Source organism: Achromobacter sp. EG18, from assembly GCF_059759395.1.
The window spans coordinates 4265667-4714892 of sequence record NZ_CM186213.1 but is presented as its reverse complement, the minus strand read 5'-3'; the positions used below and the strand labels follow the sequence as shown (position 1 = coordinate 4714892).

Annotated in this window: 430 protein-coding genes, 6 tRNA genes and 1 riboswitch (2 of these 437 running past the window's edge); of the genes, 262 read left to right on the top strand and 174 right to left on the bottom strand. The window is 66.9% G+C overall.

Going from position 1 to position 449226, the window contains the following annotated elements; genetic code table 11:
• The 3 genes from hutU to hutC form a co-directional block, all read right to left on the bottom strand.
• A protein-coding gene (hutU, locus tag AC6CR5_RS21690) for a urocanate hydratase (protein ID WP_498084943.1) crosses the window boundary here: on the bottom strand, positions 1-523 show its 5' end (the start). It extends 1169 nt beyond the left edge of the window; the window shows 523 of its 1692 coding nt (coding positions 1-523); its start codon is at positions 521-523; its stop codon lies beyond the left edge, outside the window.
• 143 nt (positions 524-666) lie between these two features.
• Entirely contained in the window at positions 667-1287 is a 621-nt protein-coding gene (locus AC6CR5_RS21685; RefSeq protein ID WP_054446003.1) for a HutD/Ves family protein, read from the bottom strand.
• A complete protein-coding gene (hutC, locus tag AC6CR5_RS21680) occupies positions 1284-2027 on the bottom strand; it encodes a histidine utilization transcriptional repressor HutC (RefSeq protein WP_498084942.1) in 744 nt (247 codons plus the stop codon). Before hutC ends, AC6CR5_RS21685 begins: the two co-directional genes overlap by 4 nt.
• 131 nt (positions 2028-2158) lie before the next feature.
• On the opposite strand from hutC, the gene AC6CR5_RS21675 reads away from it, so the two are divergent.
• The 3 genes from AC6CR5_RS21675 (at position 2159) to AC6CR5_RS21665 (ending at position 5679) form a co-directional block, all read left to right on the top strand.
• Entirely contained in the window at positions 2159-2449 is a 291-nt protein-coding gene (locus tag AC6CR5_RS21675) for a metal/formaldehyde-sensitive transcriptional repressor (RefSeq protein WP_006387264.1), read from the top strand.
• Positions 2450-2475: 26 nt separating this feature from the next.
• Entirely contained in the window at positions 2476-3585 is a 1110-nt protein-coding gene (locus tag AC6CR5_RS21670) for an S-(hydroxymethyl)glutathione dehydrogenase/class III alcohol dehydrogenase (RefSeq protein ID WP_006387263.1), read from the top strand.
• A gap of 168 nt (positions 3586-3753) precedes the next feature.
• A complete protein-coding gene (locus tag AC6CR5_RS21665; protein ID WP_498084941.1) occupies positions 3754-5679 on the top strand; it encodes a bifunctional metallophosphatase/5'-nucleotidase in 1926 nt (641 codons plus the stop codon).
• A 127-nt stretch (positions 5680-5806) separates the two neighbouring features.
• Here the strand turns inward: AC6CR5_RS21665 and AC6CR5_RS21660 are convergent, their stop codons facing one another.
• The 6 genes from AC6CR5_RS21660 to AC6CR5_RS21635 all read right to left on the bottom strand — a co-directional run bounded on the left by AC6CR5_RS21660 (position 5807) and on the right by AC6CR5_RS21635 (position 11050).
• Complete coding sequence (locus AC6CR5_RS21660) at positions 5807-7009, bottom strand: glycosyltransferase family 4 protein (RefSeq protein WP_148317741.1); 1203 nt, start codon at positions 7007-7009, stop codon at positions 5807-5809.
• Positions 7006-8007, bottom strand: coding sequence for a WaaZ-like lipopolysaccharide core biosynthesis protein (locus tag AC6CR5_RS21655; protein ID WP_498084940.1), 1002 nt, complete (start codon positions 8005-8007; stop codon positions 7006-7008). Before AC6CR5_RS21655 ends, AC6CR5_RS21660 begins: the two co-directional genes overlap by 4 nt.
• Positions 8008-8037: 30 nt before the next feature.
• A complete protein-coding gene (locus AC6CR5_RS21650; protein WP_232066976.1) occupies positions 8038-8406 on the bottom strand; it encodes a hypothetical protein in 369 nt (122 codons plus the stop codon).
• Positions 8407-8502: 96 nt separating this feature from the next.
• Positions 8503-9843, bottom strand: a complete 1341-nt coding sequence (locus AC6CR5_RS21645; protein ID WP_020925542.1) for a heavy metal sensor histidine kinase — start codon at positions 9841-9843, stop codon at positions 8503-8505.
• Entirely contained in the window at positions 9843-10532 is a 690-nt protein-coding gene (locus tag AC6CR5_RS21640; protein ID WP_020925543.1) for a heavy metal response regulator transcription factor, read from the bottom strand. The genes AC6CR5_RS21645 and AC6CR5_RS21640 overlap by 1 nt, the downstream gene beginning before the upstream one ends.
• Before the next feature lie 176 nt (positions 10533-10708).
• The gene (locus AC6CR5_RS21635; protein ID WP_006387256.1) at positions 10709-11050 is read right to left on the bottom strand and encodes a DUF4148 domain-containing protein; all 342 of its coding nucleotides are present in this window, start codon (positions 11048-11050) and stop codon (positions 10709-10711) included.
• Between the two features lie 252 nt (positions 11051-11302).
• On the opposite strand from AC6CR5_RS21635, the gene AC6CR5_RS21630 reads away from it, so the two are divergent.
• The 5 genes from AC6CR5_RS21630 (at position 11303) to AC6CR5_RS21610 (ending at position 19595) form a co-directional block, all read left to right on the top strand.
• The gene (locus AC6CR5_RS21630) at positions 11303-12556 is read left to right on the top strand and encodes a TolC family protein (protein ID WP_498084939.1); all 1254 of its coding nucleotides are present in this window, start codon (positions 11303-11305) and stop codon (positions 12554-12556) included.
• A gap of 13 nt (positions 12557-12569) precedes the next feature.
• The gene (locus AC6CR5_RS21625) at positions 12570-13784 is read left to right on the top strand and encodes an efflux RND transporter periplasmic adaptor subunit (RefSeq protein WP_006387253.1); all 1215 of its coding nucleotides are present in this window, start codon (positions 12570-12572) and stop codon (positions 13782-13784) included.
• Positions 13785-13800: 16 nt separating this feature from the next.
• Complete coding sequence (locus AC6CR5_RS21620; RefSeq protein WP_498084938.1) at positions 13801-16986, top strand: CusA/CzcA family heavy metal efflux RND transporter; 3186 nt, start codon at positions 13801-13803, stop codon at positions 16984-16986.
• A gap of 148 nt (positions 16987-17134) precedes the next feature.
• Positions 17135-18166, top strand: coding sequence for a glycosyltransferase family 2 protein (locus AC6CR5_RS21615; protein ID WP_020925546.1), 1032 nt, complete (start codon positions 17135-17137; stop codon positions 18164-18166).
• Positions 18150-19595 (top strand): ArnT family glycosyltransferase, encoded by a 1446-nt coding sequence (locus AC6CR5_RS21610; protein WP_026383686.1) that lies wholly within the window; start codon positions 18150-18152, stop codon positions 19593-19595. Before AC6CR5_RS21615 ends, AC6CR5_RS21610 begins: the two co-directional genes overlap by 17 nt.
• A gap of 12 nt (positions 19596-19607) precedes the next feature.
• Here AC6CR5_RS21610 and speB read toward each other — a convergent pair whose 3' ends face one another.
• Positions 19608-20654: an agmatinase gene (gene speB / locus AC6CR5_RS21605; RefSeq protein ID WP_006387249.1), complete on the bottom strand. Its 1047-nt coding sequence runs from the start codon at positions 20652-20654 to the stop codon at positions 19608-19610.
• Positions 20651-22051 carry a sodium:solute symporter family protein gene (locus tag AC6CR5_RS21600; protein WP_054446010.1) on the bottom strand — a complete coding sequence of 467 codons (1401 nt, stop codon included), beginning with the start codon at positions 22049-22051 and terminating at the stop codon, positions 20651-20653. The genes speB and AC6CR5_RS21600 overlap by 4 nt, the downstream gene beginning before the upstream one ends.
• Before the next feature lie 250 nt (positions 22052-22301).
• On the opposite strand from AC6CR5_RS21600, the gene AC6CR5_RS21595 reads away from it, so the two are divergent.
• The 3 genes from AC6CR5_RS21595 to AC6CR5_RS21585 all read left to right on the top strand — a co-directional run bounded on the left by AC6CR5_RS21595 (position 22302) and on the right by AC6CR5_RS21585 (position 25287).
• The gene (locus tag AC6CR5_RS21595; protein WP_006387247.1) at positions 22302-23219 is read left to right on the top strand and encodes a LysR family transcriptional regulator; all 918 of its coding nucleotides are present in this window, start codon (positions 22302-22304) and stop codon (positions 23217-23219) included.
• 62 nt (positions 23220-23281) lie between these two features.
• A complete protein-coding gene (gene panB, locus AC6CR5_RS21590; protein ID WP_448684597.1) occupies positions 23282-24112 on the top strand; it encodes a 3-methyl-2-oxobutanoate hydroxymethyltransferase in 831 nt (276 codons plus the stop codon).
• A 65-nt stretch (positions 24113-24177) separates the two neighbouring features.
• Entirely contained in the window at positions 24178-25287 is a 1110-nt protein-coding gene (locus tag AC6CR5_RS21585; protein ID WP_448684596.1) for a YcjF family protein, read from the top strand.
• Between the two features lie 30 nt (positions 25288-25317).
• Here AC6CR5_RS21585 and ocd read toward each other — a convergent pair whose 3' ends face one another.
• The gene (gene ocd, locus AC6CR5_RS21580; RefSeq protein ID WP_107316285.1) at positions 25318-26385 is read right to left on the bottom strand and encodes an ornithine cyclodeaminase; all 1068 of its coding nucleotides are present in this window, start codon (positions 26383-26385) and stop codon (positions 25318-25320) included.
• 471 nt (positions 26386-26856) lie between these two features.
• Here ocd and AC6CR5_RS21575 point away from each other — a divergent pair, with 471 nt between their 5' ends.
• The gene (locus AC6CR5_RS21575; protein ID WP_172561415.1) at positions 26857-27789 is read left to right on the top strand and encodes an N-carbamoyl-D-amino-acid hydrolase; all 933 of its coding nucleotides are present in this window, start codon (positions 26857-26859) and stop codon (positions 27787-27789) included.
• Positions 27790-27807: 18 nt separating this feature from the next.
• Here the strand turns inward: AC6CR5_RS21575 and AC6CR5_RS21570 are convergent, their stop codons facing one another.
• Positions 27808-28755, bottom strand: a complete 948-nt coding sequence (locus AC6CR5_RS21570; protein ID WP_498084937.1) for a LysR family transcriptional regulator — start codon at positions 28753-28755, stop codon at positions 27808-27810.
• Between the two features lie 113 nt (positions 28756-28868).
• Between AC6CR5_RS21570 and AC6CR5_RS21565 the strand changes: the two genes are divergently transcribed.
• From AC6CR5_RS21565 to nadB, 3 genes are all read left to right on the top strand, one after another.
• A complete protein-coding gene (locus AC6CR5_RS21565; RefSeq protein WP_047992473.1) occupies positions 28869-30107 on the top strand; it encodes an MFS transporter in 1239 nt (412 codons plus the stop codon).
• Between the two features lie 185 nt (positions 30108-30292).
• Complete coding sequence (gene nadA, locus AC6CR5_RS21560) at positions 30293-31429, top strand: quinolinate synthase NadA (RefSeq protein WP_498084936.1); 1137 nt, start codon at positions 30293-30295, stop codon at positions 31427-31429.
• Positions 31430-31466: 37 nt separating this feature from the next.
• The gene (gene nadB, locus AC6CR5_RS21555; protein WP_498084935.1) at positions 31467-33023 is read left to right on the top strand and encodes an L-aspartate oxidase; all 1557 of its coding nucleotides are present in this window, start codon (positions 31467-31469) and stop codon (positions 33021-33023) included.
• A 65-nt stretch (positions 33024-33088) separates the two neighbouring features.
• Here the strand turns inward: nadB and AC6CR5_RS21550 are convergent, their stop codons facing one another.
• The 5 genes from AC6CR5_RS21550 to AC6CR5_RS21530 form a co-directional block, all read right to left on the bottom strand.
• A complete protein-coding gene (locus tag AC6CR5_RS21550; RefSeq protein WP_006388126.1) occupies positions 33089-33739 on the bottom strand; it encodes a DUF799 domain-containing protein in 651 nt (216 codons plus the stop codon).
• Between the two features lies 1 nt (position 33740).
• The gene (locus AC6CR5_RS21545) at positions 33741-34253 is read right to left on the bottom strand and encodes a DUF4810 domain-containing protein (RefSeq protein WP_047992471.1); all 513 of its coding nucleotides are present in this window, start codon (positions 34251-34253) and stop codon (positions 33741-33743) included.
• An 11-nt stretch (positions 34254-34264) separates the two neighbouring features.
• The gene (locus AC6CR5_RS21540; RefSeq protein ID WP_020925561.1) at positions 34265-34942 is read right to left on the bottom strand and encodes a CsgG/HfaB family protein; all 678 of its coding nucleotides are present in this window, start codon (positions 34940-34942) and stop codon (positions 34265-34267) included.
• A gap of 291 nt (positions 34943-35233) precedes the next feature.
• Positions 35234-36142 carry a DUF4261 domain-containing protein gene (locus AC6CR5_RS21535; RefSeq protein ID WP_047992470.1) on the bottom strand — a complete coding sequence of 303 codons (909 nt, stop codon included), beginning with the start codon at positions 36140-36142 and terminating at the stop codon, positions 35234-35236.
• A gap of 130 nt (positions 36143-36272) precedes the next feature.
• Positions 36273-37070, bottom strand: coding sequence for a fused MFS/spermidine synthase (locus AC6CR5_RS21530; RefSeq protein ID WP_173000596.1), 798 nt, complete (start codon positions 37068-37070; stop codon positions 36273-36275).
• A 172-nt stretch (positions 37071-37242) separates the two neighbouring features.
• Here AC6CR5_RS21530 and AC6CR5_RS21525 point away from each other — a divergent pair, with 172 nt between their 5' ends.
• Together AC6CR5_RS21525 and AC6CR5_RS21520 are read left to right on the top strand one after the other, a co-directional pair.
• A complete protein-coding gene (locus tag AC6CR5_RS21525; protein WP_498084934.1) occupies positions 37243-38259 on the top strand; it encodes a hypothetical protein in 1017 nt (338 codons plus the stop codon).
• 120 nt (positions 38260-38379) lie between these two features.
• Positions 38380-38871 carry a hypothetical protein gene (locus AC6CR5_RS21520; RefSeq protein ID WP_233638905.1) on the top strand — a complete coding sequence of 164 codons (492 nt, stop codon included), beginning with the start codon at positions 38380-38382 and terminating at the stop codon, positions 38869-38871.
• A gap of 126 nt (positions 38872-38997) precedes the next feature.
• Here AC6CR5_RS21520 and AC6CR5_RS21515 read toward each other — a convergent pair whose 3' ends face one another.
• Together AC6CR5_RS21515 and AC6CR5_RS21510 are read right to left on the bottom strand one after the other, a co-directional pair.
• On the bottom strand, positions 38998-40191 hold the full coding sequence (locus AC6CR5_RS21515) for an MFS transporter (protein WP_498084933.1): 1194 nt from the start codon (positions 40189-40191) through the stop codon (positions 38998-39000).
• 69 nt (positions 40192-40260) lie between these two features.
• Positions 40261-40740, bottom strand: coding sequence for an RrF2 family transcriptional regulator (locus AC6CR5_RS21510; RefSeq protein WP_024067452.1), 480 nt, complete (start codon positions 40738-40740; stop codon positions 40261-40263).
• A 199-nt stretch (positions 40741-40939) separates the two neighbouring features.
• Here AC6CR5_RS21510 and AC6CR5_RS21505 point away from each other — a divergent pair, with 199 nt between their 5' ends.
• Positions 40940-41782: a class I SAM-dependent methyltransferase gene (locus AC6CR5_RS21505; protein WP_498084932.1), complete on the top strand. Its 843-nt coding sequence runs from the start codon at positions 40940-40942 to the stop codon at positions 41780-41782.
• Between the two features lie 180 nt (positions 41783-41962).
• The gene (locus AC6CR5_RS21500; RefSeq protein WP_498084931.1) at positions 41963-42982 is read left to right on the top strand and encodes a zinc-dependent alcohol dehydrogenase family protein; all 1020 of its coding nucleotides are present in this window, start codon (positions 41963-41965) and stop codon (positions 42980-42982) included.
• Positions 42983-43123: 141 nt separating this feature from the next.
• On the opposite strand, the gene glmS is transcribed toward AC6CR5_RS21500, so the two are convergent.
• Entirely contained in the window at positions 43124-44956 is a 1833-nt protein-coding gene (glmS, locus tag AC6CR5_RS21495) for a glutamine--fructose-6-phosphate transaminase (isomerizing) (RefSeq protein WP_020925581.1), read from the bottom strand.
• 151 nt (positions 44957-45107) lie between these two features.
• On the opposite strand from glmS, the gene AC6CR5_RS21490 reads away from it, so the two are divergent.
• Positions 45108-45596: an Lrp/AsnC family transcriptional regulator gene (locus AC6CR5_RS21490; RefSeq protein WP_006388107.1), complete on the top strand. Its 489-nt coding sequence runs from the start codon at positions 45108-45110 to the stop codon at positions 45594-45596.
• A 27-nt stretch (positions 45597-45623) separates the two neighbouring features.
• Here the strand turns inward: AC6CR5_RS21490 and AC6CR5_RS21485 are convergent, their stop codons facing one another.
• The 6 genes from AC6CR5_RS21485 to AC6CR5_RS21460 form a co-directional block, all read right to left on the bottom strand.
• The gene (locus AC6CR5_RS21485) at positions 45624-46685 is read right to left on the bottom strand and encodes a glycosyltransferase family 4 protein (RefSeq protein WP_006388106.1); all 1062 of its coding nucleotides are present in this window, start codon (positions 46683-46685) and stop codon (positions 45624-45626) included.
• Positions 46682-48004: a UDP-glucose dehydrogenase family protein gene (locus tag AC6CR5_RS21480; protein WP_498084930.1), complete on the bottom strand. Its 1323-nt coding sequence runs from the start codon at positions 48002-48004 to the stop codon at positions 46682-46684. The genes AC6CR5_RS21485 and AC6CR5_RS21480 overlap by 4 nt, the downstream gene beginning before the upstream one ends.
• A 120-nt stretch (positions 48005-48124) precedes the next feature.
• Positions 48125-49516 (bottom strand): MFS transporter, encoded by a 1392-nt coding sequence (locus AC6CR5_RS21475; protein WP_054515590.1) that lies wholly within the window; start codon positions 49514-49516, stop codon positions 48125-48127.
• The gene (gene glmU / locus AC6CR5_RS21470) at positions 49513-50886 is read right to left on the bottom strand and encodes a bifunctional UDP-N-acetylglucosamine diphosphorylase/glucosamine-1-phosphate N-acetyltransferase GlmU (RefSeq protein WP_006388103.1); all 1374 of its coding nucleotides are present in this window, start codon (positions 50884-50886) and stop codon (positions 49513-49515) included. The genes AC6CR5_RS21475 and glmU overlap by 4 nt, the downstream gene beginning before the upstream one ends.
• A 63-nt stretch (positions 50887-50949) precedes the next feature.
• A complete protein-coding gene (locus tag AC6CR5_RS21465) occupies positions 50950-51753 on the bottom strand; it encodes a PhaM family polyhydroxyalkanoate granule multifunctional regulatory protein (protein ID WP_498084929.1) in 804 nt (267 codons plus the stop codon).
• Between the two features lie 43 nt (positions 51754-51796).
• On the bottom strand, positions 51797-52468 hold the full coding sequence (locus tag AC6CR5_RS21460; RefSeq protein WP_498084928.1) for an outer membrane lipoprotein: 672 nt from the start codon (positions 52466-52468) through the stop codon (positions 51797-51799).
• Between the two features lie 131 nt (positions 52469-52599).
• On the opposite strand from AC6CR5_RS21460, the gene AC6CR5_RS21455 reads away from it, so the two are divergent.
• The gene (locus AC6CR5_RS21455; protein ID WP_006388102.1) at positions 52600-52821 is read left to right on the top strand and encodes a DUF3717 domain-containing protein; all 222 of its coding nucleotides are present in this window, start codon (positions 52600-52602) and stop codon (positions 52819-52821) included.
• A 75-nt stretch (positions 52822-52896) separates the two neighbouring features.
• Here the strand turns inward: AC6CR5_RS21455 and AC6CR5_RS21450 are convergent, their stop codons facing one another.
• Genes AC6CR5_RS21450 through AC6CR5_RS21430 form a run of 5 tightly spaced genes read right to left on the bottom strand, consistent with a single transcriptional unit; the run spans position 52897 to position 56936 of the window.
• Complete coding sequence (locus AC6CR5_RS21450) at positions 52897-53502, bottom strand: SCO family protein (RefSeq protein ID WP_006388101.1); 606 nt, start codon at positions 53500-53502, stop codon at positions 52897-52899.
• Between the two features lie 16 nt (positions 53503-53518).
• The gene (gene cyoE / locus AC6CR5_RS21445; protein ID WP_026383355.1) at positions 53519-54409 is read right to left on the bottom strand and encodes a heme o synthase; all 891 of its coding nucleotides are present in this window, start codon (positions 54407-54409) and stop codon (positions 53519-53521) included.
• 13 nt (positions 54410-54422) lie between these two features.
• Positions 54423-55457 carry a COX15/CtaA family protein gene (locus tag AC6CR5_RS21440; RefSeq protein ID WP_006388099.1) on the bottom strand — a complete coding sequence of 345 codons (1035 nt, stop codon included), beginning with the start codon at positions 55455-55457 and terminating at the stop codon, positions 54423-54425.
• A gap of 21 nt (positions 55458-55478) precedes the next feature.
• Complete coding sequence (locus AC6CR5_RS21435; RefSeq protein WP_232063924.1) at positions 55479-56093, bottom strand: SCO family protein; 615 nt, start codon at positions 56091-56093, stop codon at positions 55479-55481.
• Between the two features lie 45 nt (positions 56094-56138).
• Positions 56139-56936, bottom strand: coding sequence for an SURF1 family protein (locus tag AC6CR5_RS21430; protein ID WP_020925590.1), 798 nt, complete (start codon positions 56934-56936; stop codon positions 56139-56141).
• Positions 56937-56972: 36 nt separating this feature from the next.
• Here AC6CR5_RS21430 and AC6CR5_RS21425 point away from each other — a divergent pair, with 36 nt between their 5' ends.
• Positions 56973-57173 (top strand): twin transmembrane helix small protein, encoded by a 201-nt coding sequence (locus AC6CR5_RS21425; protein ID WP_006388096.1) that lies wholly within the window; start codon positions 56973-56975, stop codon positions 57171-57173.
• Between the two features lie 154 nt (positions 57174-57327).
• Here AC6CR5_RS21425 and AC6CR5_RS21420 read toward each other — a convergent pair whose 3' ends face one another.
• The 5 genes from AC6CR5_RS21420 to coxB all read right to left on the bottom strand — a co-directional run bounded on the left by AC6CR5_RS21420 (position 57328) and on the right by coxB (position 61507).
• Complete coding sequence (locus tag AC6CR5_RS21420) at positions 57328-58203, bottom strand: cytochrome c oxidase subunit 3 (protein ID WP_024067442.1); 876 nt, start codon at positions 58201-58203, stop codon at positions 57328-57330.
• A gap of 38 nt (positions 58204-58241) precedes the next feature.
• On the bottom strand, positions 58242-58466 hold the full coding sequence (locus AC6CR5_RS21415) for a DUF2970 domain-containing protein (protein WP_006388094.1): 225 nt from the start codon (positions 58464-58466) through the stop codon (positions 58242-58244).
• Positions 58467-58477: 11 nt separating this feature from the next.
• On the bottom strand, positions 58478-58606 hold the full coding sequence (locus AC6CR5_RS21410; protein ID WP_020925592.1) for a cytochrome oxidase small assembly protein: 129 nt from the start codon (positions 58604-58606) through the stop codon (positions 58478-58480).
• 35 nt (positions 58607-58641) lie between these two features.
• On the bottom strand, positions 58642-60249 hold the full coding sequence (ctaD, locus tag AC6CR5_RS21405; RefSeq protein ID WP_006388093.1) for a cytochrome c oxidase subunit I: 1608 nt from the start codon (positions 60247-60249) through the stop codon (positions 58642-58644).
• A gap of 100 nt (positions 60250-60349) precedes the next feature.
• Positions 60350-61507: a cytochrome c oxidase subunit II gene (gene coxB / locus AC6CR5_RS21400; RefSeq protein WP_006388092.1), complete on the bottom strand. Its 1158-nt coding sequence runs from the start codon at positions 61505-61507 to the stop codon at positions 60350-60352.
• A 292-nt stretch (positions 61508-61799) separates the two neighbouring features.
• On the opposite strand from coxB, the gene AC6CR5_RS21395 reads away from it, so the two are divergent.
• On the top strand, positions 61800-62606 hold the full coding sequence (locus AC6CR5_RS21395) for an NUDIX hydrolase (protein ID WP_006388091.1): 807 nt from the start codon (positions 61800-61802) through the stop codon (positions 62604-62606).
• Between the two features lie 21 nt (positions 62607-62627).
• Here AC6CR5_RS21395 and AC6CR5_RS21390 read toward each other — a convergent pair whose 3' ends face one another.
• Positions 62628-65399, bottom strand: a complete 2772-nt coding sequence (locus tag AC6CR5_RS21390; RefSeq protein ID WP_020925594.1) for a cation:proton antiporter — start codon at positions 65397-65399, stop codon at positions 62628-62630.
• Between the two features lie 233 nt (positions 65400-65632).
• On the opposite strand from AC6CR5_RS21390, the gene AC6CR5_RS21385 reads away from it, so the two are divergent.
• Positions 65633-66430, top strand: coding sequence for a phosphodiesterase (locus AC6CR5_RS21385; protein ID WP_006388089.1), 798 nt, complete (start codon positions 65633-65635; stop codon positions 66428-66430).
• A 386-nt stretch (positions 66431-66816) separates the two neighbouring features.
• Here AC6CR5_RS21385 and rpoH read toward each other — a convergent pair whose 3' ends face one another.
• The 3 genes from rpoH to fghA form a co-directional block, all read right to left on the bottom strand.
• Positions 66817-67701 (bottom strand): RNA polymerase sigma factor RpoH, encoded by an 885-nt coding sequence (gene rpoH / locus AC6CR5_RS21380; protein ID WP_006388088.1) that lies wholly within the window; start codon positions 67699-67701, stop codon positions 66817-66819.
• A 196-nt stretch (positions 67702-67897) separates the two neighbouring features.
• Positions 67898-68587 carry a hypothetical protein gene (locus tag AC6CR5_RS21375; protein ID WP_020925596.1) on the bottom strand — a complete coding sequence of 230 codons (690 nt, stop codon included), beginning with the start codon at positions 68585-68587 and terminating at the stop codon, positions 67898-67900.
• Between the two features lie 96 nt (positions 68588-68683).
• On the bottom strand, positions 68684-69547 hold the full coding sequence (gene fghA, locus AC6CR5_RS21370; RefSeq protein WP_498084927.1) for an S-formylglutathione hydrolase: 864 nt from the start codon (positions 69545-69547) through the stop codon (positions 68684-68686).
• A gap of 235 nt (positions 69548-69782) precedes the next feature.
• On the opposite strand from fghA, the gene AC6CR5_RS21365 reads away from it, so the two are divergent.
• The 3 genes from AC6CR5_RS21365 (at position 69783) to AC6CR5_RS21355 (ending at position 77154) form a co-directional block, all read left to right on the top strand.
• Complete coding sequence (locus AC6CR5_RS21365; protein ID WP_054482334.1) at positions 69783-70586, top strand: hypothetical protein; 804 nt, start codon at positions 69783-69785, stop codon at positions 70584-70586.
• A 353-nt stretch (positions 70587-70939) separates the two neighbouring features.
• Complete coding sequence (locus AC6CR5_RS21360) at positions 70940-75679, top strand: glutamate synthase-related protein (protein WP_498084926.1); 4740 nt, start codon at positions 70940-70942, stop codon at positions 75677-75679.
• An 8-nt stretch (positions 75680-75687) separates the two neighbouring features.
• A complete protein-coding gene (locus tag AC6CR5_RS21355; RefSeq protein ID WP_024067435.1) occupies positions 75688-77154 on the top strand; it encodes a glutamate synthase subunit beta in 1467 nt (488 codons plus the stop codon).
• A gap of 114 nt (positions 77155-77268) precedes the next feature.
• Here the strand turns inward: AC6CR5_RS21355 and AC6CR5_RS21350 are convergent, their stop codons facing one another.
• The 6 genes from AC6CR5_RS21350 to AC6CR5_RS21325 form a co-directional block, all read right to left on the bottom strand.
• Positions 77269-78606, bottom strand: coding sequence for a purine-cytosine permease family protein (locus tag AC6CR5_RS21350; protein ID WP_238927441.1), 1338 nt, complete (start codon positions 78604-78606; stop codon positions 77269-77271).
• Between the two features lie 153 nt (positions 78607-78759).
• Positions 78760-79749, bottom strand: coding sequence for a 5-oxoprolinase subunit C family protein (locus AC6CR5_RS21345; RefSeq protein ID WP_498084925.1), 990 nt, complete (start codon positions 79747-79749; stop codon positions 78760-78762).
• The gene (locus AC6CR5_RS21340; protein ID WP_498084924.1) at positions 79739-80614 is read right to left on the bottom strand and encodes a 5-oxoprolinase subunit B family protein; all 876 of its coding nucleotides are present in this window, start codon (positions 80612-80614) and stop codon (positions 79739-79741) included. Before AC6CR5_RS21340 ends, AC6CR5_RS21345 begins: the two co-directional genes overlap by 11 nt.
• Positions 80611-81999: an acetyl-CoA carboxylase biotin carboxylase subunit gene (locus tag AC6CR5_RS21335; RefSeq protein WP_498084923.1), complete on the bottom strand. Its 1389-nt coding sequence runs from the start codon at positions 81997-81999 to the stop codon at positions 80611-80613. The genes AC6CR5_RS21340 and AC6CR5_RS21335 overlap by 4 nt, the downstream gene beginning before the upstream one ends.
• A 3-nt stretch (positions 82000-82002) precedes the next feature.
• Positions 82003-82245 carry an acetyl-CoA carboxylase gene (locus AC6CR5_RS21330; RefSeq protein WP_006388078.1) on the bottom strand — a complete coding sequence of 81 codons (243 nt, stop codon included), beginning with the start codon at positions 82243-82245 and terminating at the stop codon, positions 82003-82005.
• A gap of 39 nt (positions 82246-82284) precedes the next feature.
• Complete coding sequence (locus AC6CR5_RS21325) at positions 82285-83055, bottom strand: 5-oxoprolinase subunit PxpA (RefSeq protein ID WP_006388077.1); 771 nt, start codon at positions 83053-83055, stop codon at positions 82285-82287.
• A gap of 258 nt (positions 83056-83313) precedes the next feature.
• On the opposite strand from AC6CR5_RS21325, the gene AC6CR5_RS21320 reads away from it, so the two are divergent.
• Complete coding sequence (locus AC6CR5_RS21320; protein ID WP_006388076.1) at positions 83314-84231, top strand: LysR family transcriptional regulator; 918 nt, start codon at positions 83314-83316, stop codon at positions 84229-84231.
• A gap of 128 nt (positions 84232-84359) precedes the next feature.
• Entirely contained in the window at positions 84360-85001 is a 642-nt protein-coding gene (locus tag AC6CR5_RS21315) for an OmpW/AlkL family protein (RefSeq protein ID WP_006388075.1), read from the top strand.
• 17 nt (positions 85002-85018) lie between these two features.
• Here the strand turns inward: AC6CR5_RS21315 and AC6CR5_RS21310 are convergent, their stop codons facing one another.
• A complete protein-coding gene (locus tag AC6CR5_RS21310) occupies positions 85019-85891 on the bottom strand; it encodes a LysR family transcriptional regulator (protein WP_054482339.1) in 873 nt (290 codons plus the stop codon).
• Between the two features lie 65 nt (positions 85892-85956).
• Between AC6CR5_RS21310 and AC6CR5_RS21305 the strand changes: the two genes are divergently transcribed.
• From AC6CR5_RS21305 to AC6CR5_RS21180, 26 genes are all read left to right on the top strand, one after another.
• On the top strand, positions 85957-87183 hold the full coding sequence (locus tag AC6CR5_RS21305) for a YbfB/YjiJ family MFS transporter (protein WP_498084922.1): 1227 nt from the start codon (positions 85957-85959) through the stop codon (positions 87181-87183).
• Positions 87184-87196: 13 nt separating this feature from the next.
• Positions 87197-88174, top strand: a complete 978-nt coding sequence (locus AC6CR5_RS21300) for a Bug family tripartite tricarboxylate transporter substrate binding protein (RefSeq protein ID WP_026383371.1) — start codon at positions 87197-87199, stop codon at positions 88172-88174.
• Positions 88175-88193: 19 nt separating this feature from the next.
• A complete protein-coding gene (locus AC6CR5_RS21295; protein WP_024067428.1) occupies positions 88194-89255 on the top strand; it encodes an NAD(P)H-dependent flavin oxidoreductase in 1062 nt (353 codons plus the stop codon).
• A gap of 285 nt (positions 89256-89540) precedes the next feature.
• Positions 89541-90377, top strand: coding sequence for an ABC transporter ATP-binding protein (locus tag AC6CR5_RS21290; protein WP_006388069.1), 837 nt, complete (start codon positions 89541-89543; stop codon positions 90375-90377).
• Complete coding sequence (mlaE, locus tag AC6CR5_RS21285) at positions 90374-91162, top strand: lipid asymmetry maintenance ABC transporter permease subunit MlaE (protein WP_006388068.1); 789 nt, start codon at positions 90374-90376, stop codon at positions 91160-91162. Before AC6CR5_RS21290 ends, mlaE begins: the two co-directional genes overlap by 4 nt.
• Positions 91163-91175: 13 nt before the next feature.
• Positions 91176-91676, top strand: coding sequence for an outer membrane lipid asymmetry maintenance protein MlaD (gene mlaD, locus AC6CR5_RS21280; protein WP_006388067.1), 501 nt, complete (start codon positions 91176-91178; stop codon positions 91674-91676).
• Between the two features lie 84 nt (positions 91677-91760).
• Complete coding sequence (locus AC6CR5_RS21275) at positions 91761-92570, top strand: MlaA family lipoprotein (RefSeq protein WP_024067427.1); 810 nt, start codon at positions 91761-91763, stop codon at positions 92568-92570.
• A gap of 38 nt (positions 92571-92608) precedes the next feature.
• Positions 92609-93238 (top strand): MlaC/ttg2D family ABC transporter substrate-binding protein, encoded by a 630-nt coding sequence (locus AC6CR5_RS21270; RefSeq protein ID WP_024067426.1) that lies wholly within the window; start codon positions 92609-92611, stop codon positions 93236-93238.
• 175 nt (positions 93239-93413) lie between these two features.
• A complete protein-coding gene (locus AC6CR5_RS21265; RefSeq protein WP_020925613.1) occupies positions 93414-94211 on the top strand; it encodes an ABC transporter ATP-binding protein in 798 nt (265 codons plus the stop codon).
• On the top strand, positions 94208-95020 hold the full coding sequence (locus AC6CR5_RS21260; protein WP_026383374.1) for an ABC transporter permease: 813 nt from the start codon (positions 94208-94210) through the stop codon (positions 95018-95020). The genes AC6CR5_RS21265 and AC6CR5_RS21260 overlap by 4 nt, the downstream gene beginning before the upstream one ends.
• Positions 95021-95025: 5 nt before the next feature.
• A complete protein-coding gene (locus tag AC6CR5_RS21255) occupies positions 95026-95271 on the top strand; it encodes a BolA family protein (protein ID WP_006388061.1) in 246 nt (81 codons plus the stop codon).
• Between the two features lie 2 nt (positions 95272-95273).
• On the top strand, positions 95274-96554 hold the full coding sequence (gene murA, locus AC6CR5_RS21250; RefSeq protein ID WP_026383375.1) for a UDP-N-acetylglucosamine 1-carboxyvinyltransferase: 1281 nt from the start codon (positions 95274-95276) through the stop codon (positions 96552-96554).
• Entirely contained in the window at positions 96551-97225 is a 675-nt protein-coding gene (hisG, locus tag AC6CR5_RS21245; RefSeq protein ID WP_020925616.1) for an ATP phosphoribosyltransferase, read from the top strand. Before murA ends, hisG begins: the two co-directional genes overlap by 4 nt.
• Positions 97226-97270: 45 nt before the next feature.
• Positions 97271-98575 (top strand): histidinol dehydrogenase, encoded by a 1305-nt coding sequence (gene hisD, locus AC6CR5_RS21240; protein WP_020925617.1) that lies wholly within the window; start codon positions 97271-97273, stop codon positions 98573-98575.
• Positions 98572-99663 carry a histidinol-phosphate transaminase gene (hisC, locus tag AC6CR5_RS21235; protein WP_047992450.1) on the top strand — a complete coding sequence of 364 codons (1092 nt, stop codon included), beginning with the start codon at positions 98572-98574 and terminating at the stop codon, positions 99661-99663. The genes hisD and hisC overlap by 4 nt, the downstream gene beginning before the upstream one ends.
• A 13-nt stretch (positions 99664-99676) precedes the next feature.
• Positions 99677-100264, top strand: a complete 588-nt coding sequence (gene hisB, locus AC6CR5_RS21230) for an imidazoleglycerol-phosphate dehydratase HisB (RefSeq protein ID WP_006388056.1) — start codon at positions 99677-99679, stop codon at positions 100262-100264.
• A gap of 37 nt (positions 100265-100301) precedes the next feature.
• Positions 100302-101000: an imidazole glycerol phosphate synthase subunit HisH gene (gene hisH, locus AC6CR5_RS21225; protein ID WP_047992449.1), complete on the top strand. Its 699-nt coding sequence runs from the start codon at positions 100302-100304 to the stop codon at positions 100998-101000.
• A 68-nt stretch (positions 101001-101068) separates the two neighbouring features.
• Positions 101069-101809, top strand: coding sequence for a 1-(5-phosphoribosyl)-5-[(5-phosphoribosylamino)methylideneamino]imidazole-4-carboxamide isomerase (hisA, locus tag AC6CR5_RS21220; RefSeq protein WP_006388054.1), 741 nt, complete (start codon positions 101069-101071; stop codon positions 101807-101809).
• Positions 101806-102624 carry an imidazole glycerol phosphate synthase subunit HisF gene (gene hisF / locus AC6CR5_RS21215; RefSeq protein ID WP_006388053.1) on the top strand — a complete coding sequence of 273 codons (819 nt, stop codon included), beginning with the start codon at positions 101806-101808 and terminating at the stop codon, positions 102622-102624. Before hisA ends, hisF begins: the two co-directional genes overlap by 4 nt.
• Positions 102625-102626: 2 nt before the next feature.
• Positions 102627-103031: a phosphoribosyl-AMP cyclohydrolase gene (gene hisI / locus AC6CR5_RS21210; protein ID WP_006388052.1), complete on the top strand. Its 405-nt coding sequence runs from the start codon at positions 102627-102629 to the stop codon at positions 103029-103031.
• The gene (locus tag AC6CR5_RS21205) at positions 103028-103378 is read left to right on the top strand and encodes a phosphoribosyl-ATP diphosphatase (RefSeq protein ID WP_498084921.1); all 351 of its coding nucleotides are present in this window, start codon (positions 103028-103030) and stop codon (positions 103376-103378) included. Before hisI ends, AC6CR5_RS21205 begins: the two co-directional genes overlap by 4 nt.
• Before the next feature lie 15 nt (positions 103379-103393).
• Complete coding sequence (locus tag AC6CR5_RS21200; protein WP_020925620.1) at positions 103394-103762, top strand: histidine triad nucleotide-binding protein; 369 nt, start codon at positions 103394-103396, stop codon at positions 103760-103762.
• Between the two features lie 14 nt (positions 103763-103776).
• Positions 103777-104004, top strand: coding sequence for a Sec-independent protein translocase subunit TatA (tatA, locus tag AC6CR5_RS21195; protein ID WP_006388049.1), 228 nt, complete (start codon positions 103777-103779; stop codon positions 104002-104004).
• Positions 104005-104075: 71 nt separating this feature from the next.
• Entirely contained in the window at positions 104076-104675 is a 600-nt protein-coding gene (gene tatB / locus AC6CR5_RS21190) for a Sec-independent protein translocase protein TatB (RefSeq protein ID WP_026383377.1), read from the top strand.
• Positions 104672-105463: a twin-arginine translocase subunit TatC gene (gene tatC / locus AC6CR5_RS21185; RefSeq protein WP_006388047.1), complete on the top strand. Its 792-nt coding sequence runs from the start codon at positions 104672-104674 to the stop codon at positions 105461-105463. The genes tatB and tatC overlap by 4 nt, the downstream gene beginning before the upstream one ends.
• A gap of 104 nt (positions 105464-105567) precedes the next feature.
• Positions 105568-105957, top strand: coding sequence for a helix-turn-helix domain-containing protein (locus tag AC6CR5_RS21180; RefSeq protein ID WP_020925622.1), 390 nt, complete (start codon positions 105568-105570; stop codon positions 105955-105957).
• A gap of 35 nt (positions 105958-105992) precedes the next feature.
• Here the strand turns inward: AC6CR5_RS21180 and AC6CR5_RS21175 are convergent, their stop codons facing one another.
• A complete protein-coding gene (locus tag AC6CR5_RS21175) occupies positions 105993-107153 on the bottom strand; it encodes a trypsin-like peptidase domain-containing protein (RefSeq protein WP_498084920.1) in 1161 nt (386 codons plus the stop codon).
• A 19-nt stretch (positions 107154-107172) separates the two neighbouring features.
• Here AC6CR5_RS21175 and AC6CR5_RS21170 point away from each other — a divergent pair, with 19 nt between their 5' ends.
• Positions 107173-107949, top strand: a complete 777-nt coding sequence (locus AC6CR5_RS21170; RefSeq protein ID WP_498084919.1) for a Nif3-like dinuclear metal center hexameric protein — start codon at positions 107173-107175, stop codon at positions 107947-107949.
• Between the two features lie 343 nt (positions 107950-108292).
• On the opposite strand, the gene AC6CR5_RS21165 is transcribed toward AC6CR5_RS21170, so the two are convergent.
• Entirely contained in the window at positions 108293-109249 is a 957-nt protein-coding gene (locus tag AC6CR5_RS21165) for an IS110 family RNA-guided transposase (protein ID WP_049055769.1), read from the bottom strand.
• Positions 109250-109632: 383 nt separating this feature from the next.
• Complete coding sequence (gene mscL / locus AC6CR5_RS21160; protein WP_006388043.1) at positions 109633-110085, bottom strand: large conductance mechanosensitive channel protein MscL; 453 nt, start codon at positions 110083-110085, stop codon at positions 109633-109635.
• Positions 110086-110225: 140 nt separating this feature from the next.
• Between mscL and petA the strand changes: the two genes are divergently transcribed.
• The 8 genes from petA (at position 110226) to AC6CR5_RS21120 (ending at position 116506) form a co-directional block, all read left to right on the top strand.
• Positions 110226-110867 carry a ubiquinol-cytochrome c reductase iron-sulfur subunit gene (gene petA / locus AC6CR5_RS21155; RefSeq protein ID WP_006388042.1) on the top strand — a complete coding sequence of 214 codons (642 nt, stop codon included), beginning with the start codon at positions 110226-110228 and terminating at the stop codon, positions 110865-110867.
• Positions 110868-110941: 74 nt separating this feature from the next.
• Positions 110942-112330 carry a cytochrome b gene (locus AC6CR5_RS21150; RefSeq protein ID WP_006388041.1) on the top strand — a complete coding sequence of 463 codons (1389 nt, stop codon included), beginning with the start codon at positions 110942-110944 and terminating at the stop codon, positions 112328-112330.
• A 24-nt stretch (positions 112331-112354) separates the two neighbouring features.
• A complete protein-coding gene (locus tag AC6CR5_RS21145; protein ID WP_006388040.1) occupies positions 112355-113209 on the top strand; it encodes a cytochrome c1 in 855 nt (284 codons plus the stop codon).
• A 153-nt stretch (positions 113210-113362) separates the two neighbouring features.
• A complete protein-coding gene (locus AC6CR5_RS21140; RefSeq protein WP_006388039.1) occupies positions 113363-113974 on the top strand; it encodes a glutathione S-transferase N-terminal domain-containing protein in 612 nt (203 codons plus the stop codon).
• Between the two features lie 12 nt (positions 113975-113986).
• Positions 113987-114430, top strand: coding sequence for a ClpXP protease specificity-enhancing factor (locus AC6CR5_RS21135; protein ID WP_006388038.1), 444 nt, complete (start codon positions 113987-113989; stop codon positions 114428-114430).
• 311 nt (positions 114431-114741) lie between these two features.
• Positions 114742-115386, top strand: a complete 645-nt coding sequence (locus tag AC6CR5_RS21130) for an imm11 family protein (protein WP_498084918.1) — start codon at positions 114742-114744, stop codon at positions 115384-115386.
• Positions 115387-115482: 96 nt separating this feature from the next.
• A tRNA-Thr gene (locus AC6CR5_RS21125) sits at positions 115483-115558 on the top strand.
• A gap of 189 nt (positions 115559-115747) precedes the next feature.
• Positions 115748-116506 (top strand): GAF domain-containing protein, encoded by a 759-nt coding sequence (locus AC6CR5_RS21120; RefSeq protein ID WP_238920770.1) that lies wholly within the window; start codon positions 115748-115750, stop codon positions 116504-116506.
• A 262-nt stretch (positions 116507-116768) separates the two neighbouring features.
• On the opposite strand, the gene AC6CR5_RS21115 is transcribed toward AC6CR5_RS21120, so the two are convergent.
• Positions 116769-118157 carry a GntP family permease gene (locus AC6CR5_RS21115; RefSeq protein WP_006388036.1) on the bottom strand — a complete coding sequence of 463 codons (1389 nt, stop codon included), beginning with the start codon at positions 118155-118157 and terminating at the stop codon, positions 116769-116771.
• Positions 118158-118310: 153 nt separating this feature from the next.
• On the opposite strand from AC6CR5_RS21115, the gene AC6CR5_RS21110 reads away from it, so the two are divergent.
• From AC6CR5_RS21110 to AC6CR5_RS21090, 5 genes are all read left to right on the top strand, one after another.
• A tRNA-Asn gene (locus AC6CR5_RS21110) sits at positions 118311-118386 on the top strand.
• Between the two features lie 229 nt (positions 118387-118615).
• Positions 118616-118981, top strand: a complete 366-nt coding sequence (locus tag AC6CR5_RS21105; protein WP_024067416.1) for a hypothetical protein — start codon at positions 118616-118618, stop codon at positions 118979-118981.
• A gap of 60 nt (positions 118982-119041) precedes the next feature.
• Positions 119042-119944: a transcriptional regulator GcvA gene (gene gcvA, locus AC6CR5_RS21100; RefSeq protein WP_498084917.1), complete on the top strand. Its 903-nt coding sequence runs from the start codon at positions 119042-119044 to the stop codon at positions 119942-119944.
• A 108-nt stretch (positions 119945-120052) separates the two neighbouring features.
• Positions 120053-120526 carry a RidA family protein gene (locus AC6CR5_RS21095; protein WP_020925631.1) on the top strand — a complete coding sequence of 158 codons (474 nt, stop codon included), beginning with the start codon at positions 120053-120055 and terminating at the stop codon, positions 120524-120526.
• 47 nt (positions 120527-120573) lie between these two features.
• Positions 120574-121782 carry an aminotransferase class V-fold PLP-dependent enzyme gene (locus tag AC6CR5_RS21090; protein ID WP_024067414.1) on the top strand — a complete coding sequence of 403 codons (1209 nt, stop codon included), beginning with the start codon at positions 120574-120576 and terminating at the stop codon, positions 121780-121782.
• A 27-nt stretch (positions 121783-121809) separates the two neighbouring features.
• On the opposite strand, the gene AC6CR5_RS21085 is transcribed toward AC6CR5_RS21090, so the two are convergent.
• A complete protein-coding gene (locus tag AC6CR5_RS21085) occupies positions 121810-122703 on the bottom strand; it encodes a DMT family transporter (protein WP_026383381.1) in 894 nt (297 codons plus the stop codon).
• Positions 122704-122872: 169 nt separating this feature from the next.
• Here AC6CR5_RS21085 and AC6CR5_RS21080 point away from each other — a divergent pair, with 169 nt between their 5' ends.
• From AC6CR5_RS21080 to AC6CR5_RS21045, 8 genes are all read left to right on the top strand, one after another.
• Positions 122873-123760, top strand: a complete 888-nt coding sequence (locus tag AC6CR5_RS21080; protein WP_200220712.1) for a helix-turn-helix domain-containing protein — start codon at positions 122873-122875, stop codon at positions 123758-123760.
• A 66-nt stretch (positions 123761-123826) separates the two neighbouring features.
• Positions 123827-125257 carry a DUF2868 domain-containing protein gene (locus AC6CR5_RS21075; protein ID WP_020925634.1) on the top strand — a complete coding sequence of 477 codons (1431 nt, stop codon included), beginning with the start codon at positions 123827-123829 and terminating at the stop codon, positions 125255-125257.
• Complete coding sequence (locus AC6CR5_RS21070; protein ID WP_459228376.1) at positions 125250-126620, top strand: GTPase/DUF3482 domain-containing protein; 1371 nt, start codon at positions 125250-125252, stop codon at positions 126618-126620. The genes AC6CR5_RS21075 and AC6CR5_RS21070 overlap by 8 nt, the downstream gene beginning before the upstream one ends.
• A gap of 210 nt (positions 126621-126830) precedes the next feature.
• A complete protein-coding gene (locus tag AC6CR5_RS21065; protein WP_024067409.1) occupies positions 126831-128438 on the top strand; it encodes an ABC transporter substrate-binding protein in 1608 nt (535 codons plus the stop codon).
• A 156-nt stretch (positions 128439-128594) separates the two neighbouring features.
• Positions 128595-129566 carry an ABC transporter permease gene (locus AC6CR5_RS21060; RefSeq protein ID WP_006387005.1) on the top strand — a complete coding sequence of 324 codons (972 nt, stop codon included), beginning with the start codon at positions 128595-128597 and terminating at the stop codon, positions 129564-129566.
• A gap of 12 nt (positions 129567-129578) precedes the next feature.
• Positions 129579-130505, top strand: a complete 927-nt coding sequence (locus tag AC6CR5_RS21055; protein ID WP_006387004.1) for an ABC transporter permease — start codon at positions 129579-129581, stop codon at positions 130503-130505.
• Positions 130506-130512: 7 nt separating this feature from the next.
• Entirely contained in the window at positions 130513-132240 is a 1728-nt protein-coding gene (locus AC6CR5_RS21050; protein ID WP_006387003.1) for a dipeptide ABC transporter ATP-binding protein, read from the top strand.
• A 28-nt stretch (positions 132241-132268) separates the two neighbouring features.
• On the top strand, positions 132269-133477 hold the full coding sequence (locus tag AC6CR5_RS21045; RefSeq protein ID WP_054442535.1) for a metal-dependent hydrolase family protein: 1209 nt from the start codon (positions 132269-132271) through the stop codon (positions 133475-133477).
• A gap of 32 nt (positions 133478-133509) precedes the next feature.
• Here the strand turns inward: AC6CR5_RS21045 and AC6CR5_RS21040 are convergent, their stop codons facing one another.
• Both AC6CR5_RS21040 and AC6CR5_RS21035 read right to left on the bottom strand, forming a co-directional pair.
• Positions 133510-134946 carry a YdgA family protein gene (locus tag AC6CR5_RS21040; RefSeq protein ID WP_236724854.1) on the bottom strand — a complete coding sequence of 479 codons (1437 nt, stop codon included), beginning with the start codon at positions 134944-134946 and terminating at the stop codon, positions 133510-133512.
• A gap of 154 nt (positions 134947-135100) precedes the next feature.
• Positions 135101-136573 (bottom strand): YdgA family protein, encoded by a 1473-nt coding sequence (locus tag AC6CR5_RS21035; RefSeq protein WP_006386998.1) that lies wholly within the window; start codon positions 136571-136573, stop codon positions 135101-135103.
• Positions 136574-136874: 301 nt separating this feature from the next.
• Between AC6CR5_RS21035 and AC6CR5_RS21030 the strand changes: the two genes are divergently transcribed.
• The 4 genes from AC6CR5_RS21030 (at position 136875) to AC6CR5_RS21015 (ending at position 141503) form a co-directional block, all read left to right on the top strand.
• Positions 136875-138386, top strand: a complete 1512-nt coding sequence (locus AC6CR5_RS21030; protein WP_054473094.1) for a DEAD/DEAH box helicase — start codon at positions 136875-136877, stop codon at positions 138384-138386.
• 45 nt (positions 138387-138431) lie between these two features.
• Positions 138432-139061: a LysE family translocator gene (locus AC6CR5_RS21025; RefSeq protein WP_006386996.1), complete on the top strand. Its 630-nt coding sequence runs from the start codon at positions 138432-138434 to the stop codon at positions 139059-139061.
• A 111-nt stretch (positions 139062-139172) separates the two neighbouring features.
• Positions 139173-140780, top strand: a complete 1608-nt coding sequence (locus AC6CR5_RS21020; RefSeq protein WP_006386995.1) for a peptide chain release factor 3 — start codon at positions 139173-139175, stop codon at positions 140778-140780.
• Between the two features lie 24 nt (positions 140781-140804).
• Positions 140805-141503: a hypothetical protein gene (locus tag AC6CR5_RS21015; protein WP_026384932.1), complete on the top strand. Its 699-nt coding sequence runs from the start codon at positions 140805-140807 to the stop codon at positions 141501-141503.
• A gap of 84 nt (positions 141504-141587) precedes the next feature.
• On the opposite strand, the gene bfr is transcribed toward AC6CR5_RS21015, so the two are convergent.
• Both bfr and AC6CR5_RS21005 read right to left on the bottom strand, forming a co-directional pair.
• Positions 141588-142064 (bottom strand): bacterioferritin, encoded by a 477-nt coding sequence (gene bfr / locus AC6CR5_RS21010; RefSeq protein ID WP_006386993.1) that lies wholly within the window; start codon positions 142062-142064, stop codon positions 141588-141590.
• Between the two features lie 424 nt (positions 142065-142488).
• Entirely contained in the window at positions 142489-143403 is a 915-nt protein-coding gene (locus AC6CR5_RS21005) for a DMT family transporter (RefSeq protein ID WP_049052559.1), read from the bottom strand.
• A gap of 113 nt (positions 143404-143516) precedes the next feature.
• Between AC6CR5_RS21005 and AC6CR5_RS21000 the strand changes: the two genes are divergently transcribed.
• On the top strand, positions 143517-144437 hold the full coding sequence (locus tag AC6CR5_RS21000; RefSeq protein ID WP_006386991.1) for a LysR substrate-binding domain-containing protein: 921 nt from the start codon (positions 143517-143519) through the stop codon (positions 144435-144437).
• Here the strand turns inward: AC6CR5_RS21000 and AC6CR5_RS20995 are convergent.
• Both AC6CR5_RS20995 and rpoN read right to left on the bottom strand, forming a co-directional pair.
• Positions 144407-144706, bottom strand: a complete 300-nt coding sequence (locus AC6CR5_RS20995) for a (2Fe-2S)-binding protein (protein ID WP_006386990.1) — start codon at positions 144704-144706, stop codon at positions 144407-144409. The two genes, AC6CR5_RS21000 and AC6CR5_RS20995, sit on opposite strands and share 31 nt — an antisense overlap.
• Positions 144707-144807: 101 nt before the next feature.
• Positions 144808-146235: an RNA polymerase factor sigma-54 gene (gene rpoN, locus AC6CR5_RS20990; RefSeq protein WP_498084916.1), complete on the bottom strand. Its 1428-nt coding sequence runs from the start codon at positions 146233-146235 to the stop codon at positions 144808-144810.
• A 16-nt stretch (positions 146236-146251) separates the two neighbouring features.
• Here rpoN and AC6CR5_RS20985 point away from each other — a divergent pair, with 16 nt between their 5' ends.
• The 3 genes from AC6CR5_RS20985 (at position 146252) to leuA (ending at position 150172) form a co-directional block, all read left to right on the top strand.
• Positions 146252-146902, top strand: coding sequence for a hypothetical protein (locus AC6CR5_RS20985; protein ID WP_024067398.1), 651 nt, complete (start codon positions 146252-146254; stop codon positions 146900-146902).
• 192 nt (positions 146903-147094) lie between these two features.
• A complete protein-coding gene (locus tag AC6CR5_RS20980) occupies positions 147095-148072 on the top strand; it encodes a tripartite tricarboxylate transporter substrate binding protein (RefSeq protein WP_006386985.1) in 978 nt (325 codons plus the stop codon).
• Positions 148073-148462: 390 nt separating this feature from the next.
• Positions 148463-150172, top strand: a complete 1710-nt coding sequence (leuA, locus tag AC6CR5_RS20975; protein ID WP_054482354.1) for a 2-isopropylmalate synthase — start codon at positions 148463-148465, stop codon at positions 150170-150172.
• Between the two features lie 162 nt (positions 150173-150334).
• Here leuA and AC6CR5_RS20970 read toward each other — a convergent pair whose 3' ends face one another.
• Entirely contained in the window at positions 150335-151663 is a 1329-nt protein-coding gene (locus tag AC6CR5_RS20970) for an amidase (RefSeq protein WP_498084915.1), read from the bottom strand.
• Positions 151664-151980: 317 nt separating this feature from the next.
• On the opposite strand from AC6CR5_RS20970, the gene AC6CR5_RS20965 reads away from it, so the two are divergent.
• From AC6CR5_RS20965 to AC6CR5_RS20940, 6 genes are all read left to right on the top strand, one after another.
• Positions 151981-152994 carry a LacI family DNA-binding transcriptional regulator gene (locus AC6CR5_RS20965; RefSeq protein ID WP_006386982.1) on the top strand — a complete coding sequence of 338 codons (1014 nt, stop codon included), beginning with the start codon at positions 151981-151983 and terminating at the stop codon, positions 152992-152994.
• A gap of 37 nt (positions 152995-153031) precedes the next feature.
• Positions 153032-153829 carry a phosphodiesterase gene (locus tag AC6CR5_RS20960; RefSeq protein ID WP_054506109.1) on the top strand — a complete coding sequence of 266 codons (798 nt, stop codon included), beginning with the start codon at positions 153032-153034 and terminating at the stop codon, positions 153827-153829.
• 122 nt (positions 153830-153951) lie between these two features.
• The gene (locus AC6CR5_RS20955) at positions 153952-155007 is read left to right on the top strand and encodes an ABC transporter ATP-binding protein (protein WP_498084914.1); all 1056 of its coding nucleotides are present in this window, start codon (positions 153952-153954) and stop codon (positions 155005-155007) included.
• A gap of 33 nt (positions 155008-155040) precedes the next feature.
• Positions 155041-156336 (top strand): ABC transporter substrate-binding protein, encoded by a 1296-nt coding sequence (locus AC6CR5_RS20950; protein ID WP_024067394.1) that lies wholly within the window; start codon positions 155041-155043, stop codon positions 156334-156336.
• A gap of 13 nt (positions 156337-156349) precedes the next feature.
• Positions 156350-157225, top strand: a complete 876-nt coding sequence (locus AC6CR5_RS20945; RefSeq protein WP_026384938.1) for a carbohydrate ABC transporter permease — start codon at positions 156350-156352, stop codon at positions 157223-157225.
• Complete coding sequence (locus AC6CR5_RS20940) at positions 157222-158022, top strand: carbohydrate ABC transporter permease (RefSeq protein ID WP_006386977.1); 801 nt, start codon at positions 157222-157224, stop codon at positions 158020-158022. The genes AC6CR5_RS20945 and AC6CR5_RS20940 overlap by 4 nt, the downstream gene beginning before the upstream one ends.
• Positions 158023-158085: 63 nt before the next feature.
• On the opposite strand, the gene AC6CR5_RS20935 is transcribed toward AC6CR5_RS20940, so the two are convergent.
• Together AC6CR5_RS20935 and AC6CR5_RS20930 are read right to left on the bottom strand one after the other, a co-directional pair.
• Complete coding sequence (locus AC6CR5_RS20935) at positions 158086-158403, bottom strand: hypothetical protein (protein ID WP_006386976.1); 318 nt, start codon at positions 158401-158403, stop codon at positions 158086-158088.
• A gap of 80 nt (positions 158404-158483) precedes the next feature.
• A complete protein-coding gene (locus AC6CR5_RS20930; protein WP_020925654.1) occupies positions 158484-158828 on the bottom strand; it encodes a DUF1840 domain-containing protein in 345 nt (114 codons plus the stop codon).
• A 317-nt stretch (positions 158829-159145) separates the two neighbouring features.
• On the opposite strand from AC6CR5_RS20930, the gene argS reads away from it, so the two are divergent.
• From argS to AC6CR5_RS20905, 5 genes are all read left to right on the top strand, one after another.
• Complete coding sequence (gene argS / locus AC6CR5_RS20925) at positions 159146-160846, top strand: arginine--tRNA ligase (protein WP_498084913.1); 1701 nt, start codon at positions 159146-159148, stop codon at positions 160844-160846.
• Positions 160847-160855: 9 nt separating this feature from the next.
• On the top strand, positions 160856-161572 hold the full coding sequence (locus AC6CR5_RS20920) for an SPOR domain-containing protein (RefSeq protein WP_024067392.1): 717 nt from the start codon (positions 160856-160858) through the stop codon (positions 161570-161572).
• An 86-nt stretch (positions 161573-161658) separates the two neighbouring features.
• Positions 161659-162291: a thiol:disulfide interchange protein DsbA/DsbL gene (locus AC6CR5_RS20915; protein WP_026383974.1), complete on the top strand. Its 633-nt coding sequence runs from the start codon at positions 161659-161661 to the stop codon at positions 162289-162291.
• Positions 162292-162453: 162 nt separating this feature from the next.
• Positions 162454-163665 (top strand): ABC transporter substrate-binding protein, encoded by a 1212-nt coding sequence (locus AC6CR5_RS20910; RefSeq protein ID WP_498084912.1) that lies wholly within the window; start codon positions 162454-162456, stop codon positions 163663-163665.
• Positions 163644-164603, top strand: coding sequence for an alpha/beta hydrolase (locus AC6CR5_RS20905; protein ID WP_498084911.1), 960 nt, complete (start codon positions 163644-163646; stop codon positions 164601-164603). Before AC6CR5_RS20910 ends, AC6CR5_RS20905 begins: the two co-directional genes overlap by 22 nt.
• Positions 164604-164607: 4 nt before the next feature.
• Here AC6CR5_RS20905 and metC (AC6CR5_RS20900) read toward each other — a convergent pair whose 3' ends face one another.
• Together metC (AC6CR5_RS20900) and AC6CR5_RS20895 are read right to left on the bottom strand one after the other, a co-directional pair.
• Entirely contained in the window at positions 164608-165801 is a 1194-nt protein-coding gene (metC, locus tag AC6CR5_RS20900; RefSeq protein WP_498084910.1) for a cystathionine beta-lyase, read from the bottom strand.
• An 81-nt stretch (positions 165802-165882) separates the two neighbouring features.
• Positions 165883-166581, bottom strand: coding sequence for a nitroreductase (locus AC6CR5_RS20895; protein WP_054504374.1), 699 nt, complete (start codon positions 166579-166581; stop codon positions 165883-165885).
• A gap of 77 nt (positions 166582-166658) precedes the next feature.
• Here AC6CR5_RS20895 and AC6CR5_RS20890 point away from each other — a divergent pair, with 77 nt between their 5' ends.
• The gene (locus AC6CR5_RS20890) at positions 166659-167285 is read left to right on the top strand and encodes a LysE family translocator (RefSeq protein ID WP_006386967.1); all 627 of its coding nucleotides are present in this window, start codon (positions 166659-166661) and stop codon (positions 167283-167285) included.
• A gap of 102 nt (positions 167286-167387) precedes the next feature.
• Here AC6CR5_RS20890 and AC6CR5_RS20885 read toward each other — a convergent pair whose 3' ends face one another.
• Positions 167388-168455 (bottom strand): MBL fold metallo-hydrolase, encoded by a 1068-nt coding sequence (locus AC6CR5_RS20885; protein ID WP_498084909.1) that lies wholly within the window; start codon positions 168453-168455, stop codon positions 167388-167390.
• Between the two features lie 73 nt (positions 168456-168528).
• On the opposite strand from AC6CR5_RS20885, the gene AC6CR5_RS20880 reads away from it, so the two are divergent.
• Entirely contained in the window at positions 168529-168912 is a 384-nt protein-coding gene (locus AC6CR5_RS20880) for a MerR family transcriptional regulator (RefSeq protein WP_006386965.1), read from the top strand.
• Between the two features lie 10 nt (positions 168913-168922).
• Positions 168923-169255 carry a YnfA family protein gene (locus AC6CR5_RS20875; protein WP_006386964.1) on the top strand — a complete coding sequence of 111 codons (333 nt, stop codon included), beginning with the start codon at positions 168923-168925 and terminating at the stop codon, positions 169253-169255.
• 167 nt (positions 169256-169422) lie between these two features.
• Here AC6CR5_RS20875 and AC6CR5_RS20870 read toward each other — a convergent pair whose 3' ends face one another.
• Entirely contained in the window at positions 169423-170394 is a 972-nt protein-coding gene (locus AC6CR5_RS20870; protein WP_047992421.1) for a Bug family tripartite tricarboxylate transporter substrate binding protein, read from the bottom strand.
• A gap of 46 nt (positions 170395-170440) precedes the next feature.
• Complete coding sequence (locus AC6CR5_RS20865) at positions 170441-171619, bottom strand: M20 aminoacylase family protein (protein ID WP_020925665.1); 1179 nt, start codon at positions 171617-171619, stop codon at positions 170441-170443.
• A gap of 245 nt (positions 171620-171864) precedes the next feature.
• On the opposite strand from AC6CR5_RS20865, the gene AC6CR5_RS20860 reads away from it, so the two are divergent.
• The 7 genes from AC6CR5_RS20860 (at position 171865) to AC6CR5_RS20830 (ending at position 181575) form a co-directional block, all read left to right on the top strand.
• Positions 171865-173043: an isovaleryl-CoA dehydrogenase gene (locus AC6CR5_RS20860; protein WP_006386961.1), complete on the top strand. Its 1179-nt coding sequence runs from the start codon at positions 171865-171867 to the stop codon at positions 173041-173043.
• A 17-nt stretch (positions 173044-173060) separates the two neighbouring features.
• Positions 173061-174926, top strand: a complete 1866-nt coding sequence (gene aceK, locus AC6CR5_RS20855; RefSeq protein ID WP_498084908.1) for a bifunctional isocitrate dehydrogenase kinase/phosphatase — start codon at positions 173061-173063, stop codon at positions 174924-174926.
• 33 nt (positions 174927-174959) lie between these two features.
• The gene (locus AC6CR5_RS20850; RefSeq protein ID WP_437257217.1) at positions 174960-176141 is read left to right on the top strand and encodes an acetyl-CoA C-acetyltransferase; all 1182 of its coding nucleotides are present in this window, start codon (positions 174960-174962) and stop codon (positions 176139-176141) included.
• Between the two features lie 291 nt (positions 176142-176432).
• The gene (locus AC6CR5_RS20845) at positions 176433-178040 is read left to right on the top strand and encodes a carboxyl transferase domain-containing protein (protein ID WP_006386958.1); all 1608 of its coding nucleotides are present in this window, start codon (positions 176433-176435) and stop codon (positions 178038-178040) included.
• Between the two features lie 182 nt (positions 178041-178222).
• The gene (locus tag AC6CR5_RS20840) at positions 178223-180238 is read left to right on the top strand and encodes an acetyl/propionyl/methylcrotonyl-CoA carboxylase subunit alpha (RefSeq protein WP_498084907.1); all 2016 of its coding nucleotides are present in this window, start codon (positions 178223-178225) and stop codon (positions 180236-180238) included.
• 58 nt (positions 180239-180296) lie between these two features.
• On the top strand, positions 180297-181094 hold the full coding sequence (locus AC6CR5_RS20835; protein WP_498084906.1) for a helix-turn-helix domain-containing protein: 798 nt from the start codon (positions 180297-180299) through the stop codon (positions 181092-181094).
• 70 nt (positions 181095-181164) lie between these two features.
• Complete coding sequence (locus tag AC6CR5_RS20830) at positions 181165-181575, top strand: VOC family protein (RefSeq protein WP_478220567.1); 411 nt, start codon at positions 181165-181167, stop codon at positions 181573-181575.
• Positions 181576-181629: 54 nt separating this feature from the next.
• Here the strand turns inward: AC6CR5_RS20830 and AC6CR5_RS20825 are convergent, their stop codons facing one another.
• The 3 genes from AC6CR5_RS20825 to capB all read right to left on the bottom strand — a co-directional run bounded on the left by AC6CR5_RS20825 (position 181630) and on the right by capB (position 186514).
• On the bottom strand, positions 181630-182577 hold the full coding sequence (locus AC6CR5_RS20825; protein ID WP_020925673.1) for an AraC-like ligand-binding domain-containing protein: 948 nt from the start codon (positions 182575-182577) through the stop codon (positions 181630-181632).
• A gap of 72 nt (positions 182578-182649) precedes the next feature.
• Positions 182650-184734, bottom strand: coding sequence for a caprolactamase subunit alpha (gene capA, locus AC6CR5_RS20820; protein WP_047992416.1), 2085 nt, complete (start codon positions 184732-184734; stop codon positions 182650-182652).
• A gap of 10 nt (positions 184735-184744) precedes the next feature.
• On the bottom strand, positions 184745-186514 hold the full coding sequence (capB, locus tag AC6CR5_RS20815) for a caprolactamase subunit beta (RefSeq protein WP_047992502.1): 1770 nt from the start codon (positions 186512-186514) through the stop codon (positions 184745-184747).
• 219 nt (positions 186515-186733) lie between these two features.
• On the opposite strand from capB, the gene AC6CR5_RS20810 reads away from it, so the two are divergent.
• From AC6CR5_RS20810 to AC6CR5_RS20750, 13 genes are all read left to right on the top strand, one after another.
• A complete protein-coding gene (locus AC6CR5_RS20810) occupies positions 186734-187966 on the top strand; it encodes an MFS transporter (RefSeq protein ID WP_020925676.1) in 1233 nt (410 codons plus the stop codon).
• Between the two features lie 126 nt (positions 187967-188092).
• Positions 188093-188863, top strand: a complete 771-nt coding sequence (locus AC6CR5_RS20805; protein ID WP_006386952.1) for an IclR family transcriptional regulator — start codon at positions 188093-188095, stop codon at positions 188861-188863.
• Positions 188856-190004: a thiolase family protein gene (locus AC6CR5_RS20800; RefSeq protein WP_498084905.1), complete on the top strand. Its 1149-nt coding sequence runs from the start codon at positions 188856-188858 to the stop codon at positions 190002-190004. Before AC6CR5_RS20805 ends, AC6CR5_RS20800 begins: the two co-directional genes overlap by 8 nt.
• A complete protein-coding gene (locus AC6CR5_RS20795) occupies positions 190001-190342 on the top strand; it encodes a Zn-ribbon domain-containing OB-fold protein (protein WP_047992413.1) in 342 nt (113 codons plus the stop codon). The genes AC6CR5_RS20800 and AC6CR5_RS20795 overlap by 4 nt, the downstream gene beginning before the upstream one ends.
• Positions 190343-190403: 61 nt before the next feature.
• A complete protein-coding gene (locus tag AC6CR5_RS20790) occupies positions 190404-191375 on the top strand; it encodes a tripartite tricarboxylate transporter substrate binding protein (RefSeq protein WP_047992412.1) in 972 nt (323 codons plus the stop codon).
• A gap of 36 nt (positions 191376-191411) precedes the next feature.
• Positions 191412-193559, top strand: a complete 2148-nt coding sequence (locus AC6CR5_RS20785) for an acetate--CoA ligase family protein (RefSeq protein ID WP_498084904.1) — start codon at positions 191412-191414, stop codon at positions 193557-193559.
• Positions 193560-193592: 33 nt separating this feature from the next.
• The gene (locus tag AC6CR5_RS20780; protein WP_241117366.1) at positions 193593-194354 is read left to right on the top strand and encodes an SDR family NAD(P)-dependent oxidoreductase; all 762 of its coding nucleotides are present in this window, start codon (positions 193593-193595) and stop codon (positions 194352-194354) included.
• Between the two features lie 28 nt (positions 194355-194382).
• Entirely contained in the window at positions 194383-195609 is a 1227-nt protein-coding gene (locus AC6CR5_RS20775; protein ID WP_498084903.1) for an acyl-CoA dehydrogenase family protein, read from the top strand.
• Complete coding sequence (locus AC6CR5_RS20770) at positions 195606-196670, top strand: phosphotransferase family protein (RefSeq protein ID WP_498084902.1); 1065 nt, start codon at positions 195606-195608, stop codon at positions 196668-196670. Before AC6CR5_RS20775 ends, AC6CR5_RS20770 begins: the two co-directional genes overlap by 4 nt.
• A gap of 9 nt (positions 196671-196679) precedes the next feature.
• Positions 196680-198332: an acyl-CoA synthetase gene (locus AC6CR5_RS20765; protein WP_498084901.1), complete on the top strand. Its 1653-nt coding sequence runs from the start codon at positions 196680-196682 to the stop codon at positions 198330-198332.
• 170 nt (positions 198333-198502) lie between these two features.
• Complete coding sequence (locus AC6CR5_RS20760) at positions 198503-199048, top strand: RNA polymerase sigma factor (protein ID WP_047992407.1); 546 nt, start codon at positions 198503-198505, stop codon at positions 199046-199048.
• On the top strand, positions 199045-200070 hold the full coding sequence (locus tag AC6CR5_RS20755; protein ID WP_238866735.1) for a FecR family protein: 1026 nt from the start codon (positions 199045-199047) through the stop codon (positions 200068-200070). Before AC6CR5_RS20760 ends, AC6CR5_RS20755 begins: the two co-directional genes overlap by 4 nt.
• A 97-nt stretch (positions 200071-200167) precedes the next feature.
• Entirely contained in the window at positions 200168-202597 is a 2430-nt protein-coding gene (locus AC6CR5_RS20750; RefSeq protein ID WP_498084900.1) for a TonB-dependent siderophore receptor, read from the top strand.
• A gap of 190 nt (positions 202598-202787) precedes the next feature.
• Here the strand turns inward: AC6CR5_RS20750 and AC6CR5_RS20745 are convergent, their stop codons facing one another.
• Entirely contained in the window at positions 202788-204179 is a 1392-nt protein-coding gene (locus AC6CR5_RS20745) for an MFS transporter (protein ID WP_047992406.1), read from the bottom strand.
• A 222-nt stretch (positions 204180-204401) separates the two neighbouring features.
• On the opposite strand from AC6CR5_RS20745, the gene AC6CR5_RS20740 reads away from it, so the two are divergent.
• From AC6CR5_RS20740 to AC6CR5_RS20715, 6 genes are all read left to right on the top strand, one after another.
• Positions 204402-205133, top strand: coding sequence for a FadR/GntR family transcriptional regulator (locus tag AC6CR5_RS20740; RefSeq protein WP_491007382.1), 732 nt, complete (start codon positions 204402-204404; stop codon positions 205131-205133).
• 130 nt (positions 205134-205263) lie between these two features.
• Entirely contained in the window at positions 205264-206178 is a 915-nt protein-coding gene (locus AC6CR5_RS20735) for a hypothetical protein (RefSeq protein WP_172965870.1), read from the top strand.
• A gap of 118 nt (positions 206179-206296) precedes the next feature.
• Entirely contained in the window at positions 206297-206887 is a 591-nt protein-coding gene (locus AC6CR5_RS20730) for a cysteine hydrolase family protein (RefSeq protein WP_498084899.1), read from the top strand.
• Positions 206888-206895: 8 nt separating this feature from the next.
• Positions 206896-207420, top strand: coding sequence for a DUF4189 domain-containing protein (locus AC6CR5_RS20725; RefSeq protein ID WP_498084898.1), 525 nt, complete (start codon positions 206896-206898; stop codon positions 207418-207420).
• A gap of 32 nt (positions 207421-207452) precedes the next feature.
• On the top strand, positions 207453-208085 hold the full coding sequence (locus AC6CR5_RS20720; protein ID WP_006389443.1) for a LysE family translocator: 633 nt from the start codon (positions 207453-207455) through the stop codon (positions 208083-208085).
• 12 nt (positions 208086-208097) lie between these two features.
• Positions 208098-208799, top strand: a complete 702-nt coding sequence (locus AC6CR5_RS20715; RefSeq protein WP_498084897.1) for a hypothetical protein — start codon at positions 208098-208100, stop codon at positions 208797-208799.
• 13 nt (positions 208800-208812) lie between these two features.
• On the opposite strand, the gene AC6CR5_RS20710 is transcribed toward AC6CR5_RS20715, so the two are convergent.
• Positions 208813-209199: a YkvA family protein gene (locus AC6CR5_RS20710; protein WP_498084896.1), complete on the bottom strand. Its 387-nt coding sequence runs from the start codon at positions 209197-209199 to the stop codon at positions 208813-208815.
• Between the two features lie 30 nt (positions 209200-209229).
• Here AC6CR5_RS20710 and AC6CR5_RS20705 point away from each other — a divergent pair, with 30 nt between their 5' ends.
• A complete protein-coding gene (locus AC6CR5_RS20705; protein WP_223308570.1) occupies positions 209230-209658 on the top strand; it encodes a VOC family protein in 429 nt (142 codons plus the stop codon).
• A 30-nt stretch (positions 209659-209688) separates the two neighbouring features.
• On the opposite strand, the gene AC6CR5_RS20700 is transcribed toward AC6CR5_RS20705, so the two are convergent.
• The 5 genes from AC6CR5_RS20700 to AC6CR5_RS20680 all read right to left on the bottom strand — a co-directional run bounded on the left by AC6CR5_RS20700 (position 209689) and on the right by AC6CR5_RS20680 (position 211616).
• Complete coding sequence (locus AC6CR5_RS20700; RefSeq protein ID WP_200220693.1) at positions 209689-210114, bottom strand: toxin; 426 nt, start codon at positions 210112-210114, stop codon at positions 209689-209691.
• A gap of 137 nt (positions 210115-210251) precedes the next feature.
• Positions 210252-210569, bottom strand: coding sequence for a helix-turn-helix domain-containing protein (locus AC6CR5_RS20695; protein WP_026383998.1), 318 nt, complete (start codon positions 210567-210569; stop codon positions 210252-210254).
• Positions 210566-210865: a hypothetical protein gene (locus AC6CR5_RS20690; protein ID WP_155257654.1), complete on the bottom strand. Its 300-nt coding sequence runs from the start codon at positions 210863-210865 to the stop codon at positions 210566-210568. The genes AC6CR5_RS20695 and AC6CR5_RS20690 overlap by 4 nt, the downstream gene beginning before the upstream one ends.
• Positions 210866-210872: 7 nt before the next feature.
• Positions 210873-211301 carry a CopD family protein gene (locus tag AC6CR5_RS20685; RefSeq protein ID WP_026383999.1) on the bottom strand — a complete coding sequence of 143 codons (429 nt, stop codon included), beginning with the start codon at positions 211299-211301 and terminating at the stop codon, positions 210873-210875.
• 3 nt (positions 211302-211304) lie between these two features.
• Positions 211305-211616 carry a DUF3817 domain-containing protein gene (locus AC6CR5_RS20680; protein ID WP_049070432.1) on the bottom strand — a complete coding sequence of 104 codons (312 nt, stop codon included), beginning with the start codon at positions 211614-211616 and terminating at the stop codon, positions 211305-211307.
• 138 nt (positions 211617-211754) lie between these two features.
• Between AC6CR5_RS20680 and AC6CR5_RS20675 the strand changes: the two genes are divergently transcribed.
• A complete protein-coding gene (locus AC6CR5_RS20675; RefSeq protein ID WP_498084895.1) occupies positions 211755-212711 on the top strand; it encodes a GlxA family transcriptional regulator in 957 nt (318 codons plus the stop codon).
• A 94-nt stretch (positions 212712-212805) separates the two neighbouring features.
• Here the strand turns inward: AC6CR5_RS20675 and AC6CR5_RS20670 are convergent, their stop codons facing one another.
• Positions 212806-213138 (bottom strand): hypothetical protein, encoded by a 333-nt coding sequence (locus AC6CR5_RS20670; protein WP_498084894.1) that lies wholly within the window; start codon positions 213136-213138, stop codon positions 212806-212808.
• A gap of 452 nt (positions 213139-213590) precedes the next feature.
• On the opposite strand from AC6CR5_RS20670, the gene AC6CR5_RS20665 reads away from it, so the two are divergent.
• Together AC6CR5_RS20665 and AC6CR5_RS20660 are read left to right on the top strand one after the other, a co-directional pair.
• Complete coding sequence (locus AC6CR5_RS20665) at positions 213591-214214, top strand: response regulator transcription factor (protein ID WP_498084893.1); 624 nt, start codon at positions 213591-213593, stop codon at positions 214212-214214.
• Positions 214211-215233, top strand: a complete 1023-nt coding sequence (locus AC6CR5_RS20660) for a sensor histidine kinase (protein ID WP_498084892.1) — start codon at positions 214211-214213, stop codon at positions 215231-215233. Before AC6CR5_RS20665 ends, AC6CR5_RS20660 begins: the two co-directional genes overlap by 4 nt.
• Before the next feature lie 144 nt (positions 215234-215377).
• On the opposite strand, the gene AC6CR5_RS20655 is transcribed toward AC6CR5_RS20660, so the two are convergent.
• Positions 215378-216586, bottom strand: a complete 1209-nt coding sequence (locus AC6CR5_RS20655; RefSeq protein ID WP_498084891.1) for a DNA-methyltransferase — start codon at positions 216584-216586, stop codon at positions 215378-215380.
• Between the two features lie 85 nt (positions 216587-216671).
• Between AC6CR5_RS20655 and AC6CR5_RS20650 the strand changes: the two genes are divergently transcribed.
• Both AC6CR5_RS20650 and AC6CR5_RS20645 read left to right on the top strand, forming a co-directional pair.
• Positions 216672-216923, top strand: coding sequence for a helix-turn-helix domain-containing protein (locus AC6CR5_RS20650; protein ID WP_498084890.1), 252 nt, complete (start codon positions 216672-216674; stop codon positions 216921-216923).
• Positions 216892-217509, top strand: a complete 618-nt coding sequence (locus tag AC6CR5_RS20645) for a hypothetical protein (protein ID WP_498084889.1) — start codon at positions 216892-216894, stop codon at positions 217507-217509. Before AC6CR5_RS20650 ends, AC6CR5_RS20645 begins: the two co-directional genes overlap by 32 nt.
• Before the next feature lie 151 nt (positions 217510-217660).
• On the opposite strand, the gene AC6CR5_RS20640 is transcribed toward AC6CR5_RS20645, so the two are convergent.
• Positions 217661-218854, bottom strand: a complete 1194-nt coding sequence (locus AC6CR5_RS20640; RefSeq protein ID WP_498084888.1) for an acetylornithine transaminase — start codon at positions 218852-218854, stop codon at positions 217661-217663.
• Positions 218855-219067: 213 nt separating this feature from the next.
• Here AC6CR5_RS20640 and AC6CR5_RS20635 point away from each other — a divergent pair, with 213 nt between their 5' ends.
• The 5 genes from AC6CR5_RS20635 to AC6CR5_RS20615 all read left to right on the top strand — a co-directional run bounded on the left by AC6CR5_RS20635 (position 219068) and on the right by AC6CR5_RS20615 (position 223131).
• On the top strand, positions 219068-220033 hold the full coding sequence (locus tag AC6CR5_RS20635) for a Bug family tripartite tricarboxylate transporter substrate binding protein (RefSeq protein ID WP_498084887.1): 966 nt from the start codon (positions 219068-219070) through the stop codon (positions 220031-220033).
• Between the two features lie 247 nt (positions 220034-220280).
• Positions 220281-221063, top strand: coding sequence for a transporter substrate-binding domain-containing protein (locus AC6CR5_RS20630; RefSeq protein ID WP_026384006.1), 783 nt, complete (start codon positions 220281-220283; stop codon positions 221061-221063).
• Between the two features lie 28 nt (positions 221064-221091).
• Positions 221092-221760, top strand: a complete 669-nt coding sequence (locus AC6CR5_RS20625) for an amino acid ABC transporter permease (RefSeq protein WP_006389456.1) — start codon at positions 221092-221094, stop codon at positions 221758-221760.
• Positions 221757-222413 carry an amino acid ABC transporter permease gene (locus tag AC6CR5_RS20620; RefSeq protein WP_241116732.1) on the top strand — a complete coding sequence of 219 codons (657 nt, stop codon included), beginning with the start codon at positions 221757-221759 and terminating at the stop codon, positions 222411-222413. Before AC6CR5_RS20625 ends, AC6CR5_RS20620 begins: the two co-directional genes overlap by 4 nt.
• Positions 222394-223131, top strand: coding sequence for an amino acid ABC transporter ATP-binding protein (locus AC6CR5_RS20615; RefSeq protein ID WP_006389458.1), 738 nt, complete (start codon positions 222394-222396; stop codon positions 223129-223131). Before AC6CR5_RS20620 ends, AC6CR5_RS20615 begins: the two co-directional genes overlap by 20 nt.
• Positions 223132-223174: 43 nt before the next feature.
• On the opposite strand, the gene AC6CR5_RS20610 is transcribed toward AC6CR5_RS20615, so the two are convergent.
• Both AC6CR5_RS20610 and AC6CR5_RS20605 read right to left on the bottom strand, forming a co-directional pair.
• Positions 223175-224545 carry a DUF6630 family protein gene (locus AC6CR5_RS20610; RefSeq protein ID WP_498084886.1) on the bottom strand — a complete coding sequence of 457 codons (1371 nt, stop codon included), beginning with the start codon at positions 224543-224545 and terminating at the stop codon, positions 223175-223177.
• 20 nt (positions 224546-224565) lie between these two features.
• Entirely contained in the window at positions 224566-225705 is a 1140-nt protein-coding gene (locus AC6CR5_RS20605; RefSeq protein WP_020925710.1) for a DSD1 family PLP-dependent enzyme, read from the bottom strand.
• A gap of 198 nt (positions 225706-225903) precedes the next feature.
• Between AC6CR5_RS20605 and AC6CR5_RS20600 the strand changes: the two genes are divergently transcribed.
• From AC6CR5_RS20600 to gluQRS, 4 genes are all read left to right on the top strand, one after another.
• Entirely contained in the window at positions 225904-226866 is a 963-nt protein-coding gene (locus tag AC6CR5_RS20600) for a TAXI family TRAP transporter solute-binding subunit (protein WP_020925711.1), read from the top strand.
• Between the two features lie 103 nt (positions 226867-226969).
• A complete protein-coding gene (locus AC6CR5_RS20595) occupies positions 226970-228994 on the top strand; it encodes a TRAP transporter permease (protein WP_020925712.1) in 2025 nt (674 codons plus the stop codon).
• Positions 228995-229229: 235 nt separating this feature from the next.
• Positions 229230-229688, top strand: coding sequence for a Smg family protein (locus AC6CR5_RS20590; protein ID WP_006389464.1), 459 nt, complete (start codon positions 229230-229232; stop codon positions 229686-229688).
• 99 nt (positions 229689-229787) lie between these two features.
• Entirely contained in the window at positions 229788-230669 is an 882-nt protein-coding gene (gene gluQRS / locus AC6CR5_RS20585) for a tRNA glutamyl-Q(34) synthetase GluQRS (RefSeq protein ID WP_150102022.1), read from the top strand.
• Between the two features lie 15 nt (positions 230670-230684).
• Here the strand turns inward: gluQRS and AC6CR5_RS20580 are convergent, their stop codons facing one another.
• Positions 230685-233315 (bottom strand): GDYXXLXY domain-containing protein, encoded by a 2631-nt coding sequence (locus tag AC6CR5_RS20580; protein ID WP_498084885.1) that lies wholly within the window; start codon positions 233313-233315, stop codon positions 230685-230687.
• Positions 233316-233377: 62 nt separating this feature from the next.
• Between AC6CR5_RS20580 and AC6CR5_RS20575 the strand changes: the two genes are divergently transcribed.
• The 5 genes from AC6CR5_RS20575 (at position 233378) to AC6CR5_RS20555 (ending at position 239650) form a co-directional block, all read left to right on the top strand.
• Positions 233378-236029, top strand: coding sequence for a DNA topoisomerase III (locus AC6CR5_RS20575; RefSeq protein ID WP_498084884.1), 2652 nt, complete (start codon positions 233378-233380; stop codon positions 236027-236029).
• 133 nt (positions 236030-236162) lie between these two features.
• On the top strand, positions 236163-237221 hold the full coding sequence (locus tag AC6CR5_RS20570; RefSeq protein WP_498084883.1) for an ABC transporter substrate-binding protein: 1059 nt from the start codon (positions 236163-236165) through the stop codon (positions 237219-237221).
• Complete coding sequence (locus AC6CR5_RS20565) at positions 237221-237991, top strand: ABC transporter ATP-binding protein (protein ID WP_020925717.1); 771 nt, start codon at positions 237221-237223, stop codon at positions 237989-237991. The genes AC6CR5_RS20570 and AC6CR5_RS20565 overlap by 1 nt, the downstream gene beginning before the upstream one ends.
• 7 nt (positions 237992-237998) lie before the next feature.
• Complete coding sequence (locus AC6CR5_RS20560) at positions 237999-238853, top strand: ABC transporter permease (RefSeq protein WP_020925718.1); 855 nt, start codon at positions 237999-238001, stop codon at positions 238851-238853.
• A gap of 14 nt (positions 238854-238867) precedes the next feature.
• The gene (locus AC6CR5_RS20555; protein ID WP_080969373.1) at positions 238868-239650 is read left to right on the top strand and encodes an SDR family oxidoreductase; all 783 of its coding nucleotides are present in this window, start codon (positions 238868-238870) and stop codon (positions 239648-239650) included.
• A gap of 105 nt (positions 239651-239755) precedes the next feature.
• On the opposite strand, the gene ilvB is transcribed toward AC6CR5_RS20555, so the two are convergent.
• Positions 239756-241576 (bottom strand): biosynthetic-type acetolactate synthase large subunit, encoded by a 1821-nt coding sequence (gene ilvB, locus AC6CR5_RS20550; RefSeq protein WP_102949835.1) that lies wholly within the window; start codon positions 241574-241576, stop codon positions 239756-239758.
• 93 nt (positions 241577-241669) lie between these two features.
• Between ilvB and AC6CR5_RS20545 the strand changes: the two genes are divergently transcribed.
• Positions 241670-242140, top strand: a complete 471-nt coding sequence (locus AC6CR5_RS20545) for an Lrp/AsnC family transcriptional regulator (protein ID WP_006389474.1) — start codon at positions 241670-241672, stop codon at positions 242138-242140.
• Positions 242141-242171: 31 nt separating this feature from the next.
• On the opposite strand, the gene AC6CR5_RS20540 is transcribed toward AC6CR5_RS20545, so the two are convergent.
• Complete coding sequence (locus tag AC6CR5_RS20540) at positions 242172-243092, bottom strand: bestrophin family protein (RefSeq protein ID WP_006389475.1); 921 nt, start codon at positions 243090-243092, stop codon at positions 242172-242174.
• 108 nt (positions 243093-243200) lie between these two features.
• On the opposite strand from AC6CR5_RS20540, the gene AC6CR5_RS20535 reads away from it, so the two are divergent.
• Together AC6CR5_RS20535 and ribB are read left to right on the top strand one after the other, a co-directional pair.
• The gene (locus tag AC6CR5_RS20535) at positions 243201-243728 is read left to right on the top strand and encodes an SET domain-containing protein (protein ID WP_006389476.1); all 528 of its coding nucleotides are present in this window, start codon (positions 243201-243203) and stop codon (positions 243726-243728) included.
• Between the two features lie 510 nt (positions 243729-244238).
• Positions 244239-244393, top strand: a riboswitch (FMN riboswitch).
• Between the two features lie 108 nt (positions 244394-244501).
• On the top strand, positions 244502-245221 hold the full coding sequence (gene ribB / locus AC6CR5_RS20530; protein WP_053499765.1) for a 3,4-dihydroxy-2-butanone-4-phosphate synthase: 720 nt from the start codon (positions 244502-244504) through the stop codon (positions 245219-245221).
• 57 nt (positions 245222-245278) lie between these two features.
• Here the strand turns inward: ribB and AC6CR5_RS20525 are convergent, their stop codons facing one another.
• Complete coding sequence (locus AC6CR5_RS20525; protein WP_498084882.1) at positions 245279-246487, bottom strand: MFS transporter; 1209 nt, start codon at positions 246485-246487, stop codon at positions 245279-245281.
• Between the two features lie 151 nt (positions 246488-246638).
• On the opposite strand from AC6CR5_RS20525, the gene AC6CR5_RS20520 reads away from it, so the two are divergent.
• Complete coding sequence (locus AC6CR5_RS20520; RefSeq protein ID WP_346505215.1) at positions 246639-247316, top strand: TetR/AcrR family transcriptional regulator; 678 nt, start codon at positions 246639-246641, stop codon at positions 247314-247316.
• A gap of 43 nt (positions 247317-247359) precedes the next feature.
• On the opposite strand, the gene AC6CR5_RS20515 is transcribed toward AC6CR5_RS20520, so the two are convergent.
• The 6 genes from AC6CR5_RS20515 to AC6CR5_RS20490 form a co-directional block, all read right to left on the bottom strand.
• Positions 247360-247857 carry a nucleoside 2-deoxyribosyltransferase gene (locus tag AC6CR5_RS20515; protein ID WP_498084881.1) on the bottom strand — a complete coding sequence of 166 codons (498 nt, stop codon included), beginning with the start codon at positions 247855-247857 and terminating at the stop codon, positions 247360-247362.
• A 4-nt stretch (positions 247858-247861) separates the two neighbouring features.
• A complete protein-coding gene (locus AC6CR5_RS20510; protein ID WP_498084880.1) occupies positions 247862-248431 on the bottom strand; it encodes a flavin reductase family protein in 570 nt (189 codons plus the stop codon).
• Between the two features lie 12 nt (positions 248432-248443).
• Complete coding sequence (locus tag AC6CR5_RS20505; RefSeq protein WP_498085754.1) at positions 248444-248890, bottom strand: nuclear transport factor 2 family protein; 447 nt, start codon at positions 248888-248890, stop codon at positions 248444-248446.
• A 163-nt stretch (positions 248891-249053) separates the two neighbouring features.
• Positions 249054-249665, bottom strand: a complete 612-nt coding sequence (locus tag AC6CR5_RS20500; protein ID WP_006389483.1) for an NAD(P)-dependent oxidoreductase — start codon at positions 249663-249665, stop codon at positions 249054-249056.
• A 166-nt stretch (positions 249666-249831) separates the two neighbouring features.
• Complete coding sequence (gene panE, locus AC6CR5_RS20495; protein WP_110060132.1) at positions 249832-250758, bottom strand: 2-dehydropantoate 2-reductase; 927 nt, start codon at positions 250756-250758, stop codon at positions 249832-249834.
• A gap of 125 nt (positions 250759-250883) precedes the next feature.
• Complete coding sequence (locus AC6CR5_RS20490; RefSeq protein WP_024067335.1) at positions 250884-251798, bottom strand: rhodanese-like domain-containing protein; 915 nt, start codon at positions 251796-251798, stop codon at positions 250884-250886.
• A gap of 451 nt (positions 251799-252249) precedes the next feature.
• Between AC6CR5_RS20490 and AC6CR5_RS20485 the strand changes: the two genes are divergently transcribed.
• Genes AC6CR5_RS20485 through AC6CR5_RS20465 form a run of 5 tightly spaced genes read left to right on the top strand, consistent with a single transcriptional unit; the run spans position 252250 to position 258170 of the window.
• The gene (locus AC6CR5_RS20485; protein ID WP_006389486.1) at positions 252250-253281 is read left to right on the top strand and encodes a BMP family protein; all 1032 of its coding nucleotides are present in this window, start codon (positions 252250-252252) and stop codon (positions 253279-253281) included.
• A complete protein-coding gene (locus AC6CR5_RS20480) occupies positions 253278-254807 on the top strand; it encodes an ABC transporter ATP-binding protein (RefSeq protein ID WP_047992380.1) in 1530 nt (509 codons plus the stop codon). Before AC6CR5_RS20485 ends, AC6CR5_RS20480 begins: the two co-directional genes overlap by 4 nt.
• Before the next feature lie 31 nt (positions 254808-254838).
• Complete coding sequence (locus AC6CR5_RS20475) at positions 254839-255912, top strand: ABC transporter permease (RefSeq protein WP_006389488.1); 1074 nt, start codon at positions 254839-254841, stop codon at positions 255910-255912.
• 10 nt (positions 255913-255922) lie between these two features.
• Positions 255923-256873, top strand: coding sequence for an ABC transporter permease (locus AC6CR5_RS20470; protein ID WP_054481953.1), 951 nt, complete (start codon positions 255923-255925; stop codon positions 256871-256873).
• A 16-nt stretch (positions 256874-256889) separates the two neighbouring features.
• On the top strand, positions 256890-258170 hold the full coding sequence (locus AC6CR5_RS20465) for an amidohydrolase family protein (protein WP_110060133.1): 1281 nt from the start codon (positions 256890-256892) through the stop codon (positions 258168-258170).
• Positions 258171-258184: 14 nt separating this feature from the next.
• Here AC6CR5_RS20465 and AC6CR5_RS20460 read toward each other — a convergent pair whose 3' ends face one another.
• Genes AC6CR5_RS20460 through AC6CR5_RS20420 form a run of 9 tightly spaced genes read right to left on the bottom strand, consistent with a single transcriptional unit; the run spans position 258185 to position 266437 of the window.
• Positions 258185-258571, bottom strand: a complete 387-nt coding sequence (locus AC6CR5_RS20460; RefSeq protein WP_024067329.1) for a RidA family protein — start codon at positions 258569-258571, stop codon at positions 258185-258187.
• A complete protein-coding gene (locus tag AC6CR5_RS20455; RefSeq protein ID WP_459228354.1) occupies positions 258568-259731 on the bottom strand; it encodes an NAD(P)/FAD-dependent oxidoreductase in 1164 nt (387 codons plus the stop codon). The genes AC6CR5_RS20460 and AC6CR5_RS20455 overlap by 4 nt, the downstream gene beginning before the upstream one ends.
• A gap of 9 nt (positions 259732-259740) precedes the next feature.
• Positions 259741-261183 (bottom strand): FAD/NAD(P)-dependent oxidoreductase, encoded by a 1443-nt coding sequence (locus AC6CR5_RS20450; protein ID WP_498084879.1) that lies wholly within the window; start codon positions 261181-261183, stop codon positions 259741-259743.
• A complete protein-coding gene (locus tag AC6CR5_RS20445) occupies positions 261180-261488 on the bottom strand; it encodes a (2Fe-2S)-binding protein (protein WP_498084878.1) in 309 nt (102 codons plus the stop codon). Before AC6CR5_RS20445 ends, AC6CR5_RS20450 begins: the two co-directional genes overlap by 4 nt.
• A complete protein-coding gene (locus tag AC6CR5_RS20440; protein WP_173010616.1) occupies positions 261472-262629 on the bottom strand; it encodes an NAD(P)/FAD-dependent oxidoreductase in 1158 nt (385 codons plus the stop codon). Before AC6CR5_RS20440 ends, AC6CR5_RS20445 begins: the two co-directional genes overlap by 17 nt.
• Positions 262629-263429, bottom strand: a complete 801-nt coding sequence (locus tag AC6CR5_RS20435) for an ABC transporter permease (protein WP_006389497.1) — start codon at positions 263427-263429, stop codon at positions 262629-262631. Before AC6CR5_RS20435 ends, AC6CR5_RS20440 begins: the two co-directional genes overlap by 1 nt.
• 1 nt (position 263430) lies before the next feature.
• On the bottom strand, positions 263431-264297 hold the full coding sequence (locus AC6CR5_RS20430; protein WP_006389498.1) for an ABC transporter permease: 867 nt from the start codon (positions 264295-264297) through the stop codon (positions 263431-263433).
• Positions 264294-265349 carry an ABC transporter ATP-binding protein gene (locus tag AC6CR5_RS20425; RefSeq protein ID WP_498084877.1) on the bottom strand — a complete coding sequence of 352 codons (1056 nt, stop codon included), beginning with the start codon at positions 265347-265349 and terminating at the stop codon, positions 264294-264296. Before AC6CR5_RS20425 ends, AC6CR5_RS20430 begins: the two co-directional genes overlap by 4 nt.
• 56 nt (positions 265350-265405) lie before the next feature.
• A complete protein-coding gene (locus AC6CR5_RS20420; RefSeq protein WP_024067325.1) occupies positions 265406-266437 on the bottom strand; it encodes an ABC transporter substrate-binding protein in 1032 nt (343 codons plus the stop codon).
• Positions 266438-266668: 231 nt separating this feature from the next.
• Between AC6CR5_RS20420 and AC6CR5_RS20415 the strand changes: the two genes are divergently transcribed.
• Positions 266669-267466: a GntR family transcriptional regulator gene (locus AC6CR5_RS20415; protein WP_006389501.1), complete on the top strand. Its 798-nt coding sequence runs from the start codon at positions 266669-266671 to the stop codon at positions 267464-267466.
• Here the strand turns inward: AC6CR5_RS20415 and AC6CR5_RS20410 are convergent.
• Genes AC6CR5_RS20410 through AC6CR5_RS20400 form a run of 3 tightly spaced genes read right to left on the bottom strand, consistent with a single transcriptional unit; the run spans position 267453 to position 272254 of the window.
• Positions 267453-269183: a hydantoinase B/oxoprolinase family protein gene (locus tag AC6CR5_RS20410; RefSeq protein WP_498084876.1), complete on the bottom strand. Its 1731-nt coding sequence runs from the start codon at positions 269181-269183 to the stop codon at positions 267453-267455. The two genes, AC6CR5_RS20415 and AC6CR5_RS20410, sit on opposite strands and share 14 nt — an antisense overlap.
• Complete coding sequence (locus tag AC6CR5_RS20405) at positions 269176-271233, bottom strand: hydantoinase/oxoprolinase family protein (RefSeq protein ID WP_498084875.1); 2058 nt, start codon at positions 271231-271233, stop codon at positions 269176-269178. Before AC6CR5_RS20405 ends, AC6CR5_RS20410 begins: the two co-directional genes overlap by 8 nt.
• Before the next feature lie 40 nt (positions 271234-271273).
• Positions 271274-272254 (bottom strand): Bug family tripartite tricarboxylate transporter substrate binding protein, encoded by a 981-nt coding sequence (locus AC6CR5_RS20400; RefSeq protein ID WP_049053545.1) that lies wholly within the window; start codon positions 272252-272254, stop codon positions 271274-271276.
• 169 nt (positions 272255-272423) lie between these two features.
• On the opposite strand from AC6CR5_RS20400, the gene AC6CR5_RS20395 reads away from it, so the two are divergent.
• Complete coding sequence (locus AC6CR5_RS20395; protein WP_234353609.1) at positions 272424-273320, top strand: LysR family transcriptional regulator; 897 nt, start codon at positions 272424-272426, stop codon at positions 273318-273320.
• Positions 273321-273393: 73 nt separating this feature from the next.
• On the opposite strand, the gene AC6CR5_RS20390 is transcribed toward AC6CR5_RS20395, so the two are convergent.
• The 9 genes from AC6CR5_RS20390 to AC6CR5_RS20350 all read right to left on the bottom strand — a co-directional run bounded on the left by AC6CR5_RS20390 (position 273394) and on the right by AC6CR5_RS20350 (position 282370).
• Complete coding sequence (locus AC6CR5_RS20390; RefSeq protein ID WP_498084874.1) at positions 273394-274227, bottom strand: AraC family transcriptional regulator; 834 nt, start codon at positions 274225-274227, stop codon at positions 273394-273396.
• Positions 274228-274595: 368 nt separating this feature from the next.
• Positions 274596-275534, bottom strand: a complete 939-nt coding sequence (locus AC6CR5_RS20385) for a 2-hydroxyacid dehydrogenase (protein ID WP_462794098.1) — start codon at positions 275532-275534, stop codon at positions 274596-274598.
• Between the two features lie 90 nt (positions 275535-275624).
• The gene (locus AC6CR5_RS20380) at positions 275625-276692 is read right to left on the bottom strand and encodes an ABC transporter substrate-binding protein (RefSeq protein WP_047992367.1); all 1068 of its coding nucleotides are present in this window, start codon (positions 276690-276692) and stop codon (positions 275625-275627) included.
• Positions 276689-277861, bottom strand: coding sequence for an NAD(P)/FAD-dependent oxidoreductase (locus tag AC6CR5_RS20375; protein WP_498084873.1), 1173 nt, complete (start codon positions 277859-277861; stop codon positions 276689-276691). The genes AC6CR5_RS20380 and AC6CR5_RS20375 overlap by 4 nt, the downstream gene beginning before the upstream one ends.
• Positions 277858-279237, bottom strand: a complete 1380-nt coding sequence (locus AC6CR5_RS20370; RefSeq protein ID WP_498084872.1) for an FAD/NAD(P)-dependent oxidoreductase — start codon at positions 279235-279237, stop codon at positions 277858-277860. The genes AC6CR5_RS20375 and AC6CR5_RS20370 overlap by 4 nt, the downstream gene beginning before the upstream one ends.
• Positions 279234-279563, bottom strand: coding sequence for a (2Fe-2S)-binding protein (locus AC6CR5_RS20365; RefSeq protein WP_006389512.1), 330 nt, complete (start codon positions 279561-279563; stop codon positions 279234-279236). Before AC6CR5_RS20365 ends, AC6CR5_RS20370 begins: the two co-directional genes overlap by 4 nt.
• Positions 279564-279600: 37 nt before the next feature.
• Complete coding sequence (locus AC6CR5_RS20360; protein ID WP_498084871.1) at positions 279601-280395, bottom strand: ABC transporter permease; 795 nt, start codon at positions 280393-280395, stop codon at positions 279601-279603.
• A 15-nt stretch (positions 280396-280410) separates the two neighbouring features.
• Complete coding sequence (locus AC6CR5_RS20355; RefSeq protein WP_054504775.1) at positions 280411-281298, bottom strand: ABC transporter permease; 888 nt, start codon at positions 281296-281298, stop codon at positions 280411-280413.
• 1 nt (position 281299) lies between these two features.
• Entirely contained in the window at positions 281300-282370 is a 1071-nt protein-coding gene (locus tag AC6CR5_RS20350; RefSeq protein WP_020925757.1) for an ABC transporter ATP-binding protein, read from the bottom strand.
• Between the two features lie 198 nt (positions 282371-282568).
• Here AC6CR5_RS20350 and AC6CR5_RS20345 point away from each other — a divergent pair, with 198 nt between their 5' ends.
• The gene (locus tag AC6CR5_RS20345) at positions 282569-283411 is read left to right on the top strand and encodes an IclR family transcriptional regulator (protein ID WP_020925758.1); all 843 of its coding nucleotides are present in this window, start codon (positions 282569-282571) and stop codon (positions 283409-283411) included.
• Positions 283412-283863: 452 nt separating this feature from the next.
• Here the strand turns inward: AC6CR5_RS20345 and AC6CR5_RS20340 are convergent, their stop codons facing one another.
• Together AC6CR5_RS20340 and AC6CR5_RS20335 are read right to left on the bottom strand one after the other, a co-directional pair.
• On the bottom strand, positions 283864-285027 hold the full coding sequence (locus AC6CR5_RS20340; RefSeq protein WP_006389517.1) for an alpha-hydroxy acid oxidase: 1164 nt from the start codon (positions 285025-285027) through the stop codon (positions 283864-283866).
• Positions 285028-285236: 209 nt separating this feature from the next.
• Positions 285237-286133: a phytanoyl-CoA dioxygenase family protein gene (locus tag AC6CR5_RS20335; protein WP_047992363.1), complete on the bottom strand. Its 897-nt coding sequence runs from the start codon at positions 286131-286133 to the stop codon at positions 285237-285239.
• Between the two features lie 161 nt (positions 286134-286294).
• On the opposite strand from AC6CR5_RS20335, the gene AC6CR5_RS20330 reads away from it, so the two are divergent.
• A complete protein-coding gene (locus tag AC6CR5_RS20330) occupies positions 286295-286579 on the top strand; it encodes an acylphosphatase (protein WP_006389519.1) in 285 nt (94 codons plus the stop codon).
• A 96-nt stretch (positions 286580-286675) separates the two neighbouring features.
• On the opposite strand, the gene AC6CR5_RS20325 is transcribed toward AC6CR5_RS20330, so the two are convergent.
• From AC6CR5_RS20325 to AC6CR5_RS20300, 6 genes are all read right to left on the bottom strand, one after another.
• Positions 286676-287581: an EamA family transporter gene (locus AC6CR5_RS20325; protein ID WP_006389520.1), complete on the bottom strand. Its 906-nt coding sequence runs from the start codon at positions 287579-287581 to the stop codon at positions 286676-286678.
• Between the two features lie 40 nt (positions 287582-287621).
• Positions 287622-288680 (bottom strand): threonine aldolase family protein, encoded by a 1059-nt coding sequence (locus tag AC6CR5_RS20320; protein ID WP_020925761.1) that lies wholly within the window; start codon positions 288678-288680, stop codon positions 287622-287624.
• Between the two features lie 5 nt (positions 288681-288685).
• The gene (locus AC6CR5_RS20315) at positions 288686-289420 is read right to left on the bottom strand and encodes an amino acid ABC transporter ATP-binding protein (protein ID WP_006389522.1); all 735 of its coding nucleotides are present in this window, start codon (positions 289418-289420) and stop codon (positions 288686-288688) included.
• 51 nt (positions 289421-289471) lie between these two features.
• Positions 289472-290161 (bottom strand): amino acid ABC transporter permease, encoded by a 690-nt coding sequence (locus AC6CR5_RS20310; protein WP_054442481.1) that lies wholly within the window; start codon positions 290159-290161, stop codon positions 289472-289474.
• An 8-nt stretch (positions 290162-290169) separates the two neighbouring features.
• Positions 290170-290922, bottom strand: a complete 753-nt coding sequence (locus AC6CR5_RS20305) for an amino acid ABC transporter permease (RefSeq protein WP_024067312.1) — start codon at positions 290920-290922, stop codon at positions 290170-290172.
• A 104-nt stretch (positions 290923-291026) separates the two neighbouring features.
• Positions 291027-291935, bottom strand: a complete 909-nt coding sequence (locus tag AC6CR5_RS20300; RefSeq protein ID WP_006389525.1) for an amino acid ABC transporter substrate-binding protein — start codon at positions 291933-291935, stop codon at positions 291027-291029.
• Positions 291936-292106: 171 nt separating this feature from the next.
• Between AC6CR5_RS20300 and AC6CR5_RS20295 the strand changes: the two genes are divergently transcribed.
• Positions 292107-293039 (top strand): LysR substrate-binding domain-containing protein, encoded by a 933-nt coding sequence (locus tag AC6CR5_RS20295; protein ID WP_006389526.1) that lies wholly within the window; start codon positions 292107-292109, stop codon positions 293037-293039.
• A gap of 75 nt (positions 293040-293114) precedes the next feature.
• Here AC6CR5_RS20295 and AC6CR5_RS20290 read toward each other — a convergent pair whose 3' ends face one another.
• The 6 genes from AC6CR5_RS20290 to AC6CR5_RS20265 form a co-directional block, all read right to left on the bottom strand.
• Entirely contained in the window at positions 293115-293570 is a 456-nt protein-coding gene (locus AC6CR5_RS20290) for a DoxX family protein (RefSeq protein WP_006389527.1), read from the bottom strand.
• An 11-nt stretch (positions 293571-293581) separates the two neighbouring features.
• Positions 293582-295477: an amidohydrolase gene (locus AC6CR5_RS20285; protein ID WP_498084870.1), complete on the bottom strand. Its 1896-nt coding sequence runs from the start codon at positions 295475-295477 to the stop codon at positions 293582-293584.
• 129 nt (positions 295478-295606) lie between these two features.
• Positions 295607-295867 carry a XapX domain-containing protein gene (locus AC6CR5_RS20280; RefSeq protein WP_054498119.1) on the bottom strand — a complete coding sequence of 87 codons (261 nt, stop codon included), beginning with the start codon at positions 295865-295867 and terminating at the stop codon, positions 295607-295609.
• Positions 295868-295890: 23 nt separating this feature from the next.
• On the bottom strand, positions 295891-296595 hold the full coding sequence (locus AC6CR5_RS20275; RefSeq protein ID WP_498084869.1) for a pirin family protein: 705 nt from the start codon (positions 296593-296595) through the stop codon (positions 295891-295893).
• A 41-nt stretch (positions 296596-296636) separates the two neighbouring features.
• Complete coding sequence (locus tag AC6CR5_RS20270) at positions 296637-298229, bottom strand: MFS transporter (protein ID WP_498084868.1); 1593 nt, start codon at positions 298227-298229, stop codon at positions 296637-296639.
• 116 nt (positions 298230-298345) lie between these two features.
• Positions 298346-299032, bottom strand: a complete 687-nt coding sequence (locus tag AC6CR5_RS20265; protein WP_020925768.1) for a hydrolase — start codon at positions 299030-299032, stop codon at positions 298346-298348.
• A 315-nt stretch (positions 299033-299347) separates the two neighbouring features.
• On the opposite strand from AC6CR5_RS20265, the gene AC6CR5_RS20260 reads away from it, so the two are divergent.
• Positions 299348-300271, top strand: coding sequence for a LysR family transcriptional regulator (locus AC6CR5_RS20260; RefSeq protein ID WP_047992353.1), 924 nt, complete (start codon positions 299348-299350; stop codon positions 300269-300271).
• A 121-nt stretch (positions 300272-300392) separates the two neighbouring features.
• On the opposite strand, the gene gyrB is transcribed toward AC6CR5_RS20260, so the two are convergent.
• From gyrB to dnaA, 3 genes are all read right to left on the bottom strand, one after another.
• A complete protein-coding gene (gyrB, locus tag AC6CR5_RS20255) occupies positions 300393-302840 on the bottom strand; it encodes a DNA topoisomerase (ATP-hydrolyzing) subunit B (protein WP_006389534.1) in 2448 nt (815 codons plus the stop codon).
• Positions 302841-302935: 95 nt separating this feature from the next.
• On the bottom strand, positions 302936-304045 hold the full coding sequence (dnaN, locus tag AC6CR5_RS20250) for a DNA polymerase III subunit beta (protein ID WP_024067306.1): 1110 nt from the start codon (positions 304043-304045) through the stop codon (positions 302936-302938).
• A 2-nt stretch (positions 304046-304047) separates the two neighbouring features.
• Entirely contained in the window at positions 304048-305508 is a 1461-nt protein-coding gene (gene dnaA / locus AC6CR5_RS20245) for a chromosomal replication initiator protein DnaA (protein ID WP_200220660.1), read from the bottom strand.
• A 413-nt stretch (positions 305509-305921) separates the two neighbouring features.
• On the opposite strand from dnaA, the gene rpmH reads away from it, so the two are divergent.
• The 5 genes from rpmH (at position 305922) to AC6CR5_RS20220 (ending at position 310242) form a co-directional block, all read left to right on the top strand.
• A complete protein-coding gene (rpmH, locus tag AC6CR5_RS20240; RefSeq protein WP_003816025.1) occupies positions 305922-306056 on the top strand; it encodes a 50S ribosomal protein L34 in 135 nt (44 codons plus the stop codon).
• A gap of 44 nt (positions 306057-306100) precedes the next feature.
• The gene (locus AC6CR5_RS20235) at positions 306101-306472 is read left to right on the top strand and encodes a ribonuclease P protein component (RefSeq protein WP_026382422.1); all 372 of its coding nucleotides are present in this window, start codon (positions 306101-306103) and stop codon (positions 306470-306472) included.
• A complete protein-coding gene (gene yidD, locus AC6CR5_RS20230; protein WP_049077350.1) occupies positions 306469-306792 on the top strand; it encodes a membrane protein insertion efficiency factor YidD in 324 nt (107 codons plus the stop codon). Before AC6CR5_RS20235 ends, yidD begins: the two co-directional genes overlap by 4 nt.
• Before the next feature lie 48 nt (positions 306793-306840).
• Positions 306841-308526, top strand: coding sequence for a membrane protein insertase YidC (gene yidC / locus AC6CR5_RS20225; protein ID WP_026382424.1), 1686 nt, complete (start codon positions 306841-306843; stop codon positions 308524-308526).
• A gap of 270 nt (positions 308527-308796) precedes the next feature.
• Complete coding sequence (locus AC6CR5_RS20220; RefSeq protein ID WP_348994713.1) at positions 308797-310242, top strand: catalase; 1446 nt, start codon at positions 308797-308799, stop codon at positions 310240-310242.
• Between the two features lie 293 nt (positions 310243-310535).
• On the opposite strand, the gene AC6CR5_RS20215 is transcribed toward AC6CR5_RS20220, so the two are convergent.
• The 9 genes from AC6CR5_RS20215 to AC6CR5_RS20175 all read right to left on the bottom strand — a co-directional run bounded on the left by AC6CR5_RS20215 (position 310536) and on the right by AC6CR5_RS20175 (position 319784).
• On the bottom strand, positions 310536-311462 hold the full coding sequence (locus AC6CR5_RS20215; protein ID WP_020925776.1) for a PLP-dependent cysteine synthase family protein: 927 nt from the start codon (positions 311460-311462) through the stop codon (positions 310536-310538).
• Positions 311463-311574: 112 nt separating this feature from the next.
• Positions 311575-311760, bottom strand: a complete 186-nt coding sequence (locus tag AC6CR5_RS20210) for a hypothetical protein (RefSeq protein ID WP_024070813.1) — start codon at positions 311758-311760, stop codon at positions 311575-311577.
• Between the two features lie 31 nt (positions 311761-311791).
• The gene (locus AC6CR5_RS20205; protein ID WP_053499055.1) at positions 311792-312706 is read right to left on the bottom strand and encodes a TauD/TfdA dioxygenase family protein; all 915 of its coding nucleotides are present in this window, start codon (positions 312704-312706) and stop codon (positions 311792-311794) included.
• A 225-nt stretch (positions 312707-312931) separates the two neighbouring features.
• Positions 312932-314134, bottom strand: a complete 1203-nt coding sequence (locus tag AC6CR5_RS20200; RefSeq protein WP_498084867.1) for a M20 aminoacylase family protein — start codon at positions 314132-314134, stop codon at positions 312932-312934.
• 132 nt (positions 314135-314266) lie between these two features.
• The gene (locus AC6CR5_RS20195) at positions 314267-315283 is read right to left on the bottom strand and encodes an ABC transporter ATP-binding protein (protein WP_150101925.1); all 1017 of its coding nucleotides are present in this window, start codon (positions 315281-315283) and stop codon (positions 314267-314269) included.
• Positions 315280-316275: an ABC transporter ATP-binding protein gene (locus tag AC6CR5_RS20190; RefSeq protein ID WP_054499238.1), complete on the bottom strand. Its 996-nt coding sequence runs from the start codon at positions 316273-316275 to the stop codon at positions 315280-315282. The genes AC6CR5_RS20195 and AC6CR5_RS20190 overlap by 4 nt, the downstream gene beginning before the upstream one ends.
• Positions 316276-316286: 11 nt before the next feature.
• Positions 316287-317204, bottom strand: a complete 918-nt coding sequence (locus AC6CR5_RS20185; protein WP_006389547.1) for an ABC transporter permease — start codon at positions 317202-317204, stop codon at positions 316287-316289.
• Positions 317201-318175 (bottom strand): ABC transporter permease, encoded by a 975-nt coding sequence (locus AC6CR5_RS20180; RefSeq protein ID WP_006389548.1) that lies wholly within the window; start codon positions 318173-318175, stop codon positions 317201-317203. Before AC6CR5_RS20180 ends, AC6CR5_RS20185 begins: the two co-directional genes overlap by 4 nt.
• 22 nt (positions 318176-318197) lie before the next feature.
• Positions 318198-319784: an ABC transporter substrate-binding protein gene (locus tag AC6CR5_RS20175; protein WP_498084866.1), complete on the bottom strand. Its 1587-nt coding sequence runs from the start codon at positions 319782-319784 to the stop codon at positions 318198-318200.
• A 115-nt stretch (positions 319785-319899) separates the two neighbouring features.
• Here AC6CR5_RS20175 and mnmE point away from each other — a divergent pair, with 115 nt between their 5' ends.
• Together mnmE and AC6CR5_RS20165 are read left to right on the top strand one after the other, a co-directional pair.
• Positions 319900-321252 (top strand): tRNA uridine-5-carboxymethylaminomethyl(34) synthesis GTPase MnmE, encoded by a 1353-nt coding sequence (mnmE, locus tag AC6CR5_RS20170; protein WP_049052302.1) that lies wholly within the window; start codon positions 319900-319902, stop codon positions 321250-321252.
• A 5-nt stretch (positions 321253-321257) separates the two neighbouring features.
• Positions 321258-321728, top strand: coding sequence for a GNAT family N-acetyltransferase (locus AC6CR5_RS20165; protein WP_054446127.1), 471 nt, complete (start codon positions 321258-321260; stop codon positions 321726-321728).
• 167 nt (positions 321729-321895) lie between these two features.
• On the opposite strand, the gene AC6CR5_RS20160 is transcribed toward AC6CR5_RS20165, so the two are convergent.
• Positions 321896-323287, bottom strand: coding sequence for a ClcB-like voltage-gated chloride channel protein (locus AC6CR5_RS20160; RefSeq protein WP_173000149.1), 1392 nt, complete (start codon positions 323285-323287; stop codon positions 321896-321898).
• Between the two features lie 491 nt (positions 323288-323778).
• Between AC6CR5_RS20160 and AC6CR5_RS20155 the strand changes: the two genes are divergently transcribed.
• From AC6CR5_RS20155 to AC6CR5_RS20135, 5 genes are all read left to right on the top strand, one after another.
• Positions 323779-324456: a response regulator gene (locus tag AC6CR5_RS20155; protein WP_006389554.1), complete on the top strand. Its 678-nt coding sequence runs from the start codon at positions 323779-323781 to the stop codon at positions 324454-324456.
• A gap of 97 nt (positions 324457-324553) precedes the next feature.
• Positions 324554-325930 (top strand): sensor histidine kinase, encoded by a 1377-nt coding sequence (locus AC6CR5_RS20150; protein WP_498085753.1) that lies wholly within the window; start codon positions 324554-324556, stop codon positions 325928-325930.
• 112 nt (positions 325931-326042) lie between these two features.
• Positions 326043-327041, top strand: coding sequence for a Bug family tripartite tricarboxylate transporter substrate binding protein (locus tag AC6CR5_RS20145; RefSeq protein WP_498084865.1), 999 nt, complete (start codon positions 326043-326045; stop codon positions 327039-327041).
• Positions 327042-327160: 119 nt separating this feature from the next.
• Positions 327161-327598 carry a tripartite tricarboxylate transporter TctB family protein gene (locus AC6CR5_RS20140; RefSeq protein ID WP_006389557.1) on the top strand — a complete coding sequence of 146 codons (438 nt, stop codon included), beginning with the start codon at positions 327161-327163 and terminating at the stop codon, positions 327596-327598.
• Positions 327595-329121, top strand: coding sequence for a tripartite tricarboxylate transporter permease (locus tag AC6CR5_RS20135; RefSeq protein ID WP_006389558.1), 1527 nt, complete (start codon positions 327595-327597; stop codon positions 329119-329121). The genes AC6CR5_RS20140 and AC6CR5_RS20135 overlap by 4 nt, the downstream gene beginning before the upstream one ends.
• 167 nt (positions 329122-329288) lie before the next feature.
• Here the strand turns inward: AC6CR5_RS20135 and AC6CR5_RS20130 are convergent, their stop codons facing one another.
• Positions 329289-330455, bottom strand: a complete 1167-nt coding sequence (locus AC6CR5_RS20130) for a pyridoxal phosphate-dependent aminotransferase (protein ID WP_006389559.1) — start codon at positions 330453-330455, stop codon at positions 329289-329291.
• 114 nt (positions 330456-330569) lie between these two features.
• Here AC6CR5_RS20130 and AC6CR5_RS20125 point away from each other — a divergent pair, with 114 nt between their 5' ends.
• The 8 genes from AC6CR5_RS20125 to AC6CR5_RS20090 all read left to right on the top strand — a co-directional run bounded on the left by AC6CR5_RS20125 (position 330570) and on the right by AC6CR5_RS20090 (position 340737).
• The gene (locus AC6CR5_RS20125; protein ID WP_054514182.1) at positions 330570-331604 is read left to right on the top strand and encodes an AbrB family transcriptional regulator; all 1035 of its coding nucleotides are present in this window, start codon (positions 330570-330572) and stop codon (positions 331602-331604) included.
• 231 nt (positions 331605-331835) lie between these two features.
• On the top strand, positions 331836-332042 hold the full coding sequence (locus AC6CR5_RS20120) for a cold-shock protein (protein WP_006389561.1): 207 nt from the start codon (positions 331836-331838) through the stop codon (positions 332040-332042).
• 2515 nt (positions 332043-334557) lie between these two features.
• Positions 334558-336477 (top strand): tRNA uridine-5-carboxymethylaminomethyl(34) synthesis enzyme MnmG, encoded by a 1920-nt coding sequence (gene mnmG, locus AC6CR5_RS20115; protein ID WP_006389562.1) that lies wholly within the window; start codon positions 334558-334560, stop codon positions 336475-336477.
• Positions 336474-337163, top strand: coding sequence for a 16S rRNA (guanine(527)-N(7))-methyltransferase RsmG (gene rsmG / locus AC6CR5_RS20110; RefSeq protein ID WP_238880510.1), 690 nt, complete (start codon positions 336474-336476; stop codon positions 337161-337163). The genes mnmG and rsmG overlap by 4 nt, the downstream gene beginning before the upstream one ends.
• The gene (locus AC6CR5_RS20105; RefSeq protein WP_006389564.1) at positions 337160-337957 is read left to right on the top strand and encodes a ParA family protein; all 798 of its coding nucleotides are present in this window, start codon (positions 337160-337162) and stop codon (positions 337955-337957) included. Before rsmG ends, AC6CR5_RS20105 begins: the two co-directional genes overlap by 4 nt.
• An 8-nt stretch (positions 337958-337965) precedes the next feature.
• Positions 337966-338778: a GNAT family N-acetyltransferase gene (locus AC6CR5_RS20100; protein WP_024070803.1), complete on the top strand. Its 813-nt coding sequence runs from the start codon at positions 337966-337968 to the stop codon at positions 338776-338778.
• Positions 338779-338822: 44 nt separating this feature from the next.
• On the top strand, positions 338823-339740 hold the full coding sequence (locus AC6CR5_RS20095) for a ParB/RepB/Spo0J family partition protein (protein ID WP_437262726.1): 918 nt from the start codon (positions 338823-338825) through the stop codon (positions 339738-339740).
• Positions 339733-340737, top strand: a complete 1005-nt coding sequence (locus tag AC6CR5_RS20090; RefSeq protein WP_498084864.1) for an asparaginase — start codon at positions 339733-339735, stop codon at positions 340735-340737. The genes AC6CR5_RS20095 and AC6CR5_RS20090 overlap by 8 nt, the downstream gene beginning before the upstream one ends.
• Before the next feature lie 47 nt (positions 340738-340784).
• Here the strand turns inward: AC6CR5_RS20090 and AC6CR5_RS20085 are convergent, their stop codons facing one another.
• Positions 340785-341666, bottom strand: a complete 882-nt coding sequence (locus AC6CR5_RS20085) for a LysR substrate-binding domain-containing protein (RefSeq protein WP_006389568.1) — start codon at positions 341664-341666, stop codon at positions 340785-340787.
• Positions 341667-341788: 122 nt separating this feature from the next.
• Between AC6CR5_RS20085 and AC6CR5_RS20080 the strand changes: the two genes are divergently transcribed.
• The 4 genes from AC6CR5_RS20080 (at position 341789) to AC6CR5_RS20065 (ending at position 346345) form a co-directional block, all read left to right on the top strand.
• Positions 341789-342376, top strand: coding sequence for a cysteine dioxygenase family protein (locus tag AC6CR5_RS20080; protein ID WP_150101941.1), 588 nt, complete (start codon positions 341789-341791; stop codon positions 342374-342376).
• Positions 342377-342381: 5 nt separating this feature from the next.
• A complete protein-coding gene (metC, locus tag AC6CR5_RS20075) occupies positions 342382-343593 on the top strand; it encodes a cystathionine beta-lyase (protein ID WP_054441318.1) in 1212 nt (403 codons plus the stop codon).
• 2 nt (positions 343594-343595) lie between these two features.
• Positions 343596-345191 carry a rhodanese-like domain-containing protein gene (locus tag AC6CR5_RS20070; protein WP_054441320.1) on the top strand — a complete coding sequence of 532 codons (1596 nt, stop codon included), beginning with the start codon at positions 343596-343598 and terminating at the stop codon, positions 345189-345191.
• 152 nt (positions 345192-345343) lie between these two features.
• The gene (locus AC6CR5_RS20065; protein ID WP_006389572.1) at positions 345344-346345 is read left to right on the top strand and encodes a Bug family tripartite tricarboxylate transporter substrate binding protein; all 1002 of its coding nucleotides are present in this window, start codon (positions 345344-345346) and stop codon (positions 346343-346345) included.
• A gap of 8 nt (positions 346346-346353) precedes the next feature.
• Here AC6CR5_RS20065 and AC6CR5_RS20060 read toward each other — a convergent pair whose 3' ends face one another.
• From AC6CR5_RS20060 to AC6CR5_RS20045, 4 genes are read right to left on the bottom strand one after another with little or no spacing between them, the layout of a single operon-like run.
• The gene (locus AC6CR5_RS20060) at positions 346354-347115 is read right to left on the bottom strand and encodes a DeoR/GlpR family DNA-binding transcription regulator (protein ID WP_054485529.1); all 762 of its coding nucleotides are present in this window, start codon (positions 347113-347115) and stop codon (positions 346354-346356) included.
• Positions 347116-347134: 19 nt separating this feature from the next.
• A complete protein-coding gene (locus AC6CR5_RS20055) occupies positions 347135-348817 on the bottom strand; it encodes an ABC transporter permease subunit (RefSeq protein ID WP_498084863.1) in 1683 nt (560 codons plus the stop codon).
• A gap of 37 nt (positions 348818-348854) precedes the next feature.
• Positions 348855-349862: an ABC transporter ATP-binding protein gene (locus AC6CR5_RS20050; RefSeq protein WP_150101943.1), complete on the bottom strand. Its 1008-nt coding sequence runs from the start codon at positions 349860-349862 to the stop codon at positions 348855-348857.
• Between the two features lie 50 nt (positions 349863-349912).
• Positions 349913-350923: an ABC transporter substrate-binding protein gene (locus AC6CR5_RS20045; protein WP_020925801.1), complete on the bottom strand. Its 1011-nt coding sequence runs from the start codon at positions 350921-350923 to the stop codon at positions 349913-349915.
• A gap of 214 nt (positions 350924-351137) precedes the next feature.
• Here AC6CR5_RS20045 and hisN point away from each other — a divergent pair, with 214 nt between their 5' ends.
• The 17 genes from hisN to rpoC all read left to right on the top strand — a co-directional run bounded on the left by hisN (position 351138) and on the right by rpoC (position 369951).
• The gene (hisN, locus tag AC6CR5_RS20040; protein WP_047992495.1) at positions 351138-351944 is read left to right on the top strand and encodes a histidinol-phosphatase; all 807 of its coding nucleotides are present in this window, start codon (positions 351138-351140) and stop codon (positions 351942-351944) included.
• A gap of 64 nt (positions 351945-352008) precedes the next feature.
• The gene (locus AC6CR5_RS20035) at positions 352009-353394 is read left to right on the top strand and encodes a glutamine synthetase family protein (protein ID WP_238920428.1); all 1386 of its coding nucleotides are present in this window, start codon (positions 352009-352011) and stop codon (positions 353392-353394) included.
• 43 nt (positions 353395-353437) lie between these two features.
• On the top strand, positions 353438-354829 hold the full coding sequence (locus AC6CR5_RS20030) for an aldehyde dehydrogenase family protein (protein ID WP_498084862.1): 1392 nt from the start codon (positions 353438-353440) through the stop codon (positions 354827-354829).
• 20 nt (positions 354830-354849) lie between these two features.
• Entirely contained in the window at positions 354850-356013 is a 1164-nt protein-coding gene (locus AC6CR5_RS20025) for an iron-containing alcohol dehydrogenase (protein ID WP_150101947.1), read from the top strand.
• A gap of 113 nt (positions 356014-356126) precedes the next feature.
• Positions 356127-356213, top strand: a tRNA-Tyr gene (locus AC6CR5_RS20020).
• Between the two features lie 150 nt (positions 356214-356363).
• Positions 356364-356437, top strand: a tRNA-Gly gene (locus AC6CR5_RS20015).
• Positions 356438-356449: 12 nt separating this feature from the next.
• A tRNA-Thr gene (locus AC6CR5_RS20010) sits at positions 356450-356524 on the top strand.
• Positions 356525-356592: 68 nt separating this feature from the next.
• Positions 356593-357783: an elongation factor Tu gene (gene tuf, locus AC6CR5_RS20005; RefSeq protein ID WP_020925806.1), complete on the top strand. Its 1191-nt coding sequence runs from the start codon at positions 356593-356595 to the stop codon at positions 357781-357783.
• Between the two features lie 151 nt (positions 357784-357934).
• Positions 357935-358010: transfer RNA gene (locus AC6CR5_RS20000), tRNA-Trp, on the top strand.
• A 64-nt stretch (positions 358011-358074) separates the two neighbouring features.
• The gene (secE, locus tag AC6CR5_RS19995; protein ID WP_006389585.1) at positions 358075-358455 is read left to right on the top strand and encodes a preprotein translocase subunit SecE; all 381 of its coding nucleotides are present in this window, start codon (positions 358075-358077) and stop codon (positions 358453-358455) included.
• A 9-nt stretch (positions 358456-358464) separates the two neighbouring features.
• The gene (gene nusG, locus AC6CR5_RS19990; RefSeq protein WP_006389586.1) at positions 358465-358998 is read left to right on the top strand and encodes a transcription termination/antitermination protein NusG; all 534 of its coding nucleotides are present in this window, start codon (positions 358465-358467) and stop codon (positions 358996-358998) included.
• 61 nt (positions 358999-359059) lie between these two features.
• The gene (gene rplK / locus AC6CR5_RS19985; protein WP_006389587.1) at positions 359060-359491 is read left to right on the top strand and encodes a 50S ribosomal protein L11; all 432 of its coding nucleotides are present in this window, start codon (positions 359060-359062) and stop codon (positions 359489-359491) included.
• 2 nt (positions 359492-359493) lie between these two features.
• A complete protein-coding gene (gene rplA / locus AC6CR5_RS19980) occupies positions 359494-360195 on the top strand; it encodes a 50S ribosomal protein L1 (protein ID WP_024070788.1) in 702 nt (233 codons plus the stop codon).
• A 249-nt stretch (positions 360196-360444) separates the two neighbouring features.
• Positions 360445-360969 (top strand): 50S ribosomal protein L10, encoded by a 525-nt coding sequence (gene rplJ, locus AC6CR5_RS19975; protein WP_006389589.1) that lies wholly within the window; start codon positions 360445-360447, stop codon positions 360967-360969.
• A gap of 81 nt (positions 360970-361050) precedes the next feature.
• Positions 361051-361431, top strand: a complete 381-nt coding sequence (gene rplL / locus AC6CR5_RS19970; protein WP_006389590.1) for a 50S ribosomal protein L7/L12 — start codon at positions 361051-361053, stop codon at positions 361429-361431.
• 163 nt (positions 361432-361594) lie between these two features.
• Positions 361595-365707, top strand: coding sequence for a DNA-directed RNA polymerase subunit beta (gene rpoB, locus AC6CR5_RS19965; RefSeq protein ID WP_006389591.1), 4113 nt, complete (start codon positions 361595-361597; stop codon positions 365705-365707).
• Entirely contained in the window at positions 365707-369951 is a 4245-nt protein-coding gene (gene rpoC, locus AC6CR5_RS19960) for a DNA-directed RNA polymerase subunit beta' (RefSeq protein WP_006389592.1), read from the top strand. Before rpoB ends, rpoC begins: the two co-directional genes overlap by 1 nt.
• A gap of 111 nt (positions 369952-370062) precedes the next feature.
• On the opposite strand, the gene AC6CR5_RS19955 is transcribed toward rpoC, so the two are convergent.
• A complete protein-coding gene (locus tag AC6CR5_RS19955) occupies positions 370063-370458 on the bottom strand; it encodes a TssQ family T6SS-associated lipoprotein (RefSeq protein ID WP_498084861.1) in 396 nt (131 codons plus the stop codon).
• 156 nt (positions 370459-370614) lie between these two features.
• Between AC6CR5_RS19955 and AC6CR5_RS19950 the strand changes: the two genes are divergently transcribed.
• Positions 370615-371943: a serine/threonine-protein kinase gene (locus tag AC6CR5_RS19950; protein WP_038504633.1), complete on the top strand. Its 1329-nt coding sequence runs from the start codon at positions 370615-370617 to the stop codon at positions 371941-371943.
• 25 nt (positions 371944-371968) lie between these two features.
• Here AC6CR5_RS19950 and AC6CR5_RS19945 read toward each other — a convergent pair whose 3' ends face one another.
• The 3 genes from AC6CR5_RS19945 to AC6CR5_RS19935 are packed head-to-tail and all read right to left on the bottom strand — an operon-like array spanning position 371969 to position 376158.
• A complete protein-coding gene (locus AC6CR5_RS19945) occupies positions 371969-374293 on the bottom strand; it encodes a CHASE2 domain-containing protein (RefSeq protein ID WP_498084860.1) in 2325 nt (774 codons plus the stop codon).
• A 5-nt stretch (positions 374294-374298) separates the two neighbouring features.
• Positions 374299-375408: a FecR domain-containing protein gene (locus tag AC6CR5_RS19940; RefSeq protein ID WP_498084859.1), complete on the bottom strand. Its 1110-nt coding sequence runs from the start codon at positions 375406-375408 to the stop codon at positions 374299-374301.
• A 33-nt stretch (positions 375409-375441) separates the two neighbouring features.
• Entirely contained in the window at positions 375442-376158 is a 717-nt protein-coding gene (locus tag AC6CR5_RS19935) for a response regulator transcription factor (protein WP_006389598.1), read from the bottom strand.
• Between the two features lie 259 nt (positions 376159-376417).
• Between AC6CR5_RS19935 and AC6CR5_RS19930 the strand changes: the two genes are divergently transcribed.
• The 17 genes from AC6CR5_RS19930 to AC6CR5_RS19850 all read left to right on the top strand — a co-directional run bounded on the left by AC6CR5_RS19930 (position 376418) and on the right by AC6CR5_RS19850 (position 388302).
• Positions 376418-377119, top strand: coding sequence for a response regulator transcription factor (locus AC6CR5_RS19930; protein ID WP_006389599.1), 702 nt, complete (start codon positions 376418-376420; stop codon positions 377117-377119).
• Positions 377120-377732: 613 nt separating this feature from the next.
• Positions 377733-378110 (top strand): 30S ribosomal protein S12, encoded by a 378-nt coding sequence (gene rpsL, locus AC6CR5_RS19925; RefSeq protein ID WP_005017264.1) that lies wholly within the window; start codon positions 377733-377735, stop codon positions 378108-378110.
• 175 nt (positions 378111-378285) lie between these two features.
• Complete coding sequence (gene rpsG, locus AC6CR5_RS19920; protein WP_006389600.1) at positions 378286-378756, top strand: 30S ribosomal protein S7; 471 nt, start codon at positions 378286-378288, stop codon at positions 378754-378756.
• A gap of 18 nt (positions 378757-378774) precedes the next feature.
• Positions 378775-380877: an elongation factor G gene (gene fusA / locus AC6CR5_RS19915; protein ID WP_020925816.1), complete on the top strand. Its 2103-nt coding sequence runs from the start codon at positions 378775-378777 to the stop codon at positions 380875-380877.
• A 76-nt stretch (positions 380878-380953) separates the two neighbouring features.
• Positions 380954-382144, top strand: coding sequence for an elongation factor Tu (tuf, locus tag AC6CR5_RS19910; RefSeq protein ID WP_020925806.1), 1191 nt, complete (start codon positions 380954-380956; stop codon positions 382142-382144).
• Between the two features lie 74 nt (positions 382145-382218).
• Positions 382219-382530 (top strand): 30S ribosomal protein S10, encoded by a 312-nt coding sequence (gene rpsJ / locus AC6CR5_RS19905; RefSeq protein ID WP_003806903.1) that lies wholly within the window; start codon positions 382219-382221, stop codon positions 382528-382530.
• Positions 382531-382861: 331 nt separating this feature from the next.
• Positions 382862-383551, top strand: a complete 690-nt coding sequence (rplC, locus tag AC6CR5_RS19900) for a 50S ribosomal protein L3 (protein ID WP_006389604.1) — start codon at positions 382862-382864, stop codon at positions 383549-383551.
• Positions 383552-383555: 4 nt separating this feature from the next.
• Positions 383556-384173: a 50S ribosomal protein L4 gene (gene rplD, locus AC6CR5_RS19895; protein WP_006389605.1), complete on the top strand. Its 618-nt coding sequence runs from the start codon at positions 383556-383558 to the stop codon at positions 384171-384173.
• A complete protein-coding gene (gene rplW / locus AC6CR5_RS19890) occupies positions 384170-384466 on the top strand; it encodes a 50S ribosomal protein L23 (RefSeq protein WP_006389606.1) in 297 nt (98 codons plus the stop codon). The genes rplD and rplW overlap by 4 nt, the downstream gene beginning before the upstream one ends.
• On the top strand, positions 384467-385294 hold the full coding sequence (gene rplB, locus AC6CR5_RS19885) for a 50S ribosomal protein L2 (RefSeq protein ID WP_006389607.1): 828 nt from the start codon (positions 384467-384469) through the stop codon (positions 385292-385294). It begins immediately after the preceding gene.
• 12 nt (positions 385295-385306) lie between these two features.
• Positions 385307-385582 carry a 30S ribosomal protein S19 gene (gene rpsS, locus AC6CR5_RS19880; protein WP_006216555.1) on the top strand — a complete coding sequence of 92 codons (276 nt, stop codon included), beginning with the start codon at positions 385307-385309 and terminating at the stop codon, positions 385580-385582.
• Between the two features lie 3 nt (positions 385583-385585).
• On the top strand, positions 385586-385915 hold the full coding sequence (gene rplV / locus AC6CR5_RS19875; protein ID WP_006389608.1) for a 50S ribosomal protein L22: 330 nt from the start codon (positions 385586-385588) through the stop codon (positions 385913-385915).
• Between the two features lie 9 nt (positions 385916-385924).
• The gene (gene rpsC / locus AC6CR5_RS19870) at positions 385925-386716 is read left to right on the top strand and encodes a 30S ribosomal protein S3 (protein ID WP_006389609.1); all 792 of its coding nucleotides are present in this window, start codon (positions 385925-385927) and stop codon (positions 386714-386716) included.
• Between the two features lie 2 nt (positions 386717-386718).
• Entirely contained in the window at positions 386719-387135 is a 417-nt protein-coding gene (gene rplP, locus AC6CR5_RS19865; protein ID WP_006389610.1) for a 50S ribosomal protein L16, read from the top strand.
• Between the two features lie 13 nt (positions 387136-387148).
• A complete protein-coding gene (gene rpmC, locus AC6CR5_RS19860) occupies positions 387149-387340 on the top strand; it encodes a 50S ribosomal protein L29 (RefSeq protein WP_003806912.1) in 192 nt (63 codons plus the stop codon).
• A 2-nt stretch (positions 387341-387342) separates the two neighbouring features.
• On the top strand, positions 387343-387624 hold the full coding sequence (gene rpsQ / locus AC6CR5_RS19855) for a 30S ribosomal protein S17 (RefSeq protein ID WP_006216549.1): 282 nt from the start codon (positions 387343-387345) through the stop codon (positions 387622-387624).
• A gap of 111 nt (positions 387625-387735) precedes the next feature.
• Complete coding sequence (locus AC6CR5_RS19850; RefSeq protein ID WP_498084858.1) at positions 387736-388302, top strand: hypothetical protein; 567 nt, start codon at positions 387736-387738, stop codon at positions 388300-388302.
• Positions 388303-388350: 48 nt separating this feature from the next.
• Here the strand turns inward: AC6CR5_RS19850 and AC6CR5_RS19845 are convergent, their stop codons facing one another.
• The 6 genes from AC6CR5_RS19845 to AC6CR5_RS19820 are packed head-to-tail and all read right to left on the bottom strand — an operon-like array spanning position 388351 to position 394052.
• The gene (locus tag AC6CR5_RS19845; RefSeq protein WP_498084857.1) at positions 388351-389418 is read right to left on the bottom strand and encodes a branched-chain amino acid ABC transporter permease; all 1068 of its coding nucleotides are present in this window, start codon (positions 389416-389418) and stop codon (positions 388351-388353) included.
• Positions 389419-389428: 10 nt separating this feature from the next.
• A complete protein-coding gene (locus AC6CR5_RS19840) occupies positions 389429-390439 on the bottom strand; it encodes a branched-chain amino acid ABC transporter permease (protein ID WP_054507837.1) in 1011 nt (336 codons plus the stop codon).
• Positions 390436-391188: an ABC transporter ATP-binding protein gene (locus AC6CR5_RS19835; RefSeq protein WP_006389614.1), complete on the bottom strand. Its 753-nt coding sequence runs from the start codon at positions 391186-391188 to the stop codon at positions 390436-390438. The genes AC6CR5_RS19840 and AC6CR5_RS19835 overlap by 4 nt, the downstream gene beginning before the upstream one ends.
• A complete protein-coding gene (locus tag AC6CR5_RS19830; protein WP_054446521.1) occupies positions 391185-391955 on the bottom strand; it encodes an ABC transporter ATP-binding protein in 771 nt (256 codons plus the stop codon). Before AC6CR5_RS19830 ends, AC6CR5_RS19835 begins: the two co-directional genes overlap by 4 nt.
• Before the next feature lie 11 nt (positions 391956-391966).
• Positions 391967-393139, bottom strand: coding sequence for a substrate-binding domain-containing protein (locus AC6CR5_RS19825; RefSeq protein ID WP_006389616.1), 1173 nt, complete (start codon positions 393137-393139; stop codon positions 391967-391969).
• A gap of 16 nt (positions 393140-393155) precedes the next feature.
• Complete coding sequence (locus AC6CR5_RS19820) at positions 393156-394052, bottom strand: alpha/beta fold hydrolase (protein WP_054446518.1); 897 nt, start codon at positions 394050-394052, stop codon at positions 393156-393158.
• A 163-nt stretch (positions 394053-394215) separates the two neighbouring features.
• Between AC6CR5_RS19820 and AC6CR5_RS19815 the strand changes: the two genes are divergently transcribed.
• On the top strand, positions 394216-395175 hold the full coding sequence (locus tag AC6CR5_RS19815) for an AraC-like ligand-binding domain-containing protein (RefSeq protein WP_006389618.1): 960 nt from the start codon (positions 394216-394218) through the stop codon (positions 395173-395175).
• An 8-nt stretch (positions 395176-395183) separates the two neighbouring features.
• Here the strand turns inward: AC6CR5_RS19815 and AC6CR5_RS19810 are convergent, their stop codons facing one another.
• The gene (locus tag AC6CR5_RS19810) at positions 395184-396365 is read right to left on the bottom strand and encodes a trans-sulfuration enzyme family protein (RefSeq protein ID WP_006389619.1); all 1182 of its coding nucleotides are present in this window, start codon (positions 396363-396365) and stop codon (positions 395184-395186) included.
• A 62-nt stretch (positions 396366-396427) separates the two neighbouring features.
• Between AC6CR5_RS19810 and AC6CR5_RS19805 the strand changes: the two genes are divergently transcribed.
• Positions 396428-397288 (top strand): AraC family transcriptional regulator, encoded by an 861-nt coding sequence (locus AC6CR5_RS19805; protein WP_006389620.1) that lies wholly within the window; start codon positions 396428-396430, stop codon positions 397286-397288.
• Positions 397289-397351: 63 nt separating this feature from the next.
• Here AC6CR5_RS19805 and AC6CR5_RS19800 read toward each other — a convergent pair whose 3' ends face one another.
• Positions 397352-398779 (bottom strand): NAD-dependent succinate-semialdehyde dehydrogenase, encoded by a 1428-nt coding sequence (locus tag AC6CR5_RS19800; protein WP_006389621.1) that lies wholly within the window; start codon positions 398777-398779, stop codon positions 397352-397354.
• Positions 398780-398964: 185 nt separating this feature from the next.
• Here AC6CR5_RS19800 and AC6CR5_RS19795 point away from each other — a divergent pair, with 185 nt between their 5' ends.
• From AC6CR5_RS19795 to rplQ, 19 genes are all read left to right on the top strand, one after another.
• On the top strand, positions 398965-399729 hold the full coding sequence (locus AC6CR5_RS19795; RefSeq protein WP_498084856.1) for an aspartyl/asparaginyl beta-hydroxylase domain-containing protein: 765 nt from the start codon (positions 398965-398967) through the stop codon (positions 399727-399729).
• Between the two features lie 352 nt (positions 399730-400081).
• The gene (gene rplN / locus AC6CR5_RS19790) at positions 400082-400450 is read left to right on the top strand and encodes a 50S ribosomal protein L14 (protein ID WP_006216531.1); all 369 of its coding nucleotides are present in this window, start codon (positions 400082-400084) and stop codon (positions 400448-400450) included.
• Positions 400451-400461: 11 nt separating this feature from the next.
• On the top strand, positions 400462-400782 hold the full coding sequence (rplX, locus tag AC6CR5_RS19785) for a 50S ribosomal protein L24 (RefSeq protein ID WP_006389623.1): 321 nt from the start codon (positions 400462-400464) through the stop codon (positions 400780-400782).
• Positions 400783-400794: 12 nt separating this feature from the next.
• A complete protein-coding gene (gene rplE / locus AC6CR5_RS19780) occupies positions 400795-401334 on the top strand; it encodes a 50S ribosomal protein L5 (RefSeq protein ID WP_006389624.1) in 540 nt (179 codons plus the stop codon).
• Positions 401335-401346: 12 nt separating this feature from the next.
• Positions 401347-401652, top strand: a complete 306-nt coding sequence (gene rpsN, locus AC6CR5_RS19775) for a 30S ribosomal protein S14 (protein ID WP_006227037.1) — start codon at positions 401347-401349, stop codon at positions 401650-401652.
• Positions 401653-401662: 10 nt separating this feature from the next.
• Positions 401663-402058 carry a 30S ribosomal protein S8 gene (gene rpsH, locus AC6CR5_RS19770; protein WP_006216525.1) on the top strand — a complete coding sequence of 132 codons (396 nt, stop codon included), beginning with the start codon at positions 401663-401665 and terminating at the stop codon, positions 402056-402058.
• Positions 402059-402070: 12 nt separating this feature from the next.
• A complete protein-coding gene (gene rplF, locus AC6CR5_RS19765) occupies positions 402071-402604 on the top strand; it encodes a 50S ribosomal protein L6 (RefSeq protein WP_006389626.1) in 534 nt (177 codons plus the stop codon).
• 21 nt (positions 402605-402625) lie between these two features.
• Complete coding sequence (rplR, locus tag AC6CR5_RS19760) at positions 402626-402991, top strand: 50S ribosomal protein L18 (protein ID WP_006389627.1); 366 nt, start codon at positions 402626-402628, stop codon at positions 402989-402991.
• 15 nt (positions 402992-403006) lie between these two features.
• Complete coding sequence (rpsE, locus tag AC6CR5_RS19755; RefSeq protein ID WP_006389628.1) at positions 403007-403528, top strand: 30S ribosomal protein S5; 522 nt, start codon at positions 403007-403009, stop codon at positions 403526-403528.
• Positions 403529-403531: 3 nt separating this feature from the next.
• Positions 403532-403717 carry a 50S ribosomal protein L30 gene (rpmD, locus tag AC6CR5_RS19750; protein ID WP_006216520.1) on the top strand — a complete coding sequence of 62 codons (186 nt, stop codon included), beginning with the start codon at positions 403532-403534 and terminating at the stop codon, positions 403715-403717.
• Between the two features lie 9 nt (positions 403718-403726).
• Positions 403727-404167 carry a 50S ribosomal protein L15 gene (gene rplO / locus AC6CR5_RS19745; protein ID WP_020925824.1) on the top strand — a complete coding sequence of 147 codons (441 nt, stop codon included), beginning with the start codon at positions 403727-403729 and terminating at the stop codon, positions 404165-404167.
• A 14-nt stretch (positions 404168-404181) separates the two neighbouring features.
• Positions 404182-405507 carry a preprotein translocase subunit SecY gene (gene secY / locus AC6CR5_RS19740; protein ID WP_006389630.1) on the top strand — a complete coding sequence of 442 codons (1326 nt, stop codon included), beginning with the start codon at positions 404182-404184 and terminating at the stop codon, positions 405505-405507.
• 6 nt (positions 405508-405513) lie between these two features.
• Positions 405514-405732 carry a translation initiation factor IF-1 gene (gene infA, locus AC6CR5_RS19735; protein ID WP_006389631.1) on the top strand — a complete coding sequence of 73 codons (219 nt, stop codon included), beginning with the start codon at positions 405514-405516 and terminating at the stop codon, positions 405730-405732.
• Positions 405733-405766: 34 nt separating this feature from the next.
• On the top strand, positions 405767-405880 hold the full coding sequence (rpmJ, locus tag AC6CR5_RS19730) for a 50S ribosomal protein L36 (protein ID WP_003806928.1): 114 nt from the start codon (positions 405767-405769) through the stop codon (positions 405878-405880).
• 43 nt (positions 405881-405923) lie between these two features.
• Complete coding sequence (gene rpsM / locus AC6CR5_RS19725; RefSeq protein WP_006389632.1) at positions 405924-406289, top strand: 30S ribosomal protein S13; 366 nt, start codon at positions 405924-405926, stop codon at positions 406287-406289.
• Between the two features lie 15 nt (positions 406290-406304).
• Positions 406305-406706, top strand: coding sequence for a 30S ribosomal protein S11 (gene rpsK / locus AC6CR5_RS19720; protein WP_006216516.1), 402 nt, complete (start codon positions 406305-406307; stop codon positions 406704-406706).
• An 11-nt stretch (positions 406707-406717) separates the two neighbouring features.
• On the top strand, positions 406718-407341 hold the full coding sequence (gene rpsD, locus AC6CR5_RS19715; RefSeq protein WP_006389633.1) for a 30S ribosomal protein S4: 624 nt from the start codon (positions 406718-406720) through the stop codon (positions 407339-407341).
• Between the two features lie 213 nt (positions 407342-407554).
• Positions 407555-408541 (top strand): DNA-directed RNA polymerase subunit alpha, encoded by a 987-nt coding sequence (locus tag AC6CR5_RS19710; protein ID WP_006216514.1) that lies wholly within the window; start codon positions 407555-407557, stop codon positions 408539-408541.
• A gap of 187 nt (positions 408542-408728) precedes the next feature.
• Entirely contained in the window at positions 408729-409121 is a 393-nt protein-coding gene (rplQ, locus tag AC6CR5_RS19705) for a 50S ribosomal protein L17 (RefSeq protein ID WP_006389635.1), read from the top strand.
• A gap of 102 nt (positions 409122-409223) precedes the next feature.
• Here rplQ and AC6CR5_RS19700 read toward each other — a convergent pair whose 3' ends face one another.
• Complete coding sequence (locus tag AC6CR5_RS19700; RefSeq protein WP_498084855.1) at positions 409224-409661, bottom strand: HIT family protein; 438 nt, start codon at positions 409659-409661, stop codon at positions 409224-409226.
• Positions 409662-409781: 120 nt separating this feature from the next.
• Between AC6CR5_RS19700 and cutA the strand changes: the two genes are divergently transcribed.
• From cutA to AC6CR5_RS19685, 3 genes are all read left to right on the top strand, one after another.
• A complete protein-coding gene (cutA, locus tag AC6CR5_RS19695; protein ID WP_020925825.1) occupies positions 409782-410129 on the top strand; it encodes a divalent-cation tolerance protein CutA in 348 nt (115 codons plus the stop codon).
• A gap of 32 nt (positions 410130-410161) precedes the next feature.
• On the top strand, positions 410162-412003 hold the full coding sequence (gene dsbD / locus AC6CR5_RS19690; protein WP_498085752.1) for a protein-disulfide reductase DsbD: 1842 nt from the start codon (positions 410162-410164) through the stop codon (positions 412001-412003).
• Positions 412004-412134: 131 nt separating this feature from the next.
• Positions 412135-412998, top strand: a complete 864-nt coding sequence (locus AC6CR5_RS19685) for a DMT family transporter (RefSeq protein ID WP_045952927.1) — start codon at positions 412135-412137, stop codon at positions 412996-412998.
• A gap of 128 nt (positions 412999-413126) precedes the next feature.
• On the opposite strand, the gene hemB is transcribed toward AC6CR5_RS19685, so the two are convergent.
• Positions 413127-414143, bottom strand: coding sequence for a porphobilinogen synthase (gene hemB, locus AC6CR5_RS19680; protein WP_026382018.1), 1017 nt, complete (start codon positions 414141-414143; stop codon positions 413127-413129).
• Positions 414140-414763: a ribosome biogenesis GTP-binding protein YihA/YsxC gene (yihA, locus tag AC6CR5_RS19675; protein WP_006389648.1), complete on the bottom strand. Its 624-nt coding sequence runs from the start codon at positions 414761-414763 to the stop codon at positions 414140-414142. The genes hemB and yihA overlap by 4 nt, the downstream gene beginning before the upstream one ends.
• 255 nt (positions 414764-415018) lie before the next feature.
• Here yihA and AC6CR5_RS19670 point away from each other — a divergent pair, with 255 nt between their 5' ends.
• The 3 genes from AC6CR5_RS19670 (at position 415019) to ccsB (ending at position 419274) form a co-directional block, all read left to right on the top strand.
• Entirely contained in the window at positions 415019-415720 is a 702-nt protein-coding gene (locus tag AC6CR5_RS19670; protein ID WP_026382019.1) for a c-type cytochrome, read from the top strand.
• Positions 415721-415840: 120 nt separating this feature from the next.
• On the top strand, positions 415841-417919 hold the full coding sequence (locus AC6CR5_RS19665; protein WP_272558785.1) for a cytochrome c biogenesis protein ResB: 2079 nt from the start codon (positions 415841-415843) through the stop codon (positions 417917-417919).
• A gap of 8 nt (positions 417920-417927) precedes the next feature.
• The gene (gene ccsB, locus AC6CR5_RS19660) at positions 417928-419274 is read left to right on the top strand and encodes a c-type cytochrome biogenesis protein CcsB (RefSeq protein ID WP_006389653.1); all 1347 of its coding nucleotides are present in this window, start codon (positions 417928-417930) and stop codon (positions 419272-419274) included.
• 60 nt (positions 419275-419334) lie between these two features.
• On the opposite strand, the gene lysA is transcribed toward ccsB, so the two are convergent.
• Both lysA and lptM read right to left on the bottom strand, forming a co-directional pair.
• Positions 419335-420627, bottom strand: coding sequence for a diaminopimelate decarboxylase (lysA, locus tag AC6CR5_RS19655; protein ID WP_006389654.1), 1293 nt, complete (start codon positions 420625-420627; stop codon positions 419335-419337).
• Complete coding sequence (lptM, locus tag AC6CR5_RS19650; protein ID WP_076408786.1) at positions 420624-420791, bottom strand: LPS translocon maturation chaperone LptM; 168 nt, start codon at positions 420789-420791, stop codon at positions 420624-420626. Before lptM ends, lysA begins: the two co-directional genes overlap by 4 nt.
• 55 nt (positions 420792-420846) lie before the next feature.
• On the opposite strand from lptM, the gene cyaY reads away from it, so the two are divergent.
• Positions 420847-421176 carry an iron donor protein CyaY gene (gene cyaY / locus AC6CR5_RS19645; protein ID WP_006389656.1) on the top strand — a complete coding sequence of 110 codons (330 nt, stop codon included), beginning with the start codon at positions 420847-420849 and terminating at the stop codon, positions 421174-421176.
• A 45-nt stretch (positions 421177-421221) separates the two neighbouring features.
• Here the strand turns inward: cyaY and AC6CR5_RS19640 are convergent, their stop codons facing one another.
• The gene (locus AC6CR5_RS19640) at positions 421222-423669 is read right to left on the bottom strand and encodes a penicillin-binding protein 1A (protein ID WP_054440649.1); all 2448 of its coding nucleotides are present in this window, start codon (positions 423667-423669) and stop codon (positions 421222-421224) included.
• A gap of 115 nt (positions 423670-423784) precedes the next feature.
• Here AC6CR5_RS19640 and AC6CR5_RS19635 point away from each other — a divergent pair, with 115 nt between their 5' ends.
• From AC6CR5_RS19635 to AC6CR5_RS19625, 3 genes are read left to right on the top strand one after another with little or no spacing between them, the layout of a single operon-like run.
• On the top strand, positions 423785-424426 hold the full coding sequence (locus tag AC6CR5_RS19635; RefSeq protein WP_006389658.1) for a shikimate kinase: 642 nt from the start codon (positions 423785-423787) through the stop codon (positions 424424-424426).
• Positions 424423-425499, top strand: coding sequence for a 3-dehydroquinate synthase (aroB, locus tag AC6CR5_RS19630; protein ID WP_024070770.1), 1077 nt, complete (start codon positions 424423-424425; stop codon positions 425497-425499). The genes AC6CR5_RS19635 and aroB overlap by 4 nt, the downstream gene beginning before the upstream one ends.
• A 26-nt stretch (positions 425500-425525) precedes the next feature.
• Positions 425526-426653, top strand: a complete 1128-nt coding sequence (locus tag AC6CR5_RS19625; protein WP_269876672.1) for a deoxyguanosinetriphosphate triphosphohydrolase — start codon at positions 425526-425528, stop codon at positions 426651-426653.
• Between the two features lie 86 nt (positions 426654-426739).
• On the opposite strand, the gene AC6CR5_RS19620 is transcribed toward AC6CR5_RS19625, so the two are convergent.
• Together AC6CR5_RS19620 and uvrA are read right to left on the bottom strand one after the other, a co-directional pair.
• Positions 426740-427402: a glutathione S-transferase family protein gene (locus tag AC6CR5_RS19620; RefSeq protein ID WP_498084854.1), complete on the bottom strand. Its 663-nt coding sequence runs from the start codon at positions 427400-427402 to the stop codon at positions 426740-426742.
• A 29-nt stretch (positions 427403-427431) separates the two neighbouring features.
• Entirely contained in the window at positions 427432-430287 is a 2856-nt protein-coding gene (gene uvrA / locus AC6CR5_RS19615) for an excinuclease ABC subunit UvrA (RefSeq protein WP_498084853.1), read from the bottom strand.
• Between the two features lie 134 nt (positions 430288-430421).
• Here uvrA and AC6CR5_RS19610 point away from each other — a divergent pair, with 134 nt between their 5' ends.
• The 6 genes from AC6CR5_RS19610 (at position 430422) to AC6CR5_RS19585 (ending at position 435301) form a co-directional block, all read left to right on the top strand.
• Positions 430422-431606: an MFS transporter gene (locus tag AC6CR5_RS19610; RefSeq protein WP_020925837.1), complete on the top strand. Its 1185-nt coding sequence runs from the start codon at positions 430422-430424 to the stop codon at positions 431604-431606.
• Between the two features lie 282 nt (positions 431607-431888).
• Positions 431889-432410, top strand: a complete 522-nt coding sequence (gene ssb, locus AC6CR5_RS19605; protein WP_026382027.1) for a single-stranded DNA-binding protein — start codon at positions 431889-431891, stop codon at positions 432408-432410.
• A gap of 484 nt (positions 432411-432894) precedes the next feature.
• Entirely contained in the window at positions 432895-433623 is a 729-nt protein-coding gene (locus AC6CR5_RS19600) for a class I SAM-dependent methyltransferase (RefSeq protein WP_149895617.1), read from the top strand.
• 264 nt (positions 433624-433887) lie between these two features.
• A complete protein-coding gene (locus AC6CR5_RS19595) occupies positions 433888-434193 on the top strand; it encodes a DUF4148 domain-containing protein (RefSeq protein WP_006389666.1) in 306 nt (101 codons plus the stop codon).
• Positions 434194-434273: 80 nt separating this feature from the next.
• Positions 434274-434579 (top strand): DUF4148 domain-containing protein, encoded by a 306-nt coding sequence (locus tag AC6CR5_RS19590; protein ID WP_020925844.1) that lies wholly within the window; start codon positions 434274-434276, stop codon positions 434577-434579.
• A gap of 131 nt (positions 434580-434710) precedes the next feature.
• Entirely contained in the window at positions 434711-435301 is a 591-nt protein-coding gene (locus AC6CR5_RS19585; RefSeq protein ID WP_006389668.1) for a TetR/AcrR family transcriptional regulator, read from the top strand.
• Positions 435302-435436: 135 nt separating this feature from the next.
• Here AC6CR5_RS19585 and AC6CR5_RS19580 read toward each other — a convergent pair whose 3' ends face one another.
• From AC6CR5_RS19580 to AC6CR5_RS19570, 3 genes are all read right to left on the bottom strand, one after another.
• Positions 435437-436294 (bottom strand): cysteine hydrolase family protein, encoded by an 858-nt coding sequence (locus tag AC6CR5_RS19580; RefSeq protein ID WP_026382030.1) that lies wholly within the window; start codon positions 436292-436294, stop codon positions 435437-435439.
• Positions 436295-436600: 306 nt separating this feature from the next.
• Positions 436601-437218: a TetR/AcrR family transcriptional regulator gene (locus AC6CR5_RS19575; RefSeq protein ID WP_020925847.1), complete on the bottom strand. Its 618-nt coding sequence runs from the start codon at positions 437216-437218 to the stop codon at positions 436601-436603.
• A gap of 116 nt (positions 437219-437334) precedes the next feature.
• Positions 437335-439509 carry a malate synthase G gene (locus AC6CR5_RS19570; protein ID WP_498084852.1) on the bottom strand — a complete coding sequence of 725 codons (2175 nt, stop codon included), beginning with the start codon at positions 439507-439509 and terminating at the stop codon, positions 437335-437337.
• Positions 439510-439745: 236 nt separating this feature from the next.
• On the opposite strand from AC6CR5_RS19570, the gene glcC reads away from it, so the two are divergent.
• A complete protein-coding gene (gene glcC / locus AC6CR5_RS19565; protein WP_006389673.1) occupies positions 439746-440504 on the top strand; it encodes a transcriptional regulator GlcC in 759 nt (252 codons plus the stop codon).
• A gap of 79 nt (positions 440505-440583) precedes the next feature.
• Here the strand turns inward: glcC and AC6CR5_RS19560 are convergent, their stop codons facing one another.
• From AC6CR5_RS19560 to AC6CR5_RS19540, 5 genes are all read right to left on the bottom strand, one after another.
• The gene (locus AC6CR5_RS19560) at positions 440584-441702 is read right to left on the bottom strand and encodes a saccharopine dehydrogenase family protein (RefSeq protein ID WP_006389674.1); all 1119 of its coding nucleotides are present in this window, start codon (positions 441700-441702) and stop codon (positions 440584-440586) included.
• 204 nt (positions 441703-441906) lie between these two features.
• Positions 441907-442296, bottom strand: coding sequence for a DUF4148 domain-containing protein (locus AC6CR5_RS19555; protein ID WP_006389675.1), 390 nt, complete (start codon positions 442294-442296; stop codon positions 441907-441909).
• 384 nt (positions 442297-442680) lie between these two features.
• Positions 442681-443091, bottom strand: coding sequence for a DUF1090 domain-containing protein (locus AC6CR5_RS19550; RefSeq protein WP_006389676.1), 411 nt, complete (start codon positions 443089-443091; stop codon positions 442681-442683).
• Positions 443092-443161: 70 nt separating this feature from the next.
• Complete coding sequence (gene ubiA / locus AC6CR5_RS19545) at positions 443162-444088, bottom strand: 4-hydroxybenzoate octaprenyltransferase (protein ID WP_020925851.1); 927 nt, start codon at positions 444086-444088, stop codon at positions 443162-443164.
• Between the two features lie 100 nt (positions 444089-444188).
• Entirely contained in the window at positions 444189-445391 is a 1203-nt protein-coding gene (locus tag AC6CR5_RS19540) for an aminotransferase-like domain-containing protein (RefSeq protein ID WP_006389678.1), read from the bottom strand.
• Between the two features lie 167 nt (positions 445392-445558).
• Between AC6CR5_RS19540 and AC6CR5_RS19535 the strand changes: the two genes are divergently transcribed.
• The 5 genes from AC6CR5_RS19535 to AC6CR5_RS19515 all read left to right on the top strand — a co-directional run.
• On the top strand, positions 445559-446044 hold the full coding sequence (locus tag AC6CR5_RS19535; protein ID WP_020925852.1) for a free L-methionine (R)-S-oxide reductase MsrC: 486 nt from the start codon (positions 445559-445561) through the stop codon (positions 446042-446044).
• 307 nt (positions 446045-446351) lie between these two features.
• Positions 446352-447245: a 4-hydroxy-tetrahydrodipicolinate synthase gene (gene dapA / locus AC6CR5_RS19530; protein ID WP_020925853.1), complete on the top strand. Its 894-nt coding sequence runs from the start codon at positions 446352-446354 to the stop codon at positions 447243-447245.
• Between the two features lie 123 nt (positions 447246-447368).
• A complete protein-coding gene (locus tag AC6CR5_RS19525) occupies positions 447369-448145 on the top strand; it encodes a sterol desaturase family protein (protein ID WP_020925854.1) in 777 nt (258 codons plus the stop codon).
• Positions 448129-449037 (top strand): fatty acid desaturase, encoded by a 909-nt coding sequence (locus AC6CR5_RS19520; protein WP_437262711.1) that lies wholly within the window; start codon positions 448129-448131, stop codon positions 449035-449037. Before AC6CR5_RS19525 ends, AC6CR5_RS19520 begins: the two co-directional genes overlap by 17 nt.
• Positions 449038-449072: 35 nt before the next feature.
• Positions 449073-449226 carry the 5' end (the start) of a StlD/DarB family beta-ketosynthase gene (locus AC6CR5_RS19515; protein ID WP_006389683.1) on the top strand. 1778 nt of this gene lie beyond the right edge of the window, so the window shows 154 of its 1932 coding nt (coding positions 1-154); the start codon lies at positions 449073-449075; the stop codon falls past the right edge of the window.

Genomic DNA, 449226 nt, shown 5'->3' with positions numbered 1-449226 from the left:
GCACCCAGCGGCCGCCGAGATCGCCGCCGTAGTGCTGGCGGCCGGCCTCGACGAAGGTCTCGTAGGTACCCTGCACGATGCCCTGGCTGCCAATGTAGATCCAGCTGCCGGCGGTCATCTGGCCATACATGGCCAGGCCCTTGGCGTCGAGTTCGTTGAAGTGTTCCCACGTGGCCCAGTGCGGCACCAGGTTGGAGTTGGCGATCAGCACGCGCGGCGCGTTGGCGTGGGTCTTGAACACACCCACCGGCTTGCCCGACTGCACCAGCAGGGTTTCGTCCGCTTCCAGGCGCTTGAGCGTCTCGACGATGCGGTCATAGCAGTCCCAGTCGCGCGCGGCGCGGCCAATGCCGCCATACACCACCAATTCCTTCGGGTTCTCGGCCACCTCCGGGTCGAGATTGTTCATCAGCATGCGCAGCGGCGCCTCGGTCAGCCAGCTCTTGGCCGTCAGCTGGTTGCCGCGCGGAGCGCGGATCTCGACATCGCGGTATCGGTTCGATTTTTCCAAGGCAGTCTCCATGATCCGGGGCCTGGCGCGTCGTGCATTGACGCGCGACCAGTTGCCGGAATCATAGGATGCCTATGCTTGTATATACAAGCTCGTAAGACCGATTCATCGATCAGGGATTTCCCGCATTCCCGGCCGAAACCGGGCCGCAGCGTTCAGCCCCGGCGCGGCTGCAGTTCGATCAGGCAGGCGTCCAGCGCGGCGGGGGCTTCCAGCCGGAATTCGGCCAGGCCGTCGCGCTGCGCATCGAGCGCGGTACGCTCGATGTGCAGGCAGTCATAGCGCGCCGGCGCTGGCAGCGGCTGGCCGTCGCGCCACACCGTCAGCGGCCCGCCCGCGTTCAGCAGCAGCACGGTGCTGGCCGCGCTGTGGAAACGCCAGTGCCGCGCGGCGCCGACCCATTGCAGGCGGGCGCGGTAATGGCGCGGGGAATAGATCAGGTTGAAATCGCGGATGGGGCCGTCCAGCAGCCGGCAATCGACGGCGGCATCGCCGGAAAAGGCGTAGGCCTCGCGCGGCCGCAGCGGCGGCTGCGCGCGGCCGTCGACGGTCAGCGCGATGCCGGCGCCTTCCAGTACCGTGATGATGCGCTGCAGGCCGCTGAACAGCGAAAAACCGCCGTCCTGCGCCACGTCGGCGATAGACAGGCGCCATTCGAACGCGCTCGTGCTGCCGCCATCGTTGCAGGCCACTTCCTGGGTGGTGCCGCCGCCATTGCGCCAGGGCATGCGGGGATAGTCTTGTGCCCGGTACAGGCGCACGTCATGCGAAATCATGTGGTGAATTTTCCTTCGAGGCGGTGGCGCGATCCGGGATGGATCAGGCGCGCCAGCGTGACCGCGCGCTCGCCCGACCAGGTGCGGCGGCGGATCAGCAGGCAGGGTTCGCTGCGGTCGATCTGCAGCAGCTGGCATTCGCGCGGCTTGGCGATGATGGCTTCCACCACGTGCTCGCCCTCGGTCAGCGGCGCCACCCGCGTCAGGTATTCATAGGGCGTGTGCTGGGTGAAGTCCTGCTTGAGATAGTCGGGCGCCAGCCGCACGTTGACGTAACGGTCTTCGAGCTGGATCGGCACATCGTCTTCGAAGTGCACGATGAGCGAATGGAACACCGGCTGGCCTTCGCGGATGTCGAGCGCCGCCGCCTGCTCGCTGCCCGCCGGCTCCTCGACCAGGCGCACCACGCGGCTGTGGTGCCGATGGCCGCGCGCCGTGATCTCGTCGGCGATATTGTTGACGGAGAACAGCGCCGACCGGGCCTTGGGCTGGGCCACGAACGTGCCCACGCCCTGCATCCGCACCAGCAGGCCTTCGGCCGTCAGCTCGCGCAACGCCCGGTTGACCGTCATGCGGGAATAGCCCAGTTCCTGCACCAGCTCGCTTTCCGACGGCACGCGGTAATGCGCCGGCCACGCGCCGGTACGGATCTGCTGCGCGATCATCTGCTTGAGCTGCGCATAAAGTGGCGCCGGCAGGGCGCTGGCCTGGGGCGGCAAGCGAGGCGGGTGAGAGGCCACGTGTAATCCTGTGTCGTGCCGTTGGACGAATGGCGATTATAGGGCCCTAGACATGTACAGACAGGCGGCCCGCGCTGGACGCCCTGGCAATGTCTGCGTATACTCCCCCCCTGTATCTACCGGAGCCCGCCGTGCCCCATTCCCCCGCAGAGAAAAAGCGCGTCACCACGCGCCTGCGCCGCATCCAGGGCCAGGCGCTGGCGCTGGAGCGCGCCGTCAACGAAGGCACGGAATGCGGCGCGCTGCTGCAACAGCTGGCGGCCCTGCGCGGCGCGGCCACGGGACTGATGGCCGAAGTGCTCGAAAGCCATCTGCGCGAAACCTTCCTGCAATCCGCCCAGGGCGGACGATCCGGCGCCACGCTCGAACCCGAAGCGGAAATCGACCAGGTCATGCGCATCGTCCGCTCTTACCTCAAATAACCCCATCCGACCTTCTGGAGCCTCCCATGAAATCACGCGCCGCCGTCGCATTCGGCCCTGGCAAGCCGCTGGAAATCGTTGAAATCGACGTCGCGCCGCCCCAACGCGGCGAAGTGCTGGTGCAGATCACCCACACCGGCGTCTGTCACACCGACGCCTTCACCCTGAGCGGAGACGACCCCGAAGGCCTGTTCCCCGCCGTGCTGGGCCATGAAGGCGCCGGCGTGGTGGTCGAGGTCGGCGAAGGCGTGACCTCGCTCAAGCCGGGCGATCACGTCATTCCGCTCTACACGGCCGAATGCCGCGAGTGCAAGTTCTGCCTGTCGGGCAAGACCAACCTGTGCCAGAAGGTGCGCGCCACCCAGGGCAAGGGCGTGATGCCCGACGGCACCTCGCGCTTCAGCTACGAGGGCAAGCCGCTCTACCACTACATGGGCTGCTCGACCTTCAGCGAATACACCGTGGTCAACGAGATCTCGCTGGCCAAGATCAACCCGGCCGCGCCGCACGAGAAGGTCTGCCTGCTGGGCTGCGGCGTCACCACCGGCCTGGGCGCGGTGCACAACACCGCCAAGGTCAAGGAAGGCGACACCGTGGCCGTGTTCGGCCTGGGCGGCATCGGCCTGGCGGTGATCCAGGGCGCGGTGCAGGCCAAGGCCGGCCGCATCATCGCGGTCGACACCAACCCCAACAAGTTCGTGCTGGCCAGCGCCATGGGCGCCACCGACTGCATCAACCCCAAGGACCACGACAAGCCGATCCAGGAGGTCATCGTCGAACTCACCGACGGCGGCGTGGACTTCTCGTTCGAATGCATCGGCAACGTGCACGTGATGCGCGCCGCGCTCGAATGCTGCCACAAGGGCTGGGGCGAGAGCATCATCATCGGCGTGGCCGGCGCCGGCCAGGAAATCAGCACGCGCCCCTTCCAGCTGGTCACCGGCCGCGTCTGGCGCGGTTCGGCCTTCGGCGGCGTCAAGGGCCGCACCCAACTGCCCGGCATGGTCGAGGACGCGATGAGCGGCAAGATCGACCTGGACCCGTTCGTCACGCACACGCTGCCGCTGGACCGCATCAACGAGGCCTTCGACCTGATGCATGAAGGCAAGTCGATCCGTACCGTGATCCACTACTGACGCGCCGACCGACGTCCCCGCGGGCCCGGCGTTTGCGCGCCGGGCCCGCTTCTTTTGCATGACAGATCCGCGACAGCCGCCACGATCGATGTGACAGCCCTGTCATTCATCTTCACGTCATCTCGGCCCGCGACCATGCGCCCTCCGAAGACAGAGGGATGCTCGCGAATGATCACGTGGAAGAGGACGGCCGGCGCGGCCGCATTGAGCCTGGTGGCGCTGCTGGCCGGTTGCGGCGGCAGCGACGATGACGACACGCCGGCCAGCCCGGCGCCGAATCCCGCGCCGGTCGCCAGCCGGCCGATGGAACTGACGATCCTGCACATCAACGATCATCATTCCAACCTGGACAGCAGGAAAAAAGACCTGAAGCTGCTGAACGCCGCGGGTTCGCGCGTCACGGTCAATGCCGAGATCGGCGGCTTCCCGCGCGTGACGGCCGCCTTCCAGGCGCTGTCCGCGCAGGCGCCCAACGTGCTCAAGCTGCATGCCGGCGACGCCACCACCGGCACGCTCTACTTCAATCGCGCCGGCGAACCGGGCGAGGCCGACGCCGCCCTGATGAACACGGTCTGCTTCGATGCCATGACGCTGGGCAACCATGAGTTCGACAAAGGCGACAGCGGCCTGAAGCGCTTCGTCGAACTGCTGCACGCCGGCACCTGCCAGACGCCGGTGCTCAGCGCCAACGTCACCTTCGGCGCCAACTCGGCCTTGAATCCGTCGCGCGCGCCCGGCATGGTCAAGCCATCCATCGTGCTGCAACGCGACGGCCAGCCCATCGGCCTGGTCGGCCTGACCATCGCCAACAAGACGCAGCAGTCGTCCAGCCCCGACCCCGGCACGCTGTTCTCCGAAGAAACCGCCGCCGCGCAGCAGCAGATCGACGCCCTGCGCGCGCAAGGCGTCAACAAGATCGTGGTGATGAGCCACATCGGCTATGACTACGACAAGCGGATCATTCCCAACCTGAGCGGCGTGGATGTGGTGGTCGGCGGCGACTCGCACACCCTGCTGGGTCCGGCCGCGCTGTCCATCTATGGCGTCGGCTCGCCCGCCGGCGCGTACCCCACCGAACTGCGCAACAAGGACGGCAAGCTCGTCTGCCTGGTGCAGGCCTGGGAATACTCGCAGGTGGTCGGCGAACTGAAGGTGAGCTTCGACGCGAATGGCGATGTAACCGCCTGCGCCGGCACGCCCCACGTGCTGATGGGCGACACCTTCAAGATCGGCGGGGCCGCGCCCGCCTCGGCCGACCAGGCCGCCATCGTGGCCGACGCGGCCGCCAGCGGCTTCCTGCGCGTGCAGGCCCCGGACGCGCAGGCCACGGCCGTGCTGCAGCCTTTCAAGGCCAAGGTCGACGCGTTCAGCGCCAGCCTGGTGGCGACGGTGCCGCAGGAGCTGTGCTCGCGGCGCGTCCCCGGCGGCCCCGGCTCGCGCGACTACGGCCGCTCCAGCGTCGCCTGCAACACGCTCGGCAACGTCAGCCTGCACGGTGGCGACATCCAGCAACTCGTCGCACAGGCCTACCTGGAAGTGGCCAATGCCAACTATGGCGGCGCCGATATCTCGCTGCAAAGCGGCGGCGGCGTGCGCGTGCCGCTGCTGGGCAACGTGACCGCGGCCAACGTGATCGAGGTGGTTCCCTTCGGCAACATGCTGTGGCGCCTGGATGTCACCGGCGCCGAGGTCAAGAGCATGCTGGAAGACGGGATGCAGGCGGTCTACGGCCCCGGCGGCTCCACCGGCCCCTACCCGTACGCGGGCGGCCTGCGCTGGGATGTGAATGCCGCCCAGGCCCAGGGCAGCCGCGTGTCGAACATCGAGGTGCGCGACAACGCCAGCGGCAACTGGCTGCCGCTGGACCCGAACCGCACCTACAAGCTGTTCGTCCTGAGCTTCAACGCCACCGGCGGCGACGGCTACAAGACTCTCGCCAACGTGCCGGCGGCGCGGCGCCAAGACATCGGCGTGCTGGATGCCGACGTGCTGCAGGCCTACATCGAGAAGCAGGCCAAGGACCCCGTGTCCGGCCTGCCGGTGCTGAACCTGCTGCCGATCAGCCTGTACAGCACCAAGACCTACAGCGAATGAGCCTGCGGGCCTGGCCCCTCCAAGCGGGGGCCAGGCCCTGGCGCGGCGCGCGCGAATACCGACAGGGCCGGTTCGCGCTGAAAGGCGCCCGGGTCCTGTTCACGCTGAAAGAGGCGTCGCGCAAGCCCTAGCCCAGGCAGGTCGTGCCCTTCTGCATGGCCGTGCCGACGATCACTCCGGCCGACACCAGCTTGTGCCGCAGGCGCGGCAGCGCGGCGCGCCCGCTTTCTGCGTAGACCTGCTCGGTGCCGCGCACGAAGGTCTCCAGCGAGAAATCCCTGACCGCCTTGCGCCGCGCCGCCGCCGCCATCCAGTCCAGCAGAATCCGGTTTTCCAGGACATCGGCCAGTATCTCCGCCACGCGCGCCACCGCGCCGGCCGGAACGATCCAGCCGCTGCTGCCGTTGACGACATTCTCGGCCAGCCCGCCCGTGTCGCTGACGATGACGGGCTTGCCGGCCGCCATCATTTCGCGGCAGGCAAACGAGATCGTCTCCAGACTCGATGACAGCACGAAGCCCAGGTCCGTCGCCGCCAGCAGCGGCCGCACGTCCTGCAGCAAACCCGTGAAGACCACCGCGTCGCGCATGCCCATCTCGTCGACCCGCTGCTGGTCGGCCGCGCTGGGCGGCTGACCGGCAATCAAAATGGCGATCTGGCGCCGCTGTGCCTCGGGCAGCATTGCCACGGCGGCGACCATATCCAGCCAATTCTTGTAGGCGGCGGTGCCCGCCTGGCTTCCCACCACCAGCCGGTCCCTCAGCGCCGCCGGCAACAACTGCTCGCGCGCCAGGACCGCCTCATGCGGCGACGCGGGACGAAAGCGCCGGGTATCCACGCCGTTGCGCACCAGCCGCAGGTCCGCCGGCCGAAACGCCGAACGACGCATGCCGTCGAAGGTATGCTGGCTGACGCAGATGACCCGGTCGGTCGCCAGCCCGGCCCGCAGCCGCGTGCCAAGACTGCGCGGATGGCGGCCGTTGTGCTGGGTATAGACCATGAACGGACGCAACGGCCCCATGCCCATCGAAGCCAGCATGCACAGGCGGTGGTCCGCCGAACCATTGACGTGGACCACGTCGAATGCCTCGGCCCGCAACAGCGCGCGCAACTGCCGCAGCGCGCGCCATTGCCGGGCGGGCGCGCCCTTGAACTGCAGCGCGATCGCGCGCACGCCGGGCAGGGCGCCGGCTTCATCCAGCAGGCGGCTGCCGCATGGCGCGGCAATGGTGACGTCGGCCTTTCCGCTGAGCATGCGCGCCAGCGAAATGACGTAGGTCGTATGGCCGCCGCCGTCGCCCTGGTGGAAATTGGTATAGAGGATCTTCATCGATCGGATTCCGCAAACGTTCCCGTGGCCGTCCCGGGTGGCAGCAGGCAGCGCCAGTGCCGCTTCTCGAATACGTCCGGCCCCAGGCGGCTGGCCTCGGACAGGTTGTAGACCTTGACGCTGCGGGCCGCGAGCAGGGCGGCCGCGCGGCGAAATGCCGGCTCGATGTGCCCGTCGAATTGCCGGTCCAGCGCCGTCGCCAGCGCCGCGCCGCCATGCTCATAGAAGCGCGGCCCCGCCGCGCTCGTCAGGTCCAGGCCATGCAGATACACCGTGGGCGCGCCCAGCCAGGCAAGCAGCTGCAGCGCGGTGTACGCCACCGTGCCTCCGCCGAACAGCCCGCGCGGCGGGTCGAGGCTGAAGCCGTGCGCATGTTCCGGATGGTGGGCATCGAACAGCACCAACCCGGCATCGCCTTCCAGTTCACGCGCCAGCGCATCCGGGTCGGCGCGCGGTTGTTGGGCCCGCTGGTGCACCTCCTCGAACAGCGCGATGGAACACCGTATCCGCCGCGCATCGAACAGGAACGCGATCCAGCGATAGACCTCGGGGGTGACGAACAACAGCAGGTCCTGCGACAGCACCTGCGCCACCAGGTCACGGCGGCGACGCACGAATCCCGCATCCAGCATGGCGTAGTAGTCGAAGCGCAAGCCGGGGTGCCTCTGGCGCAGCGCAATCGAGCCATTCACGCCCATCACCGTCTCCAGCACGCATTGGTCGTAGTCGATGCGGGCCACCGACGGGCCGCTGAGGATCAGGTGCGCCGCGGCCGTGATGCGCCGCGCCACCATGGCCAGCGGCAACAGGCCCGGACCTGTCGCGCCCCGCAACGCGCAGCCCGACAGGCGGCCGGCCGGATCGCGTTGCACCCGCACAAAGGGCCACAGCACGGCGTTGTGGCGCTGGGCCGGTGGCCGCGTGTGGCGATAGAGCATCCGCAACCCCTTGGCCAGGGGCCGGCTCGACAACAGTCGCGATAGCAGCGGGCGCTTCATGGTCGGCGTGCGCCGTGACAAGGGCCGCGCTCACTCATTGCCCAGCTCCTGGCACAACGCCTGCGCGTAGGCCGGACCGTTTCGCATCCGCGCATAGGCCGCATAGTGCTGGCGATAGCGTTCGCTGTAGACGTCGGGCAACGGCCGCGCGCGAGACAGCTGCGCCATGCCGGACGCGCGCCACACCTCGACCTGCGCCCGCACCTGGGCGCGCGTGACCTCGCCCCGGGCCTGGCGCGCGGCGTATGCCTCGCGCGTCGAGTCCGGCAGTTCGCATTCGCCCGCCAGCGCCGTCGGCGCGCGCGGGCTGGCCGCTGGCTGCGCCGCCGCCACCGGCATCGCGACCGCCAGGCCGGCCACCAATATGGCGGCCCACGCCGCCCGATTCGATCGCTGCATGAGCGCTCCCAGGCGTCCACCCGGCGCCGCCAACCGGCGCGGCGGGGAACAGGAGCAGTCTAGGCAACGCGTTGCGACAGAATCCGCACGGGAAGATTAGTTTTCTGTAATGTTGCGGTCCGCGATCCAGAATCCGATGGTGATGACGCCACCCTCGGAACACGCGAACGGCCTGCCGCCATGCATGCGCGCGATGGCCGCAACGATGGCCAGGCCCAACCCATGGTGGTTGGCATCGAACACGCGCGCGGCTTCCATGCGATAGAAGCGGTAGAACAGCCGCGGCAGATGCTCCTGGCCGATGGGATCACCGTGATTGCGCACCGCGATGCGGATGCCTTCATCACCGCGATCGATCAGCAGGTCGATGCGCGTGCCGCGGTGCGCATAGCGCACGGCGTTGGACACCAGGTTGGATACCGCCCGCTGCAGCAGCGGCCGGTCGACATGCGCCGCGGCTTCGCCCGATACCGCGAACGACAGATCGGCATCCATGGCCTCGGCCTCGTGGTAGTCCGCCACTTCCGACAGCACCTGCGCCAGGCTTGCCGTCCAGCTGCCGCGCGCCTGCGCGCCGCGGTCCGCCTGCGACAGGAACAGCATGTCGTTGACGATGCCCGACAGGCGCTGCAATTCCTCCAGGTTCGATCCCAGGATATCGCGCAGCACCGCCTCCGGCCGCTTGCCGCTGAGCGCCAGCTCGGTCTCGCCGATCAGCGTGGCCAGCGGCGTGCGCAATTCGTGCGCGACGTCGGCGTTGAACCCCTCCATCTGCACGTAGGCCCGCTCCAGCCGCTGCAGCACGGCGTTGAACTGGTGCACCAATGGCCGGATCTCTTCGGCCTGGTGGCTTTCGTCGAGCCGCTCGCCGATGCGGTCGGGCGAAAGGCGGGCAGCCTGCCGGCCCAGCTCGTCGATCGGCGCCAGCGCCCGCCGCACCAATCGCGTGCCAATCGCCGACACGACGATGGCGCCGGCCAAGGCGCAGGCGAGCAGCGTCCACGCCAGGGCCGCGCGCAGATGCAGGTCCGACGTGATGTCCAGCACCAGTTCGGCATTCGTCGAACCGCCCGGCGATCCGGGCACCGGCAACGCGAAATTGATATGGCGGCCATGGCCGGCCTCGCCATCGCCCGGCCCGCCATAGACCACCCTGGCGCCATCGATCTCCAGCGCCAGCGAAAAATCGGGCCGGCCGTAGAAGAAATCCTCGAGCTTGTGGCGCAGCGAGGCCGAATCGCCCTTGGCCGCGTTCTCCTCGACCAGGTGCCTGATCACCTCCATCTTCTGCGCCAGCAGCGCTTCCTGGCGGATCGACAGGTTGCGGTTGGTGGCCCAATAGACCGCGACGCACACCAGCCCCAGGCCGGCGAACGTCAGGATCGCCAACCAGCGCGTGAGCCAGCGGCGCAATGATCTGGGGCGCGGCGCCGGCATCAGTCGTCCCGCGTTTCCAGCACGTAGCCCATGCCACGCACGGTGTGCAGCAGCTTCTTCTCGAAGGGGTCGTCGACCTTGCCGCGCAGGCGCCGCACCGCCACTTCCACCACATTGGTATTGCTGTTGAAATTGATGTCCCACACCTGCTCGGCCAGTTCCAGCCGCGACAGCACTTCGCCCTGCTTGCGCATCAGCAGCGCCAGCAAGGTGAATTCCTTGGCCGTCAGGTCCAGCCGCGTGCCGGCGCGGTAGGCGCGCCGGCGCAGCAGGTCGAGTTCCAGGTCGCCGATGCGCAGCACGTTCTGGCCACCCGCCTCGGCCACGTTGTGGCCGCTGCGGCGTCCCAGCGCCAGCACCCGCGCCAGCAGTTCGGACAGGGCGAACGGCTTGGCCAGGTAATCGTCGGCGCCGTCACGCAGGCCCTTGACGCGGTCCTCCAGCTTGTCGCGCGCGGTCAGCATCAGCACCGGCACGCGGTCGGTCTTGCGCAGTTCGTGCAGGACGGAAAAGCCATCCATGCCCGGCAGCATCACGTCCAGCAGGATCAGGTCGTACTGGCTTTCGCGCGCCAGGTGCAGGCCGCTGACGCCGTCCATCGCCACATCGACCACATAGCTGTGTTCGGTCAGCGCGCGGCGCAGGTACTCAGCGAGTTTTTTTTCGTCTTCAATGACCAGTATTTTCATGGGGCCCCGAATGGAAAGAGGGACGAACCGCGACGCGTCGCCACCCTATTCTACGTGCGCGACGGCGGGCAACGGCGTCCGCCGTCCTGGCGCCAGGGCGCGGGACGGCGGGTCGCGGTCGGCGGTCGCCTGGCCGGCTCTGCCGCCGATGGCGGCAGGCAAGGGCAAGGGTCCGATCAACCCGGCGTGTAGATCGCGTCCAGGCGGGCGCGCTCGGCCGGCGTCATCGCCTCGACTTCCGCCAGCGCATCGGCGCGGGTGCGCGACGTGCCCTGCTTGGCCCAGCCCGGCTTGGCCAGGTTGTTGTAGGTCAGGAAGAACCACTGCCGCTTGTCGGCCTTGGCGGCGGCCAGTTCGTTGGCCACCTGTTCGCCGGTCTTGCCACCGGTGGCGTGATCCGGCGCGATGCTGTAGCCGATCTCGGTATTGGTCTGGTGCCAGGTGCTGTTGGCGCTGGCCAGGGCCGGCACGGCCAGGGCGCCGCACAGGGCGAGGGTGGTGACAATGCGTTGCTTCATGAGGGTCTCCCAGTTTCAGTGACTTGCCGGGGCGGCTGGAGCGCCGCGCCTGCACGCTTCTGTCAAGCGGTGAAGACACTTTAAGGACGCGACCGCGTCAATTCGCCAACACGCCGATTACGAATTCGTAAGGCGCGCGAACCTTACGGAAATGTCATTTTTCTGTCGAGGATCTGACGAGGACCGTTGGATAGAGTGCCCACCAATGCCTGCCTCAGCCCGAGTCCGTGGCGCTCTCCCTTGGTTGACCTCATGCGTTTATCCCCGATACCGCTCGCCCTGGCGGCGGCCCTGTGCCTCACGCCGGCCTGGGCCCAGCCCGGCCCCGCCAGTCCCACGCCTTCCCCGCGCGCCACACCAGCGGGCCAGGTGTTGACCCTGGAACAGGCGCTGGCGACCGCCTATGAACGCAGCCCGCTGCTGGCGGCCGCCCGCAACGAAGCCGCGTCCAGCGAAGGCCAGCTCACACAGGCCGGCGTCATTCCGAATCCCAGCATCGAGGTCGGCATCGACGACAACCGCCGCACCACGCGCACCACCACCACGACCTTGAGCATGCCGGTGGAACTGGGCGGCAAGCGCGCCGCGCGCATCAAGGCCGCCGGCCTGGCGCGCGACATTGCCCAGCGCGACCTGTCGAGCGCGCGCGCCGACCTGCGCGCCGCCGTCATCGCCGCCTTCTTCGACGTGGCGGTGGCGCAGGAAACCGTGCGCGTGTCGCAGGGCACCGTGGAGATCGCGCAGAGCGCCCTGCGCCTGGCCGAACGGCGCGTCGCGGCCGGCAAGGCGCCGCCGCTGGAAAGCAGCAAGGCCCGCGTCGAACTGGCCAACTCGCGCATCGAGGCGCGCGCGGCCGACAGCGCGCTGCAGGCCGCGCGCCGCAAGCTGGGGCAACTGTGGGGCGCGCCGCAGCCGGATTTCGCGCAGGTCGGCGCCGACCTGGGCACGCTGCCGCGGCGCGAAGCCATCGACGACCTGCGGGCCGCGCTGGCCACGTCGCCGCGCATGGAGGCGGGGCGCCTCTCGGTCGAAATGGGCCGGGCGCAGCTGGAAGTCGAGAAAAGCAAGCGCTATCCGGACATCACCCTGAGCGCCGGCGTCGCCCGCGACAACGAGCAGGGCCGCAACAAGGCGCAGTTCGGCGTGGCGATCCCGCTGCCGCTGTTCGACCGCAACCAGGGCAACGTCTACTCGGCCACGATGCAGTCGTACAAGGCGCAGGACATGTACCGCGAGCTGGAATCGCGCCTGACCGCCGACCTGCTGCAATCCGTATCGCAATTCGACCTGGCCGCCAACTCGGCGCGCGAGTACCGCGCCACCGTTCTGCCGGGCGCCGCCGAAGCCTACGACAGCGCCCGCAAAGGCTTCGAGGCCGGCAAGGTGAGCTTCCTGGAAGTGCTGGACGCGCAACGCACCCTGTCGCAAGGAAACATCGGCTACCTGAACGTCCTGGCCAGCGCCTATCAGGCTTCGGCGGACATCGATCGCATTCTCGGACGTTGAACCCTACCTTCCCATGACCATGCATACCGCGCTCTCCGCCTTTACCCGTCCGGCGCTGGCCGTCGCCCTGTCCGCCGCCTGCCTGCTGGCGCTGGCCCTGCCAGGGCCGGCCCTGGCCGATGCCGGGCACGGCCAGGCCCCCGCCGGCTCCGATACGCGCGTTGCCGCCGACAGCACGGCCACGCCGCAAGACCATGATGAAGACAAGATCACGCTGAGTCCCGAGCAGATCCAGGCCGCCGATCTCGGGATCGAAACGGCCGGTCCCGCGCGCCTGGAGACGACGGCGCAATTTCCCGGCGAGATCAAGTTCAACGCCGACCGCACCGCGCACGTGGTGCCGCGGCTGGCCGGCGTGGTGCAGGAAGTGTCGGCGGACCTGGGCCAGCAGGTCCGGAAGGGCGATCTGCTGGCGGCGCTGTCGAGCACCGCGCTGTCGGAACTGCGCAGCGAATGGCTGGCCGCCAGCAAGCGCCGCGACCTGGCCGCCGCCACGCACCAACGCGAACTCAAGCTGTGGCGCGAAAAAGTGTCCGCCGAGCAGGACTACCAGCAGGCCCGCACCGCGCTGCAGGAGGCGCAGATCGCGGTGCAGAACGCCGCGCAGAAGCTGGCGGCCATTGGCGCGCCGCCGCAGTCCAAGGACCTGAGCCGGCTGGAGATCCGCGCGCCGTTCGATGGCGTGGTGGTCGAAAAACACATCGCCCTGGGCGAGGCGCTGGCCGACACCGCCAGCATCTTCACGCTGTCGGACCTGCGCACCGTCTGGGCCGAGTTCGTGATCGCGCCCAAGGACCTGCAGGACGTGCGCGTGGGCGAAGCCGCCAGCGTCGCCTCGGCGGCCTTCTCCGGCCAGGCCCGCGGCAAGGTGTCGTACATCGGCTCGCTGCTGGGTCAGCAGACCCGCACGGCCACGGCCCGGGTCACGCTCGACAACCCCGACATGGCCTGGCGTCCGGGGCTGTTCGTCTCCGTCAACGTGGTCACCAGCAGCGCCGATGTGCCGGTGGCGGTGGCGGCCGACGCGGTCCAGACGGTCGAGAACGAATCGGTGGTGTACGTCGAAGCGCCGGGCGGCTTCCTGGCGCAGCCGGTCAAGCTCGGCCGCGCCTCCGGCGAGCAGGTCGAAGTGCTGTCGGGCCTGGCCGCCGGCACCCGCTATGTCGCGCGCAACGCCTTCGTGCTGAAGGCCGAGCAGGGCAAGGCCAGCGCCAGCCACGCGCACTGAGCCGGAGCATCCAGACATGTTCGAACGCCTGATCCGCTTCGCCATCGAACAACGGTGGCTGGTCCTTTTCGTCACCCTGGGCGTTGCCGCCATCGGGGTCTACAACTACACCCGGCTGGCCATCGACGCCGTGCCGGACATCACCAATGTGCAGGTGCAGATCAACGTCGGCGCGCCCGGCTATTCGCCGCTCGAAACCGAACAGCGGATCACCTATCCGATCGAGACCGTCATGGCCGGCCTGCCCGGGTTGCAGCAGACGCGCTCGCTGTCGCGCTACGGCCTGTCGCAGGTGACGGTGATCTTCAAGGACGGCACCGACATCTATTTCGCGCGCCAGCTGGTCAACCAGCGGCTGCAGGAGGCCAAGGAAAGCCTGCCCGAGGGCATCACGCCGACCATGGGCCCGATCTCCACCGGCCTGGGCGAGATCTACCTGTGGACAGTGGAGGCCGAGCCAGGCGCGAAGAAGGAGGACGGCAGCCCCTACACTCCCACGGACCTGCGCGAAATCCAGGACTGGGTCATCAAGCCGCAGCTGCGCAACATCACCGGCGTCACCGAGATCAACTCGATCGGCGGCTTCGCCAAGGAATACCAGGTGGCGCCCAACACCGAGCGGCTCGCGTCCTATGGCCTGTCGCTGACCGACATCATGGCGGCGCTGGACCGCAACAACGCCAACGTCGGCGCCGGCTACATCGAGCGCAAGGGCGAGCAGTACCTGATCCGCGCGCCGGGCCAGGTGCGTTCCATCGACGACATCCGCGACGTGGTGCTGACCGCCGTCGACGGCCAGGCCATCCGCATCCGCGACGTGGCCGACGTCAGCATCGGCCGCGAACTGCGCACCGGCGCCGCCACCGACAACGGCCAGGAAGTGGTGCTGGGCACGGTGTTCATGCTGATCGGCGAAAACAGCCGCTCGGTGTCGCAGGCGGTGTCGGCACGCATCGACGCCATCAACAAGACCCTGCCGCCCGGCATCAAGGCCGTCACCGTGTACGACCGCAGCAACCTGATCGACAAGGCCATCGCCACGGTCAAGAAAAACCTGGTGGAAGGCGCGACCCTGGTGATCGTGATTCTGTTCCTGTTCCTGGGCAACATCCGCGCCGCGCTGATCACCGCCATGGTGATCCCGCTGTCGATGCTGTTCACCTTCACCGGCATGGTCACGTACAAGGTCAGCGCCAACCTGATGAGCCTGGGCGCGCTGGACTTCGGCATCATCGTCGACGGCGCCGTGGTGATCGTCGAAAACTGCGTGCGGCGCCTGAGCCACGCGCAGGAACACCAGGGCCGGCCCCTGAGCCGCAGCGAGCGCTTTCACGAGGTGTTCGCCGCCGCGCGCGAGGCTCGCCGGCCGCTGCTATTCGGCCAGCTCATCATCATGGTGGTGTACCTGCCGATCTTCGCGTTGACGGGGGTCGAAGGACGCATGTTCCACCCCATGGCGCTGACCGTGGTGCTGGCGCTGCTGGGCGCGATGATCCTGTCCGTCACCTTCGTGCCGGCGGCGGTGGCGCTGTTCATCGGCAAGAAGGTGTCGGAAAAGGAGAACCGCCTGATGCTGTGGGCCAAGCGCCGCTACGCGCCGCTGCTGGACCTGGCGCTGCGCCGCACGCCGCTGGTGCTGGCCGGCGCCACCCTGTTCGTGGCGCTGTGCGGCGTGATCGCCTCGCGCATGGGCAGCGAGTTCATCCCCAACCTGAACGAAGGCGACATCGCCATCCAGGCGCTGCGCATTCCCGGCACCAGCCTGAGCCAGTCGCTGGAGATGCAGAAGCAGCTGGAAACCCGGCTGAAGCAGAAATTCCCCGAGATCGAGCGCGTCTTCGCCCGCACCGGCACCGCCGAGATCGCCTCCGACCCGATGCCGCCCAACATCTCCGACGGCTACATCATGCTCAAGCCCAAGGATCAATGGCCCGCCCCGCGCAAGACCCAGGCCGAGCTGCTGCGCGCGATCCAGGAAGAGGCGGCGCAGATGCCGGGCAACAACTATGAGTTCTCGCAACCGATCCAGCTGCGCTTCAACGAATTGATCTCCGGCGTGCGCAGCGACGTGGCCGTCAAGATCTTCGGCGACGACAACGACGTGCTGAACCGCTCCGCCGCCGAGGTCGCGCAGGTACTGCAGGCCATTCCCGGCGCCTCCGAAGTCAAAATCGAGCAGACCACCGGCCTGCCGGTGCTGACGGTCAACATCGACCGCGCCCGCGCCGCCCGCTACGGCTTGAGCCTGGCCGACGTGCAGGACACCCTGGGCATTGCCATCGGCGGCCGCGAAGCCGGCACCTTCTTCCAGGGCGACCGCCGCTTCGACATCGTGGTGCGTCTTCCGGAAGCCGTGCGCGAGAGCATCCCGGCGCTGCGCAAACTGCCCATCGCCCTGCCCAGGAGCGAGGGACAGGCGCAGACCGCCTACATCCCGCTGTCCGAGGTGGCCAGCTTCGACCTGGCGCCCGGCCCCAACCAGATCTCGCGCGAGGACGGCAAGCGCCGCATCGTCGTCAGCGCCAACGTGCGCGGCCGCGACCTGGGCTCCTTCGTGGCCGACGCCGAGGCGGCGCTGGCCGAGAAGATCAAGGTCCCGGCCGGCTACTGGACCGCCTGGGGCGGCACCTTCGAACAGCTGCAGTCCGCGGCGCAGCGCCTGCGGATCGTGGTGCCGGCGGCGCTGCTGCTGGTGTTCGGCTTGCTGTTCGCCATGTTCGGCAACATCAAGGACGGCCTGATCGTGTTCACCGGCATTCCCTTCGCGCTGACCGGCGGCGTCATCTCGCTGTGGCTGCGCGGCATTCCGCTGTCGATCACCGCGGCGGTGGGCTTCATCGCGCTGTGCGGCGTGGCGGTGCTGAACGGCCTGGTGCTGCTGTCGTTCATCAGCTCGCTGCGCGAGTCTGGCAAGCCGCTCGACCAGGCGGTGCGCGAAGGCGCCCTGACGCGCCTGCGGCCGGTGCTGATGACCGCGCTGGTGGCCTCGCTCGGCTTCGTGCCCATGGCGATCGCCACCGGCACGGGCGCCGAGGTGCAGCGGCCGCTGGCCACGGTGGTCATCGGCGGCATCATCTCCTCGACCATCCTGACGCTGCTGGTGCTGCCGGCGCTGTACCGGCTGATGCACCGCAAGGATGCCGAGGAGGCGGAGCTGGCGGAAAGCGAGGCGCAACGCCAGGAACGGCCCGCCGCCGGATGAACCGGCGGGGCCATGCCCACGGCCTCGACCCTTGCGCAAATGTAATGTCGCCGTCCGGAAGCTGTCGAAGACGGCCCAATAAAGTGGCGAAACGCCGGCGCTTCACGGCCGGCGTGGCCCGTCAGCTCCACCTGAAAGTACCCAGACAATGCGTCCCTATCCTGATCTGCCGACCTTGCCACGCACCCCGCCGCGTCCGGTGCAGGTCTCCATCATCATTCCCTTCCTGAACGAACGCGAGGTGCTGCCCCTGTGCCACGCGCGGCTGCGGCAGGTGCTGGACGCCCTGGGCGAACCCTGGGAAATCGTGTTCGTCGACGACGGCAGCCAGGACGGCAGCGCCGAATACCTGGCGGGCCTCATGGCGCGCGAGCCCGGGCTGAAGCTGGTGCGCCTGAGCCGCAACTTCGGCAAAGAGGCCGCCATGACGGCGGGCCTGGAGCATGCCACGGGCGCGGCTGTTATCCTGCTGGACGCCGACCTGCAGGACCCGCCGGAACTGATTCCGGACATGGTGCGGGCCTGGCGCGAGGGCGCCGACGTGGTCTGCATGCGGCGCCGCAGCCGCGCGGGCGAAAGCTGGCTCAAGCGCGCCTCGGCCTATGCCTACTACCGGCTGCTCAGCCGCCTGAGCCGGGCCGCGATCCCGCCGGACACCGGCGATTTCCGCCTGATGAGCCGGCGCGCGGTCGACGCGCTGCTGCGGCTGCCCGAGAGATGCCGCTACATGAAGGGCCTGTACGCCTGGATCGGCATGCCCACCCGCGTCATCGACTACGACCGCGCTCCCCGCGCCGCCGGCGCCACCAAGTGGAACTATTTCGCGCTGCTGCGCCTGGCGATGGAAGGCATCACCTCGTTCTCCACCGCGCCGCTGCGCTGGGCCACGGCCGCCGGCGTGACGGCCGCCTTGCTTGGGGCGCTGTTTGGCCTGGTCATCATCTTCAAGACCCTGATCTTCGGCGACGACGTCGAGGGCTACCCCTCGCTGATGGCCATGATCACATTCCTGAGCGGCATCCAGCTGATCACCATCGGCCTGCTGGGCGAATACATGGGCAAGACCTACATGGAAGCCAAGCAGCGGCCCGTCTACCTTGTGAGCGAGGTGCAGCACAGCGCCGCGGCGGTCCTGCCGCTGGCCGACACCGGCAAGGGTCCGCATGCGGTTAACTTCTAGGGGCCTGCTGCTGGGTCTGGGCGTCATCCTGGCGTTGCGCCTGCTGGCAATGACGCTGATGCCGCTGGCCGACACCTCCGAGCCGCGCTATGCCGAAATCGCCCGCCTGATGGCGGCAAGCGGCGACTGGATCACGCCCTGGTTCGAGCCGGGCGTGCCATTCTGGGGCAAGCCGCCGCTCGCGTTCTGGGCGCCGGCGCTGTCGATCCGGCTGCTCGGCCTGTCGGAACTGGCGGTGCGCCTGCCATCGTGGCTGGCCATGCTGGGCGTGCTGGCGCTGGTGCATGCGTGCGGCCGCCGCCTGCACGGCGAACAGGCGGCGCGCTGGGCCACGCTGCTGTTCGCCACCATGCTGCTGCCGTTCGCCAGCGCCGGCGCGGTGCTGACCGACGCGTTCCTGGCGCTGGGCATCACGCTGTCGATGGTCTCCTTCCTGCTGGCGCCACGCGAGCCCCGCCCATGGTGGCGTTATGGATTCTTTGCAGGCCTGACGATCGGCCTGCTGTCCAAGGGGCCGCTGGCGGTGGTGCTGACGGCCGCCGCGATCGTGCCGTGGATGCTGTGGCACCGCAATGGACGCGCACAGCTGCAAGCCCTGCCCTGGGCCAGCGGCATCGCCCTGACGCTGATGCTGGCGCTGCCCTGGTACATCGCCGCCGAACTCAAGACGCCAGGCTTCCTGCGCTACTTCATCATCGGTGAACACTTCCTGCGCTTCGTCGATCCGGGCTGGCAGGGCGACCGCTACGGCTCGGCCCACCAACGGCCTTACGGCGCCATCTGGCTGGACTGGCTGCTGGCGACCCTGCCATGGGGCTTGGTCTGGCTTGGCCTGTTGCTGTGGCCGCGTCGCCAAGCGCCGCTACGCCGGCGCGTGCCGACGGCCTTGCGCGACCCAGCCACGACCTACCTGCTGGCCTGGGCGCTGGCCACGCCGGCCTTCTTCACGCTGTCGGGCAACATCCTGTGGACCTATGTGCTGCCGGCGCTGCCGCCGGTGGCGCTGGCGCTCGGCAACCAGGCCAGCCAGTGGCGCGCGGCGCGCCCGGGCAGGCTGCTGCTGGCGGGCATGGCGCTGGCGCCGGCCGCCGCGCTGGCGCTGGCGCTGCTGGCATGGGCCCGGCCGGTTCACTACAAGACGGAGAAGCAGCTGGTGCAACAGGCCGAAGCCGCCATGCGGGAAGGCGACAGGCTTTACTTCGTCGACAGCCGCCCGTTCTCGGCCCGCTACTATTCGCGCGATACCGCCGGTCTGATCGAACCCGCCGACCTGGCCGCCGTGCTGCCGGAACCCGGCCAGCGGGTTTTCCTGGCGGTCCCCAAGGACGAGGCTGGCAGCTTGCTGGCGGGCTGGCACGGCACGGTAACGCCTCTGTACTCGAGCCGGCGCTACACCTTGCTGCGGGTGGCGGGCGCCACTGCGCGCTGAAGCGCCAGCGTCTCAGCGCGGGCCGCGCAGCCGCATCAGGCTAAGGATCTCGAACAGGATCTGCGCCCCCGCATGCGCCGTGTTGGCGGTGGCGTCATACGACGGCGCCACTTCCACCAGGTCGCCGCCAACGATGTCCAGGCCCGCCAGCCCCCGCAGCATGGCCTGGGCCTCGCGCACCGTCACGCCGCCAACCTCGGGCGTGCCGGTGCCGGGCGCGAAAGCGGGATCCAGACAATCGATGTCGAACGACACATACACGGGCGCGTCGCCGACGATGGCTCGCGCCTGGGCGATGATGGCGTCCACCCCAAGCCGCGGAATGTCCTCCGCATGGATCACGGTCATGCCGGATTCATACGAGAACTCCCACAGGTATTCGGCCGATCCACGGATGCCGATCTGGATCGTGCGCGTCGGGTCGAGCACGCCTTCCAGCACCGCCTGGCGGAATGGCCCGCCGTGATGGAAGCGGCTGCCGTCGAAGGGGCCGCCGGTGTCGCAATGCGCATCGAAATGCACCAGCGCCACGGGCTGCCGGGCGCCCAGCGCCCGCAGGATGGGCAGTGTCACGGAATGGTCGCCGCCCACCGAGAGCGGCGCGACACCGGCTGCCACGAGTTTCTCGTAGGCCGCGTGGATGTCCTCGTGCGACTGTTCCAGGCTGTAGCGGCTGCGCATCGGCACGTCGCCGATGTCGGCCACGCGCAGCTCGCGCACCGGCGCGCACTTGAGCGCATGGTTGTAGGGGCCGACCCGCTCGATGGCGCGCAACGCGCGCGGCCCGAAGCGACAGCCGCTGCGGTTGCTGGCGCCCAGGTCCATCGGCACGCCGAGCAGCGCCACCTGCAGGTCGCCGAAATCCGGTTGGGTCCAGTCGACCTGCCGCGCCGGCGCGTCGAGCAATGTCGGCATGCCGGCGTAGGGCGCGCTGCGGGTGCCGCTGTCGTCGATGACGTTGGCCGCCACCGCCCGAAAGTGCGGATCGTGGATGACGGCTTCGTTGGCGCCGCCGAACCGGGCGCGCAACGCGGCCAGCTTCTCCGGGGTGAAACTCATGGGGTGCTCCTGGAAGATGAATCGCCGTGAACCGGCGCCGCCGCCTGTCCGATCAGGCTGACGATGATGAAACTGACGGCGCTGACGGCCAGGCTGGCGTAGATCGGCGTGTTGGCCGCCAGGCCGTCGCGGATCATGAAGCCGATCGCCGTGGCGCAGCCCAGCAGCATGCTGGCGATCGCGCCGGCGGTCGTTCCACGGCGCCACCAGATGGCGCCCAGGATCGGCACCAGCATGCCCCCGACCAGCAGGTTGTAGGCGCAGGTCAACGCGTCCAGCACGTCGTCGACCACCAGCGCGATGCCGAGCGTGGCCAGGCCGACCAGCAGCGTCATCAGGCGATGGCTGCGCACGTGGGTAAAGCCGCGGCCGCCGCGCAAGGCCGGCAGCAGGTCCTCGGCCAACACGGTGGAAGAGGCCAGCATCGCCGCGCTGGCGGTGGACATCATCGCCGCCAGCGCCGCCGCGATCACCAGGCCGCGAATGCCAGCCGGCAACTCGGCCTGGACGATGGCGGCAAAGGCGTTGTTGACGTTGTCCAGGTCGGGCAGCAAGACCCTGGCGGTCATGCCGATCAGCGCGCCCACCAGGCCATAGACGATGCAATACAGCCCCGCCGCCGCCCCCGCCAGCCTCGCCACCCGCTCGCTGCGGGCGGTAAAGACGCGTTGCCAGATGTCCTGGCCGATCAGGATGCCGAAGAAATAGATCAGGAAGTACGTCACGATGGTGGGCCAGCCGATCGCGGTCGGCTCGAAGCTGGCCGCCGGCAGTTTCGCCACCAGTTGGTCCCAGCCGCCGACCCGCGACAGGCAGATCGGCAGCAGCACGGCCATCAGGCCGACCGTCTTGATCAGGAACTGCACGATGTCGGTCAGGGTCAGCGACCACATGCCGCCCACCGCCGAATACACCACCACCACGCCGCCGCCCACCAGGATCGCCAGCCAGAATGGCATGTCGAACAGCACCTGCATCACCGTGCCGGTCGCGATCACCGAGGTCGCGGCCAGCATCAGCGCGTAGGCCATCATCACCAGCGCGCTGACATGCCGGGTGCGCGCGCTGTAGCGGAACTCCAGGATCTGCGTCACGGTGAAGATGCGCAGCTTCAGCAGCGGCCGGGCCAGGAACACGTTCAGCACGATGATGCCCAGGCCCAGCATGGCGCACAGCCAGAACCCCGAGATGCCATGCACATACCCCAGCCGCACCGTGCCGACGGTGCTGGCGCCGCCCAGCACCGTGGCCGCCATGGTGCCCATGTAGAAGGCCGGTCCGAGATTGCGCCCCGCCACCAGGAAATCCTCGTGCGTCCTGGACCGCCGCATCCCATACCACCCCAGCAACAGCATCGCGGCCAGGTAGGCCACGACTACACCGATGTCCAGAACCATGTTCTTCCCCTTGTTTCGTCACGTGCGGCATGGGCCATCGAGCGCCGCCGGCAAAACAGCTATTGAAATAGAAGTGAATCTGGAAAATTCATCCTTCCAGACCCCGGTTCGCGCGCTTGCCGGCGCCAGCGCCGGCCTTGCATCGAATCGACAACCCGGGTGGAATAATAGAAATCCGGGCTTTTTCCATCCATGCCTAGTTCGGAAAATTCACATCGATGTTCATCGATGTTTTGTCGGTGATTACCCTATGCTCTCGAACGTTTCCGACCTCGACCTGCGCCTGATCCGCGTCTTCCTCACCATCGTCGACGCCGGCGGCGTCTCCGCCGCGCAGGCGCTGCTGGGGGTGGGCCAGTCCACCATCAGCAGCCAACTGGCCACGCTGGAGACCCGCCTGGGTTTCACCCTGTGCGAACGCGGCCGCGGCGGCTTTCGCCTGAGCGCCAAGGGGCAGCGCTTCGACAAGCTGGCGCGGCGCGCGCTGGCCTCGCTGGACGACTTCAGCGCGCAGGCGCGCAACATGCACCGGCAACTGGTCGGCAACCTCACGCTGGGCCTGATCGGCAACGCCACCATGGCGCAGAACGCGCGCATCGGCCACGCCATCGAGAAATTCCGCCGGCGCGACGAAGCGGTGCGCCTGTCGGTGCTGATCCGCAGCCCGCGCGAACTGGAGGAACTGATCCTGAAAGACGAAATGCAGGTGGCCATCGGCTATTTCCTGCACCGCGTGCCGATGCTGGACTACACGCCGCTGTTCCAGGAAAGGCAGGTCGCCTACTGCGGCGCCAGCCATCCGCTGGCGGCGCGCGCCGGCCGCGTCACCGAAGCGGACATCGCCGACGCCGACTGGACCTGGCGCACCTATCCGCTGCCGGAATCGTCGTTCGCCGGCCGCCCGCGTCACATCACCTCGGAAGCCGACAACATGGAGGCCGCGCTGATCCTGATCCTGTCGGGCGCGCACCTGGGCTACCTGCCCGAGCACTACGCCGCGCCGTACGTGACGGCCGGCCTGCTGCACGCGCTGGATGCCGACGCCTATCACTACGACGTCGAAATCAGCATGGTGGCCAAGCGGCGCAGCCACCTGGATGACATCGCCGCGGCCTTCCTCGAAGACATGCGCGCGGCGCTGCTGGCTGCGCCGGACGCCACGCCGTGATATACCTGTGCCGCGCGCGGCGCCCGTCCACGGGCCTTGCGCGCCGCATACCAGGAGCCCGCATGTCCACTACCGCCACCCTGAATTCCGCCGCCGGCGCGCCGCGCCGCATGACCGTCCCGGCGTTTCGCGCCCGCAAGCGCGCCGAACCCCTGGTCATGCTCACCGCCTACACCGCGCGCATGGCCGAACTGCTGGATCCGCACTGCGACGCGCTGCTGGTGGGCGACAGCCTGGCGCAGACCATCTACGGCCTGCCGTCCACCGTGCCCGTCACGCTGGACATGATGATCGCGCACGGCGCCGCGGTGGTGCGCGGCGCGCGCCAGGCCCTGGTGGTGGTCGACATGCCGTTCGGCAGCTACGAGGAAAGCCCGGAGCAGGCCTTCCGTTCGGCCGCCCGCGTCCTGAAGGAAACCGGCGCCAGCGCCGTCAAGCTGGAAGGCGGCCAGGCCATGGCGCCGGCGATCGCCTATCTGTCGGCGCGTGGCATTCCGGTCATGGCGCACATCGGCCTGACGCCGCAGGCGGTCAACATCCTTGGCGGCTATGGCGCCCGCGGCCGGGGCGATGCCGAATACGCCCGCATCGCCGCCGACGCCACGGCGGTTGCCGAGGCCGGCGCCTTCGCCGTGGTGATCGAAGGCGTGGTCGAGCCGCTGGCGCTGGCCATCACCGAGGCGATCGCCTGCCCCACGATCGGCATCGGCGCCTCCGCCGGCTGCGACGGCCAGGTGCTGGTGGTGGACGACATGCTCGGCATGTTCGAGCGCACCGCCCGCTTCGTCAAACGCTACGACACCCTGGCCGACCGCATCCAGGCGGCCGCGCGCGATTACGCCGCCGACGTGCGCGCGCGCCGCTTTCCCGAGTCGCAGCACCTGTACAGCTGAATCCGGCCCGCGCGCTTTTATCGCTAGAATCAAGCCATGCCTGTTTCCCGCGCCCGCCGCCTGCCATGAATCCGCCCCGCCACGACACGCCCCAATTGCAGGACGCCATCGCCGATGCGATCAGCACCGCCACGCGCGGCGCGGGACGCGTCAACATCCTGGTGGCCGGCAAGACCGGCGTGGGCAAGAGCACGCTCATCAACGCCGTGTTCCGCGGCGAGCTGGCCAAGACAGGCGCCGGCAAACCGGTCACCCAGACCACGCAGGAATTCTCGCGGCCCGGCCACCCCCTGACCATCATCGACACCCGTGGCCTGGAAGTGGGCGACTACACCCGCTCACGCCAGCAATTGGCCGACCTGATCCGCGAACGCTCCGCCGCGGATGACCAGGACCGGCACCTGCACGCCGCCTGGCTGTGCATCCAGGACAGCGGCCACCGCGTCGAAGACGCCGAAATCGAACTGAGCGCCCTGCTGGCCGACGCCGGCATCCCGGTTATCGTCGTGCTCACCAAGGCGCGCAAGAACAGTCCTTTCCTGGAACAGGCGCGCGCCCTGTTGCCGCGCGCGCGCCAGGTGGTGGCGGTACGCGCGCTGCCCGAACGCATCGAGGAACTGGACGCGGACCTGCCGCCGATGGGACTGGACGCGCTGATCGAAGCCACCGCCCAGTACATCCCCGAATCACAGCAACGCGCTTATGCCAATGCGCTATCGACCCGCAACCAGAAAGCCCTGGAAGTAAAAAAAAAGCGGGCTGAAATAGAAGTGAACATCGCGGCCGGACTGGCCGCGTCCGCCGCCGCCGCGCCGATTCCATTTTCCGATGCGGTGGCGCTGGTGCCGATCCAGGTCGGCATGATCGCCAAGATCGGCATCACCTTCGGCATGGAGCTGAACACCGCCGCCATCAGCACGCTCGTCACTTCCTCGCTGGGCGCGTCGGCGGCCACGCTGATCGGGCGTTCGGTGGTGTCGGGCCTGCTCAAGTTCATCCCCGGCGCCGGCAGCGCCGTGGGCGGCACCATCGCCGCCACCACCGCCGGTGCCATCACCAAACTGCTGGGCAACGCCTATGTCGCGGTGCTGTACGACTTCTGCCAGAAGCATCCGGGCCAGGATCTCGACATCCCGATGATCACCCAGGCCTTGAAGCAGCGCATGAAACCGTGACAGCCCGCGCGCGGCGCGCCACGTCCCGCGTCAGTCCCTGAGCAGCGCCTGCGTGTCGCGGGCCGCCTGGACGGTGGTCTGGCGGGCACGCACCAATCCGAACAGATCCTTCGGATCGGCCAGTTGCGGCGCCACTTCGACGCGCGTGCCGATGCCGTGCTTGAGCGCGCTGTCGCGCAGCCAGCGCAGCGCCGAAAAATCCTCCAGCGCAAAGCCGACCGAGTCGAACAAGGTGACGTCGCGGGCATCGCCACGCCCGGCGCACTGGCCCGTCAGCACGCGCCACAGTTCGGTCACGGCGAAGTCCGCCGGCATCTGCTGCAGATCGCCTTCGATGCGGGTCTGCGGCTCGTACTCGACGAACACCGGTCCGGCGCGCAGCACGTCCGCGTGCAGCTCGGTCTTGCCGGGGCAGTCGCCACCCACCGCATTGATGTGCATGCCCGGCTCGATCATATCGGCCGTCAGGATGGTGGCGTAGGCCTTGTCGGCCGTGACGGTGGTCACGATATCGGTTCCCGCGACCGCCGCGGCAATGCTGTCGAAACGACGCAGGCGCAGCCCCGCCACACCCGCCAGGTTGCGCGCCAGCTTGTCGGTGGCGGCGCCGTCAACGTCATACAGATGCAGGGTGTCGATACCCAGGATGTGATGGAATGCCAGGGCCTGGAACTCGCTTTGCGCGCCATTGCCGACCAAGGCCATGCGGCGCGATCCCGGACGCGCCAGGGCGCGCGCGGCCAGGGCGGAGGTGGCGGCGGTCCGCAGCGCGGTGGTCAACGTCAGTTCGCTGATCAGCAGCGGTTCGCCGGTGCTGACCCGCGCCAGCGCGCCAAAGGCCATCACCGTGCTCAGCCCGGCCAGCGGATTGCCCGGATGGCCGTTGACGTACTTGAAACTGTAGAGCTCGTGGTCGGCGGTGGGCATCAGTTCGATCACGCCGGCCGCCGAGTGGCTGGCGACGCGCGCGCTCTTGTCGAACTCCTGCCAACGCAGGAAATCGGCCAACAGATAATCCAGCAGGTCTTCGAATACCTTGCGCGGGCCCTGCGCGGCCACGATTTTCGCGACGTCGGTGGTGGTGAGCAGTGTCGTCATTATTTTCCCCTGATGTATCGGTAGGGAAATTCTGGCCGATGGGCCGGTCAATGCCTAGCGTCCACTTTCCACACAAAACGCGGCGAACTTGCCATTCTGGCAACGGCCGATGCCACTTGTCGCAATCCGGCCGCGGCGCCGCCGGATCCAGGCTGCCCGGATATAGAAATATGCATGGCGCCCATGCCTGCGCGTTATGCATGGCGGACGCGATTTCCTGCCGCAATGCGGCAAATACGTCGACATATCAAGCGCTTGGCGCGATGCCGCGGCACCCGCGAGCCGCTTCGCGGCCGCCGCCGCCGGGTTTGTCGTTTCCCGCCCGCACATGCATGCTTGAGCCTGCGGCGACGCGTCGGGACGGCTTCCGGCGCGCCCGCGCGCCCCATAACGCACACACCGCCCGCATGCAGCATGCCCTGAGCGGACCTGGAGATCGATATCGTGAGCAATGCATCCCCCGCCCGCAAGATGGGCCTGGCCGTCGCCCAGATGGGCGCCGTCAATCTTGCCGACAGCCGCCAGGCCGTGGTCAAGCGCCTGGTCGAGATGCTGCGGGAGGCCGCCGGCCGCAAGGCCGAATTCGTGGTGTTCCCCGAACTGGCGCTGACCACGTTCTTTCCGCGCTATTGGATGGACGACGCCGAGGCGGTCGAGCGTTTCTTCGAGAAATCCATGCCCAACGCCGACGTGCAGCCGCTGTTCGACACGGCCCGGGAACTGGGCGTGGGCTTTTACCTGGGCTATGCCGAACTCACCCCCGAAGGCCGCCAGTTCAACAGCGCCATCCTGGTCGACCGTAACGCCCGCATCATCGGCAAATACCGCAAGATCCACCTGCCAGGCCATTCCGACCACAAGCCCGACGCCCCCTTCCAGCATCTGGAGAAGAAATTCTTCGAAGTCGGCGACCTGGGATTCGGTGTCTGGGAAATGGACCGCACCCGGATCGGCATGTGCCTGTGCAACGACCGCCGCTGGCCCGAAACCTACCGCGTCATGTCGCTGCAGAGCGCCGAGCTGATCGTGCTGGGCTACAACACGCCGTCACTCAATATCCATTGGGACGAGCCCGCGCACCTGCGCACCACCACGCACGAAATCGTGCTGCAGGCCAGCGCTTATCAGAACGCGGTCTGGATCGGCGCCGCGGCCAAGTGCGGCCACGAGGACGGCCATCACATGATCGGCAGTTCCATGATCGTGGCGCCGTCCGGTGAAATCGTGGCGCGCGCCAGCAGCGAGGAAGACGAAGTCATTACCGCCCGCATCGACCTCGGCCTGGGCCAAGCCTTCCGCGACCACGTGTTCAATTTCGCCAAGCACCGCAGCCCGCAGCATTACCGGCTGATCGTCGAACGCACCGGCGCCGGCGATCCCCTGCCCACCGCCCGACCGGATTGACCGCCGTGGCGGCCGGCCCTAATCCTGCCCGGTCCCGGACCGCAGTTCGGCCGGCAGGTATTGGCGCATGACCTCGATGAAGCGGCGCAGGCGGGCCGGCTGCAATCGCGAAGGCGCATAGATCAGGTAGACGGGCAGGGGCGCGGCGCGCCAGGCTGGCGCCAGCTGCACCAGCCGCCCGCTGGCCAGTTCATCCCGCAAGGCCCACGCCGACGCGATGCCCACGCCCAGGCCCAGCAGCGCCGCGCGGCGCAAGGCATACAGCCCATCGGTGGACAGGCGCGGCTGGATCTCGAAGCGGGACACCTCGCCGGTCTCCACGTGGGTCAGGCTCACCTCGTTGCGGTAGAACGTGCGCAGCGCCAGCCATGGCAGGCGCGCCAGTTCCGACGGATGCTCGGGCACGGGTCCGCCGTCCAGCAATGACGGCGCCGCCATCACGCTGCGCGGCACCTCGCCCAGCTTGAGCGCGACCACGGAAGGGTCCTGCACCGCCCCGACCTTGATCGCGCAATCGATGTTCTCCGCGATGAAATCCGGCACGCGGTCATGCAGCAGCCATTCGACCCGCATGCGGGGATACTGGCGCAGGTATTGCGCCAAGGGCTCGACGAACTGGTTCTGGCCGAACGCGTGCGGCGCCACCACCCGCAGCGTGCCCGCCAGTTCCTCGCCAGCCCCACGCACGTCATTCTCGAACGACTGCCAGGTCGCCAGCAGCTCCCGGGCACGCTCGTAGCAGCGCTGGCCATCCTCCGTCAGGCGGATGGCGTGGGTCGAGCGTTGCAACAGCCGCACCCCAAGGGTGCGCTCCAGCAGCTGCAACCGACGACTGACGGTCGGTTGCGTGCCGCCGAGCTGCAGCGCGGCGGCCGACAGACTGCCGGCCTCCACGATGCGCACGAAGGTTTCGATCAACAACATGCGGTCGGTGCCGGTCGCGACGGCAAGGGCAGGGGTGCTCATACGCGTATCGTATAACGGATCTACCCCCAAGCCGGCTACCCAAGGCGGCTCGGTGCGCTCAGAATCTGCGCCATACGCACATGACGGTGCGCCATTCTGAACGGATTCCCCCCATGACCTCCGATACCCGGGCGCACGCCGCCCCCGCTTTCCACGAGCTTTCCGCGCGGCTGGTGCTGCTGCTGGCGATAGGCGCCGGCCTCGCGGTCGCGTCCCTCTATTACAACCAGCCGATGCTTGGCATCCTCGGCGCGGACCTGCGCGCCGGCGCCGGCGAACTGGGCTGGATTCCCACGCTGACTCAGCTCGGTTATGCGTTTGGCATATTGACGCTGGCGCCGCTGGGAGACCGCTATGACCGCAAGCGCATCGTCCTCATCAAGGCGGGCGCCCTCAGCGCCGCCTTGATGCTGGCCGCGCTGGCGCAGGACATCGGCGTACTGCTGGCCGCCAGCTTCGCCATCGGCCTGTCCGCCACCCTGGCGCAGGACATCGTCCCCGCGGCCGCCACGCTGGCGCCGGCCGCCCACCGCGGCCGCATCGTGGGCACGGTGATGACGGGACTGCTGCTGGGCATCCTGCTGTCGCGCGTCGTCAGCGGGTTCGTCGCCGAACAGTTCGGTTGGCGCGCAATGTTCCTGGTCGCGGCGCTCTCGATCCTGGCGCTGGGCGCGGCCTTGTGGCGCGGCCTGCCGACGTTCGCGCCGACCACCGCGCTGCCTTACGTCGAATTGCTGCGCTCGCTGCCCCGACTCTGGCGCCAGCATGGCGAACTGCGACGCGCCGCGCTCGCGCAGGGACTGCTGTCGCTCGGCTTCAGCGCCTTCTGGTCGACCCTGGCGGTGATGCTGCACGGCGCGCCGTTCCACCTGGGCGCCGCCGCCGCCGGAGCCTTTGGCCTGGCGGGCGCGGCGGGCGCATTGGCCGCGCCCCTGGCAGGCCGCTACGCCGACCGGCGCGGCCCCAACGCCGTCAGCCGCCTGGGCGCCGCGCTCACCGCGGTTTCGTTCGCGGCCATGGCACTGCTGCCGCTGCTGTCGACGCAAGCCGCGCTGTGGCTGATCGCCGCCAGCGCCATCGGCTTCGACCTCGGCATCCAGGTGGCGCTGATCGCGCACCAGAGCATCGTCTACGGCATCGATCCCGGCGCCCGCAGCCGGCTCAACGCTGTGCTGATGGTCAGCGTGTTCATCGGCATGGCCGCCGGCGGGGCGCTGGGCAGCCTGGCGCTGGCAAACTGGGGCTGGATCGGCGTCACGGTGGTCGCCACGACCGCGGCGGTCGGCGCGTTGCTGCTACGCGTGTGGCCCGCCCGCCGCCCGCGCCGTGACCGTGCCGGTTGCCCGGCCTGAGGTTGCCGCTGCGCGGCGGGTCATCCGGCCCGCCGCGCTCGCGCCCCCCGCCGTGCGAAGGCCGCCTCGGGAAAACACGGGTGAAAATCCCGGCGATCTGATTTATGCTCAAAAAAAACATAAGTCGCCTTTTTTTTAATCCATAAATGCTCATATTGAGCATTTATACGCTATGGACCTTCGCCATGACTGCCGATCCCACGCATTTCGTCGAATTCGACCTGCCCGGCGCCGGCCAGCCCGGCATCGTCGGCAAGGCCTGGACCCGGGTGCCCGCCCCCCTTTCCGCCGCCGAACGCGCCGAGGCGGCAAGCCGCATCGGTGCGCTGCTGGCCCGCGAGAACGCCGTGCTGGTGGCCCATTACTACGTCGATGCCGACATCCAGGAACTGGCCGAAGCCACCGGCGGCTGCGTCGGCGACTCGCTGGAAATGGCCCGTTTCGGCCGCGACCACCCCGCCGGGACGCTGGTCGTGGCGGGCGTGCGCTTCATGGGCGACACCGCCAAGATTCTCAGCCCCGGCAAGCGCGTGCTGATGCCGGATCTCGCGGCCAGTTGCTCGCTCGACCTGGGCTGTCCCGCGCCGGACTTCGCGGCCTGGTGCGACGCGCATCCCGGCCGTACCGTGGTGGTCTACGCCAACACCAGCGCCGCGGTGAAAGCGCGCGCCGATTGGGTCGTCACCTCGTCGATCGCGCTGGACCTGGTCGCCGACCTGCATGCGCGCGGCGAGAAGATCCTGTGGGCGCCCGACAGGCACCTGGGCCACTATGTGCAGCAACAGACCGGCGCCGACATGTTGCTGTGGCAGGGCGCATGCCTGGTGCACGACGAATTCAAGGGCGCCGAGCTGGCGCTGATGCGCGCCCAGTACCCCGATGCGCGCGTGCTGGCGCATCCCGAATCGCCTTCCCCGGTATTGGCGCAGGCCGACGTGATCGGCTCCACCACCCAGCTGATCGAGGCTGCGCGGACACTGGATACGCGGCGCCTGATCGTCGCCACCGACCAGGGCATCCTGCACAAGATGCGCCAACGGGCGCCCGGCAAGCATTTCCTGGCGGCGCCCACCGCGGGAGACAGCGCCACCTGCAAGAGCTGCGCCCAGTGTCCCTGGATGGCGATGAACGGACTGGCCGGTGTCGCGCACGTCCTGGAGCACGGCGTCAACGAGATCGAGCTGGACCCGGCGCTGGCCCGGCGCGCCAAAGCGCCGATCGATCGCATGCTGGACTTTGCCCAGGCGCGCAAGCGTGCGGTGCGGGCCAGCGGCGACCTGGCGCGCGATGGCGCGCTGTTCCAGCGGGTCGGCCCGGCCTGAAGCGCGTGGCCATCGGCTTTTCCTGCGAGGTCCCGTCATGCATTTCGACGTCATCATCGTCGGCAGCGGTCTGGCCGGCATGGCCGCCGCGCTCGAACTGGCGCCGCACCGGCAGGTTGCGCTGGTCAGCAAGGGCGCGCTGCATGCCGGCGCCAGCCCGCACGCGCAGGGCGGCATTGCCGCGCCGCTGGGGCCGGGCGACAGCGTGGCCGCGCACCTGCGCGACACGCTGGATGCCGGCGCCGGCCTGTGCGACGCGGCGGCCGCGCGCGCCATCCTCGACCAGGCGCGCGCTGCCATCGCCTGGTTGCAGGCGCAAGGCGTGGCGTTCACGACCGAGGGCCAGGCGCTGCACCTGACCCGCGAGGGCGGCCACGGCCAACGCCGCATCGCGCATGCGGCCGACGCCACCGGCCGCGCCATCATGACGGCGCTGGGCGAGCAGGTGACCCGGCTTGCCGCCATCACGGTGCTGGAGCGCCACTGCGCCGTCGATCTGCTGCTGGACGCGCCCGGCGGCCGCTGCCGCGGCGTGCGCCTGCTGGACCTGGACCGGCGCCTGCGCCGCGAGGTCTCCGCCGACCAGGTGGTGATCGCCAGCGGCGGCGCCGGCCAGGTCTACGCCACCACCACCGCGCCATCCGGCGCCACCGGCGACGGCATCGCCATCGCCGCGCGCGCCGGCGCCCGCACCGCCAACCTGGCGTTCATGCAGTTCCATCCCACCGGCCTGCATCACCCGCTCGCCGACGGCTTCCTGGTCTCCGAAGCCGTGCGCGGCGAGGGCGGGCGGCTGTGCCTGCCAGACGGCAGCCGCTTCATGCCGGCCTACGATCCCCGCGCCGAACTGGCCCCGCGCGACATCGTCGCGCGCGCCATCCATGCCGAAATGCGGCGCCACGCGCTCGATTGCGTCTACCTGGATATCAGCCACCGCCCGCGCGCTTTCCTGCTGGCGCACTTTCCAGCCATCCACGCGCATTGCCTGGCGTTGGGACTGGACATCGCCACCACGCCCATTCCCGTGGCGCCGACCGCCCACTACACCTGCGGCGGCATCGCCACCGACACCCGCGGCCGCAGCAGCGTGGCCGGCCTGTACGCGGTGGGCGAAGCGGCCTGCACCGGCCTGCACGGCGCCAATCGACTGGCCAGCAATTCACTGCTGGAATGCGTCGTCACGGGCCGTGCCGCGGCCCGCGACATCCTGGCGCGCCCCGCAAGGACACGGGTCGACACCCCGGCCTGCGCCATGCCGGCCCGCGACACATCGGCGGCAGCCTTCGCCACCCCGCTGCGGCAATCGCTGCGCGCCTTGATGACCCTCGAAGCGGGGATCGTGCGCAGCGATGCCTCGCTGCGGCGCGCCGCCGACCACATCACCGCCTTGCGCCGCGCGCTCGATGCCCGCGACCATCTCGACGACAGCCTGGAAGGACTGGAACTGCGCAATCTGGCCCTGGTCGCCGATTTGACGGTACGCGACGCGCGCGATCGCCGCGAAAGCCGCGGCGCGCATTTCAACCAGGACTGGCCTGACCGTTCAGCCCTACCCGCAAGCCCTGCAATGCCGCCCCGCAATCATCGGCCGTGACGATTGCGACACTGCCCTCGCGCCGTGGTCAACGGGGCGAGGGCAGCGTGGCCGGCAAGGCCCGGTCAGGGTTGGGCGGCGTAGCGCGGCGAGCGAGGGCCGTACAGAATGCCGCCGGAAGTACCGGCACTGAGCAGCATGTTGTTCGTCATGCCGGCGACGCCATAGCTGCGATCGGAGAGCGTATTGACGACCTGATCCACCACCGCCTGCACCAGCATGCCGATCAGGCCGCCGCTGCTGTTGCTGGCTTGCACGACCTCCTTGCTGCCATCCCACAGCTTGGCGCCCGTGCGCAGGTCCACCAGCGCGGCGTCGATCGAAACCGTGATCGAGCTGGACAGGACCGCATAGCTCGACCCGTACTGTTTGACGGTCATATACAAGGCGGCATCCGCGCCAAAGATCTCGCGCAGGCGCGCGGCCGGCAACTCGTGGATTTCGTCCGCGTTGGTCAGGCCATTCTGCTTGAAGGTCTCTTCCATGACGGCCACGGGCACGACGTAGTAGCCCGATTCCGCCAGCGGCATGGTCGCCTGCGCCAGCACCGCCGCGCCCGCCGCCACGTCCACGGACGTGTTCAGCGGCGGCAGCACCAGGATCGATGCCGGCTTGCTTTCGCGAAAGGCGGCATAGTCCACATTGCGCTGCGGCGCGGCGCAACCCGCCAACAGCGCGACCAGCGCCAACACGGCAATACGCATGATCGTGTTCATCTCAGGCTCCTTTCTTGGCCGGCTGTGCGTTGGCCGGCGTGGGCGAGGCGGCGGGCGCGGCGGGCGCCGCCGACGGTGCGGCCGACGCGGGCTCGGACGGCGCGGCCGACGCGGCGTTGTCCGCCATCTTGCTGGCATTGCGCAGCAGGAAATCCATGAACGGCTTGGATTCGGGGAAGGCCGCCTTCTCGCCTTCCAGCTGTTCCAGGCCCTTGGCGCCATCACCCAGCTTCAGGTACAGCATGCCCAGATGCGCGCGGAAGCCCGGCGGCAATTGCGCGTTGCTCGCCCGCGCGGTTTCGATGTTCTTTTCCATCGCCAGGCTCTGCGCCGCGTAGTCGGCGCCATCGTCCTTGAGATAGGCGTAGACCGAAGGTTGGTACGACTGCCAGCTGTACATGCTCTTGGGTTGCTGCGCGCACGCGCCCAGCAACCCCGCCACGGCAACCACCGCCATGGCGCGCCCCATGCGCGCGAGCGCCCGCGGGCGCGCCTTCGCCAGATTGTTCGACATTGGAATACCTATCAGGGTTGTACCGGTTGCCAGGCGCCTTGCTCGATGCCATCGACCAGACGATCCACGGCCTCGCGGATCGCCAGGTCCAGCACCTTGCCGTTCAGCGTGGAGTCATAGCCGGCGGTGCCGCCGAAGCCGATGACTTCGCGGTTGGACAGGCTGTATTCGCCCGCCCCCGACGCGGAATAGACCACCTCGGAGGTCGTCACGTCGACCACGTTGAGGTCGACCTTGGCGTAAGCCACCTGTTCCTTGCCTCGGCCGAGGATGCCGAACAGCTGATGGTCGCCCGTCACCTTGCGGCCGAACGCCGTCACGTCGCCCGTCACGACGTAACGCGCGCCCTTGATCTGGCTGGCCTTTTTGTTGAACGCCGCTTCCTGGGCGATTTCGGACAGGTTGTCGCGGTCCATCACCTGGAACCGGCCGCTGCGCTGCAGATGGCTGACCAGGATGGTCTTGGCCTGGCCGCCGAGGCGGTCCACGCCGTCGGAGAACACGCCACGCAGGTAGTTGGTGCGGTTGTCGAACTTGCCAACCGAGATCGGACTGCGCACGCCCTGGTAGGGCTTGCTGGCCGCGGCGACCGCGGGTACCGCGACCGACTGGGAACGTTCGGTGGCGCAACCGGCCACCAGCAGTGACAGGACCGTCACCGCGCCAAGCGTTACTGCCTTGCTCAACATGCCTTACTCCTGCAGACCCGGCACTCGATCCGTGGCGGGCGAAGCGTGAAATGATGGAATCGGGCAGTGAGTATATACAATTACATACAGTCGTAATAATTAGAATTGATGTAGAAAAGCAGGTTATTTCGTCCTAAAAACCACCAACCTCGGCCATCTGCAACGCTCCGCGTACGGATGAGTCAGATTTTTCGGGCATTGGCACTGTGCCGGCCCTCTTTTTGCCGGGGCGCGCTCCCTCATGAGCGCCCCCTCTCGAACCGTTGCCCCAAGAGCCGGCCGGTACGTCCGTCAGTCGTCCTGGGCGTCGGCCGGCTTGTTGATCTGCGAGGCGTCGATGATCTCCGTCACCAGCACTGCCTGCGGGCCGTGCAGGAAATACTCGGCCTCCAGCGGTTCGCGCAGCCTCATGTAACGGTCCTCGCCGATCTGCATGGTGTGGCCGGCGGCCAGCTCGGCGCCGCTGTCGAGCAGGTACGCCATGATGTTGTTGAACATGTTCGAATACTGCTCGCCCTGGTGATGGCCCTCGGCCAGCACGGCGAAGTCCGGCAGCCCGAAGCGGCCGGCGCCATAGGTGCGCATCCACACGCCTTGCACGCCTTCCACCTCGTACTTCACGAAGCCGCAGTACAGCATGTTCAAGGGCAGCGAACGCAGCAGTTCCAGGCTTTCGTCGCCCATCGACTCGCGCGAGAACACCCCCGCCGGCAGTGACGTATGGGCATCCTCGTTCAACACCGCGACGGCCTGCAATCCAGCCAGCGCCCCGGCCACCGCCGCCAGCGCCACGTACTGCTCCAGCGGGTCCGTCTCGAAGCCGGCGTAGTAGAGCAGCACATGGCTGACGTGGCCGCGCACCTGCTCCTTGACCTCGGCGGGATAGTGCGCCGGCGCCACGCACGCCTCCAGCGCATCCTGGGGGAAGGGCGCGTTGAAACCCACCAGGCGAACCACGTGCTTGCCCCAGCCGACCAGGGCCAGCAATTCCGGCATGTCCGGTTCGATCTCCGCGCGCGCCTCGCGCATCTCGGGGTGATAGGCGCGCAGCGCCGCCGCCAGCGCATCGGCCTGCGGCGCCAGCGGCGCGGCGAACACGACCTGCAGGCTCGGGCCATCCTTCATGTCGGGATTGGCCGTCAGGGCGACGGTGTCGGCGGACGATTCGGCGCGACCGAAAAAACGGGAGAAGATGCTCATGGAAAGGATCCTGGCGGTGCGGGAAAAGCGTGGATGCTAGCAAGGCGGCTACGGACGCAGGCTCGCCATGTGCAACAAAACCCCGCCGCGCGCTACCGGACGTTAGCGGACGCCGGAAAACCGCGCCGCGTCACTTCAGTTCGCGCGTCGCGCCGATGACGCGCAGGGTGGGCATCAACTGGCGCCAGGCGTCCTTGGGAATGACGGCCGGCCGCTTCAGGTCGGCCGCCGCCGGATCGTCCAGCAGGTCGCCCTTGCAGGCGAACACGATGCTGTTGGTCATGTCATCGTCCACCACCTCGAACATGGCGCCGCCGAACGCGGCGCGCACCCGGTCCAGGTAGGCATGGTGCAGCGGATGGTTCACATGGAAGTTGATCACCAGGATGCCGTTGTCGCGCAGGGCGCGATGGCAATCCGCGTAGAAGTCCGCCGAGCACAGGGCGGGAGGAATGCCGGCGTCGTCGAAGCCGTCCAGCAGCAGCACGTCGGCGGCGTCCCGCAGGCCGCGCAGATGGTCGGCCGCATCGGCCTGAACCACCCTGAAACGCTCGCCATCGGGCGGCACCATGAATGCATCGCGCAAGGCGATGACACCCGCATCGATCTCGACCACCTCGATGCGCGAATGCGCCAGGTAGCGATGGCAGAACTTGGCCAGCGACCCGCCTCCCAGCCCGACCATCAGGATGTCCGCGGGCTCCGGCGCGAACAGCACGAAACCCATCATCATCCGCGTGTACTCGAGGTCGAGCGCATCGGGGCTGAGGGTCGACATGCGGCTTTGGATGACCTTGTCGGAAAAATGCAGGGTGCGCGTCGTGCCCGCCACGTGCACATAGGGTTGGGCCGCGGGCAGGGCGGCGCTGGCGGCATCCGGCGCCACCGGCGCGCTGGACAGGGACAGGGAGGAATCACGGACGGACATGGGGCAGAAGATACCACCGCCGCAGGGCAGCGCGGCAGTGTCGGACGGATTCCTGCCCGGCGCGGTTAAAGAACGCGCATCGGCCTGCCGTACATGTCGTGTCACCTCGCCGTCGCAGCGCCGGCCATCGGCCGGCCGCGACGCCATGTGTCCCGCCTTACCGGAATCTTCCATGCAGTCCCTGCTCACCGACACCCTCCTTCCGACCACAGCCACCGCCAGCAACGACGCCCATGCCGCCGCCAGGCGCGACGCCGATGCGGCGCGGGACCGGGACGCCGCGCAGCCCGCGGACAAACCGGTCTCAATCCGCGTGATCCTCAGCGACGACGCGCTCGAGCGCGCGGCCAAGGCGCGCAAGGCCGCCTTCCAGATGGCCACCGACGCGGCCCAGTCGCGCCACGACCTGGCACGCGCACGCGTCGCGCAGATCAAGCAGCGCATCGACACGCTCAAGAAGATGCTGATGTTCCTGGGCAAGGCCGCGGCCAAGGCCATCCTGCGTGAACTGCGCCAGCTGGCCGGCGAACTCGGTCAGGCCGCCAGCGCCCTCAAGGACAGCGGCGGCGTGCAGGCGGCCGGCGCGTCGCCGGGCGCGGCGGCCGCGCCCGTGGTGCATGGCGCGAGCGGCGCCCCGGCCACGGGTGACGCCAACGGCACGCCGGCCGGCACGGCCGAAGGCGCCGATGCCACGGGCGCCGGCGCGTCCACGCCGACGACCGCCGCCTCCCGCGCCCTGGCGGCCTATGCCGCCGCCAGCGACACGGCGCTGGACAGCGACGCCGATACGGCCGACACACCCGCGGCCGACACCGCGGCGCAAGGCGCCGCCGCCGCGGCCCGGGCGGACGCCGCCAAGGCCGCATCCGCGTCCGTCGACACCGACACGGCCGGCGACCGGAACGACAAGGCCGGCGCCCCTACCGAATCCCGCCACGAGCCGCAGGCCGCCCAGCGCCGCCAGGACGACGCCCAGGCCGTGCGCGATGCCATCCGGGCCATGAAGGAACTGCTCGCCATGCTCAAGAGCAAGCTGCGGCAGCACGACAAGGAAGCCCAGAAGCAGGTCGCCGAAGTCCGCGACGCCCTGGCCGAGGCCGAAAAAACGGCCCAGGCCATCGACGGCGGCGGCGCGGCAGTGGGCGTCGGCGGCATGGAAGGCGGCGACGCCACGACCGCCGCGGCCTGAATCAGACGGCGGCGCGGGCATGCCGAGCGGCATCCCCCGCGCCCCTGCGCGGCCGGGCGCAGCCGGCTTATGATGGCCCCTTTCCTCCCAACCGCCGCGCCGGATGACGCGGCTACCGCAATGCCTCGCCTTCACCCGCTCTGCTTCGCTTTTCTGCTGTTGCCGCTCCTGGCCACCGCGCAAACCCACGTCGACCCCGACGCCGAGCAAGCCCGGCAGACCTTGAAACAACGCGCCATCGAACCCGAGTGGATCGACGACTGTTTCGTGGCCGGCAACCCGTTTCGCTACTGCATCTACCTCGACAAAACGTATAGCTTTCGCGTGGTCGACCGGCATTTGCAGGAGCCTTACCAGGTCTACCTGTTCGACAACGGGCCCGACTACCCCCAGGAAGGCCGCTATCGCATCCGCCTGAACGGCAAGATCGGCTTTGCGGACGAGGAAACCGGCGCCATCGTCGTCGCCCCGGTCTACGACTGCGCCTTTCCCTACGAAGACGGCAAGGCCAGCGTCGGTTTCGGCTGCAAGGAGGAAAGCGACGGTGAACATCGCTGGTGGTCAGGCGGCAAGTGGCAGGACATCGACCGGCAGGGCAAGGTCATCGACTAGGGAACCGCGCGGCCTGGCTCGCAGCAACTCCCGGCCAGCCCCAGGTTGCTCGCGAACGTGGTGCCGGCGTAGGCGCGCCGCGCCAATCCCATCGCCGCCAGCCCGGCGCCGCTCGACTGCCCAGCGCTATCCGCGATCGGAGCCTTGGCGCCCTGTACTTCCAGACATCATGATGTAGCACATCGCAATTGCAGCCAGTGCCGCCCCGGCCCATAACGGATACGACCCGCCCAGGCCAATCAGCTGGCCGCCTATCATTGTCCCGATAGCGATCCCGATATAGATTCCCGAAGAGTTCAGCGCAATGACCAGGTTGGCTTCCTGTGGAGCCAGGCTGATCAGCCTTTGCTGCTGTGCGGGTGACTGGGCCCAGCTGCTGCCCCCCCAGCACGCTATCAGGAAAGAAATCGGATAGATCGCTTCAAGTCCTTTCCCGCCGAACATGAGGCCCAGGCCGCCAAGGGCCAAGGTCATGACAAGGTATGCGCAGGCAAGCGTCATGATCGGCCCGTGCCTGTCCGTAGCCCACCCGGAAAGATAGTTGCCGCAAAAGGCGCCAAGCCCATACATGAACAGCATCATGGTGAAATTGGCGGGCGGGACCTGAAAGCCTTCCAGGATGGAGATGATGAAGGCGTACGCCGAATAGGCGGCGGCCATCCCGAAAACCGTGAGCATCAGTATGCCCACGACACCTGGTCTTGCAAGCACCGACAATCGTTGCCGCAAACCGATGGCGGCGCCTCCGGGCATGGGCTTCATCACAAAAAAGACCGTTGCCGCCGCCGCGAATGCAAGAACGCCGACAAAAGCCAATGAGGCGCGCCAGTTCATGAACACGCTGATCGCATGGCCAAGCGGAACGCCCAATGCAGTGGCGACGGTGAGCCCTCCGATCACGACGGAAAGCGCTCGCGCCCGCTGACCGGGATGCACCATGGCGGCAGCCGTCGCCCCCGCGTTCGGGGTGTAGGCCGCCGCCGATGCGGCGGCGGCTATCCGCGTCAGTATGAGAAGCCCCAATGTCGTACATGCCGCGGAAGCGATGTTGGCAAGGCCGAGCAAAACCAGCGACGACACAAGCAGCCTGCGTCGGGCCACCGTGGAAGTCATCGTCGCGATGATCGGGGCAAGCAATGCATAGGCAAGGGCGAACGCAGTGACCGACCACCCGGCCATCGATGCGCTCACAGACAGGTCTTCGGCCATCTCCGGCAGAAATGCGGAAACGATGAATGCATCCATACCGACCGCAAACGTACCCAGGGCCAAGACCAGGGTTGAGCCCAGGGAGCGCTTTGATTGTTCGACGTTTTCCATTTTCATATCAGGATATTTGATATCTAGATTAACGAACCAAAAAAAGAGGGAAACCCTCTTTTCCGACGGCTAGCTTGAATAGCCCGCATACCATTGCTTCATTCGCTGGCTCCCTGATGGCGGAGATGCCTTTATCAGATCGGCAATGGTCTGCGCGGCCAGTTCCTTTCTCCATGCGGTCTCGGCTCGCTGCATGGCGGCGGCGATTCCACAGGGACGCGCGAAGTCGTTTGGCTTGGCAAGACATCCCGCGCCCCGCTGCCTGATTTCGGTGCACCGGAATGCCCACTCATCTCCCTCGATGGCCATCACGACATCCAACAGGGAGATCGCCTCGGGAGACTTCGCGAGTTGAAAGCCCCCCTTGGCGCCCGCCGAAGAAGTGAAAATTCCGGCACGCACCAGACTCTGGAGAAACTTGTTCAGATAGTGCGAAGGCAGTTCGAATGCGGCGGCGAGCCTGGATGTCGGCACCGGCCCGTCATTGCCGACCCACGCCAGGGTCAGGCAACAGTGCAATGCCCATTCAACACCTTCGCTCATCTTCATGCTATTTACAATTTCCAGTGATCGATATGAAATTACGCAACGCATGCAGCGCTGTTGCCATCGATAGGCCAACATCCGCAACGACGGGCTGTTTCGCGCACCATCCGGCAGGTAGCTTCGCCGCTTTAATTTGGATAAATTATATCTAGATAAATTGCACCGTCAACCAACGACGCGGCACATCAATGAGGGTAGCGCAATGAAACCAGAGAAAGTGCACCTGACGCAGGAGAAGGAGACCCTGCTGATCACGCTGTTCGCGAAGGCCGGCGAATCCGATCTGGGCGACTCGCTCCTGAACGACCGCTATGCCGCGGAAGCGTTGAAGCGCATCGATTATGACTTCGCCAGGCTCAAGGTCGGCCGCGACATGATGATCGGTCTGGCGATGCGCGCCCACCATCTTGACGAATGGGCGCGCCGCTTCATCGAACGCCATCCTCGATGCGTCGTACTTCACCTGGGTTGCGGGCTGGATACGCGCTACTTCCGCATCGCCCCAGCGCCGGGCGTGCGCTGGTACGACGTCGACTACCCCGAGGTGGTCGACCTTCGGCGCCGGCTTTTCGCAATGCAGGAAGGCTATTTCCTGATCGCATCCGCTGTCCAGGATGTCGCGTGGCTTGAGCAGGTTCCCGCCGACCTGCCGGTGCTCGTAATCGCGGAGGGCCTGCTGATGTACCTGTCGCGAGACGACGTCAGGGCGCTACTCGGGGGTATCGTTTCCAGGTTTCAACACGGGGAATTCATCTGTGACGCGCTCAGTTCCCTCGGCGTTCGCTTCGTCCAGCGCATTCCGTCGGTGCGCGCCACCGGCGCGCAGTTGAAGTGGGGAATCGACGACCCGCGTGAGCTGGAGGCACTCGCGCCGCCGCTGAAACTGGCCGAAGAGGCCGACTGCTATCGCCGCGATGACGTCGCGCGGTTTTCCCTGCTGTCGAGAATATCCATCGGCATCATGCTCGCGATCCCCGCTCTCCGGCGCATGAACCATCTCCTTCGCTACACCATTCAACGCGATCCACGCCCGACGCCACGGTAGCGGATGGAGGCAATGTAAGTGGCAATGGCCTGGCGGGAGTTGGCGTAGCGACCTCACTGGTTCCTTGCAGGCAACATTGAAGGGAATACATGACATCACTGGATAGCGCGGGTCCCGGATATCTTACGGGCACTGGGCCGCGCCGTGCGGCTCTCTGGAACCAAGACAGAGGACACCACCATGCAGGCATATCGGATCACCGCCGGCCAGGGTATCGGCTCGTTGCAACGCGGGGCGCTGGCAGCGCGCGCCCCCGGTCCCCATGAGGTGCGCGTGCGCGTCAAGGCCGTTTCGCTGAACTTCCGCGACCTGATGGTCGCGCGTGGCGGCTACCTGAAACCGGCGGACGCCCCCGTCATTCCAGCGTCCGATGCCGCTGGTGAAGTCGTGGACGTCGGCGCCGGGGTCACACGCTACCGGCCGGGCGACCGGGTGATGGGCGCCTTCTTTCCGGACTGGATCGATGGCGAGTCCGACCCCGTCAACACCACGCGGGTGCCGGGCGCCGCCAGCGACGGCGTGCTGGCCAGCGAGGTCATTTTCTCCGAGCACTCCCTGGTCGCCATTCCCGATTCGCTCTCGGATGAACAGGCCGCGACCTTGCCATGCGCCGCCGTCACCGCCTGGAGCGCCCTGTTCGTCGCGGGACGCGCCAAAGCCGGCCAGACCGCCTTGCTGCTGGGCACCGGCGGGGTATCGATCTGGGGCCTGCAACTGGCCAAGGCAGCGGGCCTGCGCGCCATCATCACCTCGTCCAGCAACGAGAAACTGGCGCGGGCGCGCGAGTTGGGCGCGGACCACGTGATCAACTACCGCGACAACCCCGAATGGCAGGACGAAGTGCTGCGCGTCACCGGCGGCGAAGGCGCCCACGTGGTGCTGGAAGTCGGCGGCGAGGGCACGCTGGAGCGCTCGGTCGCGGCGGTCCGGCACGGCGGCGCGGTCGGCATCATCGGCGGTGTCAGCGGTTTCGACTCGGTGCCAGTCTCGCCCTTGGCGTTGATCGCCGGCCACAAGCGCCTGGAGGGCATTCTGGTGGGCAGCCGCAAGATGCTGGAAGATGTGACGCGGCTGGTCGACAGCGCCGGCATCGCGCCGGTGATAGACCGGGTCTACGGTTTCGACGAGGCGCCGGCCGCGTTCGAGCGCCTGGCCTCGGGCCGTCACTTCGGCAAGATCGTGATCCGCGTCGACGCTTGAACGGCACAAAGAAAAAGGCCGCCTTGATGGCGGCCCAGGTGTCGAGAGACAACGCTCTTCAAATGCGGAAAGTCGCGTCGGGCGTTGTCGAGACACCGACCTTATTTCTCGTTTTCAACATCGGGGCCACGCCCCGAGGCATCACTCCACCGTCACGCTCTTGGCCAGATTGCGCGGCTTGTCCACGTCGGTGCCACGGGCGCAGGCCGTGTGGTACGACAGCAGCTGCAGCGGCACCGTGTGCAGGATCGGCGACAGCTTGCCGTAGTGCTCGGGCATGCGGATCACGTGCATGCCTTCAGCGCTCTGGATCTTGCTGTCGGCGTCGGCGAACACGTACAGCTCGCCGCCGCGCGCGCGCACTTCCTGCATGTTGGACTTCAGCTTTTCCAGCAGCTCGTCCTTGGGCGCGATGGTGACCACGGGCATGTGCTCGGTCACCAGGGCCAGCGGGCCATGCTTGAGTTCGCCGGCCGGATAGGCTTCGGCGTGGATGTAGCTGATTTCCTTGAGCTTGAGCGCGCCTTCCAGCGCGATCGGGTAGTGCATGCCGCGGCCCAGGAACAGCGCGTTTTCCTTCGAGGCAAAGCGGTCGGCCCAGGCCATGATCTGCGGTTCCAGCGCCAGCACCGAGCCGATGGCCACGGGCAGGTGGCGCAGCGCCTTCAGGTGCTCGGCCTCCTGCTCGTCGGTCAGGCGGCCGCGCACTTGCGCCAGCGCCAGCGTCAGCAGGAACAGCGCGGTCAGCTGCGTGGTGAAGGCCTTGGTCGAGGCCACGCCGATTTCGACGCCGGCGCGGGTGATGTACGACAGCTTGCATTCGCGCACCATGGCGCTGGTGGACACGTTGCAGATGGTCAGCGTGTTTTCCATGCCCAGCGAGCGGGCATGCTTGAGCGCGGCCAGCGTGTCGGCGGTTTCGCCTGACTGCGAGATCGTGACGACCAGCGAGCGCGGGTTCGGCACGCTGTCGCGGTAGCGGTATTCGCTGGCGATTTCGACCGCCACGGGGATCTTGGCGATCGATTCGATCCAGTACTTGGCGGTCAGGCCGGCGTAGTAGCTGGTGCCGCAGGCCAGGATCAGCAGCGAGTCGATGTCCTTGAAGATCTTGTAGGCGTCGTCGCCGAACAGCTCGGGCGTGATGGCCTCGATGTCCTGCAGCGTGTCGCCGACGGCCCGCGGCTGCTCGAAGATTTCCTTCTGCATGTAGTGGCGGTAGGGGCCGAGTTCAGCCGCGCCGGTGTGCACCTGCACGGTATGCACCTGGCGTTCCACATTCTTGCCGTTGGCGTCCACGATCCAGACGCGCGCCAGCTGCAGGTCGACGACGTCGCCGTCTTCCAGGTAGATGATCTGGTCGGTGGTGCCGGCCAGCGCCAGCGCGTCCGAGGCCAGGAAGTTCTCGTTCTGGCCCACCCCCACCACCAGCGGCGAACCCTGGCGCGCGCCGACCACGCGGTGCGGTTCGTCGCGGCAGAACACGGCGATGGCGTAGGCGCCATGCAGGCGGCGCACGGCGTTCTGCACGGCCTCGAACAGGTCGCCGGCATACAGGTGGTTGACCAGGTGCGCGATCACTTCGGTGTCGGTCTGGCTTTCGAAGACGTAGCCCACGGCCTGCAGCTCGGCGCGCAGTTCGTCGTGGTTCTCGATGATGCCGTTGTGCACCAGCGCGATGCGCGGCTCGTCATTGCCCAGGTGCGAGAAATGCGGGTGGGCATTGTGCGTGGCCGGCACGCCGTGCGTGGCCCAGCGGGTGTGGGCGATGCCGGTGAAACCTTGCACCTTGTCCTGCGCGACCTGTTCGGCCAGCTCGGCCACGCGCTGGGTGCTGCGCGTGCGGCGCAGGTGGCCGTCGGCGTAGACGGCGACGCCGCAGGAGTCATAGCCGCGGTATTCCAGCCGCTTCAGGCCTTCGACCAGGATCGGGGTGATGTCGCGCTGGGCGACGGCGCCAACAATGCCGCACATAGGAGAGACTCCTGAAAGTTCGAGTACGGAACGCATTGTGCGCGTCCCGCCAAGAAATTTGATTTCTTTATCTGGTCATATTTGACAGTTTATTCACTTACATATTTGTGATTAAATAATATTTCACTAATCATGCATTCATGAATTAATCATGCAAAACCAGCCGGTCACCCTGCCTGAGTTGGACGATCTGGACCTGCGCATCCTGGAACAATTGCAAGACGACAACTCGCTGACCAACCAGGAACTGGCCGCGCGCGTGCACGCCTCGCCGCCGACCTGCCTGCGACGGGTGCGGCGCCTGGTGGAAGAAGGCGTGATTGCGCGCCAGGTGGCCATCCTGGCGCCCGACAAGCTGGGCAGCACGCTGACGGCCATCGTCGAGATCACGCTGGACGTGCAGGCGGCCGAAAGCCTGGACGCCTTCGAACGGATCATGCTGGCCGAACCGGCGGTGCTGCAGTGCTACCGCGTGTCGCCGGGGCCGGACTTCGTGGTGATCGCGCAGGTCAAGGACATGCCGGCCTATCACGCGCTGGCGCACCGCGCCTTCACCGCGCATGCCAACGTGCGCAACGTGCGCACGTTCTTCTCGGTGCATCGTGCCAAGTTCGAGACCCGTATCGATCCGCGCGGATAGGAGCCGGGCGGTCGGGCCGCGACGCCGCTAGCGCGCCGCCAGCAGCCGCTCGAACTGCGCCAGATAGCGATTGCCCATCTTCTGCACGTCGTGCTCGTCGCGCACGTACTGATACGCGCGCTCGGTGATTTCCTGGCGGAACGCGGCGTCATCCAGGCAGCGCGCCATGCCCTGGGCCATGGCGTGGAAGTCGGCCACCGCGCACAGCACGCCGCGCCCGTCCGCCAGGCTTTCCTTCAGGCCGCCGGCATCGGTGGACACCACCGGCACGCGTTGCAGGAAGGCGTCCAGCACGCTGCTGCCCAGCGCCTCTTCCTCGGAGCTCATGACGAACACGTCGAGGATGCTGTAGAAATCCTCGACGCCCTTGCGAAAGCCCGCGAAACGGTAGACGTCCTCGACCCCCAGCGCCCGCGCCTCGTCGCGCGCCTGCTGCTCGCGATCGCCGCCGGCGCCGAAGTGCAGGAACACGAAATCGCGCCGCGTCTTCGCCAGTTCGGCCACCGCCCGCACCAGCGTCACCGGATCCTTGTCGCGGATCAGCGCGGCCGACGTGGCCATGACCTTCTTGCCTTCCAGGCCAAATTCGCGCACCAGCGCGGCGACGTTTTCCTGGTTGATCCGGTGCGGCTCGACCGCGCTGCGGATGATGACCGGATCCAGCCCCAGGCGGCGCGGTTCGCTCGCGGCCATGTCGCTGATGGCCACGAACAGGTCGGTGTGGCGCCACTTGTAGCCGGTCTTCCATTCCTCGTTGGGCTTGACCACGAACGATGTGCGGCGCGAGAACGCCACCGGGCGGCGGTGCAGCCACTTGGTCAGCACCGCCCAGGTGACGGTGTTGGCGGTCTGGGCGTGGATGATGTCGTAGCCGCTGCCCGCGCGCGCCAGGAATGCCAGCTGCGCCGGCACGTTGCGGACGGGGTGCGCCACGAAACCTTCCTGGCGCACGCGTTCGGCCAGCGGGCCGCCCTCGCGGCACAGCACTTCGACCTGGTGGCCGGCATTGCGGAACGCGCGCATGCAGTACAGCGTCTGGCGTTCGCCGCCGCGCCACCCCTTCTCGAAGTTGAGCTGTAGGATCTTCATGCGCGGCCGATGCCCGAGTACTCGAAGCCCTGGGCGCGCACGTCGGCCGGCGTGTAGAGATTGCGGCCGTCGATGATGAGCGGCGTCTTCAGCAAGGCCTTGACGCGGTCGAAGTCGGGCGCGCGGAAGACCTTCCATTCGGTGGCGATCAGCAGCGCGTCGGCGCCGTCGAGCGCATCGTACATGTCGGTGGCAAAACTCACGCCCGGCTTGCCATCCAGAACCCGGCCGGCCTCCTGCATGGCCACCGGATCGTAGGCGCGCACAGTGGCGCCGCGGCGCGTCAGCTCGTCGATCACGGTCAGGCTGGGAGCCTCGCGCATGTCATCGGTATTGGGCTTGAACGACAGGCCCCACAACGCGATCTTGCGGCCGCTCAGATCCTCGCCGTAGCGCGCCACCAGCTTTTCCGACAGGCGGAACTTCTGCGCATGGTTGGCGGCCTCGGCGGCCTCGATGACACGCATCGGCAGCGCATTCTCGGCGGCGGTGTTGACCAGCGCCTGCACGTCCTTGGGGAAGCACGAGCCGCCGTAGCCGGCGCCCGGATACAGGAAGTGGTAGCCGATGCGCGGATCGGCGCCGATGCCGCGGCGCACCTGCTCGATGTCGGCGCCCAGCGCTTCGGCCAGGTTGGCCATCTCGTTCATGAACGAGATGCGGGTCGCCAGCATGGCGTTGGCGGCGTATTTGGTCAGCTCGGCCGAGCGCACGTCCATCACCATCAGGCGGTCGTGGGTGCGCTGGAATGGCTCGTAGATGCGGCGCATGATGCCGATGGTGTAGTCGTCGTCGGCGCCGACGATGACGCGGTCCGGGCTCATGAAATCGTTGATCGCGGCGCCTTCCTTCAGGAATTCCGGATTCGAGGCGACGCTGAACGGCACCTCGACACCGCGCTTGGCCAATTCCTCGGCCACCGCGGCCCGCACCTTGTCGGCGGTGCCGACCGGGACGGTGGACTTGTCCACGATCAGCTTGCGGCTGGTCATATGCCGAGCAATGTTGCGGGCGGCGGCCAGCACGTATTTCAGGTCGGCCGAGCCGTCCTCGCCGGGCGGCGTGCCCACCGCGATGAACTGCACGTCGCCGAACGCCACGCTCTGGGCCACGTCGTCGGTGAAATGCAGGCGGCCGGCCTGCACGTTGCGCCGCACCAGGTCTTCCAGGCCAGGCTCGTAGATGGGGATACCCCCCTGGCGCAGCAGGGCGATCTTCGCCGCATCCACGTCCAGGCACATGACGTCGTTGCCCATGTCGGCCAGGCATGCCCCCGACACCAACCCTACGTAACCGGTACCCACGACCGTGATCTTCATGCCTGAACGCCTTAAAAATAGGTAATCGTCGCGCCCGGGCATCCTGCCCCAGCGCCGGTCGCCATTATAGAAGGGCCGCCAGCCCGCCCGGAGCGCGGCGCCCGCGGCGATCGGCTGGCGCTAGGGCGCCCGCAGCTTGCTGAAGCGCACCGTGTTCACGACCACCGCCAGCGCCGCGCAGATCGTGCCCAGCACCAGGGCCAGCCCCGGTCCGTGCGCCGCGCTGACACTGAAAGCGATCGCCACCAGCGCCGTGCCGAAGCTCTGCCCGAACACCCGGGTGGTCGCCTGCAGGCCGCCGGCCGCGCCGCTGCGCACGCGCGGCGCGGCCGACAGCATGGCGCGGTTGTTCGGCGTCTGGAAGAAACCGAAGCCCACGCCCGCCACGAACATGCCGGCGACGATGGGCACGTTGCCCACGGAGGCGGGCAGCGCCGCCAGCCACAGCATGCCGATCACCATGGTCGCCGCGCCCACGCCGCTCAGGGTGGCGGCGGAGTAGCGGTCCGACAGGCGGCCGGCCAGCGGCGCGATCAACGCCGTGCCCACCGGCCAGGCGCCCATCAGCATGCCCACCTCGAGATATGGCCGTCCCAGCACCTGCTGGAAATAGAAAGGCAGCGACACATACGAGGCCATCTGCGCCGCAAAGGTGCAGGCCGACGCCCCCACCGCGAACGCCAGCGGCCGGATGCGCAGCAGGTCCACCGGCACCAGCGGCGCGGGCTGGCGGCTGGCGCGGCGCACCAGTACCAGACCCGCCACGGCGGCAATCGCCACCAGGCCGATCCCGCGCAGCAGGTCCTCGCCCATCATGTCGATGCCGGAAATGAACACGCCCAGCGTCGCCATGCACAGCAGCGCGCTGATCCAGTCCAGCCGCACGTCGTTGCGCGGCACCTCCGGCAAATGGCGCAGGCCGAACATGGCCAACACGCAGATGGGCAGGTTGACGGCGAAGATCCACGGCCAGGGCGCCACCGACAGGATCGCCGAGCCGATCGTCGGCCCCAGCACCGACATCACCGCCACCGTGGTGGCGTTGATACTGATGCCGCGCCCCAGCATCTTGAGCGGATAGATGTTGCGCACCAGGCCGCCGAACAGGCACATCAGCGTCGCCGCGCCCACGCCCTGGAACACGCGCGCCGCCGTCAGTTGCGCCAGCGTGCCGGCCAGCGCGCAGCCCAGCGAGGCCAGGGTGAAAAGCACCAGCCCGAAGGTGAACATGCGCCGGAAACCGATGCGCTCGGCCAGGGCCGACAACGGCAGCAGCATCATCACCACCGCCAGGTTGTAGGCATTGACCACCCACACCGCCTGCGCCGGCGAGGCATTCAGGTCGGCCGCGATGGTCGGCAGCGCGACGTTGGCGATGGTGGTATCCAGCACCGACAGGCTGATGCCCGTCATCACGGTCGCCGCCGCCCAGTAGCGGCGCGGCGCCGGCAAACCGTCCGGCGCGGCAGGCTTGGACTTGCCCGCCGGCGCCGGGGACGCCGGCGCGGTCACGACTTCTTGACCGGCCGTTGCCAACCGTCGACGGTGACCTGCTTGCCGCGCGATACCGTCAGCTTGTCGGCCGGCGCATCACGGGTCAGGGTGGTGCCGGCGCCCAACGTGGCGCCGCGGCCGACGCGCACCGGCGCCACCAGTTGCGTGTCCGAGCCGATGAAGGCGTCGTCCTCGATGACGGTGCGGTGTTTGTTGACGCCGTCGTAGTTGCAGGTGATGGTGCCCGCGCCCACGTTCACGCGCGCGCCGATGTCGGCATCGCCGATGTAGGCCAGGTGGTTGGCCTTGCTGTCGGCGCCCAGCACGCTCTTCTTGATCTCGACGAAGTTGCCGACATGGGTGCGATCGCCGAGTTCGGCGCCCGGACGCAGGCGGGCGTACGGACCAATGCGCGCGTCGCCGCCGACCTGGGCCTGCTGCAGATGGCTGAAAGCCTCGATCTGCGTGCCCGCGCCGATGCTGACGTCGCGCAGCACGCAGTGCGGGCCCACGCGCACGCCGTCGGCCAGCGTCACCTGGCCCTCGAACACGCAGCCCACGTCGATGAACACGTCACGGCCGCAGGTCAGCGTGCCGCGCACGTCGAAACGGGCGGGGTCGGCCAGCGTCACGCCGGCCTCGAGCTGGCGGCGGGCCTGCTCGCCCTGATAGCGGCGCTCCAGTTCGGCCTGCTGCACGCGGCTGTTCACGCCCAGCGTCTCCCACGATGCGTCCGGCTGGGCCGCGCCCACCGGCACGCCATCGGCCACGGCCAACCCGACCACATCGGTCAGGTAGTACTCGCCCTGGGCGTTGTTGTTGTCGATGCGCGAGAGCCAGTCCTTGAGCTGCGCGGTGGGCGCGGCCAGGATGCCGGTGTTGACTTCCTTGATGGCGCGCTCGGCCTCGGAGGCATCCTTGTGCTCGACGATGCGGCAGACGTTGCCGGCGGCGTCACGCACGATGCGGCCGTAGCCGGTCGAGTCGGCCAGCACTTCGGTCAGCACCGCGGCACCGTTGCCGCGCGCCTGCAGCAGGCGGCGCAGCGTCTCGGGCTGCACCAACGGCACGTCGCCGTACAGCACCAGGGTCACGTCGTCCTTGCCGTCGCCTTCGCGCAGCAGCGGCACGGCCTGCTGGACCGCGTGGCCGGTGCCTTGCTGCGGCTGCTGCAGCGCGAATTGCAGATCGTCCTGCCCCGCGAAAGCCTGCTTGACGCGGTCGGCGCCATGGCCGACCACCACGATGACGCGCGCCGGCTCGAGCTGGCGGGCGCTATCCAGCACGTGGGCCAGCATCGGTTTGCCGGCCAGGGTGTGCAGCACCTTGGGCAGGTCGGACTGCATGCGCTTGCCGAGTCCGGCGGCGAGAATCACTACATTGAGCATAGGTTCCGGTATTTGAATGCGCCCGCTACCGCCATCCAGCGGGCCGGGACGGGATTGAAAAAATCAGGGCTTGCCGTCGGCAGGCCCGCTGTTCTTGGTGGCCGCCTTGGCGGCCGGTTTGCGCGCGGTCTTGCGGGCGGGCTTGGCGACCGTCTTGGCAGCCTTGGCCGCCGGGGCGGCCGCGGCCTGCGGGCCGCCCGGCTTGGCCTTGGACTTGTCGGCCTCGGGCGCCGGCTGGCTGCCGGGCATCGATGCGGCCGTGGCCGCCGCGATCTGGTTGAATTGCTGTTGCAGCAAGTCCCACCAGGCCTTGGAGGCCGACTGCGCCGCCGCGCCCATCTGCTCGCTCATGCCGGGCTGGGCGCCGGCCGTGCCGGCGTCGGACTCGGGAGCCTTGGCCTCAGCCTTCGCAGCGCCCGCGGCCTCTTGCGACGAGCCTTGCGACGGGCCTTGCGGCGCGCGCTTGGCGGCAGGGGCCGGCTTCAGGCCCAGCACCACTTCCAGCGGCGACGCCGCGCCGCTTTCGCGCACCGCGCCCAGGTCCAGGTTGGCGGCCGAATCGACAAAGGCGCGCAGCGTGCTGATGGTGGAGCGCTGCACTTCCATGCCCTGGATCGTGCTGGACAGCATCGACAGGTTCATGCGCAGCCAATTTTCCACCGAACGCAGTTCGGCGATACGGCGGTCCAGGTCTTCCAGGTTCATGGGCGGCGCCATCGGCAGGCTGCTCGCCAACCCGCCTGGGCCGGTCAGGCCAGCCCAGGCCTGGCGCATCATTTCCATGCTGGCCAGCAGGGGGTTGCCCGACAGGTCGGAATTCTGGCCCATGCCGGGCAGGACGAACGGGTTGCTGTGTTGGTCGCTCATTCCTGTCTTCCCATAGATCGCAAAACGCTGCCGGCCGGCGTGGTCATCCCGGCAGCAGCTGATTATTCTCCACCCGCACGTGGTCGCCGGACGCGAAGGCGAACGGCTGCGCGCTGCGGAATTGGCGCGAGCTGCCGTCGTTCATGCGTACCGTGAGCTCATAGTGCGTCACCGTTTGTTGCTGCCTGATATTACGCTCAACTTCACGGCCTGCCAAAGCGCCGCCCACCGCGCCCAGCACGGTCAGCGCGGTCTTGCCGCTGCCGCCGCCGAACTGGTTGCCGACCACGCCGCCGGCCACGCCGCCAGCAATGGTGCCGACCAGGTGGTCGCTATTGTCCTTGACCGGCACCTGCACCTGGCGGATCGATTCAACCACGCCGCAATTGCGGCAGGCCTGCGCCGCCGGGGCTGGGGCCGGCGCAGGGCGGCCTTGCGCCTGGGGCTGCTGGGCCTGCGCCTGGGCTGGCTGCCGCGCGGCCGGCGCTTGCGGCTGGCCAGGCGTCGCGGGCTGGGCCGGCGCCAGATTGGCGGCCTCGGGCCCGGGCTGGGCCAGCGCCGGGTCCTCGGCGTGCGGGGTGGCCGACGGCGTCGGCAGCCAGCCCATCACGGCGGCCACGCCGACCGAGCACATGACGATCACCGCGATGGCGGCGGCCGCGACCAGCGGATGCAGGCCGCGGCGGGGAGATTCGGTTGGGGCGGGATAATTCATGACGATGCTCCATCGTTACTAACCGGCAGTGGTATAGCACCCGGATGCGGTTTCGGCATGTTGCGATGGTGACGCTTCATTGCTGCGCCGAAGCGGTTGGACAGCCCGCGGCATTCGTGGAAAATAGGACCATGAATGCCATCACCTTGCCTCAGATCGAAGCGGCCATCAACTATTGGCGCAATGTCTCGCCGTCCACCGGCGACGAATCGCGCCTGTGCCCGGAGGCGGCCGCGCTGGCCACCCCCTATGCCCTGATGATCATGTCGCACCGCCGCGAACTGCCCATGGCGGATATCGGCGACAAGGCGCGCGATGCGCTGGCCCGCTGGCGGGCCGCGGGCGGCGAATGACGCCATAGGCCGCACACCCGATCGCGCGGCAGCGCCTGCCGATGCCTGCCCGGCTGGCCGACCGCGGCGGCGGCATCAACCCTTGAGCAGGGCCTGGATGTCGTGCACCAGGGCATCGACCCCGATGTTGTTGTTGGCCAGCACGCGCGATTCACCCTTGCCGTCGAGCAGGTAGAAGGCCGCGGTGTGGTCCATGGTGTAGTTGCCGTCCTTGGTCGGCGCCTTGGCGTAATAGGCCTTGAACGAGGCCGCCGCCTTCTTCACCTGGTCGGGCGTGCCGGTCAAACCCAGAAAACGCGGGTCGAACGCGGTTACGTATTGCTTGAGCACTTCCGGCGTGTCGCGCTCGGGATCCACCGTGATCAGCAGCACCTGGACGCGCTCGGCGTCCGGGCCCAGCTTTTTCATGACCTCCGTCAGCTCGGCCAGCGAGGTCGGGCAGACATCCGGGCACTGCGTGAAGCCGAAGAACACCACCACCGCCTTGCCAGCGAAGTCCTGCAGCGTGCGCGTCTTGCCGTTGTAGTCCGACAGCTCCAACCCGCGGCCCAGCTGGGTGCCGCTGATGTCGCTGCCCTTGAACTGCGGCGCGTTGTCGCCGCAGGCGGCCAGGGCGACGGTGAAAGCGGCGGCCGTGGCCAGGCGCAGGGCCAGGCGCCGACTGGCGGAAAATACGGACATCGACATCTCCAGGGGGTCAGATCAGCGCGACCCAGTGGTCCACCAGCAGGGCGCCGAACAACAGCGCCAGGTAGAGAATGGAAAAACGGAACATGCTGCGCGCCAGCTCGTCGCTGTAGTTGCGGTACAGGCGCCAGGCATACGACACGAACATGCCGCCCAGCACCAGCGCCGACGCCAGGTACAGCGCGCCGCTCATGCGGATCGCGGTGGGCAGCAGCGTGGTGGCGACCAGCGCGATGCTGTAGAGCAGGATCTGCAGACGCGTGAACTGCTGGCCGTGCGTCACCGGCAGCATGGGCAGGCCGGCCTTGACGTAGTCATGGTTGCGATACAGCGCCAGCGCCCAGAAATGCGGCGGCGTCCAGATGAAGATGATCAGCACCAGCAGCCAGGCCTCGGCCGGCACCGAATCGGCCACCGCCGCCCAGCCCAGCGCCGGCGGCATGGCGCCCGACAGGCCGCCGATGACGATATTCTGCGGCGTGCGCGGCTTGAGGATGACGGTGTAGATCACCGCGTAGCCGACGAAGGTGGCAAAGGTCAGCCACATGGTCAACGGGTTGACCAGCGTGTACAGCACGAACATGCCGGCCCCGCCCAGCAGGCCCGACAGGCCCAGCACCTGGTACGCGGAAATGGTGCCGCGCGCGGTGGCGCGCCGCGCCGTGCGCAGCATGCGGGCGTCGACTTCCTGCTCGATCAGGCAATTGATGGCGAAGGCGGCCGCGGCCAGCAACCAGATGCCCAGGGTGCCGAACAGCACGCGGCGCATGTCGGGTACGCCCGGCACGGCCAGGAACATGCCGATCACCGCGCAGAACACCGCCAACTGGGTGACGCGCGGCTTGGTGAGCACGAAATATTGGCGGAGCAATCCGGATTGGGGAGCGGCAAGACTGGTCATCATGCACCCTATTTTAAACGCGCACCGAATTGGGGCCGTAGCCCCCGGCCGGCGCGCCGCCCGCCGTGGACAGGCGCACCATGAGGACGACGGCGGCCAGCGTCAGGCCGGCCGCCCCGCCATTGTGCAGCACGGCGATCAATAATGGCCACTGGAAGAAAATGGTCGTCAGCCCGGTCAGCAGCTGGGCGCCCAGCAGCGCCAGCATCAGCGTGGCGGGGCCGCGCAGCCCCCGGTCGGCCCGCAGGCGCCAGGCCAGCACGCCCAGGTACGCGAACACGACGAAGGCGAAATTGCGGTGCACCCAGTGGATCGCCGTCAGCGCCGGTTGCGAGATCATTTCGCCGGACGGCAGCTCGCCCAGCGCGCGGATGATCGAATAGCCGCCATGGAAATCCATGTCAGGCACCCATTTGCCGTGGCACATGGGGAAATCCATGCAGGCAAGAGCCGCGTAATTGGTGCTGACCCAGCCGCCCAGCGTCACCTGGATCAGCAGCAGGATGAAGCCGCCGACCACCCAGGGCCTGAAACGCCGCGCCGCGGCCGCCACGGCATGGTGCGGCCGTTCACGGGCCGACAACCAGGTCATCAGCGCCAGCACCGACAGGCCGAACACCAGGTGCGCCGTGACCACGGCGGGCATCAGCTTGTGCGTCACGGTCCAGGCGCCGAACGCGCCCTGCACGCACACCGCCACCAGCGTGGTCACCGCCAGGGCCGGCGAGCGGCCCAGTTCGCGGCGGTAGCGCCAGGCCATGTAGACGATGCCGATGATCAGCATGCCCAGGATCGAGCCGACATAGCGGTGGATCATCTCGATCCAGGCCTTGGACAAGGTCACCGGGCCGAACGGCATGGCCTGCGAGGCCTCGTGGATGTCGCCCATCGCGCCCAGCGGCGTGACGCTGCCGTAGCAGCCGGGCCAGTCCGGGCAGCCCAGGCCCGAGTCCGTCAGGCGCACGAAGGCGCCGAACATGATCAGGTCCAGCGTCAGGAACCAGGTGAAGAAGACGAGTTTGCGATACCGCGCTTTGATGCGTTCCATGGAAACCAACTGAATACCGATTCAACCGATGCGCGAGTTATAGACCAGCTTGCTGATGTCCTTGCGCACCTTCACGCCGTCGGCGTCGGCGGGATACTGCATCATCAGGTTGCCCAGGGGATCGATCACCCAGATCGGCTGCGCCAGGCCGGGCTGGCCGGCCGCGGCATCGCGCGCCAGCAGGAAGCGCGCCAACTGGTCCGGATCGGCGCGCAGCATGATCGTGCCCTGGTAGGCCTGCAGCACCTTGTCCGGCACCGGGCCGTCGTCGGTGATGAACCAGACGCGCGCCAGGCGGTCGACGTTCTTGCCCTGGCTGGCGTGGGTGTTGCGGGTGATGTAGAGCTTGCGGGCGCAGCTTTCCGGGCAGGCGGCGCCATCGGCCGCCACCAGCAGCCACTTGCCCTTCAGGCTCTGCAGGTCGAACGGCTTGCCATCCAGCGTGGTCAGCTTGAGCGCCTCCGGCGCGGGCATCGGCCGCTGCGGCTCGACCAACTGGCCATAGTTGCTGGCGTCCGCCGGCCACCACTGAGGATTCATGTAGACCACGAAGGCCGCCACGATCGGCGCCAGCGTGCACAGGAACACCAGCACCATCGGTGTCAGCGAGCGCCGTACGGGTTTGGAAGCAGTCATGTCGCGAGCCGCGTGGGTCATGGATTCTGTTGTCGGAAAGGGCGGTCAGGCCGCCGGGTCGTTGGCCGCGCGTTGGCGCATGCGCTTGATGGCGCCCCCCAGCACCACCAGCCACGCAATGGCGGCAAACAAGGCGAAGGAAAACCATTCGACGGCATAGACCGTGTTCTGCTGGAAATTCACCGACGGCTGCGGCCAGTCGTGCACCAGGCCGTCGTCCTCGCCGGTGCCGAACTGGCTCACCACGGTGGGCAGCAGCGTCAGTCCGGTGGCCTTGGCGTAGGCCTCCAGCGGCAGGTTCTGCACCTGTGGCACGGCGCCGCCGGCGAGCGGCAGGCGCTCCGGCAGGCTGGAGGCGTCCTGGCCCCCCAGCGACCACAGCTCGAACATGCGCGGCACGCGCGGCGACAGCTCGCCCTTGATGGTCTGCGCGCCGTCGGGCGTGGCCGGCAGCGCCGGCGCGCCCTGGCCCTGGATCACCCGCGGCAGCCAGCCGCGCAGCACCAGCACCGCGTGGCGGCTGCCGGCATCCAGCAGCAGCGGCGTGGCCAGCCAGTAGCCCGGCTTGCCTTCATGGTTGCGGTTGTCCAGCAGTACACTGAATTCGGGCAGCCAAGTGCCGCTGGCCTGCGCCACGCGCCACGGCTTCATGTCGGCCGGCGCGGTCGACGGCGCCAGCACCAGCGGCGCTTGCTTGCGGCCGGCCTCGATAGCCGCCAGAATGTCGCGTCGCTCGTCGGCCCGCCGCAATTGCCATTGGCCCAGCGACGCCAGGATCACCACGGCGATCCCCAGCAGGAGCAAGGCGGCTACCGTGTAGCGGGTTGAATGCGGTCGAGCCATCTGTATTGAATCAATCGATTTTGTCCGGAGACCATCATGCGCGTTTTCGTCGTTCTGGCCTTCATCGGTATCCTGGCCAGTCTGGCATCCGCCCTGGTCTACCTGATGCGGGACAAAGGCAGCACCAACCGCACGGTCAACGCGCTGACGGTGCGCATCGGCCTGTCGGTTGCCCTGTTCCTGTTCGTGCTGTTCGCCCATCACATGGGCTGGATCGAAAGCACCGGTTTTAGATAAACCCGCGTCCGGCCGGTTCCCCGGCCACGCGACCAGCCCTATTGGAACACGGACCGCCATCAAGCGAAGGGCGAGGCCGGCGGCGCCGGTTTCCCGGCGGCCCGCCAGCCTCGCCCCGTCCAGCCGATCGGCCCGGCAGCGCCGGGCCCACGCCTCAGAACCAGTAGACGAACAGGTACAGGCCCAGCCACACCACGTCCACGAAGTGCCAGTACCAGGCGGCGCCCTCGAAGCCGAAGTGGTGGTCGGGCCGGAAATGGCCGCGCATCAGGCGGATCAGGATGACCGTCAGCATGGTGGCGCCCAGGATCACGTGGAAGCCGTGAAAGCCCGTCAGCATGTAGAACAGCGAACCGTAGGCGCCCGAATTGAACTTGAGGTTCAGCTCGGTGTACGCGTGGTGGTATTCAGCGGCCTGGCAGGCCACGAAGATGAACCCGAGGATGACCGTGGCGGCCAGCCAGAACATGGTCTTGCCGCGATGGTTCTCGCGCAGCGCATGGTGGGCGATGGTCAGCGTCACGCCCGAGCTCAGCAGCAACGCGGTGTTGATGGTCGGCAGCCAGAAGGGGCCCACGGTCTGGAAGTGCTCGACCACGCCGGCCGGGCCGAAGTTGGGCCACACCGCCTGGAAGTCGGGCCACAGCATCAGGCGGTGGTCCATGTCGCCCAGCCACGGTGTGGTGATGGTGCGCACATACCAGAGCGCGCCGAAGAACGCCGCGAAGAACATCACTTCCGAGAAGATGAACCAGCTCATGCCCCAACGGTACGACCCGTCGATGCGCTTGCTGTTCATGCCGGCCTCGGATTCCTGGATGGCGTCGCCGAACCAGTAATACAGCACCACGATCAGCGCGATGAAGCCGGCCAGCACCGACCACTTGGCCCAGCTCACGCCGTTGATCCAGCCCGCGGCGCCCAGGCCCATGAGCAGCAGCGCCACGGCCGTGCGCACGGGATGCCCCGAATCGGCGGGCACGTAGTAATAGGGTGCCTCTTTACCTTGAACCGAGTGGCTTGCACTCATGGCTTTCTCCCTGGTACTGATTTATAGAATTAAGTGATTCAAGTCAGGCTGGATACCGCCCAACGCACAATTAACACCAGCACGGCCACGAAGATCGCCGCCGCCAGCAGCCCCGCCACGATCACATGGACGGGATTGAGCCTGGCGCTGTCCTCGCGATAGCCCGCGCCCTTGCGGACGCCGAAAAATCCCCACGCCACCGCCTTCATCGTCTGGAAGAAGCTCAGCTTGCGCTGGGCGGATTCGCGCAGGTCGTCGCTCATCTCGTGGCCCGCTAGCCGCCGATGGCCTTGCCCGCCAGCAGCGCCGAACCGCGGAACACGGTCCAGGCGAACACGGCGATGACGAATACCAGCAGAACCAGTCCTGCGATCTTGTTGCGTCGGCGCTGCTCGGGGGTCATGGCCATGCTGCCTGTTGCGGGTTTCGGATCGGCGCTCACTTGACTTCGGGCGGCGTCTCGAAGGTATGGAACGGGGCGGGCGACGGCACGGTCCATTCCAGTCCTTCGGCGCCTTCCCACGGCTTGGCCGCGGCCTGCTCGCCCTTGCCCATGTAGCAACGCAGCACGGCCCACAGGAAGATCAGCTGCGACAGGCCGAACCAGAAGGCGCCGATGGTGGCGATCTGGTGGAACGTCGTGAACTGCGCGGCGTAGTCGGCATAGCGGCGCGGCATGCCGGCCAGGCCCAGGAAGTGCATCGGGAAGAAGGTCACGTTGAACGAGATCAGCGTCGACCAGAAGTGCAGCTTGCCCAGCTTTTCGCTGTACATGCGGCCGGTCCACTTGGGCAGCCAGTAGTAGGTGCCGGCGAACAGCGCGAACAGCGAGCCGGCCACCAGCACGTAGTGGAAGTGGGCCACCACGTAATACGTGTCATGCACCTGGATGTCGATCGGCGCCACCGACAGGATCAGGCCGGTGAAGCCGCCCATCGTGAACACGAAGATGAAGCCGATCGAGAACAGCATCGGCGTCTCGAACGTCATCGAGCCGCGCCACATGGTGGCGACCCAGTTGAACACCTTCACCCCGGTCGGGATGGAGATGAGCATGGTGGCGTACATGAAGTACAGCTGGCCGGTCACCGGCATGCCCGTGGTGAACATGTGGTGCGCCCACACGATGAACGACAGCACGGCGATCGAGGCGGTCGCGTACACCATCGAGGCGTAGCCGAACAGCTTCTTGCGGGCGAACGCGGGCACGATGGCCGACACGATACCGAACGCCGGCAGGATCATGATGTAGACCTCGGGGTGCCCGAAGAACCAGAAGACGTGCTGGTACAGCACCGGGTCGCCGCCGGCGGCGGCGTTGAAGAAGCCGGTGCCGAAGTGGCGGTCGGTCAGCACCATGGTGATGGCGGCGGCCAGCACCGGCATCACGGCCAGCAGCAGGAACGCGGTGATCAGCCAGGTCCAGCAGAACAGCGGCATCTTCATCAGCGTCATGCCGGGCGCGCGCATGTTCAGCACGGTCACGATGATGTTGATGGCGCCCATGATCGAGGACGCGCCCATGATGTGCATCGCGAAGATGGCCAGGTCCATGCCCGGGCCCATCTGCAGCGACAGCGGCGCATACAGCGTCCAGCCGGCGGCGGTGGCGCCGCCCGGCACGAAGAACGAGGCCGTCAGCATGATCGCGGCCACCGGCAGCAGCCAGAAGCTGAAGTTGTTCATGCGGGCGAAGGCCATGTCGGACGCGCCGATCTGCATCGGGATCATCCAGTTCGCGAAACCCACGAACGCCGGCATGATGGCGCCGAACACCATGATCAGGCCGTGCATGGTGGTGAACTGGTTGAACAGTTCGGGGCGGAAGAACTGCAGGCCCGGCTCGAACAGCTCGGTACGCAGCAGCAGCGCCAGCGTGCCGCCTTCGAGCAGCATGACGAACGAGAAGATGAGATACATCGTCCCGATGTCTTTGTGGTTGGTGGCGAAAAGCCAGCGGCGCCAGCCGGTGGGGGTGGCGTGGTGGTGGTCATCGTGACCGTGGCCGTGGCCCGGCGACACGTGGTCTACAGTGACGCTGCTCATGATGGACTCCTTCCTGCTGAGTGCCGGCTCCGTTCCACGGAACCGGCAGGGTATCTCTGACTAAACGGAACCAGCTCTGCGATGGGAAAGCGGGGCGCGATCAACGCGCGGCCGCGACATCCTTCGGCATCACTGTCGGGTCCTGCCCCTTGCCGGCGTTGCTCCAGGCATGGCGCGTATAGCTGATGACCGCGGCGATCTCGACATCATTGAGCTGCGGGCCGAATGCCGCCATGGCGGTGTTCGGCTTGCCCTTGAGCACGGTGTTGATCTGTTCCGCTTTCGGGCCCAGAACAACCTTGTCTCCATCGAGGGCCGGGAAGCTGCCCGGGATGCCCTTGCCGTTGGCCTGGTGACAGGCCACGCAATTGGCGGCGAAGACCTTCTCGCCACGGGCAACCAGTTCGGCTTCCGTCCACTCTTTATTGGGATCGTCGGCGTTTGCCGCCATCTTCTTCTTTTGGTCTTCAACCCACTTATCGTAGTCCGCTTGCGCCAGGACTTCCACGACGATGGGCATGAAGGCGTGGTCCTTGCCGCACAATTCGGCGCACTGGCCACGGTAGATACCGGGTTTTTCGGCGCGGAACCAGGCGTCGCGCAGGAAACCGGGGATCGCATCCTGCTTGACGCCGAAGTCGGGAATCATCCACGAGTGAATGACGTCGGCGGCGGTCAGGACGACGCGTACCTTCTTGTCCACGGGCACCACCATGTGGTTGTCCGTTTCCATCAGGTAGAACTGGCCCTTGGCCTCGCGGCCTTCGATCTGGGCGCGCGGGGTCGACAGGGTGGAGAGGAATTTGACGCCGGCGGCGGGGCCGTCGAGATACTCGTAGCCCCACTTCCATTGATAGCCGGTGACCTTGATGGTCAGGTCGGCGCTGGAAGTGTCTTTCATGGCCACGACCGTCTTGGTGGCCGGCAGCGCCATGGCGATGACGATGATGAAGGGGATGACCGTCCAGGCCACTTCCACGCCGAGGTGTTCGTGGAAGGTCGCGGCCTTGTGTCCGCGGGATTTCCGGTGCGCCCAGATGGAGTAGAACATCACTCCGAAGACGCCCACGAAAATCACAATACAGATCGTGAGCAGCAGCCAGTGCAGCCACATGACATCACGCGTGATCTGTGTGACGCCTTCATGCAGGTTCAGCTGATTGACCTTCGGGCCGCCGGGCATGTCTTGCACCTGAGCGATGGCCGCGCTGCCAATCAGCAGCGCACAAGCGCCCAGTATCCCTCTCCACTTCTTCATGCTTACCTCGAAACACGGCGCGAAGGCCCTTGTCGCCTAGTGGCACGGATGTCACTGCAACAGGACTACGCGCAATTATTAGATGGCAGGGCTAGGCAGGGGGAGATAGAGCGGCCCCCGCATTCCCACTCGAAATCACAAAGAAACTGGCGGATTATAGCGGACGCGCAAACAGATGTAAGTTTGTGCCCTTGAATTCATGCGGCCCGCCCCCATCTGCCCGCGCCCCCTTGACGCGCCGGATAAACCGGGTGGCATAAAATCCCCGCAGTCCCATCACAACGGCCTCCCAATGCCCAAGCAGCTGTCCGATCTGTATGCCGCCTTGCGCGCTCGCGCCCAGGAGCCCGCCCCCGCGGGCGCGCACGCTCTCTATATAGCGGGACGACGCTGCGGCTGGGCCACGCATGCCGCCTGCGACGCCCTCCAGGGAGCCGCGCACATCGACGTGGATACCGACGCGCTGCGCATCGGCGCGGCGTTGCCCCCCGGCCCGGCGCTCGATGGCGTGCTCGAACAGACCGCGCAACTGTTGCGCCAAGCCAACTGCCTGAGGGGCTGGCGCGATGAATTGCTCGACGTCCTGGACGGCGACATTGCGCTGGGCGTGATCGAACGCGCGGCGGTGCGGCCGCTGGGTCTGTTGACCAAGGCGGTGCACCTGAACGCCTGGACCCCGGATGGCCGCATCTGGATCGCCCGCCGCGCGCTCAGCAAGTCCACCGACCCCGGCATGTGGGACACCCTGGTCGGCGGCCTGGCCGGCAGCGGCGAACCGCTTGAATCGGCGCTGGTGCGCGAATGCGGCGAAGAAGCCGGGCTGGACGCGCCCGACCTGACGCGGCGCTCGCCGCTACGCACCATCCTGCGCATCCACCGCCGCCTGCCCGAGGGCTACCAGGTCGAGGACGTGCTCACCAGCACCTGTGTGCTGGCGGCCGACGCCAGGCCCGCCAACCGTGACGGAGAAGTGATGGAAATTGCCGCGGCCGACGTCGACACGGTGGTCCGCCGCGTGGCGGAGGGCGAATTCACGTTGGAAGCCGCGCTGGTGATCATCGAAGACATCATGCAGCGCCGCGCCGCCGGCGAGATCTGAGCCGGCGACGCGGGCTGGGGGTCAGGCGCTGGCGCCGCCCGGCGCCGCGCCCGATTCACGCGCCTGGATTTCATCCGTTTCGACCGGCGGGTTTTCGACCCGGCGCGTCTCCACCTGTTGCGGCGCCACCGGCGTAGCCGTGGGCGCGGCCGGCGCGCCCGGCTCGGCCGCCCGCAGCGCCTGCACCGCGCGCGCGTCGAGTTCGTCGCCGGCAGCCACCCCGGCAGCTTCGGCGGCCGCCGCGGCCTGGGCCGGCGAAGGCACGGGCGCCTGCGCGGGCGCGGGAGCCGCCGTCGCGTTGGCCTGCGAAAACTGCTTCCAGACCTCGATGGCGCGCAGGCGCTGCTTGGCCACCACCTGGATGCGTTCGCGCAGGTGCTCGTCACGCGCCAGCAGGGCATGGAAATCGCGCGACGACAGCATCAGCAGCTTGCTGTAGCCCAGTGACGTCACCTCGGGCGCGATCTGCTGCTCACCCAGCAGGCCAAGTTCGCCGAAGAACTCGCCGCTGCCCAGTTCGATCATGGTGTTGTCCGGCAGGTGCACCGCCACCGCCCCCGACGCCACGAAGCACATCTCCTCGCCATGCCGGCCCTTGGTCAGCACCCGCTGGTCGGGCAGCGACAGGCGCGGCTTGAGCAGCTTGCTGATCGCGCGCAGCGAATCGGCCGACAGCCCCTCGAACAACGGCACGCGCTTGATCAGGTCGGCCGCGCTCATTTCGATGTCCAGCGGCGGGTGCGTATCGATGTGCGCCCAGCGGCTCTTCAATTGCGCCATCAGGTCGGCATAGACCTCGCCGCTGATCAGGAACTGCTCCAGCATGTCGCGATAGCGGATCCGTTCCAGTTCGCGCGCCACCCGGCCCAGATAGCTTTCCTGCAGCCATTGCGCGTACGACGGGTATTGCAGGTTCAGCGCCTGCATGGCGTTCTCTATCAGGTCCAGGCGGCGCTGGTGCAGCGCCACGATGCGCTGCGTGGCGGTCTCGCCCAGCAGCGGCGTGATCTGCTCGCGCGCGAACACGATCAGCCGCTGCGCCACCGACCGCTTGCTCATGAGATTGGCGAAACGCTGGCCCAGCTCGCGCGCCAGCCAGCCCTGGAAGCCGAACAGATAGTGCAGCCGCAGGGCCAGCCGGAAACCGGTGGAATAGCGCACGTCGGCGATGATGGCGCGCTCGAAGCCCGGCACCCCGCCCATGCGGATCGCGTCCTCCAGCCGTTCGGCCCGCGCCAGCAGCGTTTCGGCCATGCGCCAGTCGACGATCTGCGCCTTGAGGATGTCGAAGAACATTTCCTCCTCGCGCTGCGCCACGATCGCCAGGCCCACCGCCACCCGCTGCTCGTCGCTCATCTGGCTGACCTGGCCGTCGTGCACGCTGGTCAGGCTGGCGTCGAACACGGCGCGGATGCGGTCGCGCACTTCCGTGCCGATATGCTCGGTCTTGGCAACCTCGTCGGTCTTGCCCTGCAGGTCCTCCAACGCCACCGCCAGCGCCTGGTTGCGGATGGTGCGCTCGACCGGCGACAGCTGGTTCAGCCCCAGCATGCGGATCAGCGGCCGCAGGCTGATGCCGTTGACGAACAGCGTCAACAGCACGAAACCGGTGGTGGCCACGGCGATGAACTGGCGCGCCTCCTCGGGCACGCCGGTCTGCTCGGTCACGGCCAGGGCCAGGGCCAGCGACACCGCGCCGCGCAGTCCGCCCCACAGCATCACCACCTTGTAGGGATTGCTGACCTTGGTGCCCAGTTTGGTCAGCCCCAGCAACGGCAGCAGGCCGAACACCACGATGGCCCGCGCCACCAGCGTCGCCACGAACACCACCGCCACCAGCACCAGTTCCTGCCAGTCGGCCGCCGCCATCAGCTTGGGAATCAGCATGGCAGCGAACAGGAAGATGAGGGAATTGGCCCAGAAGCCGAATTGTTCCCACGCGCTCGACAGGTATTCGAAGGTCGTCGGCGACATGCGGGTGCGGCCGGTCGACCCCACCACCAGGCCGGCGATCACCGTGGCGACCACGCCCGACACGTTCAGGTAATGTTCGGAGATGAAGAAGGACAGGTAGGCCAGCGTCAGCGTCAGCGTGATCTCGGCCGTGGGAAAGCCGCGCAGCCAGGCAAACAGGAAACAGGCCAGGCGCCCCATGGCGAAACCGGCGATGCCGCCACCGATGAAGTGCACGATGAAGTCATTGAAGATGCCGCTGGCGGTCAGCTCGCCGTGCCCGCCCAGCACGGCCAGCAGCACCGAGTACAAGGCAATGGACGCGGCGTCGTTGAACAGGCTTTCGCCTTCCACCAGCGTGGTCAGGCGCTTGGGCGCGCCCACTTCGCGGAAGATGCCCACCACCGCCACCGGATCGGTGGTCGCCACGATGGCCCCCAGCAGCAGGCACACCACCAGGCCATAGGGCGAGATCGCGTCCAGCGTCACGCCCACCACCACGGTACACACCACCACCGCCACGATCGCCATCATCAGGATCGGGCCGATATCGTCCATCAGGCGCCGCACGTTCATCGACAGGGCAGTCTCGAACAGCAGCACCGGCAGGAACACCATCAGGAAAGTCTCGGAGGAAATCTCGAAGCGTTCCAGCGAATCCAGGAAGTCGCCGATCCAGCTCGGCGCCCAGCCATGGACGTGCACGATGATGCCCAGCAGGCAGCCGACGATTGCCAGCAGCACCGAATAGGGCAGCTTGAGGCGCCCGGCCAGCGGCGGCATGAAGCACACCAGGGTCAACAGCCCGGCCAGGCCGAATACGAGAAAACCTACATCCATGGATAGCGCCGCGTTCCGATCGTGAAGCTTGTGAGAAGTTTCACAAGAATAGCGGGTTTTCCTGTCGATTCCGGCGAACAGATCGTTCGGCCGCACGTTTCGTTACCCTGGCCGGCGCGGGCGATACGCGCCCGGGCGTGTTTTTTCGGTAAGGTAGGGGCCGTGCAGAAACTTCGCAGGAGCCGTACTTGGTACGCGTCCACTCCCTGGCACGGCGCAATGACGCGCCCGCCATGCTGGTCCAATTGACGGATTGCCATCTTTTCGGCGAGCCGGAAACCGTGATGCTTGGCGTCAATACCGACGCCAGCCTGCGCGCCGTGCTGCGGCAGATCGAGGCCGACGGCAAACGCCCCGACCTGCTGCTGGCCACCGGCGATTTGTCCCAGGACGGCGAGCCCGCCGCCTATCGACGCCTGGCCGCCATGCTCGGCGCCGCCCCGGCGCTGGACGGCGCCCGCATCCGTTGCCTGCCCGGCAACCACGACCTGCCATCCGCGCTGCGCCAGGAACTGCCCGAATGGTCGACGCCGGTGACCGACGTCGGCGCATGGCGCGTGATCTCGCTGGACACCACCGTGCCGGGCTCGAACGCCGGCCACCTGCCCGACAGCCAACTGGATCTGCTGGAGGCCGCGCTGGCCGAGGCGCCCGGGCGCCACACACTGCTGGCCATGCACCACAACCCGATGCAGATCGACAACCACTGGCACGACTCGATGATGATCGACAATCCCCAGGCGCTGTTCAAGTTGCTGACGCGCTGGCCGCAGGTGCGGGTACTGCTGTGGGGCCACGTGCATCACGAGTTCGACCGCCGCCGCCACAACCTGCGCATGCTGGCCACGCCTTCCACCTGCTTCCAGTTCAGCATCCGCGATGGCAAGCACGTGGTCGACAACCTCGCGCCCGGCTACCGCTGGATCAAGCTCTACCAGGACGGCTCCATGGCCACCGGCGTGCGGCGCGTGCAGGACGCGCTGTGGCACACGGGCGCCCAGCCCGGTCCGGACAGCGCGCGGGCGGCCTGAGAGCCGGCGGCCTGACAACCCCACAACGCTTTGGCAGCGCGGCCGCCTGCTACGTCACGCGTTTGGCGCGCGCAATAAAAAACGGGGCACCATATGCGTGGTGCCCCGCAAGCATCCGTCTCATAGGGGAGGGGAAAGAGGAGAAGCCGAGACGGATGACAAGACTGCCAACCAAAGTTCGCGGTCTACGTGAAGTTAGGCGGGGCGAGCTTCATTAAGTTTCTGAAATCGCCCGTTATTTCGCAGCGAATTTGTATCAATTTATTGGTGCGCCGCGACCATCGCCGCGGCGTCCCCCTCCCGCCGGCGCGCACGACCGTCGACGCAAAGCAAAAGGGCCGCGAATCGCGGCCCTCTGCATGGGTACGGCGGGAAGCAGGCAGCAATCAGGCAGCCAGGTTGCCGCGCATCTTCTTCAACGCCGCGGCCTCGATCTGGCGGATGCGTTCGGCCGACACGCCGAATTCCTGCGCCAGTTCGTGCAACGTGGCGCCGCCGTCGTCCTGCAGCCAGCGGGCTTCGACGATGCGACGCGAACGCGGATCCAGCGCTTCCAGCGCGCTGGACAGCCCCGAGCTCTGCAACTGGTCGCGGGCGGCGCGTTCCAGCACACGGGTCGGCTCCTGGCGGCCCTCGTCGGACAGGTAGGCGATGGGCGCGTAGCTGTCGTCATCGTCGTCCTGGTTCTCGAGCGACATGTCGCGGCCCGACAGGCGCACTTCCATTTCGCTGACGTCTTCGCGGCGCACGTTCAGTTCGCGGGCGATGTGATCGACCTGCTCGGGATCCAGCGTCTGTCCGTCCGGGCGCATGCTGCGCAGGTTGAAGAACAGCTTGCGCTGGGCCTTGGTGGTGGCCACCTTTACCAGGCGCCAGTTGCGGATGATGTATTCGTGGATCTCGGCCTTGATCCAGTGCACGGCGAACGACACCAGGCGCACGCCGCGCTCGGGGTCGAAACGCTTGACGGCCTTCATCAGGCCGACATTGCCTTCCTGGATCAGGTCGGCGTGGGGCAAGCCATAACCCAGGTACTGGCGCGCCACCGACACCACCAGGCGCAGGTGCGACAGCACCAGCTCGCGCGCGGCGCCCAGGTCTTCGCTGTCGCGCAGGCGACGGCCGAGTTCGGTTTCGCGTTCGGCCGACAGGACCGGCAGGCGGTTCACGGCCGAGATGTAGGCATCGATCGTGCCGAGTGCGCCCGGATTGGCGATGGCCAACGCCAGGGCGTTGCCGGACGTGGCCAACGAGGTACTGGGTTGCTTCATTGCGGCGGTCTCCGGAATGCAAAGGGGTAAAGACATGGATTCGATGTTAGCACTCTAGTAAAGGGAGTGCTAATTCGACTATTGCGGCGCGTCAAAGTTTCCCTTTTATAGGGCGTCCCCAATTTTATTTGCCTGTCCTGCCCCTGGCGGCCGGCTTTGTGTCATGGGGGCCGGGGCGCGCGTCGCGGCCGGGCGCCTACCAGCCCAGGCGCTTCAAGCCGGCGGCGGTGGCCTCGCCGTCCGGCCGCACGAACAAGGCGCCGCGCGGATCCATGTAGACCTGGTAGGTCGCCCCGTCGAACAACGGCATGTAGGCCGCGCTGCCGAATTGGACATCGACGAAGGGAAACCAGTTCGGGAAGCTCTGCTTGAGCGAACCCAGGTCCGGCGCAGGCCAGTCGTCCAGGGCGTGGACCGAGCGGGTGGCCGAGGCCTCGCGCGCCGCATCGCTATATCGGCCGGACAGGCGTTCGAGGCGATACAACGGCGGCATGCCAGCCATCAGCGCCGGCAGTTTCCAGCGCACCACGCGGGCGTCGATCTGCCACTGGTCGCCATAGAGCACATACCGCTTGGCGCCCACGCCCGGGGCGGTGGCACTGACCTGGAACTGGCCCTCGGCCTGCTGGCGCACCTCGATGCGCGCCACCGGCTCGTCGGTGGTCAGGCGGAAGAACTGCACCAGCGACAGGGCCAGCAGCCCCGAGACGCCACCCAGCAACAGCAGCATCAGGCCAAACAGGCGGCGCACGGGCCGGAACTGGAAGGTGCGCCTGCCTCGCTCGTCGCGCGGACCGCCCCGGCCCAGCAGCATCGCCATACCCGGCAGGAAAAGGATCACCGCGGCCAGCAGGATCCAGACGAAGGGAGCGATTCCGTTGATCAAATCAGGCGATCCTATGCATAGAGCGCCGCGGCCGGGCGTCGGATGCCGGGCGCCCCGGGCCTGTCTCGGCAGGCCGCCCAGTATAGAAGCGGGGCGTCAGGCCGCCGGTTTTCCAAGCCGCTCGACGTGAAACCGGATGTGATCCTCGATGAACGTGGAGATGAAGTAATAGCCGTGGTCGTAACCTTCCTGGCGGCGCAGTTCCAGCGGCTGGCCGGCGGTGGCGCAGGCGGCCTCGAATACCTCGGGATACAACTGCTCGGCCAGGAACTGGTCGGCCGTGCCCTGATCGATCAGGATGCCCGCGGGAAACGGCTGGCGCAAGCCGCGCATCAGCGCCGAGGCATCGTAGGCGGCCCAGTCGTCGGGATTCTCGCCCAAGTAGGCGCCGAATGCCTTCTTGCCCCAGGGGCACAAGCTGGGCGCCGCGATCGGGGCAAAGGCCGAGACCGAACGGAACTGGCCAGGGTTGCGCAGCGCCAGCACCAGGGCGCCATGGCCGCCCATCGAGTGCCCGAAGATGCCGACGCGCGCGGCGTCGCCGGGCAGCGCGCTGGTGACGATGGCGTGCAATTCACGCGTCAGGTAGCTGTCCATGCGGTAATGGGCGCGCCAGGGGCCGGTGGTGGCGTCCAGATAGAAGCCGGCGCCGGTGCCCAGGTCCCAGCTTTCGTCCTCGCCGGGCACGTTGGCGCCCCGCGGGCTGGTATCGGGCGCCACCAGCATCACGCCCAGCTCGGCGGCCAGGCTCTGGGCGCCGGCCTTGATCATGAAGGTTTCCTCGGTGCAGGTCAGGCCGGCCAGGTAGAACAGCACCGGCACCGGCCCCTGCTCGGCCTGGGGCGGGACGAACACGGAAAAACGCATCGGCAGGCCGATCTCGGCCGACTCATGGCGGTAATAGCGCTGCGAACCGCCAAAACAGCGATGCTGGGAAATGAGTTCCAGGGCGGCGGGCATGGCAGCGGTCTCCGGGTCTGAGGCTGAACAAAATTCGGGCGGGATTAGGGTATATCCACGGTACGACGATCCGTCGCCGAATGTTAACCTGCCCGAAACACGGAGTCCTTCCCACAAAAAGTATCGATTCCGTGCCCATATTGTGATCGCGGGACTTGACCAGCGACCACCGTGGCACTATTTATATACGTGAGAGAAGACAACCCGTTCTTCTGGAAGCGCAAGCCCTGACACTATGGCCCGTCTGCCCCGTCTGTACGCCCCTGGGCTGCCCCAACTGGTGCAGGCCAACTTCATTCAGCCATTGGCGGCGCCGTCCCAGCCCGCCCCGGCCGATATCCTCAACCAGCTTGCCGCGTGGCTGGGCGAATCCGCCCAGCGTCATCGTGTGTCGGTGCACGGCTGGCTGCTTGCCAACGATCGCATCCTGCTGCTGGCCACGCCCGCCGACGAGGAAGGCCTGCCGCGCCTGATGCAGACGCTGGGCCGCAACCTGGCCGCGCGCCTGCGCGGCGGCCGGGTGTTCGCCGGCCGCTACCGCTCGGCCCTGCTCGAGCCCGGCGCCTGGGTGCTGCCGGCGCTGGTGTGGCTGGAAACCTATCCGGTGCGCAGCGGCGCCTCGCAAGATCCCGATTCCTGGCCGTGGTCGTCGGCTTCCAGCCACACCGGCAACACCACCGCCGCCCCGGCGCAGTGGCAGTCCGATCATGCCGACTACTGGGCCTGCGGCAACACGCCGTTCGACCGCCAGGCCAATTACCGCAAACGTCTGCAGGACGGCCTGTCGCGCGAGGAAACCCAGCGCATCGACCAGGCGGTCTCCGGCCAATGGGCGCTGGGCGGCCCGAGTTTCATCGCCAGCCTGGCGCATACCGCCAGCCGCCGCGTGGCGCCAGGCCAGCGCGGACGCCCGCGCAAGAAGCCGGCCGCGCCGGCCGCCGTCGATGCCGACCCGGCCGCGTCCACGCCACCGGCCTCGCCGCCGGCTGCCAACGGCCACGGACCGGGTTCCGGCAACGGCGGCGGTTCCACTTCCTGACACAGCGCCTTCGGGCGCTTTTTCATGGCCGTTTCGGGACGCACCGACCGACGGCGGCCTGCGCTTGCTCGCCACCGGTCGGTACGCGGCCAAAAAACATCACAATAAACAGGGACGTACCATCGCGGAAACAAGGGGTAATCCACCCTGGCACCACCCCTTGCGAAAGGTGCACCCCGGGAAGCCTTGTCTGACGCGCCTGTTGATGCGTCACCATATTAACGCTCTACGGCGGTGCATTGCTTTAATTAGGGTCACACCCCTTATATTCTTATTGCACCGTACTACGCGCGGGGGTATTGTCCGTTCCTGCACTGCAACATTGGAACGCAGTCTTTACTGCGGAGCGCGCCATGCCCCACACCACCCCGAACGATTCCTGTCCCACCCCCAAGGCGACCCCGATCGATGCCAGCCGCATCGGTCTGCCGCCCGCCCAGGGCCTGTACCACCCCAAGAACGAACATGACGCCTGTGGCGTGGGCTTCGTGGCGCACATCAAGGGCAAGAAAAGCCACGCCATCATCCAGCAGGGCCTGAAGATCCTGGAGAACCTCGATCACCGCGGCGCGGTGGGCGCGGACAAGCTGATGGGCGACGGCGCCGGCATCCTGATCCAGATTCCCGACACGCTCTACCGCGACGAGTTCGCCCAGCATGGCATCACCCTGCCGCCGCCCGGCGAATACGGCGTGGCCATGGTGTTCCTGCCCAAGGAAACCGCCTCTCGCCTGGCCTGCGAACAGGAACTGGAGCGCTCGGTGCGCGCCGAAGGCCAGGTCGTGCTGGGCTGGCGCAACGTGCCCGTGGACGTCGACATGCCGATGTCGCCCACCGTGCGCGACTGCGAACCCGTGATCCGCCAGCTGTTCATCGGCCGCGGCGCCGACGTGATGGTGCCCGACGCGCTGGAACGCAAGCTGTACGTGATCCGCAAGACCGCCAGCCACGCCATCCAGAACATGCACCTGGCGCACGGCAAGGAATACTTCGTGCCCTCGGCCTCGGTGCGCACCGTGGTCTACAAGGGCCTGCTGCTGGCCGACCAGGTCGGCCGCTACTACCGCGACCTGGCCGACCCGCGCACCGTGTCGGCGCTGGCGCTGGTGCACCAACGCTTCTCGACCAACACCTTCCCGGCCTGGCCGCTGGCCCACCCCTACCGCATGATCGCCCACAACGGCGAAATCAACACGGTCAAGGGCAACTTCAACTGGCTGCGCGCCCGCGAAGGCATGATGCAGTCGGCCGTGCTGGGCGACGACCTGAAAAAGCTCTATCCCATCGTCTACGAAGGCCAGTCGGACACCGCCACGTTCGACAACTGCCTGGAACTGCTGGTGAACTCGGGCTACTCGCTGGCCCACGCCATGATGATGATGATCCCGGAAGCCTGGGAACAGCACACGCAGATGGACGAAAGCCGCCGCGCTTTCTATGAGTACCACGCCGCCATGATGGAGCCGTGGGACGGCCCCGCCGCGGTCGCCTTCACCGACGGCCGCCAGATCGGCGCCACGCTCGACCGCAACGGCCTGCGCCCGGCGCGCTACCTGGTGACCGACGACGATATGGTCATCCTGGCCTCGGAAGCCGGCACCCTGTCGATCCCCGAGAACCGCATCGTCAAGAAGTGGCGCCTGCAGCCGGGCAAGATGTTCCTGATCGACCTGGAACAGGGCCGCATCATCGACGACGCCGAGATCAAGCTGCAACTGGCCAACAGCCGTCCGTACCGCCAGTGGATCGAACGCCTGCAGATCAAGCTGGAATCGCTGCCGGCCCCGCGCCAGGCCGCCGTCGCCACGCAATCGTCGGTGTCGCTGCTGGATCGCCAGCAGGCCTTCGGCTGGACCCAGGAAGACTACAAGTTCATCCTCGAACCCATGGCCTCGACCGGCGAGGAAGTGATCGGCTCGATGGGCAACGACGCCCCGCTGGCCGTGCTGTCCGACCGCGCCAAGCCGTTCTACAACTATTTCCGCCAGTTGTTCGCCCAGGTCACCAACCCGCCGATCGACCCGATCCGCGAGCAGATGGTGATGTCGCTGGTGTCGTTCATCGGCCCCAAGCCCAACCTGCTGGACATCAACAACGTCAACCCGCCGCTGCGCCTGGAAGTGTCGCAGCCGGTGCTGGACTTCGCCGCCATGGCGCAGATCCGCGACATCGAGCAGGTGACGGGCAAGAAATTCCGCAGCTTCGAGCTGGATATCACCTACCCCGCCGCCTGGGGCCCCGAGGGCATCGAAGCCCGCGTGGCCGCGCTGTGCGCGCGCGCCGTGGACGCGGTGCAAAGCGGCTACAACATCCTGATCGTGTCGGACCGCCTGGTCGACAGCGAACGCGTGGCCATCCCCGCCCTGCTGGCCACCTCGGCGGTGCACCAGCACCTGATCCGCGCCGGCCTGCGCACCAACACCGGCCTGGTGGTGGAAACCGGCTCGGCCCGCGAAGTGCACCATTTCGCGCTGCTGGGCGGCTACGGCGCCGAAGCCATCCACCCCTACCTGGCGCTGGAATCGCTGGGCAAGATGAGCGACCCGGAAAAGGCCGTCAAGAACTTCATCAAGGCGATCGGCAAGGGTCTGAACAAGGTGATGTCCAAGATGGGCATCTCCACCTACATGTCCTACACCGGCGCCCAGATCTTCGAAGCAGTCGGCCTGCAGAGCAGCCTGGTGAACAAGTACTTCACCGGCACCGCCTCCAACATCGAAGGCATCGGCATCTTCCAGGTGGCCGAAGAGGCGCTGCGCCAGCACCGCGCCGCGTTCAGCACCGATCCGGTCCTGGCCAACGACCTCGACGCGGGCGGCGAGTACGCCTATCGCGTGCGCGGCGAAGAGCATATGTGGACGCCCGATTCCATCGCCAAGCTGCAGCACGCCTCGCGCGCCAACAACTACCGCACGTACAAGGAATACGCGCAGATCATCAACGACCAGAGCCGCCGCCACATGACGCTGCGCGGCCTGTTCGAGTTCCGCTTCGACCCGTCGCGCGCCATTCCGCTCGATGACGTCGAGCCGGCCAAGGAAATCGTCAAGCGCTTCGCCACCGGCGCCATGTCGCTCGGCTCGATCTCCACCGAGGCCCACTCGGTGCTGGCCGTGGCCATGAACCGCATCGGCGGCAAGTCCAACACCGGCGAAGGCGGCGAGGACGAGCTGCGCTATCGCGCCGAAATGCGCCAGGGCAAGAGCACCATCAAGGACGGCGACACGCTGGCCTCGGTGCTCGGCTCCGACCGCATCGAAGCCGACGTCGCGCTCAAGAAGGGAGACTCGCTGCGCTCGAAGATCAAGCAGGTGGCCTCCGGCCGCTTCGGCGTCACCGCCGAGTACCTGTCGTCGGCCGACCAGATCCAGATCAAGATGGCGCAGGGCGCCAAGCCCGGCGAAGGCGGCCAGTTGCCCGGCCACAAGGTCTCCGAATACATCGCCAAGCTGCGCTACTCGGTGCCGGGCGTGGGCCTGATCTCGCCGCCGCCGCACCACGACATCTACTCGATCGAGGACCTGGCGCAGCTGATCCACGACCTGAAGAACGTCAACACCAAGGCCTCGATCTCGGTCAAGCTGGTGTCGGAAGTCGGCGTCGGCACGGTCGCCGCCGGCGTGGCCAAGGCCAAGGCCGACCACGTCGTGATCGCCGGCCATGACGGCGGCACGGGCGCCTCGCCGGTGTCGTCCATCAAGCACGTCGGCACGCCGTGGGAACTCGGCCTGGCCGAAACCCAGCAGACGCTGGTCCTGAATCGCCTGCGCAGCCGCATCCGCGTGCAGGCCGACGGCCAGATGAAGACCGGCCGCGACGTCGTCATCGGCGCGCTGCTGGGCGCCGATGAATTCGGCTTCGCCACGGCTCCGCTGGTCGTGGAAGGCTGCATCATGATGCGCAAGTGCCACCTGAACACCTGCCCGGTGGGCGTGGCCACGCAGGATCCGGAGCTGCGCAAGAAGTTCCAGGGCAAGCCCGAGCACGTCGTCAACTTCTTCTTCTTCATCGCCGAGGAAGTGCGCGAGATCATGGCCCAGCTGGGCATCCGCAAGTTCGACGACCTGATCGGCCGCGCCGACCTGCTGGACATGCGCTCGGGTGTCGAGCACTGGAAGGCGCAGGGCCTGGACTTCGCCCGCGTGTTCCACCAGACCCAATCCGACGCCGACGTGCGCCAGACCGAAGAGCAGGACCACGGCCTGGCCGGCGCGCTGGACCACCAGCTGATCGAGCGCAGCAAGCCCGCGCTGGAGCGCGGCGAGAAGGTCTCGTTCATCGTGCCGGTGCGCAACCGCAACCGCACCATCGGCGCCATGCTGTCCGGCGCGGTGGCGGCGCGCTACGGCCACGACGGCCTGCCGGACGACACCATCCACATCCAGTGCAACGGCACCGCCGGCCAGAGCTTCGGTGCGTTCCTGGCCCATGGCATCACCATGGACCTGGTGGGCGAAGGCAACGACTATGTCGGCAAGGGCCTGTCGGGCGGTCGCATCATCGTGCGCTCGCCCAATGACTTCCGCGGCTTCGGCCCCGACCACATCATCGCCGGCAACACCGTCCTGTACGGCGCGCTGGCCGGCGAAGCCTTCTTCAACGGCGTGGCCGGCGAACGCTTCGCGGTGCGCAACTCGGGCGCCGCCACGGTCGTGGAAGGCACCGGCGACCACGGCTGCGAATACATGACGGGCGGCACCGTGGTGGTGCTGGGCGCCACCGGCCGCAACTTCGCCGCCGGCATGTCGGGCGGCGTGGCGTACGTGTGGGATCCGGAGCGCACGCTCAAGCATCGCGCCAACCTGTCGATGGTCGAACTGGAAGCCGTGCTGCCGCATGCCGAGCAGCAGGCGCAGAACAACATCGACGTCTGGCACAGCGCGCAGCGCGGCGGCGAACGCGAAACGGATGAAGCCATCCTGCGCCGCCTGGTGGAAGACCACTTCCGCTACACCGGCAGCTTCCGCGCCCGCGAGATCCTGGGCGACTGGGAAGCCTCGCGCGGCAAATTCGTAAAGGTCATGCCGACGGACTACCGCCGCGCATTGGGTGAAATGTGGCGTGCAGCCAACCCGCAACAACTGGCTGCGTGAGGGATACCATGGGAAAGATTACCGGCTTTATGGAATACCAGCGCCTGCAGGAGGCCTCCGAGGCCCCGCAGAAGCGGCTGAAGAACTGGCGCGAATTCGTGCTGCACCTGACCGACGACCAGGCCAAGCAGCAGGCGGCGCGCTGCATGGACTGCGGCATCCCGTTCTGCAACAACGGGTGCCCGGTCAACAACATCATCCCCGACTGGAATGACCTGGTGTACAAGCAGGACTGGCGCCGCGCGCTGGATGTGCTGCATTCCACCAACAACTTCCCGGAATTCACCGGCCGCATCTGCCCGGCGCCGTGCGAGGCCGCCTGTACCTTGAACATCAACAGCGACGCCGTGGGCATCAAGTCCATCGAGCACGCCATCATCGACAAGGGTTGGGCCGAGGGCTGGGTCGCGCCGCAAGTGCCGGCGCGCAAGACCGGCAAGAAGGTCGCCGTGGTGGGCTCCGGCCCGGCCGGCCTGGCCTGCTCGCAGCAGTTGGCGCGCGCCGGCCACTCGGTCACGCTGTTCGAGAAGAGCGACCGCATCGGCGGCCTGCTGCGCTACGGCATTCCCGACTTCAAGCTGGAAAAGCACCAGATCGACCGCCGCATTTCCCAGATGGAAGCCGAAGGCGTGGAGTTCGCGCCCTCGACCTACATCGGCAACCCGTCCGACCCGGTGGCCGACGGCCTGACCGTGCGCACGCCGGAATCGCTGCTGGCCGAATTCGACGCCGTGGTGATGAGCGGCGGCTCGGAAACCCCGCGCGACCTGCCGGTGCCGGGCCGCGAGCTGTCGGGCGTGTACTTCGCCATGGACTTCCTGCGCCAGCAGAACAAGGCCGTGGCCGGCGACCGCCTGACCAACCAGACGCTGGCCAAGGGCAAGCACGTGGTGGTGATCGGCGGCGGCGACACCGGTTCCGACTGCGTGGGCACCAGCAACCGCCACGGCGCCGCCTCGGTCACGCAGTTCGAGCTGCTGCCGCAGCCGCCCGAGTCCGAGAACAAGGCCATGACCTGGCCCTACTGGCCGCTGAAGATGCGCACCTCGTCCTCGCACGAGGAAGGCTGCCAACGCGACTGGTCGGTGACCACCAAGCTGCTCAAGGGCAGCAACGGCAAGGTCGAGAAGCTGGTCGGCTCGCGTGTCGAGTGGTTCAAGGACGAGTCGACGGGCCAGATGAAAATGCGTGAGGTCGAAGGCTCGGAATTCGAGATCAAGGCCGACCTGGTGCTGCTGGCCATGGGCTTCGTGTCGCCGGTGCAGACCGTGCTGGACGCCTTCGGCGTGGACCGCGACGCGCGCGGCAACGTGCGCGCCAACACCGACGACTACCGCACCAACGTTGAAAAGGTCTTCACCGCCGGCGACATGCGCCGCGGCCAGTCGCTGGTGGTCTGGGCCATCCGCGAAGGCCGCCAGTGCGCCCGCTCGGTCGATGCCTACCTGATGGGCAGTTCCGAACTGCCGCGCTGACCGGCGCCCGCCAGACGGCAACGGCCGGCTTCCTTGCGGGAGCCGGCCGTTTTGCTTTTTGTCGCGCCGGGTCGCCGACGACCCGGTGCCTCGCGCCTTTGAACGCGGTACGCCCTAGGCACCGCCGCGCTGCATGCGCGGGCCCGATACCGCCGCCTGCCCCAGCCAGTAGGCCGCGGCCGCCACCACGAAACTGGCCGGCGCGGCGAAGCTCGCGGCCAGGCCGCTCATGTGCATCAGCACCAGCCCGCTGGCCGCGCCCGCGAACCAGGCGCCCAGCCCGCGCCGGTTGTAGGCGCTGCCGCCGCCCGGCGCCGGCGCGGTCTCGCCCACCGCCAGGATGTGCACCAGCGCCACCGCGACCCACGCCACCACGAAGATGCCCTGGTAGGCCAGCGCCTGCAGCAGATAGGCGAACACGTCGAACAGCATCAGCGCGTACGACACCAGGCCCACCAACACCGCCCATGCCGCCTTCGGCCAGCGGCCCAGGCCGAAGCGCGCGAAGAAGGCCTGCATGTTGATGGTGGCCAGGTAGTAGTTGGCGGTGTTGATGCGGGTCTGCGTCACCCACACGAAGAACAGGCCGCCCAGGCCCATCAGCTTGAGCAGCGCCAGCACCACCGACACCTCGCTCAAGGCGCCGTCGCCGGGAATGATCGCAACCAGGTAGATGCCGGCCACGCCGTTGAGCAGGAAGGTGACCAGGTAGAACGGCATGCCGAAGTTGTAGCGGCCGTGGTAGCGCGCGTCCTCGCGGCGGCCGAAGCGCGCGTAGTCGAAGGTGAACATCATCAGGATCCACACGCCCATGTAGTACACGTAGGCGTCCCACCAGCCGCCCGCCACCGGCCCGCCGGCCGGGCCGAACGCCAGCCAGGCGTCGCTGTAGCCGTATTCGCGCGTGGCCAGCGCCACGGCCAGCAGCAGGCCGCCCAGGTAGAACGGCAACAGCACACCGTTGAACTTGTCGAGCCAGCGCTGCACGCTGCCGAAGATCAGCAGCACGCTGTAGACGACCACCAGCAGCGCGAAGGCCCAATAGGGCACGGACGGGAACATGTGGTGCGCGGCGACCGCCATCACCGAGCCCTCGAACACGGCGTAGTAGATGGCGGTGGCGAAGAAGATCAGGGTAGCCAGCGCCGCGCCCGAGGTGCCGAACACCGCGCGCGAGAACAGCGCCACCGATTGGCCGGTGCGGATGGCGTAGCGCGAGATCACGGCGTTGATCAGGCCATAGGAAATCACCGACAGCACCATGCCGATGATGGCGTTGCGGGCGCCGTAGTTGAGCGCCAGCGTGGCGCCGACCACGATATAGAAAATTGCGCTGCACACGGCCCACCAGGCCATGGTGAGCGGGAATCGGCCCATGCGGTCGGCATCGGCCACGGTGGCGAGGGAAGTGTCCCGGTCGGAGGACGTGGAGCTGGAAGCAAGGTTGGCCATGGAGGCTCTCCTGACGTGCTGAAGAACCGCGGAATGCGGACGGGTACGGCGTGCAGCGTGTGAAACTCGAATGCACAGGCGCGAGCGCGCCCGTCCGGCCCGTCGGAACGGGCCGGAGGGAAAGCAGCAATCAAGGGGAAAGCGCGGCGCGGATCAGCCCAGGGCGGCGCGCAGCCGCTCGAGGCGGGCGCGGTAGTCCTTGCGGGCCTGCAAGGCCGTCTCCAGCGTGACCCGCTCGAAGCGGGCCTGCTGGTTGGGCTGCATCTGGCCGACCTTGTCGAGGTCCGCGCTGATCACGGTGCCGATCATGGCGTAGCCGCCGCCGGACACGGCGTCGCGGTGCAGGATGATGGGCTCGACCCCGGCCGGCACCTGGATCGATCCGATGGGATAGCAGGCGTCGACGATGTTGGACGGATCGGCGCCCGCGCCGAACGGTTGCTCGCGCGGCTGGAACTTCAGGGCGCGGCCTTTCTTGTAGCGGTAGCCGATGCGGTCGGCCTCCGAGGTCACGCTCCAGGCGTCCTCGTAGAACGAGGCGGCCGATTCCGGCATCAGGCGATGGTCGTACAGGCCCGGCACCACGCGCAGCACCTGTTCCTTGGGACACTCGCTGGCGAGCGCCGCCGGTAGCGCGCGGCCGACCCGCGTCCCGGGGCGCGGCGCGCCCACGCGCAGGCGGTCGCCGGCCTGCAGGCGGCGGCCCTCGAAGCCGCCGATGGCGCCCAGCGCGTAGGTCGAGCGGCTGCCCAGCACCTCGGGCACGTCGATGCCGCCGGCGATCGCCAGGCAGGCGCGCGCGCCGGCCTGCACGAAATCAAACGACAGCCTGGCGCCGGCCGGCACCGCCAGCGCGGTGTTGCAGGCCTGCGCCTGACCATCGATCTTCGGCGTCATGGTTGCACCGGTGACGGCGATCACCGCCGCGCGCGTGAAGCGCAGTTCGGGCCCCATCAGCGTGCATTCCAGCACCGCCGCGTCCTCGGGGTTGCCCACCAGCAGGTTGGCCGCGGCCAGCGCGTACTGGTCCAGCGCGCCCGAAGGCGGAATGCCCAGATGGTAGTAGCCCTGGCGGCCACGATCCTGGACCGACGTCGCCAGCCCGGGCTTGATCACTTCGATGAGCGGTTCGTCATGCGACATGGAGCGTCTCCAGAAGGCGGGCGTTGTACTGTTCGGGTGCCGCCATGAATTCGGACAGCGAGAACGACACGGGACGGATGTCGAGCTGGAAGGTGCCGGCCTCGACCTCGGTCACCGCGGCGTCGTACTCGGCGCGGCTGATCGGCTTGAACTTGACGATGTCCCCGGGACGGAAGAACACCATCGAGTCGCGCAGGTGCGCCTGGCGCTGCGCGGGCTCGAAGATCGGCGCGGGCGTCACGCCGAACATCTGGTAGCCGCCCGCGCCGCGCACGGAATAGATGCAGGCGAAGCAACCGCCATGTCCCACCGTGTGCCTGGGCGTGTCGGTGCGCGGCCGCAGGTACTTGGGCACTTCGAGCTGGCGTTCGCGCTCGACCATCTGGAACATGAACGGCAGCCCGGCGACGAAGCCGACCATCGACACGAACCACGGCGCGCTGGAATGCGCGGCGATGAATGCATCGGTATCGGCAAAGCCGTTGATGCGCGCGGCGTATTCCAGGTCGGTAGAATCCGGGTCCTGGTGGCGCTCGCGAAAGCGCATCAGCGTCTCGTGGGTCCAGGGATCGTTGTAGAGCACCGGCACCTGGATGACGCGGGTGTCTAGCCGCAGGTTGTCCAGGTCGATGCCGGCCTCGATCTCGCGCAGGATGGCCAGCATGGATTCGGGCGAGACCTGCTCGGGGTCGTAGCGGATCTGGTACGAGGCGTTGGCCGGGCAGATCTCGGTGACGCCGGGCACGGCGCGTTCGCGCAGCGCGCGCGTGATCGCCATGCCCTTGAAGAACGCGGCCAGCGACATCGATTCGCTGATCTCGGCGAAGATGAATTCATCGCCGCCATGGGTGTAGCGCACCGTCATTGGGTCCCCTCCCGCTGCTGCATCCAGCTTTCCAGATAGTTGGTGTGATAGTCGCCTGCCAGCACGCCCGCATCGGCCACCAGGGCGCGATGCAGGGCCAGCGTCGACGGCACGCCTTCGAATTCGGTTTCGTCCAGCGCGCGCGCCATGCGCGCCAGCGCGGCGTCGCGGCTCTCGTCCCACACGATCAGCTTGGCCAGCAGCGAATCGTAGTAGGGCGGCACCACGCTGCCGGCATACACCATCGAGTCGATGCGCACGCCCGGCCCGGCCGGCCAGCGCACGTGCGACACGGTGCCGGGACCGGGCGCGAAGTTGCGCGCCGGATCTTCGGCGTTCAGGCGGCACTCGATCGCGGCGCCGCGCATGACGATGTCGGATTGCTTCAAGCGCAGCGGTTCGCCGTCGGCGATGCGCAGCATCTCGCGCACCAGGTCGATGCCGGTGATCGCCTCGGTGATCGGATGTTCGACCTGGATGCGCGTGTTCATCTCGATGAAGTAGAACTCGCCGCGGGTCTCGTCGTACAGGTATTCCAGCGTGCCGGCGCCGCGATAGCCCACCGATTCGGTCAGGCGCAGCGCGGAATCGCACAGCGCCTGGCGTAGCGCGGGGCTCAGCGCCGGTGACGGCGCTTCCTCGAACACCTTCTGGCGGCGGCGCTGCAGCGAGCACTCGCGCTCGAACAAATGCACCGCGCGTTCGCCGTCGCCCAATACCTGCACCTCGATATGGCGGGCGCGCGGCAGGTAGCGTTCCAGGTAGACGCCGCCGTCGCCGAATGCGGCGCGCGCCTCGGCCTGCGCCATCGGGATGGCCTCACGCAGCTGCGCTTCGTCGGCCGCCACGCGGATGCCACGGCCGCCGCCGCCGGCGGACGCCTTGATCATCAACGGATAGCCGATCTGCGCCGCGTGGCTCAGGGCCTCGTCCAGCGACCCGACCACGCCCTCGCTGCCCGGCACGGTGGGCACGCCCGCCGCCTTGGCGCAGGCGCGCGCCGCGGCCTTGTCGCCCATGCTGCGGATGGTGTGGGCGTCGGGTCCGACGAACACCAGGCCGGCGTCGGTCACGGCCTGCGAGAAGTCGGCGTTCTCGGCCAGGAAGCCATAGCCGGGATGGATCGCGTGGGCGCCGCTGTCGCGCGCCGCCGCCAGCAGGGCGTCGGCATTGAGATAGCTGCGGGTGGCGTGGGCCGGACCGATATGCACCGCCGAGTCCGCCAGGCGCACCGCCAGGGCGTCGCGATCGGCGTCGCTGTAGACCGCCACCGTGCGCATGCCCAGCTCGCGCGCGGCGCGGATCACGCGCAGCGCGATCTCGCCGCGGTTGGCGACCAGCAGGGTGTGGATGCGGCGCGGCCGGTAGAAGGAATGCACGCCCATGCCTCAGCCCTCGATCCGCAGCAGGGCCTGGCCGGGTTCGACCGGGTCGCCATCGGCCACCAGGATCTCGGCGACCACGCCGCCGACCTCGGCCTCGATCTGGTTGAACTGCTTCATCACCTCGACGATGCCGACCACGTCGCCGGGCTTGATGGTGGCGCCCACTTCGACGAACGGCGCCGCATCAGGACTGGGACGGCGGTAGAAGGTGCCGGGCAGGGGGCTCTGGATCTCTTGCTGCGACATGGGGTTTTCTCCTTGGAATGTATGGGAATGATGGGCGGATCAGGACAACTGCGGCGGCGCGATGCGGATGCCGTGCGCCTCCAGGCGGGCGCGGGTGGCCTGCACCAGGCCGAGCGCGCCGGGCGTATCGCTGTGGATGCAGACGGAATCGAAGCCGATCGGGATGTCGCGGCCGTCGACGGTGCGCACCTTGCCGTCGGTACACGCCCGCAGCACCTTGTCGGCCACCTGCTCCGGATCCAGCGCCTGGGTGTAGCGCGTGAACACGATCGAGCCGCTGGCGTCGTAGTCGCGGTCGGCATAGAACTCGCGCACCACCGGCAGGCCCAGCTCGCGCGCCACTTTGCAGGTCAGCGAGTTCTCCATGCAGTACAGCATCAGCGTCGGCTCCAGGTCGCGCAACGTCTGCACCAGCCGGCGCGACAGGGTTTCGTCGCGCGCGGCGCGCATGTACAGCGCGCCATGCGGCTTGACGTGCTGCAGGCGCAGGCCATAGAGGCGGGCGAATTCGCGCAGCGCGCCGACCTGGTAGACGATGTCGTTGACCAGGCCCTCGGCGTTCTCGTTCAGGTCGCGGCGGCCGAAGCCGACCAGGTCGCGAAAGCCGGGATGGGCGCCGATGCCGATGCCGTGCTCGCGCGCCATGACCACGGTGCGGTTCATGATGTTGGGGTCGCCGGCATGAAAGCCGGTGGCGATGTTGGCCGAACTGATCAGCGGCATGATGGCGTCGTCCACGTCATCGCCGATTTTCCAGGAACCAAAGCCTTCGCCCATGTCGGAGTTCAGGTCTATCGTCGCCTTGCTCATGAAACAGGATCTCCTTCCATTCGCGGGCCGGTGGCCCGCGCAATGCCTGCACAGTAGCGAAGCGTCCAAGGGATAAAAAGTTCTTTTTTTGGATCAATGGTTATCTGAATTTCTGATGCCGCGCATTGCGCACCAAATCAGGGCGGTTGCTGAATTCCCATGAAATTTCAGGGATTTCCCTGAGATTCCGCGCACCCCGATGGCGCGGATAAACAGATATTCTGGTGGCTTACTATCAATTAATCAGATATTGCCGCCATGTCGCTCACCCTCCGGCAGCTCAAATATTTCGTCGCGGCCGCCGAACTCGGACAGATCTCGCAGGCGGCGATCCAGTTGGCGATCTCGCAGTCGGCCGTCACCACCGCCATCCGTGAACTCGAAGAGATCGTCGGCTCGCCGCTGTTCCAGCGCAGCGCCAGCGGCGTGGCGCTGACCGAAACCGGACGCGGCTTTCTCAACCATGCCTACAACATCCTGTCGTCGGTCGACGAGGCGCTGCGCATGCCCAGCGCCGACGGGCGAGAGAGCGGCCGCCTGCTGCTGGCGGCGTCGTACACCGTGATCGGCTACTTCCTGCCCTACCACCTGCAGCGCCTGTCGCAGCTCTATCCCAACCTGGACATCCAGCTGCACGAGCTCAACCGCAACGCCATCGAGGAAGGCCTGATCGCGCACCGCTACGACATGGCGGTGCTGCTGACCTCGAACGTGGTGAACCCGGAACTGGCGGTCGAACACTTCTTCGGTTCGCCGCGGCGGCTGTGGGTGCCGGCGCGTCATCCGCTGCTGGCGCGCGATACCGTCACGCTGGAAGACGTGGCGCACGAGCCGTTCATCATGCTCACGGTCGACGAGGCCGCGCACACCGCGCTGCGCTACTGGAGCGAAACGCCATTCCGCCCCGACGTGCGCCTGCGCACCTCGTCGGTGGAGGCGGTGCGCAGCATGGTGGCCAATGGCGGCGGCGTGGCGGTGCTGTCGGACATGGTCTATCGCCCGTGGTCGCTGGAAGGGCGCCGCATCGAGACCATCCAGTTGAAGGATCCGATCCCGCCGATGAACGTGGGGTTGGCGTGGCGCAAGGGCGCGGACATCACGGGTCCGATGCGCGCGGTGCGCGACTATTTCCGCCACGCCTATGCGGTGCCGCGTGGCACCGATACCTTGCGTTGAGTCCGATTGACGCGTAACTGTGGCGCTGCAACCACGCGCCGTGTCGCGGCTTGATACACGTCAAGACCGGCTTTTCCCGCCTCTGCGAACCTGAATGCCTACATTCACGCAATACACGGAGAGAGGAAATGTTCGCGATGTATCGGCGCACCCGCGCTCTTGCCCTGGCCTCGGCCTGCGGCGCCACCCTGATGCTTGCCGCCCCCGCGCAGGCCCACGAAGCCGGCGACATCCTGTTCCGCGTCGGCGCGACGCAGGTTCGCCCCTCGTCCAACAACGGCTCCGTGCTCGATGGCAGCGTCAAGCTCGACGTCAACAACAACGTGCGTCCCAGCTTCACGCTGGCGTACATGGCCACGCGCAACATCGGCATCGAACTGCTGGGCGCCTGGCCCTTCGAGCACGACGTGCGCGGCAGCGGCCTGGGCAAGATCGGCTCCAGCAAGCAATTGCCGCCCACGCTCAGCCTGCAATGGCACATCCTGCCCGACAGCATGGTCCAGCCCTACATCGGCGTCGGCATCAACTACACCAAGTTCTTCGACACCAAGGCCGAAGGCGCGCTCAAGGGTTCCGACCTGAAGCTGGGCGATTCCTGGGGCGTGGCCGCGCAACTGGGCGCGGACATCAAGATCAGCGAACGCTGGTTCATGAACGCCGACATCCGCTACATCGACATCAAGTCCAAGGTGAAGCTGAACGGCGAACACATCGGCACCGCGCGCATCAATCCCTGGGTCGCCACGCTGGGCGTCGGCTACCGCTTCTGATCTTGCCGCGCCACCGGCTACTGGCGCCGCTGCGCCAGTAGCCGCTGCAACGCCTGCAATGCAGGCGTTTCGTCGTCCGCGCGCCAGACCAACCGCGTCTGCGCCCGGCCATGCTTGCCGGACAGCGGCGTCACGCGCAACGACGGCTCCGCCCCCAGCAGCGCCAGCACCGAACGCGGCACGATCGCCACGCCCGACCCCGCGGCCACGCACGCGACGATGGCGTGGTACGACGCGAATTCCATCACCTTGTCCGGGGCCACGCCTTCCTGGCCGAACCAGGCCTCCAGGATGCGGCGGTACGAACAGCCCGCCGCGAACGCAATGACGCTGCGATCGCCGACGTCCTTGGGGCCGTGGATTTCCGGCCAGGCCAGCGGCGAGATCAGCGCCAGCTCTTCGTCGAACGCCGGCTGCTGCGCCAGCCCCTGGGCCTCGAAAGGCTGTGCCACGAAAGCGGCCTCGATCTCATAGTTGCGCACTTTGGCGGCCAGCGCGCCGGACGTGCCCGTCACCAGTTCGATGCGCACCTGCGGCCAGGCCGCGTGATACGCCGCCAGGATCGGCGGCAACCGCGCCGCGGCCGTGCTTTCCATGGTGCCGATGCGCAGCAGGCCTTGCGGCGCGCCATCGCGCACGGCCGCCTGGGCCTCGGCCGACAGGCGCAGCAACCGGTCCGCATACGACAACAGCACGCGTCCCTGCTCGGACAGCACCAGGCGGCGGTTCTGGCGCCGGAACAACGGCGCCTCCAGCGTGGCTTCCAGCTGCTTCAGGCGCGTCGAGACATTGGACTGCACCCGGTTCAGGTGGGCCGCCGCGCGCGCCACGCCGCCATGGTCCGCCACCGCCTTGAAGATCTGCAGCGCGTCGAGATCCAAGTTTCTCATTTCAAGAACTTATATTCTTAATAATTCACTATTCAAGATATTAGTACAGCCGTAGAGTGGGAGCCATGTCAATAGCCACCCACCCCGATACCGCCCCTCCCCGCGGCGCCCTCGGCCTGGCCCTGCCGGCCGCGCTGGCGCTGGCCGCGGCGATGGGCATCGGCCGCTTCGCCTTCACGCCCGTGTGGCCGTTGATGGCGCAGGAGGCCGGGCTGTCGCTGGCGCAGGGCAGTTGGCTGGCCTCGGCCAATTACGCCGGCTACCTGCTGGGCGCGTTGGCCGCGGCCCTGCGGCCGCCGCGCCATCCGCGCGCCATGCTGGCCGTGAGCCTGCTCGCCGTGGCGCTGCTGACGCTGGCGATGCCGTGGTTCCATGGCGTCCTGGCCTGGAGCCTGCTGCGGCTGGCGGCGGGGTACGGCAGCGCCAGCGCCTTCATCTGCGTGGCCGCTTCACGCGCCGTCGGACCGGGCGATCCCCGCGCGCCGGCGGTGTCGGCCATTACCTACGCGGGCGTCGGCGCCGGCATCGCGCTGACCGGGCTGGCGTGCCTGGTATTGATGGCCGCGGGCGCGGACGCCAATGCCAACTGGACCGCGCTGGGCGCGCTGACCCTGGCGCTGGCGGTACTGGCCTGGCCGGGGCTGAATCGCCCCGGGCCGGCCCGCCACCTGGCCTCGGCGCCCGCGCCCGGCCGCCAGCCGCCCGGCATCGGCCGGCTGGCGCTGCACTATGGCATTTTCGGCGCGGGCTACATCATCCCGGCCACGTTCCTGCCCGCCATGGCGCGCGAGATCATCCCCGATCCGGCGGTGTTCGGCTGGGCCTGGCCGCTATTCGGCCTGGCGGCGGCGCTGTCGTGCCTGCTGGCCCCGCGCGTGGCGCAGGCACGCGACGACAAGACGGTGTGGCGCGGCGCGCAGGCGCTGATGGCGCTGGGCATGCTGGCGGTGGCGCTGTGGCACGACATCGCCGCGGTCATCGTCGCCGCGCTGCTGGTCGGTGGCACGTTCATGGTCATCACGCAGTCGGGCATGCTGGTGGCGCAGCGGCTGGCCGGCAGTGCCGCGCCACGCGCCGCGGCCGTCATGACCTCGGCCTTCGCCGCAGGCCAGATCGTGGGGCCGCTGCTGGCTTCCGGCGCCGCGCGCTGGGGCGCGACGCTGCCGCAGGTGCTGGCGGCAGGCGCGGCGCTGCTGGCGCTGTCGGCCTGGCGCTTGGGAAAAATCAGCACCGCGGGCACGAACGCTGGGCATAATGCGATCGGTTCCCAGGAACCGTCACATCAAGAATGAGGAGTCACCCAGCATGAAATCGCTACGTCCCCTGGTCGCCGCCCTGGCCGCCTTTGCCGCCCTGGGCGGTACCGCCCACGCCCAGGCCACCGACTGGCCCGCCAAGCCCATCACCATGATCGTGCCCTACGCGCCGGGCGGCTTTGCCGATACCCGCGTGCGCCTGCTGGCGCGCAAGCTGGGCGAATCGCTGGGCCAGCCGATCGTGGTCGAGAACAAGGCGGGCGCGGGCGGCGTGGTCGGCACCAACCTGATCGCCAAGGCGGCGCCCGACGGCTACACCATCGGCACGGGCAACCTGGCGCCGATGGCGGTCAACCCGTCGCTGATGAAGGACATGCCGTACAACCCGCAGAAGGACCTGGCGCCGGTCATCCTGATCGAGAACAGCCCGCTGGTGCTGAGCGTGAACAACGAACTGCCGGTCAAGACCCTGGCCGACCTGATCGCCATGGCCAAGAAGCAGCCGGGCAAGCTGTCGTTCGGCTCGTCGGGTGTGGGCGGCGCGCACCACCTGTCCGGCGAGATGTTCCGCGAGCAGGCCAAGATCGACATCGTGCACGTGCCCTACAAGGGCGGCAGCCTGGCCGCGACCGACCTGATGGGCGGCCATATCTCGATGATGTTCGAGATGGGCTACTCGGCGCTGCCGGCCATCCAGGGCCAGAAGATCCACCCGATCGCGGTGACCTCCGCCCAGCGCCTCGCGGTGCTGCCGGACGTGCCGACCATGGCCGAATCCGGCCTGCCGGGCTTCGAGTCGTACAACTGGCAGGGCATCGTCGCCCCCGCCGGCACCCCCGCGCCCATCATCGCCAAGCTCAATGCCGAGTTCAACCGCATCCTGAAGGAACCCGACGTGCAGAAGGCCATTGCCGACACCGGCAGCCAGGCCGGCGGCGGCACGCCCGAGGAATTCGGCGCGTTCATCAAGAGCGAAACGGCCAAGTGGGCGCAAGTCATCAAGGCTGGAAACATCCAGCTCCAGTAAGCCAACCAGGAGTATTCCCATGACATCCCGCCTTCTCGACCTGCTCAAGCTCGACCACCCCGTCATCCAGGCGCCCATGGCCGGCGGCGCGACGACGGTGGAGCTGGTGTCGGAGGCCTCGAAGGCGGGCGTCCTGGGGTCGCTCGGGGCGGCCTACCTGAGCCCGGAACAGATCGAGGCGGCCGCCGGCGCCATCCGCGAACGCACCGACCGGCCATTCGCCATCAACCTGTTCGCCTCCGTGCCCGAGCAACCCTTCGATGGCGATGCCAGCCGCATGCTGGACCTGCTGGCGCGCTACCACGCCCAGCTGGGCCTGCCGGCGCCCGTGGCGCCCGGGCCGCAGCCCGATCCGCTGCCCGGCCAGATCGAGGCGGTGCTGCGCCTGCGGCCCGCGGTCTTCAGCTTCACCTTCGGCCGCATGCCGGCCGACGCCCTGGCGCGCTGCCGCGAACTGGGCATCCTGACGGTCGGCACCGCCACCACCGTGCGCGAGGCCGTGGCCCTGGAACAGGACGGGGTGGATGCCGTCGTGGCCCAGGGCGCCGAGGCGGGCGGGCACCGCGGCACCTTCCTGGACGATTTCGAGCATTCGCTGATCGGCACCATGGCGCTGGTGCCGCAGGTGGCCGACGCGGTGTCGATCCCGGTGATCGCCTCCGGCGGCATCATGGACGGGCGCGGCATCGCCGCCGCGCTGGCCCTGGGCGCCAGCGCCGCACAAATGGGGACAGCCTTCCTGACCACCGACGAAGCGGGGATCGGCGACGCCTACAAGGCGGTGCTGCCGGCCTCCCGGTCGGAACAGTCGCGCGTCACCCGGGCGTTTTCCGGACGGCCGGCGCGCGGCATCGTCAATTCCTTCATGCGCGACGCCGACGAACTATCGGACGACATCCTGCCGTACCCGTTGCAGAACGCGCTGACGCGTCCCATGCGCACGGCCGGCGGCAAGGCCGGCAATATCGCCGTGCTGTCGCTGTGGGCGGGCCAGGGCGCGCCCCTCGCCCGGCGCGAAAGCACGGCCGCGCTGGTGGCGCGGCTGGCGCGCGAGACCGCCGCCGCCCGCGGTCGCGGCTGACGCCGTCCGAACGCCGGGCGCAATCCGAGGACGCGCCAAAGCGTCCCCGGATTGTTCCCGTGGGCGAAAACACTGTTCCACGGACAGCCATATCCCACTGCGGTGACAATTCATCGGGCTACAATGGCCCCTCGCCGCCGGGTGCGACCGGACTTTCCCCGTCCCCGGCATATGAGTAACAGGGCGCTTCCCGACGCAGCCCGCCTCGCTCGCGCCGGCCGGCTCCCCGCCCGCGCATGAGCGCGGCGGCAGGGCATCCGCCACCGAAACACCCGCTTGTTGCCCATGCCCGATCAAACCCGCAGCACCCCGGAATTCGCCCTGCGCCTGCAGGATGTGGCGCTAGGCTACGGTGATTTCACCGTCTTGCGCGGCATTTCCATGGAAGTGCGCTCGGGCCAGGTGGTCGCCATCATGGGCGGCTCCGGCTCCGGCAAGACCACGCTGCTGCGGGCGGCCACCGGCCAGCTCGTCGCGCAACAAGGCACCGTGCTGGCGTTCGGCCAGGACATCGCCCGGGCCACTCGGGCCGAACTGCAGTCGCTGCGCAAGCGCATGGGCGTGCTGTTCCAGCAGGGCGCGCTGTTCACCGACCTGAACGTGTTCGAGAACGTCGCCTTCCCGCTGCGCGAGCACACCCGGCTGGCCGAACCCGAGATCACCGCCCGCGTGCTGGACAAGCTCGACGCCGTCGGTCTGCGCGCCGCCGCCCACCTGAAGGTGGCCGAAATCTCCGGCGGCATGGCCCGCCGGGTGGCGCTGGCTCGCGCGGTGGTGCTGGAACCCGAACTGATCCTGTACGACGAACCCTTCGCCGGCCTCGACCCGATCTCGCTGGGCATCACCGCCCGCCTGATCCGCAGCCTGGCCGACCGCCTGGGCTGCGCCTCGGTGCTGATCACCCACGACGTGCACGAATCGTTCGCGATCGCCGACCAGGTGTACCTGGTCGGCCAGGGCCAGCTCAAGGCGGCCGGCAGCCCCGACAGCCTGTCGGCCTCGCCGGACCCCTACGTGCAGCAATTCCTGAAGGGCGAACCCGACGGCCCGGTCGCGTTCCAGTACCCCGAAACGCCGGCTTTCCAGAAGTGGCTTTCGCAACAACAAGGGCGCAAGGCATGAGCGGATCCAACAACGCCATCGGCGCGCTGGGCGGCTGGGTGCGCACCCGCATCGCCGGCGTCGGCTTCTTCACCCGTTTCTTCGGCGCCATGCTGGCGCGCAGCGGCATCGCGCTGTCGCGGCCGCGGCTGGTGTCGCAGCAAATTCATTTCATCGGCAACTACTCGCTGCTGATCATCGCCGTGTCCGGCATGTTCGTGGGCTTCGTGCTGGGCCTGCAGGGCTACTACACGCTGAACCGCTACGGCGCCGAGGAATCGCTCGGCCTGCTGGTGGCGCTGTCGCTGGTGCGTGAGCTGGGCCCGGTGGTGACCGCGCTGCTGTTCGCCGGCCGCGCCGGCACCTCGCTGACCGCCGAGATCGGCCTGATGAAGGCCGGCGAACAACTGTCGGCCATGGAAGTGATGGCGGTCGACCCGATGCGCCGGGTGCTGGTGCCGCGCCTGTGGGGCGGCATCATCGCCATGCCGATCCTGGCCGCCGTGTTCTCCATGGTGGGCATCCTGGGCGGCTGGGTGGTCGGGGTGCTGATGATCGGCGTCGACGCCGGCGCCTTCTGGTCGCAGATGCAGGGCGGCGTGGACGTCTGGAACGACGTCGTCAACGGCGTCATCAAGAGCCTGGTATTCGGCGTCACGGTGACGCTGGTGGCGCTTTACGAAGGCTGGCAGGCCAAGCCCACCCCGGAAGGCGTCGCCCGCGCCACCACCCGCACGGTCGTGGTGGGGTCGCTGGCGGTGCTGGGGCTGGACTTCCTGCTGACCGCCTTGATGTTTGGAAACTGATTACGGATCGATCATGTCTCGCGAAAAAACCGATTTCTGGGTAGGCCTGTTCGTCTTGCTGGGCGCGGCCGCGCTGGCGTTCCTGGCGTTGCGCGCCGGCAACTTGAGCACCTTTTCTTTTGCCCCCACCTATACGCTGACGGCCAATTTCGATAACGTAGGCGGCCTCAAGGTGCGCGCCCCCGTGAAAAGCGCCGGTGTGGTGGTGGGCCGGGTCGCCGGAATCTCCTTTGACGACAAGACTTTCCAGGCCGTCGTGTCGATGAACCTGGAAACCGCCTACCAGTTCCCCAAGGACTCGTCCGCGGCCATCCTGACGTCCGGCCTGCTGGGTGAACAGTACCTGGGCCTGACCCCGGGCAGCGAAGAGGACAACTTTGCCGACGGCGGCAAAATCCGCTATACCCAAAGCGCCGTCGTGCTGGAACAGCTGATCAGCAAGTTCCTGTACGGCACGGCCGAGAAGGAAGGCTCGAACGCGGGTGGCTCGCCGGAAGCGAAAGCCCCGAATTAAAGAGGATCCGTCACGCGCGGCCACATCCGCGCGCGGCGCACGCTGCAATAAGAATAGATATCTGTTGATAGGGATGCCCTGATCATGAACAAGAAAGCTCTTTCCCGAATCGCCACCGTCGCCGCCGCCGGCGCACTGATGGCCGGTTGCGCCGCGCCGCAGCAGCCGGATCCGCGCGATCCCTGGGAAGGCTTCAACCGCGGCGTCTACAAGTTCAACGACACCGTCGACCGCGCCGTCTTCAAGCCGGTGGCGCAGGCCTACACCTACGTCACGCCGGAGCCGGTGCGCAGCTGCGTGCACAACATCTTCAGCAACGTCGGCGACCTCTGGTCGGGCACCAACAGCTTCCTGCAGGGCCGCGGCCACGACTTCGTCAACACGCTCGGCCGCTTCCTGTTCAACACCACCATGGGCGTGGGCGGCTGCTTCGACGTCGCCTCGGCCAACGGCGCGCGCAAGATCCCCAACGACTTCGGCACCACGCTGGGCGTGTGGGGCTTCGGCCAGGGTCCGTACCTGGTGCTGCCGTTCTTCGGTTCGGCCAGCGTGCGCGACGGCGTCGGCCTGGTCGGCGACTGGCAGGGCCGCATGCACGGCTACATGGGCGTGAGCGCCATCGACAACGTGGCGCTGCGCAATTCGCTGTGGGGCCTGGAAGTGGTCGATACCCGCGCCAGCCTGCTCAACGCCACCGACACGGTCGACCGCGTGGCGCTCGATCCGTACAGCTTCGTGCGCGACGCCTACCTGCAGCGGCGCGCCGCCATGGTGGCCGGCCAGCGCGTGGACGACGAATCCAGCCTGCCGAACTACGAAGACGACGAGGACGAAGGCGCCGCCAGCAAGGACAAGGGCGCCGCGGCGCCAGCGCCGGTTCCCGCAACCAAGTAAGCTGTTGGATTGCGTTATCAGTACAGCAAGGAGTTTTCATGCGGTTTTCCTTTTTTTCCCTGCTCCGGCGCGTCGCCTTCTCCGGCCTGCTGGGCCTGGCGGCATCAGCCGCCGCCCAGGCGCAACCGGACGCGCACGGCGCGCCTGACCAGTTCGTGCTGGGCGCGGCCAACGAAGCGCTGGACGTCCTGAAGGCCGACGGCGCCGTCAAGGCCGGCAACACCGCGCGCATCAACCAGGTCGTCAACGAGCACATCCTGCCGTACGTCAACTTCCAGAAGACCACGCGCCTGGCCGCCGGCCGCTACTGGCGCCAGGCCACGGAGCAACAGAAGACCGCCCTGGCCGACGCCTTCCGCGGCACCCTGGTGCGCACCTACAGCGGCGCGCTGACCCGCGTCACGTCCGGCACCAAAGTCACGGCGCTGCCGTTCCGCGGCGACCCCAAGGCCGACGACGTGGTCGTGCGCACGCTCATCAGCCAGGCCAACGGCCAACCCACGGGTGTCGACTACCGCCTGGAAAAAACGCCCCAGGGCTGGAAGATCTACGACATGAACGTCGAAGGCATCTGGCTGATCGAGAACTACCGCAACCAGTTCGCCCAGCAGATCAACCAGAACGGCATCGACGGCCTGATCAAGGCGCTGAACCAGCGCAACCAGTAGGATTCCGTCCGATCCGCCTCGGCCCGGCGCGCCCTTGCGGCCCGCCGGGCCGATTGTTTTGGGGACAAATCGGGCCGCAGCGCCCCCACGCGCCCCGGGGCTATCGGCGCCTTGCGTAGCGGGGCGCTTATATAATGATCAATTCGCTCTTTTCCGGGCACCCCTCGCCGCCGTCATGTCTGCCGTCAGTCTTGAGAACGTCTCCAAAATCTACTCGCCGCGCCGCAGCGGCTGGAGCAAGCTCACCGGGCGCGCGTCCGGCGCCGGTTTCCAGGCGCTCAACGACGTCAGCCTGAATATCGAGCACGGCGAGTTCTTCGGCCTACTCGGTCCCAATGGCGCCGGCAAGACCACCCTGATTTCCATCCTGGCCGGGCTGGCGCACGCCACCAGCGGCCGCGCCACCGTCTGTGGCTACGACGTCGTGGCCGACTACAAGTCGGCGCGGCGGGCGCTGGGCGTGGTGCCGCAGGAACTGGTCTACGACCCGTTCTTCACCGTGCGCGAAACGCTGCGCATCCAGTCCGGCTATTTCGGCCTGCGCAAGAACGACGACTGGATCGACGAGATCCTGTTCAACCTGGGGCTGGCCGACAAGGCCAACTCGAACATGCGCGCGCTGTCCGGCGGCATGAAGCGCCGGGTGCTGGTGGCGCAGGCGCTGGTGCACCGCCCGCCCGTGATCGTGCTGGACGAGCCCACCGCGGGCGTGGACGTGGACCTGCGCCGCACCCTGTGGGAGTTCATCTCGCGCCTGAACAAAGCTGGCCACACCATCATGCTGACCACCCACTACCTGGAAGAAGCGGAGGCCCTGTGCGGCCGCATCGCCATGCTCAAGGGCGGCCGCATCGTGGCGCTGGACACCACCCAGGCACTGTTGGCGCGCGTCGGCGGTGTTGACCTCGAAGACGCCTTCGTGCGCATCATGCACCAGGACGACGCTTTGCAACCCGAAGAGATTTCGCAATGACGCAGCCCGCCGCCAATGCCAGCCAGCCGCTGGTGCAGCCCCGCCTGGACGCGGGTTCGGGCTTTCCGACCCTGCTGCGCAAGGAATTGCTGCGCTTCTGGAAGGTCAGCTTCCAGACCATCGCCGCGCCAGTCATCACCGCGCTGCTGTACCTGCTGGTGTTCGCCCACGTGCTGGAGGGGCGCGTCATGGTCTACGGCAGCGTGCCGTACACCGCGTTCCTGATCCCCGGGCTCATGATGATGAGCATGCTGCAGAACGCCTTCGCCAACCCGTCGTCGTCGTTGATCCAGAGCCGCATCACCGGCAACCTGGTGTTCATGCTGCTGCCGCCGCTGTCGCACCGCGACATCTTCGCCGCCTACGTGCTGGCGGCGGTGGTGCGTGGCCTGGCAGTGGGCGTGTGCGTATGGGTGGTGGCGCTGTTCTTCGTCTCGCTGGTGCCGTCCAACCCGCTGTGGCTGCTGGTGTTCGCGGTGCTGGCCTGCGGCATCATGGGCACGCTGGGCCTGATCGCCGGTCTGTGGTCCGAGAAATTCGACCAGCTGGCGGCGTTCCAGAATTTCCTCATCATGCCGGCCACCTTCCTGTCCGGCGTGTTCTATTCCATCCATACGCTCCCGCCCTTCTGGCAGGGCGTGTCGCACTGGAACCCCATCTTCTACACCATCGACGGTTTCCGCTACGGATTCTTCTCGGTGTCGGACGTCTCCCCCTGGCGCAGCCTGGCGGTGGTGACGGGGGTGTTCCTCGCGCTTTCGATCTATGCGCTGCGGCTCCTGGCCAGCGGCTACAAACTCAGGAACTGACGTCCATGCTTCCCACTCCCGCGCAAGTCCGCCAATACATCGCGGACGGCCTGCCCTGTGAACACCTCGACGTACAGGGCGACGGCTCGCATTTCGACGCGGTCATCGTCAGCGCCGCCTTCGAAGGCAAGCGCCTGATCCAGCGCCATCAACTGGTCTACGCGGCGCTGGGCGACCGCATGAAGGCCGAGATCCACGCCTTGTCGATGCGCACCCTGACCCCCGCCGAATACGCCCAGGCGGGCAAGTAACCATGGACAAACTCCGCATTACCGGCGGCGCGCGCCTGCACGGCGAAGTCACCATTTCCGGCGCCAAGAATTCGGCCCTGCCGATCCTGTGCGCCGGCCTGCTGACGGCCGATCCGCTGACCATCGCCAACGTGCCGCACCTGAACGACACCGCCACCATGCTGCGCCTCCTGGGCCGCATGGGCGTGCGCGCCGAGCGCGGCAGCGACGGCATCGTGACCCTGCAGGCCGACCGCGTCGACAGCCTCGAAGCGCCGTACGACCTGGTCAAGACCATGCGCGCGTCCATCCTGGTGCTGGGCCCGCTGGTGGCGCGCTTCGGCGAAGCCCGCGTCAGCCTGCCCGGCGGCTGCACCATCGGCCAGCGGCCGGTGGACCAGCATATCAAGGGCCTGGCGGCGCTTGGCGCCGAAATCAGCATCGAGCACGGCTTCGTGGTGGCGCGCGCCAAGCGCCTGAAGGGCGCCTCGATCCGCACCGATATGGTCACCGTCACCGGCACCGAGAACCTGCTGATGGCGGCGGTGCTGGCCGAAGGCCAGACCGTGCTGGAGAACGCCGCGCGCGAACCCGAGGTGGTGGACCTGGCCGAGCTGCTCATCAAGATGGGCGCCCGCATCCAGGGCCACGGCACCGACCGCATCGTGATCGACGGCGTCGAGCGCCTGCACGGCGCCGAGCACCGCGTGATCTCCGACCGCATCGAGGCCGGCACGTTCCTGTGCGCCGTCGGCGCGGCCGGCGGCGACATCGTGCTGCGCAACACCGACGCCGGCATCCTCGGCGCCACGCTCGACAAGCTGGCCGAGGCCGGCCTCGCTATCGAGACCGGCCCCGACTGGATTCGCGGCGCCATGTCCGCGCGCCCCAAGGCGGTGGGCTTTCGCACCCATGAATACCCCGGTTTCGCCACCGACATGCAGGCCCAGTTGATGACGCTGAACACGGTGGCCGAAGGCACGTCGGTGATCGTCGAGAACATCTTCGAGAACCGCTACATGCACGTGCAGGAACTGCGCCGCATGGGCGCGGACATCGACATCGACGGCCACACCGCGGTGGTGCGCGGCATTGCCCGCCTGTCGGGCGCGACGGTCATGGCCACCGACCTGCGGGCCTCGGCCAGCCTGGTCATCGCCGGCCTGGCCGCCGATGGCGACACGCTGGTCGACCGCATCTACCACCTGGACCGCGGCTACGACCGGATGGAAGTCAAGCTGCGCGCCCTGGGCGCCAATATCCAACGCGTTGTTGAACGCACTAGCGGCAAGGAATCGGCATGAGCAATGCCCCTCTCGCGCCCCTGACCCTGGCTCTGTCCAAGGGGCGGATCTTCGAAGAAACCATGCCTTTGCTGGCGGAAGCCGGCATCGAGGTGCCCGAGAACCCCGAAAGCTCGCGCAAGCTGATCCTGCCGACCAGCGACCCCGGCCTGCGCCTGATCATCGTGCGCGCTTCGGACGTGCCGACCTACGTGCAGTACGGCGCGGCCGACCTTGGCATCGCCGGCAAGGACGTGCTGATCGAGCACGCCGCGCAGCAGCCCGGCGGCCTGTACCAGCCGATCGACCTGAACATCGCCAAATGCCGCCTGGCCGTGGCGGTGCGCAACGGCTTCGACTACGAAGCCGCGGTGCACCAGGGCGCGCGCCTGCGCGTGGCCACCAAGTACGTGCAGTCAGCCCGTGAACACTTTGCGTCCAAGGGTGTGTACGTCGACATCATCAAGCTGTATGGTTCGATGGAACTGGCGCCGCTGGTGGGCCTGGCCGACTGCATCGTGGACCTGGTGTCCACCGGCGGCACGCTGCGCGCCAACGACCTGGTCGCGGTCGAGGACATCATGCCGATCTCCTCGCGCCTGATCGTCAACCAGGCCGCGCTCAAGACCCGCGGCGAACGCCTGCAACCGCTGCTGGACGCCTTCGAGCGCGCCGCTTCCCGCAACGCCTGACCCAGGCCGCCGCCCCACGCGGCGGCCGCCACCCGCCTGAACGCCATGGCCCTGATCAATCGTCTCGACTCCCGCGATCCCGGATTCGCGTCCGCCCTGTCCAAGCTGCTGGCCTTCGAGGCCACCGAGGACGAGTCCATCGACCGTGCCGCCGCCGGCATCCTGGCCGACGTGCGCGCCCGGGGCGACGCGGCGCTGGTGGAATACACCCAGCGCTTCGACCGCATGCCGCACGCGTCCGCGGACACGCTCGAAATTCCCAAGGCCGACTGGCATGCGGCCCTGGCCGCGCTGCCCGCCGCCCAGCGCGACGCGCTGCAGGCGGCCGCCGAGCGCGTGCGCCGCTACCACGAACGTCAGCGCGCCGAGACCTGGACCTACACCGAGGCCGACGGCACGGTGCTGGGCCAGCAGGTCACGCCGCTGGACCGCGTCGGCCTGTACGTGCCGGGCGGCAAGGCCGCGTATCCGTCGTCGGTGCTGATGAACGCCATCCCGGCCAAGGTCGCGGGCGTGCAGGAACTGGTCATGGTCACGCCCACGCCGGACGGCGCGCGCAACCCCATCGTGCTGGCCGCCGCCGCCATCAGCGGCGTCGACCGCGTGTTCGCCATCGGCGGCGCGCAGGCCGTGGGCGCGCTGGCCTACGGCACCGCCACCGTGCCGGCCGTGGACAAGATCGTCGGCCCGGGCAACGCCTACGTGGCCGCCGCCAAGCGTCGCGTGTTCGGCGTGGTCGGCATCGACATGATCGCCGGCCCCAGCGAAATCCTGGTGATCTGCGACGGCAAGACACCGGCCGACTGGATCGCCATGGACCTGTTCTCGCAGGCCGAACACGACGAACTGGCCCAATCCATCCTGCTGTGCCCGGACGCCGCCTTCATCGCCGAGGTCGAGGCCGCCATCGCCCGCCTGCTGCCGACCATGCCGCGCGCCGACATCCTGCGCACCAGCCTGGCCAACCGTGGCGCGCTGATCCAGGTGCGCGACCTGGACGAAGCCTGCCGCATCGCCAACGACATCGCCCCGGAGCACCTGGAGATCTCCACCGAGCAACCGGAAATCTGGACCGCCAGGATCCGCCACGCGGGCGCCATCTTCATGGGCCGCTTCAGCTCGGAAGCCCTGGGCGACTACTGCGCCGGCCCGAACCACGTGCTGCCCACTTCCCGCACGGCGCGCTTCTCGTCGCCGCTGGGCGTGTACGACTTCCAGAAGCGCTCCAGCCTGATCCAGGTCTCGCACCAGGGCGCCCAGACGCTCGGCCGCATCGCCGCCGAACTGGCGCTGGGCGAAGGCCTGCAGGCCCACGCCGCCAGCGCCCAGTACCGGATCGACCAGCCATGAGCGAGGTCGCCGGCCGCATCGCCGGCACCATCCGGCCCGATATCCGCGAACTGACCGCGTATCCGGTGGCGCACGCCGAAGGCTGCATCAAACTGGACGCGATGGAGTCGCCCTACGAGCTGCCCGAGGCGGTGCGCGACGACCTCGCCCGGGTGCTGCGCGATACGCCGCTGAACCGCTACCCGGCGGCCGACCTGTCCGAACTGCGCCAGGCCGTGAAGACGGCCTTCGGCGTGCCTGCCGACGCCGGCGTGCTATTCGGCAACGGCTCGGACGAACTGATCCACATCGTGGTGCAGGCCTGCTGCAATCCCGGCGAGGTGGTGCTGGCGCCGTGGCCGTCGTTCGTCTATTTCGACATGGCGGCCCGCTTCGACCACGCCCGCTTCGTCGGCGTGCCGCTGACCGACGATCTGTCCCTTGATCTTCCCGCCATGCTGGCCGCGATCCGCGAACACCAGCCCAAGGTGGTGTTCCTGGCCGTGCCCAACAATCCCACCGGCGGCGTCTGGTCGGACGCGGACATGGCCGCCATCATCGCCGCCGCCCCCGGCCTGGTGGTGGTGGACGAGGCCTACCAGCCCTTCACCGACCGCAGCTGGATGCCGCGCCTGCTGGACGCGCCCAACGTGGTGGTGATGCGCACCGTGTCCAAGATCGGCCTGGCGGGCCTGCGTTTTGGCTATCTGGCCGGCCACCCCGACTGGATCGCCGAGTTCGACAAGGTGCGCCCGCCCTACAACCTGGACGTGCTGACCCAGGCAGCGCTGCTGACGGTGCTGCGCCACAAGCCGGTGCTGGACCAACAGGCCGCCCGCCTGCGCGCCGACCGCGAACCGCTGGCCGCGGCGCTGGCGGCGCTGCCCGGCGTCAGGGTATTCCCTTCCGCGGCCAACTTCATACTCGCGCGCTTTTCCGGCAAGCTGGATGGCAACGCCGTGCATCTTGCCCTGAAACAGCGCAAAATATTGGTTCGTAACTTCTCCAACGCCCATCCGCTCCTGGCCGGCTGCCTCCGCATCTCGGTGGGCGCGCCGTCCGAGAACGCCGCTTTGCTATCGGCACTGCAAGAAATCCTGAGTGCCTAATCGAGTCCCTGACATGCGTACCGCAGAGATCACCCGCAACACCAACGAAACCCGCATCCGCGTGGCCATCAACCTGGATGGCACCGGCAAGCAGACGATCGACACGGGCGTGCCCTTCCTGGACCACATGCTGGACCAGATCGCGCGCCACGGCCTGATCGACCTCGACATCAAGGCCGAGGGCGACCTGCACATCGATGCGCATCACACGGTGGAAGACGTGGGCATCACGCTGGGCATGGCCATCGCCAAGGCGGTCGGCACCAAGGCCGGCCTGCGCCGCTACGGTCACGCCTACGTGCCGCTGGACGAGGCGCTGTCGCGCGTGGTGGTCGACTTCTCCGGCCGTCCCGGCCTGGAATACCACATCCCCTTCACCCGCTCGCACATCGGCGCCTTCGACGTCGACCTGACGCGCGAATTCTTCCAGGGCCTGGTCAACCACGCGCTGATCACCCTGCACATCGACAACCTGCGCGGCACCAACGCCCACCACCAATGCGAAACGGTCTTCAAGGCCTGTGGCCGCGCGCTGCGCATGGCCATCGAAGTCGACCCGCGCATGGGCGACGTCGTGCCCTCGACCAAGGGCGTGCTGTAAGCTGCGCGACCTCCCGCCACGCACCAGGTAAACCGAAGTGACCACTATCGCCATCGTCGACTACGGAATGGGCAACTTCCATTCCGTCGCGCGCGCGCTCAAGTACGCCGCCCCCGACGCGGACATCCGCATCTGCAACCAGCCCCATGAAATCGACGCGGCCGACCGCGTGGTGTTTCCCGGCCAGGGCGCCATGGCGGACTGCATGCGCACCCTGAATGAATCCGGCCTGCGCGAAGCGGTCGTCAAGGCCGCCCGCGCCAAGCCGCTGCTGGGCGTCTGCGTCGGCGAACAGATGCTGTTCGAGTCCAGCGAAGAGGGCGCGACCCCGTGCCTGGGGCTGTTCCCCGGCGTGGTGCGCCGCTTTGCCGGTCCGCGCTTCGCCGACCCGGTCACGGCCGACGACGCGGCCTGCGAGGCCGACACCGGCACGGCCGGCCCGGTCGATGTCCGCCCGGAGCGGTTGAAAGTCCCGCACATGGGATGGAACAAAGTGCGCCAGACGCGCTCTCACCCTATCTGGGACGGCATTCCGGACGACACGCATTTCTATTTCGTCCATAGTTATTACGCCGACCCGGCCGATACGAGCCTGACCGTTGGTGAAACCGATTATGGCGTTGCCTTTACCTGCGCGGTGGCGGCAGCTAACATTTTCGCGGTGCAGTTCCACCCCGAGAAGAGCGCCGAGCACGGTTTGCGCCTGTATCGCAATTTTGTAGACTGGCAGCCGTAAGCCACGGGCACACCGCCCTGGCTCACGCGCTCCAGCCCATTCAACCCCATATTTTCCCGCTGCCCACCATGCTGCTGATCCCCGCCATCGATCTCAAAGACGGACGCTGCGTGCGTCTGCGCCAGGGCGACCTGGACGATGCAACGGTGTTCTCCGAAGACCCCGCCTCCATGGCCTCGCAATGGCTCGACCAGGGCGCCCGCCGCCTGCATCTGGTCGACCTGAACGGCGCCGTCGCCGGCAAACCGAAGAACGAAGCACCCATCAAGGCCATCCTGGACGCCGTCGGCGACGATATCCCGGTCCAGATCGGCGGCGGCATCCGCGATCTCGACACCATCGAACGCTATCTCGACGCTGGCATCTCCTACGTCATCATCGGCACCGCCGCGGTCAAGAACCCCGGCTTCCTGCAGGACGCCTGCGGCGCCTTCCCCGGCCAGATCATCGTCGGCCTGGATGCCCGTGACGGCAAGATCGCCACCGACGGCTGGAGCAAGCTGACCCGCCACGACGTGCTCGACCTGGCCAAGAAGTTCGAGGACTACGGCTGCGAAGCCATCATCTACACCGACATCGGCCGCGACGGCATGCTGTCGGGCGTGAACGTCGAGGCTACCGTGCGCCTGGCGCAACACGTGCGCATTCCCGTGTTCGCCTCGGGCGGCATCGCCGGCATCCAGGACATCGAGGCGCTGTGCGCCGTCGAGGAAGAGGGCGTCGAAGGCGCCATCCTGGGCCGCAGCATCTACGAAGGCACGCTCAACTTCCAAGCGGCACAGGCCCGCGCCGACGAATTGGCCAAATGACCACCTCCAGCAGTACCTCCGGGGCGGGCGCGCCCGCCCAGAGCGCGCTGACCCGCCGCATCATTCCCTGCCTTGACGTCACCGCCGGCCGAGTCGTCAAGGGCGTGAACTTCGTCAACCTCGCCGACGCCGGCGACCCCGTCGAGATCGCCCGCCGCTACAACGAGCAGGGCGCCGACGAACTCACCTTCCTGGACATCACCGCCACCAGCGATGGCCGCGACCTGATCCTGCCCATCATCGAGCAGGTCGCCTCGCAGGTCTTCATTCCGCTGACGGTGGGCGGCGGCGTGCGCCAGGTGTCCGACATCCAGCGCCTGCTCAACGCCGGCGCCGACAAGATCAGCATCAACAGCGCCGCCGTGGCCAATCCGGAACTGGTGCGCGCGGCCTCCGACTACCACGGCTCGCAGTGCGTGGTGGTGGCGATCGACGCGCGCCGGGTCTCGGCCGCGGGCGAAGCGCCGCGCTGGGAAGTCTTCACCCACGGCGGCCGCAAGGCCACCGGCCTGGACGCCGTGGCCTGGGCCCGCCGCATGGCCGCCTACGGCGCCGGCGAGATCCTGCTGACCAGCATGGACCGCGACGGCACCAAGTCGGGCTTCGACCTGGAACTGACCCGCACGGTGTCGGATGCCGTGCCGGTGCCGGTCATCGCCTCCGGCGGCGTCGGCACCCTGCAGCACCTGGCCGACGGCGTCACCACCGGCCGCGCCAGCGCGGTGCTGGCCGCCAGCATCTTCCACTTCGGCCAGCACACGGTCGGTGAATGCAAGCGCTTCATGGCCGAACAAGGCATTGAAGTGAGGATATGACGATGAGCAACGAACCCAGCTGGATGGCCGACGTCGTCTTCGACGAGAACGGCCTGATCCCGGCCATCGCGCAGGACGCCGACAACGGCCAGATCATGATGGTGGCCTGGATGAACCGCGAATCGCTGGCCGAAACCGCCGCCACCGGCCGCGCCGTGTACTGGTCGCGCTCGCGCCAGCGCCTGTGGCGCAAGGGCGAGGAATCCGGCCACGTGCAGCAGGTGCACGAGCTGCGCCTGGACTGCGACGGCGACGTGGTGCTGCTCAAGGTGCACCAGGAAGGCGGCATCGCCTGCCACACGGGCCGCGCCAGCTGTTTCTACCGCCGCCTGGAAGGCCAGACCGACCAGGCCAGCTGGGTCACGGTGGACCCGGTGCTGAAAGACCCCGAACTGATCTACAAATGACCGATTCGCCCCTGAGCGCCCACGACGTGCTGGCCCGCATTGCCGCCACCCTGGATACCCGCCGCCCCGAGAACGGCGGCGATCCCAAGGCTTCCTACGCGGCCAAGCTGCTGTCCAAGGGCCCCGACGCCTTCCTCAAGAAGATTGGCGAGGAAGCCACTGAACTGGTCATGGCGGCCAAGGACGGCGTGCCCGAGCGCATCGTCAGCGAAACCGCCGACCTGTGGTTTCATTGCCTGGTCGCGCTGACGCACTTCAATCTGCGGCCCGACGACGTGCTGGCCGAACTGGCCCGCCGCGAAGGGCTGTCGGGCCTGGCCGAGAAGGCCAGCCGTCCCCAGGACTGACACGGAACCGCAAAAATGAGCGCCAACTGTATTTTCTGCAAGATCGCCGCCGGCGAGATCCCGTCCAAGAAGGTCTACGAGGACGAGGACTTTGTTGCATTCCACGATATCAACCCGGCCGCGCCGGTGCATTTATTGCTGATCCCTCGACGTCATGTCATATCCATGCAGGATATTACGGCCGAGGACGCAGGTTGGTTGGGTAGAATGATGGCATTGGCGCCGCGGCTTGCCGCTGAAAACGGTTGCACCCCGGGCCCTGATGGCGGGTTTCGCATCATGATCAATTCTGGCGTCGAAGGCGGCCAGGAAGTCCCGCATCTGCATTTCCACATCATCGGCGGTCAGCGACCCTGGAAAGGGCGCGTGGCCCCCACTGCGTAATACGGAGAACCATCATGGGTAGCTTTAGCATTTGGCATTGGTTGGTCGTTCTGGTCATCGTGGCGCTGATCTTCGGCACCAAGAAACTGCGTAACATCGGCTCGGACCTGGGCGGCGCCGTCAAGGGCTTCAAGGAAGGCATGAAGGACGCCAACGGCGACAAGCCGGCCGAACCCATCGCCCAGCAACGCGTGGCCGGCGACACCATCGACGTGCAGGCCAAGGAAAAGTCCAACTCCTGAGCGCCTGCGCGCCCCCGGGCCCGGCCTGATCCGGCCGGCCCTCATTGCCTCAATTCCCGAGCGGCCGTCGAATGTTTGATGTCAGCCTCACTGAACTGATGGTGATCGGCGTCGTCGCGCTGATCGTCATCGGCCCCGAACGCCTGCCCAAGGTCGCCCGCACGGTCGGCCACCTGCTGGGCCGCGCGCAGCGTTACGTCAACGACGTGAAATCCGATATCCAGCGCGAGATCGAGCTGGACGAGCTGCGCAAGTTCAAGAGCGAAATGGAAACCGCGGCGCAGGACGTGCAGCAATCGCTGAACGACACCCACAACGCGCTGCAGGAGCCGGTGCAGCAATTCCGCGCCGAGCTCGACGAAGTGGCCCGCGAAGCCAGCGGCAAGCCCGCCATCACGGCCGGCGCCGAGACCGCCACGGCTTCCGCCGACCCGCACGCCGCCGCGCCGGCCGACCCGCTGATGACGCCGCAGGCCGGCCAGCCGGCCGAAGCGCCGCGCAGCATCGCGCCGCCCAACCCGAACCTGAGCCTGGACCTGGATTCGCCCGCCGCCGCGCCGGCCGCCCAGCCCGCTCCCGCCCCGCAATCCGCGCCGGCGCCCCACGCCCCGGCCGCCAGCGAGCCCCCGCCGGCCACCAAGCCCGCCACGCCCTCCGGAACGACAACGTGACCCAGGACGCCTCCCAAGAAGACGGCCAGCAGGAAAGCTTCATCTCGCACCTGGTCGAACTGCGCACCCGCCTGCTGCGCGCCGTCGGCGCGGTGGTGGGCGTGTTCATCATCCTGTTCATCTATCCCGGCGCGTCCGCCATCTACGACGTGCTGGCCCAGCCCATGCTGGCCTCGCTGCCCGAAGGCACCCGCATGATCGCCACCGGCGTCATCACACCCTTCATGGTGCCGGTCAAGGTCACCATGATGGCCGCCTTCATCGTGGCGCTGCCGGTGGTGCTGTACCAGGCCTGGGCCTTCGTCGCGCCGGGCCTCTACAAGCACGAAAAGCGCCTGGCGCTGCCGCTGATCATCTCCAGCACGCTGCTGTTCATCGCAGGCATGGCGTTCTGCTATTTCGTGGTGTTCCGCACGGTCTTCCATTTCATCGCCACCTTTGCGCCGCAGTCGATCACGCCGGCGCCGGACATCGAGGCCTACCTGAGCTTCGTCATGACCATGTTCATGGCATTCGGCATCACGTTCGAAGTGCCCGTGGCCGTGGTGCTGCTGGTGCGCATGGGCGTGGTGGAGCTGTCCAAGCTCAAGAGCGCGCGCGGCTACGTGGTGGTCGGCGCCTTCATCATCGCCGCCGTGGTGACGCCGCCCGACGTGGTCAGCCAGTTCATGCTGGCGGTGCCGCTGTGCCTGCTGTACGAACTGGGGTTGATCTGCGCGCGCATGGTCACGCCCAAGCCGGGCGCCGACGAAGCCGTCAACGACGGCTCGCTGACCGAACGCCACTGAGCCAGTGCCCGGACATGAAGGGGCCCCGATGCGGGCCCCTTTGTCATTCCATAAACGGACGGTTTCCGCTTGTCGCGCATCCGCTGCAAACATACATTGCAGCCATGTCGCTCGCCCTACGCCTGCGCACCCTGATGCGGTGGCGCGGCATCAAAAGCCAGAACCAGCTCGCCCGCATCTCCGGCGTGCCGCAGTCCTGCATCCACCGCATCCTCACCCGCGAAGAACGCTATGCGCCCACCCGCGCCACCCTGCAGCGGCTGGCCCGGGCCCTGAATACGCAGGTGCCGTGGCTGGCCGACGGCATGGTCGCGCAGGCCGCCGCCGCCCAGCCGCGCGAAGAAGAACAATCCGACGCCTACTGCGCCGAGATCTGCGCGCTGTTGCGCCACCAGCCCGAGGCCACGCGCAAGCGTGTGCTGCAGGTCGTGCGCCTGGTGCTCGACACGCCGTGCCGGCCGCGGCGGGCATCCGGCCGCCCGCCGCCCGTCTAGGGCCTGTTCACACTGAAAAGAGCCTCGCACAGGCCCTAGCGCGGCAATCCGGGCCGGGTCCCGACCACCACCGTCACCTCGGCCACCTTGCCGCCACGCAACACGCCCAGCGTCGCGCGCTGGCCCGGCGTCAACTGCGCAATGGCGGCCAGCAACCCCGACGTATCCATCATCGGCTTGCCGTTCACCGTCTGCACGATGTCGCCCACCCGCAGGCCGCCCTTGGCGGCCGGACCGTCGCGCAACACGCCGGCGATGATCACGCCGCGGGCGTCGCGTTCCATCTGGAACGCCCGCGCCAGTTCGGGCGTCAGGTCCTGCGGCTCGACCCCCAGCCAGCCGCGCTTGACGCCACCGGTCTTGACGATCTCGTCCATCACCTTGCGCGCGATGTCGATCGGCGTGGCGAATCCGATGCCCATCGATCCGCCCGACTCCGAATAGATCGCGGTGTTGATGCCCACCAGATTGCCCTGCGCGTCCACCAGGGCGCCGCCCGAATTGCCCGGATTGATCGCGGCATCGGTCTGGATGAAATTCTCGTAGGTATTCAGGCCCAGTCCGTTGCGGCCCAGCGCCGACACGATCCCCTGCGTGGTAGTCTGCCCCACGCCGAACGGATTGCCGATCGCCAGCACCACGTCGCCCACCCGCAGGCCGCGATCCGGCGCCAGCGTGGCCGCCGGCAGATTGCGCAGGGTGGCCAGCTTCAGCACCGCCAGATCGGTGTCGGGATCCGCGCCCACTACCTTGGCCGTGTCCTTGCGTCCATCGGCCAGCGCCACCTCGATCGCGTCGGCCGCCTGCACCACGTGGTAGTTGGTCAGCACGTAGCCGTCGTGGTTGACCACCACGCCCGACCCCAGGCTGGTGCTGGCCTGGCGGCGGCTCACCCCCGGCACCTGTCCGAACAGCTGGCGCAGGATGGGATCATCGGGCAACGGCACCAGCGGCACATTCACGTGCTTGGTGGTGTAGACATTCACCACCGAGGGCGCGGCCCGCGCGACCCCGTCGGCATAGGACACGGGCCCCATGGCCGGCCTCCCCGGCGCCATGACCGGTTGCGGCACGGCCGCGGGCACCGCCTCCGACCCGGCCAGGCGCAACAGATCCGGCCGCAAGGTGGTGACGACGAATAGAATACCCAGGCAGACCGTGACGGCCTGAGCGAAGATCAGCCAATATCGGCGCATGATTCTGATAGGACTAGCAATGAGTAAAGTGGACTCCCACGTCCTGGCCGCGTGGCTGGACGACACCCTGCAAGCCGCCCGCTTCAAGGACTACTGCCCCAACGGGCTGCAGGTGGAAGGCCGATCCGAAGTCAGGCACATTATCACCGGTGTCACCGCCAGCGAAGCCCTGTTGCGCATCGCCGTCGAGCGCGGCGCCGACGCGGTGCTGGTCCACCACGGCTGGATGTGGCGCAACGAGGACCGCCGCGTCATCGGCACCCGCCGTACCCGCATGGCGCTGGCGCTGAAGAACGACCTCAACCTCTACGCCTACCACCTGCCCCTGGACGCCCACCCCACGCTGGGCAACAACGCCCAACTGGCCCGCGTCCTCGGCCTGGAACCCGAACGGCGCGACGACGGCAGCCCACGCACCTGTGGCCCCGACAACCTGGTCTGGCTCGGCACCGCCCCCGACCTCACCACTCTCGGCCAGCTCGCCGCCCGCATCCAGCAACGCCTGGGCCGCCAGCCACTGGTCGTCGGCGACCCCGACCAGCCCGTCGCCCGCATCGCCTGGTGCACCGGCGGCGCCCAGGGCATGCTCGCCGACGCCATCGACGCCGGCGCCACCGCCTACATCACCGGCGAAGCCTCCGAATCCACCTTCCACCTGGCCCAGGAAACCGGCGTCGCCTTCCTCGGCGCCGGCCACCACGCCACCGAACGCTACGGCATCCAGGCCCTGGGCCAGGCCGTGGCGGACCGCTTCGGCGTCAAGGTGGAATTCGTGGACCTGGACAACCCGGTGTGACAGCAGAAAACAGGGCATGGCCGCAACACTGATCCCAGGCGAACCCTTGCCCGCCGACGCGCGCCGCCTGAACGCCCACGGCGGCCACCCACAATACCCACCGCCAGCGCGCAGCGCACCCCGCCTCGCTCCCCAGAAGCACGTATGCCAAAACCGGCTGCCCGCGCAGCCGGTTTTGGCGGGCAACACAAGCCCCTCCCATGCCCCCTCGGTCCAGCAGCGCATGAAACTTCGAAACAGGTAGCCCGGCGCGGGTGGTCGCGGGCGGGGCGCGCCGTCAGATGCGCCCGGCGGAAACCGAAGGCAGCCGCCGACAGGCGGCCACGAGATTCTATGGTCCGGATCAAGCTTTTTTCAGGTTCAACCTCCCCGGATCGAAGGCTTGCCCGGTGCGCCAGACCCCGTAGGCAATACGCAACAACTTGCGCGCAATCACCACCAGCGCTGCCGTCGAGGCCAGCCCACGGGCCCTGAGCATGGCGTAGTAATCCTTGAAGTGATCCGTGCGGGCTGCCGAACTGGCCGCGTTGTACAGCAACGTCCTGGCGGCCTTGTCGCCCTGTTTGCTCAAGCGTCGCCGGCCAACTTTGCGGCCAGACTCGTTGGGCCGCGGATCTAGCCCGCAGAACGCCACCGCCGCATCGCTGCTGGCGAAGTGGATACGGTTGAACAAGGTCGTCAGGGCGGCCCCGTTGATCGGCCCGATGCCGCAGATGCCGGTCAACAGACCGTAGGTCTTGGCCCACTCGCTCTGAGCCTTGATCTTGGCGATCAACTCGCGTTCGAGCTGCTCGGCCCAGCAACCCAGACTAGCTAAGGCCTGCTTCTGATGCTTGCTGGCGCAGCCATGACGCTGCGCCGACAGTCTCAAGGACGTGCCCACCCGCACCACCGTCGACCTCAGTGCCTGAAGTGCCCGAACCTGTTGCAACTCGGGCGAGATCGGCTCGTAGCGGTGCAGCTTGGCGTGGCGCTGAGCGATGTACTGCGCAATGACTTGGGCATCCAGCCGGTCGGTCTTGCCTCGGTTGCCCAGCGAGATCGCGTAGTGGTGCACGTGCGTCGGGTTCAAGACATACACCACGAACGCGCGCTCGTGCGCCAGGCGGGCCAACAATTCCTGGTAGCCCCCGGTCGCCTCCATTGCGATCACGCTGCCGGCCGGCAGGCGCTTGAGCCAACCGACGATGCCGGATCGGCTGTTGGGCAGGACCCCGGACACGATTGCGCCCTCGTGGCCGGCCACTTGCAGCTCGAACTTACCGACATCGACTCCAATAAAGCAGCCAGATATTTGCATGATGGCTCTCCCTGCGATACGTTTAGTCCGCTGGGGTAGCCTCGCCTCGGGCGTTACCTTGCGATCAATCGGCGGTCCTAGGCCGCTAGATTCCTTATCGACGCTGTGAGGCGGGGTGGGATGCTCTCGTTGTGGCAGTCCGGGTGCTACCGGCTGATGGTTGAGCACGTCCCTACCCCAGCACCCTCCCACCGCGGAAGGTGCACCCACACCATACAAGGTTGAGCACGGGGCAGTCCGGAGCGAACGCTCCGGACCGCAATCGCAGGCGCGCCCCGCCCGCGACCACCCGCGCCGGGCGGCCTACGAAGCCCATCCCCCCCGCAAGCAACCAACCACTGAACCAATAAAAAAGCGCCCCGCAAGGCGCTCTTCCATTCACTTCAAGGCTGCTTCTTCAACAAATCCCGAATCTCACGCAACAACGCCACATCCTCGGGCGTCGCGGCAGGAGCCGCCGGCGCTTCCTCGGCCTTGGTGCGCGCCTTGTAGATCGCCTTCACCATCCAGAAGATCACAAACGCCAGCAACACGAAGTTGATGATGATCGTGATGAAGTTCCCCCAGGCGAAAACGTTGGCGCCCGCCTTGGTCAGGTCCGCATATGTCATCGGCCCGTTGTAACCGGCCGGCATCGACAGCACCAGGAACTTGTTCGAAAAATCGACGGATCCGCCAAGCACGAAGTTCACCAGCGGCATGACGATATCCTTGACCAGTGAGTCGACGATTCTGCCGAAAGCCGCCCCAATGATCACACCAACCGCCAAATCAACCGCATTGCCTTTGACAGCGAAATCTCGGAATTCTTTGACGAAACCAGTCGCTTTGCTCATAAAAGCACTCCCTTCGTGATACGCCCACCAGTAGGCTGGCGCTATAATACGCGGTTGCTATGTTGTTACATATTCCCGCGAAGCCGATGCCGCAGAAGTGATGCTACTCGTAGAGCGGGCGCATCAACAAGGATAGGAAGATGAGTCAGGATACGCTGGTGCATGATGATGACGGTGCGGTTGATCCAAATCTGCCGCCCGATCCTTCGCGACGTTTCTGGGTAACCACCGCCTGTGCTGTGGGTGGCGTAGCAGGTGTCGCAACGGCAATACCGCTTGTGAGCACGTTTTCCCCTTCTGAAAAAGCCCGCGCCGCCGGCGCCCCCGTTGAGGTCGACATCGGCGACATTCCAGTGGGCACCATGAAAACGGTGGAATGGCGGGGCAAGCCGGTCTGGATCATCCACCGGTCTCCTGAACAGATCGCCGGCCTCAAGACCCAGGACGCCCTCCTGGCGGACCCCCAGTCCAAGCGGCCCGGTTTCACGCCCAAATACGCGGAAAACGAAGGTCGCTCGCGCAAGCCCGAGATCTTCGTCTGTGTTGGCATCTGTACCCATCTGGGCTGCTCGCCCACCTCGCACTTCGAAACGGGCGGCGGTGGCGGCATGGGCGCCTCCTGGCAAGGCGGATTCCTCTGTCCGTGCCATGGCTCCACGTTCGACCTGGCAGGCCGGGTCTACAAGAACAAGCCCGCTCCCGACAATCTCGAAGTTCCGCCGTACCAGTATCTCACCGACTCCCGCATCATCGTGGGCGTCGATGAAGACAACAAGGCCTGACGCTCGCGTCGCGCTTTTTTCCCGAATTACGTAAGTAAAACAAATACGCCACGTATTAGAGAAGGAGCCGTTACATGGCTGGCGAGAAAACCGTCGAGACGACAGGCCTGTTGGGCTGGCTGGACCGGCGCTTCCCGGTGACCTCCACCTGGAAAGCGCATCTGTCCGAATACTACGCACCGAAAAACTTCAACTTCTGGTATTTCTTCGGCTCGCTGGCACTCCTGGTGCTGGTGCTGCAGATCGTGACCGGCATCTTCCTGGTCATGCACTACAAGCCGGACGCCGAGCGCGCGTTCCAATCCGTCGAATACATCATGCGCGAAGTCCCGTGGGGCTGGCTGGTGCGCTACATGCACTCGACCGGCGCCTCGATGTTCTTCGTCGTCGTCTACCTGCACATGCTGCGCGGCCTGCTCTATGGCTCGTACCGCAAGCCGCGTGAGCTGGTCTGGATCTTCGGCGTCGCGATCTTCCTCTGTCTGATGGCCGAAGCATTCTTCGGCTACCTCCTGCCGTGGGGCCAGATGTCCTACTGGGGCGCACAGGTGATCGTGAACCTGTTCGCGGCCATCCCGTTCATCGGCCCCGAGCTGTCGATCTGGATCCGCGGCGACTACGTCGTCTCCGACGCCACGCTGAACCGCTTCTTCGCCTTCCACGTCATCGCCATTCCGCTGGTGCTGGTGGGCCTGGTGGCGGCGCACCTGGTGGCGCTGCACGAAGTCGGCTCGAACAACCCGGACGGCATCGAGATCAAGCAGGGCCCGAAGGACAAGTACGGTCGCCCCAAGGACGGCATCCCGTTCCACCCGTTCTACACGGTGCACGACCTGGTCGGCGTCGCGGGCTTCCTGCTGGTGTTCGCCTTCATCGTGTTCTTCGCGCCGGAAATGGGCGGGTACTTCCTGGAGTTCAACAACTTCATCCCGGCCGACTCGCTCAAGACGCCGCCGCACATCGCCCCGGTGTGGTACTTCACGCCGTTCTACTCGATGCTGCGCGCCACCACCGACGAGTTCACGTGGGTGCTGGCCGGCGCCTCGGTGCTGGGCGCCATCGCGCTGCTCGTCAAGAGCAACCTGAAGGGCTTCATGCGCATCGCCGTGCCCGGCATCCTGATCGTCGTGGCCGTGCTGCTGCGCGTGATCGACGCCAAGTTCTGGGGCGTGGTCGCCATGGGCGGCACCGTGGTCATCCTGTTCTTCCTGCCGTGGCTGGACCATTCGCCGGTCAAGTCGATCCGCTACCGCCCCACCTGGCACAAGTGGATCTACGGCATCTTCATGGTCAACTTCCTGGTGCTCGGCTACATCGGTACGCAGCCGCCCAGTCCGCCGTTGAACATCACGTCGCAGATCGGCACGCTGCTGTACCTGGCATTCTTCTTCCTGATGCCGGTCTGGAGCCGCCTGGGCACCTTCAAGCAAGTGCCTGACCGCGTGACGTTCCACGCCCACTGAGCCAACGAGAATAACGGACTGACCATGATCAAGAAGCTGATTGGTGCCGTGGCCTTGATGCTCACGTGTACCGCCGCCACCTTCGCCGCCGAAGGCGGCTTTCCGCTGGACAAGGCGCCTTACCGCGTCAACGACATGGCGTCGCTGCAAAACGGCGCCAAGCTGTTCGTCAACTACTGTCTGAACTGCCATAGCGCATCGTCGATGCGCTACAACAAGCTCAAGGACATCGGCCTGACCGACCAGCAAATCAAGGAAAGCCTGCTGTTCACCGGCGAGAAGGTCGGCGACATGATGAATGTCGCCATGACGCCCAAGGACGCCAAGAAGTGGTTTGGCACGACGCCCCCGGACCTGTCCGTGATCGCCCGCGCCAAATCCGTCAACGCCGGCCCCTCGGGTTCCGACTACATCTACACCTACCTGCGCACGTTCTACCGCGACACCTCGCGTGCCACGGGCTGGAACAACCTGGTCTTCCCGGCCGTCGGCATGCCGCACGCGCTGTGGGAACGCCAGGGTCCGCGCGAGCTGACCACGGTGGCGATGCACGAGGTCGAAGGCAAGGACGGCGCGCCGAAGTCGTGGGAACGGGTCACGACGGTGTACGATGCGCAAGGTTTTGCCACGGTCAAGGCCGAGCCGGTAGCCAGCTACCACGGCCATGCCACCTTCGAGGCCAAATTCAAGGCCGCCAACCCGGCCCAAACCGCAACATACGACAACGACGTCGCCGACCTGACCGCGTTCATGTCCTGGATGGCCGAGCCCGTCCAGACTTTCCGCGTGCAGCTGGGCGTCGGTGTCATGTTGTTCCTGCTCTTGTTCTTCCTGGTGATGTGGCGCCTGAACGCCTCTTACTGGAAACACGTGCGCTAACCGCAACGCCCCGCCAGGCTTATCCGCCCCCATTTTCGCCAGGGTGGATAATGGCGGGTTAGGGCTGTATGCCTACCCCCCGCCTGGCAATCGGGGCCAGCGCCTGCTAGATTAGGGCGCTGGCCTTTCGTTTTTCATAAAGGATTTTTCGCCATGATGGTGCTCTATTCCGGAACCACGTGTCCGTTTTCGCAACGCTGCCGCTTCGTGTTGTTCGAAAAGGGCATGGATTTCGAGATCCGCGACATCGACCTGTACAACAAGCCCGAAGACATCTCGGTGATGAACCCGTACGGTCAAGTGCCCATTCTGGTCGAGCGCGACCTGGTCCTGTACGAGTCGAACATCATCAACGAGTACATCGACGAGCGCTTCCCGCACCCGCAGCTCATGCCGGCCGATCCGGTCATGCGCGCCCGCACCCGCCTGTTCCTGTACAACTTCGAGAAAGAGCTGTTCGTCCACGTCTCGACGCTGGAAGACCGCAGCGCCAAGCCCGACGAGAAGAAGCTGGCCAACGCCCGCCAGAACATCCGCGACCGCCTGGCCCAGCTGGCCCCGATGCTGCTCAAGAACAAGTACATGCTGGGCGAGGAATTCTCCATGCTCGACGTGGCCGTGGCCCCGCTGCTGTGGCGCCTGGACCACTACGGCATCGAGCTGCCCAAGAACGCGGCTCCGCTGCAAAAGTACGCCGAACGCATCTTCTCGCGCCCGGCCTACATCGAAGCGCTGACGCCTTCGGAAAAAGTGATGCGTCGCTAAGGCTGTTGCGTGATGGGTGAAACTTCGACCAAACCGTATCTGATCCGCGCGCTGCACGAATGGTGCACCGATAACGGCTACACGCCGTACATCACCGTGCAGGTCGACGAGCACACCATGGTGCCCGTCGCCCACGTGCGCGACGGCCAGATCACCCTGAACGTCGGCACGCTGGCCACCAACCGCCTGGTGCTGGGCAACGAATTCATCGAATTCCAGGCCCGCTTCAGCGGCGTGACCGAAAACGTCTACGTGCCGGTGGGCGCCGTCAGCGCCATCTATGCGCGCGAAACCGGCGCCGGCATGGGCTTCGAAGTGCAGCCCTACGAACCGCCGGCGCCCGGCACGCCGGGCGCGTCCGACACCGCCTCTCCCGAAGCCGACGCCGATACCGCGCCCGGCGACGATGGCGGCGACGACGAACCCAAGCGCCCGCGCCTGACGATCGTCAAGTAACGCGCCAAACAGGCGGGGGCTGGCTTGGACCGCCCCCCTGCCGTGGCGTCCGGCCCGCCGACCCGGTGCGGAAGCCGATTCGCATTACCCCCCTTATGCGCCGCACCCCGCAAGAAGTTGACGGGGCGCGTGCGCTGCCTTGCGCGGACGCGCCGGCACGCGGCCAGCCACGTCAATCGACGCTGAAACCTGGAACGATAGTGCGTATCATTTGCAAACATCGCCGGAATCGCGTCTCATACGCCTGAACCGGGCCTTTTCCTGCGCGTCGCGCAATGCGCCGCCCGGCCCGCCAGGAGCCGCCACAGACCATGCCGTACCTGATCGGAATGCCGCCCGCCGGCGGACCGTCGACGCAATTCGTGCCGCAGATCGATCGCCAGTTGCTTGCCAAGCTGTGCCTGTTCGACGACGTGTCCGACGACGACCTCGCGCAGGTGCCGCGACAGATCCGCCTGACGCTGCGCGGCCCCGGCCGCGTGCCGGCGATCCTGGGATGGGAAGGCGGGCCGTTCGTGGTCAGCGCGCGGGTGCGCGATCTGATGCAAACGTTGGAACCCGACACGCACCGCTTCCTGCCGATCGACGTCGAGACCATGATGCCCGGCCGCAAGAGCCGGCCTTTCCGCACTTACCACCTGCTGCTGTGTCCGCCCCGGGTCGATGCCGTGATCATCGAAAAGACCGAATTCTCCAAAGGCATGGGCCAGGCCGGCGACGAAGCCAGCTGCGGCTTTTCCTTCCTGAAAGGCACGCCGCTGGTGCTGGACCAGGCCGCCATCGCGAACCGCTGCTTCTGGCGGCTGCCGCGCCAATTCGGTGTCCGGCCGGCGTATCCGCACAGTGGCATCAGCGGCTATTTCTGCTCCGACGAACTCTGGCGGGCCCTGCGCGCCGAACGGCTGCAAGGCTGGGAAGCCAGGCGGCGCTGCGCAACGGCCCCGCGGCCGGCATGACCCACCCGCGCCCCGTCCTGCAAGCGCGCCGGATGCCGGAAAGAATCTCCTTTTTTCATTACAATGCAGTCCCTGCGCGTGCCCCAGGCACGCCACGCCGGTGTAGCTCAGTTGGTAGAGCAGCTCACTTGTAATGAGAAGGTCGAGGGTTCGATTCCTTTCACCGGCACCAATTCAACGCATCGACAACCCGCAGCTGCCCGGCGCCGCGCGGGTTTTTTATTGCCTGCGTGGCAACCATGCGGATCTGCCTCGCCGAATCCGACCGATTAACGAGTCCGCAAGCCCCGGCAACAGGCGCCAACCGCGCAACACGTCGCTACCATGGTCTCTTCCCACGCACCAAGGCAGCCCCGGCTACATGCATGCAATTCATCTCCCAGGCGCGCGGCGAAAGCGCTTCTGGCAAAAGAAGTGGCCCAGGGAGGTCCTGTTCAACGGACCGCCGATCATCGTGGCCGGTTCGGCCGCGGTGAAAAGCTGGCAAGAACCGGTGTTCGACCCGTGGACCTTCGGCCTCGCGACCACCGTGTGCCTCTGGCTGGCCGCGGCCGCCTTCGTTCGCGTCGCCGGCGCGCGAGCCGAAGACCGGAAAGACGGGCCGGAAGTGGTCCACGAAGGGTTGTACGCAGCGGTCTCCACCATGCACACCATGCTTTCCGAATGGTGCAACAAGCGCCAATGCGGCGCCGACATCCGCGCCACCTTCCACCGCGTGGTGCCGCCGGTTCATGAGCCGCGGGAACTCGAGCAGATCATCAACTATGCCGGTGCCACCGGCGAGGGCGTGGGCAGAACCTTCCCGGTCCACACAGGCATCACCGGCAGAGCTATCCGCAGCAAAAAACCCCTGGTGATGTCCAGCCAGGACGCAACGGAAGAACAGCTTCGTACCGAACTGGTGCGCGAGTGGGGCTACACGGAGGCCGAAGTTCGCAAGCTCGGCCCTGGCCGTTATTCGGCAATGGCGGTGCCTGTCCTGGACCGTTCTGGACAGCACCCGATCGGCGTGATTTACTTGGATTCAAGTGACCGCGCGCTCTTTGAACGCGACGATGTGGTGGAAATCGTTGGCATTGGCACCAAAGCCGTCAGCGACTTTGTCACGAAGAGGTACTGACATGCATACCATCCCCGGGAAGCCCGCCGAGGCTTTCGTAAAAGCGTCCAGGCTCATATCAAAGCCAGGAGCGGCCATCACCGTCCGCGAGCTGACCCTGACGGACTTTGGCGTACGCGCCATCACCAGCGGCAGCGAAGGCATCAGGCAGGGGGCCCGCGAAGAGGTCGGCCCCCCATCGCCACTGAGAAAACCGGCTACCGCATGAACCCAAAAAGGAGGTCTCTCGGCCTCCTTTCCTGCGGCGCGGATTGCCGTGCGCTCACCCCAGCGCGGGCAACATATCGAACAGCAACACCATCACCAGGCCGACCACCGACACGATGGACTGCACCACCGAAATCGTCTTGGTCGCCTCGCCCATCGTCATGCCGAAGGATTCCTTCACCATCCAGAACCCGGCGTGATTGGCGTAGTTGAAGAACAGCGAACCGCAGCCGATCGACAGCGCCAGCAACGGCAGGTTCAGCGAGGGATCGGCGCCGGCCAGCGGCGCCAGCAGGCCGGCCGCGCCGACGATGCCGACCGTGGCCGAGCCGGTGGACACCGACAGCAGCATGGCGATCAGCCAGCCCAGCACCAGCGGCGGAAATGCGAACTGGTGGGTCAGGTGGACGATGGCGTCGCCGACCTTGGCGCTGGTCAGCACCTGCTGGAAGGCGCCGCCGCCAGCGATGATCAGCATGATGCCCGCGATGGGCTTGAGGCTCTTGCCCAGCGCGTCACGCAGTTTCTCGGCGTCGCCGCCGCGCGCCAGCACCAGCGTCACGGCCGCAAACAGCACGCCCAGCAGCATGGCGACCAGCGGATTTCCCAGGAAAGCCGCCGCATGCATCAGGGGCGAGGTCTTGGGCAGCAGCATTTCGGCCACGGCGTGCAGCAGCATCAACAGGGCGGGCAGCAACGCGGCCACCACGCCCAGGCCGACGCCGGGCTGGCCATGGCCGGCATCGGCCGCCCGGGTGGCGGTGAACTGCTCAAGCAAGGCCTCGTCGGGGCGCGTGCTCATGCGCGGCGCGATGAAGGCGCCATACAGCGGGCCACCCAGGATCATGGCGGGCAGCGCCGCGAGAAAGCCATAGATCATGGTCGGGCCGACCGTGGTCTTGAGGCTGGCGATCGCCGTCAGCGGGCCGGGATGCGGCGGCACCATGCCGTGCATGGCCGCCAGCGCCGCGATCACCGGCACGCCCACGTAGACGTAGGCCGAGCCCTTGAAGCGCTCCTGGCCTTCCAGCTTGCGGGCCACGCTGAAGATCAGCGGCAGCATCACCACCAGGCCCACTTCGAAGAACATCGGGATGCCGATGATGAACGCCACCAGCGTCATGGTCCAGGGGATCATGCGCGGCGAGGTGCGGTTCAGGATGGCGTTGGCCAGGCGCTCGGTGGTGCCCGAATCCGCCAGGATCTTGCCCAGCATGGCGCCCAGCGCGATCACCACGCCCACCGCGCCCAGGGTCTTGCCGGCGCCGTCGGTCAGGCTCTTGACGATGGCGGTCGGTTGCATGCCGGTGGCGAACCCGACCCCGATCGACACGATCAGGAGCGCCAGCAGCGGATGCATGCGGATGCGCGAAACGATGAGAGCGACCAGCACCAGGACGCTCACCAGGGCGGTGAGCAACAATTGGATGTCGAACGAAGACATGTATGAAATCCGGAAAAAACGTGGGAGGTCGCGAACCTTCTGGTTGCCATGATAAGGGATCGCCCTGACGCCCAACCGTCATCGCCAGCGCGCCCGGAGGGGCCGTTTTGCATTCCCCGCAAAATTTGTGCATAATTCGCCCCCTCTACCTGTTCCCCGATAGCTCAGTCGGTAGAGCGACGGACTGTTAATCCGCAGGTCGCTGGTTCGAGCCCAGCTCGGGGAGCCAAAGAATGCAGTACTGAAAGGCCCGCAACCTGGTTGCGGGCCTTTTGCATGGGCGCTTGTCCGGCCCCCGCCCAAACTCGGACGCTATCCCCCTTCAAAGTGGCGCTGCGCGCCGGGCGGCGGGCCGGAATGGTTTTACGATTGACGTCGAGTCATCCGTAACACCCTGGCCCTACCTCCCCATGCCCACCCAGACAAAATCCGTCGATTCAAAGGCCGCCTTTGAACTCGTGTTCGACCTGTTGCAGAAGATTCCCTGGATCGTTCGCGACGCATCCGCCGCGCTGCCGGACATCGCGGTCATGAAGGCGCACCAGGCCGAAGCCGTGAATGTGATTCTCTGGATCTGTGAAACCGGCGACCTGGCGGGCTGGCCCGCGAAAACGCACCAGGACACCCAGGCGACGGCCTCCTACCTGTTGACGGATCTGACCTTCAGGCTTCTCGACCCAGCCTCGCCGCTTTCCGGGAGCCGCTGGGAAGTCCCGGCGGACCAGCCGGCGCGCCTGCAAGCGTTGCAGATCGTGCGCCATGAAGTGCTGCGCAGCAAGCCGATCACCGCGGCCAACCTGACCCGATTCCGCGCCCGCCGTTGATCTGCGAGAATGAGGCGTGAACCTGGTACCCCCTCTCCGGCCCACCCTCTCCGCCGTCCCATGCGCTCCAACCGTTCCCTGCCCGCCCTGGTCTCGCTGCGCGCCTTCGAGGCGGCCGCCCGGCGCCTGAGCTTCAGCCTGGCGGGCGAAGAACTGTTCGTCACGCAAAGCGCCATCAGCCACCACATCCAGCGGCTGGAGGCGGAACTGGGCGTGACGCTGTTCGAGCGTCGCACCCGCGCCGTGGCCCTCACGCCGGCGGGACAGGCCTATTACGAGCGGGTCCACGCGGCGTTCGAACTGCTGCGCCAAGGCACCGACGAAGCGCGCGCGCCCGCCGCCGCCCGCCACACGCTCAAGGTCGGGCTGCTGGCCTCGTTCGCCACCCGCTGGCTGGCGCCGCGCCTGCCGGGCTTCGCCAGCGCCCATCCGGACATTGACCTGCAATTGCTGCCCGCCATCGGCCTGGCCGACGTGGCGGCCGGTGAAGTGGACGTCGCGATCCGCTATGGCCGCGGCACCTGGCCCGGCCTGCGGGCGCGACGCCTGATGCCGGAACGGCTGTCGGTGGTGTGCGCGCCGGCATTGCTGGCGGGACGGCGACGGCCACGCGCGCCGGCCGACCTGCTACGTTATCCGCTGCTGGTCTCGCACGCGCAATTGCCGTTCGAGTGGGATGCCTGGGCCCGGCAACATGACCTGGACCTGGGCCGCGCCCAGACCGTGCATCTGCATGACTACAACATCGTGGTGGAAGCGGCGCTGGCCGGACAGGGCATGGCCATGGGCCGGCATCGCCTGATCGCCGCGCAGCTGGCCAGCGGCGCGCTGGTCGAGGCGCTGCCAGGCACCGCGCTGGACGATCCGCGTATCGGCTGGTGGTTCGTCAGTCCGCGCGGCCCGGCCGCACCCGCCGCCGTGGCATTCCAGGCGTGGCTGGCGCAGGCGGCGGCCGACGGTTGATGCATTACTTTTACTCATACGTGGTTCGCAATAATTGATTGGTCAGGCACGGCGCGCGCCGATAGCATGGGGATCGTTTTTTCCCTTTTCCGTCTCACAGGTGATTCCATGACCCGTACGATCTCCGGCCGCGTGGCCGAACTCGGCCTTGTGCTCGAAGCCGCCGCCGCGCCCGCCGCCAATTACGTGCCCTTCGTGCAGGAGGGCAATCTGCTGTACATCTCCGGCCAGATCTCGCGCGAAGGCGGCAAGGCGGCGTTCCTGGGCCAGTTGGGCAACCAGATTTCCGAAGCGGACGGCGTCAGCGCGGCGCGCCTGTCGGCCCTGGGGATCCTGGCGCAGATCGCGGCCGCCACCGGCGACCGGCTCGATCGCGTGGCGCGCGTGGTGCGCCTGGGCGTGTTCGTCGCCAGCACGCCGGACTTCAATCGCCAGAGCGCGGTCGCCAACGGCGCCTCGGACCTGATGGTGGAAGTGTTCGGCGATGCCGGCCGCCACGCGCGCAGCGCGGTGGGCGTGGCCTCGCTGCCGCAGGGCGTGGCGGTCGAGGTGGAAGCCGTCGTCGCACTGACGCCCGCCTGATGCCCCGGCGCCGGACGCAAGCCCGGCGCGTTTTTCCTGGAACCCTCATGCCCGCCGCCGTCCTCACCGCCGCCACCCTCGAAGCGCTGCGCGCCGCCACGCCCGGCACGCGCACCACCGTCCACTTCAACCATGCCGGCGCATCGTTGCCGTCGGCGGCCACGCTCGATGCCATCCAGGCCCACCTGCGGCGCGAAGCCGAACACGGGCCGATGGAGGCGGGCGTGGCCGCGCGCGCCCACACCGAGCAGGCGCGCCAGTTGGCCGCGCAACTGCTCAATGCCCAGCCAGGCGAGATCGCCCTGACCGGCGGCAATTCCCCAGGGTGGGGCGCCGCATTCGCCGCGCTGGGACCCTGGCGCCCCGGCGACCGCATCCTGGTGGGCCGCCATGAATGGGGCGGCAACCTTGCCGCCATGCGGCTGGCGGCACAACGCGCGGGCGCGAGCATCGAGACGATTCCATCCGATGACAGCGGCTGTGTCGACGCCGATGCGCTGCGCGCCATGCTGGACGAACGGGTGCGCCTGGTCGCGCTGACCTGGTTGCCGGCCAACGGCGGCCTGATCAACCCGGCCGCCGCCATCGGCCGCGTCACACGCGCCGCGGGCGTGCCGTACTTCATCGATGCGGCGCAGGCGGTGGGACAGGTGCCGATCGACGTGGCCGAGGTCGGTTGCGACGTCCTCAGCGGCGCCGGCCGCAAGGCCCTGCGCGGCCCGCGCGGCACCGGCCTGCTGTATGTGCGGCGCGAATTCCTGCCGCGCCTGGCGCCCGCGTTCGTCGACACCCATTCGGCGCCGCTGGGCGCCGACGGCGAGCCGCAACTGCGCGACGATGCCACGCGCTTCGAATCCGCCGAAGCTTCGATGGCGTTGCGCGCAGGCCTGGCCAATGCGTTGCAGGAAGCGCTCGATATCGGCCTGGAAGCCATCCGCGCCCGCATCGACCTGGTCGCCCAGGCCTTGCGGGCGGAGCTGCGCGCCATTGCCGGCATCGAGGTGCTGGACCAGGGCCGCGAACTGTCCGGCCTGGTGTCGTTCAATCTCGCCGGGCACGACCCTGCCGCCGTGCAGCGGACGCTGGCCGCGCAAGGCATCACCATCGGCAGCAACGGCGCGCCGTACACGCCGCTGGACATGAACGCGCGCGGCCTGGCGCACATCGCGCGCGCCTCGGTCAGCTACCTGACCCGCGACGAGGAGATCGACCGCCTGCTCGACGCGCTGCGCGCGTTGTCGCGCCAGGGCGCCTAGCACACTTGCGCCGCGCGCCCATGTCGATCAAGCCGCCACGCGGCGCGAGAACGGCGACCACCTGGTGAAGACCAGCAGGTTGCCGAACATCACCAGCGCCAGCCCGAGCAGGGCGGCGGGCGTCCACTGGTAGCCCTCGACGAAGGTCGACACGCTCAGCGCCACCACCGGGAACAACACGGTGCAATAGGCGGCGCGCGCCGGGCCCATGCGTCCCACCAGTGTCAGGTAGGCGGTGAAGCCGATCACCGACCCCGGAATCGCCAGGTAGAGCAGGGCGCCGACATAGGCCGTGGAGGTGTCGAAACGGAACGGCACGCCCGCGACCAGGCAGCCGGCCAGCAACACGGCGGCGCCGTACAGCATGCTGTAGGCGTTGCCGGTGAGCGGACGGATGCCGGCGCGCTGCTGCAGCGACGACAGCATGTTGCCGGTGGAAAAGCAGAACGTGCCCAGCAGCGCGAAGCCCAGTCCGAGCAGCGTCTCGCGGCTGGCCTCCTGGCCCGCGAGCTCGGGCCAGAACAGCAGCACCAGACCCGTGAAGCCGATCACCCCCGCCACCATCACGCGCGGCGCGATGCGGGTGCCGAACCACAGCCGCGCATTCAATGCGTTCCACAGCGTGGCGGCCGAGAACACCACCGACACCAGGCCGCTAGGAATCCACTGCGTGGCCGTGTAGAAGCACAGGAAGTTCAGGCAGAACAGGCACAGCCCCTGGCCCAGGCACAACGCATGCCCGCGGCGATCCAGGCGTTGCAATTTGCGGGTCAGCAGCAACGCGGCGAACAGCACCAGGCCGGCCAGCGCAAAGCGGTAGAAGATGGACACGGGAATCGCCACCACCCCAAGCTGCAGCTTGATGGCGATCCAGGTGGTGCCCCAGATGACGACGGTCAGGAAATACAGGAATAGATTCACTTTGGGACGCTCGGCAGGGCCAAAAAGGACATGACATCCGGCACCGCGAAAATCGCGGGCTCCGACGCCCAGTCTGCGCCCGCGGCGGACGAAAAAATTGCCGGTTCTTGCGGTTTTTCCGCACCCGCGCGTGCCACGCGCGCGGCGATCGCAGTAGCATTTCAGTTCCATGGGCACTACCGCTTCGGCACCGTCCGACTTCTCCGTCTTTCGCACGCTGTCCGCCTCCAGCGCGACACTGGCGCGTGCCGCCTCGCTGGGCGAGGGCATCGCCATTTCGCAATGGGGCCGCAGCGCCCACGAAACGCTGGGCTACGACATGCCTGGCCACCACACGCTGTCGCTGTACCTGCACGGCGGCGAGAAGTCGTTCCGGGTCGGCAATCCGCTGCACGGCGGCGCGGGCAAATTCTGCGTGCTGCCGGCCGAGCACTATTCGCGCTGGTGCATGAACGACACGGTGCATTTCCTGCACCTGTACATCGCGCCGGAACGGCTGGCGCGCGAGGCCGTGATGCGGCTCGACTGCGAACCGCGCGCGCTGGAACTGCGCGACCGCACCTACATCCACGACGAGTCGCTGACCGACGTATGCCGGGCGCTGCTCGATAGCGACTGGACCGCGCCCGCCGAGCGCCTGGCTGCCAGCAGCGCGGCCGAGACCGTGCTGCATCACCTGCTGAACCAGGGCGTGTCGCGCAAGGCCGTGGCGCCGGCGCGCGGCGGGCTGGCGCCGGCGGTGCGGCGGCGGGTCATGGACTATGTCGACGCGCACCTCGCCGAGCCGCTGACGCTGGACCAACTGGCCGGCGTGGCCGCGCTGTCCACCTATCACTTCGCGCGCATGTTCCACACCTCGTTCGGCGAGCCGCCGCATTCCTGGGTGCGCGCCCGCCGCCTGGCTCACGCGCGCCGCCTGCTGGCGGCCGGCAAGGGCGACCTGGCCGGCATCGCGCAGGCGGCCGGTTTCGGCAACGCCAGCCATCTGTCGCGCGTGTTCCGCGACGCCGCCGGCGTCACCCCGGGCCAATACCGCGCCGCCCACCGCAAGCACTGAGCCGGCCGCCGCGCGGTCTACAATGGCGCATCGCCCTTCGCGGCCTGATCGCCTGCCCCGCCCGCGATGCCATCGCCGACTTCCCGCGACGTTTCCACCTCCCCCGAGGCCTTCGACCCGGCGCCGCTGCGCGCCCATTGGCTGGCCGAACTGATCCGGCTGCGCGAAGCGCACTGGGGCCCGCTGGAAGACGCCGCCGTGGTGCGCCGGGTACGACAACTCGACATCCCGCTGCCGGCCCGCATCCTGGCGCGCGCGCAAGCGTTGGCGCAGCGCGAAAACCTGGTTCCGCTGGTGGACGGCTGGCGCCGCAGCGCATTCGCGGTGCTGGCGCTGCTGTTGCTGCTGGCGTTGCTGTCCGGCGCCGGCGTGGCGGCGGGCGCCCTGGGCGATGGCGGCCGCGCCGTCAACGTGCTGTGGGCGCTGGCCGCCTTGCTCGGCCTGCACCTGCTGACCTTCGTCCTGTGGCTGGCCAGCTTCCTGCTGCGGCCCGCGGCCATGACGCCGCTCGGGCGGTTGTGGCTCTGGGCCACCCGCAAGCTGGCGCGCGGCCCCGACAGCGCGCTGGTGCCGCAGGCCTTCCTCAACCTGCTGGCCCGCGCCGGCGCCCTGCGCGGCCTGTTCGGCGCGGTCAGCCACGGGCTCTGGCTGGCGGGCCTGGGCGCGGCGCTGGCGACCCTGCTGGCGCTGTTGTCCACCGCCAGCTACCGCTTCATCTGGGCCACCACCTTGCTGGCGCCGGACACTTTCGTGTGGTTGACCCAGGTCGTCGGCTGGCTGCCGTCGCAACTGGGCTTTCCGCTGCCGGACGCCGCCATGGTGCGCGCCAGCGACGGCGTCCAGGCGTTGGGCGCCGATGCCCAGGTGCAATGGTCGTGGTGGCTGATCGGCGTGTTCGTGACCTACGGCATCGTGCCGCGCCTGCTGGCCTGGCTGGCCTGCCTGCTGGTCACCCGGCGCGCCCTGCGCGGCCTGGCCATCGACCCCGCACTGGCGGGCTACGCCGCGCTGCGCGACCGGCTCGAACCGCCGGCCCAGTCCACTGGCATCGACCGGCCGGTCGACCCCTTGCACCAGCCGCGCGTGGCGGCGCCGCTGCCCGCCGCGCTGGGCGGCCAGCCGGTGCTGATGGGACTGGAACTGCCTGCCGACCTGCACTGGCCCCCCGCCGTCCCGGCCGCGTCCATCCGCCAGGCGGGCAACCTGGACACGCGCGAGCAGCGCAACCACCTGCTGGATGCCTTGTCTCAGGCCGCCGCCTCGCGCCTGCTGATCGCCTGCGATGCGCGCCAGACGCCCGACCGCGGCACGCTGGCCTTGATCGCCGAGCTGGCGGCGCACGCCGGCCAGACCCGCGTCTGGCTGCTGGCGCCGGCCGCGGCCGACACCCGCGAAGCGCTGTGGCGCGAACGCCTGGCCGCCCTGGGGCTGGCGGCCGGCGCCGTCTTCGGGCCCGGCGCCGCGGCGCTGGCCTGGCTGGAGCAGGGCCATGACTGAGCGCGTCATCAACGTCGCGGTGGTGGGACACACCAACACCGGCAAGACCTCGCTGCTGCGCACGCTGACCCGCGACACCACCTTCGGCGACGTCGCCGACCAGCCCGGCACCACCCGCCACGTGGAAGGCGCGCGCCTGCGCCTGGATGGACGCGCGGTGCTGGAGTGGTTCGACACGCCCGGCATGGAAGACAGCATCGCCCTGCTCGAATACCTGGAGCGCCTGGGCCAGCCCGGTGAACGGCTGGACGGGCCGGCGCGCGTGCGGCGCTTTCTCGACACGCCGGAAGCGCACGGGCGCTACGAGCAGGAAGCGCGCGTGCTCAAGAAGATGCTGGAATGCGATGCGGCGCTGTATGTGATCGATGCGCGCGACCCGGTGCTGGGCAAGCATCGCGACGAACTCGCCATCCTGGCCGCCTGCGGCCGGCCCCTGCTGCCGGTGCTCAATTTCGTCAATGCGCCCGCGCATCGCGCCGCCGAATGGCGCGACGCGCTGGCGCGGCTGGGCCTGCACGCGGCGGTGGAATTCGACACCGTGGCGCCGCCGCTCGATGGCGAGCAACAGCTGTACGCCAAGCTGGGCGTGCTGCTGGATCGCCACGCCGACACCCTGGCGCGCCTGGCCGATACGCTGGCGCGCCAACGGCGCGAACGCCACGCCGCGGCCTTCGAACTGCTGGCCGACCTGCTGATCGACGTGGCCGCGTTGCGCATCACCAGTCCCAGCGACGAAGCCGCATTGACGGCCGCCGCCCGGCAGTTGCGCCAGCAGGTACGCCAGCGCGAACAGGCCTGCGTCACCGCCTTGCTGGCGCTCTACAACTTCCGTGCGTCCGATTTCGATGACGACGCGCTGCCGCTGCAAGGTGAGCGCTGGGGCATGGACCTGTTCCACCCGCAGGCACTCAAGGACATGGGCGTGCAGGTCGGCATGGGCGCCGCCGCGGGCGCCATGGCCGGCGCGGCGGTGGACCTGCTCAGCGCGGGGCTGAGCCTGGGCACGGGCATGCTGATCGGCGCCGCCGCCGGCGGACTGTGGCAGGGCGTGGAGAAGCTCGGAAAGCGCGTTGCCGGCAAGCTGCGCGGCTGGCGCGAGATCAGCGTCGACGACGCGGTGCTGCGCCTGCTGGCGCTGCGCCAAAGACAACTGATCGACGCGCTCGAACGTCGTGGCCACGCAGCCCGCGCGCCGCTGCGGCTGGACCACCCCGACGATGAGACGCTGCGCCGTGGCCCCTTGCCGGAGGTGCTGAAGGAAGCCCGCAGCCGGCCGGAGTGGTCGGCCCTGGCCAAGGGCCATGAAGACAGCGAACGGCGCAAGCAGGCGGTGCGTGAATTGGCGAAAGCAAGCAAGTACTAACCCCAATCCAAACCGATTGACGCTTAAACGAATCGCTCTATAAGATTCGTTCTGCATCGGTGCGGTCCATCCCGCCATGACAATCACAAGGGGTTGGATCTACCGTGAACCGCCTTTCCTCGTAGCAGCAACGCCATGCCCCGGCTCCCCGTGGGGCCAGGGCCCTATCACTTCTGTCGCGCTATCCGCGCATTACGGAGCATGAGGGCTATGCGTACTTTCCCCCACCTGAAACAAGCGGCGCTGGCGGCTGCACTGACGGCCTCGTTGGCTTTCAGCGCCGGCGCGGCCGCCAAGACCTTCCACTGGTCTTATCAAGGCGACGCCACGTCGATGGACCCGATGGCGTTGAACGAGACTTTCACGCTGGGCTTCCAGGGCAACATCTACGAAACGCTGGCCGGTTATGACGGCAACCTGAAACTGACGCCGCTGCTGGCCGAGAGCTGGGAAAACCCGGAGCCCACCAAATGGGTCTTCAAGCTGCGCAAGGGCGTGAAGTTCCACGACGGCTCGCCCTTCACCGCCGATGACGTGATCTTCTCCTGGAAGCGCAGCCTCACGCCGGGCTCCGACATGAAGGGCTACGGCGCCAAGGCCTCCGACATAAAGAAGGTCGACGACTACACCATCGAGGTCACCACCCCCACGCCCAACCCGATCCTGCCGCGCGAATGGGTGTTCCTCTACATCATGAGCAAGACGTGGTCGGAGAAGAACAAGACCACCGAGGCCACCAACGTCAAGGGCGACAACCAGGGCAACTACGCCAACCTCAACGCCAACGGCACCGGCCCCTTCATGCTGGTGTCGCGCCAGCCCGACGTGAAGACCGTGCTCAAACGCTACGACGGCTACTGGAACAAGAACATCAAGACCAACGTCGACGAGGTCATCTTCCAGCCGATCACGCAGGAAGCCACGCGCGTGGCCGCGCTGATCTCGGGCGAGATGGACCTGGTGCAGCCGGTGCCGGTGCAGGACTGGAAGCGCCTGGAAGACGCCAAGGGCGTCAAGCCGCTGACCGCGCCCGAAGCCCGCGCCATCTTCATCGGCATGGACCAGGATCGCGACGAACTGCTGTTCTCGGACGTGAAGGGCAAGAACCCCTTCAAGGACCCGAAGGTGCGCGAAGCGGTGGTGCTGGCCGTGGACACCAAGGCCATCAACGAGAAGATCATGCGCAACGCGGCCAAGCCGCTGGGTTCGCTGATCGCCACCGCCATCAACGGCTACGACGAATCGTTCGGCGCGCCCTACAAGCCGGATCCGGAACGCGCCAAGAAGCTACTGGCCGAGGCCGGCTATCCGAAGGGCTTCACCGTCACCATGGACTGCCCCAACGACCGCTACGTCAATGACGAAAAGGTCTGCCAGGCGGTGGCCGGCATGCTGGCGCGCGTCGGCATCAAGATCAACCTGCTGGCGCAGACCAAGTCCAAGTACTTCGGCAAGATCCTGCTGCAGGCTGGCAACCAGACCAGCATGTACATGCTCGGATGGACGCCCAGCTCCACCGACGCGCACAACACGCTGCTGAACCTGGCCGCGTGCCGCGACGCCAAGACGGCGGCGGGCCAGTTCAACCTGGGCGGCTACTGCAACAAGAAGGTCGACGAACTCACCGCCAAGATCGGCGTCGAGACCGACCAGGCCAAGCGCAACGCGATGATCAAGGAAGCCTTCGGCATCGTGCGCAGCGATTTCGGCTACCTGCCGCTGCACCAGCAGCCGATGTCGTGGGGCGTGAAGGACAACATCAAGGTCATCCAGCGCGCCGACGACGTGCTCGACCTGCGCGACGTGGTCCTGCCGTAGTCCCCGGGCGCCGCGCCACGCCGCAGGGCGCGCGCGGCGCCGTGTTGATGCGACCCCCGCGACGGCGCCCGCCGTCCGGGCGCGCCCGGCCCAGCCCCGCTTGCCACGACCGGCAACGCGCGGCCCGGCGTTATCCGACCAAGAGGGCATCCAACCATGCTTTCCTTTATTGCGCAGCGGCTGATCCAGTCGGTGCTGGTGATGTTGACGGTGGCGCTGATCGCGTTCTCCATGTTCCGCTATGTCGGCGATCCGATCGCCAGCATGGTCGGGCAGGACACCACGCCCGAACAGCGCGAGCAGCTGCGCGAACAGTTGGGATTGAACGATCCGTTCGTGGTGCAGTACGCGCATTTCGTCGCCAACGCGGCGCGTGGCGACTTCGGCATTTCCTACCGCCACCGGCGGCCGGTCAGCGAGCTGCTCGAAGAGCGCCTGCCGGCCACGCTGGAGCTGTCGTTCGTGTCCGCCGTGATGGCGCTGGCGCTCGGCATCCCCATGGGCATCTACACCGCGCTCAAGCGACACGGCGTGCTGTCCAAGACCTTCATGGCGATCTCGCTGGCCGGCATCTCGCTGCCCACCTTCCTGATCGGCATCCTGCTGATCCTGTTCTTCGGCGTGCAGTTGCGATGGCTGCCCAGCTTCGGGCGCGGCGACGTGGTCGGGCTGGGCTGGTGGACCACGGGATTTTTGACCAAATCCGGCCTGCTGGCGCTGATCATGCCGGCCATCACGCTGGCGCTGTTCCAGATGACCCTGATCATGCGGCTGGTGCGCGCCGAGATGCTGGAAGTGCTGCGCGCCGACTTCATCAAGTTCGCCCGGGCCCGCGGCCTGCCGGAACGCCTGATCAATTTCCGCCATGCGCTCAAGAACACCATGGTGCCGGTCATCACCATCACCGGCCTGCAGCTCGGCTCCATCATCGCCTTCGCCATCATCACCGAAACGGTGTTCCAGTGGCCCGGCATGGGACTGCTGTTCATCCAGGCCATCAGCATGGTGGACATCCCGGTGATGGCCGCCTACCTGGTGCTGATCGCCTTCATGTTCGTCGTCATCAACCTCGTCGTCGACCTGCTGTACTTCGCCGTCGATCCGCGCCTGCGCGTGCAGAGCAAATAAGGGAACCGCCTCATGAACGCCCGCATCGCTCCCTTCTTCGCGCGCGCCGCCGACAGTGACCTGTGGCACAGCTTCAAGCGCTCGCCCGGCGCCATCATCGCCGCCGTGGTCACGCTGGCCATCCTGCTGGGCGCGCTGTTCGCGCCAGTGGTCGCGCCGCACAACCCGTTTGACCTGGCGTCGCTGAACATCATGGACGCCAACACCCCGCCCGCGTGGCAGGAGGGCGGCAGCCCCGACTTCCTGCTCGGCACCGACGACCAGGGCCGCGACATCCTCTCGGCCGTGCTGTATGGCTCGCGCGTGTCGCTGCTGGTGGGCTTCGCCTCGGTGCTGTTCTCGATGGTGCTGGGCGTGACGCTGGGCCTCATCAGCGGCTACGCCGGCGGCCGCGTCGACAGCTTCATCATGCGCATCGCCGATGTGCAGCTGTCGTTTCCCGCCATTCTGGTGGCGCTGCTGATCGACGGCGTGGCGCGCGGACTGCTGCCGCGCGACATGCACGACCAACTGGCGCTGTACGTGCTGATCTTCGCCATCGGCATATCGGGCTGGGTGCAGTACGCGCGCACGGTGCGCGGCTCGACGCTGGTGGAACGCAACAAGGAATACGTGCAGGCGGCGCGCCTGATCGGCATCGGCCCGGTCACCATCCTGCGCCGCCACATCCTGCCCAACGTGATGGGACCGGTACTGGTGATCGCCACCATCCACCTGGCCATCGCCATCATCACCGAAGCCACGCTGTCGTTCCTGGGCGTGGGCGTGCCGCCGACCGCGCCGTCGCTGGGCACGCTGATCCGCATCGGCAACAGCTACCTGTTCTCAGGCATGTGGTGGATCTCGATCTTCCCCGGCATCGCGCTGGTCGCGCTGGTGCTGTCGGTCAACCTGCTGGGCGACTGGCTGCGCGACGCGCTCAACCCCAAGCTGCGCTGAGGATGCCATGGCCCTCTTGAACATCGAAGACATCCGCATTGAATTCCCCAGCCGCCGCGGCACGCTGGTGGCGGTGGACGGCGTGTCGCTGTCGCTGGAGAAAGGCGAGATCCTGGGTGTGGTCGGCGAGTCCGGCGCCGGCAAGTCGACCATCGGCAACGCCGTGATCGGCCTGCTCGAAGCGCCCGGCCGCCTGGCCGGCGGCGCGGTGCTGCTCGACGGCGAACGCATCGACACCCTTACCCCGGCGCAGAAGCGCAAGGTGCGCGGACGCCGCATCGGCATGATCTTCCAGGATCCGCTGACCTCGCTCGACCCGTTGCAGACCGTGGAAAGCCAGCTGGTCGAGACCATGCTGGTGCACCTGGACCTGACCCACGACCAGGCCAGGAAGCGCGCGGTGCAATTGCTGGCCCAGGTCGGCATCGACCAGCCCGAGCTGCGCGTGCAGCAGTATCCGCACCAGTTCTCGGGCGGCATGCGGCAGCGCGTGGTGATCGCGCTGGCGCTGTGCTGCGAGCCCGAAGTCATCATCGCCGATGAACCCACCACCGCGCTCGACGTGTCGATCCAGGCGCAGATCCTGGAACTGCTGAAAAAGCTCTGCCGCCAGGAACAGGTCGGCATGATCATCATCACCCACGACATGGGCGTGATCGCCGACGTCACCGACCGCGTCGCGGTGCTGTACCACGGCAAGCTGGTCGAGCAGGGGCCCACCGCCAAGATCCTGGGCGACCCCGACCATCCCTACACCCGCAGCCTGATCTCGGCCGTGCCGCGCCCGGACATCAAGCTCAAGCGCTTTCCGCTGGTCACCTACATCGAGGACGTCAGGACACCCACCAAACCACTCGACCTGGCCACCCACTGGCTGGGCCAGCGGCGCGACTTCGGGGCGCGCGGCGAGGGGCCGTTGGTGCAGGTCCGGGACCTGAGCATGCGCTTCGTGCTCAAGAGCGCCTTCCTCAAGCGCAACCAGCGCACGCTGGACGCGGTCAAGCGCGTCAATTTCACGATCGGCGAAGGCGAGGTGTTCGGCCTGGTGGGCGAATCCGGCTCGGGCAAGTCGACCGTGGCGCGGCTGATCTCGGGCCTGTACACACCCAGCGCCGGCTCGGTCACGTTCGGCGGCACCGACCTGACCGCGCTCAAGGGCGAGAAACAGCTCAACCCGTTCCGGCGCCAGATCCAGATGATCTTCCAGGATCCGTTCTCGTCGCTCAACCCGCGCATGCGGGTGCTGGACATCGTGGCCGAGCCGATCCGCTTCCACAAACTGGCGGCCAGCGAGGCCGAAACGCGCCGCGTGGTGGCGGACCTGCTCGACGTGGTCGGACTGGGCGAGCGCGCCGCCGAGCGCTTCCCGCACGAGTTCTCCGGCGGCCAGCGCCAGCGCATCTGCATCGCCCGGGCGTTGGCCACGCGGCCGCGCTTCCTGATCTGCGACGAACCCACTTCGGCGCTGGACGTATCGATCCAGGCGCAGATCCTGAACCTGCTCAAGGACCTGCAGGAACAACTGGGCCTGACCATGCTGTTCATCAGCCACGACCTGCCCGTCATCCGCCAGATGTGCGACCGCGTCGGCGTGATGCGCTACGGCGAATTGCTGGAAGTGGCGGACACCGAAGCGCTGTTCGAGCATCCGCAGCATCCCTACAGCCAGCACCTGCTGGGGCTGATGCCCCGCTTGCAGTCCATGTCCCGCGAGGGCCTGGAGGTGGCGGGCTGAACCCCACCCACATGACAAGGAGCGAGACATGAATGCGTTGCCACAGACCCTGTTCATCGGCGGCAAGGTGTTCGATGGACGTGGCGGGATCCTGCCGGGCCACGGCGTGCTGGTCGAGGGCAAGCAGATCACGCGGGTGGCGCCGGCGGCCGAATTCAACGGCTTTGCCGGACGACGCGTCGATACCAGCGGCATGACGCTGATGCCCGGCATGGCCGACTGCCACGTGCACCTGGTCTACACCGGCGGCGCCGACCCGCAGACGCAGATGTCGAAACAGGGCCCGGCGCAGATTACGCTGACCGCGCTGGAGAACGCGCAGGCCGCGCTGCGCGGCGGCTTCACGGCCCTGCGCGATTGCGGCGGCAAGGACTACCTGGAATTCGGCGTGCGCGACGCCATCGCGCGCGGCGTGTTCCCCGGCCCGACCATCAAGGCCTCGGGCCGCATCATCTGCATGACGGGCGGCCACGGCAATCGCATCGGCCGCGTCGCCGACGGCTGCGAAGAAGTGGTCAAGGCGGTGCGCGAGCAAGTCCACGCCGGCTGCGACCTGGTCAAGATCATGGCCACCGGCGGCGTCATGACGCCGGGCGTGAGCCCGATGGACGCGCACTACAGCTTCGACGAGATGAAGGCGGGCGTGCACGAGGCCAAGCGCTTTCGCAAGAGCACCGCCAGCCACGCCCAGGGCACGCAGGGCATCCTGAACGCGGTGCGCGCCGGCATCGACTCGATCGAGCACGGCATCTTCATGGACGCGCAGTGCCTGGAAGAAATGCTGGCGGCCGAGACCTACCTGGTGCCGACCATCGCCGCGGTGCGCAACATCGTCGCCAACGCCGACAATGGCATTCCCGCCTATGCCGTGGAGAAGGCGCGCGCGGTGGAACAGCGCCATCGCGAATCCATCCAGATGTACTACAAGGCGGGCGGGCGCATCGCGCTGGGCACGGATGCCGGCACGCCCTTCAACCTGCATGGCGACAACGCGATGGAACTGGCCTACATGGTGGAGTTCGGCATGACGCCGGTGGACGCCCTGGTCGCGGCCACCTCGCGCGGCCATGACCTGATGGGCATGGCCGGCCACGGCGTGGTGGAACCGGGCTGCGCGGCCGACCTGCTGCTGGTGCGCGGCGACCCGACCGAGGACATCATGCAAGCCGCGGACAAGCGCTTCCACGTGGCGGTGCTGCGCAACGGCGAAGTCATGTCGGGCGCCTTGCCGGCCTGACAGGCAAGGCGGGAAGGCGGCGCTGGCGCGCCTTACTTCACGCCGCGCGCCATCAGCCAGCTCAGGAAACTCTCGACCGGCATGCGTTCGCCATTGACGTCTACCTGGCCGCCCTCGTAGTTCAGGCTCGCGACCAGCTTGCCGTCCTCCAGGCGCCCCCACTGGCCGCGCAGGAAGCGGTCGCGCATCTCCTCGGCCCGACGGCCAGCCGCCTCGCGCGCGGCGGCCTCGGGCATGCCTTCGGCCCGCATCCGCACCGCGATCAGGTCGGCCAGGCTGACGACCGGCACCGACATCCGCGCATCGAGCTTGCGCACGGTTTCCTTGACCACTGCGCCCGGCGAGTGGTTCCACAGCGTGGGCGCGCTCAGATCCAGGTCCAGCCGCAGCGTCGCAGAACCGTTGGCGGTATCGACCTGCAGCGGCGACAGCGAAAAGCCCGGCTGGGCCAGCAGGAACTTCATCAGGTGGCCCGCGCCCACCATCTTGTCGCCCAGACTGGCGCCGCCCCGGGCCGCCTCCACCGACGCCTGGAATGCGCGGAACGACGCCATGTCGAAGTTGCGCGCCTCGGCGGCCAGGCGCAGATTGGCCGCCTGTCCGGCTCGCGTGTCGATGCCCGCGACCTGCACGGCCAGCTTGGCGTTCATCGCGCTCTCGGCGCCCTTGGCATCGGTGCTCACGGCGACGTCGCGCAGCGTGACCGGTTCGCCGTCGATCTCGATGGTCCATTGCTTGAGGTTCGCGCGGGTGGCCGCAGTACCCGCCTCATCGGCGGCGCGGCTTGCGTCGTACCTGATCGCCAGGTCGCGCATGGCCAGGCGGCGCGTATGTCGCTCGCCGTCCTTGGTGTAGGGCTCGAACAGCTCGGCGCGGCCCGAGTGGATGTCCACCGTGGTGTGCTTGCCGCCGGCGGCCACGTCGGCCAGGAGCTTCAGGCCCGAGAAGCTGAAGCGCGACTCGTCGCGCACGCGCTCGACCGGCGCCAGCTCCAGCGTGCCGCTGATGTCGCGGCCATAGCCCGCCACGGCCTCGGCCGTCACGGGCACGGCGCCCCCGGCAGCCGCGAACCAGGTGTCGACCGAAGGCGTCTGCGCCAGGTCGGCCCGCGCGGCCGCCATGGCCGGGAACAGGTGCCCCCGCGCCAGGCGGTACAGGGGGAACGGCCCATGGTCCAGGCGCACCACCATCTCGTACTCGTGCCCCGCCGCGGCCGCGCCGTCCTCCGGCGAAGGCCCCGTCTTCAGCCGATAGCGCGCCTGCGACGTGAACACGCCTCGTTCATACGACAACGGCTCGAACGACAACGGTTCGCCCGTCTTCACGCCGATCTGCCGCGCCAACTGATCGGCGCTGTCGGCCAGTTGCGCCATGCCGGTCTCCAGCTGCTTGCCGGTGTACCAGGCCGTGCCCGTCCAGATCGCGCCCAGCGCCAGCACGGCGCAACCCACGGCTGCAAATTTCCTCATGGTGTCCTTCCCGCGTTCATCGATGCCATCCGGCCTCGCGGACCGGATCCGTGACAGCATACGCCGCGCATGAAAAACGGGCTGCCGCGCCCGATGGCGCCGCAGCCCGCATGGGGCGCCGGCATCATGCCGGCGCCGAAGTCGTGTTCGCGCCTCAGCGCATGCCGCCCATCGCGCCGCTCATGACCATCATCACAAACTGTTGCAGCGGCATCTTCTTGCCATTGAAGTCGACCTGGCCGTCGGCGTAGTTCAGGTAGGAAACGATGTTGTCGTTTTCCGCCTTGGCCACGCCCATCGCCACCGCCATGGTGCCGACCATTTCGGCCTGGCCCTTGGCGGTCTGGGCGGCACGGTCGGCCGGCACGCCGCGCATCTGCGGCTCGATCGCCATCAGGTCGGCCACGTTGGCCTTGGACAGCACCAGCTTGGCGTTGAGCTTGCGGATGGCTTCCATGGCCAGGTCGCTGGCCGGCTTGTCGGTCGAGGCCGGCTTGGCCAGGTCCACGTCCAGGTTGAAGGTCGAGGTGCCGTTGGCGGTGCGCACCTGCAGCGGCGACACCGACAGGCTGGGGTTGCCGGCCAGCAGCAGTTCGACGTTGGTCTTCAGGATCTGCTGCTCTTCGGGCGTGAACTCGGGCTTGGCCTCGTCGTCGCCGCTTTGCATCATGCGGCGCGACGACGCTTCATAGACGTCGTTCAGGGCCTTGAGCGCCTTGGGATCCATGTTCTTCATGCCGATGGCCAGCTGCAGGCCCGCCATGTCCTTTTCCTTGACATTGATCATGCCGAAGTCCAGCACCATCTTGGCGTTCACGCCGGCATCGGCCTCGGCCAGGTCCACCGCGATGCTGGTGTCCTTGAGCAGCACCGGCGGCTGGGTCTTGGACGTGATGGTCCATTCCTTGAGGACCAGCTTCTGGCTGCCCATGGCCATGTCGTTCTTGCCCGGCGCCAGGTCGCTGTTGAGCGTGATGCCCTTGACCGCCATGCCGACGATATCGCTCTCGCCGGCCGGACCGGCCAGCGTCAGGCTGTCGCTCTTGAGCGCCAGGACGCCGTGCTTGCTCTTGGTGTCGAAGTCGACGTCGCCGGTCATGCCGGAGAAGGTCAGCTTGGTCTTGTCGGTCGAGGCTTCGGCCGGCGCCAGATTGAAGGTGCCGGTGACGTTCTTGCCGTAGCTGACGCTATAGGCGCCGGACAGCGGCGTGGCGCCCTTGGTGGCGGTGAACCAGCCCTTGATCGCCGGCGTTTCCTCGATCTGGAAGCGGCTGGCGACCATCGCCGGCGCGAGCTTGCCCGAAGCCAGGTTCGAGAACGGGAAGGGGCCGTGCGACAGGTGCTCGACGAACTGGATCTCGCGTTCCTCGGCCGGCTTGCCATCCTTGGCAGGCAGGGCGAACTTGACGCGGTAGCGCTCGGTGGACGAGAACACGCCGCGCTCGAACGACATCAGTTCGATCACGGGCGTCACGCCCCATTTTTCGCCGAGCTTGCGCAGTTCGACGTTGCCGTCTTCGATCGACTGCTTGACGAACGCCTCGGCCTTCTGGCCGGTGTACCAGGCCGTGCCGGTCCAGATTGCGCCCAGTGCAACGACCAGACCCGCTATTGCCGCCTTTTTCATAGCAACCCTTAATTCTTTTGGTGGAGGTAAGCCGACGGATTATAGGGAGCGTGGACTAGGGATTACACTAATTTCGTGCTTTTTATGTGCAAAATGTTACTTCGCTATACCGATAGCGCGCGTCCCTTATGCGGCAGCGCGGCATCGGCTACAATCGCCAGGCGTGCTTTGCCAATCCGCACGCGTCCGCTAGGCACTTCGCCGCCAAGCTTCGCCCTCAGGGGCGCTTCCCTTTTCTCCTTATTCGTCCGCCTGGATTGGAGTCTCTCAACTTGAGCGACGGGCTGCCGCTGGAGTTGTTTTGACTACCTCTTCCTCTTTCGCCGACCTCGGGCTGGCTGATTCCCTGTTGCGCGCCATTGCCGATACCGGCTACACCGCGCCCACCCCCATCCAGGCCCAGGCGATTCCGCAGGTCCTCAAGGGCGGCGACCTGCTGGCCGCCGCCCAGACCGGCACCGGCAAGACCGCCGGCTTCACGCTGCCCATCCTGCATCTGCTGATGCAGCGCAAGCCGGAAGCCCGCAAGGCCGGCCGCCCGCGCTGCCTGATCCTGACCCCGACGCGCGAACTGACCGCGCAGGTGGCCGAATCGGTGCAGACCTACGGCAAGCACACCTCGCTGACGTCCATGGTGATGTTCGGCGGCGTCAACATCAACCCCCAGATCTCCGCCCTGCGCAAGCCGCTGGACATCCTGGTGGCCACCCCCGGCCGCCTGCTGGACCACTGCGGCCAGAAGACGGTCGACCTGTCCGGCGTCGAGATCCTGGTGCTGGACGAAGCCGACCGCATGCTGGACATGGGCTTCATCCGCGACATCCGCAAGATCCTGGCCCTGCTGCCCAAGCAGCGCCAGAACCTGCTGTTCTCGGCCACCTTCTCCGATGAGATCCGCTCGCTGGCGCGCGGCGTGCTGAACGATCCGGGCGAAGTCTCGGTCACCCCGCGCAACACCGCCACCGAACTGGTCACCCAGACGGTGCACCTGGTCGAACAGCACCACAAGCGCGACCTGATCAGCCACATCATCCGCGAAAGCGGCTGGCACCAGGTGCTGGTGTTCACGCGCACCAAGCACGGCGCCAACCGCCTGGCCGAAAAGCTGGTCAAGGACGGCCTGACCGCCGCCGCGATCCACGGCAACAAGAGCCAGTCGGCCCGCACCCGCGCGCTGGCCGGCTTCAAGGACGGCACCGTGACGGTGCTGGTGGCCACCGACATCGCCGCGCGCGGCCTGGACATCGACCAGCTGCCCCAGGTGGTGAACTTCGAACTGCCCAACGTGCCGGAAGACTACGTGCACCGCATCGGCCGCACCGGCCGCGCTGGCGCCACCGGCGCCGCGGTCTCGCTGGTGGACAACAGCGAGATCAAGCTGCTCAAGGACATCGAGCGCCTGATCAAGAAGACCATCGAGCGCAAGCCGGTGGCCGACTGGACCCCGCCCGCCACCAGCGCCGCCGCCTTCGAACGCCAGGAACGCGACGAAGACTCGCGCCAGCCGCGTGGCGGCGGCCGTAACGGCGGCCGCGGCGGCAATGCCGGCGCGCCCCGTTCGCGCCCGGCCAACGCCGCGCCGCGCAACGCCAACGGCGGCCGCGCCCCGGCGCCGGCCCGCGCCGGCGGCGACAACCGCGGCAGCCAGGGCCAGCGCGACGGCAAGCCCTCCGACCGTCCGGCCCACGCCGGCCGCGGCGACGCCCGCCCGCAGCAGAACCATCGCCGTCCCGAAGGCAGCGCCCGTCCCGCCGGCAACGGCAACGGCGGCCGCCCGGCCGGCGGCCCGCGCGCGGCGCTGCTCTCCAAGTAATATCAGCGGCATACCTGTAACTGCGACCCACGGACCCGCGCCATCATGCCTCTTTCCACCTGGTTGACGTTCTTCCTGGCCTCCTGGGCCATTTCGTTCTCGCCCGGCGCGGGGGCCATCTCCGCGATGTCCTCCGGACTGAAGTACGGCTTTGCCCGCGGCTACTGGAACACGGCCGGCCTGATCATGGGCATCCTGTTCCAGTTCGTGGTGGTCGCGGTCGGCCTGGGCGCGGTGCTGGCCACTTCCGAGATGGCCTTCAACGTGGTCAAGTACCTGGGTGTGGCCTACCTGATCTACCTGGGGGTGCGCCAGATCCGCACCGACGCCGCGCCGGTCGCGGTCGATGCCGGCGATCCCAAGCAGGCCTCGATCCGCGAGCTGGTGATGCGCGGCTTCCTGATCAACACCATGAACCCCAAGGGCACGGTGTTCCTGCTGGCGGTGGTGCCGCAGTTCGTCGACACCGCCTTGCCGCTGACGCCGCAGTACGCGGCGCTGGCCGGCACGCTGGCGTTCACCGACCTGGTGGCGATGGGCGTGTACACGCTGCTGGCGGCGCGCGTGCTGCGCCTGCTGCGCGATGCCAAGCACATCCGCTGGATGAACCGCACCTTCGGTTCGCTGTTCATCCTGGCCGGCGTGTTCCTGGCCTCGTTCCGCCGCCATTCCTGAATTTCCACGCGCGGGGCACGCGCCGGCAACGGCGCGTGCCCCGCTTGTTTCGATGCACGATACCGGACCGCGCCGGGCTGAAGCCGCGGCGTCAGGTTGAATCCTCCGATCATGAACATCCCACAAGAAGTAGCGCGGCGCCGTACCTTCGCCATCATTTCCCACCCTGACGCGGGCAAGACCACGCTGACCGAAAAGCTGCTGCTGTTCGCAGGCGCGATCCAGATCGCCGGCAGTGTCAAGGCGCGCAAGGCCTCGCGCCACGCGTCCTCCGACTGGATGGAAATCGAAAAGCAGCGCGGCATTTCGGTGGCCTCGTCGGTGATGCAGATGGAATACCGCGACTGCGTCATCAACCTGCTCGACACGCCGGGCCACCAGGACTTCTCGGAAGACACCTACCGCGTGCTGACGGCGGTCGACGCCGCGCTGATGGTGATCGACGCCGCCAACGGCGTCGAACCGCAGACCATCCGCCTGCTGCAGGTCTGCCGCGCGCGCAACACGCCCATCATCACGTTCATCAACAAGATGGACCGTGAAGTACGCGAGCCGCTCGAGCTGCTGTCGGAAATCGAAGGCCACCTGGGCATGGACGCCGTGCCGTTCTCGTGGCCGGTGGGCATGGGCAAGGCCTTCGGCGGCGTGTTCGACATCCGTCGCGACCGCATGCGCGTGTTCCGCCCCGGCCAGGAGCGCCGTTCCGACAACGACGATTTCATCGAAGGCCTGAGCAACCCCGAGATCGCGCGCCGCTTCGGTTCGGCCTTCGACCAGGCCAGCGGCGAGATCGAGCTGATCAACGAAGCCGCGCCCGCGTTCGACCGCGACCAGTTCCTGGCCGGCAAGCAGACCCCGGTGTTCTTCGGCTCCGCCATCAACAACTTCGGCGTGCAGGAAGTACTGGACGCGCTGGTCGAACAAGCCCCGCCGCCCGGCCCGCGCGTCGCGCTGCAACGCGAAGTGCAGCCCGAGGAACCCAAGTTCACGGGCGTGGTGTTCAAGGTGCAGGCCAACATGGATCCGGCCCACCGCGACCGCGTCGCCTTCGTGCGCGTCAGCTCCGGCCGCTTCGAGCGCGGCATGCGCCTGAAGGTCGCGCGCACCAACAAGGAAATGCGCCCCAACAACGTGGTGTCGTTCCTGTCGCAACGCCGCGAACTGCTGGACGAGGCCTATGCCGGCGACGTCATCGGCATCCCCAACCACGGCGTGCTGCAACTGGGCGACGTGCTGACCGAGGGCGAAACGCTGCAATTCACGGGCCTGCCGTTCTTCGCGCCCGAGCTGTTCCAGGCCGTCGAAGTGAAGGACCCGCTGCGCACCAAGCAATTGCGCACCGGCCTGACGCAGCTGGGCGAAGAGGGCGCCATCCAGGTGTTCCGCCCCGAGGCCGCCGGCGGTTCGCTGCTGCTGGGCGCGGTTGGCCAGCTGCAGTTCGAAGTGGTGGCCCACCGCCTCAAGACCGAGTACGGCGTGGACGCCCGGATGCTGCCTTCGCGCTACACAATGGCACGTTGGATTACCTCTGATAACCCCAAGGCGCTGCGCAAGTTCATGGATGCCAATGCAGCCCATATCGCCTATGATGTGGTCGATGCGGCGGCGTTTTTGATCGGTTCGCCCGCGCAGTTGCGCGTGGCCGAGGAACTGTATCCGGATGTGAAATTCCACGCCATGCGCGAGCATGGTGGCAAGGTCTTCGGAGACAAGGCGTAAACCCGTTCGGGTACCGCACGGCAGATGAGGGTAGCAATGTCTTGGCGTTTATTATTCGCAACGCTCCTGCTGGCGCTTGGCGCGTCGGCCTGGGGCGGTATTCAATTGGGTGACTGGCTGGTGGCGCATGCGCCGCAGGCCGCGCCTGCGCCCGGCCAGGATGCGGCCGCGTCGCAGCAGCCCGTGCTCGACGCCAACGGGCGTCCCTACGTGGCTCAGCCGCCGCAGCCGCGCATCGACGGCACGCTCGGCGTGCCCGACAAGCCGGCCGACCGCGAATGGGCCATCAACACCGTATCGCTGTTCGACACCGTCAGCGATCCCGCCGTGAAGATCTCGCGCGAACGCATCAGCCAGGACCAGGCGCGCGAAATCGCCGCCGCCTCGCAAGTGCCGCTGCCGCAAGGCACGTCCGACGTCAGCACGCTCGACCTGCAGGCGCCGGGCACCGGCACCGCCGTCAATGGTGGCCAGGGCCAGGCACCGGGCCAGCAGGCCGCCGGCTATGGCAATACGCAGATGGTGCAGGCGCCGCCCCCGCCCAATTCGTCGCCCGCCCCCGGCGCACCCGGATGGCAGGATGCGCTTAAGCGCGAGCTGGCGCACTGTGCCACGCAGGGCTTCTTCGAGCGCCCCTCGTGCTCGTGGGCGGCCCGCAACAAATACTGCGGTCCCAACCGGGCCTGGGGCACGATGGCCGAGTGCCCGGCGCGCCCGCAGTAAGCCGCATCGTCCAGATCGCGCCACGCGCGATCACGCAAAAAAATGGCGCCCCGAGGGGCGCCATTTTCATGCCGGGCTGATCGATCAGTCGGGCACGGACATCTGGCTTTGCAGGTAGTTCTGCAGGCCCACCTTGTCGATCAGGTCGATCTGGGTTTCCAGATAGTCGATGTGCTCTTCGGTGTCGTCCAGGATGTCCTGGAACAGGTCGCGCGAAACGTAGTCGCGCACCGATTCGCAATAGGCGATGGCTTCCTTCACGGTGGCCTGGGCGCCTTGCTCCAGCTTCAGGTCACAGGCCAGCAGTTCCGGCACATCTTCGCCGATCAACAGCTTGTGCAGGTCCTGCAGGTTGGGCAGGCCGTCGAGCATGAAGATGCGCGCGATCAGGCGATCCGCATGCTTCATTTCGCCGATGGATTCTTCGTACTCGTGCTTGCCCAGCTTGTCGAAACCCCAGTGGTTCAACATGCGCGCATGCAGGAAATACTGGTTGATCGCCGTCAGCTCGTTGGTCAGTTGCTTGTTCAGGAACTGGATGACGGTTTTATCGCCTTTCATGATGGACTCCTTGCAGTCAGGCGCGACGCGCACTGCATCGCGACAAGAAGCGCACGATGCCGCGAGTACGCAACCCCGGCAGACTAACATCGGCCGCGGGGCCGCGCCTAGCCTTGGCGCGCATTTGGTAAACCGCTTTACGAGCGCTACAAGAAAGCGACAGACGAATGAGAATGAGTATGCGTGCGCGATGTCCTGCGGGCAATGCATCGCGGTTTCGCGGGCTGGGCGGACACGGGTGTCCCATTTGCCGCGGCATTTCGAGCGCGCCGCACCGCGTGAATGGCGTGATGACGCCATGAATCTATCAGACCGTTCCGACCGCACGCCACGTTGTGCAAACCCAACCCTGGCGCGCTGCGCGGGGTCCCGCGCGACGCGCACGCCCCAGCCTCGGCCAGCTTGACGCGCGCGCTGCCCGCGCCTAGGCGGCGCGCCGCGTCGCCAGCCAGATGCCGAATGCGATCGGCACGATGCCCAGCAGGTCCAGCCACGACACCGATTCACGCAGCACCACCCAGCCGAACAGCAGGCCCAGCGGCGGCATCAGGAAATGCAGCGCGCTGGCCGCGGTGGCGCTGGCGCGGCCCAGGATCATGAACCAAAGGTAGTAGCCGCCAATGGACACCGCCACGATCATGTAGGCCATGCTCCAGAACAGGCTGGCCGTCATGCGCGCATCGCCGATATTGTCGTGCAGCAGCGCCACCGGCATCAGCGCCACCGCCCCGGCCAGCGACTGGATGCCCGTCGCCATCCACAGTCCCGTCGACGGCTTGAGGCGTTTGTAGAGCAGCGTGCCCGCCACCAGCGCCACCAGGCCGCCCGTCACCAGCAAAGTGCCATGCAGGTCCTCCTGCATGCCCGACAGGCGCGAACGCAGCACCAGGGCCACCCCCGCCAGGCCCAGGCACAGCCCGAGCATCTTGCGCCAGCCGAGCCGCTCGCCCAGCACCGGACCGGCCAACACGCCGATCAACAGCGGATTGGTGCTGATCAGCACCGCCGTGAACGCGGACGACACCGTCGTCATGCCACTCCAGCTCAGGCCCAGGTAGGCCGCGTTGTTCAGCACGCCCAGCAACACCAGCGCCGCCAGGTCGCGGCCGGCGGGCCGAGCCCAACGGCCGCTGGCCGCGGCCACGCCGAGCATCAGGGCGCCAGCAATCAGGAAGCGAATGGTCAACAGGGTCAGCGGCGGACAGTCGCGCACCGCGATCTTGGCCGCCGCGAACGCCGAACTCCACAGGAAACAGAACGCCGCGATGGGCGCCCAGGCCACCCCCATCGGCGCGTCGGCGGGCAGGGCGGTGGCGGGCAAAGTCGATGACGCCTTCATGGCAGCAGGTCCGGGCAAAGGAAGATGAGCCCATTCTGGGCGCGGCCCTATCCATTGACAAACGCTTTATTTGGATCAAAAGTATTTGAAAAACCAATGCAAAGGCGCCTCCCATGCTCGATCTCGATCTACTGCACAGCTTTGTCTCCGTCGTCGACGCGGGCGGCTTCACCCGCGCCGGCGAACGGGTGCACCGCAGCCAGTCCACCGTCAGCCAACAGATCCGCAAACTCGAGGAGACCCTCGAATGCACGCTGTTCGTGCGCGAAGGCCGCCAGGTCCACCTGACCGAGGACGGCGAACGCCTGCTCGGCTATGCGCGCCGCATGCTGGCGCTGTCCACCGAAGTGCGCGAGGCGGTCAGCGGCCGCAAGCGGGTCGAGGTGATCCGGCTGGGCATTCCCGACGATTTCGCCGCCGACACGCTCACGGCCATCGTGGCGCAGTTCGCCCGCGCCCGGCCGAGCGTCCGGCTGTCGGTGCGCTGCGACTTGACCGTGGCCCTGACCCGCGGCCTGGAACGGGGCGACCTGGATCTGGCGCTGCTCAAGCGCGAACCCGGCGCCGGGCCGGCCCTGGCGACCTGGCGGGAACACTTGCACTGGATCGCGGGCGCGCCAGCCCTGCCCGCCAGCACCGAACCGGTGCCCTTGGTGGCCTTTCCGCAGGGCTGCATCTACCGCAACCGCGCGATTCACGCGCTCGAACGCGCTGCACGCCGCTGGCGCATCGCTTACGAAAGCCCCAATCTGATGGGAATACAGGCCGCGCTGGCGGGAGGACTGGGGGTGGCATTGCTGGAGCGCCGCTGCATCGCCGCGGGGCATCGGCTGGTCGACGACGCGCTGCCGGCGGTGCCGCCGTCCGAGCTGGCGCTATGCCTGTCCGAACCGGCGCGCGAGCCAGTGCGCCAGTTGGCGGGAATGATCAGGGATTTTTGTGAAACGGAAACACAACGGCTTGCAGGGCTGGGCCTGCAAGCCGTGGCAGGTGGCGGCGCCGCTCAGGCGACGGCGACCTGGATGACCGGATAGCTGCTGTTCGCCGCGGACGTGCCCGGTTCGGCCATGGTGGCCGGCGGGTTGACCGGAACGGCGATCGAGCGCACATCGCACACGCTGGAACAGCGGCCGCCCGGCAGGTATTCGGCGGCGGTGGCCGCGCAGCAGCCGCAGCACGTGGCCACGCCCAGCTCGAACTGCAGGTCGGAAAGCGACGTCGCGCCCGCGTCCACGCTGGCGCGGACTTGGCGTTCGGTGATGGCATTACATACGCAAATGTACATGAGAATAATTATCGGCATTTGTTCATGCAATGGCAAGTACTCAGCGTAAATAATTTGCAACCCGGTGGTCATCTAACCTATTGAAATAAGGGACGTTTTCCGAAGATTCGTCCCTTATTTCACCGCGCCGCGGCCTGCGCCTTGCGCAGCGCGGCCGGCGCGATCCGCAGTGCCTCGCGGTATTTCGCGACCGTCCTGCGGGCGATGACGATGCCCTGGTCGGCCAGTTTTTCCATGATCTGGCTGTCGGACAGCGGCTTGGCCCGGTTCTCCTCGGCCACCATCTGGCGGATGAAGGTCTGCACCGCCGTGGCGGATGTGGCGTCGCCGCCATCGGTCGACACCCCCGCCCCGAAGAAACGCTTGAGCTCCAGCGTACCGAAGGGAGTGAGCATGTACTTCTGTGTCGTGGCGCGTGAAATGGTGGACTCATGCAGGCCCAGCTCGCCGGCAATGTCCTTGAGGATGAGCGGGCGCATGGCCGCCGGCCCCTGGCTGAAGAAGGCGGTCTGGCGGTCGACAATGGCCTGGGCCACTCGCAGGATGGTGTCGAAGCGCTGCTCCACGTTGCGGATCATCCATTTCGCCTGTTGCAGCTGAGACTGCAAGCCGGCGTGGGCCGACTCCTTCTGGTTGGCCAGCATTTGGGCGTACAGGCCATTGATCTGCAGTCGCGGCACGGCGGCGCTGTTGAGCGTCACCCGCCAGCCGCGGCGCGTCTTGCGCACGATGACGTCGGGTACGGCGTAATCGGCCGCCGGGACCGTCCAGGCGCGGCCCGGACGGGGCTCCAGACGCAGGATCAGGGCGTGCGCCGCGCGCAGCGTGGCCTCGTCACAACCGACCGCGGCGCACAGCCTGGCATGGTTGCCGGTGGCCAACAGCGCCAGATGCTGGGCGCAGACCAGGCGGGCGCAGGCCAGCGCCTTGGGATCCGCGGCCTCGGGCAACCGGGCCGTGTCGGGACTGCGCAATTGCAACAGCAGGCACTCGGACATGTCGCGCGCGCCGATGCCGGCCGGGTCGAACGATTGCAGCAGCGACAGCGCGGCGCGCAGCTCGTCCAGGTCCGGCTCCATCTCGGCCGGCAGCCAGCCCAGGATTTCCTCCAGGGGCGAGCCCAGGTAGCCGTTCTCGTCCAGTTCGTCGATCAGCAGCGCCGCCAGCGCGGCGTCGCGCGGCGCGGCGCGGGTCAGCACCAGTTGCCCGAGCAGGTGCTCGCGCAGGGTATCGGGCCGGGCGGCCTCGGGCAGGCTGGAATCATCATCGGGGTAGACCCCGCCCGAACCCGGCATTTCCTCGACCGGGGTGTCGCGCTCGGGCGCGGGTTCGTCGTCCTGCACCGACGACTCGCGCTCGGATTCGGCCTGCGTCTCGACGGAGGAAGGCTCATCGTCGCGTTCCAGCAACGGATTGTCGGCGAGCACTTGCGAGATTTCCGCCTCGAGCTCGAGCGTGGACAGCTGCAGCAACCGGATCGATTGCTGCAGTTGAGGGGTCAGCGTCAGATGCTGGCCGGGCCGCAGTTCTAAAATAGGACGGGTCATAGGTACAATATTTTGCATGATGAATCAGACTTCGCCCGCACGCGTTCGCCAGGATTGCCGACTTATCGGCCAGACCCTGCTCAAACTGGCGCTTCCCCGACTTCTCGTGCGCGCGATCGTGATCGCAGTGGCCGTGATCGTCTGGTATCTCGCCGCTTCCTGGATCCTGGATTTCGGCAAGCGCATCAACTACGACTTCCTGCACACCCTGGGCCAACCCACCATGGACATGGTGCAAAAGGTCAACCCGTACATCTGGTGGGTCGTGGCCGGCATCTGGACCCTGATCGTCTTCTTCATCCTGCGCGCCTGGCTGTCGGCCAGCCTGGCCTCCGGCCGCGCCACCCCGGTCGGCACCGGCGTGCTGGCCGACCTGGCGCCCCAGTTGTCCGAGGAGTCCCTGGGCGTGCTGCGCTGGACCTGGGGCGGCCGTGAAGAACCGTTCACCGTCGGCGACCTGCATCGCTCGCTGTCGGAAATCCGCCACAACCGCATCGGCAAGATCGCCATGGTGGCCGAGCAGGCCGAGATCCTCGACGGCGCCACCGCCCGCCCGCCGCGCGACGGACGCGACGACGGCCGCCGCGATGCGCGCGATTCCCGTGACATTCGCGACGCCCGCGAACCGCGCTACGTCGAACCGCGCATCGGTGGCCCGGCCCGCTGAGCGGCGCGCCCCCCACCGTTCGACGACCCAGGCCGCCGCAAAGCGGCCTGCTTGTTTCAGTCCCCTGCCAGCCGGGCTCCCCTATACTGGCCCTCCAGGCTCGCGCAACCGCGGCCGCGCACTTTAAAACCAGACCAAGCCGATTGCAGAGACCAGTCGGATGCGCGGCCAGCCCCCCTGGAGTTGCTTTACATGTTCCGTACCCCCGTCCGGTATGCCGCCGGCCTTCTGCTGGCCTGCTCGGCCGCCTTCGTCGCCGCCCCGGCAGCCGCCGCCTGGCCCGACAAGCCCATCACCTTCGTCGCGCCCTTCAGCGCCGGCGGCGCCAACGATCTGGTCGCCCGCATCATCGCCAAGGCGGTGGGCACGACCCTGAACCAGCCCGTCATCGTCGAAAACCGCCCCGGCGCCGGCGGCGTGGTCGGCGCCGCGCACGTCGCGCGCAGCGCGGCCGACGGCTACACCTATCTGGTGGGCAGCAACGGCACCGTCACCAACAGCCTGATCCGCTCGGACCAGCCCTACAAGGACGAAGAACTGACCCCGGTCGCGCTGCTGTCGATCACGCCGTCGGTGATCGTGGCCAATCCGTCGAACCCCGCCAAGGACCTGAAGGACTTCGTCGAACGCGCCAAGCAGGCCAAGACCGACCGTATCACGTTCTCGACCGCCGGCAACGGCAGTACGCCGCACTTCGTGGCCGAGATGGTCAAGGAGGCCACCGGACTGCCGGTCGAGCCCATCGCCTACAAGAGCGGCTCGGAAGGCGTGACCGCGGTGATCGGCAAGCAGGTCGACGCCACCTCGGAAGCCAGCATCGTCACGCTGCCGCTGGTGCAGAGCGGCAAGCTCAAGGCGCTGGCGACCACCTGGGACAAGCGCATGGCCAGCGCGCCCGACATTCCCACCACCGCCGAGCAAGGCTTCCCGGCCATCCGCATCGGCCACTGGGCGGGCCTGTACGCGCCGGCCGGCACGCCCGCCGACGTGCTCGACAAGATGAACGCCGCCGTCGAGAAGTCGCTGCAGACCAAGGAAGTGCAGGACGCGCTGCGCCAGAGCAGCATCGAGCCGGGCGGCGGTTCGCGCGCCAGCTTCGTCGAGTTCGCCAGGAGCGAGCGCGAGCGCCTGGGCCAGGTGGTCAAGAACGGCCACATGCAAATGCAATAACGCGTGTGACGCCAGCCGGGGACGATCTGTCCCCGGCTTTTTTATCGCCTTCCCGATTGCGCTGCCCGCAAAAGTATGTTTGACTAGCAACCTATGGCCGCTTACCGCACCTCCCTCGCGATTGCCACCGGACGCTTTGCCGCTCCGGTTGCCGGCCTGCGCGCTCGTACCGCCTTCATCGCGCTATCGCTATACCTACCGATCGGTTGCCGGGCCTAGTGTCCCCGTGGTAGCTCGGCAGCCACGCTTGCCACACGCGATTTCCCCTTTTCAAAACTGAATCTTGCGCCGCGCGAATGCGGCCAACCCTGGCACCAGGCCGCCATCCGGCCGCATGCCGGCCGAGGAAACCGATCCCGGGATTCACAAGAAACCGATCGAGGTGTAGTGATGATGCTTGCCAACCCCGCCACCAAATACGTCCCCTTCACGCCGTTCGCCCGCGACTTTTCCGAGCGCACCTGGCCCAGCCGCCGCATCACGCAGCCGCCGATCTGGATGAGCACCGACCTGCGCGACGGCAACCAGGCCCTGATCGAGCCGATGAGCGTCGAGCGCAAGCTCCGCTTCTTCGAGCAACTGGTCAAGATCGGCTTCAAGGAAATCGAGGTGGGTTTCCCGTCGGCCTCGCAGACCGACTTCGATTTCGTGCGCAAGCTCATCGACGAAAAGCGCATCCCCGACGACGTCACCATCATCGTGCTGACGCAGTCGCGTGAAGACCTGATCAGCCGCACCGTGGAATCCGCGGCCGGCGCCAAGCAGGCCATCGTCCACTTGTACAACGCCTGCGCCCCGGCGTTCCGCAAGGTCGTGTTCAACATGACCAAGGACGAGATCAAGAACATCGCCACGACCGGCACGCGCCTGGTCAAGCAGTACATGGCCAAGCACCCGGAAACCAAGTGGCGCTACCAGTACTCGCCCGAAGTCTTCAGCACGACCGAACCCGAATTCGCGCTGGAAGTCTCGAACGCCGTGGCCGACGTATGGGAGCCCACGCCGGACTGCAAGATGGTGCTGAACTTGCCCGCCACCATCGAGGCCACCACGCCGAACATGTACGCCGACCAGATCGAGTGGATGCACAAGAACCTGGCGCGCCGCGACAGCATCGTGCTGAGCGTGCACCCGCACAATGACCGCGGCACCGCCGTGGCCGCCGCCGAATTCGCCGTGATGGCCGGCGCCGACCGCATCGAAGGCTGCCTGTTCGGCAGCGGCGAGCGCACCGGCAACGTCGACCTGGTCACGCTGGCCCTGAACCTCTACACCCAGGGCGTGCACCCGGGCCTGGACTTCTCGGACATCGACGAAGTGCGCCGCTGCGCCGAGTACTGCAACCAGTTGCCCGTGCACCCGCGCCACCCGTATGCGGGCGACCTGGTCTTCACGGCCTTCTCCGGTTCGCACCAGGACGCCATCAAGAAGGGCTTTGCGCAACAGCAGCCCGACGCCGTGTGGGAAGTGCCGTACCTGCCGATCGACCCGGCCGATCTCGGCCGCAGCTACGACGCCGTGATCCGCGTCAACAGCCAGTCGGGCAAGGGCGGCGTGTCGTACCTGCTCGAACAGGAACACGGCCTGGTGTTGCCGCGCCGCCTGCAGATCGAATTCAGCCGCGCCATCCAGCGCGTCACCGACGAGACCGGCCGCGAAGTCACGGCCGACGACGTGCACACCATCTTCAACCGCGAATACCTGGAGCAGAAGGCCCCGTGGAAGCTGGTGCGTCACCGCATCGACGGCAATCCGGCCGCCGGCGAAGGCCAGCACTTCAGCATCGAGGCCGAGCTCGAATACAACGGCGAGCGCCGCATCGTGACGGGCAAGGGCGATGGCGCCATCTCGGCCTTCGTGGCCGCGCTGGACGTGCCGGTGCGCATCATGGACTACCACGAGCACGCCATCGGCACCGGCACCGACACCCGCGCCGCCTCCTACGTGGAACTGCGCGTCGGAGATTCGAGCACCGGCTTCGGCGTGGGCATCGACCGCGACATCGTGACGGCCTCGTTCCAGGCCGTGCTGAGCGCGGTGAACCGCCACATCAACGCCGGCGCCGTCATCACCGAACAGGAAGCCGCCCAGGCCGCGTGATCCGCCGCCAGGCCGCGGGCGCGGCGGTTACCGCCGCCGCGTTCCCCGTGCGCTTCTTACGGTGAAGCCGCGCCGCACAAAAAAATAGCCCGCCTTTATCCGGCGGGCTTTCTTCTTGCGTGATGCGTTCGACCGCGCCGCGACGGGCGCGCGGCGCGCCCCTCAACCGCGCGGCCACATATCGGATGCGCCGATGTCGGGCTCGCGCGCGGCCAGCAGCCGCTCGTGGACCCAGGCGGCGATCGCCAGGGTGCGGTGGTCATCGTGGCGCTTGCCGATCAGTTGCAGGCCGACCGGCAGGCCCTGCGGGCCGGTGGCGAACGGCAGGCTCAGGCACGGCAGGCCGAACAGCGTCCACGCGCGCGAGAACTGCGGGTCGCCCGTGCCGAGGTCGGCGAACGGCGCCTCGCCGCTGGCGGCAGGCGCGAGCAGCACGTCGTACTTGTCGAACCAGCCGTCCACGCGCGCGCGCGATTCCGCGGCGCGCGCCAGATTCTTGAGGTGTTCCTCGGCGCTGATCTGGGCCCCGGCCTCGAGGATCGCCTGGATCTTGGGGCTGAGCTGCGCGGCGTGTTCCAGCCGTTCGTAGGCCAGCGCCTGCGACGACTCGAACGCCATGATGTCGGCATGCAGCTGCACCAGCATGCAGTGCTCGGGCGGCAACGGCATTTCCTCGACGTGGGCGCCGGCGCGCGACAACGTGGCGGCGGCCTGGGCAAAGGCTTCCTTGGTCTCGGACTGGGCATGGCGCCATTGCAGGCTGCGGTACATGCCGATGCGCGGCTTGGCGTCGTAGGCCAGGTCCAGCAGCCGCGGATCGCGCATCATGACGGAGGCGAACAGGGCCGCGTCCGGCACCGAGCGGGCGAAGCCGCCGACCGTGTCGAGCGATTCGGCCAGGCTCTTGACCCCGGCCCGCGGAATGGCGCCGAACGTAGGCTTGTAGCCGACGATGCCGCAGTACGACGCAGGGCGGATGATGGAGCCGGCGGTCTGCGAACCCAGCGCGAACGGAACCATGTCGTCGGCGACCGCGGCGGCCGAGCCGCTGGAGGAGCCGCCGGGCGTGTAGGCCTCGTTGCGGGGATTGCGCGTGGGGCCTGCCTGGTAGGTGGCGAATTCGGTGGTGACGGTCTTGCCGATCACGATGGCGCCGGCATGGCGGCACAACGCCACGGCGGCGGCGTCCAGCCCGGGATGGTGGCGTTCGTAGATGGGGGAACCGTAGCGGGTGGGCAGATCGACCGTGTCGAACAGGTCCTTGACGCCGATCGGCAGGCCATGCAGCGGGCCGCGCAGGGGGCCGCGATCCAGGGCTTCCGCGTGATCCAGGGCGGCCTGCTTCTGCAGCGCCGTCCAGGCATGGATGGTGTTTTCGCGTTGCTCGATGCGCGCAAAGCAGGCTCGCACCAATTGCACCGCGGTCAATTCGCGCCGTTGCAGCTTGCGCGCCGCTTCAAGCGCGCCAAGTCTGTTTAAGGCAGTAGACATGATCCTTTCCTCTATCCCGGTGCCGCGCGATATGCGCGGTACTGACTTCCGCACCCGGTCCCCTTGACCTGGGGTTTGTCCCGATACGGCACGCGGCATGATGCGTGCCCGTCATGACAAACCCAGCCATTGTGCGCGTCGCGTCAATTGGGAAAACCACTGAAAAAACCGTGTTTTCGCAGGGATTTTCGCGCCACGCCGCGCCTTGGCCTTATGTTGTTGCGTTGTTATCAGCATAGCGCAAACGGGTGCAACACAAAGGTCATATTTGTCTTGTAAGATGAAAACGTTTTCAGCAAACCGGCAGCAATGTAGCCATGGCGTCGCGCGCATCGCCCCGCTTTTCCATCATCGAAGTGGCCCGCAAGGCGGGGGTTTCCCCCGCCACGGTTTCGCGCGCGTTCAACCAGCCCGAAATCGTCCATCCGGATACGCTGGCGCACATCCGCGCCATCGCCAAGCGCGCGGGTTTCCGGCCCAATCGCGTCGGCCGCAGCCTGCGTTCCGGCAGCACCCGCACGATCGGGTTGATTCTGCCGACGCTGTCCAATCCGGTATTCGCCGAGTGCTTTGAAGGCGCCGAACGGCGCGCCCGCGAGTCCGGCTACAGCGTAATGCTGACCGCCACCGGCTATGACCCGGCGGTGGAATCGGCCGCAGTGCAGGGCCTGATCGACCACCAGGTCGACGGCCTGATCCTGACGGTGGCGGACGCGGCCCGCAGCGCCACGCTGGACGACCTGGACAGCGCCGGCATGCCCTACGTGCTGGTCTACAACGAATCCGCCGACCATCCCTATGCCTCGGTCGACAATCGCGCGGCCGCCATTGACATGGTCTCGCACCTGGCGGCGCTGGGGCATCGGCGCATCGCCATCGTGACCGGCCCGCTGACGGCCTCCGATCGCGCTCGCCGCCGCCTGTCGGGCGCGCGCGCCTGCGCCAAGAAGCTGGGCCTGGAACCGATCCAGCACATCGCCATGAATTCGCACACCGGCAGCGACGCCGAGGCGATCAAGTCCGCATTGCGCGGCAAACAGGCGCCGACGGCGCTGTTCTGTTCCAACGACCTGCTGGCCACGGCCGTGATTGCCGACCTGGTGGCGCTGGGCCTGTCGGTTCCGTCCGATATTTCCGTCTGCGGCTTCGACGGCATGCGCTTCGGCGCCTTGCTGACGCCGCCGCTGACCACGGTGGCGCAACCCAGTGACGGCATCGGCCAGGCGGCCTGCTCCAACCTGCTGGCGCAGATCCATGGCCAGCCGCCGCAATCGAACCGCCTGCCGCACTGCATCGTGGTGGGCGGCACCGCGGCGCCGGTGCGCCGCTGAACCCCTTCCAGAATAAATACCGATCGAGACACGTGTCATGCTCATCGCACAGATTACCGACCTGCACATGCGCACCCCGGGCGACAAGGCGTACGGCATCATCGACCCTGCCGCCTTCCTCGGCCCGGCGGTGCGCGCGCTCAACGCGCTGACGCCGCGGCCCGACTGCGTGCTGATCACGGGCGACCTGACCGACCTGGGCCGTCCGCATGAATACCAGGCGCTGCGCGAGCAGTTGCAGACGCTTGAAATCCCTTATTTCCTGCTGCCCGGCAACCATGACGACCGCGCGCAATTGCGCGCCGCCTTCCCGGACCATGGCTATCTGCAAGGACAGGGGCCGTTCATCCAGTATGCCGTCGAAACCTATCCGCTGCGCCTGCTGGCGCTGGACACGGTGGTGCCGATGAAAAGCCACGGCGAGCTGTGCGACGAACGCCTGGGCTGGCTGGCCGCGCGCCTGGCCGAACAGCCCGACCGGCCGACGCTGGTGCTGATGCATCATCCGCCATTCCAGACCGGCATCGAGCACATGGACGACATCGGCCTGCTGGCCGGCGGCCCGGAACTCGAAAGCATCGTGGCGCGCTATCCGCGCGTCGAGCGCGTGCTGTGCGGCCACCTGCACCGCACCATCTTCCGCCGCTTCGGCGGCACCATTGCCTCGACCTGTCCGGGCACCGCGCACCAGCTGGCGCTGGAGCTGGGGCCGCGCCCGACCCTGCAATACATCATGGAGCCGCCGGGCTACCAGTTGCACTGGTGGCACGACGGCGCGCTGGTCACGCACCACGCCGTGATTGGGGAATACCCCGGGCCATATCCCTTCGCCTGAGCCCCGATCTCGATTACAAACACTATGCCCTGCCATATCTCCGTCATGTTTGCGCTGCACAATGAAAAGGTTTTCATCGCACGCGCCGCAGACGGATCAGAAAACTAGATCCAAGAGACAGCATGTCATCCATCGTTCTGGATAATCTCACCAAGCAATACGGCGGCGCGGCCGCGATCCACGGCGTCAGCTTCACCGTGCCGGCGGGCAGCTTCACCGTGCTGCTGGGCCCATCGGGTTGCGGCAAATCGACCACGCTGCGCATGATCGCCGGCCTGGACACGCCCACGTCCGGCACCATCCGCATCGGCGACCGCGACGTCACGCAGTTGCCGCCGGCCAAGCGCCGCATTTCCATGGTGTTCCAGTCGTACGCGCTGTTCCCGCACCTGTCGGTGCGCGAGAACATCCTGTTCGGCCTGAAGGTGCGCAAGGAGCCCGCGCGCGACTACGACCGCCGCCTGCAACGCGTGGCTTCGCTGCTGGGCCTGGGCCATCTGCTGGACCGCAAGCCGTCGCAACTGTCGGGCGGCCAGCAGCAGCGCGTGGCGCTGGGACGTGCGGTAATTTCCGAAGCGCCGGTGTGCCTGATGGACGAGCCGCTGTCCAACCTGGACGCGCAGCTTCGCCACGAGATGCGGCGCGAGATCCGCGCCTTGCAGCAGGACCTGGGCATCACCATGGTGTACGTCACGCACGACCAGACCGAGGCCATGAGCATGGCCGACCAGGTGGTGCTGCTGCGCGGCGGCCAGATCGAACAGCACGACACGCCGGACGGCCTGTATGCCCGTCCGGCCAGCGAATTCGCGGCGCGCTTCATCGGCACGCCGCCCATGAACCTGATCAACCTGATGCCGCTCCAGGGCGCCACCGTGATCGCCGGCACCCAAGGTCCGGCCATCGCCGGCGCGCCGGAAGGCGCCGCCAAGCTGGGCGTGCGGCCCGAGCACATCCGCATCGACAACGAAGGCATCGCCGCCACCGTGGAAAGCGTGGAGTACTTCGGCGCCGATTCCATCGTGGTCTGCCGCATCGGCGACAGCGGCGGGATCGCGGTGCGCGTGGGTGGCCACCTGCGCGCCCGCGCCGGCGAAGCGCTACGCCTGTCGTGGCCGGCCGAACAACAGCATTTCTTTGCCGCCGATTCGGCGGTCATCAACACCGTCGGGCGCTGAAGACGCCCAATCCACAGGAAAGGAAACGCAATCATGCGACGCATCGTACTCAAGACCCTGGCCGCCAGCCTTGCCGCCGCCTGCCTGTCGCTGCCCGCGCAGGCGCAGCAAAAGCCCGTCGAAGTGGAGTTCTACTATCCGGTCGCCGTGGGCGGCCCGATCACCAAGATCGTCGATGACATGGTGACGGACTTCGAGAAGGAAAACCCCGGCATCAAGATCAAGCCGATCTACGCCGGCTCGTATCAGGATTCGATCGCCAAGGCGCTGACCGCCCTGAAGGGTGGCACGCCGCCGCAGCTGGCCGTGCTGCTGTCGACCGACATGTTCACGCTGATCGACGAAGACGCCATCGTGCCGATCGACTCGCTGGCCAAAAGCGACGCCGACAAGAAGTGGCTGGGCGGCTTCTACGACGCCTTCATGCAGAACAGCCGCACCGGCGGCCACACCTGGGGCGTGCCGTTCCAGCGTTCGACCATCGTGATGTACTACAACAAGGATCTGTTCAAGGCCGCCGGCCTGGATCCCGAACGCGCGCCGGCCACCTGGGCCGAGCTGGTCGAGTACGGCAAGAAGCTGACCAAGCAGGACGCCAGCGGCAACACCACCCAGTGGGGCATCGAGATCCCGTCGGGCGGAGCCTTCGCCTACTGGCTGTTCCAGGCCCTGACCACGCCCAACGGCGCGATCCTGATGAACGAGGCCGGCAACGAGGTCTACCTGGACAAGCCCGCCGTGGTCGAGGCCGCGCAGTACTGGCGCGACCTGTCGGCCAAGCACAAGGTCATGCCCACCGGCACGATCGACTGGGGCACCACGCCCAAGGACTTCCTGGAAAAGAAGGCCGCCATCATCTGGACCACCACCGGCAACCTGACCAACATCCGCAAGAACGCCGACTTCCCGTTCGGCGTGGCGATGATGCCGCAGCAAAAGCGCGGCGGCAGCCCGACCGGCGGCGGCAACTTCTACATCTTCAAGAGCGGCACGCCTGAACAACAGCAGGCCGCGCTCAAGTTCGCGCAGTGGGCCACCACGCCCGAGCGCGCCGCCGACTGGAGCATCGCCACCGGCTACGTGGCCGTGACGCCGGCCGCCTGGCAGACCGAGAAGATGAAGAAGTACGCGCAGGATGTGCCGGCCGCCGCCGTGGCGCGCGACCAGTTGCAGGTGAGCGTGGCTGAATTCTCGACCCACGAGAACCAGCGCGTCACCAAGACCCTGAACGACGCCCTGCAGGCGGCGCTGACGGGGTCGAAGACGCCGCAGCAGGCGCTGACCGACGCCCAGCGCGAAGCCGACCGCATACTGCGTTCCTACAAGTAAATCCGCAAGCACGATGAGCCGCTCCTTGAATGCGCTTTATGGCTGGCTGCTGTTGCTGCCAGCCATCGTGCTGCTCGCCGCGTTCACGCATTACCCGGCGCTGGCGACGCTCTGGCACAGCTTCTATTCCACCCCCAAGGGCGCGCGCCCGGCCCGCTTTGTCGGGCTGGACAACTACGCCGTCATGCGCGACGACCCGGTGTTCTGGCAATCGCTCTGGAACAACCTGTGGTTCGCCCTGGGCACCATCCCGACCTCGATCGGCATCGCGCTGGTCATGGCGCTGTGGGTCAATCGCAACCTGCGCGGGCGCGGTTTCCTGCGCATGGCGTACTTCACGCCGACGGTGCTGCCGATGGTCGCGGTGGCCAATATCTGGCTGTTCTTCTACACCCCGCAGTACGGCCTGATCGCGCAGGTGATGCAGCTGTTCGGCTCGCCCGGCCCCAACTGGCTCGGCAACCGCGAAACCGCGCTGCCGGCGTTGATGCTGGTGACGGTGTGGAAGGAATCCGGTTTCTTCATGATCTTCTACCTGGCCGCGTTGCAGACGGTGTCGCCGTCGCTGCGCGAGGCGGCGATGCTGGAAGGGGCCTCGCGCTGGCAGTACTTCCGGCGCGTGCTGTGGCCGCTGTTGATGCCGACCACGCTGTTCGTGCTGATCAATGCGCTGATCAACGCCTTCCGGCTGGTGGACCACGTGGTGGTCATGACCCGCGGCGGGCCCGACAACGCCAGCACGCTGCTGCTGTACTACATCTACCAGGTCGGCTTCAGTTTCTGGGACACCGCCTACGCCGCGACGCTGACCGTCGTGCTGCTGGTGGTGCTGGCGCTGACGGCGCTGGTCAAGTTCCGCTGGCTGGACCGCAGGACGCACTACCAATGAAAGACAAGCTCGATACCCTGGGCGCGTGGGCGCTTGGCCTGTTGTGGATCCTGCCGCTGGCGTATGCCGTCTGGGCGGCGTTTCACCCGCCGGCCTACGCCACCCGCTTCGACCTGTTCGCGCCGCTCACGCTCGACAACTTCGCGCGGGCTTGGCAGGCCGCGCCGTTCCCGCGCTACTTCGCCAACACCTTCCTGCTGGTGACGATGGTGCTGGCGGCGCAGCTGGTGCTGTCGACCCTGGCCGGCTACGCCTTCGCGCGCTTCGAGTTCCGCGGCCGCGACTTCGTCTTCATGCTGGTGCTGCTGCAGCTGATGATCATGCCGGATGTGCTGCTGGTGGAGAACTACCGCTCCATGAGCCAGCTGGGCATCCGCGACACGGTGTTCGCCATCGGCCTGCCGTACTTCGCATCGGCCTTCGGCATCTTCCTGCTGCGCCAGACCTTCAAGACGGTGCCGCGCGAATTGGAGGAGGCCGCGCGCATGGAAGGCGCCAACGCGCTGCAGGTGCTGTGGAAGGTCTACGTGCCGCTGGCCAAGCCGATCTACGTGGCCTACGGGCTGGTGTCGGTCAGCCACCACTGGAACAACTTCCTGTGGCCGCTGATCATCACCAACTCGGTCGAATCGCGGCCGCTGACGGTGGGCCTGCAGGTGTTCTCGTCGACCGACCAGGGCATCGACTGGTCGGTGATCACCGCCGCCACGCTGATGTCGGCGGCGCCGCTGCTGATCGCCTTCCTGCTGTTCCAGCGCCAGTTCGTGCAGTCGTTCATGCGGGCCGGCATCCGCTGAGCCTTCCCTGGAAAGCAAAAGACCCCGCGCCAGGCGGGGTCTTTTCGTTGGGCGGCCAGGCGGTCAGTAACCGACCGTCAGGCCGGGCAGGTCCACCGTGATGCGCGGGCGTTCCAGCGCCAGCGCCAGGTGCTCGGCGAACTCGCGGGCCTCCTTGGCGTCGGTGGACAGGATGTCGTAGCCCAGCGCGTCGGCCACGCCCAGCACCTTGTCCAGCAGCAGCACCTTGCCGCTGGGGCGCAGGGGCTCGCAGCCCAGGGTTTCCCAGGCGCCGTCAAACCAGTCGCGAGCGTCGTTCTGGCGTTGCGGGCTGGGTTCGACGTTGGCCGACAGGTCCAGCGAGCGCCGGGTGTCGAAAACGATGGTGATGTCGCTGCGCATGGCAGGGATTCCTTGAAATGGCGTCAACCGCAAAGGGTAGGGAAAAATCGCCGGGCAGATTGTCCGTCCGGCGACATTGCCTACCAGCCGCGGGAGACTTCCCAGGTGACCTCGGCGCCGGCGGCCTGCGACTGGCGCATCATGTCCAGCAGCGGGAAGGCGCGTTCCTTCAGGCCGACCGCGCGCGCCATGGGCGCCACCGGCGGCTTGTCCTCGTCTTCCTCGTCCTCGTCGTGGGTGCCCTGGGCCTCTTCGATGGCCCGTTCGATGCCCTGGATGGCCGGACCGAGCTGGTCGACGGTGAACACGCCGCGCTCGGGGATCTTGTCGCCGAAGGACTTGCCCGCGGCCTGCAGCAGGGCGCCGGCATGGTCGGTAAGCATCAGGACTTCGGCCACGACCTTGGAGTGAAATGTAATCAGCATATTCCGGTCTCCTACGGATTGAATACCTTCAATACACTACCGCAACGCCCTGGGGATGCCAACTGGCGCTCCGGCCGACCCGCCAGGGCGGCCCGCGGCCGGTGGCGGCCGCCAAATCAAGCTATGATTCAGGAGATTCCCGTGACGGCAGGATCCGCGGCGGCCCAGGTTGCCGGCGCCCGCGCGGCCGCGCCTCCCCAGGCGCGCCGGCCGGCCGATCCCCGCCCCCGGCACCGCCGGTGGGCCAGCGCGCGGGCCTGCGGCCCGGCCGCGCCCGCAGCCGCTCTCGTCACTCACCCGAACTTCTCCAGACGCCCATGCTCCCCGAGCAACAAAAACAGCTTATCTCCCTGATCCAGGCCGCCGTCGCGCAGAGCCTGCCCGACGCCCAGGCCGATACGGCCCGAGCCAACGTGCTGCTGGAGCGCCCCAAGGTCGCCGCCCACGGCGACGTCGCCACCAACGTGGCCATGCAGCTGGCCAAGCCGGCCAAGCGCAACCCGCGTGAACTGGCCCAGGCCATCGTCGAGGCGCTGCTGGCGCTGCCCGGCGCCCGCGACCTGGTCGAAAGCGCGGAAATCGCCGGTCCCGGCTTCATCAACCTGCGCGTCACCGCCGCCGCCCGCCAGGCCGTCATCACGGCCGTGGCCGAACAGGGCGAGGCCTTTGGCCGCGCCGCCCGCATCGGCGAGAAGATCCTGGTGGAATTCGTGTCCGCCAACCCGACCGGCCCCCTGCACGTCGGCCACGCCCGCCAGGCCGCCCTGGGCGATGCCCTGTGCCGCCTGTACGACGCCATCGGCTGGGACGTGACCCGCGAGTTCTACTACAACGACGCCGGCAACCAGATCGAGAACCTGGCCATCAGCGTGCAGGCGCGCGCCCGCGGCCTGGGCACCGACTCGCCCGACTGGCCCGCCGACGGCTACAAGGGCGACTACATCGTCGACATCGCCCGCGACTTCCAGGCCGGCAAGACGCTGCAGGCCTCGGACGGCGAGCCCGTCACCGCCACCGGCAACATCGACAGCCTGGAAGACATCCGCGCCTTCGCCGTGGCCTACCTGCGCCGCGAGCAGGACCTGGACCTGCAGGCGTTCGGCCTGAAGTTCGACAACTACTACCTGGAAAGCTCGCTGTACACCTCGGGCCGGGTCGAGGCCACCGTCAAGGCACTGATCGCCGGCGGCCACACCTATGAGGAAGGCGGCGCGCTGTGGCTGCGCACCACCGAACTGGGCACGGGCGACGACAAAGACCGCGTCATGCGCAAGAGCGAGGGCGGCTACACCTATTTCGTGCCGGACGTGGCCTACCACAAGGCCAAGTGGGAACGCGGCTTCCACCGCGCCGTGAACATCCAGGGCAGCGACCACCACGGCACCGTGGCGCGCGTGCGCGCCGGCCTGCAGGCGCTGGAAGAGGGCATTCCCAAGGACTACCCGTCGTACGTGCTGCACAAGATGGTCAAGGTGATGCGCGGCGGCCAGGAGGTCAAGATCTCCAAGCGCGCCGGCAGCTACGTCACCATGCGCGACCTGATCGACTGGGTCGGCCGCGACGCCGTGCGCTACTTCCTGATCCAGCGCCGCGCCGACACCGAATTCGTGTTCGACGTCGACCTGGCCCTGTCCAAGAGCGACGAGAACCCGGTCTATTACATCCAGTACGCCCATGCGCGCATCTGCTCGGTGATCAACAACGCCGGCATGCCGGCGGCCGACGTGGCCGCGGCCGATGCGTCCCTGTTGACCGCCCCCAGCGAATTCGCGCTGATGCAGCGACTGGCCGAGTTCCCCCACGTGGTGGCGCTGGCCGCCCAGGAACTGGCCCCGCACCACATCGCTTTCTGGCTGCGGGACTGCGCCGCCGACTTCCACGGCTGGTACAACGCCGAGCGCGTGCTGGTCGACGACCCCGCGCTCAAGCTGGCGCGCCTGCGCCTGGCCGCGACCACGCGCCAGGTGCTGGCCAACGGCCTGGCGCTGTTGGGCGTGTCCGCCCCCGAGCGGATGTAACATCGGTACATGGCCACCAAGCGCAAATCCACCCGCCGGTCAGGCGAAAGCGGCAGCACCCTGTACGGGGCGCTGGCCGGTCTGCTCCTCGGCTTGATCGTCGCCGCCGTCGTGGCGTTCTACGTCACCAAGGCGCCCGTGCCCTTTGTCGATCGCGCCACCCGCCAGGGCGACGCCGGCAAGCTGCCCGATCCGCGCCAGGCGCCGGATCCCAACGCCGGCCTGTACGGCCGCGACGGCGCGGCGGGTTCCCCGCCCACCGGCCCGACCGCCACGGCGCCCGCGCCGCTGCCGGGCGCGGGCGGCACCGCGCCGGCGGGCAAGTCGGACGACCTGGGCGCGCTGATCGCCACCCTGCCGACCTCCAACAACACGCCCGCGGCCGCCCCCGCGCCGGCCGCCAGCGCGCCGCCCACGCCCATCGCCAAGGTGGCGCCGACCCCGGCCCCCGCGGCCAAGGCGCCGGTCGCCAGCGCCGCCCCGAGCGCGTCGGCCAATGGCTCGTACTACCTGCAGGCCGGCGCCTTCCGCGGCCAGGACGACGCCGAATCGCTCAAGGCCCGCATCATTCTGCTGGGCCTGCCGGTGGCGGTGCAGAAGGCCGAAGTCAATGGCAAGCCGATCAACCGCGTGCGCGTCGGTCCGTTCGCCCGCCTGGACGACATGAACCGCGCCCGTGGCCGGCTGGGCGAGAACAAGATCGAAACGGCAGTGGTGCGCCAGTAATACGGCGCCCGCATCATGGTTTTTGATTGAACTAATCCGGGCCTGGCCCTGTCTGTAACCTCTTTGTTCAGGAACCTCACCCCATCATGCTGTCCCCCAAGCTCATCCGCATCCTGGCAGCCGCCGCGCTGACCGCCACCGCGTTCTTCAGCCCGGTCAGCCACGCCCAGGGCACCCAGGCCTATGTGCCGATCAATCCGCCGCTGCCGTCGGATACCCCGGGCAAGATCGAGGTCCTGGAATTCTTCGCCTACACCTGCCCGCACTGCGCCGCCATGGAACCCATGGTCGAGGACTGGGCCAAGACCAAGCCCGACGACGTCGTGCTCAAGCAGGTGCCGATCGCCTTCAACGCCGGCATGAAGCCGCTGCAACAGCTGTACTACACCCTGGTGGCCCTGGATCGCCCGGACCTCCACGCCAAGGTCTTCACCGCCATCCACGGCGAGCACAAGCGCCTGATCGACAAGAAGGCCATGGGCGAGTGGGCCGCCGCGCAGGGCGTGGACCGCGCCAAGTTCGACTCGGTGTTCGATTCGTTCAGCGTGCAGACCCAGGTGCAGCGCGCCAACCAGTTGGCCGAAGCCTATCGCATCGAAGGCACGCCGTCGTTCGCCGTCGGCGGCAAGTTCATGACCTCGCCGGTCATGGCGGGCAACAGCTACGAAGGCGCCCTGCAGGAAGTGAACAAGCTGATCCCGATGGCCCGCGGCAAGTGACCCGCGCCTAAATCGCGTTCATGACGACGCCCCGAGCCGACCGGCCGGGGCGTTTTTCATGGGGTCATCCCCAAGGCGCGCGGATGCGGCAAAGCGCCCGCCGCGATATACACTTCCTCCCATAATTATTCGCCGCCACGCGCGGCCTACAAGGGGTGGAAGATGAGACAGCAATTCCTGCGCCGCGCGGCGCTGGGCGTGAGCCTGGCGCTGGCCGGCCTTTCAGCGCAAGCCAATGACGCCGACGGCGTGAAGATCGGCGTCCTGACCGACATGGCCGGCGTCACCGCCGATGCCACCGGGCGCGGCTCGGTCGAGGCCGCGCGCCTGGCGATCGAGGAACTGGGCGGCAGCGTGCTCGGCAAACCCGTGGCGCTGGTATCGGGCGACCACCAGCACCGGCCCGACATCGGCAGCGGCATGGTGCGCAAGTGGTACGACACCGATGGCGTCGACGTGGTCGTGGACGTGCCCAATTCCTCGGTGGCGCTGGCGGTGCAGGGCATCGCGCGCGAAAAGAAAAAGCTGGTGCTGTTCTCCAGCCCCGGCACCACCGCGTTGACGCAGGCGCAGTGCTCGCCGTATGGCGTGCAATGGACCTACACCACCTACGCGCTGTCGCGCGGCACGGCCACCGCCGTGGTCAAGGAAGGCAACCAGCGCTGGTTCATCCTGGCGTCCGATTACGCCTTCGGCAAGCAGTTGGCCGCCGACACCGAGACCGTGGTCAAGGCCAACGGCGGCGAAGTGGTGGGCACGGTGTTCCATCCGCTCAACGCCTCGGACTTCGCCTCGTTCCTGCTGCAGGCGCAGGCCTCCAAGGCACAGATCATCGCCGTCGCCAACGCCGGCGGCGACACCATCGCGGCAATCAAGCAGGCGGCCGAATTCGGCATCGCCAGCGGCGGCCAGAAGCTGGCGGCGATGCTGTTGCTGCTGACCGACGTGCACAGCCTGGGATTGCAGGCCGCGCAGCACACCTACCTGACGGTGCCGTCGTACTGGGACATGAACGACGGCACGCGCGCCTTCAGCAAGAAGTTCGAAGCCCGCCTGGGCCGTCCGCCCACCTTCCTGCAGGCCGGCGTGTACAGCTCGGTGCGCCACTACCTGCGCGCGGTGCAGGCGGCGGGCACCACCGATTCGGACGCGGTGATGGCGAAGATGAAGTCGATGCCGATCGACGACCCGTTCAGCCTGAACGCGCACATTCGCGAAGACGGCCTGGTGGTGCGCGACATGATGCTGGCGCAGGTGAAATCGCCCGACCAGTCCAAGGCGCCCTGGGACTACTACAACATCGTGCGCACCATTCCCGGCGACTCGCTCGCCTGGCCCCTGTCGGAAAGCCAATGTCCGCTGGTCAAGAAGTAGGCCCCCTGGCGCTGGCCGATTTCGGCAGCTTCTACGCGGGCGGGCGGCAGGCGCATATCAGCGGCCGCCCGGTGCGCGAGATCGCCTTCACCAAGACCGCCTCGCTGACGTACGACCCCAACGGGCTGTACCACGTCGAACAGGCGTACGTGCAGTACTTCATCCCGGCCGAACGCCGCCATCCGCTGCCGCTGGTGCTGCTGCACGGCGGCGGCATGACCGGCGCGATGTGGGAACAGACGCCGGACGGCCGGCATGGCTGGCTGCAGCATTTCCTGCGGCAGGGCCACGCGGTCTACGTGGTCGACAACGTCGAGCGCGGCCGCGCCGGCTGGACGCCGTTCGAGGAGGTCTGGCCGGATGCACCCATCGTGCGCAACGCCGAGGAAAGCTGGTCGCTGTTCCGCTTGGGCCGCGCCGAGGACTACGCGCAGCGCCGCGCCTTCGACGGCCAGCGCTTTCCGCTGGCGGCCTTCGACGATTTCATCCGCCACGCCGTGCCGCGCTGGCTGGGCAACAACGATGCGGCGCTGGCGGGCTTGTGCGCCGCGCTGGAACGCATCGGCCCGTGCCTGGTGCTGGCGCACAGCCATGGCGGCGAAGTGGCCTACCGCGCGCTGCAGGCGCGGCCGGATCTGGTGCGCGGCGTCATCGGCATCGAACCGTCGGGGTTCTCGCAGGAGGTGGACCCGGCCGCGGTGGCGGGCAAGCCGTTCCTGTTCGTCTATGGCGACTATCTCGACGCCACGCCGCTATGGGCCAGGCTGGATGCGGCCGGGCAGGCCTACGCCGACCAGTTGGCGGCGCAGGGCGGCCGCGTCACCGGCTGGCGCCTGGCCGACATGGGCATCCGCGGCAATTCGCACATGCCGATGATGGACGACAACAGCGACGACATCGCCGCGCGCATCGGCGCGTGGATCCGCGCCAACGCCTGAGACGTCAGCCCTTGACCGCCGCGGCCTTCTCCAGCGCCTGGGTCAGGTCGGCGATGATGTCCTGCGGCGACTCCAGGCCGATGTGCAGGCGCACCAGCGCATTGTCGCCCTCGCCCCAATAGCGATGGTGCGACAGGTCCTTGGGCGACACCAGTTGCACCAGGCTTTCGTAGCCGCCCCACGAGAAGCCGATGCCGAACAGTTCCAGTTCGTCCACGAACACGCGCGCGGCGGCCGGCGACAGGCGCAGTTCGACCGACAGCATGCCGTTGGAGCCCGTGCAGTCGCGCTGCCACAGTGCATGGCCCGGATCCTGCGGCCAGGCGGGGTGGAACAGGCGCACGGTCTCGGGACGGCCCTTGAAGAACTCGCACACTTGCAGCGCGTGGCGGGCGTGTTGCGCCATGCGGATCGGCATGGTGCGCACGCCGCGCAGCGCCAGCCAGGCGTCGTCGGCGCTGATGGAATAACCCATCGCGTACTGGGTGCGGTTCAGCTTCTTGGCAATCGCCTCGTCATTGGTGACGACCGCGCCCAGCATCAGGTCGGAATGGCCGCCCACGTACTTGGTGCCGGCGATGACCGACACCTGCGCGCCCAGCGTCAGCGGCCGGTAGATGTAGCCCGAGCCCCAGGTGTTGTCGGTGGCCAGCACCAGGCCGTGGCGCTGCGCAATGGCCGCCATGGCGCCCATGTCGAGCATCTCGAACAGCAGCGAGCCGGGCGATTCCACGTACAGCAGCCTGGTGTTGGGCTGCACCAGCGCGTCCAGGTCCTCGCCGGCGGCGAAGTAGGTGACGGCGATGTTCATGCGCTTGAGCACGGCATCGTCCAGCTCGCGCATCGGGCCGTAGACGCAATCGGAGATCAGGGCGTGGTCGCCGGCCGAGCACAGCGCCAGCATCACCATGGTCATGGCCGACAGGCCGGACGACGCCAGGTAGGCGTGCGTGCCGCCTTCGAGCTGGGCGAAAACCTGCTCCAGCGCCGCGTGCGTGTCCATGCCCATGCGGCCATAGGTGGTGGCGCGGCCGCCGGCGGCCTTGCTGCGCTGGGCCTTTTCCAGGGCCGCCAGGTTCTCGAAACGCACCGTGCTGGCCCGCATCGGCGGCAGCGGCACCGGCGCCGTGCCCGTCTCGGGGTTGAACGGGGCGGTGCCCGCGTGCTGCAAAACCGTATCGATGTGTTTGGTAGCCATCTTCAAGAGGGAATGCTTGCGTATTGGGAGAACCCGAACCGTAGCAGGAACGCGCGCGGCTGTCGCGCCCCCGGTCCGGTGTCAGTCGATCCAGCGCACCGCCGCGTCCAGGTCGGCGCGGCTGGTGCGATAGCTGTTGGCCGGATGCGCGGTATCGGCATAGCCGAACGAGATGGCGCAGACCACGCGCCGCTCGGGGCCGATGCCGAGCTGTTCGCGCAGCACCTCGGGATACATCGCCAGCGAGGCCTGGGCCACCGTGGCCACGCCGTTGGCCTGCGCCGCCAGCAGGAAATTGGCGACATAGCCGCCGCAGTCGATGGCGCCGTATTCGCCCAGCGCCTCGTCGGTGGTGATGATGGCTACGTGCGGCGCGTCGAACAACTGGAAGTTGCGCAGTTCCTGCCGCCGGTAGGCCTCGCGGTCGCCGCGCGCCACGCCCACGGCCCCATACAACTGGAAGCCCGACTCGCGGCGCCGCGCCAGGTAGTCGCCCCGGTACTCGCGCGGAAACGGGAAGTCGGGCGTGAAGCCCGCTTGCCCGGCGCGTTCCACAAGCGCCCGGCTCAGGCGCCGCGCGCCGTCGCCCGAGGCCACCGTCACCTGCCACGGCTGGCAGTTGCACCAGGACGCGGTGCGCTGCGCCAGCGTCAGGATGCGCTCGATGGTGGCGCGCGGCACCGGCTCGGGCAGGAAGGCGCGGCAACTGTGACGCGCGCGCAGCCAGTCTTCGAGCGCGGCGTCGGGACGCGCGGCGGCGGATTCGGGTACGGCGGACATGGTGTCTCCTTGGTTTCCTCGTATGATGCCACTTGATTGCAGGCGCGCAAGGCGCCGCCCGACCCGTGCGAGACCCCATGCTGCCCCTCGATTCCCTGATCGCGTTCTTCGGCATTGCCGTATTGCTGGCCCTCACGCCCGGGCCCGACAACCTGTTCGTGCTGATGCAATCGGCCATCTGGGGCCGCAAGGCCGGGCTGTTCGTGGTGCTGGGGCTGTGCACCGGGCTGCTGGGCCACACCGCCGCCGTGGCGCTGGGGCTGGCGGCCGTGTTCGCGGCTTCCCCTGTGGCCTTCACGGTGCTGAAACTGGCGGGCGCGGCGTATCTGGCCTACCTGGCGTGGCAGATCCTGCGGGCGCCGGTGCATGCCGAGGACGGCCAGCGGCCCGAGCCGATGAAGACCTCCGCGCTGTACCGGCGCGGCATCGTCATGAACCTGACCAATCCGAAGGTGCTGCTGTTCTTCTTCGCCTTCCTGCCGCAGTTCACCTCGCCCAGGCTGGGCGCGGTGGGCTGGCAGACGGTGCAGCTGGGCGCGGTGTTCATGCTGGCCACGCTGCTGGTGTTCGGCGCCATCGCCTTCTTCTCGGGCGCGTTCGGCGAACTGCTGCAGCGCTCGGTCACGGCCAAGCGCTGGCTCAACCGCGTCGCGGCGCTGGTGTTCGTGGGGCTGGCCGTGCGGCTGGCGACGGCCACGCGCTGAGGCCACCTTCCGGCGCGGGCCTGGCGAAGTCCCGCCCGGCGAAGCCACGCGCGCCGGTTCGCGCCCGCGGGACGCCACCGCGCAACGTGACTGGGAGCGGCGTCAGGCTGCCTTGAAGCGCACGATGCCGTCCGCGCCTGTGCTGCGCGTCAGCTTGCCTTCGAAGTACAGCGCATGCAGGTGCGCCAGCGCCTCGCCCATGGCAAAGGTGAGCTGGTGCAGGTCGAGCTTGCGCTTGAACAGCACCGGCACGATGTCCGAGGTCGATTGCGGTCCGGCCTTACAGGCCTCCAATACTTCGGCCAGGCGGTCGCGATGGTGCTCGTGCTGCTGCGCGATGCGTTCGTGCAGGCCCTTGAACGGCCGGCCGTGCGACGGCAGCACCAGCGTGTCGCGCGGCACGTCGGCGTAGCCGTCGAGCGAGCGCAGGTACAGCGGCAGCGGGTTGGCGTCGGGCTCGTAGTCGAACACACTGACGTTGGTGGAGATGCGCGGCAGCACCATGTCGCCGGAGATCAGCACGCCCAGGCCGGGCGAATGCAGCGAGGCGTGCTCGGGCGCGTGGCCGTAGCCGACGATGACGCGCCAGTCGTGCGCGCCGATGCGCACCGCGTCGCCATGCATGATGCGGGTGTAGCGCGACGGCACGGCCGGCACCAGGTTGGGAAAGTAGTTGGCGCGCTGGCGGATCTGTTCCTGCGCGTCCGGATCGGTCAGGCCGTGGCGGGCGAAATGGTCGACCGCCGACTGGCCGCCAGGCCCGGCGCCGGCGTCATTGCGGCGCGACGACCACAGCGACGCGACCATGAAGTCGGTCATGGTCATCCACAGCCGCGCGTCCCAGCGTTCACAGAGCCAGTAGGCCAGGCCGATGTGGTCGGGGTGCATGTGGGTGACGATGACGCGCAGCACCGGCAGGCCTTCCAGTTCGTTCTCGAACACCTGTTCCCACAGCGTCTTGACCTCGTCGCGCGAGATGCCGCAGTCGACGATGGTCCAGCCCTCGCGGCCGTCGATGCGGTCGCGCAGCAGCCAGAGATTGATATGATCCAGCGCGAACGGCAGCGGCATGCGGATCCACTTGACGCCCTCGGCCACCTGGTGGGCGCGGCCGGCTTCGGGCTGGAAATCGGCCCAGGGATACTGCAGCTTCTGTTCGTTGGGGTTCATTGCCTCGCTCTCCACGCTTGACGATCGCGTCAAGTCATCATAATTTACGTTTACGTAAACTGCCACACGTCGCATGTCCCCGTCAACCTGGACCATCTCCGAGCTCGCCCGCGAGTTCGACGTCACGCCCCGCACGATCCGCTTCTATGAAGACCAGGGGATCGTCAGCCCGGCGCGCGAGGGCCGCAACCGCATCTTCGGGCCGCGCGACCGCACACGCCTGAAGCTGGCCCTGCGCGGCAAGCGCCTGGGCCTGCAGTTGTCGGAGATCCTGACGCTGATCGACATGTACGACGGGCCCGGCGACACCGAGGTGCAGTTGCGCCAGTACCTGGCGGTGCTGGCCCAGCACCGCGCCACGCTGGAACAGCAGCGCCGCGACATCGAGGATACGCTGCAGGAGATCGCGGTGCAGGAACGCCAGTGCCACGAGCTGCTGGCGCAGCAACGGTCCTGAAGCGCCTGCCATGGCGATGCTGCAAACCTTCGCGCTGTTCGTCCTGACCGCGCTGGCCGAGATCATCGGCTGCTACCTGCCTTACCTGTGGCTGCGCCGCGGTCATTCCATCTGGCTGCTGGCGCCTGCTGCCGTCAGCCTGGCGCTGTTCGCCTGGCTGCTGACGCTGCACCCGACCGCGTCGGGGCGCGTGTATGCGGCCTATGGCGGCGTGTACATCGGCATGGCGCTGCTGTGGCTGTGGGCGGTCGATGGCGTGCGGCCCAGCGTCAGCGATTACGTCGGCGTGGGGCTGTGCCTGGCGGGGATGCTGGTGATCATGTTCGGGCCGAAGACGGCCTGACCAATTGCCGCGAAGGCGCGTTGCATGACGAGCCAACGGGGCGCCGGCCCGTCCCAATGACGCGGCGCGACGCCGGCCCGCCACCCCGAAAATGAAAAAGCGCGCTCCCCGTGGAGCGCGCTTTGCATTGCTTGCGCGGCGTCCCGGCGGGGACGCGCGCCCCGGCGTCATTCCGCCTTGATGTTGCCTTCCTTGATGATGCGCGCGTTGTTGGCGAACTCGGCCTGCACCTGCTTGGCGAAGGCATCGCCGGACGCGGTGCCCGGCTGCAGGTAGGACTTGGCCAGCAGGTCCTTGAACTCGGGGCTGGCCACGGCCTTGGCCAGTGCGGCCTGCAGCGGACCCGACACGGCCGGCGGCAGATTGGCCGGCGCGAAGATGCCGAAGTTCGAGTAGTACTGCGCCTGCGGCAGCTTCAGTTCGGCCATGGTGGGCACGTCGGGCCAGGCGGCCAGGCGCTCGGGCGCCATCACCGCCAGCGGCTTGAGCGCGCCGCTGGCCACGTGCGGCAGCACCACGTCGGTGTTGACCACCAGCAGTTCGACCACGCCGCCCAGGCCGTCCGTCAGCGCCTGGCTGTTGCCGCGGTAGGGCACATGCAGCATCCTGGTGCCGGTCTGCGTGGTCAGCGCCGCCATGCCGATGTGGGCCACCGTGCCCTGGCCCGGCGTGCCGTAGCGCACGCCGTCCGGGTGCGACTTGGCGTAGTCGATCAGGCCGGCGAAGTCCTTCACCGGCAGGGCCTTGGTGGCGACGATGGCCACGGGCGCCACGGCCACGCTGGCCACCGGCGTCAGGTCCTTCATCGGGTCGTAGTTGGTCTTGGCCAGGTGCGGGAAGATGGTCAGCGGGCTGGTGGAAGCCAGCAGCAGGGTGGCGCCGTCCGGCTGGGCGCGCGCCACGAAGTCGGTGCCGACCGAGGCGCCCGCGCCGGGCTTGTTTTCGACGATGACGGTGGCGTTGGCCTCCTTGCGCAGCACGTCGCCCAGGCGGCGTCCGATCGCGTCCGCGCTGCCGCCGGCGGTGTAGGGCACGACCAGCGTGATGGGCTTGGCGGGCCAGCCCTGCGCCAGCGCGGCGCCGCCCGTCATGATTGCCAGGGCCGCCCCCGCGGCCGTGAACAGCATCTTCTTTTTCATGGCTTCCTTGTGGTGTTGCGTAGCACTGCGTCAGGTAATGCTTGAATCAACCGGCCAGATAGCGCTGCGTCAGCCGCACCCAGTAGCTCGCGCCCGGCGCGATCAGGGCGTCGTTGAAGTCGTAGCTGGTGTTGTGCAGCATGCACGGGCCCAGGCCGTGGCCGGCCATGCGGTGGTCGCCGTCGCCGTTGCCCAGGAACACGTAGCAGCCGGGCTTGGCCTGCAACAGAAAGGCGAAGTCCTCCGAGGCCATCACCGGCTCGATCACGCGGGCGTGGTCGGCGCCGGCCACCTCGCGCATGACCTGCATGCAGAACTCGGTTTCGGCGGGCGTGTTGATCAGCGCCGGATAGCGGCGCTCGAAATAGACCTCGGCCTCGCAGCCATGGGCGGCGGCGATGCTGCCGGCGATCTCGTGCATGCGGCGCTCGATCAGGTCGACCACGTCGGTGCTGTAGGCGCGCACCGAGCCGCCCAGCCAGGCGCTGCCCGGGATCACGTTGATGACGCTGCCGCCGGCCTGCACCTGGGTGATGGACAGCACGGCGGCGTCCAGCGGGCGCTTGCTGCGGGTCAGGATGGTCTGCAGCGACTGGCCGATGGCGAACAGCGCCGGCACCGGGTCGGCGCAGTCGTGCGGCGCGGCGGCATGGCCGCCCTTGCCGCGCACGGTGATCTTGAAACCGTTGGCGGACGCCATCATCGGCCCGGCGCAGACGCCGAACGAGCCGGCTTGCAGGCCGGGCCAGTTGTGCATGCCGAACACGGCTTCGCAGGGGAAGCGCTCGAACAGGCCGTCCTGGATCATGGCGCGGCCGCCGGCGCCGCCTTCCTCGGCCGGCTGGAAACAGAAATAGACGGTGCCGTCGAAGCCGCCTTCCTGTTGCAGGTGGCGCGCGGCGGCCAGCAGCATGGCGGTGTGGCCGTCATGGCCGCAGCCATGCATCTTGCCGTCGTGGCGCGAACGGTGTTCGAACTGGTTCTCTTCCTGCATCGGCAGGGCGTCCATGTCGGCGCGCAACATGATGGCGCGGTCGGAAGTGCCGCGCTTGATGACGCCGACCACGCCGGTCTTGGCGATGCCGGTGTGGGTCTCGATGCCCCAGCCGCGCAGGGCGTCGGCCACCACCTTGGCGGTGCGGTGCTCTTCGTAGCAGAGCTCGGGATGGGCGTGCAGGTCGCGCCGCAGCGCCACAATATCGTCGAGATTGGCCAGGTCGGACACCGCTGACTCCGTAACAAAATTTCAAGTTTCAAGGATCCGGGGAATAGTACCCAGGGGCGCCGCCCGGGACGCAAACATTTGCCTAGGGAAAACCCGACTCTTATTTACGTTTACGTAAACGTAATATTTGCGGTGCATCATTGCGTAGCCAGCGTCGATCAGCGCATCATGGGGCCACGCGGCGAGATCCGGCGCGATCGCAGGCGCCCATAAAAATGTAAGTACCCACTTTCACGGAGACAGCGATGAACCTTCCTGGCCTGAACTTCGATCTGGGCGAAGACCTGGACATGCTGCGCGACGCCGTGCGCACTTTCGCGCAGGCCGAGATCGCGCCGCGCGCCGCCGAAGTCGACCGCAGCGACCAGTTCCCCATGGACCTGTGGCGCAAGTTCGGCGACCTGGGCGTGCTGGGCATGACGGCCAGCGAGGAATACGGCGGCGCCAACATGGGCTACCTGGCCCACATGGTGGCGATGGAGGAAATCTCCCGCGCCAGCGCCTCCATCGGCCTGTCCTATGGCGCCCACTCCAACCTGTGCGTCAACCAGATCAACCGCAATGGCACCCCGGCCCAGAAGGCCAAGTACCTGCCCAAGCTGATTTCCGGCGAGCACGTCGGCGCGCTGGCCATGAGCGAACCGGGCGCCGGCTCGGACGTGGTCAGCATGAAGCTGCGCGCCGACAAGAAGGGCGACCGCTACGTGCTCAACGGCTCCAAGATGTGGATCACCAACGGCCCCGACGCCGACACCCTGGTGGTCTACGCCAAGACCGACCCCGAGGCGCACCAGCGCGGCATCACCGCGTTCCTGGTGGAAAAGGGCTTCAAGGGTTTCTCGGTGGCGCAGAAGCTGGACAAGCTCGGCATGCGCGGCAGCCACACCGGCGAACTGGTGTTCCAGGACTGCGAGATCCCCGAGGAAAACGTGCTGGGCCAGGTCAACGGCGGCGTCAAGGTGCTGATGAGCGGCCTGGACTACGAACGCGCCGTGCTGTCGGGCGGCCCGGTCGGCATCATGCAGGCCGTGATGGATGTGGTGGTGCCGTACATCCATGACCGCAAGCAGTTCGGCCAGGCCATCGGCGAATTCCAGCTGATCCAGGGCAAGGTGGCCGACCTTTACACCACGCTGCAGGCCAGCCGCGCCTTCTGCTACCAGGTCGGCAAGAACCTCGACCGCCTGGGCGCCGAGCACGTGCGCCAGGTGCGCAAGGACTGCGCCGCGCTGATCCTGTACACCGCCGAGAAGGCCACCTGGATGGCCGGCGAGGGCGTGCAGATCCTGGGCGGCAATGGCTACATCAACGAATACCCGGTGGGCCGCCTGTGGCGCGACGCCAAGCTGTATGAAATCGGCGCCGGCACCAGCGAGATCCGCCGCATGCTGATCGGCCGCGAGCTGTTCGCCGAGACGGCCTGATTCGGCCCGAGCCCGCCATGATCCGCACGTCCGACGTCCAGCACATCGAGCAGGCGCCCGCGCAGGGCCCCTCGCCGCTGGACGTCGCGCATCGCATCCTGGCCGGCTTCGACCGCCACTACGCGCTGTTCCGCTACAGCGCGCAGCGCGCCAAGGCGCTGTTCGAATCGGGCGACTGGCACGGCATCCAGCACTTGTCGCGCGAACGCATCGAGTACTACGACATGCGGGTGCGCGAATGCGCCAGCCAGCTCGAAGGCGTGCTGCGCGGCCGGCCCGAGGGCGCCGTCGGCGCCCATGCCCCAAATGGCGCGAACGGCGTCGCGGGCGCCGCGCTGACGGATGCGCAGACCGCCTACTGGCAACAGATCAAGCAGGAATTCGTCGGCCTGCTGGGCGAGCATCGCCAGCCCGAATGCGCCGAGACCTTCTTCAACTCGGTGTCGTGCCGGCTGCTGCACCGCGACTACTTCCACAACGATTTCCTGTTCGTGCGGCCGGCCGTGGCCACCGACTACCTGGACAGTCGCATGCCGTCGTACCGGGTCTACTACCCGGTGACCGAGGGCCTGCACAAAATCCTGATCCGCATGGTGGCCGACTTCGGCCTGGCGCTGCCGTTCGAGGACCTGCCGCGCGACACCCGCCTGCTGGCGCGCGCTGCCATCGGCCAGCTGCGCCGGCAGTTGCCGCGCCACGTCGGCCGCCGCATCGCCAGCGACTGCCAGGTGCATGCGCTGGGCTCGCTGTTCTTTCGCAACAAGGGCGCCTACATCGTCGGCCGCCTGATCAACCAGGGCACCGTCTATCCCTTCGCCGTGGCGTTGACGCGCAACCCGGCCGGGCAGGTAAACCTGGACGCGCTGCTGCTGGGCGCGGACGACCTGAGCACGCTGTTCAGCTTCACGCGCGCGTATTTCCTGGTGGACATGGAGACGCCCGCCGCGGTGGTCAACTTCCTGGCCAGCCTCTTGCCGCGCAAGCCCAAAGCCGAGCTGTACACCATGATAGGGCTGCAGAAGCAGGGCAAGACGCTGTTCTACCGCGACTTCCTGCACCACCTGGCGCATTCGCGCGACGCCTTCGACATCGCGCCCGGCATCAAGGGCATGGTGATGTGCGTGTTCACGCTGCCGTCCTATCCCTATGTGTTCAAGCTGATCAAGGACCGCATCGACAAGGACGGCATGGACCACGCCACCGTGCGGCGCAAGTACCAGATGGTCAAGCTGCACGACCGCGTCGGCCGCATGGCCGACACCTGGGAATATTCGCAGGTGGCACTGCCGCGCGCCCGCTTCGCGCCGCAGCTGCTCGACGAACTGCGGCGCCTGGTGCCCAGCCTGATCGAGGAAACCGGCGACACGGTGGTCATCCGCCACGTCTACATCGAACGGCGCATGACGCCGCTGAACCTGTACCTGAGCCAGGCGCCGGACGCGCTGCTGGAGCCGGCCGTGCGCGAATATGGCGACGCCATCCGCCAATTGGCCGCGGCCAACATCTTCCCCGGCGACATGCTGTACAAGAACTTCGGCGTGACGCGGCTGGGCCGGGTCGTGTTCTACGACTACGACGAAATCCAGCGCATGACCGAAATGAACTTCCGGCGGATCCCGCCGGCCCCCAACGAAGAGGCGGAAATGGCCTCCGAACCCTGGTATGCCGTCGGGCCCAACGACGTCTTTCCGGAAGAGTTCGGCCGTTTCCTGCTGGGCGACGCGCGTGTGCGCGGCGCCTTCCTGCGCCACCATGCCGACCTGCTGGAACCGGAGTGGTGGCAGGCCTGTCGCGCCCACGTGGCGCAAGGCCGGATCGAAGAATTTTTCCCTTACGATACGGACAGGCGACTGCGTCCGGCACCCGCCGGCGCGGCCGCATAAAACACGCTGTCCCGACCCACACAGGAGCTAGTCATGTCAGATCCCATCGTTATCGTTTCCGTCGCCCGCACGCCCATGGGCGGCATGCTCGGCAGCCTGTCAGGCCTGGCCGCGCACGAACTGGGCTCGGTCGCCATCAAGGCTGCCGTCGAACGCGCCGGCCTCAAGCCCGAGCAGGTCGAAGAAGTCATCATGGGCAACGTGCTGCAGGCCGGCCAGGGCCAGGCCCCGGCGCGCCAGGCCGCGCTGGGCGCGGGCCTGCCGCTGGGCGTGGCGTGCACCACCATCCACAAGGTGTGCGGTTCGGGCCTGAAGGCCGCCATGTTCGGCCACGACCTGCTGGCCGCGGGTTCGGCCAACATCGTCGTCGCCGGCGGCCAGGAAAGCATGAGCAACGCGCCCTACCTGATGCTCAAGGGCCGCCAGGGCTATCGCTACGGCCACAGCACCATCTATGACCACATGGCCCTGGACGGCCTGGAAGACGCCTACGACAAGGGCAAGGCCATGGGCGTGTTCGCCGAGGATTGCGCCGCCAAGTATTCGTTCACGCGCGAGCAGCAGGATGCGTTCTCGCTGGAATCGCTGCGCCGCGCCCGCGCCGCCACGGAAGACGGCAGTTTCAAGTGGGAAATCACCCCGGTCACGGTCGCCGGCCGCAAGGGCGACACCGTGATCGACACCGACGAGGCCCCCACCAAGGCCATGCCGGAAAAGATTCCGACGCTCAAGCCGGCGTTCAAGAAGGACGGCACCGTCACCGCCGCCAACTCGTCGTCGATCTCCGACGGCGCCGCCGCCATGGTGCTGATGCGCGCCTCCACCGCCGAGAAGCTCGGCGTCAAGCCGCTGGCCCGCATCGTGGCGCACAGCCAGCACTCGCAGGAACCGAACTGGTTCACCACCGCCCCGGTCGGCGCCTTGAAGAACCTGTTCGCCAAGACCGGCTGGAAGGCCGAGGACGTGGACCTGTACGAGATCAACGAAGCGTTCGCCGTGGTCACCATGGCCGCCATGACCGACTTCAAGCTGCCGCATGACAAGGTCAACATCCACGGCGGCGCCACCGCCCTGGGCCACCCCATCGGCGCCTCCGGCGCGCGCCTGATGACCACGCTGATCGGCGCGCTGCGCAAGACCGGCGGCAAGCGCGGCGTGGCCACGCTGTGCATCGGCGGCGGCGAAGCCGTGGCGATGGCGATCGAGATGGTCTAAGGCGGTATTTCTCCCGAGGCGCGCTTTTTCCCTGGATGTCCCTGGGAAAAAGCGCCGCCTCGGGAGGCCGCAAGCCCGCGCAGCGGGCACACCGAGGGGCATCATTTCGCTGCGCCTTTTCCGCAAGGCGAAGTCCGCGACGGGTCGGTCGCGGGCCGTGCGGGAGAGGCGCAACGAAAAAATGCAGCTGAGTTAATCCATGACAAGAATGCCCGGCTCAGCGGGCAGCGAGACAAACCGCTCGACCCCGAGCGCCTTCAACATCCCATTAAGCAGGACGGGTGGTACCCCATGCCCATCATCGAATCCCGCATCAATCCGCGGTCGCAGGACTACACCGACAACGCGCGCGCCATGCAGGCGCAACTGGACGACCTGAGCCAGCAACTGGCGCGGACCGCGCTGGGCGGCAGCGAATCGTCGCGCGCCAAGCACGTGGCGCGCGGCAAGCTGCTGCCGCGCGACCGCGTCGAACAACTGATCGATCCGGGTTCGCCGTTCCTGGAACTGTCGCCGATGGCGGCGCACGGCATGTACGACGGCGACGCGCCGGGCGCGGGCGTCATCACCGGCATCGGCCGCATCGCCGGCACCGAATGCGTGATCGTCTGCAACGACGCCACCGTCAAGGGCGGCACCTACTACCCGATGACGGTCAAGAAGCACCTGCGGGCGCAGGAGATCGCCGCGCAGAACCGCCTGCCGTGCGTCTACCTGGTCGATTCCGGCGGCGCCAACCTGCCGCAGCAGGACGAGGTATTCCCGGATCGCGAACACTTCGGCCGCATCTTCTACAACCAGGCGCAGATGTCGGCGCAGGGCATCGCGCAGATCGCGGTGGTGATGGGATCCTGCACCGCCGGCGGCGCCTACGTGCCCGCCATGAGCGACGAGTCCATCATCGTCAAGAACCAGGGCACCATCTTCCTGGGCGGCCCGCCCTTGGTGAAGGCCGCCACCGGCGAGGAAGTCAGCGCCGAGGACCTGGGCGGCGGCGACGTGCACACGCGCCTGTCGGGCGTGGCCGACCACCTGGCCGCCAACGACATGCACGCGCTGCAGCTGGCGCGCGGCGCCGTGGCGCGCCTGAACCGCAAGAAGCCGGCGCCGCTGGCCACCGTGCCGGTGCGCGAACCGCGCTACGACCCGGCCGAACTGAACGGCATCATCCCCGCCGACACGCGCAAGCCGTATGACGTGCGCGAGGTCATCGCGCGCATCGTCGACGGCTCCGAGTTCGACGAATTCAAGGCGCGCTTCGGCCCCACGCTGGTGACGGGCTTTGCCCACATCCACGGCATGCCGGTGGGCATCGTCGCCAACAACGGCATCCTGTTCTCGGAATCGGCGCAGAAGGGCGCGCACTTCATCGAACTGTGCGCGCAGCGCAAGATCCCGCTGGTGTTCCTGCAGAACATCACCGGCTTCATGGTCGGCCGCAAGTACGAAAACGAAGGCATCGCGCGCCACGGCGCCAAGATGGTGACGGCCGTGGCCACCGCCAACGTGCCCAAGTTCACCGTGCTGATCGGCGGCTCGTTCGGCGCCGGCAACTACGGCATGTGCGGCCGCGCCTACTCGCCGCGCCTCTTGTTCATGTGGCCCAACGCGCGCATCTCGGTGATGGGCGGCGAGCAGGCCGCCAGCGTGCTGGCCACGGTCAAGCGCGACGGCATCGAGGCGCGCGGCGGCCAGTGGTCGGCGGCCGAGGAAGACGCCTTCAAGGCGCCGATCCGCGAGCAGTACGAACGCGAGGGCCATCCGTACTACGCCACCGCGCGGCTGTGGGACGACGGCATCATCGCGCCGGCGGACACGCGCCGCGTGCTGGGGCTGGCGCTGTCGGCGGCGCTGAACGCGCCGATCGAGGACACGCGCTTCGGCGTCTTCCGGATGTAGAAGGAAAAATCCCACCCCCTACGCGCTGCGCGCGCCCCCTCAAGGGGGCGACACCGGCGGACCGGCGAAGCCGGATCCGCGGTGTCCCCGATAAGGTCGGCGTAATGCGACGTGTGAGGGTTTTGGATGCAACGCGCTCCGCTGCAACGTAGTCAACGAATCATCCCAGTCTGGATAACGCCATGTTCGATACCCTGCTGATTGCCAACCGCGGCGAAATCGCCTGCCGCGTCGCCGCCACCGCCCGCCGCCTGGGCATCCGCACCGTCGCCGTCTATTCCGACGCCGACGCCGACGCCCGCCACGTCGCCGCCTGCGACATCGCGGTGCACATTGGCGGCCCCGAGCCGCGCGCCAGCTACCTGCGCGCCGACGCCATCCTGCAAGCCGCGCGCGACACCGGCGCCGGCGCCATCCACCCCGGCTACGGCTTCCTGTCGGAGAACGAAGCCTTCGCCGAAGCCGCCGAACAGGCCGGCATCGCCTTCGTCGGCCCGCCGGCCTCGGCCATCGCCGCCATGGGCAGCAAGTCCGCCGCCAAGTCGCTGATGGAGAAGGCCGGCGTGCCGCTGGTGCCCGGCTACCACGGCGACAACCAGGACCCGCAATTTCTCAAGGAACAGGCCGACGCCATCGGCTACCCGGTGCTGATCAAGGCCAGCGCCGGCGGCGGCGGCAAGGGCATGCGCGTGGTCGAATCGACGGGCGCGTTCCTCGATGCGCTGGCCTCGTGCCAGCGCGAGGCCGCCTCCAGCTTCGGCGACGACCGCGTGCTGATCGAACGCTATCTGCAGAAGCCGCGCCATATCGAGATCCAGGTGTTCGCCGACACCCACGGCAACTGCGTCTACCTGTTCGAGCGCGACTGCTCGGTGCAGCGCCGCCACCAGAAGGTGATCGAGGAAGCGCCCGCGCCCGGCATGACCGAGGAACGCCGCCGCGCCATGGGCGAGGCCGCCGTGGCCGCCGCGCGCGCGGTGGGCTATGTGGGCGCCGGCACGGTGGAATTCATCGCCGAGCCCGACGGCCGCTTCTACTTCATGGAAATGAACACGCGCCTGCAGGTCGAGCATCCGGTCACCGAGATGATCACCGGCCACGACCTGGTCGAATGGCAGCTGCGCGTGGCCGCCGGCCAGCCGCTGCCGGCGCGCCAGGAAGACCTGCGCATCCACGGCCACGCCATCGAGGCCCGCATCTACGCCGAGAACCCCGAGAAGGGCTTCCTGCCGTCGATCGGCACGCTGGCCTACCTGGGCCTGCCGGCCCACGTCGCCTTCGCCAACGGCGACATCCGCGTCGATGGCGGGGTGCGCACCGGCGACACCATCACGCCGTTCTACGACCCCATGATCGCCAAGCTGATCGTGCACGGCGCCGACCGCGACCAGGCCCGCGCCCGCATGCTGCAGGCGCTGGCGCAGACCCAGGCGGTGGGGGTGCAGACCAACGTCGCCTTCCTGTCGCGCCTGATGCGCGACAGCGCCTTTGCCGCCGCCGACCTCGACACCGGCCTGATCGAGCGCCAGCGCGCCACGCTGCTGCCCGAACCCACGCCGGCCGACGCCGCCACGCTGGCGCTGGCCACGGCCGCCGTGCTGGCCAGCCAGGGCCAGGCGCAATCGGCGCCGCGGGCCGCCGCCCCGGCCGATCCGTGGGACACGCGCGACGGCTGGCGCCTGGGCGGCCGCTACCAGCGTACGTTGCAGTGGATCGACAACGGCGAGACCCGTCACGTCACCGTCGCGCGCCAGGGCGCCGAATGGACGCTGGACAGCGGCGACGGCGCCCGGCCCTTCGCCTGGCGCGCCGAGGACCACAACGGCCCGACCCGCGTGCTGCGCATCACCCTGGACGGCCGCGAACGCGCCGGCACCGTGGCGCTGCACGCCGACAAGGCCCACGTCTTCGGCGACGGCGCCGCGCGCGTGCTGGACCTGTACGACCCGCTGGCGCACGCTCAGGATACCCAGGGCGACCACGGCGGCGGCCTGACCGCGCCCATGCCGGGCAAAATCATCTCCATTGCCGTCAAGGCCGGCGACAGCGTCACCAAGGGCCAGCCGCTGCTGGTGATGGAGGCGATGAAAATGGAGCACACCATCTCCGCGCCGGCCGACGGCAAGGTCGAGGAACTGTTCTACGCCGTGGGCGACCAGGTGACGGAAGGCGCCGAACTGGTGGCGATCGGCGCCTGAACGCGCGCGCCATCGCCGGCTTCCGCGGCGATGGCGTGTCTTTCCACAAGGGGCACGCATGGCCAGCCAGACGTCCTGCGCGTTGATCCAGGTCCCGCCGTCGGCACGGCTGGCCGGCATCGTGTCACACCTGACCGGCTACCGCGAAAGCGGCCAAGGCGCCGGTATGCAGTGGCTCGAAGGCGCCCCGCTGACCGTGCCGCTGGTGATCAGCTTCGGCAGCCCTTTCGGCATCGGACTGGGCCGCGCGGACGCCACGGCGCCCTGGTCCAGCTTCGCGTCCGGCCTGTATGCCGGCCCGGTGTTCGTCGCCTCCGACGGCGCCGCCGAATGCATGCAGGTCGACTTCACGCTGCCCGGCGCGTACCGCTTCTTCGGCGGCATGGTCGCGGACCTGGCGAACCGCCTGGTCGACCTGGGCGACGCGCTGGGCCGCGATGGCCCGGCGCTGCGCGAGCGGCTGGGCCACCTGCCGGACTGGCCGCGGCGCTTCGCCCTGGTCGAGGCATTCATCCTCCGCCGCCTCGGCCGCGCCCCATCGGAACCGGTGACGCATGCCTACCGGCTACTGCTGCGCGACCACGGCACGTTGCGCATCGGCGCGCTGGCCGCCGAAATCGGCTGGAGCCGCAAGCACCTGCTGCACCGTTTCCGGGCCGAGATGGGCCTGGGCCCCAAGGCCCTGGCGCGCATGCTGCGCTTTCACCAGGCCTGCCGGCTGGCCCGGGAACCCGGCAGCGAATGGGCCCAGGTGGCGGCCGCCGGCGGCTATGCCGACCAGGCGCACCTGGCGCGTGAATTCATCGACCTGGCGGGTGAATCGCCGCAGGCCTGGGCGCGGCGCCAGGCCGGGTAACAAATCTTCAAGACCGCGGCCCGCGCATCGGTTCATCATGAAGGCTCCCTCTTGCCCCAGGAGCTTGCCGATGAACCCGACCTCCAAAGAACCGCCCCGCCTGTTTCCCACGCTGCGCTGCCAGGACCCGGACGCCATGATGCGCTGGCTGACCGCCATGCTGGGCTTCACGGAACTGGCCGTCTACCGCGACGGCGCCGTCGTGCAACACGCCGAAATGGCCTGTGGGAGTTCCATCCTGATGCTGGGACAGCACCGCGACGATGAGTACGGCAAACAGGTCGGCGACCCTCAAGGCCGCCGCACCGACGCGCTGTATCTGGCGGTGGACGATCCCGACGCCCTGCACGCCAGGCTGAAAGCCGACGGCACGACCATCGTGGCCGAGCCCTATGACTCGCCGCACGGCAGCCGTGATTTCGCCTGCCGCGACCCCGAGGGCAATCTCTGGTATTTCGGCACCTACTGGCCCAAGGCCTAGCGCTCGCCCATCCCGCGCACGCGCCGCGTCTTCCGCCTCGATGCGCGGCCCGACCTACCCGGCCATGCGACGGGCCTGGCCGGGGGTATAGCCGAAACGCCGCTTGAACAGTCGCGAGAAATGCGACTGATCCGAGAACCCCCATTGCTGCGCCACCCCGGCCACCGACACCGGCCGCGCCGGGCCACGCAGCGTCTGCTCCGCCCGGTCCAAGCGCTGTTCATGCAGCCATTGCATGAAGGTCTGGCCTACGTCGCGGTACAGCGCGTGCAGATAGCGCACGGAGATGCCACAGGCCCGCGCCACTTGCTCCGGCCCCAGGTCGCAGTCGGCCAGGTGGCGCCGCGCATAGGCCTCGATGCGGCACAGGTGCGCCGCCCGCACGGCGGAGTCTCCCGGGTCCAGCGCCCGCGCATCCTGCTGCACGGAACAGACCAGCAGATCCACCAGTTGCTGCGCCAGCAGCTCGCGCATCGTGTCTTCGCCACGGTCGAGCTGGCGGCCGATCAGGTCGACGTAGGACGCGAACAGCCAGCCCGGCCCCTGCGTCGCGTCGAACGATAGCGCACAATAGCGGCCAGGTTCACGCAGGTGCCCGCGCATCATCGCGCCCGGCACCTTGAGCACCCACAAGGCGTTGTCGCGCCCATACGAGAATTCATACGGGCTGTGGCCATGCTCGAGCAGGAACGCGCCCGGATGGCAAAGCGTCTCGCGCCCGGCCTGCAGGAAGCGGATGTCGCTCTGGCGCGGCACCGTAATCAGATAGTGTTCGTCGGAGCCATCCCGCAGATGCGTCGCCAACCGGCGATAGCACAGCGGCGAGGATGCCAGCCGCGACAGTGAAAGCTCGCCCAGGTTCCACGAATGCAGCGCTCCGTCGAAACGCCCTTCATCCTGGAATTGCAATTGCAGGCTGAAATAGGTGCGGCCAACCGCGGTGCTCCAGTAGCGGGCGCGGTCGACAGCAGCCAGGGAAGCGGTATCGTAGCGGGCATCCACGGTGCTATTCCTCGTACAGAGCCTGGCGCTCCCTGTGCCAGGCCCTCTGGTCTCAACAGGCCCTAATCTGGATCAGCCGCCATCGCGGGTCAATAAGTAAGTACCCGAGCCGTGCAGGACGGCGTTCCAGCCAGGACGCACCACGATGGTCGTCGTGGGCTCCTCGATCACGGCGGGCCCCTCGATCCGATCATCCGCAAGCAGGCGCGACCCGTCGTACACCGGCGTGTCGACCCAGGCGCCATCAGCCTCGAACAACATCTCGCGCCGGCTTTCGAGCGCGGCCTCGGGATGGCCGTTGCCGGGCGGCAGGCTCGGCAGCGCGGGCTTGTCCACCTCGCCCACCGCCATGACTTCCAGGTTCACCAGCTCCACCAGGTTATGCGGCTCGGCGTAGGTGTAGAGCTGCTCGTGGCGGGCATGGAAATCCGCGAGCACGGTCTGCAGGGTCTCGCGAGTGAAGGCCCCCGCGGGCACGTCGACCTGGCACTCGTGGATCTGGCCCTGATAGCGCATCTCCACCTTGCGGGACAGCGAGATCCGCGATGGCGCGAAGCCATCGGCCGCGAGCAATTCATGACCGCGCCGCTCCATGTCGCGGAACAATCCATCCAGCCGCGCGATGTCGGCGTGCTCGTCCAGCCGCATCACGGCACTGGCCAGGAAATGGTATTTGACGTCGGAGATCACCTGGCCGAAAGCGCACAGGCAGGAGGCGATCTTGGGCACGAGGACGGTACGGCTGCCGATCTCCTCGGCCAGGGCGACGATGTGCATGCCGGCGGCGCCCCCGGCGCAGACCAGCGCGAAATCGCGCGGATCGTAGCCGTTCTCGATCGAGATTCCGCGAATGCCGTGCGCCATGTTCAGGTTCACCAGCGTGCCGATGCCATGGGCCGCGCGCGCCAGGCTCAAGCCGAGTGGGTCGGCCACATGCCGCCGCACGGCCTCGCGGGCCAGTTCGCGATCCAGGCGGATGGTGCCGCCCAGCACCGCATCCGGGCGCAGATAGCCCAGTACCATGTTGGCATCGGTGACGGTGGGAGCTTCGCCGCCCAGGCCGTAGCAGGCCGGCCCCGGCATCGAGCCGGCGCTTTGCGGCCCCACTTCCAGCATGCCGAAGGCGTTCAGGTGGGCGATGGACCCCCCGCCCGCGCCCAGGGTTTCCACATGGATCATCGGCACGCCGATGCGATGGCGCAGGAAGTCGATATTGCGGTTGAGGTTGGTCTGGCCCGCGCGGGCCATGGTGATGTCGAAGGACGTGCCGCCCATGTCCACCGTGATGATGTTGTCGATGCCGAACGGCGCCGCCACGTACAGGCCGGCCTGGGGCGCCGACGCCGGCCCCGAATTGATGGCGTTGACCGCCCGCCGCCGCATGACGTCGCCCACCGCCAGGCCGCCATTGGACTGGAAGTAACGCACCGCGCCGCGCGCCCCCAGGCCGCGGAAGTAATCATCGATGCGCGCCACGTAGCGCCCCATCACCGGGCTCAGATAGGCGTTGACGATGGTGGTGGAGGTGCGCGTGTACTCCCGCACCTGCGGATAGACCTCATGGCCGGCGCAGACAAATACATCCGGCATGGCGGCCGCCACCATGTCGCGCGCGCGTCGTTCATGCGCGGGATTGGCCGGGGCCCAGACGAACGACACCGCCACCGCCTGCACGCCCTCGCGCTTGAATACCTCGATCGCGGCGCGCACATCGTCTTCGTTCAACGGCGCGTGCACCGAGCCGTCCGCCAGCATCCGTTCACGCACCGGCCTGCGCAGGTGGCGCGGCACCAACTGCGGCGCGGGCGGATAGTCGGCGTCGTAGCGGTAGCCTTCCTCCTTGTGGCCCAGGCGGATTTCGATGCTGTCTTCGTGGCCCGCCGTGCACAGCAGGCCGACCTTGACGCCCTTCAATTCGATCAACGCATTGAGTGCCACGGTGGTGCCATTGATGCACAGATCGCAATCGCGCACGATCTCCTCCACCGGTCTGCCGAGCGCCTCCGATATCTGCGCCAGGCCGGCGGCAATGGCCTTGGTGCCATCCTGCGGCGTCGATGCGCTCTTGAAAAGACAGATTGCGTCGTCGCGTCCGGCCAGGACGAAATCGGTGAACGTGCCGCCGGCGTCTACGCCGAGGCGATATTGTCCTTGCATGGTGTGCTCCTCAGCGGGGATCGCGGATGCGTTGCGTGCGGGTCGCGGCGAAGTCGACATTGCCGTCCGCCCCGACCACCACGCCGTACTCGGCGCGGGCTGCCTCGGCGGAGACCAGCCCATTGCGGATGTCGCGCGCCACGTCTTCCGGCGCGCGGCAATACGGGTCGCCGTAACCGCCGCCGCCCGGGTTGACGTTGCGGGCCCGTTCCCCGGGATGCAACGTCAGGATGGTGTTCTTGCGGTGCACAGTGACCTGGCCGTCGGCGTGATGCTGTTCCAGCCGTCCCAGCTTGCGTTCGGGCAGCGTGTTGTACGCGCCCGCCGCGCCGCCGGTCGGGATCTGGCGCCCTTCGCCAAACGCGACCACTGTCATTTCATGGCCGATGGGTTCCACTTCCCACACCGTGCCGCTGCCGCCGCGGCGCTGCCCGGCGCCGCCGCTGTCTTCCTGCAGGCCATAGCGGTGGATGATGATGGGATAGGCGTACTCCAGCAATTCGATGTCACCTGAACTGAGCGCGCCGAAACAGCACAGCGGGCCGCAGGCGTGCCAGCCGTCCATCTGGCGCGTGGCGCCCGCGCCCGAAATGATGGAGGCCAGCACCATCGTCACGTACTGCTCTCCCGTCCTGGGATTGACACCCGCAATGTTGACGCCGCTGGCATGCCCCCAGGACGCCGTCACGCGATCCGGCGCCGCCGCCTCGAAGGCCTGGCGCACCGCGTCGGTCAGCGTCTCCATGGGCGTGGTGGTGCAGTTGACGTGCGGCGCCGGCTCGCGCGCATTGCACAGCGTGCCCTGCGGGCCCAGGTCCACGGTGACGCAGCGGTACAGCCCCGCGTTGTAGGGCGGCGGCACCTGCGCGAACATCATCAGACCCAGATAGATGCCCGACAGCGAGTTGCCGGCATAGGAATTGATGAAGTAGGGCACCTGGGGCGGACTGTCGATGCGGATGTGGACCTGGTCGCCGGTCACCTGCACGCTGGCCGTGATGGTCATGTCGCCATGGCCATGGCCGGCATCCTCCAGGCGCGCCCGGCCTTCATAGCGCCCGTCGGGAATCGAGGCGATCAACGATCGCATATGCCGGTCCGCCATGTCCTTGAGCTCGGCAATGGCGGCCTGCACGGTGGCCAGGCCGTACTTGGCGAGCAGGGCGCGCAAATGGCGCTCGCCGACCCGGCAGGCGCCGAACTGGGCGTTGAGATCGCCCTCCTGGTCGCGCCGCGATCGCATGTTGCACAGCAGCAGGTTGACGACGTCGTCACGCCGCACGCCCCGGTCCCAGAGCTTCACCGGCGGGATCCGCAGGCCTTCGGCATAGAGATCGCGCGCGTCCGGGTTGTAGCCCGCCGGCACCGGCCCGCCGATGTCGGTCAGGTGGCCCTTGCACACCGCCCAGAAAACCAGCTGGCCCTCATGGAATACCGGCTTGTACATGCAGCAATCGAGAATATGGCTGCCCTGGTAGACCGGATCGTTGTGATAGATGATGTCGCCTTCGTGGATATCGTCGCCGAAGAAGTCGGCCACGGCCTTCATGGCGGGGATCAGCGATCCGAGGTGGATGGGGATATCCTGGCCCTGCAGGATCATTTCCGGATAGTGGTCGAACAGCGCGTTGCTGTAGTCGTGGGCCAGGTTGAAGACGCTGGAGCGGCCCGTTTTCTCCAGTGTCATTGTCATTTCACGCTGCGCGGTCTCGAGCGCGCCGCGCACCACGGCCAGCGTGATCGGGTCTACCTGCCCGGCGGCGGCAAATGGCTTGCCCATCATGTTCCCCTTGTATGGTCGCCACCTTCCGGATGGCTGCAGGAGCAACGTTAATCAGCGCCACGGCGGCTGGCTTGTACCAGAGCGCACGAAAACTTGCCTGTGAAAGCACAACGGCCCGGTGCTTTGCCGCATGCTCTTAGTTTCCCGTCAGGCGGTTTTCCCTAGAATGCGGGATTCCGATCCCCGCCCGCGCATACGCCGCGCGCCCCCGTCCCGATGCCCGCCCCAGACTCCCCCAGTCCGCTTTACCGTCCCGCCTTCCTGCACTTCCTGTTCGCGCGCATCGGCGCGTCGCTGGCCTTCCAGATCGTCTCGGTGGCGGTGGGCTGGCAGGTCTATGCGCTGTCGGGCAGCGCGCTCGACCTGGGCCTGATCGGGCTGGCGCAGTTCCTGCCGATGGCGGCGCTGACGCTGGTGGTAGGGCACGTGGCCGACCGCTACGACCGCCGCAAGATCGTCGCCATCTGCATGGCGGTCGAGACCCTGGCCACCTTGCTGCTGGCGATCGCCGCGCTGCACGGCGTCGGCGGCAAGACGCTGATCTACGCCACCCTCATCATCATGAGCTCGGCGCGCGCCTTCGAGGCGCCCACGCTGACCACGCTGATTCCCGCCATCGTGCCGCGCGAATGGCTGCCGCGCGCCACCGCGCTGTCGTCCTCCGGCGGCCAGATCGCGCAGATCGCCGGCCCGGCGCTGGGCGGCATCGGCTACGGGCTGGGGGCCGGGTGGGTCTACTGCGTGGCGGCGGCGCTGTACCTGTGCGGCTTCGCCTGCATCGCCAGCATGTCGATCGACCGCGCCCCGCCGCGCAGGGAGCCCACCACCTGGCGCACGCTGTTCGCCGGCATCACCTTCATCTTCCAGCGCCGCATCCTGCTGGGCACGCTGTCGCTGGACCTGTTCGCGGTGCTGCTGGGCGGCGCCACGGCGCTGCTGCCGATCTTCGCCAAGGACATTCTCAACGCCGGTCCCTGGGCCCTGGGCGCGCTGCGCGCGGCGCCGGCCTGTGGCGCCATGCTGATGTCGCTGACGCTGGCGCGCCTGAGCCTGGGCGAGCACGTGGGCCGCCTGCTGTTCGGCGCGCTGATCCTGTTCGGCCTGGCCACCACCGTGTTCGGCCTGTCGACCTCGATCCCGCTGTCGGTGGGCGCGCTGGTGGTGCTGGGCGCGGCCGACGCCATCAGCGTGGTGGTGCGCTCGTCGCTGGTGCAGCTGAACACGCCCGACCACATGCTGGGCCGCGTCAGCGCGGTCAACACGCTGTTCGTCGGCGCCTCGAACCAGCTGGGGGAATTCGAATCCGGCGTGATGGCGGCGCTGCTGGGCGCGGTGCCGGCGGTGGTGGTGGGCGGCCTGGGCACGATTGCGGTGGCGGGGCTGTGGATGCACTGGTTCCCGGAGCTGCGCAGGCTGCGTTCGCTGCATCCCGAAACCGAACCGGCCTGACGCTGCCTGCATCGCCCGGCAAACCGCGATTGTTGCCGGGCGAAATTTTGTTGCGACGCAACTTTACCCTCGCGGCGGGCCTGCCTATCTTGTGACCATGTTCAGCCAACGGGTCCTGCCGCTGCCATGTCTACACCGGATACCAGCCTTGTTTCCGCGACGAAAAAGGTCTGCCGCGTCCTCGCCAGCCTGTCGAACCGGCGCGTCCAGCGACTGACCGACATCGCGCAGGCGGCGCAGTTGGATGTGTCCACGGCATTGCGCATCCTGAAGGACCTGGAGGCCGAGGGTTTCGTGGAGCGAGACCCGGTCAGCAAGCACTACATGCTCGGTCCGCAGGTCTATGCCATGCACCATGCCATGGTCGATGGCCTCGATCTGCGCGCCCTGGCGCGGCCGGCGCTGATCCGCCTGGCGCGCAAGTTCGGCGACACCGTCATCCTGTCGATGCCAACCGGCTGGGAATCGGTCTGCCTGGACCTGTGCTTCGGCGACTACCCGATCCGCGCCAACTACCTGGAGATCGGCAGCCGCCGTCCGCTCGGCATCGGCGCCGGCAGCCTGGCGCTGCTGGCGGCCATGGACGAGAACGAAACCCAGGCGGTGCTGCCGCCGGTGCACCAGCGGTTGCAGGAACGCTACCCGCGCTATCCGGTGCGGCTGCTGGAACAGATGACGGCGCGCGCCCGCAAGCTCGGCCACGCCATGCTGCTGGACGTGGTGGTGGAAAAGATGGGCGGTCTGGGCGTGGCCGTGCGCGGCCCCAGCGGCCGCGCCATCGCCGCGCTCAGCGTGGCGGCATTGAGCGAGCGCGTCGAATCGCGCGAACAGGAACTGGCCCAGGCGCTGGCCGCCGAAGCCCGCGCCATCGAACGCGCCTGGATGCCCCATGCCTGATCTCCACCACGCCTGCCTGCTGGCCGCGGCCAGCACGCGCTTCGGCCGCCACGAGGGCCGCTCGGCCCTGGACCTGATGGCCGAGGCCGCCAACGCCGCGCTGGCGCAGTCCGGCCTGCGGCGCGCCGATATCGACGGCGTGCTGTGCGGCTACGCGACCACCTTTCCGCACCTGATGCTGGCCACGCTGCTCAGCGAAAAACTGGGCCTGGACCCGCACTACGCCCACGGCATGCAGATGGGCGGCGCCACCGGCGCGGCCATGGTGATGCTGGCGCGCGAACTGGTGCGCGCCGGCCGCTGCCGCCGCGTGCTGGTGGTGGCGGGCGAGAACCGCCTGACCGGCCAGGCCGTCGACGCCTCCATCCAGACACTGGCGCAGGTCGGCGAAGCCGATACCGAGGTGCCCAACGGCGCGTCGGTGCCGGCCTATTACGCGCTGCTGGCCTCCGCCTACATGCACCGGACCGGCACCCGGCGCGAGGATCTGGCCGAGTTCGCCGCGTTGATGCGCCGCCACGCCGCCAGCCACCCCCATGCGCACCTGAACGCAGCCATCAACGTGGACCAGGTGCTGGCGTCCCGGCCCATCGCCACGCCGCTGCACCTGCTGGACTGCTGCCCGATCTCCGACGGCGCGGTGGCGCTGGTGGTCGGCGCGGACGAAGGGCCCGTGCGCATCAGCGGCGCCGGGCAGGCGCATCGCCACCAGCACCTGTCGGCGCTGCGCGACATCCTCGACACCGGCGCGGCGCGCGCGCTCAGGCATGCTTATGCCGACGCCGGCATCGGCCAGGACCAGGTCGACTACCTGGGCATCTACGATTCCTTCACCATCACGCTGGCCATGCTGCTGGAAGAACTGGGCTTCGCGCCGCGCGGCGGCGCGGCGGATCGCGTGCGGCGCGGCGACTTCGACGCCGCCGGACCGCTGCCGCTTAACACCCACGGGGGCCTGCTGTCGTTCGGACATTCCGGCGTAGCCGGCGGCATGGCGCACGTGGCCGAGGCCTGGACGCAGTTGGCGGGCCAGGCCGGATCGCGGCAGGCGGGCGCGCCGCGCTGCGCGCTGGTGCATGCGGACGGCGGCGTGCTGTCCGCCCACGTCAGCCTGGTGCTGCAGGCGGAGGGCCGTCGGTGAACGCCCGCGATCCGCTGGAACTGCAACGCTGCGAGGACTGCGGCGCCTGGTGGGCGCTGCGCCCCTACGCCTGCGCCCATTGCGGCGGCAGCAACCTGCCATGGCGGCGCAGCAGCGGCGCGGGCGTAGTGCTGGCGCGCACCGAGATCCACCGCGCGCCCGACGCCTTCTGGCGCGCGCGTGTGCCCTACGTGCTGGTGCTGGTGCGCCTGGAAGAGGGCGCCGTGCTGATGGGGCATGCCGATGCCGGCATCGCCATCGGCCAGCAGGTCATGGGCCGCGTGATCACGATCGACGGCCGCGCATTGCTCGGTTTCGAGGCGCGCCGGCCGCCTTGAAGCGCCGCCGGCAACACCATCCCCAGCAAAACAACATATCCGCACGACGGAGGAGACAATCATGCGCGCAATCGCAGCATGCCGCACGGCCCTGGCCGCGCTTTCCCTGGTAGCAGCCGCCGCCTCGGCCGCCCAGGACTGGCCGACCAAACCCATCACCCTGGTGGTGCCCTACCCGCCGGGCGGCCCCACCGACATCGTGGCCCGCGTGGTCGCGCAGGGCCTGGGCGACGAACTCAAACAGACCATCATCGTCGACAACCGCTCCGGCGCCGGCGGCAACATCGGCGCCGATATGGTGGCCAAGAGCACGCCCGACGGCTACACGCTGCTGCTGGCGACCACGGCCCACGCCATCAACATGTCGTTGTTCAAGAACCTGAACTACGACACCCGCAAGAGCTTCGCGCCGGTGTCGCTGCTGACCGCCGGCCCGCTGGTGATCGTGACACGCCCCGACCTGCCGGCCAGCAACGTGCGCGAGCTGATCGCGCTGGCCAAGTCCACGCCGGGCAAGCTGACCTTCGCCTCGTCGGGCAACGGCCAGTCCACCCACCTGGCGGCGGAGCTGTTCGACGCCATGGCCGGCGTGCGCATGGTGCACGTGCCTTATCGCGGCAGCGCGCCGGCGCTCACCGACGTCATGGGCGGCCAGGCCGACCTGATGTTCGACACCATGCTGTCGTCGATGCCCTATGTGAACGGCGGCAAGCTCAAGGCGCTGGCGGTGACGGGTGCGGCGCGCTCGCCCGCCGCGCCCAATGTGCCCACCGTGGCCGAGGCCGGGCTGCCCGGCTACGAGGCCACCGCCTGGAACGGCCTGCTGGCCCCGGCCGGCACGCCCGAGCCCGTGCTGCTGCGCCTGAGCACCGCCTTGCAGAAGGTGCTGGGCCGCGCCGACATCCAGCAGAAATTCGCGGCCCAGGGCTTCGCCTCGGAATGGAAGACGCCCGCCGACACGGCGCGCTTCCTCGACACCGAGGTCGAGAAATGGGCCGGCGTGGTCAAGACTTCCGGCGCCACGGTCAACTGACCCCGCGCCCGCCTTCATCCTACCTTGGGGAGTTTCATGGCTTCTGTACCCACCGGCGACGCCAGCCTCGCGCGCCTGCTCGATCCGGCCTCGATCGCGATCGTCGGCGCCTCCGACAATCCCGACAAGATCGGGGGCCGACCCATCCACTACATGCGGCGCCACGGCTATGCGGGCACGCTGTACCCGATCAACCCGCAACGCGCCGAAGTCCAGGGCGAACGCGCCTGGCCCAGCCTGGCCGCGTTGCCCGCCGCGCCGGACCTGGCGATCGTGGCGGTGGCCGGCGAGCAGGCGGTGCGGGCGGTGGATGACTGCGCCGCGCTGGGCGTGGCGGCGGCCATCGTCATCTCGGCCGGTTTCTCGGAAACCGGTGAAGCCGGGCGCGCGCTGCAGGATGCGATGACGGCGCGCGCCCGCGCCGCCGGCATGCGCATCGTCGGCCCCAACTCGCAGGGCCTGGCCAACTTCGGCAACGGCGCCATCGCCAGCTTCTCCACCATGTTCCTGGAGGTGGCGCCGGGCGACGGGCCGGTGGCGGTCATCAGCCAGAGCGGCGGCATGTGCGCCATGGTCTACGGCCTATTGCGCCAGCGCGGCATCGGCGTGCGCCACGTGCATGCCACCGGCAACGAGGCCGACGTGTCGGTCGCCGAACTGGCCTGCGCGACGCTGCGCGATCCGGAAGTCGGCTGCGTGCTGCTGTACCTGGAATCGCTGCGCGAGGCAGGGCCGCTGGCCGAGGCGGCCGCGCTGGCGCGGGCGCGCGGCGTGCCGCTGATCGTGGTCAAGTCGGGCCGCTCCGAGGCCGGCGCGCGCGCCGCGGCCTCGCATACCGGCGCGCTGGCCAATGAGGACCGCGCGGTGGATGCGTTCTTCGAACACCACGGCATCCTGCGCGCGCGCGATCCGCAGGAACTGGTGCGCTACGCCGAGCTGGCCCTGCGCAGCCCCTTGCCGCAAGGGCCGCGCGTGGTGGTGGTCAGCAACTCCGGCGCCAGCTGTGTGCTGGCCTCGGACGCGGCCGCCGAGCGCGGCCTGGAGATCGCGCCGCTGGCCGACGCCACCCAGCAGGCGCTGGCCGAGCGTCTGCCCGGCTATGCCACCACCGTCAACCCCGTGGACATCACCGCCGCGCTGCTGTCGAACAACGGCCTGTTCGGGCAAGTGCTGCCCGTGATCGGCGCCGACCCGGCGGCCGACATGTTCCTGCTCGATATTCCAGTGGCGGGGCGCGGCTACGACGTGGCCTCGTTCGCGGCGGATGCGGCCGGCTTCGCGCAAACCGCCTCCAAACCGGTCGTGGTGGTGGCGTGGCAGGACAACGTGGCCAGCGCGTTCCGCGCGCGCGGCCTGCCCGTTTACGCCGACGAGATCCAGGCGATGGATGCCTTGTCGGCGCTGTTGCGCCTGCGGCGGTTGCGCGAACGCGGCCGCATGGCGTCGCCGCCAGCATCGCAAGGCATTGTGGCGGCCGATCCGGCGCCCGACGCGGCCAGCGGCTTCCTGTCCGAGGCGGCCAGCCTTGCGCTGCTGGCTGATAACGGGCTGGCGGTGATCGAACACGCCGTCTGCCGCACGGCCGACGAGGCCGTCGCCGCGTGGCGGCGCATCGGCGCGCCGGTGGCGTTGAAGGCCTGCTCGGCGCAACTGCCGCACAAGTCCGAGCACGGGCTGGTGGCGCTGGGCCTGAACGACGAGGCCTCGCTGCGCACGGCGTTTGCCCATCAAGCCCAAACCTTGGGTAAGCTGGACGTGCGCGATGGCGCCTGGCTGGTCGCGCGGATGCAGCGCGGCCTGCACGAATGCGCGCTGGGCGCGCGCGTCGATCCGGTGCTGGGGCCGGTCGTCATGATCGGCAGCGGCGGCAAGTACGTCGAGGCATTGCGCGACGTGGCGGTACTGATGCCGCCGTTCGATGCCGCGCAGGTGGTCGAGAAGCTGCGCGGCCTGCGCATCGGCGCGCTGCTGCAAGGGGTGCGCGGCGATCCGCCCGCCGACGTCGCCGCCCTGGCGCAACAGGCGGTGGCGCTAGGCAACTACGCGCTGGCGGCCGGCCCGCGGCTGGCGTCGGTCGACATCAACCCGGTGATGGTCGGCGCCGTGGGGCAGGGCGCGGTGGCGGTGGACGCGCTGGTGGAACTTCATGCCGCCAGCCAGCCAGCCGCAAGGATGACGGCCTGAGGCCGCCGGCACACAAACAAAGGAGACGCACCGATGTTTGAAGACCTGAAATCCAAGACCGCGCTGGTCACCGGCGCCTACAGCGGACTGGGCCGCCACTTCGCGCTGCGCCTGGCCGAAGCCGGCGCGCGCGTGGCGTTGTGCGGGCGCCGGACCGAACTGGGCGAAACCCTGGCAACGGAAATCCGCGCCCAGGGCGGCCAGGCCTGCGTCGCGGGCATGGATGTCACCCAACCCGACAGCGTGCAGGCGGCCTTCACCCAGGTCGAGCAGGCGCTCGGCCCGGTCGACATCGTCATCAACAACGCCGGCATCGCCATGACGCGCCCCGCGCTGGAGATCAGCGAAGACGAGTGGACCGGCCTGATCGACGTCAACCTGAACGGCGCGTGGCGGGTGGCGCAATGCGCCGCGCGCCACTTCCACGGCCACGGCCGGCCCGGCGCCATCGTCAACATCGCCTCGATCCTGGGCCAGCGCGTGGCCTCGCACGTGGCCGCCTACACCGCCGCCAAGGCCGGCCTGCTGCACCTGACCCGCGCCCTGGCGCTGGAATGGGCCCGCCACGGCATCCGCGTGAACGCGCTGGCGCCCGGCTACATCGGCACCGACCTGAACCGAGAATTCTTCGCCACGCCCGCCGGCGAGGCCCTCGTCAAGCGCATCCCGCAGCGCCGCCTGGGCCGCCCGCAGGACCTGGACGGCCCCTTGCTGCTGCTGGCCTCCGATGCCTCGGCCTACATGACGGGCGCCGTCATCGACGTCGATGGCGGCCACCTGGCCAGCTCGCTCTGAACCCGCATCCCCATCCGGAGACCCCGCCATGGATTTTTCGCTGCCCCCCGAACTGGAAGACTACCGCCAGCGCGTGCGCGCCTTCGTCGACCGCGAGCTGATTCCGCTGGAAGCCGACCGCGCCAACTACGACGACCACGAGAACATCGACGCAGCCCTGCTGGACCGCGTGCGCGCCAAGGCCCGCGAGGCCGGCCTGTGGGCCCTGCAGATGCCGCGCAAGCGCGGCGGCCAGGGCCTGCCGATGGTGGGCCTGGCCGCCTGCTACGAAGAGATGAACCGATCCATTTTCGGCCCGGCCGCCTTCAACGCCGCCGCCCCCGACGACGGCAACATGCGGGTGCTGGCGCAGGTGGCGCGGCCCGACCAGCAGGACCGCTGGCTGCAACCCATCATCGACGGCAAGGTGCGCTCGTCCTTCGTGATGACCGAACCCAGCCCCGGCAGCGGCTCGGACCCGTCAATGATGCGCACCACCGCCACCCGCCAGGGCGACAAGTGGCTGATCCACGGCCGCAAGTGGTTCATCACCGGCGCCGGCGCCGCGCAGCATTTCATCCTGATTGCGCGCACTTCGGACGACGCCCGCAAGGGCCTGTCGGCCTTCCTGTTCGACGCCGACCAGCCCGGCTGGCGCATTGTCCGCCGCATCCCCATCATGGGCCCGGAAGAACACGGCGGCCATTGCGAGCTGGAATTCGACGGCCTCGAGATTCCCGACGAGAACCGCCTGATGGAAGTGGGCGACGGCCTCAAGCTGACGCAGATACGCCTGGGTCCGGCGCGCCTGACGCACTGCATGCGCTGGCTGGGCCTGGCGCGGCGCGCCATGGCGGTGGCGGTGGACTACGTCGGTGAACGCAGCAGCTTCGGCCAGAAGCTGGCCGACCGCGAGGGCGTGCAATGGCTGCTGGGCGACGCCGCCATGCAGATCGAAATCGGCCGCCTGCTCACCATGCGCGCCGCGGCGCGGCTGGACCAGGGCGACTTCGCGCGCAAGGAAATCTCCATGGCCAAGATCGTGGTGTCGGAAACCGTGCACAAGGTGGTCGACACCGCGCTGCAGCTGAACGGCGCGCGCGGCTATTCCAAGGACACGCCGCTGGAATGGATCTACCGCTACGCGCGCCAGGCGCGGCTGGTGGACGGCGCCTCCGAAGTGCACAAGATGGTGCTGGCGCGTTACCTGATGGACCAGGGCGATGCATTCTGGCAGTGGGACGACGCGGACGCCCCGCGCAAGGCGCTGGTATGAGCGCGCCCGATCACGCCACCAACGCCGCCCCCGATTGGCTGCCCGCGCTGGCCGCCTACCTGTCGGCGCAGGGCCTGGGCAACGCCAGCGGCCTGCGCGCCCGGGCATTGACGGGCGGCCAGTCCAATCCGACCTACCTGCTGGAAGATGACAGCGGCGCGCGCGTGCTGCGCAAGCAGCCGCCCGGCACGCTGCTGCCCTCGGCCCACGCGATCGACCGCGAGTACCGCGTCATGGCCGCGCTGGCCGGCACCGCCGTGCCCGTGCCGGCCATGCTGCACTACTGCGCCGACCCTTCCATCGTCGGCACGCCGTTCTACCTGATGAGCTATGCGCGCGGCCGCGTCTTCATGGACCCGGCGCTGCCGGGCCTGGCGCCCGCCGAGCGCGCCGCGTTGTATGCCGAGACCGGCCGCGTGCTGGCCGCGCTGCACGCGGTGGAACCGGCCGCCGTCGGGCTCGCGGACTACGGCAAGGCCGGCGACTACTTCGCGCGCCAGGTGGCGCGCTGGACTCGCCAGTACCGCGACACCGAAACCACGTCCATCCCCGCCATGGACGCGCTGATCGACTGGCTGCCGCAACATCTGCCGCATGACGACCAGACCCGCCTGGTGCACGGCGACTACCGCATCGACAACCTGGTATTCGCGCCCGACGCACCGCGCGCCATCGCGCTGCTGGACTGGGAGCTGTCGACCCTGGGCCATCCGCTGGCGGACCTGGCCTATCACTGCATGTGCTGGCGCATCCCGCCGTCCCTGTGGCGCGGCATCGCCGGCCTGGACCTGGCGGCGCTGGGCATCCCCGACGAAGCGCAGTTCGTGCGCGCCTATTGCGAGGCGCGCGGCATCGCGCCGCCGCCCAACTGGGATTTCTACCTGGCCTACAGCTTCTTTCGCATCGCCGCCATCCTGCAGGGCGTGTACGCGCGCGCCCGCGCCGGCAACGCCGCCGCCACCGATGCGCTGGAGATGGGCGCGCGCGTCGAACCGCTGGCCTCACTCGGCTGGCAGGCCGCGCAACGCGAATCCGCACGCCTGGCCACCGCAGGCCACTAGGAGCGCATCATGACCGCATCGCCATCCGCGTCCGACGACACACTGCCCCGCAACGCCGCCAACCACCAGCCCCTGACGCCGCTGGGCTTCCTGGCGTGGGCGGCGGCCGTCTACCCGGAACGCGCCGCGCTGCTGCACGGCAGCCATAGCCAGAGCTGGCGCGCCACCTACGACCGTTGCCGCCAGATGGCCGCGGCGCTGGCCGCCTGGGGCGTGCGCCGTGGCGACGTGGTGGCGGTGCTCGCGCCCAACACGCCGGCCCTGTACGAAGCGCACTTCGGCGTGCCGATGGCCGGCGCGGTGCTGAACGCGCTCAACACCCGGCTCGACGCGCGCACGCTGGCGTTCATCCTGCAACACGGCGGCGCCACCGTGCTGCTGTACGACAGCGAATACGCGCCGCTGGTGCGCGAAGTGCTGGGCCACCTGCGCGCGCCGCCGCGCACCGTGCGCATCGAAGACAGCGAATACACCGGCTCGCACGGCGACCTGGGCGATGCGGAGTACGAAGCCTGGCTCGCCGCGCAACCGGCCGACGCGCCCTGGGAAGGGCCGCGGGACGAATGGGACAACCTCTGCCTGAACTACACCTCGGGCACCACCGGCAACCCCAAGGGCGTGCTCTATCACCATCGCGGCGCCTACCTGAACGCCACCGGCAACGTGCTGGCCTGCGGCATGCCGCCGCACGCCGTCTACCTGTGGACGCTGCCCATGTTCCACTGCAACGGTTGGTGCTTCCCGTGGACCATGGCGGCGCTGGCGGGCACCAACGTCTGCCTGCGGCGCGTGGAGCCGGCGGCCATCTTCGAGGCCATCCGCCGCCACCGGGTCGGCTTCTTCTGCGCCGCGCCGGTGGTGCTGAACATGCTGGTCAACGCCCCTGCCAACGTCCGCCACCGCGCCACGCATCGCGTGCAGGCCATGACCGGCGGCGCCGCGCCGCCCGCCGCCATCATCGAAGCGATGGAGCAACTGGGCGTGGGCGTCACCCACCTGTACGGCCTGACCGAAACCTACGGCCCGTCGATCAGCTGCGCCTGGCACGACGAATGGGACGACCGTCCCCTGGCCGAGCGCGCCGCGCTCAAGGCGCGCATCGGCGTGCGCAAGCTCAACGTCGAAGCGGTGCGGGTGATGGACGCCGCCATGCGGCCGGTGCCGGCCGACGGCGCCACGCTGGGCGAGATCATGCTGCGCGGCAATACGTTAATGAAGGGCTACCTGCACAACCCCGAGGCCACCGCCGACGCCTTCGCCGGCGGCTGGTTCCATTCCGGCGACCTGGCCGTGGTGCATCCCGACGGCTACATCGAGATCAAGGACCGCGCCAAGGACATCATCATCTCGGGCGGCGAAAACATCTCGACCGTGGAAATCGAAAGCGTGCTGTACCGCCACCCCGACGTGCTGGAAGCCGCCGTGGTGGCGCGGCCCGACGCGGTGTGGGGCGAAACGCCGTGCGCCTTCGTCACGCTGAAAGAGGGCGCGGCGTGCGGCGCCGACGACCTTATCGCCTACTGCCGCGAACACCTGGCGCGCTTCAAGACGCCGCGCACCGTGGTGTTCGGCGCCCTGCCCAAGACCTCCACCGGCAAGATCCAGAAGTTCGTGCTGCGCGAGCAGGCGGCGGCGCTGGCGGACAAGGCTGCCGACAATTGAAGCACCAGCCGGCCGACAGGCCGACACCGGGCCGCCTTCCCAGGCTCCGACCGTGACGTCTGGCGCCGCCTGGCAATGTTGATACAATACGAATCATTATCATTCTATCGACGCCAAGACAACGCGCCGGGTTCGCTGGCCGCGCGACGGACATCGGACTTAGGGGCACCATGGGGGAGCGGTTCTTCGGCGTGATCGCCGAGGCATACAAGGCATGGAACGCGGAGCTGGTCGGTTTCCTGAACCGCCAGCTCAAGCGCTCGCCCGACGCCGCCCAGGATCTGGCGCAGGAAACCTTCGCGCGCTGGCTGGCCGCCAGCCGCGGCGCCGAGCCGCCCGAAAAGCCGCGCGCCTATCTCTATGAAATCGCCCGCAACCTGCTGCGCGACCACTGGCGCCGCGAAGCCGTGCGCGACGAGCACATGGTGGCCAGCCTGGACGACCAGGCCTACACACCGCCGCCCGGCAGCCTGGCAACCGCGGCCGGCTGGCAGCCCGACGCGCGCGCCGACGCCAACCAGCGCCTGCGCCTGCTGCAGGCCGCCATTGACGACATGCCGCCGCGCCAGCGCGAGGCCTTCCTGCTTTATCGGTATGATGAGCTGCGTTGCGAGGACATCGCCGCGCGCATGGGCATCTCCGTGCGCGCCGTCGAAAAGCACCTGCAACTGGCCCTGGCGCACTGCAAGCGCCGCGTCCACGGCGAATCGTCATGACCCCATCCCGTTCCCTATCCGCAGTCGAAGAGGCCGCGAGCGCATGGTTCATGCGCCGCCGGGAACGCGCGTCCGATGCCAATGCCGAACAGGCGTTCCAGGCCTGGCTGGCGCAATCGCCGCTGCACCGGCAGGAATACGACAAGCTTGCGCAGGTGTGGGATGACCTGGCCGCGCTGCCGCGTCCGGCCAGCGCGCCGGATCGTGCATCTGCCGGCGCCGCCCACATTGCTCCCGCCGACGCTGCCCAGCCCATCGGCGTCGCCACCCGACGGCCGGCAGCCGCGCGGCAGCCGCGGCCCGCCTTCCTGCGCTGGGGCGGCGCGCTGGCCGCGCTGGTCCTGCTGGCGGGCGCCGCCTACCAATATCTGCCGGTCAATTACGAATCGGTGGCCAACGCCTCCACCCAGACACGCAGCCTGGACCTGGCCGACGGCACCCGTATCCACGCCAACGTCGGCACCCGCGTCCACGTGCGCTACACCCTGGCCGAACGCCGCATCGACATCGAAGGCGGCGAGGTCTACATCGACGCCGCGCCCGACCGCCGGCCGCTGCTGGTATCCGCCGGCGGCGCGCGACTGCGCGACATCGGCACCGAATTCAATGTGCTGCTGCTGCCCGACCTGCTGCAGGTCGGCGTGCGCAGCGGCCAGGTGCGGCTGGATGCCGACGGCGCCGCCAGCCCCGGCCCGCAGATGCTCCACGCCGGCGACACGGTGCTGCTCGCGCGCGCCGACGCCCGGCTGCTGGCGCGCGCGCAGGTGCCGCCCGGCGAAGTCGGCGCCTGGCAGGACGGCGTGGCGGTGGTGCACGACGCCACCCTGCAACAGCTGGCCGGCTACCTGGCCCTGTACCGCGACGCGCCGCTGCGTTTCGCCGACGACCGCGCCCGCCGCCTGCGGCTGTCCGGCACGCTGGACCTGCGCCACCCCGAGGCTTTCCTCGACACGCTGCCCGGCCTGCTGCCGGTCACGCTGACCCGCCGGCCCGACGGCACCGCGGTGATCGCCAGCCGCTGAAGCGGCCAGGCGAAATTATTTTCATTCAGCAGGTACGGGTTATGGCAAGTCGCGCGTCTTCCCCCGTGTAGATCCACTTCCACACCGAGGAACGACCATGGCGCAACGCCACTTCCGCCGCCGGCAAAGCGCCGGCCGTTACGCGCTGCTGTGCGCGCTGTCGATGGGCGCCGCGCTGGCGGCACAGACCCTGGCGCCGTCCGCGGCCCACGCGCAGGGCCGCGCCGCCGCGCAGGCCTTCGACCTGCCGGCCGGCAACCTGGCCGACGCGCTGGTGGCGCTGGGCCGCCAGGCCCAGGTGCAAATCCTGTTCAGCCCGGACAGCGTCGCCGGCCTGCGCGCGCCCGCCGTGTCCGGCAGCATGACCCCGCAAGCCGCGCTCGACCGTCTGCTGGCCCGCAGCGGCCTAGTGGCCGTGCCCAGCGGCAACGGCTTCATGGTGCGCTCGCCCGCCGGCGCGTCCGCCAGCGACGCCACCATGCTCGCGCCCGTCACGGTCACCGGCCGCGACCTCGCCACCACAGAGGGCACCGGTTCCTACACCCCCGCCGCCGTCACCCTGGGCAAAAACACGCAAAGCCTGCGCCAGATCCCGCAATCGGTCTCGGTGGTGACGCGCCAGCTGCTCGACGACCAGAACCTGGTGAACCTGGACGACGCCATGCGCACCGTCACCGGCATCACGGTGGAAGCCGGCAGCATCGGCGGCAACCACGGCAATTTCTATTCGCGCGGCTACGCGCTCGACACCATCCAGGTCGATGGCGTGAACACGCCGGCCAGCACCGGCAACGACCTGAGCGCCGGCTTCGGCCTGGCCATCTACGACCGCATCGAGGTGCTGCGCGGCCCATCGGGCCTGTATCAGGGCGCGGGCGATCCCGGCGGCACCGTCAATCTGGTGCGCAAGCGCGCGCAAAAGGAATTCGGTTTCAGCGGCCAGGTCATGACCGGCTCGTGGGACCGCTACTACACCGAGGCCGACCTGACCGGCCCGCTCGACAGCGACGGCCGCCTGCGCGGCCGCGTCGTGGCGTCCTATGACGACCGCGGCTCGTTCGTCGACGGCGTCTACACCAGGAAGCCGCTGTTCTACGGCACCCTCAGCTTCGACCTCACCCCCGATACCACGCTGACCGCGGGCGCCACCTACCAGCAATACAAGGGCCGCCCCTTCTTTGGCCTGCCCGGCTACACCGACGGGCGCCTGCTCGACGTGCGCCGCTCCACCAACCTGGACCCCAGCTGGAACCACATCACCGAAGAAATCACCGAGTACTTCGCCGACATCGACCACCGCCTGTCCAACGGCGGCCGCATCAAGGTCAGCGGCGTCTACCGCGAACAGGACGAGCCCAGCCGCCAGTTCGGCTGGTCGGACTGCGCCGTCGATCCGGTCACTGGCGACACCTGCCTGGTCACCTGGAAATACCGCAGCCACTGGAAGACCTACGGCCTGGACGCCTTCGTCGCCACGCCATTCCAGGCCTTCGGCCGCGAGCACGAGCTGACCGTGGGCGCCGACTACCGCAACGTGCACAAGAATTTCCGCTACGGCGGCGGCGACAACGCCGACATCAACCTGTTCCACCCCGACAACAACGTCCCCAGGCCGGACTACGAATACACCAACGGCAACGACAGCAAGACCGACCAATACGGCCTGTACGCGCGCGCCAACCTGCGCGTCACCGACGCCGCCACCGTCATCGCCGGCAGCCGCCTGACCTGGTGGGAAAACCGCACGCAGAACCGCAACGCCTACTTCAACCAGTTCACCAACACCAAGAGCAACATCAACGGCAAGTTCACGCCGTACCTGGGCCTGGTGGTGGACCTGAACGAGCAGTTGTCGGCCTACGCCAGCTACACCAGCATCTTCACGCCGCAGACCACCACCGACGCCAACGGCCAGCTGCTGGATCCGCGCACCGGCAAACAGGTCGAGATCGGCCTGAAGGGCGAATTCCTGGACAAGCGCCTGAACGGCCACGTGGCGCTGTTCCGCATGGAAGACGAGAACCGCGCCATGACGGACCCGGACAATCCGCTGTTCTCGATGGCGGCGGGCAAGATGCGCAACCAGGGCTTCGAGGCCGAGATCAGCGGCAGTCCGGCGCCCGGCTGGGACATCACCGCCGGCTATGCCTACACCACCACCAAGACGCTGAAAGGCACGGAAGACCAGAAGTCGCAGCAATACGTTTTCATCACGCCGCGCCACACCTTCAACCTGTGGACCAAGTACAGCTTCGCCACCGGCACGCTGGAAGGGTTGTCGCTGGGCGCCGGATTGCGCAGCGTCAGCAGCATGTATCGCCTGAACGGCCCGGTGAAGTTCGAACAACGCCCGTACACCACGGTATCGGCGCAGGCCGGCTACCGCTTCAACAAGCACCTGGAAGCGACCCTGACGGTGAACAACCTGTTCGACAAGGTCTACTACCAGCGCGTGTGGGCGGCGTATGGCTCGAACTACTACGGCGAGCCGCGCAGCGTGATGCTGAACCTGAAGGCGACGTATTGAGCCTGGGCCGGACGCGCCGCAGCAAGCGCGCCCGGCCGACCATTCAATGGCAAGACGCCAGTCGCATTGATAGGTAACGCGCGCCAGATCGAAGCGGCGCGCCGCGATATCCTGCTCGCGCATCAGCACGTAGCTGGCGCCTGGCTGCGTAGGCATGCGCAAGGCGCGTTGCCGCGCCGTCCGCGCGCCGTCATTCCTGCGCAAGAATCCGTAGAAAACTCACGACACACGCGACACCGGCCAGCAGCGCGCCGATCCACAGCGCCACTTGCGCGCCCCCGGCGCCCACCAGCGTGAAACACGCCGCCACCAGCGCCGCTCCCGAAGCCTGGCCGATCAGCCGGGCGGTGGGAATGATGCCGCTGGCCGCGCCGCTGCGTTCGGCCGGCGCGCTGGTCGTCAAGGCCTTGAGATTGGGCGACTGGAAAAAACCGAATCCGGCCCCGCACACCGCCAGCCGCCAGATGATGTCGGCATCCGACACCTGCGCCGGCAGCAGCGCCACCAGCACCATGCCGACGCACAGCACCAGCAGCCCGCCGCCGCCCAGCAGCGCGACCGAATGGCGTTCCGACAGAAACCCCGCCAGCGGCGCGGCCACCGCCACCACCACCGGCCAGGCGGTCAGCAGCAGGCCCGTCTGCACATCGGAACGCCCCAGGCTCATCTGGAACAGGAACGGCAACGCCACCAGCGCCAGCCCCTGCGCCGCGTAAGACAGCACCGACGTGGCCACCGACATCGCGAACAGCGGCCGCCGGAACAGGTCGACCGGCAGCATCGGCGCGGGATGCGCGCGCTGGCGGCGCAGCAGCAGGGCGCAGCACAGCGCCGCGGCGACGGCCTCGGGCAGGATGCGCGTCCAGCCGGCATGATGGGCCGCATCGCCCAGCGCCAGCACCGCCAGCGCGAAGGTCGCGCCCAGCAGCAACGCCGCCACGCCGTCGAAACGCGGCGGCGCCTTGCGCGGCGGATTGCGCGGCAGCGTGCGCCACGCCATCGCCATTGCCACGGCCCCCAGCGGAATGTTGATTAGGAACAGCCAATGCCAGGTGCTGACCGCCAGCACCGCCGACGCCACCGACGGCCCCACCACGTAGAACACCGCCACGGTGAACGCATTGATGCCCTGCGCGCGGCCGATCTGGCTGCTGGGAAACGTCAGCCTGATCAGCGCGGTGCCGACCCCCAGGATGCCCGACGCGCCCACGCCCTGCAGCACGCGCGCCGCGGTCAGTAGCGCCAGCGAGTCGGCCACGCCACAGGCCAGCGACGCGAGCGTGAACACCAGCAGGCCATACAGATAGACGCGGCGATGGCCGACGATGTCGCCCAGCGCGGCGAACGGCAGCAGCGTGGCCACCATGGCGATCTGGTAGGCATTGATGATCCAGATCGAAGCGTCCGGCGTGGTGCGCAGATCCGCCGCGATGGTCGGCAGGGCGGTGTTGGCGATGGAGGTATCGAGCGTGGCGATCGCGCTGCCCAGGATGAGCGTGGAGACCGCCCAGAGCCTTTGCCGGCCCGGCAGGCCGTCGCCGATCTGTGGCAACGCCAGGGTGCTTTCTGAGGAGGACGGCATGCGGGACGGCTCCTGGGCGGCGTCCGTGGCGCACGGCGGATACGGCCATGGCGGGGCGCGGGAAAGGCGGATAGCTGTCAGGCTGTAAGACAGCATAGCAAGGCATAATCCACCATGCAACGGGCCTGCGCCGGGCTTTGGGCGAAGCGATATCATGGCGCCAGGGGCGGCGCCGGCCGGCATCGCGCAGCCTTTGTCTTCGCCATTGGATAGGAAGCAGACATGCAAGTTATCGAGCGTCCGCTGACGCTGGTGGACCAGGTCATCGCGGCCTTGCGCAAGGAGATCGCCGAAGGCCGCTTCGCGCCCGCCTCGCGCCTGCCGGCCGAACAGGAACTGGCGCGCACGCTGGGCTGCAGCCGCCCGGTCATCCGCGAAGCCGTCTCGCAACTGAAGGCCGACGGCGTCCTTGTCACCACCAAGGGCGTGGGCGCCTACGTCGCCGCCAACCCCGCCGGCAGCGTGTTCCGCCTGCCGCGCGGCGACACCTCGGCCAAGGACCTGGCGCAGTTGTTCGAACTGCGCTTCTGGATGGAAACCGCCGCCGCCGAAGCCGCCGCCCTGCGCCGCAAGACCGCCGACCTGGCACGCATGCGCGATGCGCTCAAGCGCATGGAGCGGCACGCAGGCGACTATCCCGCCGCGTCCAGGGCCGACGTCGACTTCCACGCCGCCATCGCCGGCTCGACCCAGAACGCCTACCTGGTGGCCTTCAGCGGCTTCATCGAAGGCCAGCTTCTCAAGGCGCGCGAAATGGGCTGGCAGAATTCGGCCCGGCTGGCCGGCGGGCCGCGCCCCGCGCAGCAGGAACACCTGCGCCTGTTCGACGCCATCCAGGCCAAGGACCCCGACGCCGCCCGCCAGGCCGCCGCCGCGCACCTGCTGGCCTCGGGCCGACGCATGGGGCTGGACGTGCAGAAGCTCGAACGCATGGCGCATCCCGACCGCCCCTGAGCCCGCCACCACTTGCAGTCGGACACAATTGGCAAATCGCTGTCCGACGCCCGCCCCATCTACCCTCTAAGATGGCGCCGCACAATGCGCCTCGGTGCGCTTATCGAAGACCGACGAGAACAAATCCGACATGAATACGCGTCTGCAAACCCGCCCGTTCCCGCGCCGTCCGCCGCTGCGCGCCACCGTCGCCGGCCTGTGCGCCGTCGCCCTGGCCACCCTGTTCAACCCCGCCAGCGCGGCCGAACCCGCGTCCAAGCCGCGCCTGGACGCCGTCCAGGACACGCAACCGGCCGCCGCCAAGGTCGCTCCGCCCGACGCCCCCACGGTGATGTACGCCATCTATCAGATCGACGGCAAGGGCGCCGACTCGTACGAAGTCGCCAACGGCAGCGTCGCCACCTACTGGTTCGGCCACGCCTTCGAACTGGGCGGCACGCAGTACTTCACCGGCTTCACCTGGGACACCCGCGAAAAATACGGCAAGCCCGGCGAAGACGAAGCCGGCCCCGAAACCCAGGTCAACCTGGCCGAAGCCACTTTCACGCTGACCGGCTCCACCGCCGAGCGCCCCTGGAAGTTCCGCGGCATGGAGCACACCATAGGCATGTTCGGCGCCTACGAACGCGCCGAAGCCGTCGACACTGGCCGCAAGCCGCTCGACTACCGCACCCCGGAAGGCAAGTTGCTGCTGGCCGTGCCGACCCAGGGCTTTGACAACGGCACCAGCTTCGAAGGCTACGCCCTGTTCGTCTTCAATCCCGGCCCGCGCGACGAGCTCAAGGACAAGGTCTGGACCTACGTCGGCAGCATCCTCACCGGCGACGACAACAGCGCCGCCTGCGCCGACGGCGATGTCATGCCCTGCGTCGCCAAGACCGGCAAGCTGACCTTCACCGCGCAGAACGGCAGCGACATGCCGCGCCTGACCGTCACCCCCAGCGGCACCGAAATCTCCGGCCCGGGCAAGACGCGCAAACTGGGTCCGGCCGACGCCGTCAGCTACGTCTACGACGAAGCCGGCAAGAAGTACGCCGAAAAGTAGACGACAACGCAGCGAACACGAAAAAACCGGGGCGCGACGTCCGGCATCCCGGCCCGTGCCCCGTCCCGCGACTGCCGCTAAACTGACTGGTCATGAAGAACGTCTTCACGGAGCGACCATGACCTCCCCGCCCCCGGCCATCACCCCCGCGCGCACCGCCTTGCTGGTCATGCACTACCAGACCGACATCATGGACCTGTTCCCGTCGGTCGCCCCCACGCTGCTGGCCAACACGCGGCAACTGTGCGATACCGCCCGCCGCGCCGGTGTGAGCGTCTACTTCGCCAAGATCCACTTCAGTCCCGGCTACCCGGAAGTCAGCCCGCTCAACAAGAACGGGCAGGGCATCCGCCAGTTGGGCCGCTTCGTGCATGACCGCGTCTCGCCCGAACTCGGCCGGCGCGACGACGAACCCATCATCCTCGCCCACCGCGCCAGCGTGTTCTTCGGCACCGACCTGCAACCGCGGCTGTCGGCCCAGGGCATCGACACCCTGATCATGGTGGGCGTCGCGTCCACCGGCGTCATGCTGTCGTCCATCGCCCACGCCAGCGACGCCGACTACCGCCTGCTGACCGTCAAGGACTGTTGCTACGACCCCGACCCGGTCGTGCACGACCAACTGTTCGCGACCGCTTTCGAGTCCCGCACGACCGTGCTGTCGCTGGACGCCGCCCTGTCCCTGCTGGGCGGTCTATCGAACGAATGAGTTGACCCATGCGTACCCTGATCATTGCCTCCCTTGCCATCGCCCTGAACTTTTCCCACGCCGCCGTGGCGCAAGCCGAACAAGGCTGCCCCGACGGCTACGCGCCCAGCGTCGGCACGCCCGGCCAGCAATGCGTGCCGATCCCCGTGGAGATCGCGCCTGCCGCGGGCGGCGCGTCCACCGCCTCGTCGCGCGAAGCCCAGCGTTGGGGCGCCGTGGCCTATGACGCGCTGTCCGGTTCGATCGGCATCTCGGCCGACCGCGCCAGCAAGGCCCGCGCGGAAAAAGACGCGCTGGCCCAATGCGCCACCAAGGGCGGCGCCCGCTGCGTCATCAACACCACCTACCACGACCAGTGCGTGGCGGTCGCCTACGGCCCGTCACCCAAGGGCAGCGGCGTGCTGGTCAATTCCGTCACCGCCGCCGGCGAGGAACTGGCCCGCATGCGCGCGCTGGAAACCTGCGAGAAGGACACCGGCGCCAGCTGCCAGGCGTTCTACACCGGTTGCAGCCTGCCCGTGCCGGCCCAATAATCGACCGCCACCGGCCGCCCCAAGGACTCGCCATGCTCGACCCCGCCACCCTCGTGCTCTTTGGCGGTGCCTGCGTCGCCCTGGCCATGACGCCCGGCCCCGACATGCTGCTGATCGCCTCGCGCAGCGCCGCCCAGGGCAGGGCCGCCGGCTTCGCCTCGCTGGCCGGCATCCAGGCCGGCACCTACTGCCACGCGCTGCTGGCGGCCTTCGGCCTGTCGCAGCTGTTCGTGGCGGTGCCCATGGCCTATGACGTGGTCCGTTTCGCCGGCGCGCTCTACCTGCTGTACCTGGCCGTGCGCACCTTCCGCTCGCGCCCCGTGTCGCACATGCCCGATGCGGGCCGGGCCCGCTCGCCCGTGCGCGAAGTCTTCCTGCAAGGCCTGCTGACCAACCTGCTCAACCCCAAGATGGCGCTGTTCGTGCTGGCGCTGTTCCCGCAGTTCGTGCGGCCGCAGGACGGCTCGGTGGCCCTGCAGATCCTGGTGCTGGCCACCATCCTCAACGTCATCGGCCTGTTCATCAACGGCGCCGTCATTCTGGCCGCGCACCAGCTCAGCCGGCGCTGGGCGGGACGGCAGCGCGTGTCGCGCTGGCCGCAATACGTGCTGGGATCGGTGTTCCTGGCGCTGGCATTGCGCCTGGCCACCGCCAGCCGCAACTGACGCACGCGCTGCATGCAAAAAATCGAAAGCCAGCAATTCCGCATGGCCCTGGACAAGGGCAACGCGCATTTCCACGACCTGCATCTGCACGACTGCGCCTTCGACAACTGCGGCCTGTCGATGGTCAAGTATCCGCAACGCATGTCGCGCGTGCGGAACGTGACGCTGTCGCAATGCCGCGTCGTGAATTCAGAGATCAAGCCGTGCGTGTTCGAGGACGTGGTGGTCGAAGACCTGTCCACGAATCCCATCCTGCTGGTGTGGGCCTCGCTCTTTCGCCGCGTCACTCTCAAGGGCAAGATCGGCAAGATCAACTTGAACATGACGCCCGAAGCGTTCTGCACGGATGCGGACCGGCTCCAGCAATTCGAGACCGCCCGCGCCGCGTTCTATGCCGAGACCGATTGGGCGCTGGACATCAGCGAAGCCAGGTTGTTGGGGCTGCGTTGCGAAGGCGTGCCGCTGCACCTGATCCGGCGCGATCCGCAAACGCAGGTGATCCTGGACAAGCGCGGGCGCTATCGTGGCCAACAGGCGCTGGATGCGAGCTTCGCCAAGGCCTTTCCCGTTGCCGACAGCGTGCTGCGCGGCTTCGATGAATCCGACAAGCCTGCCATGCTGCTGGCCGCATCGCTGGGCGCGCCCAAGAAACGGCGCGACGAGGAACTGGGCGCGATCGCGGAATTGCGCACGCTGGGGTTCCTGGAAGGTTGAACCGCGCGCCGCGTCAGCGCCATAGCCAGTAGCCGACCGCCAGCACCACCGCCACCCACACCGCCACGATCACCACCGCGCCCACCCGGCTGCGCGGCTTTTCGCGCTTGGCCTGGATCCACACGTCCGCCTGGTTGCGGCATTCCCGCAGCACATCTGGCGGCAACAACTTGATGGCCAGCCAGATCAGGCCCGGCAGCAACAGCACGTCATCCAGATAGCCCAGCACCGGGATGAAATCCGGAATCAGGTCGATCGGGCTGAGGGCGTAGGCCACCACGAACAGGCCCAGCGCCTTGGCGTGCCAGGGCGTGCGGGGGTGCTTGCCGGCGAACCAGAGGGTCAGGCCGTCGCGCTTGATGCGTCTGGCCCAGGTTTTGAGGCGGTCGCGGGTTGGCATGGGATCGGCTCTGCGGCTCGGGAAACGGCGATGAATTCCAGATTGCTAACCCGAAGGATAAAACGTGATCGGGCGATCCATGAAAGAATCGTGTGGCTCCCCATCGCGCAGGACATCGCCATGCCGCTTTCCGCCTTGCTGCACACCACCGATCTCGCCGCAACCCGCGACTTTTACGGGTCTGTGCTTGGCTTCACCGTCACCGACTCCGCCGAAGGCACGCTCACGGTGGAGCAACACGGGGGCCGGCTGATCTTCACCACGCTCGATCTGTGGAAGCGGGCGCCAGGATTCAGCGGCACCCTGTATTTCTCGCTTCCCGATGTCGAAGCGTTCTACCGACAGGTCAAGGACAAGACACCCATCGCCTGGCCGTTGCAACGCATGGCCTATGGCTCCCATGAGTTCGGGCTGGTGGATGGCAACGGATATACGCTGGCGTTTGTGCAGGGCGTTTGACGCAGACCCGTGGCAAATCAGACCGACGGCTTATTCAGCCCTGGCCTTCACCGAATGCTTCGGCGCCCGGTAATGCGTCGGCACCTTCGGCCCCCTGCGCGTGATGGCCGCTGGCGCGCCTCTCGGCGCCGCCAGCGCCTGCGCCAGCACCTTGGCGAACATCTTGCGGATGGCGGAATTGCTGTCGTTCACATCCTGTTTGCCATACAACCGGAACAGCCAGAATTGCCGCTCGGCGTCGCACCAGTAATAGATGACTCGCAAGCCGCTACGCTTGCCCCGGCTGCGCTGCGGGTCGACGTAACGCAGCTTGCGCAGTCCGCCGGTGCCTTCGATGACGACGCCGGCCTCGGGCAGTTTCAACATCAGGCATTGCAGCGCGCGGAATTCGTCGTCGGCCAGGAATTCCTCGCGATGGCGAGAGAATTCGGGCAGCTCGACAAACAGGGCATTCATGGCAACGCACGCGTATCGCGTCTGGGGATCGACTGAAGCCCATTTTGACGGGCTTCAACGTCCCCATGCGCGTACGGGCCAAGGGTTTCGGACGAAGCGAATGGCTGCGCTTCGATACGCTACCGCGTGCGCGTTCATTACACCGCCGCCAATCGCTCCACGGTGTCGGGAAACTTCTCGACCAGCCGAATCAGCAAAGCGGCCTGCGCATTTGGCTTGGCGCGACCCTGTTCCCATTTTTCGAGGGTTCGGGGGTTGGTGCGCAGATAGTGCGCGAACACCTGCCGTGACAGGTGCAAACGCTCGCGTATGGCCAGGAGTTCCTCGGCGGTCAGATCAGGAGCAGGATTAATTTCCACTTTGTGCGTACGCAGCGTTTGTTTTCCCTCACGCTCAGCCGCAAGCGCATCAAAGCCTTCGGCGATTTCCGCATACAGGTTTCGCTTTTTTTTCATCGCCGTGCCTCACGTTCCGCGTCCAACATGCCCTTGAGCATCCTCTTTTCCCGGGCGTTCGGATCGCTGATTCCGGCGACCGTCAGAAAGGCCATTCTGACGGGGCTGCCTGCCCCGCAACGTTTGCAACCGCTGATATCCGACCGACAGAACGGCGCGCCCGCGCACCTTTGTTGTTGTGGCTTGAAGAACAGGTCGTCCTGCACGGCCGGACGCCGCCGAAGATCCGTGTGCATTCCGCCAACGCGTCGACGCGCTTGAAGATGCAAGCCGCCATCGAGGCCATCGAGCGGCATGCCGCCCTCAGAACGGCTTCATCACCACCAGCAGAATGATCAGCACCGGCGCGGCCAGCACCACCGGCACCAGTCGCGCACGCCCCGCCTCGGTGACCTCACCCGCCGCCTCCGCCAGCCGCCGCAGCCGTCCCGCCTGCATCCCGTGCACCGCCGCCAGCAACAGCACCAACGCCAGCTTCACCGACAGCCACCCGCTGCCAAACCAGCCCGCGCTCGTCGCCAGATACACCCCGCTGGCCAACGCGCCCACCATCGCCGGCGTGGTCAGCAGCCGTTCCCACTTGCGCAGCAGCCGCAGGCGCGCCAGCTCCTGCGGCAAGGCCGGCCCCGGCAGCTTGTCGGCCGCCGCCAACACGAACGCCTGCACCACCATCCCCGCCACCCAGAACAGCACCAGCGCCAGGTGCAGCGACTTGATCAGCAGATACGCCATCGCTCACGCCTCCCGCGCACGGCGCAGCGAACGCGCGATCACGAAACCGCCAAACGGCACCAGCGTCGCCACCAACGTCCACACCAGCCGCTGACGCGGCCAGCCCTGCGCCGACGCCACATTGCACGCCAGCGCGATATAGACCATGAACGCCACCCCATGCACCGGCCCCACCCACGACACCCCTTGCGGCATCCCGGCCAGATGCTTCAACGGCACCGCGACGCCCAGCAGCGCCAGCAGCGTCACGCCTTCCAGCATGGCCGCCCACTTGAAGAGAGCAGGGGTCGAAGCATCGGCGTCTTTCAGGGGCATGGCAGCGTCTCGCAACAGGATCAGCGGCATTGTCCGGGCTGGCGCAATCGCCAGCCATTGGCCAAAATGCCAATCTTCGAAAGAAATCCGCCAACCGTGCGCCGCCGTCCGCCCGACCCGTCCCGAGGCCCTAGCCCCATGCCCCCGCCCACCCCGCACCGCGTCGCCGTGCTCGCCTTCGACGGCCTCGTCGCGGGCGACCTGTCCATCCCCTGCGAGATCTTCCAGCTCGCCGAAACCCTCGACGGCCGCCGCCCCTACGCCGTGCAGGTCCACGCCAGCAAACCCCGCGTCCGCACCCACGCCTACGACCTGCACATCCGCCACCGCCTGGACGCCGCGCGCGGCGCCGACACCCTCGTCATCCCCGGCCTGGCGGACCCTGCCGACAGCGTCCCGGACGACATCCTCGACCTGATCCGCCACGCCCACGCCCGGGGCGCCCGCATCGCCTCCATCTGCACCGGCGCCTTCGTCCTGGCCGCCAGCGGCATCCTCGACGGCCTCAAGGCCACCACCCACTGGAAAGCCGCCAGCCAGCTCGCGCGCCGCTACCCCGCCATCGACGTCAACCCCAACGTCCTGTTCGTCGACAACGGCCAGGTCCTGACCTCCGCCGGCGCCGCCGCCGGCATGGACCTGTGCCTGCACATGATCAAGCGCGACCACGGCGCCGCCGTCGCCGCCAACAGCGCCCGCCTGGCCGTCGTGCCGCTGGAACGCGCCGGCGGCCAGGCGCAATTCATCGTCCGGCCCACGCCGGCCTCGCACACCGACCTGACGCCGCTGCTGCACTGGATCGAACACCGACTGGCCGAGAACCTGACCGTCGCCGCGCTGGCCGCCCAGGCCGCGGTCAGCGTGCGCACCCTGAACCGGCGGTTTCAGGAACTGCTGGGGGTGAGTCCGCTGCAGTGGGTGATCCAGGCCCGCGTGAATCGTGCGCGCGGGATGCTGGAGACGACGGACCTGCCGGTGGAGCGGGTGGCGATGGAGGTGGGGTTCGGGTCAGCGGTGTCGCTGCGGGAGCATTTCACGGGGATCGTGGGGACGAGCCCGATGGGGTATCGACGGGCGTTTCGGCGGGCGGCGTGAGGGCTGCCTGATGCTTGGGGATGGGGCGGCCTGACGCTTGGTGGCCTGGAACTGGCCTGACGCGTTGCGCGACAGGCCGTTGGTCTTTTTCGGGTTACTGGATCGAGCGGGGCGCGTTATGCGTGGCGGCGTCGTACGCGGCGTCATCGGCGTAGGCGCGGGCCGATTCCAGCATGGCGTCGGTCAGGGTACCGAGGTGATCGCACAGGCCCTCCACGCCGCCCATCAACGCGGCCACCGTCCACGCGTCCAGCGGCTGGCTGCCGGTGGCGGCGGGTTCCGAGGCGCTGTTGCCGACCAGGCGGGCGATGGTCTGGATGGCGTAGCGGGCGCGTTCGATGTGGTAGAGGTGGGAGAGGGGGACCGGGCCGTGTTCGGGGTCGGTGTCGACCAGCCAGGGGTTTTGGGTGAGGGGGTGGGATTGCATGACAGGCTCCAAAGACTGATGAAGCCCGCTCCCCACTTCCAAATGGGGCGGGCGGGCGCAAGGCAAGGTTGGAAGACCGGCGTCTTTGGAAACCGGCGTGCGCGAACGCACCCTCGCCAAGGCCCGCCCATAGGGACGTGCAGAGGCGTACGGACGTGAAAAAGCCGCCCAGCGGCGGTGGTCCGCCAAAGACATTGCCGGCTTCCAAACCGGGCTACCGTTGGGGGGTAGTCGGTAGAGTATATGCGATCAGATTTAGCAATGCGATACGCAGGATAGCCAACAAGGATAGAAACAGCATTATGCGCGGCACATCAGGCTTAGAAAACTCAAACTTGTGCCGGCTTACTCTTTCAAAATCCCAAAAGAAAATAGTAATATGAAATTACAAGTAGATATTTTTAGTTATTATATATATCCTTGCAACCTGGCGAAATTTCATTGGAAGAAACGTGTTGAATCTTGATCTCGATACCTCAGAGAAGATCGTCTCCCTTATAGCGGGGAGTTTGGTAATTTTCGCGGCATTCCGGGGAGCCAAACGATATCGGGAGCGTGGCAAAAATTACAAGAGCGACCATCAGCAACTCACAAACAACAATACACAGACTTTAAATCTGAATATTGGCAGCGACATCGCCGGCGGCGTTAGCACTTCACAGGCAGTCAAGGAATCGACAGACAATCCCATTCCCACCCTCAAGCGTACTGTCAACATCCTATTTGTTGATGACGATAAAGGGTTCAAAATGTACAGTATATTGCGTAACATGGGGTGGGAGCATACACAACAAATGTCTGACCTTAAATCCCTGGAAGTGCCTGCTCTTCTTCAGGCCAACGTAGTTTTCGTTGATATCCAAGGCGTGGGCAAGGCAATGCGTTATACCGATGAAGGTCTCGGACTAGCTTTGGCGATAAAACGGCGTTATCCCGATAAGAAGATTGTCATCTATTCAGCAGAGGAAGAAGGCGCGAGATTTCACGAAGCATTGCAAGAAGCCGACTATTCCCTACCCAAAACTGCCGAGCCCATCCGCTTCGAGAACACTATAGTCAGGGTCCTTTCGCAATGAATAACTATCCCATTTATGCACTTTGGTCAAATAGAAAAGAAGAACCATTTCTATGCCAGATACCCATTGACACGCTAAATGTATGCAACGATGAACAGAGCACGTCCGGCTCAAGAACACTAATTCTTCAATCTAGAAAAACGCGAATAATTCGAAAAACTCAAGGCGACTACACCATATTGGCCATGTCGGATGAGCCAAATAGAGTCAAAAGCAAGCGCCTGATGATGCTGGACGTTGACGCGATTTTGTCGGCCGCCTCGGTTATTGAGACCACTTTAGAGAGGGCGTCATCTAGAACGAAGCGGCTCCTTCACAATCTAAAGAGTTTGACGGCAAAGATGTCACAAGAAATCTACGAGATTGCACTTCAAAACCAGATGATGGATTCTCCGCGACAAGCTCTACCATATGTTTCTACACAAATACAACAAGATATAGATAAAGCATCACAGGCCTTCATTGAAATTCTCAAACATCTTTCAGCCCAAAACGCCGAATACACAGCATTCGATCGTTTGTCAGGAAAGACCGGGCTAGCAAGACTAGAGGTTCACAGTATTCATCAGGTTCTCATGAACGTCGCGTACCTCTTCTTTGGGGAATTTGTACGAAAAAAAGCACGCGCGGAAGTTGCTCGCACACAGCTTACAGCCAAGTTCGACTATGAGTCGATCCATGTTTGTATATATTATTTATTTGAAAATGCGGCAAAATATGTCAAACCTGGGAGTGAACTGCAGGTAACCGTTTCGGATGAAGCAAACGGGTTCATTAAAATAAAATTCTCTATGGAAAGCTTGGTAATTCTTCCGGATGAACAGGATAGAATTTTCGAAGAAGGATATTCTGGAAAATTTGCCAAGCAGGAAGAGTTGCAAGGCGCTGGTATTGGTCTGTACTTGGCCAGGGCTATGGCGAGGCTAAGTGGTGGGCGACTTAATGTAATACCTGGCCCCCAAGCACAAAATTCCACCTACGCAAGAAACTCTTTCACGCTCGCAATTCCCAAGCAATAAAATCTGCGCCCCACTTTGTTCTCTCAACATTTAGGTAAAATTACACCAACCGAGCAAAAGTGTTTTGGTAGGCTGATGCAAAATTAACCATATTTTCTACCAGCCGCCTTTCAAATTTCTAAAATTCCTATTTGGCTCACACACTTATTTATCGCCTCGGCGAGGTCCTTTATTAATATTACCTACCGTCCATCGCCCTAGTGCTCGCCGACGCTTTGCTGTTTCGGGAAGAAATAAATGATTATAACCCGCTCGCAGTTTCTCTAAATATTGGGCCTCATCCAAAAGATCTTCCATTCTTTCGACGATTTCATCAATAGGCCCGAGCTCAACTCCTAACCATTTGCGCTTCTTGAGTTCGGCAACCGCATATGTGGTTCCGGACCCACCAAATGGATCAAATATATAGTCGCCCTCGTTACTTGACATCTCTATCACCCTGTCCAGCAACTTTATTGACAGCTCATTAGCACTTTTGCGCTTCTTATACTTTGCGTGGCGAACAGGAGGTATGTCGTTCCACACATCGCATAGGCTTACCCCGAGGGGATTCATCTTGTCTTTATAGCCACCATAGTCTTTTAGATCGGCATAGCAAGTCGGGCATACATCCATTGGCATCCGATCAGGGTGAAACGTCGAGGGACGCTCACCTTTGATGTAGTACAGCAAAGAGTAGTGAGAGGGGTATAATTTTGTCTGCAGTGGTAGGCTGTATTTTATATCCACAGCAATCCAATGCCTGAAATTCAAATGGCGATTAAGGAACGCAGATAGGTACGTATTCCATTTCGGCAAATTCCAAACAAATAGACTACCCCCATCTTTCAGTAGGCGCACACACTCAGTTAACCACTTCTCGCACCATTGCAAGTAGTGTTCAGCCCTTAAATTGTCATCCATTTCGGATGGATAGAGTTTATCTAAATTAAATGGGGGGTCGGCAAATATTAGGTCGAAAGATTCTGATGGCAGCTCTGCCATAACATCAAGACAATCACCTTGGTACAGTTCTCCGAACGGAGTCTGATACGTAGGTTTTCTCGAAGTAACTAGAGACGGGCGTGAGGTCTTCGCCTTGGCACGTAGACTGCCATTGATAAGTTCTGCGATTTCACCCGCATGCGAGCTGAGTGCTTCAAGAATGCTACGGTCGACACATCCACTTCGTAGACGCAGCTCCAGCACACTTTGACCGGAGACCTCAGCGAGGCGCACCCATTCTGCATGTGAGGGCTCAATTCCTCGTTCATCGTAGAATCTCAGGCGCGCGATTGGAATGTCTGCCTGACTAGCTAGCTGTTTGACAGCACGAGTATTTTTAGGGTCCAGCCCCAACGAGGCTAATAGCATATGAGTTGATCCTTTACCTATAACGTGACTATAGTCCGTCGACCATTGTCTGCCAATCCCTCATTGTCTGATTTGGAGGGGTTCTATGAAACCGGAGCAGGCGTTTTCTCAAGTCCTACGGCAGCTACGAGCCGAATCTGGACTGTCCCAAGAACAGCTGGCGTTTGAGGCTCAGCTCGACCGAACCTACATATCCTTGCTGGAACGCGGTTTACGACAACCGACACTTGGGTCAATGCTACAACTGAGCACAGCTCTCCGCATTTCCCCCTCGACTTTGATGACATTAATTGAGGGAGTGTTGAGTGAGGCTGATACGCGTAGAACATTTGATTGACAATGGTCCATTCAAATCTTCAGCTGATGGGCTGGAAATAGTTGCCGAAATTGAAGCGGGCATCAGTGAGGTTAATTGGCCACCTGGTTCTGGTCTTTTTTCCATACGTCCCGAACGGAATCTAAACGGCGTAGCTCCAATAAAAATCGATTTCATCAGCCATTTAGTATCGCGGGGTTGGATGCCGGAGGCACGCCTTCACATTGGTGAGCTGGGTGCAGGGCCCTTGGACGCGGTAAAAACGCTACCGGACGGCCGCAAGTTCGCGGTTGAATGGGAGACGGGAAACATATCCTCAACGCACCGAGCAATAAACAAAATGGCGCTAGGTATGCTGCGGAGAGAGTTAATTGGAGGGGCAATTGTCCTTCCGACTCGAGCCATGTACCCTTATCTGACCGACCGCATAGGTAATTATGAAGAAATAGCGCCTTATTTTGATGTCTGGAAAAGCTGGCCACACGTTGAAGGTTTACTTACTGTTTTCGCTATCGAACATGATGTTTTATCTCATGACGTCGAACCGATACCAAAAGGTAAAGACGGTTGGGCCAATTTCGTCAAACGTATTAGCAATGAAGAATAAAGAGGGATTGCGAGCTTTAGGATTAGACAAGCCCCAAGGACTTCCTTCGCCCGTGACCATGATCAATAAACATCTGCTTATCTGACTTCAGAAGGCGTGAAAAAGAAAAACAGGGGTTGCGTTAGCAGCCCCTGTTTTGCTTGGACTTTAACTACGCCTTACGAGCCTTTCCGATCAAGCCATCCAACTGCCCCAGCATCGTATCGATTTCTTCAGCCGTCACATTCAACGCCGGCATAAACCGCAGCAAATTCCCCCGCGGCGCATTCAGCAGCAGACCATTGGGCGCCAGATTCCGCGCGGCTTCGACGATGGCGGGGCCGTCATCCCGATCCATCACCAGCGCACGCAGCAGGCCCATCCCACGCTCGCCCTTCATGCCGTACTTGGCCGACAGAGCCAACAAGCCTTCGGACAGTTGCTTAGCCCGCGCATTGACCGACTCCATGAAGCCCGGCGCAGCCAGGGCGTCAAACACCGCGACGCCCACAGCCGCCATCAACGGATTCCCGTTATACGTACCACCCTGGTCCCCATGCGAGAACACGCAAACTTCCTGGCGCGCCAAGAGAGCAGCCAACGGCACCCCACCACCAATCCCCTTGGCCAGCGTCATGATGTCCGGCACCACGTCGGATTGCTGGTAGGCGAACAGGGTACCGGTACGCCCCATCCCCGTCTGCACTTCATCCACAATGAACAGCAGCTTGTGCTCATCGGCCAGCTTGCGCAGGCCCTGCATGAATTCCTTCGTCGCCGGGATGACACCAGCTTCGCCCTGGACGGGTTCGAGCATGATCGCAACCGTCTGATCATCGATCAGCTTGCGCACCGATTCCAGATCATTGATCTCGGCCTTCGGGAAGCCTTCCACCTGCGGCGCGAACATCTTGTCCCAGCCCGGCTTGCCCGACGCCGACATCGTGGCCAGGGTGCGGCCGTGGAAGCCGTGGTTCATGGTGATGATCTTGTAGGCGCCTTTCTTGTTGACCTGGCCCCATTTGCGCGCCAGCTTGATGGCGCCTTCGTTGGCTTCGCCGCCGCTGTTGGCGAAGAAGACGCGGTCGAAGACCGAGGCGCTGGTCAGGCGGGTGGCCAGTTCGATGGAGGGCAGGTTGTAGAACGCCGGCGACGGGTTCATCAGCAGCTTGGACTGGTCCAGCAGGGCCTTCTGCATTTCCGGGGCGCTGTGGCCCAGGGTGTTGACGGCCCAGCCCTGGACGAAGTCCAGGTATCGCTTGCCCGCGTGATCCTCCAGCCAGGACCCCTGGCCGCGCACGAACACGAGGTCCGGACGGGAGGTGATCTCCATGAGGGCGTTGACGTTGTACTGGCTGAATTCCATGGCGGTTCCTGCTGAAAGGAGAGAACAGGGGTTGAAAAAGAAGGGGAAACGCTAAATGCCGAATTTAGCACCGGCGGGGGAATGCTATCGTGACGCACCCCCAGCCGATCCGCCCCACGGCCGCCCCAAAAGGGCCGCTTGCGCGGGGCTCTCTATTTTATGCAACAGGGCCGGCGCCGGACGCCGCGCTTTGTCGCTTTTTACTGACCGATCATGACACGAATTCTTTCCAGTCTTGCCGCCGGCCTGGTGCTGGCGGCGGCCGCGACGGCCGCGCATGCCGAGTATCCCGACCGTCCCATCCGCCTGGTCGTGCCGTTCCCGCCGGGGCAGGCCACCGATATCTTCGCCCGCGCGCTGGCCGAGAAGCTGGGCACGGCCGTCAAGCAGCCGATCGTGGTGGAGAACCGCGCCGGCGCCGGCAGCAATATCGGCATGGAGCAAGCCGCGCGCGCGACGCCGGACGGTTACACGCTGGTGATCGCGGGCTCGGCCGCGGCGGTGAACCAGACGCTGTACAAGACCATCAACTACAGCCTGACCAAGGATTTCGCGCCGGTGTCGGGGGTGTTCTCGGTGCCGTTGATGTTCCTGGCGACGCCGGCTTCGGGCATCACGTCGCTGCAGCAATTGGTCAAGCAGGCGCGCGCCAATCCGGGCGAGCTGGCGTATGCCAGCGCCGGCATCGGCGGCACGCAGCATCTGTCGGCCGAGATGTTCAAGGCGGCGGCCAATATCGACATCCGCCATATTCCGTACAAGGGCAGCGGCCCGGCACAGGCGGATTTCCTGGGGCACCAGGTGCCGCTGATGGTGGATTCGGTGACGGCGGGGCTGCCGCACGTGCAGAGCAAGAAGGCGGTGGCGCTGGCGGTGACGACGGCCAAGCGCCTGCCGCAACTGCCGGACGTGCCGACGGTGGCCGAGAGCGGTTATCCCGGTTTCGAGGCGATCGGCTGGGCGGCGGTGCTGGCGCCGCGTGATACGCCGCCGGCCATTACCAACTACCTGAGCCAACAGATCGCCCACGTGCTGGGCACGCCCGAGATGCAGAAGTTCTTCCGTGATCGCGGCGCGGAGCCGATGCCGATGAAGCCCGAGGCCACCGGCGCGTTCATCGCCGGCGAGGTCGACAAGTGGGGCAAGGCGGTCAAGCAGTCGGGCGCGCAGGTGGACTGACGACTGTCCCGCAGGAGCCGGTGGCGGGGGCTGTTCCCGCCCCGGCGCTCGCCGTGGTGCCGATCCGGTGCCACGCATGCGCCGCAACGGCGCATGATGCACCATCCTGGTGCGATGAGCGAGGAGCAATAGGCGCGCGCCACGGCGCCGCAAAATGGCACGGAACTTGCTTTTCCAGTTTTGTATACCGAATTGGTGTGCAACGCTCGACCCCGCTCCCGGGGCGGCGCGCCCTGGAGAGTTCCTCATGAACCGTAGAACCCTGTTGCTGTCCCTCTGCACCGCCGCCACGCTGCTGGCCGCGCCGCTCACGCATGCCGACACCCTGGACGATATCGTCAAGCGCGGCACCCTCAAGGTCGCGGTGCCGCAGGACTTCCCGCCGTTCGGCTCGGTCGGCGCCGACATGAAGCCGCTGGGCTATGACATCGACACGGCCGCGCTGATCGCCAAGCAACTGGGCGTGAAGCTGGAGCTGGTGCCGGTGACTAGCGCCAACCGCGTGCCGTACCTGCAGACCCACAAGGTGGATCTGGTGATCTCCAGCCTGGGCAAGAATCCGGAGCGCGAGAAGGCGATCGATTTCTCCGACGCGTATGCGCCGTTCTTCAACGGCGTGTTCGGCCCGGCCGATGTGAAGGTGGCGTCGGCCGCCGACCTGGCGGGCAAGACCATCGGCGTGACGCGCGGCGCGGTCGAGGACATCGAGCTGACCAAGATCGCCCCGCCCACGGCCACGCTCAAGCGCTATGAAGACAACAACGGCACCATCACCGCCTTCCTGTCGGGCCAGGTGCCGCTGATCGCCACGGGCAACGTGGTGGCCGCCGCGATCCTGGCGCGCAACCCGCCGAAGAAGCCCGAGACCAAGTTCCTGATCAAGGATTCGCCCTGCTACATCGGCCTGAACAAGGACGAGCCGAAGCTGCGCGCCAAGGTCAACGAGATCCTGGCCAATGCCAAGCGCGACGGCTCGCTGACGGCGATCTCCAGGAAGTGGCTGGGCGCCGATCTGCCCAAGGACTTGTAAGGCAGGCGCGCGCGCCGGAGCGCCGTTCATGGCTTATCAATTCGACTTCGCTTCCGTGTTCGACTACACGCCGGTGCTTATCAAGGGCATTGGCGTGACGGTCGAGCTGATCGCGTTTGGCGCGGTGGCGGGCGTGGCGCTGGGCATCGCCTGCGCCTGGGCCCGCACGCAGGGGCCGCGCTGGCTGCGCGCGCCGGTCACCGCCTATGTGGAGGTGGTGCGCAACACGCCGTTCCTGATCCAGTTGTTCTTCGTGTTCTTCGGGCTGCCGTCGCTGGGCGTGCAGTTCAGCGAGATGCAGGCGGCCTGCCTGGCGATGGCGCTGAACCTGGGCGCCTACAGCGCCGAGATCATCCGCGCCGGCATCGACGCCACGCCCAAGGGCCAGTACGAGGCCGGCGCCAGCCTGGCGATGACGCGTTTGCAGGTGTTCCGCCATGTGGTGCTGAAACCCGCATTGGCGCGCATCTGGCCGGCGCTGTCGTCGCAGATCGTGATCGTGATGCTGGGGTCGGCGGTGTGCTCGCAGATCGCGGCCGAGGACCTGACGTTCGCGGCCAACTTCATCCAGTCGCGCAATTTCCGCGCGTTCGAGGTGTATTTCGTGACCACCGGCATCTATCTGGTGCTGGCGGTGTTGTTGCGCCAGTTGCTGCGCATGACGGGCAGGCGGTTGTTCCGCAAGGCGGCGCGATGATCGAGTTCACCACCTGGGACATTGTCCGCAACCTGCTGCTGGCGGCGCGCTGGACCGTCGTGCTGTCGCTGGTGGCATTTGCCGGCGGCGCGCTGATGGGCATGCTGGCGCTGATGATGCGGACCTCGCGCGTGGCGCTGCTGCGGCGCGTGAGCTGGGCGTATATCGAACTGTTCCAGGGCACGCCGCTGCTGATGCAGTTGTTCCTGGCGTTCTTCGGCTTGTCGCTGGCCGGGGTCGAGGTGCCGCCGTGGCTGGCCGCGGGCGCGGCGCTGACGCTGTGGTCGGGCGCGTTCCTGGCCGAGATCTGGCGCGGCTGCGTGGAAGCGATTCCGAAAGGCCAGTGGGAAGCCTCGGCCAGCCTGGCGTTGGGCTACGTGCAGCAGATGCGCTACGTGGTGCTGCCGCAGGCGCTGCGCATCGCGGTGGCGCCGACCGTCGGCTTCGCGGTGCAGATCGTCAAGAGCACGGCGCTGACCTCCATCATCGGCTTCACCGAGCTGTCCAAGGCCAGCACGGTGATCACCAACGCCACCTTCAGCCCCTTCACCGTCTATGCCTGCGCCGCGCTGATCTATTTCGCGCTGTGCTGGCCCCTGTCGCGCCTCAGCCTGCTGCTGGAAAGGAAGTTGCATGCCCCTCATCGCTCTTGAAGACGTCCGCAAGAAGTTCGGCGACAACGAAGTCCTGAAAGGGGTGACGTTGCGCGTCGAGCCTGGCGAGGTGATCGCCATCATCGGCAAAAGCGGTTCCGGCAAGAGCACGCTGTTGCGCTGCGTGAACGGCCTGGAGCAGATCGACAGCGGCGCCATCATGGTGGCGGACGCGCAACTGGGCGACGACGAGTTGCGGTTGCGCGCGCTGCGGTTGAAGGTGGGCATGATCTTCCAGCAGTTCAACCTGTTCCCGCACCTGACGGTGGGGCGCAACGTGATGCTGTCGCCGATGGTGGCCAAGCGCATGCCGCAGGACCAGGCCGCCGACCTGGCGCGGGCGATGCTGACGCGGGTGGGACTGGCACACAAGTTCGACGCGTGGCCCGAGGAATTGTCGGGCGGGCAGCAGCAGCGCGTGGCGATCGCGCGCGCGTTGGCGATGCAGCCGCTGGCGCTGCTATGCGACGAGATCACGTCGGCGCTGGACCCGGAGCTGGTCAACGAGGTGCTGGCGGTGGTGCGCGAGCTGGCCGCCGACGGCATGACGCTGCTGATGGTGACGCACGAGATGCGCTTTGCGCGCGAGGTGTGCGACCGGGTGGTGTTCATGCACCAGGGGCGGGTGCATGAGATCGGGCCGCCGGAGGAATTGTTCACCGCGCCGGCCACGCCCGAGCTGCGGCAGTTCCTGGGGATGACGGACCTGGCCGGATAGGGCGCGTGGATCCTGGCGGCGGCCATGGCCCGGCCGCCGAGGGTCAAGCGGCTGGCAATCGGCCCAACAATGCGTCGAAGCGACCCAGGCGCACGTGACGCAGTTGTCCCCCGACGACCACCCCGCCATCCGGCAAAATCCACGCGCGCTGGATGCCGCTGTCCAGATCGAGCGCGCCGTGGCGGATGCGCAGGACCTGGCCGGAATCGGGATGCCACAACTGGCCCAGGTCCAGGCTGCGGTGCGGCGCATGCCAGTGGCCCAGCAGCAGCCAGCCTTGCGGCAGGGACTGCAGGATCATGCCGCCGGCGGGCATCTGTTGCGGCGCATGGCGGCTGACGGCAAGGGCGTCCAAGTCCGCGTGGCAAAGCGCGTCGTCTTCGAGCCAGGCGATGGCGCCGCTGCCGCAGGCGACGGGATGCGAGAGATCCCCCGATGCCGCCTCGGGATAGCGCAATGCCAGGGGATGCAACTGGCCGTCGCGCCACCGCAGAAGCCGGCCACGGCACAGCACGCAGGCGCGGCCGTCGGGCGTCTGGATCACCGCCGAGCGGTCGCTGACGGGGCGGCGCTGCGGCGGCGCGGTGTACAGCAGTGCCGGCTCGATGGCGGCCGCTTCGTCCTGCGCGGCAAAGCCCCGGTACACGAACACCATGCCGCGATCCACCACCAGCAGGTCGTCGCCCGCGAAGCCCAGACTGAATTCGGGCGTGCGGCGCTGCGCCTGCGCCGCGCGCGGCGGCAGCGCAAGGCCGGGGCGGTTGAGCGGCGCGGCCTCGACCCGGGGCGCGCGCAGCAGATGGACATAGGGCGTGCTGGCGATGCCGTCTGGGCCTTGCTCGATCCAGGCATGGACGCCGTTGGCGGCGACGGCCGACGCCAGCAGGCCGCGATGCGGCTGGAACTTGCCGCCAACCTCGCGCAAGGCCGGCCAATCATGCAGGTCCACCAGTTGCGGCGCCGCCGTGTCTCGGTTGGCCATGCATGCCCAGCCCGGCGCCAGCGGGACGCACTGCGCCATGTCCAGATAATCGCCAGGCTGCGCCAGCGGGCCGGAAGCGGGGCGCGGCAAGGTCGCCGGCGCGCCTTGCGGGGCGCCGGCCTGCCGATGCCGCGTACCTTGTCGGCCCTGTGCCGCGATCCGCGCCAGCGTGTCGCCGGCATCGGCCCGCGGCACGATCAGCAGGTGGATGGCGTCGTCGTCTTCGTCCTGCTCGATCAGCGCCAGCCCCAGCGCTTCCAGTTCCTGGCCCAGCAGCGGCAGGAAGTCGTCGGCGCGGTCATCACGCAACGCCGCGCGCAGCGCATCGAGCCGCGCGGCGGCCAGGGCCGGGTAGCGCGCCGCATACGCCTGCCGCAACGCGTCCAGCAGTTCCGGCAGCGGTGTCTTCCAGTCGAAGGACAACGGCTCCATCGCGATCGGCGCGGCCGCCATCAGCGCGAGAACCCGCGCGCCGAGATCTCCCAGATGTCCTGCACGATGCCGTCGCGATAGACCACCAGCCCGTCGTGCAGGTTGAAGGTGGGATCGACGTGCGACGGCACCAGCAGCAGCGTGTCACCCAGCGCCGGCGGCTGCGCGTCGGGCGCCACGCGCACCACGCCGTGTTCGTCGTTGATGGCGGCGTATTGCAGGCCCTGGGCGCCGTGGATCGCGGGCGGGCCGCATTCGGCGGTGGTGGACTTCAGGCCGGCGTCGAGGATGACGCGGTCCGGCGCCGGCGTGCTCATCACAGTGGACAGCACGAACAGGCTGTTCTGGAAGGCGAGCGCGCCGTCCCATTCGTTGGCGCCGTAGTCGCCGTCCATGAAGGCGTAGGAACCGGCCTGCAGTTCGGTGTAGACGCCGCTGGCGGCATCGAATTCGGCGCTGCCGGTGCCGCCGCCGGTGATGATGTCGCAGGCGATGCCGCTCTCGCGCAGCAGCAGTTGATACGACGCGGCGATGCGCGCGGCCTGGCGGCAGACGGCGGCGCGTTCCTCGCGGGTGCGCAAGTGCTGCACCGAGCCGTGGTAGGCCTGCAGGCCGACGAAGGTCACGCCCGGCAGGTCGCGCGCCTGCTGCGCCAGCGCCAGCACGGTGGCGTCGTCGGACACGCCGCAGCGGCCCTGGCCCACGTCCACTTCCACCAGCACGTCGATCTCGGCGCCGGCCGCGGCCATGGCCTGCGAGATCCGCGCCAGGTTGGCGGCATTGTCGACACAGACGCTGAGCTTGGCGGCGCGCGCCAGTTGGGCCAAGAGGCGCAGCTTGGCCGGGCCGACCACTTCGTTGCTGATGTGGATATCGGTGATGCCGGCGGCCACGAACGGCACGGCTTCGCTGACCTTCTGGCAACAGATGCCGCGCGCGCCCAGCGCCAGTTGGCGGCGCGCGATCTCGGGGCATTTGTGGGCCTTGGCGTGCGGCCGCAGCGCGACCTCGTGGCGGTCGGCCCAGGCCTGCATGGCGCGCAGGTTGGCCTCGAACGCGGCCAGGTCCAGCACCAGGCTGGGCGTGTCGACGCTGGCCAGGGGATCGCCGGCCTGCGCGGGCGGGGGCAGCACTATGCCGCGGATGACTTCTTGGGACATCGAATAGCTCCGTGATCAAACCTGCGGCGTAACCGTGAACCGCCGCCGCGCGCGATGGCCCACGCCGGACCGTTGACGTTTCCGCACTGCGGCAACCCCTGGTAAACGATAGCTTCCAGGCCATTGGCGCGGGGCGGGTGGCGTGCCAGAATTTCAACACAACAATAGGTTACTTCCACTCATAACGGAGAAGCTCGCATGAAACTCAGGAATTGGATCGCCACCCTGGCCATGGCCGCCGCCGCTGTCGGCGCGACCGGGGCCGCGCAAGCCCAGCAGTTCTTCCGTATCGGCACCGGCGGCACCGCCGGCACCTACTACCCCATCGGCGGCATCATCGCCAACGCCGTGTCCCAACCCGGCAAGCTGATCGCCACCGCGGTCGCCTCCAACGGTTCGGTGGCCAACATCAACGGCATCATGGGCGGTTCGTTCGAAGCCGGCTTCACGCAGTCGGACGTGGCCTTCTGGGCCTACAGCGGCACCGGCACCTTCGAAGGCAAGCCCAAGGCGCAGGACCTGCGCCTGATCGCCACGCTGTATCCGGAAAGCATCCACCTGGTGACGCGCAAGGGCGCGGGCATCAAGAGCGTGGCCGACCTGAAGGGCAAGCGCGTGTCGATGGACGAGCCGGGTTCCGGCACGCTGGTGGACGTGCGCCTGATCCTGGGCGCCTATGGCATGACCGACAAGGACGTCAAGGCCGAATACCTCAAGCCCAACCAGGCCGGCGACAAGCTCAAGGACGGCGGCCTGGACGCGTTCTTCTTCGTGGGCGGCGCGCCGGCTGGCGCCATCGCCGAGCTGGCCTCCAGCGGCGGCGGCATCGAAATCGTGCCGCTGGTCGGCCCCGAGATCGACGCGCTGCGCGCCAAGCAGGAGTTCTTCACGCCTGACACCATTGCCGCCAACACCTACCAGAACGTGGGCGAGGTCAAGACCATCTCGGTCAACGCGCAGATGGTGACGTCGGCCAAGCTGTCCGAACAGGTGGTGTACGACGTCACCAAGGCGCTGTACAGCGACGCCACCCGCAAGACGCTGGACAACGGCCACGCCAAGGGCAAGCTCATCACCCGCGACAACGCGGTCAAGGGCGCGGGCATCCCGTTCCATCCGGGCGCCGAGAAGTTCTACAAGGAAATCGGCCTGCTGAAGTAAGCACCGACCCCGTCCCTTCCGGGGAAGCGCGGCGCCCATCGCCGCGCCAGCGCAGGGCCGCCTCGGGCGGCCCTGTTCGCGCAATCACCTGAGAAACCTGGCTATGGAAATAGACCACGAGAAAACACAGCAGCTGGCGGAAAAGTACGATTCCGAGATCCGCTTCCGGCCGCTGCACAAGAGCGCCACCTGGATCGTCTCGGGCCTGCTGGTGGCGCTGTCGCTGTTCCACTACTACACCGCCGGCTTCGGCCTGCTGCGCGAAGCCACGCACCGCGGCGTGCACCTGGCCTTCGTGCTGAGCCTGATCTTCCTGGTGTTCGGCTTTTCCAAGTCGCATTACCAGCGCGAGCCGAAGTCCACCTGGTACGCGCCGGGCGGCGTGCCGCTGTATGACTGGATCATCGCCATCGCGCTGGCGCTGTCGGTGCTGTACATCCCCTACATCTTCGAGGACCTGGCGTTCCGCGTCGGCAACCCGCTGCCGATCGACGTGCTGATGGGCTCGATTCTGTTGATCGGGTTGCTGGAGGCCACGCGCCGCGCCATGGGCTGGCCGCTGCCGATCATCGCGCTGGTGTTCATGGCCTACGCCGCCTTCGGGCCGTATTTCCCCGGGCTGCTGCAGCACGCAGGCAATACGTGGTCGCAGATCGTCAACCACATGTACCTGACCAGCCAGGGCGTGTACGGCGTGGCGGTGGGCGTGGTGGCCACCTACGTGTTCCACTTCGTGCTGTTCGGCGTGCTGGCCACGCGCATCGGCCTGGGCCAGTTGTTCCTGGACGTGGCGTCCACCATCGCCGGACGCTATGCGGGCGGCCCGGCCAAGGTGTCGGTGTTCGGGTCGGCCATGTTCGGCATGCTGTCGGGTTCGTCGGTGGCCAACGCCGTGACGGTGGGCTCGCTGACCATTCCGGCGATGATCCGCATTGGCTATCCGCGCCACTTCGCGGCGGGGGTGGAGGCGGCCAGCAGCACCGGCGGCCAGATCACGCCGCCGATCATGGGCGCGGCGGCGTTCCTGATGATCGAGTTCCTGGGCATCCCGTACCAGCAGATCGCGATCGCCGGCATCTTCCCGGCCTTCCTGTATTTCTTCGGCATGTTCATGCAGGTGCACTTCGAGGCCAAGCGCGAGGGCCTGCGCGGGCTGACGGCCGAGGAAATGCCCAAGCTGAAGCAGTCGTTCAAGATGCGCTGGCCGACGCTGATTCCGCTCATCCTGCTGATCGGCGTGCTGGCCAGCGGCCGCACGCCGTACCTGGCGGCGTTTGCCGGCATCACCGGCTGCATCATCGTGGGCCTGCTCAATCCGTTCCAGCGGCTGCACTGGCGCGATCTGTACGAAGCCTTCGAGACCGGCGCCAAGTACGCGCTGGCGGTGGGCGCGGCGGCCGGCACGGTGGGCATCGTGATCGGCGTGGTGACGCTGACGGGCGTGGGCTTCAAGATCTCGTACATCGTGATCTCGGCGGCGCAATCGATCGCCGGCGTGGCGGGCGCGATCATTCCCGAGACCATCGCCAATGCCCAGTCGCTGACGCTGGTCGCGGCGCTGATCATGACGGGCGTCGTCTGCATCCTGATGGGTTGCGGCATTCCCACCACCGCCAACTACCTGATCATGGTGGCGGTGGCCGCGCCGACGCTGGTGCAGCTGGGGGTGCAGCCGATCGCGGCGCACTTCTTCGTGTTCTATTTCGGCATCCTGGCCGACATTACGCCGCCGGTGGCGCTGGCGGCCTACGCGGCGGCGGGCATGGCGGGCAGCGACCCATTCAAGACCGGCAATACCGCGTTCCGGCTGGGCATCACCAAGCTGATCGTGCCGTTCGTGTTCGTGTTCTCGCCGTCGCTGCTGATCTCGGTGCAGGGCTTCACGTGGTACGACTTCTTCGTGACGCTGTTCGGCTGCATGGTGGGGCTGGTGCTGCTGTCGGCGGCGTTCTCGCGCTACATGCTGGTGGGCATGAAAAGCTGGGAACGCTGGCTGTGCACGCTGGGCGCGCTGCTGACCATCCTGCCGGGGCTGACCAGCGGGCTGATCGGACTGGCCATCTGCATCCCGGTGTTCATCCGTCAGCTGGCGCAGCTCAAGCTGGAGTCGGCGCCGAAGACCGCATGAACCGTGGGGGTATTAAAGAGGGGCGGACCCCAAAAGGGCCGCCCCGCCTGGAAAGCCCCTTATTCTGGCAGCATATGGGCGTCGATTTCGTGACTGTCGCAAGGCGACGACGCCCCGCCACACTCCGCCTTGCGGTCGGTTGCCCGGGCAAATAAATCAGCGTAAAGTAAAATTCATGTTTGCTGGTCTGCCGATATGCGGGCCGACTGTGCAAACAGGCACAAAACTGCGCCATATGTTCGATATCCTGGTTTATCTGTACGAGAATTACTACACGCCGCAAGCCTGTCCCGCCGCTGACGTGCTGGCCAAACGGCTGGCCGCCGCCGGGTTCGAGCACGAGGACATCGACGACGCGCTCGGCTGGCTCTACGGCCTGGCCGAAACCACCGAACGCTGCGTCGATCTCGCCCAGGCGCCCACCACCGGTACCCGGATCTACACCGATAACGAATACCAGCAACTCGGCTCCGAATCCATCGGCTTCATCGCCTTCCTGGAATCGGCCGGCGTGCTGCCCGCGCCCTTGCGCGAGATCGTTATCGACCGGGGCCTGGCGGCGCCGGAATCGCCCGTGCCGCTGTCCAAGATCAAGATCATCGCCCTCATGGTTCTCTGGAGCCAGGAAGCCGAGATCGACAACCTGGTCCTGGAAGAGCTGCTGGACGAAGACGGCACGCGCTTGCTGCACTGACGGCGCCGGCTCCGGCCGACGCCCGTTTCCCCGCGACCCGCGCGCATCGAGCGCGCGGCGCCGTTTCGCCGTAACCCCGCTGCTTTGCTGCTCAACCCCGTGACCTACACCGGCCGCTTCGCCCCCAGCCCCAGCGGCCCGTTGCACGCGGGTTCGCTGGTGGCCGCGCTGGCCAGCTGGCTGGACGCGCGCGCCAACCGCGGCCGCTGGCTGCTGCGCATCGAGGACGTGGACACGCCCCGCACGGTGCCCGCCGCGGCCGAGACCATCATGGGCCAACTGGAGGTCCTGGGCCTGCGCTGGGACGGCGACATCGTCTGGCAATCACAACGCGGCGACGCTTATCAGGCGGCCTTCGACGCGCTGGCCGCACGCGGGCTGGTCTATGGCTGCGGCTGCACCCGCCGCGAGATCGCCGATTCGGCGCTGCGCGGCCAGGCGGCGCCAGGCGCGGACGGCGAACGCCCATACCCCGGCACCTGCCGCCACGGCCTGGCGCCGGGGCGCGAGGCGCGCGCCTGGCGCGTGGTCATGCCGGAAGGGGTGGAACGCTTCGAGGACCGCTGGCTCGGGCCGCAGGAGCAGGACGTGGCGCGGGCGGTGGGCGACATCGCCGTGAAGCGCGCCGATGGCCTGTGGGCCTATCAACTGGCGGTGGTGGTGGACGATGGCGCGCAGGGCGTGACCGACGTGGTGCGCGGCGCCGACCTGCTCAGTTCGACCGCGCGCCAACGTGTGCTGGGCCGGCTGCTGGGTCTGCCGCCGGTGCGCTACCTGCACGTGCCGTTGATCCTGGACCCCGCCAGCGGCCTGAAACTGTCCAAGCAGAATGGCGCCCCCGCCATCGATACGGGCGCGCCGCTGGCGTCGCTGCAAGGCGCCTGGCGGGCATTGGGCTTCGCGCCGCTGGACGCGCCGGACCCGGCGGCCTTCCTGCGCGAGGCGACGGCGCGCTGGGCCGCGCGCTTTCCGCTGCCCTGAGCCGGCCTGCCATTCCTATAACGGCTGCAAATCCTCGCCCAGCATGCGCACCAGCAGGGCCTCGCCGTTCTCGGCCACGCGCAGTTCACCGAACTTGGCGACTTCATAGCGCTTGGCCTGGCCCTCGGGGAAGAAATAGGCGTTGGTGACGATGCGCACCTGGTTGTCGCGCACTCGGTAGCGCAGCGGCACTTCATCGTCGGCATGCGGCGTGGCGTCGGTCTGGATGCGCACGGGCTGGTACACGCCGCGCGAATCGACCGTCAGCATCACGTAGCCATCGGATGCTTCGCCCATGACGGAATCCTCTGTGTCCGGGCGCTCGCCGCCCAGCCGCAGCCGCGTGACCTCGCGCCCGGCGGCGAAGTTGAGCGCCATGTAGTCGCCCTGCATCAGGGAACGCGGGTCGACCGGCGCCAGTTCCAGGATCACCGGCTTGCCGCTGGCCAGCAGCTTTTCGCGCTGCCAGATACTGCCGTTGGCCACCACCAGCACCAGCGCCAGGCCGCCCAGGATCGCCAGGGTGCGCCAGCGCAGGGCCGGCGAGACCGGCGGCAGCGGCGCGCGGCGCGACGGGTCCTGGGTGCGCATCAAGCGCGGCACCAGCCACACCAGCACCCGCAGCACGAACAGCAGCACGGCGCCGCCGCCCAGCCACAGCGCCTTCTGCAACAGCGGCACGTCGAGCTGGTAGTAATAGACGCCCAGGTAGGCCAGCAGGCTCAGTACGCCGAAGATCGTGACGCCCAACTGGTTCAGGCCGAAACCCAGCAACAGCCAGGCCAGCGCGAAACCGACACCGGGGCTGGGCAGCCAGAACAGCGCCAGCAACAGCAGGGCGATGGGCACGCCCCAAATGACGCCGGCGGTCAGCACATGCCGGCGCGGCCACAGCACCGCCGTCGCGGCCGCCGCGGGCAACAGCGCCCCCGCGCAGACCAGCAGCGCGGTCTGCGGATGCAGTTGCCACATGGCCGGCAGTTGCAGCACCGACAGGCCGCTGGCCAGCCACACCATGCCCTGCACCGACAGCAGGAAGGCCCAGGCCAGCGGTTGCAGCGCATGGCCGCGCTTGCCGCCCCACCGGTGCGCCAGGGTCAGGATCACCGCCGTGGCCCACGCGCCGGTCACCGCGATCGGCAGCCAGACGAAGGCGGCGCGGGCCATGTCGAAGTCCAGCAGGGCGTCCAGCAGATCGTCGCGCAGCAGCTCGGGCGCCAGGATGCGCCAGATCAGGCCGGCGCCGGCCAGGGCGATCAGCCCGCCACTCAGGAAGCGCAGGATCACGTCCGGCCCCAGCGCGTACACCGCCGTGGCCATCAGCAGCACGAACAGGCAGGCGCTGGCGAACGAGGTCGAGCTGGACATGCCGTAGATGATGAGGATCTGGCCGGCAAAGGCCATGGCCGTGCCGCACTGGCGCCAGAACGGGCCGGCGTCGCTGCGCAGCACCGCCACGCCGGCGGCGCACAGCACCAGGCCGGCCACCAGCGCGCCTTCCTCTGAATTGATGATGCCGGAGAAGGCCACGAACACCAGCAGCAGCAACGTGGCCAGCCAGGCGCTCAGGCCCAGGATGCACTGTACATACCAAGGCGGTTCGGTATGCGGCACGGCGGGCGGCGCCACCTGGGCGACGGGTTCGCCTGCCTCGGCGGGGTCGACCGCGTTGCCCGCCGAGGCGGCGGCCGGCTCGGCGTCGGCGGGCGCGGCGGCGGCGACCCGGGGCGGCTGGGCCAGCCCGCGCAGCCAGCGCGCGGCCCAGACGCCCTCGGCCATCAGCAGCGCCGCCAGGGGCAGGGCGGCCCAGACGCCGGGCTCCAGCCGCAGCAGCCATTCGCCGACGATGCGCAGCGAGACGCAGATGGCGCCGGCCGCCAGCATGGCGAGGATGACCAGGTCACGGCGGCCGCGCTGGTAAAAGAAACCCAGGCCCAGCGTCACCGCGATCCAGGCCAGGCTGTTGACGGAGCCCAGGCCACGCAGCATGAAGTCGCCGAACATCAGCGCCACCACCAGCGGGCTGACCACCAGCGCCGCCAGGACCCGTGGTCCGATCAGGGTGCTGGCGCGCCAGCGGCGCGCCGCCAGTTCCCAGCCCAGCAGCAACAGCAGGTTCCAGGCGGCCACGATCAGGCTGGCGACCTGGGGGCCGCCGAAGATCAGCCACCAGGTGAAGGCGCGCTCGCCCAGCCACAGGACCAGGGCGACGTTGGTCACCAGCGCCCACAGCAGCCAGACGGCCTGGCTGGCCGCCACCAATGCCCACGGCAGCAGCAGGACCGCCCACCAGGCGAACAATTCCCAGGTATCGGCGCCAGTCTGGTAAGTTTGGCCTAATAACGCGAGCAGCGCGCCGAGCAGGATGCCGGCCAGGGCCAGCAGCGCGCCGGGAATGCTGCGGCGCACGCCAGGGGTGGCGCGCAGGCGCAAACCGGTCCAGGCGGCCGCCAGCGCGGTCAGGGCCAGCAGGCCCTGCGTGCCGGCGAAGCGCTGGATTTTTGTCATGTCCTGCCAGTTCGCCGCGACCCAGCAGATGGCGGCGCTGCCGAGCAGCAGGACCCCCAGCCAGAGGGTGCTGCGCGCCAGGAATTGACGCCATGCGTGAAGTTCCGATCCCACTTGCCGTTCAATGCCGACTTGCATCTCGCGAAACTCCGATCTTATTATCCGCGCTACTACGGCGGGACTGCCGCCACTGGATACACATGAATAAAACGCTGATTATTGCCGAGAAGCCCTCGGTGGCCCTTGATATATCACGCGCATTGGGAGGCTTTGCGCGCGAGGGCGACTATTTTGAAAGCGAACGTTACGTACTGGCGTCCAGCATCGGGCATTTGCTTAGCTTGGTCGCGCCCAACGATCCGGTCAAGGGGAAATGGAGCTTCACGCACCTGCCCGTAATTCCGCCTGAATTCGAGCTGGGGCCGACCGACAAGAAATCCGCCGAGCGCCTCAAGCTGCTGGTGCGCCTGGCCAAGCGCAAGGACGTCGATGCCATCATCAACGCCTGTGACGCGGGGCGCGAGGGCGAACTGATCTTCCGCTACATCATTCAGTATGCGGGCGTGAAAAAGCCGATCCAGCGCCTGTGGCTCCAATCCATGACCCAGGCCGCCATCCGCGAGGCCTTCGCCAACCTGCGCGACGACAGCCAGCTCAAGCCGCTGGAGGCCGCCGCCCGCTCGCGCGCCGAGGCCGACTGGCTGGTGGGCATCAACGGCACCCGCGCCATGACCGCCTTCAACAGCAAGGACGGCGGCTTCTTCAAGACGCCGGTGGGCCGGGTGCAGACCCCCACGCTGGCGATCGTGGCCGAGCGCGAGGAACGCATCCGCCGCTTCGTGCCGCGCGATTACTGGGAAGTGCGCGCCACCTTCGTGGCCGCCGCCGGCCTGTACGAAGGCCGCTGGATCGACCCGGACTTCAAGAAGGACGAGCGCGACCCCGAGAAGCGCGAGTCGCGCCTGTGGTCGCAGGCCGCCGCCCAGAGCGTGGTGGCCGCCTGCCGCGACCAGCCGGGCAGCGTCACCGAGGAATCCAAGCCGTCGACCCAGATGTCGCCGGCCCTGTACGACCTGACCTCGCTGCAGCGCGAGGCCAACGGCCGCTTCGGCTTCTCGGCCAAGACCACCCTGGCCCTGGCCCAGACCCTGTACGAACGCCACAAGGCGCTGACCTACCCGCGTACCGACTCGCGCTACCTGCCCGAGGACTACATCGGCACGGTGCAGGAAACCATGCGCGCGCTGGCCAAGGGCGGCTCGAACGCCGTCGGCGGGCTGTCGCGCCATGCCGAAACCGTGGTCAGCCAGCACTGGGTCAAGCCGAACCGCCGCATCTTCGACAACAAGAAGGTGTCGGATCACTTTGCCATCATCCCGACGCTGCAGATCCCGCACGACCTGAGCGAGGCCGAGGCCAAGCTCTACGACCTGGTGCTCAAGCGCTTCCTGGCCGTGTTCTTCCCGGCCGCCGAATACCGCGTCACCACCCGCATGACCGAGGTGCAGGGGCATCGCTTCCGCACCGACGGCAAGGTGCTGGTCAATCCGGGCTGGCTGGCCGTGTACGGCAAGGAAGCCCAGGGCGAGGACGCCAACCTGGTGCCGGTGGGCGACGGCGAGACCGTGCGCACCGAGGACGTCGAAGCCGTGGGCCTGACCACCAAGCCGCCGGCGCGCTTTAACGAAGGCACGCTGCTGTCGGCCATGGAAGGCGCCGGCAAGCTGGTGGACGACGAGGAACTGCGCGAGGCCATGTCCGAGCGCGGCCTGGGCACGCCGGCCACGCGCGCGGCCATCATCGAAGGCCTGCTCAACGAGGTCTACCTGCGCCGCGAGGGCCGCGACCTGGTGCCGACCGCCAAGGCGCGCCAGCTGATGACGCTGCTGTCGGGCCTGGACGTGTCGGAACTGACCTCGCCCGAGCTGACCGGCGAATGGGAACACAAGCTCAAGCAGATCGAGCAGGGCGCGCTGGACCGCCAGGCCTTCATGCGCGAGATCGCCCAGATGACGCAGGTGATCGTCAAGCGCGCCAAGGAATACGAGCGCGACACGGTGCCCGGCGACTACGCCACGCTGCAGACGCCGTGCCCCAAGTGCGGCGGGGTGGTCAAGGAAAACTACCGCCGCTACGCCTGCACCAACTGCGACTTCTCGATCGGCAAGCACCCGGGCGGCCGCACCTTCGAGCTGCCGGAAGTCGAGGAACTGCTGGCCAAGCGCGAGATCGGTCCGCTGCAGGGCTTCATCAGCAAGATGGGCCGGCCGTTCGCCGCCATCCTGCGCATCAGCGACGAGTACAAGCTGGAATTCGACTTCGGCCAGAACGACGAGGACGACAACGAGGCGGTGGACTTCTCCGGCCACACGCCGGTGGGCACCTGCCCCAAGTGCCAGTCGCGGGTGTTCGAGCACGGCATGAGCTATGTCTGCGAGAAGTCGGTCGGCCCTGAAAAGAGCTGCGACTTCCGCTCGGGCAAGGTCATCCTGCAGCAGGAAATCTCGCGCGAGCAGATGGAAAAGCTGCTGACCGACGGTCGCACCGACCTGCTCGACGGCTTCGTGTCCAGCCGCACCAACCGCAAGTTCAAGGCTTTCCTGGTGCGCCAGCCCGACGGCAAGATCGGCTTCGAGTTCGAACCGCGTCCGGACAAACCCGGCCGCGGCCGCGCCCCGGCCAAGACCGCCGGCGCCGCCACCAAGACGGCGGCGAAGAAGGCGCCGGCCAAGAAGGCCGCGGTGAAGAAGACCGCCACCAAGACCGCCACGAAAACGGCCACCAAGACGGCGACCAAGACCGCCGCCAAGAAAGCCGTGAAGAAGGCCGCGCCCAAGAAGACCGCGGCATAAGCCGCCACGGTCTACACTTGCGTGGCACGACGAGAACGCCCGGGCAACCGGGCGTTTTCCATTGTTGGACGGCAGGCGCCGCTGCGGTATTGTTGACGCCAAACAACCACACCCGATCGAGACCGAGGAAGACATGAGCACGAGCCCCCACTTCACCACCCGCCGCCGCGTGCTGGCCGCTACCGGGGCGCTGGCCGGCGTCACCCTGATCGGCGGCCGTGTCTCCTTCGCCCAGCCCAAGCTGGGCCGCGTGGTCTACGGGCAGGGCAGCATCGACCCGTTCTTCGCGGCTGGCTACGTGGCGCTCAAGAAGGGCTATTTCGGCGAAGCGGGGCTGGAGGTCGAGTACCTGAATTCGCAGAGCGGCCCGCGCACCAACCAGTTGCTGGCGGCCGGCCAGATCGTCTTCGGCGCCACCGCGGCCACCGCCGCGCCGGCGCTGACGCTGGCCGGCAAGCCGGCCACGCTGGTGTTCGGCTTCGACCGCAAGCTGACCTACGCCAACGTCATCGTGCGGCGCGAGGACTTCGACAGCGGCAAGATCAAGTCGCTCAAGGACCTGGCCGGCAAGCGCGTGGGCGCGACCCAGCCGCAGTCCAGCACCTGGCTGATGGCGCTGTACCTGATGCAGAAGGCAGGCGTGGCCGACAAGGTCGATATCCGCCCCCTGGGCGACCTGGCCACCATGCTGGGCGCGCTCAAGACCGGCTCGGTGGCCGCCAGCATGGCCACCATGTCGATGATGGAGCAGGCCCGGCAGGAAGGCTGGGGCGTGCCGATCTTCGACGCCACCACCGAGGCCTCGTGGAACGAATTCATGGGCGGCGACGTGCCGGGCATCGCCGCGTTGACGCTGCAGGACACCATCCAGAAGCGGCCGGAGACCGTGCAGGCCTTCGTCACCGGCCTGGTGAAGGCGCAGGACTTCATCACGGCCCACAGCGCCGCCGAGATCGCCGACGCGATCTACGACGACTATCTGAACGCCTTCCCGCGCGCCGCCATCGAGAAAACGCTGGGCGTGTACAAGGAAACCGTGTTCCTGAAGGACAACCTCATCACCCAGGACGCCTACGACCGCATGACCGCCATCATGGGCGACGGCCGCCAGTTCTCGAACGACGAGATCAAGACGGTGCCGTACGCCAAGTGCGTCGACATGAGCTTCGTGCGCAAAGCGCGAGGCCTGTGATGATCACGCTGGACCGGGTGGGCAAGGCCTACCAGACGCGCCAGGGCACCACCCACGCGGTGGGCGAGGTCAGCCTGGAGATCGCGGCGGGCGAGTTCGTGTCGATCGTCGGCCCCTCGGGCTGCGGCAAGAGCACGCTGCTGAACATGATCGCCGGCTTCCTGCCGCCCACCACCGGCCGCATCGTGGTGGACGGACGGGTGGTCGACGGCCAGGTGCCGCCGGCCCTGGGCTACATCTTCCAGAAGGACACGCTGCTGCCCTGGTTCAGCGTCAGGAAGAACGTGGCGCTGGGCCTGAAGTTCCAGGGCGTGCCGGCCGCGCGCATCGCCAGCCGAGTGGCCGAGCTGCTGGAACTGGGCCACCTGACGGCCTTCGCCGACGCCTTTCCGCACCAGTTGTCGGGCGGCATGCGGCGGCGCGTGGCGCTGCTGATGAGCCTGGCGGTGGAGCCGCGCATCCTGCTGCTGGACGAGCCGTTCGGCGCGCTCGATACGCACACCAAGACCCACCTGCACCGCGAGCTGATGGAGATCTGGCGCAAGCTGGGCCAGACCGTGGTGCTGGTCACGCACGACCTGGACGAGGCCATCCTGCTGTCGGATCGCGTGGTGGTGCTGTCGGGTCCGCCCAGCCGCGTGCTGCTGGACGAGCGCATCGCCATCCCGCATCCGCGCGACGTCTTCACCCTGCGCGAGACGCCGCAGTTCGTCACCCACGTGCAAAGCCTCTGGAGCGTGCTGGGCCAGCAGTTCCGCGCCGCCGCCTGATTCCGCCATGACCGCTCCCGAATTGACCGATACCCTGCAGGACCAGTTGCGGCTGGACCGGCGCGCCAGCGCGCGGCGTCGCCTGCGCATCACCTTGTGGCAGGTGCTGATCCTGGCCCTCATCCTCGGCTCCTGGGAAACGCTGACGCGCATCCCGTGGTTCACCCAGAACACGCTGTTCGACCCGTTCTTCATCAGCCAGCCGTCGCGCGTGGCGGTGCGGCTGTGGGAATGGCTGCAGCCCGGGCCGCGCTCGGTCTGGCCGCACCTGTGGCTGACGCTGCAGGCCACGCTGGTCGGGCTGGTGGTGGGCGTGGGCAGCGGCTTCCTGGTGGGCATGACGCTCAGCCGCAGCCGCTTCCTGGCGGACGTGTTCAACCCGTTCATCGTGGCCTTCAACTCGATGCCGCGCATCGCCTTCGTGCCGCTCATCACCATGTTCTTCGGCCTGGGGCTGGCGTCCAAGGTGGTGACCTCGTGGTTCGTGGTGTTCTTCCTGGTGTTCTTCAACACCTACAAGGGCGGGCGCAGCGTCGAGCGCGAACTGGTGGACTTCTGCCGCACGCTGGGCGGATCGCCGCGCCAGATCCTGTGGCGCGTGCGCATCCCGACCGCCGCCGCCTGGACCTTCGCCGCGCTGCCCAACGCCATCAGCTTCGCGCTGATCGGCGTGGTGCTGGCCGAGTTCGTCGGCTCCACCACCGGCATGGGCTACCTGATGATCACCGCGCTGGCTACACTGAACGCCACCGACATGTTCGCGGCGGTCACGCTGCTGTCCATCGTCGGCATCGCGCTGGTGTACTGCGTGACCTGGCTGGAACGGCGGCTGCTGCACTGGGCGCCCGAATTCCGCGAATGAACCGAGCCGCAACCATGACGACTTCCTTGCCCTATCTGCGCAACTTCGACCTGAGCGGCCAGGTCGCGCTGGTGACCGGCTCGGCCCGCGGGCTGGGCTTCTGTATCGCCCGCGCGCTGGCCGGCAGCGGCGCGCGCGTGCTGATCAACGGCCGCAACGAGCAGGCCGCGGAAAGCACCGCCGCCGCGTTGCGCGGCGACGGCCTGGACGCGCACGCGCTGGCCTTCGACGTCAGCGACGATGCCGCCATGTCGCGGGCGTTCGCGCGCATCGACACCGAACATGGCCGCCTGGACATCCTGGTGAACAACGTCGGCGCGCGCAACCGCAAGACGCTGGCCGACACCAGCGCCGCCGAGATCCGCGAGCTGATCGACACCGACCTGGTGGCAGGCATCCTGCTGGCCAAGCATGCCGCCGAACGCATGGCGCGCCAGGGCGGCGGCCGCCTGATCGCCATCACCTCCGTGGTGGGCGAGCTGGCGCGTGCTGGCGACGCGGTCTATCCGGCCGCCAAGCAGGGCCTGACCGGCATGGTGCGGGCGCTGGCGGCGGAGTTCGGCGGGCGCGGCATCACCAGCAACGCCATCGCGCCGGGCACCTTTGCCACCGAGACCAATGCGCAGATGGTGGCCGACCCCGCCGTCGGCCCGCGCATCGCGGCGCGCAACCCGACCGGGCGCTGGGGCGAACCGGAGGAGATCGCCGGCGCGGCGGTGTTCCTGGCGTCGAAGGCGGCGTCGTACGTGAACGGACACGTGCTGGTGGTGGACGGCGGCCTGTCGATCCAGTTCTGACGGCGCGCTGGCCGTGCGGCAAAAACGAAGGGGCCCGCAAAGGGCCCCTTCATCACTCCGGCGGTCCCGGCAGGGATGTCCGCCTGCCCGGCAATCGCCGCCGGCTCAGGTCGTCTCGTCCTGGTACCAGACGCCTTCGGCCAGCATCATCTTGTGGTGGCCATGGCCGGCCGGCATCATGGGAAAGCAGTTCTCCTGCGCCGTCACCGCCACGTCGAGGAAGTAGGGGCCGTCGTGCGCCAGGCATTCGGCCAGCGCCGCGTCCAGTTGCGCCGGGTCCTCGACCCGCGCCGCGCCCCAGCCGAAGGCCCGCGCCAGCGCCACGAAGTCGGGCAGCGAGGCGTTGTAGCTGTGGCTATAGCGGCCGCCGTGGATCAGTTCCTGCCACTGGCGCACCATGCCCATGTAGCCGTTGTTGCACAGCACGACCTTGACCGGCGCCTGGTGCTGCATGGCGGTGGACAGTTCCTGGATGTTCATCAGCACCGAGGCGTCGCCGCTGACGCACACCACGGTCTTGTCCGGATGCGCGACCTGCGCGCCGATGGCGGCCGGCACGCCGTAGCCCATGGTGCCGGCGCCGCCGGAGGTGAGCCAACGGTACGGCTGGTCGAAGCGCAGATACTGCGCGGCCCACATCTGGTGCTGGCCGACGTCGGTCGAGACGATGGCGTCGCGCCCGGCCAGCGCCGCGTTCAGGCGCGACATCAGGTGCTGCGGCAGGATGGCGTCGGCCGCCGGGGTGTAGCCCAGGCAGTCCTGCGCGCGCCAGGCCTGCACCCGCGCCCACCACGGCGCCAGCCGCGCCGGGTCCAGCGGCTCGGTCAGCTCGGCCTGCAGGGCGCGCACCAGCGGCAGGCAGTCGCCCACCAGGGCCACGTCCACCCGCACCACCTTGTTGATGGAAGCGGGGTCGATGTCGATGTGGATCTTGCGCGCATGCGGGCAGAACTCGGACAGCTTGCCGGTGATGCGGTCATCGAAGCGGGCGCCGATGCAGACCACCAGGTCGGCGTTGTGCATGGCCAGGTTGGCCTCGACAGTACCGTGCATGCCCAGCATGCCGACGAATTGCGGGTCGGAGGCGGGGAACGCCCCCAGGCCCATCAGCGTCAGGGTGCAGGGCGCGCCGCTGGCGCGCACCAGCTCGGTGAAGGCGGCGCAGGCCTCGGGGCCCGCGTTCACCAGCCCGCCGCCACCGTAGAAGATGGGGCGCTTGGCCTGGGCGATCAGCGCGGCGGCGCGGCGCACCGCCGATTGCGGCAGCTTGGGCGCCAGCTTGCCCGACTGGCGCCGCGCGCGCAGCGCCGCCAGCTTCTGCTGCGACGGGGTGTAGTCGTCGCCGTCCGCGTCGCGCGGCACGGCCAGCTGCACGTCCTTGGGGAAGTCCAGCAGCACCGGGCCGGGCCGGCCCTGGCGCGTCAGTTCGAAGGCGCGGGCGGTGACGGCGGCGACGTCGTCCACCGACCGCACCTGGGTGTTCCACTTGGTCACGGAACGCGAAATGCCGATGGCGTCGCATTCCTGGAAGGCGTCGGTGCCGATGGCGCTGGTGGCGACCTGGCCGCTGATGCACAGCACCGGGATCGAGTCGCACATGGCGTCCAGCAGGCCCGAGGTGGTGTTGGCCATGCCCGGGCCGGAGGTCACGAACACCACGCCGGTGCGGCCGGTGGTGCGGGCGTAGCCCTCGGCGGCATGCACCGCGGCCTGCTCGTGGCGCACCAGCACGTGGCGCAGGCGCGGCTCGGCATAGAGCGCGTCGTACAGCGGCAGCACGGCGCCGCCGGGATAGCCGAACACGGTGTCCACGCCGTGCGCAATCAGCGTTTCCAGCAGAATCCTGGCCCCATTGGCGGGGGGAGTTTCAGGGGCGGCAAGCGCGGCGGCGACGGAGGGGTGCAGGCGATCGTTCATGCTATCCATCTTATTGGGAATCCGGGAGAATATTTATCTTCTTTTCCACGCATTGCCGGCAAACGCAGTAAATTTATCTTTGGATCGGAGGAATCAAAGAAAATGAACCTGGACAAGTTTGACTTGGCGATTTTGCGCGTGCTGCAAGAGAACGCCCGCGCCAGCCTCAACGACATCGGCGCGGCGGTCGGCCTGTCGTCCACGCCCTGCTGGAACCGGATCAAGCGCATGGAGGCGGCCGGCGTGATCCGTGGCTACACGGTCGACATCGACCCGGCCAGCCTGGGCTTCATGGACACCGTCATCGTCCACGTCACGCTGGAGAGCCACAGCGAAGAAACGCTGTATGAATTCGGGCGGGCGCTGGCGCAGATCCCGGAAGTACTGGAAGCCTTCCTGGTGTCGGGCGACTACGACTACTACATCCGCATCGCCGTGCGCGACACCCGCGACTACGAGCGGCTGCTGCGCGAGCAGCTGTACCGCATCCCCGGCATCCGCCACAGCAAATCCTGCTTCGTCCTGCGCCGCCTGAAGGAGACCATGCTGCCGCTGAACGGGCCGACGACCTGAACGGGCGCGGCCGGGCGGCGCCGTGGCGATGTCAGCGCAGCACGAAGTCCACCGGCTGCGGCGCCTCGGGCAACGGCCGCACGCCCAGCCCGTCGAGCAGGTCGATCTCGATCACCCGCGCCAGCGCCGACAGCGGCAGGTCGTTTTCCTCCAGGCCGAACGGGTCTTCCAGCTCGTCGCCCAGCGCGTCCAGCCCGAAGAAGGTATAGGCGATGATGGTGACCGCCACCGGCATCAGGTATTCCAGCGTGCCCACCAGCCCGAACGGCAGCAGCAGGCAGAACAGCCAGGCCGTGCGATGCAGCAGCAGCGAATAGGCAAACGGCGTCGGCGTGTACTTGATGCGCTCACAGGCCGCCTGGATCGCCGCGCACTGCGCCACGCGCTGGGTCAGCGCCTGATAGAGGATGTCGGTCAGCTCCCCGCGCCGCAGGCAGGCCGCCAGGTCGCGGTTGACCGCCAGCAGCAGCGCGTCCGGCACGTTGCGATTGCCCGCCAGCGTATCTAGTTCCTCCGGCTGCACCCAGGGCCGCACGGCCGCCAGCACATCCTGGTCGCGCAGCCGCGCCGCCAGCGCATAACCGAAGCCGATGCAGCGCCGCACCAGCCTTTCCTGCACCGGATTGGCGGTACTGGCCGCCAGTAGCACCGCGCTCTCGCGCGCCAGGCTGCGGGCCTGCACGATCAGGTCGCCCCATTGCTTGCGCGCTTCCCACCAGCGGTCGTAGCAGACGTTGTTGCGAAACCCCATAAACACCGACAGCGCCAGCCCGAACAGCGAGAACGGCACCGCCGACAGGTGCGTGGGCGAGAACCATTGGCGGTGGTACATCCACACCACCACGCACGACAGCAGCGTAATGACCAGGATGCGGCTGAAGATGCGGGGAATGATCGAACCGCGCAAAACAAAGAACAAACCCAGCGCGGAAGGACGCGGACGGACAATCATGGTGCAGGTACGCAAGAAACGAGGCGGCGCCCACTATACGCCTGTCATCGTGTCACAAGCGCGCCGATATAATTCTGTTTCGTCTCATCGCCACACTGCCGCCACTCAATGACCTCCGAAGACACCCCCATCAAGCCCTGGTACGTCGTGCGCCGCTCCAAGCTGCACGGCAACGGCGTCTTCGCCGCCCGCAAGATCCCCGCGGGCACCCGCATCATCGAGTACGGCGGCGCCCGCATCAGCGCCAAGGAAGCCGACCGTCGCCACCCCACCAACCCCGACGATCCCTTCCACACCTTCTTCTTCGCCCTTAGCTCCGGCCGCGTCATCGACGGCGGCGACCAGGGCAACGACGCCCGCTGGATCAACCACTCCTGTGAGCCCAACTGCGAGGCCCAGGAGGGCAAGCACGGCAAGCGCGTCTACATCGTCGCGCTGCAGGACATCCCGCGCGGCACGGAACTCTCCTACGACTACGGCCTGGTCCTGGACGGCCGCATCACCAAGGCCCTGAAGGAAGGCTACAAATGCCTCTGCGGCACCCCGCCGTGCCGCGGCACCATGCTGGCGCTGCCCGAAAAGAAGAAGAAAAAGAAAAAGGCCGAAGCGCCAGCGGAACCGGAAACCACGAAGTAAGCAAGCGGCGAGGGCGCCAACAGCGCAGCCACAACGGCCGCGCTCGCCCAACACCCGGCCGCCAGCCACGCCAGCCCGGCACCGCCCCGCCGCAAGACACCCAAACGCCAAAGAAGGCCGCCCGCGCGGCCGCCTTTGGCGACCCCGCAAGCCCCTCCGACCCAGCCCGGCTCTTGGCCAAAACGCCAAGCAAGCCACCCGCCCCCACGCCCGTGAAGTGACAACCGGCCGAGCCGGGGGTGGCGGGGCTTGGGGGGAGCGGGGCGTGTAGATGCGCCCGAGGGAATCTGAAGGAACAGCCGAAGGCTGTGACGAAGATGACGAAGGGGCAGTCCGGAGCGAACGCTCCGGACCGCAATCGTAGCCCCGCTCCCCCCAAGCCCCGCCACCCCCGGCGTCTTAAGAACCCACCCCCACCCCCACCCAAAACCCCACCCGCAATAAGCATATTCAGCGCCCCTCCCAAGACCAGCGTAAAATCCCCGATGTCGTTAACACGACAAACAAGCAGTACGTCTTCAGGGCGGGGCGAAATTCCCCACCGGCGGTATGCCAAGCAACTTGGCGAGCCCGCGAGCGCCCGGCGTCCTTTACGGACACCGGGGTCAGCAGATCTGGTGAGATGCCAGGGCCGACGGTCACAGTCCGGATGAGAGAAGATGTGCCGTCACACGCCCCCTGTCCGCGCCCCACACGCGCGGGCAATTGGTTTGCGTTCGGCTGTCGATTAGCCCTGAAACGTTTTTCGCCCACTTTTTCGCGAGAGCGTTTCAATGTCCAACGTTACCCTTACCCCGCAGTCCCCCCTTCCCAGCCTGGCCGCCCAGCCCTTCGCCGCGCGCCTGCAACGCGCCCTGCATCACCTGCGCCTGGGCCGCCCCGTCATCCTCATGGATGACTTCGACCGCGAAAACGAAGCCGACCTCATCGTCGCCGCCGACAAGCTGACCGTGCCCGTCATGGCCCAGTTGATCCGCGACGGCAGTGGCATCGTCTGCCTGTGCCTGCCCGGCGAAACCCTCGACCGCCTTGACCTGGCCCCCATGGTCCAGCGCAACCAGAGCCGCTTCGCCACCGCCTTCACCGTCTCGATCGAAGCGCGCGAAGGCGTCAGCACCGGCGTGTCGGCCGTGGATCGCGTCACCACCATCCGCGCGGCCATCTCTCCCACCGCCCAGGCCGACGACATCGTCAGCCCCGGCCACGTCTTCCCGCTGCGGGCCCAGCCCGGCGGCGTGCTGACCCGCCGCGGCCACACCGAAGGCTCGGTCGACCTGGCCACGCTGGCCGGCCTGCGTCCCGCCGGCGTGCTGTGCGAACTGATGAACGCCGACGGCACCATGATGCGCGGCGCCGCGCTGGAGCGCTATGCCGCCCAGCACGGCCTGGTCGCCCTGACCATCGCCGAACTGGCCGACCACCTGCAGCAACTGCGCGACGGCCAGGCCCAGCCGGTCGATGACGAAGTGCTGGAAATGGCCGCCACGGTCTGAACGAAAAAGGCGCCCGCAATAGCGGGCGCCTCGATCGTCAAACCAGTCTTCGGACGCTTAGGCGGCGGCCACCCGGCCCCGCAGCGCCATCGCCACGAACACGGCGCCCAGCGCGCACGCGCCGCCCAGCGCATAGACCGCCCCATAGCCCCGCATCCCGGCCAACCAGCCGGCCGCGGGACTGGCGATGCCCAGCGCCACGTCCAGGAACGCCACATACGCCCCCATGGCCGCGCCGCGGCTGGACGGCGGCACACGACGCACCGCCTCCACGCCGAATGCCGGGAACGCCAGCGAATAGCCCGCGCCGCTCAACAGCGCGCCGGCAAAGGCCCACGCCGACGTCGGGCCCATCCAGATCAGCCACTGGCCGGCCGCCTCGATCAACACGCACACCAGCGCCACCCGCGCGCCGCCCAGCTTGTCGGGCAGCCCCGCGAAGAACAGCCGCGCCACGATGAAGCCGACGCCGAACAGGCTGAACATCCACGCCGCGCCATCCCAGCCGCGCTGGGCGAACAGCAGGCTGATGAAGGCAGTGATGACGCCGAAGCCGACGCTGGTCAGCGCCAGGCCCAGGCCAGGCAGCATCACCAGGCCCAGCACGCGGTAGAACGGCGTGCGCACGCCGCCGGCCGCCGGCACGCCGCGCTGCGGCAGCACCAGCGCCAACGCCAGGACCGGGATGAATACCGTGGCCCAGGCGATGCCGTCGAAACCGGCGGCGCCATACAGGCGCATGCCGGCCGGCGCGCCCAGCCCGAAGGCGGCGTAGATTGCCACCCCGATCCAGGCCATCACGCGCCCCGCGTTCTGCGGTCCGACGCGGCCCACGCCCCAGCTCAGCGCGCCGGTGACGATCAGGCTTTCGGCGCAGCCCATGAGGGCGCGGCCAGCCATCAACGCGGCCAGCGCCGCGCGCGGTTGCTCCGCCTGCGCGTCGGCCAGCAGGTAGAGCAGGCCCGCCCCCGAACCGAGCAGGAAGCCGGTGACCACGGCGCGCTTGGCGCCGCGACGATCGGCCAGCGAACCGGACCAGGCGCGCGACAGCAGCGCCGCCGCGAACTGCAGGCCGGCCACGATGCCGACCACCAGCGCGCCCTGCGCCAGCACGCCGTCGACGTAGAGCGGCAGCACCGGCATGGGCAGGCCGACCATGAAAAAGCCGACGAAGACCGCCAGCGCCAGGGGCAATATCTGCATGAAAACGGGACGCGCGGTCCCGCCGGCCGCGGGCAGCGCCGCGGCCGAGGATGAAGTCGACATGAGGATTCCTTGGAAGAGGGGAACGCTTCCGGCAAGCCCGCTCGCCGCAATCGACGATGGCATAATCGGCCGGTGCTCGACGCGATTCCAGTTGCGTATCGAAATTTTATGAACCGATGCTCAGGTTTGAAACTCGCTTTCCCCGAACCCAATGACGGCCATCCCGCAGCCCCGTAAATCGCCGCGCCAGCAGCGTTCGCAACAGACCGTGGACACCATTCTGCAGGCAACAGCTCGCGTTCTGGCCGAGTACGGCTACGCCGGCACCAACACCAACCGGATCGCCGAGACAGCCGGGGTCAGCGTCGGTTCGCTGTACCAGTACTTCCCGAACAAGAACGCGCTGATCGCGGCGCTGCACGACCGCCACGACAAGCAGATGCTGGCGCTGATTGACGAGGTGCTGGACGGCAACCCCGCGGCCACGCTGCGCGAGCGGGTCGCGGCCATCGTCGCCGCCTCGCTGCATGCGCACCTGCTGGAGCCGGCGCTGCACCGCGTGCTGGAACGCGAATTCCCGCTGTTCGACCAGCCGCGCGATCACAGCCGCGCCGACCAGGACATCCACCGCCGCATGCGCCACCTGCTGGAGCTGCATCGTGAAGAGATCGCGCAGCAGGATCGCGAGCTGGCGACCTACGTGGTGTTGCGCATCATGGAGTCGCTGGTACACGCGGTGGCACTGGAACCGCCAGCCGGGTTCGATCCGCGGCAACTGGAAGGGGCGGTGGTGGATGCGGTGATGGGATACCTGGGCACGCCGACCGCCAGCGTCAAGGCCCGGCCCCGCGCCACGGCGCGCAAGCCCGGCCGCGCCGGCGCGGCCTGAGGCCCGGGACGACGGCCAGCGCCGACGGGGCGCCGCTGGCGCCCTAGCCGCGCGCCATGCGGGCCAGGCAGTCGGCCGCGTCGCCCACCACGATGCGCGCGCTGCACGCCAGCATCAGGTTCAGGTTCAAGCCGAAGTCCTCGACCGTGTAGCCCTGCGCGTCCACCGCGCGCGCCGCGTCGTCGGCGGCCACGCCCACGGCGACCTGCTCGCGCACGCTGCCGGCCTGCGACGTATAGCCCCACACCGGCTTGCTCAAGGCGACGGCGTAGCCGACCTCGAAGGCCGTGCCCGAATCGGGCTCGGCGCCACGGAATGGATTGAGATTCGCCATCACCAGGTCGGCGCGCTGGATCATCGCCACGTTGGCCTGGTAGATCCATTGCGCCAGCGCCGCGCCGGACAGGCCGGCCGGCGGCGTGTTGTCCAGCGGGTAGAGTCCCTCGAAACCGTGCGCGGCCGCCAGCGCCTTGAGCTGCTCGCCATGCGCCCCCGCGTCGGGCAGGAACACGTCGAAGCCGGCAAGGTAGACGCGGCGCATGGGCTTACTCCGGATCGGCGACTGAAAACGCTTCGCCGGTGGCGAAGAACGAGCCGCCCGCGACGTAGTGCACCGAGCGGCGCGCGTCGTCATTGAAGTGCCAGCGATTGCCGGAGAACACGTCGGGCGCGGCCCAGGCGGCCACCACCTCGCCGATGAACAGGTCGTAGGCCTGCTGGTTATGCGGCTCGGGCACCACCTTGCATTCGAGCCAGCCGAGGCAGCCTTCGATCAGCGGCGCGCCGATCCTGCTGGCGGGGAAGGTGGCCAGGCCGCTGGCGTGGAACTTGTCTTCGTCGCGTCCCGAGTGCGAGCCAACCTGCAAGGTGGCCTGGGCCTGCGCGCGCGACGGGATGCACAGCGCGAATTCGCCGGAGGCCTCGATCAGCGCGCGGGTGTAGGTGTTCTTGTCCACCACCACCAGCATCTTGGGCGGGCTGAAATCCAGCGGCATGGCCCAGGCCGCGGCCATGACGTTGCGCTCGGCGCCGTGGGCGCTGGTGACCAGCACGGTGGGGCCGTGGTTCAGCAGCAGGTAGGCGCGTGGCAGGTCGACGGGTTTGATGGCGGACATGGTTTACCGGTCTCAGAACATGCCGTTCTTGTTGGCGGGGTTTTCCGGGATTTCCTGGCTGACGTCCCAGTGCTCGACGATCTTGCCGTTCTCGACCCGGAAGATGTCGACCACGGCCTGGCCGCGGTCTTCGGGGGATTCGCGCCACAGGTTGTGGATCATCACCAGGTCGCCCTCGGCAATGACACGCTTGATGTCGACGCTGGCCTGCGGATGCTGCTCGAAGTAATGGGGGAAGAAGTCCACCATCGGCTCGACGCCATCGCGCATGTAGGGGTTGTGCTGGATGTAGTTCTTGCCGACATACAGGCGCACCGCCTCGTCGATGTCGCGGTCCTGGAACATCATGCGGAAAAACGCCACCACGATGTCCTTGTTGGACTGCGGCGCGGCGGCCTGGGCCAGCGCCACACAGCTGGCGGCCAGCAGCAGGCAAAGGGCCAACGATTTGAACTTCATGCTCATACTGACTACTCGGGGGATCGTGACGCCGGCTGGCGGTTTGCCAGTTTACAAACAAAACCGGCCGATTCGACCCTGCCGCCATTGCGGCTTTCGCCTGAAAAATGACGCGGCCCCTTGTGTCCAAGGAGCCGCGTCGGGCGATCCGGAGCGGGCGGGATCAGTAGCCCACGGTAAAGCGACGGCGCGAGTGCTTGGGGGTCTCGATCTCGTCGGCCAGAGCAATGGCGTAGTCTTCCATCGAGATCCAGCTCTTGCCGCCGGCATCGACCAGCAGGCTGTCGTCGCCGAGGCGGAAGGCACCGGTGCGTTCGCCCGGCTCGAACAGCGCCGACGGCGACAGGAAGGTCCAGTTCAGCACCTTTTCCTGACGCAACACGTCCAGGAATACTACGCCGGCGCGCGCCTCGGGCTTGTAGGCATCGGGGAATTCCGGCGTGTCGATCAGCATCTTGCCGGGGGCCACTTCCAGGCTGCCGGCACCGCCGACCACCAGCAGGCGCGGCACGCCGGCGTCCTTGACGGCGGCCAGCAGCGGCTTGGCGTCGGCCGACACGAAGCGCGAGGCGCTGACCACGGCGTCATGGCCCTTGAGCAGCGGCGTCAGCGCCTGCGGATCGGTGGCATCGCCCTGTTCGATGGTCAGGCCAGGCTGGGCGTTGACGTCACCCAGGTTACGGGCGATGCCCGTGACCTGGTGGCCGCGCTTGAGCAGCTCGTCCGCCACGCGCGAGCCGACACGGCCCGTGATTCCGATCAATGCGATTTTCATGGTCTTGCTCCTGAAAGGTGGGCCCCGGACGGTGGCCACGACGTGCGGCGCTGTGCGGTCCGGAGCGCAGGCAAACCCATACTATTCGGCCGGATCGGATCCAGGAACCCACGGGCGTGGAAGAGTTTTTTGCAATCCATGCACCAATGGGCCCGGGTCACCGCCATCAGGCCGCCGCGCGCTGCGCCTGGTAGACCTGCAAATGCGCGTAGGCCGTGCGCAGCGTGGTGGCATCCACCCCCAGCGTGCGCGCGCGCCGCACCATGTCGCCGACGATGTGATCGGCTTCGACCGGCAGCCCCTGGCGCAGGTCGCGGAACATCGAGGCGGTCATGGCCTGGGACGGGTCGGTCAGGATCTTGAGCGCATTGGCGTCGGCCTCGGGCCGCACCGCGTGGCCGCTGGCGGCGGCGACCGCCTGCGATTCGCGCAGCAGGCCGCGCACGATGTCGGCGCCGTCGTCGGTGGCGGCGATCTGGCCGACCGTGCCGCGCATCAGGCAGGTGGCGGCGGCCAGCGTCGTCAGGAACACGTATTTTTCCCAGATGTCCTGGTAGATGTCTTCGCTCAGGCGGCTGACGTATTCGCCGCCGGCCAGGGCCTCGGCCAGCGCCTCGCAGCGGGCGCTGCGGGCCGGGCCGGCGCGCTCACCGAAGACGATGCTGGCGTGCTTGCCCAGATGGATCACCTGGCCTTCGGGGCCGAGCGTGGCGTTGATCTGGCACAGGCCGCCCAGCACGCGGTGCGGCTCGAATTCGCGGTCCAGCACGTCGTACTGCAGCACGCCGTTCATGATGGGCAGCACCGCGGTGTCGGGACCCACGGCGGGGCGGATGGCGTCGATGGCGCTTTGCAGGTCATAGGCCTTGCAGCTGAGCACCACCACGTCGTAGAAGCCCTTCAGCGTGTCGGCGGTGGCCAGTTGCGGTTGCAGCGTGGCGTCGCCGAACGGGCTTTCGATGCGCAGCCCCTGCTCGCGCAGGCGCGCGGCGCGGGCCTCGCGCACCAGGAAGGTCACGTCCGCGCCCGCCTGGGCGGCGCGGCCGCCGAAATAGCCGCCGGTACCGCCGGCGCCCAAGAACAACAATTTCATGCCTGTCTCCCTGGCCCGTCAAAGGCGCGGGCCGATGGAGCCATTATGCGCCCGTGGCGGCGCCGGGCGCGGGCCGTAACCGCGCGGGCGCCCATGGCCCGGACAGACGCCGCCGCGGCACGTCGTCAGGCCGGATGCGCGTGCCGCGCCCAGGCCTCGTAGCCGCCGCGCAGGGCCCAGGTGTTGGGATAGCCGGCGGCGCGCAGGCGCGCGGCCAGCATCGCGGCCGAGACCTCGTTGGGGCAAGCGCAATAGACCACGATGTCGGCCTCCTCGCTGCCCGCTTCCAGGGCCGGCAGCGGCGCGCGCAGGTCGACGGCGATGGCGCCGGGAATGCGGTCTTCCTCGCGCACCGCCTCGGGGCGCACGTCGAACACCAGCGCCTGGCGGCCGTCCTGGCGCCACTGCATCAGCTCGTCCACCGACAGCCGCGGAATCACGCGCAGGTTGCGCTTGAGGATCCAGCGCCGCAGGGCGCGCGCAATGATGTACAGCGCCAGCACCGCGGCCAGCAGGGCCAGGCCCATCGGCCCGTAGGTGCCCAGCACGTCCAGCACGTCGTTGACCACGCTGTGGAACAGCCCGCCCAGCAGCAGCGCCGAACCGGCCCAGATCATGGCACCCACCAGGTCATACGCCAGGAAGCGGCGGTACGGCGTGCCGGTCAGGCCGGCCATCACGGTGGACAGGGCGCCGGCGCCGGGCAGGAACTTGCACACCAGCAGGGCGCGCACGCCGATGCGCAGATACAGCCGCTGGGTCTGGCGGATGCAGGAATCCTGCGATAGCGACATCTTGCAGATCACGCCCAGCAGGCGCGAGCCGTAGCGCTGGCCGGCCGCGTACCAGAGCGAGTCGGCCAGAAGACAGGCGACGGTGGCCGCCAGCCACGGCACCAGCCAGCCGGCCGCGCCGGCCAGGGCGCCGGCGGCGATCAGCATGGGATAGGCGGGCACGGGCAGGCCCGCCTGCTCGACCAGCACGTTGGCGAAGACGAGCCAGCCGCCGTACTGCTCGAGCAGCAATTGAATGTCTTGCATGATGGATTCCGGCTTGCCGCGCACGGACGCGGCGCTATGCAGGGAATTTTAGGCCCGCGGCCGCGCCGATGGCCGCATGGCGATAGGCTTCCAGGGCCTTTCGGGCCCTTTTCAGCCGCAACAGGCTGTTCCACGCCGAAAAGTGTCCACGCACCGCGACGGTGCGCACCATCCTGGTGCCACGTTTCCCCGCCGGGGTGCCTATAATTCCGCCCGGCCATCAGGATTCCCCCGACTTGTCGCGGGATTGCCCCATGGCATACAACTTGCTTCGCCAGGACTGGCCGCGAACCCGCCCATTCGGATGGGGCGCGCCGCCCCGGCGCTCCCCCCATCCGATGACCGATCCCACGCCTTCGACCCCGCCCGCCCACGCGTGCCGCACCGCGACGTCCGGACATCGCCGCCATCCCTCCCATTTCCTATCCCTCTTCGCGAAGGAGACTTGCGCATGAAATCCCTTTCCCTCCCGGCCGCCGGCGGCATCGCCCGCCGTGGCCTGCTGAAGCTGGCCGCGGCGGCCGCCGGCGCGCTGCTGCTGTCGGCCGGCGCCCAGGCCCAGGCGCCCGCCAAGACCAAGGTTGCCGCCATCTACACGGTGCCGGTGGAACAGCAATGGGTGTCGCGCATCCACAAGGCGCTGATCGCCGCGCGCGACCGGGGTGAAATCGAATACACGTTCTCGGAAAACGTCACCAACGCCGACTACGAGCGCGTCATGCGCCAGTACGCCGAGCAGGGCAACAAGCTGGTGGTGGGCGAGGCCTTCGCGGTCGAGGCCGCCGCCCGCAAGGTTGCCAAGGACTACCCGCAGACCGCCTTCCTGATGGGTTCCTCGGGCAAGCCGCAGCAGCCCAACTTCTCGGTGTTCGACAACTACATCCAGGAACCGGCCTACCTGACCGGCATGATCGCCGCCGGCATGAGCAAGACCGGCAAGATCGGCCTGGTGGGCGGCTACCCCATCCCCGAAGTGAACCGCCTGATGCAGGCCTTCATCGAGGGCGCCAAGGAAATCAACCCCAAGACCGAATTCACCGTGACCTTCATCGGTTCGTGGTTCGATCCCCCGAAGGCCAAGGAAGCCGCCTTCGCCATGATCGACAAGGGCGCGGACGTGCTGTACGCCGAGCGCTTCGGCGTGTCGGACGCCGCCAAGGAACGCGGCAAGCTGGCCATCGGCAACGTCATCGACACCCAGCCTCAATACCCCGAGACCGTGGTGGCCTCGGCGCTGTGGAGCATGGAGCCGACCATTGACGAGGCGCTCAAGCAGGTCAAGGCTGGCACCTTCAAGGCCGCCGACTTCGGCCAGTACTCGCTGATGAAATACAAGGGTTCGTCGCTGGCGCCGCTGGGCACCTTCGAAAGCAAGATCCCCGCTGACCTGATCGCCAAGGTGCAGGCCAGGCAGAAGGCCATCCTGGACGGCAGCTTCAGCGTGCAGGTCAACGACAAAGAACCCAAGTCGTCGGCACGATGAATCAAGCGCCTCTCGCCCTGCGGCTGGCAGGGATCACCAAACGCTTCGGCAGCCTGACGGCCAATGACGATGTCTCGCTGACGCTGGCGCAAGGCGAAGTGCTGGCCCTGCTGGGCGAGAACGGCGCCGGCAAATCGACCCTGGTGTCGATCCTGTTCGGCCATTACGTGGCCGACGCCGGCAGCATCGAAGTCTTCGGCCAACCCTTGCCGCCGGGCCGGCCCGACGCCGCGCTGGCGGCGGGGGTCGGCATGGTGCACCAGCACTTCACGCTGGCCGACAACCTGACCGTGCTGGACAACATCATGGTCGGCACCGAATCGCTGTGGAAGCTGGCCTCGGGCCGCGGCCCGGCGCGCCGCCGCCTGGTGGAACTGGGCCAGCGCTTCGGCCTGGGGGTGGATCCGGACGCGCGCGTCGGCAGCCTGTCGGTCGGCGAGAAGCAGCGCGTCGAGATCCTCAAGGCGCTGTACCGCGGCGCCAAGGTGCTGATCCTGGACGAGCCCACCGCCGTCCTCACGCCGCAGGAAGTGCAGGACCTGTTCGCCACGCTGCGCGGCTTCGTCGACGAGGGCCTGGCCGTCATCTTCATTTCGCACAAGCTGGACGAGGTCATGGCCGTGTCGCGCCGCGTCGCGGTGCTGCGCCAGGGCAAGCTGGTGGCCGAGCGCGACACCGCCGCCACCACGCCGGCCGAACTGGCCGAGCTGATGGTGGGCCGCAAGGTCGCCATGCCGCACGCCGAAGCCATGGCGGCGGCCGGCCAGGCCGCGCCGGTGGTGACGCTGTCGCAGGTCACCGTGCGCGACCCGCGCGGCGGCGCGCCGCGCCTGGACAGCCTGGACCTGGTGGTGCACAAGCATGAGATCGTGGCCATCGCCGGCGTCGCCGGCAACGGCCAGCAGGCGCTGGTGTCGGTGCTGACCGGCCTGCGCCAGCCCGCCGACGGCACCATCCGCCTGGGTCCGGAGCACGCGGCCGCCCCCACCACGCCGGCCGGCTGGACCGCCGCCCACGTGGGCCGCATCCCCGAGGACCGCCACGGCGAAGGCATGATCGGCGACAGCCCGCTGTGGGAAAACGCCATTGTCGAAGACCTGAAGGACCCGCGCTTCTCGCGCTTCGGGCTGATCCGCGCCAAGGCCGGCCGCGCCTATGCGGCGGCGCTGGCCAGGCAGTTCGACGTGCGCGCCGCTTCGCTCGACGTGCGCACCCGCAGCCTGTCGGGCGGCAACATGCAGAAGCTGATCCTGGGCCGCACCCTGGCGCGCGAACCGCGCTTCATCGTCGCCGACCAGCCCACCTGGGGCCTGGACATCGGCGCGGTGGCCTACGTGCGCGAACAGCTGCTGGCCGCGCGCCGGCGCGGCGCCGGCATCCTGCTGGTGTCGGAGGACCTGGAAGAGATCTTCGCGCTGGCCGACCGCATCGCGGTGCTGTGCGGCGGCAAGCTGGTCGCCGACAAGCCGGTCGCGCAATGGACGCCCGCCACCGTCGGGCTGGCCATGACGGGCACGCGCGCCTGACGCCGTGCCCCCTCTACTGAGCATTTCTCGAATGAAACTGATCCTGGAACGCCGCCCCGAGCCCAGCCGCGCCGCGCTGGCCCTGGCCCCGATCGCGGCCATCCTCTTTACGCTGGCGGTCTGCACGCTGCTGGTGGCCTGGGCCGGCGCGCCGGTGGGCCGCACCTACGCGCTGCTGTTCGAAGGCGCGTTCGGCTCCAAGTTCGCGCTGTCCGAAACCCTCACGCGCGCCACGCCGCTGATGCTGACCGGCCTGGCCTGCGCCGTGGCCTTTCGCGCGCGCTTCTACAACATCGGCGCCGAAGGCCAGCTGTACCTGGGCGCGCTGGCCGCCGTGGCGGTGGGCGGCCTGCACGACGGCACCGGCTTCGACCTGCCCCTGCCGGCGCTGTTCGGCGGCATGATGCTGGCGGCGGCGCTGGCCGGCGCCTTGCTGCTGCTGATCCCGGCGCTGCTCAAGACACGCCTGGGCGTGGACGAAGTGGTGACCACGCTGCTGGGCAACTTCATCGTGCTGCTGTTCGTCTCGATGATGCTGGACGGTCCCATGAAGGACCCGATGGCGATGGGCTGGCCGCAATCGGTGGCGCTCAACCCCGACCTGGAGCTGGGCAAGCTGATCGAGCGCACCCGCGCCCACACCGGGCTGCTGTGGGCCGCCGGCCTGGCGCTGGGCCTGTGGCTGCTGAACCGCTACACCGTGTTCGGCTTCCAGATGCGCGCGGTCGGCGCCAACGCGCACGCCTCGCGCTTCCTGGGCCTGCCGGTCAATCGCGTGATGCTGGGCACGGCCATGCTGTCGGGCGCGCTGGCCGGACTGGCCGGCGCCATCGAGGTGGCCGGCCGCACCGGCTACGTCACGCTCGACATGTCGCCGGGCTACGGCTACACCGGCGTGGTGGTGGCCATGCTGGCCGGCCTGCATCCGCTGGGCGTGATCCTGGCCAGCATTTTCGTGGCCGGCATGCTGGTGGGCGCGGACAGCATGAGCCGCGCCATCGCGGTGCCGAACTACATCGCCGACGTCATCGTCGCCACGTCGTTGCTCGCCATGCTGGTCGCGACGCTGTTCGCGCAGTACCGCCTGCGCCGCAACCGGGCTTGAGGAGCACGCCATGGAATGGATGGACCTGTTGAGTTCCGCGGCCTTCTGGGTCGCGGTGTTGCGGCTGGCGACGCCGCTGATCCTGGGCACGCTGGGCGTGCTGCTGTGCGAGCGCGCCGGCGTGCTGAACCTGGGCATCGAAGGCATCATGGCCGCCGGCGCCTTCACCGGCTGGCTGGTGGTGTACCTGGGCGCGCCGCTGTACGTGGGCGTGCTGGCGGCCGCGCTGGCGGGCGCCGTGTTCGGCCTGCTGCACGCGGTGCTGACGGTGCCGCTGGGCCTGTCGCAGCACGTCTCGGGGCTGGGCGTGACACTGCTGGCCACCAGCCTGAGCTACTTCGCCTACCGCGTCACCTTCCCCAGCGTGAACACGCCGCCGACGATCACGCCGTTCGCCGAGATGAGGTTCCTGGACGGCATTCCGCTGATCGGCCCGGTGCTGGCCGGGCAGACGCCGATGACGCTGCTGGCGCTGGCCGCGGTGCCGATCCTGGCGTGGGTGCTGAACCGCACCCCGGTCGGCCTGGCGATCCGCATGGTGGGCGAGAACCCCGCCGCCGCCGAGGGCCAGGGCCTGTCGGTGACCAGGCTGCGCATGGGCGCCATCGTCGCCGGCTCGGCGCTGATGGGCGTGGCCGGCAGCTTCCTGACGCTGGCGGCCTTCAACGCCTTCTTCTTCAACATGGTCAACGGCCGCGGCTGGGTCTGCGTGGCGCTGGTGGTGTTCGCCTCGTGGCGGCCCGGCAAGGCGCTGCTGGGCGCGTTGATCTTCGCTTTCTTCGACGCGCTGCAACTGCGGCTGCAGCAGGGCGGGGCGGCGCTGCCGGGCCTGCCCGAGCTGCCCTATCAGGTCTACCTGATGCTGCCCTATATTCTGTCCATCCTGGCCCTGGTGGTGATGGCGCGCCGCGCCGCCTACCCGCAGGCCCTGATGAAGCCCTACCGCAAGGGCGAACGGTAATCCACAAGGCTTGACTATGCTCGATCTGATCCTCAAGAACTGCACGCTGCCGGACGGCCGCCAGCACATCGACATCGGCGTGGCCCAGGGCCGCATCGTCGCGCTCGAACCGGCGCTGAAGGCCGAGGCCGCGCAGACCATCGACGCCGCCGGCCAGCTGGTGACTTCGCCGTTCGTCGACGCCCACTTCCACATGGACTCGACCCTGTCGTTCGGCCTGCCGCGCGTGAACCAGTCGGGCACGTTGCTCGAAGGCATCGCGCTGTGGGGCGAACTCAAGCCGCTGCTGACGCAGGAAGCGCTGGTCGAGCGCGCGCTGGCCTATTGCGACTGGGCGGTGGCGCGCGGCCTGCTGGCGATCCGCTCGCACGTCGACGTTTGCGATCCACGCCTGCTGGCGGTGGAAGCGCTGCTGCACGTGCGCGAGAAGGTCAAGCCGTACCTGGACCTGCAACTGGTCGCCTTCCCGCAGGACGGCGTGCTGCGCGCGTCGGGCGCGCTCGACAACCTGAAACGCGCGCTGGACATGGGCGTGGACGTGGTCGGCGGCATTCCGCACTTCGAGCGCACCATGCAGGACGGCGCCGAATCGGTGCGCATCCTGTGCGAACTGGCCGCCGAACGCGGCCTGCGCGTGGACATGCACTGCGACGAAAGCGACGACCCGCTGTCGCGCCACATCGAGACGCTGGCCTATCACACGCAGCGCCTGGGCTTGCAGGGCCGCGTCACGGGCTCGCACCTGACCTCGATGCACTCGATGGACAACTACTACGTGTCCAAGCTGATCCCGCTGATGCGCGAGGCCGGCGTGTCGGCCATCGCCAACCCGCTCATCAACATCACGCTGCAAGGCCGCCACGACACCTACCCGAAGCGCCGCGGCATGACGCGCGTGCCCGAGCTGCTGGCCGCCGGCGTGCCGGTGGCGTTCGGCCACGACTGCGTGATGGACCCCTGGTACAGCCTGGGTTCGGGCGACATGCTGGAAGTGGCGCACATGGGCCTGCACGTGGCGCAGATGACCGGCCAGGACGCCATGCGCGCCTGTTTCCAGGCCGTCACGGCCACGCCGGCGAAGATCCTGGGCCTGGACGAGACCGGGCTGGAAGTGGGCAAGCGCGCCGACCTGGTGCTGCTGCAGGCGCGCGACCCGGTCGAAGCGCTGCGCCTGCGCGCCACGCGCCTGATGGTGTTGCGCGCCGGGGAGGTGGTGGCGACGACGCCGCCGGCCACCGCCACGCTCAACCTGCCCGACCGTCCGGGTCAGGTCAGCTTCCAGACGCCGGCCCGCTGACTCGCCCGGCGGGATCAGGCTTCCGACATCGGCCCGCCGACGTAACCCGGCCGCCTGGCGGCCGTGACGATGATCTCCACCAGCAGGTCGGGCGAGGCCAGCTTGGCCTCGCAGGTCGCGCGCGTCGGCAGCGCATTGGCCGGCGCCCACTCGGCCCACACCGCGTTCATACCGGCGAAGTCGCGTTCGATGTCCTTGAGCCAGATCTGCACCGACAGCAGGCGCGTCTTGTCGGTGTCGGCCCGCTTCAGGTAGCCGTCGATCTTGGCCAGCACGTCGCGCGTCTGCGCGGTGATGCCGCCTTCGGCAGACGAGGTCACGCCCGCCACGTACACGGTGTCACCGTGGATCACGATGCGGCTCAGGCGTTCGTTGGAATCCTTGCGCACGATATCAGTCATGGGTGCTGCTCCTTGGGGGTGGATGCCGGCGCGCCCGTGGCGCCGGTGAAACGGTCGATGGCGAACGGCGCGATCGGCAGGTCGGTCGCGCCGGTGGTGATCAGATCGGCCATGATACGGCCGACGATCGGGCCCAGCTCGAAGCCGTGGGCCGAGAAGCCGAAGGCGTGGAAGGCGCTGTCATGGCGCCGGCTGCGGCCGATCACCGGAATCTCGTCGGGCATGGCGGCCTCGATGCCGGCCCAGCCGCGGTTCACGATGGCGTGCCGCATATGCGGAAACAGGTCGCACACCGTGCGCGCGCCCTCGGCTAGCGAACGGAAATCCAGCTCGGTCCATTCCGCGTCGCGGTCGACCCAGGCGCGGCGGCCGCCACCGATCAGCACCGTGCCGTTGGCGCGCTGCTTGAACGACAGCGGCCGGCCGGTGCCCAGCACCACCGCGTCCAGGAAATGATCCATGCGCAGCGTCACCAGCATCATCGGGCTGATGGCGGTCAGCGGCACCGGCTCGCCCCATTCGGCGGCGATGCGGTCGGCCCAGGCGCCGGCGCAGTTGAGCACCTGCGGCGCGGTGTAGGTGCCGGCGTCGGTCTCGATCCGCCACTGGCCATTTTCATGCGCGGTGCGCAGGACCCGCACGCCTTCCAGGAAGCGCGCGCCCAGGCTGGCGGCCTTGCGGCGGAACGCCAGCGTGGTGCGGTAGGGGTCGGCGGCCGCGTCGTCGCGCGCGATCAGGCCGCCGCGCACCGTGGGCGCCAGCGCGGGAATCATCGCCAGCAATTCGTCACGATCGATCCATTGCTCGTGCGTGTAGCCATGCTGTTGCATGGTAGCCAGGCGCGCGCGCAGCGCCGCCACGTCGGCCTCGTTCTCGGCCACGCGCACCTGCCCGTGCTGCTCGAAACCGCAATCGTCATCGACCAGCTCGCCAATGCGATACCAGAGCTCGCGCGAGGCCAGCGCCAGCGGCACCTCGGCCAAGTGCCGCGCCAGGGTGCGCACGCCGCCGGCGTTCACGCCCGAGGCATGGCGGCCGACGTAGTTCTTCTCGATCACCAGCGCCGGCACGCCGGCGCGCGCCAGGTGCAGCGCCGCCGAACTGCCGTGCAGGCCGCCGCCGATGATGATGACGGCGGCCGAGCGCGAAGCGTCCGTCATGGCGGGCTCCTATTTCTTCAGCCGCACCACCGCCTGGCGCGACTCGTCGGTCTGCGGCAGCGACGCCAGCTCGCCCAGCGTCAGCGGCTTGGTCGGAAAGCGCAGGCGGTAGTAGCCCACTTCCGGCACCGGCACGCCGCGTTCCTCGGCGATGATCTCCGACACCGTCAGGCCGCAGAAGCGTCCCTGGCACGGCCCCATGCCGCAGCGCAGGAAGGCCTTCATCTGGTTCGGGCCGCTGCAACCGAGCTTGACGGTGTCGCGCACCTGCGCCGCCGTCACTTCCTCGCAACGGCAGACGATGGTGTCGCCGGTGGGGCGGCGGAAGGTCTCGGGCGCCTTGTACAGGGCATCGAAGAACTCGCGTCCGCGCACCGACCGCGCCAGCGCGGCACGCGGCGCGGCGGCCTCGCTGTCGCGCCGCGCCGCATCGATCCGGCCCAGCAGGTGCGCGGCCTGCAACGCCGCCAGCCGGCCGCGCTGTTCAGCCGCCAGCGCGCCGGCGATGCCGGCGCCATCGCCCGCCATGCCGACGCCATCGACCGAGGTCAGGCCCCAGTCATCGACGTCCGGTTCCCAGCAATCGAGCGCCGCGTTCCAGCGATGCTCGGCGCCGATGGCGCGCGACAGGTTGACGTTGGGCACCACGCCCTGGTGCAGCATCAACTGCTGCGCCGGCAAGGTCTTGGTGACGCCGCCGGCGGTGTAGCGCACGCTTTCCAGCTTGTCCTGCCCCAGCGCTTCCAGCGCCGTCACGCCCTTGATGATGGGTACCGCCGCCTTGACCGCGCGCAGCAGCGACAGCCCCTTGCCCAGATACGGCGAACGCAGGAAGTCCCACACCTTGGGCAGGGCCTGGCGCAGACGGCCGGGCGGCGTGGTTTCGAGCAGCGCGTCGATCTTGACGCCGGCGTTCAGGTACTGCCACGCCACCAGGTACAGCAGCGGGCCGCAGCCGGCCAGCACCGTGCGGTCGGCCGGCACCATGCCCGCCGACTTCAGCAGGATCTGCGCCGCGCCGGCGGTGATGACGCCGGGCAAGGTCCAGCCGGGAATCGGGAACGGCCGCTCCTGCGCGCCGGTAGCCAGCAGCAGGCGCCGCGCATGCAGGATGCGCGCTTCGCCGGCCACCGAGTACGCCACCTCGAAGCCGCGTTCCGGCTCGGGCGCGGTGCGCTCGGCCACCGCCCACACGGTCGCGCCCGGCTCATAGCGCGCGCCCGACTGCCTGAATGGCTCGACCAGTGAAGCGCCATGCCAGTAGTCCGGCCCCAGCACGGCGCGGTCGGTGACCGGCGTGGTGGTGATGGCGCGGTAGATCTGTCCGCCCGGCGCGGGTTGCTCATCCAGCAGCACCGTATCCACCCCCAGCCGGGCGGCGGTGGTGGCGGCGGCCAACCCGGCGGGGCCCGCGCCCACCACCAGCAAATCGCATTGCGTCGTCTCGATCATGCCTGCACCTTGCGCGCGCCAAGCTGGCGCTCGATCTTCATGCCGTCACGCACGGCCGTCATGCAGCCCTGCTGGTTGGCCTGGCCGTCGATCGTGACCAGGCAGTCGTAGCACACGCCCATCATGCAATAGGGGCCGCGCGGCACCTCGCCCACCGCGGTGTCGCGACAGGCCTGCATGCCGCCGGCGAACAATGCCGCGGCCACGCTTTCGCCGGCGCGGCACTGCAGTTCTGCGCCGTTCACCGTCACCCGCACCGGCGCGCCCTGCGCCTGGCGCTGCGCCTCGTCAAGCCTCTTGAACATGGAACCTCCGGGTCGAGAAGGGCGCCATGTCGTCGGCCAGCTGGCCGGCGGCGATCATGGGCGCCAGTTTGAGCGCGTGCGCGGCCGCCAGGGTGACGCCGCTGTGACAGGTGGCGACGAAGGCGCCGGGGCACGTCTCGGATTGTTGATAGATGGGGAAACCGTCCTTGGACATCACGCGCAGCGCGGCCCAGCTGCGCACCACGCGCACCTCGCGCAAGGCGGGCAGCGTGCGCACGGCGCGGTCGGCCAGCGTGCCCAGGATCGGCAAGCCCACCTGGTTGTCCACATAGCCGGCCTCTTCCTGCGAATCGCCGATCAGCCAGGTGCCTTCGTCGGTCTGGCGCAGCGTCGATAGCGGCGTTTCCAGCAGGCGGCGGGTGCGCTCCAGCACCACGATCTGGCCGCGCTGCGGCCGCACCGGCACCGCCAGGCCGACCTGTTCGCCCAGCGCCTTGTTCGACAGGCCGCTGGCCAGCACCAGCTTGCGCGCCCGCACCGTGCCGGTGGGCGTGGTCACCTCGAACACGCCGTCGCGCTGGCGGACCTGCTGCGCCGGGCAGCGCGGCAGGTAATCCACAGCCCGCTGTGCAAAACTCATGTGCAGCGCCCGTAGCAGCTTGAGCGGATTGGCGATGCCGTCCACCGGCGTCCAGGTGGCGCCGCGCACCTCCGGGCCGATGCCGGGCACCATGTCGGCAAGCTCGTGGCGGTCCAGCATTTTCCAGTCGTACTGCGCCATGCCGGGCTGCGCCAGCAGCGTGCGCATGAAGGTGGCGCGCGCTTCCATCTCTTCGTCGCTCAACAGCGCGTGCAGGCCGCCGCGCTGTTCCAGGTGCACGTCCACGCCGGTCTGCTCCCGCAGCTCGGCCGCCAACTGCGGCCAGGCGCCGGCCGAGGTCATGGTCCACACGCCGTAGCGCGGCAGGCCCATGCCCTTGCTCTGCACCCAGACCAGGCCGAAGTTGCCGCGCGAGGCGCGGTAGGCCACGTCGCCTTCGTCCAATACCGCGACGTGGTCGAGTTCGCGCCGCAGCCCGTAGGCCACGGCCGAGCCGACCAGGCCGCCGCCGATCACCACGGCGTCGTAGACCCCGCGATGCGCCGGCGCGCGCGGCGCCTGTTGTATTTCGTCCGTCATTAGCGTCCCTTTCCGACAAACAGCTTTTCCAGGCCGACCAGGCGGTCCAGGATGAAGATGGCGATGATGGTCACATAGATCAGCACGGCCGACACCGCCGTCACCAGCGGGTCGATGGTGTCTTCGATGTGCAGGAAGATGCGCACCGGCAGCGTGGTGGTGGAGGGCGAGGCGATGAAGATCGACATGGTCAGCTCGTCGAAGCTGGTGATGAAGGCGATCACCCAGCCGCTGACCACGCCCGGCAGCAACAGCGGCAGCACCACGCGCCGGAACGCCGTCCAGTGGGAGGCGCCCAGCGACTGCGCCGCGCGTTCCAGCGCCGGATCGATGCCGGTGGCCGAGGCCAGCACCAGCCGCAGCGCATAGGGCATCACCAGGATCACATGCGCCACCACCAGTCCCACGTAGGTGCCGGCCAGGTCCACCGTGGTGAAGAACTTCAGGAAGGCCAGCCCCAGCACCACGTGCGGAATCATCAGCGGCGACAGGAAGAACGCCACCAGCGCCTCGCGGCCGCGGAAGCGGTTGCGCGCCAGCGCCAGCGCGCTGGGCACCGCCAGCGCGATCGCCAGCGTCGCCGACAGCGTGCCCAGCCCCAGGCTGAACCAGAACGCCTCGATGAAGCGCGGGTTGTCCAGGATGGCGCGGAACCAGCGCAGCGACAGCCCCCCGCTGGGCAGCGAGATGAAGCCCTCCGAGGTGAACGCCACCGCGCACACCATCACGATCGGCGCCAGGATGAACAGGATGAAGAGGGTGTGGAACAGCAGGCCGATGGGGCCGTTGCGAAAGTTCATGTCAGGCCCCCGACGGATTGAAGACCGCGCCATAGCGGCGCTCGATCAGCCGGTTGGCCGACAGCAGCACCACCACGGTCGCCACCAGCAGCACCACCGCCAGCGCCGCGCCCAGCGGCCAGTTGAGCGTGTTGAGGAACTCGTCGTAGGCGGCGGTGGCCACGTTCTTCAGGCGCCGGCCGCCGATGATGGCCGGCGTGGCGAAGGAACTGGCGGCCATCGCGAACACCATGATCGAACCCGACAGGATGCCCGGCATGACCTGCGGCACGATCACGCGACGGATCACGGTGAACTGGCTGGCGCCCAGCGACAGCGCGGCGGCCTCGGTCGACGGATTGATCCGCTGCAACGACGCCCACACCGCGATCACCATGAACGGCACCAGCACATGCGTGAGCGCGATGCCCACGCCCAGGTTGCTGTACATCAGGTCGATCGGCGTGGACACCAGGCCGATGCCCATCAGCGCCTTGTTGATGAGACCGGTGGACCCGAACAGCAGCGCCCAGCCCAGCGTGCGCACCACCACCGAGATCAGCAGCGGCCCCAGCACCACCATCAGGAACAGGCCCTTCCACGGATTGGCCATGCGCGACAGCACGTAGGCCTCGGCCGTGCCGAGCACGAGGCATGCCAGCGTCACCAGCGCCGCCACGCCGAAGGTGCGGGCGTAGATCTCGTAGTAATAGCCGTCGCTGAAAATCTCGATGTAGTTCTTCCAGGTGAAGGTGGCCTGCATGCCGCCGTAGAACTGGAAGTCGAAGAAGCTGATCAGCAGCACCAGCGCCATCGGCACCACCAGGAAGGTGGCGTACACCGCCAGCGCCGGCGCGCTCAGCAGCCAGGGGTTGGCGCGCGCGCTCATTTTGCCGGCTCCTGGCCGGCCACCGCGCACATGTCCTGCGCGCGCCAGCGCAGGTGCACGGTCTCGCCCTCGGCGGGCACCGGCACGCCATCGTTCTGGCGGATCACCATGACTTCGCCCACCGAGGTCTCGACCTGGCACAGCCAGTGGTTGCCCTGGAACACGCGCGTCTTCATGCGGCCGGGCAGGGCACAGGCGCCGGCCTCGGCGAACAGGATTTTTTCCGGCCGCACGATCACCGCACCCTGCGGCACGGGCTGCCCGTCCATGGCGATGTGGGCCTCGCCGATGCGCGCCCGCACCTCGCCGTCATAAGACTGCGGCGAGGGCGTGAATACATTGGCCTTGCCCAGGAAGCCGCCGACGAAGCGGTTCGACGGCCCTTCATACGCGGCGAACGGCTCGGCCACCTGCTCGACCCGGCCCTGGTTCATCACCACGATGCGGTCGGACAGCGCCAGCGCTTCGGACTGGTCGTGCGTCACCAGGATGGTGGTGGTGCCGACGGTGCGCTGGATGCTGCGTAGTTCCAGCTGCATTTCCTCGCGCAGCTTGGCGTCCAGGTTAGACAGCGGCTCGTCCAGCAGCAGCACGCTGGGGCGGATCACCAGCGCCCGCGCCAGCGCCACGCGCTGCTGCTGGCCGCCCGACATGCGCGCCGGGTAGCGGTCGGCCAGATGCGACAGGCCCACCAGCTTGAGCGCCTCGGCCACCCGCGCCTGCCGCTCGTCCTTGCCGACCCGCTGCATCTCCAGGCCGAACGACACGTTCTCGGCCGCGGTCATGTGCGGGAACAGCGCGTAGTTCTGGAACACCATGCCCAGCCCGCGCTTGTTCGCGGGCGTCCTGCTGACGTCCTTGCCGTCCAGCACGATGCTGCCGCCGCTGGGCTCGACGAACCCGGCGATCATCTGCAGCGTGGTGGTCTTGCCGCAACCCGACGGCCCCAGCAGCGATATGAATTCGCCGCGTTCGACCGACAGGCTCAGGTCCTCGACCGCCGTCAGGTCGCCGTAGCGCTTGGACAGGCGGTTCAATACGAGATAACTCATGGATGCTCCCGCTGGCGGCGCGCCCGCGCCGCCGTTGCGTGCTGGTGTACGAAACCTCAGCGCTCGATTTCACGCGTCCAGCGCTTGTTCCAGTCGTCCCGGTTCTGGTTGACGGTGTCCCAGTCGATCACGATCAGGTCGGTGGCGCGCTTGCCGATCGGCAGCGGCACGCGCGGATCGTCGGCCACCTTGGCCTGCTTGTTGACGGGGCCGTAGCCGTAGGCGCTGGCCAGCTGCTCCTGCACCTTGGGACTGACCAGGTAATTGACAAAGGCCTGCGCCAGCGGATTGGCATTGGGCTTGGCCACCGGGCACACCGACGACAGCAGCGCGTAGGCGCCTTCCTGCGGATAGACGAAGCCCACCGGGAAGCCGGTGTCGGCGAAGGCCTTGACGCGGCCGCTGCCCCACACGGCGATGGTGGCCTGGCCGCTGGAGAACAGCTCGGTCATCTTGCCCGGCGACGGTTCGTACACCAGCACGTTGGGGCCGACCTCGTCCTTGAAGGTCTTGAAGCCGGCGTCGATCTTCTTCTCGCCGCCGCCGCCCTCGCGGGCGTATTCCACCAGCGTGTGCAGGCCGTAGGTGTTGTTCAGCGGCGGCACCACCAGCTGCTTCTTGTACTTGGGATCCTTCAGGTCCTTCCACGAGGTGGGCGCGGCCCACTTGCGCTCGTCGAAGACCTTCTTGTTGTACATGATGCCGGTGGCGACGATGCCGATGGCCACGGCCTTGTCGTCCTTGTAGCGCGCGGTGCCGTAGATATCGTCGGCCGGCAGGCCCTGGATCGGCGCGCAGAAACCCAGCGCGATGGCTTGATACATCGGGCCGTCGTCGATGATGGCCACGTCGATCTGCTGGTTGCTTTTCTGCGCCTGCAGGCGCGCCACCGTGTTGGTGGAGTTGCCGGCCACGTAATCCAGCTCGACGCCATGCTGCTTGGCGAAGGGCGGGAAGATGTCCTTGCGCATGATGTCTTCGAACGAGCCGCCGTAGCCGGCCACCACCAATTTCTGCTGCGCCTGCGCCGTGGCGCATACGCCGACGGCCACCGTGGCCGCCGCCAGGACTGCGAGTACCTTGCCCATGAAAACCCCCGTTTATTGGAAGAGAACTGCAAGAACTGCCGGTGCTGCCTGAATCCGGGGATGGACTCGCCGCAGAAAAAAATGCGGACCCGCTTGCCCCGCGACCTCATGTCCGCCGTACAATTTGTCCGTACATGAATGTCCGGACAAATAATGGATCCGCGGGGCAGGCCCTGTCAATGGGTTATTGTCCGTACAAACCCCGATAGAACGAGAAAAGGAGCCCCCCCCATGACCCGATCCTCCGAACGCGCGTCCGACCCGGCCGCCGCGCGCGAGGCCCGCGGCCAGGCCACGGGACCGGACGACGAGGCTGGCGGCCCGCGCTACAAAAGCATCTACCAGCAGCTGGCGCGCGACATCGGCAGCGGCCGCTACCCGGTCATGACGCTGCTGCCGACCGAACACGAACTGTGCGAACAATTCGGCGCCAGCCGCCACACCATCCGCGAGGCCATCCGCATGCTGACGGTGGCCGGCATGGTGTCGCGCCGCCCCGGCGTCGGCACGCGCGTCGAGACCGCCCACGCCAGCACCCGCTTCACCCAACGCATCTCGCAGTTCCCGGACCTGCTGCAATACGCGCGCAACGCCGCGCTGCTGGTGCAGGACGTGCGCACCATCAAGCTCACCAAGCGGCTGGCCGAGAGCCTGGGCGCCGAGCCCGGCCAGCCGTGGCTGCACATCAACTCCATCAAGACGCTGGGCGACCAGGACACGCCGGTGGCGTGCACGCTGATCTACGCCGATCCGGCGCATTCCGACCTGCGCGCCGACATCCAGCCGCGCATTTCGCTGCTGCGGCTGATCGAGGACCACTTCGGCAACCGCATCCACGAGGTCAACCAGGAGTTCTCGGCCACGCCCATCGCGGCGGGGATCGCCAGACAGCTCCAGGTCGAACCGCAGACGGCGGGCTTCGTCATCACCCGCCGCTACTACGGCAGCGGCGGGGTGCTGCTGCTGGCCACGATCACCACTTTTCCGCATGACAAGATGAAGTACTCGATGTCGCTCAACGTGGCGTAGCGGGGGCTTCGTAGCCATAGGCCGCGCGCGCCGCTTCCGGGCTGATCTTGCCGTCGGCCAGGTCGCGCTCGATGCGGTTGCGGGTCCGCTCGGCCACGGGGCCGTAGCCGCCCGCGCCCGGGGTCTCGATGCGCACGCTCTCGCCCGGCGCCAGCGTGATGTTGGCGGTCTTGGAGAACAGTTCCTCTTGGGCGGGCGTGCCGAAATTGCGCACCAGCCGAGCTCGACGGCCATCGGCGCCACCCGCCACTCCCGCGGCCACGCCCACGGTATGGCTGTCGGAACGCGCCGAGAACACGATGCCGGGCCCGACCGCGCGGATCTGCTTGGCGATGCCCATGCCGCCGCGGGTGCGGCCGGCGCCGCCGGAATCCGGGATCATGGCGTACTCGTCCATCAGCAGTGGATACTCGTTTTCCAGCGCCTCCACCGGCAGGTTGGACGTATTGGTCATGTGCACGTGCACCGCGTCCATGCCGTCGGCATCGAAGCGCGCGCCGGCGCCGCCGCCCAGCGTTTCCAGGTACACGAAGTGGCCGGCGCGCTCACGCCAGCGGCCCGAGAACACGATGGCCGGGCAGCAGTCGTTGCTGGACGCCATGGTCTTTTCCGCCGGCAGCAGGCCGCGGAACGCGCCGAAGATCGCGCCCGCCACTTTCTGCGCGGTGATCGAGCGCGCGCCCACCGCCGCCGGATGCTCGGGGTTGGTGATGGTGCCCACCGGCGCCGACACGCTGATCGGATCGAACAGGCCGGCGTTGGGCGCCAGGTCCGGATCCAGCAGCGCCTTGACCGCGTAGTACACGCAGGCCCGCAGCGCGTTGAACGGCAGGTTCATGGCGCCGCGCGCCTGCTTGCCGGAGCCCTCGAAATCGAAATGCAGGCGGTCGCGACTGACCGTCAGCGTCACCTGGATCGGCACCGGATCGCCGCCCATGCCGTCGTCGTCCAGGTCGCTGCGGAAGGTGTAGCTGCCCTGCGCCAGCTCGCCGATGCGGTTGAGCAGGCGGCGGCGGGTGTAGGTGATGACGTCCTCGACCGAGCGCAGCACCGCCTCCAGCCCCATCTGCCGGATCAGGCCCTGCACGGCGGCCGCGCCGCGGCGGTTGGTGGCCATCTGCACGCGCAGGTCCAGCACCCGTTCCTCCGGGTCGCGGGTGTTGGCGCAGATCAGGCGCAGCAGGTCCTCGTCCACCTCGCCGGCGCGCGCGATACGGCTGGCGGGAATGCGGATGCCTTCCTCGAAGATCGACTTCAGGCCGCCGGCGATCGAGCCGGGCACCGCGCCGCCCACGTCCGAATGGTGGGCGATGTTGGCGGCGAAAAAGCGCAGCGTGCCTTCCCAAAACACTGGCGTGACGATGTTGATGTCGGGCAGGTGGCTGCCATCGGCCAGGTAGGGGTCGTTGCAGATGAACACGTCGCCGTCACGGATCTGGTCGGCCCCAAAGGTACGCAGGATCGCGCCCATGGCGCCGTCCAGCGAGCCCAGGTGCAGCGGAATCTGCGTGCCCTGCGCCACCAGCCGGCCGGCGGCGTCGAACAGCGCCACCGAGCAGTCCTTGCGTTCCTTGATGTTGGTCGAGAACGAGGCCCGCACCAGCGTGTTGTTCATGTCTTCGGTGATCGATAGCAGGCGGTTGCAGAACACCTCCATGCCGACCGGATCGGCCAGGGCAACGCCGCTGTCTTGATTGGCTTGATGGGCTTCACGCATGGGAGCCTCCTTGCAAACGGATGATCAGGTTGCCGTAGGCGTCGACCTCGACGTCCTGGCCGGCGCCGACCACGGTGGTCGAGCTCATTTCCTCCAGCAGCGCCGGGCCGCTGAAGCGCACTCCGGTGGGCACGCGGTCGCGGTCATAGACCGGCGTATCCAGCCAGCCGTGGCGCTCGCCGAAGTAGGCGCGGCGTTCGCCGATGCGTGCGCCGTCCAGCGTGCCATCGACCTGGCGCGGCGCCAGCGGCGCCTTCACCACCTGGCCCACCGCCTGCATGCGGCAGTTGATGATCTGCACCTTGCGGTCGTCGACGGTGTAGCCGTATTCGCGTTCGTGCGCCTCGGCGAAGCGGCGCGCGAACTCGGCGTAGCCGCCGGCGCCGGTGTCGTCCAGCGCCACCTGCACTTCGAAGTTCTGGCCCTCGTAGCGCGCGTCGATGGCGCTGCGGTACAGGCGCAGCGCCGGTTCCACGCGTTCTTCTTCCAGCCAGCGTTCGGCCTGGTCGCGCAGCCCGTCGAAGATCGTCGATACGCCGTCCCAGCTTTCCGCGCTGGCCAGCGCGATCTCGCTGCGCACGAAGTCGAACGAGATGTCGCTGAGCAGGATGCCGCGCGCGCACATGGTGCCCGGCTCCTGCGGCACGATCACCGTGGGGATGCCGCATTCCTCGGCCACCTCGACCGCGTGCAGCGGCCCCGCGCCGCCATAGGCATACAGGGCGAATTGCGACAGGTCGTAGCCGCGCTCGGTCGACACGGCGCGGATGGCGCGGCTCATATTGGCCGCCGCGATGCGCAGGATGCCTTCGGCCGCGGCCTCGCGCGTCAGCCCCAGCGGCCGCGCCACACGTTCGTCGATCACCTGGCGCGCGGCCTCGGCATGCACCGGCATGCGGCCGTTCAGCAGCGCCACCGGATTCAGGCGCTGCAGCGCGATCTCGGCATCGGTGATGGTCGGCTCGGTGCCGCCGCGGCCATAGCCCACCGGTCCCGGCACCGCGCCGGCGCTATGCGGCCCGACCTTCAACGCGCCCGCGTCGTCGAGCCAGGCAATGCTGCCGCCGCCCGCGCCGATCACGTGGATGTCCACCATCGGCGTCTTCACCGGATAGCCCGCCACCTGGCGATGCGAGGTGAACAGCGGCCGGCCATCGCAGATCAGCGACACGTCGGTGCTGGTGCCGCCGACGTCGAACGTCACCAGGTTCAGGCTGCCGATGGCGCGGCCCACCGCGGCCGCGCCCACCACGCCGGCGGCCGGCCCCGACAGGCAGGTGCGCACCGGATACTGGCGCACCGTGGCGATCGACATCAGGCCGCCATTGGAATGGATGGTGTGCGGCTCGTGGCCGATATCCAGCTCGCGCACGCGCTGCAGGAAGCGTTCCAGGTAGCGCGCCATCTTCGGCCCCACAGCGGCGTTCAGCACCGTGGTCGACAGGCGCTCGTATTCGCGGAATTCCGGCAGCACGTCAGACGACAGGCTGATATACGCATCGGGCATCTCCTCGGCCACGATGCGCGCGGCCTGTTGCTCGTGCGCCGGGTTGCGGTAGGCATGCAGAAAGCAGATGGTCACGGCGTCGATGCCGGCGGCGGCAAAGCGCCGCGCCGCCGCCCGCACCGCGTCCCCATCCAGCGGTGTCAGCACCTCGCCTTGCGCGTTGACGCGCTCGGCCACTTCGGCGCGGAACTCGCGCGGCACCGCCACCGGCGGCTTGCCGACGCTGTAGTCGTACAGGTGCGGCCGCGTCTGCCGGCCGATCTCCAGCACGTCGCGAAACCCCTGCGTGGTGATCAGGCCGACGCGCGCGCCCTTGCGCTCGATGATGAGGTTGGTGGCCACCGTGGTGCCATGGCCCATGTGCGACACCTGCGACGGCGCCACGCCTTGACTGGCCAGCATCTGCCCGATGCCGGTGGCGATGGCTTCCGATGGGTCCGACGGCGTCGACGGCACCTTGTGAAAATGCACGATGCCTTGATCTTCGTCGATCATCGTGAAGTCGGTAAACGTGCCTCCGACGTCTATCCCTATGCGATACATGCTTGTGCTTCCCTGAAAGAAAAGAAGGGCGCGGCCGCGCTCAGTCCAGCTTGATGCCGGCCTGCTTGACCACGCCGCACCATTTGTCGATTTCGCTCTTGATCATGGTGCCGAAGGCCGGCCCGGCCACGTCCGAGACCTGCGCGCCCTGTTGTTCCAGATAGGCCTTCATGGCGGGCGCGTGCAGCGTCTGCGCCAGCGCATCGGTCAACTTGACGCGCAGCGGCTCGGGCAGTTTGGCCGGGGCCAGCATGCCGAACCACACCATCGCCTCGTAACCGGGATAGCCGGACTCGGCCACCGTCGGCACGTCGGGCAGCATCGGCGAGCGTTGCGGCGAGGTCACCGCCAGCGCCTTGATCTTGCCGTCCTTGATGTATGGATAGGACGTCATCACCACGTCCATCATCATGTTGATCTGGCCGCCCACCAGGTCGATCAACGCCGGGCCCGAACCGCGGTAGGGCACGTGCACCATCGACACGCCGGCCGTGCTCTTGAACAGTTCGGCGGCCAGGTGGTTGGAGGTGCCCTGGCCGTTGGAGGCGAACGAGTATTTCTCGGGCTCTTTCTTGAGCAACGCCACGAACTCCCGCAGGTTGTTGGCCGGCACCGACTGGTTCACCGACATGACGTTGGGAATGGTGGCGACGACGGTCAGCGGCGTGAAATCCTTGAGCGCGTCGTACGGCAGCTTCGAATACACGCAGGGCGCGCTGCCGTGCGTGCTGACCGAGCCCATCAGGATGGTGTAGCCGTCGGCCGGCTGGCGCGCCACGTATTCGGTGCCGACGGTGCCGCCGGCGCCGGGCCGGTTTTCGACGATGACGTTGGCCGACAGGCGCTGGCCCATGCCTTCGGCGATCTTGCGCGCGATCAGGTCGGTGGACCCGCCCGCCGCGAACGGCACCACGATGCGGATCACCTTGTCGGGCCACTCGGCGCGGGCCGGTAGCGCGGCGGCGGCCAGCGCGGCCGCCCCGAATGCAAGACAGCAACTGCGAATGAACGCTGCGTTCATGACTTCCCCTTGTTGATAGAACTTCCTTGCGACCCGATCATGGACGCCGGGCCTGAGAGGCATTGCCCCGGGTTCACTGCAACAACGGGAACATCCTAGGCCTGGCCGGCGCGCGCCAGCAGTCCTTGCGGTTTATATTGATATAGATGCCATTTATAGGTGGGCGGCGGTGAAGCATCCGGACCTGAATCTGCTTGTGCATTTCGACGCATTGATGACCTGCCGCAATGTGTCGCGCGCGGCCGAGCAACTCGGCATCAGCCAACCCGCCATGAGCGCCGCGATGAACCGTCTGCGGCAACTGTTCGGCGATCCGCTGCTGGTGCGCGAAGGCGGCGCGTGGCAGCCGACGCAGCGCGCGCACGAACTGCACCAGGGCTTTCTGCCGCTGTTGGAAGGTTGGCGCCGCGCCACCCGTACGCGCGAGGTGTTCGACCCGGCGCACTCGGCCCGCAGCCTGTCGTTCTATGCCACCGACTATGTGCAATACACGCTGCTGCCCAAGCTGATTCCGCGCCTGGCGGTGGATGCGCCGCACTTCCAGCTGTTGATCGTGCCGGCGCGGCCGCAGCACGGCCTGAGCATGCTGGACACCAATCATGTGGAGCTGATCGCCGGCTACTTTCCGGACCCGGCGCCGGACCTGCGCACGCGCTTCCTGTACCAGGAGCCGGCAGTGTGCATCGTGCGCGAAGGCCATCCCTGTCTGCGCAAGCGCTGGAACCTGGATGCCTACCTGAGCTACGGGCACCTGGACCTGGCGGCCCACACGCGCTACTTCAGCAAGGCCATCGACCGCATCCTGATGGGACAGAACCGCAGCCGCCGCATCGTGGCGACGCTGTCGAGCTACATGGTGTGCCCGTTCATCGTCGAGGCCTCGGATCTGATCGCGACGATGCCCGCCAGCATCGCCAAGGCCATGTCGGGCAGCGCGCGCATCGTGACGCTCAAGGCGCCGCTGAGCCTGCCGGCGATCACGGTGTCGCTGTACTGGCACGAGCGCTACCAGGACGATCCGGCGCATGCGTGGCTGCGGCAATATCTGGCAGGCGTGCTGGGCTAACGGCGGCGCGAAGCCGCGCCCGTGCCGCACGCGACGGCCGCGTCAACGCAGGCCATCGCGCGGCTTGCGGCGCTTACTTCAACGGCATGCAGATACGCGTCTGCAATTGCGCGGGCGGCGTGCTGCGCGGGTCGTTCAGGTACTGCTCGAACATGGGGAAGTCCGCCGGCACCATGCCGCTGGCGGGCAGCCATTCCGAGAACATCCAGTTGTAGGGCTTGTCCATCTCGTTGTACGGGCCAGTGTAGGTCAGTACCGCGCAGCGGATGGCGGGGATCTCGAAGCGTTCCAGTTCGTCGCCCAGCTCGGCGTCGGGCGCGACCGATACGCCTGCCATCGAGCGCAACTGGGCCGGCGGCACCTGCTCGGGGTCGTCGAAGTAGACGCCGAAGCCGATGGCCTCGGGACGCGCCAGGCCGCGGCTGGCCGCGAGCATGAAGGCGCGGGTGAAGACCGGGCCGATTTCCTGGTAGCTGCCATGGTGCGGCAGGGCGGCCAGCACGGCGCCGGGGAAGGTTTCGATGGTGATGGGGTACATGCCTAGCTCCTTGGGGTCGAAGGGTCGGGAGCGGGTCGCGCGGTAGCGCCCCGGCGGGATGCCGAAGGTCGCGCCGAACGCGCGGTTGAAGGCGGCGTCCGACTCATAGCCGGCGCGCTGCGCCACGTCGCGCAAGGAATTCCCGGTGCTGCCCAGCGAGACGGCCGCGCGATGCATGCGGATGCGTTGCACGGTGGCGTTCACGGTTTCGCCCATCACGGCGCGGTAGACGCGGTGGAAGTGATAGGGCGAGAGGCAAGCCAGGTCGGCCAACTGGTAGAGGTCGGGGTCGGCGTCGGGGTGGCTTGCCAGCCAGCGCAGGACGGGGTCCAGGCGGTGGGCGTAGGTGGCGCGAGTTTGGGGTTTCAATTGCGTGGCTCCTTGGGGAGCAAATGTAGGCGGCCTTGGTTTGCAGATTTTGCGGTTTTTTTGTTGAACCGTTTTTTGCTGGCGGGGAACGGGGTTCTTTAGACGCCCGGGGCGCCGTGGCATGGCGGTGCGGGGCTACGATTGCGGTCCGGAGCGTTCGCTCCGGACTGCCCCATACTCAACCTCGTCCGCCTTCGGCTCCCTTCGGTTTCCGTCGGGCGCATCTACACGCCCCGCACCGCCATGCCACGACGCCCCGGGCTGCGGTTGATTTCACTTCGCGGATGCTGGGGACGAAATCGAGTTTTCCACAGGCCTTGGGATTTTGGCGCAAAGCGCAAGCTGTGGACAACTGCTTTGCGGTGTTTTCAGTAGCCGCGAACGGGGTCGTAGATGTTGGGCAAGGCCTCGCCGCGTTCGTTGGCGGCGATGAGCCAGGCGGTGTGGCGGGCGCGTTCCTGGCGGTCGGGGATGGCGGCGCAGTGGGGGGTGATGATGATGTTGGGGTGGGTCCAGAGGGGGGACTCGGGCGGCAGGGGTTCGGGGTCGAAGACGTCCAGCAAGGCCTGGTGCAGGTGGCCGTCGTCGAGGGCATCGAGAAGGTCCTGCGTGACCATGTGGCTGCCGCGGCCGGCGTTGATGAGGCTGGCGCCGCGGGGGAGGTGGGCAAAGGTGTCGCGGTTGAGGATGCCGCGGGTGGCTTCGGTGGCGGGCAGCAGGCAGACCAGCAGGTCGGTGCGGGACAGGAATTCGGGGAACTGGTCGGGGCCGGCGTAGGAAGGCAGGCCGTCGGGCAAGGTGGTCGCGCCGCGCGACCAGCCGCTGACGGGGAAACCGACCTTGGCCAGCAGGCGGGCGGCGGCGATGCCGAGGTGGCCCAGGCCCATGATGCCGACGCGCATGTCGGCGGCCACGCGCAGCGAGTCGTACAGTTCCCAGTGGCGGCGGGCCTGCTGGTCGATGGCGCGCTTGAGGTCGCGGGTCAGCATCAGGGCGCTCGTCAGCACGAACTCGGCCATCTCGGTTTCGGTGCGCGGGGTGACCATGCGGGCGATGCGCAGGTGGCGCGGCCAGGCGGGGTCGGAGACGATGTGGTCGACGCCGGCGCCGGCGCTGATGATGAGCTTGAGGTTGGGGAAGGTGGCCAGGCGGCCGGGGTCGGGGGCCCAGACCAGGGCGTAGTCGATCGAGGCGGGGTCGACGTCGTCGAACCAGCTGACAATCTCCAGATCGGGCGCGTGGCGCTTGAACTGCTCGCGCCATTCTTCCATGGCCGATTCGCCGCCGGACCTGATGATGAGCCGCATGCCTGGCCTCCTGCGTTGCGGGCGCGCGCGCCCTGGGTGTGATCGGCGCCGAGCCGCCCGCGATGCACGGACGGCGCGGCGCGCCTGACGTCAGCGTTCGACCGTGCGGTTCCAGCGCGCGTTGAAGGCGGGACGGGTGGCGTTGATCTGGTCCCAGTCCAGGATCTTGGCGTTGGCCATGTAGCCCTGGAAGCGCTTGAGCGCTTCTTCGGTGCCGGCCGGCGGTTGAACGTTCTTATTGGACGGGAAATGGCCGCCCATTTCCAGTGCCTTTGCCTGGGCCTGCGGCGACAGCAGATACAGCGCCAGCTTCTGCGCCAGTTCCGGCTCGCTGTTCTTGGCGATGACGCATTCGGCCACCATCAGGATCACCGAGCCTTCCTTGGGCTGGGCGTATTCCACCGGGATGTCGCGCTTTTTCAGGCGGGCGATGGCGGTGGGCGTGAGCGGGAAGATGGCGGCTTCGTTGGACTGGATCATCTCGGCCAGCTTGGCCGAGTTGGGGATGTATTCCAGCACGTTGGGGCCGATGGTGGACGGCCACTGCTTGAAGCCGGGCTCGGTGTTCTGGTCGTTGCCGCCCTGGATGCGGTTGAACATCAGGAAGCCGTGCAGGCCGAAGGTGCTGCCCGAGGCCGACTGGAACACCACCTTGCCCTTGAACTTGGGATCGGCCAGGTCCATCCACGAGGTCGGCGGCGCCCAGCCCTTGTCCTTGAACAGGCGGGTGTTGTAGCCCAGGCCGGTCATGCCGATGTCGATGCCGGCGGCCATGCGGTCCTTCATGACGGCGGTGGGGTACAGGTCCTTGAGCACCGGATCGTCGTTGAGCGGCTCGCACAGGCCCATGGAGATGGCGCGCGCCATGATGCCGTCGTCCAGGAACATGACGTGCATCTGCGGCTTGTCCTTGAACGCCTGGGCCTTGGCCAGCACGTCGGTGGACGTGCCGGGCACCACCACGATCTTGACGTTGTTGGCCTTCTCGAAATCCGGGAACACGTACTGCGTGAAGGCGCGCTCCATGTCGCCGCCGTTCATGCCGACGTACAGCGTCTTCTGCTGCGCCATGGCGCCCGCCGACAGCGCGGCCAGCGCCAGGCCCAGCAGCCACTTCCCCTTGGACGGGCGGCGAACGCCCAGTTTGTTGTGCTTCATGGTGACTCCAGCGTTTGCTCACGAACAGGCCCCAACCGAGCCACGGCGCCGTGAGCGGCCCCCGTGTATCGTCCGATGCCGAAGGCGTCGATGGGAATGGAAGACCGGCCGTTAACGACCAGTTCGGAAAGCACTTCGCCCACGGCGGGGCCGATCTGGAAGCCCGCGCCGGACAGGCCGAAAGCATGGAACAGACCCGGCACGGTGGCGCTGGGGCCCAGCACCGGGTTGTGGTCGGGCATGTTGCCCTCGACCCCGGTCCAGAAGCGGATGACCTGCGCCCCGCGCAACGGCGGCAGCAGGCGCGCGGCGTTGGCCGTCAGCGAGCCCAGCGCCTCGCGGCCGGGACGGGCGTAATCGGGGCCGGCGGACACGGCGCGGCCGCCGCCGATGACGCAATTGCCGCGCGCCACCTGGCGCGCATAGATGCCGCCCCCCTGCATGCCCAGGCTGACGTCCATGAACAGCGGCAACGGCTCGGTCACCATCATCAGCGGATGGATGGAAGTCTCGGGCACGCTCTCGCCGAAGTCCTGCGCGAAGCGTCCGGCCCACGCTCCGGCGCAATTGAGCAGGAAGCGCGAACGCACCTCCAGCGCATCGCCGGCACGCAGGATGAAGCGGTCGCCGTCATGGACCGCTTCGGTGACGCGGGTCGATTCGCGCACGTCTGCGCCCAGCGCGCGGGCCGCGCGGCCAAAGGCGGGCGAGACCAGGCGCGGGTTGGCGTGGCCGTCCTCGGGACAGAACGAGCCGCCCACCACGTGCGCGCCCAGCCAGCCGAAGCGCCGCGCCAGCGCGGCGCGGTCCAGCATTTCCAGGTTCATGCCGAAGCCACGGGTCTGCGCGCGATAGGCGTGCAAGGCGTCCAGGTCCGCGTCCGAGCACGCCAACTTCAAGTGGCCCGAGCGCACGTATTCGCCGTCGATGCCGATCAGTTGCGGCAGTTGGCCCCACAATTCGTGCGCGCGGCGCGCCAGCGGCATCTGCTCCAGGCCACGGCCCTGGCGGCGCACGCCGCCGTAGTTGACGCCGCTGGCGCGGGCGCCGCACAGCGCGGCCTCCAGCAGCACCACCGGCACGCCCAGCCGGCGCAGGAACAGCGCGGCGCTGCCGCCGACGATGCCGCCGCCGAGGATAGCGACTTCGGTGTCGATGCGTTCGCTCATGGCGCGGCCTTCTCCGTGCGATCGAGACAGACGATATCCACGGGAATCGGCTTGACCGGCGGCTGGCCGCGCAGGCGGCCGACGCCGTCCAGTCCGGCGCCGCAGGCGTGCGCCAGCACTTCGGCCGCGCCGGCGCCGCACATGCGGCCCTGGCAGCGTCCCATGCCGACGCGCGTCAGCGCCTTCAGGCGGTTCAGCTCGCGCGCGCCGGTGCCATGGATCACGGCGCGCAGTGTGCCGGCGGTGACTTCCTCGCAGCGGCATACCACGGTGTCGTCAGCGATGGCGGCGGCCCAATCCTCGGGAAACGGGAAGGCGCGCTCCAGCGCATCGCGCACGCGGCCATTGGCGGCCAGGCGCGCTTCGAGTTCGCGCGCCCGTGCCACGGACACGGCATGACCCGCGTCTTCCAGCAAGGCGAGCGCGGCGCGCTCGCCGGCCAGCTCGGCCGCGTCGGCGCCGCCGATGCCGGCGCCGTCGCCAGCCACGTACACGCCGGCCACGCTGCTGCGTCCGGCCGCGTCCAGGCGCGGCGTCCAGGCGCGGTCGCGGACGTGGAAGGCGAACTGGCAGCCCGCCAGGCTGGCCAGTTGCGTTTCGGAGCGCAGCGACAGGCCGTAGCCCAAGGCATCGCAATCCACCCGCCGCTGGCGCGATCCCTGGCGGTAGACCAGCCCGGTGACGCGCGCCTCGCCCTCGGCCCGCACCGGCCGCACGCCGCTGGCCATCGGCACGCCATGCGCGCGCAGCCAGGCCATGTAGTACAGCCCCTTGGCCAACAGGCCCGGCGCGCGCAGCATGGCAGGCAAGGCGGCCAGGCGGTCGGCGAAGCGCGAGGTATCCAGCACCGCCACAACACGGGCGCCGGCCTTGGCGTACTGGTAGGCGACCAGATAGAGCAGGGGGCCGGTGCCCAGGAACGCGACCCGCTCGCCGATGGCGCAGCCCTGGTGCTTCAACGCCACCTGCGAACCACCCAGCGTGTACACGCCCGGCGTCAGCCAGCCCGGGAACGGCAGCACGCGGTCGGTGGCGCCGGTGGCCAGGATCAAATGGGTGTAGGGCACGGGCGCGCTCTTGCCGTCGCGCAGCACATCGAGCGTCTTGCCTTCGGCGTTCCACACCAGGCTGCCGGGCCGGTAGTCCAGTTGCGGCGCCAGCTCGTCCATCTTGCGGTGCAGCGCATCGGCCTTGCGGTGCTCGAAGCCGTACAACGCCGCCTTGGATCGCGCGAAGCCCGGCGGCGGCTGCCGGTAGATCTGGCCGCCGGCGCGCGGCGCCTCGTCCAGCACCACCGGCCGCAGGCCCTGCGCCGCCAGCGTCTGCGCGGCGCGGATGCCGGCCGGACCGGCCCCCACGATCACGGGCAGGATCATGATGCGTCGCCCTCCGCCGCCAGCGTGCCCGGCACGTGTTCCGCGCGCAGCGGCGCGCTGCGCAGGCGCATGCCGGCTTCGATGTAGGTGGAACAGGCGCGCAGCCGCGTGCCGTCCTCGCGCTGCATCCAGCAGTCCTGGCAGGCGCCCATCATGCAGAAACCGGCGCGCGGGCCACCGCCGAATTCCGACACGCGCAGGCGTTCGGCCTGCGTCAGCACCGCCGTCAGCACGGTATCGCCGGCCAGCGCGGTGCAGGGTTTGCCGTCCAGCGTGAAGGCGACGGCGGGCCGGGCCGTTTCGGCCAGGCGTTTCAGTATTGCCATGATGGCGGGGTCTCCTGTTGCGTACCCGGCTTGATCGTCATTTCTGTCCCACCAGCACGCGGTCCAGGCCGTAGACGCGGTCCAGCAGCAGCATGGTCACCGCGGTCAGGCCGATCACCAGCGCCGACACGGCCGCCATCATCGGATCGATCGACTCGGTGGCATACATGTACATGCGCACCGGCAGGGTGATGGTCGACGGCGCGGTGATGAACACCGACATGGTCAGCTCGTCGAAACTGTTGATGAAGGCCAGCAGCCAGCCGCCCGACACGCCCGGAATGATGAGTGGCAGCGTCACCTGGAAAAACACCGTGGCGCGGCTCGCGCCCAGCGACAGCGCGGCGTGCTCGACCGAGCGGTCAAAGCCCACCAGCGCGCCGATCACCAGCCGCATCACATACGGCGTGATCACCACCACGTGGCTGAACACCAGCCAGCCGAAGCTGCCGGTGGTGCCCATCAGCGCGAAAAAGCGCAGCAGCGCCACGCCCAGCACCAGGTGCGGGATCATCAGCGGCGACAGGAACAGGCCGTTGAGCGCATCGCGTCCCGGAAAGCGGTAGCGCGTGATGGCGATGGCCGCCGGCAGCGCCAGGCACACGGCGATGCTGGCCGACAGGAACGCCAGCCACAGGCTGTTCTTGAACGCCTGCATGAAGTTGGGATGCTCGAACACCGCGTGGAACCAGCGCAGCGAAAACCGCGTGGTCGGCACCGTCAGCGTCGACTCGGGCGTGAACGCCACCAGGCACACGATGGCCAGCGGCGCCAGCACGAACAGCACCACCAGGGCATTGAAGAGCAGGGCGAAGGGACCGTTTTTCTGCATGATCGCTGTCCTCGCTCAACCCAGGCTGCGCCGGTAGGAACGTTCCACCACGCGGTTGTACGCCATCATGATGACGACGTTGACCACCAGCAGCACGATGGCGATGGCCGCGCCCAGCGGCCAGTTCAGTTCGGTCAGGAATTCGTCGTAGACCACCGTGGCAACCATCTTCAGGCGGCGTCCGCCCAGCAGCGCGGGAATCGCGAACGAACTGGCCGACAGCCCGAACACGATCAGGCTGCCCGACAGGATGCCCGGCATGGCCTGCGGCAGCACGATGCGCAGCAGCGTCTGCAAGCGCGAGGCATTGAGCGACAGCGCCGCGTACTCCACGGTCGGGTCCAGCTTCTGCAGCGAGGTCCACACGGGGATCACCATGAACGGCAGCATCACGTGCACCAGGCCGATGATGACAGCGGTGGGCGTGTACAGCAGCGGCCCCAGGCCCAGCGCCGCGGCCGCGCGGCCGATGGCCCCGCCCGGCCCCAGCAGCATGCTCCAGCCGAAGGCGCGCACCACCAGCGAGATCAAAAGCGGCGACAGCACCACCAGCAGGAAGACCGAACGCCACGGCTTGCCCATGCGCGACAGGATGTAGGCCTCGGGCGCGCCGATCAGCACGCAGATCAGCGTGGTCACGCCCGCGATCCAGAACGTGCGCCAGAAGATCTCCAGGAAATAGCCGTCGGTCACCACCGCCAGGTAGTGTTCGAAGGTGTGCCCGGGCAGGATGCCCGCGCCGTAGTCGAACGGACGGAACGACAGCACCAGCGTCAACGCCAGCGGCGTCAGTACCAGCGTCAGGAACACAATGGCCAGCGGAATCGAACCGAGGATGGCCAGCAGGCCATCGGTGCGCGGCCTGGGCGCGCTGGCGGCGCCGGGTTGGGTCAGCGTCGCCATGTCAGGCCTCTTCGGCAACGGCCGCGACGGGCAGCACGCGTAGCACGCCCTCGGCCCAGTCCAGGCCGATCTGTTCGCCATCGTCGTGCGGCCGGCGGCCGTCGTTGGGCGTGAGCACCGTCAGCGTCCCCACCGGCGAATCCAGCCCGTACATCCACTGGCTGCCCAGGAAGTAGCGCGTGCTGACCACACAGGACAGCTTGCCCTGGCCCGCCGGCACCGGCACCAGCTTCTCCGGCCGCAGCGACAACTGCACACTGTCGCCGTGGCGCAGGCCCGCGCCGTCGACCAGCACGCGCAGCGCGCCGGTCTCCACCTCGGCCTGCGCGCCGCAGCGCGTCACGCGGCCCGGCAGCAGGTTGGTCTTGCCGACGAAACGCGAGATGAACTCGCTCTGCGGATGCTCGTACATGCGGTAGGGCGCATCCACCTGCGTGGCGCGGCCGTCCTGCATCACCACCACGCGGTCGCTGATCGACAGCGCCTCCGCCTGGTCGTGCGTCACCATCACCGTGGTGGTGCCGATCTGCTTCTGGATGCTGCGCAGCTCGAACTGCATGTCCTCGCGCAGCTTGGCGTCCAGGTTCGACAGCGGTTCGTCCAGCAACAGCACCGGCGGCCGAATCACCAGCGCGCGCGCCAGCGCCACCCGCTGGCGCTGCCCGCCCGACAGTTCACGCGGAAAGCGGTCGGCGTGCTTGTCCAGCTTCACCAGCGCCAGCGCCTCGCGCACCCGCGCCTGGCGCTCGGCGCGCTCGACCTTGCGCATCTTCAGGCCGAACGCCACGTTGTCCGCCACCGTCAGGTGCGGGAACAGCGCATAGCTCTGGAACACGATGCCCAGCCCGCGCGTGTTCGGCTTGGCATGGGTGATGTCGCGGCCATCGAGCGTGATGCTGCCGCGCGTCACGTCGGCAAAGCCCGCGATCATCTGCAGCGTGGTGGTCTTGCCGCAGCCCGACGGCCCCAGCAAGGACACGAATTCCCCTTTCTCGACCGCCAGGCTCAGATCCGAGACCACCCGCAGGTCGCCGTAATTCTTGGAGACGTTGTCCAGCCGCAGAAATGACATATTCCAAACCCCGTGCCCGGTGAGGAGCGGTGCGCGGGACCAGCCCGCGTTGCAATCGATGCAGGGCAGTCTAGGAGGGGCCGAAAAGGCCGGTCAATTAGGGTTTTCCGAATAATCGAATTTTCTATTTATTATTTCCACATAGCTGAATTTCCTGATAAAAATACAGCCGTATATTTTGATTATCGGAATTGAACAATGAAGAAATCAGAAGCCGCCGACGACGCCGGCGCCCAGGGCGTCCTGCAACGCGCCTTCGCCGTGCTGCGCGTCCTGTCCGACGCCAAGGGCGAAAAACTGCGCCTGACCGACATCGCCGCCCGCACCGGCCAGGCCCAGGCCACCGTCCACCGCGTATTGCAAGGCCTGGTGCAGGAAGGCATGGTCGAACAGCCCGCGCAGAGCAAGGGCTATCAGCTCAGCGTCGCCTTCTTCTCGCTCGCCGCCAACGCCGGCAACCACCAATCGACCCTGCGCGCGATCTACCGCCCCGCCATGCTGCGCCTGAGCGGCATGCTCAACGACACCATCTTCCTGCTGGTGCGCAGCGGCTTCGACGCCGTCTGCCTGGACCGCATCGACGGCGCCTTCCCGGTCCGCTCGCACACCGGCGACATCGGCGGCCGCGTCCCGCTCGGCCTGGGCCAGGGCGGCCTGCTGCTGCTGGCCAACCTGCCCGAAGCCGAACGCGAGGAAGTCCTGCGCTTCAACATCCCGCGCCTGCACCACCTCGGTTTCGTCGACGAAATCACCATGCGCGCCGGCATCAAGGAATGCCAGGAACTCCAATACGCCCGCAGCAAGGGCCAGGGCATCTTCCCCAACATCGCCGGCCTCGCCGTCCCCGTGCACGACCCCAACGGCGTCACCGTCGCCGCCCTCAGCATCGCCGCCCCCGTCGAACGCATCAGCGACGAACGCCTGCCCCTGATCGTAGAGATCCTGCGCCGCGAAGCCGCCGGCATCAGCGCCCAACTCAACCCCTTCGACCCGGCGCTAAGGCGCCCCAGCCAATTCCTTGGAACCGGCAACCGCGACTGAAACGGCCAGCCATACCCCCCTCTCTCCCCCCCAGGCCGGGTCAACCCAGCCCCGCGTCAGCGTCGCGCAGCGCACATCGCACCACCACAAGACACCGCGTAAGTCATGGCCGGCTGCCCGCGCAGCCGACCATGACGGGCAACACACACTCTTCATGCCCCCTCCGCTCCAACAACGCCTCAACTCTCGACATACGCAGGCCGGCGCGGCGAGGGGCGGGCGGGGCGCGCCGTGTAGATGCGCCCGAGGGAATCCGTAGGCAGCCGCCGCAGGCGGCAACGAGGATGACGATGGGGCAGTCCGGAGCGAAGGCTCCGGACCGCAATCGTAGGCGCGCCCCGCCCGCCCCTCGCCGCGCCGGCCGACCTACGAAGAAAGATTCGCGAGCAGAAAACAAAAAGCCGGCAAGCCGCAACAGCGACCCACCGGCTTCCAGCCGATCAGAGAAACGCTCAAACGGGATAAGTCCCTGGCAGCAGAATGCTCCGATCCCCGACTTCGATATTGCGCCGCCCGCAAAGCGCCATCGTCGTATCCATTTCCTTGTACAGGATCTCCAGCACGCGCTTGACGCCCGCCTGCCCATATGCGCCCAGGCCGTAAAGGAACGCCCGCCCGATCATCGCGCCGCGCGCGCCCAGCGCCACCGCCTTGAGGATGTCCTGCCCCGAGCGCACGCCCCCATCCATCCACACTTCGATCTTCGACCCCACCGCATCCGCGATCGACGGCAGCGCCGCGATCGAGGACATCGCGCCATCGAGCTGGCGTCCGCCGTGGTTGCTGACGATCAGCGCATCCGCGCCACTGTTGGCCGCCAGCTGCGCATCCTCGACATCCAGGATGCCCTTGATGATCAGCTTGCCGCCCCAACGCTGCTTGATCCATTCCACATCGTCCCAGCTCAACCGCGGATCGAACTGCTCGGCCGTCCACGACGACAGCGACGACAGGTCGCTCACGCCCTTGGCGTGGCCGACGATGTTGCCGAAAGTGCGGCGCTTGGTGCCCAGCATGCCCAGGCACCAGCGCGGCTTGGTCGCCAGGTTGATCAGATTGCGGATCGTCGGCTTGGGCGGCGTCGACAGCCCGTTCTTGATGTCCTTGTGGCGCTGCCCCAGGATCTGCAGGTCCAGCGTCAGCACCAGTGCCGAGCAGCCAGCGGCCTTGGCGCGGTCGATCAGGTCGCCGACGAATTCGCGGTCGCGCATCACGTAGAGCTGGAACCAGAACGGCTTGCCGGTGGCCGCGGCCACGTCTTCCAGCGAGCAGATGCTCATGGTCGACAGCGTGAACGGCACGCCGAAATCGGCCGCCGCCTTGGCCGCCAGGATCTCGCCATCGGCGTGCTGCATGCCGGTCAGGCCCGTCGGCGAAATCGCCAGCGGCATCACCGCCTCCTGGCCCACCAGCGTGGTGCGCAGCGAGCGGCCTTCCATGTTCACCGCCACGCGCTGGCGCAGCTTGATCTTCTGGAAATCGCTTTCGTTGGCGCGGTACGTGCCTTCCGTCCAGGCGCCCGAATCGGCGTAGTCGTAGAACATGCGCGGCACGCGCTTGCGCGCAATCGCGCGCAGGTCTTCGATGCAGGTGATCGTGGAGAGGTCAGCGGTCATGGTTGTTTTTCTGGGGAAAGTGGAACGCGATTGCGCGGCGACCGGCCCCGCGCGAACCCGCTGCGCCGACCAGGGCGCCCGCCGTCCACGCCGGGCGCCAGGGCCCCGCGGCGCCGCCCAGTATACGCGCCGGGGCCGGCAAGCGCCCCTTGCCGGCCCCGTGTCCCCCATTCGTCGCGACCGCTTTCACGGCCACTGTGTGCCGACCGCTACCTCGGCCAGACCTTGCTTACCGCCCTTATCGTGGCCCACGCCACCCAGCGCGGGCTGGTCAGGCGCGCCCCCGGCAGGCGCCGCATCACGTCCACCGCCAGGCCGCCGCGGCGATGCCATTCCTTCTTGCGGGTCTGGCTGTCGGTCCAGCGGCCTTCGAGCCACGGAAATTCGCGCCGCCCCGGCTTGTAGACCGGCGGCGTGTTGTAGATCAGGATGTACGCCAGGCGCGGCTGCGGCGAGGTGTTTGCGCCGGTGAAATGCAGCGTGCGCGCATCGTGCACGGTGCAGCCGCCGGGTTGCAGCGGCTCGGGCACCGCCTGGTCGCGCGGAAAGTCAGCGCAGCATTCCAGCGGATGCAGCGTCTTGTCGCCGCCGGGCGAGCGGTGCTCCAGCACCTCGCCCTTGTTCGATCCCGGAATGAACTGCATGCAGCCGTTCTCCAGCGTCGCCGGTTGCAGCGCCAGCCAGATGCTCAACTCGTTGTAGACGAAGTCCGGCGAACGGAATGCCTCGTCCTGGTGCCACGGCGTCTCGGGTCCGACCAACGCCGGCTTGAGCAGCGCGTGCTCGCCATACAGCGCGGCGTCCTCGCCCAGCAGCTGGCGCGCCAGCTCCAGCGTGCGCTCGTGATAGGCGGTCTTCAGCAGGCCCGGGGCATAATGGCGCGGATCGTGCAGACTGGGAAACTTGGCCGGCTTGGACGGGTCGTCGCGGCTGATGAAGTCGTATTGCGCCCCCTCGTTGTAGCCGGTCTTGTTCGCGAACAATTCCAGCAGCGTGCGCCGGATATAGCCCACCTCGTCCTGTGGGCACATATCTTGCAGGGCCAGGTAGCCCTGTTCCCTGTAGCGCGCTGTTTCTGCTTCCGACAACAAACTGGTCTCTTCCATAATGGCTTCTCCAAGCTTTGCTTGCGGGCGTTCCCGTTGGCACGTTTTGACATGTGCTCTAACGTATCGCTTCGATGCCCGGGGGGCCTATCGATCATCCGCTGTAGCCGGAAGCGTCTAATGCACCGGCGCGCCGCGGCGCATCATCCGAAGGATTTTCAATGCAAGACACCCATATCGAAACCGTCCATGTCACCGTCAGCGGCACCGTGCAAGGCGTGGGCTATCGCCACGCGGCCGTCAGGCGCGCGCATCTGCTGGGCGCGCGCGGCTGGGTGCAGAACATGCTGGATGGCACGGTCGAAGCCCTGGTGCAGGGCACGCCCGACCAGGTGGACCACATGCTGGAATGGTTGCGGCGCGGCCCGCCAGGGGCCGAGGTCACCGAAATGGTCACGCGCCGCGAATACACCGACAAGCGCTACGCGCATTTCGAACAGCTGTAGCGCGCCGCGACGGACGCGCCGCTCATCCAAATGACGGAGCGAGAAAGAATGAGGGCCGCCGCGTGAGCGGCGCGGCAGGGGACCCGCGCAACGCCGTCAGCGGTTGCGCAGCCAGCGCCCGCCGACCTGGTTGATGACCAGGCCCGCCAGCACGCAGCCCGCGCCCGCCCATTGCAGCGGCCGCAGATGCTCGTCGAAGGCCGCGGACGCGGCCCACAGGCCCACCACCGGCACCAGCAGCGAGAACGGCGCGATCTTGGCGGCCGGATGGCGCGTCAGCAGCTGCGTCCACAACGTATAGGCCAGCAAGGTCGCCAGCACCGCCAGGTACAGCACCGACAGCGCCTCGCCCCAGCCGATGCCCAGGATCATGGCCGCCACCGCGTCCCAGCCGTCGGCCATCACCGCCAGCGCCAGGAAGGGCAGCACCGGCGCGGCGCTGCTCCAGGCGATGAAGGCGAATGGATCGTAGCCGGGCGCCTTGCGGCTGGCCAGCCGCACGATGATATTGGACACCGCCCACATGAACGCGGCGCCCAGCGTCAGCACGAAACCCACCATGGTCATCTGCCCCGGCCCTTCGCCCCGGCCGGCGGCAATCACCGCCAGGCCCAGCGCGGCCACCGCCAGCCCGGCCCAGTGATGCGGCCGGGCGCGCTCGCGCAGCATCGGCGCGGCCAGCAACAAGGTGAAGAACGCCTGGGTCTGGATCACCAGCGAGGCCATGCCCGCCGGCATGCCGAACTTGAGGGCCGTGAACAGCAGGCCGAACTGGCCCAGGCCCTGCACCAGCCCGTAGGCCGCGATCCAGCGCCACGGCAGGCGCGGCGGCCGTACGAAGAGGATGAGGGGGAACGCCGCCAGGGCGAATCGCAAGGCCCCCAGCATCATGGGCGAGAGGCCTTTGAGGCCGATCTTCATGACGACGAAGTTCAGGCCCCAGATCACCACTACCGCCAGCGCGCAGAGATAATCTTTCTTGGAGAGGTGGGTAGCGGACATCCCTGCATTATCGCATCGCCCGCCCCCGAAAAACGCCGATTCAGCGGCTTGCCAGCACCTTTTTGAAGGCCTCGATGGCGCGGTCGATATCCTCGTCGTCGATATGGCGGTGCGTCACGCAGCGCAACCGCGTGCGGCCCCACGGGCGCGTCAGCAGCCCCGCGCTTTCCAGCGCCGTGACCCAATGGGCATTGGTCATGCCGGTATCGGCGGTCTCGACCTGCACGATGTTGGTCTGCGGCACCGTCGCCGACAAGGATGGGTCGAGCCGGTTCAGGCCGTCGCTCAGGCGACGGGCGCGCGCATGGTCCTCGACCAGGCGGTCGCCCATGGTCTGCACGCCTTCCAGCCCGGCCGCGGCCATGATACCGGCCTGGCGCTGGGTGCCGCCAAGCATGCGGCGCAGCATGCGGGCGCGCGCCATCACCGGCCGCGCGCCGGTCAGCACCGCGCCCACCGGCGCGCTCAGCCCTTTGGACAGGCACAGCGACACCGTGTCGGCGTGGCGCGTGATCTCGGCCGGCGCCACGCCCAGCGCGACGGCGGCGTTGAACAGACGCGCGCCGTCCAGGTGTACCGGCACGCCGCAGGCCTGCGCCATGCCATGGACCGCCTGCATGTGGTCCAGCGGCAGCACCGCGCCACCAGCGTTGTTGTGCGAGGTTTCCATCGCCACCAGCGCGGTCTTGAGCTTGTGGCCGCCGGATTGCATCGCGTCTTCCAGGCGGTTCAGGTCCATGGCGCCATCGGTGCCCGGCACGCCCTGGTAGAACAGGCCGGTGAAGGTGGCGGCGCCGCGCTCGGACGTGTACATGTGCGCGGCGGACTCCAGCACCACCTGCTCGTTGCGCTGGGTCTGCGCCAGCACGGCCAGCAGGTTGGCCATGGTGCAGCTGGGCACGAACAGTCCGGCTTCCTTGCCCAGGCGCGCCGCCACGTGGGCCTCCAGCGCGCGCACGCTGGGGTCGCCGTCGAGCCCGTCGTCACCGATCGGGGCGGTGCGCATGCGCTCGTACATGGCGGCGGTGGGGTGGGTCACCGTGTCGCTGCGCAGGTCGACGAGTGCGCTGGAAGAGTCGACGGAAATCCGCTGGGTCATAACGATCAGTGCTGCAGAATTTTGGAAAGAAACTGGCGCGTGCGCGGCGCGCGCGCCTCGACATCGTCGAAGAACGCCGCCTTCGGGCAGTCTTCGACGATCTTGCCGCCGTCCATGAAGATCACACGGTCGGCGACACGGCGGGCGAATCCCATTTCATGGGTCACCACCATCATCGTCATGCCTTCGCCGGCCAGGTCGGTCATCACGTCCAGCACTTCGTTGACCATCTCCGGGTCCAGCGCCGAGGTCGGCTCGTCGAACAGCATCACCACCGGGTCCATCGACAGGGCGCGGGCGATCGCCACGCGCTGCTGCTGGCCGCCGGACAGCTCGCCCGGATGCTTGTCCTTGTGCGCCGACAGGCCGACCCGCTCCAGCAGTGCCAGCGCGCGGGCGCGGGCCTCGTCCTTGCCGCGCTTGAGCACCTTGACCTGGCCCAGGCACAGGTTCTCGGTCACCGACAGGTGCGGGAACAGCTCGAAGTGCTGGAACACCATGCCGGCCACCGAACGCAGCTTGGGCAGGTTGGTGCGCGGATCGCCCACCTGGATGCCGTTGACCACGATCTCGCCCTTCTGGAAGGGTTCGAGCGCGTTCACGGTCTTGATCAGCGTCGACTTGCCCGAGCCGGAGGGGCCGCACACCACCACCACCTCGCCGCGGCCAACGGTGGTGCTGCAATCATCCAGCACCTGGAAGTCGCCATACCACTTGCTGACCTGCTTGATCTCGATCATCGGGGGTTTCGAAGAGAGTTGCATCGTTGGACCTGTGGATAACCTGGGCGCCTAGCGCAGCACCCGCACGCGCTTTTCCAGCCGTTTGACCAGACGGGATGCCGTGAAGCAGATCACGAAATACACCACCGCCACGAAGAGATAGAGTTCCACCAGCCGGCCGTCGCGCTGGCCGATCTTGGACGCCGCGCCCAGGAAGTCGGTCAGCGACAGCACGTACACCAGCGAAGTGTCCTGGAACAGGATGATGACCCGCGTCAGCAGCGCCGGCACCATGTTGCGGATGGCCTGCGGCAGGATCACGTAGCGCATGCCCTGCCAGTGGTTCAGGCCCAGCGCCATGCTGGCCGAGACCTGGCCGCGCGCGATCGACTGGATGCCGGCGCGCATGATCTCGCAGAAGTACGCGGCCTCGAACAGCGTGAAGGTCACCACCGCCGAATTGAAGGCCCCCACCCGCAGCGGCGTGGGCGAACCCACGATCCAGGCGGCGATATAGGGCACCAGGAAGTAGAACCAGAAGATCACCAGCAGCAGCGGCACCGAACGCATCACGTTCACGTAGATGCCCGCCGGCACCGACAGGATCCTGAAGCGCGACAGCCGCATCATGGCCAGCACCGTGCCCAGCGCCAGCCCCATCACCGCCGCCAGCAGCGTCAGGGTCAGCGTGAAGGTCATGCCGGTCTGGAACAGGTACGGCAGCGCGCTGCCGATGACGTCGAAATCGAATTTGCCCATGTCGATTCCTAGCGTCCGTTCCTGGCCGCCGCGCCGATCAGGCCGGGGACCGCCACATGGCGTTCAAGCAGGCGCATGCCCAGCACCACGATGCCGTTCAGGATCAGGTAGATCACGGTCGCGGCCGTGAAGGCTTCGAAGATATGGAAGCTGAACTCCGCCATCGAGCGGGTCTGCCCGGTCAGCTCCAGCAGGCCGATGGTCAGCGCCACCGACGAATACTTGATCGTGCCCATGAACTCCGAAGTCAGAGGCGGCAGCACGATGCGATAGGCCTCGGGCAGGATGATGTAGCGGTACACCTGCGTCTCGGTCAGCCCCAGCGCCGTGCCCGCCTGGAACTGGCCGCGCGGCAGTGACTGGATGCCCGCGCGCAGCTGCTCGGCCACGCGCGCCGAGCCATAGAAGCCCAGGCACAACACCGCCGGCAGGAATTGGCCCCAGGGCTGCGGCATCTGCTTCATCGCCAGGCCCCAGGCGTGCGGCAACAGCTCGGGCAGCACGAAATACCAGAGGAACATCTGCACCAGCAGCGGCACGTTGCGGAAAATCTCGACATAGGTCGCGCCGATGGCATTGGCCAGGCGCGACGAGGCGGTGCGCATCACGCCCAGGCACGACCCCAGCAACAGCGAAAACACCCATGCCGTCAGGGCCAGCGCCAGGGTCCAGCCCACGCCGATCAGGATCGTCTCCAGGAAGGTATGCACGCCGTCGGGCGACATCTCCAGGAAGATGCTCCAGCTCCAGTTGTAGTTCATGCTTCAGGACCTGTGGACAACGAAAGAAAAAGGCGCCGGCGGGCGGCGCCCTGGATCGCGCGGCGCCGCGGCGGCCCCGTCATGGAGCGCCGCGGCATGCCGGCTTACTCGTAGGCCTTGGGATCGCCGGAGTCGGTCGGATGCGCCAGCGCGCGCTTGAGCGCGTCGCTCATCGGGTACTTCAGGTTGATCTGCTTGGGCGGGATCGGCGAATTGAAGTACTTGTCGTAGATCGCGGCGACGCGGCCGCTCTTCATCATGTCGAGCACGGCGTCGTCCACCACCTTCTTGAAGGCCGGGTCGTCCTTGGGCTGCATGATGCCGTAGGGCGCCAGCTCCAGGCCCTTGGTGCCGATCACGAACACGTCCGGATTCTTGGACGAGGCCACCACGCCATAGGCGATGCCGTCGTCATTGGCCGACCCGGCGGCGCGGCCGGATTCCACCATCAGCAGCGTTTCCGCCGTATCCTTGGTGGGTGCCATGCTGATGCCCAGGTTGCCCTCGGCGTTCAGGCGCGAAATCAGCTTGAAGGTCTGGCCGCCAGCCTGCGCGGCGATGGTCTTGCCACGGAACGACGCCAGGTTGTTGGGATCGACGCCGCCATCCTTGCGCGCCACCAGCACCACCTGCGCCACGAACGTGGTGGGCGCGAACGACACCAGCTTGTGGCGTTCCAGGTTGTTGGTGGTGTTGCCGCACTCCAGGTCGATGGTGCCGTTGGCCAGCAGCGGGATGCGCGTGGCCGACGTGGTGGGGTTGTAGCGCACGTCCAGCTTGGGCAGCTTGAGGGCGGTCTTGATGTGCTGGGCGATTTCCTGGCAGATCTCGACGGTGTAGCCGATCGGCTTCTGGTTGCCGTCCAGGTAGGCGAACGGCACCGAGGTCTCGGGATGGCCGATGGTGATCACGCCGGTATCGCGGATCTTGTCCAGGCGGCTGGGGCCTTCGGCGTGGGCGGCGGCGCTGCCGAACAGGGCGGCGGCGACCGAAATCGCGGCAAGTGCTTTCATCGTATTCCCTTGGCGCCGATCGTGCGGCGCGTGTTTATGTTCACGAACAGCGGTGCCGGATTGCAGGCGGCCCGCCGCGTCCCGCGATGAGCCCCGCGGCTGGCAAAAAGTATCAACTAGCGTTATGGTTTTATCCAGTTCCAATCGGGTATTCCTCTATACGGATTTGATATGGCCATTACACGAATGGGCTTGCGACACATCGAAGCTTTCCGGGCCGTCATGATGACCGGATCCATGACGGCGGCGGCGCGCCGAGTGCATACCTCGCAGCCGCACGTTAGCCGCTTAATCGCGCAATTGGAAGCAATCACCCAGTTTCCCCTGTTCGATCGCAATGGCAGCCGCCTGACCCCCACGCAGGATGGGTCGCGCTTCTTTCAAGAGGTTGAAAAGACCTTCATCGGCCTGGCCGGCCTGGAATCGGCGGCGGCCAGCATCCGCTCGTTCAGCGCCAGCCGCCTGAGCGTGGCGGCCATGCCGCGCCTGGCCGGCGGCCTGCTGGCGCGCATCGTGGCCGCCTTCAAGACCGAATACCCGGACGTCATGGTCTCGATCCATTCCGGCAACGCCAGCGCCGTGCACAACTGGATCAGCTCGGGCTTCTGCGACACCGGCCTGGCCATGCTGTCGGGCGACAGCCCCGGCATCCAGGTCGAGCCGGTGCTGACCATGAACTGCGTGGCGGTGCTGCCCAAGGGCCACCGGCTGACCAAGCTGAAAAAGCTCAAGCCCGCCGATTTCGCCGGCGAACCCTTCATCGCCTTCCCCAGCGCCACGCCGCTGCGCGAAAAGATCGACGCGGTCTTCAAGGCCGCCAAGGTCGAGCGCCAGACGGTGGCCGAGGCCGGCCTGGGTTCATCCGTCTGTGCGCTGGTCGGCGCCGGCCTGGGCGTGGCGCTGATCAATCCGCTGGCCGCGCGCGAGGAATACGAGGCCAACGGCGTCGAGGTCCGCCCCTTCAGCCCGGCGGTGCCGGTCACGGTGGCGCTGCTGTACCCGCCGTACCATACCCGCACCCGGCTGGTGAGCGTGTTCTCGCGCTATGCGCACCAGTTGATGCAGGAGGAAATGGCGGACCTGAAGGCGCGGCCGGGGCGATGAGGGCAGCGGCCCCGTCGCCCGGAAACGACAAGGCCCCGGAATCGGGGCCTTTTTTTTGCCTGCGGCGGCCCGCCGTCAGGCGGTCGCGCCGTCCGGGCGCGGCTCGCGCAAATCCAGCCACGCCACCAGCAGCAATCCTCCGGCCAGCCCCAGATGCTCATAGAACGCATTGGCGGCCATGAAGCGCTCCTGCCCGGGCGCCATTTCCCAATAGCGCAGCGCAATGCCCGTGGCCACCAGCGTGAAGGCGGCCAGCGCCAGCGCCCCCAGCCAGCGCAACCGCCCCACCAGGATCATGGCGGATGCCAGCAGTTCCAATACGATCACCAACACCGCGAACACCGGCCCCGGCGCCAGCCCAAAATGCGCCATCTCCGCCAGCGCGCCGGGAAAGTCGGTCAGCTTGACCAGCCCGCCCTGTAGATAGGCGGCGCACAGGCCCAGATAGGCCAGGAACCGCACGGCAGGGGAACCGAACAACGGCCGGGCCAGGCCGGCCAGCCGCTGTTCCCATTGGAAGGTCGCGTTCATGGCCGGCCTCCTCAGACTGCCCAGCAGGAACAACCCAGGGCGCCGAAGAAGCCCTGGAGGTCGGAACTGGGCGCGTTCGAGGCCCAGGCCTTGGCGTGGTCATGCCCATGCAGCCCGCAGCTGCTGGCGCAAGCGCAGGCCGCCATGTTGCGGTAACCCAGCGAATTGCGGCCGGCGCCGTCGGGATCGCCCCAGGCGGCATAGCCGCCGAACAGGCGCGTGGGCGACCAGTCCGGCATGGCGGGCGGCAGCGGGTTGTCATCGAGCGGCCCGAATTCGCCCGCGCCGTAGACCACGCGGCCGCCGACCACGGTCAGCTCCGACGTCAGGAACGAGATCTCATCCTCGCTGCAACGTAAATAGTCCTTGCTCGGCACGATGAAATCGGCCAACTGGCCCGGCTGGATGCGGCCGCGCTTGCCTTCCTCGTTGGCGAACCAGGCCACGTTCTCGGTCCACATGCGCAGCGCGGTCTCGCGGTCCAGGCAGTTGCGCGCCGGATAGAGGCGGGTGCCGCCCACGGTCTTGCCGGTCACCATCCACGACAGTGACACCCACGGGTTGTAGGAGGCGACCCGGGTGGCGTCGGTGCCGGCCGAGACCTTCACGCCGCGATCCAGCATCTTGGCGATGGGGGGCGTGGCCTCGGCCGCGGCCGCGCCGTAGCGCTCGATGAAGTACTCGCCCTGGTAGGCCATGCGGTGCTGCACGGCGATGCCGCCGCCCAGCGCGGCGATGCGGTCGATCGACTTGTCCGAGATCGTCTCGGCATGGTCGAAGAACCAGTTCAGGCCGGTCAGCGGCGTGTCCTGGTTGACCTTCTCGAACACATCCAGCGCGCGTGAAATGGTCTCGTCATAGGTGGCATGCAGCCGCCACGGCCACTTGTTCTGCACCAGCACGCGCACCACTTCCTCCAGCTCGCCCTCCATCTCCGGCGGCATGTCCGGGCGTTCGACGCGGAAGTCCTCGAAGTCGGCGGCCGAGAACACCAGCATTTCGCCGGCGCCGTTGTGGCGGAAGTAGTCGGTGCCCTGCTTGTACTTCACGCTCGAGGTCCACTTGAGGAAGTCTTCCTTCTCCTGCTTGGGCTTCTGCGTGAACAGGTTGTAGGCCAGCCGCACCGTCATCTGGCCTTCGTCGGCCAGCTTCTGGATCACGGCATAGTCGTCGGGGTAGTTCTGGAAACCGCCCCCCGCGTCGATCACGCCGGTCACGCCCAGGCGGTTCAGCTCGCGCATGAAATGGCGCGTGGAATTGACCTGGTAGTCGAACGGCAGCTTGGGGCCCTTGGCCAGCGTGGCGTACAGGATGGTCGCGTTCGGCTTGGCCAGGAGCAGCCCGGTGGGGTTGCCCTGCGCATCGCGGATGATCTCGCCGCCCGGCGGATTGGGCGTGGTCTTGGTGTAGCCCACCGCGCGCAGCGCGGCGCCGTTGAGCAGGGCGCGGTCATACAGGTGCAGCAGGAACACCGGCGTGTCGGGCGCGATGGCGTTGATTTCTTCGATCGTGGGCAGGCGTTTCTCGGCGAACTGGTGCTCGGTGAACCCGCCCACCACCCGCACCCATTGCGGCGCCGGCGTGATGGCGACCTGGCGCTTGAGCATCGCCATGGCGTCGGCCAGCGAGCGCACGCCGTCCCAGCGCAGCTCCATGTTGTAGTTCAGGCCGCCGCGCACCACGTGCGTGTGGTTGTCGAACAGGCCGGGCAGGGCGCCGCGCTGCTTGAGATCGACGCGCCGGGTGGCCGGCCCGGCCAGCGCCATGACCTCGGCGTCGGTGCCGACCGCGACGAAGCGGCCGTCTTTGATCGCCACGGCGCTGGCCAGCGGCTTGGCGCGGTCCAGGGTCGTGATGCGGCCATTGTGGAAAATGATGTCGGGCGTGGCGTTTGAGGCGTTTGACATGGGGGGTTCTCCTTTGGAACGGGCAGGGGCGCATCCGCCCAAGAGGCTGCTCAGTGCAAGCGTGGAGGCAGCACCGATAAGGTCGCGGCGAGTCGGCATGCGATTATCTCCTTTGGTGACGGGAAGGAATCAGCTTTGGTCTTTGCCCTGCGCCTGGCGGCCGGGCAGCTGGCCGAACACGTGGCTGACCGCCTTCTCCTTGTCGCAGGCGGCGGCGAAGGCGGTGCCGTTCAGCAGTTGCTTGCCCACCGGCACGATCTGTTCGCCGACCAGGATGCCGAGCAGGCCGATCAGCGCCACCAGCGGCGGCGCGGGCGAACGCACCTGCAGCAGGCTGTACACCACGCCGACCAGCAGGCCGGCGCCCAGGGAAAGTAGATAGATCTTCATGTGCGTCCTCGTGTGTGATGGGGTCATGCATGGGTATCGGCCAACAGCAGCTCGGCATCATCCAACGCGGTGATGCGCAGGTCGATTTCGTCCAGGATCGCGGCGCCGTCGCCGCTGCCGATCTCGACCTCGTTGACGGTCAGGCGTCCCTTGGAAGACACCAGGTAGCCACGGCGCCGTCCGTGCGCAAAGCGGTAGGTGGCGGCTTCGCCGGCCTTGAGCGCCACCGCCAGCACGCGCGCGTCGCTGCGGATCGGCAGGGCGTCGTCGTCGCCCTCGATGCCGCTGGCCAGCGTGATGAACCGGCCGTTGCAGGCCTCGCGGGCGAACGACTTGCGGCCCCAGCTGGGCGGCACGCCGCGGCGGTCCGGCTCGATCCAGATCTGGAACACGCGCGCCGGCCCGCCTTCCATATTGAATTCCGCGTGCGTCAAGCCCTTGCCCGCGCTCATGACCTGCACGTCGCCGGCGCGCGTGCGGCCGCGGTTGCCCAGGTCATCCTCGTGCGTCAGCGCGCCTTCGCGCACGCAGGTAATGATTTCCACATCGGTATGCAGCAGCGGCGGAAAGCCCGCGCCCGGCGCGATGGTCTCATCGTTCCAGGCTCGTAGCGCCCCCCAGCGCATGCGCGCGGGATCCTGGTAGTTGGCAAAGGAGAAATGGTGCTTCACGTCGAGCCAGCCACGGCGGGCATGGCCCAGGGTAGTAAGGGGACGGCGCTCGATCATGACGAGACTCCAGGTCGGGTGAATGGTGCCGCGCGATGCGGTCAGCGTTTCAACGCCAGGAAGTGATGCACTTCGGGCTTGTCGGGGCCGATGTGAAAGCGCAGCGCCTCGGCCTGCAGGTCGGCGTCGGCATGCGAGACGCGATGATGCTGGCGCAAATGCTCGGCCCACGACTCCACGAAGAACCACTCCATCACGCGCTCCGGATCGCCGGTATGCTCAACCACGCCCCAGGCGTAGGCGCCGTCGCGCAGCCGCTCCTGCGACAGGCGCTGCATCGCTTCCAGGAAGGCGGGACGATCCGCCTGCCGAACGCGATACTCGACCTGGATCAGCACCGGACCGCGGTCATTGGCCACCAGCGCGGACACCAGCGGCTCGGGCCAGTGGTTCGACGCCTGCAGGTCGGCCTCGCCCACCGGCAGCCGCGCCCGGTGAAACAGCAGCGCCACGGCCACCAGGCCGACCGCGCTGACCACCAGCGCATACGGCACGCCGATCTCCCGCGCCACCAGGCCCCAGCCCAGGCTGCCGGCCGCCATCGCGCCGTTGAACACCATCAGGTACACCGCCAGGCCGCGGCCGCGCACCCAGTTCGGCAGGATCGCCTGGGCCACGCCGTTGAACGTTGTCAACGCGGTGATCCAGCCCATGCCCAGCAGCACCAGCATCAGCACCGCCAGCCACTTGGGCGGCGCGAACACCAGCACGCCCATCACAACCGCGCTGACGACCGAGGCCAGCAACACCAGGCCGTCCGCATTGAGCTTGGCGCCCAGTTTCGGCATGACCAGGGCGCCAACAATGGCCCCTGCGCCCACCGCGCCGAGCAGCACGCCGTAGAAGCCGGAAGAGCCGCCCAGCATCTGCCGCGCCACCAGCGGCAGCAGGGCCCAGACCGCGCTGGCGAACAGGAAGAACACGGCGGCGCGCAGCAGCACGCGATGCAGTTCCTTGCTGGCCCGCGTGTAGCGCAGGCCGGCCCGGAACGCGCCGAAGAAATTCTCCGACAGGGCGCTATCGACCTTGGCCGGCCGCTTCCACCACAGCAGGGCCGCGATCACGAACACATAGCTCAAAACGTCCATGCCGTAGGTCACCGCCGCGCCGAAGCTGGCCAGGATCAGGCCGCCCGCCGCCGGACCGATGGCCCGAGCGATATTGATGCCCAGGGAATTGAGCGCCACCGCGCCCTTGAGGTCCTCGCGCGGCACCAGCTCGGGCACGATCGATTGCCAGGTCGGCCCCATCAGCGCCGCGCCGATGCCGCCGACGAACGTCAGCGCGATCAGGTAGTCCACCGTCAACGCGCCAAAGTGCGACAACAGCAGCAACGTGCCGCTGACCGATGCCAGCAGCAACTGCACGAAAATCAGGAAACGCCGGCGGTCCAGGATGTCCGACAGCACGCCGGCGGGAATCGCCAGCAGGAAGATGGGCAGCGTCGCCGCCGTCTGGATCAGCGCCACCGCCGCCGGGCTGGCCGACAGGTCGGTCACCAGCCACGAGCTGGCGACGTCGCGCATGAAGCTGCCGACGTTGCCCAGCACGGTGGCCGCCCACAGCACGGCAAAGACGGGTTGGCGCAGCGGCGCGAAGCCGCTGCCCGGAGAACGGGTGTTGTTGTTCGGCATGGAACGCTCCTGGATCGCTCGGGTCGCCAGGGGCGTTCATCATGCCGCCTGCCGTGTTCGAAAGAGAATCACGCCGGGCCGGCCGGGGCGCTACCGCCGCCGGCCCGGCACGCGGCTTACTTGGCCGGGTTGGGGCCGATGCGTTCGCCGTGCGTCACGCGCTCGGCCAGCTTGTGCACGTGAGTGACGGCGTAGTCGATACCCATGCCGTAGGCGCCCGAGTGTTCCTTGGCGATGCCGGTCACGGCGTCATAGGTTTCCTTGCGAGCCCAATCGCGCTGCCACTCCAGCATCACCTGCTGCCAGGTCACCGGCACCACGCCGGCCTGGATCATGCGGTCCATCGCATACTTGTGCGCGTCGGCCGAGGTGCCGCCCGAGGCGTCGGCCACCATGTAGATCTCGTAGTCGCCTTCCAGCATGGCGCACAGGGCGAAGGTGGTGTTGCAGACTTCGGTCCACAGGCCCGCCACCACGATCTTCTTGCGGCCGTTGGCCGCCAGCGCGTCGCGCACGTTCTGGTCGTCCCACGAGTTCATCGAGGTGCGCTCCAGGATCTTGTTGTCGGGGAACACGGCCAGCAGTTCGGGAAAGGTGTTGCCCGAGAAGCCGTCGGTTTCAACCGTGGTGATGGTGGTCGGGATGTTGAAGGTGCGCGCGGCCTTGGCCAGGCCCACCACGTTGTTCTTGAGCGTCTGGCGATCGATCGACTGCACGCCGAAGGCCATCTGCGGCTGCTGGTCGATGAAGATGATCTGGCTGTTCTGCGGGGTCAGGACTTCGAGGTATTTGTTGGCGGACATGGTGGCTCTCTCTTTCAAGGAATCGTTCAAGGAAATGCGGCTAGGTGAATTCGGGCACTGCGCAAACCGTTCCGGCCTGCCCCGCTGCCGTCGTGTCCGAATGCCGCTTGAGGGGTTTCGTTCACGTCGTCTGTCGGTATGGGCATATTAGGGATCCGCCCTTCGCCTGAGAATCCGCAACCGGGAATTGCATCCTTTCCATTTTTTGCATGATCCCCATGACCCGGGTGTTTCCGGCCCGGCCTTCCCCGGGCGTTCTTGTTCGTCACATAGCCAGCCGCTATCATCGACGCCACTTTCTTTGCGAGAATCACCATGAACAAACTGCCAGATCTGGAAGGCTGGGCGATCTTCGCCAAGGTCGCCGACACGGGCTCGTTCGCCAAGGCGGCGGCCGAACTGTCCCTGTCCCAGGCCACGGTCTCCAAGACCATCACGCGTCTGGAAACCAAGATGAAGACCATGCTGTTCCACCGCACCTCGCGCAGCATGTCGTTGACGGAGTCCGGCTATGCGGCGCTGGAACGCGCCGCGCGCATCCTGGAAGAGGGCGAGGCGGTCGAGGCCGAGGTCACGGAAAAATCCACCAGCCTGCGCGGCAAGATCCGCCTGGCCGCGCCCATGTCCTTCGGCGTCACGCACTTGGCGCCCATGCTGCCGCCCTTCATGCAGGCGCATCCCGACGTGGACCTGGAGATCGAATTCAACGACAAGCAGTCGGACCTGGTGTCCGAACGCTTCGACCTGGCCCTGCGTATCTCCAACCTGGTGGACTCGACGCTGCTGGCGCGGCGGCTGTGCTCGGTGCGCATCCTGCTGGTGGGTGCGCCCAGCTACTTCAAGCGCGCCGGCAAGCCCAAGCATCCGCGCGACCTGGCGCAGCACACCGCGCTGCAATACATGTACGCGCGCAACGGCTCGAGCTGGCGCTTCCGCCACGACAAGCACGGCGAGTTCTCGCAGTCGCTGCCGGTGCAGTTGAACGTCAACAACGCAGAAGCCCTGTCACCCGCGCTGCAGGCCGGCCTGGGCCTGGCGCTGCAACCGGAGTTCCTGGCCTGGGAAGACCTGCAATCGGGCGCGCTGGAAACCGCCATGGACGACTGGCAGGTCGACCCGATCGCGCTGCACATCGTCACGCCGCCGGGCCGCCGGCGGCCGGCGCGGGTGCAGGCGCTGATCGAGTACCTGGCGGAACGGTTGACGGCGGAACCTTGGGCGAGTGACGTGCAGGGCTAGGCAACGGGCCGGGCTGGCGCCCCATGCAAAGGCGCCGGCAAATAAAAAAGGGGCTGCGCAAGGCAGCCCCTTTTTCATGCACGCCGCAAAGCCCGGTCGGGCTTGCGGGCAACCCTGCCGATCAAACGTCGATGTTCCCCGCCGACAGCGCGTGCGCCTCGATGAAGTTGCGGCGCGGTTCCACGTCGTCGCCCATCAGCGTAGTGAAGACCTCGTCGGCTGCGATGGCGTCCTCGATCTGCACGCGCAGCAGGCGGCGCACCTTCGGGTCCATGGTGGTTTCCCACAGCTGGTCCGGGTTCATTTCGCCCAGGCCTTTGTAGCGCTGCTTGGAGATGCCGCGGTCGGCTTCGCTGCGCAGCCACTGCATGGCTTCGCGGAAGTCGGACACGGTCTGTTCCTTGCGCTTGTCGCCTTCGCCACGCGCCACCAGCGACTGCGGGCCGACCTTGCCGGAGAAGCTCTTGGCGGCCTTGGACAGAATGGCGTAATCCGAACCGCCAATGAAGTCGGCATCGATGATGCTGACGCGCACGTTGCCGTGGTGCATGCGCTGGATCGACAGGCGATGGCGTTCGGTGGCGGCGTCGAACTCGGGCACCACTTCCACGCCGTTGCCGCTGATCGGATCGCGCATGGCATCGGCCAGGCGCTTGGCCGAATCGGCGGCGGCCTCGGCCGTGTCCAGGTTGATCTCGACGCCCTCGGCCATGGCCGACAGCGCGGCCACGTCGAACACGCGCGACAGGCGCGCGATGACGCCGTCGGCGGCCACGTACTGGCGCGCCAGTTCGTTGAGCTCATCGCCGCGGATGATGTTGCCGCCCGCGATGATCTCGGCATCCTTCAGGGCCAGCTGCAGCATGAACTGCGCTTCTTCCTGGTCATCCTTCAGGTAGCGCTCTTCGCGGCCGACCTTGACCTTGTACAGCGGCGGCTGGGCGATGTACACATAGCCGCGCTGCACCAGCTCGGGCATCTGGCGGTACAGCAGCGTCAGCAGCAGCGTGCGGATGTGCGCGCCGTCGACGTCCGCGTCGGTCATGATGATGAGGCGGTGGTAGCGCAGCTTGTCGACGTTGAAGTCCGGGCCGATGCTGGTGCCCAGCGCGGTGATCAGCGTGGCGATCTGCTCGCTGGCGATCAGGCGGTCAAAGCGCGCCTTCTCGACGTTCAGCACCTTGCCGCGCAGCGGCAGGATGGCCTGGAACTTGCGGTCGCGGCCCTGCTTGGCCGAGCCGCCTGCGGAGTCACCCTCGACGATGTACAGCTCGCACAGCGCCGGATCTTTCTCCTGGCAGTCGGCCAGCTTGCCGGGCAGGCCGGCGCCTTCCAGCACGCTCTTGCGGCGCGTCATTTCGCGCGCCTTGCGGGCGGCTTCGCGCGCGCGGGCGGCTTCGACGATCTTGCCGCACAGCGCCTTGGCGTCGTTCGGATGCTCCAGCAGCCAGGTTTCGAGCGTGCGGGCCACGGCCTCTTCGACCGCGGGACGCACTTCGCTCGAGACCAGCTTGTCCTTGGTCTGGCTGCTGAACTTGGGCTCGGGCACCTTCACCGACAGCACGCAGGCCAGGCCTTCGCGCATGTCGTCGCCGGAGGTCTCGACCTTGGCCTTCTTGGCCAGTTCGTTGTCGGTGATGTACTTGTTGATGATGCGGGTCATCGCCGCGCGCAGGCCGGTCAGGTGCGAGCCGCCGTCGCGTTGCGGGATGTTGTTGGTGAAGCACAGCACGCTTTCGCTGTAGCTGTCGTTCCACTGCATCGCCACTTCCACGCCCACCGGCACGCCGCCGGCGGTGGACTCGGTGGTGACCGAGAACACGTTCGGGTGCAGCACCGTCTTGGCGCGGTTGATGTATTCGACGAAGCCCTTCACGCCGCCGGAGAAGGCGAAGTTCTCTTCCTTGCCCTGGCGCTGGTCGATCAGGCGGATCTTGACGCCGTTGTTCAGGAACGAGAGCTCGCGCAGGCGCTTGGAGAGGATCTCGTAGTGGTATTCGACGTTGGTGAAGATGATCGGGTCGGCCAGGAAGCGCACTTCGGTGCCGCGCTTGTCGGTCGTGCCGGTCACGGCCAGGGGCGCGACGCGCTCGCCCTGGCGGAATTCCATCTGGTGCACTTCGCCGTTGCGGCGGATGGTCAGGCGCAGCCACTCGGACAGCGCGTTCACGCACGACACGCCCACGCCGTGCAGGCCGCCGGACACCTTGTACGAGTTCTGGTCGAACTTGCCGCCGGCGTGCAGTTCGGTCATGACGATTTCCGCCGCGCTGCGGTGGAATTCGTCGTCCTTGTGGATATCCGTGGGAATGCCGCGGCCGTTGTCGGTGACCGAGATCGAGTTGTCGGTGTGGATGGTGACGACGATGTCGTCGCAATAGCCAGCCAGCGCTTCGTCAATGGCGTTGTCGACGACTTCGAACACCATGTGGTGCAGACCGGTGCCGTCCGATGTGTCGCCGATGTACATGCCGGGGCGCTTGCGCACGGCCTCCAGCCCCTTGAGCATCTTGATCGAGTCGGCGCCGTAGCCGCCGTTCTCGGGAGTGGTGTTCTGCTGATCTGACATGTCTGTATCGATAACGCTTTAAAGAACGGCCTGGCGGCCGGACCGCCGGCGGGCCATCGGGCCCGCGGGCGGCACAAACCCACAGCTGCGCGGACTCAGATCCGCATGGGCATGACGACGTACTTGAACTGGTCGTCTTCGGGCAGGGTGATGAGCGCCGACGCGTTGGCATCGGGCATGACCGACCACTGGATGTTGTCCACCTTGACGTTGGACAGCACGTCGAGCAGGTAGCCGACGTTGAAGCCCACGTCCAGCGGCTCGTGGCCGTAGTCGATGTCGATTTCTTCCTGCGCCTCTTCCTGCTCGGCGTTGGAAGAAGAAATCTTCATCTGGTTCTGCGCCAGTTGCAGGCGCACGCCCTTGAACTTGTCGGTGGTCAGGATGGCGGCGCGCTGCAGGCTGCCCTGCAGGGCTTCGCGGCCCACCAGGAAGTGGCGCGTGTAGTTGGTCGGGATGACGCGGGTGAAGTCGGGGAACTTGCCTTCGACCAGCTTGGACACCAGCTCGACGTCGCCGAAGCGGAAACGGATCTGGCCCGGCGCCACGTCGATCGAGACGGGTTCGTCGGAGTCTTCCAGCAGGCGCTGCATTTCCAGCACGGTCTTGCGCGGCACGATCACTTCGTGGCGCTCGCTGATGCCGTCGGCTTCGGTGGAGCAGTGCGCCAGGCGGTGGCCGTCGGTGGCGACCGCGCGCACGCGGCCCGGTTCGAACACCAGCAGCATGCCGTTCAGGTAGTAGCGGATGTCCTGTTGCGCCATGGCGAAGTGCACCATGTTGAACAGGTGGCGCAGCGTGCGTTGCGGCATGGTCAGCGACACGTCCCACTGCTCGGGCTGGGCCACGGTGGGGAATTCGCTGGCGGCCAGCGTCTGCAGCGCGAAGCGGCTCTTGGCCGACTGCACCGACAGCTTGTTGCTGGCCAGCGCCAGGCGCACGTCGCCGGTGTCCGGCAGGGCTTTCAGGATGTCCAGCAGCTTGCGCGCCGCGACGGTGGTGGACTCGTTGTCGTGACCCACGCCGAAGTCGGCGTGCGTGGTGATCTGCACTTCCAGGTCGGTCGCAATGAAGGCGACCTTGTTGCCTTCCTTGCGCATCAGGATGTTCGCCAGGATGGGCAGGGTATGGCGTCTTTCGACGATGCCCGCCACGGTCGACAGCGGTTTCAGCAATGCATCGCGTGTGGTTTGTACGAGTTGCATGGTCATCCTTTTAGAGTTTGTTCCAACACGTGCAGGGTATGGTTGAGCTCCGCTTGCTTGGCGCGGGCGTCGGAAATCTTGCGCACGGCGTGCAGCACGGTGGTGTGGTCACGGCCACCGAACAGATCGCCGATTTCCGGCAGGCTTTTCTGGGTCAGCTCCTTGGCCAGGTACATGGCGACCTGGCGCGGCAAAGCGATATTGGCCGGCCGGCGTTTCGAATACATGTCGGCCACCTTGATCTTGTAGAAATCCGCCACCGTCTTCTGGATGTTCTCGACGGTGATCTGGCCGTTGGACACGGACAGCAGATCCTTCAAGGCTTCCTTGCAGACGTCCACGGTGAGCACGTCGCGGCCATGGAAGCGGGCGTAGGCCAGCACCTTGCGCAACGCGCCTTCGAGTTCGCGCACGTTGCTGCGCAGGTGCTTGGCGATGAAGAACGCCACTTCCTCGGGCATCGGCACGCCTTCGGACTCGGCCTTGCGCAGCAGGATCGCCACGCGCATTTCGAGTTCGGGCGGCTCGATCGCGACCGTCAGGCCGGAATCGAAGCGCGAGATCAGGCGGCTGTCGATGCCCGACAGTTCCTTCGGATAGGTATCGCTGGTGATGATGATCTGCTTGCGCTGCGCCACCATCGCTTCGAACGCGTAGAAGAATTCTTCCTGCGTGCGGTTCTTGCCGGAGAAGAACTGGATATCGTCGATCAGCAGCAGGTCGAGCGAATGGTAGTAGCGCTTGAAGTCATCGAACGCCTTGCGCTGGTACGCCTTGACCACGTCGGACACGTACTGGTCGGCATGCACGTAGCGCACGCGCACCCCGGTGCCCGCCGCCACCATGGCGTTGCCGATGGCATGGATCAGGTGAGTCTTGCCCAGGCCCACGCCGCCGTACAGGAACAGCGGGTTGTACGACGTGCCCGGGTTCTCGGCCACCTGCAGCGCGGCGGCGCGCGCCAGCTGGTTGGCCTTGCCCGTCACGAAGTTCTCGAAGGTCAGGTCGGTGTTCAGGCGCGAGCGCTCGTACACGATGTTGGCGGCGTCCGCGTTCACGGCCGCGGCCGCCGCGGTGGTCGCGACGGGTGCGGGCGCGGCGGGCGGCGCCGGCATGCCGGGTGGCGGCGCGCCGCCCAGGGGCGTGGCGGCCGAAGGCGCGGTCTGCACGGGCGGCTGCGCGCGCACCGGCGCCACCGGCATGCGCGGGGTGGTGCCTTGCGTGGGCAATTCGAACAGGACCTGTACCGGACGCTCGAACCACTCCGCGGCCAACGCTTCGATCTGGTGGGAGAAGTTCTTGCGCACCCAGTCCAGCTTGAACCGGTTGGGGGCGGCAACGCGCAGCACCGCCTGCGTCTCGTCATACGCAAGCGGGACCAGCGGTCGTATCCACGCGCTGATTTGTTGGGGGGGGAGTTCCTGCTCAAGACGACTGACGCAGGTCTGCCAGAATTCTTTCATGTCGCTCTTATTCAAACCTCGATTCTACCTTGCCTGGGCACGGGTTATCCACAGGGTAGGGCATGGACGTGCACAATCCGCCCCCTTAACTATTTGACAAGACAGGGAAAACTTGCTGAAATGGTGGGCTTTTCCGAATTCTGTCTGTCAGAAGGTTTCGCAGAAGGCCCAGGTTCACACGGGTAATAGGGTAATGGTTACACTTACCCCGCCCCCGGAACTGTGCCTTGCTGAATAGGTCGCCCGGGTATTGCCCGGACCAGAGCCCCGTCTACAAGCCTGTCTTTGCCGGTGAATCCGCATATCACATGCGATTCGCAGCGAAACGCTTACTAGATACCCGCTACCGGATTTGCGACCAGGAACCCTCCGGGCAGGTCCCTTCTGACTTTTGTTCTTTTTGTGGATCGTCCATGAAACGCACCTACCAACCTTCCGTTACCCGCCGCAAGCGCACCCATGGTTTCCGCGTGCGCATGAAGACCCGCGCTGGCCGCGCCATCCTGAACGCTCGCCGCGCCAAGGGCCGCAAGCGTCTGGCCGTCTAAGTCTCGCTTTCTGCGCAGACACCCGACCCGCTGACCCGCAGTCCATGCCGCGCGCCACGCTTCCGCCGGAGGCGCGGCTGCATCGCCCCTCCGAGTTCGCCGCCGCCCTCAAAGGCCGGCGTCTGGCCCGAGGGGCGTTTTTCGTTGTGAGCGCCGCTTCCAACGATCTGCCTCCCGGCCAGGCTCCCTGTGCCCGGCTGGGCCTGGTGATCGCCAAGCGCTTCGCCGCCCACGCCACCACGCGCAACGCCCTCAAGCGGGTCATCCGCGAGGCTTTCCGCCACCGGCGGCTCGGGTTGCCGGCGAAAGACTACGTCGTCCGGCTGCACAGCAAGGTGACGCCCGCCACGCTCACGGCGCTGAAACAGGCGGCGCGGGCCGAAGCGGACGCTCACTTCGAGCGGATCGCGCGATGAACGGGCCATCCCCCCGGCAGGCAGGCCGCGCGCAGCGCGGGCGTTCCGTGGGGGCCGCAATACTCATTGCCCCGATCCGGTTCTACAGGTTTTTCCTGAGCCCCTGGATCGGCCGGCAATGCCGCTTCACCCCGACCTGCTCGGCGTACGCGATCGAGGCGATCGAACGCCACGGGCCCTGGCGCGGCTTCTGGCTGATGCTGCGACGCATCGGCCGCTGCCACCCCTGGTCGCCCGGCGGCTGGGACCCGGTTCCCGCCGACAAGGGAACCAAGCGCGGGGCCTGCTGCTCCCATGGCCACCGCACCGAGCATGATTGACGCTAAACTGGCGGGCTTTGCTGGCCCGTATTCACTTCAGTAGGCACCATGGATATCCGACGAACCGTCCTCTGGATGATTTTCTCCTTCTCGCTGTTGCTCCTTTGGAACAACTGGCAGATCCATAACGGCAAACCGTCGTTGTTCGGGGCGCCCACGCCCACGGCCAGCACGAACGCCAACGGCACGCCGGCCGCCGCGAACAACGCGACGCCCTCGGTGCCCAATGCGCCGCCGGCGACCGCCGCCGCGCCCTCGGCCGTGCCGGGCGCCGCCGCGCCGGTGCCGACGCGCTCGGAAGAAGTCGTCATCACCACCGACGTGCTGCGCCTGACCTTCGACACGCTGGGCGCCCAACTGGTGCGCGCCGAGCTGCTGAAGTACCCGGCCACCGGCCAGGCCGACAAGCCCACCGTGCTGCTGGACCGCACCGCGGGCCTGAACTACGTGGCCCAGACCGGCGTCGTCGGCGCCGCCAATGGCCAGAACTTCCCCACCCACCAGACGCCGTTCCGCGTGGTCTCGACCGACCGCCAGATGACTGGCGACAGCCTGGCGGTGGCGTTCGAAGCCGAATCGGGTGGCGTGAAGGTCACCAAGACCTTCACGCTGCATCGCGGCCGCTATGACATCGACGTGCGCCACGACCTGGCCAACGTCGGCGCCGCCCCCGTGACGCCGGCGCTGTACCTGCAGCTCGAGCGCGACGGCAACGACCCGGCCGACACCTCCAGCTTCTATCACACCTTCACCGGCATGGCCGTCTATTCGGAACAGGACAAGTTCCAGAAGATGACCTTCGCCGACATTGAGAAGAAGAAGGCCAACTACATCAAGCAGGCGGACAACGGCTGGATCGCCGTGGTGCAGCACTACTTCGCCACCGCCTGGGTGCCGCCGCAAGGCAAGCCGCGCAACAACGAAGTGCTGGAAGTGCAGAAGAACCTGTACGCCGCCCGCACCATCGAAGCCGTCGGCGAGATCGCCCCGGGCGCCGCCGCCCGCGTCGATTCGCACCTGTGGGTCGGCCCGCAGGACCAGAAGGCCATGGCGGCGCTCGCCCCCGGCCTGGAACTGGTGGTCGACTACGGCTGGCTGACCATCATCGCCAAGCCGCTGTTCACGCTGATGACCTGGCTGCATTCCATCCTGGGCAACTGGGGCTGGACCATCGTCGCCCTGACCGTGCTGATCAAAGCGCTGTTCTACCCCCTGGCCGCCGCCAGCTACCGCTCCATGGCCCGCATGAAGCAGGTCGCCCCGCGCCTGCAGGCCCTGAAGGAAAAGTACGGCGACGACAAGCAGAAGCTCAACGCGGCCATGATGGAGATGTACCGCACCGAGAAGATCAACCCGCTGGGCGGCTGCCTGCCGATGCTGGTGCAGATCCCGGTGTTCATCTCGCTGTACTGGGTGCTGCTGGCCAGCGTGGAAATGCGCGGCGCGCCGTGGATCCTGTGGGTGCACGACCTGTCGATCCGCGACCCGTACTTCATCCTGCCCGCCATCATGATGGCCACCATGTTCCTGCAGATCAAGCTGAACCCGACGCCCCCGGACCCCGTCCAGGCCAAGGTCATGATGATCATGCCGCTGGTGTTCGGCGGGATGATGTTCTTCTTCCCGGCCGGCCTGGTGCTCTACTGGTGCGTCAACAACACGCTGTCGATCGCCCAGCAGTGGTCGATCACCCGCGCCATGCAGCGCAAGACGGAAGCCGCGGCGAATCGCTGATTCCCGCTCGCGCCATGAAAAGCCGGCCCCCTGGGGCCGGCTTTTTTTCGTCCAGGTTGCACGCGGGTTTGACGGCGATGCGCGTCAGGTCACACCAGTGATAGTTATTTTCAATCAAATTTGATGGATCAATCAACTTCACACTGCAAACAATGACCCCTATGATGTGTCGGAGATATCCCCCGGCCGGCAATGTTCCGGGACGGTATCCGATCACGTTGCGCGGCCCCGGCGCCGCGCATTCCAGGAATTACGTAGGGAGTGTGTGCCATGACCGACAAGAAGCATCTGACCACCGCCTCGGGCGCCCCGGTGGCCGACAACACCAACACCCTGACCGCCGGTCCGCGCGGCCCGGCGCTGTTGCAGGACTTCTGGCTGATAGAAAAGCTTGCCCATTTCGACCGTGAACGCATCCCCGAACGCGTGGTGCACGCCAAGGGCTCGGGCGCCTACGGCACCTTCACCGTCACCCACGACATCACCAAGTACACCCGCGCCAGCATCTTCTCCAAGGTCGGCAAGCAGACGCCGCTGTTCCTGCGTTTTTCGACCGTGGCCGGCGAACGCGGCGCCGCTGACGCCGAGCGCGACGTGCGCGGCTTCGCCATCAAGTTCTACACCGACGAAGGCAACTGGGACCTGGTCGGCAACAACACCCCGGTGTTCTTCATCCGCGACCCGCTCAAGTTCCCCGACTTCATCCACACCCAGAAGCGCGACCCCAAGACCAACCTGCGCAGCGCCACGGCGGCCTGGGATTTCTGGTCGCTCAGCCCCGAATCGCTGCACCAGGTCACCATCCTGATGAGCGACCGCGGCATTCCGGCCAACCTGCGCCAGCAGCATGGCTTCGGCTCGCACACCTTCAGCTTCGTCAATGCCGAAGGCGAACGCTTCTACGTGAAGTTCCACTTCAAGTCGCAGCAGGGCATCGCCTGTCTGACGGACGAGGAAGCCGCGCAGGTCGTGGCGCACGATCGCGAGAGCTCGCAGCGCGACCTGTTCGACAACATCGAGCAGGGCAACTTCCCGAAGTGGACGCTGAAGGTGCAGATCATGCCCGCGGCCGAAGCCGAGACCTATCACATCAATCCGTTCGACCTGACCAAGGTGTGGCCGCACGGCGATTACCCGCTGATCGAAGTGGGCGTGCTGGAACTGAACAAGAACCCGGAGAACTACTTCGCCGAGGTCGAGCAGGCCGCCTTCACGCCCGCCAACGTGGTGCCCGGCATCGACTTCTCGCCGGACAAGATGCTGCAGGGCCGCCTGTTCTCGTACGGCGACACGCACCGCTACCGCCTGGGCATTAACCATCACCAGATCCCGGTGAACGCGCCGCGCTGCCCGTTCCACAGCTATCACCGCGACGGCGCGGCGCGCGTGGATGGCAATGCCGGCGGCACGCTCAACTACGAGCCCAACAGCGCCGGCGAATGGAAGGAAACCCCGTCGGCCGGCGAGCCGCCGCTACCGCTGGACGGCCAGGCCGCCGCGCGCTGGAACCACCGCGTCGATGACGACTACTACTCGCAGCCGGGCGCCTTGTTCCGCCTGATGACGCCGGCGCAGCAGGAATTGCTGTTCGGCAACATCGGCCGCCACATGGCCGGCGTGCCCGAGGAAATCCAGCGCCGTCAGCTGGAACACTTCCGCAAGGCCGATCCGGCCTACGCGGCGGGCGTGGCCAAGGCACTGGGCCTGAAGCTGTAAGGGCGGCGCCCCGGCGCGGCCAACGCGCCGCGCAACACGCATCGGGCGGCCCGCGGGCCGCCCGTTTTCTTGCCTGCCGTGCGTTTTCCGCCTGCTTCCGCGCCCATTCTTGGTGGCCGCGCCCGCGGTTTTCGCCTGCGTTTTGCTCCGAAAACCGCCGCAAGCGACTTCTCCACAACTGGGCGGCGAAAAGTTATCCCCATTCGTCCACAGCCAATTCACAGGCAATCCACAGGAATTCCACAGGCGCTGGGGATAGCTTTCCCCGTGAAGGCTGTGGAAAACCCGCTTTCCTAGTATTTCAGGCCGGTATCGCACAGCACCGTGGCCACCGCCGCATCCGGGCGCAGCCGTCCCGAACGCAACAGCTTGGCCGCCGCGCACACGTTGGCGGCAGCGGAATAACCCACGTACAGCCCCTCGCGCACGGCCAGCAGGCGCCGCCATTCCTGCGCCTCGTCATCGGTGACCGCAATGCTCAGGTCCATCAGGGACGGATCCCAGTGCGGCGGCACCGCGCCATAGCTGGTGCCCTGGATCAGGTGGCGCGCCTTGGTCACCGGCGCGCCGGCCAGCACTTCGCAGCCCAGCGGCTCGACCGCCGCGCAAACGGTGGCGGCGCTGGCCGCCTTGAGCGCGCGCGCCACGCCCATGAAGGTGCAGCCGGTGCCGACGGCCGCGGCCCAGCCATCCAAGGGGGCGCCGAATTGTTCGAGGATTTCGCGGCCGGTGCCGGTCTCGTGCGCGGTGATGCATTCAACCGCGTTGAACTGGTCGACGTAGAAGCCGCCGCGCTCGCGCGCCAACTCGGCGGCGACACGGGCCGCCGCCTCGACGTCGGCGCCAGTGACCTGCCCCGGGGCGCCATCGACCTGCGGCACCAGCACCACCTCGGCGCCCAGTCCTTCCAGCATGCGGGCACGGGCGGGGCTGTTGCCCGCCGACATGGTGACGACCAGCGGATGCCCCAGCGCGGCGCAGGCCACCGCCAGGCCCGCCCCCATGTTGCCGCTGGTCATCTCGATCACCGGCATGCCGGGCCGGAGCCGCCCATCGGCGCGGGCGGCCAGCAGGATGGCCTTGGCGGCGCGATCCTTGACGCTGCCGCCCGGCTGCAGGAATTCGGCCTTGGCCACGATGCGGCCAGGGCCATCGTGCGCGCGGCTCAGCGCGATCAGGGGGGTGTTGCCGATGAGTTCAATCGAAGAGGTTGCCAGCATGTCGAGTCCGGTGGATGCCCCGCGCGCATCCGGCGGATGCCGGGGGCGTGGTTGCCGCGTACCGGACTATTTTAGGGATGCTGGGATATCCACAGGTCGGCGCGCGCGCCGATCAGTCGCGGCGGGGCGCGATGTCGGACGGCGCGACAGCCGCGGGCTGCGACGGCGCGGCATGGGCGCCGTCAGCCGCCAGCGCGGGCGTGGGCGAGGCCAGGGCCACCAGGGCCAACGCCAATGCCACGCCGGCCGCGGTGGCGGTGCGAACCAGTCGTTCGCGCAGGTCAGGTGACAGATTCATGGTGTTCCTTGTGGATAAGTCGCGCATCGGCCTAGAACGGCACGTCGCCCTCGATCGTGGTGCGGTACAGCTTGCGGCGCAGGTGGTCGGGCGTGCCGCCCGCCAGGTGGATGAGCGAGCGGTTGTCCCAGAACACCAGGTCGTGCGGCTGCCAGCGGTGGCGGTAGATGTGTTCGGGCCGCACGCTGTGCGCGAACAGTTCGTCCAGCAGTTGCCGGCTCTCGTCTTCCGGCAGGCCTTCGATGTGGGTGGTGAAGCCTTCGCTCACGAACAGGGCGCGGCGGCCATTCTCGGGATGGGTGCGCACCACCGGATGCGACACCGCCTGCACCTGCGCCACCTGCTGCGCGCTCAGGTTGGGCCGCCAGTTGCCTTCCTTCTGCAGCTGGCCGTACTTGGCCAGGTACGAATGCACCGCGCGCTTGCCTTGGACGGCGTTGCGCAGCGCGGCGGGCAAGGTGTCATAGGCCAGGTGCATGTTGGCGAACAGCGTGTCGCCGCCTTGCGCCGGCAATTCCTGCGCATGCAGCAGCGAGCCCAGGCTGGGCAGTTCCTTGTACGAGATGTCCGAATGCCAGTACTTGCCCGCATCGCCCAGGCCGACCGGCTTGCCGTTCTCGACGATGTTGGAGACGATCAGGATCTCGGGATGATTGGCCAGGTGGAACTGGTGCAGCACGTGGATCATCAGCGGCCCGAAGCGGCGGCTGAAGTCGATGTGCTGCTGCGGCGTGATGCGCTGGTCGCGGAACACCAGCAGGTGGTGGTCCAGATGCGCCTGGTGCACGCGCTTGAAGTCGGCGGGCGACAGTTCTTGTCCCAGGTCCAGGCCGATCAGTTCGGCGCCCACCGGGCCCGGCAGCGGCCGCAGCTCGAACGCCTGCGCGGCCGGGCGCGGCGGGACGGGGGCGGCCTCTTCGCGCCGCACGGCGTTGCTCTGGGACATCGGTCACTCCGGTTGGCGTGGCGGCGTTGCCGCCGGCGCTGAGATCCATCCGCGGATGGATCAGGAATGATCGATTATGGAAAGCGCGCCTTGTATCTCAAACGAAGTTATCGGCGTTTGAACAAAGCCTGGCGTCATATAGAAAAACCGCCCGGGGCAAGCGGGCGGTTTGTGGCGGCATGGCGCATAAGCAAATAACCGCAATGCCTGAAGCGCCGTGGCGCGCTACTTGTGCTTGGGCAGGTAGGCCTCGACCAGCTTGACCCAATACGTCGCGCCGACCGGCAGCAGCGCGTCATTGAAGTCGTAGTTCGGATTGTGCAGCTGGCAGGGCCCCATGCCGTGATAGCTCTCCATGCGATGGTCGCCATCGCCGTTGCCCAGGAACAGGTAGGTGCCGGGCAGGGCTTCCAGGAAGAAGGAAAAGTCCTCGGCGCCCATGAAGGGAGGCATGTCGCGCACCACGTTCTCGGCGCCGAAGGTGTCCTCGGCCACCTGCGCGGCAAACGCGGTTTCCTTTTCCCAGTTCACCAGCGGCGGATAGGCGCGCACGAAGTCCAGCGTGCCGGTGCCGCCGTACACCTGCGGCAGCGTGGTGGCGATGCGGCGCATGTCTTCCTCGATCTTGTCGAGCACCTCCACCGAATAGGTACGCACCGTGCCGCGCAGCACCGCTTCGCCGGGAATCACGTTGTAGGCGTCGCCGGCGTGGATCTGCGTGATCGACAGCACCGCCTGCTCCAGCGGATTCTTGCTGCGCGAAATCACCGTCTGCAGCGCGTGCACCATGTCGGCCGCGACGATGATCGGGTCGACCGACGCATGCGGCTGCGCGGCGTGGCCGCCCACGCCCTTGATGACGATGTCCCAGCGGTTGCTCGACGCCATGGTGGGGCCGGCGCGAAAGCCGAACTGGTTGACCGGCATGCCGGGCATGTTGTGGATGCCGAACACCGCGTCACAGGGGAATTTCTCGAACAGTCCATCCTGCATCATGGCGCGCGCGCCGGCGTTGCCGCCTTCCTCGGCCGGCTGGAAGATGAACACCACGGTGCCGTCGAAATCGCGATGCGTGGACAGGTATTGCGCCGCGCCCAGCAGCATCGTGGTGTGGCCGTCGTGGCCGCAGCCGTGCATGCGGCCGCTGATGGTGGACTTGTGCGCGAAGCGGTTGTGCTCGGGCATGGGCAGCGCGTCCATGTCGGCGCGCAGGCCGATGGTCTTGCCGCCGCTGCCAGCGCGCAGCACGCCGACCACGCCGGTTTTCCCCAACCCCGTGTGGACTTCCAGCCCCCATTGGCGCAGGCGCTCGGCCACCAGGCTGGAGGTGCGAGTTTCCTGGAAGGCCAGCTCGGGATGGGCGTGGATGTCACGGCGCAGTTCGGTCAGCTCACCGTGGGCGCGTTCGATTTCGGCTAGGATTTTCATGGCGGTGGATAGGCGGAAGGGAATAGGGCGGAAAGGACAGGACGCAAACGAGAGAACGGATGTCGTATGACAGCGTATCGGAAAATTCTCGCGCCCGTCGCCGGCCGCGTCCAGCGTTGTTACGGATTGGCGCTAGCGCGCGTCGTTCAGGTGGCAGGCGCTGAACTGCATCGGCGCCACCTCGCGCAGCAACGGCCGTTCGGTCTTGCAGCGCGGCATGGCGTGTGGACAGCGCGGATGGAAAGCGCAGCCCCCGGGCGGATCCAGCGGCGACGGCAGCTCGCCCTTGATCGGCTGGTAGCTGCGGCGCCCCGGTGTGAGCGTCGGCAGTTCCTTGAGCAGCGCCTGCGTGTACGGATGGTTGGCGCGCTGGAACACGGTATCGGTCGGCGCCAGTTCGACCACGCGGCCCAGGTACATGATGGCGACGCGATCCGAGATATGGCTCACCACGCTCAGGTTGTGGCTGATGAACAGGTACGTCAGGTCCAGCTCGTCGCGCAGTTGCTCGAACAGGTTCAGCACCTGCGCCTGGATCGACACGTCCAGCGCCGCCACGGCCTCGTCGCACACGATCACCGAGGGTTTCAGCGCCAGCGCGCGCGCGATGCCGATGCGCTGGCGCTGGCCGCCCGAGAACTGGTGTGGATAACGCTGCGCGAAGGCCGGGTCCAGCCCCACCTGGCGCATCAGGCCGGCGACGTACTCGGCCTTGTCGCGCGCGCGGATCAGGCCGTGCGCCACCGGCGCCTCACCGATGATCTCGCGCACCCGCATGCGCGGGTTGAGCGAGGCGTAAGGGTCCTGGAAGATCATCTGCACGCCCAGCTCGTAGGCGCGCCGCTGCGGGCCCGCCATGGCCTTCACCGCCTGGCCCTGGTAGCGCACCTCACCGGAAGAGGGCGGCAGGATGCCCGAAACGATGCGACCCAGCGTCGATTTGCCGCAGCCGGATTCGCCGACGATGCCGATGACCTCGCCCGGCTGCACGTCCAGGTCCACGCCGGCCACGGCGTGCACCACCTGCGTCTTCAAACCCGCGCCCAGCAGGTTGGCGATGCGGCCGGCCAGGTCCACGCGTTGCGTGAAGCGCAGCTCCACGCCGCGCAGCGACAGGATGGGGGCGGCGTTGCGATCAGCGGCGTTCATTGGACCTCCGGCGCGCCGGCATGCCAGCAGCGCACCCATTGCGCCGGGCGCACCTCCACGGGCTGCGGTTCGGTCAGACAGGCCTCGCTGGCGCGCGGGCAGCGCCCGCGGAACGCACAGCCCTGCGGCAGGTTGAGCAACGACGGCGTCATGCCGGGAATCGGCACCAGCGGCCGGCCGCGCGATTCCGGCGTCGGAATCGAGGCGATCAGGCCGTGCGTGTACGGATGCATCGGATGACTGATGACATCGCGCGTGCTGCCGGTCTCGACCACGCGGCCGGCGTACATCACCGACACGCGGTCGGCCAGGCCCGCCACCACGGCCAGGTCGTGCGTGATCCACACCAGGCCGGTGCCGGTCTCGCGGCACAGCTTCTGCACTTCGAACAGGATCTGCCCCTGGATGGTCACGTCCAGCGCCGTGGTGGGTTCATCGGCGATGATGACGCGCGGCGAATTCAGCAATGCAATCGCGATCGCCACGCGTTGCCGCATGCCGCCGGACAACTGATGCGGATAGGCACGCAGGCGTTCCTGCGGCGACGGGATGCCGACCATCGTCAGCGTCTGCAGGGCGCGTTCACGCGCCTGTTCGCGCGACACCTTGTGATGCGCCTGCACCGCTTCGATCATCTGCGTATCGACGCGCAGCACCGGGTTCAGCGTCATCATCGGGTCCTGGAAGATCATGGCGATCTCCTGGCCCCGCAGTTGCCGCCAACGCGCCGGCGACGCGCCGCGCAGGTCCTCGCCGTTCAGGCGCAGTTCGCCCTGGACGATGCGGCCGGGCTCGTCCAGCAGGCCCATCAGCGAGAAACCGGTGATGCTCTTGCCCGAACCCGATTCGCCCACCAGCCCCAGGATCTCGCCCTCGGCCACCGTCAGGTCGACGCCATCGACCGCCTTGACCACGCCGTTGCGAGTGAAGAAATGCGTCTTCAGTCCGCGCACATCGAGGACCGGCGACTTTTCCACAGCTTGTATCTGCATCGCGTCCGCCCTCAGTTCGCGTGGCGCGGGTTGAGCACATCGCGCAGGTGGTCGCCCACCAGGTTGATGGCGATGATGGCCAGCGCCAGCGCGATGCCGGGGAAGAACGAGATCCAGTACTGGCCCGACAGCAAATACTCGAAGCCGTTGTAGATCAGCATGCCCAGCGACGGCTCGGTCACCGGCACGCCCACGCCCAGGAACGACAGCGTGGCTTCCAGCGCGATGGCGTGCGCCAGGTCGATGGTGGCGATCACGATCAGCGGCGGCATGCAGTTGGGCAGCACGTGGCGGAACAATACCCGCCCCCACGACAGCGACATGCAGCGCGCCGCCTCGACGTATTCCTTGCCGCGTTCGACCAATGCGGCGCCGCGCGCGGCGCGGGCGAAATAGGCCCACTGCACCACGATCAGCGCGATGATCACCTTATCCACACCCTTGCCCAGGATCGCCAGCAGCATCAGCGCCACCAGGATCGCCGGGAACGACAACTGGATATCCACAATGCGCATCAGCAGCGCGTCGATGCGCCCGCCGAAGTACGCCGCGATCAGGCCCACGGTGGCGCCGATGCCGAACGCCGCCAGCACCGACACGGTGGCCACCAGCAGGCTGGTGCGCATGCCGTACAGGATCGCCGACAGCAAGTCGCGCGCCTGGCCATCGGTGCCCAGCCAGTAATGCATGCTGCCGTCGCCGCTTTCGCTGCCGGGCTTGAGTTTGGAATCCATGATGTCCAGCGATGCCAGGTCATACGGATTCTGCGGCGCGATCCAAGGCGCCAACAAAGCGGCGCCGACGATCAGCACCAGCATCACCAGGCCCAGCGTGGCCAGCTTGCTGGCGAAGAAATCGCCCACGAAACGGCGCCACGGCGTCTGTTCCCTGGCGGCGGCGGGTACGGCAGCAGTCACGGGGGCGGTCATCGGCGGCTATCCAGGCGTACGCGGGGATCCAGCACCGTATAGATGATGTCCACCACGAGGTTCAGCATCACAAGGAAGAACACGATCAGCAGCAGGTACGCCACCACCACCGGCCGGTCCAGGTTGATGATGGAATCGATCAGCAGCTTGCCCATGCCGGGCCACGAGAACACCGTCTCGGTCACCACCGCGAAGGCCATCACCTGGCCGAACTCCAGGCCCGCCACTGTCACCACGGGGATCAGGATGTTCTTGAGCAGGTGCACGCCCAGCACGCGCTTTTCCGACAGGCCCTTGGCGCGCGCGAACTTGATGTAGTCCATCGGCAGCGCCTCGCGCGTGGCGGCGCGGGTCACGCGGATGATCATGGCGCACTTGGCGAAGGCGATGGTGGCGGCCGGCAAGGCCAGGCTGAGCCAGCCATCCAGTGTCAGCACGCTCAACTGCAGCGAACCGATGCTGACGGTCTGGCCGCGGCCGCCGGCCGGCACCCAGCCCAGCATCACCGCGAACACCATGATGAGCATCAGGCCCACCCAGAAATTGGGCAGCGAGAACCCCAGCACCGATCCCGTCATGATGGCGCGCGAGCCGGCCGCCTTGGGCTTGAGGCCCGCGATGATGCCCAGCGGCACGCCGATCAGCACCGACAGCAGCATGGCCACACAGGCCAGCTCGACCGTGGCCGGCATGCGCTCCAGGATCAGGCGCATGGCCGGTTCGCCGGTCAGGAAGCTGTTGCCGAAATCACCGCGCACCGCCTGGCCCATGAAGATCAGGTACTGCCGCCACAGCGGCAGGTCCAGGCCCAGCGAGGCGCGGATGGCGGCGCGTTGGGCCTCGGTGGCCTCCGGACTGGCCAGCATCGACACCGGATCGCCGACCATGTAGATGCCGGCGAAGACCAGCGCCGACATGACCAGCATGACGACGATGGTTTGCAGCAGCCTTCGTACGATTGTCGCTAGCACAGGATACCGCCCGCGACGTGCGTCACTTCTTCAGCGTAGCGAACTGCGCCAGCGTGACCTGGTCGGGACGGCCCTGGAAGCGGATGTCGTTCTTCATCGCCCACACCGACAACTCGAAGTGCACCGGCAGCATGGCGTAGTCATCCATCGCGATGTTGCTGGCCTTGGACAGCAGCTCGGCGCGCTTGGCGTCATCCATGGTGGACGAGGCTTCCTTCACCAGCTCGTCCATCTTGGGATTCGAGTAGCGGCTGCGGTTGGTAGTGCCCAGGCCCGCCTCGGGATTGCGCGTCACCAGGAGCGAGGTCAGCGCGTTCGACATCTCGCCGCTGGTCACCGACCAGCCGGCCAGGTAGGCCGAGAACGCGTAGCTGTCGCGGTTCTTGAAGAACACCGGCGGCGCCATGGCGTCGACGCTGGTCTTCACGCCCACGCGGGTCCACATCGACGCGATGGCCTGCGCCACCTTGGAATCGTTGACGTAGCGGCCCGACGGCGAGCCCAGCGTGATCGAGAAGCCGTTGGGATAGCCGGCTTCCTTCAACAGCGCCTTGGCCTTTTCGACATCGGCCTTGGGCGCCTTGGAATGCTCCTTGCTCGACCCGAACATGGGGTAGGGCAGCAGGTTGCCGGCGGGCAGCGCCACGCCACCCATCACGCGCTCGACCAGCGCATCGCGGTTGATGGCCAGCGACAGCGCTTCGCGCACGCGCTTGTCTTTCAACGGATTCTTGTCGGTGCCCTGGATGCCGGGCGAGGGCTCGGCGTACTGGTCCAGCGCCACGTACACCACGCGCACCGACGGCGTCTCTTCGACATACAACTTCTTGTCGCCCTTGAGCTTGGGCAGGTCATCGGTCGGGGGATCCTCGATCATGTCGACGTCGCCGGCCAGCAGGGCCGCCACGCGCGCCGCGGCATTGCTGATCGGGCGATAGATCACCTTGTCCCACACGGGCTTCTTGCCCCAGTAGTTTTCATTGCGCGCCAGCACGAATTCGGCGCCGCGCTTCCACGACACGAACTTGTACGGGCCGGTACCGATGAGGCCGTCGCCGCTGTTCAATTCCGTGGTGGTCTTGCCTTCGGCCGCGGGGCCGGAGGCGGCCTTCTTCGACATGATGGGCAACTGCGCCAGGTTCACCAGCAGGTTCGGCGCCACTTCCTTGGTGGTGATGCGCAGGGTCATCGGATCCACCGCTTCGGCCTTGGCCACCGAGCCCAGGTACAGCGTGAACGGCGACGGGCTGTTCGGCACCTTGGGCACGCGGTCATAAGTGAAGACCACGTCCTCGGCGGTGAACGGCGACCCATCGGAGAACTTCACGCCGGGCCGCAGCTTGAAGGTCCACACCTTGCCATCGACGGTCCAGGACTCGGCCAGCGCCGGCACCGGCTTGAGCTGCGCGTCGGTGGCCACCAGCGTGTCGAAAATGGTCTGGGAGATCTGGGTGTTCGGCGTCAACGCGTGGTACTGCGGATCCATCGATGATGGCTCGGTCTTCAGCCCGATCACCAGGTCGCGCGCCAGCGCCGAATTGAGGGTGCCGAAGGCCAGCAGAACCGCTACCGAACCACAGGCCAACACACGCGAAAACCGAGATGCCATCATGATCTCCCAGGGTTGTTTCGGGTTTTAAACCTCTGGCGCACCTTAACCAGCAAACAAGGCCCCGCGCAACAGTTATATTCCCCTATTGTCCTTGCCTCGCGTTGTCCCCGATATGTCCGTCCATGCCCCTATTGCCGCCATTGCAACCGCCCCCGGAAGAGGTGGCATCGGTGTCGTGCGCGTTTCTGGTGCGGACCTGTCCGAATTGGTGCGTCGCCTGTTCCAGCGCGAACTCACGCCGCGTCACGCGCACTATTTGCCGTTCAAGGCGGTCGATGGCGAACTGCTCGACGAAGGCATCGCGCTGTACTTCAAGGGGCCGCATTCCTACACCGGCGAAGACGTGCTGGAACTGCAGGGCCACGGCGGACCCGCGGTCCTGCGCCGCGTGCTCGACAGCTGCCTGGCGGCGGGCCGCGACCTGGGCCTGCGGCTGGCCGAGCCGGGTGAATTCACCCGCCGCGCGTTCCTCAATGACCGCATGGATCTGGCGCAGGCCGAGGCCGTCGCCGATTTGATCGAAGCCTCGTCGGTGGCCGCCGCGCGTGGCGCCATGGCGTCGCTGTCGGGCGACTTCTCGGCGCGCGTCAACGACCTGTCCGACCGCATCATCCACCTGCGCATGCTGGTCGAGGCCACGCTCGATTTCCCCGAAGAGGAAATCGACTTCCTCGAGAAATACCAGGCGCGCCCCACGCTGCAAAAGCTGGCCGGCGACCTCGCCCATCTCATCGCCCAGGCGCGCCAGGGTGTGATCCTGCGCGAAGGCCTGCATGTGGTGCTGGCCGGCCAGCCCAACGTCGGCAAATCCAGCCTGCTCAATGCCCTGGCCGGCGACGACGTTGCCATCGTCACACCGATCGCCGGCACCACGCGCGACAAAGTGGTGCAACAGATCCATATCGACGGCGTGCCGCTGCACATCGTCGACACCGCCGGCCTGCGCGAAACCGAGGACACCGTGGAAAGCATCGGCATCGCCCGCAGCTGGCAGGAAATCGAGCGCGCCGACGTCATCCTGCACCTGCAGGACGCCACGCAGCCCGGCGACGAACTGGACGCGCAGATCACCGCTCGCCTGCCGCCGCGCACGCCAGTGCTGAAGGTTTTCAACAAGGTGGACCTGTTATCCACAGCCTTTGCGGCCGGCCCCGGCGAACTCGGCATCTCGGCCAAGCGCGGCGCGGGCCTGGACGCGCTGCGCGCCGAGCTGCTACGCATCGCCGGCTGGAATCCCGGCGCCGAGTCGCCCTGGCTGGCGCGCGAACGGCACCTGCACGCGCTGCAGGATGCCGCCGATCACCTGGCGCTGGCCGCGGAACACGCCGAACAGGACGACCGCGTGCTGGACCTGTTCGCCGAGGAACTGCGGCTGGCGCATGACAGCCTGTCGAGCATCACCGGGAAGTTCACCAGCGATGATTTGTTGGGCGAGATCTTCTCGAGCTTCTGCATCGGGAAGTAGCGCTCATGGCCGCTCCCGCCAGCACACCTCACCGGATCCGCCTGGCGACGGTCGATGACCTGGCGGCGGTCGAACGTATCGTCCACGACGCCTACCGTCATTACGTGGCGCGCATCGGCGCCACGCCGGGACCGATGCGCGACGATTACCGCGTGCGCATCGCGCAGGGACAGGCGCAGGTGCTGGAGGACGACACCGGTATCCAGGCCGTGCTGGTCCTGGTGCGCGAAGCGGATTGCCTGCTGCTCGACAATGTGGCGGTGTCACCCGGCGCGCAAGGGCGCGGCTATGGCCGCGCGTTGATGCAATGGGCGGAAACCATCGCGCGGCAGGCGGGCTATCCGCGCATCCGGCTGTACACGCAGGAAGCGATGAGCGAGAACATCGCCATCTATCAGCGCTATGGTTATGTCGAGACGCATCGCGCCGAAGAGATCGGCCTGAAGCGCGTGTTCATGACGAAAAACCTGGATTGACCGACCACAATAAATGAGCAATAGCTCACTTTTCGATTTCAGTGACAGTCAGGCAAGCCAGCTTCCTTCAAGGAACACCAATCTGCACGCTATTGAAAAACACCTCGGGAAAAATATGAGCTTTTGCTCACCCCTATTTTCAAGAGGTTTTTGGCCAAAATTTCAGATCAAGAACGCCGCGGCCTATCCGTCGGAAGCATTGGCGCCGCTGTCAACGTCTCGCGCGCAATGCGATTGCTCGCCAGCGATTTCGCGTACACCGAATCCGGCCGGATGCGCTGCGCAATGACAAAACCCGTGATGCACGCCAGCATCAACGGCAACATCACCTCATAGCTCAACGTCATCTCGAAAATCATCAATATCGACATCAGCGGCGCGTAGGTCGTGGCCGCCAGCAGCGCCCCCATGCCCACCACCGCGTAGCTCGATACCGCGGACAGGTCGCCGGCGGGAAACAGCGCATGCAAACCGGAACCATACAGGGCGCCGACGGCAGCCCCCACGAACAGCGTCGGCGTGAATACCCCGCCGATCGCGCCGGAACCGACGCTGGCGCCGGTGGCCACGATCTTGAACAGCAGGATCGCCGCCACCGCCTGCCAGGCCCATTCCGTGTGCAACATGCTGTTGACCACGCTGTAGCCGTTGCCCCAGACCTCGGGCTTGAACACCGACAGGGCGCCCACCACCAGTCCGCCGAGCGCCATCTTGGCCCACAACGGCAGCGTCAGCCGACGAAACAGCGCCTTCGATGCATCCAGGAACCGCAGGAATTGCGGCGCCACCATCCCTGCGATGAGGCCCAGCCCCAGGTAATTGGCCACTTCCCAGCCCGACACGAAATCGAACGGCGGCATATGGAACACCGCGTCATAGTGCAGGATCTGGCGCGTCACGATGTTGGCGACCACCGATGACACCACCAGCGGCACCAGGGTGGCCGACGCTATGGCGCCATAGACGATCTCGGAAATGAACAGCGCGCCGGCAATCGGCGCGTTATAGGCGGCCGTGATCCCGGCGGTGGCGCCGCACGCCACCAGCAGCCGCAGATGCCGCGGCGGCAGCACCAGGTAGCGGCCCGACAACGACGAGAACATCGCCGCCAACTGCACCATCGGCCCTTCGCGGCCAATCGAAGCCCCGGAACCGATTGAAAACAAAGAAGAAATGCTACGCGCCACGGTCTGGCGAAAGCCGATCACGCCGCGGCCAATGGCAATGGCCTCCATATAGTCGGCGGCCCCGCGCGGCGGCAGCCGGCGAGCGGCCACCTGCAGGATCAACCCGGCGATCGCGCCGCCGGCCGCCGGCAGCAGCAGCCGTTCCCAGGACGACATGCCGCGCGCCAGCGACACCATGCCATGCGGCGAATCGACCCCGCCCAGCAGCATCTGAATCCAGCCCAGCAGTTCCCGAAAGATCACCGTTGCCAGCGCGCCGGCCAGCCCCATCAGGGCTGCCGCGCACAGCGTCGCAGGAAGATTGTCGGCCAGCAAACGGCCTCTCAGCCAGGTTGCCCAGGCCGGTTTCTTGATTCTGAGTTGTCTTGCCATGGGCGGATTCTACGGCGGAAACCTGCTCACTTTTTGTTCAGCCGGACGTCAACCACGGCGGGACGCCACCCCTCACATGGCCGATTCGGGCAACGCCTCCAGGGGCCTTTACGGGCCTGCAAAGAGGCGAAAACCAGGGTAGGCAACCAGCGTTTTTTCGGGGTAAAAGTGCCGCTGCCCGACCCGGTTTGGCAGAAGAGGGCTGTGGATAACTCCTAAGGCGGCAGGTTGTGCACATTGTGTGGAGGCGAGTTGAACAAGCGGGGGTTTTGGACGAGGTCGGAAATCTTGTCCAACTTCGGCTCTTTTTCCACACAGAGTTCTTGCACAGCCAAAAACGGCCGCAAGTCGATGAAAAAAAAAGGGTTTCCAAGGTTAAGGTAGTTATCCACAGGCCTTATTAATCATTAGTCTTTATATAAAGAGAAATACAGGGAAAAGACAAACATGCTTTCTCCTATCCCCCAGCCACGCCCCCCCGGACTCCGTCCATGCGCATCCTCCTGATAGAAGACGAAGCGGAACTTGCCCGCTGGCTGTCCAGAAGCCTGGCCCGACATGCGGGCTTCGTTGTCGAATGGGCTGACGACGGATTGGTCGCCGAAAGAAGGTTGGCCGTCGAAGAATTCGATGCGGTCATCCTCGACCTGGGACTTCCCGGCATGGATGGCCATACCTTGCTGGCGAAGATCCGCGCGCGGGACGACCGCACGCCGGTGCTGGTCCTGACCGCGCGCGATTCATTGGCCGAAAAAATAGGGACACTTCACGAAGGCGCGGACGATTTCCTGCCGAAACCGTTTGTTGTGGAAGAGTTGGAAGCGCGCCTGATCGCACTGGTGCGTCGCAGCCGTGGCCGTGAACACCCGCGACTCACCCTGGGAAACCTGGTTTTCGAGACTTCGGGGCAAAAGTTCACGGTCTCGGGACAGGCTTTGCAGTTATCCCCACGTGAACACGCCGTACTGCGGGTGTTGATCCAGAAAAGCGGCGAACCCATCAACAAGCAGCAGATCCTCGACCGCATCGTGACCGACGATGCCGACATCAACCTCGAAGCCATCGAGGTGCTGGTGCACCGCCTGCGCAAGAAATTGGCGGAAACCGGCGTGCAGATCACCACCATGCGGGGCATGGGCTACTGCCTGGAGAACGCTGTTGACAACTAGTTTTCCGGAAAAAACCCCGGTTTCCAGGAAAAAAAACCGCAATCGCACCCTGAAAACGCAGTTGCTCTGGTGGTTGATCCCCACCCTGGTCCTGGTGATGATGGGCGCCCTGTGGCTGTCCAACCACCAGCTGCGCAACCAGGTCGACATTGCCTACGACCGTTCGCTTGCCGGCGCGCTGCGCGCGATCGACCACAACATATCCACAGCCAGCGGTGGATTAGCCATGGAGCAGCCGTATCTGATGCTGGAATTTTTCGAGTTGACGGCCAATGGCAGCGTGTTCTACCGCGTGGCCACCGAGGACGGCCTGGCCGAGATCGGCCATCCCGGGCTGCCGATGCCGGCCCAGCCGCTGGTTTCGGGCGAACCGCAGTTCTTCTACGCCACCTACCAGGGGGCTTCCGTACGCGTGGCCGCGCTGGCGCGGGCCATGGATCCACCGCTGTACGCAAACAAAGGGGGACGGGTTATCGTCCAGGTCGCCGAAGGGCTGGAAAGCCGCCAGGCCTTCCTGCACCAGGTGCTGGTGCGTTCGGTCGAACGCGACCTGGCCGTGATCCTGATCAGCGTGCTGGTGATCGTCCTGGGGGTTTTCATGGCCCTGCGCCCCCTGGAGCGCCTGCGCCAGGAAGTGGAAAGGCGCTCCGCGGACGATTTAAGCCCCGTCAGCGCGTCGGAGATGCCAGGTGAGGTCCTACCCCTGGTCGCCGCCGTAAACCTCCACATGGCCCGTTACGCTGCCCAGGCGAGGGTCCAAAGCCAGTTCCTGGACGACGCCTCGCACCAGTTGCGCACGCCCCTGTCGGTTTTGCGCACCCAGACGGCATATGCCTTGCGCGAAACATGCCCCCAGGAGGTCCGTACAGCCCTTCTGGCGATGCAGGAGGGGTTGGACAGGGCGGTACGCACCACCAACCAGATGCTGGCCCTGGCGCGCGCTAAAGACGCCTCGCTGGCCGAAGGCGGCCTGGCGGCCGAACCGGTGGATCTGGCCGCGCTGGCCCACGGGGTCATCCGGACCCTGTTGCCGACCGCCCGCGCCCGCCAGATCGACATCGGGCTGGATGCCGGCGACGACCCGCTGGTGGTGCAGGGCGTGGACTGGCTGCTGCGCGAGGCGGCAAGCAACCTGGTCGACAATGCCATCCGCTACACCGCCCCGGGCGGCGTGGTGACCGTGGTGGTGCGCCGCCAAGCCGGCCAGGCCAGCCTGGCGGTGGAGGATAGCGGCCCAGGCATGTCGGCCGAGGACATTGCCCGCGCTGGAGTTCGGTTCCGCCGGGGCGCGGCCGGCAAGAACAAGCCCGGCGCCGGATTGGGGCTGGCCATCGTCGATACCATCGCCGGATTGCTGGGCGCCCGCCTGGTGCTGGAGAACCGGACGCCCTTGGCCGGCTTGCGCGCGGTGCTGGTGTTTTCCCTGGAAACAGTCCCGTATGTTGCGCCGCACCAGGAAAATGGCGATTTTTGAAAGGTTCTGGAAAGCTTCGATTTTGTACGGTTGCATCCGCTGGAGCCCGACCAGGCGGCAGACCGCCCCGATCGCCAGCCATGCCTAGACCTATAAATTCGGAGACGCAAGAATGCAGACCAGCCTCAAGCTGCGCCTGGCCGCCGTCGCGGCGCTCGGCGCGATCACCCTTTCCCTGGGCGCCGCCCATGCCGCCGACGAACCGCGCCGCCCCGAGTGCATTGCGCCGGCCCAACCCGGCGGCGGCTTCGACCTGACCTGCCGCCTGGCCACCGAGGGCCTGAAGCAGAGCGGGGCGCTCAAGAGCGCCATGCGCATCGTCTACATGCCGGGCGGCATCGGCGCGGTGGCCTACAACAACATCGTTGCCCAACACCCCAACGAGCCCGGCACCATCGTGGCGTTCTCGGGCGGTTCGCTGCTGAACCTGGCGCAAGGCAAGTTCGGCAAGTACAACGTCGACGACGTGCGCTGGCTGGCGGCCATCGGCACCGACTACGGCGTGGCCGTGGTGCGCAACGATTCGCCGTACACCGACCTGAAGGGCCTGATGGACGCGTTCAAGCAGGATCCGACCAAGATCGTGCTGGGCGCCGGCGGCACCGTCGGCAGCCAGGACTGGATGAAAGCCGCGCTGACCGCCAAGGCGGCCGGCGTCGATTTCAAGAAGATGCGCTTCGTGGCCTTTGAAGGCGGCGGCGAGGCCGTGACGGCGCTGCGCGGCGGCCATATCCAGGCCTACATGGGTGATGCCGCCGAGGCCTTCACCATGCTCGAAGGCGGCGCTCCCATCCGCGTGCTGGCGGTCTTCAACGACCAGCGCCTGCCGGGCAAGCTGGGCACGGTACCCACCGCGAAAGAGCAGGGCTATGACATCGTCTGGCCCATCATCCGCGGCTTCTACGTCGGTCCCAAGGTGTCCGATGCCGACTACCAGTTCTGGGTCAACGCCTTCAATCGCGTCGCCGCGGCGCCCGAGTTCGCCAAGCTGCGCGAACAGCAGGGACTGTTCCCCTTCAACAAGACCGGCGCCGACCTCGATGCCTACGTGAAGCAGCAGGTCAAGCAATACGCCGAACTGGCCGACTCTTTCGGCCTGGTCAAGAAATAAGCCGCAAGGCTTGCCTACCGACCGCGCGCGGGTGAACGCGCACCTTGCGCCGCCGGCTCCCAGCCGGAGGCCGGGGCGGGCTTGCGCCGCGCGGTCCTTCTACCAACGGAAAGCTGATCATGAACGATCGAATCCTGGGCATCGCGGCGCTTGCGCTGGCGGCCTTCATGACCTGGGCGGGGTGGGGCATCGAAGCGCCGTTCGCCTATGAACCGGTGGGCCCGCGCGCCTTCCCGTTGCTGCTGGCGCTGATCATCGGCCTGTGCGGTCTGCGCCTGGCCTACAAGGGCGGCAACGCGGTCGAGCCGAACCCCGCCGGCGCCAACGGCCGCATCGCGTTGATGGTGGTGTTCGCCGCCGCGTATGCGTTCCTGTTCCAGTGGCTGGGTTTCATCATCGCCACCGCGTTGATGACGGTCTTCGTCGGCCGCCTGTTCGGCGGCGGCTGGGTCAAGTGCGCGATTGGCGGCATCGTCATGAGCGCTTTCTTCTACGTGCTGTTCGACAAGGTGCTGGACGTGGTCCTGCCCGGCGGGCTGCTGGAGAACCTGATATGAGCGGAATCCTCGATCATCTATCGATCGGCTTTGGCGTGGCGTTCTCGTGGACCAACATTCTGGTGGCCGCGATCGGTTCGTTCTTCGGCACCATGGTGGGCGTGCTGCCGGGCCTGGGGCCGATCAACGGCGTGGCAATGCTGATCCCGATTGCCTTCGCCATGAACCTGCCGCCCGAGACCGCGCTGATCCTGCTGGCGGCGGTGTACGTGGGCGCGGAATACGGCGGCCGCATCACCTCGATCCTGCTCAACGTGCCGGGCGAGGCCAGCGCCATCATGACGACGCTGGACGGTTATCCATTGGCGCGCCAGGGCTTGGCCAACGTCGCGTTGTCGCTGTCGGCGTGGTCCGCCTTCTTCGGCGCGATCGTGTCGGTGGTGGGCATCATCCTGCTGGCGCCGCTGCTGGCCAAATGGGCATTGGCGTTCGGTCCGGCCGAGTATTTCGTGCTCATGATCTTCGCCTTCTGCTGCCTCACCAGCCTGCTCGGCAAGCAACCCATCAAGGGCGTGCTGGCGGCAATGATCGGCCTGTCGATCTCGGTCATCGGCGTGGATGCGAACTCGGGCGTATACCGCTATACCTTCGACTCCGTGCACCTGGCCGATGGCATCGATTTCGTGGTCGTGGTGATCGCCTTGTTCGCGGTCAGCGAGATGCTGGAAATGCTTGAGAAGGTGATGGCGGGCCACAGCGTCGAGGTCAAGCCCAGCGGCCGCAAGCTGTTCAATTTGAAGGAGCTGGCGTTCACCTGGTGGAGCGTGGTGCGCAGCGCATTGGTGGGCTTCGGTGTCGGCGTGTTGCCGGGCGCCGGCGCCAGCGTGGCCGCGGCCGTGGCGTACTCGCAGGAAAAGCGCATCATCGAAGCCAAGGATCCGGATGCCAAGTTCGGCAAGGGCGACATGCGCGGCCTGGTGGCGCCCGAAGCCGCCGCCACCTCGTCGGCCATCGGTTCGTTCGTGCCCATGCTGACGCTGGGCGTGCCGGGCTCGGGCACCACCGCGGTGATGATGGGGGCGCTGACGCTCTACAACATCACGCCGGGTCCAGTGCTGTTCGACTCCAAGCCGGAGCTGGTGTGGGGCCTGATCGCCTCGCTGTTCGTGGCCAACGTGCTGCTGTTCGTGATGAACGTGCCGATGGTGCGCCTGTTCTCGAAAGTGCTGTCGGTACCGGGCTGGCTGATGGTGCCGGGCATCCTGTGCATCAGCTACATCGGCGTGTATGCGATCAACGCGGGCACCTTCGATCTGCTGCTGGTGGCAGGCATCGGCACGTTGGGCTATTTCCTGCGCAAGTTCGGCGTGCCGATGGCGCCGCTGGTGCTCGGCGTGGTGCTGGGCGACATGATGGAACAGAACCTGCGCCGCGCCTTGTCGATGACCGACGGCAATGTGTCGGTGCTGTTCGCCAGCCCGGTCGCGATCGCCTTGTGGACCGCGGCCATCGCCGTGGTGATTGTCCCGCAGCTCCTGCGCCGTATGCGCAAGGCCAGGAAGGCAGTCGCCGAACCGGTGTGATGGATCCGCGCGCCGGCCTGTCCGCGAAGGCCGGCCAGCTGCGACCGAGGCACCGGTCATTGCAAGGGAGCGACGCGGCGCTCCTTTTTTTCATGGGCGACATGCGGAGCAGATGAAAAGAAAAACGCCCCGGCGGGGCGTTTCCAGTCGGCGTGTGTCGCGTGGCGTCAGACTTGCGCCAAGCGCTCCAGCGCCGCGTCCAGCGTCGCGTCTTTCTTGGCGAAGCAGAAGCGCACGATGCGGTGGTTGGAATCGGCGGCGTCGGGCCGTTGATAGAAGGCGGAAACCGGGATCACCGTCACGCCATGCCGCACTGTCAGATCGCGCGCGAAGTCCGCTTCGTTCTGTTTGGATATCTCGCTGTAGTCCGCCAACAGGAAGAACGTGCCCGGGCTGGGCAGCGGCTTGAAGCGCGTCTTGGCCAGGCCTTGCGAGAGGCGATCGCGCTTGGCCTGGTAGAAGGCTGGCAAATCCAGGTAGGGCTTGGGATCGCGCATGAACTCGGCCAGCGCGAACTGCATCGGCGACGGCACGGTGAACACCATGAACTGGTGCACCTTGCGCAGCTCCGCGCTGAGCTGGCGCGGCGCGCAGCAATAGCCGATTTTCCAGCCGGTGGTGTGGTAGGTCTTGCCGAACGACGAGATAACGAAAGCGTGTTCAGCCAGCAGCGGACGGCGCGCAATGCTCGCATGCGGCTTGCCGTCGAACACGATGTGTTCGTAGACCTCGTCCGACACCAGCAGCACGCCGGTGTCGCGCACGATGGCTTCGAGCGCGTCCAGGTCGCTGTCGTCCAGCACCGCCCCGGTGGGGTTGTGCGGGAAGTTCAGCATCAGCAGGCGGGTCTTGGAAGTGATGGCGTCGCGCACGCGTTGCCAATCGATGCGGTAGTACGGATCGTCCGAGGTGGGCGCGCGCAGCGGCACCGGCACCGCGGTGCCGCCGGCAAGGCGGATGGCCGGCAGGTAGGAGTCGTAGCAGGGCTCGATGACGACCACTTCGTCGCCGCTGCCGACCGCGGCCAGTACGGTGGCCATCAGCGCTTCGGTGGCGCCGCTGGTGACGGTGATCTCGGTTTCGGGATCGTAGGCGCGGCCGTACAGCGACTGCGTCTTGGCGGCGATGGCCTCGCGCAGCGGCGCCACGCCGGGCATGTAAGGGTACTGGTTGTGGCCGTCGGCCATGGCCTTGCTGACCAGCGCGCAGAGCGCGGGATCGGGATCGAAGTCCGGAAAGCCCTGGCCCAGGTTGATGGCCTTGTGCTCGATGGCCAGGCGGCTCATGACGGTGAAGATGGTGGTGCCGACGTCGGGAAGTTTGGATCGGATCATGGTGGACGCGAAAAGGAACGCTGGGTGTGCGCAAGAGTTTTCGTAAGTATCCCACTAACTCATAATTCGGGATTCTCATGAGCTTATGGCGTGGGCGGTATCGTGTTTCGGAACATGTTGTGGAGGGTGGCGGGCGGTTTGGCGATTGCACTGGCCGGCGCGTTGCTGGCGGTGTGGGCGCATCTGCCGCTGCCGTGGATGCTGGGCGCGTTGCTGCTTACCGCGGCGGTGCGGATCGCGGGCGGGGCAACGGTGTGCCCGCGGCCGGCGCGCAATGCCGGCCAATGGGTGATCGGCACTTCGCTGGGCCTGTATTTCACGCCGCAGGTGATCGACCATATCGGCGCCAATGCCGGTCCCATCGTCGTGGGCATGCTGTTCGCATTGGGGCTGGCATTCATCGGCACCGCGCTGTTGCGGCGCTATACCGACGTCGATTTCAAGACCGCGTGGTTTGCTTCGGCTATTGGCGGCGCCAGCGAAATGGCCAGCCTGGCCGAACGCCACGGTGCCCGTATCGACCGCGTGGCGACCGCGCACAGTGTGCGCGTGCTGCTGGTGGTGGTGACCGTGCCGTTCATCTTCCAGTGGTGGGGCGTGGCGGGCCTGGATCCGACGGTGCCGGGTCCGCGTACGGTGCACGCTGGCGGGCTGGCCGCGCTGGTTGCGCTGACCTGCGTGGGTGGCCTGTGCTTCATGAAACTGCGCTGGCCCAATCCCTGGGTATTGGGACCGATGCTGGCGGCGATGACTCTGACTGCATGCGGCATCGAGCTTTCCGCCTTGCCCGATTACGTGCCGAAGGTCGGCCAGTTGCTTATCGGTTGGTCGCTGGGTGATCGTTATCGGCCGGACTTCTTTCGTGCCGCGCCGCGCTTCATCGCGGTGGTGGCGGCTTTCACCGTGGTGGCGCTGGCCTTGGCGTTCGGCCTGGGCGCCTTGTTGTCGCTATGGTCGGCGGCGCCGATACCGACGCTCATCCTGGGCACCACGCCGGGGGGAATCGCCGAGATGGCGATCACGGCCAAGGTGCTGCAGCTGGGCGTGCCCGTGGTGACTGCGTTCCATGTGACCCGCATGGTGTTCGTCGTGCTGGTCACCGGCCCGATGTACGCGTTCCTGGCGCGTCGCAACGCAAATTCCGCGTAGCGGTATTGGGTTCCAGTCAGAAAAATACGACATTGGGGAAAACAACTATATGAGTCTGTAATGCTGGATGAGTATGCTGGTTTCCGCAGTTGATTCAAGCAGCGCGCGGACTTGTCTGCCGCTTTTGCGGCAAGCGAGAACGCAGCAGCAACGCAGGTATCCCTACCGGTCGTTCAGTTCTCACGGCGTCCTTGATTCATTGCATCTCGTTAATTACAGGACGCTAGGAAAATGGCTCAGAAGGGCAAAGTTAAGTGGTTCAACGCTGACAAGGGTTACGGTTTCATTACGCCGGACGCCGGCGGTACCGATGTTTTCGCACACTTTTCCGCCATCCAGGGCCGCGGCTATCGCAGCCTGAACGAAGGCCAGGAAGTCGAATTCGAAGTCAAGGATGGTCCGAAAGGACCTCAAGCGGCCGAAATTCGCCCGCTCTAAATCGGGAAATCCCAATTTCCCGTGTGCCAGGCCAGGCCTGGCTACAACGCCCCAGAACCTCGCGGTCTGGGGCGTTGTTTCTTTGGGGCCGCGGCGCATTCTCACGCGCTGCATAGAGACAGTTAGTAATCACTAACATATTCTCGGCCTTTGGATAAGTTTGTGGATAATTATTTTCGGGCATGAGCAATTCGTTGCGCAGTAATGAAGCAACGGCGCGTTCGGAATAATGGTTTTGCACATTTTTGGGTTGAATCCATGGTGTTGTCCCACCGTCATCGGCCGCGGGCTGGCAGCACTCTTTCCCCAAGGGCATGCAGGGGGAAATAACGCATTTCCCCAGGAAAACCAGGCATTTACGCCTTTTTTTCAATGCCGCCGCCGGCCATTCTCCCGCAGCCGGACGAGACGGCTTTTCACCAGGAACGGCATTTTTGCCGTTTCCAGGCGCGGTTGTTCACAAAGATATCCCCATCCCGGTTATGCACAGAATGATGCCTGGATTAGCCAAAAGGCGAGCGTTCAACCTGTGGATAGAAATGGGGATAGCGGCTCTTTGCCGAAGGGGGAAGGCGCCCGCCGAGCGACCTCTGATGTCATGGACACTGGATTGCCGCGCGTTTTGAAGGACCGCGGCGGACTTCATGTGAAGGAATTTCACGGCGCGAATCGGCAAGCGACTTTTCCACAACCAGCGGTCCGCATTGCCGGCGGGTGTCCGTGCCTCGGCCGAAAGGATGATGGCGCAAAGGACCGGCGAGGAGCAAGATGATTGTCCCGCCCATCCATTGGCTTTGCGAGTTATGCACAAAAGGCGGTGGCCGACCGACACGGAAGAGTCTGTGGACAAGGTGATGGTCAGGCGCGGCGGTTGGACTGGCGAAGAGAATCGAAGTTCCCGCGCTTGCGGCCGGGAGGTGGGCAGGTTTGACTGCCTGGGCCGGCCGATCTGGAATGTCGTGACCTGGCTGCGAGGCTTGCTTATCGGATCGATAGTCGAAGCTTATCCACATTTTTGTCCACCGGAATGCGCATGTCGCACATGGTTTGGATCTGGTAGGCGAAGCCAGCTCTTATGGGAACGGAAGGGCGATGCCTGAAGCGCGGTTTTCCTCGCTTTCATTGCGGATTTGTGCGTTTTCCCGATTATGGGTATTTGTTCTCCAACGCAAGAGTGCGCAGTCGCATGGCACCCCTCCCGCATCTTTCCGCCGACTTTGCAGGCGACTTATCCCCACAGTTGTTCCACGTGAAACCGCCGCGCTGATGTGGATGGCTTGGTGGATAAGTCGCCGTATGAGAGCCTGGAACTCCGCCGCCATCGCTTTTTCTGCATTGAGTTCGCGACGATCTACTCGATATGGATTTCGGCGACGCAAACACGCATTGATCGCGGCGACAGGATCTCCTCGCCTCGAGTGTTTGTTTCTGATGTCGCTGCGAAGCGTGCCATACACTTTGTCGCTGCCCGGTGCCCCGTATGTATTGCCGAGCCGATGTGACAAGTTGGTCCTAGGACTTCTATGTTTCAGCTGAATGACGGGTGACATTCATTTGATGGTACACGGGGGCACGTTTTGGGGAGGCACGGCTTGATGCTCCTACACTTATCGCCGGCAAAGGACTTCACGTGAAACGGAAAAATTCTGTTTTCCGGGGGGAGGGGTAGGGTAAGGGCTAGTAAATCACTTTTTTTGCTGATTTGGTTTCACGTGAAACCGAAGTCAGGCTGTCATCGGTGGATATCGATGCATCCAGCTGCAGGCGTCGGAAGTCGCCGGTCGACCGGGTGGGCAGGCGATGCCGGTGTTCCAGGGCGCATTAGGCAAGTGGCTTTTGATGTTTCACGTGGAACACCCGCAGACGGAAAGTATAATTTGGCTCTCTATAGATGCGACGCACAGTAGAAAAGATGGCGGTTTGCCCATGCTCTCCGCATGTTGTGCGGCGGGTAGATGCAAAGAACAGGCGTCAATGACTTCAGGAAAGGGACGACAGCCCGCCTCATAGTAGCATTCCAGCTGCGGAGGTCGATGTTCCACGTGAAACAGTAAGGCCGAAGGCATGGCAGGGGTCGATACGACGTGCCGATGGAAGGGCCGCGGTGAAGGGGCTTTCGCACGTGTGTTTGCAGATGTGGAGCATGCAATGTTCCACGTGAAACATCCTCACGGCATAGAGACGACTGGTGAGTTCGACCGTAGACGGACCTCAGAGTGAGTTCCTAGAGGTATGACCGGAAAGGTGAACTGTATTGGACACTGCACGCCAATCTTCTATTCACCCTTTATGCGAGGCATAGCCTGCTCCGTCAGGAGTGGTGTTTCACGTGAAACATCGAACCGAAACACCGGCAAATGCCGACATATTCAAACGCCGTCAGCCTTAGGCGCGTTGCCAATTTGCAAAACCCAGTCCCTTCGAGGTTGGCTTTGCCCAGTCCAACCATGTTTCACGTGAAACATGCCCACCCTGCCTCTATAATGAGCACCGAACGCTCTCTTATCTCCCCATCATGGATTATCCCCGCGAATTCGATGTCATCGTCGTCGGTGGCGGTCACGCCGGTACCGAAGCGGCGCTGGCTGCGGCGCGTACTGGTGCCCAGACGCTGCTGCTGACCCACAACATCGAGACCCTAGGCCAAATGTCCTGCAATCCCTCCATCGGTGGGATCGGCAAGGGCCATCTCGTCAAAGAAGTCGATGCCCTAGGCGGTGCCATGGCGCTGGCGACGGACGAGGCGGGGATTCAATTCCGTATCTTGAACGGCTCGAAGGGGCCGGCTGTGCGCGCTACCCGCGCCCAGGCCGACCGGGTGCTGTACCGCAAGGCCATCCGTGGCCGCCTGGAAAACCAGCCGAACCTCTGGTTGTTCCAGCAAGCGGTGGAAGACCTGATGGTGGAGGGCGATCGCGTGGTTGGCGCCGTGACCCAGGTCGGATTGAAGTTCCGGGCAAAGACGGTGGTGCTGACAGCCGGTACGTTCCTGAATGGCTTGATCCATGTGGGCCTGCAGAACTATTCGGGCGGCCGAGCCGGTGATCCGCCCGCGATTTCGCTGGGCCAGCGCTTGAAGGAATTGCAGTTGCCGCAAGGTCGCTTGAAGACCGGCACGCCGCCGCGCATCGACGGTCGCAGCATCAACTACGGCATTCTGGAAGAACAGCCCGGTGACCTGGATCCGATTCCGGTGTTTTCGTACATGGGTAGTGTGGCCATGCATCCCCGGCAACTGCCGTGCTGGATCACGCATACCAATGCCCGGACCCATGACATCATCCGCGGCGGCCTGGATCGTTCCCCGATGTACAGCGGCGTGATCGAAGGCGTCGGCCCGCGCTACTGCCCGTCGATCGAAGACAAGATCCATCGCTTTGCGGACAAGGAATCGCACCAGGTCTTCCTGGAACCGGAAGGCCTGGACACGCACGAGGTCTATCCCAACGGCGTCTCCACCAGCCTGCCATTCGACGTGCAGCTCGCGCTGATCCATTCCTTGCCCGGCCTGGAGAACGCGCACATCCTGCGTCCCGGCTACGCCATCGAGTACGACTACTTCGATCCACGTGGATTGAAGAGCACCCTGGAAACCAAGGCGATTGCCGGCCTGTATTTCGCCGGCCAGATCAACGGCACGACCGGCTACGAAGAAGCCGCCGCCCAAGGCTTGCTCGCCGGAGTCAACGCCGCCTTGTCGGCACTGGACCGCGAGCAGTGGACGCCGCGTCGCGACGAAGCCTACCTGGGCGTGCTGGTGGACGACCTGGTCACGCGTGGCGTGACCGAACCGTACCGCATGTTCACCTCGCGCGCCGAATATCGCCTGAGCCTGCGCGAAGACAATGCCGATCTGCGCCTGACCGAAATCGGCCGCCAGCTCGGCATCGTCGACGATGCCCGCTGGGATGCTTTCAACCGCAAGCGCGACGCCGTCGCGGCCGAAGTCGAACGCTTGAAATCGTCGTGGGTCAATCCCCGCGTGTTGCCGCAGGAAGTGGCCGAGCCGCTGCTGGGCAAGGCAATTGAACGTGAGTACTCACTAGCGGACCTGCTGAAACGGCCCAATGTTTCCTATGAAGCCTTGATGGCCGCCCGCAATACCGACGGTACGCTACTGGCGGGCCCGGGTGTGGCCGCCGATGAGGTGCTGGCCGAACAGGTCGAGATCCAGGTGAAATACGCCGGCTACATCGCCCGCCAGCAGGACGAAGTCCAAAAGCAGATTGCCCACGAGCAACAGCCGATTCCGGCGGACGTCGATTACGACGCCGTCACCAGCCTGTCGTTCGAGGTGCGCCAGAAGCTCAAGACGCACCGTCCCGAGACCATCGGCCAGGCCGGCCGCATCTCGGGCGTGACACCGGCGGCGATCTCGCTGCTGCTCATCCACCTGAAGCGCCTGCACTACGGCTCGCGCAAGCAAGCCGCATGAGCGCCCACGCCAACCCGGCCGGCGCGGACATGGCCGGCCGCCTGTCCCATGCCTTCGGGCAGCTCGGGCTGCAGGCCGACGCCGCCGTGGCCGCCAAGCTGCTGAACTACCTGGCGCAAATGCAGCGCTGGAACCGCACCTATAACCTGACCGCCATCCGCGATCCGCAACAGATGCTGGTGCAGCACCTGTTCGACAGCCTGGCCGCCGTGGGGCCGTTCAGCGAAGCGCTGGGCGCGCCCGGCACGCCGGCAAAGATCTACGACGTCGGATCGGGCGGCGGCCTGCCCGGCGTGGTCCTGGCCGTCATGCGGCCCGAATGGTCGGTGACCTGCATCGACGCCGTTGAAAAGAAAACCGCATTCGTCCGACAGATGAGCGGCGCCCTGGCGCTGCCCAATCTGCAGGCGCGTCATGCGCGCATTGAGACGCTGGAACCCGCCGGTTGCAACATTGTGACGTCGCGGGCATTCGCATCCTTGGAGGATTTTGCGATGCTCGCAGGCAGACATGTGGACAACGATGGTACCCTCGTCGCCATGAAGGGCAAGGTCCCGGATGATGAAATCCAGGCGCTGCACGCGCGTGGGGAATGGCAAGTCGACCACATACAGCCGCTCCAGGTGCCGGAGCTGCAAGCGGAACGCTGCCTGATCTGGATGCGCCGCAGTCAAGGAACCCTATGAAGAACCTACCCCCCAGCTCGACCGCCCGCGTTTTCTGCATCGCCAACCAGAAGGGTGGTGTCGGCAAGACGACGACCGCCATCAACCTGGCGGCCGGGCTGGCCACGCACAAGCAACGCGTGCTGCTGGTGGACCTGGATCCCCAAGGCAACGCCACCATGGGCAGCGGCATCGACAAGAATTCGCTCGAGTCCAACCTGTACCAGGTGCTGATCGGCGAAGCCACCATCGAACAGGCCCGCGTGCGTTCGGAGTCGGGCGGCTACGACGTGTTGCCCGCCAACCGCGAACTGTCCGGCGCCGAGATCGACCTGGTGCAGATGGACGAGCGCGAGCGCCAGCTCAAGACCGCCATCGACACCGTGTCCGGCCAGTACGACTTCGTGCTGATCGATTGCCCGCCCACGTTGTCGCTGCTGACGCTGAACGGTCTGGCCGCGGCCCACGGCGTCATCATCCCGATGCAGTGCGAGTACTTCGCGCTCGAAGGCCTGTCCGACCTGGTCAACACCATCAAGCGCGTGCACCGCAATATCAACGACGACCTGCGTGTCATCGGCCTGCTGCGCGTGATGTTCGACCCCCGCATGACGCTGCAGCAGCAGGTGTCGGCGCAACTCGAATCGCACTTCGGCGACAAGGTCTTCAAGACCGTCGTGCCGCGCAACGTGCGCCTGGCCGAAGCACCCAGCTACGGCATGCCCGGCGTGGTCTACGACCGCGCTTCGCGGGGCGCGCAGGCCTACATCTCGTTCGGCGCCGAAATGATCGAGCGCGTGCGCGAGCTGAGCTGAAGCGCTGTATGTCCGCCGTCATGCACCTGTCCCCAGACGCCCGCACGCCGCCCGCCGATGCGCGCGACGCGCTGCGCGTGCGGCTGGAAGAGGCCGCGCTCAACGCCACGGCGGTGCGCGCGCAGGTGCTGTACGACGGCTGGCTGGTGCGCTATGCGCCATCGTCGGCCAAACGGGTACGCAGCATCAACGTGCTGGGGTTATCCACACGTCCGCTGGATGAGCGGCTGGCGTATTGTTCAACGTTGTACGCGCGCCATGGCCTGCCCATGGTGTTGCGCCTGACCTCCATCGGTCCGGATTTCACCCTGGATGCCGAACTGGCGTCGCGGGGTTACCTCCTTGGCGAAGAGACCCGAGTCATGAGCATGCCGCTCGCTCCCAGGCTGGCCGCCCGGGGCGATCTGGTTTTCAGGACAGTGGACGCCGCGCGCTTTGCGGCGGCGGTCGGTCGCATGCGCGAGTCCCGCCCCGAGCACATCGCCGAGCACCAGGCGCGCCTGGAGGGCCTGGCTGTGGATATCCTGCCGGTGCTGGCATTCGATACCGCTGGCGCATGCGTGGCCGGCGGCATGGCCGTGCGCGACGGCGAACTGGCCGGCCTGTTCGACGTGGTGACGGATCCCGGCCAGCGGCGCAAGGGACATGCCGCGACGCTGGTCGACCATCTGCTGGCGTTGTGCGTCGAAGACGGCGCCACCACGGCCTACCTGCAGGTGGAACCGCAAAACACCGCCGCGCGCGCTTTGTATGGCCGCTACGGTTTCAAAGACTGTTACGCGTATTGGTACCGCCTGCCCGCCGAGCAGGCGGCCGCCTGAGCCCGGCTCGGGATACCAAAAACAGAAGGAAAGAGGATTTAACTATGGCCACCAAGAAACCCAAGGGATTGGGTCGCGGACTCGACGCCTTGCTGGGCGCCGACGCGCCTGCCATCGACAATATCGGCAAGGCTCCGGCCAAGCCCGAGGGTCTGCCGTCCACCTTGCCTGTTTCGAAGATGCGAGCCGGCAAGTACCAGCCGCGCACTCGCATGGACGAGGGCGCGTTGGGCGAGCTGGCCGAGTCGATCCGCACGCAAGGCATCATGCAGCCCATTCTGGTGCGCGCGCTCGGCGACGCGCCCGGCCATTACGAAATCATCGCGGGCGAACGCCGTTTCCGCGCCGCCCAGCTGGCCGGCCTGAAGGAAGTGCCGGTGCTGGTGCGCGAGGTCGCCGACGAAAACGCGGCGGTCATGGCGCTGATCGAAAACATCCAGCGCGAAGACCTGAATCCGCTCGAAGAGGCGCATGGCGTGCGCCGCCTGCTGGACGAATTCGGCCTGACCCACGAGCAGGCCGCCCAGGCCATCGGTCGTTCGCGTTCTGCCACCAGCAATCTGTTGCGCCTGTTGAACCTGGCGTCGGCGGTGCAGACCATGCTGCTGGCCGGCGACGTCGACATGGGCCATGCGCGCGCGCTGCTGGCGGTGGATGCCGCCACCCAGATCCAGCTGGCCAACCAGATCATCGCGCGCCGCCTGTCGGTGCGCGAAGCCGAAAAACTGGTCGCCAAGACCGCCAAGGAAGCCGAGAGCGCGGCGTCGCCCAAGAAAAAGGTCAACGGCGTATCGCGCGACCTGACGCGCCTGGAAGAAGCCCTGTCCGATCACCTGGGCACGCGCGTGGCGCTGAAGGTCGGAGCCAAGGAAAAGGGCCAGATCGTCATCGACTTCCACGGCTGGGAACATCTGAATTCGCTGCTCGAGCGCCAAGGCCTGTCCGGAGTGGTCGATGCCTGAGCAGGCGCTCCCCGTCATCGCGGTGCTGGCTACCGGCGGCACCATCGCCGGCGCCCAGGCCGATGCCACGTCCGCGGGCTACAAGGCGGGTTTGTTCTCGGTGGGCGACCTGTTGGCCGCGGTGCCGCAATTGGCGGGCCTGGCCGAGATCCGCGCCGAGCAGGTTGCCAATGTCGGCAGCCAGAACATGACACACGACGTGTGGCGCGCGCTGGCGCAGCGTGTCGAAGCCTTGTGCGCGGATCCTTCCGTTGCCGGCATCGTCATCACGCACGGCACCGACACGCTTGAGGAAACCGCCTACTTCCTCAGCCTGGTGATCCGCCACGACAAGCCCGTGGTGCTGGTGGGCGCGATGCGGCCGGCCACCGCGCTGGGCGCCGAAGGCCCGGCGAACCTGTACAACGCAGTGGCGCTGGCGCGCCATCCCGACGCGCGCGGCCGCGGGCCGCTGGTCGTCATGAACGAAGACGTGCACTACGCTCGCGAGATCCAGAAGATCGCCAGCGCAGGCATCAACGCCTTTGCCTCGCCCAACCGCGGCCGCGCCGGCGTGATGCATGGCGGCACGCCGTGCTTCTATTCGCGCAACACCACCACGCACGGCATGCAAAGCGAGTTTTCACTCGCATTGCTGGAGAAGGCCGGTTGGCCGCGCGTGGACATCGTCTATGCGCATGCCGACCTGCAAGGCGACGTCATCGATTTCATCGCGCGCCAGGCCGATGGCATCGTGCTGGCGGGCGTGGGCGACGGCAACGCCACGGACCTGGCCATCGACGCCCTGGCCCGCGCCGCCGCCGATGGCGTCGCGGTGCTGCGCTCCAGCCGCACCGGCAGCGGTTTCGTCGCGCGCGACGTCGAACTGGATGACGCGGTGCTGGGTTTCATCGCCGCCGGCGACCTGAATCCGCAGAAGGCCCGCATCCTGCTGATGCTGGCGCTGTGCGTCACGCGTGAACCCGCGGCGCTGCAGCGCTGCTTCGACCGCTATTGAGCGATGCGCACGGTGGCCTGTCTCGGGCCGCCGCGCTGCCTGCCGCGTCATGGATTGGGTGGCGCATCCGCGCCACGCGCCAATCCCAGGTTGCTGCGCAGCATGTCGTAGACCTGCCGTGTCAGCGGATTGATCAGGTCTCGCCTTATCCACAGGAAGTACGTCACGTCCGGTAGCGGTGGCAGGCCTTCCTTTTCCCCGAGCACCCGCATTTCCGGGGCCAGCAGTTCGACGCTGCGCGCGGTCACGCCCAGGCCTGCGCGCAAGGCGGCCTTGATGCTCACCAGGTTGGGCGCCACGTAGTTGGTGTGCCAGCGCACCTGCGCCTGTTCCAGCGCGGTCAGCGCCAGGCGGCGGAAGATGCTGGGTTCGTCGGCCAGCACCAGCGGCACCGGCGCGTTGAGGTCATGCACGTAGTCGGCCGAGGCCAGCCACACCGTGGGCGAGGTGCGCAGCGCCACGCCCTCGAACTCCTGGTCGAAGCGGGTCGAGATGGTCAGGTCCAGTTCTCCGGCGCGCAATGCGTCCATCAGGAATGGGCTGCGATCGGTGCGGATCTCCAGTTTCACGCGCGGCGCCGAGCGCGCGATATGGGTCAGCAGGGTCGGCAGGATGGTGTCGGCCACGTCCAGTGGCGCGCCCAGCCGCAGGTCGCCTTCCAGCGGGGCATCCTGCAGCGCGCGCAGCGCTTCATCGTTGATGGCCAGCATGTGGCGCGCGTATTCGACCAGGCGCCGTCCATGCGTGGATAAGGCTTTGTTGCGCCCCTGTTTCTCGAACAGCGGCAAACCGATGGCCGCTTCCAGCCGCTGCATCTGCTGCGTCACCGCCGATTGCGTCTTGTGCAACCGGTTGGCCGCTTCGGAAAACGTTTCGTAGCGCGCGATCGCGGTCAGCGTGCGCAGCAGGTCCAGGTCGAGATTGCGCATGGGAGCAGCGAGTCGAAAGTATTAGAGATGCTTATGGAATATTAAGGCAATTTAAATTGTTGGCGCTCGCGCGCGGCGATACAGTGACTGCAATAACTCATGAAACAAGAGGAAAAGTCATTGTGAGCACCACGCATCCCCAGCAACAAGGCATCGACAGCGCCATCGGAAATATTAAAAATACTTTAGGAAATAAGGGCCTGAACCGTGACAGCCTGAAGGTCGTGCTGGACGAGTTGATCGGCCTGGCCAGTCATATCGACTGGTGGGCCCAGGATCGCTACCCGGCGCCGGAAGAGGGCGAACGCCAGGCGCGCTACCTGATCGGCGAGGACGCCGACAAGAGCTACGCGCTCTACCTGAACGTGATGCGTCCCGGCAAGCAGATCGTGCCGCACAACCACACCACGTGGGCCTGTATCGCCGCCGTGGAGGGCGTGGAATACAACTATGTCTATGACCGCACCGACGATGGCTCCGTGCCCGGCGTGGGCCGCCTGGAAAAGACCGGGACCGTGGTGGTGGGGCCGGGCACCGGCATCGCGCTGATGCCCGACGATATCCATGCCGTCGAGATCCAGGGCGATAGCGTCATCCGCCACCTGCACATGTACGGCCGCGCCCTCGAAACGCTGACCGAGCGGCTGGCCTTCGACCTGGCCGCCGGCACCTGCAAGGTCATGCCGATCGGCGTGCAGACCCGCCGCTGACCATCATGAACAAGCCCCTGCGGTCCGCGACGCGCCTGCTGCGCGCCGGGCGTCCCCATGCCGGCTGGGTCAACACCCCGGTCACGCGTGCCAGCACCTATGTGTTCGACAGCGTCGCGGCCTGGCGCGACACCCGCGCCCGCCGCGAACAGGAACGCCTGCCGTCGTACGGCGCGCGCGGCACCGACAGCACGCACGCGCTGGAAGACGCGCTGGTCGAGCTGGAGCAGGGGCATCGCGCCCAGCTGTACCCCACCGGGCAGGCCGCCATCGCCATCGTGTTGCTGGCCTATCTGCGCGCCGGCGACCACGTGCTGGTGACCGATGCGGTCTACGAACCGGTGCGCCGCTTCTGCGCCGAGCACCTGTCGCGGCTGGGCATCGAATTCACTTTCTATCCCCCGGACGGCGCCGGCCTGGCGCAGCTGCTGCGTCCCAACACGCGCATGATCTATGCCGAGTCGCCGGGTTCGCTCACCTACGAAATGCCGGACCTGCGGCAGCTGGCTGAGTTGGCGCAACGCCATGATTGCTGGCTGGCTGTGGACAACACCTGGGCGTCCGGCTTGCTGTGCCAGCCATTGGCGCTGGGCGCGGACATCTCGATTCTCGCCGCCACCAAATACCTGGGCGGCCACGCCGACGTGATGATGGGCGCGGTCGTGACCAATGCCCGCGCCTGGCGCGCGCTGGAACGCGCCAGCATCGATTTCGGCCAGACCGTCGGCGCCGACGATGCCTATCTGGTGCTACGCGGCATGCGTTCGCTACCGCTGCGCCTGGCGCAACATGCCCGCAGCGCATTGCGCGTGGCGCAGTGGTTGCAGGGCAGGGCGGAAGTGGCGCGCGTGCTGTGCCCGGCCCTGCCTGACGACCCCGCGCACGCGGTCTGGCGCCGCGAGTGCAGCGGCACCAACGGCCTGCTGACGCTGGAGTTCGCCGCCGGCATCGCCGATGCCGACATGGAACGCGTCATCGACGCGCTGCGCCTGTTCGGCATCGGCGCATCCTGGGGCGGATTCGAGAGCCTGGTGATACCCGTCAATCTGGCCAAGGCGCGATCCCTGCCCGTGGCCCCGCATGGCGCCATGCTGCGCCTGCATATCGGGCTGGAGGATCCGGACGACCTGATCGCCGATCTCGAACAGGCATTCGGCCAATTGCGGCCCGTCCTGGCGGCCCTGAATTCCCATTCCCCCGATTCCCTGCGGATTTAACGATGCATTCCCATTCCGACCTGAAACTGGCCGATATCGACTCGCACACCCTCAAGGGCTGGCTGCATGACGGCGGCGAGATTGCGCTGCTGGACGTGCGCGAGCATGGCCAATACGGCGAGTCCCACCTGTTCTATGCGGCGCCGGTGCCGTTCAGCCGGCTCGAGGCCGATATCGCGCGCCTGGCGCCGCGGCGCGATGCGCGCGTGGTGGTCTACGACGCGGGGGATGACGATGACGTCGCGGCGCGCGCAGCTGCGGCCTTGCGGGCCGTGGGCTACACGCAGGTCCACCGCCTCGCAGGCGGCATCGCGCAATGGCAACGCGATGGCTACGCCGCTTTCGCCGGGGTCAATGTCCCAAGCAAGACTTTCGGCGAGCTCGCCGAAGAAGTCTTCCACACGCCGCGCATCAGCGCGGCCGAACTGGCCGAGCGCCAGCGTCGTGGCGACGACCTGATCGTGCTCGACGGCCGGCCCTACGCCGAATACCAGAAGATGAGCATCCCCGGCGGCATCTGCTGCCCCAACGGCGAGCTCGCGCTGCGCGCGCACGGCCTGGCGCCCGATCCGAAGACCACCATCGTGGTCAACTGCGCCGGCCGTACCCGCAGCATCATCGGCGCGCAGACCCTCATCAACCTGGGCGTGCCCAATCCCGTCTACGCGCTGGAGAACGGCACCCAGGGCTGGTACCTGGCGGATTTCAAGCTCGATCATGGCGCCAGCCGTCGATATGAGGATGCCGTTGCCGCGGCCGATATACCGGCGCTGGCGCAACGCTCGGCCGGCCTGGCCGAACGCCATGGCGTGCCGTGGGTGAACGCCGCGCAGGTGCGCAGCTGGCTGGCCGACACGGGCCGCAGCACCTTCCTGTGCGACGTGCGCAGTGCCGAGGAGTACGCGCAAGGCTCGTTGCGCGGCGCGCAGCACACGCCCGGCGGCCAGTTGATCCAGGCCACCGACCAGTACGTGGCCGTGCGTGGCGCGCGCATCGTGGTGTTCGATGGCGAAGGCGTGCGCGCCCCGGTGGTGGCCAGCTGGTTGCGCCAGATGGGCTGGGACGCGAGCGTGCTGCAGGAAGGCGTGGGGGCCGACCTGCAAGCGGCTGTCGCCCCGATCGCCGAACCGCCGGTCAAGGTATTGGATGACGCGGCGCTGGCCGCCGCGCTGGCCGCAGGCGCGCAACTCATCGACATCCGCCCCAGCATGCGCTATCGCGCCCAACACATCGCGGGAGCGCAATGGGCCATCCGGCCGCGCTTTGCCGGCCTGGCGCTGGACCCGGCACGTCCGTTGGTGCTGCTGGCCGAGGAACTCGCGGTGGCCGCCTGGGCCGCGGCGGACCTGCGGGCGCGCGGCGCGCGAGACGTTGCCGTCAACCTGGGCACGGCGGCCGGCTGGTCGGCGGCGGGCATCGCGCTGGAATCCACGCCGTCCACGCCCGCCGACCGCGATTGCATCGATTACCTGTTTTTCGTGCACGACCGCCACGACGGCAACAAGGCCGCGGCGCGTCAGTACCTCGCCTGGGAAACCAACCTGGTCAAGCAGATCGACGCGCGCGAACGCGCCGCGTATCGCTTCCCGGCGGGGTGACCATCGGGGCGGACTGCCCCCGTGGCCACGCCACACGCTTCATCCGATCAGCACGCCCCGGCGCTTCGCCGACGGGGCGCGGACGGTTCATGGCGAACCGAAATGCAATGGACGGCCGAGCATCCGGCCGCCAATCACAAGGGGAAATATCGATGAACAAGTACCAGCTGCAACATGCCTGCAAGACCGCCGCCGCCCTGGCCTGCCTGGCGTGGGGGCTGAACGCCCACGCCCAGGCGCCCGCGCCCCTGGCCGACTACCCCAAGCAGGCCATCACCGTGGTCTCGCCGTTCCCGCCCGGGGGCGGCAACGATGGCGTGGCGCGCCTGATCGCGCAGGAACTCGGGGCGATCACCGGCCAGAGCGTGGTGGTGGAAAACCGTTCCGGCGCGGGCGGCAACGTCGGCACTTCGCAGGTGTCGCGCGCCAAGCCCGACGGCTATACGTTGGTGATGTCGCAGACCAGCGTCATGGCGGTCAACCCGCGCCTGTACAAGAACGTGGGTTTCGATCCGCTCAAGGACTTCGTGCCGATCTCGCAGATCACCTCGGCGCCGCTGGTGCTGGTGGCGCGCAGCGAAAGCGCCTACAAGTCGCTGGGCGACTACCTGGACGCCGCGCGCAAGCAGCCCGGCGTCATCACCTACGCCACGCCCGGCAACGGCACCATGAGCCATCTGATGGGCGCTCTGCTGTCGCAGAAGGCCAACGTGAAACTGGTGCACGTGCCGTATCGCGGCGCCGCGCCCGCCATCACCGACCTGATGGGCGGCACCGTCGACATGCTGATCACTTCGCCGGCCTCGGCCGAGCCGATGGTGGCGGCCGGCAAGCTGCGTATTCTTGCGCTGAGCCATGAGAACGGCATCGGCATCTTCAAGGGCGCGCCCACGCTTGGCCAATCCGGCATGGACGGCATCACGGCCGACGACTGGTACGGCCTGTTCGCGCCGGCCGGCACGCCGCCCGAGCGCATCGCCTACCTGGCGCAGGCTGTGGCGCAGGCCATGAAATCGCCCAACGTGATCGCCAAGATCCAGGCCGGCGGCAGCCAGCCCGTCGGCAGCGCGCCCGATGCGTTCGGCAAGCGCCTGCAACAGGACACCACGTACTGGGCCGACATGGTGAAGGTTGCGGGCGTGTCGGTGGATTGAAGCGGCGGCTAAGCCACCAGAACCTTGCCGACCGCGGCCTTCAGGGCCGCGAAGGCCGGCTGCTTCTGCGCATTGGTGTTGGTGACGAGGTGATCGATGCGGTTCACCTCGCAGTACGACACCCGGCTGCACAGGCCGATCTTGCTGAAGTCGGCCAGCAGGATGCGCTGCTTGGCGTTGGCCGCCATGGCGCGCGCCACTTCGGCCTCTCGCAGGTCGTAGCTGGTGGCGCCGCATTCGGCATCCACGCCCACCGGCGACAGCAACGCCACGTCGGCGCGGTAGCGGTGGATCTCGGCGATGGTGATGTCGCCGGCGGTGGCGCACACCGGCCCGCCCACCGATCCGCCCAGCATGATGAGTTCATTGGCGCCGTTGCCGGCGGCGCCGACCTTGAGCGCCACGTCGAACGAATTGGTGATGAGGGTCAGGCCGCTCAGCTTGGCCAGCTCGTCCGCCAGCATGCTGGTGGTGCTGCCGGCGTCCAGGAACAGCGTCTGCCCGCTCGTCACCAAACCGGCCGCGGCGCGCGCGATGGCGCGCTTGTACTTGACGCGGGTATGCACGCGTTCCGTGATGGGCGGCTCGCTGTGCACCGGCACGGCGCCGCCATGCACGCGGCGCAATTCGCCCATCGCCTCCAGCTCCAGCAGATCGCGCCGGACGGTCTCCCGCGATACCCCCAGTTCGCCGACGATACGGTCGGTCGATACCTGCTGCAGGGAAGACAGCAGGGCGCGGATTCTCTGATACCGCTCTTCTTGCCACATATCGGATGCTTCCTAATCTCTATTTGCGGCGTCGCGCCGGCAGCGCGATCAACGCGCGCATCGCCAGCAGCGAACCACCCACGACCAGCATGATAAGCGTCGAATAGGCCGCGGCCTGCGAGACGAACCCGGCTTCGTCCAGCCGCAGTACGGAAACCGGCGCGACACTGACCGACGGCGTGACCAGGAAGATCACCGCCGACAGCGTCACCATGGAACGCATGAACAGGAAAAAGAACACGCCCAGCACCGTTGGGGCGATCTGCGGCAGCACCGCATCGCGCACGATGTGCAACGTGCCGCCGCCCAGGCAGCTCACCGCCTCCTCCAGCGCCTGCGGCACCGCGCGCATGCCGGTCATCATCGTCAGGAAGCCTTGCGTGTGATAGTGGTAGAAGTTGCACAGCGCGATCAGCGCGGCGCTGCCGTATAGCGCGTACAGCGGCGTGGAAGGCGAGTTGAAGGCGAAGATGTAGGACAGCCCCAATACCAGCCCCGGCACGCCCACCGGCAGCACCGACACCAGGTAGACCAGCTTGGCCCACGCGCGGGGGATACGGCATACGCCGAAGGTCAGGAAGAACAACAGCAACACGCCGCCGCCCGCGGCCGCCAGCGACAGGTACAGCGAAGTCCACAGCGGCGCATAGCCGCCGCTGACGGTGATGTCGTAGTGCTTCAGGGTCCATTCCATGCGATAGGGCCACAGCCGCATGAAGCTGGCGAACACCACCGTGCCCACCGTCACCACGATGGCGCTGGCGCACAGCAATACGCCGGCCGTGAACGCCAGGTCGCGGCCGCGCGCCGGCTGCGGCGTGACGCGCAGTCCGCTGGGCGAGGCGGCGCCGAACTGGCGTTGCGAGGCCACCCGTTCGATCTGCACCGAGATCAGCGACGGCAGCAGCAGCAAAATGCCCACCACCGAGCCCATGCCGAAATTCATCTGCCCCGACACCTGGCTGTAGATCTCGGTGGCCAGCACGCGGTAGTTGCCGCCGATCACCGCGGCGTTGCCGAAGTCGGTGATGGTGATGACGAACACCACGAACGCCGCGCTCAGCAGCCCGAACTTGCAGTTGGGCAGCGTGATGTCGAAGAACTGCCGCGCGCTCGACGCGCCCATCACCTCGGCCGCGTCGTAATAGCGCGCATCGGTGTTGCGCAGCGCCGCCTGCAGGATCAGCACGGCCTGGGGCAGGGCGTAGAACACGTTGGAGATCAGCAGGCCCCAGAACCCGTATATGTCGAATTCCCAGCCCGTCCAGCGATGCACCAGGCCGTTGCGTCCAAGGATGAAGATCAGCCCCAGCCCCTGCACCAGCGACGGTGCCAGCAGCGGCAGCACCAGCGCCAGCTTGACCAGCGCCTTTCCGCGCATGCGGCTGCGGTCCAGCCCGAAAGCGATGGCAAAGCCCAGCAGCAGGCTGACGGCGGTGGTGGCCGCGCTCATCGTCAGGCTGTTGGCGGTGGCGGTCAGGATGCCGCGGTTGGCGAACACGTCGGCGTAATTGCCCAGGCCGATAGCGCCGTCCTTTTCCACCAGACTGCGCCAGCCGACCGTGGCCAATGGATACAGGAAGAACAGCGCCAGGCCCGCCATCGGGATGCCGACGCAGGTCCATAGCAGCAGTCGATCCAGGGAGGCCGACGAGCGATTGGCCCGCGGCGAAGTGGCGGCGCCGATACGAACCGTGTTCATGCCATGACTCCCGCGCGTGCCGGCGTGGCGGACGCAGTCATACGCGAACCCAGGCGCATTGTTCCGGCGCCATGTCCAGCCGCACGGGCGCGCCCTGCGACAGGCCCGCCGCCCCCTGCTGTTCGACCAGAAACTCGCGACCTCGCCAGTCCACCCGCACGCGCGTCAGGTTGCCCATGAAGGTCATTGCGCGCACCCGGCCCGGCCCGCGCTCGTCGGCGGTGATGCGCAGGTTTTCCGGCCGCAGGCAGGCCTCGAAACGCTCGCTGGCGCCATCGGGCCGGGTCGCCAGCAGCGCCGGCATGGCCTCGCGCACCCAGTCGGTCGGCAACAGGTTGCTCAGGCCGACGAAGTTGGCGACGAAGCGTGTGCTCGGCCGCAGATACAGGTCGGAAGGCGATCCCACCTGCTCGACGCGGCCGTCATTCATGCACACGATCTTATCGGCCAGCGTGAGCGCTTCCTCCTGGTCGTGCGTCACCATGATGGTCGGGATCCGCAGGCGTCGCTGCACCTCGTGGATCTCGGCGCGCATGTCGGTGCGCACGCGCGCATCCAGCGCCGACAGGGGTTCATCAAGCAGGATCAGCGCGGGGTCCACCGCCAGCGCGCGCGCCAATGCCACGCGCTGCTGCTGGCCGCCGGACAATTGGTGGGGATAACGCTGTGCATAATCCGGCAGCTTGATCAGCGCGAGCAATTCGCGCACCCGTGCGTCGATGCGCTCGCGCGTCTCGCCGCGGATGCGCAACCCGTAGCCGACGTTCTCGGCCACCGTCATGTTGGGAAACAGCGAATACGACTGGAACACGATGCCGAAGCCGCGCTTGCGCGCCGGCAGCGCCGACAGGTCGCGTCCGCCCAGCGTGATGGTGCCGCTGTCGAATGGCAGCAGACCGGCGACGATGCGCAGCAGGGTGGTCTTGCCGCAGCCGCTGGGTCCCAGCAGGCAGACGAATTCATGTTCGCCCACTGACAGGTCGATGCCTTCCAGCGCCACCGCGCCGTCGAAGGTCTTGCGGATCCCGCGCAATTCCAGGTACATGGCCGCTCCAGGCGGTGGCGTGGCGGCCGGCGCGCCGGCCGCGCGCGCCGTCAGCGTTTGATGGTGTCCTGCCAGGTCTTGATGGTGGCGTCGCGTTCCGCCGCCGATTTCTGGAAGTCCACGGGGTACAGCACGGCGGTCAGGTCCTTGGGCAGCCCGGCGGCCTCGGCCGCCTTGTTTGGGGCGGCGCCGGGAATCGTCACCAGTTCCTTGTACTTGCTGTACAGCCCGCCTGCCTGCGCCGACAGCGTCCAGTCGAGGAAGCGCTTGGCGTCCGCGGGATTCTTCGCCGTCTTCATCAGGCCCGAGGCTTCCAGCTCATAGCCCACCCATTTCGACGGGATCACCATCTTCACCGGAAAGCCTTCCTCGATCGATTGCATCGCCGGGAACGCGAACGACACGCCGATCGCATACTCGCCGGCGCGCGCCATCTTGCAGGGGCGCGACCCCGACGGCGTGTACTGCGCCACGTTCTTGTCCAGGTCCTTGAGCAGCGCCCAGCCTTTCTCGGCGCCCAGGCCCTGCAGCAGCGCGACGATCTGCAGATAACCGGTGCCGGATGCCGCCGGACTGGGGATGACGATCTCGCCCTTGTAGACCGGCTTGGTCAGGTCTTCCCACGAGGTCGGCATCGGCAGGTTCCTGGACTTGAGCCGGTCGGTGTTGACACAGAACGCGGCCACGTAGCCGGTGGCGGCGAACCATTTGTTGTCGGCGGCCTTGTATTGCGCGGGCAGGGCTTCGATGCCCTTGGCCGCATACGGTTCCAGCAGCTTCTGCAGGCGCGGATCCAGCATGTTGCTGACCGCGAAGCCCCAGATCACGTCCTGCTGCGGATTGCCGGCCTCGGCGATCAGGCGAGCGCCCAGGTCGCCGGTGGACAGGCGCAGCACATTGACCTTCACGTCGGGCAGGGCGGCGTTGGCGGCCTTCAGGTAGGCGGCGATCTCGTCTTCCTCCAGCGCCGTGTAGACGGTGATCGCGCCGGCGTGGACGGCCTGGGCAAAACCTAGGGAAATTACTGCAACCACAAGACCAAGCTTCTTCTTACATTGCATGATGGGACTCCGGAAAGGAATACACGGCAACGGCGATGAGCTGCTTTTCTGCGGACGGCGACCTGCGGGCGGGGCGGTAGGGTTGCGCGAGGAAACGTTGCGTTTCCCGGGTTGCGTTTTTAGGTATATTTGCAAATTTGTGGCAACGTGTCTAGACTGGAAAAACCCGAATCGCATGGGTCTTTCCGCGCCGCGTTACGCCTCGGAGCTCGTCATGCAAACTTCGCCGCTGCCCACCGCGCAGCAATTGGCCGCGTTTTCCTCGTTCGCCCAGACGCTGGCGGACCAGGTCCGGCCCCTGTCGCGCCAGTGGTTCCGCCACCCCCTGATGGTGGAGACCAAGGCGGATGAAAGTCCCGTCACCCGCGCCGACCGCGAGGTCGAGCAAGCGCTGCGCGAAGCCATCGCCCGCCAGTATCCGGATCACGGCATCTTCGGCGAGGAATACGGCGCCAGCCATGCCGAGGCCGAGTGGGTGTGGTCGCTCGACCCCATCGACGGCACCCGCGCGTTCATTTCCGGCAATCCCCTGTGGGGCACGCTGCTGGGCCTGCTGCACCGCGGCCGCCCGGTGCTGGGCCTGATCGACATTCCCATGATGGCCGAGCGCTGGCTCGGCGCCGCCGGTTCGCCCGCGCGCCTGAATGGCGAGCCCTGCCGCACCCGTCAATGCACCGAACTGGACCAGGCGATTCTTTACGCCACCTCGCCCGACATCTTCGAAGGCGCCGATCTGGCCGCATTCGACGCGCTGGCGCGCTCGGCGCGCATGCGCCGCTACGGCGGCGACTGCTACAGCTATGGCCTGCTGGCCAGCGGCCACGTCGACCTGGTGGTCGAGGCCGGCCTGCAGCCGTATGACTACCTGGCGCTGATGCCCGTGATCGAAGGCGCGGGCGGCGTCATTACCGATTGGTCGGGGCAGCCGTTAGGCCTCGCGTCGCAGGGCCGCGTGATCGCGGCCGCCACGCCGCAGCTGCATCGCGAGGCGATGCGGATGCTGGGGGCGGCCGTGACCTGAAACACCGCGCCCCGCGACCCCGCACGTCAACGCAACGCTTCAGCCACGACAAGGTGAACGAGCCATGCATGCACTAGGGGTAGCAACGGTGGAAGACGCGGAGCGGCTGGTTCAGGCCAGCACGCTCTCGCATATCAAGATCGGCCTGTCCGACGTCGATGGCGTCATGCTGGGCAAGTACGTCAGGCGCGACAAATTCCTGGCCGCGCTGCGCGGCGGGCTGGCTTTCTGCGACGTGGTGTTTGGCTGGGACCTGGACGACCAGCTCTACGACAACACCAAGTACACCGGCTGGCACACGGCCTATCCCGATGCCAAGCTGCGCATCGTGCCCAGCACCTGCCGCCGGCTGCCGCTGGAGCAGGGCCCCGGGGGCGAGGACATGTTGTTGTTCCTGGCCGAGTTCGAAGGCCTCGCGGCCGACATCTGCCCGCGCCGCCTGCTGCACCGCACGCTGGACCGCGCCGCCGGCATGGGCTTCGAGGTCTACGCCGCGCTCGAATACGAGTTTTTCATGTTCCGCGAAACGCCGCATTCGGTGCGCGCCAAACACTACCGCGACATGGAGAACTGGACCCCCGGCAACTTCGGCTACTCGGTGCTGCGCAGCACCGTGCAGGGCGATTTCTATCGCAAGCTGCTCGACATGTGCGAGCGCATGGACATGCCGATCGAAGGCCTGCATACCGAGACCGGTCCCGGCGTGCTGGAGGCGGCCATCGCGGTCGACCAGGCCGCCGCCGCCGGCGACAAGGCCTTCCTCTTCAAGACCTTCACCAAGGCGCTGGCGCAGCAGAACGGCCTGATGGCCACCTTCATGGCGAAGTGGTCGCACGATCATCCCGGCCAGAGCGGCCACATCCACCTGTCGCTGCGCGACCGCACCAGCGGCCGCTCGGCCTTCTACGACGAGTCGCGTCCGCACGGCATGAGCGCGACGCAGGCGGCCTTCATGGCTGGCGTGCAACGCTACCTGCCCGAATTCATGGCGCTGTACGCGCAGACCATCAACAGTTATTCGCGCCTGGTGCCGGGTTACTGGGCGCCGCTGGACGCCACCTGGGGCATGGAGAACCGCACCACCGCGCTGCGCCTCATCCCGGGCAGCGACAAGTCGCAGCGCGTCGAAGTGCGCATCGGCTCGGCCGACGCCAATCCCTATCTGGCGCTGTCCGCCGCGTTGGCCTCTGGCCTGCATGGCATCGAGCAGGGCCTGGAACCCGAACCAATGGTGCAGGGCAACGCCTACACGCAGCAGTTTCCCGACCGCCTGCACCTGCCCACCACGTTGTGGGAAGCGGCGCAGCGCCTGCGCCAGTCCGAAGCCGCGCGCGAGCTGTTCGGCGATGCCTTCGTCGAGCATTACGCCGCCACGCGCGAATGGGAAGAGCGCCAGTTCCGGCGCCACGTCACCGATTGGGAGCTGGCTCGCTATTTCGAGATCATCTGAACGCCGCCGCTTCATCTTTTCACCACGCATGCACAGGGTCGCCATGACGCAGGAACTCATCACCATCAGTCCCATCGACGGCCGCGAAGTCGTGCGCCGTCCCTACGCCAGCGAGGCGCAGGTCGCGCAGGCGCTGGCCGACGCGCAGGCCGCGCAGGGCGCCTGGCACGCGCTCGGCATCGAGCAGCGCGGCCGCATCCTGTCGGATGCGGTGACGCGCTTCGTCGCCGGCAAGGCCGAGATCGCGCGCGCCATCACGATCCAGATGGGCCGTCCGCTGCGCTACACGCCGGGTGAGGTCGATGGCTTCGAGGCGCGCGCGCGCCACATGATCGGCATCGCCGCCGAAGCGCTGGCGCCGATCCAGGTGCCCGAGATCGCGGGCTTCACGCGCTTCATCAGCCGCGAGCCGATCGGCGTGGCGTTGACGATCGCGCCTTGGAACTATCCGCTGCTGACGGCCGTGAACAGCATCGTGCCGGCGCTGATGGCCGGCAACACCGTGATCCTCAAGCACTCCGACCAGACCCCGCTGTGCGCCGAGCTCATCGGCCGCGCTTTCAGCGAGGCCGGCGTGCCGCATGGCGTGTTCCAGTACCTGCACGCGAACCACGACATCGCGCAGCGGCTGATCCGCGCGCCCGAGATCGGCTATGTCTCCTTCACCGGTTCGGTGCGCGGCGGCCAGAGCGTGGAGCAGGCCGCCGCCGGCCGCTTCATCGGCGTGGGCCTGGAGCTGGGCGGCAACGACCCCGCGTATGTGCGCGCCGACGCCAACCTGGCGCACGCGGTCGAGACGCTGGTGGACGGCGCCTTCTTCAATTCCGGCCAGTCCTGCTGCGGCATCCAGCGCATCTACGTGGCGCGCGACCGCTACCAGGATTTCATCGATCGCGCCGCGGCGCTGACCCAGGAGTACGTGCTGGGCGATCCCCTGCAGCCGGACACCACGCTCGGCCCGGTGGTGCGCACGCGCGCGGCCGACGAGGTGCGCGAAATGATCGCCGAAGCCGAATCGCGCGGCGCCCGCAACCTGGTCGATGCCACGCGTTTCGCCGCCGCGCGCGCCGGCACGCCGTACGTGGCGCCGGCGCTGCTGACGCAGGTGGATCACCGCATGCGCGTGATGAACGATGAATGCTTCGGCCCCGTGGTCGGCGTGATGCCGGTCGACAGCGACGAAGAGGCCGTCGCCTTGATGAACGACAGCCCCTATGGCCTGACCGCCGCCATCTTCACGCAGGATGAAGAGGCCGCATTGCATCTTGGCCGCCAGTTGCGCACGGGCACCGTCTTCATGAACCGCTGCGACTACCTCGATCCCGCGCTGGCGTGGACCGGCGTCAAGCAAACCGGCCGTGGCGTTTCGCTGTCGCGCGTCGGCTACGAACAGCTCACCCAAGCCAAATCCTTCCATCTGCGCCGCCACGCCTGAGCGCGCGACCAGGAGCCGACATGACCGTCCCCAGCGTCAACTGGAACTATCCCACCGCCATCAAGGCAGGCCCCGGCCGCATCAAGGAGTTGCCCGACTGGTGCCGCGAACTCGGCATGGCGCGCCCCTTGTTGGTCACCGATCCCGGCCTGGCCGCGCTGCCCATGATCGCCGACGCGGTGCGCGGCTGCCGCCAGGCCGGACTCGAATGCGGCCTGTTCCACGAAGTGAAGGGCAACCCCACCGGCAGGAACGTGGACGACGGCGTGGCGCGCTATCGCGAAGGCCGCCACGATGGCGTCATCGCGTTCGGCGGCGGCTCGGCGCTGGACGCGGCCAAGGCCATCGCGTTGATGGCCGGCCAGAAGCGTCCGCTGTGGGACTTCGAAGACGTGGGCGACAACTACCTGCGCGTGAACGTGGCCGGCATGGCGCCAGTCGTCGCGGTGCCGACCACCGCGGGCACGGGCTCGGAAGTGGGGCGCGCCTCCGTCATCACCGACGAGGCGGCGCAGGTCAAGCGCATCATCTTCCACGCGCGCATGCTGCCCGCCATCGTCATCCTCGATCCCGAACTCACCGTCGGCCTGCCGCCGCGCATCACTGCCGCGACCGGCATGGACGCGCTGTCGCACAACCTCGAGGCCTACTGTTCGCCGTTCTTCCATCCGATGGCCGCCGGCATCGCGCTGGAAGGCATGCGCATGATCAAGGAATACCTGCCGCGGGCCGTGGCTGACGGCGCCGACCTGCAGGCGCGCCAGCAGATGCTGGTGGCCTCCAGCATGGGCGCCACCGCGTTCCAGCGCGGCCTGGGCGCGATGCACGCGCTGGCGCATCCGCTGGGGGCGCTGTACGACGCCCATCATGGCATGCTCAACGCCATCCTCATGCCCTACGTGCTCAAGGCCAACCTGCACGCGGTGGCGCCGCGGCTGCAGGCACTGGCGCGCTATCTGGCATTGCCGGATGACGGCCCCGGCGCCGTGCTCGACTGGGTGCTGGGCCTGCGCGAGACCGTCGGCATTCCGCACACCCTGGCCGACATCGGCATCGACGACGCGCAAGCCGAGCGGGTAGGGCGCATGGCCAGCGAGGATCCATCGGGCGGCACCAACCCCGTCGCCTACACGCCAGACCAGTACGCCGAACTTTTTCGTGCAGCCGTTCGCGGAATCTTGTAAGCTTCGCCCCCTCTGCGCGGAAACGCGGCAGGCAGAACGAAAGTTTTGAATATTTTTCGTCCCAGGCGTTTGACAGCGGATTTGAAAGTGTTCATAATCTCAAGTTCTCCGCTGGAGGGGTGCCCGAGTGGTTAAAGGGGGCAGACTGTAAATCTGTTGGCCTTGCGCCTACGTTGGTTCGAATCCAACCTCCTCCACCAGAGACCCAAACCTGAATCCAGGCGATGTTTGCCTGGATTTTAAAATGTAGGCCTAGGGAACTGGGCGGCCTTCGCAACGAAGGTGGCTGGTTCTCCAAGGCCTTAGTTTTGAAAGTCTGGGATAGATAGTGAGGTGGTGAAAGGACAGCCGCGGGTGTAGCTCAATGGTAGAGCAGAAGCCTTCCAAGCTTACGACGAGGGTTCGATTCCCTTCACCCGCTCCAAGCAGTACACATGCCCATGTGGCTCAGTGGTAGAGCACTCCCTTGGTAAGGGAGAGGTCGCGCGTTCGATCCGCGCCATGGGCACCACAAATTCCAAAGTCTTTTCTTCAGTCAGCAGCTTCAGTCAAAAGCGCAATCCAGGTCAGGAGTCAGCCATGGCAAAAGGCAAGTTTGAACGTACCAAGCCGCACGTGAACGTGGGTACGATTGGTCACGTTGACCACGGCAAAACGACGTTGACGGCGGCGATCACGACCGTTCTGTCGACCAAGTTCGGCGGCGAAGCCAAGGGCTACGACCAGATCGACGCGGCTCCTGAAGAAAAGGCTCGCGGCATCACGATCAACACGGCCCACGTCGAGTACGAAACGGAAACGCGCCACTACGCGCACGTTGACTGCCCGGGCCACGCTGACTACGTCAAGAACATGATCACGGGCGCTGCCCAGATGGACGGCGCGATCCTGGTCGTGTCGGCCGCTGACGGCCCGATGCCGCAAACGCGTGAACACATCCTGCTGAGCCGCCAGGTTGGCGTGCCGTACATCATCGTCTTCCTGAACAAGGCCGACATGGTTGACGACGCCGAGCTGCTCGAGCTGGTGGAAATGGAAGTTCGCGAACTGCTGAGCAAGTACGACTTCCCGGGCGACGACACCCCGATCGTGAAGGGTTCGGCCAAGCTGGCGCTGGAAGGCGACAAGGGCGAACTGGGCGAGCAAGCGATCCTGTCGCTGGCCCAAGCCCTGGACACCTACATCCCGACGCCCGAGCGTGCCGTTGACGGCGCGTTCCTGATGCCGGTCGAAGACGTGTTCTCGATCTCGGGTCGAGGCACCGTGGTGACCGGCCGTATCGAACGCGGCGTGATCAAGGTCGGCGAAGAAATCGAAATCGTCGGTATCACCCCGACGGTCAAGACGACCTGCACCGGCGTGGAAATGTTCCGCAAGCTGCTGGACCAAGGTCAAGCCGGCGACAACGTGGGCATCCTGCTGCGCGGCACCAAGCGTGAAGACGTCCAGCGCGGCCAGGTTCTGGCCAAGCCGGGCTCGATCACCCCGCACACGGACTTCACCTCCGAGGTGTACATCCTGTCCAAGGAAGAAGGCGGCCGCCACACCCCGTTCTTCAACGGCTATCGTCCCCAGTTCTACTTCCGCACGACGGACGTGACCGGCACGATCGACCTGCCGGCCGACAAGGAAATGGTCCTGCCGGGCGACAACGTGACGATGACCGTCAAGCTGCTGGCCCCGATCGCCATGGAAGAAGGCCTGCGTTTCGCCATCCGTGAAGGCGGTCGTACCGTCGGCGCCGGCGTCGTCGCCAAGATCCTGAAGTAAGCAATACCCGGATGGGTAGAGTGGGCTCTCAAGCCCCTCTATCCATCTTTGCTGTAAAAGTAGTATGATGTTTGGTTCCGCAAGCCGCTACGCGTGGCGGCCTGGCTGGAGCGGCGAAAGTGTAGTGCACGTGTAGTGATGTGTGAGTTTTAGGGGCATAGCTCAATTGGCAGAGCGTCGGTCTCCAAAACCGAAGGTTGTAGGTTCGATTCCTACTGCCCCTGCCACCGCCAGGATAAACCCGCGGGAGATCATCGCGAGTTACGCATTCACGGCGGCTCGCGTCGCAATATGTCTAATACCAGCGTAGAAACCGTAACCAGTACCGCCGACCGGGTCAAGCTCGGGCTGGCGGTTCTTGTCGTTATTGCTGGCATCGTCGGGTTTTCCGTGCTCAGCGCGCAACCGATGCCTGCCCGTATCGGCGTCTTTGTCGGCGGCCTCGTGATCGCAGCCGTGATCGCGTGGTTCAGTGAACCCGGCCGTCGCACCCTGAGCTTTGCCAGCGAGTCCTACAACGAAGTCAAGCGTGTGTCGTGGCCGACCCGCAAGGAAACGACCCAGATGACGGGCATCGTTTTCGCGTTCGTGGCGGTCATGGGCATTTTCATGTGGGTGCTCGACAAGGGCATCGAATGGATTCTCTACGGCCTGTTGTTGGGCTGGAAATAAGGACGGCGAATGAGTAAGCGTTGGTATGTCGTCCATGTGTACTCCGGCATGGAAAAAAGCGTACACAAGGCCCTGAACGAGCGCATCGAGCGCGCGGGCCTGCAAACGTCTTTCGGCCGCATTCTTGTGCCCTCCGAGGAAGTCGTCGAGGTCAAGGGTGGCCAGAAGTCGATCACCGAGCGCCGCATTTTCCCCGGTTATGTCCTGGTTGAAATGGACCTGACCGACGAAACGTGGCACCTGGTCAAGAACACCAACCGCGTCACCGGCTTTTTGGGTGGCTCGGGCAATCGTCCGACCCCGATTTCCGAAAAGGAAGTCGAAAAGATCCTCTCCCAGATGGAAGAGGGCGTCGAGAAACCCCGCCCCAAGATCCTGTTCGAAGTGGGCGAGATGGTTCGGGTCAAGGAAGGTCCGTTTGCGGACTTCAACGGCAACGTCGAAGAAGTCAACTACGAAAAGAGCAAGGTTCGCGTGTCTGTCACGATCTTCGGTCGTGCCACCCCCGTCGAACTGGATTTCAGCCAGGTCGAAAAGACCTGATTTCAACCCCCGGGGAGCCCTGGCCGCGCGCTAGGGCGATATAACCCGCAAGGAGCAAAGCATGGCGAAGAAGATCGTCGGCTTTATCAAGCTGCAAGTGCCGGCTGGTAAGGCTAACCCCTCCCCCCCGATTGGCCCGGCCCTGGGTCAGCGTGGCCTGAACATCATGGAATTCTGCAAGGCGTTCAACGCCAAGACCCAAGGCATGGAGCCTGGTCTGCCGATTCCGGTGGTGATCACCGCTTTCGCCGACAAGAGCTTCACCTTCATCATGAAGACCCCGCCCGCGACGGTCCTCATCAAGAAGGCCGCCGGCGTGCAAAAGGGTTCGTCCAAGCCGCATACCGACAAGGTCGGCACGCTGACCCGCGCGCAAGCTGAAGAAATCGCCAAGGCCAAGGGCCCCGATCTGACCGCCGCCGATCTGGACGCCGCCGTCCGCACGATCGCTGGCAGCGCCCGCAGCATGGGCATCACGGTTGAGGGGATCTAATCATGGCAAAACTGAGCAAGCGCGCCGCCGCCATTGCGCAAAAGATCGACCGCACCAAGCTGTACCCGGTCGCCGAAGCCCTGACCCTGGTCAAGGAAACCGCTGTCGCCAAGTTCAACGAATCGATTGACGTGGCCGTGCAGCTGGGCATCGACCCGAAGAAGTCGGACCAACTGGTCCGCGGCTCGGTCGTGCTGCCCGCCGGCACCGGCAAGACGGTTCGTGTCGCCGTGTTCGCCCAAGGCGACAAGGCCGAGGCCGCCAAGGCCGCCGGCGCCGACATCGTCGGCCTGGACGACCTGGCCGACCAGATCAAGGCCGGTCAGATGGACTTCGACGTGGTCATCGCCTCGCCCGACACGATGCGTGTCGTCGGCGCCCTGGGTCAGATCCTGGGCCCGCGTGGCCTGATGCCGAACCCGAAGGTCGGCACCGTGACCCCCGACGTCGCCACCGCCGTCAAGAACGCCAAGGCCGGTCAGGTTCAGTACCGCACCGACAAGGCCGGCATCATCCACGCCACGATCGGCCGCGCGTCGTTCGGCGTGGAACAGCTGCAAACCAACCTGGCCGCTCTGGTCGACGCCCTGCAAAAGGCTCGTCCCGCCGCTGCCAAGGGCATCTACCTGCGCAAGCTGGCCGTTTCGTCCACGATGGGCGGCGGTGCGCGCGTGGAAATTGCCTCGCTGTCGGCTACCAACTAAGCCAACAGCTGTAAACGTACTTTGGGCCGCATCCGGATTCCTCCGGATGCTGCTGTCAAAGACCGCTGGAGCAGGTCGGTGGAAGCACTATCCCGCCGCCCCGCTTAATCCCGAAGCTCGCAAAGTTCGGATCCAGCGTAGACGGCGTCCCCAGGAAGATTTCTTTACCCGAAGAACTCGACCAGGCGCCGCATTCGGTTGACGCGCAAGGCTCCGGCCCCAGGCGTCTTTTGATGGAGTGTTCAAACCGTGAGTCTCAATCGTCAAGAGAAAGCGGTGGTAATCGAGGAAGTCTCGGCCGAAGTGGCCAAGGCGCAATCGATTGTTATCGCCGAGTACCGTGGTCTGGACGTCGCCTCTGTCACCGTACTGCGCAAAACTGCGCGTGAATCGGGCGTGTATCTGCGTGTTCTGAAGAACTCGCTGGCCCGTCGTGCTGTTGCCGGCACGGCTTTCGAGCCGTTGGCCGAGCAACTGACCGGTCCGCTGATCTATGGCATCAGCGCTGATCCGGTTACGGCGGCCAAGGTCCTCGCAGGTTTCGCGAAAAGCAACGACAAGCTGGTCATCAAGGCGGGCGCTCTGCCCAACAGCCTGCTGAACCAAGAAGGCGTGAAGGCCCTGGCCACCATGCCCTCGCGCGAAGAGTTGCTGTCGAAACTGCTGGGCACCATGCAAGCCCCCATCGCGCAATTCGTGCGTACGCTCAACGAAGTTCCGACCAAGTTCGCCCGTGGCCTCGCCGCCGTGCGCGACCAGAAGGCCGCGGCTTAATCCCCGCCCTTCACGGAAATTCGCTGAACGACCGAGCGACACCCAAACCCTGGCATTACCCAATATTTGGAGTTCTTAAAAATGGCACTTAACAAAGCTGAAATCCTTGACGCCATCGCTGGCATGACCGTGCTCGAACTGTCCGAGCTGATCAAGGAAATGGAAGAGAAGTTCGGCGTGTCGGCTGCTGCCGCCGCTGTCGCTGTCGCTGCTCCCGCCGCTGGTGGCGCCGCCGCCGCTGCTGAAGAGCAGACCGAGTTCACCGTTGTCCTGGCTGAAGCCGGCGCCAACAAGGTTTCCGTCATCAAGGCCGTGCGCGAGCTGACCGGTCTGGGCCTGAAGGAAGCCAAGGACCTGGTCGACGGCGCTCCGAAGCCCGTCAAGGAAGGCGTTGCCAAGGCTGACGCCGAAGCCGCCAAGAAGAAGCTGGAAGAAGCTGGCGCCAAGGTCGAAGTCAAGTAAGACCTGCGTCAACTTGCCCGGGGACAGCGCAATTTGCCGTCCCCGGGCTTTTGCGTTTCCAGGAAACCCCTGCTGGGGTCATGCCCTTTCCAGAGGGGTTTCCTGGAGTCGTATCACCTGGGGCCGTGGTTGACGGCCCATGCAACCTCGAGTCGGAGTGCTCATGCCTTACTCGTACACCGAAAAAAAGCGCATCCGCAAAAGCTTCGCCAAGCGTGAAGACGTTCAAAACGTTCCCTTCCTTTTGGCGACTCAGCTTCAATCCTACCTAACTTTCCTGCAGGCGGATACCGCCCCGTCCGATCGCGTAGCCGACGGTTTGCAGGCGGCGTTTTCGTCGATTTTCCCGATCGTTAGTCACAACGGTATGGCGCGCTTGGAGTTCGTGAGCTATGTGCTCGGCGAACCGGTGTTCGATGTCAAGGAATGTCAGCAACGTGGCCTGACCTATGCCTCGCCCCTGCGAGCCAAGGTCCGCCTGGTGCTGCTTGACCGCGAAGTCAGCAAGCCCACCGTCAAGGAAGTGAAGGAACAGGAAGTCTACATGGGCGAGATTCCGCTCATGACCGGCACCGGTTCGTTCGTCATCAACGGCACCGAACGTGTCATCGTCTCGCAGCTGCACCGCTCGCCTGGCGTGTTCTTCGAGCACGACCGCGGCAAGACGCACAGCTCGGGCAAGCTGCTGTTCTCGGCCCGCGTGATTCCCTACCGCGGTTCGTGGCTGGACTTCGAATTCGACCCCAAGGACATCCTGTTCTTCCGCGTCGACCGTCGCCGCAAGATGCCTGTCACCATCCTGTGCAAGGCCATCGGCATGACGCCGGAATCGATCCTGGCCAACTTCTTCGACTTCGACAACTTCGAGTTGAAGAGCGAAGGCGCCATGATGGAATTCGTGCCCGAGCGCTGGAAGGGCGAAATGGCCCGCTTCGACATCGCGGACCGTTCGGGCAAGGTCATCGTCGAGAAAGACAAGCGTATCAACGCCAAGCACCTGCGCGACCTGGCTGCCGGCGGCATCCAGCGCATCTCCGTGCCGGAAGACTTCCTGTACGGCCGCGTGCTGGCCAAGAACATCGTTGACGCCGATACCGGCGAGGTCATCGCCAACGCCAACGACGAGATCACCGAAAGCGTGCTGGGCGCCCTGCGCGCCGCCAACGTGCACGACATCCAGACGCTCTACACGAACGACCTGGACCGCGGCCCGTACATTTCGCAGACGCTGCGCACCGATGAAACCGCCGACCAGATGGCCGCGCGCGTTGCCATCTACCGCATGATGCGTCCTGGTGAACCGCCCACCGAAGAAGCGGTGGAAGCGCTGTTCCAGCGCCTGTTCTACAGCGAAGAAACGTACGACCTGTCGCGCGTCGGCCGCATGAAGGTCAACAGCCGCCTGGGCCGTGGTGAGGACATCACCGGCCCGATGACGCTGACCAACGAAGACATCCTTGAAACCATCAAGGTGCTGGTCGAGCTGCGTAACGGCCGTGGCCAGATCGACGACATCGATCACCTGGGCAACCGCCGCGTGCGTTGCGTCGGCGAACTGGCCGAGAACCAGTTCCGCGCCGGCCTCGTGCGCGTCGAACGCGCCGTCAAGGAACGTCTGGGCCAGGCCGAGACCGAAAACCTGATGCCGCACGACCTGATCAACTCCAAGCCGATCTCGGCCGCCATCAAGGAGTTCTTCGGTTCGAGCCAGCTGTCGCAGTTCATGGACCAAACCAACCCGCTGTCGGAAATCACGCACAAGCGTCGTGTTTCGGCACTGGGCCCGGGCGGTCTGACCCGCGAGCGCGCCGGCTTCGAAGTGCGTGACGTGCACCCGACCCACTACGGCCGCGTCTGCCCGATCGAAACGCCGGAAGGCCCGAACATCGGCCTGATCAACTCCATGGCGCTGTACGCTCGCCTGAACGAGTACGGCTTCCTGGAAACGCCTTACCGCAAGATCGTCGACGGCCGCGTCAGCGACCAGATCGACTACCTGTCGGCCATCGAAGAAAGCCACTACGTCATCGCGCAGGCCAACGCCGCGCTGGACGAGGAAGGCAAGTTCGTGGACGACCTGGTGGCTTGCCGTGAAGCCGGCGAAACCATGCTGACCGCCCCGGCCAACGTGCACTACATGGACGTGGCCCCGTCGCAGATCGTGTCGGTCGCCGCCTCGCTGATTCCGTTCCTGGAGCACGACGACGCGAACCGCGCGCTGATGGGCGCCAACATGCAACGTCAGGCCGTGCCTTGCCTGCGTCCGGAAAAGCCGGTCGTGGGCACGGGTATCGAGCGCACCGTGGCCGTTGACTCGGGCACCACCGTGCAGGCGCTGCGTGGCGGCCTGGTCGACCACGTCGACGCCGAACGCGTGGTGATCCGCGTGAACGACGAAGAAAACGTCGCCGGCGAAGTCGGTGTCGACATCTACAACCTGATCAAGTACACGCGTTCCAACCAGAACACGAACATCAACCAGCGTCCCATCGTCAAGCGTGGCGACCGTGTCGCCAAGGGTGACGTGCTGGCCGACGGCGCATCGACGGACCTGGGCGAACTCGCCCTGGGCCAGAACATGCTGATCGCGTTCATGCCCTGGAACGGCTACAACTTCGAAGACTCGATCCTGATCTCCGAAAAGGTCGTGGCCGATGACCGCTACACCTCGGTGCACATCGAGGAACTGACGGTTGTCGCTCGCGATACCAAGCTGGGTCCGGAAGAAATCACGCGCGACATCAGCAACCTGGCCGAGACGCAACTGAACCGCCTGGACGATTCCGGCATCACCTACATCGGCGCCGAAGTCAGCGCCGACGACGTGCTGGTCGGCAAGGTCACGCCCAAGGGCGAAACCCAGCTGACGCCGGAAGAAAAGCTGCTGCGCGCCATCTTCGGTGAAAAGGCGTCCGACGTTAAGGACACCTCGCTGCGCGTGCCTTCGGGCATGACCGGCACCGTGATCGACGTGCAGGTGTTCACGCGCGAAGGCATCGTGCGCGACAAGCGCGCCCAGTCCATCATCGACGATGAACTGCGCCGCTATCGCCAGGACCTGAACGACCAGCTGCGCATCGTTGAAAACGACCAGTTCGACCGTATCGAGAAGATGCTGGTCGGCAAGACCGTCAACGGCGGCCCGCGCAAGCTGGCCAAGGGCGCGACGATCACCAAGGCTTACCTGGCTGATCTGGACCGCTGGCAGTGGTTCGACATCCGCCTGGCCGACGAGCCCCACGCCGTGGTGCTGGAGCAGGCCAAGGAATCGCTCGAGCAGAAGCGTCACCAGTTCGACCTGGCCTTCGAAGAGAAGCGCAAGAAGTTGACGCAGGGCGACGAGCTGCCCCCGGGCGTGCTGAAGATGATCAAGGTCTACCTGGCCGTGAAGCGTCGTCTGCAGCCTGGCGACAAGATGGCAGGCCGTCACGGCAACAAGGGCGTGGTCTCGCGCATCACCCCGGTGGAAGACATGCCGCACATGGCTGACGGCACGCCGGCCGACATCGTTCTGAACCCGCTGGGCGTGCCCTCGCGGATGAACGTGGGCCAGGTGCTGGAAGTGCACTTGGGCTGGGCTGCCAAGGGCGTGGGTCACCGCATCGCCGACATGCTGCGCGACGAGCGCACCGCGCAGGTCAAGAACGTCCGCGCTTACCTGGACAAGGTCTACAACACGACCGGCACCGGCGCGCGCATCGACGAGCTGACCGACGAAGAAGTCATGGAAATGGCCCAGAACCTCAAGAACGGCGTGCCGTTCGCGACGCCCGTCTTCGACGGCGCGACCGAAGAGGAAATCACCAAGATGCTGGAACTGGCCTATCCGGACGACGTCGCCAAGCGCATGGCGCTGACGCCCTCGCGCACGCAGGCGTGGCTGTACGACGGCCGCACCGGCGAGAAGTTCGAGCGTCCGGTCACCGTCGGCTACATGCACTACCTGAAGCTGCACCACTTGGTCGACGACAAGATGCACGCGCGTTCGACCGGCCCGTACTCGCTCGTGACCCAGCAGCCGCTGGGCGGCAAGGCGCAGTTCGGTGGCCAGCGTTTCGGGGAAATGGAAGTGTGGGCGCTGGAAGCCTACGGCGCCGCCTACACCCTGCAGGAAATGCTGACGGTCAAGTCCGACGACATCACCGGCCGCACCAAGGTATACGAAAACATCGTCAAGGGCGATCACGTCATCGATGCCGGCATGCCGGAATCGTTCAACGTGCTGGTCAAGGAAATCCGCTCGTTGGCCCTGGACATGGATTTGGAGCGTAACTAATGAAAGCGCTACTCGACCTCTTTAAGCAAGTCTCGCAAGACGAGCAATTCGATGCCATCAAGATCGGCATCGCCTCGCCCGAGAAGATCCGTTCGTGGTCCTACGGCGAAGTTCGCAAGCCCGAGACCATCAACTACCGCACGTTCAAGCCCGAGCGTGACGGTCTGTTCTGCTCCAAGATCTTCGGCCCGATCAAGGACTACGAGTGCCTGTGCGGCAAGTACAAGCGCCTGAAGCACCGTGGCGTGATCTGCGAGAAGTGCGGCGTTGAAGTTACCGTTGCCAAGGTTCGCCGTGAGCGCATGGGCCACATCGAGCTGGCCAGCCCCGTCGCGCACATCTGGTTCCTGAAGAGCCTGCCGTCGCGTCTGGGCATGGTGCTCGACATGACCCTGCGCGACATCGAACGCGTCCTGTACTTCGAAGCCTGGTGCGTGATCGAACCCGGCATGACGCCGCTCAAGCGCGGCCAGATCATGTCGGATGACGATTTCCTGGCCAAGACCGAGGAATACGGCGACGACTTCCGTGCCCTGATGGGCGCCGAAGCCGTGCGCGAACTGCTGCGCACCATCGACATCGACCGCGAAGTGGAAACGCTGCGCGGCGAACTGAAGGCCACCAGCTCGGAAGCCAAGATCAAGAAGATCTCCAAGCGCCTGAAGGTGCTGGAAGGCTTCCAGAAGTCCGGCATCAAGGCCGAGTGGATGGTCATGGAAGTGCTGCCCGTGCTGCCGCCGGACCTGCGTCCGCTGGTGCCGCTGGACGGCGGCCGTTTCGCGACCTCCGACCTGAACGACCTGTACCGCCGCGTTATCAACCGCAACAACCGTCTGAAGCGCCTGCTGGAGCTGAAGGCTCCTGAAATCATCCTGCGCAATGAAAAGCGCATGCTGCAGGAAGCGGTCGACTCGCTGCTGGACAACGGTCGCCGCGGCAAGGCCATGACCGGCGCCAACAAGCGCCAGCTCAAGTCCCTGGCCGACATGATCAAGGGCAAGAGCGGTCGTTTCCGTCAGAACCTGCTGGGCAAGCGCGTCGACTACTCGGGCCGTTCGGTCATCGTGGTGGGTCCGCAGCTCAAGCTGCACCAGTGCGGCCTGCCCAAGCTTATGGCCCTGGAACTGTTCAAGCCGTTCATCTTCAATCGCCTGGAGATGATGGGCCTGGCCACGACCATCAAGGCCGCCAAGAAGCTGGTGGAAAGCCAGGAACCGGTGGTCTGGGACATCCTGGAAGAAGTCATCCGCGAACACCCGGTCATGCTGAACCGTGCGCCCACGCTGCACCGTTTGGGCATCCAGGCGTTCGAGCCGGTGCTGATCGAAGGCAAGGCCATCCAGCTGCACCCGCTGGTCTGCGCGGCGTTCAACGCCGACTTCGACGGTGACCAGATGGCCGTCCACGTGCCGCTGTCGCTGGAAGCCCAGCTCGAAGCGCGCACGCTGATGCTGGCTTCGAACAACGTGCTGTTCCCGGCCAACGGCGAACCGTCGATCGTGCCGTCCCAGGACATCGTGCTGGGCCTGTACTACACGACGCGCGAGCGCATCAACGGCAAGGGCGAAGGCATCTTCTTCACCGACGTGGCCGAAGTGCAACGCGCCTACGACAACGGCGAAGTGGAGCTGCAAAGCCGCATCACCGTGCGCCTGAAGGAACACGAGCGTGACGAGAATGGCGAATGGCAGCCGGTGATCCGCCGCCACGAAACCACCGTCGGCCGCGCGCTGCTGTCCGAGATCCTGCCCAAGGGCCTGCCCTTCACCGTCCTGAACAAGGCGCTGAAGAAGAAGGAAATCTCGCGCCTGATCAACCAGTCGTTCCGCCGTTGCGGCCTGCGCGACACGGTGATCTTCGCCGACAAGCTGATGCAGTCGGGCTTCCGCCTGGCCACCCGCGGCGGTATCTCGATCGCCATGGGCGACATGCTGATCCCGTCGGCCAAGGAAGGCATCCTGGCCGAAGCCAGCCGTGAAGTGAAGGAAATCGACAAGCAGTACTCGTCGGGTCTGGTCACGTCCCAGGAACGCTACAACAACGTGGTGGACATCTGGGGCAAGGCCGGCGACAAGGTCGGCAAGGCGATGATGGAACAGCTGGCCACCGAACCCGTGATCAACCGTCACGGCGAGGAAGTGCGCCAGGAGTCGTTCAACTCCATCTACATGATGGCTGACTCGGGCGCCCGCGGTTCGGCCGCCCAGATCCGCCAGCTGGCCGGCATGCGCGGCCTGATGGCCAAGCCGGACGGCTCGATCATCGAGACGCCCATTACCGCGAACTTCCGTGAAGGCCTGAACGTGCTTCAGTACTTCATCTCGACTCACGGCGCGCGTAAGGGTCTGGCCGACACGGCACTGAAGACCGCGAACTCGGGCTACCTGACCCGTCGTCTGGTCGACGTGACGCAGGACTTGGTGATCACCGAGGACGATTGCGGCACCTCGCAGGGCTACAACATGAAGGCCCTGGTGGAAGGCGGTGAAGTCATCGAGCCGCTGCGCGACCGTATCCTGGGCCGCGTGGCTGCCATCGACATCGTCAACCCGGACACGCAGGAAACGGCCATCACCGCCGGCACCCTGCTGGACGAAGACATGGTCGACATGATCGACCGCATCGGCGTGGATGAAGTCAAGGTCCGCACGCCGCTGACCTGCGAAACGCGCCACGGCCTGTGCGCGCACTGCTATGGCCGTGACCTCGGCCGTGGCACTTCGGTGAACCAGGGCGAAGCGGTCGGCGTCATCGCCGCCCAGTCCATCGGTGAACCGGGCACGCAGCTGACGATGCGTACGTTCCACATCGGTGGCGCGGCGTCGCGTTCGGCCCTGGCCAGCGCGGTGGAAACCAAGTCCAGCGGCGTGGTCGGCTTTGCCAGCACCATGCGCTACGTCACCAACGCCAAGGGCGAACGCGTCGCGATCTCGCGCTCGGGCGAACTGGCGATCTTCGACGACAACGGCCGCGAACGTGAACGCCACAAGATCCCGTACGGCGCGACCGTGCTGGTGGGCGACGGCGAGGCCGTGAAGGCCGGCGCGCGCCTGGCGACGTGGGATCCGCTGACCCGTCCGATCGTGTCGGAATACGGTGGCGCTGTCCGCTTCGAGAACATCGAAGAAGGCGTGACCGTGGCCAAGCAGGTGGACGAAGTCACCGGCCTGTCGACGCTCGTCGTCATCACGCCCAAGACCCGTGGCGGCAAGATCGTCATGCGTCCGCAGATCAAGCTGGTCAACGAGAACGGCGAAGACGTCAAGATCGCCGGCACCGATCACTCGGTGAACATCTCGTTCCCGGTCGGCGCGCTGATCACCGTGCGTGACGGCCAGCAGGTTGCCGTGGGTGAAGTCCTGGCGCGTATTCCGCAGGAATCGCAAAAGACCCGCGACATTACCGGCGGTCTGCCGCGCGTGGCCGAGCTGTTCGAAGCCCGTTCGCCCAAGGATGCCGGCATGCTCGCCGACGTCACCGGCACGGTCTCGTTCGGCAAGGACACCAAGGGCAAGCAGCGCCTGGTCATCACCGACCTGGAAGGCGTCAGCCACGAGTTCCTGATTCCGAAGGAAAAGCAGGTGCTGGTGCACGACGGCCAGGTGGTGAACAAGGGCGAAATGATCGTGGACGGCCCGGCCGATCCCCACGACATCCTGCGCCTGCAGGGCATCGAGAAGCTGGCGACCTACATCGTCGACGAAGTGCAGGACGTGTACCGTCTGCAGGGCGTGAAGATCAACGACAAGCACATCGAAGTGATTGTTCGTCAGATGCTGCGCCGTGTGAACATCGTCGATGCGGGCGATACCGAGTTCATCCCGGGCGAGCAGGTCGAGCGCTCCGAGCTGTTGAACGAGAACGACCGCGTCAACGCTGAAGACAAGCGTCCGGCCACGTACGAAAACGTGCTGCTGGGTATCACCAAGGCCTCGCTGTCGACCGACTCGTTCATCTCGGCCGCCTCGTTCCAGGAAACCACGCGTGTCCTGACCGAAGCCGCCATCATGGGCAAGCGCGACGACCTGCGTGGCCTGAAGGAAAACGTCATCGTCGGCCGCCTGATCCCGGCCGGTACCGGCCTGGCGTACCACCATGCCCGCAAGGACAAGGAAGCCCTGGAGGCCGCGGAACGCGAAGCCGCCCGCCAGCTGGCCAACCCGTTCGAAGACTCGCCGGTCACGGTGGGCTCGGACGCCGATGTCCCGTCGTCCGACCTGGGCAGCGAGGACGCCGCCGAATAAGGGCGACGTCCGGTGCACCCCCCGCGCAGGTCCGGCGGGGGAGGCCAGAAGCAAAAAGGCCGCTGATTCGCATCAGCGGCCTTTTTTTTGCCCGCGCGGGGCATGGCGGCGCTATTTGGCGGCCTGGCTCTTGGCGCGCTGGAACACCGGGCCCCAGACCGGATGGCCGGCCTCGTTGGGCGCCAGTTCGAAGTTGGGGGCGATCTGCAGGATGCGGCTGAAGCTGTCCTCGCACAACTGCGCGTAGCGGCTGACGCAATAGCTGAACGCCTGCAGTTTGTAGGCCTCGATGCGTACGGCCTTGCTGGACGCGGCCAGCTCATCGGAACGGGCGACGCCGCGGATCACTTCACCGTAGTGGCCGGCGCTGTACTGGTCGCGCACCTGTTGTAGCTGCTCCAGCGCTTGCGGCGTGGGCGCGCGGTCGGGGGCGCTGGCGGGCAGGCCGGCACAGCCGGCCAGCACAAACGAGGATCCGAGCAGATTGCAAAGAAGGCGAATTTTCATAGGCTTTCAGCGAAGGGAGGAATTTGGCGATACGCTATCGTGCCACAGCCTGATGCGCTCGGACATTTTCGGCAATGTCCTTGCGTAACGGATTGGATAATATTCCGCCTATCAGCCGTTAACCCGTTTTCGCGCCCGTTGCGCAGTATTTTGAATATGTCTTCATCCGCCGGCCTGCATACGCCGCGCAGCCCTTTCTCAGGCGCCGCGCCGCTTGCCTTGCGCCCCTTGAGCGCCATCGCCGCCAGCGCGGCGGGCGGGGTGCCGGAGGCGCGCATCAAGCGGCTGCTGTCGGACCTGCTGCCCTCCCTGATGGGCCTGCATGCGCAGGGCGAAATATGTGGCGACATTTCGCTCGATACCGTCGGCATGGACGAAGGCGCGCGTGCTCACCTGCTGCCGGAATTGGCATTGCCGCGATCGCGCCGGACCGGGTTGACGCCGATCCCGGGCTTCGCGCCGTTCGAGCTGTATACGGACTCCGCCGAATGGCCGCGCGGTCCCTGGACCGACGTCTATGCGCTCTGTGCGGTGATGCACGCGCTGGTGATCGGCCTGCGGCCGCCACCCGCGCCGGAACGCCGCGCCACCGACAGTTATGAGCCGTTGCTGTCCCTTGGCCTGACGAAGTACAGCCCGGCCTTTCTTGGCGCGATCGATCGCGGCCTGGCCATGCTGCCGGCCGATCGGCCGCAGACCCTGGCCGAGCTGGCCGCCATGCTCGACATCCCGGCCTATGCCGAGGCCGCGCCCGTCGCCCGCGAAGCGTCCCGGGCCGATGTCGCCGCGCCGGTCGCGCCTGCGGCACAAGAGGTGCGCAAGCCGCGCAATGCCGGCCGGCCGTTGCTGGTGTTGTTGCTCTTGGTGGCGCTGATCGGGGTGGGTATCTATGCCTGGGTCCGCCTGGGTATCGGAACGACGAATTCGCTCATCACCCGGTCCGAAGTGGTACAGCCCAATCCGCCTGCCGTGCCGCCCGTGCCGACCACGGCGCCGGCCGACCCGCCGGCTTCAACGGCGGCGCCAGCTTCGACGCCGGCGCCCCAGCCCGCGCCGCCTGTCCCGGTGGCAGGCACGGCGCAGGGCAGCGCGCCAGAGGCGGCCCCCACAGGCGAACGTGGGGCCGCGGCCGCGACGTCCGCCGAGGCGCCCGTTGGCTCAGCCCCGCCAGCCCCGGCCAGTCCCGCCATGCCCACCGAGCCAGCCGCCGCCGCCGCGGCGCCGATCCCGGAAGCCGCCGCGCCGGCGCAGGACGAAGCGCCCAAGCCCAAGCCGGTTCCCGTGCTGGTCCGCCTCGATATCCGGCCCTGGGGCGAGGTATGGATCAATGGCGTGGCCCGCGGCATCAGCCCGCCGGTCAAGGAACTGCGATTGATTCCCGGCAAGTATCAGGTGGTGCTGCGCAATGCCGATCTGCCGCCATACCGGACCACGCTGGAAGTCAGGCCGGGCAAGCCTGCCGTCATTTCCCACGTCTTTGAATAGCGCCCGGGGCGGGGCGCCGTTGGCCTCAAGTTGCCGGCGCGTCCTCGGGCGCAACGGGCAATCGCAGCGTGAACACCGAACCTTTGCCGGCTTCGCTGGTGACTTCGACCTCGCCGCCATGGCGTTGCGCCACCGTGCGCACGAAGGCCAGTCCCAGGCCCGCTCCGCCGACGTCGCCACGCGAGGCCACCCCCACGCGTGAAAACGGCTCGAACAATCGCGCCAGGTCGTGTGCCGCGATGCCTTGCCCCTGGTCGCGCACGTGGATCCGCCAGAATCCCGCCGCCTGGTCGATGGCGCATTCGATGCGCGTCCCGGCCGGGCTGTACTTGATGGCGTTGTCGATCAGGTTGCACAGGGCCCGCATCAGCAGTGTCTGGTCGCCGCGCGCATAGGCGGCGGGCAGCGGCGCAGCCACCTCCAGCCGGATGCCGCGCTTGTGCGCCGCCGCCCAGAACTCGTCGACGCCGTCCTGCAGCAGGCTGCCCAGGTCCAGCTCCACCGCGTTGATGGCCATCGACTCGGCCCGCGTCAAATGCACGAAATCATCGACCAGGTGCAGCGTGCGGTTGGCCAGCGCGGCGATCCGGGTAAGCGTTTCATCCCCGCCATCCGTTGTCCCGCCGTCCTGCTTCATCTCCACCAGCGCCAGGATCGAACTCTGCGGCGCCCGCATGTCATGCGAGATGAAGCGCAGCGTTTCCTCGCGCTGGCGCTCGGCCTGGCGGATGCCGGAGATATCGGTCAACGTGGCGACGGTGCCGGCGAAATTCCCTTCGGCCGTATGGATCGGCGCGCATTTCAGGATCAGGTCGCGGCCGGCGTGATCGCGCACCTCCAGATCGGCAGTCCAGGGGGATTGCTCGGCGATCGGTCCCTGGCCGCTCAGCACTTGGGCGACGCGCTGGCGTGTCGATTCGTCGCCGATGGTCTTCTCGAGCAGGTGGACCGCCGGGTGCCCGACCCGCGGTGGCCGCATGCCCAGCCGCTGGAAATACATCACCGCTGCCTGGTTGCGGAATTGCATGCGGCCATCCTGGTCGAACACCAGCGTGGCGTCGGGCATGCCGTCCAGGCCGTCGGCCAGGAACCGCCGCAGATTGCGCACGCGCGCGAGCGCGCGCCGCAATTCACCGACCCGGCTTTCGAGCGATGCGCTGGGGCCGCCGGATTGCGCCCGCGCTTCGTTAAGCACCGGCGGGTATTCGCGCTGCAGCCGGCGCAGTTCGTTGTCCATGTAGCGCAGCGCGGCTTCCTGGCTGCGCCAGCTCCACAGCGGGTAGCACAACGCCACGCCCACCAGCGCGGCGGTGGGCGCGAACCACAGATAGGTGTGGCCCAGCAGCAACAGGCTGACGAGCAGCACCAGGGCGAGCAGGGCGATGTTCACCAACAGCGCCAGGTTGGGCGACAAGCGCCATAGCGCCAGGCACGCCAGCAGCACGGGCAGGGCCGAATACAGCGCGTTCAGCCACGGGGCGGGCGGCTGGAAGGCGATGTCGTCGTTGGCCGCCTGCAGCAAATTGGCGATGATCTCCACGCCCGGCATGCCACTGACCTCGTGGGATACCGGCGTGGTGTACGCGTCGCCCAGGCCGGTGGCCCAAGCGCCCACCAGCACGTATTTGCCGCGCAGCTGCTCCGCTGGCACGTCGCCGCGCAGGACCGATAGATAGGACACGGCGCGGGTATGCGCCGCCGGGCCCGCATACGGAATCAGGATGCTGCCGTCCGTGCGGGCGCGCCGTAGCAGGCGTTGCGCCAGGTCCGCCTGCCCGCCCACGTCCAGCATGGTCAGCGCGAAATGCTGCCAGCGCTGGCCGGCGAAACGCGCAGTCAGGACCGCTGATCGCAGCACGCCATCGGCATCGAGGTTGGCGTTGATGAAGCCGCTGCCGGCTGCCGCCTGGGCCAGGGCGGGGATGGGGGCGCTGATCGACGTGGGATAGATCAGCCGGTCCAGTACCACCGGCAGCACCGTGTGGCCATTGCGCCGGATACTGTCGGCAAGGATGACGTCGTCGCCGGGATGGGTGGTGTCGGGTTCGGCGAAGATCAGGTCCAGTCCCACCGCGCGCGCGCCTTGCAGCCGGTCCAGCAGCGCCGCATGCACCGCCCGGCGCCAGGGCCAGCGCCCCAGCGCGTCGATGCTGCTGTCGTCGATCGCCACGATTACGATGTCGGCCGAGATATCGCGCCCCGTCAAGGCTACGGCGCGGTCATACAGGATCTGGTCGACGCGCCCCAGTCCATTGAACCAGCCGAGCAACGCCGCCAGCAGCGCCAGCGCCACCGTCAACCACAGGCCTGATCGCGAGGCCCGGTCGATGGGATCGGTGGCGTCTGGCATGGGCCCTAGTACTCGGTCAGGGTCACCAGTCCGCCGGTGCCGGTGGCGACCCCGAGGCCGCTGCTGGTCATGAGCTGGTTCACCCCGGTGAAAGTGGCCATGGCGTCGCGGCCGCCCAGGCCCAGTTCATCGACCGCGCGCACCGTCACGTAGAAGGTGCCCGGACCGGGGGCGCTGAAGCGGATGTCGGCAGTGGGAAAGCGGGTCGAGGACACCAGCTGCGTGCCGTCGGCATCGCGCGCGACGCGCACCAGGTAGCTTCGCGCGCCGGGCACCGGTTCGAATGCGCTGGTCCAGGCGCCGCCGCCGGCACGCACGGGTTGGCCGAGTTGCGGCGCGGCCAGCAACTGCCGCACGCCCGAGACGTTGCCGTCCGCGCCGATGGCTGCGCCATAGCCCTTGGCCACCGATACAGGTTGCGCCGGCGTGGCGCCGGGCGCGTGCGGCTGCAGCCGCACACTGCCTTCCAGCACTTCGCTGTGGACACCATGGCTGCCGCTTTGCACGCGGAAACGCGTGCCGCGCACTCCCGTGACGGCGACCGGCGTGCGCACTTCGAAACGGCCAACGCCCTGGCCGGCCGGCGCGACGCTCGATTCGACGCTGCCGCGCTCGACATGGATGACTGAATCGGTCAGGTTGGTGCCTTCGAACTGGCGCAGGCGCGTCAATTCGACCGCGCCGTCGGCCGGCAGCGTGAGCTTGGAGCCGTCGGCCAATTCCAGCGTCACGAAACCATTGGGCGCGGTCACGACCTTGCTGCCTTCGCTCACGCTCGCGCCGGGTTTGAGCGACTGTCCGTCGATGTTCGCCTGGCCACTGACATGCACCACGCGCGCGTCGGCGGCGCGTTCGGGGATCATCGACAACGGGATGCGCAGCTCCAGGCCGATGGGCAGGCGCTCGGGCGTGGTGACGCTGTTGAGCGTCTGCAGCGGACTCCAGTTGGCCTGATTGCGCGTGTAGGTGGAAGCGATGTCGATCAGCGTGTCGCCTTGGCGCACGCGATAGATGAAATTGTCTCCCAGCGCGCCAGCGGGCTGGCCATGCGAGGAAGTGGCGAGCAGCAGGCCGGAAAGCAGGGCAAGCAAAGAAAGCGCGCGGCAGCGGCTCATGACTTTCAAATCTCCAGGTAATGCCGCCAGGCGCTAACGCGTGGGGGGCGGGCTATCTTCAGGCGGACTCAGCAACTCCAGCCGGTAGCCGAGCGCGTAGGAAGAACTCAGGCGCACGCCATGTTCCGGACGCAGCTGGAGCTTTTGCCGGATGTTCGACAGGTGGGTGTCGAGCGTGCGGGAGGTGGCTGGAATCTCGCGATTCCAGACGCATTCGGCCAGCACATCGCGCGACATGAGCCGGCCCAGGTTGCGAAAGAACAGCAACGCGAGCTCGAACTCCTTGGGCGCCAGCGCGACCTGCGCGCCATCGAGCGAGATCGCGCGCGCAGCGGGGTCGACGCGATAGCTGGCGACGTCGAACGGTTCATCGGCGGGCTCGGCGATCTGGCTGCGGCGCAGCAACGCCGCGACGCGGGCCAGCAGTTCCAGCGGCCGCAGCGGCTTGACGATGTAGTCGTCGGCGCCGGCGCGCAGGCCTTCCACCAGGTCGTCCTCGCTGGACCGGTTGGTCAGGAAGATGACGGGAACGCGCGGGCCGATGTTGGCGCGCAACCAGCGCACCACATCGTCGCCGTCGATATCGGGCAGGTGCCAGTCCAGCAGCACCAGGTCAAACGTTTCATTGCGCAAAGCGGCAAGCAGGTCACGGCTTTGCTGATAACTGGTGCAGGTGTATCCGGCGGCAGTCAGGACTTGCTGGATACGTTTCGCCTGGTCCAGGTCGTCTTCCAGCGACGCGATTTTCATCAGACGTGGTCTCGCGAAGGTTGGCTGCGCAAGCGCGCCCTGTGGCGCCCTACTGCAAGAAGAAGAAAGGATTGTGTAATGGAATGATAACTCGCGTCGCGTCACTGTTGGCTACGTTGTGCCAAGAACTGTCAAACATTGCAAACTTGACGAATCTTGACTGGAGTTGTTGCACAACAACGGGTCAAACTGTCCTCAACCTTCCTCCAACCGGCGCGGTCTGCCGGGCAAGGGGAGGCAGAAGGGATGGAAAGAACCTATGAATCAATTGCGCGTACTGATGATGTCGCCGGACGAGGCTGCACGTAACACCGCTGTGTCCGCACTGCTTCAAGCTGGAATTTCGGCCCGTGGCTGCTCGACTTCTCTGGAATTGTTCGGCCTGCTCAGCAATGGCACCTATGATGCCGTGGTGCTGAATGTGGGGACGCTTGGCGAGATCGGCTATGCCCTGGTCGCCCGCCTGCACGGCTCCTCGTCCCTGGGTATCGTGGTGATGGGGAACAATCTGTCCCTGGAAACCCGCCTGCGCTGTCTGCAGAGCGGCGCCGACGCCTGCCTGCCGCCGCCGCATGACCCAAGAGAGCTGGCCTGCATCCTGCTGGCGCTGGCCCGCCGCCTGCCGGCCGGCCAGGACGCCGCCGCGGCCGATGAACCCCTGCCTGGCCAATGGGAGCTGCGCGATCAGGGCTGGACCCTGGCGGCGCCCTCCGGCACCACGATTTCCCTGTCCGCCAACGAGCGGCTGATCGTGCGTTCGCTGCTGGAAGTGGCGGGCAGGGCGGTGGGCCGCAACGAGCTGGGTGACGAGCTGCGGGTGGAAGGGGGCGGTTCGCGCTCCAGCGGCACGCGCAGCATCGACGTCATCGTCAGCCGCCTGCGCCGCAAGGCCGAGCTGGCGGGTGTGATGTTGCCGATCCGCACGGTCTACGGCAGCGGATATCTGTTCGCCGATCAGTAAGCCGTCCGCATCGCCCGCCACCGGCTACCATTGCCGCCTGGCTCCCTGGCTCCCTGGACCCCTGGACCCCGCGCTCGCGCCACGCGTCGCGTGCGGTTCGCGACCCCGTGCTATCCCGCACCGGCCGTTCCCGTCGGCGGTTGGTAATTTGGCCCCATTTTTGCCGACCTGGGCGCGAGTTGCGCCTATCTGGCCGTCTTTTGCCGGCAACACGCCCACGCGCCATGCGCGCAAAAGTTTTTGACAGTGCGCCAAGTTCTAAGCTATGCTAAAGGGCTTACTGCTTTATTCGCGCGCAAAGTTTGATGCCAGGGCGGCGACCATGTGTGGTCAAAGACGTGTGGTCAAAGCGCCAGGAAGACAGGTCCGGCCCTTCGTGCTAGCGAAGCGCCCAAGGCCAAAGGGGTGCGTCACGAGCCTCCGTCAACCGACGCTGCCGTCTCCCGAACATCAGGTTTGTGCGTTTGTCATGGTTTGTTGGCAAGCCCGCTCTTTTACGTATTTGAACGTTTGAGGCGGTTTTGCGCGAGCCGCCTTCTCCAAGAGTCCGTTGCTCGAGGAGACGAGTACGTAAGTACTTACCCAGTGGTACGTAAAAGGGATTTCAAAGGTCATGCCTACCATTAGCCAACTCGTGCGCAAGCCGCGCGAAGTCAGCATCATCAAAAGCAAGAGCCCCGCGCTCGAAAACTGCCCGCAACGCCGCGGCGTGTGCACTCGCGTGTACACCACCACCCCCAAGAAGCCGAACTCCGCTCTGCGTAAGGTTGCCAAAGTGCGTCTGACCAACGGTTACGAAGTCATTTCGTACATCGGTGGTGAAGGCCACAACCTGCAAGAGCACTCGGTGGTTCTGGTGCGTGGCGGTCGTGTGAAGGACTTGCCCGGTGTGCGTTATCACATCGTGCGCGGTTCCCTCGACCTGCAAGGCGTCAAGGATCGCAAGCAAGCCCGCTCGAAGTACGGCGCCAAGCGCCCGAAGAAGGCCTAAGGGCTCGCAACGCGAGTCAGCAGTACCCCCGAGTGACGGCCATCCGTCATCAGGGAAGTGCAACCGCGCCAACCGCAATACAGGAAGGTGCGCGGCACGTAAGGGGTCGTCTTATTGGACGGCCATGGCCGTGTAATGAAACACGGTTCAACTGAACAGACACAAGGAAGCAACAATGCCCCGTCGTCGCGAAGTACCCAAGCGCGAGATTCTGCCCGATCCCAAGTTCGGCAGCGTCGAACTCGCCAAGTTCATGAACGTCGTCATGCTGGACGGCAAGAAGGCCGTCGCCGAGCGCATCGTCTACGGTGCCCTCGAGCAAGTCGCCACCAAGACCGGCAAGGAGCCGATCGAGGTGTTCAGCCTGGCGATCAACAACATCAAGCCGATCGTCGAAGTCAAGAGCCGCCGCGTTGGCGGTGCCAACTACCAAGTGCCGGTTGAAGTGCGCCCCGTGCGCCGCCTGGCCCTGGCTATGCGTTGGCTCCGTGAAGCCGCCAAGAAGCGTGGCGAGAAGTCGATGGATCTGCGCCTTGCTGGCGAACTGATCGACGCCTCCGAAGGTCGTGGCGCCGCGATGAAGAAGCGCGAAGACACGCACAAGATGGCCGAGGCCAACAAGGCCTTCAGCCATTTCCGCTGGTAATTTAAGGACTAACCCACCATGGCCCGCAAAACCCCGATCGAGCGCTATCGCAACATTGGCATCTCTGCGCACATCGATGCAGGGAAAACCACCACGACCGAACGTATCCTGTTCTACACCGGCGTCAATCACAAGATTGGCGAAGTGCATGATGGCGCCGCCACCATGGACTGGATGGAACAAGAGCAAGAGCGTGGCATCACCATTACGTCGGCTGCTACGACGGCGTTTTGGCGTGGCATGGCCGGCAACTACCCCGAGCACCGCATCAACATCATCGACACCCCGGGGCACGTGGACTTCACCATCGAGGTGGAACGTTCCATGCGCGTCCTGGACGGTGCCTGCATGGTCTACTGCGCGGTGGGTGGTGTTCAGCCCCAGTCCGAAACCGTGTGGCGCCAAGCCAACAAGTACGGCGTGCCGCGTCTGGCGTTCGTCAACAAGATGGACCGTACCGGCGCGAACTTCTTCAAGGTCTATGACCAGCTGAAGACGCGTCTGCGCGCGAACCCCGTGCCCATCGTGATCCCCATCGGCGCCGAAGACACGTTCCAAGGCGTGATCGACCTGGTCAAGATGAAGGCGATCATCTGGGACGAAGCCAGCCAAGGCACCAAGTTCGACTACAAGGACATTCCGGCCGAGCTGGAAGGTACCGCTGCCGAATGGCGTGAAAAGCTGGTTGAAGCCGCCGCCGAGTCGTCGGAAGAGCTGATGAACAAGTACCTGGAAACGGGTTCCTTGGACGAAGCCGAAATCAACCTGGCCATCCGTCAACGCACCATCGCTGGCGAAATCCAGCCGATGCTGTGCGGCACCGCCTTCAAGAACAAGGGCGTGCAGCGCATGCTGGACGCGGTCATCGACTACCTGCCTTCGCCCGTGGACATTCCCCCGGTCGACGGCCAGGACGACGATGGCAACGCCATCAACCGCAAGGCTGACGACAACGAGAAGTTCTCGGCGCTGGCGTTCAAGCTGATGAGCGATCCGTTCGTGGGTCAGTTGACCTTCGTGCGCGTCTACTCGGGCGTCCTGAAGTCGGGCGATACGGTCTACAACCCCATCAAGGGCAAGAAGGAACGTATCGGCCGCATCCTGCAGATGCACGCGAACAACCGCGAGGAAATCAAGGAAGTTCTGGCCGGCGACATCGCCGCCGTGGTGGGTCTGAAGGACGTGACGACCGGCGAAACGCTGTGCGATGTCGATTCGCACATCCTGCTGGAGCGCATGGAGTTCCCCGAGCCCGTGATTTCGCAGGCCGTCGAACCCAAGTCGAAGGCCGACCAGGAAAAGATGGGCCTGGCGCTGTCGCGCCTGGCGCAGGAAGATCCGTCGTTCCGCGTGCGCAGCGACGAAGAGTCCGGCCAGACCATCATTTCCGGCATGGGCGAGCTGCACCTGGAAATTCTGGTCGACCGCATGAAGCGCGAATTCGGCGTGGAAGCGAACGTCGGCAAGCCCCAGGTGGCCTACCGCGAAACGATCCGCAAGACCTGCGAAGAAGTCGAAGGCAAGTTCGTCAAGCAGTCGGGCGGTCGTGGTCAGTACGGTCACGTGGTCCTGAAGGTCGAACCGCTCCAGCCGGGCGGCGGCTACGAGTTCGTGGACGCCATCAAGGGCGGTGTGGTTCCTCGCGAATTCATCCCCGCGGTGGACAAGGGCATCCAGGAAACGCTGCCTGCCGGCATTCTGGCCGGTTACCCGGTCGTGGACGTCAAGGTCACGCTGTTCTTCGGTTCGTACCACGATGTGGACTCGAACGAAAACGCGTTCAAGATGGCCGGCTCGATGGCGTTCAAGGAAGGCATGCGCAAGGCCAGCCCCGTGCTGCTCGAACCGATGATGGCCGTTGAAGTCGAAACGCCCGAAGACTACGCCGGTACCGTGATGGGCGATCTGTCCTCGCGTCGCGGCATGGTCCAGGGCATGGACGACATGGTCGGTGGTGGCAAGACCATCAAAGCTGAAGTTCCGCTGGCCGAGATGTTCGGTTACGCCACGAACCTGCGTTCGCTGACGCAAGGTCGTGCCACGTACACGATGGAATTCAAGCATTACTCCGAGGCCCCCAAGAACGTCGCTGACGAAGTCATCGCCGCTCGGGCCAAGTAAATAACCCTCGCCGCGACCGCCCACAAGGCGGCGCGGCAAATATCGAAATTTCCTTGAAAGTCAAAGGATAGAGATCATGGCAAAAGGCAAGTTTGAACGCACCAAGCCGCACGTGAACGTCGGCACCATCGGTCACGTCGACCACGGCAAGACCACCCTGACGGCGGCGATCACGACCGTTCTGTCGACCAAGTTCGGCGGCGAAGCCAAGGGCTACGACCAGATCGACGCGGCACCTGAAGAAAAGGCACGCGGCATCACGATCAACACGGCCCACGTCGAGTACGAAACGGAAACGCGCCACTACGCGCACGTTGACTGCCCGGGCCACGCTGACTACGTCAAGAACATGATCACGGGCGCAGCCCAGATGGACGGCGCGATCCTGGTCGTGTCGGCCGCTGACGGCCCGATGCCGCAAACGCGTGAACACATCCTGCTGAGCCGCCAGGTTGGCGTGCCGTACATCATCGTCTTCCTGAACAAGGCCGACATGGTTGACGACGCCGAGCTGCTCGAGCTGGTGGAAATGGAAGTTCGCGAACTGCTGAGCAAGTACGACTTCCCGGGCGACGACACCCCGATCGTGAAGGGTTCGGCCAAGCTGGCGCTGGAAGGCGACAAGGGCGAGCTGGGCGAGCAAGCGATCCTGTCGCTGGCCCAAGCCCTGGACACGTACATCCCGACGCCCGAGCGTGCCGTTGACGGCGCGTTCCTGATGCCGGTCGAAGACGTGTTCTCGATCTCGGGTCGCGGCACCGTGGTGACCGGCCGTATCGAGCGCGGCGTGATCAAGGTCGGCGAAGAAATCGAAATCGTCGGTATCACCCCGACGGTCAAGACGACCTGCACCGGCGTGGAAATGTTCCGCAAGCTGCTGGACCAAGGTCAAGCCGGCGACAACGTGGGCATCCTGCTGCGCGGCACCAAGCGTGAAGACGTCCAGCGCGGCCAGGTTCTGGCCAAGCCGGGCTCGATCACCCCGCACACGGACTTCACCTCCGAGGTGTACATCCTGTCCAAGGAAGAAGGCGGCCGCCACACCCCGTTCTTCAACGGCTATCGTCCCCAGTTCTACTTCCGCACGACGGACGTGACCGGCACGATCGACCTGCCGGCCGACAAGGAAATGGTTCTGCCGGGCGACAACGTGACGATGACCGTCAAGCTGCTGGCCCCGATCGCCATGGAAGAAGGCCTGCGTTTCGCCATCCGTGAAGGCGGTCGTACCGTCGGCGCCGGCGTCGTCGCCAAGATCCTGAAGTAATCCGGATCACTTAAGCAGCACACAACCAGCGAGGGCCCATCAAAGCCCTCGCCTCTCGTTCTTTAGGAAACGCCATGAAAAACCAAAAGATCCGTATCCGCTTGAAGGCTTTCGATTACAAGCTGATCGATCAATCGGCCGCTGAAATCGTCGACACCGCCAAGCGTACGGGCGCCGTTGTCCGCGGCCCGGTGCCGCTGCCCACGCGTATCCGTCGTTACGACGTGCTGCGTTCGCCGCACGTCAACAAGACGTCGCGTGACCAGTTCGAAATCCGTACCCATCAGCGCCTGATGGACATCGTTGATCCCACCGACAAGACCGTTGACGCCCTGATGCGTCTGGACCTGCCGGCCGGTGTCGACGTCGAAATCGCGCTGCAGTAAGGCGCTCCCGGGTCCGCTACCTTCGCCGGTGGACTCGTGAAGAATGGCCGCAATCCCTCGGGACTGCGGCCATTTTGTTTTTGTGCCACAACTAGGCGCGCCGGCAGCGGGCAGGCGCCTTTTTACGCTAAGTGCTTGTGCTGCCTGAAAAAAACGTGCTAATATGCCAAGCTTGCCATTTTGTGGCAGGTCTAACTATGGTGAAGGCGCGTGCAAACCCGGATTCCGGGGGTGTGCAACCCCGAGCCAGGTTGAACATAGTCGTAGGGCAAAGGCCGTTACCTTTTGCCTGATTAGCCCCGACCAATCGCAGTCGGGAATGGAGAAAACGATGTCGAATTCGACACCCACGCCCGCCGCTCACCGGCTGGGGCTGGTGGGTCGCAAGGTCGGCATGACCCGCATTTTTACCGAGGAAGGTGAATCCATCCCGGTGACCGTGCTGGACGTGTCGAACAACCGCGTGACCCAAGTTAAGTCGCTGGAAACCGACGGCTACGCCGCGATCCAGGTGGCTTATGGCACTCGTCGTGCCTCGCGCGTGCCGCAAGCACAGACGGGCCACTACGCCAAGGCCGGCGCTGAAGCCGGTAGCATCCTCAAGGAATTCCGCCTCGATCCCGCCCGCGCCGCCGAATTTTCGGCCGGTGCCGTGATCGCCGTGGAATCGGTGTTCGAAGCCGGCCAACAGGTCGACGTCACGGGCACCACGATTGGTAAGGGCTTTGCCGGTACCATCAAGCGCCACAACTTCGGCTCGCAACGCGCCTCGCACGGTAACTCCCGTTCGCACCGCGTTCCCGGCTCGATCGGTCAAGCTCAGGATCCGGGCCGTATTTTCCCGGGTAAGCGCATGGCGGGTCACCTGGGTGATGTCACCCGCACCGTTCAAAACCTCGACGTCGTTCGCGTTGACGTGGAGCGCGGCCTGCTGCTGGTCAAGGGCGCTGTCCCCGGCCACGCTGGCGCCGATATCGTCGTGCGTCCGGCCATCAAGGCCCCGGCCAAGAAGGGAGCGTAAGTAAATGGATCTCAAGCTCCTGAACGACCAAGGTCAGGCCGCGACTTTCAGCGCGCCCGACACGATCTTCGGCCGTGACTTCAACGAAGCGCTGATTCACCAGATCGTGGTGGCTTTCCAAGCCAACGCCCGTGCCGGCAACCGCGCTCAGAAGGATCGCTCGGAAGTCAAGCACTCGACCAAGAAGCCCTGGCGCCAGAAGGGTACCGGCCGCGCTCGCGCCGGTATGACCTCGTCGCCGCTGTGGCGTGGCGGTGGTCGGATTTTCCCGAACTCGCCGGAAGAGAACTTCAGCCAGAAGGTCAACAAGAAGATGTACCGCGCCGGGATCCGCTCGATCCTGTCGCAGCTGGCTCGCGAAGACCGCATCGCCGTCGTCGAATCGTTCGATCTGGAATCGCCCAAGACCAAGGCCGCCGCTGCAAAGCTGAAGAGCCTGGGCCTGGACTCGGTCCTGATCATCACCGACAACGTTGATGAAAATGTTTACCTCGCCACCCGCAACCTGCCGCACGTTGCCGTTGTCGAGCCCCGTTATGCCGATCCGTTGTCGCTGGTCCACTACAAGAAAGTGCTGATCACCAAGCCGGCCATCGCTCAACTCGAGGAGATGCTGGGATGAACGCTGAACGCTTGATGCAAGTCATTCTGGCTCCGATCGTGACCGAAAAGGCCACGTTCGTCGCTGAGAAGAATCAGCAAGTCGCTTTCCGTGTCGTGGCTGACGCTACCAAGCCGGAAATCAAGGCTGCCGTCGAACTGCTCTTCAAGGTGCAGGTCGAGTCCGTGCAGGTCCTCAACCGTAAGGGCAAAGTCAAGCGCTTTGGCCGATTCGTTGGCCGTCGTCGCGACGAGCGCAAGGCCTACGTTTCGCTCAAGGACGGCCAGGAAATCGACTTTGCGGAGGTGAAGTAAATGGCCCTCGTGAAAGTTAAGCCGACTTCGGCTGGCCGCCGTGGCATGGTGAAGGTCGTCAGCCCGAACCTGCACAAGGGTGAGCCCTACGCGCCGCTGCTGGAAAAGAAGACCCGTGGTTCGGGCCGTAACAACAACGGTCACATCACGATCCGCCACCGTGGCGGCGGTCACAAGCAACACTACCGTGTCGTCGACTTCCGTCGCGACAAGGATGGCATCCCCGCGAAGGTCGAGCGTCTGGAATACGACCCGAACCGTACGGCGCACATTGCTCTGCTGTGCTACGCCGACGGCGAGCGTCGCTACATCATCGCTCCGCGCGGCCTGGAAGTGGGCGCCACGCTGATCTCGGGCATCGAAGCCCCGATCCGCGCCGGCAACACGCTGCCGATCCGCAACATCCCGGTGGGTACGACGATTCACTGCGTCGAAATGCTGCCCGGCAAGGGTGCCCAGATGGTCCGTTCGGCCGGCGCTTCCGCCGTCCTGCTGGCCCGCGAAGGCACCTACGCTCAAGTGCGTCTGCGCTCGGGTGAAGTCCGCCGTGTGCACATCGAATGCCGTGCCACCATCGGTGAAGTCGGTAACGAAGAACACAGCCTGCGCCAAATCGGCAAGGCCGGTGCAATGCGTTGGCGCGGTGTCCGCCCGACGGTTCGTGGCGTGGCCATGAACCCGGTCGACCACCCGCACGGTGGCGGCGAAGGCCGTACCGGTGAAGCACGCGAACCGGTCAGCCCGTGGGGCACCCCGGCGAAGGGTTACAAGACCCGTCGCAACAAGCGGACGAACAATATGATCGTCCAACGGCGCAAGCGCAAGTAAGAGGCGAACACTATGTCACGTTCGATCAAGAAAGGCCCGTTTGTCGATGCTCACCTGATCAAAAAGGTGGACACGGCCGTCGCGGGCAAAGACAAGAAGCCGATCAAGACCTGGTCGCGTCGCTCGACGATCCTGCCCGAGTTCATCGGTCTGACGATCGCTGTGCACAACGGCAAGCAGCATGTTCCCGTTTACATCAACGAGAACATGGTCGGTCACAAGCTGGGCGAGTTCGCGCTGACCCGTACGTTCAAGGGTCACGCCGCGGACAAGAAGGCGAAGAGGTAAGCGATGGAAACTACTGCCATTATCCGTGGGGTTCACATCTCCGCTCAAAAGACGCGTCTGGTTGCGGATCTGATCCGCGGCCAGAAGGTCGGCCGTGCGCTCGAGATCCTCACCTTCTCGCCGAAGAAGGCCGCCGCCATCCTGAAGAAGGCTGTCGAGTCCGCCATCGCCAACGCCGAGCACAACGACGGCGCCGATATCGACGAACTGAAAGTCACCACGATCTTCGTGGACAAGGCTCAGTCGATGAAGCGCTTCTCCGCTCGCGCCAAGGGCCGCGGCAACCGTATCGAGAAGCAGACCTGCCACATCACGGTCAAGGTCGGAGCTTAAGGAGTCACGATGGGTCAGAAAATTCACCCCACTGGGTTCCGTCTCGCGGTCACCCGTAATTGGTCCTCGCGTTGGTTCGCCGACGACAAGGCCTTCGGCAGCATGCTGGCCGAAGACATCCGCGTCCGCGAGTACCTGAAGAAGAAGCTCAAGAGCGCCTCCGTTGGTCGCGTGATCATCGAGCGTCCCGCCAAGAATGCCCGCATCACCGTCTACTCGGCTCGTCCGGGCGTGGTGATCGGCAAGCGCGGCGAAGACATCGAAAGCCTGAAGGCTGATCTGCAGCGCCTGATGGGCGTGCCCGTGCACGTCAACATCGAAGAAATCCGCAAGCCGGAAACCGATGCTCAACTGATCGCCGACTCGATCTCGCAACAGCTCGAGAAGCGCATCATGTTCCGCCGCGCCATGAAGCGCGCGATGCAGAACGCCATGCGTCTGGGTGCCCAAGGCATCAAGATCATGAGCTCGGGCCGTCTGAACGGTATCGAAATTGCTCGTACCGAGTGGTATCGCGAAGGCCGTGTGCCGCTGCACACCCTCAAGGCCAACATCGACTACGGCACCTCCGAAGCCCACACCACGTACGGCGTGATCGGCATCAAGGTCTGGGTCTACAAGGGCGACATGCTGGCCAACGGCGAACTGCCGCCGGAAACCGCCGCCCCGCGTGAAGAAGAACGTCGTCCGCGCCGCGCTCCGCGTGGTGATCGTCCGGACGGTGCTCGCACCGGTCGTCCGGGTGGTCGTGGCCGTGGTCCCCGCAAGGCGGACGCTGCTCCGGCGCCTGAAGGAGAATAACCATGCTGCAACCCTCTCGCAGAAAGTATCGCAAAGAGCAGAAGGGCCGCAACACCGGTCTGGCGACCCGTGGCACCCACGTGTCGTTCGGCGAATTCGGTCTGAAGGCCACCGGCCGTGGCCGTCTGACCGCTCGCCAGATCGAAGCCGCTCGTCGTGCCATCAACCGTCACATCAAGCGCGGCGGCCGCATCTGGATTCGCATTTTCCCGGACAAGCCCATCTCGCAAAAGCCTGCCGAAGTCCGTATGGGTAACGGTAAGGGCAACCCGGAGTACTGGGTCGCCGAGATTCAGCCCGGCAAGGTGCTCTACGAAATGGAAGGGGTTAGCGAAGAGCTCGCGCGTGAAGCTTTCCGCCTGGCCGCTGCCAAGCTGCCGATTTCGACCACGTTCGTCGCGCGTCATATCGGTGCTTAAGGAGTACTAAGACATGAAAGCCAGCGAACTCCGTTCGAAAGACGCCGCCGAGCTCGGCAAAGAGCTCGAAAGCCTGCTGAAGGCGCAATTCGGTCTGCGTATGCAGAAGGCCACGCAGCAGCTTGCCAACACCAGCCAGCTGCGTAACGTGCGCCGCGACATCGCGCGCGTGCGTACCTTGCTGACCGAGAAGGCAGGGAAATAAAGATGAGCGAAACCCAAAACACCCAAGTGGCCAAGCGCCAGCGTACGCTGGTCGGCAAGGTCGTCAGCAACAAGATGGACAAGACTGTCGTCGTTCTGGTTGAGCGCCGCGTCAAGCACCCCATCTTCGGCAAGATCATCATGCGTTCCGCGAAGTACAAGGCGCACGATGAGTCGAACCAGTACAACGAAGGCGATACGGTTGAAATCGCTGAAGGCCGTCCCATCTCGCGCTCGAAGTCGTGGCGCGTGGTGCGTCTGGTTGAAGCCGCACGTATCATCTAAGTGAAGGTTTCGGAACGGTTCGCCGTTCTGAGGTAAAACGGCAAGGGTTCAGGCCCTTGCCGTTTTTTTTCGTCTTGCGGCTTTTCTTTGTTTCGGGAATCCGGGAACGTCATGCGCGCTTTCAGGAAAGCGATTTTGTTCGGATGGTTGATTGCCGCGGCATTGCCCGCCGTGGTCGCACGGGCGCAATCGGCGGAGTCCGGGCAGGGCCGCCCGGCAGTGCCAGCGACGGTTCCCGCCGTGGGGACCCAAGCCAGATCCCCGGGCGTGGTGGTGCCCAGCACCGATCCTGCCGCCATCGGCCGCAATGTGCTGAACGCGGGACCCGATCCGCGCGTACGCCTCGATGGCTTGTCGCGTGATCATGCCGCCATCTTCGGCACACAGGACGAAGATGAACAGGCACTGCTGGATAACGAACGCGCGCTGCAGGCGCAGCAAGAGCAACTGCACATTCTCGAGCGCCTGCTGATGCAGAAGCCGGCCGCCCAGGATCCGTTTCCCCCGGCCACGATTCCCTTGAAACCCGGTACGCCCATGAATATGGCGCCCCTCGCGCCAACGCCGTCTGGCTCGCAATTGAGCGGCGGCGAGGCCCAGCGCGGCGTGGACCAGTTGCAGCGGCGGGTCAATGAGATGCGACGCGGCGGCGAGGCCTTGAGACAAGCGCCGCGCTGAGCGCGGCATGACGTCGTAGGCAATCGACGTGTCCGGGCCGGAACGGGTTCAACGGCGCCTGGCCACTTCCCGCAACCGTCCGGCGACCCCGGTGGGAAAGTAATACACCGACAGCACGAACAGGATGCCCAGCCACAGCAGCCAGCGGTCCGGCTCGAACAGCAAGGCCAACGGCGCAATGCTGCCGACGGCATCGTGGATCACGTGCAGGCCGTCCTGCAGGTAGCTCTGTGCGAACACGAACAGGCTGGCGCCGATGACCGCGCCATACATCGTGCCCATGCCACCGATCACCACCATCAGCAGGATGTTCAGCATGATCTCGAACGACAGCGAGGTATCCGGGCCGTTGTAGCGCAGCCAGAGCGCATACAGCGCGCCGGCGAGCGTGGCGAATGCCGCCGCCAGCAGGTTCGAGAGGCTGCGGTACAGCACCGTGCGATAGCCGATGGCTTCGGCGCGGAAGGGATTCTCGCGGATCGCCTGCAGCACGCGGCCGAACGGCGAATTGACGATGCGCAGCAACATCAGGAACAGCACGACGCAGGCCGCGGCAATGAGGTAGTAGGTGATGATGCGACCGTCGACGGTGACGCCGAACAGCGGCTCGGACAGGGGCCGGAAAGCCGGGCGCAATGCCTGCGGCACCTTGAAGTTCAGTCCGTCCTCGCCGCCGGTCAGGTCGGACAGCTGTGACACCAGCGTCTGGAACGCCGCCGCCACCGCCAGTGTGATCATGGCGTAGAAGATGGCGCGAACCCGCAGGCTGGCCAGGCCGATGATGAGCGCGAACACCAGCGATACCGCCAGGCCCGCGGCGGTGCCCGTCAGCACCGCCAGCCAGCCGGCCTCCATGCGTACGCTGGCGATGGCCACGCCGTAGGCGCCGATGCCAAAGAACATGGTGTGGGCGAAGCTGACGATGCCGGTGTAACCCAGCAGCAGGTCGTAGCTGGCGACCAGGATCACGAACACCAGGATCTTGGCCGCCACGGCCAGCGACTTGGGGCCGGGAAACAGGAAGGGCGCGGCGGCGAGCGTGAGGACGATGGCGACCAGCATGACCGCCAGCAGCGCGCTGCGCGGAGGATCGCCGGATAGCAGGCGGATGGACATGGGGCGATTCCTAGCGATTCGTGACCGGGTACACGCCCTGTGGGCGCCACAGCAGGATGGCGACCATCAGCGCGATGTTCGAGAACAGCGCCGCCTTGGGCATCAGGAAACCGGTGTAGTTGGCCATCAACCCGACCAGCAGCGCGCCGATCAGGCAGCCCACGGTCGAGCCCAATCCGCCGATCATGATGACGATGAAGATCAGCACGTTCACCTGCGCGCCCAGTTGCGGCACGATGGACTGCTGGTACAGCCCCCACAGCACGCCGCCCAGGCCGGCCAGCATCGAGCCGGCCACGAACACGCCGACGAACAGATGGCGGATGCGGTAGCCCAGGCTTTCGACCATCTCGCGGTCCTCGACCCCGGCGCGGATCAACAGGCCGAGCTTGGTGCGGTTGAGCAGCCACAGCATGCCGCCCAGCACCGCCACGCCGACTGCCAGCGCGACGAGGCGGAATTTCTCGATGGCGGCGTCGCCGACCAGCAGCGCGCCGCGCAACGCGTCCGGCAACGGCAGCGACAGCGTTTGTGGCCCCCACAGCATCTTGATGATCTCTTCGCCGATGATCATGCCGCCCATGGTGATGAGGATCTGTTTGAGGTGCTGGCCATAGACCGGCCGCACGATCACGCGCTCGAACGCCACGCCCACCGCGCCGGCCACCAGCATGCCGACGATCATGGCGGGCAGCACCGCGGCCAGGTTCAGCCACAGGCTGCCGGACTGGGTCCAGTCGGACATCGCGCCGAGCACCGTGGCCGCCATGTAGGCGCCGATGGCAATGAACAGGCCGTGGCCGAAATTCAGCACGTCCATCAGGCCGAACACCAGCGTCATGCCGGAGGCCACGATGAAGATGATCATGCCCATCGCCAGCCCGGCGAAGGTCAGCGTCACCCAGGTCGAGAACGAACCGACCAGCGGCAGCGCGATGGCGGCCAGCGCCAGCACCAGCAGCACCGGGCGCAGGTCGGCGCGGGTCTGGGGCAGGGGTGTATCGATATCGGCGGCGCTCACTGATGCGCTCCCAGCGACAGGCCCAGCAGGCGGGTCTGCAACGCGTCGTCCTGCGCCAGCTCGGCCATGCCGCCGGCGTGCACCACGCGGCCGTTGTCCATGACCGCGACGTGGTCGCCCACCTGGCGCGCGAAATTGAAGTTCTGCTCCACCAGCAGGATGGTGGTGGAGGCCTGCTTGAGTTCGATGAAGGCGTCGATCATGTTCTGGATGATGGCGGGCGCCAGGCCCTTGCTGGGCTCGTCGACCAGCAGCAGGCGGCGCGGCTCGATGATGGCGCGTGCGACCGCCAGCATCTGCTTCTGGCCGCCTGACAGCTTGCCGGCGGGGTACAGCCAGAATTTGCGTAGCGCGGGGAAGAAGCCGAAGATCCATTCCAGCCGCGCGGTGTCCAGTTGGGCGGCGCTGCGCGCCTGGCGCGCGGCCAGCAGGATGTTCTCTTTCACCGACAGGTCGGCGAAGATGCCCATGTTCTCCGGCACGTAGGCGATGCCCTGGCGCGCCATGTCGGGCGGCGAGGTGCGCACGCCAGGGCCGCCGACCGCGGTGCCGTCAAAGCCGATGTGGCCCCGCGTCGCCTTCCACAAGCCCATGATGGTGCGCAGCGTGGTGGTCTTGCCGGCGCCGTTGCGGCCCAGCAGCATGGTGACGCCCGCGGCTGGCACCGCCAGGTCCACGCCGTGCAGGATGTGGTACGCGCCGATGTGCGTGTGCACGTCCTTCAGTTCCAGCAAGGTTGCCGCGATCATGTCGTCTTCTCCGGCAGAGGGGCGCCCAGGTAGGCCTGCTGCACGATCGGGGAGGCAATCACCTCGGCCGGCTCGCCGTCCGCCATCAACGCGCCGTTGTGCAGCACCACGATGCGGTCCGCCAGCTCGCGAACCACGTCCATCTTGTGTTCCACCAGCAGGATCGTCTTGGATGCGTCAGCCTTGATTTCGCGGATCAGGTCCAGCACCACGGGCACGTCGTCCACGCTCATGCCGGCGGTGGGCTCGTCGAACATGAACACCTGCGGCTCCAGCGCGATCAGCATGGCGATCTCGAGCTTGCGCTGGTCGCCGTGCGGCAGGTCGGCCGCCGCCTGGTCGCGGCGGGCCGTCAGGCGGGTGCGTTCGAGCAGTGCGTCGGCGCGCGCCAGCAGCGCGTGGTCATCGTCCCAGGTGCGCCAGAAGCGGATCTGGCGCCAGCCCAGGCCCTGCTGGCGCGACTGCAGCGCCAGCCGCACGTTCTCGCGCACCGTCAGGCGCGGGAACAGCTGCGTCAGCTGGAAGGCGCGTCCCAGGCCGGCGTGCATGCGCGCCGGCGCCGACAGCCCAGTCAGGTCGCGGCCATTCAGGTGCACCGAGCCGGCGCTGGCGCGCAGCTGTCCCGAGATCAGGTTGAAATAGGTGGTCTTGCCCGCGCCGTTGGGCCCGACGATGGCCGTCAGGCTGCCCGGCGCGAAGCGGCAGCTCACCGCGTTGACGGCCATGTGGCCGCCGAAGCGGATCGTGAGCGATTGGGTTTCCAGCATGAAGGCGCGGCTCAGCGTTTGTTCTGGATCGGCACCGCCATCTGGTCGGGTGTGATTTCCTTGACCAGGTCCTGCACCGCCCACGGCACCGAGGCGTCGTTCTTGATGCGGAAGTGGTACATCGACTGCATGGCCTGGTGGTCCTCGGGACGGAAGGTCATCTTGCCCTTGGGCGTATCGAAGCTCATGCCTTCCATTGTCTTGATGAGCGTGTCGGTGTCGCTCTTGCCGGCGCTCTTGTTCAGCGCGGTGACGATGGCGATGGCGGCGGACATGCCGCCCGCGGTGAAGAAGTCCGGCGGCTGGCCGTAGCGCTTCTGGTGCTCGGCCACCAGCCAGTCGTTGATCGGGTTCCTTGGGATGCCGTAGTAGTAATAGGTCGCGCCTTCCATGCCGGCCAGCGACTTGAGCGGCGTCATCGCGGCCAGCGTGTTGCCGCCGGTGGCGATCTCGATGCCGAAGCGCTTCGGATCCAGGTCGGCGATCTTGAACGGATTGCCGGCGCCGGCCCACAGGATGAAGATGATCTTGCGGCCCGGCTTGTCCTTGAGCGCGTCGAACAGACGCTGCGCGCCGGCGGTGAAGTCGGTGGCGTTGGCCGGCAGGTATTCCTCATGCACGATCCTGGCCTGCTTGAGCGCGCCCTTGAAGGCCTTGACGCCGTCGCGGCCGAACGCGTAGTCCTGCGCCAGCATGGCGATGGAGGTATCCGGCTGGTCGAAGGCGACGGCGTTGGCGATGGCGTCCTGCGATGAATTGCGGCCGGTGCGGAAGATGTACTTGTTCCACTTGTCGCCGGTGATCGAATCGGCCACCGCCGGTTCCACCAACAGGATCTTCTCGTACTCCTCGGCGATCGGCAGCATGGCCAGCGCCACGCCCGACGAGGTCGGGCCCACCGCGATGTCGGCGTCGTCGTCGGCATAGGCCGAGGCGAGCTGGGCGCGGGCGACGTCGGGCTTGCCCTGGTTGTCCTTCTCGATCACGCGGATCTTGCGGCCGGCCACCGTCATGGTGCCTTGCGTGGCGTATTCCAGGCCCAGCATCAGGCCGTTGTGGGTCTGCTTGGCATAGGCCTCCAGCGGCCCGGTCTTGTCGTAGACGTGCGCCACGACGAAGTCCTTGGCCATGGCGGCGGAACTCAGGCACAGGCCGGCCAGCGTGGCGAGCAGGATGCGTTTCATGGGAGTCTCCTTGGTCTTAGAGGGCGCCGGCGGCTGCGGCGGCGGCCGGCGTGGCGAGAAACTGGCGGACGGCCTCGATCTGCGGCGCGACGTTCAGCGCCGGCGCGTGGCCGCAGTCCGGAAAGTCGATGCGCCGCGCGCGCGGGCCGCGGCGGGTCATGGCATCGGCGACCTCGGGCAGCAGCAGGTCCGAATCGGTGCCGCGCAGCAGCAGCAGCGGCATGCGCAGCGTGTCGTATTCCGCCCAGCGTTCATAGTCCGCCGGGTGGTGGTGGAACTGGCCGACGATGGCCGGATCGTAGTGCGCCGTGACCCGGCCGTCGGGCAGGCGCCGCATCGAAGTCTCGGCCATGCGGCGCCATTGCTCGTCGCTCTGCCAGCCATATGGCTTGTAGGCGGCGCGCAGCCAGGTTTCCAGTTCGGTGACGGTGTCGAAGGCCGGCGGGTTGCCGGCATAGGCCAGGATGCGGTCAATCGCCGGCTGCGGCAGCGACGGTCCGATGTCGTTGACCACCAGGTGCGAGATGCGGTCCTTGAGCGTGGTGGCGGCGGCGTACATGCCGGTGGCGCCGCCCATCGAGGTGCCGACCCAGCGCACGCGGTCCAGCCCCAGGCCGTCGAGCAGGGCGCGCGCCAGCCGGGCGTAGAAATCCAGCCGGTACTCGGCCACCGGATCGGGACTCCATTGCGACAGGCCACGGCCGATCGTGTCCGGGCAGATGATGCGGTAGTCGCCGGCCAGCGCCTGCGCCAGCTCGTCGAAGTCGCGGCCGGTGCGGGCCAGGCCGTGCCACATGATGAGCGCGGGGGCGTCCGGACGGCCCCATTCGGTGTAATGCAGCTCGCGGCCCTCGCAGCGCAGATAGCGCGAAGCCGGCGTGTGGCGAGCGGCCTGTGCGGGCGCGTTGGCCATGGGTCTCCTCCCGGGTGGTCCAGGTTGTATGCTTGTGGCGCTGACTATAGACTTGCGCGAGGCGCCGCCACAATGCGCCGGACCGCCCGCGACAGGGTGAGTCAAGAATATGTAGACGCAGGGTCACGAGCACCCCGACCCCCGCGAACCAGGAGACCGCGCCATGCCCGATACGGAATTCGCCACTTCGGCCATCGCCGGCGCCGATCGGTACGAGCAATGGCGCGCGGCGCTGTCGGACGCCTTCGGGCCGTTCGAGGTGCATCACGGCCAGGCCGGCCAGTTCGCCGGCCACGTGCGCTACGTGCGGCGCGCCAGCCTGCAATTCAACGACCTGCATTACCAGGGACAGAAGCTCGAACGCACCGCCGGCAACGTCTCGCGGCTGGACCAGGAGTTCTACACCTTCGGCCTGCCGTTGGCAGGGCCGCTGGCCGTGGTGCAGCAGGGGCGCGAATTCCAGGTCGAGCCTGGTTGCGTCTATCTGATGAACCAGAGCCTGCCGTACCAGGCCACCGCGCTCGGCGCCGGCGGCTATCGCAGCCTGAGCGTGTCGTTTCCGCGCAGCGCGTTGTCGCAGCGGGATTCGCGCATCGGCCCCTTCTACAAGTTGCGCGTCGACGACGGCTCGCCACGCGGTGCGATGCTGGCCAGCTACATGGATCATCTGTTCAAGGGATTGGACGGCTGGTCGCCGGCCGAGACAGCGGAGCTGGGCGAACGGCTGATCGACCTGATCGTGTTGTTCCTGGTGCAGCCGGGGCAGGGGCACGCCTCGGAAGCGGACAGCAGTGTGACGCTGGCGCATCGCCAGCGGGTGCTCGCATACATCCGTCAGCACCTGGCGGATCCGGCGCTGTCCCCGGCACGGGTGGCGCAAGGCTGCGGCGTGTCCGTGGCCTATCTGCATCGCATCATGCGCGGGGGCGGCATGTCGGTCGAATCGTTCATCTTTGACGAGCGGCTGGAGCGCTGCCGGGTTCTACTGCTGGATCCGCGCCATCGGCATCGCGGTATCGCCGAGCTGGCCTATCAGGTCGGGTTTTCGCATCCGGCCCATTTCAGCCGCTTGTTCAAGCGACGCTTCGGCGTATCCGCGCGCGAGTTGCGCGCGCGGACGTAGCGGGGGCGTCAGTCGGCTGCCGCGAGCGCGGTATCCAGATCGTCGATGATTGCGGCAGGGCTCTCGAAACCCACTCCCAGCCGGATCAGACCTGGCGGCAGCCCGGAGGCCGCCAACTGTTCCGGTGTCATCATGCCGGCCCACATCGCCGCCGGATGCACCACCAGCGTCGAGAACGACCCGAAGCTTGCCGAACGATGGGCCAGCGCAAGCGCGCCCACGACTCGCTCGGCCTGAGCCATGCCTCCAGCCACCTCGAAACTGAGAACGCCGCCGTGACCGCTCATCTGCGTTTGTGCCAGCGCCCGCTGCGGGTGGCTTTCCAGGCCGGGGTAGTGAACCGCGCAGACCGACGCGTGTGCTTCCAGGTGCCGCGCCACCGTCAGCGCCGTTTCATTCTGGCGCGCGACCCGCATGGGCAGCGTACGCAGGCCCCGCAGCACCAGCCAGGCCGCGAACGGGTCCAGCGTGGCGCCGAGCAGGTAAGCCTTTTCCCAGACGGCCTTGATGTGCCTCTCGTCTCCAACGAGCACGCCTGCCGACACGTCGCCGTGGCCGCACAGGTATTTGGTGGCGCTGTGCATGACGAGGTCGATGCCGAATTCAAGGGGGCGCTGGTTGATGGGCGACGCGATCGTATTGTCCACCAGCGTCGTGATGCCGCGTGCCCGCGCGATTTCCGCCAGCCGCGCCAGGTCGGTCAGTCGCAGCATTGGATTGGACGGGCTTTCCAGCATGAAAAGGCGGGTATTGGGCCGCACGGCCGCCGCGAACCCGGCCACGTCCGCCTGGTCCACGAAAGTCACGTCGATTCCCAGCTGCGGGGCGATGTTCTGCAATAGTCCTGTGGTGCCACCGTATAGCACGCGCTGTGCGACCACATGGTCGCCCCGCGCCGCGAACGCGAAGAGCGCCGCTGTGATGGCGCCCATGCCCGAGGCGGTCGCCAGCGCGCACTCGCCGCCTTCCAGGTCGGCCACCGCGGACTCGAACGCGCGGGTCGTCGGGTTGCCGTAGCGTGTATAGAATCCCGAATGCAGGGGCCGCGTCGCCATGTCGAGGAAGACGCTGGCCTCGTCCGTGGCGAAGCTGGCCGTCTGGTACAGCGGCGGGGCCACGGGATACGAACTTTCCGGCGGCGAAACGGCCGCCTGCGCCAAGCGGGTGTAGGAGTCGGAGTAGGGAGACATCGTCAATGACCTCGTCGGGTGATTTCAGGTCCTACGATCTTAGTGACGGCAACGCAGCTGTCTTGTCTGATCCTGCTGCGGTCGAGGGTGGCAGCCTCTATGCCGGCCTGCGCGACGGTGTGCGCGTGTGGCGCCTGGACGGCTGCGGCGCCGTGGCGACCGCGGCGCGTTTCGTGCGGCACGCGTTCCGGCCGCATACCCACGATACGTTCATGTTCGGTCTCATCGAACGCGGCGCCAAGACGTTCCAGCGCGAACGGGCCACGTATCTCGCCGCGCCGTATTCGGTATCGGTGGTCAATCCCGGCGACCTGCACACTGGGCAGCGGGCGGCCGGGGAAGAACTGCGATACCGCGCGCTGTACGTGCCGGCGCAGACCCTGTCGGATGCGGTCGGCATGGCGACGGCCGTCGGGTTCCAGTCGGGCGTGATCGAGGATGCCGGCGTTTTTCGCGCGATGGTGCATGCACATGACGCGCTGGTAGGCGGCGGAACGCGCCTGGCCCGGGACAGCCTGGTCCTGGGCGCGCTGGGCTTGCTGGCGTCGCGCCATGGCGGCGTGGCCACCGGCGACCGGACGGGCGCCGCCCGGCCCGAGATCGGGCGGGCAAGGGCATTGATCGAGGATCGCTATGCCGACGCGCTGTCGATCGCTTCGATCGCGCAGGAGGTCGCGCTGAGTCCATACCATCTGATGCGGCAATTCCGCAGGCAGGTGGGGATGCCCATGCATGCGTATCAGCTGCAGGTCCGGATAGAGCGCGCGCGGCATCTCCTGGCCAGGGGGGAGGCGCCTGCCCATGTGGCGTTGAGCGTCGGCTTCGCGGACCAGGCCCACTTTTCGAAACGGTTCAAGAGTCTGGTTGGCGCATCGCCCGCCTCGTACCAACGCGACGTGCGTCGCGATCTGTCGGGCCGTTGAGAAGGCGCGAGGCAAGAAAAAGGGCTCCCCTTGGGGAGCCCGTTCATCATCGTCGTATGGCGGTCAAATGTGCGTGATGAATTTCGTCACCAGGTAGCCGTCGAAGGTTTCGAGGCCGCCTTCGCTGCCGATGCCGCTGTCCTTGATGCCGCCGAACGGCGTCTCGGCCAGCGCGCTGCCGAAATGGTTGATGTTGACCATGCCGGCTTCCAGGCCGTTGGAGACCTTGGTGGCGGTTTGCAGCGAATTGGTGAAGACGTAGGAAGACAGGCCGAACGGCAGGCTGTTGGCGCGCGCCAGCACTTCATCGGTGTCGGTGAAGCGGACCACCGGCGCCACCGGGCCGAAGGGCTCTTCGGTCATCAGCATGGAGTTGTCGGGCAGGTCGGTCACCACCGTGGGGGCAAAGAAGAAGCCCTTGCGGTCCAGCGGGCCGCCGCCGACCACCACCTTGCCGCCATGCTTCTTGGCGTCGTCGATGAAGGCGCTCATGGCGGGTACGCGGCGCTCGTGCGCCAGCGGGCCCATGTCGGTGCCGGCTTCCAGGCCGTCGCCGACCTTGATGTTCTTGAGCACGTCGGAGAAACGCGCCAGGAATTGCTCGTAGGCGCCGTTCTGCACGTAGAAGCGGGTCGGCGAGACGCACACCTGGCCGGCGTTGCGGACCTTGAACTTGGCCAGCATGGTCGCGGCGCGATCGATGTCGGCGTCGTCGAACACCAGCACCGGCGAATGGCCGCCCAGTTCCATGGTGACGCGCTTCATGTGCGCGCCGGCCAGCGCGGCCAGCTGCTTGCCCACCGGCACGGAACCGGTGAACGACACCTTGCGCACGATCGGCGAACGGATCAGGTAGTCGGAAATCTTGGCCGGTTCGCCCCAGACGATGTTCAGGCAGCCCTTGGGCAGGCCGGCGTCGTGAAACATGCGGGCGATCGCCATGACGGCGCTGGGCGAGTCTTCCGGACCCTTCAGCACTACCGTGCAGCCGGCGCCGAGGGCGGCGGCGATCTTGCGGATGGCCTGGTTGTAAGGGAAGTTCCAGGGCGTGAAGGCGGCGCAGACGCCGATCGGCTCGCGCACCACGATCTGGCGCACGTCCGGGTTGCGCGGCGGGATCACGCGGCCGTAGATGCGGCGGCATTCCTCGGCGTGCCAGTCGGCGTGCTCGGCGCAGGAGGTGACTTCGCCGATGGCCTCGGCCAGCGGCTTGCCCTGGTCCAGCGTCATGTTGCGGCCGATTTCCTTGGCGCGCTCGCGCGACAGGGTGGCGACCTTGCGCAGGATGGCCGAACGATCCATGGGAGAAGACTTCTTCCAGGATTCGAACGCGCGCTGGGCGGCGGCTAGCGCACGGTCCAGATCCGCTTCGGTGGCGTGAGGCAGCTGGCCGAGCACTTCCAGCGTGGCCGGGTTGATGACGTCCTGGGTGCGCCTGCCCTCGCCGGCGACGAATTCGCCGTCGATATACAGCGCCAACTGTTCATACATGCCTGTCTTTCCTTGCGAAATAGGAGTGGGTAGCGATCGCAATCGCCCATGCCAGTCTAAACCAGCTTGTCCGCCACGGGGAGGGCCAATCTCCGTCGCCGGCTAGGAGCCAATGGCGGCACTTGCGCCCGGGGGGCGCCATGGACAAAATGATGCATCTTTGGAAGTCTATATAGATACCTATTGTGCAACCTGCCGATACGCGTCCATCCAGCCAGCCCAGTGTCTATTCCCGCGTCTTCTTCCGTTTCATCGACTGGCTGCGCCACCGCATCGCGCGAGCCTCCCTGGTGGGGGACCACCCGATCTTCCAGAACCGCCAGTTCCCCTGGATCGCCCGCCTCGAGGCGCAGGCGCCCGCGATCCGCGCCGAGCTGATGGCCCTGCTGGCCGAGCGCGAGCAGTTGCCGTCCTTCCATGAACTGTCCCCGGATGTCGGAATGATCACTTCCGACGACCAGTGGAAGACTTTCGTCTTCATGGGCTACGGCCTGCGCTCGGACCGCAACCTGGCGCGCTGCCCGGCCACCGCCCGGGCGCTGCGCGAGATTCCGGGCCTGCGCACCGCGTTCTATTCCATCCTCGAGCCGGGCAAGCGCATTCCGCTGCACACCGGCCCCTACAACGGCGTCCTGCGCCTGCACCTGGGGCTGCTGGTGCCGCAGCCGGCCGAACGCTGCTGGATCGAGGTGGGCGGCGAGCGCTACCACTGGAAGGAGGGCGAGGCCGTGGTGTTCGACGACCTCTATCCGCACCAGGTGCATAACGACACGGACGGCACCCGCGCGGTGCTGTTCATCGACTTCGAGCGCCCCTGTCGGGCGCCGATCCGTTGGCTGAACCGGCTGGTGCTGATGGCGGCGCCCTTCACCGACGAGATCCGGCGCGGCAAGGCCAACCACGACGCCTGGGAACGCAACTACTATCGGAATAAAACGGGGTCGGATTAAACGGGCCTACCGAACGGCGGCCAAGTGGCAGTTGTCCACAGGCACTGTCGTGTATTTGCTCTCTCTTTCACAAAGGGCTTGCGCTCAAAATCTAACCAGGATAGAATGGTCAGCTTTCCCAGATTGTCGATTGGCCTGGAACTAGCCGGGCCAACGTGTTGGGGGAATACCCGCAGGATTTCAACCCAGGGTCGTTGCGTTGCCACCAGCTGATGGTTTCAGGGCGAAAGCTCAAGACCAGCCAGCAACAAAGCAGGGCGGCTGACCTGACGGGACCAAAACTGGCAGGAATTGCAGTGTTCCCTTTTTTGGGGAAAACCGTATTTCCAGTTAAGTTGGAACAGGAAAAATCATGATCCAAATGCAGACCACGCTGGACGTGGCCGATAACACTGGTGCGCGTCATGTCATGTGCATTAAGGTGCTCGGTGGCTCCAAGCGCCGTTATGCCGGTATCGGCGACATCATCAAGGTGAGCGTCAAAGATGCGGCTCCGCGCGGACGCGTCAAGAAAGGCGAAATTTACAATGCCGTGGTGGTTCGTACCGCCAAGGGCGTGCGCCGTAAGGACGGTTCGCTGATTCGTTTCGGTGGCAATGCCGCCGTGTTGCTCAATGCCAAGCTGGAGCCCATCGGCACCCGCATCTTCGGACCCGTTACGCGTGAACTGCGTACCGAGAAGTTCATGAAGATCGTGTCGCTGGCCCCGGAAGTGCTGTAAGGAGCCCTACGATGAACAACATTCGTAAAGGCGACGAAGTCATCGTCCTGACCGGCCGCGACAAGAAGCGTCGCGGTACCGTGCTGGCGCGCGTCGATGCCGACCACGTCCTGGTCGAAGGCGTCAACGTCGTCAAGAAGCACGTGAAAGCCAACCCGATGGCCAACAACCCGGGTGGCATCGTCGAAAAGACCATGCCGATCCACATCTCGAATGTGGCGCTCTTCAACCCCGCCACCGGTCGTGGCGACCGCGTCGGCGTGCAAGAAGTCGAAGGCCGCAAGGTTCGCGTGTTCCGTTCCAATGGTGCCGTTGTCGGCGCCAAGGCGTAAGGGGCGATAGACATGTCTCGTTTGCAAGATTTCTACAAGAGCAAGGTCGCTGGCGACCTGCAGGCCAAGTTCGGCTACAAGAGCGCCATGGAAGTGCCGCGCATCACCAAGATCACCCTGAACATGGGTGTCTCGGAAGCCGTCGCCGACAAGAAGGTCATCGAGCACGCTGTCTCGGACCTGACCAAGATCGCTGGCCAAAAGCCTGTCGTGACCAAGACCAAGAAGGCTATCGCCGGTTTCAAGATCCGCGAAAACTACCCGATCGGTTGCATGGTCACGCTGCGTGGTCAACGCATGTACGAATTCCTGGATCGCCTGGTGGCGGTTGCGCTGCCTCGCGTGCGCGACTTCCGCGGCATCTCGGGTCGTGCTTTCGACGGCCGTGGCAACTACAACATCGGGGTGAAAGAGCAGATCATTTTCCCCGAAATCGAGTACGACAAGATCGACGCGCTGCGTGGGCTGAACATCAGCATCACCACCACCGCGAAGACCGACGAAGAAGCCAAGGCGCTGTTGACGGCCTTCAGCTTCCCGTTCCGTAACTAAGGGGCTGATGACGTGGCTAAACTTTCCCTCATCAATCGCGACATCAAGCGCGCCAAGCTGGCTGACAAGTTCGCCGCCAAGCGCGCTGAGTTGAAGTCGATCATCGACGACCAGTCGAAGACCGACGAAGAACGTTACCAAGCTCGGCTCAAGCTGCAACAGCTGCCGCGCAATGCCAACCCGACGCGTCAACGTAACCGTTGCGTGGTCACCGGTCGTCCGCGCGGTGTGTTCCGCAAGTTCGGCCTGACGCGCCACAAACTGCGTGAAATGGCGATGAAGGGTGAAATCCCCGGCATCACCAAGGCCAGCTGGTAGGAGAAAGAATATGAGCATGAGCGATCCCATCGCCGATATGCTGACCCGCATTCGCAATGCGCAGCAAGTGGACAAAGTTACGGTGAGCATGCCCTCCTCGAAGCTGAAGGCGGCCATTGCCGCTGTGCTGAAGGACGAAGGCTACATCGACAGCTTTGAAATCAAGGGCACCCAGGCCAAGCCTGAGCTCGAGATCACCCTGAAGTACTACGCTGGTCGTCCGGTCATCGAGCGCATCGAACGCGTTTCGCGCCCCGGTCTGCGTATCTACAAGGGCCGTACCAGCATTCCTCAGGTCATGAACGGCCTGGGCGTGGCTATCGTGTCGACCTCGCGCGGCGTCATGACCGACCGTAAGGCTCGCGCCAACGGCGTCGGCGGCGAAGTGCTGTGCTACGTGGCCTAAGGAGAAATTCGAATGTCACGTATCGCTAAGTATCCGGTCGACCTGCCCAAGGGTGTCGAAGCCGACATCAAGCAGGATCAGATCACCGTCAAGGGCCCGCTGGGTTCCCTGACCCAGGCCCTGACTGGCGACGTCACGGTTCAGTTGGACAACGGCAAGCTGACGTTTGTTGCCGCCAACGAAACCCGTCACGCCAACGCCATGTCGGGTACCGTGCGCGCGCTGGTGGCCAACATGGTCAACGGCGTGAGCAAGGGTTTCGAGCGCAAGCTGAACCTGGTTGGCGTGGGTTACCGCGCCTCGGTTCAAGGCGACGCCGTTAAGCTGCAGCTCGGTTTCTCGCACGACGTTTTGCACAAGTTGCCGGCCGGCATCAAGGCCGAATGCCCCACCCAGACGGAAATCGTCATCAAGGGCTCCAACAAGCAAGTCGTCGGCCAGGTGGCCGCTGAAATCCGCGCGTACCGCGAACCCGAACCCTACAAGGGCAAGGGCGTGCGTTACTCGGACGAACGCGTCGTCATCAAAGAAACCAAGAAGAAATAACGGCGCACGCAAGGACGAATCATGGACAAAAAAGTTTCCCGTTTGCGTCGTGCGGTTCCGACCCGCCGGAAGATCAACGAGCTGCGCGTTCATCGCCTCTCGGTTTTCCGCTCGAACCAGCACATCTACGCCAATATCATTTCGCCGGAAGGCGATCGCGTTCTGGTCAGCGCCTCGACGGTGGAAGCCGAAGTGCGCGCCCAGCTGGCTGGCCAGACCGGCCAAGGTGGCAACAAGGCCGCCGCTTCGCTGGTTGGCAAGCGCGTGGCCGAAAAGGCCAAGGCTGCCGGTATCGAACTGGTCGCTTTCGATCGCTCGGGCTTTCGTTACCATGGCCGCGTGAAAGCGCTGGCCGACGCCGCGCGTGAAGCCGGCCTGAAGTTCTAAGCGAGGATCTGTCAAATGGCTAAAGTACAAGGCAAGAACGCCGCGGAAAAAGAGAACGATGACGGCCTCCGCGAAAAGATGATCGCGGTCAACCGCGTGAGCAAAGTGGTCAAGGGTGGTCGCACCATGAGCTTTGCCGCGCTGACCGTGGTTGGCGATGGCGATGGTCGCGTCGGCATGGGCAAGGGCAAGGCGCGTGAAGTGCCGGTGTCGGTTCAGAAGGCTATGGAGCAGGCCCGTCGCGGCATGTTCAAGGTGGCCCTGAAGAACGGCACGCTGCACCACACCGTGGTCGGCAAGCATGGCGCCGCCACCGTGCTGATTTCGCCCGCTGCTGAAGGTACCGGCGTCATCGCCGGCGGCCCGATGCGCGCTATTTTCGAAGTGATGGGTGTGCGTAACGTGGTTGCCAAGAGCCTGGGCTCGAGCAACCCCTACAACATGGTTCGCGCCACGTTGAATGGCCTGCGCGCCTCCCTGACCCCGGCGGATGTTGCTGCCAAGCGCGGCAAGACCGTCGAAGAGATCCTGGGGTAAATCATGGCTCAGAAGCAGATCAAAGTGACCCTCGTGCGCTCCGTGATCGGTACCAAGCAATCGCACCGTGACACGGTTCGCGGTCTGGGCTTGGGCCGTATCAACAGCAGCCGCGTGCTGGTCGATACGCCCGAGGTGCGTGGGATGATCCGTAAGGTGGATTATCTCGTTTCCGTCTCGGAAGCCTAAGGAATCACCATGTCGGATATGCAACTTAATACGCTGAAGCCCGCCGAGGGCAGCAAGCACGCCAAGCGCCGCGTCGGCCGTGGCATCGGTTCGGGTCTGGGTAAGACCGCCGGCCGTGGTCACAAGGGTCAGAAGTCGCGCTCGGGCGGTTTCCATAAGGTTGGCTTCGAAGGCGGTCAAATGCCGCTGCAGCGTCGCCTGCCCAAGCGTGGCTTCACCCCGCTGGGTCAGCACCTGTACGCCGAAGTCCGTCTGTCGGACCTGCAAGCCGTGCCCGTCGACGAAATCGACGTGCAAGTGCTGAAGGCGGCTGGCGTGATTGGCCAGGCGGTTCGTTACGCCAAGGTCATCAAGTCGGGTGAACTCTCGCGCAAGGTCGTGCTCAAGGGCATTACCGCGACGGCTGGCGCTCGCGCCGCCATCGAAGCCGCGGGCGGCTCGCTTGCTTGATCACGAGGTGACGAGTGGCTAACGCGCAGGCATTGGGTAAAACCGGAACGCGGTACGGCGACCTCAAGCGCCGCCTCGTGTTCCTGGTGCTCGCCCTGGTGGTTTACCGTTTGGGTACACACATCCCCGTTCCGGGTATCAACCCGGACGCGCTGGCGGACTTGTTCCGCCAGAACCAGGGCGGGATCCTGGGCCTGTTCAACATGTTCTCGGGCGGGGCGCTCTCGCGCTTCTCGATTTTTGCCCTGGGGATCATGCCGTACATTTCGGCATCCATCATCATGCAGTTGATGTCGGTGGTGGTGCCGTCGCTGGAAGCGCTCAAGAAAGAGGGCGAGGCCGGTCGTCGGAAGATTACCCAATACACCCGCTACGGCACGGTCGTGCTGGCGCTGGTGCAGGCTGTGGGCATTTCGGTGGCGCTTGAGTCCCAGCAGGGACTGGTGATCGATCCGGGCATGCTGTTTCGCTTCACGACCGTCGTGACGCTGGTCACCGGCACCATGTTCGTCATGTGGCTGGGTGAGCAGATCACGGAACGCGGTCTCGGCAACGGGATTTCCATCCTGATCTTCGCAGGTATCGTGGCGGGTCTGCCCGCGGCGCTGGCTGCACTGTTGGACCTGGTCCGCACCAACGCGATGTCCGTGCTGTCGGCACTGTTCATCGTGGCTCTGGTGGTGCTGGTTACCGCTTTTGTGGTGTTCGTGGAACGCGGACAGCGCAAGATCACGGTGAACTACGCCAAGCGTCAGGTCGGCAACAAGGTCTACGGTGGTCAGAGCTCGCACCTGCCGCTGAAGCTGAACATGGCCGGGGTGATTCCGCCGATCTTCGCGTCGTCGATCATCCTGTTCCCGGCAACGATCACGAGCTGGTTCTCCAGCAGTGAGAACATGCGTTGGCTCAGCGACCTGGCCGCGGCCCTGTCGCCTCGTCAACCGCTCTACATCACGCTGTACTCGGTCGCGATCATTTTCTTCTGCTTTTTCTACACGGCTCTGGTGTTCAACAGCCGCGAAACGGCGGACAACCTGAAGAAGAGTGGTGCGTTTGTTCCGGGCATTCGTCCGGGCGAGCAAACGGCGCGCTACATCGACAAGATCCTGATGCGTTTGACGCTCGCAGGTGCCATCTACATCACGTTGGTGTGCCTGTTGCCGGAATTCTTGGTGATGCGCTGGAACGTTCCCTTCTACTTCGGTGGTACGTCTCTGTTGATTATTGTGGTGGTGACGATGGATTTCATGGCGCAGGTCCAGGCCTACATGATGTCTCACCAGTACGACTCGCTGCTCAAGAAGGCCAACTTCAAGGGCGCGGGTTTGCCGATGCGGTAAGAGAAAATGCCCAAGGACGAAGTCATTCCGATGGAAGGCGAGGTTCTTGAGAACCTCCCGAACGCGACATTTCGCGTCAAGCTTGAAAGCGGCCACGTGGTGTTGGGCCATATTTCCGGCAAGATGCGTATGCATTACATCCGGATCCTGCCGGGTGACAAGGTCAAAGTGGAGCTCACGCCCTATGACCTGACGCGAGCCAGGATAGTTTTCCGCTCCAAATGAGCGGAACCGGATTACGGAAAATTAGGAGTCAACCATGAAAGTAATGGCATCGGTTAAGCGGATCTGCCGCAACTGCAAAGTTATCAAACGTCACGGCGTGGTGCGCGTTATCTGCACCGACCCGCGTCACAAGCAGCGTCAAGGCTAACTCGGGTTAGCGACTACGCAACGGATTTATTCAAGGAACAGTCATGGCCCGTATTGCTGGCATTAACATTCCGCCGCATCAGCACGCCGAGATCGGCCTGACCGCCATTTTTGGCATCGGTCGTACGCGCGCTCGCAAGATCTGCGAAGCGGCTAACGTCCCGTTTGACAAAAAGGTCAAGGATCTGAGCGACGCTGAGCTGGAACGCGTCCGTGAACACGTTGGTGTGTTCACGGTCGAAGGTGACCTGCGTCGTGAAGTGCAGCTCTCGATCAAGCGTTTGATCGACCTGGGAACCTACCGCGGCATGCGCCACAAGCGCGGCCTGCCCGTGCGCGGCCAGCGCACTCGCACCAACGCTCGCACCCGCAAGGGCCCGCGTCGTGCTGCTGCGTCCCTGAAGAAATAATCGAGGAACTGGATTATGGCGAAAGCTTCCACCAGCGGCGCTTCGCGCGTGCGCAAAAAGGTCAAGAAGAACGTCTCGGACGGCATCGCGCACGTTCACGCTTCGTTCAACAACACCATCATCACCATCACCGACCGTCAGGGCAACGCTTTGTCGTGGGCCACGTCGGGCGGTGCCGGCTTCAAGGGTTCGCGCAAGTCGACTCCGTTCGCCGCGCAGGTTGCCGCTGAAACGGCTGGCCGCGTTGCGCTGGAATACGGCATCAAGACGCTGGAAGTGCGTATCAAGGGCCCCGGCCCCGGCCGTGAATCGTCGGTCCGCGCGCTGAACGCGCTGGGCATCAAGATCTCGTCCATCGCCGACATCACGCCCGTTCCGCACAACGGCTGCCGTCCGCCGAAGCGTCGTCGTATCTAAAGGGAATCCACATGGCACGTTATATTGGACCCAAATGCAAGCTCTCGCGCCGCGAGGGTACTGACCTGTTCCTGAAGAGCGCCCGCCGCTCGCTGGATTCCAAGTGCAAGCTGGATTCCAAGCCTGGCCAACACGGCCGCACTTCGGGTGCCCGCACTTCCGACTACGGCCTGCAGCTGCGCGAAAAGCAAAAGCTCAAGCGCATGTACGGCGTGCTGGAAAAGCAATTCCGCAAGTACTTCGCTGAAGCCGAGCGTCGCCGTGGCAACACCGGCGAAACGCTGATCCAGCTGCTGGAATCGCGCCTGGACAACGTCGTCTACCGCATGGGCTTCGGCTCGACCCGCGCCGAAGCTCGCCAGCTGGTGAGCCACCGCGCCATCGAACTGAACGGCCACACCGCCGACATCGCTTCGATGCTGGTCAAGGCTGGCGACGTCATCTCGATCCGCGAAAAGGCCAAGAAGCAAGGCCGCATCAAGGAATCGCTCGACCTGGCCACCAGCATCGGCATCCCCCAGTGGGTGGAAGTCGACACGACCAAGCTGACCGGCACGTTCAAGTCGGCCCCCGATCGCGCTGACGTCGCTCGCGACATCAACGAATCGATGGTCGTCGAACTGTACTCGCGTTAATCACGCCTGCCGGCGCCTCCTTCGCAAGGTGCTGGCGAGCTGGTTTCGCGACCGGTTTGCAAGTCTCGCAGCAGCCCGCTTTCCGCCGTTTGGCGGGGCGGGCTTTGCGGTAAGTATCGGGCGGCTTTTTGCGCTGCCCGCGTTTCACGTTTCAACCTGTCCATCAGCCTTATCGGTGTAACGAGCCGAGGGTATTGAAAAGGAACACAGTACATGTCCACTCAAGGTTTCCTGAAGCCGCGCTCCATTGAAGTCGAACCGGTCGGCACCCACCATGCCAAGATCGTGATGGAGCCGTTCGAGCGCGGCTACGGCCATACGCTGGGCAACGCCCTGCGCCGCATCCTGCTGTCTTCGATGACCGGCTACGCGCCGACCGAAGTCCAGATGACGGGCGTGGTGCACGAATACTCGACCATCCCGGGCGTTCGCGAAGATGTCGTCGACATCCTGCTGAACCTGAAGGGCGTGGTCTTCAAGCTGCACAACCGTGACGAAGTCACCCTGGTCCTGCGCAAGACCGGCGCCGGCACCGTGCTGGCCAGCGACATCGAGCTGCCGCACGACGTCGAGATCATCAACCCCGGCCACGCCATCTGCAACCTGACGGACGCGGGCAAGCTGGAAATGCAGATCAAGGTCGAAAAGGGCCGTGGCTACGTGCCGGGCAACGTGCGCGCGCTGTCGGAAGACCGCACCCACACCATCGGCCGCATCGTCCTGGACGCCTCGTTCAGCCCGGTCCGCCGCGTCAGCTACGCGGTTGAAAGCGCCCGCGTGGAACAGCGCACCGACCTGGACAAGCTGGTGCTGGACATCGAAACCAACGGCGTCATCTCGCCCGAGGAAGCGGTGCGCCAGTCGGCCCGCATCCTGATGGACCAGATCTCGGTCTTCGCCGCCCTGGAAGGCGCCGGCGATTCGTACGAAGCCCCGGTCCGCGGCACGCCGCAGATCGACCCGGTCCTGCTGCGTCCGGTCGACGACCTGGAACTGACCGTGCGTTCGGCCAACTGCCTGAAGGCCGAAAACATCTACTACATCGGCGACCTGATCCAGCGTACCGAGAACGAACTGCTCAAGACCCCGAACCTGGGTCGCAAGTCGCTCAACGAGATCAAGGAAGTGCTGGCCGCACGCGGCCTGACGCTGGGCATGAAGCTCGAAAACTGGCCCCCGCTGGGCCTGGAGCGTCCGTAAGTCTTGAAGGGTGGCGCCCCTGTCGCGGGGGCGCTTCCCGCGGCGCCCGGCCTTGCCGCCGGGCGGTTTGCGAAACCGTCGTAAAATGCACCGTTTTCCACCGGACCGCGGCCTGGTTGCAGGTCGATAGAAGAGCCGGATAACCCGATGGCGGAAACGCCTTCACTAGATTCAAAGGATACTTATCATGCGTCACGGTAATGGCTTGCGTAAGCTCAACCGCACCAGCAGTCACCGTCTTGCCATGTTCCGCAACATGGCCGTTTCGTTGATCACCCACGAAGCCATCAAGACCACGCTGCCCAAGGCGAAAGAACTGCGCCGCGTCATCGAACCCCTGATCACGCTGGGTAAAGAACCCACCCTCGCGAACAAGCGTCTGGCTTTTGCCCGTCTGCGCGATCGCGACGCCGTGGTGAAGCTGTTCGCCGAAATCGGCCCGCGCTACGCGGCCCGCAACGGCGGCTACACCCGCGTGCTGAAGATGGGTTTCCGTCAAGGCGACAATGCTCCCATGGCTTTCATGGAGCTGGTCGACCGTCCGGAAGTCGATGAGGCCGCTGAGGACAGCGCCGAATAAGTTTCGGTGTCTAGATAAGCGACAAGGGCGGGTCTTCGGACCCGCCCTTGTTTTTTTGCGCGGCGCGCGCGGGGCGCCCCGGCGGCGCAGGCGCGCCGATCGCTACGAAGCGTGCAGTTCGTCCCGCAACTGCGCGGCGGTGGCCGCCAGCGCCTCCTGGGGCGCCTGGGGCGGCATGCGGAAGGTCAGGTCCTGCTGTTCGATGTACTGCGTCGAGGTCACGTCCTGCGGATGGTGCATGGGGATCACGTGCGCATGGGTATGCGCGACGTGGATGCCGGTGAAGGCGAAGCCGACGCGATCCACGCCATACAGCCGCTTCATGTGGCGGCCCAGCTTCTGCCCCAGGTTGACGATGTGTCCGGCCAGGTCGGCGGGCATGTCTTCGTAGTACGGATAGTGCTGCTTGGGGATGATGAGCGTGTGTCCGGGGCGCACCGGCTGGATGTCCAGGAACGCCATCAGGCGGTCGTCTTCGTGGATGATGTGGGCCGGTATCTCGTGGCGGGCGATGCGGCAGAACAGGCAGTTATCGGACATGCTTGCCTCGGAGGGGGATGGGTGCGCGGTGGCCGCGGGTCCGATTGTGGGCGGACGCGGGCGGCAATATCGATAAAATACCCCGAGTTACATCCGACACGGGTAATCCCAGGAGGCTCCATGTTGCGCGATGACGACGTCGTGCTGGTCATCAGCAACGCGCCGGATCTGTTGCTGGCCAAGCGTATCGCCCACGTGCTGGTCGAAGATGGCCTGGCGGCCTGCGTGAACCTTGGCGCGCCGGGCCTGTCCATCTACCAGTGGCAAGGCGAGGTGGAAGGGGCCGAGGAAATCCCCATCCACATCAAGACCACCTACGCGCGCCACCAGGCCGTGGTCCAGGCCCTGGCGCAGATGCATCCCTACGACGTGCCCGAAATCATCGTGCTGCCGGTCATCGGCGGCGCCGCGCCCTATCTCGACTGGGTGCGCCAGCAGACGGCCGCCGTGCAGAACAAGAGAGACTGATGTTGCAACCCGCGGTCCGGCTCCACGCGCCGATGCGTGCCTTTTTCCCCAAGTTGCTGGCGGCGCTGGCCATGGCGCTGCTGTGGCTGGCCTGGAACGCGCCGGCGCGCGCCGAGGCCGAGTTCCTCGAGCCGGAAAAGGCCTTCGTCTTCAACGCGGCGATGGCCACGCCGGATACCGTCGAGCTGCGCTTCCGGGTGGCGCCGGGTTATTACATGTACCGCGAGCGCTTCGGCATCAGCATCAACCCCCTGGGCGCGGTTACCCTGGGCGAGCCGGTATACCCCAAGGGCGAGGTCAAGTACGACCCGACCTTCGAGAAGGACATGGAGGTCTATCACCAGGACGTGGTGATCCGGGTGCCGGTGACGCCCGGTGGCCAGCCGTTCACGCTGACGCTGACCGGGCAGGGCTGCGCCGATGCCGGCCTGTGCTATCCGCCGATGGACAGCAGTGTGAAGCTGACGCCAGTGGCGGGCGGCTACGCGCTGGCGGGCGGCGGTGGCGCCTCGGCCGCGCCGGCGGCATCGGGCGGCGGCCTGAGCGCGCTGGTGAACGCGGGCGATACCGGCCTGGCCGATGCCCTGGGCGGGCTGGGCTGGATCAAGACGGCCGGCGTGTTCCTGGTGCTGGGCCTGCTGCTGGCGTTCACGCCCTGCGTGCTGCCCATGATTCCCATCCTGTCGTCGATCGTGCTGGGCGGCGCCAGCCAGGAACGTCCGACGCGCGGCCGCGGCCTGGCGTTGGCGGCGACCTACGTGCTGGGCATGTCGGTGGTCTATACCGCGCTGGGCGTGGCCGCCGGCCTGAGCGGTGCGGGCCTGGCCGCATGGCTGCAGACGCCGTGGATCCTGACGCTGTTCGCGATCCTGCTGGCGGTGCTGGCGCTGGCGATGTTCGATGCCTTCACCTTCCAGATGCCGTCCGGCATCCAGGCGCGGCTGGCCGAGCGCTCGTCGCGCATTCCCGGCGGCCGTTACACCGGCGCGTTGCTGATGGGCGCGCTGTCGGCGCTGATCGTCGGGCCGTGCGTGGCCGCGCCGCTGGCCGGCGCGTTGCTGTACATCTCGCAGACCGGCGACGTGGTGCTGGGGGGCTCGGCCCTGTTCGCGATGGCGTGGGGCATGGGCGTGCCGCTGCTGATCGTCGGCGCCTCGTCGGGCGCGCTGCTGCCCAAGGCCGGGCCGTGGATGGATGGCGTCAAGCGGCTGTTCGGCATGCTGCTGCTGGCGACCGCGTGGTGGATGCTGATTCCGGTGGTGCCGACCTGGGTGCAGATGACGGGCTGGGCCTTCCTGGCGATCGTCGGCGCGGTGATGCTGCGCGCGTTTGACGCCCTGCCGGCGGGCGCCGGCTCGGCGCGCATGTTCGGCAAGGGCATCGGCCTGTTGCTGGCGCTGGCCGCGGCCGCGTGGCTGGTCGGCGCGGCCAGCGGCGGCCGCGACGTGCTGCAGCCGCTGTCGCACTTTGCTTCCGGTGGCCCGGCCGTAGCCGGCACCGCTGCCCATGCCGGCGAGGTGCAATTCAAGCGCGTGCGCAACAACGCCGAGCTGGACGCGCTGCTGGCCGCGAGCACGCAGCCGGTGATGCTGGACTTCTACGCCGACTGGTGCGTGTCGTGCCGCGAGATGGAACGCTTCACCTTCACCGATCCGGGCGTGGCGCAGCGCATGGCTGGCATGCTGCTGGTGCAGGCCGACGTCACTGCCAACAACGCCGACGACCGTGCGCTGCTCAAGCGTTTCCGCCTGTTCGGCCCGCCGGGGATCATGTTCTTCGCGCCCGGCGGCAAGGAGCTGCCGGACGCCCGTGTCGTGGGTTTCCAGGACGCCAAGCGCTTCACCGAGTCGCTGGATCGCGTGCTATTGCGCTGAGCGGCGGCCGGCCGCTACCATGAGGGCTCGCGCCGCGTGGGCGGCGCCTCCAACCCCTCAGGCCGGCGCCCGTGACGTCTTCGACAGTCGATGCAAGCCAGGACCGCACCGGTCTGATCTATCTGCAACTGATGTTCGTCATGGCCACCTGGGGCCTGAACATCGTCTCCATCAAGTACCTGACGCAGCACATGGATATCCGCGCCCTGGCGGCCTTGCGGATCGCCGTGGCGTTCGTTGCCGTCACCCTCATCGTCAAGGCGCGTCGCGGCCGCATTCCGAGGCTGGGGCGCGTGGAACTGGCCTGGGTCGCGCTGGCCGGCTTCCTGGTGGTGTATGCGCACCAGACCGCGCTGGTGTACGGGCTGCAGTTCTCGTCGGCCGCCAACGGCACGCTGCTGATGGCCACCAGTCCCTTACTGTCGGCGCTGCTGGCGGCGCTGTTCTATCGCGAGCGGCTGACATGGCTGCGGATCGCCGGCGCCTTGCTGGGGCTGGCGGGCGTGGCCATGGTGGTGGTGGGCAGCGGCGCGCAGATCGGCCTGACCGGTTGGGGCGACGCCATCGTGTTCCTGGCGGTGGCGGTGTTCGTGTTCGGCGGGCTGGTGATCCAGCGCATCTCGCGCACGCTCGATCCGCTGGCGATGCTCTGGTACATGTACCTGGCCGGCGGCCTGATGTTGATGGCGCATGCGGCCATGACGCCGTCGTCGTATGACGCGGACAACTGGAGCATGACGTGGTGGCCGTGGCTGGTGCTGCTGTTCTCGGCGGTGATCGCCTCGGGCGTCAGCAACATCCTGTGGAACGCGGGCATTGCCAGGCTGGGGATCAGCCGCGCCGCGCTGTTCGTGAACTGGCTGCCGATCTTCGGCCTGCTGTTCGCCGCGCTGTTCCTGGACGAGCACGTCACGCTGGTGCACGTGGCGGGGCTGGCCTGTATTCTCAGCGGCACCTGGCTGGGCCTGCGCCGCGGCGCGCCGGCGTCGCGTTGAAACCGCGGCGGGCCGCAAGGGCCCGCCGGTAGTTGGCGCGTTGCATGGGCGCGTTTCGTATGCGCGTTTCATGCCGGGGCGCGCGGATGACGAGCGGGGCAGGGCCGAGCAGGCCCTGCCGGCCGCGATCAGCGCTGCTGCTTGAGCAGCCGCGCCGCTTCGATTGCGAAGTACGTCAGGATGCCGTCGGCGCCGGCGCGCTTGAATGCCAGCAGCGCTTCCATCATGACCTTGTCATGATCCAGCCAGCCATTGGCCGAGGCCGCCTTGATCATCGCGTATTCACCGCTCACCTGGTAGGCGAAGGTCGGCACGCGGAAGGCGTCCTTGACGCGGCGCAGCACGTCCAGGTAGGGCATGCCGGGCTTGACCATGACCATGTCGGCGCCTTCCTGCAGGTCGGCGGCCACTTCACGCAGCGCTTCGTCCAGGTTGCCCGGGTCCATCTGGTAGGCCATCTTGTTGGACTTGCCCAGGTTGGTGGCGGAACCGACGGCATCGCGGAACGGGCCGTAGAAGGCGCTGGCGTACTTGGCCGAGTAGGCCATGATCTGGGTGTGGATGTAGCCGTTGGCCTCGAGCGCGCGGCGCACGGCGCCGATGCGGCCGTCCATCATGTCGCTGGGGGCGACCATGTCGACGCCGGCCGCGGCCTGCGTCAGGGCCTGCTTGACGAGGATCTCGACGGTCGGCTCGTTGACGACGTAGCCGTTTTCATCGATGACGCCGTCCTGGCCGTGGCTGGTGTACGGGTCCAGCGCTACGTCGCACAGCACGCCGAGGTCGGGGAAGTGCTTCTTGAGTTCGCGCACCACGCGCGGGATCAGGCCGTCGGGGTTGGTGGCCTCGATGCCGTCGGGCGTCTTGAGCGCCGGGTCGATGGCGGGAAACAGCGACAGCACCGGGATGCCCAGGGCCACGCATTCCTCGGCCACCGGCAGCAGCGTGTCCAGCGAATAGCGCACCACGCCCGGCAGCGACGCAACAGGCTGCTTCAGGCCATTGCCCTCGGCCACGAAGACCGGATAGATCAGGTCGTTGACGGTGAGAGCGTTCTCGCGCACCAGGCGGCGGGTGTAGTCGTCGCGGCGCAGGCGGCGGGGGCGGGAAACCGGGAAGTCGGGGGTGATGATCTGCGGGTTCATGGTACGACCTTGGGAGAAATCCAGTTTTCTATGTGCGCGCCAGCTTCTTCCAGGCCGATGCGCTCCGGCGCCGAGAAGGGGATGGTGTGCAGGGCGCCGATGTCCGCCAGGTCTTTGCGCACCGAGAACACGGTGCGCACGCGCTGGCCGTAGGGCAGCTTGTCGGCTTTGGTGAGCAGCGCCAGCACCGGGCGTCCGGTGGGGGCGATGAAATTGGCCAGGCGGCGGTCCAGTTCGGTGACGCCGCGGCGGATGTCGATGAGCAGCACGATGCCGGCCAGCGATTCGCGGTCGCGCAGGTAGCCGCCCAGGATGTCGGCCCACTTTTCCTTTTCGTCGCGGGCCACGGACGCGTAGCCGTAGCCGGGCAGGTCGACGAGGTAGCCGATGTGGCCTTCCGGATCCAGCGGGTCGGGCAGGCCGAACATGTTGATGAGCCGCGTGCGGCCCGGCGTCTTGCTCGAGAAGGCGAGACGGCGCTGGTTGCACAGCACGTTGATGGCCGTGGACTTGCCGGCGTTGGAGCGGCCGACGAAGCAAACCTCCGGCGCGTCAGGAGGCGGCAACTGGTCGAGGCGAGCGGCCGACGTAAGGAAAGAGGCGCGATGTAGGAGGGACACGGGTGGCTTTGGATACGGTTGGTTTCGAGCCCTATTGTATAATCCGGCGTTTGCAACAGTGGTCCCCGTGCGCGGAGCCGTCTCTTTTGCTTACCGTTGAGGGTATTTCGTACCAGCCGGACATCCGGTTTCCCAGGTACTTGCGCCTTTGACGAGCAGGCAATCGGGCAAATCAGGTTCGATACGGTTTTCCAGATGTGCGGGCAGGCGTGGGCGCCTTTTTGCGCCTTGATCGATGTGATCGTCGAGGTCTTCATGAAGCGTGTGCTGTCCCGGATGTTGGTTGCGAGCGGGCTGTTGCTCGGCGCCTCCGCCTTTTCTACTACGAGTCTCGCCGCCGAAGGCGCCGCGGGTCCGGCCAAGCCAGATGCCGCCAAGGGCGGGCAGCTGTTTGACCAGGGCGACGCCTCGCGCGGCATCATCGCCTGTGCGTCCTGTCATGGCGCGGCGGGTAACAGCACCATCCCGGTGAATCCCAACCTGGCCGCGCAACCCCACGAATACCTGGTCAAGCAGCTGACCGACTTCCAGGTCAAGCAGGGCGCCAAGCTGCCTGTGCGCAACGGGCCCGGCGGCAATCCCACTCCCATGACCGCCATGGCGCAGAACCTGACGCCGGCCGACATGCAGAACATCGCGCTGTACCTGGCGCAGCAGCCGCTGAAAGAGCCGGCCACCGCCGGCCAGGAGAAGTTGGTTGATCTGGGTCAAAAGATCTGGCGCGGTGGTTTGCCCGAGCGCAATGTTCCGGCTTGTGCTGCATGCCATTCTGCCAATGGCGCGGGCATTCCGGGCCAGTACCCCCGGCTGTCGGGTCAGTTTCCCATGTACATCGAAGAGCAGCTCAAGCTGTTCCGCAGCGGCGATCGCGCCAACGACGTGATGCACGCCGTGGCCGACCGGATGTCGGATGCCGACATCAAGGCCGTGGCGGACTACGCGGCCGGCTTGCGGTAACCACCTGCCGGCAATGCGCGCGGCTGGTCCGCGTTCACGCAAACCTGAGCATGGCGGAACCTGGTCCCGCCACGCGCTGTCTACGAGGGGGGTAGCCGATTGCGCGGCCCCCCTTTTTTCATGAATTCGACTCAGACACACTCCCGTCCCTCCCTGCGCAGCCTGCCCCGCGATCTGTTCGAATTGCTGGGCTCGATGCGGTTCGCCGTCAGCTTGCTGATGTTCATCTGCGTGGCCAGCCTGGTGGGGACGGTCCTGCAGCAGAACCGGTCGTCCAATAACTACATCGACCAGTTCGGTCCGTTCTGGTTCGAGGTGTTCGACAAGTTCTCGATCTGGCACGTCTACAACAGCTGGTGGTTCCTGCTGATCATGGCGTTCCTGGTGATCTCGACTTCGGTCTGCCTGATCCGCAACGCGCCCAAGATGCTGCGTGATGCGCGTTCGTTCCGCGAACACGTGCGCGGCGGCAGCTTGCGGGCCTTCCCGCACCGCGTCGAGACCGAGGCGCCCAGCGACGTGCCGCAGACCGCGGCCGGCCTGACGGCGCTGCTCAAGCGCATGGGCTATGCGGTGCGCGAGCGCCAGGACAGCACCGGCGTGCTGCTGGCGGCCAAGAAGGGCAGCGCAAACCGGCTGGGCTACGTATTCGCCCACGCCGCCATGGTCATCATCTGTGTCGGCGGCCTGCTCGACAGCGAGCTGCCGGTGCGCCTGCAGGTCATGTTCGGCGGCAAGAAGCCGATCGTCGAGAACATGCTGATCTCGGAAGTGCCGGAAAGCGGCCGCCTGTCGGTCAACAATCCCAGCTTCCGCGCCAGCGTGCTGGTCCCGGAGAACGGCCAGGCCAGCACGGCGGTGGTGATGGTGGGCGACGGCGCCCTGGTGCAGCCCATGCCCTTCACGTTGAAGTTGAAGAAATTCATCGTCGATTACTACTCGACCGGTATGCCCAGCCGCTTCGCCAGCGAAGTGGAAGTGACGGATCCCGATACCGGCAAGTCGTTCGACTCGACCATCGAAGTCAATGAGCCGCTGCGCTTCAAGGGCATGACGGTCTACCAGTCCAGCTTCGACGACGGCGGCAGCACGGTGGTGCTCAAGGGCTACCCGCTGGTGGGCGCGGACAGCGCCACGTTCAATGTCGACGGCACGGTGGGCAAGACCGCCGAAGTAACCGCTCACACTGCGCGCGGCCCGCGCAGCATGAACGTGGAAATCACGGCCCTGCGTCCGATCAACGTCGAGGACCTGACCGGTGGCGAGCCCAAGGGGGGCAACCAGAGCTTCGCCGAGCACGTCGCCTCGGTGGCCGGCAGCGCGGCGGGCAAGAAGAACGAAAACCTGCGCAACGTGGGCCCCAGCGTCGAATACAAGCTGATCGACGACGCGGGCCAGGCGCATGAATTCCAGAATTACATGCTGCCGGTGCAGCTGGACGGCGCCAGCGTGTTCCTGGCTGGTGTGCGCAACAACGCGTCCGAGCCCTTCCGGTACCTGCGGATCCCGGCCGACGACGACAGTTCGGTGGCGGAGTTCATGCGTTTGCGCGCCACGCTGGCCGATCCGGCGGCGCGGCAGGAGGCGGCGCGCCGCTTCGCCGAACGCAACAGCCCGAGCGGCGCGGACCGCCAGCCCTTGCAGACGGCCGCCGAGCGCGCCCTGGAAACCTATGCTTCCGGCGGCCTGCAGGCCGTCGCCGCGTTCCTGCAGGCCAACACGCCGGCCGCCGACCTGGAGCGCGCCGCGGACGTGGTCATCCGACTGATCGGCGCCAGCATGAACGAATTGCGGGCGGTCGAGCGCGAGCGCGCCGGATTGCCGCCGGTCCCGACCGAGGGCCCCGAGGCCGAGCGCGCGGCAGTGTGGTCGCGCCTGGCGGTGGCGGCGCTGTCCGACCTGACCGTCTATCCGGCGCCGGTGTTCTTCTCTCTGGCTGATTTCAACCACGTGCAGGCCAGCGTGTTCCAGGTCAGCCGCACGCCGGGCAAGAATACGGTCTACCTGGGCAGCCTGTTGCTGGTCCTGGGGGTGTTTTCGATGTTCTATATTCGGGATCGCCGCGTCTGGATCTGGATCAAGCCGCAGGAAGGCGGCAGCGGCATCCTGGCGGCGATGACGTCGCAGAAGCGTACACTCGACTTCAACCAGGAGTTCGATCGCTTCAAGCAGGCGCTGCTGCGCCAGAAAGGGTCTTAAGGTTTCCTATGTCCACGACGACCACTACGCATTCCCCCACGCCTGAAAACCTCTGGCAGGAAAGCCTGTCGGAAACCGGCGACGGCCGCGCGCAACGCGGTCGGCCCGACTGGACCGACATCGTCTTCTTCCTGCTGTTGGCGGCGGGCGCCGGTTTCGCGCTGACGCGCTTCAGCGGCGCCATGGACTATTACGAGAAGATCATCCTGTGCGGCACGGTGCCCGTGCTGGCCTGGATGGGCTGGCTCTGGCGCCCGTTGCGCCGCCTGATGGTGGCCTGTGCCATCGCGGCCGGCCTGGCGCTGATGCTTTACGGCAACGACCTGGCGCGGGCCGAGCAGGTGTTCTTCCTGAAATACCTGTTCTCGTCGCAGTCGGCGATCCTGTGGATGAGCGCGCTGTTCGCGCTGGCCATGGTCTGCTACTGGATCGGTTTCTTCAGCCCGACCGCGGCCTGGCTGGGTACCGCCCTGACCTGGGGCGCGGTGTTCGCCGGCGTGACCGGCCTGCTGGTGCGCTGGCGCGAAGGCCACCTCATGGGCCCCGACCTGGGCCACATTCCGGTCAGCAACCTGTACGAAGTGTTCGTGCTGTTCGCGCTGATCACGGCGTTGTTCTACCTGTACTACGAGCGCAAGTACGCCACGCGCGCGCTGGGTGGCTTCGTGCTGCTGGTGGTGACGTCGGCGGTCGTATTCCTGCTGTGGTATTCGTTCACGCGCGATGCCGGGCAGATCCAGCCACTGGTGCCGGCGCTCAAGAGCTGGTGGATGAAGCTGCACGTGCCCGCCAACTTCATCGGCTACGGCACCTTCTCGCTGGCGGCCATGGTCGGTTTCGCCTACCTGATCAAGCAGCACGGCCAGACCTCGTCGTGGCTCAAGCTGGCGCCGCTGTTCGTGCTGGGCGTGCTGCTGTGCGCCGAGCCCATGGTGTTCCGCACCGACGGCCTGTCGGCCACCTGGATGCTGTATTTCGGCATCGGCGCGGTGATCGTCGGCGCCATCCTGCTGGGCCGGCGCCGCATCGCCGCCGCGCTGCCGCCGCTGGAGGTGCTGGACGACATCATGTACCGCGCCATCGCCATCGGCTTCGCCTTCTTCACCGTGGCGACCATCCTGGGCGCGCTGTGGGCCGCGGACGCCTGGGGCGCATACTGGCAGTGGGACCCCAAGGAAACCTGGGCGCTGATCGTCTGGCTGAACTACGCGGCCTGGCTGCACATGCGGCTGATCAAGGGTCTGCGCGGCACGATGGCGGCCTACTGGGCGCTGACGGGGCTGCTGATCACCGGCTTCGCCTTCCTGGGAGTGAACATGTTCCTGTCCGGGCTGCATTCGTACGGCCAGCTCTGATTGTTCCATCCATGTGAAAAGGCCCCATCCGGGGCCTTTTCACATGGCGCAGGGCAGGGATCAGGGCAACGTCGACTCGCCGCGCAGCAGGTCGTCGAGGGTCTCGCGCTGGCGCACCACATGGTAGTGGCCGCCGTCGACCATGACTTCGGCCGCACGGGGGCGAGTGTTGTAGTTGCCTGCCATCGTCATGCCATAGGCGCCGGCCGATTCCAGCGCCAGCACGTCATCTTGTTCGAGCACCAACGCGCGTTGGCGTGCCAGCCAGTCGGCGCTTTCGCAGACCGGGCCGACGACGTCGTAGTCGATCGTGTCGCCGGCGCGCGGGCGCAGGGGCTGCAGGCCATGCCAGGCGTCATACAGCGCCGGCCGCAGCAGGTCGTTCATGGCCGCGTCGACGACGGCAAAATTGCGCGCCTCGCCGTGCTTGAGGTACTGAACCGTGGTCAACAACACGCCGGCGTTGCCGACCAGCGAGCGGCCCGGTTCCAGTACCAGCCGCAAATGATCCTGGCCGCGGGCCTGCAGGCGTTGGAACACGTGATCCAGCAGCGCCTTGGGCGAAGGCGGCATTTCATCGTTGTAGCGGATGCCCAGGCCGCCGCCCAGGTCCAGGTGCGACAGGCGGATGCCGATGCCCTCGAGGTCGGCGACCAGATCGAGGAGTTTTTCCAATGCGTCGAAATAGGGACTGATGTCGGTCAGCTGCGAACCGATATGGCAATCCAGGCCGGTGATTTCCAGGCCCGGCAGCAGGCGGGCGCTGCGATATGCGTCCAGCGCCGCGCCGATGGGAATGCCGAACTTGTTTTCCTTCAGGCCGGTGGAAATGTAGGGGTGGGTTTGCGCATCGACGTCCGGGTTGACGCGCAGCGATACCCGGGCACGCTGCCCGGCTTCCTGGGCCACGTCGGACAGCCGCTGCAGTTCGGCCTCGGATTCGACGTTGAAGCACATGACGCCGGCAGCCAGGGCGGCGCGCATTTCCCAGACCTGCTTGCCGACGCCGGAAAAGACGATTTTGGCGGGATCCGCGCCCGCGGCCAGGGCGCGCTTGAGTTCGCCGCCGGACACAATGTCGAACCCCGCGCCCAGGCGGGCGAATTCCTTCAGGATGGCCAGGTTGGAATTGGCCTTCATGCCGTAGCAGACCAGGACGGGGCGCTGGCCAACGGCGCTGCGATAGGTGTCCCAGGCGGCGCGTAGCGCGGCGCGCGAGTATACGTACAGGGGCGTTCCCAGTTGTCCGGCCAGATGGTCCAGCGGCACGTCTTCGGCGTACAGCACGTTGTTGCGGTACTGGAAGTAGGGGTGCCCGGCCAGTTCGGGCGGAACCGGGAACGCGGCGGTCATGGCAGTGTGGGGGTGGCCGGTATCTGAGGCACCTGGGGCGTGGACTGGCGCTGCCCGGGTGGGGGCGGCTTGCCATCAGGCGTGGGCATGTACAAAGGACCCTTGTAGCCGCAGGCCGCAACCATGCCGGTCGCCACGAGCGTGGCTACAATGCGAAGAGACATGCGGCTGAATGCCAATTGGAACACTGGGAACTCCGTAATTCTTGCAGGCTCGATTATGACCGAATCCGAATTTCTTGCGTTGATCGACCAGGTGCTGGACAGCATCGAAAGCCAGGCCGATGACTGGGCGGCTTCGCTCGACGTCGACGTCGAAACCAGCCGCAGCGGCAATGTGCTGACCATGGTGTTCGAGGACAATACCCACGTGGTGGTGAACAGCCAGGCCGCCATGCAGGAACTGTGGGTGGCCGCGCGCAGCGGCGGCTTCCATTACCGCTACGACGGCCAGAACTGGAACGATACCCGAGGCGGCCCGAATCTGCCGGACGCGCTATCGCAGATCTGTTCGGCGGCGGCGGGCGTGCCCGTCACGATCCGCCTGTAGTCTCCAACGAAAAGGCCGGCGAATCGCCGGCCTTTTTCTTTCCGTTCAGAACGGGATCTTCTGCGACCAGGGCTGCGCGTTCTGCGTGCCCACGCCCGGCGCGACCCGGATGCGGTTGTCCTCGCCGCTGTCGCTGTTCAGGCCGTTCAGGAACTCACCCAGCGTGTCAGCCTGCGGCAGCCCCAGCCGCGCCACCGCCTGGCCGGGCGGGAATTCCGAGAAGTAGTACTCGCCGTTCTCGACGATGATGCCGTCGGGACGGGGGCGCGGCTTTTCTTCCGGCACGCCCTTGAGCACGTCCTGCATGTAGTCGACCCAGATCGGCATGGCCACGCCGCCGCCGGTTTCGCGCGAACCCAGCGACTTGGGCTGGTCGAAGCCGAGCCAGGCGGTGGCCACCAGCGAGGGCGTGTAGCCCGAGAACCAGGCGTCCACGGATTCGTTGGTGGTGCCGGTCTTGCCGGCGATGTCGTTGCGCTTGAGCAGCACGCGGGCGCGGGCGGCGGTGCCGTAGGTGGCCACGCCGCGCAGCACGTCGTCCATGATCCAGGCGGTGCGCGGGTCGATGGCGCGGGCCGCGGCGTCGCCGGCCACGGTGGGCTTGGCCTGCATCACGATCTTGCCGCTGCTGTCGGTCACACGGTCGATCAGGTAGGGCGTGACGCGGTAGCCGCCGTTGGCGAACACCGAGAACGCGCCGGCCAGTTGCAGCGGGGTCACCGAGCCGGCGCCGAGCGCCAGCGGCAGCACCGCGGGCTGGCGCGCCTTGTCAAAGCCGAAGCGGGTCAGGTAGTCCTGCGCGTACTGCGGGCCGATGGCCTGCAGGATGCGGATCGAGACCATGTTCTTGGACTTGTACAGGCCCTGGCGCAGCGTCAGCATGGGCTCGTACTGGTTGCCGTAGTTCTTCGGGTTCCAGGCCTTGGAGCCGGTCTGCGCCGCGGTCAGTTCGAACGGCTGGTCGGAGATCTGCGTGGCCGGCGTCAGGCCGCGCTCGAGCGACGCGGCGTAGATGAACGGCTTGATGTTCGAGCCCGGCTGGCGCCAGGCCTGCGTCACGCGGTTGAAGTTGCCGCGATAGAAGTCGAAGCCGCCGACCATGGCGCGGATCGCGCCGTCCTGCGGCGACAGCGCGACGAAGGCCGCCTGCACCGACGGCAGGTTGATGATTTCCCAGTTGTCGCCCAGCTTGCGGATATAGACCACGGAGCCGCGCTTGATGCGCTGCTCGGGCTTGGCCTTGTCGTTGAGCGCGCGCGCCACCACGCCCAGCACCTTCTTGTCGGTGACGGTGATGATCTCGCGCGAGCTGCGCGCCAGTTTCACTTCGGTGGGGCTGGCCGACAACACCACCGCGGTCAGCAGGTCGCCGCTGTCGCTGAACTTGTCGAACACGCCATCCAGGAATTCGTCCAGGGCCTGGGGGTTGTTCTCGGTGCCCGCGGGCAGGTCGAGCTGTTCTTCGGGGCCGGGGTAGGGCGCGCGGCGGGTGTATTCGAGCACGCCTTCGCGCACGGCGCGGTAGGCCGCTTCCTGGTCCTTGGACTGGACCGTGGTGTAGATGTTGATGCCGCGCGAATAGACGTTGTCCTGGTACACGTTGAACAGCAGCTGGCGCGCCAGTTCGGCCACGTACTCGCCGTGGATGCTGTAGCCGCCGGCGGGCGTGCCTTCGGCGGACTTCATGACGATCTGCTGCGCCATCGCCGTCTTGTACTCGGGCTCGGTCAGGTAGCCCAGCGACAGCATGCGGCCCAGCACGTAGCGCTGGCGCAGCTCGGCGCGGGGGCGGTTGGAGATCGGGTTGAAACGCGAAGGCGCCTTGGGGATGCCGGCCAGCATCGCGGCCTCGGCTGGCGTCACTTCCGACAGCGGCTTGCCGAAGTAGGTGCGCGAGGCGGCGGCGAAGCCGTAGGCGCGGTGGCCCAGGTAGATCTGGTTCATGTAGAGCTCGAGGATCTGGTCCTTGGTGAGCTCCGATTCGATCTTGAACGTCAGCAGCAGTTCGTAGAACTTGCGCGAATAGGTCTTTTCGGACGACAGGTAGAAATTGCGCGCCACCTGCATGGTGATCGTGCTCGCGCCCTGCGTCTTGGACATGTTGATCAGGTTGGTCAGGCCGGCGCGCACCACGCCGGTCCAGTCGATCCCGCCGTGCTGGTAGAAGCGGTCGTCTTCGGCCGCCAGCACCGCGGACTTCATCACGTCCGGGATTTCATTGAAACGCAGCACATTGCGGCGCTCTTCGCCGAACTCGCCGATCAGCACCTTGTCCGCCGTATAGACGCGCAGCGGCACTCTGGGGCGGTAGTCCGTCATGGCGTGCAGGTCGGGCAGGTTGGGCCAGGCCAGGGCCAGCGCCATGCCCGCCAGCAGCACGCCGCACAGGAACAGGCCGGCAAAGAAAATGCCGGTCTTGACGAAAAAACGCAATATCGGGGAACCGTTATTGGCGGACTTGTCTTTTTTGGAGGAATTCTGCGGCTTGCTCATCGCGGCGATTTTACGGGTATCTCCGGCCCCGCCTCAGCGTGGCGGATCGGTTTCTGTAACAAGATAGTTCAGTGTGGCGCGCGGGCAACTTGGCGGCAGATGTGATAATGCCGTCATGAACTTTTCCGCTCACTCATGTCCGGAGGCCGATCCGGACCTGGCGCCCACTGGCGAGGCGCCCGAAAACCCGCCCTGCGCTTCGGAGTGCGCAGGCAGGGCCGTGTCGTTGCCGCACGACCTGCCCATTTTCCTGGTGGGCATGATGGGGGCGGGCAAGACCACGATCGGCCGTGGCCTGGCGCGTGCCCTGGGGCGCGATTTTATCGATCTGGACCATGAGCTCGAGGCGCGTTGTGGCGTGCGGGTGCCGGTAATCTTCGAAATCGAGGGCGAGACCGGTTTCCGTCGCCGGGAATCCGCGGCCCTGGAAGAGTGTACCCAACGGCGCAACATAATTCTCGCCACCGGTGGCGGCGCCATCCTGGCGGCCGAGAACCGGGCGCGCCTGCGCGAGCGTGGCATCGTGGTCTATTTGCGGGCCAGCGTGGACGAATTGTTCCGCCGCACCTGCCGCGATCGCAACCGGCCCCTGCTGGCCACCGCCGATCCGCGCGGCACGCTGCGGGACCTGATGACCCTGCGCGAACCGCTCTACAAGGAAGTCGCCGATCTGGTGGTGGAAACCGGCTCCATGCCCATCCACACCCTGGTCAAGGCGCTGTTGCCGCAATTACAAGCCTTCGAGAAGCAGATATGAACGTTGTTGAGGTCGACACCCCGGGCGGACAGTACCCCATCCGCATCGCGCCGGGGCGCCTGGATGCCCTGGACGAGAGCATTCCCGCCGACGCCACCGCCATCGCGGTGGTGACCAATCCGACCGTGGCGGCGCTGTACGGCGAACGCGCCGAAGCCGCGCTGGCGCGCACCGGCAAGCGGGTGCTGCGCATCGAACTGCCCGACGGCGAGTCGTACAAGGATTGGCAGTCCCTCAACCTGATCTTCGACGCGCTGCTGGGCAATCGCCTGGACCGCCGCTGCGTGCTGGTGGCGCTGGGCGGCGGCGTGATCGGCGACATGACCGGCTTTGCCGCCGCGGTGTACATGCGCGGCGTGCGTTTCGTGCAGGTGCCGACCACCCTGCTGGCCCAGGTCGACTCGTCGGTAGGCGGCAAGACCGCCGTCAACCATCCGCTGGGCAAGAACATGATCGGCGCGTTCTACCAGCCGCTGGCGGTCGAGATCGACACCGCCGTGCTGGCCACGCTGCCGGCGCGCGAGGTATCCGCGGGCCTGGCCGAGGTCATCAAGTACGGCCTGATCCTGGACCCGGTGTTCTGGGAGTGGTGCGAACAGAATGCGCAGAAATTGCGCAGCCTGGATCCGCAGGCCGTTGCCTACGCCATCCGCCGCTCCTGCGAGCTGAAGGCGCAGGTGGTGGGCAAGGACGAACGCGAATCCGGCCTGCGCGCCATCCTCAATCTGGGCCATACCTTCGGCCACGCCATCGAGGCCGGCCTGGGCTATGGCGCCTGGCTGCATGGCGAGGCGGTGGGCTGTGGCATGGTGCAGGCTGCGGAATTGTCGGCGGATGTGGCGGACTTTCCACGCGCCGACGTGGCCCGTGTACGCGGCCTGGTCGAGGCCATCGGCTGCCCCGTTGTCGCGCCCGACCTGGGGGCCGACCGCTGGCTGGACCTGATGCAGGTCGACAAGAAGACCGAGGGTGGCGAGATTCGCTACGTGCTCATGAACCGCATCGGGGCAGCGATGATGCGGGCGGCGCCGGCCGATGCCGTGCGCGCCGTATTGGCCCGAACCACGCAGTAAATACCGCAGGAGAGACGGTGTCGCAGATGAAAGAACTGGCTTCCTATGCATCCGACCCGTCCCGATCGCGCGGCCGGACCTATGCTGAACCCGCGCCGGAGAACCGCAGCGAATTCCAGCGCGACCGCGACCGTATCGTCCACTCGAGCGCATTCCGGCGATTGGAGTACAAGACCCAGGTCTTCGTGAACCACGAAGGGGATCTGTTCCGCACCCGGCTGACACACAGCCTGGAAGTGGCGCAGATCGCGCGCACCCTGGCGCGCAGCCTGGGGCTGTCCGAAGACCTGACCGAAGCCATTTCGCTGGCGCACGACCTGGGCCATACGCCGTTCGGCCATGCCGGCCAGGACGAGCTCAACGCCTGCATGCGCGAGCTGGCGCCCGAGGCTGGCGGCTTTGAGCACAACCTGCAGAGCCTGCGGGTGGTCGACGAGCTTGAAGAACGCTATGCCGACTTCAACGGACTGAACCTGTGCTTCGAGACCCGCGAGGGCATCCTCAAGCACTGCTCGGCAGCCCATGCGCGGCAGCTGGGCGCGGTGGGCGAGCGCTTCCTGGCGCGCACCCAGCCTTCGTTGGAGGCGCAGATCGCCAACCTGGCGGACGAAGTGGCCTACAACAATCACGATATCGACGATGGGCTGCGCTCCGGGTTGATCACGCTGGAGCAGCTGCAGGGCGTGTCCATCTTCCAGCGCCATTACGCCGAGGTGCTGGCGCGTTATCCCGATCTGACTTCGCGCCGCGCGGTGGCCGAGACCATCCGTCGCATGATCAACACCCTGATCGGCGACCTGACGCGGACGTCGCTGGCGCGTATTCGCGACGCGGCGCCTGCCAGCGCCGACGACGTGCGCCGCGCGCCGCCGCTGGCCGGGTTTTCGGACGGCATACGGCGCGAGGCCGATGAACTGAAGAAATTCCTGTTCGACAATCTTTATCGGCATTACCGCGTGCTGCGCATGACCACCAAGGCGCGCCGTATCGTGCGCGAGCTGTTCGCCGCGTTCCTGGACGATCCGCGCCTGCTGCCGCCCGACTATCGCCGCGCGACATTCAATGACCAGGCGCGTGCCATCGCCGACTACATCGCCGGCATGACCGACCGCTATGCCATCCGCGAACACAAACGCTTGTTCGACATGGTCTAGGGCCTGTTGACGTTAAAAGGAGCCGCGCACAGGCCCCGGCCCGCGAGCCGGCCGGCCGCTGACGGTCCCACGCGATGACATCGGCGTTAGCGGTGCTTGCGGTAAGGCTCGTCGGCCTCGACGAAGGTGGCTTCGGCGCGCGCCTCGCGCATCCATTCCTGCATCGCCGGCAAGGCCAGGACCGCGTCCATGTAGTCGCGCACCGGGCCGGCCGCGGCAATGCCGTAGGTGACGAAGCGCGACACCACCGGCGCGAAGAACGCATCGGCGATCGAGAAGGCGCCGAACAGGAACGGGCCGCCCTTGCCGAACTCGGCGCGCGTGTCCTGCCAGATGGCATGCATGCGGGAAATGTCCTGGCGCGCGGCCTCGGGGATGTCGAGGCCGGGCAGGTGCGCCTCGATGTTCATCGGCAACGCCTGGCGCAATGCGCCGAAACCGCTGTGCATCTGCGCGGCCAGCGAGCGGGCGCGGGCACGGGCGCGCGCATCCTGCGGCCACAGGCCGGCTTCGGGACGCTGCTCGGCCACGTATTCGCAGATCGCCAGCGAATCCCAGACCGCCAAGTCGCCGTCCAGCAGCACCGGCACCAGGCCGGCGGGCGTGATCGTCTCCAGGTGGCGGGCGAAGGCCTCGGTGAACAGGCCGAGCTTCTGTTCGGTAAAGGCGACGCCGGTGGCGCGCAGCGCGAGCCAGGGACGCAGCGACCAGGAGGAGTAATTCTTGTTGCCGATGATCAAGGTGTACATGCCGATCCCCTAAAGTGATGCCGCGCCGCCTATCCGCCTGGCGTGCGGCGCAGCAGTTTGCCGAGATAGTGTCCGGTATGGCTTTCCGGCGCGGCCGCCACGCCTTCCGGCGTGCCTTGCGCCACCACGCGCCCGCCGCCGTCACCGCCTTCCGGACCCATGTCGACGAGCCAGTCCGCGGTCTTGATGACGTCCAGGTTGTGTTCGATGATGAGCACGGTGTTGCCGCTGTCGACCAACTGGTTGAGCACTTGCAGCAGCAGCTCGATGTCGCGGAAATGCAGGCCGGTGGTGGGTTCGTCCAGGATGTACAGGGTGCGCCCGGTGCTGCGCCGCGACAGTTCCTGCGACAGCTTCACGCGTTGCGCTTCGCCGCCCGACAGGGTGGTGGCGCTCTGGCCCAGCCGGATGTACGACAGGCCGACGTCGATCAGCGTGTGCAGTTTGCGCGCGATCGCCGGCACCGATTCGAAATACTCCAGCGCCTGCTCGACCGTCAGGTCCAGCACTTCGCTGATGTTGCGGCCGCGATAGCGGATCTCGAGCGTTTCGCGGTTGTAGCGCTTGCCGTGGCACACGTCGCAGGGCACGTACATGTCGGGCAGGAAGTGCATCTCGACCTTGACCACGCCGTCGCCCTGGCAGGCCTCGCAGCGCCCGCCCTTGACGTTGAAGCTGAAGCGGCCGGGGTCGTAGCCGCGGGTGCGGGCCTCGGGCACGCCCGCGAACAGCTCGCGGATCGGCGTGAACAGGCCGGTGTAGGTGGCCGGATTGCTGCGCGGGGTGCGACCGATCGGGCTCTGGTCGACGCTGATGATCTTGTCGAAGTTCTCCAGGCCCTGCATCGCAACGTAGGGCGCCGGCTCGCTCTGCGCATGATGCAGCTGGCGCGACACCGCCACCGCCAGGGTGTCGTTGACCAGGGTCGACTTGCCCGAGCCGGACACGCCGGTCACGCAGATCAGCCGGCCGGCGGGCAGGCGCAGGTCGACGTTCTTGAGGTTGTTGCCGCTGGCGCCCGTGAGCGTCAGCCAGGGCAGGTCGTCGGTGACCGGGCGGCGCTTGGGGATGGCGATGGCGCGCTGGCCGCTCAGGTACTGGCCGGTGAGCGAGTTGGGGTCGCGCTGCACGGTCTCGGGATCGCCCTGGGCCACCACTTCGCCGCCATGCTCGCCCGCGCCCGGTCCCATGTCCACGACCCAGTCGGCCATGCGGATCATGTCTTCGTCGTGCTCGACCACGATGACGCTGTTGCCCAGGTCGCGCAGGTGCTGCAGCGTGCCGATGAGGCGATCGTTGTCGCGTTGGTGCAGGCCGATGGAGGGTTCGTCCAGCACGTACATCACGCCCGTCAGGCCGGAGCCGATCTGGCTGGCCAGGCGGATGCGCTGGGCCTCGCCGCCGGAGATGGTGTCGGCGCTGCGGTCCAGCGACAGGTAGTTCAGGCCGACGTTGTTCAGGAAGCTCAGGCGCGCCTCGATCTCGCGCACGATGCGCTGCGCGATCTCCTGCTTGGCGCCGGCCAGCGTCAGGTCGCGGAACCACGCCAGGCAGGTCGACAGCGGCATCGCCTCGACTTCATAGATGGCCTGGCCATGGCGTTCGCCGCCACGCGGATCCTGGCCGATCAGCACGTTGCGCGCTTCCGGCCGCAGGCGCGAGCCGCCGCAGTCGGGGCAGGTCTTGATGTTGCGGTACTTGCCCAGTTCCTCGCGCACGGTGGCCGAGTCGGTTTCGCGCCAGCGGCGCTCCAGGTTCGGGATCACGCCTTCGAAGGTGTGGCGCTTGACGGTGCTGCGGCCTTTTTCGTTCAGGTAGAGGAACGAGATCTCCTCGTCGCCCGAGCCGTACAGCACCTTGTCGCGCAGCGCCTCTGGCAGGTCCTCGAAGGGCGCCTCGATGTCGAATTCGTAGTGCGCCGCCAGGCTGGTCAGCAGCGAATGGGTGAAGGCGTTGCGGCGGTCCCAGCCGCGGATGGCGCCGGCCGCCAGGCTCAGTTCGGGAAAGGCGACCACGCGCTTGGGGTCGAAAAACCCCACCTGGCCGATGCCGTCGCAACTGGGGCAGGCGCCCATCGGATTGTTGAAGCTGAACAGGCGTGGCTCCAGTTCCGGCAGGCTGTGGCTGCAGACCGGGCAGGCGTAGCGGCTGGAGAACACCTGTTCGCGGCCGCCGTCCATGTCCAGCGCCAGGGCGCGGCCATCGGCCAGCTGCAACGCCGTCTCGAAGCTCTCGGCCAGGCGCTGCTTGCTTTCGGGCTTGATGCGCAGGCGGTCGATGACCACGTCGATGTCGTGCTTCTCGGTTTTCTTCAGCGGCGCCATGCCGTCGATTTCGACCATCTGGCCGTCCACGCGCAGGCGCACATAGCCCTGTGCCTGCAGGCTGGCGCATTCGTCCTCGAAGCTGCCCTTCTTGCCGCGGGCGATGGGGGCCAGCACCGCCAGCCGTGTTTCGGCCGGCCAGGACAGCACCGCGTCCACCATCTGGCTGACGCTCTGCGCCTGCAGCGGCAGGCCATGGTCCGGACAATAGGGCGTGCCGACCCGCGCATACAAAAGGCGCAGGTAATCGTGGATTTCGGTGATGGTGCCGACGGTGGAGCGGGGGTTGTGGCCCGCCGCCTTCTGCTCGATCGAGATGGCCGGCGACAGGCCCTCGATCAGGTCGACGTCGGGCTTGTCCATCAGTTGCAGGAACTGGCGGGCATACGCGGACAGGCTTTCGACGTAGCGCCGCTGCCCTTCCGCATAGAGCGTATCGAACGCCAGCGACGACTTGCCCGAGCCGGACAGGCCCGTGACCACCACCAGCTTGTGGCGCGGCAGGTCCAGCGAGACGTTCTTGAGATTGTGGGTGCGGGCACCCCGAATGCGTATGGTCACGTCTATCGGGCTCTTTTAAGCGGTTGCAAAGGCCAACTTGGTACTATAGCGCGCCGAGTCCTCAGGCCATAGATCAGACCGTAAGCGCATGACAATCACGCGCGGACGGCCCACGTCATCGTTGAACATTCCGCATGCCGGCAGACACGAAACTGAAATTGACCCCCTCCGAGCGCCGCGCCAGCGTGGCGCTGGCCGGTTTGTTCGCCGCCCGGATGCTGGGGTTGTTCCTGTTGCTGCCGGTGTTTGCCGTGGCCGCCCGTGGCCTGCCCGGGGGCGACGACCCCGCCCGGGTCGGGCTGGCGCTGGGCATGTACGGTTTGACCCAGGCGTTCATGCAGATTCCTTTCGGGCTGGCGTCGGACCGTTGGGGGCGCCGGCCCGTGGTGTTGTTCGGCCTGCTGCTGTTCGTGGCGGGCAGCGTGGTCTGTGCGCAGGCCGACGACGTGTTCTGGATCACCATCGGCCGGGCCATCCAGGGCGCCGGGGCCATTTCGGCCGCCGTGACCGCCTGGCTGGCCGATGCCACGCGGGACGAAGTGCGCACCCGCGCCATGGCCATGGTGGGCGGGTCGATCGGCCTGTCGTTTGCCGCTTCGCTGGTGTTGTCGCCGGTGCTGGTGGGCTGGTGGGGGCTGTCGGGCCTGTTCTGGACCATCGCCTGCCTGGGCGTGGTCTGCCTGGCGGTGGCGCGCTGGGTGGTGCCGGTGGTGCCGCGCACGCAGGCCCGCAGCATGCAGGCCGCCAGTCCGCGCCAGGTGCTGACCCACACCGACCTGCTGCGACTGAATTTCGGCGTGTTCGTTCTGCACATGATCCAGGTGTCGCTGTTCGTGGTGGTGCCGGCGCTGCTGGCCAAGGTCGGCGGCCTGGATGCGCGCGAGTTGTGGAAGGTCTACCTGCCGGTGATCCTGGTGTCGTTCGTGCTGATGGTGCCGGTGGTGTTCGTCGCCGAAAAGCGCCGCGCCCATCGGGGCGCCCTGCGCGCCGCCGTGGCCGGGCTGGTGCTGGTGTGCGCGTTGTTGCCGGTGGCCAGCCACGGTTTCTACACGCTGGCGGCGGCCCTGACCGGCTTCTTCGTGGCCTTCAACGTGCTCGAGGCATTGCAGCCTTCGCTGGTGTCGCGCGTGGCGCCGCAGGCCTACAAGGGGCTGGCGCTGGGGTTCTATAACACTGCCCAGGCCGCGGGCCTGTTCACGGGCGGCGCGCTGGGCGGCTGGGTGGCGTCGCATTCCGGCGCTGGCGCGGTGTTCATCGGCGCCGCCGTGCTGGCCGCCGTGTGGCTGGCCGTGACCTGGGCCCTCAAGCCGCTGGCCTGATCTGGCGCCATCGGCGAAAGTCGCGGATCGCGTCGCCAACGGTGTCCAACAGCGATGAAATCGTTTCCCTGGGTGGACGGCTTTGTCACCATTCCTGTTTGGCGTGGCAAGCGCTTTTCGTCGATAATAGAAGGCAAACTAGGGCTTCACCGGCGTCGCCGGTCATCATGGCGGTGACCGGCGAGTTTCATGAAGCCGGTCTTCAACATCGCTATTTATGTTGTTGCCGGCGCGCTCGCGGCAACGCGTGGCACAGGCTGTCAACAACAGAGGGACAACGGCATGGCATCGGTTAACAAAGTCATTCTCGTGGGTAACCTGGGTCGCGACCCGGAAGTCCGCTACAGCCCCGACGGGGCCGCAATCTGCAACATGTCCATCGCCACCACCTCCACCTGGAAGGACAAGGCCTCGGGCGAGCGCCGCGAAGAAACCGAATGGCACCGCGTGGTCATGTACAACCGCCTGGCCGAGATCGCCGGCGAATACCTGAAGAAGGGCCGCTCGGTCTATATCGAAGGCCGCCTGAAGACCCGCAAGTGGCAGGACAAGGACACCGGCGCTGACCGCTACAGCACCGAAATCGTAGCCGACCAGATGCAGATGCTGGGCGGCCGCGAAGATGGCGGCGGCGGTGGCGGCAGCTACGGCGGTGGCGGCGGTTACGACGACGCGCCGGCACGCCAGCCGCAGCAACGCGCCCCGGCCCAGCGCCCGGCGCCGCAGCAGCGTCCGGCACCGCAGGCCGCGCCCGCCGGTGGCGGCGCCAACCTGGCCGACATGGACGACGACATTCCGTTCTGATCGCGCGTTCGCGGCAGTCAACAACAAAGCCCGGCAAGCCTTGCGCTTGCCGGGCTTTGTGCCGTCTGGGCCCTGTCTTGGCTCGATCCAGCCCGGTTTCCCTGGGGAATCGCCGAGGCTGCCCACAGGCTGTGCACAGCATGTCAACAGCTTGCCCACCGATATTCGGGCCTTTTCCACAGCTTGTACACAAGTCTCTGCCACGACCGCTTCGAGTCGCCATGGCGGCGATAGGGCGCAACCACCTGCCGGGATCGCATTCTTCAAACCGCTGCCTGTCCCGCAGCCGCATGCAGACTCGATTCACGCGCGTTCCGAGGGGCATCTATCCACAGGCTGCGCACAGCATCTTCACAGCTTGTACACCGCTATCCGGGGCTTTTCCACAGCTTTTCAACAGGGGTCGAAGAGGCCCCCGGCTCGCGCTAGGATGATCGCTGTCCGTTCGCCGTGGCCGTGTCCACCGGCAACCCAGGAGCCCTCCATGACCCAGAACATCTACGACACGCCTGAATTCTTCGACGGCTACAGCCGCCTGGCCCGCTCGGTGCATGGTCTGGACGGGGCGCCGGAATGGCCCGCGCTGCGGGCGCTGCTGACCGATGTCAGGGGCTGCGACGTGGTCGACCTGGGCTGCGGTTTCGGCTGGTTCTGCCGCTGGGCCGATGAGCAGGGCGCGGCCAGTGTCCTGGGGCTGGACGTGTCCCGGAACATGCTGGCGCGGGCACGCGCCACCACCATCAGTGCCACCATCCGCTACGAACGGTCGGACCTGGAACGTCTGCAGTTGCCGCCGCAAAGCGTCGACCTGGCCTACAGTTCATTGACCCTGCATTACCTTGAGCGCCTGCCAGCCCTGCTCGCCACTGTGCGCCAGGCGCTCAGGCCCGGCGGCCGCTTCGTGTTTTCCTGTGAACATCCCATCTACACCGCGCCGGCGCAGCCCGGCTTCATCCAGGATGACGATGGACGCCGGATCTGGCCGTTGAATCAATACGCCGTGCGCGGCGAGCGGCGCACAGATTGGCTGGCCAAAGGGGTGATCAAGCAGCATCGCACCGTGGCGGATTACGTGAACCTGCTGATAGGCGCCGGATTCACGCTGGCACACCTGGATGAATGGGCGCCGAGTCCAACCCAGCTTGCCCGCCAGCCAGCGCTGGCGGAGGAACAGGATCGGCCCATGATGCTGTTGGTCTCGGCCAACCGGTGAGGGAGCCTCAACGGCGGCTGGCCACGAGGAAAAACATGGAGAAAGCGTGGAATGGCGCTATGAAATATTTAGTTTCACAAAACCCACTTGCGCTATCTATCTAGTAGTAGGTAAGATTCATCCATCGACGCAGCACTCAGACAACAACGCGGCGCCGCCCCAAACCAGAAATACAGTAGCACCCCTTTTTATTTGCCTTGTTATCTACCTATAAGTAGATAGTTTAACCGAAACAACCTCACCATCGTTATCTGGAGATCCATCATGAAGACCCTCGTATCCGCCCTGATCCTGTCCGCTTCCTTCATCGGTGCCGCCCAAGCCGGCGAGCTCGACTACCCGCCCGCTCTGGACACCCACAGCACCGTGACCCGTGCCCAGGTGCAGCAAGAACTGGCCGCCGCCCGCGCCAACGGTGAACTGGTCAGCACCGAAGAGGGTTCGGCCGCCACCGCCTTTGCCAGCGCCGGCGACAAGAGCCGCGCCCAGGTCAAGCAGGAGCTGGCTGCCGCCCGCGCCCAAGGCCTGACCGACAGCGGTGAACTGGACTATCCGCCCGTCCAAGGCTGATTTTTCTCGGCATCAAACCTATCTACAGATAGATAGCATCTTTCCCATCGTGCAGTACTGATCCTTACTGGAGATCAACCATGAAGACCCTCGTATCCGCCCTGATCCTGACCGCTTCGTTCCTCGGCGCCGCCCATGCCGGCGAACTGGACTATCCGCCCGCCGCCGACACCCACAGCACGGTGACCCGCGCCCAGGTGCAGCAAGAACTGGCCGCCGCCCGTGCCAACGGTGAACTGGTCAGCACCGAAGACGGCTCCGCCGCCACCGCTTTCGCCAGCGCCGGCGACAAGAGCCGCGCCCAGGTCAAGCAGGAACTGGCCGCCGCCCGCGCCCAGGGCCTGACCGACAGCGGCGAACTGGACTACCCGCCCGTGCAAGGCTGAGTCCGATGCCGGCCACTGCGAACCCCGGGGGGCGGGAACATTCCCGGCCGGGGTTCGCACGGTTGCACCGGAGCGCCGCATAGGGATTACCGCCGATGACGTATCGACCTATTAGTAGGTAATATTCAGCCATGGACACTCCGACCCCCAACACCACCCGCGACCAGCTGCTGGCCCATGCCGAGAAGCTGATCCGTACCCGCGGCTGCAACGGCTTCAGCTATCGTGACCTGGCCGAGCACGTGGGCGTGAAGACGTCCAGCATCCACTACTACTTTCCCGGCAAGGACGACCTGCTCTACGAGGCCGTCGAAGCCTATAGCGCCCGCGCCCTGGCTTCGGTGCGCAGCATCGATACCGCGCAGCCGGCCCACGCCCAGCTCGACGCCTATCTGTCGATGATGGAATCGAAGGCCTGTGGCCACGGCGAACTGTGCCTGGGCGGCATGCTGGCCGCCGAAATGATGAGCTTGCCCGACCGCGTGCGCGGCGCGTTGCAGGGATTTTTCCGCGCGCACGAAGCCTGGTTGGCCCGTGTGCTGGCGCAAGGCGCCGAAGAAGGCACCCTGAAGTTCTCGGGCAGCGCCGAAGCGGCCGGCCGGGCGGTGTTCGCCACGGTGCAGGGCTGCATGCTGGTGTCGCGCCTGTTCCAGGCGCCGCCGGCGTTGTGCGAGGCGATCAGCGCCTTGTACGTCGAATGCCAGGACAAGCCCGCCGCCTGACCCGCTTTCTCTGTCGTCCACCAACCCGGCCGCAACGCGTCAGCTTGCGGCCGTTGTGTTTGCGGCGTTGATCAAGGGAGCCTTGCGAATCGCCTGCGGGCTTTCGTTGCTCAAGGGAGCGTCTGGCCTTCCGCGTCAGACGGTCAGTGCGCGCGCCATGTCGACGCTGGTCCGTGCCTGCATACCCAGGTCGCGCATGCGTTGCAGGAAATTGGCCTGGGCATCGCCAAAACCCGTGACCGGACTGATGCAATCCGTCAGCAACACCACGCGCGACAGGTTGCCGCCCGGCAGGTATTCGGCGATGTGTTCGACCGTAGCCTTGACGCAGTGGCTGCCGGCCTCGCCGGCCACGATGATGAGATCGGCGCGGTCCAGGGAATCGAGCAGCCGGCGGTTGAGCTGGCTGCGTGGATCGTCGGCGTCGGGCACCTCGGCCATGAGCGCGCTGTAGTGTTCCGTCCAGGGGTTGGCGCCCTTGGGCACCTTGCGCACAATGAACTGGCGCTCGTCTTCCCACCTGGCATAAGCCGCGCGCACGTCGGCGTGGACGTTGTGGCCCCAGGTGCCGATCTCGCAATGCACCGGCCATACCATCAGGGTGTAGCGGCCACGCGCTTCCAGTTCGTCCAGGTAGGTCAGCGTGCGCGGCAGGTCGTCGGCATGGCGCGGCAGGAACGCGCCCGAGCGTACCTGGCCAGCGGTGATGGGGGTGAAGGGAGCGACCGCACGGTCATCGCCGGTGCGCCAGAACGTCGGATGGGCGATGTCCAGCCGGTGGTGCGAATCCAGCGTGACGGTAATAGCCGAAAGAGCCGGCGCGGCGGCGTCGATGAAGCGCGCCAGTCGCTGCATATCGGCGTGCGCGCCGGGCACCGGCAGCGCGGGCGCGATGGCCTGGCCGGTCAGGGGATCGGCGGGCAGGTGGCTGGCGGGCAGGTCGCAGAAATCATTCTGCGGATCGATGATCAGGAGATGAACGGAACGCGACATGGAGGCACGGGCGGGGAGTGAGTACGAAATATAGACCGGGACGTGCGCTCCACGCGAGCACCTTGCCGGCATCCGTCCGCGCCTGCCCCGGCGCGCGCTTTTTTCAGAACAGCACGAGGTGGCACGACAGATCAGGTAACTGGCGCAGCAGCGCGCGCCACAGGAACCATATGCGGGCCAGCCCCGCCACTGCCAGTGCTGCGCCGATGTAGAAAACCATGATCCGCTCCACGCCCCTAAAATCGCACGATCGTGCGAAATTTGTCGAAAACAATGCCGGCTGGCGCCGGCTTCCCGTAGTGACGACTACTCGATGTACTTGAAACTGCGATAGGTCGAAATCAGGCGCTCGTAGGCGGCCCGCACCCGTTCGCGCGCCTTCGGATCGCGCAGGAAGCGGGCATCGTGCATCAGCCCGATCATCAGGCTGTAGACCTCGAACACGAGCTGTTCGGGATCGGTGTCCGGGCGCAGATGGCCTTCGTCCAGCGCCTGTCGCACCGTGCGCACCATCACTCCACGCCAGCGGCGCAGGTTGTTTTCCAGGATCTCGCGCAGAGGGGATTCGACATCGTCGAACTCGAAGGCGCCGGCGATGTAGATACAGCCGGTCAGCAGCTCGACATTGCACGCACGCTCGATCCACAGGTTCATCAACGCATTCAGGCGCGGCAGGCCGCGAGGCCGGGCCATCGCGGGCGTGAAGACCGCGGCGACGAAGCGGCGCTCGTACTCGTCCAGAACGGCCTGCTGCAAGGCCTCACGCGATCCGACCCGCGAAAACACGCCGCTCTTGCTGATGTCCAGGCGTTTGGCCACCTGGCCGAGCGACAGGCTCTCGAGCCCCTGGGCGGCGGCCATGTCCAGGGCCGCGTCCACGATGGCCGCGAAAGTCAGCTCGCTTTTTTCGGTCTTGGCAGTCATGCGATCGAATTTAGCACGACTGTGCGAAAAATGGCGACCTCTTGCAGATGCCGGCCAAAAAAAAAGGACAGCCGAGGCTGTCCGGTAGGGGTATGCGTCGCCGTGGCCGGCGGCAATCAGGCCCGGGCGGCCTTGAACTCCAGGCGGAACTTGTGCAGCAGTGGCTCGGTGTAGCCGTTGGGCTGGGTCAGGCCTTCGAACACCAGCGCGCAAGCCGCCTTGAACGCCAGCGAGCCGTCGAAGTTGCCGGCCATCGGCAGGTAATGGGGATCGCCGGCGTTCTGGCCGTCCACCACCTTCGCCATGCGCTGGAAGGTTTCCATGACCTGGTCGCGGTTGGTGACGCCGTGGCGCAGCCAGTTGGCGATGTGCTGGCTGGAGATGCGCAGCGTGGCGCGGTCTTCCATCAGACCGACGTTGTGGATGTCCGGCACCTTGGAGCAGCCCACGCCCTGGTCGATCCAGCGCACCACGTAGCCCAGGATGCCCTGGACGTTGTTGTCCAGTTCCTGCTGGATGTCGGCGGCGGACCACTTGGAGCGATCACCCACGGGCACCGTCAGCAGGCCCGCCAGCAACTCGTCGCGCACGCTGTCGAGCCGGGTGCGTTCGAGTTCCTGCTGGACCGCCTGCACGTCCACCTGGTGGTAGTGCAGCGCGTGCAGCGTCGCCGCGGTCGGCGAAGGCACCCAGGCAGTGTTGGCGCCGGCCTTGGGATGTCCGATCTTCTGTTCGAGCATGGCTGCCATCAGGTCGGGCATGGCCCACATGCCCTTGCCGATCTGGGCGCGGCCGCGCAGGCCGGCGTCCAGGCCGACCAGCACGTTGTTACGTTCGTAGGCGGTGATCCAGGCGGTGGACTTCATGTCGCCCTTGCGCAGCATGGGGCCGGCCTCCATGCTGGAATGCATTTCGTCGCCCGTGCGATCGAGGAACCCGGTGTTGATGAACGCCACGCGCGACGCCGCGGCCGCGATGCAGGCCTTGAGGTTGACGCTGGTGCGGCGTTCTTCGTCCATGATGCCCATTTTCAGGGTATTGCGCGGCAGGCCCAGCAGGTCTTCGACGCGGTCGAACAGCTCGCTGGCGAATGCGGCCTCCGCGGGGCCGTGCATCTTGGGTTTGACGATGTAGACCGAACCGGTGCGCGAGTTCAGCTTGCGATTGCGGTCCTGCAGTGCCGCCAGGCTGGTGACCACGGCGTCGAGGATACCCTCCGGGATCTCCTGGCCGTCGCGGTCGAGCACGGCCGGGTTGGTCATGAGGTGGCCGACGTTGCGCACGAACATCAGCGAACGGCCGTGCAGCGTCAGGGCCGAGCCGTCCGGACGCGTGTACTGGCGGTCGGGATTGAGCTTGCGGGTGAAGGTCTTGCCGCCCTTGGTGACGGCTTCGGTCAGGTCGCCCTTCATCAGGCCGAGCCAGTTGCGGTAGATGTGGACCTTGTCGTCGGCGTCGACCGCGGCGACCGAGTCTTCGCAGTCCATGATGGTGGTCAGCGCGGCCTCGACCAGCACGTCCTTGACGCCGGCCGCGTCGGTAGCGCCGATGGTATGGGTGCGGTCGATCTGGATCTCGAAATGCAGGCCGTTGTTCTTGAGCAGGATGGCGCCGGGGGCCGCCGCGTCGCCCTGGTAGCCGGTGAACTGGGCCGGGTTCTTGAGCGTGGTGGCGCCATTGGCCAGCGCCACCTTGAGCTGGCCATTCTCGACCGTGTAGCCGCGGGCGTCGGTGTGCGAGCCCTGCGCCAGCGGCGCGGCCTCATCCAGGAAGGCGCGGGCGCGGGCGATGACGGCGCGACCGCGTTCGGGGTTGTAGCCGGCGCCGCCGTCGCCGGGCGTGGCGGGAATCGCGTCGGTGCCGTACAGCGCGTCGTACAGGCTGCCCCAGCGCGCGTTGGCGGCATTCAGGGCGTAGCGGGAGTTGGACACCGGCACCACCAGTTGCGGGCCGGCCTGCTGCGAAATCTCGGTGTCGACATTGTCGGTGGTGGCGCGCACGCTGGCCGGTTGGGGCAACAGGTAGCCGATGCCTTCCAGAAACTGGCGGTAGGCGGCCGGATCGGCGATGGGACCGGGATGGGCGCGATGCCAGGCGTCGAGTTCGGCCTGCAGGCGATCGCGTTCGGCCAGCAGGGCGCGGTTCTTGGGCGCCAGGTCATGCACCAGGGCAGCGAACCCCTTCCAGAACGCGTCAGCGGCCAGCCCGGAGCCGGGCAGCGCCTCTTGTTCGATGAACTGGCTGAGATTGGCCGCCACTTGCAGGCCGTGGTGCTGGATGCGTTGAGTCATGCGGATCTCTGACGGTAGGAGGTCTGGACGGCGCGCGCGCCGGGCGAATCTGTCCACACATCATCGTTCGCGCCCGCCGCAAAGTCCATATCAAAACCTGCTGGTCATACCAGTTTGTTTTCGCCCGGCTCGGCAAACATCGTTTTTTTATGGTTTTATATCAGTTACTTACGCAGGTGGTAGGCGGCAGGCGGTTTGCTGTTGGCGCTTGGTCATACCACTGGTCCGGAGAACGCATGCACGCGGAAACTGAAGCGAAACCCCGCCAGGTGGCGGATGAAGTGGCGGAGCGCATCGAGCGCCTGATCCTGGACGGCGTCCTGAAGGCTGGCCAGGCGCTGCCGTCGGAGCGGCGGCTGACGGAAAAGCTGGGCGTGTCGCGCACCGCGCTGCGCGAAGGCCTGAAACTGCTGCGCGCGCGTGAAATCATCCACACTTCGCAGGGCAAGGGTTCGTTCGTGGCGCGCATCTCGAAGGTCGACGCCGGGCCGCTGATGCACCTGTTCAATTCGCAACCGCGCACGCTGTACGACCTGCTCGAAGTGCGCTCCCTGCTGGAGGCCGATTCGGCACGGCTGGCGGCCCTGCGTGGCACGCAGGCCGACTTCATCATGATCCGCCGCCGTTACGACGAAATGGTGAACGCGCAATCGGCCGACACCGCCACCCATGCGCACCTGGATCACGCGTTCCACCTGGCCATCTGCGAGGCCTCGCACAACCCGGTGCTGGTGCATACGCTGCAGTCGCTCAACGACCTGATGCTCGGGTCGGTGTTCGCCTGTGTCAACAACCTGTATCACCGTGAACCCGCGAAGCGCCAGATCGACAAGCAGCACGCGCGGCTGTTCAATGCCGTGATCGCGCGCCAGCCGGAGCAGGCGCGCCGCGCCGCGGCCGACCATGTCGACAGCGTGCGGCAGAACCTGGCGGAAATCGAGCAGGAAGAACAGCGGCTGGTGCGGGCGACACTGCGCCTGGAAGGCTGGGCCTAGCCGCGTTGCGCGCGCCAACGATAACGACGGCCGCGCGTTGCGACGGCTCGCGGTCTACCGTCAGCGACCATCGCCGCCCTCAGCGGTCCTCGGTCATGGCGCCCGCCAATGCCAGCGGCTTGCCGGCATAGACGCGGCCAAAGCGATTGCCCAGCAAGGCTTCCAGCGGGATCTGTTCCTGGCCCACGAAACCGCGTTGCGGCAGCGTGCCCTGTGCCACCAGGTCCAGCGCCGCGCAGATGCCGGCGGCCGTGGACAGCTGGATGGCGCTGAGTCGGTGGCCGTCGACGTCCGCGCCGAATACGCGGATGGGGTATGACTCTTCTTCCAGCCGGCCGTGGCGATGGCCCGAGGCCTGCGCCTGGATCACGATCACGTCCTGCTCGGTGGTGGGAATGGCGGTTTCGAAAATGTCCTTGAGCAGGTCGCGGCGATCGCGCAACCGCAGATCGTTGAGCAGCAGCTTCATCAGATTGCAGTGGCCGGGATAGCGCACCGACTTGTAATCGACATTGCGCGCGCGGCCCAGCAGCGTTGCAGGCAGCGTGCCCAGGCCGCCCGAGGTGTTGAAGGCTTCGTACTCGACGCCGTCCAGCGCGAAGGTCTCGTAGCCCTCCAGCGCCGGCACGCTGGTCAATTGGCCGTCGACGATCGCCTCGCATGGGTTGCAGTATTCGTTGATGAGCCCCTCGGTGCTCCAAGTCAGGTTGTAGCGCAGGCTGTTGGACGGATAGCGCGGCAGCGCGCCCACGCGCATGCGCAGGTCCAGCAGCGTGTCGAAGCGTCGCGCCAGCGCATTGCCGACGATACCGATGAAGCCCGGAGCCAGGCCGCACTGCGGCATCAGCACGGCGCGGGCGTCTGCGGCCAGCGCCTGGATGGCATGGGTGCTGGCGACGTCTTCGGTCAGGTCGAAATAATGTACGCCGGCCCGCGCGCACATCTGCGCGACGGCGATGGCGCGGTGGAATGGCAGGGCGTTGACGACCGCATAGCGGCCCTCGATGCAGCGGGCCAGGGACGCGTCGTCCGAGATCTGGCGGGTGTCGCAGCCCAGTTCCGCGACGAGGTTCAGTCGTGCCGGGTCCTGGTCGGCAACCAGGACCGAATAGTCGCCGCTGCGTTCGAGCATCAAGGCAATGGCGAACCCGATTTTGCCGGCGCCCAGGAGGAGGACGGGCTTGGTGGAGGTGGACATGGTGCGGCTCCTGCATAGAGGGGGAGGGATTGGCCTCATCCTATGCGCGGGCGCTGTCGATTTGTAGATAGCAAAGCGTCGTAACGGCTATGAGTGGCGTCGTTATGACTTAATTGAATGTCGAATCGTCAAAAGAAAAGCCCTCCGGGTGAGGCCGGAGGGCTTTGCGGGTGGATTGCGGGGCCTGGAGACCAGGCCGTGCAATCAGCTGCCCATGGGGGGGTAGTCCATATTGCCGAAGGTGACCAGGCCTTCCGCCTTGGCCTGGGCCAGTTCGGTTTGCACCTGGCTGCGGCTCAGCGACGTGGCAGCCGCGTGCGGGGCGGGCGGGTAGTCCATGTTGCCGAAGGTGACTTCACCAGCGTTCTTGGCCTGGGCCAGCTGTTCCTGCACTTGCTGCGAGGTCAGGCTGGACTTCTGGGCGATGGCGGCGGGGTAGCCTTCTTCGCCGAAGGTGTATTGGCCCGAAACCTTGGCTTGTTGCAGTTCGGCCTGGACCTGGGCGCGGGTGGCGCCTTGGTCGGCTTCAGCGGCTTGGGCGCCGGCGGCCAGAACGGACATGGACAGCATCAAAGCGGTAGCAAGGGTTTTCATAGCAGACCTCCATATGTCTTGAGCTTGGGATCCGATCCTCTGGCCTGATTGCCGGGGGTCGCTTGCTGTGTCCCGATGAGATGCATTCTCGGCCTAAATAACCTTGGGATAAACCCTTATTCTCTGAAAACATCTTTCCAAAATAAGTACTAATCGCCCGATAACTTACCAAATGGCACCATAGGTGGCGATATTTCCATTTGATGACGCAATAGGTAGTGGTTGGCGGACGAGCGACCCCCATCGGCGCCGTGCGTGCGGCCGTTGTGGGGGCGGCAAGGCGCGCCGGCGGCCGGCGGGCGGGCGAGTGACGAAGTGGGAGGGGGCGAGGCGGGATACGCCGCCCCGAGGTCGAGGCCACGGGGCGGGTAGGGGGAAACCGGGTCAGCGGTTCAGGTCGGCCAGCGCGGCGTCGTATTCGGCGCGGGCTTCATCCAGCTTGCGCTGGGCCTTGTCGATCTTTTCCTGCTTGCCTTTGGCGCGGGCGGCCTTGAGCTCGTCTTCGCGCTCGGAAACCTTGTTCTGCTTGTCGCGCACGTCGGCTTCGCGCTGCGATTGCAGGCGGCTGTCGGTGCAGTACGCCTTGGCTTCGGCCAGCGCCTTCTGCAAGCCGGCCACCCGGTGCGTGTTGCCGTGGGCGCGCGCATAGGTGATTTCGTTCTCCAGATGGCAGAACTTCGCGGCGCAGCCACGCTGGGCGGAGCAATCGGTGGTGGCCTGGGCGTGGGCGGGCAGGGCGCCGAGCAAGGCGCTGGCCGAAGCCAGGGCCAGCAGGGTTTTGGTCAATGCGGACATGCGTGGTCTCCGTAAAGCGTGTCGGAGCGGCCATCATCCCCCAAGCGGGGGGTGTCCGCAATGCGCCGGATCAGGCGATCAGGGTGCCGGCAAGCGCCGCCGCGACCAGGATCGCGCCCAGCCAGAGATTGGCGCGGAACAGCATGAAATTGCGATCCGGACGCTGGATGTCGAACACCTTCAACTGCCATGCCAGGTGCGCGGCGATGGCCGCCATGCCGACGTAATAGGCCCATGACATGCCGATGGCATGGCCGCCCCAGGCCCACAGGATCACGGTGGCCAGATAGAAGCCGCCGATCCACAGCTTGCCCTGGTCACCGAAGCGCATGGCCGTGGAATGCAGGCCCAGGCTGCGGTCGTCGCGCACATCGACGTAGGCGTAGATGCTGTCGTAACCCACCTGCCACAGCACTGCGCCGAACCACATCGCGATGGCGGCCAGGGGCACGTGGTTCTGCGTATCCGACCAGGCCATCAGCATGCCCCAGTTGAAGCAGATGCCCAGGACGACCTGCGGCCAGTAGGTGACGCGCTTGCACAGCGGATAGATGAAAACGAACGGCAGGACGGCCACGGCGAGCCAGCGGCTCATGCCATTCAGGAAGAAAAGCAGTGAACCGCAGACCAGCAATTGGCCGATCAAGAACCAGACCGCATTACGCATGCTGAGCTGGCCGCTGGTGAGCGGACGGAAGCGGGTGCGTTCGACGTGCTTGTCGAAGTTGCGGTCGCACATGTCGTTGACGGTGCAGCCGATACCGCGCATGAGCAGCGCGCCCAGCGAGAACACCACCAGGCGTTGCAGGTCTGGCAGTCCGCCGGCGGCCTGGACCAGGGCGGCGATACAGGGCAGCAGCGTCAGCCAGGTGCCGATGGGGCGGTCGAGCCGGCATAGCCGGGCGTAGGGCCGCCACGATTTGGGCAGCCAACGTTCGACCCAGTCGGTGAAAACAATGTCGCTGAGGTCGACGGGAGAGGATTGCGGAGCGCTCACTGTCACGGCGAAAGAAATGGGAGGAAAGCCGACAGCATAAAACAACGGCCGGGCAATGCGCCCGGCCGCGGAACCGTCAAGGGTGTTCAGGACCCGGTTTTCAGGCCGTGTATTCCTTGAGCAGCTTGCCCAGGATGGCGATGCCGGTGCGGATCTTGTCCTCCGGCACGGTGGCGAAGCTCAGGCGCAGCGTGTTGGCGCGGCCGGTGCCGCAATAGAACGGCGCGCCCGGCACGAAGGCGACGTTCTGGGCGATGGCCTTTTCCAGCAGCTTGGTGCTGTCGATGTGTTCGGGCAGCGTGAGCCAGATGAACATGCCGCCTTCGGGCTTGGTCCAGCTGACGGTGGACGGGAATTCGCGGGCGATGGCTTCGAGCATGCAGCTGCCCTGGGCGCGGTAGATTTCGCGCACGTTGGGCAGGTGTTCTTCCAGGAAGCCGTCCTTGACGATTTCGTACACGGCCATCTGGGTCAGCGTGGGCGTGTGCAGGTCGGTGGCCTGCTTGGCTTGCACCAGCTTGTTGATCAGCGGGCGGGCGGCGGCGATGTAGCCCAGGCGCAGGCCGGGGGCCAGCACCTTGGAGAACGTGCCCAGGCGCACCACGTTGGCGCCATACTCGGCGGCCAGCGCGATCAGGCCCGGTTGCGGTTCGCCGGCGTAGCGCAGTTCACCGTAGGGATCGTCCTCGATGATGGTCAGGCCCAGTTCGGCGGCGCGCTTGACCAGCGCGATGCGGCGTTCCAGGCTGAGGGTGCGGCCGGTGGGATTCTGGAAGTTGGGCAGCGCGTACAGGAAGCGCGCGCCGGCGGCCAGTTCGGGGGTGATGGCTTCGGGGATCAGGCCGCCATCGTCGGTGGGCACCGGCACGAACTTGGGCTGGTACAGGCTGAACGATTGCAGCGCGCCGAGGTAGCTGGGGTCTTCGACCAGCACCTTGCTGTCCTTGTCGATCAGCACCTTGCCCAGCAGGTCCAGGGCCTGCTGCGAGCCAGATACGATCAGGGTCTGGTCGGCGGCGATGTTGGCGCCGGCGCGGTTCAGGTCGTCGGCGACCCATTGGCGCAGCGGCGCATAGCCTTCGGTGGGGCCGTATTGCAGGGCCGCGCGGCCGTTGGTGGACAGTACCTTGTCGAATGCCGCACGCACTACTTCCACCGGGAAGCCGCCGGGCGCCGGCAGGCCGCCTGCGAACGAAATGACTTCGGGACGCTCGGTGACCTTGAGGATCTCGCGGATGGCGGAGCTGGTGAGTTGCTGGGCGCGTTCGGAAAAGGCGAACGTCGGTTCGAGAGGCTTGTCCATGGCTTGCTTCTTAATCAAGAAGGGGGTGACGGGGTGATGACAACGGAGCGGTAAAGACGTTGCTGCGTAAACTATTGTCCCACAGCGTAGCAAGGCGGCCCCTTTATCGCGGGCTGCCCCTAAAATCACTTGCATCGATAATCGCCTGTACAGTTACATTTATACATATGTTTGAAGCCGCCCCGATCGCCGCCGACTCCAAGGCCGCGCTGTACGCCGAACTGGCCAAGCAGGCCCGCGCCCTGCTCGACGGCGAGCACGACCGCATCGCCAACGCCGCCAACCTGAGCGCGCTCGCCTACCAGGCGCTGCCCGACCTGAATTGGGTGGGCTTCTACCTATTTGACGGCACGGAACTGGTGCTGGGGCCGTTCCAGGGCAAGCCGGCCTGCGTGCGCATTCCGCTCAATCGCGGCGTGTGCGGCGCGGCCGCCAGCCAGCGCCAGACGCAGCTCGTGCCCGACGTGCATGCCTTCCCCGGCCACATCGCCTGCGACGCGGCCTCGCGTTCCGAGATCGTGGTGCCGCTGGTGCACCAGGGCGAGTTGATCGGCGTGTGGGACGTGGACAGCCCGGTGCCGGACCGTTTCGACGAAGATGATCGCCAGGGCATGGAAGCGTTGTGCGCGGTCTTTCTGGCCAGCCTGCGTTGACAGCGTGGCGGCGGCCCGGTAGATTTGCGCATCGGCCGCCTGCGGCCGGTTTCAACCTCTTATTCCATTCATGATTCCTCAGGCCATCTCGTCCGCTTTGCTGTTCCGCGCCCTCGGCGTGGCGACGGTTTGCGCCGGCCTGAAATCCAAAAAACAGCCGCTCATCTGACCGGAGCATGCTGTTCCGTCAGATGGGCGACGGAACAGCGGCCTCACGGCGGCGCCATGGCGCCTTCGCGCGCACCCCCAGTATCCCGAGCACTTCTGTACGGTCCAACCGCGGTCCGCTTACACCGAAGGAGTGTTCATGCAAACTCATCAATCCCCGTTCCAAGGCGTCTGGATTCCCCTGGTGACGCCGTTCTCCGGCGGCGCTGTCGATGGCGGGGCCCTGCGCCGCCTGGTGCGCCATTTCGCGGCGGCGGGCGTCGACGGGCTGGTCGTGTGCGGCAGCACCGGCGAAGCCGCGGCGCTCGATGACGCCGAGCAACTGGCGGTGCTGGATGCCGTGCTCGCCGAGGCCGGCGCCATGCCGGTGGTGATGGGCCTGGCCGGCAACCACCAGGGCCACGTGCTGCAACGCCTGGCCGCGTTCGGCACCCGGCCGTTGGCCGGCATCCTGGCGCCGGCGCCGTACTACGTGCGGCCCGGCCAGGAAGGCGCCGCCGCCTACTTCCGCAGCCTGGCCGATGCCTCGCGCTTTCCCCTGGTGCTGTACGACATTCCATACCGCACAGGAACGACGCTGGAAACCTCGACTCTGTTATCGCTGGCCGCGCATCCGAACATCGCGGCCATCAAGGACTGCGGCGGTTCGCTCGACAAGACCCTGGCGCTGATCGCCGACGGCAACATGAACGTGCTGGCGGGCGAGGACCTGCAATCGCTGTCGCTGCTGTGCCTGGGCGGCAGCGGCCTGATCGCGGCGGCGGCGCACATCCGGCCCGACCTGTTCGTGGCCATGTACCAGGCGGTGCGGGCGCAGCAGCTGGACCTGGCGCGCAAGCTGTTCCAGGCGCTGGCGCCGGTGATCCAGCTGGCGTTCGCCGAACCCAATCCGGGGCCGGTGAAGGCGCAACTGGGGCGCCAGGGACTGCTCAGCGACGAGCTGCGAGAGCCCATGCCGGCGGCCAGCGCGGCCCTGGCCCGGCGCATGGATGCGGTGGTCGCGGGCCTGAACCGGCAGTTTCCCTGCCAATAGCGGCAAGCCGCGGCATGGACTGCTTCTTTGTGGCGCCCGGATTCATTTGGTAATAAATGTCTCCCCGCGAGGCTGGCGGATTGCTTATGATGCGGCCATTCTCCGGGGTGAAACAAAACGTTCATGGCCCAAGCTTTTGTCGCGTTGTCCGCCTGGCAGGTCATGCTGGCGGGCCTGCTGTTCTTCGGCGGCATCTACCTGCTGTTCGGCGCGGCCACCTGGCTGCTGACCCAGCGCATCCTGCCGGCGCTGGGCATCGGCCGGCCGCTCGATCCGCGGCCGCTGGCGCCGGGCCAGTTGCGCCGTGAGTTCACGCAGTCGGGCGTGTCGATCCTGCTGTTCGGCACCGGCATGATCTTTCCGTGGGGCCTGCTGCAATTGGGTTGGGCGCACCTGGACCCCGACGCCAGCTGGCAGAAGATCACGCTGGAGATCCTGGCGCTGGTGGCCTGGAACGACGTGCATTTCTGGATCAATCACCGGCTGCTGCACACCAAGCTGCTGCGCCGTTTCCACCTGCCGCACCACCGTTCGGTGGTGACCACCCCGTTCTCGACCTACAGCTTCCATCCGATCGAGGCGCTGATGCTGGGCAACGTCATCATGCTGCCGATGGTGCTGCATGATTTCAGCTTCTGGTCGTTGGCGTCGGTGCCGCTGTTCAGCCTGTTCTTCAATTGCATCGGCCACGCCAACTACGACTTCTTTCCCAACGTGTCGTATGCGCACTGGTTTGCGGCGAGCCGCCGGCATCACCTGCACCACGCCTGCTACAACGGCAATTTTGGTTTCCAGTTCACGTTCATGGACCGCCTGTTCCGCACCCGGCTGCAGGCCGAGGCGGCCGCGCCCCAGCTGGAGGCTTTCCGGCAGCGAGAATCGCTTGGCGGACGGGCTTAGCAAGACGCGCCGGCTGCTCGCGCTGCGCAACCGGCGCGATTGGCAGAGCCTGGCCTACCTGGCCGCGCTGCCCGCCCTGGCGGCGTGGCAGTGGCTGCACGGCTTCTGGTGGCCGTTGTACGCGCTGATGCTGTTCCTGACGCTGGGCATTGGCGTGATTCATCACAACCACACGCACATCCGCATGTGGCATGGCCGCTGGGCCAACCGCGCCACCGATTTCTGGATCACGCTGCTGCAGGGGCATCCGACCTTCGTGTTCTATCCGGCGCACGTGGCCAACCATCATCGCTACAAGCATGGCGCGCGCGACGTGGCGCGCACCTATCGCTTTGGCGGCGACACCAATCATCTATGGGGCTACCTGATCCATCCGGTGCAGGCGGTGTGGGTGCTGTATCCGCTGTTCTTTGCCTGGCTGGGACGGCTGCGCCGGCACTGGCCGGGCGCGTGGCGCTACTGCATGTGCCAGTACGGCGCCTGGCTGGGGCTGTGGGGCGGCCTGCTGGCCATCAATCCGGTCAAGGCGCTGGTGTTCGTCATCATCCCGCAACTGCACGGCCTGCACTGGCTGCTGGCCACCAACTACCTGCAACACGCGCACGCCGATGGCGGGCCGCGTGCCGTCGCCGGCCTGAACTACGCCCGCAATTTCGAAGGACTGGTCAATCCGCTGCTGTTCAACATCGGCCTGCATACCGCGCACCACGAGAACCCGCGCGCGCACTGGTCGGAACTGACCGTGCTGCATCGCGACCACTACCGGGCCCGCGTGACACCCGCGCTGAACGAAGGCGGCCTGACGCCGTACATGTTCCGCGTGTTCGTGCTGGGCACCTTCCTGCCGCGCTTTCGCAGCCGTTCGTGTATGGCGCCCGAGCACGTGCGCTAGCGCCGCAACCCCATACCTGCCACTAGAGACCCGCCATGCCTATCGCGTTCAATCGTGTCTACCTGGAAAGCGCCGGCTATTTCATGCCGGGCGAACCCGTGTCCAATGAGGCCATGGACAGCTACATCGCGCCGCTGAACCGCATGTCCAGCCGCATCAAGAGCCGCATCCTGGCTGAGAACGGCATCA

Coding starts and splice junctions, on each gene's coding strand:
- AC6CR5_RS19535 (WP_020925852.1), top strand. CDS start 445,559: ATGTTTGAAGCCGCCCCGATCGCCGCCGACTCCAAGGCCGCGCTGTAC.
- AC6CR5_RS21455 (WP_006388102.1), top strand. CDS start 52,600: ATGAATGCCATCACCTTGCCTCAGATCGAAGCGGCCATCAACTATTGG.
- cutA (WP_020925825.1), top strand. CDS start 409,782: ATGTTGCGCGATGACGACGTCGTGCTGGTCATCAGCAACGCGCCGGAT.
- AC6CR5_RS20755 (WP_238866735.1), top strand. CDS start 199,045: ATGACCCCATCCCGTTCCCTATCCGCAGTCGAAGAGGCCGCGAGCGCA.
- AC6CR5_RS20860 (WP_006386961.1), top strand. CDS start 171,865: ATGAACCTTCCTGGCCTGAACTTCGATCTGGGCGAAGACCTGGACATG.
- AC6CR5_RS21300 (WP_026383371.1), top strand. CDS start 87,197: ATGAAATCGCTACGTCCCCTGGTCGCCGCCCTGGCCGCCTTTGCCGCC.
- glmU (WP_006388103.1), bottom strand. CDS start 50,886: ATGCTCAATGTAGTGATTCTCGCCGCCGGACTCGGCAAGCGCATGCAG.
- AC6CR5_RS21540 (WP_020925561.1), bottom strand. CDS start 34,942: ATGTTGAGCAAGGCAGTAACGCTTGGCGCGGTGACGGTCCTGTCACTG.
- AC6CR5_RS21330 (WP_006388078.1), bottom strand. CDS start 82,245: ATGTCGCAGCAAGAGATCCAGAGCCCCCTGCCCGGCACCTTCTACCGC.
- AC6CR5_RS20385 (WP_462794098.1), bottom strand. CDS start 275,534: ATGCGGCTCATCATCAGGTCCGGCGGCGAATCGGCCATGGAAGAATGG.
- rpsH (WP_006216525.1), top strand. CDS start 401,663: ATGAGCATGAGCGATCCCATCGCCGATATGCTGACCCGCATTCGCAAT.
- AC6CR5_RS20025 (WP_150101947.1), top strand. CDS start 354,850: ATGACCGTCCCCAGCGTCAACTGGAACTATCCCACCGCCATCAAGGCA.
- AC6CR5_RS21260 (WP_026383374.1), top strand. CDS start 94,208: ATGACGCAGCCCGCCGCCAATGCCAGCCAGCCGCTGGTGCAGCCCCGC.
- mnmG (WP_006389562.1), top strand. CDS start 334,558: ATGGATTATCCCCGCGAATTCGATGTCATCGTCGTCGGTGGCGGTCAC.
- AC6CR5_RS20300 (WP_006389525.1), bottom strand. CDS start 291,935: ATGAAAGCACTTGCCGCGATTTCGGTCGCCGCCGCCCTGTTCGGCAGC.
- AC6CR5_RS20745 (WP_047992406.1), bottom strand. CDS start 204,179: ATGCCGTCCTCCTCAGAAAGCACCCTGGCGTTGCCACAGATCGGCGAC.
- AC6CR5_RS21640 (WP_020925543.1), bottom strand. CDS start 10,532: ATGAAAATACTGGTCATTGAAGACGAAAAAAAACTCGCTGAGTACCTG.
- AC6CR5_RS20205 (WP_053499055.1), bottom strand. CDS start 312,706: ATGTCCCAGAGCAACGCCGTGCGGCGCGAAGAGGCCGCCCCCGTCCCG.
- rplX (WP_006389623.1), top strand. CDS start 400,462: ATGAACAACATTCGTAAAGGCGACGAAGTCATCGTCCTGACCGGCCGC.
- AC6CR5_RS21520 (WP_233638905.1), top strand. CDS start 38,380: ATGCCTCGCCTTCACCCGCTCTGCTTCGCTTTTCTGCTGTTGCCGCTC.
- AC6CR5_RS21440 (WP_006388099.1), bottom strand. CDS start 55,457: ATGGAACGCATCAAAGCGCGGTATCGCAAACTCGTCTTCTTCACCTGG.
- AC6CR5_RS21175 (WP_498084920.1), bottom strand. CDS start 107,153: ATGCGCCGATATTGGCTGATCTTCGCTCAGGCCGTCACGGTCTGCCTG.
- AC6CR5_RS21390 (WP_020925594.1), bottom strand. CDS start 65,399: ATGGATGTAGGTTTTCTCGTATTCGGCCTGGCCGGGCTGTTGACCCTG.
- AC6CR5_RS21410 (WP_020925592.1), bottom strand. CDS start 58,606: ATGACCCCCGAGCAGCGCCGACGCAACAAGATCGCAGGACTGGTTCTG.
- fusA (WP_020925816.1), top strand. CDS start 378,775: ATGGCCCGCAAAACCCCGATCGAGCGCTATCGCAACATTGGCATCTCT.
- AC6CR5_RS21025 (WP_006386996.1), top strand. CDS start 138,432: ATGCCTCTTTCCACCTGGTTGACGTTCTTCCTGGCCTCCTGGGCCATT.
- AC6CR5_RS20275 (WP_498084869.1), bottom strand. CDS start 296,595: ATGATCGAGCGCCGTCCCCTTACTACCCTGGGCCATGCCCGCCGTGGC.
- AC6CR5_RS20515 (WP_498084881.1), bottom strand. CDS start 247,857: ATGCGCCGCGTCTACCTTGCCGGCTTCGACGTGTTCCTGCCCGACGCG.
- AC6CR5_RS21090 (WP_024067414.1), top strand. CDS start 120,574: ATGCCCGCCGCCGTCCTCACCGCCGCCACCCTCGAAGCGCTGCGCGCC.
- AC6CR5_RS21200 (WP_020925620.1), top strand. CDS start 103,394: ATGAGCGCCAACTGTATTTTCTGCAAGATCGCCGCCGGCGAGATCCCG.
- AC6CR5_RS20290 (WP_006389527.1), bottom strand. CDS start 293,570: ATGAACGCGACCTTCCAATGGGAACAGCGGCTGGCCGGCCTGGCCCGG.
- AC6CR5_RS20405 (WP_498084875.1), bottom strand. CDS start 271,233: ATGTATCGCATAGGGATAGACGTCGGAGGCACGTTTACCGACTTCACG.
- AC6CR5_RS21170 (WP_498084919.1), top strand. CDS start 107,173: ATGAGTAAAGTGGACTCCCACGTCCTGGCCGCGTGGCTGGACGACACC.
- AC6CR5_RS20895 (WP_054504374.1), bottom strand. CDS start 166,581: ATGTCCGCCGTACCCGAATCCGCCGCCGCGCGTCCCGACGCCGCGCTC.
- AC6CR5_RS20525 (WP_498084882.1), bottom strand. CDS start 246,487: ATGTCGACTTCATCCTCGGCCGCGGCGCTGCCCGCGGCCGGCGGGACC.
- AC6CR5_RS19585 (WP_006389668.1), top strand. CDS start 434,711: ATGGACACTCCGACCCCCAACACCACCCGCGACCAGCTGCTGGCCCAT.
- AC6CR5_RS21305 (WP_498084922.1), top strand. CDS start 85,957: ATGTCAATAGCCACCCACCCCGATACCGCCCCTCCCCGCGGCGCCCTC.
- AC6CR5_RS21060 (WP_006387005.1), top strand. CDS start 128,595: ATGCTTTCCTTTATTGCGCAGCGGCTGATCCAGTCGGTGCTGGTGATG.
- AC6CR5_RS20085 (WP_006389568.1), bottom strand. CDS start 341,666: ATGCGCAATCTCGACCTGGACCTGCTGCGCACGCTGACCGCGATCGCG.
- AC6CR5_RS19595 (WP_006389666.1), top strand. CDS start 433,888: ATGAAGACCCTCGTATCCGCCCTGATCCTGTCCGCTTCCTTCATCGGT.
- AC6CR5_RS20360 (WP_498084871.1), bottom strand. CDS start 280,395: ATGCAGAAAAACGGTCCCTTCGCCCTGCTCTTCAATGCCCTGGTGGTG.
- AC6CR5_RS20105 (WP_006389564.1), top strand. CDS start 337,160: ATGAAGAACCTACCCCCCAGCTCGACCGCCCGCGTTTTCTGCATCGCC.
- rpoH (WP_006388088.1), bottom strand. CDS start 67,701: ATGAAGCAACCCAGTACCTCGTTGGCCACGTCCGGCAACGCCCTGGCG.
- AC6CR5_RS20935 (WP_006386976.1), bottom strand. CDS start 158,403: ATGCGCAGCGACATCACCATCGTTTTCGACACCCGGCGCTCGCTGGAC.
- AC6CR5_RS20335 (WP_047992363.1), bottom strand. CDS start 286,133: ATGGAAGAGACCAGTTTGTTGTCGGAAGCAGAAACAGCGCGCTACAGG.
- AC6CR5_RS20630 (WP_026384006.1), top strand. CDS start 220,281: ATGAACCGTAGAACCCTGTTGCTGTCCCTCTGCACCGCCGCCACGCTG.
- AC6CR5_RS21630 (WP_498084939.1), top strand. CDS start 11,303: ATGCGTTTATCCCCGATACCGCTCGCCCTGGCGGCGGCCCTGTGCCTC.
- rpoC (WP_006389592.1), top strand. CDS start 365,707: ATGAAAGCGCTACTCGACCTCTTTAAGCAAGTCTCGCAAGACGAGCAA.
- petA (WP_006388042.1), top strand. CDS start 110,226: ATGAGTCAGGATACGCTGGTGCATGATGATGACGGTGCGGTTGATCCA.
- AC6CR5_RS21075 (WP_020925634.1), top strand. CDS start 123,827: ATGCCATCGCCGACTTCCCGCGACGTTTCCACCTCCCCCGAGGCCTTC.
- AC6CR5_RS20420 (WP_024067325.1), bottom strand. CDS start 266,437: ATGGGCAAGGTACTCGCAGTCCTGGCGGCGGCCACGGTGGCCGTCGGC.
- AC6CR5_RS21525 (WP_498084934.1), top strand. CDS start 37,243: ATGCAGTCCCTGCTCACCGACACCCTCCTTCCGACCACAGCCACCGCC.
- murA (WP_026383375.1), top strand. CDS start 95,274: ATGGACAAACTCCGCATTACCGGCGGCGCGCGCCTGCACGGCGAAGTC.
- dsbD (WP_498085752.1), top strand. CDS start 410,162: ATGCGTGCCTTTTTCCCCAAGTTGCTGGCGGCGCTGGCCATGGCGCTG.
- AC6CR5_RS21530 (WP_173000596.1), bottom strand. CDS start 37,070: ATGTCCGTCCGTGATTCCTCCCTGTCCCTGTCCAGCGCGCCGGTGGCG.
- AC6CR5_RS21340 (WP_498084924.1), bottom strand. CDS start 80,614: ATGACGGTGCGCTACACCCATGGCGGCGATGAATTCATCTTCGCCGAG.
- AC6CR5_RS20140 (WP_006389557.1), top strand. CDS start 327,161: ATGAACGATCGAATCCTGGGCATCGCGGCGCTTGCGCTGGCGGCCTTC.
- AC6CR5_RS20705 (WP_223308570.1), top strand. CDS start 209,230: ATGAATTCCAGATTGCTAACCCGAAGGATAAAACGTGATCGGGCGATC.
- rpsG (WP_006389600.1), top strand. CDS start 378,286: ATGCCCCGTCGTCGCGAAGTACCCAAGCGCGAGATTCTGCCCGATCCC.
- AC6CR5_RS20400 (WP_049053545.1), bottom strand. CDS start 272,254: ATGAACGCAGCGTTCATTCGCAGTTGCTGTCTTGCATTCGGGGCGGCC.
- AC6CR5_RS19945 (WP_498084860.1), bottom strand. CDS start 374,293: ATGCCAGACGCCACCGATCCCATCGACCGGGCCTCGCGATCAGGCCTG.
- AC6CR5_RS21655 (WP_498084940.1), bottom strand. CDS start 8,007: ATGAAGCGCCCGCTGCTATCGCGACTGTTGTCGAGCCGGCCCCTGGCC.
- AC6CR5_RS21465 (WP_498084929.1), bottom strand. CDS start 51,753: ATGAGCGACCAACACAGCAACCCGTTCGTCCTGCCCGGCATGGGCCAG.
- hisB (WP_006388056.1), top strand. CDS start 99,677: ATGCGTACCGCAGAGATCACCCGCAACACCAACGAAACCCGCATCCGC.
- rpoN (WP_498084916.1), bottom strand. CDS start 146,235: ATGACCCGTCCTATTTTAGAACTGCGGCCCGGCCAGCATCTGACGCTG.
- AC6CR5_RS21670 (WP_006387263.1), top strand. CDS start 2,476: ATGAAATCACGCGCCGCCGTCGCATTCGGCCCTGGCAAGCCGCTGGAA.
- gyrB (WP_006389534.1), bottom strand. CDS start 302,840: ATGTCAGATCAGCAGAACACCACTCCCGAGAACGGCGGCTACGGCGCC.
- rplL (WP_006389590.1), top strand. CDS start 361,051: ATGGCACTTAACAAAGCTGAAATCCTTGACGCCATCGCTGGCATGACC.
- tuf (WP_020925806.1), top strand. CDS start 356,593: ATGGCAAAAGGCAAGTTTGAACGTACCAAGCCGCACGTGAACGTGGGT.
- AC6CR5_RS19700 (WP_498084855.1), bottom strand. CDS start 409,661: ATGTCCGATAACTGCCTGTTCTGCCGCATCGCCCGCCACGAGATACCG.
- AC6CR5_RS20770 (WP_498084902.1), top strand. CDS start 195,606: ATGAGCGCGCCCGATCACGCCACCAACGCCGCCCCCGATTGGCTGCCC.
- secE (WP_006389585.1), top strand. CDS start 358,075: ATGTCTAATACCAGCGTAGAAACCGTAACCAGTACCGCCGACCGGGTC.
- AC6CR5_RS21625 (WP_006387253.1), top strand. CDS start 12,570: ATGACCATGCATACCGCGCTCTCCGCCTTTACCCGTCCGGCGCTGGCC.
- AC6CR5_RS20155 (WP_006389554.1), top strand. CDS start 323,779: ATGCGCATCCTCCTGATAGAAGACGAAGCGGAACTTGCCCGCTGGCTG.
- AC6CR5_RS20555 (WP_080969373.1), top strand. CDS start 238,868: ATGACGACTTCCTTGCCCTATCTGCGCAACTTCGACCTGAGCGGCCAG.
- AC6CR5_RS19570 (WP_498084852.1), bottom strand. CDS start 439,509: ATGACTCAACGCATCCAGCACCACGGCCTGCAAGTGGCGGCCAATCTC.
- AC6CR5_RS20325 (WP_006389520.1), bottom strand. CDS start 287,581: ATGTCCGCTACCCACCTCTCCAAGAAAGATTATCTCTGCGCGCTGGCG.
- AC6CR5_RS20090 (WP_498084864.1), top strand. CDS start 339,733: ATGCCTGAGCAGGCGCTCCCCGTCATCGCGGTGCTGGCTACCGGCGGC.
- AC6CR5_RS21500 (WP_498084931.1), top strand. CDS start 41,963: ATGCAGGCATATCGGATCACCGCCGGCCAGGGTATCGGCTCGTTGCAA.
- AC6CR5_RS21080 (WP_200220712.1), top strand. CDS start 122,873: ATGGGCACTACCGCTTCGGCACCGTCCGACTTCTCCGTCTTTCGCACG.
- AC6CR5_RS20370 (WP_498084872.1), bottom strand. CDS start 279,237: ATGATCCTGCCCGTGATCGTGGGGGCCGGTCCGGCCGGCATCCGCGCC.
- AC6CR5_RS21145 (WP_006388040.1), top strand. CDS start 112,355: ATGATCAAGAAGCTGATTGGTGCCGTGGCCTTGATGCTCACGTGTACC.
- rpsE (WP_006389628.1), top strand. CDS start 403,007: ATGGCTAAAGTACAAGGCAAGAACGCCGCGGAAAAAGAGAACGATGAC.
- AC6CR5_RS20440 (WP_173010616.1), bottom strand. CDS start 262,629: ATGACGGACGAAATACAACAGGCGCCGCGCGCGCCGGCGCATCGCGGG.
- glcC (WP_006389673.1), top strand. CDS start 439,746: ATGCACGCGGAAACTGAAGCGAAACCCCGCCAGGTGGCGGATGAAGTG.
- AC6CR5_RS20535 (WP_006389476.1), top strand. CDS start 243,201: ATGACCTCCGAAGACACCCCCATCAAGCCCTGGTACGTCGTGCGCCGC.
- AC6CR5_RS21290 (WP_006388069.1), top strand. CDS start 89,541: ATGCCCGATCAAACCCGCAGCACCCCGGAATTCGCCCTGCGCCTGCAG.
- AC6CR5_RS20875 (WP_006386964.1), top strand. CDS start 168,923: ATGGCGATGCTGCAAACCTTCGCGCTGTTCGTCCTGACCGCGCTGGCC.
- AC6CR5_RS21420 (WP_024067442.1), bottom strand. CDS start 58,203: ATGAGTGCAAGCCACTCGGTTCAAGGTAAAGAGGCACCCTATTACTAC.
- AC6CR5_RS21570 (WP_498084937.1), bottom strand. CDS start 28,755: ATGAGCACCCCTGCCCTTGCCGTCGCGACCGGCACCGACCGCATGTTG.
- AC6CR5_RS20635 (WP_498084887.1), top strand. CDS start 219,068: ATGACACGAATTCTTTCCAGTCTTGCCGCCGGCCTGGTGCTGGCGGCG.
- AC6CR5_RS21325 (WP_006388077.1), bottom strand. CDS start 83,055: ATGAGCAAGGCGACGATAGACCTGAACTCCGACATGGGCGAAGGCTTT.
- hisA (WP_006388054.1), top strand. CDS start 101,069: ATGCTGCTGATCCCCGCCATCGATCTCAAAGACGGACGCTGCGTGCGT.
- AC6CR5_RS20735 (WP_172965870.1), top strand. CDS start 205,264: ATGAATACGCGTCTGCAAACCCGCCCGTTCCCGCGCCGTCCGCCGCTG.
- AC6CR5_RS20220 (WP_348994713.1), top strand. CDS start 308,797: ATGACCGACAAGAAGCATCTGACCACCGCCTCGGGCGCCCCGGTGGCC.
- AC6CR5_RS20960 (WP_054506109.1), top strand. CDS start 153,032: ATGCTCATCGCACAGATTACCGACCTGCACATGCGCACCCCGGGCGAC.
- rplB (WP_006389607.1), top strand. CDS start 384,467: ATGGCCCTCGTGAAAGTTAAGCCGACTTCGGCTGGCCGCCGTGGCATG.
- AC6CR5_RS20185 (WP_006389547.1), bottom strand. CDS start 317,204: ATGACCGCCCCCGTGACTGCTGCCGTACCCGCCGCCGCCAGGGAACAG.
- AC6CR5_RS21480 (WP_498084930.1), bottom strand. CDS start 48,004: ATGAAGATCACGGTCGTGGGTACCGGTTACGTAGGGTTGGTGTCGGGG.
- glmS (WP_020925581.1), bottom strand. CDS start 44,956: ATGTGCGGCATTGTTGGCGCCGTCGCCCAGCGCGACATCACCCCGATC.
- AC6CR5_RS20685 (WP_026383999.1), bottom strand. CDS start 211,301: ATGGCGTATCTGCTGATCAAGTCGCTGCACCTGGCGCTGGTGCTGTTC.
- AC6CR5_RS21585 (WP_448684596.1), top strand. CDS start 24,178: ATGAATCCGCCCCGCCACGACACGCCCCAATTGCAGGACGCCATCGCC.
- AC6CR5_RS21505 (WP_498084932.1), top strand. CDS start 40,940: ATGAAACCAGAGAAAGTGCACCTGACGCAGGAGAAGGAGACCCTGCTG.
- AC6CR5_RS21660 (WP_148317741.1), bottom strand. CDS start 7,009: ATGAAGATCCTCTATACCAATTTCCACCAGGGCGACGGCGGCGGCCAT.
- AC6CR5_RS20885 (WP_498084909.1), bottom strand. CDS start 168,455: ATGAACCCCAACGAACAGAAGCTGCAGTATCCCTGGGCCGATTTCCAG.
- AC6CR5_RS20870 (WP_047992421.1), bottom strand. CDS start 170,394: ATGAAAAAGAAGATGCTGTTCACGGCCGCGGGGGCGGCCCTGGCAATC.
- AC6CR5_RS20570 (WP_498084883.1), top strand. CDS start 236,163: ATGAGCACGAGCCCCCACTTCACCACCCGCCGCCGCGTGCTGGCCGCT.
- AC6CR5_RS20740 (WP_491007382.1), top strand. CDS start 204,402: ATGCAAGTTATCGAGCGTCCGCTGACGCTGGTGGACCAGGTCATCGCG.
- AC6CR5_RS20765 (WP_498084901.1), top strand. CDS start 196,680: ATGACCGCATCGCCATCCGCGTCCGACGACACACTGCCCCGCAACGCC.
- mlaE (WP_006388068.1), top strand. CDS start 90,374: ATGAGCGGATCCAACAACGCCATCGGCGCGCTGGGCGGCTGGGTGCGC.
- AC6CR5_RS21490 (WP_006388107.1), top strand. CDS start 45,108: ATGCAAAACCAGCCGGTCACCCTGCCTGAGTTGGACGATCTGGACCTG.
- AC6CR5_RS20675 (WP_498084895.1), top strand. CDS start 211,755: ATGCCCCCGCCCACCCCGCACCGCGTCGCCGTGCTCGCCTTCGACGGC.
- AC6CR5_RS20930 (WP_020925654.1), bottom strand. CDS start 158,828: ATGCTGATTACATTTCACTCCAAGGTCGTGGCCGAAGTCCTGATGCTT.
- AC6CR5_RS20725 (WP_498084898.1), top strand. CDS start 206,896: ATGCGTACCCTGATCATTGCCTCCCTTGCCATCGCCCTGAACTTTTCC.
- AC6CR5_RS20340 (WP_006389517.1), bottom strand. CDS start 285,027: ATGACCGCTGACCTCTCCACGATCACCTGCATCGAAGACCTGCGCGCG.
- mlaD (WP_006388067.1), top strand. CDS start 91,176: ATGTCTCGCGAAAAAACCGATTTCTGGGTAGGCCTGTTCGTCTTGCTG.
- nadA (WP_498084936.1), top strand. CDS start 30,293: ATGACTGCCGATCCCACGCATTTCGTCGAATTCGACCTGCCCGGCGCC.
- AC6CR5_RS21610 (WP_026383686.1), top strand. CDS start 18,150: ATGCGGTTAACTTCTAGGGGCCTGCTGCTGGGTCTGGGCGTCATCCTG.
- AC6CR5_RS20610 (WP_498084886.1), bottom strand. CDS start 224,545: ATGGAGCCGTTGTCCTTCGACTGGAAGACACCGCTGCCGGAACTGCTG.
- AC6CR5_RS20690 (WP_155257654.1), bottom strand. CDS start 210,865: ATGCCGCTCGATGGCCTCGATGGCGGCTTGCATCTTCAAGCGCGTCGA.
- rsmG (WP_238880510.1), top strand. CDS start 336,474: ATGAGCGCCCACGCCAACCCGGCCGGCGCGGACATGGCCGGCCGCCTG.
- infA (WP_006389631.1), top strand. CDS start 405,514: ATGCCCAAGGACGAAGTCATTCCGATGGAAGGCGAGGTTCTTGAGAAC.
- AC6CR5_RS21535 (WP_047992470.1), bottom strand. CDS start 36,142: ATGAGCATCTTCTCCCGTTTTTTCGGTCGCGCCGAATCGTCCGCCGAC.
- rpmC (WP_003806912.1), top strand. CDS start 387,149: ATGAAAGCCAGCGAACTCCGTTCGAAAGACGCCGCCGAGCTCGGCAAA.
- AC6CR5_RS20650 (WP_498084890.1), top strand. CDS start 216,672: ATGAAACCGGAGCAGGCGTTTTCTCAAGTCCTACGGCAGCTACGAGCC.
- ocd (WP_107316285.1), bottom strand. CDS start 26,385: ATGACGACACTGCTCACCACCACCGACGTCGCGAAAATCGTGGCCGCG.
- rplQ (WP_006389635.1), top strand. CDS start 408,729: ATGCGTCACGGTAATGGCTTGCGTAAGCTCAACCGCACCAGCAGTCAC.
- AC6CR5_RS21065 (WP_024067409.1), top strand. CDS start 126,831: ATGCGTACTTTCCCCCACCTGAAACAAGCGGCGCTGGCGGCTGCACTG.
- AC6CR5_RS19685 (WP_045952927.1), top strand. CDS start 412,135: ATGTTCGTCATGGCCACCTGGGGCCTGAACATCGTCTCCATCAAGTAC.
- AC6CR5_RS20330 (WP_006389519.1), top strand. CDS start 286,295: ATGCAAGACACCCATATCGAAACCGTCCATGTCACCGTCAGCGGCACC.
- aroB (WP_024070770.1), top strand. CDS start 424,423: ATGAACGTTGTTGAGGTCGACACCCCGGGCGGACAGTACCCCATCCGC.
- AC6CR5_RS20380 (WP_047992367.1), bottom strand. CDS start 276,692: ATGAAGCACAACAAACTGGGCGTTCGCCGCCCGTCCAAGGGGAAGTGG.
- AC6CR5_RS20890 (WP_006386967.1), top strand. CDS start 166,659: ATGCTGCCCCTCGATTCCCTGATCGCGTTCTTCGGCATTGCCGTATTG.
- AC6CR5_RS21620 (WP_498084938.1), top strand. CDS start 13,801: ATGTTCGAACGCCTGATCCGCTTCGCCATCGAACAACGGTGGCTGGTC.
- AC6CR5_RS19950 (WP_038504633.1), top strand. CDS start 370,615: ATGTCTTCATCCGCCGGCCTGCATACGCCGCGCAGCCCTTTCTCAGGC.
- AC6CR5_RS19825 (WP_006389616.1), bottom strand. CDS start 393,139: ATGAAACGCATCCTGCTCGCCACGCTGGCCGGCCTGTGCCTGAGTTCC.
- AC6CR5_RS21135 (WP_006388038.1), top strand. CDS start 113,987: ATGGGTGAAACTTCGACCAAACCGTATCTGATCCGCGCGCTGCACGAA.
- rpsD (WP_006389633.1), top strand. CDS start 406,718: ATGGCACGTTATATTGGACCCAAATGCAAGCTCTCGCGCCGCGAGGGT.
- AC6CR5_RS20195 (WP_150101925.1), bottom strand. CDS start 315,283: ATGAACGCCGCTGATCGCAACGCCGCCCCCATCCTGTCGCTGCGCGGC.
- AC6CR5_RS20055 (WP_498084863.1), bottom strand. CDS start 348,817: ATGAACACGGTTCGTATCGGCGCCGCCACTTCGCCGCGGGCCAATCGC.
- ribB (WP_053499765.1), top strand. CDS start 244,502: ATGTCCAACGTTACCCTTACCCCGCAGTCCCCCCTTCCCAGCCTGGCC.
- tatB (WP_026383377.1), top strand. CDS start 104,076: ATGTTTGATGTCAGCCTCACTGAACTGATGGTGATCGGCGTCGTCGCG.
- AC6CR5_RS21270 (WP_024067426.1), top strand. CDS start 92,609: ATGCGGTTTTCCTTTTTTTCCCTGCTCCGGCGCGTCGCCTTCTCCGGC.
- AC6CR5_RS21045 (WP_054442535.1), top strand. CDS start 132,269: ATGAATGCGTTGCCACAGACCCTGTTCATCGGCGGCAAGGTGTTCGAT.
- AC6CR5_RS20710 (WP_498084896.1), bottom strand. CDS start 209,199: ATGCCAACCCGCGACCGCCTCAAAACCTGGGCCAGACGCATCAAGCGC.
- AC6CR5_RS20310 (WP_054442481.1), bottom strand. CDS start 290,161: ATGGGCAAATTCGATTTCGACGTCATCGGCAGCGCGCTGCCGTACCTG.
- AC6CR5_RS21450 (WP_006388101.1), bottom strand. CDS start 53,502: ATGTCCGTATTTTCCGCCAGTCGGCGCCTGGCCCTGCGCCTGGCCACG.
- rplR (WP_006389627.1), top strand. CDS start 402,626: ATGGACAAAAAAGTTTCCCGTTTGCGTCGTGCGGTTCCGACCCGCCGG.
- AC6CR5_RS21070 (WP_459228376.1), top strand. CDS start 125,250: ATGACTGAGCGCGTCATCAACGTCGCGGTGGTGGGACACACCAACACC.
- AC6CR5_RS20265 (WP_020925768.1), bottom strand. CDS start 299,032: ATGTCCGCCAACAAATACCTCGAAGTCCTGACCCCGCAGAACAGCCAG.
- rpsL (WP_005017264.1), top strand. CDS start 377,733: ATGCCTACCATTAGCCAACTCGTGCGCAAGCCGCGCGAAGTCAGCATC.
- capB (WP_047992502.1), bottom strand. CDS start 186,514: ATGGGCAAGCCATTTGCCGCCGCCGGGCAGGTAGACCCGATCACGCTG.
- AC6CR5_RS20565 (WP_020925717.1), top strand. CDS start 237,221: ATGATCACGCTGGACCGGGTGGGCAAGGCCTACCAGACGCGCCAGGGC.
- ccsB (WP_006389653.1), top strand. CDS start 417,928: ATGTCCACGACGACCACTACGCATTCCCCCACGCCTGAAAACCTCTGG.
- hisN (WP_047992495.1), top strand. CDS start 351,138: ATGCAAACTTCGCCGCTGCCCACCGCGCAGCAATTGGCCGCGTTTTCC.
- AC6CR5_RS19835 (WP_006389614.1), bottom strand. CDS start 391,188: ATGATCGCGGCAACCTTGCTGGAACTGAAGGACGTGCACACGCACATC.
- AC6CR5_RS20620 (WP_241116732.1), top strand. CDS start 221,757: ATGATCGAGTTCACCACCTGGGACATTGTCCGCAACCTGCTGCTGGCG.
- AC6CR5_RS19940 (WP_498084859.1), bottom strand. CDS start 375,408: ATGAGCCGCTGCCGCGCGCTTTCTTTGCTTGCCCTGCTTTCCGGCCTG.
- AC6CR5_RS20560 (WP_020925718.1), top strand. CDS start 237,999: ATGACCGCTCCCGAATTGACCGATACCCTGCAGGACCAGTTGCGGCTG.
- AC6CR5_RS20970 (WP_498084915.1), bottom strand. CDS start 151,663: ATGTCTACTGCCTTAAACAGACTTGGCGCGCTTGAAGCGGCGCGCAAG.
- AC6CR5_RS20700 (WP_200220693.1), bottom strand. CDS start 210,114: ATGAATGCCCTGTTTGTCGAGCTGCCCGAATTCTCTCGCCATCGCGAG.
- rplP (WP_006389610.1), top strand. CDS start 386,719: ATGCTGCAACCCTCTCGCAGAAAGTATCGCAAAGAGCAGAAGGGCCGC.
- AC6CR5_RS21650 (WP_232066976.1), bottom strand. CDS start 8,406: ATGCAGCGATCGAATCGGGCGGCGTGGGCCGCCATATTGGTGGCCGGC.
- AC6CR5_RS19935 (WP_006389598.1), bottom strand. CDS start 376,158: ATGAAAATCGCGTCGCTGGAAGACGACCTGGACCAGGCGAAACGTATC.
- AC6CR5_RS21255 (WP_006388061.1), top strand. CDS start 95,026: ATGCTTCCCACTCCCGCGCAAGTCCGCCAATACATCGCGGACGGCCTG.
- AC6CR5_RS19625 (WP_269876672.1), top strand. CDS start 425,526: ATGAAAGAACTGGCTTCCTATGCATCCGACCCGTCCCGATCGCGCGGC.
- AC6CR5_RS20210 (WP_024070813.1), bottom strand. CDS start 311,760: ATGAATCTGTCACCTGACCTGCGCGAACGACTGGTTCGCACCGCCACC.
- AC6CR5_RS21180 (WP_020925622.1), top strand. CDS start 105,568: ATGTCGCTCGCCCTACGCCTGCGCACCCTGATGCGGTGGCGCGGCATC.
- AC6CR5_RS21165 (WP_049055769.1), bottom strand. CDS start 109,249: ATGCAAATATCTGGCTGCTTTATTGGAGTCGATGTCGGTAAGTTCGAG.
- AC6CR5_RS19815 (WP_006389618.1), top strand. CDS start 394,216: ATGCCCGATACGGAATTCGCCACTTCGGCCATCGCCGGCGCCGATCGG.
- rpsS (WP_006216555.1), top strand. CDS start 385,307: ATGTCACGTTCGATCAAGAAAGGCCCGTTTGTCGATGCTCACCTGATC.
- coxB (WP_006388092.1), bottom strand. CDS start 61,507: ATGAAGAAGTGGAGAGGGATACTGGGCGCTTGTGCGCTGCTGATTGGC.
- AC6CR5_RS21395 (WP_006388091.1), top strand. CDS start 61,800: ATGCCCAAGCAGCTGTCCGATCTGTATGCCGCCTTGCGCGCTCGCGCC.
- hisF (WP_006388053.1), top strand. CDS start 101,806: ATGACCACCTCCAGCAGTACCTCCGGGGCGGGCGCGCCCGCCCAGAGC.
- AC6CR5_RS20425 (WP_498084877.1), bottom strand. CDS start 265,349: ATGAGTTATCTCGTATTGAACCGCCTGTCCAAGCGCTACGGCGACCTG.
- AC6CR5_RS21015 (WP_026384932.1), top strand. CDS start 140,805: ATGAGGGTAGCAATGTCTTGGCGTTTATTATTCGCAACGCTCCTGCTG.
- AC6CR5_RS21335 (WP_498084923.1), bottom strand. CDS start 81,999: ATGGGCGTGCATTCCTTCTACCGGCCGCGCCGCATCCACACCCTGCTG.
- rplO (WP_020925824.1), top strand. CDS start 403,727: ATGTCGGATATGCAACTTAATACGCTGAAGCCCGCCGAGGGCAGCAAG.
- AC6CR5_RS19670 (WP_026382019.1), top strand. CDS start 415,019: ATGAAGCGTGTGCTGTCCCGGATGTTGGTTGCGAGCGGGCTGTTGCTC.
- AC6CR5_RS20215 (WP_020925776.1), bottom strand. CDS start 311,462: ATGCTGGCAACCTCTTCGATTGAACTCATCGGCAACACCCCCCTGATC.
- AC6CR5_RS20590 (WP_006389464.1), top strand. CDS start 229,230: ATGTTCGATATCCTGGTTTATCTGTACGAGAATTACTACACGCCGCAA.
- leuA (WP_054482354.1), top strand. CDS start 148,463: ATGATGCTTGCCAACCCCGCCACCAAATACGTCCCCTTCACGCCGTTC.
- AC6CR5_RS21665 (WP_498084941.1), top strand. CDS start 3,754: ATGATCACGTGGAAGAGGACGGCCGGCGCGGCCGCATTGAGCCTGGTG.
- AC6CR5_RS19955 (WP_498084861.1), bottom strand. CDS start 370,458: ATGAAAATTCGCCTTCTTTGCAATCTGCTCGGATCCTCGTTTGTGCTG.
- AC6CR5_RS20575 (WP_498084884.1), top strand. CDS start 233,378: ATGAATAAAACGCTGATTATTGCCGAGAAGCCCTCGGTGGCCCTTGAT.
- AC6CR5_RS20830 (WP_478220567.1), top strand. CDS start 181,165: ATGAACCCGACCTCCAAAGAACCGCCCCGCCTGTTTCCCACGCTGCGC.
- AC6CR5_RS19600 (WP_149895617.1), top strand. CDS start 432,895: ATGACCCAGAACATCTACGACACGCCTGAATTCTTCGACGGCTACAGC.
- rplN (WP_006216531.1), top strand. CDS start 400,082: ATGATCCAAATGCAGACCACGCTGGACGTGGCCGATAACACTGGTGCG.
- AC6CR5_RS21310 (WP_054482339.1), bottom strand. CDS start 85,891: ATGAGAAACTTGGATCTCGACGCGCTGCAGATCTTCAAGGCGGTGGCG.
- AC6CR5_RS20955 (WP_498084914.1), top strand. CDS start 153,952: ATGTCATCCATCGTTCTGGATAATCTCACCAAGCAATACGGCGGCGCG.
- AC6CR5_RS20915 (WP_026383974.1), top strand. CDS start 161,659: ATGCTGTCCCCCAAGCTCATCCGCATCCTGGCAGCCGCCGCGCTGACC.
- AC6CR5_RS20260 (WP_047992353.1), top strand. CDS start 299,348: ATGAACAAACTGCCAGATCTGGAAGGCTGGGCGATCTTCGCCAAGGTC.
- AC6CR5_RS20760 (WP_047992407.1), top strand. CDS start 198,503: ATGGGGGAGCGGTTCTTCGGCGTGATCGCCGAGGCATACAAGGCATGG.
- AC6CR5_RS19850 (WP_498084858.1), top strand. CDS start 387,736: ATGCGCGCTTTCAGGAAAGCGATTTTGTTCGGATGGTTGATTGCCGCG.
- lysA (WP_006389654.1), bottom strand. CDS start 420,627: ATGACCGCCGCGTTCCCGGTTCCGCCCGAACTGGCCGGGCACCCCTAC.
- AC6CR5_RS20995 (WP_006386990.1), bottom strand. CDS start 144,706: ATGCCGATAATTATTCTCATGTACATTTGCGTATGTAATGCCATCACC.
- AC6CR5_RS21385 (WP_006388089.1), top strand. CDS start 65,633: ATGCTGGTCCAATTGACGGATTGCCATCTTTTCGGCGAGCCGGAAACC.
- AC6CR5_RS20150 (WP_498085753.1), top strand. CDS start 324,554: ATGATGGGCGCCCTGTGGCTGTCCAACCACCAGCTGCGCAACCAGGTC.
- AC6CR5_RS19665 (WP_272558785.1), top strand. CDS start 415,841: ATGAATTCGACTCAGACACACTCCCGTCCCTCCCTGCGCAGCCTGCCC.
- rpmJ (WP_003806928.1), top strand. CDS start 405,767: ATGAAAGTAATGGCATCGGTTAAGCGGATCTGCCGCAACTGCAAAGTT.
- AC6CR5_RS20905 (WP_498084911.1), top strand. CDS start 163,644: ATGTCCGCTGGTCAAGAAGTAGGCCCCCTGGCGCTGGCCGATTTCGGC.
- rplW (WP_006389606.1), top strand. CDS start 384,170: ATGAACGCTGAACGCTTGATGCAAGTCATTCTGGCTCCGATCGTGACC.
- AC6CR5_RS21565 (WP_047992473.1), top strand. CDS start 28,869: ATGACCTCCGATACCCGGGCGCACGCCGCCCCCGCTTTCCACGAGCTT.
- AC6CR5_RS20050 (WP_150101943.1), bottom strand. CDS start 349,862: ATGTACCTGGAATTGCGCGGGATCCGCAAGACCTTCGACGGCGCGGTG.
- AC6CR5_RS20980 (WP_006386985.1), top strand. CDS start 147,095: ATGTTCCGTACCCCCGTCCGGTATGCCGCCGGCCTTCTGCTGGCCTGC.
- rpsK (WP_006216516.1), top strand. CDS start 406,305: ATGGCGAAAGCTTCCACCAGCGGCGCTTCGCGCGTGCGCAAAAAGGTC.
- cyaY (WP_006389656.1), top strand. CDS start 420,847: ATGACCGAATCCGAATTTCTTGCGTTGATCGACCAGGTGCTGGACAGC.
- AC6CR5_RS21000 (WP_006386991.1), top strand. CDS start 143,517: ATGCTCGATCTCGATCTACTGCACAGCTTTGTCTCCGTCGTCGACGCG.
- rpsQ (WP_006216549.1), top strand. CDS start 387,343: ATGAGCGAAACCCAAAACACCCAAGTGGCCAAGCGCCAGCGTACGCTG.
- AC6CR5_RS19635 (WP_006389658.1), top strand. CDS start 423,785: ATGAACTTTTCCGCTCACTCATGTCCGGAGGCCGATCCGGACCTGGCG.
- AC6CR5_RS19560 (WP_006389674.1), bottom strand. CDS start 441,702: ATGTCCACCTCCACCAAGCCCGTCCTCCTCCTGGGCGCCGGCAAAATC.
- AC6CR5_RS20800 (WP_498084905.1), top strand. CDS start 188,856: ATGCCTGATCTCCACCACGCCTGCCTGCTGGCCGCGGCCAGCACGCGC.
- AC6CR5_RS21645 (WP_020925542.1), bottom strand. CDS start 9,843: ATGCCGGCGCCGCGCCCCAGATCATTGCGCCGCTGGCTCACGCGCTGG.
- AC6CR5_RS20790 (WP_047992412.1), top strand. CDS start 190,404: ATGCGCGCAATCGCAGCATGCCGCACGGCCCTGGCCGCGCTTTCCCTG.
- AC6CR5_RS20480 (WP_047992380.1), top strand. CDS start 253,278: ATGAATCAAGCGCCTCTCGCCCTGCGGCTGGCAGGGATCACCAAACGC.
- cyoE (WP_026383355.1), bottom strand. CDS start 54,409: ATGACCAGTCTTGCCGCTCCCCAATCCGGATTGCTCCGCCAATATTTC.
- AC6CR5_RS20545 (WP_006389474.1), top strand. CDS start 241,670: ATGAACCTGGACAAGTTTGACTTGGCGATTTTGCGCGTGCTGCAAGAG.
- AC6CR5_RS19830 (WP_054446521.1), bottom strand. CDS start 391,955: ATGCTGGAAACCCAATCGCTCACGATCCGCTTCGGCGGCCACATGGCC.
- AC6CR5_RS20295 (WP_006389526.1), top strand. CDS start 292,107: ATGGCCATTACACGAATGGGCTTGCGACACATCGAAGCTTTCCGGGCC.
- AC6CR5_RS20985 (WP_024067398.1), top strand. CDS start 146,252: ATGATGAATCAGACTTCGCCCGCACGCGTTCGCCAGGATTGCCGACTT.
- AC6CR5_RS19540 (WP_006389678.1), bottom strand. CDS start 445,391: ATGGACAAGCCTCTCGAACCGACGTTCGCCTTTTCCGAACGCGCCCAG.
- AC6CR5_RS21020 (WP_006386995.1), top strand. CDS start 139,173: ATGAACATCCCACAAGAAGTAGCGCGGCGCCGTACCTTCGCCATCATT.
- AC6CR5_RS20605 (WP_020925710.1), bottom strand. CDS start 225,705: ATGTCCCAAGAAGTCATCCGCGGCATAGTGCTGCCCCCGCCCGCGCAG.
- hisD (WP_020925617.1), top strand. CDS start 97,271: ATGGCCCTGATCAATCGTCTCGACTCCCGCGATCCCGGATTCGCGTCC.
- AC6CR5_RS21515 (WP_498084933.1), bottom strand. CDS start 40,191: ATGGAAAACGTCGAACAATCAAAGCGCTCCCTGGGCTCAACCCTGGTC.
- AC6CR5_RS20940 (WP_006386977.1), top strand. CDS start 157,222: ATGAAAGACAAGCTCGATACCCTGGGCGCGTGGGCGCTTGGCCTGTTG.
- yidD (WP_049077350.1), top strand. CDS start 306,469: ATGAACGGGCCATCCCCCCGGCAGGCAGGCCGCGCGCAGCGCGGGCGT.
- AC6CR5_RS20285 (WP_498084870.1), bottom strand. CDS start 295,477: ATGTCAAACGCCTCAAACGCCACGCCCGACATCATTTTCCACAATGGC.
- AC6CR5_RS19845 (WP_498084857.1), bottom strand. CDS start 389,418: ATGTCCATCCGCCTGCTATCCGGCGATCCTCCGCGCAGCGCGCTGCTG.
- AC6CR5_RS20410 (WP_498084876.1), bottom strand. CDS start 269,183: ATGCGTGAAGCCCATCAAGCCAATCAAGACAGCGGCGTTGCCCTGGCC.
- AC6CR5_RS20580 (WP_498084885.1), bottom strand. CDS start 233,315: ATGCAAGTCGGCATTGAACGGCAAGTGGGATCGGAACTTCACGCATGG.
- ctaD (WP_006388093.1), bottom strand. CDS start 60,249: ATGAGCAGCGTCACTGTAGACCACGTGTCGCCGGGCCACGGCCACGGT.
- nadB (WP_498084935.1), top strand. CDS start 31,467: ATGCATTTCGACGTCATCATCGTCGGCAGCGGTCTGGCCGGCATGGCC.
- AC6CR5_RS21635 (WP_006387256.1), bottom strand. CDS start 11,050: ATGAAGCAACGCATTGTCACCACCCTCGCCCTGTGCGGCGCCCTGGCC.
- AC6CR5_RS20320 (WP_020925761.1), bottom strand. CDS start 288,680: ATGACCCAGCGGATTTCCGTCGACTCTTCCAGCGCACTCGTCGACCTG.
- fghA (WP_498084927.1), bottom strand. CDS start 69,547: ATGCCCGCCGCCCTGGAACTCATTTCCCAGCATCGCTGTTTTGGCGGT.
- AC6CR5_RS20505 (WP_498085754.1), bottom strand. CDS start 248,890: ATGAAGTTCAAATCGTTGGCCCTTTGCCTGCTGCTGGCCGCCAGCTGT.
- AC6CR5_RS20200 (WP_498084867.1), bottom strand. CDS start 314,134: ATGAAAATCCTAGCCGAAATCGAACGCGCCCACGGTGAGCTGACCGAA.
- AC6CR5_RS21435 (WP_232063924.1), bottom strand. CDS start 56,093: ATGACTGCTTCCAAACCCGTACGGCGCTCGCTGACACCGATGGTGCTG.
- AC6CR5_RS21550 (WP_006388126.1), bottom strand. CDS start 33,739: ATGAACACGATCATGCGTATTGCCGTGTTGGCGCTGGTCGCGCTGTTG.
- AC6CR5_RS20950 (WP_024067394.1), top strand. CDS start 155,041: ATGCGACGCATCGTACTCAAGACCCTGGCCGCCAGCCTTGCCGCCGCC.
- rplE (WP_006389624.1), top strand. CDS start 400,795: ATGTCTCGTTTGCAAGATTTCTACAAGAGCAAGGTCGCTGGCGACCTG.
- lptM (WP_076408786.1), bottom strand. CDS start 420,791: ATGTCTCTTCGCATTGTAGCCACGCTCGTGGCGACCGGCATGGTTGCG.
- AC6CR5_RS20670 (WP_498084894.1), bottom strand. CDS start 213,138: ATGCAATCCCACCCCCTCACCCAAAACCCCTGGCTGGTCGACACCGAC.
- hisG (WP_020925616.1), top strand. CDS start 96,551: ATGAGCAATGCCCCTCTCGCGCCCCTGACCCTGGCTCTGTCCAAGGGG.
- AC6CR5_RS20920 (WP_024067392.1), top strand. CDS start 160,856: ATGGCCACCAAGCGCAAATCCACCCGCCGGTCAGGCGAAAGCGGCAGC.
- AC6CR5_RS21595 (WP_006387247.1), top strand. CDS start 22,302: ATGCTCTCGAACGTTTCCGACCTCGACCTGCGCCTGATCCGCGTCTTC.
- AC6CR5_RS20840 (WP_498084907.1), top strand. CDS start 178,223: ATGTTCGATACCCTGCTGATTGCCAACCGCGGCGAAATCGCCTGCCGC.
- AC6CR5_RS20160 (WP_173000149.1), bottom strand. CDS start 323,287: ATGGCAAGACAACTCAGAATCAAGAAACCGGCCTGGGCAACCTGGCTG.
- rplD (WP_006389605.1), top strand. CDS start 383,556: ATGGATCTCAAGCTCCTGAACGACCAAGGTCAGGCCGCGACTTTCAGC.
- AC6CR5_RS20510 (WP_498084880.1), bottom strand. CDS start 248,431: ATGTCCGCCATCAAACCCGTCGACCTGCCACGCGCCTACCTGCTGCTG.
- AC6CR5_RS20445 (WP_498084878.1), bottom strand. CDS start 261,488: ATGTTCAAGAGGCTTGACGAGGCGCAGCGCCAGGCGCAGGGCGCGCCG.
- AC6CR5_RS20175 (WP_498084866.1), bottom strand. CDS start 319,784: ATGGCATCTCGGTTTTCGCGTGTGTTGGCCTGTGGTTCGGTAGCGGTT.
- AC6CR5_RS21345 (WP_498084925.1), bottom strand. CDS start 79,749: ATGTCGCATGACGAACCGCTCATCGAAGTGATCAAGCCCGGGCTGGCG.
- yidC (WP_026382424.1), top strand. CDS start 306,841: ATGGATATCCGACGAACCGTCCTCTGGATGATTTTCTCCTTCTCGCTG.
- AC6CR5_RS19555 (WP_006389675.1), bottom strand. CDS start 442,296: ATGAAAACCCTTGCTACCGCTTTGATGCTGTCCATGTCCGTTCTGGCC.
- AC6CR5_RS21430 (WP_020925590.1), bottom strand. CDS start 56,936: ATGGCTCGACCGCATTCAACCCGCTACACGGTAGCCGCCTTGCTCCTG.
- AC6CR5_RS20315 (WP_006389522.1), bottom strand. CDS start 289,420: ATGATCGAGATCAAGCAGGTCAGCAAGTGGTATGGCGACTTCCAGGTG.
- hisI (WP_006388052.1), top strand. CDS start 102,627: ATGAGCAACGAACCCAGCTGGATGGCCGACGTCGTCTTCGACGAGAAC.
- AC6CR5_RS19590 (WP_020925844.1), top strand. CDS start 434,274: ATGAAGACCCTCGTATCCGCCCTGATCCTGACCGCTTCGTTCCTCGGC.
- AC6CR5_RS20270 (WP_498084868.1), bottom strand. CDS start 298,229: ATGCCGAACAACAACACCCGTTCTCCGGGCAGCGGCTTCGCGCCGCTG.
- AC6CR5_RS21055 (WP_006387004.1), top strand. CDS start 129,579: ATGAACGCCCGCATCGCTCCCTTCTTCGCGCGCGCCGCCGACAGTGAC.
- AC6CR5_RS21115 (WP_006388036.1), bottom strand. CDS start 118,157: ATGTCTTCGTTCGACATCCAATTGTTGCTCACCGCCCTGGTGAGCGTC.
- AC6CR5_RS21360 (WP_498084926.1), top strand. CDS start 70,940: ATGCCCCACACCACCCCGAACGATTCCTGTCCCACCCCCAAGGCGACC.
- rpoB (WP_006389591.1), top strand. CDS start 361,595: ATGCCTTACTCGTACACCGAAAAAAAGCGCATCCGCAAAAGCTTCGCC.
- argS (WP_498084913.1), top strand. CDS start 159,146: ATGCTCCCCGAGCAACAAAAACAGCTTATCTCCCTGATCCAGGCCGCC.
- AC6CR5_RS20810 (WP_020925676.1), top strand. CDS start 186,734: ATGCCCGCCCCAGACTCCCCCAGTCCGCTTTACCGTCCCGCCTTCCTG.
- AC6CR5_RS21510 (WP_024067452.1), bottom strand. CDS start 40,740: ATGAAGATGAGCGAAGGTGTTGAATGGGCATTGCACTGTTGCCTGACC.
- AC6CR5_RS21485 (WP_006388106.1), bottom strand. CDS start 46,685: ATGAAGATCCTACAGCTCAACTTCGAGAAGGGGTGGCGCGGCGGCGAA.
- mscL (WP_006388043.1), bottom strand. CDS start 110,085: ATGAGCAAAGCGACTGGTTTCGTCAAAGAATTCCGAGATTTCGCTGTC.
- AC6CR5_RS21130 (WP_498084918.1), top strand. CDS start 114,742: ATGCCGTACCTGATCGGAATGCCGCCCGCCGGCGGACCGTCGACGCAA.
- AC6CR5_RS20130 (WP_006389559.1), bottom strand. CDS start 330,455: ATGATCCGATCCAAACTTCCCGACGTCGGCACCACCATCTTCACCGTC.
- speB (WP_006387249.1), bottom strand. CDS start 20,654: ATGAGTTTCACCCCGGAGAAGCTGGCCGCGTTGCGCGCCCGGTTCGGC.
- AC6CR5_RS20060 (WP_054485529.1), bottom strand. CDS start 347,115: ATGTGGCAAGAAGAGCGGTATCAGAGAATCCGCGCCCTGCTGTCTTCC.
- metC (WP_498084910.1), bottom strand. CDS start 165,801: ATGGCTACCAAACACATCGATACGGTTTTGCAGCACGCGGGCACCGCC.
- ilvB (WP_102949835.1), bottom strand. CDS start 241,576: ATGGATAGCATGAACGATCGCCTGCACCCCTCCGTCGCCGCCGCGCTT.
- AC6CR5_RS20500 (WP_006389483.1), bottom strand. CDS start 249,665: ATGAAAATCGCATTGATCGGAATCACGGGCCGTGTCGGCTCGCGCGTG.
- rplV (WP_006389608.1), top strand. CDS start 385,586: ATGGAAACTACTGCCATTATCCGTGGGGTTCACATCTCCGCTCAAAAG.
- aceK (WP_498084908.1), top strand. CDS start 173,061: ATGATCCGCACGTCCGACGTCCAGCACATCGAGCAGGCGCCCGCGCAG.
- AC6CR5_RS20520 (WP_346505215.1), top strand. CDS start 246,639: ATGACGGCCATCCCGCAGCCCCGTAAATCGCCGCGCCAGCAGCGTTCG.
- AC6CR5_RS20235 (WP_026382422.1), top strand. CDS start 306,101: ATGCCGCGCGCCACGCTTCCGCCGGAGGCGCGGCTGCATCGCCCCTCC.
- AC6CR5_RS20375 (WP_498084873.1), bottom strand. CDS start 277,861: ATGAGCGAACGCATCGACACCGAAGTCGCTATCCTCGGCGGCGGCATC.
- AC6CR5_RS20100 (WP_024070803.1), top strand. CDS start 337,966: ATGTCCGCCGTCATGCACCTGTCCCCAGACGCCCGCACGCCGCCCGCC.
- hisC (WP_047992450.1), top strand. CDS start 98,572: ATGAGCGAGGTCGCCGGCCGCATCGCCGGCACCATCCGGCCCGATATC.
- AC6CR5_RS19710 (WP_006216514.1), top strand. CDS start 407,555: ATGTCCACTCAAGGTTTCCTGAAGCCGCGCTCCATTGAAGTCGAACCG.
- AC6CR5_RS20785 (WP_498084904.1), top strand. CDS start 191,412: ATGGCTTCTGTACCCACCGGCGACGCCAGCCTCGCGCGCCTGCTCGAT.
- AC6CR5_RS21005 (WP_049052559.1), bottom strand. CDS start 143,403: ATGAAGGCGTCATCGACTTTGCCCGCCACCGCCCTGCCCGCCGACGCG.
- AC6CR5_RS20805 (WP_006386952.1), top strand. CDS start 188,093: ATGTCTACACCGGATACCAGCCTTGTTTCCGCGACGAAAAAGGTCTGC.
- AC6CR5_RS20345 (WP_020925758.1), top strand. CDS start 282,569: ATGAAGAAATCAGAAGCCGCCGACGACGCCGGCGCCCAGGGCGTCCTG.
- AC6CR5_RS21265 (WP_020925613.1), top strand. CDS start 93,414: ATGTCTGCCGTCAGTCTTGAGAACGTCTCCAAAATCTACTCGCCGCGC.
- hemB (WP_026382018.1), bottom strand. CDS start 414,143: ATGAACCCGCAGATCATCACCCCCGACTTCCCGGTTTCCCGCCCCCGC.
- AC6CR5_RS20910 (WP_498084912.1), top strand. CDS start 162,454: ATGAGACAGCAATTCCTGCGCCGCGCGGCGCTGGGCGTGAGCCTGGCG.
- AC6CR5_RS19640 (WP_054440649.1), bottom strand. CDS start 423,669: ATGAGCAAGCCGCAGAATTCCTCCAAAAAAGACAAGTCCGCCAATAAC.
- AC6CR5_RS20035 (WP_238920428.1), top strand. CDS start 352,009: ATGCATGCACTAGGGGTAGCAACGGTGGAAGACGCGGAGCGGCTGGTT.
- AC6CR5_RS19580 (WP_026382030.1), bottom strand. CDS start 436,294: ATGTCGCGTTCCGTTCATCTCCTGATCATCGATCCGCAGAATGATTTC.
- AC6CR5_RS21460 (WP_498084928.1), bottom strand. CDS start 52,468: ATGAATTATCCCGCCCCAACCGAATCTCCCCGCCGCGGCCTGCATCCG.
- AC6CR5_RS20465 (WP_110060133.1), top strand. CDS start 256,890: ATGCTCGATCTGATCCTCAAGAACTGCACGCTGCCGGACGGCCGCCAG.
- rplK (WP_006389587.1), top strand. CDS start 359,060: ATGGCGAAGAAGATCGTCGGCTTTATCAAGCTGCAAGTGCCGGCTGGT.
- nusG (WP_006389586.1), top strand. CDS start 358,465: ATGAGTAAGCGTTGGTATGTCGTCCATGTGTACTCCGGCATGGAAAAA.
- AC6CR5_RS20460 (WP_024067329.1), bottom strand. CDS start 258,571: ATGACTGATATCGTGCGCAAGGATTCCAACGAACGCCTGAGCCGCATC.
- AC6CR5_RS21120 (WP_238920770.1), top strand. CDS start 115,748: ATGCATGCAATTCATCTCCCAGGCGCGCGGCGAAAGCGCTTCTGGCAA.
- AC6CR5_RS20625 (WP_006389456.1), top strand. CDS start 221,092: ATGGCTTATCAATTCGACTTCGCTTCCGTGTTCGACTACACGCCGGTG.
- AC6CR5_RS19620 (WP_498084854.1), bottom strand. CDS start 427,402: ATGTACACCTTGATCATCGGCAACAAGAATTACTCCTCCTGGTCGCTG.
- AC6CR5_RS20070 (WP_054441320.1), top strand. CDS start 343,596: ATGCATTCCCATTCCGACCTGAAACTGGCCGATATCGACTCGCACACC.
- AC6CR5_RS20750 (WP_498084900.1), top strand. CDS start 200,168: ATGGCGCAACGCCACTTCCGCCGCCGGCAAAGCGCCGGCCGTTACGCG.
- AC6CR5_RS21295 (WP_024067428.1), top strand. CDS start 88,194: ATGACATCCCGCCTTCTCGACCTGCTCAAGCTCGACCACCCCGTCATC.
- AC6CR5_RS21545 (WP_047992471.1), bottom strand. CDS start 34,253: ATGTCGAACAATCTGGCGAAGGCGCGCCCGCGGGCGCTCGCGCGCATG.
- AC6CR5_RS20470 (WP_054481953.1), top strand. CDS start 255,923: ATGGAATGGATGGACCTGTTGAGTTCCGCGGCCTTCTGGGTCGCGGTG.
- AC6CR5_RS20190 (WP_054499238.1), bottom strand. CDS start 316,275: ATGCAGATACAAGCTGTGGAAAAGTCGCCGGTCCTCGATGTGCGCGGA.
- AC6CR5_RS20415 (WP_006389501.1), top strand. CDS start 266,669: ATGACCCGATCCTCCGAACGCGCGTCCGACCCGGCCGCCGCGCGCGAG.
- AC6CR5_RS20125 (WP_054514182.1), top strand. CDS start 330,570: ATGTTGTGGAGGGTGGCGGGCGGTTTGGCGATTGCACTGGCCGGCGCG.
- AC6CR5_RS20835 (WP_498084906.1), top strand. CDS start 180,297: ATGGCCAGCCAGACGTCCTGCGCGTTGATCCAGGTCCCGCCGTCGGCA.
- AC6CR5_RS20280 (WP_054498119.1), bottom strand. CDS start 295,867: ATGAAGATCTATCTACTTTCCCTGGGCGCCGGCCTGCTGGTCGGCGTG.
- capA (WP_047992416.1), bottom strand. CDS start 184,734: ATGCAAGGACAATATCGCCTCGGCGTAGACGCCGGCGGCACGTTCACC.
- AC6CR5_RS20145 (WP_498084865.1), top strand. CDS start 326,043: ATGCAGACCAGCCTCAAGCTGCGCCTGGCCGCCGTCGCGGCGCTCGGC.
- AC6CR5_RS20775 (WP_498084903.1), top strand. CDS start 194,383: ATGGATTTTTCGCTGCCCCCCGAACTGGAAGACTACCGCCAGCGCGTG.
- AC6CR5_RS20365 (WP_006389512.1), bottom strand. CDS start 279,563: ATGGCAATACTGAAACGCCTGGCCGAAACGGCCCGGCCCGCCGTCGCC.
- ssb (WP_026382027.1), top strand. CDS start 431,889: ATGGCATCGGTTAACAAAGTCATTCTCGTGGGTAACCTGGGTCGCGAC.
- AC6CR5_RS19810 (WP_006389619.1), bottom strand. CDS start 396,365: ATGTCTCCCTACTCCGACTCCTACACCCGCTTGGCGCAGGCGGCCGTT.
- AC6CR5_RS20305 (WP_024067312.1), bottom strand. CDS start 290,922: ATGAACTACAACTGGAGCTGGAGCATCTTCCTGGAGATGTCGCCCGAC.
- tatA (WP_006388049.1), top strand. CDS start 103,777: ATGGGTAGCTTTAGCATTTGGCATTGGTTGGTCGTTCTGGTCATCGTG.
- AC6CR5_RS20355 (WP_054504775.1), bottom strand. CDS start 281,298: ATGGCGACGCTGACCCAACCCGGCGCCGCCAGCGCGCCCAGGCCGCGC.
- AC6CR5_RS20095 (WP_437262726.1), top strand. CDS start 338,823: ATGGCCACCAAGAAACCCAAGGGATTGGGTCGCGGACTCGACGCCTTG.
- AC6CR5_RS20695 (WP_026383998.1), bottom strand. CDS start 210,569: ATGAAAAAAAAGCGAAACCTGTATGCGGAAATCGCCGAAGGCTTTGAT.
- AC6CR5_RS20965 (WP_006386982.1), top strand. CDS start 151,981: ATGGCGTCGCGCGCATCGCCCCGCTTTTCCATCATCGAAGTGGCCCGC.
- AC6CR5_RS20120 (WP_006389561.1), top strand. CDS start 331,836: ATGGCTCAGAAGGGCAAAGTTAAGTGGTTCAACGCTGACAAGGGTTAC.
- AC6CR5_RS20430 (WP_006389498.1), bottom strand. CDS start 264,297: ATGAGCGCGCGCGCCAACCCCTGGCTGCTGAGCGCGCCGGCGCTGGCG.
- AC6CR5_RS21615 (WP_020925546.1), top strand. CDS start 17,135: ATGCGTCCCTATCCTGATCTGCCGACCTTGCCACGCACCCCGCCGCGT.
- AC6CR5_RS21040 (WP_236724854.1), bottom strand. CDS start 134,946: ATGAGGAAATTTGCAGCCGTGGGTTGCGCCGTGCTGGCGCTGGGCGCG.
- panB (WP_448684597.1), top strand. CDS start 23,282: ATGTCCACTACCGCCACCCTGAATTCCGCCGCCGGCGCGCCGCGCCGC.
- AC6CR5_RS21350 (WP_238927441.1), bottom strand. CDS start 78,606: ATGGCCAACCTTGCTTCCAGCTCCACGTCCTCCGACCGGGACACTTCC.
- panE (WP_110060132.1), bottom strand. CDS start 250,758: ATGAAATTGTTGTTCTTGGGCGCCGGCGGTACCGGCGGCTATTTCGGC.
- rplA (WP_024070788.1), top strand. CDS start 359,494: ATGGCAAAACTGAGCAAGCGCGCCGCCGCCATTGCGCAAAAGATCGAC.
- AC6CR5_RS20655 (WP_498084891.1), bottom strand. CDS start 216,586: ATGCTATTAGCCTCGTTGGGGCTGGACCCTAAAAATACTCGTGCTGTC.
- AC6CR5_RS19575 (WP_020925847.1), bottom strand. CDS start 437,218: ATGACTGCCAAGACCGAAAAAAGCGAGCTGACTTTCGCGGCCATCGTG.
- tuf (WP_020925806.1), top strand. CDS start 380,954: ATGGCAAAAGGCAAGTTTGAACGCACCAAGCCGCACGTGAACGTCGGC.
- AC6CR5_RS21140 (WP_006388039.1), top strand. CDS start 113,363: ATGATGGTGCTCTATTCCGGAACCACGTGTCCGTTTTCGCAACGCTGC.
- AC6CR5_RS20720 (WP_006389443.1), top strand. CDS start 207,453: ATGCTCGACCCCGCCACCCTCGTGCTCTTTGGCGGTGCCTGCGTCGCC.
- AC6CR5_RS20485 (WP_006389486.1), top strand. CDS start 252,250: ATGAAATCCCTTTCCCTCCCGGCCGCCGGCGGCATCGCCCGCCGTGGC.
- AC6CR5_RS19525 (WP_020925854.1), top strand. CDS start 447,369: ATGGCCCAAGCTTTTGTCGCGTTGTCCGCCTGGCAGGTCATGCTGGCG.
- AC6CR5_RS20780 (WP_241117366.1), top strand. CDS start 193,593: ATGTTTGAAGACCTGAAATCCAAGACCGCGCTGGTCACCGGCGCCTAC.
- AC6CR5_RS21425 (WP_006388096.1), top strand. CDS start 56,973: ATGCGCGTTTTCGTCGTTCTGGCCTTCATCGGTATCCTGGCCAGTCTG.
- AC6CR5_RS21275 (WP_024067427.1), top strand. CDS start 91,761: ATGAACAAGAAAGCTCTTTCCCGAATCGCCACCGTCGCCGCCGCCGGC.
- AC6CR5_RS21035 (WP_006386998.1), bottom strand. CDS start 136,573: ATGAAAAAGGCGGCAATAGCGGGTCTGGTCGTTGCACTGGGCGCAATC.
- AC6CR5_RS20135 (WP_006389558.1), top strand. CDS start 327,595: ATGAGCGGAATCCTCGATCATCTATCGATCGGCTTTGGCGTGGCGTTC.
- AC6CR5_RS21150 (WP_006388041.1), top strand. CDS start 110,942: ATGGCTGGCGAGAAAACCGTCGAGACGACAGGCCTGTTGGGCTGGCTG.
- AC6CR5_RS20600 (WP_020925711.1), top strand. CDS start 225,904: ATGAAACTCAGGAATTGGATCGCCACCCTGGCCATGGCCGCCGCCGCT.
- AC6CR5_RS19550 (WP_006389676.1), bottom strand. CDS start 443,091: ATGTCCGCATTGACCAAAACCCTGCTGGCCCTGGCTTCGGCCAGCGCC.
- AC6CR5_RS19930 (WP_006389599.1), top strand. CDS start 376,418: ATGAATCAATTGCGCGTACTGATGATGTCGCCGGACGAGGCTGCACGT.
- AC6CR5_RS20850 (WP_437257217.1), top strand. CDS start 174,960: ATGTCAGATCCCATCGTTATCGTTTCCGTCGCCCGCACGCCCATGGGC.
- AC6CR5_RS20045 (WP_020925801.1), bottom strand. CDS start 350,923: ATGCAATGTAAGAAGAAGCTTGGTCTTGTGGTTGCAGTAATTTCCCTA.
- AC6CR5_RS21685 (WP_054446003.1), bottom strand. CDS start 1,287: ATGATTTCGCATGACGTGCGCCTGTACCGGGCACAAGACTATCCCCGC.
- AC6CR5_RS20065 (WP_006389572.1), top strand. CDS start 345,344: ATGAACAAGTACCAGCTGCAACATGCCTGCAAGACCGCCGCCGCCCTG.
- AC6CR5_RS21575 (WP_172561415.1), top strand. CDS start 26,857: ATGGGCCTGGCCGTCGCCCAGATGGGCGCCGTCAATCTTGCCGACAGC.
- rpsM (WP_006389632.1), top strand. CDS start 405,924: ATGGCCCGTATTGCTGGCATTAACATTCCGCCGCATCAGCACGCCGAG.
- AC6CR5_RS20475 (WP_006389488.1), top strand. CDS start 254,839: ATGAAACTGATCCTGGAACGCCGCCCCGAGCCCAGCCGCGCCGCGCTG.
- AC6CR5_RS20595 (WP_020925712.1), top strand. CDS start 226,970: ATGGAAATAGACCACGAGAAAACACAGCAGCTGGCGGAAAAGTACGAT.
- AC6CR5_RS19800 (WP_006389621.1), bottom strand. CDS start 398,779: ATGTATGAACAGTTGGCGCTGTATATCGACGGCGAATTCGTCGCCGGC.
- AC6CR5_RS20435 (WP_006389497.1), bottom strand. CDS start 263,429: ATGAACTTTCGCAACGGCCCCATCGGCCTGCTGTTCCACACCCTCTTC.
- AC6CR5_RS20945 (WP_026384938.1), top strand. CDS start 156,350: ATGAGCCGCTCCTTGAATGCGCTTTATGGCTGGCTGCTGTTGCTGCCA.
- rpmD (WP_006216520.1), top strand. CDS start 403,532: ATGGCTCAGAAGCAGATCAAAGTGACCCTCGTGCGCTCCGTGATCGGT.
- AC6CR5_RS20490 (WP_024067335.1), bottom strand. CDS start 251,798: ATGCAAGACATTCAATTGCTGCTCGAGCAGTACGGCGGCTGGCTCGTC.
- AC6CR5_RS21355 (WP_024067435.1), top strand. CDS start 75,688: ATGGGAAAGATTACCGGCTTTATGGAATACCAGCGCCTGCAGGAGGCC.
- AC6CR5_RS21415 (WP_006388094.1), bottom strand. CDS start 58,466: ATGAGCGACGACCTGCGCGAATCCGCCCAGCGCAAGCTGAGCTTCTTC.
- AC6CR5_RS20730 (WP_498084899.1), top strand. CDS start 206,297: ATGACCTCCCCGCCCCCGGCCATCACCCCCGCGCGCACCGCCTTGCTG.
- rpmH (WP_003816025.1), top strand. CDS start 305,922: ATGAAACGCACCTACCAACCTTCCGTTACCCGCCGCAAGCGCACCCAT.
- AC6CR5_RS21205 (WP_498084921.1), top strand. CDS start 103,028: ATGACCGATTCGCCCCTGAGCGCCCACGACGTGCTGGCCCGCATTGCC.
- rplF (WP_006389626.1), top strand. CDS start 402,071: ATGTCACGTATCGCTAAGTATCCGGTCGACCTGCCCAAGGGTGTCGAA.
- AC6CR5_RS19820 (WP_054446518.1), bottom strand. CDS start 394,052: ATGGCCAACGCGCCCGCACAGGCCGCTCGCCACACGCCGGCTTCGCGC.
- AC6CR5_RS20030 (WP_498084862.1), top strand. CDS start 353,438: ATGACGCAGGAACTCATCACCATCAGTCCCATCGACGGCCGCGAAGTC.
- bfr (WP_006386993.1), bottom strand. CDS start 142,064: ATGAAAGGCGATAAAACCGTCATCCAGTTCCTGAACAAGCAACTGACC.
- rpsJ (WP_003806903.1), top strand. CDS start 382,219: ATGAAAAACCAAAAGATCCGTATCCGCTTGAAGGCTTTCGATTACAAG.
- AC6CR5_RS20880 (WP_006386965.1), top strand. CDS start 168,529: ATGTCCCCGTCAACCTGGACCATCTCCGAGCTCGCCCGCGAGTTCGAC.
- AC6CR5_RS20715 (WP_498084897.1), top strand. CDS start 208,098: ATGCAAAAAATCGAAAGCCAGCAATTCCGCATGGCCCTGGACAAGGGC.
- dnaA (WP_200220660.1), bottom strand. CDS start 305,508: ATGAAAGAATTCTGGCAGACCTGCGTCAGTCGTCTTGAGCAGGAACTC.
- dnaN (WP_024067306.1), bottom strand. CDS start 304,045: ATGCAACTCGTACAAACCACACGCGATGCATTGCTGAAACCGCTGTCG.
- AC6CR5_RS19610 (WP_020925837.1), top strand. CDS start 430,422: ATGCCGGCAGACACGAAACTGAAATTGACCCCCTCCGAGCGCCGCGCC.
- mnmE (WP_049052302.1), top strand. CDS start 319,900: ATGTCCGTCCATGCCCCTATTGCCGCCATTGCAACCGCCCCCGGAAGA.
- dapA (WP_020925853.1), top strand. CDS start 446,352: ATGCAAACTCATCAATCCCCGTTCCAAGGCGTCTGGATTCCCCTGGTG.
- AC6CR5_RS21365 (WP_054482334.1), top strand. CDS start 69,783: ATGGCCCGTCTGCCCCGTCTGTACGCCCCTGGGCTGCCCCAACTGGTG.
- AC6CR5_RS21050 (WP_006387003.1), top strand. CDS start 130,513: ATGGCCCTCTTGAACATCGAAGACATCCGCATTGAATTCCCCAGCCGC.
- AC6CR5_RS21315 (WP_006388075.1), top strand. CDS start 84,360: ATGTTCGCGATGTATCGGCGCACCCGCGCTCTTGCCCTGGCCTCGGCC.
- AC6CR5_RS20540 (WP_006389475.1), bottom strand. CDS start 243,092: ATGATTGTCCGTCCGCGTCCTTCCGCGCTGGGTTTGTTCTTTGTTTTG.
- AC6CR5_RS20845 (WP_006386958.1), top strand. CDS start 176,433: ATGCCCATCATCGAATCCCGCATCAATCCGCGGTCGCAGGACTACACC.
- AC6CR5_RS20615 (WP_006389458.1), top strand. CDS start 222,394: ATGCCCCTCATCGCTCTTGAAGACGTCCGCAAGAAGTTCGGCGACAAC.
- gcvA (WP_498084917.1), top strand. CDS start 119,042: ATGCGCTCCAACCGTTCCCTGCCCGCCCTGGTCTCGCTGCGCGCCTTC.
- AC6CR5_RS20680 (WP_049070432.1), bottom strand. CDS start 211,616: ATGCCCCTGAAAGACGCCGATGCTTCGACCCCTGCTCTCTTCAAGTGG.
- metC (WP_054441318.1), top strand. CDS start 342,382: ATGAACAAGCCCCTGCGGTCCGCGACGCGCCTGCTGCGCGCCGGGCGT.
- AC6CR5_RS20660 (WP_498084892.1), top strand. CDS start 214,211: ATGAATAACTATCCCATTTATGCACTTTGGTCAAATAGAAAAGAAGAA.
- AC6CR5_RS20455 (WP_459228354.1), bottom strand. CDS start 259,731: ATGACGGACGCTTCGCGCTCGGCCGCCGTCATCATCATCGGCGGCGGC.
- rpsC (WP_006389609.1), top strand. CDS start 385,925: ATGGGTCAGAAAATTCACCCCACTGGGTTCCGTCTCGCGGTCACCCGT.
- AC6CR5_RS21600 (WP_054446010.1), bottom strand. CDS start 22,051: ATGGTTCTGGACATCGGTGTAGTCGTGGCCTACCTGGCCGCGATGCTG.
- AC6CR5_RS20640 (WP_498084888.1), bottom strand. CDS start 218,854: ATGGAATTCAGCCAGTACAACGTCAACGCCCTCATGGAGATCACCTCC.
- AC6CR5_RS20165 (WP_054446127.1), top strand. CDS start 321,258: ATGGCCGCTCCCGCCAGCACACCTCACCGGATCCGCCTGGCGACGGTC.
- AC6CR5_RS20450 (WP_498084879.1), bottom strand. CDS start 261,183: ATGATCGAGACGACGCAATGCGATTTGCTGGTGGTGGGCGCGGGCCCC.
- rplC (WP_006389604.1), top strand. CDS start 382,862: ATGTCGAATTCGACACCCACGCCCGCCGCTCACCGGCTGGGGCTGGTG.
- AC6CR5_RS21095 (WP_020925631.1), top strand. CDS start 120,053: ATGACCCGTACGATCTCCGGCCGCGTGGCCGAACTCGGCCTTGTGCTC.
- AC6CR5_RS21320 (WP_006388076.1), top strand. CDS start 83,314: ATGTCGCTCACCCTCCGGCAGCTCAAATATTTCGTCGCGGCCGCCGAA.
- AC6CR5_RS20350 (WP_020925757.1), bottom strand. CDS start 282,370: ATGTCATTTCTGCGGCTGGACAACGTCTCCAAGAATTACGGCGACCTG.